Origin of the sequence: Providencia sp. 2.29 (assembly GCF_015832305.1) — a bacterium.
In the GTDB taxonomy this organism is placed as follows: Bacteria; Pseudomonadota; Gammaproteobacteria; order Enterobacterales; family Enterobacteriaceae; genus Providencia; species Providencia stuartii.
Window position 1 is genome coordinate 115343 of the sequence record NZ_CP065420.1, and the last position, 461373, is coordinate 576715.

A 461373-nucleotide genomic window follows, 5' to 3' on the forward strand; every position below is an offset into this window, starting at 1 on the left:
TAAGTCTCATAATGAATTAAAAAAAATTATACATTTTCAATTCTTTGATAGCTATCGCTGTTAATTAGTCGTAAAGAATTATGATCATCTGTAGATTAGTTATGATTACCAGGAGCAATAATAATGAGCGCTAAAAGTATTACCCCGAAGGAACTCGAACAATATGGCATTCATGATGTAGCCGAAGTTGTCTATAACCCTAGTTATGAACTGCTATTCAAGGAAGAAACTAAACCTGGATTAGAAGGCTATGAGCGTGGCACAGTGACCACGTTAGGTGCTGTTGCGGTTGATACCGGTATTTTTACTGGTCGTTCACCAAAAGATAAGTACATTGTGCGTGATGATGTCACCCGTGATACTGTCTGGTGGGCTGATCAGGGCAAAGGTAAAAACGACAACAAACCAATGACCCAAGAAGTTTGGAGTGAATTAAAACATTTAGTGACAGAGCAGCTATCAGGTAAACGTTTGTTTATCGTTGATGCATTCTGTGGCGCGAATGCGGACACTCGCTTAAAAGTGCGTTTTATCACGGAAGTGGCATGGCAGGCGCATTTCGTTAAAAACATGTTTATTCGCCCAACTGACGCAGAACTGGTTGGTTTTGAGCCAGACTTTATCGTTATGAACGGTGCAAAATGCACTAACCCAAATTGGAAAGAGCAAGGTCTGAACTCAGAAAACTTTGTGGCTTTCAACCTAACAGAGCGCATGCAGTTAATCGGTGGTTCTTGGTACGGCGGCGAAATGAAAAAAGGTATGTTCTCAATGATGAACTACCTGTTGCCACTTAAAGGCATCGCATCAATGCACTGTTCTGCTAACGTTGGTGAAAAAGGCGATGTCGCTATTTTCTTCGGCCTGTCTGGTACAGGTAAAACAACATTGTCTACAGATCCAAAACGTAAGCTAATCGGTGACGATGAGCACGGTTGGGATGACGATGGTGTGTTTAACTTTGAAGGTGGTTGCTATGCAAAAACTATCCACCTTTCTAAAGAAGCTGAGCCAGATATCTATGGTGCCATCAAACGTGATGCTCTGTTAGAAAACGTCACGGTACTGGCGGATGGTAGCGTTGATTTTGACGATGGTTCGAAAACAGAAAACACGCGTGTTTCTTACCCAATCTACCATATCGAAAACATTGTTAAGCCAGTCTCTAAAGCGGGTCACGCGACGAAAGTCATTTTCTTAACGGCAGATGCGTTTGGGGTGTTACCTCCAGTTTCACGTTTGACGCCAGAGCAAACACAGTATCATTTCCTATCTGGCTTTACGGCTAAATTGGCAGGTACTGAGCGTGGTGTCACTGAACCAACACCAACCTTCTCTGCCTGTTTTGGTGCGGCATTCCTATCACTGCACCCAACACAATATGCTGAAGTATTAGTTAAGCGTATGGAAGCTGCCGGCGCGAAAGCTTACTTAGTGAATACGGGTTGGAACGGTACTGGTAAACGTATTTCTATTAAAGATACGCGCGCTATTATTGACGCTATCTTAAGTGGTGATATCGAAAAAGCAGATACCATTAAGCTGCCAATCTTTGATTTGGAAGTTCCAACAGCATTACCGGGCGTTGATACCAATATCCTTGACCCTCGTAATACCTATGCTGATAAATCACAATGGGATGAGAAAGCGAAAGACTTGGCTGATCGTTTCGTGAAGAACTTCGACAAATATACTGACACGCCAGCAGGTGCAGCATTAGTGAAAGCAGGCCCTAAACTGTAATGGGTTTGTTGAACCAATAATTATAAGGCCCTGAATTCAGGGCCTTTGTTTTTTTATTGAGTGAGTAAATCTGCATGCAGTCATCTATTAGTCAGCAGCAGGTAAATCAAACAGTAAAATTTCGCTGTCTTCACTCGCTGTCATTGTGAGGCTAGCTTCTTGCCAGATCGCTAAGCCATCGCTGGTTGTGGCAGTTTGGCCATTAACCTCGATGTTGCCTTTAACCACTTGGATCCAAACAACGCGTTTGTCGGCAATCGCATAGGTTTGGGTGTCATTGTTCGATAACGCCCAACGCCACAATGTCATGTCTTGATACACTTTTAGCGAGCCATCTCTCGCATCAGGTGATAGCACCAGCTGTTTCCCATCCTTTGAATCAAAACGTTTTTGCTCATAACGTGGCTCGATACCGGCCTTTTCCGGCAAAATCCAGATTTGATAAAGGTGAAGGCGGTTTTTATCATCAGGGTTGTACTCAGAATGACGTACCCCCGTACCGGCACTCATTATTTGAAATTCACCGGCTGGGATCTGCTCCATATTGCCCATGCTGTCTTTATGTTCAACGGTGCCTTCTAGAACATAGGTGAGGATCTCCATATCTTTATGAGGATGGGTACCAAAGCCTTGCCCTGCATCGATAACGTCTTCGTTGATGACACGGAGCGCAGAGAAACCCATAAATTGCTTATCATAATAATTGGCAAACGAAAAAGTATGCCAGCTATCTAGCCAACCATGATTAGCATGGCCACGTTCATTTGCTTTGCGTAAATAGATCATTGTGTCATCTCCTTAAAAGCCTATCGCCAACCGATGTTGGAACAGTGCTAAATTTGTTGATGACAGTTTAAACAATTTAATAATAGAGAGAAGCCGTTACGATTGACCATAGAATTCAAAAAGTTTGAACAAGATCAGGAGATAAAAAAGTAGCCAGCACAAGGCTGGCTAAACTAAACACTGGAAGCAATGTGAGCAATGTCGTACTGCCAAGACAGTGACTGTATCAGTGATGTCGAGGTAGTGATTTGATGATAATAGTTATCACTATCGTTTGTAAAGTGTTTTTTTTAATCAAAATCGTATAAATTACAATAAAAATCGCAATTATATGATTTCTATCAAATTAAATAATATCCATTATTTTTCAATGGATTAACTTTTTATAGGTTCAGCGAGATTTTTGAACGATACATAGGGAAAGTAGGGGTATTATTGAGGTTAGAATGCCTCGCTATTACCCCGTTTAATCATGTTTATGCAAAAACCATTGCGTGGCTTTAAATGATTTTTTGCGTAGGTTACGCCTTTAAATAGTTTATTGCTCTGTATGTAACGGCAGATTTTCCGCGCAAGCCGCAGCCGAACTCCACGCCCATTGGAAGTTATAACCGCCTAGCCAGCCTGTGACATCCAAAACCTCACCGATGAAATATAATCCTTCTGTTTTTAGTGAGCCCATCGTTTTCGATGAAATTTCGCGGGTATCAACGCCACCTAAAGTGACCTCAGCGGTACGATAGCCTTCAGTACCATTAGGTTGTATTTGCCACTGATGTAAGTTGTTATGCAGTGTCTCAATTTGTGGGTGGGTAAGTTGTTTGAGTGCGCAATCAGGTATCTGGCCTAGCGTTTGCAAAACTTCAACTAACCGTTTTGGTAATAATTTGGCGAGTGTTGTTTTAAGGGATTGGTTTGGATGTGTTTGCTTTTCTTCAGCCAAATAATCCGTCAGAGAGTGTTCAGGAAGTAAGTTAATACTTACAAACTCTCCGGGGTTCCAATAATTGGAGATCTGTAAAATAGCGGGGCCAGATAGGCCACGGTGAGTAAAAAGAATATTTTCTTTAAATAAAGTACCATCGGCGGAGGTAACGGTTGCTGCAACAGAGACACCCGAGAGGACTTGTAGCGTCTCTAACAGTGGCTTATGCAGTGTAAAAGGAACTAACGCTGCGCGGGTCGGTAAAATCTGATGACCGAACTGTTCGGCAATTCGATAACCAAAAGGTGTCGCTCCTAGTCCGGGCATGGATAGGCCGCCCGTTGCGACAACAAGTGAGTGTGCACTCACTTTATTTCCGTTCACTGTTACCACAAAACCGTTGTCTATTTTTTCAACGCCAGTCACTTCGCTACGCAATTTTATGGTGATATTGGGTAAGCGGCACTCTTCTTCGAGCATATCAACAATATCTTGGGCGCTATTGTCACAGAATAATTGGCCTAATGTTTTCTCGTGGTAAGGGATATTATATTTATTAACCAACGCAATGAAATCCCACTGTGTATAGCGAGCAAGTGCTGACTTACAAAAGTGAGGGTTGGCGGAAAGGTAATTACTGTGTTCGGCATAGATATTGGTAAAGTTACAACGCCCGCCTCCTGACATGAGGATTTTTCTGCCAAGTTTTTTTCCGTTATCCAAGACCAGTGTATTCAAACCACGCTTCCCTGCGAGTGATGCACAAAAAAGTCCTGCGGCACCTGCACCCAGAATAATGACGTTATAATTTTTCACAATAAGAAATTCTCTATCTGTTTGATTTTAAAAGACACTACAATTTTATGAGTGGCTAGAGTTCGTTAAACTTTTATCGTTGCGATACCATGTATCGTGTAACAACTGATGAAAAGTATTGAATACATATTATAATTAGGGTCTGCTGAACTTTTAGGCTTATTTTTTGGTCAGTGATTAATCAATGACGCTGACCTAAAATTGGTTTTAGGGTTTTTCTAAAAGATCAGCGGTTCGTTCGATATTCGCCAAAAAAGATGAATTTACTCTGATTTGCGTGAAATTCTAACGAAAAAGAGAAAAAAAATCAGAATAAAAACAAATTGTGTAATATGCTGATAATTATAGGATAATAATCATGTTGTACTTTTTTCAACAGTAGTGAAATCAAAAAAAGGTTAGATTTTGCTTCCACCGCTAGCGTTTGTCACTGATAATGCGCCGCGTTCATGACCAACATAAAATGGCTTAACGTCTATGCTACATCTTTTTACAGGTTTGGAATTTTACACCGGCCTACTGTTAGTACTGGCACTGTTATTTGTGCTGTTCTATGAGGCTATAAATGGCTTCCATGATACCGCGAATGCGGTAGCGACAGTTATTTATACCCGTGCAATGCGCGCTCAGTTCGCGGTTGTTATGGCGGGTGTTTTTAACTTTTTTGGCGTTCTGCTCGGGGGGTTAAGCGTTGCTTATGCAATTGTGCACCTATTGCCGACAGATCTTTTGCTTAATGTGAGTTCAGCTCACGGCCTAGCAATGGTCTTTTCATTGCTATTGGCTGCAATTATCTGGAACCTTGGAACCTGGTACTTTGGTATCCCTGCATCCAGTTCTCATACGTTAATCGGGGCGATTATTGGTGTTGGTTTAACCAATGCAATTGTGACTGATTCATCGGTTGTGGATGCACTCAACATACCCAAAATGATCAGTATTTTCATGTCCCTTATCCTTTCTCCTGCTATTGGTTTTGTGATCGCGGGCTTGATGATATTTGTTCTACGCCGTTACTGGAGTGGTACGAAAAAACGTCGCCGTATTCACTTAACGCCCGCAGAGCGTGAGAAAAAAGATGGTAAGCGCAAGCCACCATTCTGGACCCGTACTGCACTGATTCTTTCCGCCGTTGGCGTGAGTTTCTCACATGGTGCAAATGACGGTCAGAAAGGCATCGGTCTTATCATGTTAGTACTGATTGGTGTTGCGCCAGCCGGTTTTGTCGTCAATATGAATTCAAGCGGTTACGATATCGCAAGAACGCATGATGCTGTTGTTCACTTGCAACAATACTATGAGACACATAAACCAGCACTCAACCATGCAATTGAAAATACACCAGCAGTGACTGGCACCGATGAAATTGGCGAAGAGTTCCATTGTGATAGCTCACGTACGGCTATCGTTCTGAGCCAAGCTCAAAAGCTGTTGAATGGCGTACAAAGCTACGATGAGTTATCACCAGAGCAACGTAATCATATGCGTCGCTTATTAATGTGTATCTCTGATACCGCAAATGCGGTTGCTAAGCTGCCAGAAACTAGCTCTCAAGATGCAAGCTTGCTGAAAAAATTGAGTAATGACTTACTGTATACCGTTGAGTATGCGCCATTGTGGATCATTATTTCAGTTGCTTTAGCACTGTCTCTCGGAACAATGTTTGGTTGGAAACGCGTTGCTGTCACTATCGGTGAGAAAATCGGTAAGAAAGGCATGACATATGCGCAAGGTGTTTCTGCTCAGGTGACTGCCGCTGTTTCAATCGGTGTTGCGAGCTACACAGGGATGCCTGTTTCGACGACTCAGGTATTATCTTCCGCAGTTGCGGGAACCATGGTCGTTGACGGTGGGGGTGTTCAGAGCAAGACAATTAAGAGTATTGCTTTGGCATGGTTATTAACACTGCCTGTTTCTATCTGTCTATCTGGTGGTTTGTACTGGATTGCATTGATGATTATCTAGAACAGTTTCACAAACTGTTGATAGAATGAATACAACATAATAGTGATGAGCTGCTCAGTTCATCACTATTTTTTTGCCTTGAAAACCGTGGAGTATCGAGTTTGTTTTTTTACCCTGCTATTAAGCAAAAATAAGTAGGTAAATTAAGCTAACAATCACTAAGATGCTTAGCTGACTAATTTGTAGAAATTGTTTGCGTATCCTCTCACACCGTAATATGACCTCATCGTCAAAATGCTCAAGGTATTGCTTACTATTGATATAACGAACCAGTTTTAGCTGTTTGTTTAACTGGCCGTGGGTTGTGAAAAAGCCATTACCGTCGACAGATTGATAAAGCAACGGGTCGGTATCCCGTAGGATATAAAGCAAAACACGGATGGAAGAAAAGTAGCGTATCATATTGATGATACACAAAAAGCATAAAGCCCAGAACAAGGCAACCATACTGAACATACTCACCTCCTTAGGTATCAGCTTGCGCTGTTGCTACAAAGGAAATAAAGCAAACACAGTGTTAAGCTAGCTTATTGTTTATTGTAGGATAATAAGTTGCCTAAAAAAAGTGCAAACTCGAGGATTTTTGAGCGATTTTTATCCGAATTTAAGCTGATAAAAAAGAGATATTGGGTAAAAGTGTGTAATAACAGAATGATTATCTAAGAAATAGGCTACTGCTTGTTTATATTGAAAAATATCACACATAACTCTCGTTTATATATTAATATTGTAGAGATGATGTTATTGTTTTCTAAAATGTTATGTGATGAAAGATTCACTAGGCTAATCTGCACAGATGTGATCAAAACGACACTTATCTATCATAGTATGCAGGTATAGTATTTATAAGCGATTGGTGAGTTAAGAGGCTAAGAATAGGATAGGCTCTTAACTTATCACAAAATCAGCATTCGGAAGGAGTTTACTTTATGGCGTACAAACATATTCTCGTAGCGGTAGATTTATCACCTGAAAGTAAAATATTACTGGATAAAGCCGTCTCTATGGCAAAACCTTACGGGGCTAAAGTATCCATGATCCATGTTGATGTGAACTACTCAGATCTCTACACTGGCCTTATTGATGTGAATTTGGGCGACATGCAACAGCGTATCACGGATGAAACTCGTAATTCACTCAAAGACCTCTCCGCAGGCGCAGGTTATGAAATTCAAGAAACATTGAGCGGTAGTGGTGATCTTGGTCAGGTCTTGGTTGATGCAATTAAAAAATATGATATGGACTTAGTGGTCTGTGGTCACCACCAAGATTTTTGGAGCAAGTTGATGTCTTCAGCTCGCCAGTTGATTAATACTGTCCATGTTGATATGTTGATTGTTCCACTGAATGACGATGATGAATAATCCATTCAGTTAAAAATGAAAAACTATTCGCTAAAAACGCTTGCTTATGCAGGCGTTTTTTTTGGCTTAAAAAATTTAAATTAAGTTACTTATTGTCGGGTCAAGAAAAATTTTTTTGTATTAGAGTAAAAAAAACCTTGAAACTTGAATACAAACTAGTGATATATTCAATAGGTAAATGCAAATCAACCTCACATTTCCCCAAAAATTATCACAAGAAAGAGTGAGGAATATCACAACAAAAAATTTAAAAAGGAAGATATAGATGAATTCACTATCATCGTTCTTGGAGTCTGTACAAAAAAGAGACCCTCAGCAACCTGAATTCCTCCAGGCTGTTCGCGAAGTCTTTACCTCACTTTGGCCATTCTTAGAAAATAATCCTAAATATCGTGAACAAGCACTACTTGAGCGTTTTGTTGAGCCTGAAAGAGTGATTCAGTTTCGTGTTTGTTGGGTGGATGACCAAGGTAAAGTGCAAGTGAATAGGGCTTGGCGGGTTCAATATAGCTCTGCTATCGGCCCATTTAAAGGCGGTATGCGTTTCCACCCTTCAGTTAACCTTTCCATTCTAAAATTCTTAGGCTTTGAACAGACACTAAAAAATGCACTGACAACCTTACCAATGGGCGGTGGCAAGGGTGGCTCTGACTTTGATCCGAAAGGCAAAAGCTATGGTGAAGTGATGCGCTTTTGCCAAGCACTGATGACCGAATTGTATCGCCATTTAGGCGCGGATACTGACGTACCCGCGGGTGATATCGGGGTTGGTGGTCGTGAAGTTGGTTTTATGGCTGGGATGATGAAGAAATTATCGAATGATACTTCATGTGTTTTCACGGGTAAGGGACTCTCTTTCGGGGGAAGCTTAATTCGCCCAGAAGCAACCGGTTACGGTTTAGTTTATTTCACAAATGCGATGTTAAAACGCCATGGTTTAGGTTTTGAAGGCATGCGTGTAGCGGTATCTGGCTCTGGTAACGTTGCGCAGTATACGATTGAAAAATGTATGGAGCTTGGCGCAACGGTCGTCACGGCATCCGACTCAAATGGTACTGTTGTTGATGAAGCTGGCTTTACACCAGAAAAATTAGCGCGTTTGGAAGAAATTAAAAACAATTATGGTCGTGTAGAGGCCTATGCAAAAGAGTTTGGCTTAACCTACTTAGCAGGTCAGCAACCTTGGTGTGTACCTGTTGATATTGCTCTACCATGTGCGACACAAAACGAATTAGATACTGCTGCCGCAGAATTGCTGATCAAAAATGGTGTTAAAGCGGTTGCTGAAGGCGCGAATATGCCAACGACAATCCCAGCGACTGAGCTTTTCCTTGAGGCCGGTGTTTTATTTGCACCAGGTAAGGCCGCGAATGCGGGAGGAGTGGCGACATCCGGTTTAGAGATGGCACAAAACGCAGCCCGTATGGGATGGAAAGCAGAGAAGGTTGATGCGCGCTTGCATCATATTATGTTAGATATCCATAACCACTGTGTTGAGTTTGGTGGTGAAGGGAAACAGACCAACTATGTACAAGGCGCAAACATTGCAGGTTTTGTAAAAGTAGCCGATGCAATGTTCGCACAAGGTATTTTGTAATTTCCTAATTAAAAACATACGCGAAAGGGCGATTATAACGATATATGCGCCCTTCGTTGTTATGTTTTAATACATGGATAAATATCGAACCGATGGTTTTTAGTTGTGACGGCAGAAGGCGCTTTTTGCCCCGCAAGGGGGTCCGCATAATCTGGTCGCTTCACAACGACACGACGTTTAGCTAAGGCTAAAGCGGGAGCCAATAAAGAATCGGCATCATCATCAGCCCCTACCAATGATTGAAAAACACGCATCTCTTTTTTGACTAATGCACTTTTTTGGCGGTGTGGATACATTGGGTCGAGATAAATAACATCAGGCGGTGTTGTGATATTGGCTAATGCAGTAATACTCGAGGCATGGATTAACGACATACGTTGTTTTAGCCACTCGCCAATTTCGCTATCTTGATAACCACGTTGTAGTCCATCATCTAACAGCGCGGCAACAACAGGATGACGTTCAAACATACGTACCTGACAACCTAGCGCCGCTAACACAAAAGCATCACGCCCAAGACCAGCAGTCGCATCAATTACATCGGGTAAATAATCTTTTTTGATCCCAACAGCTTTGGCAACAGCTTCACCACGGCCGCCACCAAATTTACGTCGGTGCGCCATTGCCCCTGAAACAAAATCGACAAAAATCCCCCCTAGTTTTGGTTCATCCATTTTGCGTAATTGCAAATTCTCAGGTGTCAGAACCAGCGCCATAATGGCATCAGGACAATGGATAAGATTCCATTTTTCAGCAAGTTGAGATAGGGCGCCTTGATCGGCACCCTCTTCACAGATCAATTGGATCTTGATGTGATCAGCCATTGATACCATAGCTCTTCAACATTGCATCCAGCTCAGGCTTACGGCCACGGAAACGTTCAAACAGTACCATTGGCTCTTCTGAACCACCACGACTGAGGATATTGTCGAGGAATGATCGCCCAGTTTCGCGGTTAAAAATACCTTCTTCCGCAAAGCGTGAATAGGCGTCTGCCGCAAGTACATCTGCCCATAAATAGCTGTAATACCCCGCAGCATAACCACCCGCAAAGATATGGCTGAAGGCATGTGGGAAACGGCTCCATTCAGGTGATGGAACAACGGCTACTTTTTCTTTTACCGCATATAAGGTTGGCATGACTTGCGCGCCTTTCGCTGGGTCATATTCAGCATGTAAGCGGAAATCAAATAAACCAAACTCCAACTGACGCAGAACAAACATGGCAGATTGGTAGTTTTTCGCTGCCAACATGCTATCAAGCATTGCGCGTGGTAATGGCTCACCCGTTTCATAGTGTCCAGAGATAAACTCAAGCGCCTCAGGCTCCCAGCACCAGTTTTCCATAAATTGGCTTGGTAATTCAACGGCATCCCAAGGTACACCATTGATACCCGCAACATCGGCGACATCGATTTTTGTCAGCATATGGTGCAGGCCATGACCAAATTCGTGGAATAGGGTGATCACTTCATCATGAGTGAATAAAGCGGGTTTATCACCAAGTGGTTTGTTGAAGTTACAAGTCAGATAAGCGACAGGGTTTTGTAGCGAGCCATCTTTATGAACCATTCTACCTGCACAATCATCCATCCACGCACCGCCACGTTTGTGCTCACGCGCGTATAGGTCAAGGTAGAAGCTACCGCGCAATGTGTTGGTGTCATCATATAGCTCAAAGAAACGCACATCGGGGTGCCATGTTTCAACATCTTTGCGCTCTTTGGCTGTTAAACCATAAATACGATGAACGACTTCAAACAGACCTTCAATAACACGTTGCTCTGGGAAGTAAGGGCGCAGTTGCTCATCACTCAGTGAGAATTTGTGCTGCTTCTGTTTTTCGCTGTAATAAGCAATATCCCAAGATTCGAGCTTATCGACGCCATAATGTTCTTTCGCAAATGCGGTGAGTTCCGCTAATTCATCCTTACCTTGTTGATGAGCTCGTTCAGCTAAATTGGTTAAGAAGTCTAATACTTGCTCTGGCGATTCAGCCATTTTTGTTGCGAGTGACTTTTCAGCAAAGTTTTTAAAACCAAGCAATTGAGCGAGTTCATGACGCAGTGCCATCAATTCATCGATAAGTTCACTGTTATCCCATTTGCCTGCATTCGGACCCTGATCGGAAGCACGAGTGCTATAGGCATAACTCATCTCGCGGCGTAGCTCAGCGTTATCTGCATAAGTCATTACAGGTAAGTAACTTGGCATATCCAGAGTGAGTAAATAGCCTTCTTCACCTTTGGATTCAGCCATTGCTTTTGCTGCCGCGATAGCGCTTTCAGGCATACCAGCCAGTTCGCTTTCATCTTTAATTAATTTGGTCCAGCCCATTGTCGCATCAAGGACATTGTTGCTGAATTTAGAGGCGATTTCTGACAAACGGGCAACAATTTCACCGTAGCGCTGTTGTTTTTCAGGTGGTAGACCAATGCCTGACAATTCGAAGTCGCGCAGCGTATTTTCAATCGATTTTTTCTGGGATTGGCTGAGTGAAGCAAATTGTGCACTATCTTTTAGGGATTTATACGCCAGATAGAGAGGTTCATGTTGGCCCATCCAAGTGCTGAATTCAGAGAGTAATGGTAGGCATTTTTCATAAGCTTCACGCAGTTCTGGGCTATTTTTGACGGAATGAAGGTGCCCAACGGGTGACCATACACGGGATAGTTTATCGCTTGCTTCTTCAAGCGGTTGGCATAGGTTATCCCAAGTATATTGATGAGTGGCTGACAGGATATTTTCGACAGTTTGACGATATTCAGTCAGGACTTGTTGAACCGCAGGAAAGACGTGTTCAGGTTCAATTTTAGTAAAATGAGGTAGTACAGAATCGGTTAATAATGGGTTTGTCATATAAACATCCTGTGATAGCAGGCTTGCGCTCGTAGGCCAAGGCTTACTGTATTGACAATAAGTTAAACGGCTGACCCTCAACTTAACGAAAGCAGCACGCCACTGTGAATATGTAAAATTATATGGGGGCGGAAATGAAAACCTCAATACAAGATAACGTTTTTTGTGCTTAATCTTTATCAATAAATGTGACTATTTGATTTCATAGGCTTTGGAAAATAGAGTATTCGGGCTATAATCAAGCCTCTACAGATAAGGAAGATCGTCGTCTCCGGTGAGGCGGCTGGATTTCAAATCCAGTTGGGGCTGCCAGCAGTCCCGGGCAGGTTCGACTCCTGTGATCTTCCGCCACACAAGCTCAACACACCTCCACTGAAGTCAATTAAATCCTTTAAATTCAACCTATAAAAGCAAATCATAGTCAACTCAGTTCAACTGAGGTTACTCCACATCAACCCCCAGTTGGGGGTGTTAATCGGGGGTGCATTTAGGTATGCTATATCTTGCACCCCCAAATTCTCATTTTCTTTGAAACAGATAGGGCTTACGGAGGTTTTATTATGGCTCTGAGTGATATAAAAATAAAAACGGCAAAGCCGCTAGATAAGCCCTACAAACTTTCTGATTCAGGTGGGTTATATCTGATCGTTAATCGCAATGGTTCTAAATATTGGAGAATGAAGTACCGCTTCGCAGGCAAAGAAAAAATGCTTTCTATTGGTGTTTACCCGAAAGTGACATTAGCGGAAGCAAGAAACCAGCGTGATGATGCGAAAAAATTGTTGGCTCAAAATAAAGATCCAAGTGAACAAAAGCAATTAGCTAGATTAGAAAAGCACTTAGCTTCTGAAAGTACTTTTGAAGCAGTAACTCGTGAGTGGCACACCTCTAAAGCGGATCGCTGGTCACTACGTTACCGTGATGAAATTATTGATACCTTTGAAAAGGATATCTTTCCTTACATTGGTAAGCGTCCGATAGCAGAGATTAAGCCCTTAGAGCTACTTGAAACTTTGCGTAAGATGGAGAAGCGCGGAGCCTTAGAGAAGATGCGCAAAGTCCGCCAGCGCTGCGGGGAGGTCTTTCGCTATGCAATTATTACTGGTCGAGCTGAATATAACCCAGCCCCTGATCTGGCTTCTGCTTTAGCTCCACCGAAGAAACAACACTTTCCATTTTTAACCGCTGAAGAGTTACCTTATTTTCTAAAGGATCTAGCAGGGTATACAGGTAGTGTGATCACCAAAACGGCAACTAAAATTATTCTGCTGACAGCTGTACGTACACAAGAGCTCCGCTATGCGCGTTGGCAGGATATTGATCTAGAAAAAGGGATTTGGGAAATTCCTGCTGAAGTGATGAAAATGAAGCGACCACATGTAGTGCCACTATCTAAACAGGTGATCGAGCTGTTTAATTCACTCAAACCACTGTCAGGGCATTATGAGCTTGTGTTTATAGGCCGTAATGACCATAGAAAACCGATCAGTAAGGAAAGCGTAAATCAGGTTATTGAGTTGTTGGGGTATAAAGGAAGACTAACAGGACATGGCTTTCGTCACACGATGAGTACAATCCTGCATGAACAAGGATTTAATTCAGCATGGATTGAAACCCAGCTCGCGCATATCGATAAAAACTCTATTCGAGGAACCTATAACCATGCGCAATATTTAGAAGGTAGGCGAGAAATGATGCAGTGGTATGCCGACTATATCGATTCATTGAGAAATGGTGGCAATATTGTTCATGGGAATTTTCATCGTCAAAACGCATGATAACTAACCACGATTTATCGTAATACATCTCATTCAATAAAGAAGCTTTATCACTGAAAGCCTCTGTCCTCACGGACAGGGGCTTTTTTGCTTTTAAATCAACCTAAAAGGAAATTATTATGGAAAATTACATTCGTTGCCCGGCCTGCGATTCAACTCGCATTCGTGAACGTCATATTGGGAAAAAGACAGGAGCTGTTGCTGGTGGCGTATCAGGCGCACTAGCTGGAGCGTCTATCGGCTCTGCTGTTCCTGTTGTAGGGACGATTGCTGGTGCTGCGGTAGGCGCTCTATTTGGACGTTTAGTCGCTGGAGCTACTGCTGGGCTGTGAGTGGTTCAGCTTTAGATGGCGTGGTATTTGATCGTTATGAATGTATCGAGTGTGAATACACGTTTGATTGATAGCCATAAGTTAACGGAAACCCCTGATGGGGTTTCATCTCTTAGGAGTCTGTGAGTCTGAACTGACCCTAGTTTATTGGCAGGGGCTTTTTTCGTTTTAACCCACACAAAAATAAATCATGGTAAAAAACATAACATGTTATCGGGACTGTGAGTCTACTCATCATCTTGATCTAAAACGTCATTAATCATTTTTAAAGCGAGTTGCCTGTTTTTCAGCTGATTGGCTTTTTATATCAATATCATCTTCTAAAGGGAAATAGCTCCCTTTATCAAAATATCGCCATTAATTAAATCACAATACATCAATAATAGGACACGAATATGCGTATAACAGCGACGGCTTCCCCATGCCTAAAATTGGGGATGATTTCTGTTTTTATTACGAATTTAGGTAAATATAACGAAGGTGAACTGGTTGGTGAGTGGCTTGAGCTTCCGGCAACCTCAAAAGAGATCGAACACTGTTTAATGCGGATTGGCATTGATGGCATTCACTATGAAGAGTATTTTTTGACCGACTATGAATCCTCCATTGATGGCCTTTCTTCTTACATTTCAGAATATAGCCTTTTAGATGAGTTGAATGAGTTAGCCTCGCGATTAGCCATGTTATCGCCTGATGAAATTAACCTTTATCAGGCAGCCATTGAAATCAGTTCTTCAACGAGTTCAATCCATGATTTAATTCATTTAGCGGATAATTTAGATTCTTTCCAGCAATTAGCGGGGGTCAATAATGAATATGATTTAGGTTATTACTGGATAGAAGAAAGTGGTTGTTATGATTTAGCCCAACTGGGGCATTTATCCCATTACTTTGACTATGAACGCTATGGACGTGATGTTTGTCTTGAACAAGGGGGGATTTTTCACAGTGGAGGATATGTTTATCATATAAGTGGGTAGATAGGATAACAGAATGGGAGTCAAACCGCTTTGATCCCATTGGGCGGAGAATAAATAATGCAATAGTATCCCAATAACATCCATAAGCTAGAACACCAATCAAACTAAACTCTACTATAAGCCATCTTTACGGATATCCGTAAAGATGGCTATTATGGTGTTCTTTTTTTATTTAATGCAAACCATTAAATGGATATTTATCTTACTGTGATGACAAATGCACTAGTAGAAGGGGTTACGCGCCCATTTCATCGAAAAGTCCAAAGTTTGCTCTTAGCCCTGTAATATCAAGGGATACAGGCGATATCTTATACGATAGCATTAACACTCGATGCTATTACATTGAAAAATTAAAATTTAGAAACCCCACCGTCTAAGGATATGTTAGTAAAACTTATTGCCGATATGAAAATTACGGTAAGGGCGTTATTACGAAAAAATGTTGAACGGTATGAACAATTAGCCTTAGAAAATGATATTTATACCGATGACCAACTGATTGATTTTATGTTGCAATACCCAATACTGATTTGATATTGCACCAATAGGAACTAAACTTTACCGACCATCTGAAGTCGTATTGGAGATATTATCTCATCCGCAACAACATGAGTTTATCAAAGAAGATGGTGAGCTTATTGTAGACATACAAGTTGTCAGAGTTAAGTAATATACTTATCATGGTGCGTGCATTGATGTATAGTACCAATGCGCTCATGCTAATAGGGAACTTAATTACGTACTGTTAGTCTTGATTTTTTAAAACTTGCTATCAATAGGAACAGATAATTATATTATGCGTCTTACGCCACCCTGAGCTCCCGCCCTCCTTTTAGGTTGATACTAAATCAGCCAATTTCGTCATCCCTTCTTAGGGATAATTTCGCTTATTTAAAATACACTCGCCCATCAAGGGATTGATAGATTACAAGGTAATCCAATATGCTGTTGTCCTCCACTCGTCAGGACTGGCTAGGTAACATCCGTGGGGATGTGCTTGCCGGTATTGTTGTTGCTTTAGCGTTAATTCCTGAAGCAATCGCTTTTTCAATTATTGCCGGCGTCGACCCTAAAGTCGGGTTATACGCAGCATTTTCCATTGCGGTAATTATTGCTTTTATCGGAGGACGCCCCGGTATGATTTCCTCCGCAACGGGAGCAATGGCACTTTTAATGGTCGTTCTTGTGAAAGAACATGGCCTTCAGTATCTATTAGCCGCGACGGTTTTAACCGGGATATTTCAAGTTATCGCAGGATATTTAAAGCTCGGTAATTTAATGCGGTTTGTTTCACGCTCTGTCGTAACGGGGTTTGTTAATGCGTTAGCTATCTTGATTTTTTTAGCCCAACTTCCAGAGTTAACCCATGTGAGTTGGCATGTTTATGCCATGACCGCGGCAGGCTTAGGGATTATCTATCTGTTTCCATTAATCAATAAGACCATTCCTTCACCATTAGTGTGTATCGTTGTATTAACGGTAATTTCAATTAGTCTGGGTCTTGATATCCGCACAGTCGGTGATATGGGCGTTTTGCCTGACAGTTTACCTATCTTCCTTGTGCCTGATATTCCCTTGAATATCGAAACGCTACTGATCATATTACCTTACTCACTAGCGCTTGCCGTTGTTGGCTTATTAGAATCGATGATGACCGCAACGATTGTGGATGATTTGACTGATACAACCAGTGATAAAAATCGAGAATGCAAAGGGCAAGGTATTGCGAATATTGCCACTGCATTTATTGGCGGGATGGCAGGATGTGCGATGATTGGTCAATCCATCATCAATATAAAATCGGGTGGCCGAGGCCGATTATCGACACTGGTTGCCGGTATTGTTTTATTGTTAATGGTGGTTTTTCTTAATGATTGGGTATCAAAAATCCCCATGGCGGCGTTAGTTGCTGTGATGATTATGGTGTCAATTGGAACCTTTTCTTGGCGATCCCTTGCTGATATACGAGTTCATCCGCTATCAACCAGTGTCGTTATGATAGCCACCGTCATTGTTGTCGTTTGGACCCATAATCTGGCTTACGGGGTACTTGTCGGGGTGCTCATCGCAGCGCTTAATTTTGCTAATAAAGTCGCGCGATACATGACAGTTACATCAAGCAGAGATAAAAAAGCACGCCATTATGAGGTTCGAGGACAAATTTTCTTTGCTACATCAGAACGCTTTGTTAATGCTTTTGATTTTAAAGAAGACATTGATAAAGCGATTATTGATGTGGATCATGCTCATTTTTGGGATATCACCTCCGTCAGCGCGTTAGATAAAGTGGTGATTAAGTTTAGACGTGAAGGCATTGATGTTGAAATTAAAGGGATGAATGAAGCCACTGCAACATTGGTTGATAAATTTGGTATTCATGACGACCCGAAAAAAATTGAAAAATTCATGGGAGGTCATTAATTATGGTAGCAGATATCATTCAAAAAAATTGTGTAATTGGGTGTATTGACCGTTCGTCTTCGGCAATTGCTGTTTGCCACGCCAGTGCTTGGATAGCCCAAACACTCGACCTACCACTGACACTGTTACACATGAATGAAAAAATCTCGACATCAGCACACCATGATTTAAGTGGGATCATCGGATTTGATACCCGAGAAACTTTATTGAGTGAACTCGTGGATATTGAGGAAAAGCGAGCGCGCTTAACCCGAGAGGAAGGCCGACAATTATTGATGAGTGCAAAAAAAATCACTCAAGATTTAGGTCTTCATGATGTTAATACACTTCAGCGACAAGGAACGTTAGCCGAAGTACTCAATCAAGATGATACGCATATTGTTGTACTCGGTCGTCGAGGCGAGCAATCTGTATTAACGGGTCATATTGGCAGTCAACTCGAAGGCATTATTCGACTTCAAAAAAACTCAGTGCTTATCTGCAAGCGAAACTTTACCCCACCGAAAAAGATGCTGATTGCATTTGATGGCAGCGAGGAAGGTGAACGAATCATTCATCGGTTAACACAAGTGAAATTATTAGCCGGTAGTGATTGCTATCTGGTGATGTACGGTAACCAAGACTGTCAGCTCAAAAAAGCACAAAACCAACTTCATCAAGCCGGTATTCAGGTGAAAGTCAATTTACTTGAGGGTGACAATAGCATCGTTGATGAGTTGTGTAACTTTGCAGTACAACACCATATTGATTTGATCATCATGGGGGCTTTTGGTCATTCGCGATTGAGGCAATTTTTTACCGGAAGTCATACGACAGAGATGATACATAAAACGCCCGTGTCATTACTCATCATTCGTTAGTCTTTTCGTCTATAGTCATTATTACCAAGAGAGGTGACTCGCTTTCGTCACCTCTCTATCATAATAAGTGGCTACGATTTATCGACAATATGAATAAAATGAATGTGTTTTTCATATTGATCGAGGATATCATGAATAATCTGCGCTTCACTCCATCCCATAATATCGTAGTCTTGCCCACCTTCCTTTAAATAAACTTCAGCGCGGTAGTATTTCTGAGACTCATTATTTTCATCATCATCCATACCCACTAATGCAAAAGAAGGCGTCAAATAGTCCCGTAATCGTATTTCATAGAGGAAATTGAGATTCTCACCAAATTGTACTTCAAGAGTCACCCTATCGTCTTTCTCATTATGGATAGCGACCTCGGTCCCCTGCTTTTCCAACTCAGTAACGACTGACTGCATAGCCGGCTCAATCACTTCCGCCATGAAACGTTTAACCTGATTACGTTTAGGAAAGAACGCTATTTTACGTAATCGACGCTCCCATGATAACCCCCCACGTCCGGTATTCGGTGCTAAGGTAGCAAGCTGTTGACTGTCTTTTTTATACACATCAATCCGTAAAGCTTTTAGCAATCCGACGATAGCAATCAATAAAATAATCGCAAAAGGTAACGCGGTCGCTATCGTCATAGTTTGCAATGCCGTTAATCCGCCGGCCAGTAAAAGTGTGATTGCAACGGCCCCCATCAAAAAGGCCCAAAAAATACGTTGCCAAACGGGTGTGTGTATTTCACCACCCGAGGCTAACGTATCGACAACCATGGCCCCAGAGTCTGCAGATGTCACAAAAAAAACAATGACCATCAGCATAGCGACAAAAGAAAGAACAGATGAAAACGGAAAGTAATTTAAAAACTCAAATAAGGCGAGAGCAACATCTTTTTGAACGACTTGTGCCAACATTTCAGCCCCATTATCACGGATCAAATGGATGGCACTATTTCCAAAAAAAGTCATCCAAAGCAGTGTAAACCCAGCAGGAACAAACAAAACACCTGTAACAAACTCACGAATAGTACGGCCTCGAGAGATCCTCGCAATAAACATGCCCACAAAAGGGGACCATGAAAGCCACCATCCCCAATACAATAATGTCCATCCCCCTAACCATTCACTCGATTGCGGCTCATAGGCATAAAGATTGAAGGTTTTATTGATGATATCTGAAAGATAAGCCCCGGTATTTTGGACAAAAGATTTAAGTAACAGTACTGTCGGGCCTAAAATCCCAATTAATAATAATAATAAACCCGCTAAACTTAGGTTGAGTTCAGAGAGAATTCGTATGCCTTTATCTAAACCACTGACGACTGATAACGTCGCTAATCCCGTGATCACCACGATCAAAATTACTTGCATCGTTGGACTGACAGGAAAACCAAATAAATGTGCTAATCCTGCGTTGACTTGCAAAACACCAAATCCAAGCGAAGTTGCAACGCCAAAAACGGTGCCAACAACAGCAAAAATATCAACGGCATGTCCCATTGGGCCATAGATACGTTCACCAATGATGGGATAGAGAGCTGAACGCAATGTAAGCGGTAAGCCATGTCGATAACTAAAAAAAGCGAGAATTAAGGCGACAATGGCATAAATCGCCCAAGCATGTAAGCCCCAATGGAAAAATGTAATTTCCATTGCTTCTCTTGCAGCTTGAACAGTTTGTGGGTCTCCAACGGGGGGAGCAAGATAGTGCATCACGGGTTCTGCGACCCCGAAAAACATCAGTCCAATGCCCATTCCAGCAGAAAACAACATAGCGAACCAGGAAAGATAACTAAATTGCGGTTGAGCATGATCTGGACCGAGTTTGATTTGGCCAAATCGAGAGATCCCTAAATAGGCGACGGTCAATAAAATTAATGCAACGGCCAGAATATAAAACCAACTGGCATTCTCAAAAAGTTGAGCTTGTAGGGTTTTTAACAAAATTTCAGAACGTTGAGGAAAAATAGCGGCTACTGCAACGACACATAAAATAATAAAAGCAGAAACAAAGAAAACGGGCGGATTTATCTTCCCCCACGTTTGAGACTTTTGTGGTGATGATGACATTCAATCTCCCTTTTAATGCGTGCTCATGATTGTCATGAAGCTCGGTTTATGGTGATAAATATAAATTATTTAATTAAAAAGTATCCAATCTCTTGTGTATACTTAAATATCTCTCTTATGTCATACCAAGCCGTATGACTATAAACTGGATAAACGAATAGAGGGACATTTATTGTACTATTTTCATCAATTTTGATACTTTCGAAATAGTATGCCGTGAGCAACCTATCAGGTTTTCTATTTGGCTATAGCTTTTTTTCTCCATTAGAAGACCTTCAATTTTTTGGTGTAATATCTTATTGACCGGACGACCTTTATACTTCCCTTCTTGTTTGGCTTTTTGCACTCCTTGCGCTTGACGACGCCGTCTATCTTCGTAATCCTTTCTTGCAACCGCTGCCAGAATGTCTAACATCATACTGTTAAGGGCTGCAAGCATTCGTTCTGTAAATTCATCGGTGCGACTCATAAACTGGTAACTGGTTGGCAGATCTAAAGAAACGACCTTTAACCCTTTATGTCCAATGAGATATTTTAATTTTTCCCAGTCATCGGTATTCAAGCGGCTAATTCTATCCACTTGTTCAACTAAAATAATATCTCCGGGCATGGCCACATTGAGTAAGCGAAAGAGTTCAGGTCGGTGAAGCTGAGCGCCTGACTCATTTTCTTCAAACCAGCAGGCAATTTGTAGCCCCATTCCTTCAGCAAATTTCAACAGTTCATTTTTTGCTCTTGAGGCATCTTGTTCATGCGTAGAAGCACGTAGATATCCATAAATTCTTATATTTGTCTTCATCGGTGCACTATACATTAGTGTTGTTATTTCGGTGCATTATACATCTGTTTTTCATACTTACTACACTGGATTTCACTTAGTGTAGTTAAGGTAGACTTAAATTGCACTTCTGTATCGATTACGCGCGCATTCATTATATGATGTTGTTTATTTTTAGAGGATAGAACATAACCACAATGAAAGAGATTAAATCAGGCCGTATTCAAATTTTGACTGAACAGGAAATTCATGAGCTCTATTCTCGTCCAATATTTAATCAAATTGAGCGTGAAGAATATTTTTCATTAGATCCGAGTATCAAAAAAATCCTCGCTAAAATGGGAAAAATTGAAACGAAAATATATTTAATTCTTCTGATCGGTTATTTTCGCGCTAAGCCTGTTGTTGCTCAATTTAAGCTACGAGAGGTTAAACACGATGTTGACTACATTTATGCGACTCATTTTCCAAATAGAAAACCGAAATACCCCTTTATTGCTAAAAGTACTCGTGCAACATTGATAGCGAAAATGTATGAAATACTCGGTTTTTCGCGGCTATTAAAGCGAGATAAACAAGCTTTGATAGAGCGCTTAAATGATGTCGCAACAATCTGCACATATCCCAAATATATTTTTGATGAATGCCTCGCTTTTTTAGGTCAAAACAGAATTGGATTAGTGGGTTATTCCACTTTGCAAAATATGGTCACCACGATTTTAGCTAATGAGAGGCATCGAACCGAGTTGATCCTGTCAAATAGCGTGCCACCAATAATACATAAAAAATTAAAGAAGATACTGCATACAAAAGGAGTATTAAATAGTCTATCTGGTCAACAAGGCGCAGCTAAAGATTTTACACCTACAGAGCTCGCAAGTGAAATTGAAACGCATAACACCATAAAAAGTGTGTATCCCGACGTAAAACGTCTTGTTGGTGAATTGAGATTATCATTAGGTAACTTAAGCTATTATGCATCGATTATTCAACATCAATCGATTTATAAAATTCGTCGATTTTCCGAATGGCAAGGCATGTTATATCTGGTTTGTTATCTATTTTTTCGCTATCAAGAAACTAATGATAAATTGGTAACAGCTTTTTTGTATGTGACGAGAAAGCAAAGGGAAGCTGCGAGTGCTTCAGCTAAGTTACGCATTGCAGAAGAACTGGAAATTATTCGTGAAAAGTTAATGCATGCGGGTAATATTTTACACCTCTTTGTTGATGAAACCGTCAGTGACAATACGCAATTTGGTGATATTCGCCAAAATGCATTTACAATGATCTCTAAAGATGAAATTCAGTTAATAAGTCAACATCTTAATAAGAATAATTTTGATAAAACCCATTATGAGTGGCTATACATTGATACACAATACAGAAAAATTGCGAATACGATGAGATCACTTTTTCTCGCTATTGATATCGAATGCGAACCAGGATTACACCTGCTGTCTTCCCAATTATTAACAGCAAAATTAGAACTTCAAAAAGATAAGCACATTTCTACCGTCGATCAGCGATTACTGTTAAAAAACGATAAACCTTTTATCTTGATAGATGAACAGGTTAATACTCAACGATTTGAATACTATTTATACCAAAAAGTAGCTAGGATGATTGAGAGTAACCATATTTACATCAATGAAAGCGCTAATAACAAGCGTTTAGCCGATGATTTTATTTCAGCCGCCGAGTGGAAAAAAAGCCATGTCATCATTCAAAAAACAGGGTTAACTCGGCTCAATACGCCAATAGAACAAACGCTTTCGGAATTAACGCAAAAATTGAGCGATCAAATAGAGCGTATTGGTCGTAATATCCATGATGGAGCCAATGATTTCGTGACACTTCAACCGCGTTCAAATCAGTTAACATGGAAACTGGCGAATAAACGCTGGAAAGATGATATTGATAATCCCATATATAACCAGCTCCAACATATGGGGATCATTGAAATTATGGACTATGTTCATCAAAAAACGGGTTACTTAGATGCATTCAAAAATATCGCCTCAAAAAAGAAAAACACTAAGGCCAAAGAGGGCGATTTACTTGCTTGCATATTTGGAAATGGCTCAAACTATGGTGTTCATCATATGTCATCAATATCAGATAGAGCCATCGGTGTGCTTAGAGCCGTCAATGATGGGTATATTAGACCTGAAACAACGAGTGAAGCTAATGATATGATATCTGATGCTTTAGCAAAACTCCCCATTTTCAAATATTATACGATTAACGAAAGTACCCCATTTGGTAGCATTGATGGCCAAAAACATGGTTGCCGAATCAATACATTTAAAGCCCGTTTTTCTGCCAAATACTTCCGAAAAGGGAAAGGTGTATCGGCACTCACATTAGTTTCAAATCATGTACCAATAAACACGAAAGTGATTTCAGCCAATGAATATGAGGCCCACCACGCATTCGATTTACTCTATAATAATACCAGTCATATTCAGCCCAAAACATTAGCAACAGATACGCATGGCGTTAACAACGTAAATTTTGCTATCCTTGATCTTTTTGGATATCAGTTTGCCCCGCGATATGCAAAATTTAAACACGTTTTTAATGAATTGTTTGACATAGAATATGATGAGATCCTTTCCCTGAAACTTAAAAAATCGCTCAATTTATCACTCATTCAGGAAGAGTGGGAAAATATTCAATGGATAATTTGTTCATTAAGCCGTAAAACGACAACACAAAGCACGGTGATTACTAAGCTTTCTAACAGTAAGAAAAACAATCGCACCTTAGCGGCTCTTCGTGAATATGACCGATTAATTAAGTGCTTATACGTTCTCGATTATGTTGATAACAAAATGCTCAGGCAGTTCGTCCAGCAAGCACTTAATCGGGGTGAAGCTTACCATCAATTACGGCGTGCAATCGCGTCAATTAATGGTAATCAATTTAGAGGTGGTGATGATTACCAGATAGAACAATGGAATGATTGTGCTCGTATCATCGCTAACTGCATTATTTATTATAATTCTGCATTATTATCCAGTTTGATTGAAAAATTTTCGCGTGAAAATAATCAAGAAGCGGTCAATATGATAGCTGAGTTATCGCCTGTTGCATGGCAGCATATACAGTTAGCTGGTAATTACACCTTTGGCCTTAAAAAAGATAATATTGTACTGGAAAGATTACTGGAGAATTTAGATCCTCTCATTTCAGAAGAGTCATTAAGCTTAGCGGCATAGTCTATTTATATTATTAAATTACATATCGTCTGTAGCCCTTGATACCAAAGGGCTACGAGTAAACTTTGGACTTTTCGATGAAAGGCACTGTTGCAAAGTTTAAGTAGCCGGTATGCTAAATTAACTATTTCATTAATGAGGTCCGTTTGGTGAATGCATTTAAAGGTCGTCATTTCACTGGTATTATCATTCTTTGGGCTGTACGTTGGTACTGCAAATACGGTATCAGTTACCGAGAACTTCAGGAAATGTTGGCTGAGCGCGGTGTAAATGTAGATCACACGACAATCTATCGCTGGGTTCAACGTTATGCACCAGAAATAGAAAAGCGGTTACGTTGGTATTGGTGTAATCCCTCCGACCTCAACAATTGGCATTTAGACGAAACTTATATCAAAGTGAATGGGAAATGGACGTACCTTTACCGAGCTGTCGATAGCCGAGGGTACACCATTGAATTTTATCTCTCGCCTCGTCGTAATACCAAGGCAGCTTATCGATTTTTAAGAAAAATATTCAATCGCGTTAAAAAATGGCAAATCCCCAGGGTTATCAATACAGATAAAGCCGCATCTTATGGCCGAGCGCTTAACCTTCTCAAAGAAGAAGGAAAATGCCCTACACATGTAGAACATCGACAAATCAAATTTCACAATAATGTCATTGAATGTGATCATGGAAAATTGAAGCGCGTGATAAATCCCACCTTAGGGTTTAAATCAATTAAAACAGCACATGCGACCATTAAAGGAATTGAGGTGATGCGTGCGCTTCGCAAAGGTCAAGCAGAACATTTTTACTATGGCCAACCGTTAGGAGAAGTGCGCCTCGTGAATAGAGTATTCGGACTTTAATCCACTTTGAGCGGAAAAGCTCAGCTTCACGATTCTATTTGCAACAGAGCCCATTGAAAATGAATCAGGTTCACGTTTAGATCGCCCAGAGTTGTTTCGGCTTCTTAAGGATTGTCAAACTCAAGATATTTTATTAATTGAAGATGTTGACCGGCTCTCTAGGTTAACTATGGATGATTGGAATAAATTGAAAAAAATGATCCACCAAAAAGATATCCGTGTCATGGCTATTAATGTACCGACAACTTGGCTATCTGCAAATATGAATGATTTTGATAGTCGACTGTTTGCCTCTATTAACGATATGTTACTTGATATGTTAGCCGCAGTTGCACGACGTGATTATGAGCAACGTCGTGAAAGACAAAAACAGGGAATAGAAAAAGCTAAAAAAGAAGGAAAATATAAAGGCCGTCAGGTAAATCAAAATCGATATGATGCAATCAACCGTTTACTAGATAGCGGCCACTCATGGAGCCAAGTTCAAAAAGTTTTAGGCTGTAGCAGAGGTACTATAAGTCGAGCAATTAAACAGCCTATTTAAAGAAAGTAAAAATTGAATTTATAATGAGCATAGACGTATGCCAATACATTAAATTTGTATAATCATCATTTAGGTATTTTAAAAAGAAAGGGGTTTAAAATGAGTATTTTTAGTAAAATCAAAAAAATAGAAAACAAACATAGTATAAAAATACACGAAGGCGAAAATTTTAAGCAAGCGTTGTACAATGGACATATAAGTGATACTGATGATCATATAATCAATATAAAAAAGCGTTAATCACATTGATATAGATACTGTAATTATATATTTTAGAGCGTTGTATGTTTTCCCTATAGATTTTTTCGATAAAATATAAAAAATGGTCACTTTATAAAATAATATAAAGTGACCATCTGTTCAAAATAAAAAAATATCTTTATATCCCATAAATATTGGGATCGAAAATAACAGTAACAACCCCTCGATATGTATCAGGTCGAGTCATTAACATTGTATCGACATTTCGCTGATTAATTAAAAAATCAATACTACCGTTACGATTACTCCCTATATGTTGTGATATAAAGATATTCGAATTATCTTTTTGAATAGACATAGGAGCATGAATCACACGATTATTTGTTTGTTGGCTAATAATATTATCAGGCAATGTTAAATAAGATTGAATAGGTACAAGCTGTTCATTTTTATCACTTTTCAATGCACAATTCTCACCTATCTCATACTCACATTGCAAATAAACAGTAAAAGCGCCACTAGAGGATAATTGAAAATTACTTTTAGCTGTCATTTCAGGTGTGATCCTACTAACCATCCAACGCTCCCAGTTATTTCTTCCTTGCTCTTGTGTACATACTTTACCATTTTTGCAGGGTTCCAATGCTAGAATACGATCATCAGGAGATGTTTTGACAATTAAGTCATGATTAACTATGAGTCTAAGATTAATATCAACAATTCTATCACTGGCCAGATAATTATCACCAAAATCAAAATCACCACCGGGTCCAACGCTAAAAGAAATTTTACCGTCATATATACCAGAACCAACAGTTAAAAGAGAATCTTTGGCTTTTAATGAATAGCCGATGCTCATCTGGTAAAAGAGTGCTGGTTCATCTCTGTCTATTGTGCTAATTTTATAACATGGATTAGTATTATCGAGAGTTTTCCACATAAACTCATAACCAACCGAACCACCATAACCAACTCCGCCATACCCACACCCCTTTCCATCAGGAGTATACACAAAGGAACCACCAATCCAATCTTGTTGTCCTATGTTACGTTCATATCGCGCAGCAAAATTTGTTATTCTAAATTTGACATCAAACGGTTCTCCAGTACTATGATTTCTAACAGTAATAATTTTCTCTGTTTTTGGAAAATTAAAGTATGCTCCTTGCCGTGGTTCATTGTTCGCCTTTATCGGGTACGAAATTTTTGTAGATAACGGTAAATTAATACTGACTTCTGAAGGGCATTGTTGTGGCAATGTAACACAGTATCCCTCCTGAGGGGTCATATTAGTAAATACAACAGTATCATTGTTAATGCTCGGCTCAATTTTTGCGATTAAGTCAATAGTTGCGGACGGAGCAATAAAGCTGCTTATCAACAAAAATAGTCCTAGTATATAATAAGGATAATGCATTATGCTCCTCCAATAGGTTGACAATGAATAGTCGAATAAAACTGAACATTATTAGACGGTTCCTCAGGAAGAGTGCAAGATAATGTAGGTGATAAATCCTTATCTAACACCGTTAGTGTTTTATTATTTTCTCCCATTTCCAATGTTAGAACTCCATCTGCATTAATTACACCACGCGCTATATCACTATCGACTTGGCGATGTTTTAATATTTGACCATGGCTATCTTGTAAAACACCGATGAGTACTGTTGCTTTAACTGCTTTTAATTTTAAATACTTCACACTACCTCGATTCATTTGTACATATTCACTACTAGGAAAAACCTTCGCATTACTATTTCCTGCACTATAAAACTGAATACTTTCTTTTTTCCATAAGGCTGCGGGTATAACATTTCTCCCTGGATATAATTTGGTATCAGTGAGACTATCTGATGCCATTATATTTAAACTGGGATTATCAGACTCTAAGTCAACAATAAATGCAGAATCCATTCCCACGCCATTAGAACCGCTATCTATAGCAATTTTACCGCCTCCAAAAGCAAGAGTCTGGCTTAAGTTAATCCCAGATGTAGTACTATGTTCTTGTATATTATGCTGAGTATAAAAGTCACTACTAAGAGAACGAGTTTCTATCGCACCATTCCCATTAATTGATACGCGCCCTGCATTTTCAGAAACCCCCGCCCCCAACCATTTAAAATTGTTGTTATCTTGTGGCTTCCATTGATAATCTAGGCTTGAATAATTATTTTTATCGTTCATTCCAATATTCATAGATAAGATCTGTGATTCTCGAGGAGCTAAAGAAAAACTTACCCCTATCGTGATGCCTTGCTCTCTTTTCTCTTGATTAAAACCAGGTCTATCATAAGCACTCAACCGAAAACTCACATTTCTATCTGCTAAGGTTGTATTTTTATTTATTGCAGCATCAATACCAAATCCTTCTCTTGAAGAGCTTTTTGTATACTGTCCATTTAATGTCAATGAACTTGACCATGGTAATTTAGTATATAAGGAAGTCCCCCATGTATTGCCAACGTAACGATCAGATCTGAACTGATTGTTTGAATCATTAGATGTATGTCGCCAAAAAGAACTCATCGAACCTCCTGCGAACAGATTTCGATAATAACGAAGATCTATACTTTGATTCTTTTGACGTTCGCCATCTCTGATAATATATTGACCATAAAAACTATTATTTGGCGATATATTGATATCGGTCCGAGCACTAATTTGGTTTTCAAGTTTTGTTTTTTGTATACTACTACCTAGTACAACTCTAGGAGTTAAAAGATAATCAACTGCCCCTCCCCCCATAATAGAAGAATCATTATCTTGCTTTTTATGATCACCAAATGTTAGGTCCTGCTTTATTCCTCCCCATACATTAACTCGCCACTTTTGAGTTGGATTTCGCCAACCTAATGGTTTGTATATCTGTGATAGTTGTGTATCTACAATTTTCCCATTTTCCAAAATATTAATCGTGATGTCATAAATGCCGCTAGGCAAACGTCGAGTATCTAATGCTTGAACTCCCGATTGAAGCTGCTGTGAATAAATAAGCTTGCCATCACGCCAAATTTCAGCAACAGCAGGGTTTGCTGCCGTAACATAAATAGGAGACGCACTAACGCTTTCCTCATTTACAAGTAAAGTATTTGATGTTCCCCACATAACTCCCGTAACAGAACCAGTGCTAAATCCATTTGTTTCTACATTTCCTTTATCACTATCAGGAGAAAATAGCCCAAATCTAAAAAAATCACCTTGTAACTCTTTTTGAGTATAAAGCTCATAGATATTAGTTTCTTGAGATTGATTTCTTTGACTTGAACTATACGTTTGGAATGATACTTTCTGTGTCCAACCTAATAAAGATGAAACAACAGAAGAATTCAAATTCCATGCATGAGAATCACCTGTTGAAACAGCAGATACATTATTATGCATAATAACGCCATTTGATACAGTTTGAGGTAACGAGATATAAGCATTGTTAGTCTTTTGTATCTCATATTTTGATGTATATAACTTTAACGCAGATGTATCTAAACGATAATCTGCCGACATTAATCCATTTGGACAATTTTTATTGCACTCACCTAAAGATATACCTTTAGTTAAGGCTATTTTCCATTCATCTTTAACAGCTTGGTCGAAAGAGTTTTCCTCATCAAAAATTTGAATAAGACTGATCTCTCCATCTTCGTTAAGCAAAAATGAACCATCAAATAATGGTAGGTCATTAAGATAAACTTGAACCATAACTTCAGAGTTATAAAAATAATTTCTAAAGTCATTAGGTATTTTTATAGAATTATTCGCTAAAAGAATGTCTGAACCAATAGCAATACTAGGAATAAGAAGTAAAGGGAGTAATACTTTCATCAGGGAATTATCCGTACATGCCTGCCATATAAATGGCAGGCATTATTAAATAAAAAGCATCAGTTGATTTTAAAAATTAATTATCTGATGGCGGTGTGACAACTAAAGCGGGTTCAAAGACCATAGAAACTTGCCCTGTAAATGAACCTGCTTCCGTTAACTCCTTATTCTCTTTTTGAGTAATACGAAGGTCAGTACGACCACCTGCTTTTGCTTGATCTGCAGCAACAACAAGAGCGGCTTCATTACTTAATTTAACACCATTAAATGTCACAGCTAATGGAATAGTCTCTGACCCATTAGATAAAAGAGGATCACCCTTTGCATCTGTATTAGTTAATGTTGCCTGAATACCACCAGATGTATTTTTGTATTGAAATTGCTTTGAAAAAGCTTGCAATTTCTTGGTACCTAAATCATAAACCATTTCTTGAGTTTGATTAATCCAACCACTCTCAACAGGGATAACCTGAAAAGTCTCAGCTGGGATTGTCGCTGATAATTCAATCGTATAGCTTTGCTCATCGGCTGCATTTGCAAACATAGAAGCAAAAGTAGCACCAGATAACAAAGTAACCATTAATGATTTTTTTAACATTTAAATAACCTCATATAAAATATAAACAACATATAAACAACATATAAACAACATTATAACTAAATTATAAATTTCAAAGATTAAACCTATTTGATGATATTAATAATTTAGTAATTTCTTTTTACTACCTTCAACTAAGGTAAAACTAATCTTACTTTCTGATTTATTTTCTAAATTGAAGGTTTTTCCAGGTAAAATGAATTGTCGAGTTGATATATCACAATCAATAGAATTCAAGTTACAATACCGAATATCTTCTAAAACAATAGTAGCATTACCATCATTTATCACTTTAATATGACCATTACTTTTATTAATAACAGTATTAAAAATAGGATCTCTGGGCTGAACTATCACAATACTTCCATAGCCTGTTAAAACATTTACTCCAACATCTAATGCTTCTTTTTTATATTTTTCAATTGCATCTTTATTCATTTCAAACCCATCATTTTCCTGAGGAAGGACAGGAGTAAATCGAACTCTAAAATAGCGTTCTTTTTCTCTTTCTCCAGGCCAAATCATTCTAACAGATTGAAATCCAGATGGAGGTATAATCAATCTTAAAGGAGATACAATTAATCTATCTTTTTCTAATTTATTTCCATTAATCGTTTTTTGTGATGATTCAATAGAAATTCCTTTATCTCCAGGTGTAATTTCAAGAACATCAACCCTAACAAATGCAGTAGATGTTCCTGTATTATAAACTCGCTTAGTTATATTTTTAGAATCAGGATTAAATATATCATACATACTACCAATACCAATGGAAGGTGAGGCACATACTGATGTTGTTATGCTCATTAATAACAATGTTAGAATAAAGTGAATACGCTTAAGCATACATAATCCAATTTTTATGTAATAAAAAATAAAACTTTAATTAAAAATCAACATAAATAGCCAATCTAATTCATCTTAAAACTTAAAATAATCCCAGAAAAATAGATTAATGTAAAATGCAGGCTAGTTTTTTTGCGTTAATTCAGTACTGAATTGTTGTAAACTTTGATATTCAATTAAAACTTCACCGGAATCTTCATAAAATACTTCAATAATTAAATCAAGTAACGTTTTATCAATCTCATTTAATAATTGCAGAATGATGTCGATTGAAAATGTTGCTTGTCCTCGTTCTAGTCGAGAGATGTGTTGCTGGGAAAGACCTAATTTTTGACCTAGTTTTTCCCCCGATATACCTAGTAATCTTCTATGTTTTCGAAAAAATGCACCTATGCGAACATTTATATTTAATATGTTGTATCTCATTAACATGATTCACTTGTTTTATTGAAGTAAAATATGGTTAATATCAAAACTATTGGTGCTAAAGACTAAGGTAAATTAAGAGGAGAGGGAAATAGTTTAAGACGATCAATTTTGCTGTTTGTGATAGTTCATGGCTATTGATTTGATTTATATTGATCGTTATTGCCAATGATTTTTGATTTTATGTGTATTACTTTATGATTTTAAATAGATTTTTTATAAGATGTTAAGTTTCTTGGGAAATGATAACGTGAGTTACCAGATTGCGATTGAAATATTAACACACATTCTGAAACTAAATTTGACATATTACGCATTGCTGTTGTTTTTGTCGTTCGATATTAGGGTAAAAATTGGTGATTGAGTATGCGTGATGAATATTGATTTTCAGTGAAATGAACAGAGGACATCAATAAACTGTCAAAAAGACATATACATTTTGTATCAAGTGATATGATGGGCGCCCCCATAATGATTTAATATTTAAATCTTATTGCGTTAAGTTTTTTCAGAGCATAAAGTACCCAAACATGTTACTGAAATAATTTCTAAAGATTGTGAACTTGAGGATGTGCTAGATCTTGGATTTAATTTGATATCCATTTAAATATCAATGACTTGTTTTATTAGGCCGTTCTTGAAATAGCTAAGTTAGAAAAATTTGAATATTCAAATATCAGATAAATGGTGCAATGATGCGAAGTATCGTAAACGGTAGAAAATCATTTTAAAAAATGATACTACGAATACTGGAGGTAGTGCACTTACAGCTTCTTCTCTAGCCAAACAAATCCAAGGAGTCGTCTGTGTGGGCGACTCGGTTTATTGCCCTTCATGTAAAAAAATAGATATTATCGTTGAAGGTGATAGTTTGATGAAAATTAATGGTATCCCTGTCACATTAGAAGTGAAGTGGCATAGTTAATTTGGCCACCTGACTAGAGGTGATATTCTTGCCTCAATAACATCACAGGTGAGCACATGGTTAAGCAATATTCAGCAGAGTTTAAACTCGAAGCCGCTAAAATGGTGGTTGACCATCATTACTCCGTGGCTAAAGCCGCACAGGCAATGGGCGTAAGCCTTGCCGCACTTAATCGTTGGGTTAAAAAACTGAAATTAGAACGACAAGGTAAAACACCGACGGGACTTCCGCTTACCCCAGAACAGATTGAGCTTCGAGAGATGAAAAAAAAAGATACAACGTCTTGAAATGGAAAACGAAATTCTAAAAAAGGCTACGGCGCTCTTAATGTCGGACTCACTGAAGGATTCGCGATAATTGACAAACTAAGAGCGCATTACCCCGTTACAACGCTCTGCCAACTTTTTGAGCGTCATCGCAGTAGCTATCGCCATTGGCATCATCGAATGAAGAATGCCGTACCGAATGGAGTGCGAGCGATTAAACGGAGCGTAGTCAAAGACGCTTGGAACTTAAGTGGAGGCTCTGCGGGCGCAAGGACGATTGCGACGATAGTGACAACGCAGTACGGTGTAAAAATGAGCCGTTATCTTGCCGGTAAGCTAATGAAAAAGCTTGATATTATGAGTTGCCAACATATGAAGCATCGTTATAAACGCGGGACAAAAGAACATGTCGACATCCCTAATTTACTCGACCGCCAATTTGCCGTCACCGCCCCCAATCAAGTGTGGTGCGGCGATGTGACGTATATTTGGACAGGAAAACGATGGGCGTATCTCGCTGTTGTGTTAGACCTTTTTGCACGGAAACCTGTTGGTTGGGCACTCTCCACGTCCCCCGACACCACGTTGACCTTAAAAGCTCTGCAAATGGCTTGGGAAATGCGCAATCAACCAAAAGGACTGATGTTTCATAGTTACAAACTGCAGCCTAGGAGCAGTGTGCCTATAATTAGGCTTTTAGGTCATAATTTAAACGAATGACTGTTCTCATGGTTAATCAACGAATAAATAATCAGAATTTAATAAAAACATAGCACCCAATACACTCGATTCGTACGTTACTTCATTGATTGAGATTCCTAACCATCAAGTGACATAAACTGCGCCCCCCCTTATTAATAACAGAAAATGAAATAGATTGTCTTTATGATTTCTGTTTGTCATTTAACTGAATACGGCACACTTGAGAACGACTATAGCCAGTCGCTTCAGCGGTTTCACGAATACTCAGTCCCTTGATTTTTCGATAATAAATCACCTTATCATGACGCTCTTTATCCGCCTGCTTTCCTTTGTATTTACCTAATGATTGTGCGCGTTGAATACCTTGTTTTTGGCGTTCGCGACGGCTAATCCAATCTTTGTGGGACATGGCGGCCATTAAATCAATTAACATGGTGTTAATGGCCGAAAGGACGGCTTGAGTGATAGGATCATTCTGTGTCAGATCTTGATTATTTAGAGCTTGCCAAGATGTCGGAATATCGAGACTCACAATACGCAACTCATGGTGTTCAATTTGTTTTTTCAGTTTTAACCAATCGATGTTATTTAATCGAGTTAGTCGATCAATTTGCTCAACGAGCAAAATATCCCCCTGTTGACTGTCACTGAGTAAACGAGAGAGTTCGGGGCGTTCTAATTTTGTTCCACTGATGTGTTCGCGATAATAATTCGCAATTCGGCCACCTCGTTCTTCAACAAAGTCATTTAGCATCTTTTTTGCTCTATCTGCATATTGATCTTCAGAGGAGGCTCGAAGGTAAGCACGGATGAACATATTTTCACCTATCTATCGCATTTAAGTTATCCCATAAAAAGTATCGCATATAGGTTGTTGCATTGATAGTGATTTGATACATTTTAGATTGTCGCTTTGGGGTATACCTATATGCAATATGTGAATGTGTTGACAATAGATATACGTCAGGATATTGTATATTTATTGTGTATGTGTATATAGGAGTTACTGTCATGCGTAATGCTGCAATTAATCTTCGGGCTTTACCTGAACAACGAGACTTAATCGATGAAGCTGCTAGTCTTCTTGGTAAGAACCGATCTGATTTTATGCTTGAAGTCGCTTGTGAAAGAGCGCAAGCAATATTACTAGACCAAGTTTTTTTTCAATTAGATAATGAAAAATTTCAGCAATTTAATTTATTACTTGATGCTCCAGTTAATAGCAACCCTGGTCTAGATCGTTTAATGTCAATAGAAACACCATGGAAGGAAATATAGTGAATCTGCAACTATTAGCTCCTAAACCATTATCATCATCTCATAGACTGGATGATTTTTTTTGTGGTGAATCATCTTTAGATGATTGGCTAAAGCGTCGGGCTCTATCTAACCATTTGAATGGAGCCAGTCGAACCTTTGTTATTGCAGATTCATATCAACATGTTTGGGGTTATTATGCATTAGCGACTGGAGCAATTTCACATAATGAAGCTACAGGACGGGTTCGTCGAAATATGCCTGAGCCAATTCCAGTTATTGTTCTTGGAAGATTTGCAATCGATTTACGTGCTCAGGGAAGAAAACTAGGTGCTTCGTTATTACAGGATGCTGTAATTAGAGTTAGAGCTGTTGCTGAAAATACTGGGGTTCGTGCGTTACTCGTTCATGCTTTGAATGATAAAGCAAAACAATTTTATGAATACTATGGTTTTACTGCATCCCCTATTAGCCCTATGACATTGATGCTTAGACTATAATTTAACCTATATTTTAAGCTTTATCTTTTATAAGTGGGTTCAGCGATACCTTATCATTTAGGGAAGATGGCGTATAATCATCCAAATAACCATTTTATACGGTGTAAGGAAACCCAAATGAAAGATATTAATTTAATCTCACTCACACAAGCGGCAAATACATTAAGTGAAGCTTATTTTACGCGTTATTATCAATATTATGGTATCGAGATTAAACCGGATGAAGTCGAAGTATTAAAAAACTTTGTCAAAAAGTTAGGTTATGAATGCGTTGATAAAAGAATATTTAATCATTTTTTTGTCGGTTACAAAATCCCTCAAATCAGTAAAGAGTTTGATTTACTCCGAATTGGTGACAATTATATTGTCAATATAGAACTAAAACGCGAATGTACCGAAGAAAAAATAAAAAAACAATTAATCCAAAATCGCTACTACTTGAAATTTCTCAATGAAAAAATTTTTAATTTCACCTATGAGTTATCGACAGATTCGTTATATTTTCTAAAAGATGACAACCTAAATGTAGTCGATTTTGAATTTCTGCAAGGAATATTATTAGGTCAAATCTTGAGTGAGATTAAAAATATAAATTCATTATTTAATCCTTCGAATTATTTAGTTTCACCTTTTAACTCAACGGATAAATTTTTAGACGGACAGTATTTTTTAACAGGGCAACAAAGTAATATCAAACGGGATGTGGTTGCCAGAGTTAATGCTCTTTCAGAGGAGCATTTTACAGCGGTTATTGGTAGTGCTGGAACAGGAAAAACTCTGTTAGTTTATGATATAGCTAATGACTTAAAGTCTTCAGGTAAACGAATATTGATCATTCATGGTGGAGGTTTAAATCCAGGGCAACATTATTTAAATAACCAAGGGTGGGATATTCAACCGATAAAACAGATTGAGAATATCAATGTCAATGATTACGATGTTATTTTCATAGACGAAGCGCAACGAATGAGAGCGTATCAATATGTTAACTTTATAGAAAAAATTAGACAAAGTAGTTGTAAGTGTATTTTTTCTTATGATAAATCACAAACCTTAAACCATAATGAAATAATAAATAATATCCCCGATAAAATATCATCTCTTGCTGGCGCCGTTACGTATTCGCTATCAGAAAAAATAAGAACAAATAAAGAGGTTGCTGCATTTATTCGCGGTTTTTTTAATAATAAAAAAAATGACCCTGTTTTAAATCGTGGTAATGTAAGTTTTGAATATTATGACAATATTTCAGATATGATGTTTTTTATGCTAGATTTAAAATCGAAAGAATGGGAAATATTACAATTCACTCCCCAATTGATAGGTTCAAGTACTCATCAGCGTTATTTAGATAATTCGAATCAAAAATCTCATGGTGTTATCGGGCAAGAATTTGATAATGTTGCCGTCATTGTTGATCCTTATTTTAATTATGATAAAAATGGCGATTTGACCTATACTGGTGACTCTTATTACCCTGCTAATAAAATGTTATTCCAAAACATGACCCGCACGCGCAATCAACTCAAAATCCTGATCCTCAATAATCCCGTTATCCTCGACCGTTGCTTAACGCTATTAACGCCTCCCCAATCCCAGTAAACGAATTGATTTATCGCTTTTTTCTAAAGAACGTTTTTCCGGCACTGTTGCAAAGTTTAAGTAGCCGGTATGCTAAATTAACTATTTCATTAATGAGGTCCGTTTGGTGAATGCATTTAAAGGTCGTCATTTCACTGGTATTATCATTCTTTGGGCTGTACGTTGGTACTGCAAATACGGTATCAGTTACCGAGAACTTCAGGAAATGTTGGCTGAGCGCGGTGTAAATGTAGATCACACGACAATCTATCGCTGGGTTCAACGTTATGCACCAGAAATAGAAAAGCGGTTACGTTGGTATTGGTGTAATCCCTCCGACCTCAACAATTGGCATTTAGACGAAACTTATATCAAAGTGAATGGGAAATGGACGTACCTTTACCGAGCTGTCGATAGCCGAGGGTACACCATTGAATTTTATCTCTCGCCTCGTCGTAATACCAAGGCAGCTTATCGATTTTTAAGAAAAATATTCAATCGCGTTAAAAAATGGCAAATCCCCAGGGTTATCAATACAGATAAAGCCGCATCTTATGGCCGAGCGCTTAACCTTCTCAAAGAAGAAGGAAAATGCCCTACACATGTAGAACATCGACAAATCAAATTTCACAATAATGTCATTGAATGTGATCATGGAAAATTGAAGCGCGTGATAAATCCCACCTTAGGGTTTAAATCAATTAAAACAGCACATGCGACCATTAAAGGAATTGAGGTGATGCGTGCGCTTCGCAAAGGTCAAGCAGAACATTTTTACTATGGCCAACCGTTAGGAGAAGTGCGCCTCGTGAATAGAGTATTCGGACTTTAATCCACTTTGAGCGGAAAAGCTCAGCTTCACGATTCTATTTGCAACAGAGCCCAGCAAGGTGTTAATCCATTAGAAATGGGGGATAACATCGCCAAAGCGATGTTAAGTATGGAGACCGCATGCGAAGAATTAACATCAAATGAACAAGTGAAACGCAGTAAATTAGAAAGCCAGCCGCAACTGCAAGAGCCGAAAAAAGGCGTGAATGCAAGAGTGTCAATGATGGAGGCTTTCTCATCGATACGTAAGATATTAGGTGAAAATAATATCAATGAATTACGTAATCAACTGCATCAGTTAAATATTGAATCCGATGCGCTGAGGCAACATGGCGATGCGTTATTAGATTCATTTGTAAAAAATACAGAAAAACTACAGCAAGCTGAAAAAGATGTGAATGCTATTTGCGTTGACCATACTAATACCAAAAATGAGTTAGAGGAGCTAACGAAAACACAGACCCAGCAGCAAAATCGACTGAATGAAAATAAGCAGGCGTTAGCCAGTAAAACGAACGCACTCGATTTTGCTAAAGCGAGTTTAAGTGGGATACCAAAACCCCCTAAAACAGCCGATGACAAGCAAGATGCGCAAAAACTGACTCAGTTAATTGAACAGCTAACAACGGAAGTGAATGAGCTTAAACAGCAGGGGGGACAATTAACGACTCAGCTTGCGCAAAGTAATACCCAACTTGCTGATTTAGAATTAAAACTATCTACGATTGAAAGCAATCTTAAGGCCGCGTATTCGACAGCAGAAAAACTTACTGTGGCTGCTAATAGTGATCGCGACGTTTTAAATAAATTTATCCAAAATGCACCACGCCCTGTCGAAGTCGACGGTGAAAAGTGGGAAAACACGCTTGCTCTATTGACCATGTTAACCGCATCGCTGAAAAAAGCGATGAATGAAAACTCTATCCGCAATATGAAAGAGCAAGAAGAGGTGATGGCTAAGATCAGCGAAGCCTCTCGTAAAGATTCAGAGAAAAAAGCCAAAGAAGCCGAAGAGGCTCAGCGTAAAGCAGATGCTGCCAATAAAGCCGCATCGTGCGCCAGTAAGATTTTTAGCTACGTCATGTTAGCGGTTTCTGTTATTGCGACAGTCGCAACATTCGGCGCGGCTGCACCATTAACCCTTGCCGTTGCCGCAATCGGTATCGCCATTTCTGTCACTGATATCGTGTTGGAAGAGACGGGTAATGCAAGTTTAATGCAGATGTTAGCGACGGAAATTTCAAATGTTGTCACGGATATGTTGATATCGTTTGGGATGTCTGCCGAAGAGGCGAAAAAGATTGGTAGCATTGTTGGCATGGTTGTCGCAGCCGTCGCTTTTCTGGCGCTCTCTTTGGTTTCTATGTCCTCTTTTGTGAAAAACATCGCCAATACCGTAAAAACGGTCGTCAAAATTGCGGCCAATACGCTGAAAACTGTCGTGAAAAGCACATTAAAGGCGATGGCAAATACGATCGTCAATCTCGTTAAAAACCTGCTCAGTAAAATTAAAACGTTAGGCAAAGCCGCGGATGACATGGTGGTATTAACGAAATTTACTAAATTAGCCGATGCGGCGGAAGAGTTACAAAGTACCGTTAAAACAGCCAATCAGGTCGTGAAGAAGGCTCGTGATATTAAAAATATCGCAAAAGCCGTTGATAGGACGCATGAGCAGGCTGATAGCATCAAAGATACTGCAAAAGCGGTCGACAAGTTACATGAACAGGCAGACAGCGCTAAGCATGCAGTGAAAACGGTTAATCAGGTGAATGAACAAGCAGACGGTATTAAGGATGCCGTGAAAACCGTTGATAAGGTGCATCAGCAAGCAGATAGCATCCAAGATACGGTGAAAGTGGTCGATAAAGTCGCTGATCAGGTTGAGGATGTTGCTGATATCGTTGATACAGGGAAAAAACTGGGCAAACAGAGCCTATTAGCGTCACGTGTCGAAGTTGGTGCGAAAGGGGCTGGTGTTGCGACGTCGGTGACAAGTGCGGTGACTGTTGGAGCATTACGCTTAGAAGGGGCCGCGCAACTACGAGAGCTTAAGACGCTATTCGCCAAAATGATGATGAATGATGAAATCATTAAAGTTCTCGATGAGTTGCTTGAGTCTCTGATTAAGATGCTGTCAAAACAATATGAGGTGTTTAATAACCTATTTACTGACACGCTGACTTCATTGAAACAATCAAATGAGCGTAAAGCTAATTCAATCAATCTCTCTAATTATGCCTAATTTTCATTAAGGAACTCTATTATGACGACTATTTCCTCACCAACGCCGTTTTCTATTCCAACCCAAAAGTTAGGCAATCTTGAGGGGCTGACTACTTTAACCGGTAGCGAAACTCAAACGATGTCAACGCAAGCACCAGCACAGCAAGTGTCCATCAAAGATGCTGTCGATATTACTGTGCCACGAACGCAAGATAAGCCGTTATTAAAGCTCCCTGAGCAAACGACGGTTAGTCCATCACTCCTGTTTGAAGTGAAAAACATGAACAAGGTCGAGCTTGAAGAGACCTCGAAAGTCATAGGCGGATTTTCATCGGCTTATGCAAACCTTCAGGAGCATATTGCCGTCACAGCAATCAAAGTTGAAAAAGCCGTCAGAGAAGTGATAACGGAAGAAAATAGCAAGTTGGAAAAAATGTTCCCAACAATCGCTAATTTGGACGAAAGCGAGATCAAGCAATTATCTCAAGGGGTTAATTTAATGCTGGCAGCCTCGGCAATTAAAGATGTGCAAGTGGCTCAAGCAAATAGTGAGGATGTAAAACCTGGTATTCAGTCACTTGACGCAATAAAAGAGAGCCAATTTATCGGCATTATGAGTAGCGATATTTTAATGGAGCTACGTAACCTACTGAGCCAGATTAAATCGATTATTAATACCGCTGATCGCCAACTACAAGCGGATTTTTTAAAGCTAAAAACGCAAATGGTGCAAAGTGCAGCAGATACAACGATTCAAGAGGGTAAAAAAGCATTTGAAGGAGCACTGATGGGATTTGCGGTTTCTCTGGGTGTAACACTTGCGGGGGCGGCATTACAAACTAAGCAATTAGTGAAACAAACCAAAGCTATTAATGTTCACGGTGTCGAAAGGCATAAATTATCTACTCAAGCACAATCAGAGATTGAAAGCAGTCGCCCATATATGAAAAAAACGGGAAATAAAGCGCTTGATCAACAAAATGAGTTACATGTTACTAACGTTCAAGATAAGGTTAAAGGATTGCAGTTAAAAGCGGAGCGGGAGCAACTGCAACTCGATCGAATTACCAACCAGACCCAAAAGAAATCGAGCATTATTGAAACAATGACTCGTTTATCCGATAACGCAGGTCAATTGGTAACTTCTGCGCTTAATATAGAGGTGAAAGCACTAGAAGCCCAAAAAATGGTGCTACAAGATATTGGTGATACTGCACGTGCTATAGCAAGTGATAAAGAAAAACAGATTGATACTGTTCTGGATTTGATGAAAAAAGTCTTTGATATTTTAAAAGAAATTATTGAGGGGCAAATCCGTACATTCCAAGCTGTTGCAACCAGAGGTTAGAGTATGAACGGAGTTAATATTGTTATCCAACCATCAGCTCTTGCTTCGATGACACCATCATCAGCGACAATAACTCATGATGATAGCGTGGTATCTCCACTGAATTTACAGGGGACATTTGTCCCCGATTTAGAACTCCCTATAGAGGAACGAGCTGAAAAAATCCTGCAGCAATATGGTGTTGACTACCCTGAAAAAAATAATTACCTGATTTCTAATAATATGCAAGACCATGAGCAAATCTTGGCACTAACGAGACTTGCACAATTTGAATTTAAAGATTCAATGGATAAAACCAGTAATCTTATTGCCTCAATGTCGGCGGAAATTACAAAAACTGAGGATGGCCGATCGCACATTAAAAGTATCAAGGGGTTAATTGATAATATTAACTCTAACTACCAAAAAAGCTTTGGTGAAATAACTAAAGGGGCGACGAAATATATGGAAACGCTTAATAAAGCATTAGGCTTATTGAGTACTTATATTTCAGCAGGAAAAGATGGTAAGATACGCTTTGATAGGTCAAAGTTTAATAATCAATTTATGATAGCTCTAAAGGATTATGTTATACCGAAAACCGGTACGGAATGGGATGCTTGGAGAGAGGATGTTATTGATGATGATAGAATAAGCGATTTTATTAATGATATCGCTTCTATATCTTTTAAAGAGGGGGTGACAAGATCTACTATAGAGGGGGTGGCAAGTTTTTTTAAGAAAAAATTAGAAGGGCAAGGTTTTATTGTGAAAGAAACAGATGGAAAAATTAAAATTTACCCTGATTTTAATGTTGTCAAGGAAATAAAAAAAATAGTTGATGGTGTTGGATTAGATGGTGTTGGATTAGATGGTGATGGTGACCTAATTTCCCAAGCGTTCCAAAGTATGCAAACGGCGATTGATAGTAAAAAAAATTCAGTGAATAATAGTGTATCCCGTTTATTAGAAGCTTTCCGTCAAGATAATAGCCATTTTGAAACTTTAACTCAATTATTAATTCAGTTATTAAAAGACCTATTTCAATATAATGCAGGTTTTGCTAATACATAACTGTTTAAAGACAATGTATCTTAATAGAGTGGGGTTTAAATACCCTGCTCTATTCTATTGTATCGAAATGGCTAATTATATTTATATAATTAAAAGGAGTTTCTATGCCAACAATCTCTCCCTCTACAACTATGCGAAGCACCGTTGAGCATAGGAGTAATATTCAGGCTAATGAATCCACTCATACATTGTTAAATGTTATGAATGGAGCTTTAAATATCGGTGATAGTAGCCCTATACAAATGGGAAAAAGAATCAATTTTTTTGCAAGTAGTAAAGTTCTACATCGTGAGCTTGATAGTGCTAAAGCAAATAACTTATTTACATTATTAAAAAACTCATCAGACAATTTAGTAGCAAAATATCATCTGACACCTGATATGATTGTAAATGTTCTAAGAGAAGACAAGAATAATATCAATGCAGTGTTAACTTCCTTTTCATTATTAAGCAAAGATGAAATTCCTTCTTCCGTATTAAATAGTCTTGCCAAAAATATTGCGGTGATGTCTAAGTCCTCAGCGGAAGTATCAAGTAAAACTTTAAGTAGCGAATTATTCAATTTATTACCTAAATTTGAAAGCAAACTGCAAACACGGTTTTTATCGGAATATGTTACGCCTGCGATTAAAGCTAAATTAAATGAAACTTATACTGATAGTCAATTGAAGCAGATGGCAGGTCTTGACTCTGCTCAACAGATTGATGATACAACACTGGTTAATCATTTTTTAAATCCAACGTTAGTACAGGAAAAACTAACAGGATTTGAGCGTGGGGTTAAGTCGAGCCAAGAGTTAAAATCTTGGAGTAATAAGAATTATAGATTGAATCAATGTTTTCAAAATTTAGAGGAACACATTGAAATTATTCTTGTAAATAAGCTGAGTGTACCGAGTGCAGATCATGCTCCTGTACAGATGAAACCAAAAGCAACAAGACAAGAACAGCCAACTTTATTGACCAATCCACAGCAGTCAGATGATGTGGATGGTGTGCCATATCAAACCAGTAGCCAAACATCAGCGCCGATCATCAATAATTATTATATAACTAATAATTATGCTTGCCCTCACTGTATTTGTAAGGTGTCCGATACACCGAGTCGTTATGGTAGTGTGGCAACGACGGTAAATATTGACAGCGCGGCCTCTTTTCAGGCGGCGCCGAGTAAGACGATAGCGCAAAAAACCGCGACACCAGCGGCGGAAACCCCAACAACCTACCGAACTGAATTGCATGTTCAGCTCAGCGGTGACGGGAAAATTGTAAAACAGGATAGCCCGACACCGCCAAATAACGCCACTCAAGTTGATGATAGCGCCTCTCACCAGCCAGCGTTAAAAGATAAATCGAGTGGTGAAACATCAGAGAGCACTGAGCCACAAACAGGGGTCAATGAGGCGATTCTGCTGCAATCCAATCAAGAAAAAGAGGCTCCTGAACTTCCTCCTCGCCATCAAATGGGGGGGTATACACGCACAATGGATGGTAAATGGTTACCAAATACACAACAAACTGCCCCATTTGTGATCACCAGCGGGGGATTTAACCAAAGCACAAACCCTGTAGGCAGGTTGCAGTATAGCGCGAGTGATTCCAAGGTTGAGAGTGCAAAACCGACCGATCAACAGCTCATTGCAGCACAACGACAAAGAGCAGTAGATGGAATCGACTCTCAGTCGTTAGAAGAGCAAGTGACTCAACAGACAGATCATCTGTTTGATGCTCAGATACAACCGAATAGCCATTCACATTTAGTGGATGCGGCAAAGCAAGTGGCAACTGAATTAAGCAATATGCTGGATGTGGCAAATCGCTCTGCCATGGTGCTGAAAGACACGTCATTAGCGGCTGAACAAGCTACGCGCCAGTTAGATACACAACAATCACTAGATGATAAAGAGAAACCGGCTGTTCAATCGAAAGCAAGTTTTCCGTTGAGCAGCCATGCAAGTGGGATTTATCACGCTAAGGTGGCACAGGTTGTGGAAGAGCAGCCAACGGCAACAGTCGTTATTGAAAAAGAGAGTGCCGAACCGGTTGGAGCACTGCCTATTCATGATACTGAAACCACGGAGAAAAAAGCAGATAGCGATGTGACGAAGAAAAATTATCGTTGGCAGGTGAATACGGATAATCGGGTATATACGACGTCAGGTGGGCAGGCTAGAGATTTGTCACAGAAAAAACGTTATATCGGCGATGATCAGCGATTTAAATTAGGGAATAGGTCATGAGTACAGATAATTTAATTCATCAAACATGGCTGACGGAGCAAATAAAAGCGATCCGTGCCTATTCGGGGATCCATAAACCCATTACGATGGATTCGACCTTAATTTTAGATCTACATATTGATTCATTGGAAATGCTTGAGCTAATCACCGCCATTGAAGATTACACTGGCCAACGATTAAACGATAATATCTGGGTAAAATGGCATCGATTACAGGATATTGTTGATTACCTTTCTCAAACGAAGACCTGAAATTATTTTTACATCATGACCTGATAACAAGGATGTTCAGGTCATATCCGTGGTAATCGTACTTGTTCTATATACAACATCTTTAACAGTAATTCTGTTTACTGCTTAATGTTAAATTCACATAATATTAGACCATCTGTTTATTCTATTAATACAAACGTCTTTGTGTTTATATTGAAAAATAGCCATCGACGAGTATTTTCTCAAAACAACATATCACAAAATAAATCTGATTTAGCCAGTTAAAGATAATCTCATGGCAAATCCAAAAACCAGTGGTACTTAGGCGAGCCATTAACAAAAGGCTCGTTAGCGTTATCGCTTAAAATCGGCATTGAGTCATCATAAAAAGATTTGTTTTTGGGTTGATTATGAAAAATTTGTTTTAAAAAAACAAAAAATAGAAAATGAAAAATAATGGGGTTAATTTGATAATTTTATTTATGTTCTTTTTACAACAATAAGCTATTAAAAATAAAATATATTTTATAAAATAAAAATTACATTAAATCATCATCTCATGAAATCGATCACAGAATGTACGATTCGTTAAACATATATTTCGAAACATTAATTTCACTATCTGGAGATGGGGATGAATGCGATTTCAGCGAGATATACGTTTATTCAACAAGTCGTTATTGAAGCCGGCAAATTAGCCGTATCTTACTATCATGACCGAAACCAATTAAATATTGAAAAGAAAAAAGAGGATGGGCAGGATTTAGTCACTATTGCGGATAAAAATACGGAACAATTTATTCGTGAGAAAATTCATCAGCAATACCCCCTCGATGCTCTATTTGGTGAAGAAGGGGGTTATACACAAGGCGCATCGCAATATACTTGGGTTGTTGATCCTATTGATGGCACAAGTGCATTTATTTTTGGATTGCCTTCTTGGTGTATTGCGATAGCCCTCTTGGATGAACAACAAAATACACAAATTGCGGTTGTGTATGATCCCGTACAGGAGGAGTTGTTTCATGCAATGGCGGGTCATGGCGCTTATTTAAACCAATCACCTATCCAAGTTAATGCTGTTCAATCCCTGAATGAAGGTTTATTTGGTGTTGGTATTTCAACGCGTCTGTCGCCTGAATACATTATTCCTTTTCTCGATAAATTGCTCCACGCAAAAGGAATGTTTATACGCAATGGCTCTGCTGCATTAATGTTGGCTTATGTGGCGGCTGGGAAATTAATTGGTTATTACGAACCTCATTTAAATTCATGGGATTGCCTTGCGGGCTTATTGTTAATTCAAGAAGCTGGCGGTGTCATGAATAACTATAAAGAAAAGGACGATTTCTTGTTAAAAGGGAATTATGTGTTGGCATCTAGCCCTGGGGTATATCAGCAACTCGCCTCATTTAGAGATTAAAATAATAAAATTAGTAAAAGGTCAATAATATGAGTTCTAAATTTTCGTTTTTTGATATTAAAAGGCTACCGGCAGGAAAAATACCCCTCTCTGTACAACGTGATTTATGGTTAAGAAAGTTTATGGAGCCATTCATCGTGATGTGTTTGGCTTATACAGGGATCTATTTTCTTCGCTATAATTTCAAAGCAGCAACCCCATTTATTATTGAACAAACCAGTTTTACATTAAGTGATTTAGGCACAGTTGGCTTTGGGTTCTCTATTACATACAGTCTAGGCCGTGTATTACTCTCGTATTATATTGACGGTAAAAATACCAAGAAAATACTCAGTTTCTTATTAATGCTCTCGTGTGCCTCTTCATTTGCTATCGGGATGTTTTTACTTTCGTCAGGGCATTCTCTCGGGATCTTTATTTTCTTATGGGCGCTAACGGGTCTATTTCAAGCGCCGGGCGGCCCTTGCTCTAATTCAACCATAAACCGTTGGACGCCAAGAAAAAATCGAGGCCGTTTTATCTCTTGGTGGAATGCGTCACATAATATCGGGGCAATTTTAGCTGGGCCGATTGCATTATTTGGTATGGAATATGCCTTTAATGGCAATGTGGCAGGAATGTTTATTTTCCCAATTCTTTTTGCTGGGGTTATTGCTACATTTGGGATGTTCTTCGGTAAAGATGATCCGTCTGAGTTAGGGTGGAATACGCCAGAAGAGATTTTTGATGAACCAATCTCCAAAGATGATACCGCCGCGGAGAGTATGTCAAAATCTGAAATTTTTGTGAAATATGTGCTGAAAAATCCGGCGGTTTGGTTTTTATGTTTTGCCAACCTTTGTGTTTATACCATCCGTATTGGTGTTGATAACTGGAGTGTGGCATATGTCAAAATGGCGCTTGATTGGGATGATATTTCCGCGATAGGTACGATTACGGCATTAGAATTAGGCGGATTTCTAGGATCACTCACTTGGGGTTATGTGTCCGATAAAATGGGCGGTCGCCGCGCATTACTCGGTATGTTATGTATGATTTCAGTGATTTTCCCATTAATCGCTTATCAAAATATGTCCAGCGTATGGGGCATTTATATTGCATTGTTCTTTGAAGGATTCTTTATTTTTGGCCCTGTGATCTTAATCGGCATCTCTATCATTGGCTTTGCACCAAAATGTGCAACCGCGGTAGTGAACTCCATTCCAGGCTTCTTTGGTTATCTGTTTGGCGATGGAATGGCAAAAGTGTTAGTGTCTCGTATCGCTGATCCAACAGGGAAAGGTATCTCAGTGGGGGGCTTCACGTTTCATGGTTGGTCAGATACTTTCTATCTGTTATTTGCCGCAACCGCTGTAGGTATTGTGATGCTAGCGGTAGTCGCCTTCTATGAGGAGCGTAAAATTCGCCGTGACCGTAGTATCGGCCATTAAGTGATGTGTTTTCTACCCCATATACCTATGGGGTAGAGCATCATTCAATATTGAAGAAGCACTCATAGACATGTTGTAAATGGTTATGCATGCATTTGGCGGCTTCTTTAGGGTTTCTATCCAAAATTGCATTCACAATTAATTGATGGTCTTCATTCATGGTTTTGGGTAAATCAATATCCGCATAGTGTGACTCCATGCGAATAAAGCGTGTTGATTGTCGCATATCCCATAAGTGTTCCATCATGCTGTGTAATACTTCATTGCCTGTCATTTCACTGATTAACAAATGGAAGCGTTTATCCTCGCGCAAAAAGTTTTCATCATTATCTTTTTGTTTGATGAGATCTTTCATAATCTCTTGTAATTCAGCACATTGTTCATCAGTTGCATTGCGGGCAGCAAGTTCTGCAATCATGGTTTCGAAAGATTGCCTCGCCTTCAATAAATCGCGTAAGCTAAATTCTGTTTCATCTTTTTCTGTTGCTGTACTGACCGCCTCTTTTTTGGACTCAAACTGCGGTAACGGATTTGCCACATAGACCCCATTACCAACCCGAATTTCAATCCAACCTGTCATTTCCAGTGCAATAAAAGCTTCTCGGATGGATGATCGGCTGACTTCCATCTGTTTTGCCAGTTCTCGTTCAGAAGGCAACGGCTCTCCTGCGTTGAAATCGCCACGTTTTATACACTCAATAATAAGGTTTGAGATCTGGCGGTATAATCGTTCAACTTTCAGTGGGGCTAATGCCATGTTAATTCCTCGGTATGCTCATCCATATCGGCACATATCATACGCTTTAATCCTGATTGACTGCTAATCTGAATCACAAAAAAACAGATCTGTGAGCCATATCAAGTTAATTTTTTCTCAATTCAATAACTATAATACCGGCCTGACCACCTGACAATCAAGCCATCGGTCATTCAGGTCACATGACAACTATAATTACTTTTTGAGGATGTAACTATGCAGAGTTCAGCATCTGACATAACACCCGATAATATTGCAAAAACCGCCAGGATTAAGAAAATTCAACGGATCTCGTTACTGCTGCTGTTTCTAGCTGGGATCATTAACTTTCTTGACCGAGGCTCTCTTTCGGTCGCTAACGAAGCTATCCGAGCTGATTTAGGGCTTTCAGCAACTCAATTTGGTGTTTTGTTATCCGCTTTTTCATTATCTTACGGTATCTCACAGCTTCCTTCTGGTTTACTACTCGATAGGTTTGGCCCACGTATTGTGTTAGGAGCAGGATTAATTTTCTGGTCAACGATGCAAGGTATGGCAGGGTTGATCCAAAACTTCTGGCAATTTATTGCGCTGCGTATCGGCCTTGGGGTCGGCGAAGCTCCCTTTATGCCAAGTGGCGTTAAAGTGGTGAATGATTGGTTTAATGCCAAAGAGCGCGGCATTCCCATGGGGATATTCAACTCCTCGACCACAATTGGGCAGGCGTTTGCGCCACCTATCCTTGTGGCTCTCATGTTAGCGTTTGGCTGGCGAATGATGTTTATCATCATTGGTGTGGCTGGAATTTTAATCGGGGTGTGTTGGTATGCTTACTACCGTAACCGTGAATCATTAAAGCTCTCTGAAGAGGATTTGAAATATCTCAACTCAGGTCGTGAGGAGCAGCCAAAACAGAAAGTGACATTGAAAGAGTGGGGTGCTCTGTTTAAGAAACGTACAGTTTGGGGCATGATTTTGGGCTTCAGTGGCGTGAACTATACCGGCTGGTTATACCTTGCATGGTTACCAGGCTATTTACAGGCCGAACGTGGGTTGAGCTTGGCCAATACAGGGTGGGTCGCCGCTATTCCATTTTTATTCGGTTCGCTAGGGATGCTGGTCAATGGCATGGTGGCAGACCGACTGGCGAAAAAAGGTTATTCATTGATGAATAGCCGGAAAATCCTTATCTGCTTAGGGCTGATTTGCTCAGCGGCTTGCACTTTATTGGTCGTGCAATCGACATCTACCGCGATGGCAGTTGCTTTTATCAGCTTGGCGCTATTCTTTGTGCATTTTGCGGGCACTTCTTGCTGGGGACTCGTGCAAGTGGTGACACCAAGCAAAATGGTCGCTTCCGTAAGCAGTATTCAGAACTTTGGTAGCTTTGTTTTCGCATCATTCGCACCGATTGTTACAGGTTGGGTATTAGATACAACCGGTTCATTTAACTGGGCGCTCATTGTTTGCTCAATGGTGACCTTCGCGGGTGCATTAGCTTACTTCTTCATCGTTAAAACTCCGATTGAAGAAACCGTTACACAGTAATTTTTAGGGCACTTGTCTGTGCCCACATATTGAGGTGAGTAATATGGAACAAACATGGCGCTGGTATGGTCCTAACGACCCTGTTTCTTTGAGTGATATTCGCCAAGCAGGGGCGACAGGGGTGGTAACGGCTTTGCACCACATCCCAAATGGGCAAGTATGGACTATCGAAGAGATAGAAAAACGCAAGGCGGAAATCGAAGCTAAAGGCCTTGTCTGGTCAGTGGTAGAAAGTATTCCTGTTCATGAAGAGATCAAAACACATCGTGGTGATTATGAACAGCATATCGCTAATTACCAGCAATCGATTCGTAACCTCGCTGCATGCGGTATTGATACGGTGTGTTACAACTTTATGCCCGTACTGGATTGGACACGAACTGATTTGGAATACGAATTACCTGATGGTTCGAAGGCATTACGTTTTGATCAGATAGCGTTTGCCGCTTTCGAACTGTATTTGTTACAGCGCGAGGGGGCTGAGCAAGATTACACGGCTGAAGAGCTTATTCAAGCCAAAGCTTATTATGAAGCAATGAGCCAAGCCGATAAGGATAAATTGGTTGGTAATATTATTGCGGGCCTGCCGGGAGCAGAAGAAGGCTATACCCTTGAACAATTCAAAGCACATTTACAAACTTATGCAGGCATTGATAAGGCTAAGTTGCGTGAGAATATGGCCTATTTTTTACGAGCCATTATCCCCGTAGCAGAAGAGGTTGGCGTGAAAATGGCCGTTCATCCTGACGATCCACCGCGGCCTATTTTAGGTTTACCGCGGATTGTTTCAACGATTGAAGATATGCAATGGCTAAAAGAGACGGTGGATAGCCTTCACAACGGTTTCACTATGTGTACAGGCTCTTACGGCGTGAGAAGCGATAATGATTTAGTCAAAATGATTGAGCAATTTGGTGATCGTATTCATTTTACACACTTGCGCTCGACGTGCCGTGAAGATAATCCAAAAACGTTCCATGAAGCAGCGCATTTAGGGGGCGATGTGGATATGTTTGCCGTGGTTAAAGCAATTTTGGCGGAAGAAGATCGTCGCCAAAAAGTCGGTAATATGCGCCGCATACCAATGCGTCCTGATCATGGGCATCAAATGTTGGATGATCTGCAAAAGAAAACGAATCCAGGTTATTCTGCGATTGGGCGTTTAAAAGGATTAGCGGAAGTTCGTGGTGTTGAATTGGCGATTAAACGAGTCTTTTTCCCTGATTTAAAATAATTCTGAGTACTAAGTGAGTTGGGCCTATCTAGGCCCAACTGGGTAATAAAGAGATTAAATTAGCCCTTCTTCCTGTAATGCGAGATGAAAGTGTTGCACTTCTTCCGGAGTGGCTTGAATTCTTTTTAATGATAAATCCAATATATAAGGAATGTTTTTTTGCGGTTCACAAACGGCTAAAGCATATTTTTTGCCATTTTCTTCGAAGACTATAGGGGATGTTTTTTTATTGCCTGAATAGCCAGTCGATATTTTTTTACCATCTAAATTGAATTTATAAGAAACCATCAATAGGCGGTTAGAATTAACAACTTTGGCAGGAACAGCGATAAGTTTTAGTGGCATTTTGCCGCTAGATAATAATACTTTTCTGATCTTATTGTTCGCTATGTAGCGGTAAATAATAAATACAAGGCTAAAAATTAATAATGCGATGATAATAATTGTAGTTACAAAGCGGAGCATCACATTTTCGACAGCCACATCAACCGTTAAGCGTGATAGATCATTGGCATCGGCGATTGGTTGCACGGCAACATTTCGTGAAGTTCCTAGGAAACCAAAGCTATGTGAAACAGTGTGGCCGCGGTATGTCACCTTAACATTACAATGGGTAATAACCATCAAACTTGATCTACAAGAGCCATTTATATTGGCATTAACAGGAACCGCATTTTGACCAATTTTATAGTCATACGCGATACCAGGTAATTGAAAAGCAACAAAAACGGTTAAACCGATAAGAACGAGAACAAGAAAAATTAAGCGTATTATGCCACCATCCCCTTTTAGTGGGGTTAACTGTAATTCTCTTGTAGGAAATGCTTTTATTAATTTTTCAGGTAATTGAATATTATCTTGCATAGTAGCAGTGCTCATTGGAAATTAGAGGTATGAATTATAATAATTAAAAAAAACCTGATAATAGGATTACTACCAAAATAGTATTTTTTTGAGTACAAAAGGGATTGCAGATAGGATGAAATAATTTAGTGACTAGATAAACAAGGGGATTCAATATCTGGTATCAGTTACACTACACATATTTATCGTAGCCGAAAGATAAATAAAAAATAGATTTAAAATAGGGTTAACATAATACAAGAATAAAAAGAGAGCCGCATATACGAAACTCTCTTTTTAAGAGTAAAGATGATAGCATCTTAAATTAGCTTATTTGTTTTTTAATCGCGCCTGACGCTAAGCTCCCTTTGTGGAAACTGGCTTGCCTTGGCGAAATTCGGGCGACCGCCTCTGCGGAGCAGGATGCATCGACGAGTACAAAGCTGGCATCATCCCCAACTAATGGCCACACTTGTTTACCTTTGTCATCTAATGGCAACTTATTACCGGTGGCAATTGCCAGTGAACGTGATAGGGATAGTTCATCGGGGCGGGTATAGAGCTGGGCATATAAATTCGCTTTTTCTAACATATCACCGAGGCCAAATGGCGACCAATGATCAATCACGCTATCGGTTCCAGACATCACAAAGACACCGTTTTCATTGAGTGTTTTTAGTGGCATATGTAAGGTGCCAATAGGCACTGTGGTGGCGATAGTTATGTGTTGTTCGGCGAGTCGTTGTGCGGTTTCTTGTGCCTGCTCAGGTGTCAGTGTTGCAAGAGCAAAAGCATGGCTAATAGTCACTTTACCACGAAGAGTGCGGTTTTTATCGACGGTATCAATCATATAGTCGATAGCTGCGCGACCAGCTGGGCTTGTTTCATGCAAATGAATATCAACCCCTTTATTATAATCTAGCGCTATCTGGAACATGGTATCGAGCGATTTTTCCATTGCGCCATCAACGTTCGTGGGATCAAGTCCACCCACATAGTGCGCCCCTGCCTGCATTGCCTCTCGCATTAATGGCTCTGCTTTGGATAACAATAACCCATGTTGAGGAAAGGCAACAATTTCACAAGTTAGGTCTTGCTGGTGCTGATCAAGAACTTGAGTGAGCGCTTCAAGGTTCTTAAGACCGGAAACGGGTTCAATATTACAATGACTGCGGGCTATCGTTGATCCTTTGGATTGGATCAGTTTGATAAGCGCATGTGCGCGCTCTTGAGTATACGGCTGTAATTCCGGCAACAACTTTTGTTCAAGCGCTATCATATCAAGGATAGTTTTACCTTCTCGTGATTCGGGAGCTTGCCAAGGTCCACCATAAAAGGTTTTATCCAAGTGAATGTGCATATCACGAAAAGCAGGTAGCATGAGTTTACCATCTGCACTATAGGCTGCTAATTGCTTATCAATATGCTGTTTATTCGCGAGAAGTGCTGCAATTTTTCCATTTTTAATTTCAAGGGTGTGTAGGGCCGTTTTGGTGCCAATCACGCTCGCATCACGGTAACGAAAGCCTGTTTCCAGTAACACATCATCAAGATAGTAGTGATCATCTTTAATGGTGGTCGTGCTATTTAATGAGGTGGGGCCATTATCTGCGGCAGCAATACCGGATATCGCTCCAAATAGCGTGCAGGTGGCTGCCAGTTTTGCACTCGTTGAAAGAAACTCTCTTCTGTTGGATGGCATAAAAACTCCTTAATGAGAGGGTTGCAAGTTACTCGGCGTAACCTGCAATCGTGTGGGGCTAACCTTGAACAATGTGCGTGCCAGTTTCACCGCGTAAGGCTTGTGGCAATCTCTCAGGCGTTGTAATGATCACGCGTTTGCCACCATTGGCGAGAAATGACAGGCTAGCTTCAATTTTGGGTAACATACTTCCCGCTGGAAAATGCCCTTCACGCATATATTGCAGCATCTCTGTTGTTGTCGCCTCCCCAAGCGCTTGTTGCTCAGGTTTGCCAAAGTGAATACACACTTTCTCTACGCCAGTGGTGATAATCAAAATATCGGCTTTTAACTCTTTTGCTAGCAATGTGGTTGATAAATCTTTATCAATGACGGCGTCGACACTCTGGAAACCGCCATTCGTATTTTTAATAACAGGGATCCCCCCACCACCAGCCGCAATAACAACATAGTTATTTTCACTGAGCGTCCGAATAGCCGCTGATTCGATGACACTCTTAGGCGCCGGTGAGGCGACGACACGGCGGTAACCTCGGCCAGAATCTTCAACAAAATGCCAGTCGGGATTGGCTTTTTTTAACTTCTCAGCTTGTTCTAGGCTGAAAAATGCGCCGATAGGCTTGGTTGGTGAGTGGAAATTAGGATCATTTTTATCGACTTCAACTTGAGTCACAATGGTCACCGCTTGGCGGTGATGGCGTTTTGCCAAGGCGTTTGTCAGGGCTTGCTGGATCAAATAGCCAATACCACCTTGTGTATCAGCGACACAGTTTGCTAATGGTGTGAGTGGTAGCCCTTCAACGGTGTGAGCGATTTCGGCACGGCGTAAATCTAATCCCACTTGAGGGCCATTACCGTGAGTCAGAACAATATTGTAATTACCCTCAAGCATATCACAGACATGGGAAGCGACCTCTTGTACCGCTTTTTCTTGAGCTTCAATCGATTGGCCGTTGTTATCTTTGATAATACTGTTGCCCCCGATGGCAACAACCACGAGTTCTTTCATTGTTATTGTATCCTGATACAGAGTCTATAAGTCGATGTGCTCAGCACATCGACGATCGGAGGTTAATGGCATTACACTGATTTGCTGATTTTCTCAGCGGTTTCAGGTTGTTGCGCTTCTATTGATTTCCCTTTATCTAAGAAGTATTTCATCACAAATAAGCCCGACATCATGAGGTAAGCGTATACAAACATCAAGGCGGGTCCTTGTGCTATCCCTACCATCGGTGAGTGGATAATACCGAAGAATACCAGTAGCGCGCCTACGGCGGCTGTTATAGCCCCACGTAGTGGCTGATTGAGAATGGCAAAGATAGCGATACAGCCCCATAACATACTGGCTAATGGCGCACCATTCCCGAGATGGACTAAACCTTGGTAGTAAACACCTTTACTGAGTAAGACATCTGTGCCGATTTGTGCCGCAGAAGTTCCCGCCGCCCCCATCATGCTGTTCATCATGGTCAGTGCCCAGTTGGCAATCCAAGGGAACAGACAGATAAAGATGACAGGCACTTCCACTTTCGGTGTCTCTCGCACCACTTGGTTAGCAGTGACAACACCAATAAACACTAGGATAGGCACAATAGCCGTCATCGGAATTATGGCTAACATAAAAGCGCCTAGACCGAACAACGGTACGATGAACATGGTAATACCAGAGGCGAGTGTATAGCCGATACTGGCTCCCATAGCTTTCCAACCTGCATGACCCACATAGACAGTGACAGGGAATGGGTTACCCATAAAACAGCCTACAGTAGAGGATAATCCATTAGCTAACATTACTTTACGGGTATTGTATTCATCGCCAGCGGCATGGGCGCTCTCAATATTTTCAAGGTCGAAAATATAGTTTGCTAAGCCTAATGGTACGGCTGAAGCCAAGTAGGGTAAGGCATGTGGTAGACCCTGTAAGAAGCTATCAATATGAATACCGGGCGGGTTAAAGCCAAATGAGGCAACGGAGGCTTTAATGGCTTCAGGACTTTGTAAGCCAGAGACCCACGCCAGCACAGTTCCTGCAATAAGCAGTAATAACCCCGTTGGAATACGCGCAAAGATAGGTTTTTTACCAAACCAGTTGATAAAAATGAGCAGTAATACGATAAATGAAACGGTAGGCGCTTCAAAAGCCTGTAACATCGGGTTCATTGCCAGTAATAGCAAACCTAACCCAGAGAGACAGGAGAGCAATACGGTGCGAGGGATCATTTTACGGATAGTTTCGCCGAGGAATGAGCCACCGACAAGGATCATCGATTCTACAAAACACCAAACCAGTGCGATTTGAATCGCAAACTCGGCATTTTGAGTCGTTTGGTAAACCGGCATGATGACCAAAAAGGTCACGGTAAAGATAGAGGGAGCGCTTGGGCCGGAAGGCAGTGCGGTGACATCATCGCGCCCAGTCTGTTTGGCGAGTTGCTGACCAAAATAGGCATAGCTGATACTCGCTAGCAATACGGCAAAACCAAATGCAGGTGCAATACGTCCATAAACAAGATCTTTAGGGATGCCGACGACAAAGATCAGTAATCCCATCATAGTGAGCAGATTGGTTAAGTTATTGGTCATCAGCCCGAAGTAGGCCGCCCAGTCACCACGTTTCCACTTTAGTTTCGTTACACTCATGGAATGTATCCTTCAAAGAAGAGACTGCGGGGGCAGTCATGATTAAAAACCCTATTGCTCAGGTGAATCACAGCGTATTATTATTAATTGCCCAACCGAAGTTGGGCTTATTATCGGCGACTAGGCGTATTTTTCGGCGTAAGCCAACATAGCTTTTTCAAAGCAGTCGAACGGGGGATGCACAATACCAGCCCCGATCATACCGATACCTGCGTCTTTGTGGGCGATGGCCGTATTGATGACCGGAAGGATACCGCTGGCGGCAACCTTGGTAATATCAATGGCTGTGGGGATCCCCATAAAACCTAACAGCGGGATCGTGACGTTAGGGTTTTCACCTAATGTGATCTCTCGCATTTGACGTGAGAAATCGATGGCCTCTTCAACGGTTCCTCCGACCAAAGCGACAATGGCAGGAGCGGTTGCCATGGCGAATCCGCCAATGCCATAAGTCTCGGTAATGGCGGAATCACCGATATCGAGGCCTGAATCTTCGGGTTTATAGCCAGCAAACATCGGGCCGATAACTTGCTGTGAAGGGCCTGTAAACCATTGACCCGGTAGCCCACTGATACGTAATCCAAATTCATAACCATTACGCGCCATGGTGGTAACGACGGTGCTGTATTCGATACCATGAGCCGCATCCATCGCCGCTTTACACATCGCCATCCATGTAGGGCCAGAGAAGTAATCGCTGCTTGCGACAAAATCAAAAACGTCTTTTTGTTGAGCAACTGAGAAATCCGTTTGGATGATATAAGGGGTCAGTGCTTGGATAAGCAGCGTGGTGCCTGCGTTATTACGGTTATGGCACTCATCCCCCATATGCAGTGCTTGAGCCAACATCAGACGCAAGTCGATTTCGCCGGCCAGCTTCATAGCATCACGTAGCATTGGGCCTAAAACATCACGCATCCAGTTCAAGCGGTCAATCACACTTTGGTCGTTGGCTCCCATGCGTAAAATTTTTGCCATTTGCTCACTGAGGTTGGTAAATGCGCGGTTACCATAGGTTTTGTTTTCGACAATGTGCATAAACATTGAGGCAGAGGTCACACCCGCCATAGAGCCAACACAGTCGTGTTCATGACAAGGGGAAAAAATAATCTCGCCAGAAGCGGCTACGCGTTCGGCATCTGCTAAATCTTTTGCTAGCCCTTCAAATACCAGTGCGCCAGTCACTGCGCCTTTCATTGCGCCACACATGTCTTTCCATTCAACAGGCGGTCCAGCATGTAAAATGGTGTTTTTAGTCATCCCCGGTACGACGTTAATGGCTTGATCATAGCCAACAAGTACAGGTTGTGACTGAATAATGCGTTCTAAGGCCTGCGCATTGGCAGCGGCAATTTTCTCTTGTAATGCGCTATTACTTTCAATTTTATCTAATGCGTTGATCACGGCAATATTGCCTTGCCCAGGTGGCGTCCAATCTAAGTGCGTGACGGGAACATGCTGCTTTTTAAGGTCATCACTGAACATTTCGATGCCCACGTTAATCACATTTAATGGCTGTTTAAATAATGAAGTCATTACGCATTCTCCCCTTTCCAGACAAATTCGCGGGCTAACAAACCGGTGTTGGTACTACTACTTGCCCAAATCACACCTGCATCGGTGAGCATTTTCACTTGGGCATCCATGGATGGAGTGTCTTGGTCAGTACCGAGAACATAACCAAGGATTTCCAGCTCTCGACCCTCTTGTTTGGCAATCTCTTTTGCTGCTTTGATGGCATCGATCATCACGCCAACAGGATCTTCATGGGAGCCGTATCCCAGCACAAAATCCATAACGATAACGCCGACTTCTGGGTCACGAGCCTCTTGCAGTAGTCGTTCGATACGGTTGGTCGGATCAATCATTGGATGGGGTTTACCATTGGTGAAGTCATCATCACCAAAATCTAAGAAGGTGTGTGCGATGCTCTGGTTAAGATCGCTTAAGCGATATTCAGGGTTTGGCTGGATATTACTGTAGACATCATCATATTTTTCTAAAGCGGCAAACATCGCTTCATCACATAAGGTGCCACCACAAAATAGACCGCGAATGTATTTTTGCTTTGGTGATAGTTTGGCTCTGACTTCTTCAATGAGAGGCCAATTGAGTGAGTGTAAATTCAGTTGTTCTTTTTTGATACCGGTGAGTAAAACCGCTTTCAATGCTGCCTCTTTGGTGCTTTTAGCAAAGCTTAAGCCAGGCTTATCGTCGGGGATTGGCTGATTACCGAGGAAACAGACCACCACAGGTTTATGGCATTTTTCGGCTTGTGCTAAAACTTTTTTAGCGACGGTGGCGGCTGGTGGCTTAGAAATTAACACAATGACGTGAGTCTCTTCATCAGCATCAAGCATTTTTAGGGCATCAATCATCATGATCCCGCCGATCTTTTCACTCAGATCGCGTCCTCCCGTCCCGATCAGTTGTGAAACGCCCGCGCCAAACTCATGAATACGTACACTCAGTTCTTGGCTGCCTGTACCGGAGGCGCCAACAATACCGATATTGCCGCGACGAACGTTATTCCCAAAACACAAAGCCGCGCCATTGATTATTGCGGTTCCACAGTCTGGCCCCATCATCAATAATCCTTTACGGCTAGCAAGCTGTTTTAAGGCTAGCTCATCATCAATAGAGACATTATCAGAGAACAGCATGACATTAAGGTCATTTTCAAGAGCAATACGGGCTTCACGAGCAGCAAACTGACCATTAACCGAAATGACCGCTAAGTTGCTTTCTGGAATATGGCTATGCGCCGAATGGAGAGTGGCATATTTGGCTTCGTGTTGTGACCCACCTTGATTTTTCTTATTAAATAGCGCTTCAATGGCAACAAGCGTCGCCTCATTCGCTTCATCGCTGGCGCCTTTAATGACAATCATTAAATCGCCATTTTTTGCCGCTTCTAATTCTGGTGTTAATAACCCTAAATTTTTCAGCACGCCTTTATTCATCTCTGTTGCCATTGCCACAAATGCCTGCTCAACATTGTCGAGTTGATTGGCTTTAGTGGAGATAGACATCAGTGATACGGAATCAAAATACGTATTCTTTTTGATGACAACTTTAGTCGACATACTTTTCTCCAAAGTAGAGGGTCAGGTACAGTGCATCACGAATGCCTAATAACATGTCGCTGCCTGAGCTTGACCCGATATCTAAAATCTTTTGCAACTGCGAATAAGGCTTGGCGTCATTTGTATTTGCAGTCGCTAATATGTGTAGTAGTTGCAGCAAATTTTCTCGATAGTGACGGTTTACTGCTTTTTCTAAGGTAATGGCACTGACTTTAGTGGTTGCCTCTTTAGCATGGCGAATACCCTGTTCAAAAAACGGATGCAGACATTGAGCTGGATGATGTTTAAGTAATAAAAACGCCATTAATCCAACCAAATAATCATCCCCAGATGGGGTCAAACCAATACCTAGGCCAATAAACTGCCTAACCATTTCAGGCAATTTTTGATGGTCTTTTTTCTTTAATAAATTAATCAGTTCAATGCGTAATGAATTTAATTTTTTTGCTGCGGTTAAATAAAATAAATTATCTCCATGATAATGAAATAAAGAGTGTCCTTCTCTTTTTAGCAAAACATCGATTACGCTTATTTGTGTATTTAAAAAGGATAAATAGGTTTTTTTATTGATGTTTTCTGGGATAAAACACACATTATTGGGCTGCCATGGATGGCAAAAGCAAAACGATATAAAATAATATTTACCCAAATACAGTGTTTTATTACAGAAATAAATATATTCCCCTTCTTTTAAATTTAATTTAGATAAGTCGTTATTCAATAATCGACAACTGTTAGGGGCATTATCTAATTCAGCACTGAGTAAAGTAAAAAGCGTATTATTAATAGAGATATTAATTGCTTTACGAAAAACTTGCTCTATTTGTCCTGAAAATGTAGGCTGATCGAATAAATTTAAAAATGTCGCATCAGCCGAAAGCCCAAACAGTTGTTGCCTTTGAGTCTTGGTCTTGTTCACAAGCCTCCTTGTGATGCACTATGCGCCCGCTGCGATTAGTAATTCAGCAATTTCGTGATAGCCTTTTTCGCGTGCTAGTTCTAAGGGTGTTTTACCGTATTTATCCGTCATATGTGGGTTGGCGCCGTGGTCGAGTAACAGCTTGACGATCTGTTGCTGCTTTTTGCCGCCATCATTTAATACGATGGCTTCAAGCAGTGGTGTCCAACCGACAAAGTTGGTGTGATTCACATTGATATCTGTTTTTTCGAGTAATTCACGGACGATTTCAACATGGCCTTTTTCGCTGGCGGGGGTGATCCCTACACCACCAAAGCGAGTTAATAAATCAAGATTGGGCTTAGCGGGAAGGACGATACGTAATAGGGTTAAGTCATTATTCAAGCAACTTAACAAAAAGGGGTTGAAGCAAGTTTGGTCTTGCTTATTAATATCCGCACCGGCATTAATGAGGAAAGTGACGCATTCGTAATGTTTATTTAAACTTGCATTTACGATAGCTGTCCGGCCTTGGCGGTTGGTAGTATTGATGTCCACTCCTTTGTCGAGGCAGTGCTTCAATAACGCTAGGTTGCCTTGTTCTGCTGCGGATAAAAACTCTTGCTCTAATGTCATGGTTTTCCCCTTATTTGGTTATCTGCATTTCATTGACGACAACCAAAATAGATAAAGACAATTTTAAATGTAATACCCAATCCGCATTATGTATGAGAAGAATGGGTATTTTTATGATGGATTAAGCATAGCAAGCTGTTGAAATAAATAGAATCCATTTAAAATTCATTCATCAATAGCAGCCTTGATTATTGAATTAAAATCAACAATTTCGTTTTTTTGTGCGCGAAAGCATAATTTTTCATCAATTCCTAGGCTTTTTTGCGTAATAAATGACCGAAACAATCCAATTTCACTGGTCAATCAGATAGGCAATAAAGGATTTAGTCAGTTTTGTGATAAGCATCAAACTAAAGGTTTTGCAACTGTTAAAAATGTGAATTAATTGATCGAGATCAGCGAGATTGTTAAGGGGATGCTCTAGTATTTATTTCAATGTTATTAATTATTTTGATTATAAATTAATGGGCTTTCTTTGCAGTTAATTCATCTAAAAAAGATAGCCCTGATAAATGGCTCAGTATGATAAAAGATTTCTTTTAAACGTAATAAAATGGTTGATAAACAACCAATATCTATAGGTTATTAAATATAATTCACATATATTCTTCTTACTTTAAGCGACAGGGTTGTTGGCGGTATTCACGGATCTGAGTCTCGCAGTGATCGATGTTGCTAGTGACCCCGCTATGTTCTGCCTTTCTGTAGCTCGAATTATTTTGATTATAAATTTTTTAATTTCTTTCTATCCAATTTCGGGTCACCAGTATGAATTCAATATTTACCGAAGAAAATTTACTGACATATACAACGGCTGCAAAATATGCCAGTTTTAGTAAGGCGGCAGAAGAGTTGGGGATCACCACGTCTGCGGTTAGTTACACCATTAAACGTATCGAAACTTATTTAGACGTGGTGCTATTTATTCGTGATACACGGAATATTGAATTAACAGAAGCGGGTTACTACTTTTACCGCAAAGCCACGGATTTATTAAATAACTTTCATCTGATCAAAAAGAGTATTTACTCTATTGAGCAGGGGATTGAAGCTCGGGTGCGTATTTGTATTAATCAGTTGCTATATACGCCTTATCACACTGCAAAATTGCTGCAAATCCTTAAAAAACAATTTCCGACTTGCCAAATAACAGTGACCACTGAGGTGTATAACGGGGTATGGGATGCCATCATCAATAATCTCTCTGATATTGCGATTGGTGCACCAGGCACTTTGATGGATGGCGGAGGCATTGATTATACGGAAATTGGGGCAATTCATTGGCAATTTGCCATTTCAGCAACGCATCCATTAGCGTTGATGCCTGAGCCTATCGCCGAAAGCCAGTTGCGCTTATATCCTAATATCATGGTAGAAGATACAGCACATACCATTAATAAGCGGGTTGGTTGGCTATTGCATGGGCAAGAAGCGATACAAGTTCCTGACTTCAATACCAAATGCCAATGTCAGATTTTAGGTGAGGGGATTGGTTTTTTGCCGGATTATATGGTGAAAGAGCATGTTAAGAATGGCCTGTTGGTCATAAAACAGATCCAAAACCCACGGCAAGACTCGCACATGTTATTAGCAACTCAGCATTCTGCGACGGGCCTCGTGACACAGTGGATCCGTAGGGAATTCACCGCAAATGGGATTCTAACGAAACTCTATAGTGATTTGTTAAAACCCATTAATTAGCCCGTCACATTTTACGTGTTTATTGAACGGTGACATCCAGAGCTTTATTGATAGCGTCAGGGATCACGCTGCCATGGCTTTGATTGGGGTAAAGTGTAAATTCACAATGGCGTCCATGGTCGCTGAGCATGGTGCATAATTGGCGTGAGGTTATCCAACTTGAGCGTGATTGATAATGCTTAATCTGCTCCTCGCTGAGACGCGATAAATCAGGCTTTTCTTCTAACTCTCCTAAGGTGATAAATAAAGGTGACGCATTTTGTTGTTGCGTTAACTGAGCCTTATCTATCATTGTGCCTTTTCCCCACCATAAAGAAGGGCTAGCAGAAACAAAAGATTGAAATGCCGTAGGATGCTTTTGATAAGCCATCAACGTAAATAGCCCACCAAATGAATGCCCAAACAGGGTCTGTTTTTGTTTATCAATAGCAAATTGCTGCTCCACCCAAGGGCGAATTTGGCTTGTCAGAAATTGAGATAGTTCCTCTGATCCACCACCTTGTGCGAAATCATCACCAGCAACGCGGGGCGTATAATCGTAGGTACGCAATTGCTTAGGAAAGGCTTCATGGATTGGATAACCGACCCCAATAATAATAGGCAGTTTATCTTTGGGGAGTTTTTGGATGGCGCGATTGACGACAAGCGGGAATATCCCATTGCCATCAAGCATATACAGCACAGGTCTTGGTGACTGCATCCCATGAGGCACAGCACTAAAAATTCGATAGGTACGGCTTCCCTTTGAGCTATGGGGATTTTCCATATCATGATGCTGAACATCATAAAATTGGCTGACTTGCTTATCCAATGCCGGAGGGGTTTGCGATGGGCGAGCATAGGCGGTCGTCAAAGCCATTGAAAAGAGTAAACTGGAGATAATAAGTTTATTTATCATTTGGTATTTCGTTTCGTTTGCTCTTGGTACACACTCAATTCGGTGTTGAACAGATCCCAATCCCCTTTATAGGTAAGAGCGAAATGGTTTCTATCATTGTGTATCTCAGTTTTGGTATTTTTCTGTTTTGATTCGCCACGCATCGTATATTCAGCGAACGATTTACCCGGCGTTGAGGTACGCTCTTGCGTTGTTCTACCCGCTTCAAGTAAAAAGGTTTGATTTTCGAGTGGGGTAAAAGTCAGTTTTGCTGTCAGGCTACGATTATCGCGTTTGTTATGGCCCTCAGTAATTTTATCTTCTTGGCGGTAATCGCCACCACCATACAGTTGTAGCCCTAATTTATCGTTGATCAATGGACCGGATAGGTAGAAATTACCATCAGTAGAATCACCACTATCACGGTTTTCTTGTAAAATACCACCCAATGCTACATTGCCATGCCATTCATTGGTCACCTTTTTCGTGATGATATTGATAACCCCACCCATTGCATCTGAACCATACAAGGAAGACATGGGGCCGCGGATCACTTCGATGCGTTCAATCGCTTCAACGGGAGGCATAAAGCCCGCTTCAAATCCACCACTACCATTTGGGCGAGATTCACGGCTATTTTGGCGGCGACCATCGACCAATATTAAGGTGTATTCGCCGGGTAGGCCGCGAATATTAATATCTTGTTTATTGGCACTACCAACAATACTCACGCCTTCGACATCTTTTACGGCATCAGCTAAGTCGCGAACGGGTTTATTTTGTAGCTGCTCTTTAGAGATAACCGTAATACTCGCGGGGGCATCGCGTAACTGTTGTGAATATCCCGATGCAGTCACAATCATTTTGTCTGGATCTTCTTGGGCGAAGGCAGGAAGAGATGAAATGGCAGCGATAACAGCCGCTGCGAGTTGTGTGTAGTGGCGTTGAATAGACATGGTAACCCTTAAAACAAAATACAAATGTAAATGAGAGTAATAATCATATTGAATACAAATAGTATCACCGAAATAGATGAAAAATAAATAAGTGATTTGCTAATTAAATGATAAAAATGAGCGGTTAACAGGGATGAAGTAAAATGATCAACAAGCTGCAACTTCTACGCTATTTAGACGTTACAATTGAGAAATAGAATATAGCCATAAAATAAATCTGGTTAAGGCGGGTTATATTAGAAAAATAATATTTATCAAATAGTTCATTAATAAAGTGTCAACTTGATTACAAAATAGAAATTTCAAAATTAACTTAATTGACATTGTTAATTCGCTCACCTAATGTCAGCAAATAAAAGCTATTCTGTGAATATGGGCATCCTCCAATTATGTCAGTATCAGCATCACACTCATCAATGCCATTATTTCGAATCTCTGCTGCCATGTTTTTTTCGTATATGACCGTTGGACTGCCATTAACGGTGATACCCCTCTTTGTCCATCAAGAATTAGGCTTTAGCGATGTATGGGTCGGGGTGGTCGTTGGTATTCAGTTTCTGGCGACAGTGTTGACTCGAGGCTATGCAGGCCGCTTAGCTGACCAAAAAGGCGCTAAAAGAACCACGTTGCAAGGGATGTGTGCCTGTGGAATATCAGGGGGCTTCTGTTTGCTCGCGGTATTATTACCTCTCGCACCTTTGTACCAAATTCTATTATTGATGGTAGGACGTTTGGTTCTTGGTTTAGGGGAAAGCCAGCTGTTAACAGGTAATTTGACATGGGGTATGCGGCTGGTTGGGGCGACACAAGCGGGCAAAGTCATGTCATGGAATGGTATGGCGATTTATGGGTCGCTAGCGGTTGGCGCGCCGCTCGGGCTTGTTATCTACCAACATTACGGTTTTGTCGCGGTGAGTGCGATGGTTATGTTGTTGCCCTGCATCTCTTTGCTGATTAATGGCACGGTACCTGCGGTGGCGCCTTTACATGGCAAATGGCTTCCTTTCTGGTCAGTGATCCGCAAAATTTGGAAAATGGGTATCATATTGGCGCTAAAAGGTATCGGTTTTGCGGCAATTGGTACCTTTATTTCCCTGTATTTTGTTTCTGAACAGTGGGGAAATGCTGGACTTGCCCTCAGTGCTTTCGGCTGTACTTTTGTATTAGTGCGGGTGCTGTGGGGCGGGCTGCCAGATAAAATGAATGGTTATCGCGTCGCAGTAGTCTCTCTTGCCGTAGAGTTTGTAGGGTTGCTCATATTATGGGCGGCACCAGTGTATGGGGTTGCACTCTTAGGTGCAGCCTTGACGGGGGCGGGGTGTTCATTAGTTTACCCTGCCGTGGGAACGGAAGTGGTTAAAACGGTGGCGCCTCAAATGCGTGGAACCGCATTAGGTGGTTATTCCGCTTTCCAAGATATCGCCTATGGTATTACTGGGCCGTTAGCGGGTATGGCGGTGGTTTATTTGGGATATCGAGGGATCTATTTTATTGCGGCACTCTGTGTACTATTTGCGTTGATAATGACGCTATCGGCAATTCGTCATACTCAAAAAGTGACGTGAGTATCTCGATAAGTTGCGTAGCCATAAGCTACGCAACGATATTAGTTGGCTTATTTTTTAGCGTTTTTTACTTGTTCAACAAAGTTAGCCTTCGTGTCTTTTTTACAGGCATCAATCACAACCGGTGTGAGTGTTTGGATACCATCAACATCTAAAACTGCATCTTCAACTTTATCTTTTTTAGTTAATAGCTCACCAAAGCCGACAGCCGTTGGGTAAAAATTATCATCGATAGCTAAAAACTCTTCACACGTCCACTCTGCTAAAGGCTTAGTATCGTTTTTTTTATCTTCAGCCATTGCTGAAAGGCTCGTTAATGAAGCTGCAATAATGCCGACAATAAAATATTTTTTCATAATTTCACCTTAATATTTAACGATCATTGGATGAGTTTTTCATAAAAGGTTCTAATATGGATATAGAAAAATATCCCTATTTCTTAATCATCATAGATGATGAAAAATAAAAAACAAAGAGCGCAAATCGATAGTATTTATATGATTATTTAAATACTATCGGTATTGATTCAATATTGTAAAATAAAACGCAAACTCATCATTTAATGACAATAAAAATTAAATACCAATTAAGTTTTATTTAATTAAAGGCGTTTTTACTTTTATTAAAACTATTTATAGGTATACTTTTTTTATCAACAAAAAATAAAATTCAACCTTGTTATCGATTATTGACTAATACCTATTTCGTTGCAGTTATTTCAACACCAGAAGGAAGAAAGTTGTTCGCTTAGGTCGCGTTATCATTTATCGACTTAAGCTCGGGGGTTTCCTGTAATACAACACCCATTGCCAGCGTTGGCAAAGCGGAGAAAACTTTCTATGTCTTTAACGAGTAAAACATCTTGTGTTATTACAATTTCGGATGTTCCCACAACAAAGCGAATTTTAGTCATTGATGTTGGTGGTACTCATGTCAAGCTATATACCGCCCCCAACACCCCTGCCATTGAATTCGTTTCTGGGCACACCATGACACCAGAACAATTTATTCATGATGTGAATCAATGCGTTGATACCTCTCTGTTCGATGGCGTCAGTATTGGCTTTCCATCTCCTATCTCTGGAAATCGCATCCTTAAGGAACCCGTTAATTTAGCCAGTGGTTGGGTCAACTTTGATTTAGCCGATGCGTTCCCTTGCCCTATTCGCCTAATTAATGATGCCGCAATGCAAGCCGTCGGTAGCTATGAAGGTGGCAGTATGTTGTTTTTAGGGCTTGGAACTGGATTGGGAAGCGCATTGATTGTTAATCAGCAGCTACAGCCAATGGAAGTCGCGCACCTGCCATACCTTGAACACGACTATGAATACTATGTCAGTGAACATTATCGTGAATCCGAAGGTGATGCCGTGTGGCGGCAGAGTGTACTGACGGTAGTAGACCTATTTTATCAAGCATTTATGCCGGACTACATTGTTATCGGTGGCGGGAATGTGCATCAGTTTACGACGTTACCGGAACATGTACGGCGTGGAGATAATGACAAAGCTTTTCTTGGTGGAATCAGAATTTGGGGAAATAACTTATGAATCAATCATCTAACAATCAACTTCAACTCGGTTTTATAGGGCTTGGCAGAATGGGTGCAGCAATGGTTCGTCGCATCCAACAAGCAGGCATCTCGTGCGTTGTTTATGACCAAAATTCGGCTATCCGCCAGCAGCTACCTGACAGTGTTATCTTCAACCATTCATTGGAAGAATTAGTGAAGAACATGAAAGCACCACGGCATATTTGGTTAATGTTGCCCGCAGCGGTCGTGGATACTGTGATTGCTCAGCTCAAACCCTTATTGGAGAAGGGGGATACGCTGATCGATGGCGGTAACTCCCACTTTACAGAAGATATTCGCCGCGCCAATGCACTGAAAGCCGATGGAATTAACTATATGGATGTGGGAGTCAGCGGTGGTGTATGGGGTGAAGAGCGTGGTTATTGTCAGATGATTGGTGGTCCAAAAGAGCATTACCAATATTTAGAACCTGTTTTTCGTGCATTAGCACCCGGAGTCGATGCAGCGCCACGTACGGAAGGTAACCATGGTGAACCTTCACCAGCAGAGCAAGGATATCTGCACTGTGGGCCAAGTGGAGCAGGCCATTTTGTGAAGATGGTCCATAATGGCATCGAATACGGCTTAATGGCGGCTTATGCGGAAGGGCTGAATATTCTAAAACATGCGGATCAAGGGTTGCACCCAGTGGCAGCAGATGCAGAAACCGCACCACTTGAACATCCAGAGTATTATCAATATCAATTGCCTGTTGGTGAGATCAGTGAATTATGGCGTCGTGGGAGCGTGGTGGGATCGTGGTTACTCGATCTGATCGCACAAGAGATGCATCAATCCCCTGATCTGGAAAATTATGCAGGTCGTGTTTCAGATTCTGGGGAAGGCCGCTGGACCTCGACGGCGGCGATCGACCTCGGCGTGCCGGCACCAGTATTAACGAGTGCACTTTACTCACGTTTCACCTCTCGTGGCAATGACCTGTTTGCAGACCGAGTTCAGTCTGCCATGCGTCATGCTTTTGGTGGTCATAAAGAAAAAACTGAGGATCAAGGAGGGGCGAAATGAGTCGTTTCTCTTTGGTGATCTTGGGGGCAAGCGGTGATTTAACTAAACGTCTATTGATGCCTTCTCTATTTCGTTTACATCGATTAGGACTGATCCCTGATTTGAACATTATCGGGTATTCGATTGATAAATGGGATCATGACTCGTTTTTGCAACATATCCATGATGCATTGGCGGAGTTTATTACTGATTTTAATGAAACAGAATGGAAAGCGTTTAGCGAACATTTGGATTTCGTCAGTGGCTCATTAGAAGCGAATGATTTGAAGGCGTTGGAAAGTAAACTAACGCCATCTGCACTCTTTTATTTAGCCTTACCACCGACTTTATTTGGGCAAGCGGCGCAGGCGATAGGCGAAGCGGGGCTATCTAAAGAAAGTGGTGATAATTGGCGACGTATTTTAATTGAAAAACCGTTTGGTACTGATCTTGAATCGGCAGAGGTATTGCGCGGGCAAGTACATGCTTATTGGGATGAATCACAAGTTTACCGTATTGATCATTTCTTAGGAAAAGAGGCAACACAAAACTTGATGATTTTCCGTTTTGCTAACCGCGTCCTCGCCCCGGTTTGGAATGCTGAGCATATTGAGCAGGTGCAAATTACTTATGCAGAAACATTAGGTGTAGAAAACCGAGCTGTCTATTACGACCACTCTGGTGCGATGCGTGACATGCTGCAAAACCATCTTATGCAATTGCTGACATTAACGGCAATTGAGCCATTAGGGCGCTGGGATGGTGAGATTCTACGTGATCATAAAGTGGAAGTGTTGAAATCCATTCGACCAACAGATGATATGGATGCCAATGACTGGGCCGTTCGTGGGCAGTATTGTGCAGGGCAAGTGAATGGCGAAACTGCGACGGATTACTGCAACGAGCCAGGTATCCCTGTCGATACCAACACAGAAACGTTTGCCGCATTGCGAATAGAGATAGATAACTGGCGCTGGAAAGGTGTGCCTTTCTATTTACGAAGTGGTAAACGGTTAGCCAATAATTACGCTGAAATCGCTGTGCAATTTAAAGCTCCGGCCGGTGCATTACCGGGGGATATTCAGGTCGATAATAATTGGCTCGTCTTTAGATTATCCCCAACGATGGGGATGGATATGCATATGACGGCGAAGTTGCCAGGGATGAATTTAAATACGCATGGCATCGTGCTCAGCGCGCCTTATACCTTACCGGGGCAGTATGAAGTTTCGGCTTACGAGCAACTTTTAATTGATGCACTGCATGGTGAGCGTGCGCATTTCCTCCGCTTTGATGAAGTCGAATGGGCATGGCGGGTCATCGACCCTGCGCTAAAAGCGTGGCAGAAGGGAATGCCTGACCTGTATAAGGCGGGAACGGAAGGGCCAGATACGCAATCTCGGATCATGCGCCCCGGTCATCAATGGCGTTCACTGTTTGAACAGGAGGGTCGCGAATGATAGCACAGCAAGCCCCGGGCGCCCCGGGAAGCACTGCGACGTGGACAAGTAGTGCAAAAGACATGGTGGGAACGGCAATCGGTCAAGGACGAGTATGGTTTACCGTAGGTTATGGCATCTTAAATGAGGTGTATTGGCCTTCTTGCAGTACGCCACAAATTCGTGATTTAGGTTTTATTATTGCTGGGGATGACTTTTGGTCAGAGGTAAAGCGTGTCCACCAATACAGTATCACTACGCCGTCATCCTCCTTACCACTGCCAAAAATCGTGCATCAACATGAGCGTTATCGCCTTGAATTAGAGATTATCACTGATCCTGCGCGCGATGTCTTGCTGATCCATTATCATCTTGAAGGTGAAGGGCTGCGATTATATCCGCTATTAGCACCACATCTCGGCGGCGATGGTGACAATAATTATGGTTCGGTGACGTCTCAAGGGCTAGCGGCTCAGAAGAACGGGCAATATCTGATCTTGTCTGCTGAAAATGGCTTTGCAAGAGGCAGTGTGGGGTATGTTGGTAGCTCAGATGGTTGGCAGGATTTTAGTCAAAACGGTGGTATGAGTTGGGAATACCAGCAGGCTGGGCCAGGTAATATCGCGATGATAGGCGAGTTAAATCATAACTCAGGCGTATTGGCGTTAGCATTTTCTGCCAGTGCGCAAGGTGCTGCAACCTTAGCTAATAGCGCCCTAGCAGAGGGCTACCAAGAAGCAAGGCGCCAGTATGCTTATTTGTGGGCGGCATGGAATGAAACGGTGAATTTCCCTGGGTTAGATAAGCTGCCTAAAACGTTATCGGATGCTGTTCGCACTTCGGTTGTGGTCTTGAAAACCCATGAAGGTAGAACATTCCCCGGCTCGCTGGTGGCAAGTTTAAGTACGCCATGGGGAGATACTCATAAGGATCCGGGAGGATATCACCTTGTTTGGCCTCGTGACTCCGTTGAAGTCGGTTTTGCCATGTTGGCGTGTGGTTTGATCACTGAGGTTCGAGCTTTACTGGCTTACTTGATTGCTATTCAACAGCCAGATGGTCATTGGATGCAAAACAATTTCACCGATGGTCGGCCTTATTGGCAGGGGATCCAATTAGATGAAGTGGCATTGCCTGTTTTATTTGCAGCGAAATTGCATGAACAGGGCTTACTGGGGGAAATGCAAGGTGCGGCAATCCGCATGGCGCGCAAAGCGTTAGCCTTTATTGCGCAATATGGCCCAGCCAGCCCACAAGACCGCTGGGAGGAGAATTCAGGGATCAACCCATTTACGCTGTCGGTTTCGATAGCAGCATTGGTGGCTGGCGCCAAAGCGGGCTTCCTTGAGGATGGAGATAAGCAGTATGCGCTTGACTTAGCGGATGATTGGAATGAGCGGTTAGAATCATGGGTGTATGTGGCTAACACGGAGTTAGATAAAGAGCTTGGTATCTCTGGGCATTACATCCGCTTGAATCCAAATTGCCATTCTGCACGTTTTGGTGAGGTGATGTTGCGCAACCGGAACAATGAAACCATCAATACGCGTGCGTTATTGGGGATGGAATATCTCTATCTTGTTCGCTTAGGTTTACGTAAGGCATCAGATAAGCGGATTGAAGAGACGACTAAACTTGTTGATGAGCAACTGTGTGTCAATTTACCCGCGGGGCCATATTATTATCGTTATAACGAGGATGGATATGGCGAGCATGAGGATGGGCGTGCTTTTGATGGTAGTGGTGTAGGTCGTCTTTGGCCGTTACTCAGTGGGGAGCGAGGGCACTATGCCGCCGCCCGTAAAGAGGATATTAAGCCTTATTTAAATGCCATTTTGGCTTCAGCAAGTACAGGTGGTATGTTGCCGGAGCAAATTTGGGATAAGGAGAGTATACCTGAGAGGGGGCTATTAACGGGTAGGCCAAGCGGTAGTGCGATGCCACTGATTTGGGCTCATGCGGAGCTTATCAAGTTAATCTATGTGCAAAAGACGGGTGTGCCTATTGAGCAACTAAAATCGGTGAGTGAGCGTTATGGCAATAAGCCTCCAGCACCACGCGCACGTCATTGGCGTGATAATTTATCTTGTGGTGCGATACCCGCCAATCGCCAGTTATGGATTGAAGCACAAGAGCCATTTGTTTTGCATTATGGTTATGACAATTGGCAGGATATCAAGGAGCAGAGTAGCCAACCTCTCGGTTTAGGGTTATATGGTGTTGCGTTAGATGTCAGCGCATTGGCAGGAAAAACACTACAATTTACGCGTAGGTTTGATGCTAAGGGCTGGGAAGGACGTGACTGGCAAGTTGAGATAGAGGTGTAGTACTCCATTAATTAAACTAAATATCAATCGAGCACTTTATGGTGCTCGTTTTTTTTGAATATAAAATCGTACTGCACCTAAAATATAGGTCAGCGTTACCTTCTCAAAGGGCAAATTAAAAAACTATTGTTTATAGGTAATAGTGACTAATTTATGGAATAATTATATATATAAATTATTTATTCTAGGTTTTAATAGGCTGTTAATAAGAACGACAAGAAAATTATCTAATCAACACCATTTATACTTATAAACACTTCACTCTTGACTAAGCCTAATCACTTATCACGTTATAAAATTTAGCTGTTGAGATTATACTCTAACTGCGGTTAATTATTTTTTTTATTATTTTGGTTAAATATTTTGTTAACCTTATAAAAAATTTTGTTTTATATTGTAGAAATTAATCAAATCAACTATAAACAGGGTTAACTATTTATCGCTGTTTATTTCTGAGATTAGTCTTATTTATTATTAATAATATGGTTCTTAATTGGATTTTTCTTATTTTTAATTTTTTTATCGTTTTGTTTAAAATAAGTTTAATCTAGATTATTATTTTGTTTTTATGAGCAAATTATATTTACTCAGCATATTTGAATGTTGAGAATAAGTTAATGCTGGATATCGCTACTTTTATTGTTTTATTATTAAATACGTACCTCCACATTAATTGCTTGTTAAATAATGATTTTTTCCTTGTTAACTCGTAAAAAGTTATAATGTTTTACTATTATATAGTCATTAACCAATGTTCTAAAAAAAATTAATTTTTTATTAAATTACGCCTGTTTTATCTTTTTTTAACGTTAAGGAGAGTTAGTTAATTAATTGACTTTTATGCTTTTTTTGCTGCTCTGTAACATATGATTGCAAAAAACATTTTCCTTAAGGTAAGTTTTGCTATTGACCATAAACAAAATTTATATATTATATCCCGATAAAAGCCAAAATAATCAGTATAAATAATTATACACCTATATTTTTGACCACCGGGACAAGTTAACTCTCTTAATGGGTATTCTGTACTCGTTAGGACTTCTATGCTCTGAATTTATTATTCATTATAATTTTGAGCAATTTTTAATCATGTAAGCAGGTTTAAGATTTTAAGCTAATAAGGGAGCTTAACTTATAATGAGTAAAAAAGATCTCGGTAGTGTTGCACCAAAAGAAAGGATTAATATCAAATATACACCTAATGATGGTGGAGCTAAATCTGAAATAGAATTGCCGCTTAATATGCTAATCGTGGGAGACATGATTGGTCGAACGGAGGAAACTCCGATTGAAGAGCGTAAAGCTATTTCCATTAACCAGAATAACTTTAATTCAGTCATGGAGAGTGCTGGAATAAGCTTAAATATCAATGTGGAAAATACACTTGATGAGAAAAGTGATTCTGATCTTAATGTGAATTTAGATATTAAATCCCTTCAAGATTTTTCTCCCGACAATGTTGCTCGCCAAGTTCCAGAATTGAAAAAATTACTTGAACTTAGAGAGGCATTAGTCGCTTTGAAAGGTCCTCTTGGCAATATTCCTGCTTTTAGAAAACGTCTGCAAGAGCTTCTAGATAATGAAGAGACTCGCGAACAGTTGCTGAAAGAACTTGATATTGCTAGCCAAAAATAATGTTTATAGAGGATTATTTCATGTCATTAAATAGCGAAACGCAGGAACAACAAGTTTCCTCATCCAATGTTTCATTGTTAGATGAGATTATGGCTCAATCTCGTATGTCTCCTGAGTCAGAAGCTTATGGTATTGCCAAACAAGGTGTTGCTGCATTTATTAGCAATCTTTTTGCTAGCCAAAATGAAGAAGAGCAAATCAATAAGCTATTGATTGATAAAATGCTTGTTGAGTTAGATAACAAGCTGAGTACACAAGTTGACCAAATTCTTCATGCACCAAAGTTCCAAGAGCTTGAGTCTTCATGGCGTTCACTGAAACTGTTAGTTGACCGCACCGATTTTAGAGAAAACATCAAAATTAATATTCTTCATGCAACGAAAGAAGAGTTATTGGAAGATTTTGAATTCTCTCCTGAAATCGTACAATCAGGCTTCTATCAGCATGTTTACTCATCCGGTTATGGCCAGTTTGGTGGTGAGCCAGTAGCTGCTGTAGTCGGTAACTATGCTTTCAATAACACCACACCTGATTTGAAATTAATGCAGTATGTGAGTGCTGTAGGCGCTATGGCGCATGCACCATTCCTTTCTTCCGTTTCACCTAATTTCTTTGGTATTAACAGCTATGCAGAATTACCTGCGATCAAAGATATTAAGTCTGTCTTTGAAGGCCCTGCACATACTAAGTGGCGTTCATTGCGTGAAGCAGAAGATTCCCGTTATCTTGGTTTAACAGCACCTCGCTTCTTGCTGCGTCTGCCATATTCACCAACAGAAAATCCGGTTAAGTTGTTTAACTATACTGAAAATGTTAAGCAGGATCATGACCATTACCTTTGGGGAAATACGGCATTTTTATTAGCAAGCTGTATCAATGACAGTTTTGCTAAGTACCGTTGGTGCCCAAATATTATTGGCCCACAAAGTGGTGGTACAGTTAGCGATCTTCCTGTACACGTGTTTGAAGCAATGGGCGAATTACAAGCTAAAATTCCAACTGAGGTTTTAGTTACTGATCGCCGTGAATTTGAATTGGCAGAAGAAGGCTTTATTACATTGACGATGCGTAAAGGCAGCGACAATGCCGCGTTTTTCTCTGCGAACTCAGTTCAGAAACCTAAAACTTTCCCAAATACTCATGAAGGTAAAATTGCCGAAACCAATTATAAATTGGGAACTCAGCTTCCTTACATGTTCATTATCAACCGCTTAGCACACTACATTAAAGTGTTACAGCGTGAACAAATCGGTTCATGGAAAGAACGTCAAGATTTGGAACGTGAACTGAACATTTGGTTGAAGCAATACATTGCTGATCAGGAAAACCCACCGGCTGATGTACGTAGCAAACGTCCATTACGTTCAGCACAGATCCAAGTTCTCGATGTCGAAGGGGATCCAGGTTGGTATCAAGTTGCGATTCAAGTCCGCCCTCATTTCAAATACATGGGTGCTAACTTTGAATTGTCACTTGTTGGTCGCCTAGACAAAGAGTAAGGCAATGGCTGCTAACTATAACTGGGATTCTTCAGAGACTGCCAGCTTATTTGAACGCATCCAAGGGAAGAGCTCCGGCTCTTCCCATCATGCTCGAATGGATGCCTTAGTGAGATCAATTAAGAACAATTTAAATCAAATCCTAAACAGTCGACCAGATGCTTGTCAAAGTTCGGCTAGCCTAGGAGTACCTGATTTAAATGATGCAACACAAGCAGCAACAGATTTTAGGCGGAGCCTAGAACATTCTATTACAACCTGCATTCAAGACTTCGAACCTCGGATCAGTAATGTCCGAGTGACATTTATCGAAAATGATGCAGATGCCTTGTTGCTCCAGTTCAGCATCACCGCTTTTATCGATCTCGACAGCCAGCGGCAGCTCATTGAATTTAATATGCAGCTCGATAACAACCGGCGATATCAGTTGAAACAATTCTAATATGTCTTCAAACCCGTATTTTGCGAATGAACAAGAGTACTTAAAAGAGCTTGCCAGTCATATAGCGATAGAAAAGCCTCATCTTGTTGATTTATTATCCAATAAGATTCAGGATCCTGATGGTGCACGCTTGATGGATGGGTTAGCCTATCTTTCAGGAAATCTTCGTGAACAGCTTGATAGGCAATTCTCTGAATTAACGAGCAGCCTAGTCAATATGCTGTGGCCTGCTTATGCTCGTCCTTTTCCCAGCATGACTATTGTTGAGTATCAAACAGATGCTCAGACACTCAGCTATGCAAGCAAAATAGCCGCGGGCCAACCTTTTGTAGCTAAGCCCTTGTATGTTCAAGGCGAAACCCCAAATGCAGATAGCCTGCACCAATGCCGATTTAGCCAATGCAGAGACCTTTGGTTATTACCTGCAAAAATTTCACATGTACGCCAACGAACCAAGTCCATTGAGATTGACTTCAAACTCGATAAACCCCGCGTATTAGCAGAAATTGGCTTAGATAAGTTGCGTATCCATTTGAATGGTGCAACCTATACGACACATCAATTATTTTATTTGTTGAGCCATCGCATTAAGCAAGTGACGCTTGTCACCGAACATCATCGGTTGCCTTTAGATAATTTTGCAGCATTGCCAGTGGGTTTCAAAAAAGAAGATGCTTTATTGCCGTACCCAAAAAATAGCTACGATGGGTATCGTATCTTGCAAGAGTACTTCTGTTTTCCTGAAGCCTTTATGTTTATGGATATTAAAGGCCTTGAAGACCTACCTTTAGCACTGAATACAGATTCCTTCACATTAGAGATTGTGTTTGAAACGGAGATCCCTGACGCGGTGGTGATCCGAGATGACAGCATCAAACTGAATTGTGTACCTATTGCCAATTTGTTCACTATTGACAGTGAAGCTATTGACCTTACAGGTAAAAATGATGACTACATCTTGAGCGCCAGTTACCGAACACCACTTTGTTATGACATTTTTTCGATTAACCAAGTACAAGGGTTAAGGTATCCACAAAATGCCTCTCCTTATGCCGTCAATTACACCGCATTTGAAAGCTTTCATCACCAAAGCCATAACCTGAAAGATAAAAATCATGGCTATTACAGGCTAAAAATCAATCAGATGAGAGAGGCGGTAGGCTATCGGCATACGCTCTCCTTTGTGCGTGACAATGAAACAAAACTACAAAACTGTGAAGAAACCGTTTCTGTGTCATTAAATTGCACAAATAGGAATGTTGCTTCAAGGCTTTCAACCCATTCGATTTCACTTGATAAAGCCTATCGACCGGAAGGTGCTTTATCTGCCACAAACTTGTTTAAGCCAACAGCGCCATTATACCCATTGTTGGGTCAAACATTGTATTGGTCTGAATTAACGAATCTTTCGTTAAATTATCAATCACTTTTGAATCTAACCTCGTTGAAGCAGATTCTTCAACTCTATGATTTACCGTCTGTTTTTAATCGTCAAACAGCAAGGCAATCTCAGCAGTGCTTAGATTCTCTCATTAGCTTAAACACAGAGCATATTGAGCATCTTTATCGTGGGTTACCAGTAAGAGGATTAAAAACGACATTAACGGTTCGTCAAAGTGCTTTTTTAAGTGAGGGTAGCTTGTACTTATTTTGTACAGTTATTGCTCAATTTTTTGCTTTGTATACCAGCGTGAATATGTTTCATGAGCTGGAAGTAATCAATATTGATAATAAGGAAACCTACCGGTGGCCAGCACAAATCAATCAGCAAATACTGAAGTGATAGCGCGCTGGCTAGATGAAGCTGGCAATTCTGTTACTGAATATAGTTTTTATCAACTTGTTGAACTACTTAATAAGTTACAAGGTAAAAGCACAACCACGCAGGAAACAACGGATGAAATAATTCGTTTTAAGTCCTGTGCAAATATTGCTTTTCCTACGAGAGATGTCATCTCAGTCAAAAAGAATCAAAACGGGCAGTTTGAGCTTGAAGTCTCCTTCTTGGGGTTACACGGTAGTCAGTCTCCGTTACCGAGCTATTATCTGGATGATTTTGCTTGGGAAGATGCCCAACAACAACCTAGCGTGACAGATTATTTGAACCTTTTTAATCACCGTTTAGTCACGCTTTTACATCGTATTTGGCGTAAATACCGTTACTACATTTGCTTTGAAAATGAGGGAGTTGATTCATTTTCTCGCTATATGTTTTCGTTGGTTGGCTTAGGGAATGAAGTCAACAGAGAAAGAGTTCATATCAATCACAGTAAGATGTTGGCCTACGCTGGGCTTTTAGCGAGTCCAAGCCGTTCTCCCGATGTTATCAGTAGTTTAATTGCCCACTGTTTCGATCTCGAACACGTTGAAGTTATCGGTTGGGAAACTCGTAAAGTACCTATTCCTGAAAATCAACAAAATCGGTTAGGTGTGATTTCTCATCAGGCTGGGAAGAAATCGCAGCCCCGTATGTTATTGGGCGATAACTTTAGTTTGGGCGGGCATATCTATGATTGTAATGGCAAATGTACCGTCGAAATCAGTGAATTATCACTCGAGCGTTATATGTCCTTTCTGCCTAATGGAGCTAATTTTTTACCTCTTGTCGCTTTTGTCTCTTACATCTTCCATGAGCAGTTGGCATGGGACTTACGGCTCAATATTGCTGAAAAACAAGCTGAAGGGATCCGTTTAGGCCAGAAACAACACAATCAATTAGGGTGGCAAAGCTTTTTAGGTAAACCTGAGAAACAACCTAATGTCACCATTACTGTACTGGAATAAATCGCATGGATAAGTATTTACCGACAATTTCATTTCGCCTGATTAATAGTGAATTACTCGAAAGCGGTTATGTTTCGAGTATGACATTTTCACAAGATGGCGGGCAAATAGGCAGTAGCGCACAGTGCCAGTGGCAGATTCAAGATAACCAAAATTCCGTGGCACCAGTGCAATGCACTATTCTTTGGAAGGATAAGCACTTTTGCATTAAGACCAATACAGAATCAGTTTATGTTAATAATGCGATTGTACCTCTTCATCTTGATGCGGTACGGCTTGCTCATGGTGACCAGATCAAAATTGGTCAGCTTAAATTGTCTGTTAATGTGAATCTTACTGGACAACCAGCAGAAGACTTAATGGCTGTCACCCCTCAATCACTGGTTTCTAGCGATAGTAATCCATTAGATTCTCTATTTAATACCACACCGACTCAATCTTATGAGCAAGAGGAGTATGAGCTTGCTCCGACCGTTCAAGGGTCCCTAACGTATGATCCGCTTCAAGCCTTAGAAAATGAGAGTCTTAGCTTAATTTCTCAGAAAAATAAGCAAGCTTCAGACCCATTATTAATGAATGAAGCACACTTAACGCACTCAGTCACCTCCCCATTTTCAGATAATCAAGGGAATACCATGGTTCAGGAATTTATGGATTTACCAAAAATCACACCAACACTTGATGACACTATCACAGACATTGAGCATGTGGCTGTAAACCCTTTAATGCAAGGGCTTGGTATTCATTTAAATTTACAAACTTCACAACAAGCGAATGATTTTCTAGTGGAGCTAGGGAAGACTATTCGCTCCGCCATCGAAGGTTTATTGGCATTACAGCAACAGCAAGAAAGCCTGCAAGATAAGCAACTTAGACCAATTGAAGATAACCCATTGCGTTTAAACAGCAGTTATGAAGAAACAATGAAGTTGATGTTTACGGACGAACGTAGTCCCGTTCATTTATCAGCCCCTTCAGCGGTAGCAGAAAGTTTGCATAACATTCAGTTGCATTATCGAGCAAACCAAGAAGCTATTTCGACGGCACTTTCAACGATGTTGGCTGCTTTCTCTCCTGAACACCTTTTAAATCGTTTCGCGCACTATCGCCGTGCTTCAGATAACTCTTCGACAAACGATGCTTGGGCATGGGAAATGTACACCAACTACTATAAAGAGCTGTCATCTTCTCGCCAGCAAGGTTTTGAAAAGCTGTTCTATGAAGTCTATACCCATGCCTATGACAGAGCCTTAAGAAAAGGGCTTGAGGAAGCATAATATGCGTGCGAAAACCTTACTAGGATATCTATTTTTACTCTTTTCAATGATGGCGCTTAGTGGATGTACTAAGCCATTGGAAGCTGTATCCAAAATAGGTCAAGTCATATTAGACCCTTCGATTCCTATCGGGCCGCCACAAGATAGGCCATCAACGATATCGTTGACTATCTTGGCTGAGCCCAACATCAACCCAAATCAGGATGGTGAAGCAACGCCACTGAATCTACAGATTGTCTACATGAATGAAGATTCATTGTTTGCTGCGCTCGATTTTGATCAGATTGAAGAGAAAGATGGGGATCTCGAAAAGGTACTGAAAAAAAACTATATCGACCATCAGGACTACACCATTTTACCTGGGCAATACAAGCCGCTACCTGACATTGAGCTATATCCAGACAATCGTTATATCGGGGTCATTGGTTACTACTCAGACCCTGATAACGCGGAATGGAAAAAAATTGTTAAGGCACGTGGAAAAGGACGCCATTACTTCCTCCTAGCTCATATCAGAGGAAATGAAATCGAATTTAGACAAGAGGAAGATGACTAATATGTCGACAAAAAATAGAGTGATTTGGCGTGAAGGTTTATTTATTAAGCCTCAGCATTTTCAGCAGCAACAGCGTCATCAAGACTATATTACTGAAAGCATACTGAAGAGCTATATTTCTCATTTTTGGGGGCTCAGTTCGTTAATTCTGAGTGATGAATTGTATAGCTTAGGTCGTATTGGTATCAAGGAAGCTTCAGGTGTGATGCCTGACGGCACAATCTTTTCTATGCCTCATCAAGATATTCTTCCTCAACCTATTGATATTAAAAATATTAGTGATGGTGATAACAATATCGTTTACCTTGCATTTCCCTTAGTGAATAGCACGGTCAATGAAGTGTCGACTGAACATAGTGGTAACCGCTTGTTATCACGTTATAGCGACAGTATGGAAGATGTTCGCGACCTGCATACGGAAGGTGGGGATGTCAGTACGATCAATGTGGCCAAATTAAGACCGATCCTGAAGCAAGGCTCCAAAGAGATGGATGCTTATGTCACTTTGCCTATTTGTAAAATTAGGGAACGTGGTGCTGATGGCAGCTTAACACTTGAGAATGACTTTATTCCGACATGTTTGAATGTGCGTATCTCACCAATGCTAAATGAGTTCCTGAATGAAATTCATGGTGCTTTATATGAGCGTGGTAAACAAATTGCGTTACGTATTGGCTCCCCAGGGCAACAAGGTGTCGCGGATGTAGCAGAATTTATGATGTTGCAGGTATTAAATCGTACCTATCCATTGTATTCGCATTATGCGCAAGAGCCGGTTATTCATCCGGAAAAACTGTTTAGAGATTTGCTCGAATTGTGTGGTGAATTACAAACGTTCACTAATACCTCTCGTTTACCTGATTCTGTGGCTAAATATAAACATTTCAATTTATCTGAAAGCTATATCCCACTCATCAAAGATATTAGGGAAGCACTGAGTGTGGTGTTAACACCTCGCGCAATTCCAATTCCATTAGATACGCAAGAACACGGTATTCGTGTTGCGACGATCCATGATAAGCAGTTACTGCAAAAAGCAGAATTTATTATTGCGGTCAAAGCGAATATGCCACAAGAACAGTTACGTCAACTGTTCCCACAACAATCGAAGATCTCTTCAGTGAGCAATATTCGTAAAGTGGTCAGCGTGCAGATCCCAGGTGTGAAATTGATTCCATTATCAACGGCACCACGTCAATTACCTTATCACTCTGGTTATAACTACTTCGAATTAGATAGAAGTGGCGATGTTTGGCAGGAAATTAAGCAGCACTCCAATATGGCATTCCACGTTTCTGGCAATTTCCCTGAGCTTGATATTCAACTTTGGGCGGTAAGAGGCGGAATAGACAATGACTAATGCAGCTTTCCTTAATGACTATGCCGAACAGGGCAACTTGCAAAAAAATTATCAGTTGCCTTTGCGGGGGAATAGCATCAATCCAATGATTGATGCTGCGACGCCATTGCTTGGGATGGTTCTCAGAATGAAAGCGATGTCAGAAACCCCTCTTTCGGAAAAGTTATATCAGCAGGTGGTGACCGATATCACCTCAATAGAGCAACAACTACAAACCCAAGGTTATGAACCTGGGGCTATTGTTTCATTTCGCTATGTTCTATGCACCTTTATTGATGAAACAGCATTGGGATTAGGTTGGAACCAAGACAACGGCTGGGTTAAACAGTCGTTATTAGTACACTTCCATAATGAATCTTGGGGTGGTGAAAAGGTTTTTGTATTAATTGAGCGGTTACTCGGTGAGCCTAAACGCTATCTCGATTTGCTGGAATTTATCTATTTGTGTTTGTGCCTTGGCTATCGTGGTCGCTACAAAGTGACAACAGGGCATAGTGATGAATTTAACCATTTACTCAGACGGTTACAGAAACAGATTCAGCAACTTAGAGGCGAAGCAAAACCCGTTATCCTTTTTGATGAAGGGGGTAATAAACACCATCGCTACCGTTTAGGCCGGCGCTTTGGTGTTCGCTACGTTATTCTTGGCGCCGTTATCTTAGCGGCAATTATTTACAGCATTTATTCATCCCGACTGAATCATCAAACACTCAGTATCGTGGAACAGCTTAATACTTTACTCGGCTAGGATGCACTATGATTCAAATTGATCTTTCGACACTCGTTAACCGTCTTCACCCTATCGCGAAGCATGCGTTAGAAAGTGCTGCGGCTTATTGTGTGAGCCATCAGCAGCCTGAAATTACGGTATCGCAATTTTTGCAACAACTGGTCGAAACACCATTGACGGATATTCGCTTAATTAGCCATAAAGCGGATCTGGATTTAGTCGCACTTGTTGAATTGTTAGAAGTACAAATTCCGCCACATCATGCGATTACTCAAAGCTATCCGAGTTTTTCTCCGTTATTGATTGAATGGATGAAAGACAGTTGGTTATTAGCCTCGACAGAATATAACCACAGTGAATTACGCTCTGGTACTCTGTTTTTAACCCTTTTGCAGATGCCATTACGTTATCTGTCAAAACCGGTTGCTGATTTATTATCACAAGTAAATCGTGAACAACTGCGACTGAATTTTGATAGTTGGACTGCGGGTTCGGCTGAAGCACCACTGACTGAAGCAGAAAAACAATCTGGAGAGAGTCGTCCTGCGGACTCTTTACTGGCGAAGTTCACGCAAAATATGACTCAGCAAGCGCGTGATAACCAATTAGACCCTGTTTTATGCCGTGATCATGAAATTGATTTAATGATCGATATCTTGTGTCGTCGTCGTAAAAACAACCCCGTGGTTGTGGGAGAGCCGGGGGTAGGTAAAAGCGCCCTAATCGAAGGATTGGCATTGCGTATTATTGCAGGTGAAATCCCTGAAAAATTACGTGGGTGTGAATTACTTACTTTAGACCTTGGTGCTTTACAAGCGGGTGCTGCGGTCAAAGGTGAATTTGAAAAACGCTTCAAAGGCATTATGCAGGAAGTGAGTCAATCACCTCATCCTATCATTTTGTTTATTGATGAAGCACATACCTTAATTGGTGCGGGTAACCAACAAGGTGGATTGGATGTCTCCAACCTATTAAAACCCGCCTTGGCTCGCGGTGAATTACGTACTATCGCGGCGACAACATGGAGTGAATACAAAAAGTATTTCGAAAAAGATGCTGCCCTTGCGCGCCGTTTCCAACTTGTTCAAGTTAAAGAGCCAACGGCGGCAGAAGCCGTCATCATCATGCGTGGCCTACGCTCTATTTATGAAAAAGCGCATAAGGTCTTTATTGATGATGAAGCATTGCGTGCGAGTGCTGAGTTAAGTGAGCGCTACCTATCAGGTCGCCAACTCCCAGATAAAGCGATTGATGTACTTGATACGGCGGGGGCTCGTGCGGCTATCAACTTATCTTCACCGCCGAAAAAGCTCTCGTTGCTGAAAACGGAACTTCATCAGATTGGTATGGAAACGGATGTGCTACAACGTGAACAACAATTGGGGCTTAATGACCATAGTTCGCGTCTGAGTGCACTAGCTGAACAGGCTGAAACTATCAATGCTCAGGTTGAGGAGCTACAAACCGCGTGGGAAACCCAGCAAGAGATTGTTTCTCAAATTATTGCATTAAGAGCGCAGCTACTGGACAGCGACCAAAGTGAAGAGCTTCCAACTAACGACAGTTTGGTATTAAAAGAGCAGCTTAAACAATTAAATGAGCAATTGAATGAGCTACATGAACAGCATTTATTAGTCTCGCCACATGTCGATAAAAAACAAATTGCTGCCGTTATTGCTGAATGGACGGGGGTACCTTTAAATCGTTTATCGCAAGATGCTCTATCAGTGGTAACGGAGTTACCCGTTTATTTAGAACAAACAATCAAAGGGCAATCATTAGCGATTGAGTGCTTACATAAGCATTTGTTAACTGCTCGCGCTGACTTACGACGCCCAGGTCGACCGTTAGGTGCATTTTTATTGGCGGGGCCAAGTGGTGTCGGTAAAACAGAAACGGTTATTCAAATAGCACAACTGATGTTTGGTGGAACGCAATATTTAACGACAATCAATATGTCAGAGTTCCAAGAGAAACATACAGTTTCACGGCTGATCGGTTCACCTCCAGGTTATGTTGGTTATGGTGAAGGCGGCGTACTGACAGAAGCGATCCGCCAAAAGCCTTATTCTGTTGTTTTATTGGATGAAGTTGAAAAAGCCCATCCTGATGTTCTGAATCTATTCTATCAAGCCTTTGATAAAGGTGAATTAGCCGATGGGGAAGGGCGAATTATTGACTGCAAAAATGTCGCTTTCTTCCTAACGTCTAATCTAGGCGACCAAATCATTACTGCCTATGCAGATAAGCCTGATGAGTTGCAAGATGCGCTTTATCCGGAATTAACCGCATTTTTCAAACCTGCACTGCTGGCACGTATGGAAGTGGTTCCTTATTTACCATTATCTCAAGAGATCCTTCAGCAAATTGTCGGTGGCAAGTTAGCTCGTCTGACTTCGTTACTTGAACAGCGTTTTGGTGCGGAAGTTGTGGTCGATGACAGTGTACCTACAGAGATCTTACGTCGTGCTTCTCGTGCGGAGAATGGTGCGCGGATATTAGAATCCATCATCGATGGCGCACTGTTACCACCGTTATCGCTACTGCTACTACAGCACAGCGCAAAAAATGAAGACATTAATCACATTCAATTATCAACACAGAACGATGAGTTCGTTGCGACGGTGAATGCTGAACTATGAAATCACGACTGAAAAATGCCTTAGCCTTACTTGAATGCACTAATTTGGATGTGTTAGCGAGCCAATTTTTAACGTTTAGCTTTACACGCAGTCCATTTAGCGCACTGATTGTGTCATTAATTAACCGACCTGAAAATTGCTTACAGAGTTGGAGTATTAAGCAATCAAATGAAGTAGAACAAGGGCATTTGGATGTCGAGATCAGCGATGCTGACCACCCTTTGATTCAGTTGATATCAAGGGGTGAAAGTGTCCTATGGGAGAACCTGAATCAAGGAATTCACATCAATGATAATAGGTTTCGCCAATTTGTGGCTGAATTACCAATAGGTACAGGGTTGTATAGCCTCCCATTAACAGATTTACGTCATAAAATTTGCGGAGCTATTATTTTGTTTGGGAAATCACTCAATACGGAGAGTTATGAGCAAGGAATTTTCCCTATTTATTGTGCGTTATTTCACCATCAGTTGAAAAGTCTCCTCGAATTATCTTTGACTCAGCAGAAGATTTCTCACCTGCAATACCTTAATTCACTACAACAAGATCGTGAACGGCAACTACAGGCAGCTGTGAATATGTTAACGACGTCAGCTCCACCTGTTGCGAGTCACCATTTCTCTGATTTTAGAGAGATTGATGACTTAACCGTGGCAACTGAACGTTACGAAGAGCAAATTTTAAAAGACCGACAACAACAGGTTAATGGTGATTTAGATACGATGGCAACGAGTCTGAATTTATCGAAACGGTCCCTAATATACAAATTGAAAAAATACGGGTGCATGAGATGAATATTTCACCGCTTACATTGTGGTTGATGACCTCTTTATTCGTCGTCACCACTGCCTCAGCGGAAAAAACAAATCCGCAAGCACTGGCTCAGGCGCTTTCAGAGTGCCGCCTTGAGTCGTCTCAACTGATCCGTCTTGCGTGCTATGACCAAATCATGGCCGACTCACCTGCACAGACACCTTTTGACCCGAGTCAAATGGGTAAAGCATGGCGCCAGGCAATGGAGCATGAAATGCAACGAGAAGATAATAGCGCGGGGTTTTTAGTCACCCTTCCTGAAACAGGAAATTACCCAGTTATTATGACTATCCCTGCGATTGGTTTTGCGCCGCCTCGCCCAGTCATGATGATCAGTTGTATCGACAATATTACTCGATTGCAGGTTGCCCTCCCTCGCCAACAGGAGGCGGGAAGTGTGATGTTAACGACAGACAAAACGCAATTCACTGCCGATTGGTTTCTTCGTGAAAACGGTTATGTATTGGAGTCGAGTCGTGGCATTCCCGGCATTGATGAAATTAAACGTTTATTAAACGGTGAAACACTGACGTTGAAATTAGCAAACAATGACCGGCTAACTTTCAATATTTCAGGTATTTCAACTGATATCAAACCGCTAAGAACGGCCTGTCACTGGTAAGCATCATGACGATTAATACACAATTAAAATGGAAAGAGCAGCTATTAGCTCCCCTTGAAGAAAGCCAGCAAGCAGCACCGATTGCCGATGATAACCCTGATTGGGAATACATTGACGGCGAAATGATTAAGTTTGGCTCACTTAGCCATGCTCAATTAAATATTGAGGAGATCCAGCGCAAGGCATTACAACTGTTTGCTAATGAAACGAAAGACTTCCGTTTATTAGTGCACTTATTGCGTACCTTACAACATGCAGGAGAGGCTGATGAGCTAGCTTTAGCCGCTGAATTATTGGCGGAGTTTGTTCGTCATTATTGGGAAAATAGCTATCCGCAAAATATAAAGCTTAAACAACGGCTTGCAGGGCAAATCCTTAAACGATTTGAAACTGTACAAGACAGTTTTTGCCGTCAAGCCGATATTAACTTGCGCGACAATATTCTTGGCTCCTTTGCCTTTTTGGCTAAATCTTGGCATGAAAAATGCCCAAATTTATCCGCTGAAGTCGATACATTAAGCCGTGGTTACAGCCGTATTGAACAAAGTGAACCTGTCATCGTTGTGGCAACGGAAGAGCCAACAACAGATAAAAAGGGAGCAGTAGAAAATACTCAACAAGCACAGACTCCGGTGGCAGCAACAAAAGTACCTACAGTTGAGGTGAACCAAACGGATGAGCGTCAGTGGAAACAGACATTGCTTAAAGTGGCTGAGGCGTTATGTGAGCAAACGCCTTCGGATGCGGTAGGTTATTGCTTACGGCGCTATGCTATTTGGCACTCCATTCATGCGTTACCGATGGCAAATAATGATGGAAAAACGCCATTAGCTCCTGTTTCTCCTGACCGAGTGATTGATTACAAAAACCAAATGGCGCAACCATCAATGGCGTTGTTGAATAACATTGAACAAAGCTTAACGTTATCGCCTTATTGGCTGGAAGGCCATATGTTAGCTGCTCAAGTTGCAACAAAGTTAGGCTATCCGCTGGTGGGTGTTGCGATTGCTCAGGCGTTGCAACAGTTTTTAAACCGATTACCTGATTTAGCCAAACTGAGTTTTTCTGACATGACACCTTTCTTGCCTGAAGAAGTTCAGTCTTGGCTTTCAGCTTCTCAAAAATCAACGAGTCACGACGCCTCGACGAGTTCTCACAGTTTACAAGCTGAACAACAAGAAATTTTACATTGCTATGAACAGCATGGCTTAAGTGAAGCATTAAAAATGGTCGAAAATTTTATCGCTTCTACGAACGAGCCGAGAGCTCGTTTTTATAGCCAATTGTTATCTGCCCAGTTATTTGAACAAGCGGGGATGCAGCATATGGCTGAGAACCTGTATCAGCAACTGCATACCGCAGCATTACATTACTCGTTATCGGACTGGGAACCCGATTTGCTCAATCGTTTAGCACAGAAGGTGCAAGACAAGCAGGAAATGACTTTTGATAGGAATTCACAACAATGAAATTATCTTTTCTATCCATACCAAAAATAACGGGTTCTCTTAAGAAGCTGTTTTTTGGCGATAAGCCCAAAATTAAATCATTCTTACTGCTGTGTTTGGCACTGCTCCCAGCGATTTTGATTATTTGGATTTGGTGGTGGGGACCCGATTTTAACTACAAGGGCAGTTATCCCCTTAAAGAGCTGAGCGCGCGTTGGTTAGCGACGATTATTATTCTTCTCATCATTGTGAGTTGGATTGGGATCGCGACATGGAAACGTGTAAAACGCCTTGAAAGCCTTAAATTAGACGTGGAATTAGCGGTTGTTGATCCTGTTCGTCACGATATTGAGTTTCAAAATCGTTATCTCGATTATTGGAAATCGCAATTTGTTCGTCACCTCAACGGACATACTCAATCCGTATATTTACGTCCTTGGTATTTCGTATTGGGGGCCGATGAGAGTGGTAAGCATACATTACTAAAAAATAGCCTTAATACTTTAGATATTGCACCAACAGAAAATGTTGTTAGTGACCAGAAACTCCCTCTGCATATTCAATGTCTACTCGCGGATAATGCCGTCCTTTTTGTGCCAGATGGGAAATTATTGACCCAGCCAGTGAGTGAGGGGGATAAGCCCCAGCTATATCATCGTTTATGGAATGAACTTTTACACTGGTTAAGCAAAAACCGTTCAAGACAACCAATGAATGGCATTGTTTTAACCGTGGATACTTTGTCATTACTGACAAATTCGAAGGAAAAAAATAGCCAGCTCATTGCTGACCTACATATGCGTATTGAAGAAGTCCGTATGACATTCAATAGTCAATTACCACTCTATATTGTGTTGACTAAACTGGACTTGTTACGTGGTTTTGATGCGATGTTCCAATCCCTTGATGCTCAACAGCGTAATCAGGTATTAGGGGTATCTTTTAGCTCAAAAGAAAATGTTAATTGGGAAAAACAGCTCAATCACTTTTGGAGCCAATGGGTTAGCCAAATGAACAGTGCTTTACCTGAAATGATGTTAAATCGTTCAGAAGGAAGCCAAAGAAGCGACTTATTTAGTTTTGTTCGCCAAATTGAAGGGTTACAAAGCAGTGTAGCAAAATTAATCTCTGCATTGGTCGCTAACAATGAACAGAAAAATATCCGTTTAAGAGGGGTTTATCTCACCTCTGCGACTCAAGTTGGTCAGATTGACGACGTCTTTAGCCAAACGGCGTCAGTTCAATACCATTTACCAACAGCACCACTAACAACTTGGCCTATTTCAGATACACATCCCTATTTTACGCACAACTTATTCAGTGATGTGCTGTTTAGCGAGCCAAACTTAGCAGCGGAAAACCATTATTGGCTGAAAAAACATCGTACCAGACTTTTAGTTGCTTCAACTGTCAGCATTGTTGGTTTGATATTGGCTTGGAATGGCTGGAGCCATTACTACAACAAAAACTATCGTGCGGGCGAGAATGTGCTTAATGAAGTTAAAGCATTTAAAGCGATTGAATCAACGACAACTAAAGATACTGACGGTAGTAAACAACTTCCTGTTTTGAACCCACTTAGAGAAGCAACATTAGCTTACGGAAACCATCGTGATAAAAATGGCATTCTGTCTGAAATGGGGTTATATCAGGGGCAAAAAGTTGGACCACAAGTTGAAAATGTCTACTTGCAATTGTTAACGGAACGCTTTTTACCCGCCATTATGGCAGGGTTACTTATTGAGCTGGATAATGCTGAAAAAGGCAGTGAAGAGAAGCTCGAAATCTTACGTGTTATGCGCATGCTTGAAGATAAAAGTGGGCGTAATAACGGGTTGGTTGAAGATTATATGGCAAACTACTGGAGCCAGCTATTTACAGGGCAACGAGATATCCAAGCTCAGCTTCGCGGCCATTTACATTATGCGTTAGAGCACACTGACTGGAAAGCTGAGCGTAATCAAGGTTCAGCGATTGCCAATAAAGTCTTTGGGCCATTTGCCAAACCAATCAGTGACGCTCAAAAAGAGCTGAGCACGCTGTCGCTATACCAACGTGTTTATCAAACACTGAGGCTGAAAGCGAATCAAACACTGTCATCACCATTAAACCTCCGTCATCAAATAGGCCCTGGTTTTAACTCAGTGTTTACTGTGAACGATGAAGATAAGCTCGAAATCCCTCAGTTTCTCACCCGTTCTGGGCTGATTAACTACTTTATTAGGCAAAATGATGAATTGGTCGATCTGACATTACTTGATGCTTGGGTGCTAAATTTATCAAGCAATACACAGTATAGCGAGAGTGACCGTAAAGAGATCCAACGTCAAATTAGCGAACAATATCTGAATGACTATACTGCGCAATGGCGTGGAGCGATGAGTAATTTAGAGATTCGTGAATTTGACACAATTCAAGATGAAATCAATGCATTAGAACAGATAATCAGTGGTGAGCAGCCGTTAAGACGTGCATTACAGGTACTGAGAGATAACACTTCTTTACCTATCATTGATAGTTCGCTGTCTTCACAAGAGCAGCAAAAATTGATGGCAGAGCCGAAATACAGGTTGCTTAGCAGGCTGGATAGAGAGTTTTCACCCGAAACTGAGATCTTAGTGAGTAACAATGGTGAAAACCTACAAAATCTCAATCAGAAGCTAAATGAATTGCATCGTTATTTATTAAGTATTCAAAACTCACCAGTACCAGGTAAAGCTGCACTAAAAGCGGTGTCTATGCGTTTGAATGATAATAACCGTGATGTCATTTTTGAGCTATCACAAATGGCGAAAACATTACCAGAACCATTAAATCGTTGGGTAGGAGACCTCTCGGACCAAGCATGGAATGTGGTACAAAAAGAAGCTATTCGTTATATGGAAGTCGAGTGGAATGAAAACGTTGTCAAACAGTACAACGCGTACATCGCTGGACGTTATCCATTTAATCCGAAATCTAAACAAGATGTGCCATTAAGCGAATTTGAACGTTTCTTCAAACCAAATGGCACCATCGATAGTTTCTATCAACAGAATCTACGTTTATTTGTTGAAAATAACTTGATTGAAAATATGGAAGGCCAATCGCTGATTCGCCCTGATGTATTGGAGCAAATTGAGATTGCTAACCGCATTCGAGACACCTTCTTTACTGCTCAAGGTAATCTTGAAACACAATTTGCGGTAGAACCGTTGTCACTGTCAGGTAATAAACGTCGCAGTATCTTGAACCTTGATGGGCAGATTATTGACTACTCTCATGGGCGCAGTAACACCGTACATATGGTGTGGCCAAACTCAATGCGTTCAAACATTGAAAGTAAGCTGACATTAGTGCCTCTTTCTGGTGATAAATCCCCTCGTTCGCTCAGCTTTAGCGGACCTTGGGCGCAATTACGCCTTATCGATAGCGGCAGGTTAATGAATGTGAAACCAAACTCTTTTGAAGTTCGCTTCACAATTGATGGCGGAGATATGACTTATCGCGTGCAAATTGATGAATCTAACAACCCGTTCTTCGGAGGATTATTTACCCGATTCCGTTTACCTGAAACGCTTTATTAATATGATTTTTCAGTATTAATACGAGGGAATAGAACAATAAATGAGTACGCAATCAGAAAACTTGGTGATTAAAGTAGGAGGGTCTCCCTTGGAGACCCCAGAATTTATCGCGCTAAAAACCGAGTTCAACAAACTTAACCATCCAGCCCGCCCTGAAGTGAGCTGGACTTTAATTGAGTCATTGTGTTTAACGCTATTTAAAACCCATGGTATTGATTTACAAAGTGGAATTTATTACACCATCGCGCGTTTACAATTACATGGTTTAAACGGTTTTACCGAGGGATGTGAACTATTAGCAAGTGTTGTTGTGACACAATGGGATCATTTGTGGCCAGAACAGCCCCATCATCGTGCTGATATTTTGAATTGGTTTAATAGCCGTGCTGGTTCAGCATTGCGGCAAATCAGTTTTAAAACCAGTGATCTACGGTTAATCTATCGTTCCGAGCGTGCGCTACAGCTCATTATCGATAAGCTTGTCCAAACAACGTGGACAAAAGTACCGAAATTAGAAAACCTTTTGTGGTTTTTCCAAAACTCAGCGAAAAACCTCGAACAGCGCGAAAATGCATTAAATCAAAATAAAGGTCAAACGGTAAAGCTGCCGCCTTTAGTTTATATCCAGCAGCCGAAAACGGAGCAAGAGCCACCAGCACAATCAATCGTGATTGAAACAGCGGCTCAAAAACGGCCTTCTTCACCTATGCCTACTCAGGAAAAAATGAGTGCGACAAAAGGGTTTTTTTTAGGGTTATTATCAAGCGCAGTCATCTTTTCTGGTATCGGCTATGCGTTGTATTACTCGACCCAGCAAGAAGTTATTGCAATGGCTTCTGTTCCTGAAGGCGCGGCGGCTCAATGGCTATATAAACCTGAACTTACAACCTACGCGGATAACTTAGGGTTATTAGAGAAGCAGTCACCTATTTTTACCTTAAAGCTCGCTGATTCATTAGTGGATGTAGCCAAAAAACGGTGGCCTAACAATGCGGATCAAGCTTATGTCAGCCGTAACTGGCAAAACTTGATAACAACTCGGTTAGAAAATGCGCCAATTAGCGATAGTTGGTCAGAAACAGCGACATTATTACAGCAGCTATCAGACAAAATTGTGATGCAAGAGCGCAATCGCGGGAGTTTTACTCTCTCTTATTTGAAAACTGCTATCTATGATATTCAAAAGCAGCATAACAAGAGTACACCTGTTGAAGAAAGACTACGTGAATTCTCTTTACAAATTGAAAATGACCAGCCTATCTCACCAACATTAATTAGTAATATCGATTCACAAATTAATGGCTTATTAGCACGTTACTATGATTTGCAAAAACAGGCAGAAGAACGCGGTTTAAAACCAAACTCATATTAAAAGGATATTATCATGGCGAATATGATCTATTTGACATTAAAAGGCAGCAAACAAGGTGCAATTTCTCAAGGATGTGGAAGTTTAGACTCGATCGGTAATAAGTATCAAAACGGTCATGAAGATGAAATTTTTGTCCTACGATTAGGAAATGGCTTTAGTCGTACTCAAAATATTAATTTTCAACCTGTTACATTAATTAAGTTGTTAGATAAATCATCTCCACTGTTGGCAAATGCAATTGCCAATAATGAAACACTTGAGATGACATTTAATTTTTATCGGACTTCACAAACAGGCTCTCAAGAAAAGTATTACACCATTACTCTGAGAGAAGCGTCCATTATTAATTTAGAGTCAGACTATCCTCATTCATCGAATAATAATGAGCAATTACCAGAGGAAACACTAACTGTGAAATATAAAGATATTATATTTCAGCATGTTATGGCTGGGACTTCAGGCTACTGTAGTTGGCAAGAAAATACAATTTAATGGATGTTGAGCCTAAAAGATGAGTGAAATAAAGTATCTACAAGAAAAGCAATATTTACAAAAACTCGCTGACGATTATGCGAGAGAGAAGCCGCATTTGGCTCACGTATTAGATCCACAAGATCCTCATACGGGTTATTTACTTGAAGGGTTTGCTTTTCTTTCGGCACGCCTACAAGAAAAAATTGATGACGCTTTTCCTGAAATTACCTTACCTTTACTACAACGTTTAGGCTCACAAGCGATTAAGGGGCTACCTTCAACAACAATTATTCAGGTTGACCAAGATGGGGTCATTGATTATCCATATTATCTTTCAGAAAATAATTTGATTCTAGGTCCTAAAGGTGCCAGTTTTAGTCTTTGTTATGGAGTGACCCTACAACCTTATTCTATTGTTGAGCGAAAAATTACTCATCAGCCTAATCGGAGTTGTATCTCATTACGAGTAAAATACCGAGGCATAATAAAAGAATATGATACAGCATCGCTAAACCTCTTTTTGAGTAAACAAAAAGCTATTGCAGATACTTTGATGCTCGGGTTTAGCCAATATTTTGATTATATAGAGCTGAATCATGATGGAAAAAGCTATCGTGGGAACAGCCTTGATTTTTATTTTGAGCCGAAGATAGGTAAAAAATTTCAAATTTTCCAGCAAACAGATAATCAATTATCAGCCCCTCAACAGCTACTGGAAGGGTTTTATTTACCACATGTTCATCATTTTATCGATATTAATGTACCGTTGATCACTAAGCAGCTTAATTGGCAAGATGATGATACGTTTGTGATCAATATCTATTTCAATAAGCAGCTTTCGATTACTCAGGCACAGTGTGAAGAGAGTTTTTATTTAAACTGTGTACCTGCAATTGATAAAGAAAAGCAAAATGAGCTGAAAATAGATTTTAAATATAATCAATCGTCGTATTTATTACCTATACCTGATAATCACTATTTGGCGCATTTATCAGATATTCAGTTGTCATTAGAGCCTCACGAAAAGGTTCGTGGCTTATATTGTGATTTTTATCCGATGACGGATTTTACTGCGGCATCACGTCTGCTGCCCCAATATCAACAAGCGTTGTTTTATGCACTCACTATTGATAACGATATTCGAGGAAGGACACTATATTATTTAAATTTTTATGATAATAAAGGTACACCGATGGTAGTGCCTCCTAGTTTACGTTTTTCATGTAATTATGTGAGTTTTGAACAATATCAAGAAAGCCGCATAGGGGTCTTAAACAGCCATAGTGAGAAGGTGCCAGAAGGAGTAAAAACAGCAAATATCACCGAGTTATCAAACTGTTATCCACCGATTGTGAATGATAAATATTATTGGCAATTACTATCACACTATAGTGCTAATGCTTTTATGTTGATGTCTCTTGATACTATCAAGCAGATGTTGACGGAATATATTTTATATCGTGAAAACGATAGACAAGTTACACGCAAACTTGAACGGTTATTATCAGGTTGTATTGCGCTTAAAACGAATTTATATGATCACATTTTAAAAGGAAAACCATATCGCTGCTTATCCCTTGTGGTGACATTAGACATTCAAAAATTTGAAAATGAAGGTGAGGCATTTATGTTTGTCACTCACCTATATCATTTTTTCCCTTTTTGTTTATCTGAAAATATGTTGTTGGAAATGTCAGTGAATTTCAATGATGCTGATTTACCGACATGGTATTTATCACCCTCACCATTACAAGGATATAAATCACTGTTATAAAAAACCATGGCGCAACAATTGAGTGCGCCATTTTGCAAGGTTAAGTCTATGTCTTCAAATATCTCGAGAAAAAATGTATCTGATGCTGAAAAAGCGGGTCAACATTGGCAATCTCTATTAAACAGGCCAGAGCCACAGCGCCTTAAATCGGCTTCTGACGCCAGCGGATCTCAGCCCTCTCAATCTAAGAAAATAGATATTTACGATGCAATTGCTAATCGTAAGCTGTATTCCGGACTCGTATTTACCTGCCAAATTGGTGATCTTCCTGTAGAGACCTTTCAGGTCACCCAATTTGATTTGCACGAAGGGTTATCCGAGTTATTTACGCTGAACATTCAAGCCGTCAGCTCACAATCAGAGATTGATTTTCAAGATGTATTGGGGATGGCTTCCTCCATCACCATCATGCGTGAAGGTATTGTTACCCGTTGTGTACAAGGGATTTTAGCTAGCGCCGAGCAAGGCAATACCGATGGCGTGAAAACGTGGTATCAGTTTGTCATCCGCCCTGAAATGTGGATCATGACACTTAAGCAAGATAGTCGTATTTTCCAAGACACTACCGTCCCCAACATACTAGAAACCTTGCTGAATGAATCCCATGTTAAACACGATAAATTATTTTATCACCCTGAAGAGCATTTGCAGCGCTCTTATATCACGCAAAAACGTGAAACCCTGTATGAGTTTTGGTGTCGCCTCGCTGCCGAAGAAGGGATTAACTACTGGTTCGAGGAAGGCCCACAATTATTCTATAGCGATCGCCACTTGGGTATGAAAGCGGGGATCCATTTAACTTATAATCCCCAATCAGAAACCGATATTACCGACAGCACGGTCACCGCATGGCGTTATGCTGAACGCTTATGTAGTGATATTCGTATTGATAAAGATTACAATCAGTTACGTCCTTCTTACCCATTGAGCCATCAGGTAACGGGTGAAGTACATCAACAACACGAAGTATTTGAAAGTTATGGGCGCTTCCAAGAAGATGCCGAAGGTCAGTCGTTTAATCAAATCCGCTACGAACAATCGCAAAATAACCGCCAAACAGGCACTGCTAATACCAATTGTATTGAATTAGCACCTGGACGAATATTCAGCTTATCTAATCATCCCAGTAGCCGTATGAATGACAGCTGGCAAGTGATTACGGCACACCATCACGGGGTACAGCCCCTCGCTGACAACAGTGGCGGTGAAGGTACGCAATTGAGTAATACCATCACCTTTATTCCAAGTACCCAAGAATGGCGTCCACCGTACCGCTACAAACCCACCGCCGATGGTGATGAGTTAGCGACGGTCGTGGGTCCTCCGGGTGAAGAGATTTACACCAACTCCCAAGGGGCGGTCACGGTCTATTTTCATTGGGATAGGCGTGGTAAGCCCGATCACAGTGCCTCTTGTTGGGTCAGAGTCGCCCATGGCTGGAACGGGGATGGTTTTGGCTTTATGTCAATTCCGAGGATCGGGCAAGAAGTGATTGTCTCCTATTTAGACGGTGACATTGATAGGCCAATTATCACAGGGTGTACTTATAATGGGCGGAATAACCCACCATTAGATTTGCCTAAGCATAAAACCCGTACTACGTTTCGTTCAAAAACCCATAAAGGCGAAGGATTTAATGAGTTACGCTTTGAGGATAGTAACGGTAGTGAGGAAATTTACCTTCATGCACAAAAGGATCATCGAACACATATTTTAAACGATGAGTTTCACATGATTGAGCATAATCGGCAGAAACAAGTCGGAGTCGATCAGGAAGAGCGTATTGGTCAAGATAAGCGCACCGATGTTGGGCGTGATCATTATGAAAAAATTGGACGTAATTCAGTGATTCATATCTTGCAGGACCAAGAAATTCAGATTGATCAGAACCTGACCGAGGTTATTAACAGTAGCCATAAATCGGTAATTTTTGCGGATAAGCAAACTCAAATCAGTGGCAATCAGAAAATAGTCGTGGAAGGACAACGGCATGAAGAAGTGAAGACTAAACTGTTTTCACAATCCCCTTATTACATCATCCACGCTGAGAACCAACTGACGTTAGCCGGTTCAGGAGGCAGCATTGTGATTGATGATACAGGGATTACCATCAAAGCGAAACAACTCAAAATTAACACTTCATCACTGGATATTGGTGGTGGGGGGATTGATCAGGTGAAAGCCTTAATGGCAGCGACAGAAGAGGGGCAACCTTTTTGTGAAATTTGCGCAAAAGCGAAGAAGGAGAAAGAGGCGCAATGAGTCTATCACGCTTAACGTTATTGCCTTATGGGACCGACAAGAGCAATAAACATTCAATGCTGCAAGACTACTTGTTTGGTAATGTGTTATTCACGCGCCATGACCAGAAACAGGTGATTAAAGGCGAGTTCTCGACACATAGCCAAAGCTGGGCGGTCATTGATGCGATTAAACGCCCCGATATTGCTGTATTACTGGATATCTTTGAGGTGGAACATTGTTGTTTGTGGAAAGGGGAAAGTGCCGAACACTATTCGTTTTACGCACCTTATTTAGTGAAGTTAGAGTCTGATTCGCCATTTGTCACATGGTTGCTCGAAAATAGCCAAAAAACACCATTGGGGATTTATTTACGTTCACGGCTGCCACTCGAAAAATTGGCTCATCAACTGCGAAAGTTTAATCAAGTGTATGATGAAGAAACGAAAACATGGCTAATGTTTCGTTATTACGACCCCATCACCGTGAAAACATTATTGCCTTATTTACCCGTTAACGATTATCTCCATTTTATGGATAACTTGTTATTCGTCCTTGCGGATGATGTCAACGCCAATCAATTTTTAGTCTTGCAGTGAAGGAGTCTTTATGGGATGTGAAAAACGTTTTACGGATGAACCTGTTAGTGATCCGATAGACGCTCAACCGTGTGAGCTCAGTATTAAATCATGTGTGATGTTATCGGATGATAAGCAAGTCATTGATACTTTCAATGCGGAGGCGCGTAGCCCCTTTGATGAAGCTTGGGAGGAAACGCACAATGCAGGTTGCCCTAATGAAATTGAGCCTGAGCCCATGCCGACAGGAGTTTCTTTTGAAACATTCATGACGCTGATCAACCAAAAAAGTCAAGATAATGCGGTAGAGCCAAGAATAAGCCAACTTGCCGCTGAGATCATGGGCTATTCTCGACTGCAAGATGCAATAAGAGCACATTTTAGCCCTGACGGTGGAGAGGGAACAGAGTCGTATTTAAGCTTTATGTTGGCATTTATACCTGCTGCAGAGCGTCCTAAAGATGCACATTTTTTTTACCGCGGCATTCGTTATAAATTTGCCAAAAGTTATTACCGACTTGATTTTCAGCTTACACGGGAAAAAACACATGGTAAACAGGACTTTCATGAAATAGAGGGAGACCCTGATCCAGGGTTACGGTATGAAATCATGACAGGCTATGACAATGTAGCAATATCTGATGTTGATTATCGTAAAGGTTTAAAGACGATTGCAGTGACACCTAAATCGACGGTTTATAATTTATTATCTAGCCAGTCAAAAAACGTTTATATAAAAAAATATGAGGAATTAGCAGAAGCGATCGTTAAACGTATTATTAGGGATATTAATGAAGAAAAAGTTAATGAAAAAATTAACTTAGGAAAATCTATTGTCGTTGATTTAATCTTTTTAGCGTTTGGGGTGGGGGCAGCAATTACAACCGTGAAAAATGGTGCGAGAGTGATCCCTTTGCTTGCCGATGGGTTAAATGTGATTTTTTCAACGAATGAATTGATTGAGGATTCCACGGCTTTGTGGGGGTATAACAAAGATGAAGGATATAACGTCCTGTTAAACTCCATGAAATACCTTGATTCTCAGACAGGGAATACAAAAAGTTTTGTGACGACGTATCATGCCATGAACCTGTTTATGTTTTTTGGTAAAAAGGTTAAAACACAAGCTATTACCAGTGTAGGGAGTATGGGGATTGGAGGCACACTCTATTTAGAGTCCTTTCAAGGTGAACCTAAATTACATGACGTGTCTCAAAATAAATAGAATAAAGGACTATTATGGCTAAACTCTTCGAATTTACAGAAGGTTATCTTAAGGGGATTACCGCAAAAATAGTGAGTGAGGAATCAGTAAAATCATTAACAAATATGCTTGTTACTCGCTTTAATGTGGTCGGAAAAACCTTTACTCGGCACTTTGATGATACGATTGTTACTTGTTTTGGTCCAAAACCAGATGGAACATGTATACTACGTATACAAGGTAATCCGAAAGGTGGTGGACGCCGAGTGACAGGACATATCGAACTTAATTTAAAATCTGAGCATGAATTACAAAAGGTATTAACCTCGGATTTGTTTTATGACGGGGTTGCTTCCATGAAAATGGCGCAGTTTGTGGGGTATCTCGGCGAGCAGCATGTTGTCAATGAAATCAAAAAAGGCACGTTATTTGATAAGCTGTTTATGAAAACGCGTTATGGTAAAGCTCCATTAGCGAACAAATCTTCCCGTCTTGATAAGGATGGTAATGAATTAAATCCTTTATTTGGTAAACGCTTTGTTCCTGAAAAAATGATAGCGTTACAAAATGCGAAAGGTCAAGGTATTGACTTGATTTGCAAAATTGAGCCACCGCCACCTGAGTGGGTCACATTTGAAATCAAAACGACGATGAAAGACAAATATGGGCCAAATGCAACTCCTTTAAGTGGGAAGCCTACAGAAATACAAGTAGACTATAAGAAAAATATCAGACGCCATACCGAATTAGCTGAACGCTCTTTATTTCATGGTGATAATGATTACTCTTTAACTAGAAAAGAATTTAGAATGCTAAGAGAAATTAAATTAAGCATGAAAAAGCGTCAGGTAGTTGGTTATAAAATAACAGTAGGTTTAGATAATGAATTTAATCCTTCACATAACAGTAAATACGATGAATTTTTCATCGCTGAGGATTTGGCAAAATGAATCGAACAAATAAAGTGATTAAATATGTAGAGAATTTAGTTAACTCTTCAAATAATGATGTTGCAAAGATTAATAAAATTATATATAGCGAAACTATAGATAGTCTAGATGAATTACATGGGTTAAGTAACTCAGAACGCTATATTCGTTATGAAGTTTTACTAGAGTCTTACTTATCAAGTATTGCACTAACATACATGCGAAGAATATACAAAAATGATAATGATTCACCTTATGAATTTGAGCGTTTTTTTTACCATAAGAATATACTGTTTGTATTAAATTATCTTATGACAAAAAATAGAGAGGAATTATTTCTCAATTTAGCGGAGCAAGGTGAAATTTTATTAATGGATTTCGCCTGTAATGATTTTCGAATAGGGCACTTTTGCTACGATAAAATTATTGAAAGTATTCAATCGGGTAAAATGGCAGAATCACTCCCTATGTACACTCGACCACAGAAATTAGGTGTCCTAGCGATTGAAATGCTGGCAAGCGAGAAAAACCAAACAATAGATTGGGAAAGCGCCGGAATTCCTATTGACCCATTCTATCAACGTTTCTGCCAAGAAGCATTGTATAATGAAAATCACGATGTTGTCGCTCAATGGCTTATTACTTTATGTGACAAGCATATCGAATGGTCTGCATTATTTGCAGATAATGAGAATGAACAAAGCTCAACAGGATATGAAATAGACATGGAAATTTTATTAGCGTGGCCGTTTGAATACCAAGCCGTAAAAAATTTCCGTGCTCGCCATGGGTTGACAACACCCATTATTGATCATCCGCTATTAAAAACGCCAATGGCGATTGATCACCGCCCAGATATGGTAGGCTGGAAGCAAAATATGCCCGCTATTTATGACCAAATAATTGATGACTTGATTTCGATTAATCCAGAGCTTCAAGTTATTCATAAGCTATTTTAACGATGGTAAATAGGCGGTAGTTGACCGCCTTTAGATATGGGTAATGTCATGAAGCTGACAGCACAAAGTAAACAAATTATTCGCGATAATAAGCTGCAAGCCTTTTATCTTGATGCAGTAAGCTATTTTGAAGAAGAGCATCAATCTGCATTAATACATTATGAAATTAAGCGAGAGGCGTTGTTTAATCAACTAAAGAAAAATTATGTGTACTTTGAATCGATTGGTCGAGCGAGCCAATATTTGTGCGTTACGCAGACAACATTCATGCTCTATTGTGGGAAATTTTACGCACAGTCACCGTTATTTCAAACGGTACAAGAGCATCTTGAACAAGTGGTTTTGTTCAAAGACCCAAAAAGTAAGGCGTGGTTGGAAGGTACGATTGAGCATTATCAAACTCTCGATTTATCACATAATGTCAGCGAAATCATCGATTATGCCAAAAAACGCTATCCGGTTATCGGTAATGACCCCTCAATACTAAAATCAGAAATTGAATTGTTTCTATTAAAGGATATGAATAAACAATTTAGTGATAACTATAAAGAAAAAGATTTATTTTTAAAAAAAGCGTTAAAGAATATTAATTCAATGCCAATACGTAAAGAGAATATTATTTTTCTTTGTGTTATTGCACAGTATCTAGATGGGCTGAACTGTTTTCAAGACGAACTCAGACCAAAGTGGTTTGGTCAGTTACAATTTTCAGGGCTTATCCCATGGAGCTTTGACTTAATATCATAGAAGCTCAGAACTATAAAGTAAGTGTAATGACGCCCGAAGAAAAAAGGAAAGCTTGTTGAACTAGTTAATGAAAAAGTTTATTTGGAATTGACAATAGTGAAGCACTAAATATGTAAGGATATTAATATGCGCAGCACAGTTAACGGTCGTAAAATTATTTTAAAAAATGATACCACCAACACAGGTGGTACAGTGCTTACGGGGTCTTCCCTTGCCAAACAAATCCAAGGAGTCGCCTGTGTGGGCGACTCGGTTTATTGCCCTTCGTGTAAAACAACAGGTGCTATCGTCGAGGGCGACGGTTTAATGAAAATCAACGGAATTCCCGTCGCACTTGAAGGTCACAAAGTGGCTTGTGGCTGTTCTGGTGGATGTGTGCTTGTCGCGGTAGGATGAACATTTTCTCGTCTTATTAGTACGTATATTAAAGCCTGTTCGCCTTATTAAAATTAGGATGGTGATATTGCTAGAGAGGCTCCATAATGTTCAAATTTTTTATGGGAACCATGTTTCCGAGTAAACTAAAAACGCAAAAAATCACGTCTTATCCAGAAGACTATAATGCTAAAGGTTCGTTAGAAGACAGTCCTTATGTGTTAAAAATAAACTCGGAACAATGCCAAATAAAATCAACCAACTTTAATCATCGAAAGGTCAGTTCAATACCGTTATTTTTGGTTGTTCTCGCTGTTTTTATATTTAGTGCTTACTCTTTTTTTGATGGGCATAGCTCAAGATATCGTCACTTTATTTTTTTGACTAACACATATAAAGAAAAATATGAAAATTCTACTAATACACCTCAAGGAATAGAGAGATACCGTCCTTTTTTTGATAAAACCCCCAATTTATTTGATTACTTAATCTCTTATTACTCGGGAAATTTTTATGCAGGGACAAAGTACTCAATATATTTAACCATATTATTCGCATTCGCTTTTGGTTATGCTCTCTATATTACAGGAAAATCCGTCTTTATTGGACCTTACCCGATACTGGTATTGGATAGAAAACGTAATCTTTTATATACATGGGAAAATAAAAAAGTCTATGTAGCCCGCTATGAAGATGCCGGATATGCAGCCCCAAGTAATAATTTATTTATCAAGTTATTTACATTTAATACCGACAAAAATCGATTAGACACGATTTTGTTTCAACCGAATGCATCGGTTCACAGTAGTTTGTTTCTCAGTGAAGAGTATGAAAATAATGCGTTTGTTAGCTTTATTAACGCCTATATGCAAAAAGGAAGAGATGTAATCACTGATCATGATTTTGAAAGTGAGCCATTGAAGTTTTATTTTGGTCGCTATGAGCCCCCTGTTGATGTTGATGCACAAATCGCGAAAACCCTTAATCAACTTGACAAGGAAAAGCCTCATCATGCGTAGCACAGTTAACGGTCGCAAAATCATTTTAAAAAATGATACCACCAACACCGGTGGCACGGTGCTTACGGGGTCTTCTTTCGCCAAGCAAGCCCAAGGAATCGCCTGTGTGGGCGACTCGGTTTATTGTCCTTCATGTAAAAAAACAGGCGCTATCGTTGAAGGCGATAGCTTAATGAAAATTAATGGTATCCCTGTCGCCTTAGAAGGCCACAAAGTGGCTTGTGGGTGTTCAGGGGGCAGTGTGCTTGTTGCAGCAGATTAAATGAGCCTGTAGATAATTTTGTGTAAGTTCCCCATGTATCATTTACATGTGGTCATTGATCCTCTGGGGCAATCTATTCCATCCATTTATTGGTACTACTTGGTGGATCGTCTTAAAGGTGAGATTGCGCCATTACGTTACCGAAACGGCGATCCTAATGATAAACTTTATGGCTGTATTGATGAGGAAGGCACCGAATGACGAGTTTATATACGGCAACAAAGCACCCGGAGCAATTAGAAACCACGCTATTGATTGAAGAAAGTCATCACTACGATGATCCGTTGGAGCCTCAAAAGCTGGTGTTTTTAGATGCGGTCAATAAACAGCGTTGTGTGATTAACTCCCCACAGCGAAATAGCCAGCTCACTAATACAATACCTTTTTTTATCGTGTTACTCTTTATGGCTTTTTACACTGCATCTATTTTTTTTAAGGTGCATGTTGAAAATAAAACATCAATTGAAATGATGGCTAAACATGTAGAAAAAAAGTATGGTAATGAAAAAAAACAAAGTGAGTTATCAGCAAAGTTAATTGAATTATATAAACCTTATTTTGGAAAAGAAAAAATAAGTTTATGGGAGTATATAAAAGCTTACAATTCAGGTAACTTTGTTATAAATGGCCAATATGGTAAATATTTAGTTATCGGCTGGCTAATTTTTTTCCCGGGTTTTTTATGGTTATTGGGCTATCTCTCTTTCTTCACACCTCCGGTGTATCTCATTGCGGATAGGCAACGAGGAATACTGTATAGCTATGGGATGGGGAAAGTACGTTTAACACGCTATGAAGATGCACAATTCGGCTATGCAGGTAAAATGTTGGCGATTAAACTGTATGGCATTGATGAAAAAACAGGGCAATTGAAAACCATACTTTACAAGCCAAATGTTTCCCATTACTCCAGTTTCCTGACCAGTACCGACAGTGAAAACCATCGTTTTATCACGTTTCTCAATGCTTATATGCAAGAGGGGCGAGATGCCGTTTCGTCTGTCGATTACCAAGCCCGCAAACCCTTTTTGTTTTTTGGTAAAAACCCACTTCCTACTGATTTTGAGCAACAGGTCGAACAGATTTTAGCAAAGCTTGATCAGGAGAAAAAACGCAATGCGTAGTCTTGTGAACGGCAGAAAAATTATCTTAAAAAATGATACGACGAATACCGGAGGCACGGTGTTGACGGCCTCTTCTCTCGCCAAACAAACCCAAGGAATTGCCTGTGTGGGCGACTCTGTTTATTGCCCTTCGTGTAAAAAAACAGGTGCTATCGTCGAGGGTGACGGTTTAATGAAAATCAACGGAATTCCCGTCGCACTTGAAGGTCACAAAGTGGCTTGTGGTTGCTTTGGTGGGTGTGTGCTTGTCGCAGTGGATTAAGCAAGTAGTAAAAAAGTATCTTGAGCGGGGTGTTGTAATCAATGGGGTTAAAACAATAAAGAATGAGTGAATACAGTTGTTAGTCAGTATGTTAGCTTTAAATAATGAATGATTATGAAGATGATTTCATTTGCAAAATTGAGTCACCGTCACCTGAGTGGGTTACGTTTGAAATCAAAACGACGATGAAGGATAAGTTTGGTCCAAATGCAACTCCTTTAAGTGGAAAGCTTACAGAAATACAAGTAGACTATAAAAAAATATCAGACGCCATACTGAATTAGCTGAACGCGCTCTTTATTTCATGGTGATAATGATTACTCTTTAACTAGAAAAGAATTTAGAATACTAAAAGAAATTAAATTAAGTATGAAAAAGTGTCAGGTAGTTGGTTATAAAATAACAGTAGGTTTAGATAATGAATTTAATCCTTCACATAACAGTAAATACACTGAATTTTTCATCGCTGAGGATTTGGCAAAATGAATCGAACAAATAAAGTAATTAAATATATAGAGAATTTAGTTAACTCTTCAAATAATGATGTTGCAAAGATTAATAAAATCATATATAGCGAAACTATAGATAGTCTAGATGAATTACATGGGTTAAGTAACTCAGAACGCTATATTCGTTATGAAGTTTTACTAGAGTCTTACTTATCAAGTATTGCACTAACATACATGCGAAGAATATACAAAAATGATAATGATTCACCTTATGAATTTGAGCGTTTTTTTTACCATAAGAATATACTGTTTGTATTAAATTATCTTATGACAAAAAATAGAGAGGAATTATTTCTCAATTTAGCGGAGCAAGGTGAAATTTTATTAATGGATTTCGCCTGTAATGATTTTCGAATAGGGCACTTTTGCTACGATAAAATTATTGAAAGTATTCAATCGGGTAAAATGGCAGAATCACTCCCTATGTATACTCGACCACAGAAATTAGGTGTCCTAGCGATTGAAATGCTGGCAAGCGAGAAAAACCAAACAATAGATTGGGAAAGCGCCGGAATTCCTATTGACCCATTCTATCAACGTTTCTGCCAAGAAGCATTGTATAATGAAAATCACGATGTTGTTTCCCAATGGCTTATTGCACTTTGTGACTGTCATGTCGAATGGTCTGCATTATTTGCAGATAATGAGAATGAACAAAGCTCAACAGGCTATGAAATTGATATGGAAATTTTATTAGCGTGGCCGTTTGAATACCAAGCCGTCAAAAATTTCCGTGCCCGCCATGATTTGACAACACCCATCATTGATCATCCGCTATTAAAAACCCCCATGGCAATAGACCACCGTCCGGATATGATAGGATGGAAACAAAATATGCCCGCTATTTATCACCAAATGATTGATGACTTGATTTCGATTAATCCCGAGCTTCAAGTGATTCACAAGTTATTTTAATCACGATTAATAGGCAGTAATTTACTGACTGTGAATATAGATAATGTCATGACGCTGACGGCAAAAAGCAAAAAAATTATTCAAAGTAGCGAACGTCAAGCGTTTTTTTATTTGGAAAATGAATATCAACCGGTATTAGCACACTATAAGATTAAACGAATAATATTCTTTAATTTGCTAAAGAGAAACTGCTTGCAATATTAAGTAGTAGCCGAATTACCTGAGAATACTATTCCGCATGATGGAAATTTCTCTAACATTTAAATTTATTGATTTCGGTGATCGTTTGAACGACCACCTTTTATAAATAGGCAAATATATAGAATTATTCACAGGGCCTAGAATTCATCGCCCCAGCACTCTTCGATAGATATTTAAATACGCCTCCGCCGACTTTTGCCAACTCACATCTTTTGCCATTGCATTTTTTTGGACCTGTTGCCATTGTGCTGGAGAATCCCACAAAGCTAACGCGCGGTCGATTGCGGATTTAAGATCGGCGGCATGACTCTCATTAAACACAAAGCCTGTTGCCTCTTTGCGTTTTATCGCCTCCAATGAACAATCTGTCACGGTATCGGCTAGGCCACCGGTGTTGCGCACGAGTGGTAACGTGCCATAACGTAGCGCGTAGAGCTGTGTCAGGCCACATGGCTCAAAACGACTTGGCACCATTAATACGTCTGCACCTGCAATGACTTGGTGGGATAATGGCTCATCATAACCAATAATCGCGCGTACCTGATCTGGATATTGTGATTGAGCATGGCGATAGGCATTTTCGAGGTCGTGATCGCCGCTGCCAAGTAAAACAAACTGACTACCAGAACTCAGTAGATCCGGTAAGATTTCTAAGATCAGATCCAAACCTTTTTGGCGGGTCATTCTGCTAACAACAGCAAAGAGCGGTTTATCCGTTTGTTGCGCAAGGCCGAGGGATTGTTGCAAAGCCAGTTTGTTTTTTACCTTATTTTTTACACTACGCTCACTGTATTTTTGCGCAATTAAGGCATCACTTGAAGGTGACCAGACCTCAGTATCTATGCCATTTAAAATACCACTTAAGCGCTGCTCGTGGTTGAGCCGATTTAAAAGCCCATCGAGGCCATAAGCATAATGCGGATTTAAGATCTCTTTGGCATAGGTCGGGCTAACGGCGTTAGTATGATCGGCATAAAATAGCCCTGCTTTCATAAATGAGAGTTGACCAAAAAACTCCATTCCATCAACGTTGTAAAACTCAGGGGGCAACCACAGTTCATGAATATGATGGGGTGAAAATAGCCCTTGGTAAGCGATATTATGGATGGTGAACATACAGCGGGCAGGGTAGCCATAGGCTGCAAGGTAGGCACAGGCTAGGGCAGCATGCCAATCATGAGCATGCACAATGTCGGCTTGCCATAGTGGGTCACAGCCTCTGGCGAGTTCAGCGGCGATAAAACCTAATAATCCAAAGCGGCGATAGTTATCTTGATAGGCATTGTTATAACCATCGTGATAGGGGCTACCTTCTCGTTGGTAAAGGTGCGGTGCTTCAATAAGATATAATGGCGTATCGTTATATAGACAATAAAATAAGGTCACTTCCCCTGCGAATGTGTTAAGGGTCGTGACTTTTTGTTTATCAGCAAGTTGATTGATAATAGCAGGAAAACCCGGCACTAAGACTCTCGTATCTGCACCATGTTGCCGCTGAGCGGGCGGGAGTGCCGCAACAACGTCAGCCAGTCCACCTGTTTTTAATAAAGGAAAAAACTCGGCACAAACATGTAATACTTTCATTTTTTACTCCTTATTTTTTTTTGTGGCTGGCTTTATGGTCAGATATAGCGTTGATAACGGTGGCAGCGTCAATGCAATAGAATACTGGCAGCCATGTGCCTTGATTGGCTGGCTGGAAATAGGAGCAACAGGATGCTTATCGCTGCCCCCATAGCGTGAATCATTTGTGTTTAATAAGACTTGATATTGACCGTGTAGCCTGACACCAATGCGGTAATCTGCTCGCGTTACTGGAGTGAAATGGCTGATTACAAGCAGCGGGTCGCCATTTTCGGCGTAGCGAATAAATGCAAAAACCGAATTATCGTGATCGTCGACGATCACCCATTCAAAACTACTTTCATTGTGATCGTTATCGTACAGGGCGGGTGTACTGCGATAAGTAACGTTGAGATCTCTGATCAGACGTTGAACACCAGCATGCGGGCTGGTAGGAATATCCACCAGATGCCAATCTAACTCCCCATCATGATCCCATTCACGCCATTGTGCGATTTCTCCCCCCATAAACAGCAGCTTTTTACCTGGGTGCGCCCACATAAACCCATAATAGGCACGTAGCGTGGCAAATTTTTGGTCAGGTGAGCCTGACATTTTGCGCAATAAGGAACCTTTACCGTGAACAACTTCATCGTGAGATAGAGGCAATATGTAGTTTTCACTCCACGCATACATCACGCTGAATGTCATTTTATTATGGTGGTATTTACGGGCGATAGGGTCTAGCTGTAAATAGCTTAACGTGTCATGCATCCACCCCATATTCCATTTGTAGTTAAATCCAAGTCCGCCAAGGGATGGTGGCAATGTCACCCCAGAGAAGTCTGTCGACTCTTCTGCGGCCATTAATACATTAGGCTGGATACGGTGAAGTAATTCGTTGGTATGCTGTAAGAAACTGACGGCCTCAAGGTTAATATTGCCACCATACTCGTTTGCAATCCATTCGCCGTCAGGGCGGCTATAATCGCGATAAATCATCGATGCAACAGCATCAACGCGTAAGCCATCGAAGCCAAATCGATCTACCCAATAGACGGCATTATCGGATAAAAACTGGCGTACCTCGTGACTGCGGTAGTCGTAGATCAGAGTATCCCAGTCGCGGTGCTTACCTTCTTTTGGGTCAGCATACTCATAGAGTGGCGTACCATCAAAATTGGCTAACCCACTATTATCCGAAGGAAAATGGCCGGGCACCCAATCTAGGATCACATTAATACCTAATCGATGTGCTTCATCAACAAAGTCAATCAAATCTTGTGGCGACCCAAAACGGCTGGTAGGAGAGTAGATACCTAATGGCTGATAGCCCCATGAGCCATCAAAAGGGTGTTCGCTAATAGGCAATATTTCTAAATGGGTGAACCCCATCTCTTTAACATAGGGAAGTAATGTTTCTGCCAGTTCTCGGTAAGTGAGCCAACTATGGTTATTGGCTGAGCGCCGCCATGAACCAAGGTGAACCTCATAAATAGAGATAGGGGCATTGCGTTGGTTCGATTGGATTTGCTGTGCTGTGGGGTGGCGCTGTTTTGGAAGCAGGGAAACAATTGATGTCGTATCTGGTCGTAATTGGCTGCGAAAGGCATAAGGATCGGATTTTAATTGTATTTCGCCTTTTGCATCTAATATTTCATATTGATAGTGAGTACCTGCCTGAATCGCGGGAAGAAAGATTTCCCAAAGGCCATTTTCGGGATGATGGCGCATGGGGTATCGGCGACCGTCCCAAAAGTTAAAAGCGCCCACGACAGAGACTCGTTGGGCATTCGGTGCCCAAACACAAAAATGCGTACCTGTAATATCACCCACTTGGCGTACATGCGCACCGAGTGTTTCAAATGAGAAAGTACGCTGGAGGCCTTTGGTATCTGCATCGTGTAGTAATGTGCCGAAACGGTACGGATCTTCAATAACCTGTTGTGAATTGCCCCAGTTAACCTGCAAAATATAAGTGAAATTAGCGTCTAAGTCTGTTGCATCGCCTGAAAAAAAGCCGCGTTCATCAAGGCGTGATAGTTGCACAACGGGGGCTGCGGTCAACCTATCCAGTACGGTGACCTCTTGAGCATTTGGGAGTAAGACTCGAAAATAGGTGACTTTTCCTTGTTGATGCATACCAAGGAAAGCAAAAGGGTCACGATAATGTCCGGCAAATAATTGATCGATGATCAGTTGTTGCTCTGATGGTTTTTCTCTCTCTTTCATCACCTCTCCTGAATGAAATCAGTCGCAGCTAGCCGCCTTATATTATCGTTTTCATGATTAACTTTTAGATGCTAAAGGTAGCGTTAAAACGAGCGCTATTTGTTATTATTTATCTTTTCAATGATACAAAATAATAGTCCACAATTTCATTTGATAAAAATATTGAGATAAGTCAATAACTATCAAATTAGGAATGTTTTATATTTTAATATAGCGATAAAACAATAAAGCTGCTTGGTGTTGGAGTAAAGTCATCAAAAATAGATGAATTGGAAATGGTTTTGTTTCTTATGATAATAAGTCTAGGTGCTAAAAAGTCAACATCTATAACTAGTTGAATCTATGCGTTTAAATGCTTTTCAATTTCGGATGCTCTTGATTAAATATTACTGTCATTTATTGATGTGAAATATAAAACATTAATTAATGACAAAACTAAAAATTAATATTGTTAAATGGAATTCTCTATTGCTTTATTAGCATTAGTCCGTAAATATAAGGGTAGTGATTAATAAAGTGTGAGACCCAGAGAGTTATTATGGATCAACCAACGAGTTCAACCGAAACTAATCAAAAAACGAAGAATGAAAAACGTAGAAAAGTCTGGATGGTAATTGCTTCAATTATTATTGTTCTACTGTTTGTTGCTTATGGTGCTTATTGGTTTTTGGTATTACGTTTTCAAGAATATACTGATGATGCTTATGTCTCCGGTGTGCAAGTACCTATTGTTGCGCAGACTACAGGTAATGTGACTCAGGTTAATTTTGAAAATACCGATTTGGTTAAAGCGGGTGATGTGCTGGTGGTTTTGGATAAAACCAATGCACGGCTAGCCTACGAGCAGGCAAAACATGACCTCGCAACCACGGTGCGCAAAACCAAAGAGCTGTACATTAATGGTGATGAATACCAAGCGCAAATCCAAAAAAATCGTATCTCACTTGCGCAAGCACAGAAAGATTATCAACGCCGCGCCGCTTTAGGACGAAGTGGGACTATCTCTAAAGAAGATTTACAACACTCCCAAGAAGCGGTGCAGTTGGCGCAAGCGGCCTTAGATATTTCCATTCAGCAATATAATGCGAACCAAGCACTATTGCGCAATACCGAGTTGAGAAAACAACCGGCAATCCAACAAGCCGCAGATAATGTGCGCAACGCATGGATTACTTTGCAACGTACAGAGGTGAAAAGCCCTATCACAGGTTATGTTTCGCGTCGTAATGTGCAAGTCGGTTCACAAGTCGGTCCGCAAGGCTCTTTGATGGCTATTGTGCCAGCTCAACCCGTTTGGGTGGATGCGAACTTTAAGGAAACACAATTAGAAAAGGTGCGCATAGGGCAGCCAGTAACACTCACCAGTGATTTTTATGGTGATGATATTGTGTATACCGGTAAGGTGGCTGGTTTGGATATGGGAACGGGGAGTGCTTTCTCTTTATTACCTGCACAGAATGCAACAGGTAACTGGATTAAAGTGGTACAACGTTTGCCTGTTCGTGTAGAGCTAGACCCTGAACAGGTTGCCAAATATCCGTTGCGTATTGGGTTATCAATGAATGCAACGATTGATATTAAAGATCAAAATGGCCCTGTGTTAGCAGAAGTTCAGCGTGACACGCCAGCATTTGAAAGTGATGTGCTGGTGTTAAAGCTGGCGGATGTCGATTCGGTGATCGACACGATTATTAACGAAAACGCGGATTAGCCCGAAAGGAGTGGCTGTGGCAGATATTCAACCACTAAAGGGCTCAAAGCTGGTATGGGCAACGATTGCATTGTCACTTGCAACCTTTATGCAGGTGCTGGATTCGACAATCGCTAACGTTGCCATCCCAACCATTGCTGGTGATCTCGGTGTTTCAATGTCACAAGGAACATGGGTGATTACCTCATTTGGTGTTTCTAATGCCATTTCCATTGCGATCTCTGGGTTCCTTGCTAAACGGTTTGGTGAAGTCCGTGTTTTTATATGGGCAACCGCTTTATTTACCATTTTTTCATTACTTTGTGGCTTCTCTGATAGCCTTGGCATGTTAATCTTATTTCGTGTTTTACAAGGTGCTGTTGCGGGGCCGGTGATCCCCCTTTCACAAAGTCTGATCATGCGTTGCTACCCCCCTAAAATGCAAAATATGGCATTGGCATTTTGGTCAATGACGATCATTTTAGCCCCGGTGTTTGGCCCTATTTTTGGTGGTTATATTAGTGATAACTTCCATTGGGGGTGGATCTTCTTTATGAACGTTCCACTGGGTATTTTTGTGGTTATTGTAGGCTCTATTATCCTTAAAGGAATGGAATCGAAAGTAGTCAATGTCCCGTTTAATTTGATTGGCTTGGCATTATTGTCAGTGGGTGTTGGTTGCCTTCAGGTCCTGTTGGATAAGGGGAAAGAGTTAGGATGGTTAGCCTCTGATGAAATTGTCACATTAGCGGTAATTTCAGCGATAGCATTGGTTTTTTTGGTTATTTGGGAACTAACAGACAAAAATCCAGTTGTTGAGCTTGCACTATTTAAATCACGTAACTTCACGATAGGCACGATTTCCGTTAGCTTAGCCTATATGGCCTACTTTGGTGCTATCGTTCTCTTGCCCCAGTTATTGCAGGAGGTCTATGGGTATACGGCAACATGGGCGGGGTTGGCCCTTGCGCCGATAGGGTTATTGCCCGTCTTGTTCTCTGCCCCCGTCGCGAAATTGTCAGACTTCCTTGATATTCGCTGGATAGTGACATTTAGTTTTGTATTCTATGCGATTTGTTTCTTCTGGCGGGCATATACCTTTGAACCAAGTATGGGCTTTTCTGCCGTAGTTTGGCCTCAGTTAGTGCAAGGGATGGCTGTGGCTTGCTTCTTTATGCCACTGACGACGTTAACACTGTCAGGTTTACCCCCTGAAAAATTGGCGTCGGCGTCAAGTCTTGCAAACTTCTTCCGTACTCTTGCAGGCTCGATAGGAACATCAATCACAACCACGATGTGGAGTGATAGAGAGTCGCTCCATCATAGCCAGTTAACGGAATACATCACTGACTATAACCCTGAGTCGCTAGAGATGTATAAAGAGATGGCGGCACATGGCTTAAGTCATGAGCAGACATCGGGCTTTATTGCGCAGGAGATCACTAGCCAAGGATTAATCATTGCGGCCAATGAAATCTTTTGGTTATGTGGATGGGTGTTTATTGGACTGATTATCACCGTCTGGTTTGCAAAACCGCCTTTTGGTAGTAAAGCGTAAGTTAAATACAATAAGAGCGCTAACGATTAGCGCTCTTATCTTTTGAAGCTTACGGGTAGACAATATTGAGTGTCGCCGTGGTTTTGAGGGTGCCTTGGGTTGCTCGCTGAGGGTCCCATGCATAATAGTAAACAGCCATTGGAATACTAAAGTGCGGTTCCAGTTGGCCTCCTGCATTTACGTAAAACAGCGACGTTGCATTACCTCGGGAGTTTGGATTTTGTGAAATCACCACAGGGGTATTTGGCGCATTAGTTTTAACTAAGCGTAGCCCGATACCTTGTGCGGCATTGGCTGTTTTATCAATCAAGACCGTATTATCTGAGCTAAGCAGATTATTGCTAGATAAAAAGACATCGATCGCTCTTTCTGCCGTATTATTTGCGCCCCCAAGGTTCTCACAACGCATATTCAATGAAAACGGTGTATAGCCAGCTTGGTTTCCATTAATGACTTGATGGCGGCTTAATGTTGGTAATGTGACAACAAGCCCCGCATTTTGGAAAGCGCAGGTAGTTAATTTTGGTGCATATTTTAATATTAGTGGCTGACCGAACATATCACGGTCATCATAGGGCCAGTTAAAACCGTTAAATAACCATTGTAGGATTTTCAGAAGTTGTTTAACGGGCCATAGCACAATATCAAAAATTGACATTCCGCTTAAATCTGTGACGAAGAGAATATCATGTAGATGGACGGTATCACCGGCAATGAGCGTGCCTTGTTTTGGTTCAAGCGTAAATTTAATCGTCACTGGTGTATTTAACTCAGAAGCAGAGTGACGACCTGATTTATTCAGTTTCTTATTCGGAATATCATTAATGATTTGTGCCCTGACATGATATTTCCCATTCATAAAACTCAAAATGGTTGCATATTGGTTGTCAGTATTCAGGATTTTGGTATAACCAAATTCGCTTTGGCGGGTGGAACAATTAAAGCTACCCGAGTACTGTGTCGATATGGTCGTTGTCCACTCGGGGGTGGCGGGGGTGAGTTTATCCGACAAATCAATGCTAATTGGCGAAGCATAGCTTATGCCACTTTCATGGCAAATTGCCTGACTATAGCCACTAAAGAGAATTAGGATTAAAAAAAGATAGGATCGCATCATGACATTCATCTCGTTATTGGCAAACGCCAGTGGGGCCGTCAAGGTTGTCTGGTAAGTTATGAATGGTGCAGTGACCCTCATTTAACCGAATAATGACCGACTTAGGAAAAGCTTCTGCTTTTAAATACAGCACACTGGCTTGCCCTACATAGCCAATCGCTTCTCCTTGAAGGTCAGTTACTTCTGCGCCGAAAGGTAATGCACTGCCATCTTGTCGTAATGCACGACTGAGCCAAGAGGTGCGCGTATCGGTTTTGAATTTCACTAAATTCACTGAACCTTCGATTGGTGCGCTATTTGCCATATTGCCGATAACTTCAGCGCCTTGTGTATTTTCTGTATTTGAAAGCATAATCGTATTTTTACGATATGGCGTTGCATAAGGTACTAATGCCAGTCCTTCTTTATTGGTCACGATACTTTGGTCGCCATTCACCATTAAGCCTTGTGCATGGGGCGCTTTGACGATGGTCATTGTATTGCCGATTTCGTTAGATGCGAGTATATCCCAAGGTATAGCGACTAAGCTGCCGCGTGCACTCAGCCCAGTTTGATGGTAGTCATTAGATTCACTGAGTGAACTACCAATAGTGGAAACATTTGAGCGATAAGCCACATTGGCGCTTGCCATGTTTTGGCCACCTTGCTGATTACTGCCGGAAAGTGAATAACTCAATCGGTTTGCTTCCAAAGCCGTACCACTTAAAGAAACGGTACTTTGTTGATAGTGAGAATCGGTAGCAGTAAGGCCTGTGCTGACCCATATATCATTATCAAATACAGACAGAGGTAAACTGATTGAAATATAGTAGCGATTTTCTTCTTCGCCTTTACCATCCCGTACTCGGCTAGCGGACAGTGAATAGCTGATATCTGAATACGCATTCGAGTAGCCTAGTTGGTACTCGCGGGTTGTTGGGGTAGTCGACCAATAGTCACGTTGGGAGCCGGAAACGTAGAAGGTTCCCCAGTTTTCAGGTAAGCGCTGATTTAAATTGATCGTGAAGGTATTTTTTGGACGAACCCCACGCATAGAATCCCACGTATTTATATCGAAAGCAGGTAATTCACGATGAGGCAGTGTCTCTGTGGCCTGTTTTTCTAAAGTTTCCTGATATAAACGGTAACCCTCATGGGCATGAATCGAATCACTGAAGCTATAATAGCCTTTGGTCGAATAGCGATAGGCGGCTAAGGTGAAGTTGGTAGCTGTCGTATTGAGAAACTTACTGTATGACACTCGCATACTTTGGCCTTTCTGCGTGTCATTAGGTAGTTGAGTATTGGCATGTGTGATATCGAGAGAAACAGCACCAATAGGTAAGTTCCAACCAGAGCCGACCAGATAAGCTTGATAATCTTCACTTGCAATCACCCCCGTGTAGCCAGTGATTAGGTTATTAAAACCATATTCGAAGGTGCCTTGGAGAAATTTGGGCTGATAGTGACCATTTTCTTGGTTCACCTTACCAGCGAGCAGGGCATAATTACTTACCCCCTCTTTTAACATCCCCGGTACGGCAGAAAATGGAACCGTAAAAGATTGTTCTTGCCCGTTGGCTTCTTTTACGATCACTAACAAATCGCCAGCCGACCCTGTTGGCTGAATATTATCGATGGTAAATTGCCCTGGTGGCACGTTTTCTTGGTAAATAATACTGCCGTTTTGTATGACTTTGACAAGGGCGTTAGTTTGAGCGACACCTCTAACAATCGGGGCAAAGCCTTGTTGTGAAGTGGGGCGCATATTAATGTCTGAGGCGAGAGAAACGCCACGAACTCGCACTGAATCAAATAGTGTTCCCTGGGAGTAAAAATCACCTGCAATAAAATTGGATTGATATAATGGTAAAGCTTTGCGTAGATAGCGTGTATTATTTTCCCATTTTAAGCTATCACCTGAATGTTTTCGGAGTGAGCTGCTATCGCGAAATTGCCAAGAGCTAAAATTGAGCCCCGATTCAAAACCCGCGTAGAGATCATCACTCGATGATTTATCACCATTTTTATTCTTTGTTTTATAGTAAGTCGCGTTATATGAAAGCATGGCTGCGGGGATACCCTCTTCCCAAAATTCGGGAGGAACATAGCCCACTTCGTTGCGCAAAAGAAAGCTTTGTGGAATAGACATTTTGATGCTTAATGTACTGATATCGACATTAAAGCTACCACCTTGCACCAATTGTTCTAATGTATATTCCTGCTCTTCATCCGATGTTTCAGGTAATTTGATCCCTAAAAGTCCAGCTTCGCGTTTGCTAAGAAAAATACGGTTGTGAGAGTCTGTAAATATAAAAGGATAACGGCCTTTCCAATCGCCATTAATAAAGACATCCATCTCTTGTGTACCCGCTGGCATGCTTTGCTCTTCATAAAAGCGAGACAGATCGGATTTCGCGGAATCACCAGCGAGTAAAGAGGTATCAAAACTCACCCCCCAGCTTTTTGATGTTCCAAGAATTAGGCAAACTGCTAATAGGCTCCTATGGCGGCCATGCAACTTCATTATTACAAGCTCTCTTATATTTTATTTTGCAATCACATCTTTATTTTTATAGGCGCCGAGATCATCGACATAGAGCAAACTGTATTTTTGACCTGCACTGACAGCGGTTTTAGTTGGTGCTAAAGTATGTGAAAACGGCGCTACCATGAGTGAATCGGTCAATATTTTTTTACCTTTTTTATCATCAACATTCGCAAGAGTGACGTAATAAGGACTATTGTTAGTGATACGGAATTGTTTGTTTTCCGCTTTCACTTCAATCTGTTCGAGTGCTTGTTCAACACCGGCTTGTAAGTGGTTCGGACGATAGAACAGTTTAATACGTGTTTTAATCGCCAACTGCATCGTGTTTTTCCCTTGCAGATGTTCTGGTGTTGGTGGGATATCTAATATATTTAAATAAAAAACAGATTCGCGATCGGTTGGCAGCGATGCGGGGAGTTTTTTAATGCGTAATTGTTGCCCATCATTCCCTGATACCTTAACAACAGGGGGGGAAAGCAAAAAAGGAACATTGGCTGTTTCTGGTGTTGAATTGATATCACCATCGTCAATCCATGATTGGACTAAGGCTGGATCATTTCCATTATTAATAAGTTGTACGATGGTTTCGTTATTTTTTTCTGGATAAATAACGCGTGTTCCATTAACAACAATATTAGCAAAGGCAGTATTAATACTAGCGAGTAAGGAAAATAAAATAAGTAGGCGCATAATAATAAACTCAGAAATAGCCAAGCTAATAAAATAGCCTGGCTATTTGGGTAAATAATTACAGATATGAAATGGTATAAGTGACGTTAGAGCTTAAGCTACCAACTCTTGCTGGCAGAGCATTCGTTTTATAGTAATAGATATCTAATGCTAAGGTTTCAGTGTTAGAGTCGTTGCCTTTGATATCAGTAACGAATGGTTGGTTTAATAACAGAGGAATTTGGTCTGTTGTTTTAGTAATGGCGAAACCAACGTTACGAGAAACGCTCGTGTCATTTTCATTAACTGTGGTATTTTGCAGATACTTACCATCAGTAGAAATATTATTTGCAGATGAGAAATAAATTTTCAGAGGGGTATCAGCAGCGCCGCTTGCAGAAGTACAGTTAGAGAAAGTGAGTGATACTGTTTTTTTATTTTTAGTAATAATGCCTTGAGTCGTGCCTGCATCTTCAACAGTGATTGGATTTAATGCAACAGTGAAATCCGCACTTTTACCGCCATTGATAGTACAAGTTGTATCAGTAATTGCGCCACTAAAGTTAATTACACCACCAGCTGCTTTTTCAGCAGCAAGTGCTGGTGTAGCAGAAAGAATTAATGCCGTTGCAACTGATAATGCAAATTTGTTATTCATTTTCTTCTCCGAGAAAAGCTGTATATATGTTAATAAAAGAGGAATGGCAAAGTTTGCGCCTTCTGTTATTTATAGAAATAGAAAGCCATCCTCAGCCAGTTTAAAAAAATTTATTAATTACGTTGAATTTAAAAAACAGAAATACGAAACGGCACTTTTTAACAAAGGCGCTTTATATTTCAGCCTCATTTAAATTTGAGGGTAATTTGATTTATATCAAATTTTATAGGGCGCTATTATACGTGTAATCATTTGTTTAAAAAGAGGGGGATTATTACTCATATTAGATTTAAAAATTAAATATCGAATTAGGCTCGGAAAAGATTGCTGATTACGTGTTAAAGGGCGTATTTTGAAAAGAGGGTGGTGTTTTATTTTTTAATTTCAGTTAATTCAGAGCTATATGTATTTTTTGGCTGCAAAAGTAGAGTTAAAAACTTGTTACCAAACGTTTCATTTTGTGGATTTGTATTTCTTTATTGATTTTAAATCAATATGTTAAGTCAGGTACTCCTTTGGTAGTAGTTGATAAATAGTCAAAATACATAAATTTTTTTGATGAAAATCATTTTAATAATTTTATTTTATTCAAATTTTTAATCTGAATAAATAAGTTTAGTCAAAATAAATATTTATATAAAAATGAAACTATTCTTAATATGTATTATTGTTAATAAATATATTCACCATGTGAAATATTTTTTTGATATAAACAATGACGTATCGATGAGTAAATATTAATCAATTTTAGGTTTTAACTATCATATTAATAGCTAATATCTATAAAATAACCGTATTAATAATAAGGTTTATTTTATATTGGCTCACTTCGAAAAAGGTCTGCCAGTTAAACTTAATTTATCGAAAAATGATTTATTCATTTCTACAGGTTTCATTATCGGCAAAAAACAAATTAACTTTATTATTAATTTACCTTTTCTTTTGCACATAGAAGAAAAGGCGGTGAATTTTTCAACATGGGGGGTATTTTGCACGATAAATACCCATAACGAATTGTTATTCTTTGTTATTGTGGGTTGAAAAACAGCCACTGCTTATTTTATTTCTAAGGGATTGTATTAAACACGGCGATATAAGCGAATCAGAATAGTATCAATTTAATGATGATTTATTGCCAATAATCAGTGACTTTACTTAATTATGGGTATAAAAGCACTCGAAGTGGAGTGCTTATTATTTTATTTGTGGGGTAACTATAGGGCTGATTTCGGAATGACACCTTCAAATGTCAGTTTCGGGCGATCTGGCTCTTCTTGTGTGAGTGGGGTAACTTCTTTGAAGCTTTGTTGGCAGCGGATAACAAGGTCTTGATAGTCAGCAGTACCTCGGCTTTTCCAAGCTATTTCTTTTTCAGACAGTGTTCTTTGTGCTTTAGCAGGCGTTCCTACGATCAACGTATTATCTGCAAATACCGCTTCTGCTTTCACAAAGGAGCAAGCGCCAACAATAGAATTCTCGCCAATCACGGCGCCATCCATAATGACACTGTTCATTCCAACCAAGGCATTACGTTTAATATGGCAGCCGTGCAAAATCGCACCGTGACCAATATGACCATTTTCTTCAATGATGGTATCGTATTGCGGGAAACCATGCATAACACAGTTATCCTGAACATTAGCCCCTTCTTTAATGATCAAACGCCCGAAGTCTCCACGTAAGCTCGCATTAGGACCAATATAAACATTTTTTCCGATAATCACGTCGCCAATGATCACAGCGGTTGGATGCACAAAACTTTCTGGACTAACAACTGGCGTGATGCCATCTATCTGATAAAAAGGCATATTGAGTTCCCCTTCTGTTTAAGTTACATCGGTATTTAAGAAGATTTATGCCGCGATCTCTTTTAATACACCGCCAAAACGTCGGAAATAGGTTGTAGTCGGTTGCGGCAGTTCCCCTACAGTTGTTTCGCATATTTCGCTGACGTAGCGTGTTGCTGCTACTTCAACACGCTGGTAAATATTGATACACAGATTTCTGGCTATTTGCCCCTCCCATTGCGCAGGGAGTAACTCATCAGGTAGCAGCGGATCTTTTAATACTACTCGGCGATAAAAGTGGATCAGTAATAAGCGTAGTTGAAAGCATTGCTCAGGTGTTATTTGCTCATCCGATAACTCTTTTAATAAGAGTGCGAGTGGGCGAAATAACACGATAAATTGGTGATAATGTTCAGCCACCTGTTGTAACGACCAACTGTCTGACACCAACTCTTTTAGGTGTTTTTCGGAGCGGTTATAGGGGTAATCTGCTCGAAAGTAGATCACCTCTTCACTTGCATTAAGTTCATTAAGTAATGACGGAATATCGCTTTGAGCGCTACTTGGTGCTGCCATCAGTGAGGTGCTAAATTGACCAAATCCTAACCAGCTTAACTCTTTTTTGAGCCTTGCTTTTTCATCTTTGTCAGCGGCTTCAAGTAACAATAAATCCCACTTGCCATCCCAATTGGGTTGCTCACTTTGATAGATTTTACTTTCAGCGTGACGAAATTGGTTTTGACCACGTTCAGATATTCGGTAATAGCTACGACGACCGATTCTTTCAGCATCTAGCCAGCCTTCTTTTTGTAAGCGAAATACAGAAGTACGGACAAAGCGGTCGGTAAAGCCCATTGGTTCAAGTAAATTGGTTAAGCTACCAAGCCATACTTCGCCCCCGCGGTGGTGTAGCGCATCGCCATAAAGAGAGATAATGAGTGATGTTCCACTAATTGGCTGGCTGGTTAGCGCATGCTGTATAAATTGGTTAAGTTTAGTTTCCATTTTGTCATTATCCGATGAATATCTGTATCAAAAATATGAATGAATAGTAGACAAAAACATCTTGCTTGTCTTCTATTTGCTACACAGGGCATTGTTATATTAGGAAACTAAAATTAAAGGCACCCCGACATTTATCTATTGTAAGGTGCCTCGTAGAGAAGATTTATATGGCGATCCTTGTATCAATAACACGAGCCGCTTTGCCTTGTGAACGAGGGATATCACCGCAATTAACGATACTGATCTGTGTGCTCACGCCTACCATTGACTTAATTCGATGCTTAAGGTTATGGCAGATATTACAACGCTCATCATAGGTCAGAAGATCGGGTTTCTTCAGCTCGACGCGAATAGCTAAGCTATCCATATTCCCTTTACGGCTAATTTCTAGCTGGTAATGAGGGGAAAGCTCTTTGAACTGCATGATTTGCTCTTCTATCTGCGATGGGAAAACGTTGACTCCACGAATGATCATCATGTCATCAGAGCGGCCGGTAATTTTACCGATACGGCGCATATTACGATTAATCCCCGGCATTAAGTGGGTTAAATCGCGAGTGCGATAGCGGATAACAGGCATAGCCTCTTTTGTTAGGGTAGTGAATACTAACTCACCTTTATCACCGGGCGAGAGTGTTTTTAGAGTATCAGGTGAGATAATCTCCGGATAAAAATGATCTTCCCAGATTGTAGGCCCACTTTCTCCGGCATCGGCACACTCCATGGCCACACCTGGCCCCATGACTTCTGACAGGCCGTAGATATCAAGCGCTTTGATGCCTAAGCGAGTTTCAATTTCTGTTCTTAATGCCTCAGTCCATGGCTCTGCACCAAATACGCCTAGTCTTAGTGAGCACTTACTTGCGTCTCCTCCCATGATTTTCTCTAGCTCATCAATGATGCTTAGACAGTAAGAGGGGGTTACCATGATGACGTCAGGTTTGAAATCAGCAATTAATTGAGCCTGTTTTTCTGTCTGACCACCAGACATAGGAATAACGGCTGCACCAAGACGCTCAGCACCATAATGAGCGCCTAAGCCACCGGTAAATAGGCCGTAGCCGTAGGCAACGTGGATTTTATCTCCTTTCGTGGCTCCCGCAGAGCGTAGGCTACGAGCGATTAAATCAGCCCAATTATCAATATCTTGTTGGGTATAGCCGACAACAGTGGGGCGACCCGTCGTGCCCGAAGAGGCATGAATACGGATGATTTTATCCATGGGCACTGCAAAGGTATTAAATGGGTAATTCTCGCGTAGATCTTGCTTTGTGGTATACGGGAATTTTTCGATATCACTCAGTTGCTTGAAATCGTCAGGATGAACGCCGGCCGCATCGAATTTTTTGCGATACATCGGCACATTTTCATAAGCGTGAGTGAGTGTCCACTTCAGTCTTGAGAACTGCAATGCCTCGATTTCATCTCTCGATGCAAACTCAATTGGATCAATAGTGTGTTGTAGAGTGCTCATAATTGCTAGTCCTTATAATTATTGATATCCGCATGCTTTAAGCCTTTTTTGCGATATATTGCCGAGTCAGGGCGGGTATATATGCAATGGCGAAAAGCGAGTGCAGTATTGGCCTGAGCAGGTGTAGGGTTTCAGGCATTTTTATTTTTTACCCATCATTCATCTCATTAGAACGGTGTGATTTTGGGTAGGTTAATCGGTCTAAACTCGTTCAATAATCATGGCTATGCCTTGGCCCACACCAATACACATGGTGCATAAGGCATAGCGCCCTTGGCGACGATGTAATTCGTTCACGGCGGTAATCGCCAACCTTGCCCCACTCATACCAAGAGGGTGGCCTAAGGAAATGGCACCACCATTTGGATTCACTTGTGGCGCGTCGTCAGGTAAACCTAATCCTCTTAGTACAGCGAGTGCTTGAGCAGCAAAAGCTTCGTTTAGCTCAATCACATCCATTTGTTCGATTGTTAGCCCCGTCATTTTGAGGACTTTTTGGGTGGCGGGTAATGGTCCTATCCCCATAAACCGTGGTTCAACACCACAGGTTGCTGTTGCGATAATTCGTGCTTTAGGGGTTAACCCCTGAGCTTTAGCCGTTTCTTGCGAAGCGATAATCAAGGCGGCTGCACCATCATTCACCCCAGAAGCATTACCTGCTGTCACTGAGCCATTTTCACGAAACGGTGTTTTTAACTTTTGTAATTGTTCCAAGGTTGTTTCAGGTCTTGGGTGTTCGTCTTCTGTAACAATCGTCTCCCCTTTGCGATGTTTAATGGTGACGGGGATGATCTCTTGTGCGAAAACGCCTTGTTGACGAGCCTGTTCGGTGCGTTGTTGGCTACGTAGAGCAAAGGCATCTTGGTCAGCTCGATGGATGCGATACTCTTCTGCAACGTTCTCCGCCGTTTCTGGCATCGAATGTGTTGAGAACTGCTTTTCCATCAGTGGATTGACAAATCGCCAACCAATTGTGGTATCAAATATTTGTGCTTGCCTTGAAAAGGCCGATTCTGACTTACCCATAACAAAGGGTGCGCGGCTCATTGATTCGACACCGCCTGCAATCATAAAATTCGCTTCCCCCGCTTTGATACTTCTAGCCGCAAGTGCAATTGCATCAAGGCCTGAACCACAAAGACGATTCACGGTAGTGCCCGATACGGATAATGGAAGACCCGCTAATAAACTCGCCATTCGTGCGACATTACGGTTATCTTCACCAGCCTGATTTGCGCAACCTAAGATAATGTCATCAGTTATTGACCAATCTAATTGAGGATGCCTTTCCATTAGAGCCTTTAAAGGTAAAACGGCGAGGTCATCAGGGCGTACAGAGGACAGTGCGCCTCCGTAGCGGCCAATTGGGGTTCTGATACCATCACAGATAAAGGCATCTCTCATCACTCTTCTCCTGTTAAACGGTGACCTAGGCGATGCGCTCGCCCGTAGAACCAAGCTAAGGTTTTGCCTTGTTGGTTGACAATTTCTACTTCATATAAGCCAGTACGTTTGCCCTGATGCTTAACGTTTGCGACTGCGGTCAATGTATCCCCTTCATATGCAGGGCGGATAAAATCAATGGAGCAGCTTGAGGCAACAGCGGCGAGTCCATGGCTATTGCAAGCGTAAGCAAACGCGGTGTCAGCTAGGCTGAATAGTTGACCGCCATGGCAGGTTTTATGGCCATTAAGCATGTGCGAAGTAACGGTCATGGAGAGTTGAGCGGCTCCCTCAGAAACTTGCTCTATCACCATCCCCATCGCTTTTGCGCAAGCATCGTCACGGTACATGATGTCTGCGGATTGTTGAGCCAATGTTATTGTGGTTTGTGAACTCATTGCAGCTCCTTAGCAGGTAATGACCGCACCCCAGCAACCAATTGGCGCAACAGGGGATTCGCCCGGTAGCGCCCGTCGGCATAAAACTGCGATAACTGATCGAGTGTATTAAGGATATGTTGCCAGCCAATTTCGGCGCCCCAAGCGAGCGGCCCTTTAGGGTAGTTCACGCCATAACGCATTGCGTTATCAGTATCTTTTGGGCTAGCGACGCCTTTATTGACAACATCTAAAGCTTCATTGCATAGCATGGCAACCGTCCGCATCGTCAATAGGCCGGGATAATCAGGTAATACAATCACGTCCTTGTTGAGCGATTGAAAAAAGGCAATGACACTCTGGTTTTCTTGGTGGCTGTTTTGGACTGCACAACTGATTGCAATTGCGTTTGCTTTGGCATAATCAGCGGATAAATCAAATTGCACCATGCTCTGATTGGCTTTTTGCGCTCGTACAGAAGTTAATTCACCATTCGTTAACATAACAATAACATTGTTAACTCGGAGTGTAGGCAATTCGTGGCTATCTATTTTAGATTCTTCGAGAGGGATCCCGTTTTGCCTTAATAATTGTGCAAACTCAGGTAAACTTTGCCAATCGCCTCGAGCCGTAACGGAGGGGGGATTGTTTAATATCACTTTTTCTGCCATTGTGGCTTTAGGCAGTGGTTTGTTGTCATCGTAATGATAAAAGCCGCGGCCAGTTTTTCGACCGAGATGTCCCGCTTGAACCAGCTCTAATTGTTCAAAGGAGGTTTGGAACCGAGGGTCGTAGCCAAATGCTTGAAAAACCGAATCCGTCACCGCGTAATTCACATCATGACCAATAAGGTCGGTCAGTTGTAAAGGGCCCATGGAAAACCCACCGGCATCACGTAGAACACTATCTAATGTTGCAGGGTTTGCGATTTGCTCTTCAAGTGCGCGTAATGTTTCAGCATAAAAAGGGCGAGCAACTCGATTAACGATAAAGCCAGGCGTTGAGCGGCAGATAACGGGAATTTTGCCCCATGCGACCGCCAAGTTTTTTAGCTGTTCAATAACAGCGCTTGCGGTTTCGCGCCCACGAATAACTTCAACCAACTTCATAATGGGAGCTGGGTTGAAAAAATGGAAGCCAGCAAAGCGCTCTGGGTGTTTAAGTTGGCTGGCGATGGCGGTAATCGATAACGAAGAGGTGTTACTTGCAAAGAGGGTATTTTCTTTGCAAATGCCTTCAAGTTCGCTAAATATCGCTTGTTTTATAGTCAGTTTCTCAGCGACAGCCTCAATGACTAATTGAGCCGGTGCTAAGTCAGCCATCGTATGTACAAGTGTAATACGCGCAAGCAGTGCCTCTGTTGTTTGCGCATCCGCTTTGCCCTGCTGAACGCGCTTATTTAACCGTTCAGTTAAAGACTGTTTTGCTTTATTCAGTGCTTGTGTGTTGATGTCAAATAGCAGTACCGTATGTCCAGCGCTTGCTGCCACCTGTGCAATGCCGATACCCATTGTGCCAGCACCAATGACAGCGACGGTATTAAGAGTTAAAGTCATATTAGCGTCCTTTAAACTTAGGTTCGCGCTTATTCAAAAAGGCATCGACTCCTTCGCGATAGTCTTCGCTGCGTCCACCTAAGCGCTGTAAATCACGTTCTAGGTCTAGCTGCTCATCTAATGTGTTAGTTGCGGCACGATAGATAGCTTTTTTGATTAGTCCTAAGCCATAAGTTGGCTGTGTGGCGAGGTGCTGGGCTAATTGATTAACGGTGGTTGTCAGCTCATCATTTTCAGTGACTTGCCAAATCATGCCCCACTGTAGTGCTTGCTCAGCGCTAATTTTATCGCCAAGTAATGCCATCCCCATGGCTCTTGCATGGCCTGCTAATTGAGGTAAGAACCAGCTACCACCGGAGTCCGGTACTAAACCTAAGCGGCAAAAAGATTGAATAAAACTGGCGCTTTTAGCCGCAATAACGATATCACCCGCTAAGGCGATTGCCGCGCCTGCACCTGCGGCTACGCCATTAACGGCACAGATGATAGGCTTCGGTAGTGAAGTGAGTCGGCGGATCAGGGGGTTATAGAAAGTTTCGACGGAATAACCTAAATCCGGTGCCTGTTCGCTAACCGAAACATTGCGATCATTCAAATCTTGACCTGCACAAAAACCACGACCGGCTCCTGTAATCACTAAACAACGCACGGTATCATCACGTTCAGCAATTTTTAGTGCATCACTTAGTTGACGATGCATTTCATCGTTAAAGCTGTTTAACCGGTCAGGGCGGTTTAATGTAATGGTGAGTACGCCATTTTCCAGTGTTGTCAGTATCATTGCGCTGTTTGGCATCTTATTGTCCTGTAAATTTTGGCTGTCGCTTTTCAAAGAAAGCATTGATCCCTTCGCGGCGGTCATCAGTACCTGCCAAGGTGACAAAATATTGGCGCTCAAGCTGTAATCCCTCTGAAAGTGAGATTTCTTGAGCTGCATTAATGGATGCTTTAGCCGCTCTCACGGCAAGTGGGGCGTGATCCGCCATGCGTTGGGCAAGTTTCTGTGCGTATTCAACAACTAACCCATCCACACAAATTTGACTCACTAATCCTGCTTGTAAGGCACGTTGTGCAGGAATCGCCTCGCCCGTGAGTACCATTTGCATCGCAAGGGATTTGCCAACCACGCGAACCAGACGTTGAGTTCCTCCCGCGCCAGGTATTAGCCCTAGGGTGATTTCAGGTAAGCCAAAACGCGCCGTTTCACCGGCAATGACCACATCACTTGCAAGTACTAATTCAAAGCCAGCACCCAATGCATAACCATTGACTGCGGTGATAATGGGTTTGGAAATTTGCGAAAAACGACGCCAAACTTGAGGGCGCCTATCCGTGATCGCCGCCGCAACGGTTTGTTGCTGGAGCTCTTTAAGGTCAGCACCCGCCGCAAAAAAACGTGGGTTACCGGCAATAACGATGGCGCCGATTTGTGGGTCTTTATCGGCTTGTTCAAGGTGATCGACAAGTAATTCGAGGCAATCAGTACTTAAGGCGTTACGCACATCAGGGCGATTCAACGTCAATGTTAGGACGCGATGTTCAATATGAGCTAGGATCCAATCAGTTTGCATATGAGCCTCCTACACATCGAAATCGAGTTCTACGCCATCGCCTTTCGGCCATGCTTGGCAGCTTAAAATATAACCATCCGCAATTTGGTCCGGCTCAAGGCTGTAGTTGACGCCCATTTCAACTTCGCCCGCTTTAAGCTTACATTTACATGTTGCGCAAACACCGCCTTTACAGGCATAGGGAAGGTCTGCGCCTTGGCGTAAGGCCGCATCCAGAATACTGTCGTCTTGGCTATCCATATTGATGGTCATTGTACGTCCATCAAGGTGAATGCTGACTTGGCGGTTATCCGTTGCTAATGTTGCAGATGGGCGGAATTTCGTGCCGGAAGTGTTAAAACGCTCACTATGAATACGCTCTGGCGCCATGCCACATTCAGCTAATGCAGATTGCACATCGTCCATCATCTCTTCAGGGCCGCACACAAAAGCATGGTCAAATTGCTTAAAATTGAGCAAGGTTTTACCCAATGCCATTAATTGTGGCTTATTCACGCGACCGCTAAGCAGTGCACTGTCTTGCTGCTCTTGGCTAAATAGATAGAGCACCTGAAAACGTTCTGCATACTGGTTTTTAAGGTCGGCAATGCTCTCTTTAAACATCACCGAACGGCTATTTTTGTTGCCATAAATTAAAGTGAAGCGGCTGTGTGGCTCAGTTTGTAGGGTGGCTTTAATAATGGAAAGTAAAGGTGTGATACCGGAGCCTGCCGCAACCGCAAGGTAACGACCTTCTGTTGTGACTTGAGGTTGATAACCAAATTTCCCTTGGGGGATCATCACATCAAGGCTATCGCCAACATGAAGTTGTTGGTTAATAAAATTTGAAAAACGTCCTTCGTGGATGGCTTTAACACCAATTTTTAGAACCCCGTCGTCAGGTGAACTGCAAATGGAATAACAGCGGCGTAAGTCTTCGCCATTGACTAAGGCTTTTAGGGTTAAATGTTGCCCAGGGCGGTAGCGATAGTGCTCGCGCAAATTATCAGGAACGCAGAAGGTCACAGCAACCGCATCAGGCGTGTCACGTTCAATTGCAGCAATACTTAAACGATGAAATACAGTCATGAGTGTGCCCTTAAATACATTTAAAATAATCAAATGGCTCAAAGCATTCGAGACAGCGATATAGCGCTTTGCAGGCGGTCGAGCCAAATTCGCTGATTTTCTCTGTGTGTTGACTGTCGCAACGTGGGCAACAGATTGGCCCCGATTTTTCGGGGTGTTCACAGGCTTTTCCTGCTGGCGGCGCAATACCAAATTCACGCAAGCGTTGTTTGGCGTCTTGGTTCATCCAATCTGTTGTCCATGCCGGCGTGAGAACGACCTCGATTTCCACATTGGGAAACCCGGCATGCTCTAAAACATTTTTGATTTCGTTAATTAAAAATTCAGTTGCTGGGCAACCGGAATAAGTGGGTGTAAACATCACTTTCCAGCCACGAGATGTGGCAAAAACATTGCGGATCATGCCAAGATCAGTAATGGAGAGTGCAGGTAACTCAGGATCGGGGATTTGATGTAGTTGCTGCCAGATCTGATGAATTTGAGGGGGTTGTAACCCGCTGTTTTGCAATCTCTGTTCCATAGCATCACCATTCACAATTTGGATAAGCGCGTTGGACAAACTGTAGCTCGGTTAAAATGAGGCCCAAGTGTTCAGTGTGGTTACCCTGTTTGCCACCTAAACGGTATGCATTTTGTTCAGGCATCGTCAGCGTGGCTTGCGCGAAAGTCTCTGTGACCGTTTCTAACCACTGTTCACGTAATGTTCGAGGGTCAACGGCGATACCTACCTCCGCGAGCGCAATCTCGACTTCATCGGCGTGGAATAATTCGCCTGTAAAGCGCCACAGTTGATCGACCGACTGCTGAATTCGCCGATGGCTTTCTTCGCTACCATCACCTAAGCGGATCATCCAGTTACGGCTAAAGCGTAAGTGGTAGAGCACCTCTTTGAGCGATTTTTCCGCGATGGCTGCCAATTGTTCATCTGCGCTGTGAATTAAGGCTTGATAAAGCGGAACATGGTAGGCATCCATAAAAAATTGGCGTACTAGCGTGTCGTTGAAGCCGCCGTTTGGTTGCTCTACCAGCAGTAAGTTGCAAAACTCACGTTCATCTCGGAGGAAGGCAATTTTATCTTCATCAAACTCTGTTCCTGATAGGGTTGCGGCATACGCTAAAAAGTTTCTTGCCTGACCGAGTAAGTCCAAACCGATGTTGGAGAGAGCAAGGTCGATTTCCAATTCTGGTGCATGACCACACCATTCACATAGCCGTTGAGCCAAGATCAATGCGCTATCGCCTTGCCTTAAAACATATTGTTTGAGTGCTTCATGCTGATTCATATCGTTGCCTCACATGTTTTTGATGCCATCGGGGATGGTATAAAAAGTTGGGTGGCGATAGACTTTGGTGTCAGCAGGGTCAAAGAAAGCGCTCTTATCTTCTGGTTGAGAGGCAATAATATGCGTCGCTTTGACCACCCAAACGGAGCATCCTTCACTACGACGAGTGTAAGCATCGCGTGCATTTTCTAGTGCCATCTGATCGTCAGCGGCATGCAGGCTACCAACATGACGATGCGCAAGCCCTTGTTTGCTCCGAACAAAAACTTCATATAATGGCCAATCTTGATTGCTCATGGTCTTTTCCTTTTATTCTGTGCTAGGCGGCGGATTTAACGGCTTTCTGTTTTCGGCTATGTGCCATGGCACCTTCGCGTACCCATGCTCCATCTTCCCAAGCCTTGCGTTTGGCATGCACGCGTTCGTAATTACAGATGCCTTCGCCTTTAATGACTTGATAAAACTCTTCCCAGTCGATTTCACCAAAGCGGTAGTGCCCTAGCTCCTCATCCCATTTCAGTTCTGGATCTGGAATAGTCATACCGAGGGCTTCCACTTGCGGTACTGTGTTATCAACAAATTTTTGGCGTAGCTCATCGTTACTAAATCTTTTAATTTTCCATGCCATACTTTGTGCACTGTGTGGGGAGTCACTGTCGTTCGGGCCGAACATCATCAGAACAGGCCACCAGAAACGGTTAATGGCATCTTGTAACATGGCTTTTTGTTCATCAGAGCCGTTCGCCAGTACAGTGACAGCTTCGTAACCTTGACGTTGATGAAAACTCTCTTCTTTACAGATTTTCACCATCGCTCGTGCATAGGGGCCATATGAGGCTCGGCAGAGGGCAACTTGGTTAACAATGGCGGCACCATCAACCAACCAGCCAATCACACCTACATCGGCCCAAGTTAGGGTGGGGTAGTTAAAAATAGACGAATATTTCATTTTGCCATCGAGCATCTTTTGATAGATGTCTTGGCGAGTGCATCCTAATGTTTCGGCTGCGCTATAAAGGTAGAGGCCATGACCTGCTTCATCTTGGATTTTTGCTAACAAGATAGCTTTACGTCTCAATGTGGGTGCGCGAGTTAACCAGTTTGCTTCTGGCAGCATGCCGATAACTTCCGAGTGTGCATGTTGTCCAACTTGGCGGATCAGGTTTTGCCTATAGGCATCGGGCATCCAATCTTTTGGCTCAATATTAATGTCGGCTTCGATTTTGGCCTCGAAGTTTGCCTGATTTTGCTCATTCATTGTTTTCTTCCAAATGATTCGTATTAAATTAAATAAAAATAAAAAATGAATCACAATATTTAACATTAATGCTAGGAATCGTTAACAATAAAATCAATCTCATTTATTCTTCTTTTGCGATTGGCTTCACAATCAATTTAAGTTTATTGATTTAAATCATAGGGTTAATTTTATGTAAATTAGTGTGGTTTTTATTTGTTAGTAGCTAATGGATAAGTTTTGTTCTTAATTTGTTAAATTGAGGTTGGCATTCGCTGCCCATATTGTGATACATATTTATTTAATATTTGTGTTTGTTGTTTTTTATTTTGGAGAGATGCCATGCAGCAATTAACAAGTTATATAACGGGGAAGTGGTTATATGGTGAAGGTGAAGGCCGCAAAATTTATCATGCATTGACTGGTCAGGCGTTATATGAGGTTACCACTGCGGGTTTACCTCTGGTTGATTGTCTTGATTACGGTCGGAAAAAAGGCGGGGATGCTTTATCCGCCATGACTTTCCAGCAGCGCGGCCAAATGTTAAAAGCCGTCGCTAAATATTTGCTAGAGCATAAAGCGTCTCTTTATGAAATATCAGCACAAACAGGGGCGACTAAAGCAGATAGTTGGGTTGATATTGAAGGTGGGATCGCAACACTCTTCTCTTTTGCAGGGCTTGCAAATCGCGAGTTGCCAGATGATACGATTTGGCCCGAAGATGAGATGATCCCGCTATCGAAACAAGGCCAATTTATTGCTCGCCATATTTTAACTTCCCGCCATGGTGTGGCATTACATATCAATGCATTTAACTTCCCTTGTTGGGGAATGCTAGAAAAATTGGCACCAACGTGGCTAGCGGGGATGCCTGCGATTATTAAACCTGCGACGGCTTCCGCTCAAGTTACTCAAGCAATGGTGCGCCTGATCGTTGAAAGTGGGTTAGTGCCTGAAGGTGCTATTCAGCTAATCTGCGGGGGGATCGGTGATATGTTTGAATATCTCGATTTTGAGGATGTGGTGACCTTTACTGGCTCGGCAGCAACAGGGCAAAAATTAAAATCTCACCCTCGATTACGTGAAAAGTCGATCCCATTCACCATGGAAGCAGACTCCCTTAACTGCGCAATACTTGGGGTTGATGTTACTCCAGAACAACCTGAATTTTCTTTATTTATTAAAGAAGTGACCCGTGAAATGACGGTGAAAGCAGGGCAAAAATGTACAGCAATCCGTCGTATCATTGTGCCGAAGCCCCAGTTAGAAACAGTTAAACAGGCATTATTAAAACGCTTATCGGGTATCACTGTCGGTGACCCTGCCGTTGAAGGCGTGCGCATGGGGGCTTTAATCAATCAAGAGCAGCGTGATGATGTTCATGAAAAGGTTATGTATTTACAGCAAAACGGTTGTGAAATCCTGTGTGGAGGGGATCTTCAAGAGCTGAATGTGATGGGGGCCGATAGCCAAAAAGGGGCATTCTATCCGCCTACCTTGCTCTATTGCGCCGATCCTTATACTAATCAGGCCGTCCATGAAACGGAGGCATTTGGGCCGGTTGCAACATTGATTGGCTATGAGACGAGTGACCAAGCGGTTGAGTTGGCCATTATGGGAGGAGGGAGCCTTGCGGGTACATTAGTAACGGCAGACACCTCAGTAGCGCAAGATGTTATCCGTAGAAGTGCACGGGCACATGGTCGAATGTTGATTCTGAATGAAGCCTCAGCGGCAGAATCAACGGGGCATGGCTCACCATTACCACTATTAGTGCATGGTGGCCCGGGTCGCGCGGGTGGTGGCGAGGAGCTAGGCGGATTGAGGGCAGTTAAACACTATATGCAGCGAACGGCTATTCAAGGTAGCCCTTCTATGCTGACTGCCGTCACCAAGCAGTGGATCCGTGGTGCAGATGTAGTGACGGATCAAGTGCATCCGTTTAGGAAGTATTTTGAGGATTTAGTCATTGGCGATACCTTATTGACGGCAAGACGCACGGTGTCGGAAGCAGACTTAGTCAACTTCGCTTGTTTAAGTGGTGACCATTTCTATGCACATATGGATAAAATTGGCGCTGCGCAATCATTATTTGGTGAGCGAGTGGCTCATGGCTACTTTGTTGTATCAGCAGCGGCTGGTTTATTTGTTGATGCGGCAGTCGGTCCTGTGATCGCCAACTATGGTATGGAAAACTTACGTTTTATTGAGCCTGTAAAAATTGGTGATACCATCCAAGTGCGTTTAACTTGCAAGAAAAAGATTAAAAAAGCACAAAAAACGGCAGAAGATAAGCCAAATGGCGTGGTTGAATGGGATGTTCAAGTCTTCAATCAAAATAATGTTGCCGTTGCCTTATACAGTATTCTGACGCTTGTTGAGCGCCGTGAAGGGGATTTTTAGCGGCTGAACGGATACGGGGATGATTCGCCCGTATTCAATAGCAGGTTGCGGTGAGGCTAGCCGCTGTCCAGCCTCTTATCAGCAGTCAGAAATTAATTGTGAATAAAGTGCGCTTGGTTCAGTTGGCTAAGCGCATGATTGACGGCAAAGATCTCCCCTCGGACTTCAGGAACACCAAAGGATTTTAGCCGCGCACTGTGCTTTTGTAAGTAAGCTTGAGCTTGCTCTTCTGACGCAAACAGGTAAATACCTCCAGCCTTTTGTGTCGATGGGTTCTCCGTCCAAATTTTCCAGATAAAGCCAGGTTCATCATTGATAGACTCGGCTAATGTTTTCATTGCATCAGCCATCTGCTCTCCCCAAGGGCCTTGATAAGGGAAATCGACCTGTAAAATCACCTGCATAACGACTCCGATTTTTGCTTGTTCTATGGATGAGTAGTAGACAGTATAATCCCTAACTGAAATTATTACTTTGATAATTAATGGTGTTTTACGCTATCGCTTTTTCCTGCTTCAAAAGCGGCTAATGTGGCTAAACGTGCTTGTTTATGGTCAACAATTGGTGCGGGATAATCTAAAGTAACGTGGTTAGCCTCTGCCCACTCATGCGGTGTGTGAATATATTTATCGGGTACGGATTGTAATTCTGGAAGCCACTGGCGAATAAATGCACCCTGAGGGTCAAATTTTTTACCCTGAGTGGTTGGATTAAAAATACGAAACCAAGGTTGTGCATCAGTACCTGTCGAAGCAGACCACTGCCAGCCTCCATTGTTTGCCGCGAGTGTGCCATCAATTAATTGCTGCATAAAATATTGTTCGCCGAGTCGCCAATCAATCAGTAAATCTTTCACTAAAAAACTCGCAGTGATCATTCTTAAACGATTATGCATCCAACCTGTGGTATTGAGTTGTCGCATTGCAGCATCAACGATGGGGTATCCCGTTTGCCCAAGCTGCCACGCTTTAAAGTCAGCATCGGAGCTATTCCACTGAATGTGGTTGGTCCATTCAATAAAAGGCTGGTGGCGGCATAAGCGTGGAAAAGCGACGAGTAGATGATGGTAAAACTCTCGCCAAATTAATTCATTAAGCCATGTGAATGCCCCGCTATCTGGGGAATCAAAAAGCGGTGGATACTCAGCGAGCAGGCGATTTAAACATTGCCGTGGTGAGAGTACCCCAATTGCCAAATATGGGGATAACAGGCTGGTACCCTCAATTGAGGGAATATCGCGATGCTGTTGGTAATGCTGCACTTTTAGGCGACAAAATTGCCTGAGTTGTTGGCGTGCTGCTGATTCACCCGCTGGGAAATGTGGCGCAATATCGACGGCGTGATGCGCAAACAAGGGGAGTGATAGGTCATCGATAGCAAGTGCTTCCCCTCGTGGTTGAGGTGCTGGTAAGGAACGAAAATCGGTGGTCACTAATTGGCTAATAAAGGCTCGACGAAACGGAGTGTACACTTGGTACATTTCGCCTTTCTGATTTGTGACGGATTTTGGTGGTAATAGTAAGGCATCATCAAAAGCATGTACTCGGAAAGCGCGTTGTGGGTGATGAATCAACCATTCGTCTCGCCTATGCTCATTGAGTTCATATTGATGATTGAAATATAGGTGGTCAACTTGCTGCTGTTGAGCAAAATCCAGTACCCATTGTGCGGCACTTAAAAAATCGGGGGTTGTTTGGCAAAACAGAGGGATGCTTAATTTGGCTAGCGAGTCACGAAGCGCAATGAGATTTTGATGCAAAAAGGTGATTTGCCGAGAGGAGAGGTGATGTGCTCGCCATTGTTCTGGTGTAGCCGTAAACACGGCGAGCACTTTAGCATCAGGATCAGCACAAGCAGATGACAGCGCTTTATTATCGGTGACACGAAGGTCATTACGAAACCAGACTAGGTGACAAGCCTGTTTTTTCGCCATCTTCTGCTCCTTTGCCTTACATCAGGTTTAATCCAATTTAGGGTGCTGATTAATTAATGACTGACGCTTTTTCTCTAGCTCAGCGATCTGTTGTTCAATATCTTCAACTTTCTGTTCAATATTGTCATAGTGCTCGCTTAAGATCTCTTTCGCCTCTGCTCTATCAGATGCCGCAGGCGTTGCCCCTCTTAATGGTTTGTTTGCGGTCTCTGGCATAGTAATACCAGTATAGAGGCCAATTAAGGCGATAACCATTAAATAAAAGGCGGGCATATACAGATTATTGGTTGATTCAACTAACCATGCTGCTACTGTCGGTGTGGCACCGGCAATCAAAACTGAAATATTAAAGGCGATTGCGAGGGCGCTATAACGAATGTGCGTTGGGAAAATAGCCGGTAAAATTGATGCCATAACCCCTGTAAAACAGTTCAGTAGCACAGCTAAAATAAGCAAACCAACAAAAATCAAGCCAACAGAGCCGCTATCAATGAGCATAAAGGCAGGATAGGCTAACACTATCAGACCTAAACTCCCTGCAATAACGAATGGGCGGCGACCAATTTTATCGCTGGTTAAACCAATAATTGGTTGGACAAAGAGCATACCAATCATAATGGCAATGATGATCAGCACACCATGGTCAGCAGAATAGTTTAGGTTATGCGACAGGTAACTTGGCATATAAGTCAGCAACATGTAGTAAGTCACGTTTGTTGCGATAACTAAACCAACGCAGATCATCAAACTTTTCCAATATTTAGAAACGACTTCACGGAAAGAGACTTTCGGTGGATTTTGAATATTGGCTTTATCTTGTTTTTCGAGCGTTTCAATGTGTTGTTGGAATGCTGGGGTCTCTTCAAGTGCATGGCGTAAATACAGGCCAATGATACCTAAAGGCAGTGCAAGGAAGAAAGGGATCCTCCAGCCCCATTCGTGGAAGTTTTCTTCACCAACAATACTTGAAATGAGTACCACAACACCAGCACCTAGCACGAAACCTGCGATAGAGCCAAAGTCTAACCAACTTCCCATAAAACCACGTTTACGGTCAGGTGAGTATTCGGCAACAAAGATAGCTGCACCTGAATACTCTCCACCCACGGAGAAGCCTTGGGCGAGTTTTGCTAACAATAGTAGGATAGGCGCCCAGATACCAATAGTCTCATATGAAGGGATCAAACCGATACTGAAGGTACTGATCGACATAATGATAATGGTGACGGCTAAGACTTTTTGTCGGCCATACTTATCCCCTAGGATACCGAAGACGACACCGCCGAGCGGTCGAACTAAGAAAGGAACAGAGAAAGTGGCTAGAGCGGCGATCATCTGTACGCTCGGTGATGCGCCAGGGAAGAAAACTTGACCGAGTACATAGGCTAAGAAACCGTATACCCCAAAGTCAAACCACTCCATCGCATTACCCAGCGACGCCGCAGTGATGGCTTTTTTTAATTTTCCATCATCAATGATAGTAATATCATTAATATTTAAAGGCTTTTCTTTTTTCTTTTTGAACTTCATGGAACCATCCTTTTATCTGAATTTCGAAACGTAATGAATTGCATTCATGATCTGTGTGGTCCATATCTCTATATCTTGCTCGCGCCAGATAAAAACAGAGATCGTTATATTAGAATAGTCGTTATCTGTAGAATGCATCAATATTTTATTTATCACTGGCAAAGATCATCAATATGACGAGTGTTTCATATCGAATTTGCTAAGACGACTTGGGGAAAATCACCGCTAACAATTGCGCAGAGAAGAGCAGGGAATAGAGAAGTGTTGTGAGCTAGTTTGTTGTTGTGCATTTTGTAAAAAAAGCAAAATGAGAACCTTTATGTGACTTAAACAGGTCATCAATAATACAATAATATCGATTAAATGTAAAATGTCGGTTATTTATGCTGATTTTAGTGGCTTTATTAATTTTTTAACCTTGCTAAAAATACTTAATTGGTTTTTATACTTAGTGTGTTGTTTTTTAATAAAAAATTGCGATGTGTTTAATGCTTAATAATATGATGCTTATCTTAAATTTTTTACAAGAGGGGGAGTTATGCAGCAGCGCGCAAAAATATCGCGTTTGACCTATTGGTAAACCATACCATTTATCCGATGGAGGGTATGGAATTTGAGTTATGTATCGATAGCTATTTTTGAGTCTTATTTCTGGTTTGAATTTCGTGAATATTTCTATTTTGATGCCAGCTTCTTGCACTTCAATCACCAATTTAAATATTCTGGTACCTTAACCAATACAATTATTTATCTTATTTTTACTCCTCTAGGATAATCAACAAATTACTTATCATTATCGATATTATTTATTAAATACTCTTATTATGACTGGTTATTAAATAATTGTTAATGTTATTGTTTTTTGATATTTCAGCGCACAATGAATATTTAATTTATGCTGTATCTAGATTCTTCTTTTGATATTAGTGGAGGATTGTTCTGTTCTTAATAGCTATTTGTTTTCCTCGGTAGGAACCGCAAATTTAATTCGTTACACTAAGTTTAAAGTGCGTAAATTGGTTTAATAATGATGATGTATTACAGAGAAAATAGATTTGATGCTCTGTGAATATTTTAACCTAATCTGACTGGAAAGAGTGCCATTATGAAAAAACAGACAGTTGCATCCTATGTCGCGAAAGTCCTAGATAATGCTGGTGTGAAGCGCATCTGGGGCGTTACGGGTGATTCACTCAATGGGCTGAGTGATAGCTTACGCCGTCTTGGCACAATCGAATGGTTAGGCACCCGTCACGAAGAAGTTGCAGCATTTGCCGCAGGTGCAGAAGCGCAAATGACGGGTAAGCTAGCCGTTTGCGCAGGCTCTTGTGGTCCGGGTAATATGCACCTAATCAATGGGTTGTATGATTGCCATCGTAATCGCGTGCCTGTATTAGCAATTGCTGCACATATCCCTTCTAGTGAAATCGGTAGTAACTACTTTCAAGAAACGCACCCAACAGAGCTATTTCGCGAATGTAGTCATTATTGCGAACTGATCTCTAACCCTGAGCAGCTTCCTCAAGTGCTTGGGATTGCGATGCGTAAAGCGATTCTAGAAAAAGGTGTCTCTGTCATTGTACTGCCAGGAGATATTGCGTTACGTGAAGCACCGGAAACAGCAAATGATACATGGTATCAGCCGCAAGCTCCGTTGATCATGCCTCAGCCTGCTGAAATTGCGAAGTTAGCGGATGCACTGAACCAAGCACAAAATATCACCCTATTTTGTGGGGCAGGCTGTGCTGGTGCACATGATGAAGTGATTAAGCTGGCGGAAACATTAAAAGCGCCAGTCGTGCATGCACTACGCGGTAAAGAGCACATTGAGTGGGATAACCCATATAGCGTTGGTATGACGGGGCTGATTGGTTTTTCATCCGGCTACCATGCAATGATGAATGCCGATACGGTGGTGTTACTGGGTACTCAGTTCCCATACCGCCCATTCTATCCTCAAGGGGCTAAGATTATTCAAATCGATATTAATGCAGGTAGCTTAGGCTCCCATTGCCATATCGATATGGGCATGATTGGTGACATTAAAGCCACTTTGACCGCATTGCAACCTCACTTAGACGTGAAACAAGATAGGCACCACTTAGATAGCGCATTGAAACATTATACCGAAGCGCGTGAAGGTCTTGATGATTTAGCAAAACCGGGTAAAGACGGTGTGATCCACCCTCAATATTTAGCAAGCCGGATCAGTGCATTGGCGAATGATGACGCGGTATTTACCTGTGATGTGGGAACGCCAACGGTATGGGCGGCTCGTTACTTAAAAATGAATGGTAAACGCCGTTTGATTGGCTCGTTTAATCATGGGTCAATGGCAAATGCGATGCCGCAAGCGATGGGGATCCAATCTGTCGATAAACAACGCCAAGTTGTGACCATGAGTGGTGATGGCGGTTTTAGTATGTTGATGGGGGATCTGTTGTCACTGGCACAAATGAATTTACCTGTGAAAGTCATTGTTCTGAATAACGGCGTGTTAGGTTTTGTCGCTATGGAAATGAAGGTAGGTGGCTTCTTAACAGAAGGCACTGATCTCCATAATCCTAATTTTGCGGCAGTTGCCAATGCTGCTGGGATCAAAGGGATCCGCGTTGAGAAGAGTGAAGATGTGGATGCCGCATTGAAGGAAGCTTTCGCTCATGATGGCCCTGTTGTTGTCGATGTTGTCACAGCAAAACAAGAACTTTCTATGCCACCGACAATTAATTTGCAAGAAGCAAAAGGTTTTAGCCTATATATGCTCAAAGCCATTTTAAGTGGTCGTGGTGATGAAGTTGTTGAATTAGCGAAAACCAACTGGTTACGTTAATCGGTCATTTTGACTGATCTGCTTTGCCGAATTAGGCAATTTACGCAGCCAACCAATTAGGGTTGGCTGCTATCTGTATGAGGGAATTAATACCCCGCAGCCGATTGGCTACGCCATAAATGAGCGGCAACTAAGGCACGCCATGGCGAAAATGCCTCTAACCATTTTTCCGTCTCTTTTGCTGTAGGCTGGCTCTCTGCGCCAAGCAGAGACTGCAAATTGCGCCTCACGGCCACATCGCCATGTAACGAGCCATCGAGGTAGTTAAAACCGCGTAAAAGCGCATAATTTACCGTCCATGGGCCAATACCTTTAAGGCTGACTAATTGGTCGGTCAATATCGTGACATTATGGTTGCTGATAGGTTGTGATAGGTCGATTTGCTGACTTAACAGTGCGTGACAAAGCGCTCGTATGGTGATGATTTTACCAGTAGAAAACCCAGCTTGGCGTAGTGATTCATCAGTCACTTTTGACACCTGCTGTGCATCTGGAAAACACCAAATGCCCGATGAGTGTTTTGAACCAGTGGCTTGAATAAAGCGACGACGTATTGCAATCGCGGCTGTTACGCTGATTTGTTGGCCAATAATCGCCCACACTAATGCTTCAAATGGGCTTGAAGATTGATATATTCGTAAACCTTGTTGTTGCTTAATCAGCTTACCGATAATGGGATGTGATAAATATTCCGCTTCAAACTGTTCGACGGCTTGCCGTAAACCGAGCATATGTTTCCCTAGTTCAACAACATCGTATTCGCTGGGCCGATTTTTAGCGTTATCAATATCAAGGATAATGTGTGCCTTGTCTTTATCAATCTCAATAAGTAATTGAGCTGGAGAGTGCGCCCACAATATACCTTTGCGTAATAAATTACCTTCAACAATTTCGGCAATATTATGTTGATCTCTTAAATGAAAGGCGAAAAAGTCATTCGTCTGATAATGGGGAGGTAGAGACAGCTGGGCGGTTATTTTTGGCATAGAGTAGGCCTTATCGGGATTATTATTTTTATGGACAAAAAATATGAGGTTATTTTGATATTTTTCGTATTTTGGCTTTGATAATTTTTAATTCAAAGGTGATATTTTAATCGAAAAGCGTTAGATTTATATAAAATAAATTTTCCATTTAAGTTAACTATTTGCATTGAGGTTAAACTAAAAAGCAAGGAGCTAGCCATGAACCAATCTGAAGAACATCTCTCCTCAAGTAAAATTAATGAGGGTTCAGATCAAAAAACGGATTGCCCATCAGTAACGGTTGAAAATGAGCCTCTTTCTTCTGAACCCGTCGGTTTTGGGGGATGGCTACTAATCCCTATGTTAGGATTATTTCTTACGCTAATTATCACTCCTTATACTTTATTGAAAGACCTTCCAGAGCAGCTAGAAGGTTTGGAGAAGATGACTGACCCTACGTCATTATCATTTATTCCAATGGCTAGGGAGTTCATATATTTTAACTTACTCTCGAGTGCATTGATTTATGGCTTATTGTTATTCGTATGTTATCTCTTTATTTATAAGAAAAAATTGGTGATTAAAGTCATTATTCTCTTTTACGCGAGTGACTTCATACTATCCATAGCAAGTGTCGTTTTATTGAGTTCATTATTCTCAATATCAGCAGAGGATGAAGATATTGTAGATATTGTCGGTAGTGGGATACGCCTCTTTATTTGGGGCTTATATTTCTTAGTTTCTGTCAGGGTAAAAAATACGTTTGTTAATTAAGTAATAGCGATACTGAATATCGCGAATGTGAGGGTGCATGATTTACTGTAAAAGAGTCTATGATGCCGTTTCGTCTGAAGATGGATACCGTGTATTGGTTGATAGGTTATGGCCAAGAGGGATAAAAAAAGTCGCGCTCGATTATGATGAATGGAATAAAGACGTTGCGCCATCCAATGAGTTACGTAAATGGTTTCATCAACATCCTGACCAATTCGATAAATTTGTTGAAGACTATCATCAAGAATTAAGTCATCATTCAGCGGCTTGGATGCCTCTTGTAGAGAAAGCGAAGCTAGGCAATCTCACCTTGCTGTATAGTGCTAAAGATAAGGTGCATAATCAGGCACACGTATTGAAAGCATATTTAGAACGCTGTATTAAGTCACAAGAATAAGGTTATTAATCAGATGGATGTCAACACACCCGCAGTCTTAACGGGCCCTCAAAAAACACCACTACAAGGCATTAGAGGATGGCTTATTTTACCTATGCTGGGTCTGTTTTATATGCTTTATCAGACTATCATCATGATGTACTTAGATATCCTACAAGTTAAATCAGCTTGGCACCTTGTGACGAATGAGCAATCTGATTTTTATGTCGATGGGTTTTCAAACGCTTTTTATATGCTACAAATGGCCCAAGGTATATTGATAGTTTTGTTGGCGTGGAACGTTATCGCAGCCCTCAAAGGCCTAAAAATCGCGAAACCTTTATTTATTATCTCGATGCTATTTTATACCGTGATGGTTGTTGTTTCGCGCTTTGTTTTCCCAAATATTTTTGGCATTGAAATTGAGTATAGCTACATTATTAATGTGGTAAATAGCTGTTTCTACTGCTTTATCTGGATCCCCTATGTTTTGATGTCAGATAGAGTCAAGCAGACGTTTATTCACTAGTCGCTCGTTGGCTGCCAGTAGGCAGCCAATGGCATAAAAAGGTTAATTTGCCAGCACTAATTCATTGGTCATCCCACATTGTTCGACAAAAGTCTCATCATGCGACACCAAAAAAAGCGTGCCTTTGTAGTCGCTGAGTAATCCTTCCAATAATGTTTTTGAATCTAAATCAAGGTGGTTATCGGGTTCATCCAGTAACAATACCGCAGGGGGGGTTGGGCTATGGGTTAGCGCTAATAGCGTCGCTTTTAGTTGTTCACCACCGCTAAGTTGGCTAAGTGGTTGGAGTGACTTATCCCCTCGGATCCTGAGCATACCCAATTGGGTGCGCCATTGTTCAACGGTAAATGCAGGTTGATAGCGTTGTAGCGCTTCCGCGACGGGGAGGGTTTTATCCAATAAATTGAGATGTTGATCGAGATAACAAAATGCAGGGTTAATTCGGTATTCTCCGGATATCGCAGCAATCGTCCCCGCAAGGGTTTTTAACAATGTTGATTTACCGCTGCCATTACGGCCTTTAATGTGCCAATGTTCTCCTGTATAGGCAGTGAAAGAAACAGGCTCCGTGTAGCCATAAGGCAGTTGTAGCTGAGAGGCAAAAATCGTGACCTTACGACCATCTGGCTGGTAATTTAACGTCATTTTCTGTTGTTTATTATGGATCTGTTTGTCTTGTACGTCCTGTAATTGGCCTTGTAAATCGTTCATAACACGCTGATGGCGTTCAGCCACGTTAGATTGTCTTTTTTGCGCACGATTGGTTTGCATATCCAGTAGCAATAAGGACTGAGAGCCACTATAACGAACTTTTTCGCCTTGTTTGCGTCGTTGCTCTGCTTTTTGCAACGTGGCGTGTTGTTGGCGTTTTTCTTGGCGGATTTGGTTGTCTAGCCGTTCGGTTTTGGCCTCAATGGCTGCCATAGCAAAATGTTTTTGTTCTTCATAAAGGGCATAGTTGCCGCCATATTCATGTAGCCCTTTATCGGTTAACTCAAAAATCATTTGCATATGAGCCAGTAAAGCTCGGTTATGAGTAATAACCAAAGAGCCTGCTTTATGTTCTGCCAATTTATTGCTTAGCCACTGGCGACCCTCATGGTCAAGGTGGTTATCGGGTTCATCTAATAACAGAAAATGGTCTTTATGTAAGAAGGCTCGACATAATGCAAGACGAGTTCGCTCACCACCACTTAAGTGATTAATTGGAGCATCTATCATCACGGGTAATTTGGCTGAGTCCAATAAGCTCTGCCAAATGGCAGGTAAGTGCCATTTATCTTCCAATAGCTCTAAGTCCTCCATAGTCGCATTACCCGAATCGACTCTTGTAAATGCATCGACCAAGGGGCTAACACCTAAAGCGTCTGCGATGGTATCTCCTTCTAAGCGTGTGAGCTGGTCAACGTGCATAAAAGGCATCGCCCAACTAACGTAGCCTGAGGTTGGTTGCATTTGTTGAGCAAGTAGCCGCATTAATACAGACTTTCCTTTGCCATTGTTGCCAATTAACGCATTTTTTTGGCATATCAAGGAGCCATTTAAGGGGGGAAAAAGCGCTGTTTGGTGAAATTCGATATTAAGTTGTGAAAAATGACAAGCAACAGTCATGTGTACCTCCTGAGAGCAGGGGGCAGACAACAGCGTGCTATCTTTCAAGAAATGAGACGATTGATGACCATTGTCTGCCAAAAACAGAAAAAGAAATACCGTGTTGGGTATCTGTAAGCATTTTCTGGCAGATCTCAAATCATCGTCGGGGAATACCTTTAGCTAGGTGGAAGAAAGAGTGATTTGATTATTTAATCAAACTCTATGCGTTTAGGCAACTGATAAAGTAGTAGGTATTGTGCTCTATGGGTCAGTATAAATTCCAAAAGAAAAGCCAGCCGATGATAAACCGACTGGCTTTTGGTGCATTGCCAACGAGATTTTTACAACTAAACTGTGGCTGGTTGAGCGACGTTCACATGCTCTGCCAACCATTGTGCGATGCGCTGTTTTTCACTTTCGTTCAGCCACATGCCCAATTTGGTACGACGCCAGATAGCGTCATCTAATTCAGTAACCCACTCATGTTCGACTAAGTAACGTAGCTCTGCTTCATAGACGTTATGACCGAATGCTTCGCCAAGATCGCTGAGTGAGTTAGCGTCTTCGAGGATCAACTTGCTTTGACTACCGTATGTTCTTGCAAAACGTAGAGCAAGGCCTTCTGGTAGCCAATTGTAACGTTGACGTAGTAAGCGTGCATAACCATCACGATCACAACCTTCAATATCACCGCCAGGCAGCACACCATTTTTAGTCCATGCTGCACCTGCATTTGGGTAGTAAGGCGCAAGTTTACCGACAGCCGCTTCTGCGAGTTTACGATAAGTGGTTAATTTACCGCCGAAAACAGACAGCAGCGGTGCTTTGCCATTTTCATCGTGAATATCGAGTGTGTAGTCACGTGTAATGGCTTGTGGTGAATCAGACTCATCGTCACATAATGGACGAACCCCTGAGTAATCCCAAACAATATCCGCTTTGCTCAACTGTTTTTTGAAATGATCGTTATAGACTTTTAGTAAGTAGTTCACTTCATTGTCATCAATACGAACATTTTTTGGATCGCCTTTGTATTCGACATCGGTGGTGCCGATAATGGAAAATTCATCCATCCAAGGGATCACAAACACAATACGGTTGTCTTCATTTTGTAAAATATAAGCTTGTGGCTCATCATGAGCGCGAGGCACAACAATATGGCTACCTTTGATAAGACGAATGCCATAAGGTGATTTGAGTTTCAAACCATCGTCAAAGAACTCTTTTACCCATGGGCCAGTGGCGTTAACTAAACCTTTCGCCTTCCAAGTTTCTTTTTCACCAGTGCGCAGGTCTTCTGCTTCAACCACCCATAAGCCATCTTCACGATAGGCTCGAGTGACTTTTGTACGTGTGCGAACCTCACCATTTTTACGTACTACTTCTTGAGCGTTTAATACAACCAAACGCGCATCATCGACCCAACAGTCTGAATATTCGAAACCTTTGTTAAGTTCTGGCTTAAGGACGGAATTTTGACCAAATTTTAACCCTTTACTGCCGGGCAAGCTGGTACGTTTACCCAAGTGATCATACAGGAATAAGCCAATACGGATCATCCAAGCTGGGCGTAAGTGAGGTTGGTGCGGCAGACGGAAGCGCATTGGAAACGCAATGTGTGGCGCAAGTTTTAATAACACCTCGCGTTCAGCAAGTGCTTCACTCACAAGGCGAAATTCATAATGCTCAAGATAACGTAAACCACCGTGGATCAGTTTTGAACTCGCAGATGATGTCGCACTTGCTAAGTCTTGAGCTTCAAGCAGCAATACAGATAATCCACGGCCAGCGGCATCTGCCGCGATACCAGCGCCGTTTATACCGCCGCCGATTACAATCAAGTCTTTAGTTTCCATGCATCCCCCTGAGATGTTCGAAACGTTTTCTATAATGTTCGTTTTCGCTCATTTGATTGTAATCAAAATCGATTAATATGCCAACTGTTAACCAACAAAAAACAACAACTCGTGATAAAGGTAACAAATTATTTTCAATAACCACACATATACTGTGACTATTTTTACAAAGTGAAAATGTTCGAACATTAACGAAAGAATGTCATTGAGAGCGTTATCGAGAGGGTTAACGAAAAGGTTAAGTTTGGCAGGAAAGGAAAGATGGTAGCCGATACTACCATCTAGATTAAAGTATTAGCACAGCTCGAGTTGTACATTGTGCTGTTCAATCACTTTTTGAATGCTTTCAGGTGGTAGCTTGTCGGTAAATAAATGATCGATCAGATTCATATTGCCGAGGTTGACCATGGCATTACGACCAAATTTTGAGTGGTCAGTGACTAGCATCACACAACGTGAGTTTTCGATAATTGCGCGTTTGGTGCGCACTTCGTGATAATCAAACTCAAGTAGTGAACCATCCATATCAATGCCGCTGATCCCTAAGATACCGTAATCCAGCCTAAATTGTGAGATAAAATCCAGAGTTGCCTCACCAACAATGCCGCCATCGCGTGAGCGTACTTCGCCACCCGCGAGGATCAAGCGGAAGTCTTCTTTTGGCATTAGTAGTGTGGCGACGTTTAGGTTGTTGGTCACGACCCGTAGATTTTTATGATTCACCAGTGCATGAGCCACGGCTTCAGGGGTTGTACCGATATCGATAAATAAGGTTGCACCATCAGGGATCTGGCTGGCAACGCGTTGAGCAATGCGAGCTTTTTCATTTGACCACATGATTTTACGGTCGTGATAGGCCGCATTAACCGAGCTAGAAGGCAGGGCTGCACCACCATGGTGGCGCTGGATCCTATTTTGTTCTGCGAGGTCGTTGAGGTCACGGCGGATCGTCTGAGGGCTAACCTCGAAATGCTCAACAAGCTCTTCAGTGCTCACATAGCCCTGAAGGCGAACGAGTTCGATGATTGCATCATGTCTCTGGGTCTGTTTCACGGTGTTAGCCTCTAACTAAATATGTATGTTCTATCTGGAGCGATGGGATGTAAAAGTATGTCGATTATCCCATATTCCCATCAATAATCCGATAATTAACCCCGATATATGTGAGGCATTTGCGATATCAGGACCTAAAATTTCTAAGTTACCTAACACGAGCCAAACAACAACTAGAATGATTAACCCTCTCGGAGCACTGACCTCTTTTTCGGGTTGACGTTCACCCATTAGCCAAACGTAGCTGATCAGCGCGTAGACAACCCCAGATAGTCCACCAAAATTAGATGCACTATACAGCGATTGCCCCCAATTACAGAATAAGGCAGATACTAAAAAGATCGTTAGTAATTTACCGGAGCCTAGCCTACGTTCAACTTGGCTAGCTAAATACCACCACAAAACGAGGTTAAAAATGAGCTGAGATAGGGAAAATTGAACGAATGCAGGGCTAAACCACCGCCAAAGTTCAAATTGCTGCCCTTCCCGTGGCCATGCAAGATAACGTAGCACATCAAGGTGCTGGGTTATGGCTAACCAAAAATAAACGCCAGCACAGATCAGTATGACGGCGATGGTTAAAGGACCTGATTGTGCTTTGAGATTAGCCAAGGTCAAAGTGTTGCGATATTTAAACGCGGTTTGGGTGTTACCTATTTTCCAGCTTGCTTCGGTATAACGGGGGTTTGATGGATCTTGCAAAAAAAGGTTAAGCTCTTGCTGTACTTTTGCGAGATATTGCTCATCTTGAAGCCAAAGCTCTATTTGCTGCTGCTCTGGAACAGGATGGACTTTTAATTCGATATGTTGGCTTGCCATATAATCGACAAAAGCCTGGGCCATTCTGGGATTTGTGAATGAAACAACATGGATCATGAATGGATTTTCTCGCTTAGAGAGCCGTAACGGCTTGTGGATATTCCCTCAACCAAGCCTCAAAACCACCATTGATACTGTAGACGGATTCGAAGCCAATATTAATTAAGTACTGTGCAGCTCCTTGGCTGCTATGACCGTGATAACACATCACCATGATGGTCTGCTCATAGTCTGTTTGTGCTAAAAATGCGCTCAGTGTTTCATTGGTCAAATGATAGGCGCCACTTGCGTGCCCCGCACGGAAGCTTTGTGGGTCACGAACATCCACTAATATCGCGGTGCCATCAACCCAATGTTGGTATGCCTGTGCAGGCGTTAGCGTCTCAAATTGTTCCATAAAATACCGAATTATAAAGGTGATGAAATAATAAAAGACACCCGCAATAAGATACGGGCGCCGTCAGATTAGCAAGTTTAGGTGAACAATTAGTAGAACGAATGCTCACCACGTTGGTGCTCAGTAAGATCTTTAACACCTTTTAGCTCGCCTTCAAACATTTTGAGAAGTTCTTTTTCAATCCCTTCTTTTAATGTGACATCGACCATTGAACAGCCGTTACAACCGCCACCAAACTGTAAAATAGCAAAGCCGTCATCAGTGATCTCCATCAGTGAGACACGACCGCCATGGCTTGCAAGTTGTGGGTTAATTTGTGATTGTAAAACATACTCAACACGTTCGATAAGAGGTGCGTCATCAGAGACTTTGCGCATTTTTGCGTTAGGCGCTTTGAGCGTCAGTTGTGAACCCAACTGATCTGTCACGAAATCAATTTCTGCGTCTTCTAAGAATGGTGCGCTGATCTCATCAACATAAGCGGATAGGCGCTCAAATTTCAATTCTTGGTCTGTTGCTTCAACAGCGTCCGGTGGGCAGTAGGAAACGCCACATTCAGCAGAAGGTGTGCCTGGGTTGATGACAAACACGCGAATTTGGGTGCCTGGCTCTTGGTTTTCCAGTAATTTGGCAAAATGAGCCTGTGCTGCTTCAGTAATATTAATCATAATCATTTGCTCAATAATAGTTGACCGCTTTAGTTGGTTATAATACGCCCATTTGCCCCATTCCTACAAGGTGCGACAGAGTGACCAAGCCTGTACTGTCTCTACACCCGCACAAATCAGCAATTGTGCCGCGGCTTGCATCGTCGCGCCTGTCGTCAGCACATCATCAAAAATAGCGACGTGCTGCCCTATGACAGGGGTTGTTAGGGTAAATGCGCCATTAAGATTGCTGTGGCGGTGTTTACGTTTTAATGTTATCTGAGCCAGTGTATCACGAGTGCGCAATAATGAATTTCGTGAATAGGCAATATTTAACCACTTGGCTAAATATTCACCGATAAAAGCAATGTGGTCAAATTCACGTAACCATAGCCGCTTAGGGTGTGAAGGGATTGTCAAAAGCCTATCAGGCTTAGGCCAAAGCTGCTGGCGATAACCATTAAGCCAATGTAATGCGTACACTTTAGCAAGCGTGAAAGCTAATTGAGGCTGTGGGTTAAACTTATAACGATGGATTAATTTACGTAAAGGGGCTTGATAGGGGCTAACAGCGATTAACCGATGCCACGCAGGCGGCTGAATTAAGCAGCGACCACATAGGATGTGGCCTTGTTCGGCTGGTAGTGCGCACCGATGGCAGACATTTGACATGGTTGGGATGCGCTTTATGCAGAACGCACAAATCCCGTGATCCACTAATTTTAATGGCTGCTGGCATAGCCAACAGGCACCTTGCATTGTTAGCATAAGCATATTCCTGTGAAAAAAGAGAGTGTAACCATGACGCAGTTGTACTGGGAGACAATCGGTGAAGGTTCTCAAGATCTTGTGTTGCTGCACGGATGGGGGCTGAATGCCGAAGTGTGGCGTTCCATTATTCCGCGAATCTCACCGCATTTTCGTTTGCATTTAGTTGACATGCCTGGCTATGGTCGTAGCCAAGGGTTTGATGCGATGAATTTAGCCGCGATGGCTGATACTTTATGGCAACAGGCGCCTAAAGAGGCTATTTGGCTCGGGTGGTCACTGGGGGGATTAATCGCCAGTCATATTGCACTTAGCCATCCTCAGCAGGTAAAAGGATTGATTACGGTCGCTTCATCACCTTGTTTTCAAGCCCATGAGGGGAGCTGGCCAGGGATAAAATCAACGGTGCTACTTGGGTTTGAACAGCAACTATCGACAGATTTTCAGCGCACAGTCGAACGTTTTTTAGCATTGCAAACGTTAGGCACTGAAAGCGCTCGTCAAGATGCTAAATTGCTAAAATCTGTGGTGCTGGAGCAGCCTATGCCAAAAGTGGAAATTCTAAATGCAGGGCTAGAAATTTTACGTATTACAGATTTACGTGAGGAGCTTAAAGCTCTCACCGTGCCATTTTTACGTCTTTATGGTTACTTAGATGGTTTGGTGCCACGTAAAGTCGCGACATTACTTGATGAACGTTATCCTAATTCACCTTCTGTTGTGATGCGCCATAGCGCCCATGCACCCTTCATTTCCCATCCAGATGAATTTTGTGAATATTTACTGGACTTTCTGGCACGATTGGAAGAGTGACCTATTAGCTCAGTGGCAATAAGCCACTGAGTAAAATGATAAAACTAACGTTGCTGGGTAGGCGAAAATAGGGCATAAGGGGGAGCTGGTGCGTTGTGTTGCCCAGAAAGATGTGCGTCATGGAGCGCTAAAGGGGATTTATCCCCTAGAAATAGTTCGCCATAAGATGGAGGAACGGCAGAGCAGGTAGAGCCAACCGTGTCTTCTGCCATCAACGCCTCGGGTGGGGCGGAAGGCTCAAAAGGGAGTGGTGGCGCGGACGGCGCAAAAAGGTTTGCACGATGGGTTGCCGTTTGTTCTTGGTCGGCGGCAGGTGGTCGGTGGTAATAAAACTTTTTGTATTTCAATGTTTCGGTAGAATAGCCATTTTCAAGGTTATAAGCCGTAGCTTTGCTAATCAGCGTCGTAAGAAAGGCGTCAATACTATAGAATTTTTCAACACCGACATTAGGGTCAAAGAGGGTGAAAGTTGTGACATCATCCGCTGGATTTTTACGGATATAGGCCGCTAATGTATCTTTACCGGCAAAAATTTGTATCCCTGTCTCTTTATTGCCTGTTTCAGCCTGCCGGGCGTCTTCACGTAACCCTAGTTTAATTTCAACAGGCGTTTTTATTTGAAAAAAATAGCTAAGCTCAGTTTCACTCGCTGTGATAAATCCATTTTTTGCCATAAATTGGTCATATTGCTTTAACTTGGGGCAACGCATTTGTTCCGCAGCGGTATTAAAGCAGGCCTCTATTAGGCTTTTATCGGATTTGGTAATGAGTTTTGATAAATTATTGGGGTATCTGCTGAGTAATTTTTTAAATAAAACCTTATTTAATGAGGGGTCGAGCTCATCAACGTTTTTAAGTGCTTTATTTTTTAGTGCATTAAAATATTGTTCAGCTAATTGATGAACGCTGTCACTATATTTTTTGAAATGTTGGCTGCTTTCAACATCTGCTTTTCGGTGGGTTGCGAGTGATTGTTTGACGCCTAAACCTCGGCGATCAATTTTGCTAGAGCTGGCATGATAGTCTTGATAGCGTTTAATCACATCTAAGGGTTTTTGGATATCAAGTACTTTTTTGATACTTGTTGTGAGTAATTCATGGGAGATATCGGTTTTATTTGAAGTTAAGTGAGTACGATTAAGATAATCTTGCGCTCGCGATAACAAGCTGATGTAACTGTTACCACTATTTTTCACTGAGGTAACGAGGAAATAAGCGGTAAGGCCTTTGGTTAAATTATATTTCACTTCTGATGGGATTGCTTGATAGCCGAATTGACGAAGGTAATTAAGCGTATTATTTAAAAATAGGCTTTTATCAAATCTTGTCATACATACTTCCTCTTTTAACCTGAATGAAGTCATGTATTTTAGTGAGTAATTTGATTAAAACTTTAAAAAAGAGACATTGTCGAGGTCGCGTAAGTCACTCACAGAGCGGGGGTGACTTTATTTTATATAAAGGGTGTGAGCAATTACTGCTTTCGGGGCATCCTTTACAGCTTGTTCCGGTTAAACAGGCTGTTATATCGACTTTTTCGATTTTGTTCATTGCGACTAATTTATCGAGCATCGCTTGGATAAGTGATTTAGGGGCATGGAGTCGTTGGCTGAGTAAGTCGAGGTCAGCTTGCCCATACAGTGCAATGAAATCCCTGATTTGTAACAAGCTGACCATCGTTATTCCCCGTTAGTGGCAGGCTTTGCCTGAGCAGTCGGAACAGGATTTGGCGGTTTGATTTGCCAGATTCAGTGTTACTCTGCTCCGTGCTCGGCGCAATAAGGTAAACAGCACAAGATTAAATATGATAACTGCAACAATAATAATTAAGCTGCTTTGCGGGTGCTGGCTAAAAGTTGCAGCTTGGTAGAACAGAGCCGCAAGGCTATAAGCCACATTCAGCCCCCATAAAATGGAGAATGCCATCCAGCTTTTATTGGTTTCACGAGCGATAGCCCCCATGACCGAAACACAAGGGACATACAGCAAGACAAAAATAAGGTAGCTGTATGCGGCAATATCGGAACCAAATTTGGCTGCCATGGTGCCCATGGATCCAGAAGCCATTTCACCATCGCCTTTACTTGCCTCGATTGGATTAGAAAGTGCACTTAGGGTAAAGGTCTCTTTCAAACTATCCCAAGTTTCTGCGACTGCATCCCCCAACTCATCGAGTAAATCAAAGGATTGGGCATCGAATGGCTCGGCGGTGATATTTTCCGCGGTGTAGAGGGTGTTTAATGTTCCTACAACAACTTCTTTTGCCATCGCACCAGTAATCAAACCAACAGTGGCTTGCCAGTTATCGGTATGCACTCCGATAGGCTGTAAAACAGGGGTAATCACTTTACTGACGGAAGCAAGAGCGGAGTCATTAATATTATCGACAGGTTTTCCTGAAAGGGAAAAACTATTTAAAGCGCCGATAAACATACTGGCAACCACGATAACTTTACCAGCACGGATCACAAAGCCTTTTAGGCGCTGCCAAGTTTGGATCAACAGCGTTTTTAAGTGGGGCACATGATACACCGGGAGTTCCATCACAAAGGGAGAGGCTTCACCACGCATTAAGGTATGTTTCAGTAGCAAACCCGTTAAGATAGCGACAACAATTCCGAGGATATAGAGTGAAAAAACAATACTTGCGCCACTTTTCCCAAAAAACGCGGAGGCGAATACCGCGAAGATAGCGAGCCGTGCACCACAAGACATAAATGGAGCCATTAATACGGTAATGAGGCGCTCACGAGGTGCATCCAACGTACGTGCGCCCATAATGGCGGGAACATTGCAACCAAAACCCACAATTAATGGCACGAAGGATTTACCCGGTAAGCCCAAGGCCTGCATTAATCTATCCATCACAAAGGCGGCTCGTGCCATATAGCCCGAGTCTTCTAAGACAGATAAAAACAGGTACATCATACCAATTTGCGGTACGAGAGGGAGTACGGTATTGATACCGCCACCAATACCTTGTGCAAGGAAGACGGTGAGCCAATCAGGGAAACTGAAATACGCCCCTACCCACTGAATACCATGGATAAAGATGGCTTCTGAGGCACCTTCAAAGAACGGCTGCAAAGCGCCACCAATATTAATTGCCAAGACGAACATTAAGTACATGACAAATAAAAAAATCGGAACGCCAAGCCAGCGGTTAAGGATGAGTCTATCAAGGGATTGCGTTAATTTGTTGGGCTCCGCGGCACTGTTATTGATGGATTTCTCACAAATCGCCGCAATGGATTGATAGCGGGCATCGGCAATTAACAGTTCAGGCTCTTCATTTAAGCTAGCTTTTAAGTGCTGTTGAGTGGCCTGCAATTGCGCTTCTGTAATATTCGCGCGCTGGCGGCTATAAATATCGCCTTCGAGTATCTGCAATGCTAACCAACGACGTTGTTGCTGACTAAATTGCTGCGCCGAGATCTGCTCAGAGAGTGAATCCACCTCTTGTAATAAGGCCGCCGGATATTCAACCAGCGCTGTCATATTGTTCTGAGGATGTTTATCAATCGCTTGTTTGAGTTTATCAATCCCTGTAGCACGGGTTGAAACCAACGGAATGACAGGGCAACCCAACTGCTGTTGCAGTTTTTCAACATCAATCTCAATGTGTTGGCTTTGTGCAATATCCAACATATTAAGTGCGATGATGCAAGGTACTCCCAACTCCACTAATTGCAAAGTGAGGTAGAGGTTGCGCTCTAAATTAGAGGCATCGACGACGTTAATCAGCATATCGGCTTCGCCGCTTAAAATAAAATAGCAGGCGATTTGCTCATCGAGAGATGTCTGTTCTGAAATGGTGGTTAGCGAATAAGTACCGGGCAAGTCAACTAATTCAATATGATGCTCAGCCGTATTAAAACGCCCAACTTTCCTTTCGACGGTGACACCAGCCCAGTTACCAACCCGTTGGCGAGAGCCAGTTAATTGGTTAAATAGCGTTGTCTTACCTGCATTTGGATTGCCAATGAGGCCGATGGTTAATGGTTTCATAGTGTTTACCGATAATAAAAATACAAAATAGTAACGTGGTATAACAACACCTGATATTAAGTCGGCGTGGCTTCATCAAGGTTGAGTAAGGCGAGATCTTTTTTTCGTAGTACAAGACTAACTCGATGCGTTTCGATTTGTATTGGGTCTCCTAAAGGAGCAAAACGTACTACTTTAAAAATGGAACCCGGTAATAAACCAAGCGAGAGCAGTTTTTGTCGGTAAGCGGGGCTTATCTGCGGTGAAAAACCGAGTATTTTGTAGCTGTGTTGAGGAAGTAGTGACATATCGCCTTCCATTAGTCATAGGTAATAATACTGATGATTGTTATTAAGAGAGATACAAGTAAAAAGTCAGCATAAACAGAAAAAAATCTAATCAATAATGATAATAATAATCATCAACTATTCGTTATATTTAGCCTCTTTTTTCGTCAAATTTAATTGATGTGGATCAACTAAGCATTGAGTTTGCCGCGCACCAAGGCGAAACCCAATAAATTTATAGAGTAAATTAAAATCGATTAATGTATTTGTTTTGTTAATTATTCACGGGGCGAAATAGCTTGGGCGTGAGTAAAAACCTCTACAATCAAAGAGAAATCGGATTGTAGAGGTTGAGGGATTAGCGTTTTTTACCGAATGCGGCAGCGAGGGCATCACTCATCGCACTGTTTCCAGTGGCGGCTTGGTTTTTCCGTGACATGTCACGTTGTGCAGATTGCGGTTTACGTGAGTTTCTCTCTTGCTGGCCATTATGGCGGCGTGGTGCGCTATTGGTATCGCCGGGTTGTTCATCAAGGCGCATCGATAAGGCGATACGTTTGCGAGGGATATCAACATCCATCACTTTTACTTTAACGATATCACCTGCTTTAACCACTTTATGTGGGTCTTCAACATAGCTGTTAGACAGCGATGAAATATGCACTAAGCCATCTTGATGCACACCAATATCAACGAAAGCGCCGAAATTAGTGACGTTAGTCACCGAACCTTCCAAAATCATGCCTGCGACTAAGTCATTCATGGTTTCAATGCCTTCGGCAAAGGTCGCCGTTTTAAACTCAGGGCGTGGGTCGCGACCCGGTTTGTCCAGCTCTTTGATAATATCGGTAACAGTAGGAACCCCAAACTGCTCTGTTGTGAAGTCGCGAGGGCTTAAGCTATTTAAAACAGAGGAGTTGCCCATAATCTCTTTAAGGGGCTGGCGAACAGTTTCGAGGATCTTTTCAACAACGGGATAAGCCTCTGGGTGAACGCCAGAAGCATCAAGTGGGTTATCGCCGTTGGTGATCCGTAAGAAGCCCGCACACTGTTCAAAGGCTTTTGGCCCTAAGCGAGTGACTTTTAGAAGCTGTTTTCTATCTGCAAAACGGCCATTCTCATCGCGCCAATTTACCACGTTTTGCGCGATCATTTTGCTTAGACCTGCAACGCGGGTTAGTAAGGCAACAGAAGCGGTATTCAAGTCAACGCCGACAGAGTTTACACAGTCCTCGACCACGGCATCGAGTTTACGAGCTAATTGAGTTTGGCTCACATCGTGTTGATATTGACCAACACCAATCGATTTCGGGTCGATTTTCACTAATTCGGCGAGGGGGTCTTGTAAGCGGCGTGCGATAGACACGGCTCCGCGCAGTGACACATCAAGATCAGGGAATTCTTGAGCGGCCAGCTCTGATGCCGAGTAAACGGAGGCCCCCGCTTCACTCACAATCACTTTCTGTGCTGTGACTTCGGGGTACTGTTTTTGCACGTCAGCAAAGAAGCGCTCAGTCTCTCTTGAAGCCGTTCCGTTACCGATAGCGACTAACTCGACTTGGTGTTTTTGACATAAGGCCGCAACGCTAGCCGCCGCTTTAGCCGCTTGACCTGTGTGTGGATAGATAGTATCCGTTGCGATAAGTTTACCTGTCGCATCCACCACCGCGACTTTCACCCCTGTCCGTAGACCCGGATCTAACCCCATAGTCGCCCGCATACCGGCTGGTGCCGCCATCAATAAGTCACTGAGGTTACGCGCAAACACATTGATTGCTTCTTCTTCTGCTTTTTCGCGCAGTGAGCTCATAATCTCAGTTTCGAGATGTAGCAATACTTTGACGCGCCATGTCCAGCTAATAACCGCTTTACGCCATTGGTCTGCTGGTGCATTATTCAATCGAACATCAAGGTGGCGAGTAATGATCTCTTCACAGTAACTTTCTTTTGGTGGCTCTTCAAATTGCGGGTCACAGTTTAGTGATAGCTGTAAAATACCTTCATTACGACCACGGAACATGGCTAATGCGCGATGCGACGGAACGGAAGAAACAGGTTCTTGGTGATCAAAGTAGTCACTAAATTTAGCGCCTTCGGTTTGTTTGCCATCGATAACTTTGGAAACCAAATGGGCATTTTTCAGTAAATAGTCGCGAACTTTAGCTAATAATGCTGCATCTTCGGCGAAACGCTCCATTAAGATATAACGAGCACCATCGAGAGCCGCTTTCGTATCTGCCACGCCATTTTCGGCATTGACAAAGGATTGAGCGACATCATCGGGGGATTGAGTGGGGTCATTCCACAATGTGTCTGCTAACGGCTCTAGGCCTGCTTCGATAGCAATTTGCCCACGAGTGCGGCGTTTGGGCTTAAAGGGCAAGTAGAGGTCTTCAAGCTCGGTTTTATTTAAGGTGTTATTGATAGCAGCGGCGAGTTCGGGAGTGAGTTTGTCTTGTTCTTCGATTGACTTGAGGATGGTTTGCTTGCGTTCATTTAACTCTCGTAAATAGCCTAAACGGTTCTCTAATTGGCGAAGCTGAGTATCATCAAGGCCTCCTGTGACTTCCTTACGATAACGAGCAATAAAAGGAACCGTATTCCCTTCATCTAACAAGGTGATAGCAGAAAATACCTGTTTCGGTTGAACTTGTAGCTCTCCCGCGATTATTTGGCTTAGAGTTTCATTCATGTCGCTTTTTAATACCTAGTCAAAGAATGGTTAAAAAATTTATGGCACTGTTATACTTGCACAGAAGCAGAATTTCTAGGGTGAACTTTGCTAAAGTTAAAGATTAATTCTGTATATAATTTATAATTATCTAACTTGCTTACTGATTTATGAAGGTTATGAATAAGAGTCTCTTAATCACACGCGAAGGTTGGGATGCGCTAGACAAAGAACTTAAATATCTTTGGAAAGAGGAGCGCCCAAGAGTCACTCAGTCGGTTTCTGAAGCTGCGGCTCAAGGTGATCGTTCAGAAAATGCGGAATATATTTATGGTAAAAAGCGTTTGCGAGAGATTGATCGTCGAGTACGCTTTTTATCTAAAAGATTGGATCAACTAAGAATTGTCGAACCAGACCCACGGCAAGAAGGGCGAGTCTTTTTTGGCGCATGGGTGAAATTAGAAGACGATAATGAAAATATCAGAATATTCCGATTGGTCGGTGCCGATGAGTTTAATCCATCCAAAAATTGGATTTCTATTGATTCTCCAGTTGCTCGCGCGCTAGTTGGTAAGCAGGTTGATGATGAAATTACGGTGAATACACCTGGGGGGCGGGTAACCTATACAGTGTTAGAAATTAGTTATAAACCGCTAGTCCTATAAGGCGTAAAATTATTCATTAAATTTCAAGTTGATGGTAAATTAGGACGTTAACTATCTTATATTTTACTTATACACAAAATAATTCAGGTGATATGCCGTTATTAAGCGCAAGTAAAAATTTATCGTCATGACTATTTTTGTGATTTAGATAGCAGCGCTTTGTAACACCCATACAGCTTGGAGCATGGTGGGTATATTCTTATTTTAAAAATAATTTCGATAGATTGCACATCTTGAGGGCTACAAAATGCAAGAAAGCTATAAAGTTCTTGTCGTCGATGATGATATGCGTTTGCGTGCCTTGCTTGAACGCTACCTCACAGAGCAAGGATTTCAGGTACGTAGTGCCGCGAATGCTGAACAAATGGATAGGATCCTAACGAGGGAGTCGATTCATCTAATCGTTTTAGATTTGATGTTGCCAGGTGAAGATGGTCTGTCAATTTGTCGTCGTTTACGCAGCCAAAACAATCCAATACCGATTATTATGGTAACGGCTAAAGGTGAAGAGGTTGACCGTATTGTTGGTTTAGAGATTGGCGCCGACGATTACATTCCTAAACCTTTTAACCCGCGTGAATTACTTGCACGTATTCGTGCTGTATTACGTCGCCAAGCAAACGAATTGCCAGGCGCACCATCTCAGGATGATGCGATTATTACCTTCGGTAAGTTTAAACTGAACCTAGGCACACGTGAAATGTTCCAAGGCGAAGAAAATATGCCTTTGACGAGCGGTGAGTTTGCTGTACTTAAAGTATTGGTTTCGCACCCAAGGGAGCCATTATCTCGTGATAAGCTGATGAGCTTAGCGAGAGGCCGTGAATACAGTGCGATGGAACGTTCAATTGACGTTCAAATTTCACGTTTACGTCGTATGGTTGAAGAAGATCCAGCTCACCCTCGCTACATTCAGACAGTCTGGGGCTTGGGCTATGTATTTGTGCCGGACGGTAGTAAAGCATGAAGCGACTGAGGTTCTCTCGCCGTAGTACATTTTCGCGTTCGTTATTTTTGTTTGTTGCATTACTGTTTGCCAGCCTTGTCACCAGCTATATGGTGGTGCTGAATTTTGTTGTTATGCCAAGTTTGCAGCAATTCAACAAAGTGTTGGCTTATGAAGTGCGAACATTAATGACGGAGCGGATGGTGCTGCAAGATGGAACCACAGTACGGGTCTCTCCCGCATTACGTAAAAAAATCTACAATGAGTTGGGGATCACCTTTTATGCTCAATCAGCCGCGATGGAAGAAGGCTTAAATTGGGCGAAAGAATACGATTTTCTCAGCGAAAACATGTCGGAATATATTGGTGGCGAAGCCCAAGTGCGTCTTGAGCTTGGCCGCGAATATCCTATTCTTTGGTTGACCTCCTATCTTGCGCCTGATATCTGGGTGCGTGTGCCATTAACTGAAATTGGGCAAAACCAATTTTCGTTAGTATTCCGCTATACTTTAGCCATTTTTCTGTCTATTTTTGCAGGGGTCTGGCTCTATATTCGTTACCAAAACAAGCCATTACTTGAACTTGAATACCATGCAGGGCAAGTGGGGAAAGGGGTCATATTACCCGCCATGCAGGAAAAAGGGGCAACTGAGGTAAGAGCCGCGATCCGCTCCTTTAATCATATGGCTGCGGGCATAAAGACGCTTGAAAATGATCGGACAATTTTAATGGCGGGGGTCAGTCATGACTTACGTACCCCACTGACACGGATCCGATTGGCGACGGAAATGATGAGCCCTGAAGATGGCTACCTAGCAGAATCCATCAATAAGGATATTGAAGAGTGTGATGCGATTATTGGTCAGTTTATGGACTACCTGAAAACGGGTCAGGAAATGAATATGGAGTTTTGTGACCTAAATAGCATCCTCAATGAGGCAGTTACCGCTGAAACGAGCGTGACCGGTGAAATTGAAACGGCACTGGAGCCGGGTAGTCTGATCGTGAATGCGAATCCATTAGCCATTAAACGCGCCATCACCAATATGATTGTTAACGCTTATCGCTATGGTAACGGCTGGATCAAAGTGAGCAGTGGCAAAAATGAGGATTCGGTTTGGTTCCAAGTGGAAGATGATGGTGCAGGTATCAAAGAAGAAGATATTCAACGCTTCTTCCAACCTTTTGTGCAAGGTGAAAAAGCCCGTAGCAATAAGGGAACAGGGCTAGGATTGGCAATTATCCGCCGTATTGTCGATGCCCATGAAGGTAGTATCGAAATCCATAAAAGTGAACGCGGCGGTTTCGCCATTCGTGCACTCCTGCCATTGAAAGAAAAAGAAGAGTAACCATTGTCGGTAGTGGGTCGTATAAAACGACCTACCTTCTATTTTATTTCGGTATTAACGCCTATCTTACGCGCCAGTCATCATATAAAAAATAACTTACTCTATAAGTAATACCATCGTTATATAAAAGATCTGATAGTTATTTTATTTAGATAATAAACATAAATAAAATAACTCAGGTGAATTTATGCATATCTATTTTTCTAAACCTATTTGCTGTTTTCAGAGTAAAGCGGCATTAGCTTTCGCTGGAATAGAGGGAAAGCAAAAGCAGGCTACACTCTCCACGGGAATAATTAATATCAAAAACACAGTCGTAGGGCTGTTTCAAGAACCCAAAAAGGCCTTTAAGCAGGTGAAATGGAGCAAACAACTGGCAACCGTTATACAACTACCTCCAAATCAACCCTTAGCATCGAAAGGGGCATTATCTATTCCTATGCCACCCCCTATGCCAAAGCCTGATATTAAGCCCGCTCAAACAGGAGATGGCGGAAAAACAGGGATGGATCAAGTGATTGCCGAACTTAAAAATAGCCCAGTATTTAAAGCCAATGCGCAGAAATACCAAGCCGCAGCCACGGAGCAACCGACGTCGACAAATACACCGCCACCTCCACCGCCGATGGCAGAATTTGCGGGTCTTCGCAACAATATAGCGGCATCATCGCAGACCACTCATGGTAAAACGGGGATGGATCAAGTGATTGCTGAACTTAAAAATAGCCCAGTATTTAAAGCCAATGCGCAGAAATACCAAGCCGCAGCCACGGAGCAACCGACGTCGACAAATACACCGCCACCTCCACCGCCGATGGCAAAATTTGCAGGTCTTCGCAACACTATAGCGGCATCATCGCAGACCGCTCATGGTAAAACGGGGATGGATCAAGTAATCGCTCAGCTCAAACAACATCCGGTTTTCAAGTCAAATAAAGAATAATGAATATTTGCTTGTTGTTTGCGTAGCTGGCGTGAGGCTCAATTTTCGCTGATTATCTGCCTGCTTTATCATAAAGCAGGCACCACGCGAGATGACCATTTTGTGATGGTAGTCTGACCGCATACGCAAATTGCTGATTTTAATCCCTTGATGGCAAGCGCATGTTTCTCCCTTGAAACGGTGAATTAAACCGTATTATCAAAATAGAGAAGCAGTAAAAAAGGATTTTACGACTTTTTTATGACAGTTTGTCATGGTGGTCTCAATATAGAGATATTCTGCTCTGTATTTCATTACTTATTGATTTTATGGTCAATTTTGTTTTTTTAAGCTGCTGTTTTTTTCGATAGCTAGACGAAAATCGTCAATTGTCATAAAACTGTCATAAATCAGACATGTTGTTGTCATCAAATTGTCCTATTTTTCCTACCGTGACATTTCACCAACAATTTACTACTTAATTGTTTCTATACATCCCCGGAGGGATTATGAAAATGATGCGTACAACCTTAGCTAGCGTAATGGCAGCAACCCTTTCAATGACTGCAATGTCTTCTTTTGCTGCCACAAGCTTAACTGGCGCGGGTGCAACATTCCCTGCTCCTGTTTATGCTAAGTGGGCGGACTCTTATCAGAAAGAAACAGGTAATAAAGTGAACTATCAGGGGATTGGCTCTTCTGGTGGTGTTAAACAAATTAATGCAAAAACGGTTGATTTCGGTGCGTCTGATGCGCCATTAACCGATGAAAAATTGAAAGAAGATGGCCTATTCCAGTTCCCAACCGTAATCGGTGGTGTGGTACTGGCGGTTAACGTAAAAGGTATCCAGTCAGGTCAATTGACATTAGACGGTACAACATTAGGTGATATCTACCTCGGTAAAATCACCAAATGGAATGATCCTGCCATCGCTAAATTGAACCCAGGTGTTAACTTACCCGATCAAAACATTGCAGTGGTAAGACGCTCTGATGGCTCAGGTACGACGTTCGTATTTACGAGCTACTTATCAAAAGTCAGCTCAAGCTGGAAAAATGATATTGGTGCAGGCTCTACAGTAAACTGGCCGAAAAACAACGTCGCAGGTAAAGGTAACGATGGCGTTGCAGCTTTCGTCCAGCGTTTACCAGGCTCTATCGGTTATGTGGAGTATGCCTATGCGAAACAGAATAACCTTGCTTATACTAAACTCATTTCCGCAGATGGTAAGGTTGTTTCCCCAACAGGTGAAAGCTTCAGCGCAGCAGCGAAGAAAGTTGACTGGTCTAAGTCATTCGCTCAAGACCTGACTAACCGTAATGGTGAGAACGCATGGCCAATTACCTCAACCACGTTTATCTTAGTTCACAAAGATCAAGCGAATGCAGAAAAAGGAAAAGCTGTGCTCGATTTCTTTAACTGGGCTTATGAGAAAGGTGGTCAGCAAGCAGAAGCATTGGATTATGCTATCCTTCCTCAAGAAGTTGTGACAGCAATTCGTGCAGCATGGAAAACAGAAGTCAAAGATAGCCAAGGCAAACCACTGTTCTAATCAGTGAGCCTCGGGTTGGTAATGGTAGGCGGATGCTTAGGATTAACATCCGCCTTCTGACGTAGTAACTAAATCCTACTAAATAAAGTAGGTGTAGGATGAGACAAAGCGCATGGCCGAAAAAACAACGGCATTTAAAGCACCGAGCAAGTCAGGCGATGTGATATTTGGCGCATTAGTCAAAATTGCCGCGCTAATCACTTTGTTAATGCTTGGTGGCATCATTATTTCCCTTATTTTTGCCTCGTGGCCGAGTATGCAAAAATTTGGGTTTTCGTTTTTATGGACTAAAGAATGGGATGCTCCCGCTGAGGAGTTTGGTGCGCTTGTGCCTATCTATGGCACCATCGTCACATCACTGATAGCCCTGATTATTGCAGTACCCGTGAGCTTTGGTATTGCTCTTTTCTTAACTGAACTTGCACCTAATTGGTTAAAACGCCCATTAGGGATTGCGATTGAGCTTCTCGCTGCCATTCCTAGTATCGTTTATGGTATGTGGGGGCTGTTTGTTTTTGCGCCGCTGTTTGCGGAATATTTTCAAGAGCCTGTCGGCAATGTGATGTCGAGTATCCCAATTGTCGGTGAGCTTTTCTCAGGTCCTGCATTCGGGATTGGTATTTTGGCAGCAGGTATTATCCTCGCCATTATGATCATTCCTTATATTGCCTCTGTCATGCGTGACGTGTTTGAACAAACACCTGTCATGATGAAGGAGTCAGCATATGGTATCGGTTGTACCACATGGGAAGTGATCTGGAATATTGTTCTACCTTATACACGTAACGGTGTGATAGGTGGGGTAATGTTAGGTTTAGGGCGCGCGCTTGGTGAAACAATGGCGGTGACCTTTGTAATTGGTAATACGTATCAACTGGATAGTTTCTCGTTGTTTATGCCGAGTAACAGTATTACTTCTGCATTGGCGAATGAATTTGCCGAAGCGGAAGGTGGTCTACATACCGCTGCGCTGATGGAACTTGGGTTAATTCTATTTGTTATCACCTTTATTGTTCTGGCGATATCAAAACTCATGGTTATGCGTTTAGCGAAGAACGAGGGCCGTTAATATGTCGACATCCGATAATATTGTCGTTAATCAAAAAGAACGAGCCCGTCGTCAGGCATGGCGACGCCAAGTTAACCGAATCGCTCTGTTTGTTTCGATGCTAACGATGGCATTTGGGCTGTTCTGGTTAATTTGGATTTTGTTCTCAACCGTTACCAAAGGGTTCGATGGCATGTCATTGAACTTGTTCACAGAAATGACTCCTCCACCGAATACGGAAGGGGGCGGCCTTGCTAATGCTATCGTAGGTAGTGGGCTGTTGATCTTGTGGGCAACGGTCGTGGGTACACCGCTTGGGATCTTAGCAGGGATCTATTTGGCAGAGTATGGCCGTAAATCATGGCTAGCTTCTGTAACGCGTTTTATTAATGACATTTTGCTTTCAGCACCATCGATTGTGGTGGGGCTATTCGTCTATACCATTGTGGTGGCGCAAATGCAGCACTTCTCTGGCTGGGCTGGCGTTATCGCATTGGCGTTGTTGCAAATTCCGATTGTTATCCGTACCACTGAAAACATGTTGAAGTTAGTGCCGGATAGCTTACGAGAAGCCGCATATGCGCTAGGTACGCCAAAATGGAAAATGATTTTATCGATTACGCTTAAAGCATCTGTCTCCGGGATCATTACAGGTATTTTGCTGGCTATTGCTCGTATTGCGGGGGAAACCGCACCATTACTGTTCACATCACTGTCGAACCAGTTCTGGAGTACGGATATGAATGAGCCAATTGCTAACTTACCCGTCACTATCTTTAAATTTGCGATGAGCCCGTTCTCCGAATGGCAACAACTGGCATGGGCAGGGGTTCTATTAATCACCCTATGTGTCTTGTTAATTAACATCGTCGCACGTGTTGTGTTTGCTCAGAAAAAACACTAACCCCGGATTGAATAAAGATTTATAGAGAGAAGTTGCCATGATTAATGCAAATGATATTGCAAACAGTAAGATTAAAGTACGTGACCTTAATTTTTATTACGGGAAATTCCACGCATTAAAAAATATCTCATTAGATATCGAAAAAAATAAAGTCACCGCCTTTATCGGCCCATCTGGTTGCGGTAAATCGACCTTACTGCGTACCTTCAATAAAATGTATGAGCTGTACGGTGAACAGCGTGCGGAAGGTGAAATCTTACTTGATGGTCAAAATATTCTGACAGACAAACAGGATATCGCTCTGTTACGTGCCAAGGTCGGAATGGTATTCCAAAAACCAACGCCATTCCCAATGTCAATCTACGATAATATTGCATTTGGTGTACGCCTGTTTGAAAAACTCTCTCGTGTAGAGATGGATGAGCGCGTTCAATGGGCATTAACCAAAGCGGCTCTGTGGAATGAGACCAAAGATAAATTACATCAAAGTGGTTATAGCCTATCTGGTGGTCAGCAACAGCGTCTATGTATCGCACGTGGTATTGCTATCCGCCCAGAAGTGTTATTGCTTGATGAGCCGTGTTCAGCTCTTGACCCAATTTCAACAGGGCGCATTGAGGAGTTGATCAGCGAACTCAAATCTGAATACACCGTGGTGATCGTAACTCATAATATGCAACAGGCTGCGCGTTGTTCTGATTATACGGCCTTTATGTATTTGGGTGAGCTGATTGAGTTTAATAATACAGACAAGATGTTCACCACACCTGAAAAGAAACAAACTGAAGACTACATTACTGGTCGTTACGGTTGATATGGAGCCGACTATGGATACGCTGAACCACAACAAACATATTTCTGGGCAGTTCAATGCTGAACTGGAACATATCCATACAGAGTTGATGACAATGGGAGGGCTGGTTGAAGAACAGCTCACCAAAGCTATCACAGCGATGCATAATCAGGATGAGGCTCTTGCGCGCGAAGTTATCGAAAATGACCATAAAGTCAATATGATGGAAGTGGCTATTGATGAAGAATGCGTGAAAATTATCGCAAAACGCCAGCCGACAGCGAGCGATTTGCGACTGATTATGGCAATTTCTAAAACGATTGCCGAACTTGAGCGTATTGGTGATGTTGCCGATAAAATTTGCCAAACTGCATTGGAAAAGTTTTCTCACCAGCACCAGCCGTTATTGGTGAGCCTCGAGTCATTAGGTCGTCATACTGTGCAAATGTTGCATGATGTCTTAGATGCCTTTGCACGCATGGACTTGGAAGAAGCCATTCGGATTTATCGAGAAGATGAAAAGGTAGACCAAGAATACGAAGGGATCGTGCGTCAACTGATGACGTACATGATGGAAGACCCAAGGACTATCCCAAGTGTACTGACTGCGCTGTTTTGTGCTCGCTCTATTGAACGTATCGGTGATCGTTGCCAAAACATCTGTGAATTTATTTTTTACTATGTCAAAGGCCAAGACTTCCGCCATGTAGGTGGTGATCGCTTAGAAAAGATGATTACTAAGAAGGAATAACGAGGTAATGCCGCCAAGGGGCCGCCTCACGGTGACTCCTTGGTACAAACTTTCTTTTTCGTCTGGGGTGATACCCGCTCTAGTCAACCTTTAAACATTTCCGTTTTTCCTTTTCGTTATAAGAAAAGGCTATTCATGGTTTAGACCATAATTTAGGGCGTCTCCGATGGTGTTTGCCCTTTTTTTATATCCGCATTTCTATATTCTTTTTTGATATAAATATATTAACTAATAGTATTTCAAGAAATAAGCGTTCCTTGATAACTTGGGATGGTCAATTTACATAAGTTTACCGTCAGAGGTGTTCAATGAAAGCTCGCGTTTTAACTACCGCACTACTTGCAGGCCTTGCGCTGGTGGCCAATGTCGCCAATGCAGATAAGCTGGATGATATTAAGCAAGCGGGTGTGATCCGTATCTCTGTTTTTGACAGTAACCCACCATTTGGTTTTATTGACCCACAAACGAAAAAACTCGCGGGCTATGATGTTGATATCGCACAGGCGATAGCGGATGACCTTGGCGTCAAGTTAGAGTTGCGTCCAACCAACCCAGCAAACCGTATTCCACTACTGACTTCAGGTAAAGTCGATTTAATTGGGGCAAATTTCACTATCACTGATGAACGTGCTAAGCAGGTTGATTTTTCTATTCCTGATTTTGCAACAGGGCAAAAGTTTATTGCGCGCAAAGGGGTATTGAAGACGCCTGATGATATCGCACCTTTACGTATTGGTGCCGACAAAGGTACCGTGCAAGAAGTGACATTACGTGAACGTTATCCGAATACAAAAGTCATTTCTTATGATGATACACCACAGGCATTTGCGGCTTTACGCAATGGTAACGTACAAGCAATTACCCAAGACGATGCAAAATTAGTGGGATTACTTGGTAACTTACCTGAGAAAGTCAAAGCAGATTTTGAAATCTCTCCATTTAGCATCACTCGCGAATATCAAGCGGTTGCTGCCGCTAAAGGTGAAACACGTTTAATCGAAAATGTGAATAACACGTTGTTGAAGCTTGAAAAAGAAGGCAAAGCAGAACAGATTTATAACCGTTGGTTTGGTCCTGATACAAAGGCCGCTCAACCTCGCGGTGAGTTCAAATTTGCACCACTGGATCAGCAAAAATAATAGGCGTTCTATTTCGCCGATTCCATGCTCACTGGTCGATAAGCATAGAATAAATAGCCCCGCATATTATCGCGGGGTTCTTAGTTATAAAAGGCAGCACTTATGTTTGAAAAATTAACGAGCGGCGAGTTTCTTTCTGAGCATTTTTTAGCTCCCGAGTATTTGGAATGGTTTGGTTATGGTTTTTTACTGACCCTCTGGATCTCCATTTGTACCATTATCGCTGCAACGTTATTAGGTTTTGTGGTTGCTGCGGCAAGGGATAGCCAAATTGCTCCGCTACGCTGGATTGTCGGAGTGTATGTTTCCGTTTTTCGCAATACCCCGTTGTTGGTTCAACTCTTTTTCTGGTATTTCGCTTCCGGTGAAATTTTATCATCGGATATGATGGCGTGGCTTAATACTCCCCACGAAATCACATTTGCGGGGATGACGCTCAGTTGGCCTTCGTTTGAATTTTTAGCAGGTTTTATTGGCTTAACGTTATATACCGTACCATTTATTGCCGAAGAAATACGCTCCGGTATCCGTGGTGTACGACAAGGCCAAAAATATGCCGCTTTTGCGCTGGGTTTAACAGGGTGGCAAGCGATGAAACATGTGGTGCTACCCCAGGCCGTTAAAATAGCCATGCCACCTCTTCTTGGGCAATACATGAATGTCGTTAAAAACTCCTCTTTAACCATGGCGATTGGTGTGGCTGAGCTATCTTATGTATCACGTCAGGTTGAAAGCCAAACACTACAGACATTTACGGCATTTGGCCTAGCCACTGTGCTGTATATTGCGATTATCGCTGTAATGGAAGGTTGGGGGCAGTGGCGAGCGCAACGTAATTTAGTGGAGAGTGTGTAAGATGGATTTTTCAGTCATTGAGCAAAACTGGCAGTACCTTTTGTTTGGTGCGTTTCCAGATGGCCCTATTGAAGGTGCCGCATTAACATTAATTATCAGCTTGGTCGCGGGGGCAATGTCGATTGTATTCGGTACGCTTGGTGGTGTTGCCTTAGCGATGTTACGTGGTTTCTGGATGAACCTGTTCGCTGCTGTTTTAGGCTTTTTCCGCGCCATTCCCGTCATTATGCTGATTTTTTGGACTTATTTCTTTTTGCCCGTTGTGCTCGGAACCGAAATACCGGGTATCGCCTCAGTGATTTGCGCTCTCGCCTTAATCACGTCGGCGTATTTGGCCCATGCGGTTAAGGCGGGCATTTTAGCAATAGGCAAAGGGCAATGGCAGGCTGGCTTATCGTTAGGTTTTAGCCGTTGGCAAGTGCTTTGGCAAATAGTTTTACCCCAAGCATTACGCATGATGGTGCCATCGTTTATTAACCAATGGGTTGCGCTGATTAAAGACACGTCTTTGGCTTACATTGTGGGCGTTGCTGAACTGTCATTTTTGGCAACACAGGTGAATAACCGTGAAATGGTTTATCCACTCGAAATTTTCTTATTTGTCGCGTTTATTTACTTTGTCATCTGTCTGACATTAGAAATTGTCGCCAACTTGATAGCAAAACGTTTAAGTCATCATCGTGGGGCTAAACCATTTGCTGCGAAGCGGTCATTACTCTTTTGGCGTAGGCAGAAGCTACTCGCCTTATCGTAATCATCATAATGTGGCGGTGCAAATGGCGCCGCCACGATCACGCAAAAATTTCTTTTTTCTGTAAATTCCAATTCATCTTGCTGTATCAGTAAGTTAACGCACTTTTGAGTATTATCATCACGCAAACGTTTTCTTTTTTTCATTTTAACGGTAACACTCTCGATTTGTTTGTTGTAGGATAGGGCGAAAAAAACTTTTTTTGGGCGCAATATCTAATGAGTAATCAATCTTCTGGCTCTGTGCAACAACAGGGTCTGTTCCAACGCGTGTTTAAATTACAAGAACACGGAACAACGGCGAAAACTGAAGTCGTTGCAGGTTTTACAACCTTCCTCACAATGGTCTACATTGTCTTTGTTAACCCTCAAATTTTATCTGTCGCAGGGATGGACATTAAAGCCGTATTCGTAACGACCTGTTTAATTGCGGCTATCGGCAGTATTTTGATGGGGTTATTAGCAAACCTACCTATCGCGGTGGCACCAGCAATGGGGCTAAATGCCTTTTTTGCTTTTGTCGTCGTTGGGGCGATGGGGTATTCATGGCAAGTTGCGATGGGCGCTGTGTTCTGGGGCGCTGTGGGTCTCTTTATTCTAACACTCTTTCGTATCCGCTACTGGATCATTGCAAATATTCCATTGAGTTTGCGTGTGGGGATCACCAGCGGTATCGGTCTATTTATTGCCATGATGGGGCTGAAAAATTCAGGTATTATCGTGGCGAATCCAGACACTTTAGTCTCCATTGGTAACTTCACCCAACATAACGTTTGGTTAGGTGCTCTGGGCTTTTTCATTATTGCAATTTTAGCTGCCCGTAATATTCATGCAGCAGTATTAGTTTCCATTGTGGTCACTACCTTGATTGGCCTTGCATTAGGCGATGTGAAGTTCAACGGCATCTTCTCTTTGCCACCTAGCATCACCAGTGTAGTGGGGCAAGTCGATATTTTGGGATCACTGGACTTGGCGCTGTCTGGGGTCATCTTTGCTTTTATGTTGGTTAACTTATTCGACTCATCCGGCACAATGATTGGGGTTACGGATAAAGCTGGCATTACTGATGCTCGCGGAACATTCCCGCGCATGAAGCAAGCACTCTATGTGGATAGCTTAAGTTCTGTTGCCGGCTCTGCAATGGGAACATCATCGGTAACCGCTTATATCGAAAGCTCTTCGGGGGTATCTGTTGGTGGGCGTACTGGTCTGACTGCCATTGTGGTCGGGGTGTTATTCCTATTAACCATGTTTATTTCTCCTTTAGCGGGTATGGTTCCTGCTTATGCAACCGCGGGCGCGCTGATTTATGTTGGCGTGTTGATGACATCCAGTTTAACGCGTGTGAAGTGGGATGATTTGACGGAGTCGGTGCCTGCATTTATTACTGCGGTCATGATGCCATTTAGCTTTTCGATTACAGAAGGTATTGCATTAGGCTTTATCGCTTACTGTGCAATGAAGATCGGTACTGGTCGTTGGCGCGACTTAGGGTTATGTGTTGTTTTAGTTTCCATTTTATTTATTTTAAAAATGGTTTTAGTCGACGCCTAATCACCTTCCTTATCTAACGGCTCCCTTCTTGGAGCCGTTTTGTCATCAAATACTCTTAATTGCTATCAATTCGAGCTATAATCAATAAGACTGACAAGCAAAATGCAAAAAACCGTTTTAATTGCTGCTCAAGTGCTTTCACAGCTTGAGGGATTCTGCTAGATTCCGCAGCAGAAACTGACTTATCAAGGTATCAGACCATGAATTCACCAAAAAAACCGGCAAGTAAAACCGCCAGCAAAACCAAGAAAAAGTACCGTAAAACAAAAGAAGAGCTTAATGCAGAAGGGCGTGAGCGCAAACGCCAGAAAAAGCATCGTGGTAATAAATCAGGGGCGCGTTATCAAGAAAAATCAACGAATAGCAAGTCTGGAAATCAAAATCAGGCCCTAGACCCACGTGTGGGTAGCAAAAAACCGATTCCGTTGGTTGTTGATGATAATGCGGTGGTAACACGCCCAGCGCCCGCTAAAGAGCCGGCAGTAAAAGTTAAATTATCACCAGAGCAAGAGCTTGAAATGCTTGAGCAGGACGATCGTTTAGATAGCTTGTTGGCGCGTTTAGAAGATGGTGAAACGGTGACAGCGGAAGAGCAGGCGTATATTGATACTTGTTTAGACCGCATTGATGAGCTGATGTCTATTTTAGGTATTGAACTGACCGACGACGATGAAGAAGAAGACGAAGATAAACTGGATGACATTATGCGTATCCTGAAAAGTAAATAATCGTTTTTCTATCTCCTCCGGTGCACTGCTGGAGGAGGTTTTGGTTAAAATTCATTCAAGTCATGCGACTTTTGGTGCTGCATCAACTCTCTCTTGCCAATCACAAGTTATAATTTCTTTTATGTTATTATGTCGTGTATATAAGTTCGCCAATAAAAAAGCATAAGATACAGCCTGTAAGTAGGTATTCGGCGCAATTGAGGAATGTTAATGTCAGAGCAAAATATCGTTTGGGATCTCTCTCTCATCCAAAAATATAATTATTCAGGGCCACGCTATACGTCATACCCGACAGCTTTGGAATTTAACCAAGAGTATGATGAGAGTGCGTTTGTGGCTGCAACTCAACGCTACCCTGAAAACCCATTATCGCTCTATGTTCACATCCCTTTTTGCCATAAGCTTTGTTATTTTTGTGGCTGCAATAAACTGGTGACACGGCAAAAGCATAAAGCAGATGAATACTTGCAGGTCATCGAAAAAGAGATTATTCAACGTGCAGCCTTATTAAAAGGGCGAACCGTTACACAGATGCATTGGGGCGGCGGCACACCTACTTATCTCGATAAGGCTCAAGTTAGCCATTTGGTCACTTTGCTCAAAACACACTTCCATTTCTCTGATGACGTTGAAATGTCGATAGAGGTAGATCCCCGTGAAATTGAACTGGATATGATAGATCATTTGCGCAGCGAAGGGTTCAACCGCCTGAGTATGGGGGTGCAAGATTTTAATAAAGACGTTCAGGTTTTAGTTAACCGCGAACAAGATGAAGATTTTATTTTTGCGCTCATTAATCGAGCAAAAGAAACGGGGTTTACATCAACCAGTATTGACCTGATTTACGGTCTACCAAAGCAAACCCCAGAAAGCTTTGCTTTTACCTTGAAAAAAGTGATTGAACTGTCACCGGATCGTTTAAGCGTGTTTAACTATGCTCATTTGCCTAACTTGTTTGCGGCACAGCGTAAAATTAAAGATGAAGACTTGCCAAGTGCTGAGCAAAAACTGGATATTTTGCAAGAAACCATCGCGACCTTAACCTCAGAAGGCTATCAGTTTATTGGTATGGATCACTTTGCCAAACCACAAGATGAGTTAGCCGTTGCACAGCGTGAAGGGATTTTACATCGCAACTTCCAAGGCTACACCACTCAAGGGGATTGTGATTTATTAGGATTGGGCGTATCGGCGATCAGTATGTTGGGTGATAGTTATGCGCAGAACCAAAAAGATTTAAAAACCTATTATGCGCAAGTAAAAGAGCAAGGGCATGCTTTGTGGCGTGGGTTAGTGTTAACCAATGATGACTGCTTACGCCGAGATGTGATAAAGACACTGATTTGTAATTTCCAACTTCATTATGCGCAAATTGAGGCGCTTTATCCTATCGAGTTTAAACGCTATTTTGCAGAGGATTTAGCGCTGTTAAAACCGATGGAAGAAGATGGCTTAGTCGAAATAACAGAAACCGCGATTAAGGTGACTCCTCAAGGGCGCTTGCTGATCCGCAATATCTGTATGTGCTTTGATGTCTATTTGCGTAATCAAATGCGTCAACGGCAATTTTCTCGTGTTATTTAAATACATGGCTCCATATTACAATGGAGCCGTTTGAGTATTTAGCGTTCGATTTTCTCTAGTAACTGGTAAGTCGCTGTAATGCGCTGAGGAATAGGTATCCATTTATTGGATAGCATAACAATGGCAATCTTCTCTTCTGGAATAAATATCGCGTATGTCGCAAAGCCATTGCTAGAGCCAGTCTTGTTATAATAAGCGCGTACTTCTGGCGCCATGGCTGGCTTAATCAATTCCACTTTTTGTGGTTTGAGAGCCATATCATCACGGTTGCCTTGCAGTAATTGTGAAAGCGACACCGGCCATGGATAGCTTTCCCACATCATATCCTGCACAAACGAATCGGTTAGGTAAACGCCAGTATGGGTGTTTTCAATCGCTTCTTGCCAAGTTTTCGCCACTTTAATGGATTGCATATTGATTTCTAAATAACGGATCAAATCTTTGGCATTGGACTTTAGGCCATAAGCCTCTGGTCCAAGGATTGCTAGGTTTAAGCGAACAGGCTGATTTTGCTTATTGTAGCCTTGTGCGTAATATTTCTCTTGGCTTTTGGGAACATGGATATAAGTATGTTTTAAGCCAAGTGAAGGCAGCATCAATTTTTCCATAGCCTGAGAAAAAGGCATATTAAGTTGCTTTGCCGTCACGATACCAAGTAACCCAACCCCTAAATTTGAATAAGAACGATATTGTCCAACCTCATTGTCAGGAAGCCATTTTTGATAATACGCCATTAATTGATCGTTGGTTTTGATATCGCTAGGTACAAATAGCGATAACCCTGATGTATGGGTGGCTAAATTCATCACGCTAACATTATCAAAAGCACTGCCTTTTAATTCAGGTAGGTAATGACTGACACTTTGGCTAAAGTCGAGTTTTCCTTGAATTTGCGCATAAGTTGCCAGTGTTGCGGTAAAGGTTTTTGATAAGGAGCCAATTTCATACAGCGTCCTATCAGAAACAGGAATTTGGGTCTGTTTTGACTGAACACCGTAATGGTAAATAGCTTGTTTGCCATTCACTGAGATGGCAACAGACATACCCGGGATCTGTTCTTGTTTCATCAGGGGCTTGATAATGTCATCGACCTCTTGCTGTGTAAGGGCAAAGGCGGAAATCGATGTCATTGCTAAACTTAAGGCGATAAAAAGCCGCCCCTGACGAAAAATATTTTTCATAGAGTTATCCATTAAAGTAAAAGTTTTAGTTATTGATAATTAAAATTCAGGTATTCTAATTTCCACATGCCTTAGATGCTGAGGCATTGATTAATACCGTATTGTCCGATGATGAGCAAAGAGTATGCCTATTTTAAATTCTGATTTGAAACGATATAAAATTCGATGAGGTAAAAGAAAAACTTATGTCAGGGAATTATCGTCATCGTCTCCCTTTGAATGCGTTGAGAGCATTTGAAGCTTCAGCGCGGCACCTAAGCTTTACAAGAGCAGGGCTGGAGTTGAATGTGACCCAAGCCGCTGTGAGTCAGCAGGTACGTTTGCTGGAAGAGCAGCTTGGACTTGAGCTATTTATTCGCTTACCTCGGGGGCTGGCTCTGACCGATGAAGGGTTGGCTTTACTTCCTGTACTCAGCCGCTCATTTGACCAAATAGAGTCATTGTTACAACAATTTGAAGATGGGCATTACCATGAAGTCTTGAGTGTCTCCGTTGTCGGTACGTTTGCAGTAGGTTGGTTATTACCACGCTTACCCGCTTTTGCTGCATTGTATCCTTATATCGATTTGCGCATCATGACGCACAATAACGTGGTTAATTTAGCAGCCGAGGGGGTTGATTTTGCGATCCGTTTTGGGGAAGGATTGTGGCCATTAGCAGAAAATACGGCGCTATTTTCAGCGGCTCATACCGTACTGTGCTCTGAAAAAGTGGCCAATAAGTTAACTCATCCATTAGATTTAAAAGATCACAGTTTGATGCGCTCTTATCGTAAAGACGAATGGGAAAAATGGCAGATAGCAGCAGAGCTTGAGCCATGGCGAGTGAAAGGGCCAATTTTCGACTCTTCGCGCTTAATGGTTGAAGCTGCGCTGTTAACGGATGGCGTGGCGCTGGCTCCAAGTTGTATGTTCGAGCACGAATTGAGCGCCGGTACATTGGTTCAACCGTTTGATATTAGCGTCACTTTAGGGGGATATTGGCTGAGTCGATTGAAATCACGACCGACAACCCCTGCAATGGCTATCTTTCGTCATTGGCTACTTGCAGAGGTGCAGAAATAAGCCTGTGGTGATTTACTCGATACCCAACTCTTTTAATTTGCGGGTGAGAGTATTTCGCCCCCAACCTAATAAACGAGCCGCTTCTTGTTTGTGCCCATTCGTATATTTGAGGGCGCAATTTAGCATGGTATGCTCCATTAGAGGGACGGTTTGAGCTAATAAGTTTTCTTTACCTTCAGCTAATGCACTGTGTGTCCACTGCTCGAGCAGTTCAAACCATGATGGATGATGACTTGTGACAGACTGACGTGCTGCTGGCTCCTCGCTAGCATCGTCCGGTTGTGGGCTATCCAACAGGTCCTCTGGTAAATCTTGCGGTAGAATTTCTTGGCTAGCCGCCATAACCGTTAACCAGCGACAAACGTTCTCCAATTGCCTCACGTTACCGGACCAATGATAGCGTTGCAGAATATGTTCACTATCTGGATGTAGTACCTTACTATCGACACCGAGCTCTTTGGCAGTATTTTGTAAAAAATAATGGGCAAGACGTGGGATATCTTCTGTTCTTTCACGTAATGGTGGGAGCTGTACACGGATGACATTTAAGCGATGAAATAAATCCTCACGGAATAGCCCCTCTTTAACACGTTTTTCTAGATTTTGGTGTGTTGCTGCGATAATACGCACATCGACTTTTACCGGAGTATAACCGCCGATACGATAAAATTGCCCTTCCGCAAGAACTCTCAATAGTCGTGTTTGTATATCTAGAGGCATATCGCCAATTTCATCAAGAAATAGTGAGCCGCCATTAGCTTGCTCGAAACGGCCTTGCCTAACCTGTGTGGCGCCAGTAAAGGCCCCTTTTTCATGACCAAATAGCTCTGACTCAATGAGATCTTTAGGAATAGCCGCCATGTTGAGAGCAATAAAAGGGCCGTTGGCACGAGGGCTATGCTGATGCAGTGCATGTGCAACTAATTCTTTACCTGTACCGGACTCACCATTAATCAGCACACTAATGGATGAGCGAGAGAGGCGACCTATGATCCGATAAACCTCTTGCATAGCAGGAGCTTCACCTATCATGGTGGAAGAGACACTCTCCGTTTTCTGTTTAGAATCACGTTCGAGGTGGTTTTGTTCTCGGCTATGGCTCAAGGCGCGTTCGACTAAAGCGACGGTTTCATCAATATCAAAAGGCTTAGGTAGGTAATCAAAAGCCCCCGATTGATAAGCATTTACCGCTGCATCAAGATCAGAGTGTGCCGTCATAATAATAATGGGAAGCGATGGGTGCGACTGCTTTAGTCGATTAAGTAAGGCTAAACCATCAATACCCGGCATACGAATATCTGATAACAAAACATCAGGGCAATCATGCTCTAAAGCGGCAAGAACAGCATCGGCACTGTCAAAGCAGGTGCAATGAAAAGAGGCACTATTTAAGGCGCGCTCAAGCACCCAACGAATAGAACTGTCATCATCAACAACCCAGATTTTTCCCTGCTGCATTGTTATCCCCTATTTTTTAATTGGTAGATAAATAGAAAATTCGGTATGACCGGGCCAACTGGTAAATTCAATTTTCCCAGCGTGCTGATCCACTAAACTGTGAACGATAGATAAGCCTAATCCTGTTCCGCCCTCGCGACCACTTACCATAGGATAAAACAACGTATCTTGGATAGCGGGTGGAATACCTGGGCCATTATCTTCAACATCAATACGAGCGGCTAAGCGATAACGCTCCCCTTGTAACATGACCTGAAATGCTGTGCGAGTGCGTAGCGTTATTGTGCCACCCGTATCGGAAAGTGCTTGTAACGCATTACGGATAATATTGAGTAGAACCTGTTCAATTTGATCGGGATAGTACTCAAGATCAGGCAAACTAGGGTCATAATCGCGTATTAACGTGATATTTTCGGGCTTCTCTAATGACACAAGGCGCACGATATTTTCAGCGCTGTGGTGAATACTCTGTTGTGTTTTTGGCCCAGGGTATTGAGGGCCAAGTAATCTATCGACTAATGCCCTTAATCGGTCGGCTTGTTCAATAATAACTTGCGTATATTCATTCAGTTTTGGGTCAGGTAATGCCCTTGAAAGCAACTGTGCAGCGCCTCTTAAGCCGCCTAATGGGTTTTTTATTTCATGAGCCAAACCCCGGATCAGCTCTCTTGCTGCCAATTGCTGAGCATTTTGTACCTGCTCTTGGCTGAGCCTGCGTTGGCTATCTAATTGAGACAGTTCCAACAAAATAAACTGAGCAGAGAAAGGCTGTGCACTTAACGACATAACATGGGAATGATTATTAAAAACGAGCGTAACTTCGTTATCGGTGAAGCTATGGCCCTCTTTTAAGCTATTTAACATTAGCTCATCATTTAAGGAGCAATAATTGCAAAGTACAGGTAATGGGGTGCCATATATTTTACGTTGGCTTTGGGCAAGTATTTGTAAAGCCGCATGATTGGCATAATGGATCACAAGGTCATAATCAACGATTAAGACGCTGTTTAACAGTGAATCAAGAATATGTTCCGGTGCTGGCAAATGTTCGGCTTTCATGTAATTCTGCTCCTGCACTATTTTGGTGCATTATACTTGATTTACCCAACAAAGCTGCAATTTGAATAACGGTGCCGTAAATAAAATGATACCACTGAAAGTAGGAGAAAAGGCCCCATCAGAGATGGGGCAAATGTTTCACGGCAACAAAGACTAGCAGTGGAACGGCGTGTTACACACTGTAGTACATTTCAAATTCTAATGGATGCGGGGTCATGCGAACGCGTTGAATATCGCTACGGAGTAGTTCGATATAGGCATCAATTGCATCGTTGGTGAATACACCACCGCGAATTAAGAATTCACGATCTTTATCTAGCTCAGCCAAGGCTTCTTCTAGTGAACCAGCCACTGTTGGGATCTCTTTTGCTTCTTCTGGTGGCAGGTCGTATAGGTTTTTATCCATGGCGTCGCCCGGATGGATTTTATTGATAATGCCATCAAGACCCGCCATTAATTGCGCAGCAAACGCTAAGTATGGGTTGGCTGCTGGGTCAGGGAAACGCACTTCAATACGACGCGCTTTGGTGCTTGCAACCACAGGGATACGAATAGATGCAGAGCGGTTACGTGCAGAATAAGCCAACATAACTGGTGCTTCAAAGCCCGGAACCAGACGTTTATACGAGTTGGTTGTTGGGTTAGTGAAGGCATTCAGTGCGCGTGCGTGCTTGATAATGCCGCCAATGTAGTAAAGCGCCATTTCTGACAAACCACCGTATTTATCGCCTGCAAATAGGTTAATACCATCTTTTGACAGTGACATATGGCAGTGCATACCTGAACCGTTATCACCGACTAATGGCTTAGGCATAAAGGTCGCCGTCTTACCGTAAGCATGGGCAACATTGTGCACGACATATTTATAAATCTGTGTTTCGTCTGCTTTTTTGGTCATTGTATTAAAGCGGCATGCCACTTCGTTTTGACCTGCGGTAGCCACTTCATGGTGATGAGCTTCAACGACTAAGCCCATTTCTTCCATGGTGGTACACATCGCAGAACGGAGGTCTTGTGAAGAATCGACGGGGGGAACTGGGAAGTAACCGCCTTTTACACCCGGACGGTGGCCTTTGTTACCGCCTTCATATTTTGTACCAGTATTCCAAGCCGCTTCAATATCATCAATGTGATAGTAGCTGCTGTGCATGCTGTTACCAAAACGAATATCATCAAAGATGAAGAATTCAGGCTCTGGCCCAAACAGCACGGTGTCAGCAATACCGCTGGCACGTAAAAAATCTTCTGCACGTTGAGAAATAGAGCGGGGGTCACGGTCGTAACCTTGCATTGTGCCTGGCTCAAGAATATCGCAACGAATGATCAAAGTTGGGTCGGCAAAAAATGGGTCGAGCATTGCAGTGGATGGATCTGGCATTAGCACCATGTCAGACTCGTTAATGCCTTTCCAGCCACCAATTGATGAACCATCAAACATTTTACCTTCTTCAAAGAAGTCTTCGTTGACTTGATGAGCAGGGATGGTGATGTGTTGCTCTTTACCTTTGGTATCAGTAAAACGCATGTCAATAAATTTTACTTTGTGCTCTTCTATCAGCGATAAAACGTGTTCTGCGGACATCGTCGGCTCTCCTGGTCAGGTCGGGTCTGCAAAATAACCACATACAGTTGCGTTACTTTTTGCAATTATTTCTGGCTTTTCAGCATCAGTTAATCAAGGTGTAACTTCTCACATAAAAGTATAAGCGAAAAACGTGCCAACTTTTTAAAATAGCCTAAATATGGAGTGTTACGCCGTTATGACAAATTAGTAGGAGAGTACATGTGAATTATTGCACCAATATGGTGCATTTTCTATGTGGAGTGCACTATATTGGTGCTTTAGTAATAAAAAGCGAGGATTAGCGGCTACACAAAGGTTTTGCCGTGCCAAAGTAAAGTCATTATTAATGGCTAGTAGAGAGGGGGAGCTTTGACCGTTAGCCCTGTGCTTGACGTCAAAACACAAGGCCATTTAGATAAAATAAATGATTAACCAACCCGCTTTTTATTCATCAATGTTATCAGTTAATAAAATGTTGACTTGCTCAATTTGCTGTACGGCATCATTGATGATTTGCGCAATTTGACGAGTTTGTTGTTCACTTAATTGTTTTAAAACCATTTTATGGCGCAAGAGCGCTTTAAAACGGCTGACAGCCATTTCGATTTCTTCAGATAAATTACCGCCGTGCTGCATATCACGCGCTTTGGCTAATTTACGGAAAATAATGGTTTCTGTCTCTTGATTCGCTTTTAAATGTGCTGCACCTTCTGCCGTGATTTTGAAACTTTTACGGTTACGTTCAACCACTTCTGACTCAAGGAAACCTTGTTCTTCGAGTAGTGTTAGCGTTGGATAAATAACACCTGGGCTTGGTACATAAAGGCCATTTGAGGCTTCTTGGATATCTTTGATAATTTCATAGCCATAGCTAGGTTTTTTAGCCACTAATGAAAGCACCATAATGTGCAAATCACCATGATCAAATAAACGGCGTAATCCACGACCTCTATGGCGACCACCACCCTGCCCACGTCCCTCACCGCGACCATGGCAACCTTCGCCATGACCATGACGACCTTCGCCGTGGCAACATTGGTGTCCATGACCGTCTTCATGGCGTGAATGATAAACATGACGGCAACAATGAATTCGCATATAATTCTCCTTGATTAGATATATCGAATTTACGAGAACAAATATAATTAGATATATCTAATTGGTCAATTTAGATATATCTAAATTACAGAAAAAAGCGTGAAAGAGGGAGTTAGTAGAAGAATTTCTATTTTTTATTCTTTTTTACGGCTGTTAAAATTTAAAATATAGCGTATTATTCTGTTACTTTGTGATTTCTCAGTATTGATACCAGTTATTTTTTGAGATATTCCGTAGTTGTTACGCAACTAAATGTTTTTTAGTTAAAAACTTTTTATACAGTGATGAAATTCACATTTATTCCACTTGCGCGGAAAAACGTGTAAAATAACAGCAAATTAACGTAGAAAGTATGCTTCCTATTTTGCAGTTTTATAGTTAGGCTCTATAAAGCATATTCCTTTCCTGTCAATTAAACGGTAAAAATCCTTGTCAATTCAAAACTTAAGAAATATCGCCATCATCGCTCACGTTGACCATGGCAAGACAACACTGGTTGGTAAATTATTGCAGCAATCAGGCACGTTCGGTGAACGTGAAACTGTGGATGAGCGTGTTATGGACTCCAATGACTTGGAGAAAGAGCGTGGTATTACTATCCTTGCCAAAAATACCGCTATCAAATGGAATGACTATCGCATCAACATCGTAGATACCCCAGGTCACGCCGACTTTGGTGGAGAAGTTGAGCGTGTTATGTCAATGGTTGACAGCGTTCTGCTGGTGGTTGATGCCACTGATGGCCCTATGCCACAAACACGCTTCGTTACCCAAAAAGCGTTCGATAATGGCTTAAAACCGATTGTTGTTATCAATAAGGTTGACCGCTCTGGTGCACGCCCTGATTGGGTTATTGACCAAGTATTCGATTTATTCGTTAACTTAGGCGCAACGGATGAACAGCTTGATTTCCCTATCGTTTACGCGTCAGCAATAAACGGTATCGCGGGTCTTGACCATACAGATATGGCAGAAGACATGACCCCGCTTTATGAAGCAATTGTCAAATATGTTGAGCCACCAAAAGTTGATCTGGAAGGGCCTTTCCAGATGCAAGTTTCACAACTAGATTACAACAGCTACTTAGGTGTTATCGGTATTGGTCGTATCAAACGTGGTACTGTTAAGCCAAACCAACAAGTGACAGTTATCGATAGCGAAGGCAAAACACGTAACGGTAAAATCGGTAAAGTTCTGACTCACTTAGGTTTAGAACGTATTGATTCTCAACATGCAGAAGCAGGTGATATCGTTGCTCTGACGGGTTTAGGTGAACTAAACATTTCAGACACTATCTGTAATGTGGGTAATGTTGAAGCGTTACCAGCATTGGCGGTCGACGAACCAACCGTGAGCATGTTCTTCTGTGTTAACACCTCACCATTCTGTGGTCGTGAAGGTAAATATGTGACTTCACGTCAGATCCTTGACCGTTTGAACAAAGAGCTAGTGCACAACGTGGCATTGCGTGTTGAAGAAACTCAAGATCCAGATGCATTCCGAGTTTCCGGTCGTGGTGAATTGCACTTGTCAGTTCTGATCGAAAACATGCGTCGTGAAGGCTTTGAGTTAGGTGTTTCTCGTCCAAAAGTTATCTTCCGTGAAGTGGATGGCCGTAAACAAGAGCCATTTGAGCAAGTGACTTTAGACGTTGAAGAGCAGCACCAAGGTGATGTCATGAAAGCGTTGGGTGAGCGTAAAGGTGACCTACGTGACATGATGCCAGATGGTAAAGGCCGTGTACGTCTTGATTATGTTATCCCAAGCCGTGGTTTGATCGGTTTCCGTACTGAATTTATGACGATGACGTCAGGTACGGGTTTGCTGTACTCAACATTCAGCCACTACGATGATGTTCGCCCAGGCGAAATTGGTGGTCGTCAAAATGGCGTATTGATCTCGAATGGTCAAGGTAAAGCAGTTGCTTACGCCCTGTACAGCCTACAAGACCGCGGTAAGCTATTCTTAGGTCATGGTGCAGAAGTGTATGAAGGCCAAATCATTGGTATTCACTCACGTTCAAATGACCTGACTGTGAACTGCTTAACAGGTAAAAAACTGACTAACATGCGTGCGTCTGGTACGGATGAAGCGACAACCTTGTCACCACCAATTAAAATGACTTTGGAACAAGCACTAGAGTTTATTGATGATGACGAATTAGTTGAAGTGACTCCACAGTCTATCCGTCTGCGTAAACGTCACTTAACTGAAAACGATCGTCGCCGTGCGAACCGTTCAAAAGAAGACTAATTTTTAGTTATTCTTCTTGCTGAAGGCGCTCATTGGGCGCTTTCAGATTGCTAACAAAGTCCTAGCCTAAAAGGTTAGGACTTTGCTGTTATGGGGCTAGTATAAATAGTGAGCTAGCCGACATATTCAAAGCCTCTCATTCCCATCATATTAATTCCAAACTATCGCACGAGATAAACACATTTCGGAAGGATATTTACGTTCGTAAAATCAATCAGTTCTGAGTGATATCTATTATCACACTGCAACTTGAGTAGATATAACGAATAATCAGTCATCGCGCGTGGAGAAGGAAAGCTCTTCCCAAAATTACCTTAATTTTGTTAGGCGCGATAAACGAACAGTAACGAAATTATTAGCGACACACATGTGTGACGACCTGAGCGGAATAAGTACAAACTACCGTGCATACAGCGCTGTATGTACGGTAGGGTAAGAGGATGGCGGGAAGCTATCCCACCTTCTATTGATACAGTAAATTTTAAAGGTAATGGGTGACTTATTAAGGTGTCAGTTGAGGATAAACCCCTGGCCCTATTGGTAAACCGGCATAGTACCAACCGACGAGCAGCAATATCCATACTGCAAAGAAAACTAGTGGGTAAGGCAGAATTAAGGTGTAATAAGTACCAAGCTGGGCATTTTTGTAATATCGCTGTAGAAACCCTAAAAATAGAGGTAAGAATGGAGACATCGGTGCAAGTGGGAGTACCGCGGAGTCAGCGATACGAAAGACTATCTGTGCAAAAGCAGGGTGGAAGCCTAACAGCACAAACATTGGCACAAATATTGGCGCTAAAATAGACCAAATTGCGGAGCCACTGGCAATAAACATACATAAGAATGCAGATAAAAACATCAAACCAATAAAGGCAGGCACGCCTGTCATTCCTAAATTTTCGAGTAAATCAGTCAAGCCAATCGCCATAAATTTCCCCATGTTGCTCCAGTTGAAAAACGCAACGAACTGAGACAGAGGGAAAACCATGACAATAAAGCCCGCCATGCTTTTCATGGGGTCAACTAATAGGTCAGGAATATCATTTGGTTTTTTAATTTGCTTGGTCGAAATACCATAAGTAATTGAGACGACAAAGAAGAAAATAATGATGACAGGCACAATACCTTTAATAAATGGTGAAGGGATCACCGAGCCTGTCTGTGGGTCACGAAGTGGTGCACCTTCAGGTACAACCATTAATGCGACGAGTCCAATAAATATTAATGCCGAGAGCCCGCTCATTAATAACCCACGATTTTGTAATGGGGTTAATTTTTCTAAGCGGTCATGAGAAGTGCCTTCCCACTTTGGTAACCGTGGCTCAATAAATTTATCCGTTAAGATGGCACCTGCAATCGTTAAGACGATGACGGATGTAGCCATAAAATACCAGTTATCAATGACACTAACATGTAAGTTAGGGTCGATGATCATGGCGGCTTCCGTACTGATCCCAGAGAGTAAAACATCCGTTGTAACAATCAGGAGGTTAGCGGTAAAGCCGGAGCCTACGCCAGCAATAGCCGCGAGTAGACCCGCGACGGGGTGACGACCAACCGCAATAAAAATTAATGCACCTAAAGGGGGCATAACCACCAAAGCGGCATCTGATGAAATATGGCTGAAAAAGGCGATAAATAATACCATATAGCTGGCGTAACGTTTATTAATCCCTGATGCCATCTTGTACATTAAGGCTTGTAATAAACCCACTTTTTCAGCGAGTCCTGCCCCGATGACGAGCGCTAAGATGGCGCCTAATGGAGCAAAGCTACTGAAGTTTTTGACAATATTAGGTAAAATCCACTGTATGCCTTCGACACTCAATAGGTTCTTTACGGAAACGAGTTCGCCGTTAGCTGGGTTCTTTACCGATAAATCAAACCAAGAAAGGATAGCCGTAGCGACCATTAAGATCGCCAGAAGATAGACAAAAAGAATGAAAGGGTTTGGTATTTTATTCCCAACACGCTCTATCCAACGAAAAATAGCACCTGGGCTCTTATTCATTGATGTTGTGGTTTGGCTCATGATGTTTTTCCTATGTATTTGCAATTATTGTTATTTTTATGGTCTTGATGGCGGGATTTGTGATTGTTATTGACCCGCCAATACAAAATTACTGCAATTTAGACGGCTTAACGTCAGGGGGAATTGGGCAGTGGTAAGGTTGTTGAGCACGTTGACGTTGGAACTCACTTTTTGCTTGAGCGAGTAAGTTCGGTGTTGTGAGTAGATCAACGGCGGTAGCTGCCATAATTTTCCCTGCTAATAGCATGCCTTTATGGGCGATAGATGTTCTTCCTTGCGCAACCAATTGCCATGTATGCAGAGGTGTGCCGAATGCAAAGCAAGGGCTAAAGCATTGTGCCGTTGGTGTGACCCAGCTGACATCCCCCACATCCGTTGAGCCATACATCAGTTCTTTTGATTCAACATAGGGTAAAACTTCATCCGTCAGAGCCTTGTTACCTTGGCGCTCACCCCATTTTATCGCTTGTTCACCACCACTACGCGCGGCATTCAGTTTTGCGTTGTGCAAATCATCTTTGGTTAAGGTGGCATGGATCTCTTCTGCAAATTGGCGCTCTTGCTCGCTGTATTCAGGAATACCGTAATGGGTAATATGCTGATACATCGCTTTTTCAATAGTGCGATTAGGAACATAATTTGAGCATGCTTTATCGAGTCGGATCTCTAATTGTGTACCAGTCATTAAAGCTGCGCCTTTAGCGATATCAATAACTCGTTGATAAATATCTTGAGCTTGGTCTAGCTGTGGTGCACGAACCAGATACAAAACTTCGGCATCTGCTTGAACGACGTTAGGGGAAGCGCCTCCCGTATTCGTGACTGCATAGTGGATGCGCGCTTCTTGAATAATATGTTCACGTAAAAATTGAACACCAACATTCATTAGGCTAACCGCGTCAAGTGCGCTACGGCCTAAATGTGGAGAGTTTGCCGCGTGTGCTGCAATGCCTTTGAAGCGAAATGCAGTTTGAATATTGGCGAGGGATTGAACATTGAAAACACCACTAAATGATTCAGGGTGCCATGTTACCGCCGCATCTACATCATCAAATAAGCCTTCTCTTACCATAAAAGTCTTACCTGAGCCGCCTTCTTCACCCGGACAGCCATAGAAACGTACTGTACCTGGTAGTTGGTTTTCCTCTATCCAAGCTTTTACGGCAAAGGCGGCAGCTAATGCGGCAGTTCCCAATAAATTATGCCCACAACCGTGACCATTACCGTTTTCAATAACGGGGCTAGGATGGCTACAAGCGGAGTGCTGACTTAAACCAGCAAGCGCATCGAATTCACCCAGCAGCGCTATCACAGGGGCGCCGGAGCCAAAGCTGGCAATAAATGCGGTATCAATATCGCCCACCCCTCTTTCTACAGTAAAGCCCTCTTGCTCCAGTGCATCAGCGAGTAGCCCAGCCGAGAAGGTCTCTTCAAAACGGGTTTCTGGATGATCCCAAATCGCATCGCTTAATTGGGTGAAACGTGCGCGATTCTGTTCAATATAATGATTGATGAATGATGTGAATGCGTTACTCATTAGGGTGATCTCCAAATTCAGGTAGCGAAAGCGCAATAGTGGCTAAGGTTTTGACGGCAACAGGCATAACATCTTCATCAAAATCAAAACGTTCATTGTGATGCCCTGCGCTAAGCTCAGTACCGAAAATCATATAGGTTGCTTGCCCACCAAGTGCTTTGGTGCGCTCCATAAAGTAGGTTGCATCTTCTGAACCTGCTGCTTGAGGTTTATCTTTAATAACGGAAGTCAGCTCAGGAATATTGTTCTGTGCTAGACGCATAATGAAATCGACCCATTGCGGGCTAGGATGACTACTTTGTGCAGCGCCCATTAATTTGATGTTGAACTCAACATCTTGCATTTTGGCGGCACCTTCAATGATATTGAGGGCTTTTTGATACATAAACGCATTAATATCATTCGTTTCGCCGCGCGTCTCAACTTTCATTAATGCGTGATCAGCAATGACATTACGTCCAATTCCTGCATTGAGTACACCAACATTGATACGAGAACTACCTTCACTATGCCGAGGAATACCATATAGACCCAGTGTGGCCTGAGCGGCGGCAACTAATGCGTTTTTGCCATCTTCTGGTCTTGCTCCTGAATGTGCGGCTTTCCCTTGAAAAGTGACATCAAATTTAGTGGTCGCAAGAAAACTTTTACTGCCACACACTAATTCCCCTTTAGGCACTCCAGTGCCGATATGTATGGCGACAAAGAAATCGACATCATCCACAACACCAGCGGTTGCCATTGATTTTGCTCCACGGGTTCCTTCTTCGGCAGGCTGGAAAATAATTTTGATACGACCAGTCAGTTGTGCTTGAAATTGCTTCAAGATATGTGCCAAACCGAGGCCAATGGCGGTATGACCGTCGTGACCACAGGCGTGCATCATATGGGCATTACAAGAAGAGAAGCCTTCTGCGTGTGGACGATGCTGCTCAGTGAGATCTTCATTCAGATCTAACGCATCCATATCAACACGAAACGCCAGTGTAGGCCCCGGTTTACCCGTATCTAACGTCGCAACGATCCCCGTAAATCCTCCTGAAAAATAGGGAAGCCATTTGGTTAGCGCGCCTTGCTCAATGGCTCGTTTTTCTTGCTCTGCCAATTGCTGTGGTGAGGGAAGCCCCATGCGATCTTCAGCGTTGATGACCTCCTTTCCTAGTTGTAATTGGTAGCCGAGGCGGTCCAGCTCATCAGCAACTAATGTTGCAGTTCGAAATTCAAACCAACCGGATTCGGCATATTGATGAAAATCACGCCGCCAAATTTGTAATTGATGTGTGATGGATCCAATAGCGTTATTTAAAGAAATCTCCATAATTGTTATCTCTTTTAGTTATCACGACAAAGTGGGAGTGGCTCGGTATAAATACCCAGAACGATTCAATTTAAATAAAATTAAATTTTATTTAATATTTTTAAACTAATTTAATATGCTGCATTTGATTGTTTTAATAATTAAAAAATAGTTAATAAGTAGTTATGTTAATTATTTGTTATTATCAAAAGTTGACTGTACACAATCAAAATAGGGTAAAAAAGATACGATTATCTTTGTCTATATAATTAATGGTTATCAGGGGCTAATATGGCTTTGCCAATAAAGTTGAATCAATTGAGGGCATTCGTTGAAGTGAGTCGCCATGGCAGCATTAGGGCGGCAAGCCGTTTTTTACAGCTTTCTCAGCCAGCATTGACCAAATCCATTCGTGAATTAGAAAGCTCTTTGGGAGCAAAATTATTTATTCGTAGTAATCAAGGGATCTATTTAACGGATTGTGGAGAAAGTTTTTTACGTCGTGCCAGTATTATTTTGGAAGAGTTACGTGTAGGGCAAGAGGAAATACAGCAGCGCATTGGGTTATCCAGCGGTACGATTAATATTGGTGTCGCAGGGAGTATTGCACGTTCAGTGATGCCAAAAGTCATTATTCAATTTCATCGTGACTTTCCCAATATCAAGATCCGTATCATGGAAGGGCAATTATTGACGATGTTGCCGCAATTACGCCAAGGTGAATTAGATTTTACGGTGAATACTTATTACCCCGGTAGTTTGGATGCTGAATTTAATTTTGAAAGGTTAATGCGCAAAGAATATAAGGTGATCATGCGTAAAGATCACCCGATGAGGCATGCTACGTCATTAGAGCAATTAGCAAATTGTGACTGGACAATGCCGACACCGAAAGGCACTTATTATAAGCAGCTTTCTGAAGTGTTCTCCAGAATGGAGAGACCAATGAGCTTTAGTGTGACATGTGAAACATTAATTGGCTGCATGAGCTTGGTGGCACAAAGCGATTTTTTGACGATTGTCTCTGTTGATACAATTGATGACCCTTTATTTGACCAGCAATTTATCGCACTAGATTTGGCTGAAAAATTGCCTTATGCAACTTTTGCGCTGGTGCAACGGCGGGATCATACCTTGTCGCCAGCAGGGGAGCATCTAGCTCGACTGTTTCGAATCTATTGTCATGATAGAGACGATAGCACCCTTTATTAATAAAAAAACAACAAATAATCTGCAATTAGGGCTGTTCAGTTGTATGAATTATGATTAAAGTGAATTTAGTTAATAACAACGAGGAAACGGTATGCTGTATATCTTCGATATGGGTAATGTGATTATTGATATCGACTTTAATCGTGTTTTTGATAAATGGTCAGAGCTGAGCGGTACGCCTTCTGAGCAGATCAAATCACGGTTTACTTTTGGGAATATCTTCCAACAACATGAGTGTGGCAAAATTTCAGATATTGAATTTGCTGAAATGCTATGCGAAGAACTCGGCATTACACTCAGTTTTGAAGAGTTTGCGGAAGGCTGGCACGCTATCTTTATGTCGGTGCGCCCAGAAGTTATTGATATAATGGAGCGCCTACGTGAGCAAGGGCATCGTGTTGTTGTTTTATCTAACACCAACCGCCTACACCTTGATTACTGGCCTGAACATTACCCTGAAATTGCAGCCTCCTCTGATTTCCTCTACCTCTCTCAAGACTTGGGGATGCGCAAACCTGATCCAGCCATTTACCAATATGTTCTGGAATCTGAAGAGTTTGACGCGGCAGATGCCATATTCTTTGATGATGTTGAGGACAATATTAAGGCTGCCGAAGCGCTAGGTATCAAAGGTGTTCATGTCGTTAACAAAGACACTGTACCTGAATATTTTCGTACTTATGACTTCAACGCTGAAGTCGAATAATTAATGAGTTATCACCGTGGAGTAACCTAAACCGTTACTCCATATTTTTATAGAGTTACCATGATTGCATTAATACAGAGAGTCGCTCATGCAGCAGTCGTTGTGAATGAGCAAGTTGTTGGTCAAATCGGTTCTGGGTTACTTGTTTTACTCGGCGTTGAAAAAGATGATGACGAACAAAAAGCAAAACGGCTGTGTGAGAAAGTACTTGGTTATCGAATTTTTAGTGATGAACAGGGAAAAATGAACCTGAATGTTCAACAAGCTGGCGGTCATTTGTTAGTTGTCTCGCAATTTACATTGGCAGCAGATACGAAAAAAGGGATGAGACCCAGCTTTTCAGGGGGAGCAGAGCCTGCACGCGCTGAACAGCTATATGAATATTTTGTTGAACAGAGTCGCCAACAAGGTGTGATCACTGAAACAGGGCAATTTGCCGCGGATATGCAAGTCAGCCTGACCAACGACGGTCCTGTGACTTTCTGGTTGCAAGTCTGATTCAACTATTTAGGGGGAGACTATGTACCATCTGCGTGCACCTAAAGATGACGCTGAGTTTGATGCTTATTACCAGTTCCGCTGGGAGATGTTACGTAAACCCTTTAATCAGCCTCTTGGTTCTGAGAAAGATGGTTATGATCTTACTGCTTATCATCAAATGGTCGTTGATGATAAAAACCGTATTTTAGCGATCGGGCGGCTTTATATTAATGCCGATAATGAAGGCGCGATCCGCTTTCTTGCTGTTAATCCTGTGATGCAAGGTAAAGGTTTAGGTAAACTCATCTTGATGGCCCTAGAGTCCATTGCGCGACAAGAAAGTGTAAAACGCATTGTATCGAGTGTTCGGGAAGAGGCCGTTCCTTTCTTTAGTAAGATCGGCTTTGAAAGTCGTGGCCTTATCGCTGGTGAACTGAAAACACCCGTTCGCCACTATTTAATGATTAAACCGATTGAAACCCTCGATCAAATCCTCCATCGACCCGATTGGTGTGGCGAACTGCAACAAGCGTGGTATAAATATATCCCGTTAAGTGAAAAAATGGGTGTTCGTATTGAACAATATACAGGGAAAAAATTTATTACCACGATGCCTGAAGCGGGTAACCAAAACCCCCATGAAACAATTTTTGCAGGTAGCCAATTTTCACTGGCAACATTAACGGGATGGGGTTTGATTTGGCTACTCATGCAAGAGCACCAACTCGGTGGTGATATTGTCTTAGTGGATGCCAGCATTCGTTATAGCAAGCCTGTTAGTGGCAGGCCAACAGCCGTTGCCGATATGTCACATATGAGTGGCGACCTTGACCGTCTCGCAAGAGGAAGTAAAGCGAGAGTGAAACTTGAGGTAGCCGTCAGTGGCGCGAACAGTGAGGTTGGAGCAGTATTTAGCGGTGTCTATATGGTTTTACCGGTGGAAAAGACCATAAAATCATCTTGATGATAGCGATTGAGAGGCAGGCCAATGAGATGATTGGCCTGCCTTTCTATTATTGCGTAAGTAGCGCTGGGAGCTGATCGTTCGTTGGTAGAGAGCCCACAGGTTGTGACTCGGTAGGGGGCGCATCACTCTCAACAGAAGAGGTAACAACACCGTTCACCACAGTCCGATACATTTGCTTCCCTTGCAGTGGAGTAGCGACTAATTCACCATTTACGCTTTTTGCTAAGGATGGCGCTAATAAATCCCCTTGTAGTGATGTATCAAAATCGCCAATGACTTGAGGTGGAAAGCCTTGCCAGCCCCATTGATTTAGGACGGAAAGGTCGACATTCGTACCTGAAGCTCGCAGTAAAAATGGCACTTTTTTAGGTGACTGCTTCACCAATAGACCTACCTTCACAACTCCTTTATCAGTGCTGGCAGTTAATGAAGCCGCAGCAGAGGCTTGCCCACTTTGGCGTAAATCCATATAAGGCCGGCGTATCATAACTTGATTAACCGTTCCGCTATCTGCATTGAATGAGGCTTTACCACTCCAAATTCCCCACTGTTTTTGCTTAATAAGACTCACATTTTCTACGTTGCCACTGAGCGCAGTCAATTCGAATGGGAAACGAGAGTCGATATTCATAAGCAATGATTGAGATAGGGTAAACTGTTTGATAGTCAGCCCTGATAGCCAATTAGGAGAAGGTTGACTGAAAAATTGCAACCAATTTTCAGGCAGAGTGTATAAAATACCGGCTAGTTTTGCGTCATTGAGGGTAAGGGTTTGGTCGTTACGTTGCCACACACCATTAAGGCTAAATACCCCTTTATAGTAATAACCTGAAAGCTTTTCAATGTTGAGGTTATCGCCCTGAATATTGAGATCACCAATCAGGGTATCGACCTGTTGATCCTTGATAACCAATTGATTAACAGTAAAGTTAATATGGCTCTTAGGACTGCTCCAACTTCCCCTCACCCAGTTGATATGGTCAATTTCAGTATTAAGCCCTGAGATTGCCCAGTCTTTACCTTGGAGATCAACATTAGTTAGCGCAACATTTTTTAATGAGATAGTGCGTTGGCTCTCGATTGCTTCACGCAATGAGTCAAAGGGAATGCTATTTTGCCAGCCAACTTTATCCATCGCTAAAGAATTAATGGTGATAGAACCGTCTGCTAATGCTTTTCCTGAGCCTGTGATGTAGCCATTATTAAGATAGCCGCTGGCATCGGTAAATTCAGTGAAATTCTCTTGAAGCTTCCCTGTGATTGCAACATTTTTTAAGGGCAATTCATTGATATCTAACTGTTTAGTGGTGAAGCGGAAATCACCATAACCAAACGGATGGTTTGTGGTTGGCTGCCATGGTGTGATGCCACCTGTGAACCCAGAAACTTGAAGGCGATTTTCTGCTTGGTTTAGCTGGATATTGCTATTTTCAAACTGGAGGATATTTGCACTCAATGGAATTGGCGTTGACGTTTCTGAGGTCGTCGCGGCTAAATTACCTTGCGTGATCACGAAGCGACGAATTGCGGTACCGCTAAACAGATTCCGCCAATTAACATCGACAACAATTTGTTTCGCATCCAGTGTCATGTCTTGATTACGCGAAGCGATTTTTACGTCTTGGAAAACAAATTCACCCGCATTCGAAAACTCATGCCCCATGATACCAACATCAATATCAAAATCGGTGAATTTACTTAAAAAATGGCTAGCGTAGGATGCACCCCAGCGTGTTTGCAACCCTGCATAGGTGAATATCACGGCGAGTAAGAACAGTAGCAGAAGCGCTATGATGAGCTTGGTTAACCACCTCATGGTTTATCTGCCCCTCCATAATTGGACTGATGGGTAAATGCGCTGATGGATAAATTATCAAGATAGAATACAGAATAACCGCCAGTGTATTCAACTCTGGCGGTAAATGACAGGTTACTTTTCGTGAGGGAAAATTAAATTCAGAACAATTGCGGTTAAACCCCCTGCGGCAATACCGGATGAAAAGAGTGTTTTCAGCCAATCAGGGGCAAATTGTAAAATAAGTGGCTGTTGTGAAACCCCCATACCGACCGCAAGCGATAAGGCGATAATCATAATTGCACGGCGGTTGAGGGGTTCACGGGAAACAATACGCACACCAGAAGCTGCAATCGTACCAAACATCACAATGGTGGCACCGCCTAAAACAGGCTCAGGAATTTGTTGAACAAAGCCGGCGACAGCAGGAAATACCCCTAATAGGATCAACATTAAAGCAACGATATAACCCACGTAGCGGCTTGCCACGCCAGTAAGCTGGATCACGCCATTATTTTGGCCAAAGCAGGAGTTAGGGAAGGTGTTAAATACAGCAGATACCATGGAGTTCAAACCATTTGCTAACACTCCGCCTTTAATTCGCTTCATATAAATGGGGCCGCGCACAGGTTGCTCGGAGACATCGGAGGTCGCGGTGATATCGCCAATTGTCTCTAAAGAGGTCACCATAAAAATGAGCATGAGTGGGATCAGCAAGTTCCAATCAAAGGATAATCCATAATAGAAAGGTTCAGGTATGGTGATCACGGATTGTGTGCTATCGGTGTCTTGAGTTGTGGGAAGCATATCCATCCACCAAGCCGCAAGATAGCCGATTGCCATAGCTATCACCAAAGAGGCGACGCGTAAGTAAGGGTTTTTTTGGCGATTGAGTAAAATAATGACAGCCAACACAATACCTGCCAGTAGCAAATAATCGGGGGAGCCAAAGGTATTATCAGTTATTGCGCTGTGCCCGCCACCAATAGAAGTCAGACCGACTTGGATCAGTGACAGCCCAATGATCATGACTACCACGCCAGATACTAATGGGGTAATCACTCGACGAGCTAAATGCAGAAAACGCGATAAAACAACTTCAGTGAGTGCTGCGACCAACAGTGTGCCAAACAGTGCCGCCATCATTGAGGGGATATCAGCGCCACCTTGTTTGAGTGCAACACCCCCCATAATTAAAGGTGCAACAAAGTTAAAACTGGTGCCTTGGATAGATAATAGCCCGGAGCCAACAGGCCCCCAAGCACGGATCTGAATTAAGGAAGCAATACCCGAAGCAAACAGTGACATACTGATAATGCGCTGTGTATCATGGGCGGGTAGCCCTAATGACTGGCAAATAAGCATTGCGGGGGTAATGACGGCCACAAACATGGCGAGAAGGTGCTGACCCGCAGCAAACAACGCCTGAGGGAGTGGTGGCCTATCTTCTAAACGGTAAATGAGTTCACTTTTTGGCTCGACTTCAACGGCCTGTCTTTGAGATGCTTCGGTGGTCATTTTGGTATTTCTCTGCCAACAAAAAACGCATTGTAAAGCGACCACATAAAAAAGCAATCGTTTGCGCGAAAAATATTTCTTTATAGTTAGATAAGGAATGTCACATTTTTATATGTTTTAACTTGTGTTTATCTCCGATTTTTTTTCTAATTCAGGAACCTGCTTTTGGCGTTTTAAGGAAGAAATTAACGTCTTACTAGTTTTAAATAATATTAACAACAGACGAGGTACATAAATGTATCATCTCGATGTCTACGGTACGCTTGTGGCTGCTACCCTTGTGCTATTGCTCGGACGTAAGCTTGTAAAATCAGTTCCTTTCCTCGAAAAATATACTATCCCGGAGCCTGTTGCAGGCGGGTTGCTGGTCGCTTTTAGCTTATTGGTGATCAAGCAAGTATTTGATTGGAGCTTGTCTTTCGACCTTTCATTACAAGAACCTATGATGTTGGCATTCTTTGCCACGATTGGTTTAAACGCAAACTTAGCCAGCTTGAAAGCTGGTGGTAGAGCACTGTTTATTTTCATTTTTGTCGTTGTAGGTTTACTATTAGTACAAAATACGGTTGGTATTGCCTTAGCCGAATTACTTGGCCTTGACCCGCTAATGGGGCTGCTTGCTGGCTCTATCACTTTATCTGGTGGTCATGGTACAGGGGCTGCTTGGGGTAAAATCTTTACAGATAGCTATGGTTTCCAGAGTGCGACTGAAGTTGCGATGGCATGTGCAACATTCGGTCTTGTGCTTGGCGGGCTCATTGGTGGGCCAGTTGCACGTTTCTTAATCCGTAATATTCCAACGCCAGGCACTGCTGAAGATGATAAAGATGTACCAACAGCATTTGAGAAGCCGCAATCAGGCCGAATGATCACCTCTATGGTGTTGATTGAAACTATTGCATTAATTGCGATTTGTTTGATGGCGGGGAGTTTTATTGCTGGCTTACTGGCAGATACTGCCTTTGCACTTCCTAAATTCGTTTGTGTGTTATTTGTTGGGGTTATCTTAAGTAATAGCCTATCTTTAGCGGGCTTTTATCGCGTGTTTGACCGCGCGGTTTCTGTTGTTGGTAACGTTAGCCTTTCCCTATTCCTTGCGATGGCTCTGATGAGCCTGAAGTTGTGGGAACTGGCATCTTTAGCGATTCCTATGCTGATTATTTTGGCAGTCCAAGCCTGTGTGATGGCGGGTTATGCTATTTTCGTTACCTTCCGCGTGATGGGTAAAAACTATGATGCGGCGATATTGGCGGCAGGGCACTGTGGTTTCGGCCTAGGTGCAACGCCAACAGCAATCGCGAACATGCAAGCGGTCACGGACAAATTTGGTCCATCACATCTTGCATTCTTAGTTGTTCCAATGGTTGGCGCATTCTTTATTGATATCGTTAACGCGATTGTGATCAAACTATATCTAATGTTACCCGTATTCCCATCAGTGGCTGGATAACAGATAAAAAATATATAAAGGTAAATAGCAGGTATTGCCGTGAATTTATTCACGGCAATTTTCGTTTATAGGGTACAAAATGATGCAATTAGCGTGATGTGTGCAACAGGCTCAGCTGATTTAGCGCTGAAATTAGCGCATTTTCATAGTGGCAAAGTGTTTCAGGGTAAGAGGCATCACTGTTGGAAGGTGAGAAATTAACTTCAGAGAGTTTAATTTCTAAATGAGATTCTGTAGTACGCATATGAATGCCTTGCAACACTTGTTGCAACTGCTCCGCAGCTTTTCCTCCACCTAGATTGGCATAACTGACCATTAAGGCAGGTTTGTTGTTCCACTCTTTATACAAATGGTCTATCGCATTTTTTAGTGCAGCGGGATAGCCCCAGTTATATTGTGGGAAAACAAAAATATAAGCATCGGCTTCAGCGATTTTTTTGCTCCAAGCAATGGTATGCTCTTGGGTATATATTCCTTCGGCGGGGAGATAGGGCTCATCATCCATTGGTAAATGCCAATCTCTGAGATCAAGGATTTCAGTAGGGTATTTTTTCTCGGCGACATCCTTAACCCAGCGTGCTATCTGAGGTCCTATTCGTGTTTGTCGAACACTACCAATTAAGATTTGTATCTTCATGTTCCACTATCCCTTGTTGCTATGACTTTTAATTTTTACAATAAATATTAAGGTATTTATCGAGTTATGATTGAATTAAGCTTGGCTGTATTGCTCGCGTTCAGGTAGCCATCTTTCAATAATTAATTTGGCATTTTCAGGATAGTTCTGCTGAATATGGCGCGCGATACGTTGTACTTCAGGCAGCATATATTGGTCACGTAACAAATCGGCGACTTTAAAATCGACATTCCCCGTTTGCCGAGTACCTAATAACTCCCCGGGGCCTCTAATTTCCAGATCTTTTTGAGCAATAACAAAACCATCATTGCTATCACGCAGTACTTGTAACCGCTGTTTTGCCGTATGGGTCAACGGTGTTTTATAGAGAAGCACACAGTGGGAAGCGACTGCGCCGCGACCAACACGTCCTCTTAATTGGTGCAATTGGGCTAGGCCAAGCCGTTCAGGGTTATCAATGATCATTAAGCTCGCATTTGGAACATCAACACCCACTTCGATAACGGTAGTTGCAACTAGTAGCTGAATCTCATTATTTTTAAATGCCGCCATAATGCTTTGCTTTTCAGCCGGTTTCATGCGTCCATGTACTAATCCCACTTTCAATTCAGGTAGCGCTAATGCTAATTCATCACTCGTCGCTTGTGCCGCTTGTGCTTCTAATACATCGGAGTCATCAATCAAAGTACATACCCAATAGGCTTGGCGTCCTTCATCAATACAAGCTTGCCTGACACGTTCAATAATATCTTTACGCCGTGTATCTGGAATGGCGACTGTCGTTACCGGAGTTCGTCCAGGAGGCAGCTCATCAATGATAGAGGTATCCATATCGGCATAAGCGGTCATCGCCAGTGTGCGAGGGATAGGCGTTGCGGTCATGATAAGTTGGTGAGGATGAAAACCTTGTTGTTCACCTTTTTCACGTAGAGCGAGGCGCTGGTGAACACCGAATCGGTGCTGCTCGTCAATAATGACCAGTCCAAGAGCTTTAAACGTCACATGCTCTTGGAACAGGGCATGTGTACCAACAACCATACTCACTTCACCCTTGGCGATAGCCTCTTGTTGCTGCTCGCGCGCTTTACCTTTTTGTTTCCCTGCAAGCCAGCCCACATTGATGCCTAAAGGCTCAAACCATAATTTGAAGTTATTGGCATGTTGCTCAGCCAAAATCTCGGTGGGAGCCATTAAAGCCACTTGTTTGCCATTTTCAATGGCAGATAATGCAGCGAGAGCCGCGACCAGAGTTTTTCCTGAGCCAACATCACCTTGAATTAAGCGCATCATCGGTGCATCTTTAATCAGATCTTGCTCTATCTCGCCGACAACCCGTATTTGTGCATGGGTTGGGGTAAACGGTAGGCTTGCCAAAAATTGGCTCTTTAATTGACCTGTGATCACCATTGGTTGAGCATAGAGGCGTTGGTGACCGGCTCGAATGGCTAACATGCTTAAATGGTGTGCGAGCAATTCTTCTAATATCAAACGTTTTTGAGCCGGGTGCTGCCCTTTCTCAAGCTCACTTAATGCCACATCAGGGGGTGGAGTATGCAAAAGGCGGATCGCGTCTGGGAGGCTGATTAAGCCACGACTAAGCTCTTCCGGTAGCAACTCTTTGATCTGCCCCCCTTCTAACAGCTTCAAAGCCTGTTCAATTAACTTTCTCAGTGTTGCTTGTCTTACCCCTTCGGTTGTAGGGTAAACGGGCGTTAGGTTTTCTTGCAGTGAGATATTTGAGGTATCTTGGGATACTTTATATTCAGGATGAATAATTTCAGGCCCAGTATTGCCACGACGGACTTCACCATATGCAATAACATGGCGGCCTTCTGCTAAGCTATTTTTCATGGCAGCAGAAAAATTGAAAAAACGTAATGTTAAATTCCCTGTACCATCGGTAATTAAGCAGGTCATCATTCGCTTACGACCAAACACCACTTTTGTTTGGAGCACTTCACCAACGATAGTCGCGGTTGTGCCCGGTAAAAGATCGCGGATTTGGTAAAGGCGAGTATGATCTTCATAACGAAGTGGAAGATGCAGCAATAAATCTTGAACGGTATTTAGGCCTATCTTGCTTAATTTTTCCGATTGGCTAGCCCCTACGCCGTGTAGAGTCGTCAGTGAAATGGTATCAAGCAGCCCACTGTTCATTATTCCTTCCTTAACCTAACTGTCGTTTTTTCATTTTTTCGGTTAACTGCATCTGTGCCCACCAAGACTCTTCAGCCTCTATTTGCCCTTGTGCATTAATATAGGGGCGAGGTAGGCCTTTACGTTTGGCAACCTCTGCAAGGACGGGATAGCCACCTTCAAATAGCCACTGCTGCTGCTCTTGCTCAGAAAGAAGGCTGGTTTCTCGAGAATACATTCCCGCAAGCTGCCGTTGGCGTTGTGCTTCATAGAGGATCAAGGCGGAAGCCACAGAAACATTCAGAGACTGCACCATCCCTACCATTGGAATGATAATGTGCTTATCAGCAAGCTCAAGCGCCTTTGCTGATATCCCTTTTTTCTCTTGTCCCACCATAATACAGGTCGGCTGAGTATAATCAATTTCACGAAAATCGACGGCTTGTTCAGACAAATGGGTGACAAGCACTTGCATGTTTTGTGATTTTAATTGGCTAATAGCAGCCTCTGTTGATGGGTGTGAAATCACATTGACCCAACTGTTACTGCCCGCAGCAGAAGAGACAGAGAGTTTAACTTGTTGGTCAGGCCAAATAGCATGAATGGTATGGATACCAACGGCATCTGCACTACGTACGATCGCTGAAACGTTGTGGGGTTTGTGAACTTCTTCAAGGCATATGGTGAGATCGGGTTGCCGCATCGCCATCATTTGGCAAATGCGGCGATAGCGGCGTTCATTCATCGTTAATTACGGTTCCGGCTAACACGTAACACATCAGGCATGATCCGGATCTTACGCATCACGTTGGCTAATTGAACGCGATTTTTCGTCGTTAGGCGGATAAAGGCACAATAAACTCGCCCATCTTTTTCTTCGGTATTCATGCTCTGAATGCTTGAGTTAGCATCATTAATGGCAGCTGTTAAATTGGCAAGGGCCCCTTGATGGTTAATCATATCGACTTTGATTTCAGCAATAAAATCGGTATCGGTATCATTATCCCACTCTACAGCCATAAATTTGTCAGGCTCTTTTTGATAGCCACGGATGTTACGGCAAGACTCGTGGTGAATAACAAGCCCTTTACCGGGGCTGATATGAGCCACAATGGGGTCGCCTGGGATAGGGCGACAACATTTCGCAAAGGTAATAAGAACGCCATCAGCCCCTTTTATGGAGAGCTTATTGCGTGTCGTCACGACAGGCTCATCTTCAGGTGCAGTCTGTGGATTACTTTGTAAATTACGCGCCACAACAACGCTCATCGCATTACCCAAACCAATTTCAGCAAGTAAGTCATCAATTGAATTGAGCTTCATGCGTGCTAATTCAAGATCGATATTCGCTTGTGGCACATCGTTGAGTTTACAACCCGCCCCGAGCGCATGATTCAATAGGCGACGGCCCAAATTGATGGAATCTTCTCGTTTAAGGTTCTTTAATAATTGGCGGATTTTCGCTCGCGCTTTTGAGCTGACAACAAAATTGAGCCAAGCTGCATTCGGCCTTGCACCAGGGGCAGTGATAATTTCAACCGTTTGACCACTGGTGAGTGCCTGAGAAAGTGGGTAAGGTTGGCGATCAACCCGAGCACCTACGCAAGCATGACCGATATCCGTGTGGACGGCATAGGCGAAATCGACTGGGGTTGCGCCTGTCGGTAACTCAACAATACGGCCTTCCGGTGTGAACACATAAATTTCATCAGGAAAGAGGTCAGACTTAACACTCTCGATAAATTCAAAAGAGCTTCCCGCACTTTGTTGTAGTTCAAGTAAACTTTGCATCCAGCGTTGAGCACGAACTTGAGCGGTAGTGCCTTGTTCGCCTTGCTCTTTATATGCCCAATGGGCTGCAACCCCCATTTCAGCCATTTGATCCATGTCTTCAGTGCGAATTTGCACTTCAACGGGAACACCATGTGGGCCGATTAATGACGTGTGCAGTGATTGGTAACCATTGGCTTTGGGGATGGCAATATAGTCTTTAATACGACCGGGGCGTGGTTTGTAGAGGTTATGCATCTGCCCGAGGACGCGGTAGCAGGTATCAACATCTTTTACGATCACCCTAAACGCATAAATATCCATAATGGAATGGAAACGCTGCTCTTTAAGGTGCATTTTACGATAAATAGAGTAAAGATGTTTTTCTCGGCCACTGACTAGGCAGGGAATACCCGCTTCAGTAAGGCGACCATCAATTTCAGAGAGGATTTTTTGGATCATCTCTTTACGGTTGCCACGGGCGGCTTTGACCACTTCTTTAATAACGCGATAACGGTTTGGATATAACGCCTCAAAGCCGAGCTCTTCTAGCTCAGTTTTGATATGGTGAATACCTAACCGGTGCGCAAGAGGGCTGTAGATTTCCAGCGTTTCTCTTGCAATGCGCCGACGCTTATCAGGCCTAAGCGACCCAAGCGTGCGCATGTTATGAGTGCGGTCTGCCAGTTTTATCAAAATGACGCGAATGTCTTTAACCATCGCCATGATCATTTTGCGGAAGTTTTCTGCTTGAGCTTCTTTTTTGTCGCGGAAGTTGAGTTTATCTAATTTAGACACACCTTCAACAAGCCCCGCAACTATGGTGCCAAATAGCTCTTCTATATCCTGAAATGTCGCTGGAGTATCTTCAATGACATCATGAAGTAGCGCTGCCATTAATGTTTCATGATCCAAACGCATTTGGGCAAGAATACAGGCCACAGCAACGGGATGAGTAATATAAGGCTCACCACTTGAACGGGTTTGTCCTTCATGGGCATCCCGTGCGACAACATAGGCTTTTTTCAGTAATTCAATCTGTTCTTCGGGAAGATACTTCTGAATTACTTGATTTAGGCTCTCAAACAGATACAAGGCAGACCCACCTTAGTAATTAGCGACGACCTTCAGCGATAGCAGAAACTGCTTGCATTTCAGCCGCTTCTTGCTCCTGCTGTTCTTGACGTTCACGTACATCCAGTATGTGACCGTTAATTAAACCTTCTTCTACTTCACGTAGTGCGATAACTGTATATTTATCGTTTTCTTCAGGAACTAAAGGATCTTTACCGCCAGTTTGCAACTGACGAGCTCGACGAGCCGCGACCAGTACAAGGTCAAAGCGGTTACCAATTTTTTCTACAGCGTCTTGAACCGTTACGCGTGCCATAAATGTGCTACTCCAAAAGAAATAAAAAAATGACCTGATATGATACTGAAACTATGCTCAGTCTGCCAGTAATTTGCTGATTAAAGCATCATGTCGCTGGACTTGGCGCTCCAATCTTAAGCGTTCGCTGCGAATAATCGATTGCAAATCGCTCAATGCGGTATTGAAATCATCATTTACAATGAGATAGTCGTACTCATTGTAATGTTCAATTTCGCCAACAGCTTGTGACATGCGTTTCTCAATGACCTCATCGCTGTCTTGGCCACGACCTCGCAAACGGCGATAAAGCTCATCTTTTGATGGCGGTAGTATAAAGATACTACGTGCTTCTGGCATGGCGGCACGAATCTGTTGCGCACCTTGCCAGTCAATATCGAGAAAAACATCAACCCCACTTTTGAGGACTTCTTCAATGATCGGCCGTGAAGTACCATAGTAGTTGCCAAAGACACAGGCATGCTCTAAGAACTCATTATTTTCGACCATTGCCAAAAATTCAGTTTCGGATACAAAGAAATAGTGCTCACCATGAACTTCACCGGGGCGTGCAGCTCTTGTTGTATGAGAGACTGAAACTTGAGTGTCATACAACGGTTGTGTTTTCAACAACGCCTGGATCAGGCTGGACTTACCTGCACCGCTTGGCGCAGAAACAATATATAATGTGCCTTGTATCATGATGGTTTCTTGAATAATCGAGGGTTAAACATAAATGATAATGATAAACCCCACATAGTATACACGGACTTACACCAACATGCAGCGTTATCAATCAAGCATGAAGCATGCTTGTTTCTCTTTAAGCTGCCATATTCTTGATGATATTCATTAACGCGAACGGCAAACGGCAGTGCGCTGATAGCGATTCATTTCTTATTGCATCTCAAATTATCTAGAGTATACAGCGCAATTTATTTAAGAAATAGATGAATTGCGAAGCCGTTCCAGAAAATATTTTTTTATTGATGCAAAGTACACTCTTTTTGCGAAATGTTTTGCAGAAGTATCGAAATTAAGCTGATAGTTTTGGATTATCGCGTCAGGATCGATGTGCAATCTGAAGGGATAACTAAAGGAATAAGGACAGCTTATGCAAAAGGGATTTGTTCAGGAAAAAAGAGGGCAGGCTGCTCAATACGTCTTTGTGGTACTGAGTTTTTACTGTAGCTATGTGTCAGCCGATGCAACACGGCTTTTTTATCCCCACCAATGCTCAACATTGAGTCAGGATGAGTTAAAAAAAGAGAGCCAAAAATTGGGTGAGCAATTGCAGCAATGGAACCGTCTATACCGTTTATCGGGGAATAGCCCCGTAACAGATGAAACATATGATCAACTGCTGAATACATGGCAACAATGGCAAAAGTGCCAAAATTTGTCTGGGCAATTACCGCCTATCCATTTGCCACCTCATTCGCGCACAGTCAAGCATCCTATTGTGCATACGGGCTTAAAAAAATTAAATGAAGTGGATATTGGAAAATGGATAGATACACGGGAGGAGGTCTGGCTACAACCGAAGGTTGATGGCGTTGCCATTTCGTTGGTTTATCAGCAAGGGAAATTGGTTTCAATGATCAGTCGTGGAAATGGTATTGAGGGGCTTGAATGGCGTGATAAAGCGGATTTTATTCCAGCTATCCCCAAGCAACTACCGACATCACAACCACAGCTTATATTACAAGGAGAGCTATTTTGGCGGCTAAAAGATCATAGGCAACAAGCCAGTGGTGGGGTTAATGCCAGAAATCAAGTTGCAGGGTGGTTAATGCGCAAAAGTAAGCCTGTAACCCCTGAGGCCAATATTGATGTCTTTATTTGGGCATGGCCAGAGGGAGTGGGGAAAGCCGAAGAGCAATGGCGGCAACTGGCAAATTTAGGGTTTCCACTTACTCAGCAATATAGCCATAAAGTCACGACTATGGCACAAGTGAAAAAATGGCAGTCCTATTACTATCAACAGCCGATGCCTTTTGCGACAGACGGTATTGTACTTAAGTCATTTCCAACGCCACGGGTAGCGGCATGGCAAGTGAATCACAACAGTTGGTCTGTAGCTTGGAAGCATCCTTATACTCGAATCGCCTCAAAAGTGACTGACCTCCATTTTCGCGTGGGGAGAACGGGGGCTGTGAGTGTGGTGGCGGAAATTGAACCTGTTGAACTAGATAGTAAAAAGGTGAGTCGGCTCTATTTAGGCTCATTGAAATCATGGCAGAAAAAGGATCTGCTGGTTGGTGATACTATTCAAGTGGCACTAGCGGGGCATGGTATTCCAAAACTTGAATCGGTAATTTGGCGCCTTCAACAACGCACCTACCCTGACTTATCTCAGTTTAAGCAGTTTCACGCTTTAAGCTGTTTTGTAATGACTCCTCAGTGTGAGCAGCAGTTTGTTGCTCGTTTAAATTGGCTAGGCAAGCAATTGAAGATAAAAGGAATTAGTGAAGCTACTTGGCGTGAATGGGCAGAACATTACCATCTGAATAAGCTGACAACATGGTTATCTCCAAGCTGGCAAACCAGTCTACCCAATACTAAAAAAACCAAGAAAATCATTGAGCAATTTAGGTTGGTGGGGCAGCAACCACTCATGAATTGGCTAAAAGGCTTAGGGATCCCTTTAAAAGATAAACATTTATCATTAATTACAGAATTAAGCCTATTAGATAATACGCTTTTTTTAGAGGGGTTAGGTTTGTCTATCATACAAAAAACAAAGCTTAATCAATGGCTTTCAACACCGGATATCAAAGAGATATTTCAGGTTATTGATGAGATAAGAAACGGGCCATCAATCTAACCGCTTGATGGCCTAAATCGTTAGTCTTGGCTTTCGTAGTTAAAAATGGGTAACCCTAAGCGATAACGTATGGCGATGAGCCGTGCGCTTAGCCCCGCGACGAGGGTAATAATAACGACGATGTCTTGTGGTAGTGGGGTATATAAAAGCCCAATATACAGCCATGCAGCGGCAAATGAGACGCCAGCATAAACTTCTTTTTGGAAAACGAGGGGGATGGTGTTACATAGCATGTCACGAAGGACACCGCCAAATACTCCGGTAATTACAGCAGCAATCGCGGCAATCACTGGGCTATAATTCATATCAAGGGCTATTTGGGCACCTAGAATTGAGAATACAATAAGGCCTATCGCATCTAAAATTAGAAACAAACGACGTAAATGTTTCATCATTGGTGCGATCCAAATAGTAACGATAGCGGCACCGGCGACTGTCAAGATATATTCGGGGTTTTGAACCCAACCTAATGGATAGTGCCCAAGTAAGACATCGCGCACAGAGCCTCCGCCAATGGCGGTCGCTGAGGCAATAATAATAACGCCGAAAACATCCATTTTACGGCGACCGGCTGCGAGGGCGCCTGTCATGGCCTCAGCGGTAATACCAATAATATAAAGAACACTTAATAACATAATGATTCTATTCGACACTAAAGTGATTGCTAAAGGGTAATATTACTTATAGAAATTCTCGACTGAGATTTTCTAGTGCCTTACAAAATAGATTAGTTAAAGTAATCCGATAGCCCATATTAAGAGATGTCAAAGGATAACAGATTGAACGGCAAATTACCTTATAAAGAAACTCAAATAACGCACGATAAGCGAAGTCATCAACTTACAAATATTAATGTTTGGACAGCGGATAGCCAATGGATAGCTTATGATGTTCGCCCTAGTCCGAGTTCATTTACTGGGTTGACCATAGAAAAAATTCATATTGAGCGTCAGATGCCATGTGAAATCTATCGCGCTAATCATGGTGCGCATGTGGGTGTTGTGACGGTAAGTGCTGAAGACCCACCTCGTTATGCCTTTATTCATGGCCCTGAATTTCCTGATGAGCAGTGGCAATACGATTTTCATCATCGCAGAGGCGTATACGTTAGAGATGATAAATTAGGAGAGGCGCATTCAATTGATGCCATGTGTATTACTCCACCTTATCTTGCAGGAGCATTAAGAGGAGGAACACATGTTCATGTCTTTAGTCCCGATGGTAAGTGGTTAAGTTTTACTTATAACGACCATGTTATGCATGAAAGAGATATTCGGTTAGATCAACGTAATGTTGCTATCGCTGTTCCTATCAAAGCAGTCAATGTGGAGCCGAAAGGTCATCAACGTGAGTATAGCGGGGAATATTTCTGCTGTGTTATTTCCCACACAACCCCAGAGCCGATTCTTGGCAGTCATCAAATCAGCCGAGCCTACGAAGAAGGTTGGATTGGGCAAAAAGGGTATTTATCAGATAATGGGCAGTGGCAAAGCAGGGCAATCGCGTTTATTGGTGATACTCACTCGCTTGATGGTGAAATTATTCCTGAAATCTTCATCGTTGACCTGCCCGAGGATGAGAATGCCTTTATGCAACAAGGTGATTTCCCGCTGCAAGGCACGGATTCTCGGCTACCTTTTCCCCCTAAAAATATTCAACAACGTAGGTTGACATTTACCCATGAGCGGCAATATCCAGGGCTGGCGAAACAACCAAGGCACTGGTTACGTTCATCGCCCGATGGCCGTTTTATTGCCTGCTTAATGAAGGATGATAATGGCGTTGTTCAGTTATGGTTAGCCAGTACATCGACAGGAAGCCTTAAGCAAATTACACAGTGTTCCTCATCTATCCAATCTGCCTTTAGTTGGGATAGTCAGGGCAAGCATATTGCCTTTATTTGTGATAACCGCGTGATGCGTTGCAATGTGATTTCAGGTGAATTAGAAAGATTGACGGTGCGAAGTGCAACCGCTCCCGTTGCGGACGCCGTTGTGTTTTCACCTGATGACCGTTTGATTGCTTTTATGCGTGATGACACAAAGGGGTATAGGCAAATTCATATTGTAGAAACAGGCTTAGGATGCTAAATCGCATGCTAGGTAACCACCTAGATAAAGTAAGAGAGAAGAGGTGAAAGTGCCTCTTCTCAATACTCGAAATATAATTAATTAGCTAGTGTTTATAGTGTTAATTAATTATATCTTAGTAATTTATTCGGTGATTTAATCATTATTAAATCGTGTTAATTAGAATAACATTGAAAAAAGTATGCAAATAAAGAGTAAAACAAAGAGTAATTAATTATAAAATTAATACTCATTAACTGAATATGTTACTTGTAACAAATACGCTATTCTAGATTGCTCTCTAAAGAGTCTGGGTGGTTATTTATTTGGGTATTAGCTTGTTTATCGAGTGCTTCAATACGCTTTTTAGGTGAACTCTCTTCAGAGTTACTATCAGATTTCACATAATCTAAGGGAATAAGCAATGTGTCCATTACCGCGGTAAAGGGTAAATCAATCGCTAATAGTGGGCGCATAACCCAGCCAGTATCTTTATCTTTAATCATTTCGATACTGTTTTTAGAGCCGGGGTAATAACCGTCAGAAGGCCCTGCATGAGTCATAATGCTTGAACAACCTGAAAGTATTAATGGTGTAAAACATATCAATATTCTTTTTAGCAATAGTCCAGCCATATAGTCCATTTAACCTATGTTTTAAATTTATTATCTTTCCCTGTGACAATAATAGCTAAAAATCAAAAATTCACAATCACAGCATAATATGAATTGTTGAATTTGTATTATAAAAATTGATAACTGTCTAAACAAATGATCTATTTTGTTACCAATATTAACTAATATCATTGAATGTTTAATACGTATATGTATTGGCATCAATCGGTGAGCTAATCTCTTTTTCATAAATGACGAACTGTGGACTAATGCACATATTACTTTGTTTTTATTTGACATAATCGATTCAGTTGTACGTTTTATCGTCTTTCACGTTACGCTTTGTAAGTGACTTTTCGTCAAAAGGATAGCGGTCTATGAGTGAATTAGCTCTTACTGTGAGTTTGTTGGCGTTAGCTGCTGCACTTGGTTTATGGATAGGTAATTGGAAAATCCGTAATGTTGGCCTTGGGATCGGCGGGGTATTATTTGGCGGCATTATTGTCGGCCATTTCGCACAAAGCTATGGTTTACAACTCAATGGTCACATGCTGCATTTTATTCAGGAATTTGGCTTGATCCTGTTTGTTTATACTATCGGTATTCAAGTGGGGCCAGGTTTCTTCTCATCATTGCGTGTTTCTGGATTAAAACTAAATGGCTTTGCTTTATTAGTTGTTGTATTAGGTGCTGTAGTAACCGCGGTTATCTACAAATTAGCCAATATTCCGTTACCAATTATTTTGGGGATTTTTTCTGGTGCGGTCACGAATACGCCTTCTTTAGGTGCAGGCCAGCAAATACTCACTGACTTAGGCTCGGACCCTGCGCTGGTTGGGCAAATGGGAATGGGATATGCCATGGCTTATCCGATGGGGATATGTGGTATTTTGCTAGTAATGTGGTTGATCCGTATCATCTTTAGGATCAGTGTTGATAAAGAAGCCGCGGCTTTTAGCAGCCAGAATGTGCATCAGCGAGAAACATTGCAAACGATGAATATTGCGGTTCGCAATACCAACTTAGATGGCTTGATGATGCAAGATATTCCTTTATTAGGAAGTGAGGATATTGTTTGCTCAAGATTGAAAAGAGGCGAAATGCTTATGGTGCCTCAGCCTACAACGGAAATTCAATTAGGCGATTTACTGCATGTGGTTGGGCAAAAAGAAGACCTTAATAAAGTCCGTTTAATTCTTGGTGAGGAGGTGGATGCATCATTATCGACATCTGGCTCAATACTTCACTCTGTTCGTGTAGTAGTAACAAATGATTCAGTATTGAGTAAACGTCTACGTGATCTGAACTTAAAACAGAAATATGACGTGGTGGTCACTCGACTAAATCGAGCAGGGATTGAGCTTGTGGCGAATAATAATTCAGTACTGCAATTCGGTGATATTCTCAATATTGTGGGAAGGCCTGAGTCTATTGAAGCCGTTAGCGCATTGCTTGGCAACGCCAAACAAAAACTACAGCAAGTACAAATGCTACCTGTGTTTATTGGTATAGGTCTTGGTGTTGTGTTGGGGTCGATACCTCTTTTTATTCCGGGTTTCCCCGCAGCATTAAAACTTGGGCTGGCAGGTGGACCATTGGTCATCGCACTGATTTTAGGGCGTATAGGCACCATAGGGCGTTTATATTGGTTTATGCCGCCTAGTGCTAACCTTGCATTACGGGAGCTCGGTATTGTGATGTTCCTTGCCGTGGTCGGTTTAAATTCAGGCGGTGGTTTTATTGATACCTTAGTTAAAGGTGATGGGCTAACTTGGATCGGCTACGGTTTATTAATCACCTTTGTTCCGTTATTTATTACTGGCCTTATTGCTCGGATCTTCGGCAAGATGAATTACCTCAGCCTGTGTGGTGTGCTGGCAGGTTCAATGACAGATCCACCAGCACTGGCATTTGCTAACAATATTCATTCAACCAGTGGGGCACCGGCTCTCTCTTATGCAACCGTCTATCCTTTAGCGATGTTTTTACGCATTATTTCACCGCAGCTATTGGCGATTTTATTTTGGACATTGTGACGATAGTTGCTAAAAGTGATGATGGGCGAGAAGGGTATTTAGATATATAGAGGTAAAAATGGTGTTTATTCAAACGATGAATAATCTAAAAAGATGGTTTAATACAGTTGAATGATATTCGTAATGTAATATTTGATTACGGAGTTCTCGCTAATTTTTAGCCCTTTTAATTCATAAAAGGGCTTTTTTTTTATTTTTAGGGTATCAGGTATCTATTAACCGTGTTAGTTAACCAGTCATCCTTGATATACAAGGATGACAACAGGCTAACGACAGGAACATCTAACATTCGACAGTTTGATAAGCCAATTCTAATTCTTCAGCAAGGATAGCAATACCTTTCTCGATTTTTTCTGGCTCTGGCACATAATTCATACGCATACATTGATGTGCATGTGGCCAGTTTTCTTCTAGACCAGGGAAAAAGTAATGTCCCGGAACCATTAAAACACCGCGTTTTTTTAGTCGTTGATAGAGTTCTAAGCTATTAATCGGCAAATCTTTGAACCATAACCATAAGAAAATAGCACCTTCAGGCTTATGGATCAGACATTTATCTTCAGGAATATAGCGACGGATAATGCGGATAACCTCTTCTACACGTTGTTTATAGAAGGGGCCAATAACATTTTTTGATAAAGAAATCAGATCATCCCGCTGCAACATTTCCAACGCTAATGCAGGGCCAACACTACCCGGTGCAAGGCTAATAATGCCGTTCATGTTACTCACCGCTTCAATGATCTCTTCATTCGCGATGATAATACCGCAACGAGTACCGGGTAACCCTAGCTTAGACAAGCTCATACACAGAATGACATTCTCATTCCAAAATGGCGTCGCTTCACTAAAAATAATGCCAGGGAAAGGAACTCCATAAGCGTTATCAATGAGTAATGGAATGTTGTGTTGCTTTGCCAGTTTATCAAGGTGCTCCACTTCCTCATCGGTTATCACGTTACCGGTAGGGTTTGTTGGGCGTGAAACACAGATAACACCAATATCATCAGTTACTTCTAATGTATTAAAATCAACGTGATATTTAAATTGACCATTCGGTAAATATTCAATTTGTGGCTTATTTGCCACAAATAGATCGTCATCTAGCCCTGAATCGGCATAGCCAACATATTCGGGGGCTAGTGGGAATAGAACCTTACGAGTGATGCCATCTTCAAAACGACCAGCAAGCAAGTTAAATAGGTAGAAAAACGCGCTTTGGCTGCCATTGGATAGGGCAATATTTTGGGCGCTAATATTCCAGCCTAGTTTTGCTTTTAGGGTTGCTGCTAGCGCTTTCAACATGGCATCTTTACCTTGTGGACCGTCATAGTTACACAAAGTATCCGTTAATTTACCGTTGGCGCACATTTCTGCTAATAGTGTTTGGAAATAGGCATCCATCTCAGGGATATGAGCAGGGTTCCCACCACCCAGCATAATTGCACCGGGAGTTCTCAAGCCATCATTCAAGTCTTTCATTAATGTTGATATACCTGAATTTTGTGCGAATTTATTACCGAATTTAGAAAATATCATCTCATTTATTCACATATGTTAAGTAGGTTGTTAATGGAATTTAAAAACATACTCTGCTCGACAAGAGAGTTCAACAGCTTCAATCAATATAGCATTGATACAAAATACTGCTTTTTTATTAACTTCTGGGCTGATATTTGTGAAAATTGGTTAAAATATGGTGAATGTTGCTTTTGATAATGGGGGTGATGCCGATTCATTCTGATTTATTTATATTGGCAACAATCTTTTAAATGGTCATTAATCATGCCTGTCGCTTGCATAAAAGCATAACAAGTAATGGAACCAATAAACTTAAATCCACGTTTTTTAAGTGCTTTGGATAAACGTTTTGAAAGCTCTGTCTCTGTGGGAACTTGAGTGTGAGACTGCCACTGGTTGACGATAGGTTTGCCACCCACAAATTGCCATAAAAATGTTGAGAAATCCTCGCCGTTTTCAGCCATTTTTAAATAAGCCTTTGCATTAGCAATAATCGCGTTAATTTTAGCGCGGTTCCGAATGATACGAGGATCCTGCATTAAGCTGTCAACATCTTGTTCACTCATCATGGCAATTTTTGCAGGATCAAACTGATGGAACAGTATGCGATAATCTTGGCGTTTTTTTAAAATGGTGTACCAAGAAAGCCCAGCTTGTTGACCTTCTAAGCAGATCATCTCAAATAGCTGTTGGTTATCCTTTGTTGGCTTCCCCCATTCATTATCATGGTAGGCAATATATTCTGGGTCTTGATTTACCCAATGGCAACGAATTGGCGATGAATTCATTTTGTCTCCTTTCAAGGGGGGCCAAGGCTTATATGCCCTATTTATACTGTATAAATGTCCAGTTTAAAAGAGACAAAATAAAGTTTTTTTATTTATAGGGCAAATAGACGTAGATTCAATGCTGTATATCTGGCGGTCAAAGGGTATACTGACGTACTTTCATTAAATCATATGTATCGCGTGCGGATCTAACATGCAAAAGTTTGATACCAAAACCTTCCAAGGTCTTATCCTGACATTGCAGGATTACTGGGCGCGCCAAGGCTGCACCATTGTTCAACCACTGGACATGGAAGTCGGCGCAGGAACATCTCATCCAATGACGTGCTTGCGTGCGTTAGGGCCTGAGCCAATTGCGGCGGCTTATGTTCAGCCTTCTCGTCGTCCTACTGATGGCCGTTACGGTGAAAACCCAAACCGCCTTCAACATTACTATCAGTTTCAAGTGATCATTAAGCCATCACCTGACAATATTCAAGAACTTTACCTCGGCTCATTGAAGGAATTGGGAATTGATCCCACCGTTCATGATATCCGTTTTGTTGAGGATAACTGGGAAAACCCAACACTAGGCGCTTGGGGTCTAGGCTGGGAAGTGTGGCTAAATGGCATGGAAGTCACTCAGTTTACTTACTTCCAACAAGTTGGCGGGCTGGAATGCAAGCCTGTAACGGGTGAAATTACCTACGGTCTTGAACGCCTTGCTATGTATATTCAAGGTGTTGATAGCGTTTATGACCTTGTTTGGTGCGATGGCCCACTCGGTAAAACGACCTATGGTGATATTTATCATCAAAATGAAGTTGAGCAGTCAACCTATAACTTTGAATATGCTAATGTCGATTTTCTTTTCAAATGCTTTGAAGAGTATGAGAAAGAAGCTCAATATTTACTGTCACTAGAAACACCACTGCCGCTACCGGCTTATGAGCGTATTTTGAAAGCGGCTCATACATTTAACTTACTGGATGCTCGTAAAGCAATCTCAGTGACAGAACGCCAGCGTTATATTCTACGTATCCGTACCCTAACTAAAGGGGTTGCCGAAGCTTATTATGCTTCCCGTGAGGCGCTCGGATTCCCTATGTGTCACAAGAATTAAGAGGCTGTCATGACTCAACAGACTTTCCTAGTGGAAATCGGCACAGAAGAGTTACCGCCGAAGGCTCTTCGTTCATTAGCTGAATCATTTGCGGCAAACTTTACGGCTGAATTGGATAGCGCGGATATTGCACACGGTGAAGTTAGCTGGTTTGCAGCACCTCGCCGTTTGGCCTTAAAAGTCGCTGCTCTTGCAGACTCATCACCTGACCGTGAAGTTGAAAAACGCGGCCCTGCGATTTCTGCTGCTTTTGGCGCTGACGGTCAACCAACCAAAGCTGCTGAAGGGTGGGCTCGTGGTTGCGGTATTTCCGTTGACCAAGCCGAGCGTTTAAAAACGGATAAAGGTGAATGGTTACTTTATCGCGCTCAAGTAAAAGGCGTAGCAGTTAGTGAATTGTTGGTCGATATGGTAAGCCGTTCTCTGGCTAAGTTACCCATTCCAAAACTCATGCGTTGGGGCGATAAAGAGACGCATTTTGTGCGCCCTGTCCACACCGTAACCTTATTATTGGGTAGCGATGTTGTTGACGGTGAAGTGCTAGGCATTAAGAGCGGTCGTACAATCCGTGGTCACCGTTTTATGGGTGAATCAGAGTTTACGATTGATCATGCAGACCAATATCCGGCGATCTTACGTGAACGCGGCAAAGTCATTGCTGACTATGAAGAACGTAAAGCCGTCATCAAAGCTGATGCTGAAAAAGCCGCGCTCGCCCTTGGTGGGAAAGCGGATTTAACCGACAGCTTACTAGAAGAAGTTGCTTCATTAGTTGAATGGCCTGTCGTATTAACTGCAAAATTTGAAGAGAAGTTCTTAGAAGTACCTGCGGAAGCATTGGTTTATACCATGAAAGGGGATCAGAAATATTTCCCTGTTTATGACAATGCTGGCAACCTGATGCCAAATTTCATTTTTGTGGCGAATATTGAATCTTCAGACCCACAACAAATTATCTCCGGTAATGAAAAAGTGGTACGTCCTCGTTTGGCGGATGCGGAGTTTTTCTTTAAAACTGACCGTAAACAACGTCTTGAAGATAATTTACCACGTTTGGAAACCGTTCTGTTTCAACAACAGCTTGGCACATTGCGTGATAAGACTGACCGTTTAGAAGCCTTATCAGGTTGGGTTGCAGCGAAGATTGGTGCAGATGTTAATCATGCGACTCGCGCGGGTTTGTTGGCAAAATGTGACCTGATGACCAATATGGTGTTTGAATTTACAGACACTCAAGGCGTGATGGGGATGCACTACGCACGCCATGACGGTGAATCAGAAGATGTTGCATTAGCACTGAAAGAGCAGTATCAACCTCGTTTTGCAGGGGATGCGTTGCCGTCTACTGATGTTTCAGCGGCACTTGCCTTAGCCGAGAAAATGGACACCTTAGCCGGTATTTTCGGCATCGGTCAGCATCCGAAAGGTGATAAAGACCCATTTGCACTGCGTCGAGCTGCATTAGGCGTGTTACGCATTATTGTTGAAAAAGGCTATCAGCTTGATCTCGTTGAAATGACAGAAGAAGCCGTCCGCCTTTACGGTGATAAACTCACTAACAAAAATGTAGTGAATGATGTTGTTGAATTTATGCTTGGCCGCTTCCGTTCTTGGTATCAAGAGCTTGGCTATAGTATTGATACGATTCAAGCGGTGTTAGCGCGCCGTCCAACGTCACCAGCCGATTTTGATGCACGCGTGAAGGCTGTGACTCACTTCCGTACATTGGAAGATGCAGAAGCTTTAGCGGCAGCCAATAAGCGTGTTTCGAACATCTTGAGTAAATCTAATGAGAAGCTGGCTGATAAAGTTCTCGCATCTGTGCTAAAAGCACCACAAGAAGTGAAGTTGGCTACACACCTTGTTGTATTACAAGAAAAACTAGAGCCAATGTTTGCTGAGCGTAATTATCAAGATGCCTTAGTTGAGTTGGCTTCTTTACGTGAAGTTGTGGATGCATTTTTTGCTGATGTTATGGTTATGGATGAAGATGAAGCGGTACGTATTAACCGTCTAACTCTGCTTAGTCAATTACGTGATTTGTTCTTGAAAGTTGCAGATATCTCATTGCTACAATAAATCGTGAACAAGTGATGGTATTGACTAAAAATATCATTTATTAATCTTTATAAGCCCTTGCAGGATAAGATCTTGCAAGGGCTTAATATTGTCTTATAGGGGCGATTAGTTAAAAAACCCTATCAAGTTGATGGTTTTATCAGCATACAAACAAATTTAGTGAAAAATGGGTTGACGGGAAGGGCGCTCAACAGTATGATTCACACCGTTTTCGGCGAGTAGCGCAGCTTGGTAGCGCAACTGGTTTGGGACCAGTGGGTCGGAGGTTCGAATCCTCTCTCGCCGACCAGATTCCAGAACCCCACCTCATATGAGGTGGGGTTTTTTGCATTTACACATCAGCAAACATTTCACACAGTAATTTTTCTCATCATTCAAATACTGATTCTGGTGGCATGGTTTTTGTCTAACTTACCAACATGCGCTTTCAGAGTAACTTTGTTGTCCTTTCTCGTCATAATCTGTTGTTATGTTCATTAACGTTGTTTTCTTGAGTGTAATGAAAAGCATGATGTAGTCGCGAGTTGTTTATTACCTATCAATGGATTTTTCATAACAAGGAACCTGTTAATGAAAACAGCACCAACACTGTTTATTTTGTTATTTTTACTGTTCAACTATCTGCCTTGTTATGCCAATAGGCAGCTTGATTTTGCGGTGAAATCACCATCAACCCCCTGTATTGCGATTCACCAAGTTCATTTCTCAACATTGGCACTATTTCCGTTAATTACCTCGAGTGATATCAATAAATGGAAACAGGGCGTTGAAGGGAGATGTGTTAGTGAGGAAGGGCTATTGCGCTATGCAGACTTTCTTAACGCACAGTTGGCTGAGGTAGGATATATCACATCGTCTATTCACTACCCAGAGCAAACTCTGTTATTTGGTGTGTTGCAGGTTGAATTAGTCGCGGGGAAGCTCGGCAGTATTGAGTATCAAGATAGTGCTAGCCAATCATTAGCGTACGCTTTTCCATTACGCAAAGGGCAAGTCGTAGATATCCACGCTATAAATCAAGGTCTGGCTAATTTACGCAATACCCAGTTGATCCCACATCAAATTCATATTGTTTCCGATCACGAACAGAACAATATGAACCGTTTAGTGATCCAACGTAATGCAGCAAGAGCTTTTAAAGGAAAACTACTTTTAGCGTCGAAACAATCACCGCAATTTCCTACCCATGTTGTCAGCAATCTGATTATGTTAGCTAATCCATTAGCACTGAATGATTTCTTTTTTCTAAATTTAGATAGTGATATTGGAAAAGAGCCTGAAAAGAAATTGAAATCGGTCTCCATTTTGTATTCAGTTCCTTACCATTATTGGTTATTGAGTTTATATGCGGGCTATCAAGAGAACAGCATTCATCAAAACTTCCAATTAATTGATAGCATTAAAGTTAGAAATGATGTGAGAAGCCGATTACTGTCGCTACAAGCTGAGTATGTTCTTCATCGAGCCTTATATCACTCAACGTCGATAAGTATGGGGACTCAAATTCAAACATTAGATCTCTTTTTAGAGCGATATCGTTTGAAAACCCAACAACGCTTTACAAGTTATCTCTTACTTGGGGTAAAACATCAGCGTCATTTTGCACAAGGTAATGTGACATTTTCATTGAGTTATAAACAAGATACGGATTGGTTCGGTTCCACAAGGCGCCAAGTGACAGGGTTAGAGCGAGCCGGCATATATCTATTTTCGGTAGATTTTCAACGGCAATTTTATTTAGCCAACCAATCGATGTATCACCGACATGAGCTTGAAATGCAATTAAGTCGCTCGCCACTAGATCCGCAGCTTGAGCTAAATAGTCCTACTGGGAAATTTGGGATTAGGGGGTTCTCAAATAGCGTATTAACGGAGAATTTGGGAGATAACACGTTGAAACTTAAAAATGAGTGGGGGTGGTTTACCCCATGGCGGGGTTATGAGCTATATGGTGCATTGGATTTCGCCTCGACATCTTCGCAAAGCGCACATATTTGGCGAGACAACAGGTTATTCGGTACAGAAATTGGTGTGAGAGGGCAGATTGATCGCTTGAACTACCAACTCTTTATCGAGGCTCCTCTTTGGCAGTCGGCGAAATTAGCAACGAACGCGGTGAATGTTGGGGCGAAAGTGAGTATTGATTATTAGCCAGTTTATTTGGTCGCAGTTTCATTGGCTATGAATATGGTTTATGCCCAAACATAAATAGGTAAGCAGAAGTCTGGTTGAAGTAGGGTTACACAGCAGCGAGTTCAAGGAAACCGTTATATTGTACTCATAAAGCCCCCAAATAACGGCTATTTAGGTATCTCTGAGCATTGTTGTGCAGGCATTGGAATACTTATAAAGCAATTAATATAGCGAGTAAAGGGGATGAGATTAGCGATATTCCGGCGTGAATAGTTATAATGGATTGATATTAAAGTAAATTATTTATTTTGGAAAAGGCGAGTCATTGAATGAGAGCAGAGTCATATAGTGAAGGTCCGTAGAGAGAATGAAATCAAGTAGATCGTGCGATTATTGAAGTTATTAACTAATCAATAAATTGTTAAAATTTAATGAACCGTACTTTTTTATATGAATAAAAAACAAGCAAAATAATAACAACCTAAAGTAATTATTTGTTTTAAACACACCAGAACTTTATGCCGCACTCTCTTAGGTGTTGCACTATTTTCGTTCAGTAATTCAGCACTTAATCACAAATATAAAAATAAATCACCCAGAGATAAAACACTATCCTGTAGTATTTTTATGGTTATTATGTCTGCCATATGACTTAAATAACCATACAAAGACCTAAGAACACTCTTAATATGTTTCTAAAATGTTATAAGATAGTTGTCTGTTTAAAGAGAGATACTATTGACGAAGTGGATGACAGTTGATTAATTGCACAGTGAATAACAAAAAAATACAGATCCCCTATCTGTCATTTCAAGGATGGGTTTGGGCATCAAGCAAATAACACATGAACACCACAGGAGCATACAGATGACGCTCTCAATCAAAAAGACAGGTTTAACCATTGGGCTAACACTTGCAGCACTTGCAGTTTCTGCTTCTGTGCAAGCGAAAACATTAGTCTACTGTTCAGAAGGCTCTCCAGAGGGCTTTAACCCTCAGCTATTTACTTCCGGTACGACTTACGATGCTAGCTCAATTCCACTCTATAACCGTTTAGTTGAGTTCAAACTTGGTACTACAGAGATAGAGCCAGGTTTAGCGGAAAGTTGGGAAGTAAGCGATGATGGCAAAGTTTATACTTTCCACTTACGTAAAGGCGTAAAATGGCATTCAAATAAAGAATTTAAGCCAAGCCGCGACTTTAATGCGGATGATGTCATTTATACCTTCATGCGTCAGAAAGATGCGAATCACCCATACCACAAAGTCTCCGGCGGTAGCTATGAGTACTTTATGGGCATGGATATGGATAAAATCATCGATAAAGTTGAAAAAGTTGATGATTACACCGTACGTTTCACACTCTCTCGCCCAGAGTCACCTTTCTTAGCTGATATGGCAATGGACTTCGCTTCCATTCTTTCTGCTGAATATGCTGACAAAATGTTAGCAGCGGGCACACCGCAAAAAGTGGATTTGAACCCTATTGGAACAGGCCCATTTGAGCTACAGCAGTACCAAAAAGATTCACGTATTCTTTATAAAGCCAACAAAGAGTATTGGGGTAATAAACCTAAGATTGATCGTTTAGTTTTTTCGATTACACCTGATGCGTCTGTCCGTTATGCCAAGCTGCAAAAAAATGAGTGTCAAGTTATGCCATACCCAAATCCGGCAGACTTGGAACGCATGAAGCAAGATAAAAATATTACATTGATGGAGCAACCAGGCTTGAACGTCGGTTATCTCTCTTTCAACGTTGAGAAAAAACCACTAGATAACCAGAAAGTGCGCCAAGCGCTATCTATGGCTGTGAATAAAGACGCTATCATCGATGCCGTTTATCAAGGTGCAGGACAGAAAGCGAAAAACTTAATTCCACCAACGATGTGGGGCTATAACGATGATGTGAAGGATTATGAATATAATCCTGAAAAAGCAAAAGCGTTATTGGCTGAGGCCGGGTTCCCGAATGGTTTCGAAATTGATTTATGGGCAATGCCAGTCCAACGTCCATATAACCCAAATGCGCGCCGTATGGCTGAGATGATCCAAGCTGACTGGGCAAAAATTGGTGTTAAATCGAAAGTAGTGAGCTATGAGTGGGGCGAATATCTGAAGCGTGCTAAAGATGGTGAACCGCAAACGGTAATGATGGGTTGGACCGGTGATAATGGTGACCCTGATAACTTCTTCGCGACACTGTTTAGCTGTGCGGCGAAAGAGCAAGGCTCTAACTATTCGAAATGGTGTTATCAAGGCTTTGAAGACTTGATCCAGCCTGCTCGTATGACAGCAGATCATAACAAACGTATTGATCTCTACAAGCAAGCACAGGTTGTTATGAATGAACAAGCACCAGCCCTGATCATTGCTCACTCAACGGTATATGAACCAGTCCGTAAAGAAGTGAAGGGCTATGTTGTCGACCCTCTCGGCAAACACCACTTTGAAAACGTCGATATTGAAAAATAATCGTTGTTAATTTGTATCAGCCCTTCGCCATCTTTTTGATAGCGAAGGGCGTTTTCACCTCTGAATTTCAGGGAAACAGAAAACTCAGTTCTTTGTGAGCAGACAGAAGAGTCACACTCTTCTGATTAGCCAAACGGACTCAGAGCCGTCAAAGGCATTATTAAAAGAGATTCAGGATATGTTGCAATTTATCCTCCGACGTTTGGGGCTAGTTATCCCTACGTTTATCGGTATCACATTACTCACGTTCGCATTTGTGCATATGATCCCGGGTGACCCCGTGATGATTATGGCAGGTGAAAGAGGCTTATCGCCCGAACGACACGCTTATTTAATGGCTGAATTGGGCTTAGACCAGCCATTGTGGAAACAATATCTTCACTATATTAATGGCATATTTCATGGTGACTTAGGGATTTCATTGAAAAGCCGGATAGCGGTTTGGGATGAATTTTTCCCCCGTTTTAAAGCCACGATGGAACTGGCAATCTGTGCGATGATTTTTGCAATTTCAGTGGGGATCCCTGTCGGTGTTTTAGCCGCAGTGAAGCGTGGCTCTATTTTCGATCACACAGCAATTGGCTTATCCCTAACAGGTTACTCAATGCCAATTTTCTGGTGGGGGATCATGTTAATCATGCTGGTGTCAGTGCAGTTGGATTTGACCCCCGTATCTGGGCGCGTTAGCGACAGTGTATTTTTGGATGACTCCTATCCGCTGACTGGTTTTATGCTGATTGATACCTTAATTTGGGGGGATGAAGGGAACTTTATTGATGCGGTTGAGCATCTCATACTTCCTTCCATTGTGCTTGGAACCATACCTCTGGCGGTGATAGTCCGTATGACTCGCTCATCGATGCTAGAAGTACTAGGGGAAGACTACATTCGTACGGCTCGAGCCAAAGGGGTTAGTCGTGCACGCGTTATTCTTATTCATGCGCTGAGAAATGCGATGCTGCCTGTTGTCACCGTGATTGGTTTACAAGTGGGTGTTATGCTCGCTGGCGCAATTCTAACGGAAACTATTTTTTCGTGGCCAGGTCTAGGTCGTTGGCTGATTGAAGGGCTTCAACGTCGTGATTACCCAGTGGTTCAAGGTGGGGTTTTATTAGTCGCAACTTTGATTATTTTTGTTAACCTCGTGGTTGATCTGCTGTACGGCATTGTTAACCCACGTATTCGTCATAAAAAATAAGGAGCGCTTACATGTCTCAATCTACTGAGCCAACGGTTGTCAGCGCCCCTAAGCCGATGACCCCATTCCAAGAATTCTGGCACTACTTTAAGCGTAATAAAGGTGCGGTTGCCGGAATGGCATATATCATTTTAATGATCTTAGTGGCTATTTTTGCAGGTGTTTTAGCCCCTCATGCACCAGATGAGCAGTTCCGCGATTTCTTATTGGTACCACCTGTTTGGGAATCCGGCGGAAGTTGGCAATTTATCTTAGGTACGGATGACGTTGGTCGAGATCTGTTATCTCGCTTAATGTATGGTGCACGCTTATCTCTGTTAGTCGGCTGCCTTGTGGTGGTGCTCTCATTGATTATGGGGGTGACGGTCGGCGTTATTGCAGGCTATTTCGGTGGTGTGGTCGATGCTGTGATTATGCGTATCGTTGACATCATGTTAGCCCTACCGAGTTTATTGCTGGCTTTAGTATTGGTGGCAATCTTTGGCCCTTCAATCGTTAATGCCTCACTTGCACTGACCTTCGTTGCATTGCCTCACTATATCCGGCTTACTCGCGCCGCGGTGTTGGTGGAAGTGAATCGCGATTATGTCACCGCTTCACGTGTGGCAGGCGCCGGTGCTACGCGTCAGATGTTTGTTAATATTTTACCGAACTGCTTGGCACCGTTGATTGTTCAAGCATCACTTGGCTTTTCTAATGCCATCTTAGATATGGCTGCTTTGGGTTTCCTTGGTATGGGAGCACAGCCACCAACACCTGAATGGGGCACAATGTTGTCTGACGTGCTGCAATTCGCTCAAAGTGCGTGGTGGGTCGTCACCTTCCCTGGTCTGGCAATCTTGTTAACTGTATTAGCGTTTAACCTGATGGGTGATGGTTTGCGTGATGCATTTGATCCAAAACTCAAGCAGTGATGAGGTAATCTAATGGCATTGTTAAATGTAGAACAACTCTCGGTACACTTTGGTGATGAAAGTACCCCGTTCCGTGCCGTTGACCGCATCAACTATAGCGTTGAAAAAGGTCAGGTTGTTGGCATAGTGGGTGAGTCTGGCTCGGGGAAATCGGTAAGCTCTTTAGCGATAATGGGGCTGATAGACTATCCTGGGAAAGTGATGGCTAATTCGTTGCAATTTGACGGGCGTGACTTATTGTCTATTCCCGAAAAAGAGCGTCGGCAAATTGTTGGTGCCGATGTAGCGATGATATTTCAGGACCCTATGACCAGTCTGAACCCCTGTTTTACAGTGGGTTATCAGATAATGGAAGCGCTGAAAGTGCACCAAGGCGGTAGTAAAAGTACGCGTAAACAACGTGCAATTGATTTACTGACGATGGTCGGGATCCCTGACCCGAAATCGCGGCTTGATGTTTATCCACACCAGCTATCAGGTGGGATGAGTCAGCGGGTCATGATTGCGATGGCGATCGCATGTCGGCCTAAGTTATTGATTGCAGACGAACCGACGACCGCACTTGATGTGACGATCCAAGCACAAATTATTGAGTTATTGCTTGAATTACAACAACAAGAGAATATGGCCTTGGTCTTGATCACCCATGATCTTGCCTTGGTTGCTGAAGCGGCACATCACATTATTGTGATGTATGCGGGCCAAGTCGTGGAATCAGCGAAGGCCTCTGATATCTTTAAACATCCTCGTCATCCCTATACTCAAGCGCTGTTACGTGCCTTGCCTGAGTTTGCCACTAATAAATCTCGGTTAGCGTCATTACCGGGCGTTGTGCCGGGGAAATATGACCGACCACAAGGTTGTCTGTTGAACCCTCGCTGCCCCTATGCGACAGAGCGTTGTCGTATTGAGGAGCCTGAATTGCGCTCTGTTGGAGATAGGCAGGTGAAATGCCACATGCCGCTGGATGATATGGGGAGGCCGACACTATGAGTGAAAATCAACATAAGCCTTTACTACAGGCTATTAATTTAAAGAAATATTATTCAGCGAAAAGCGGTATATTTTCGGCAGAAAGGTTAGTCAAAGCTCTCGATGGCGTTTCATTTGAGCTAGAAAAAGGAAAAACACTCGCCGTTGTTGGAGAATCTGGGTGTGGTAAATCGACACTAGGTCGTTTACTGACCATGATTGAACAACCCACAGAGGGGGAGCTTTACTATCAAGACCAAAACCTACTGGTTAAAGACAAGGCGGCTGAAAAGCTACGTCGCCAAAAAATTCAAATTGTCTTTCAAAACCCATATGGCTCTTTAAATCCTCGTAAAAAAGTCGGGCAAATACTTGAGGAGCCTTTATTGATTAACACCTCGTTATCTAAAGAGCAGCGTAGAGAAAAGGTGTTATCGATGATGGCTAAGGTTGGGTTAAAAACGGAGCATTATGAGCGCTATCCTCATATGTTTTCGGGCGGGCAACGCCAGCGCATCGCAATCGCACGAGGGTTAATGTTAGATCCTGATGTTGTTGTTGCTGATGAACCAGTTTCAGCACTGGACGTTTCCGTACGCGCTCAAGTGCTTAACCTAATGATGGATTTGCAGCAAGAGCTAGGGCTATCTTATGTGTTCATTTCGCATGATCTATCCGTGGTTGAACATATAGCTGATGAAGTGATGGTGATGTATTTGGGGCGTTGCGTAGAAAAAGGAACTAAAGAACAGATCTTTAATAATCCTTTGCACCCTTATACTCAAGCACTGCTATCAGCAACACCAAGGTTAAACCCTGATTCACGGCGTGAAAGGATCAAGTTGACGGGAGAGTTACCAAGCCCGCTGAATCCACCACCGGGGTGCGCTTTTGCAGCTCGTTGCCGCCGAGCATTCGGGCAATGCACGCAATTCCAACCAGCTCTTAAAGAGTACGGAGGGCAACTGGTTGCCTGTTTTGCCGTCGATGAAGATGAAAAAAATAGCGTTGTAGCCAGTTAATCCCCACTAAGACGGCAGAAATATTGCTTTTCTGCCGTTATCCAGTGTGATACGTTGTTGTTGTTTCCGTAAATCCCCCCTTTGTCTTAATTACATAAACTTTCACTTTTAACTGCTCCTTTATTGATAAAATCAAGTATACTGAGAATAACTCAGTGACATCCAATGCCCCATAAAACCTACCTTTTTGGGCGCGCTACCCAAACTTATTGATTATTTGGCTTGAATAATGATTCGCGCCCAGTTGCAGTTTCTCAATATTGGTAAAAAATATTGTGATATGTTGGGTTAATGGGGGGATGTTAGTCGGTGTTTATCTGACTTTGTTGATAAAGGGCCGCTTTTTAAAGCGAAAAATATTCAATTCAAAAGAAGCTTGATAAAGAAGGTTTCGGAAACATGAAGAACAGGGTGCAACGTTCTCTAACGTTAAAAAGCATGATCGTATTTTTTGTGATCACGTTAAGCTCACTCGCCCTTTTTTTGGCAATTCAATTTAGTTACTTACTTGAGCAAAGAAAAGGTGACTATCTCAATCAGCTTAGTAATGCGGTTGTACAAATTCAAAAACCATTGACTGAATCATTATTAAGTTCAGATCTGAACGAAGTTAAACGGCTACTCGTGAGCTTGAAAACATCGGGTATTATGGGCAAAGCGATTGTGACAGTCGATGGGGCGACCGTTATCCATTTAGACTTTGCGACACCCCGTCCAATTCCTAGTTGGGCGGTGAAATTTGCCGGTATTCCAGTAGAGATGACAGTACCTTTGTATGCCTATGGGAATACCGTCTTGACGGCGAAACCCCAAGGGTATTTAACGCTGCAAGTTGATTCAAATCGTGTTTATCGATTCGCCTTCAACACGTTGGCATTAATGATAACGACATATTTGTTGTTAGTTTTGATCATTGCGATTGCGATGACATGGTGTGTAAGTCGAATGATTGTCAGGCCATTACGTAAAATTGCGCTAGAATTACAAGATAGCGGCGATCAAGACATCAAAGTATCAGGTTATCATAAGGATGACGAGATAGGCTTATTGGCGAAGAATTATAACCGCCAAAGAAAACAGCAAAATTCAGACTAAGTCATGAACATGTGGCGAGCTTTGTGGTCTAATATCGTTAATAATTGGTGTCACTTACAGTGTATGAGACCAAACCATATCGTTTAACCCTATAATTAGCGTTTTTCGTTAATTTATCAGTCATATTTTTGCGGTTAAATACAAGGATAGAAAATACATAGGGGTTTACATGCAGGGTTTGAAAATTCGGTATATCTTTAGTGTGGTGCTACTGTCAGTCGCTGGCCTTGCGAGTGCTGAGCCATTGCAGCCTGATCCGGCATGGCAGCAAGGAAAGCTTGAAAATGGCTTTAGCTGGCAGCTATTGCAGACTCCACAGCGTCCTAATGACCGAATTCAACTGAGATTGGCCATTAAAACAGGGTCTTTGTCAGAAAAAGCAAATGAAAAAGGTTACAGCTACTTAATCCCTAAAATGGCGCTGTTACATCAAACAGAAGCATTTCCAACCGCAACGTTGCAAAATTTTTGGCGTCAGGCAACCGATCCTGATGTTCCCATTCCGCCAGCGGTCGTCTCATATGACTACACAATTTATAGCTTGAGCTTACCACACAATAAGCCAGAGCTTCTCAAACAAGCACTCAACTGGTTAGCAACCTCCGCGGCTGGGGCAACTTATACTGAAACCACACTGCACAATGGTCTGAGTGTGACAAATGCTCCTGTTGCTACATTGCCTATTGATGCGACGGATCCTGTATGGCGCGCACGTCTGAAAGGCTCTGCAATGATGGGCTATGACCCAGGGCAAAAGGTTAAGGACAATGTAGATTTAGAGAGTGTGAATTCGTTTTACCAAAAATGGTATACGCCAGATGTTATGACGCTGTATGTTGCAGGTCATGTTGATTCACGCATGTTATCTGATTACATCACTCAAACGTTCTCTTCACTAGAAGGTAAACGTTCAGAGCCTGTTGCGGTAGCTGTTTTATCGCAGGTGAAACCTCAATCCATCGACATTCTGCAAGATAAGCAAACAAAAGATAGCTTATCCCTAATTTGGGATATCGATTGGCAACCGATTAATGACTCTGCCGTACTGATGCGCTATTGGGGAAGTGATTTAGCCCGTGAAGCACTTTATCGTTCATTACAAAAAACCTTTAGCCAAAAGTTTAACCAAGATGAAGTGAATTCGAACTTAGATTGCCGAGTGCAATATCAGAAGGCTAGCTGTACGTTAACGGTTGCAGCAGCGCCAGAAAAAATGGCAGCAGTGACAGATGTTGTTCTCAATGAGCTATCAACCGCTGTTCAAAATGGGATTTCACCTGAATTGTTTGATGAAATGCTCAATGAAAAACAGGTGCAATTATCACAATTGTTTGCGGCCTATGCTCGTACCAGTACGGATGTGTTAGCAGGCCAACGCTTGATCTCTCAACAAAATGGGGTGGTTGATATCGCTCCTGAGCAGTATCAACGACTAAGGCAATCTTTCTTAGCGGGGCAAACGCTGGATCAAGTGAATATGGAAGTGCGTCGTTTATTGTCTCAAGAAGCTGCCTTTGTGTTGGTTCAACCGAAAGAGAAGCAGTTGATGGATGCTGAGCAAATCCGCCAGAAATTTACTAAGGTGCTGTGGCCACAGGTTGAGCCTACACCGGCAATTGAAGCGGAGCCTGCAAAAGCAGCGAAATAATCTGTCATTAAATAGCCCCAACTTAGGGGCTATTTACTTTTCATCCTGTTGTTTTTTAACGTTGCGTCAGTAACCCTTCAATCACCCGAATTAAGGTTTCTCGGGAATCCCTGTCATCGACAAAGCCGGCTGCACTTGTCTGGGTTTCCGGTGAGTAATAGGCGGCAGATCCCCAAAAACCAAGGTGTGAATATAGCGTCATGCCATTTACAACACTTGCCATCAACCCTAATCGGTACTCTTGGGCGCCCACATGGTGACCTACACTCAGCATTGTCTGTAGAGTTTCTGGTTTCTCAAAGATTTCGCCATTAAATAAGGCTTCAAGGAATCGAGCCATTTGTTGAGATGAGGTAATTAAACCACCCCCGCCATACACATCCATCGAAGCATGAATATGTGTACCTTCTATCTCTTTTAGGTATTGGCGTGCACGAGGTGCATCTGTCGTAGGTTGCTCTAAATACTCCCAATAAGCGGTATCTAATCCAATTTTATTGAATTTTAATAACCCCCTAACGGCGTGGCCTAACGATTGGCCCGTAACACGTTCAATGATATCGCCTAACAGTATGTAACCTGTATCTGAATAAATAAATGTGTCTGAAGGTGCGACAACGGGGAATTTTTTACGCACATAGAGCTGTATTTGCTCTAACCGAGTCCACTGGTGTGTCGGTTTCGCAAGTACGCGCTTGAGGTAGTGATCATCTGCATGATCAAAAAGCCCGCTACTATGGCTGAGTAGATGACGGATAGCGATATGATCGGTGGCATAGCTGTCACACAGTAATTGGTTAAATTCAGGTGTGATATGTTGTGAAATGGCATCATCTAACGATAATTTCCCCATTTCAACTAACCTAAGTATGGCTGCTGCGGTAAACGTTTTTGTGTTACTGGCAATGCGTAATGGGGTATCAACCGTCAATGGGCGACCTGCCAGATCGCTTCCTCTAGCACAAAATGTACTGATACTCGCCTTTTTTTGGTTGTGATAGTAAAGCACAACGCCGCAAGGTAAGTCTTCTAACTGCTGAATATATTGTGTAGTTATCATTTTTCTCCCAACTCATTTGGTCTTTAGAGATAGAGTGAGTGCTCATATTCACTTATAACATACTTGAATAATCAGCTTGCCATGTGTCCAGAAAGGCGGTGAATTTTTAATTAACCTCACGCGATAAAATTAATGTCTTAAAAGCCGTAAAAGCAGGCACTTGGTATCCAGTACGATAAATCAAATAGGTATCACATGTTGTGACGGGGAGCGAGGCTAACAATGAGGAAGCATCCCCCATAGAATGAAATAATTGAGCCGGTAGTAGCGCGATACTGCTTCCTGCACTGACGCATGCGACCATCGCATGATAGGAGCTAAGTTGCTGAATATGCCAATCTCGTTGATTTGGGATATTTAGCCACTGCTCAGCAATATAGCGGTAGCTGCATCCTTGGGCGAAGGTAGCAAGTGAGCGTGTTTGAATATCTGAGGCGGTCTTTGCTAATTTATCTTGCTCGGGAAGCAATAAGACTAGCTGCTCCTGCCAAACGACTTGTGACTGAATGCCCATATCACAGAGTTGGTTAATATCATACAAATCTTGGGGAAGAGCCACAAAAGCACAATCTAACTGTTCACGACGTACTTGCTCAATTAGGGCTTGTGAGGTTCCGGTTAATAATGACAATTGGGTTGTTGGGTGCTGTTGGTGGTAGGCTGCCAAAGGTTGAGGTAACCGGCAGGCCGCCGTGCTCTCCATGCTACCTATTCTTAGTTGTCCTCCTTCTCTGCCTAAACTCGTGACATGGCGGGCTTCTTGCTCTAACGCCAGTAAACGATAGGCGTATTGTAGGAAGCGTGTGCCGGCTTCTGACAATTGCATCTGCTTACCTTGACGAATAAACAGCGGCTCTCCCAGATCGGACTCAAGCTGTTGAATACGCGTTGTAATATTTGAGGGAACCCTACCGAGGCGCATTGCTGCGCGTGTGATACTGAGTTCTTCTGCGACCATGCAAAATATTTTTAGGGATTCAGAGTTCATTTTCTTTTTTCGTGAATATGATGCTATATTTATTCTTAATAACAGAATAATAAGTGTAACCCTACTTGATGATAAAGGAAAGATAATGGAGCATTCTGAAGTATTTCTCCAACGTTTGGGCTTACGTTACCCAATCATTCAAGCCCCTATGGCGGGCGTTTCAATACCTGAGTTGGCTGCGGCAGTTTCTGAGGCAGGGGGGCTAGGCTCATTAGGGCTTGGGGCTAGCTCTGTACCTCAAGCTAAAGCATTGATTGAGAAAACTAATGCTTTAACAGACAAACCTTTTAATGTGAATGTGTTCTGCCATTCTACCCCCGTACGTAATCGTGAGATTGAACAAGCATGGATTCATTACTTTGCCCAACAATTAGCTCAGTTTAACGTATTGCCACCTCAGCAATTAAACCAAGTTTACACATCATTCTTAGATGATCCTCACATGTTGGCACTACTGCTAGAAATGAGGCCAGCAGTTGTCAGTTTCCATTTTAATATTCCGGATAAACAGGTGATTGATCAGTTAAAAGCCCAAGGGATCTATACAATGGCGACGGCAACTTGCTTACGAGAGGCTCAGTTGATCGAGCAGGCAGGTATTGATGCCATTATCGCTCAAGGCATTGAAGCGGGTGGGCACCGAGGAATGTTTGATGTTAATGCCGAAGATGAAGCGATAACAACATTCCACTTGGTTGAATTACTAGTGAAAAATAGCCAATTACCGATTATTGCTGCGGGCGGCTTGATGGATGGGCAAGAAATTAAAACAGCTTTAGAGCAAGGAGCCGTGGCGGCTCAACTTGGTACAGCGTTTATTTTGTGCCCTGAATCAGCAGCAAATGAAGGTTACCGTCATAAGCTGAAAAGCCAAAATGCAGCGGACACGGCATTAACAGCGGCTATCTCTGGTCGACCCGCAAGAGGGATTGTGAACCAATTTATTCGTATGACACAAGCGGATGATTGTCCTGCTATACCGGATTACCCGATAGCGTATGATCTTGGAAAACAGTTGCATGCAGCAGCAAGTAAAATGGGGAGTGATGATTTTGCCGCACATTGGGCGGGCCAAAATGCGTTGAAAGCGCGAGAGATGCCAGCGAGCGTATTGGTAGAGACGCTTGTATCAGAAATGACGAAATAATGTGTAAAGTTGTAACATGTGAGAAATTTTGAAGGGTGGCAAATGATGGATCTTTTGCCACCCTGTCAATGCGTTAAGAAGTGAGAATTTCGTTCTCTTTTGCGTTCTTTGGCTCATCCGTTGCGATCCACGCAGCACAAAATAGAGTCAATCTAGCAAAGAAGTAGAAGAAGGCCATTAAGCCCAGCACCGAACCGAAAGCCGCGCCAGAAGGGGATGAGGCTAAGTTTGGTAAAATCCAAGTCATGATTGATTTAATCACTTCAAAGCCAATAGCCGCGAGTAGAGTGCCTTTCAATAAGGAAGAGCGGCGGTGCTGCATACGCGGTAAAATCCAGAAAATCCATAAGAACAGCAAGAAGTTAGCGATAATTGAAATCGTCAGACCAATCAGAGTCCAAGCCGGTTTTAACCATTCGATATTATCTAGGCCAAGCGTTCTAACAATGGTTGCTTGAGCGGAGCCTGCGACAGAGGTGAGCGTAATTGTTACGATCAAGGCGATAAGTAGGCCAATTAAGGATAGAAAATCGCGCAAATAGCGGAAATAAATTTTTTCATGTTCATCTTCATTGCGCTCCCAAACAGGGCGTGATTGCGCCAAAATGGCTAATCGTAAGTTGTTAACCCAGTTTACGCCCGAGTAAACGGCTAATGCCAAACCGGTTAAACCAACGGTAGTCCGCTGGCGGATTGCGGTATCAATGGTTCTTTCTAATGTATTGGCTAATGTCGGGTCACTGATGCTGGCAGAAATACCGCGAACTAGCCGTTCAAGTAATTCTGGGTTACTGGCTAATACAAAACCCGCTGCTGCAAAGGTAAACATTAATACAGGGATTAAAGAAAGAAACGAAAAATAGGTAATCGCAGCACCGAACTGGTTCCCCATACGATCAGTGAATCGTTGAGCAGTACGAATAAGGTGTGCAATAAAAGGAATTGCACAAATAAAATTCACTACTCGCATAGAAAATGTCAGTGCTTTTTTACTGTTATCGATGCTTTTATTGAGCTTTGATTTTAATTTACTGGCGTCTTTTTGCTCTTCTTCATGCATATTCGACATTCGTTCCCCTTTGACTCCGTATCTAATTTTACTTAATTTTCACCATACTATAGCGTAAATTTGCAAAATTCTTCACCTTAAAGCCCATTTTTATCTACAAAATAGGCTTTAAGGTCGGTTATTTCATTGCAAATGAGGACTGAATTTGGTCGGAAAAATAGAAGGTTACGAAGAATTTATAGGCCTGTTTTATAGAGCTCTAACTCCGCTTGTGCTTCTTTTAGCTCTTCTTGAGCCTCTTTTAGCTTACGTTCGCGCTTTGCGATTTTATCGCTATTTCCTTTTTGTTTTGCTTCCAATAATTCAGCTTCTCTTTCTTGTACTTTTTCTCGTTTTTCAGCCACATTTTTTTGGCTGTCACGGTAAAGCGATGTCGGCGTGCAATAGGTATTAACGTTATCAAGAGCCCTTTGCAAACCTGCAACACGGTAAGTGTTACCGTGTTTTTTGGCGTATTTTATTTGAGTTTCAATTTTCTGCTTTTTAATTTCACAGCCATTTTGTTTATTTCCTGCCGTTGCCGAAGTCCCTGCTAAAAGTAAAACCGCTGTTATCGTTGTCATGAGTGATTTATGCATTTTTTTGTCCTTAATTATATTTTAATTTTGTTTAGGATAGCTTTTTATCATGTTGAAGTCATGCCGTTTTGTCAAATTAGGAATAGTGCTAATTTTAACGAAATTTGGCTATAATGGTTCAGAATCAGAACAAATCATTCGGTCTATGTTTTATTTTACAGGCTGTCTTTAAAGAATCTATTTGATAATAGTCATATTTGGCTAGTGTTGAATTTCCTCAGGAAAGAAAAGTGTCATGTTAAGTTACCGCCATAGTTTTCATGCAGGCAACCATGCAGATGTGTTAAAACACACTGTTCAAAGCCTTATTATTGAATCTCTTAAAGAGAAAGAAAAACCTTTCCTGTATGTGGATACGCACTCGGGGGCTGGTCGCTATCAGTTAACCAGTGAACATGCAGAAAAAACAGGTGAATATCTACAAGGGATTGCGCGCATTTGGGAACAGCCGGACTTACCAGAGGAATTGCTTCCTTATATGAATATTGTCCGTCGCATGAATGAAAATGGGCGGTTACGTTATTACCCTGGTTCGCCGCTATTAGCGAAGCATTTATTGCGTGAGCAAGACAAATTGGTGCTCACTGAGTTGCATCCTACTGATTACCCGTTATTGCGTGCAGAATTTTCTCGCGATCACCGTGCTCAGGTGTCCAAAGACGATGGTTATCAACAACTGAAAGCGAAATTACCGCCACCAAGCCGTCGCGGTTTTATGTTGATTGATCCGCCTTATGAGCTGAAATCTGATTATGAAGCTGTCGTGAAGGGGATCGTCGAAGGCTATAAACGCTTTGCGACGGGAACGTATGCGATCTGGTATCCTGTTGTATTGAGACAACAAATTAAGCGCATGATCAGTCAATTGGAAGCGACTGGGATCCGTAAAATATTGCAAATTGAATTAGCTGTACGTCCTGATAGCGATCAACGAGGCATGACGGCATCAGGTATGATTGTGATCAATCCACCATGGAAATTAGAGCAGCAGATGCAAAAAGTGCTCCCTTGGCTACACAAAACCCTCGTTCCAGAAGGAACAGGGCATACCTTAGTCGAGTGGATTGTGCCTGAATAGGCAGCCTCTATTTCATTAAGAGGAGATACCTATCTTTTATTGCTATTGTGATCAAATTGATAAATAGCATAATAGTAAGTATTAGCTTTTTAATTAATCAAAAATGGGAATAACCAAGTTATGAGCAAACATTACGACTATATTGCGATTGGTGGCGGAAGTGGCGGTATTGCTTCTATGAACCGAGCGGCAATGTATGGACAAAAGTGTGCCCTAATTGAAGCGAAAGCGTTAGGTGGAACCTGTGTGAACGTGGGATGTGTACCGAAGAAAGTGATGTGGCATGCCGCACAAATCTCTGAGGCGATCCGTGCTTATGGCCCTGACTATGGTTTTGATACCACAATTAACCGTTTTGATTGGAAAACCTTAATTGCAAGTCGTACTGCTTATATTGATCGTATCCATCAATCTTATGACCGTGTATTAGGTAATAACAAGGTCGATGTGATCAAGGGGTTTGCTCGTTTTGTCGATGCACATACTGTTGAAGTCGATGGTGAAATTTATACCGCTGATCATATTTTAATTGCAACAGGTGGTCGCCCAGTGATCCCTGCCATTTCTGGTGCAGAATATGGCATGACATCGGACGGCTTCTTTGAGCTTGAAGATTTACCAAAACGTGTTGCGGTTGTTGGTGCTGGTTATATTGCGGTTGAATTGGCGGGTGTCTTAAATGGTCTAGGCAGTGAGGCTCATCTATTTGTCCGTAAACATGCTCCGCTACGTTCGTTTGACCCTCTGATTGTTGAAACTTTGGTTGAGGTGATGAATACCGAAGGTCCAACTCTGCATACAGAATCTGTACCAAAAGAGGTCGTCAAAAATGCCGATGGTTCTTTGACGCTGAAATTGGAAAATGGCAAAGAACAAACTGTCGATGCATTGATTTGGGCGATTGGCCGTGAACCAATGACTGATAACCTGAATATTGAAGCAGCGGGTGTTGAGCTGAATGAAAAAGGTTATATCAAAGTCGATAAATACCAAAACACCAACGTCGCGGGTGTGTATGCGGTAGGTGATAACACGGGGGCTGTTGAGTTAACACCAGTTGCGGTTGCTGCGGGTCGTCGTCTATCTGAACGTTTATTTAATAATAAGCCAGATGAACACTTAGATTACAGTAATATTCCAACCGTTGTGTTTAGCCATCCACCTATTGGTACCGTTGGTTTGACGGAGCCTGAAGCAATCGAAAAATACGGGGCGGATCAGGTTAAATGTTATAAATCTTCATTTACAGCGATGTATACCGCGGTCACTTCTCATCGTCAGCCATGCCGTATGAAATTGGTGTGTGTGGGAACGGATGAGAAAATTGTTGGTATTCATGGTATTGGCTTTGGTATGGATGAAATCTTACAAGGCTTTGCCGTTGCACTGAAGATGGGGGCAACGAAGAAAGATTTCGATAATACTGTGGCTATCCACCCAACAGCGGCAGAAGAATTTGTGACAATGCGTTAAGAGTCACCGTCACAACACGTTAAAAAGGCTGAACGTTATCCGTTCAGCCTCAGACATTTCACTCCAAATAACTAAACTCCGACGAATCCATTTAAATCATTGCCAGTGAAATACCTGAGCGTAGGGGCTATGCTGATACTATTTTATGGATCGTATTCACCGTGCCTCTACTTATTGGCTAAATCCCGTTGTGTCATGCCTAATAGCTCCCGCTATACTATTGAGTCGCACTGTTTCCATTTTTAACATATTGATTCCCTGTTTTTAATGCACCCAAAATCCAGCGGCAGGGGGCTATTGGCTTTTTTGCCACCAAGACACAATATAATCAGCGATTTGTTCTGGGTTATTGATATCTAATTGTGGCAAGGTGGTATCAATAATTTGATTGCTGGCGACGGCGATCACATGTTGGTCAATTAAGCCATCTAATGGTTTACCCACTTCCGATCTAAACAGCGCGATCTTATCGATCGTCTCATGCTTAAACCCTTCGACTAAAATCAGATCGAGGGAGCTAGGATCAAAACGGCCCGCCAAATAATGCAGGTCTAATTCGTCATCTTGAGCTGGGGTTTCGGTCATCAGCGCCCAGCGCTTTTGGCTGGCGACAAGTGTTTGATCAGCGCCCGCTTTACGTAATTCATAACTGTCCTTGCCGGGTTTATCGACATCCATATCGTGATGTGTATGTTTGACTAAACCGACGCGAACATTGCGTTGCCGTAATAATGGGATCACTTTTTTTAATAGTGTGGTTTTGCCGGTGCCACTATAGGCGGTGATGCCGAGTAGAGGTAGAGATTTTTGTTTCATGATTATTTTTGTTGTTGCTCCCAGTTGAGGCTATCTTCAGGGGTATTTAAATTAGCAAAAGAGCCTAATTGTGGAGGGAAAATCACACATTTCGCTGCTATTTCCCGCATAAAAAACATTAATTTGCGCTCTCCTTTTACAAGGTACTCATCCAATGAGGGGGCTAATGAACGATGGAGTAAGGCAAAAGTTGGGTGGTCACGTTCAGTATCATTGGCATAACAAGCCAAGCTATCACCTTTGTGTTGAAACATGGTTGCTGCAAGTGTGAGTGGAAAAGCAGGTACATCACAAGGCACAAACAGTACCCACTCTGTGGCTGCATGATGTAACCCTGCTTGCATGCCTGCTAGTGGCCCTGCAAAATCATGATTGAGGTCAGAGATGACGGTAAATCCACTTTGTTGGTAGCGCTCTTGGTTGCGATTAGCATTGATAATCAGCGTGCCTACCTGTGGGATTAGGCGTTCAATAATATGTTGATACAGTGGCTTACCGAGTAAAGGTACCAAGCCTTTATCTTCGCCCCCCATACGCCGACCTAAACCGCCTGCGAGTATGACACCCGTAATTGACTGCGTATCTAACATATTCAATTTTCCTGACTATCTTCAATAAAAGGTTTCAACATGTTCGAAAATAAATTTCGTTATAGTATTTGCCAAAATTTATTCTATTTTCCTATAAAATCAACGAATGTTCATGCGAATTAAAGTTAAACTTTACTTAGATTGACATCAATTCGCTTTTTCTCTTGTATGATAGCAATTAATTTAGCCCGAATATTCGTGATGAAGGAATAAACATGAAATGCCATCGCTTAAATGAAGTTATTGAGCTGCTGCATCCTGTATGGAAAGACAACTCAGACTTAAACTTAGTGGAATTACTACAAAAGCTGGCCGATGAGGCAGGTTTTAAAGGACCATTGTCTGAGCTAACAGATGATGTGTTGATATATCACCTGAAAATGCGTGGAAAAAGCAGTGATGAAGCGATACCGGGCTTGAAAAAAGATTATGAAGAAGACTTTAAAACCGCGTTATTGCGCGCTCGCGGCATCATAAAAGATTAATCAGAGATGAATAATATCGAACACTCTCATTTTCACTTTAGTGGGATTTCCCCTGATTTGATCCTTGATGCGTTGATGGAAGCGGGCATTTACCCTGAATCAGGATTAACAGAGCTAAATAGCTATGAGAATCGGGTTTATCAGTTTCAGGATGAAAACCGAAAACGCTTTGTCGTGAAATTCTATCGCCCCGAGCGTTGGAGCCGGTCACAAATTCAAGAAGAGCATGATTTCACATTAGAATTGCAAGACGCGGGTTTATCTGTGGCTGCGCCACTGGAGTTTGCAGGGCAAACCGTGCTGGAATTTGGTGGTTTCATCTTTGCTGTTTTTCCAAGTATTGGTGGTCGCCAGTATGAAACCGATAATTTATTTCAGCTTGAAGACGTCGGGCGCTTATTAGGCCGTATTCACCAAATTGGTAAGAAAGAAACGTTTGTTTTTCGCCCAACACTGAGTGTTGCTGAGTATCTTGAGCAACCTCGCCAAATTATCGTACAAAGTGAATTGATCGCTCCAAGGTGGCAGGCTTCCATTATTGAATCACTCGATAGATTGATTACGCAAGTGAAGCAGTATTGGCCAACTATCTCATCACCAATACGTTTACAGGGGGATTGCCATCCCGGTAATATTTTGTGGCGTGATGAGGCTTGGCTGGTGGACTTTGATGATGCGCGTAATGGCCCAGCGGTACAAGATTTGTGGATGCTATTAAATGGCTCGCGTCAGGATCAATTAATCCAACTAGATACGCTGTTAGAAGCCTATAATGAGTTTTGTGACTTTGATGTAAAAGAGCTCAAATTAATCGAGCCACTGAGAGCCATGAGAATGGTTCATTACTTAGGATGGATTATTCGCCGCTGGCAAGATCCCGCTTTTCCAAGAGCATTTTCATGGTTGCAGGATGATGATTTTTGGCAAAAACAATCCGTCGAATTTGCTCAGCAAATTGAACGATTGCAGGAAGCCCCTTTGCAGTTAAACCCTCAATTTTAATAAATAAGTGGTATTTTTTGGAGAACGTAGTATATGAAAAAAATCATGTTGGCTTTAATTGGTATTGCCATGTCATTTGGGGCAGCGGCCGCAAACTATTCAGAAGGGAAAGAGTACGTTGCTTTAAAACAACCAGTACAAAACTTACCACAAGTTTTAGAGTTCTTCTCTTTCTATTGCCCTCACTGCTATCAGTTTGAAAATGTGTATAAAGTGCCACAAACGGTAGAGAAAAACTTACCTGAAGGCGTCAAAATGGAACGTTACCACGTTGATTTCTTAGGCCCATTAGGGAAAAACCTCACTCAATCTTGGGCAGTGGCAATCGTTCTAAAAGTTGAAGATAAAGTGACGCCAATTCTGTTTGAAGGTATCCAAAAAACACAATCTATTCGTACGGTAGACGATATCCGTAACGCCTTTATTAAAGCAGGTGTGAGTGGTGAAGAGTATGATGCTGCACTAAACAGCTTCGTTGTAAAATCTTTAGTCGCTAAACAACAAAACGCAGCGCAAGATCTAAAACTACGTGGTGTGCCAGCGATGTTTGTTGATGGTAAATACCAAATCCGTAATGATGGCATTGCGGTCGATAAAGCCGAAGATTATGGGCAAGAGTTTTCTAAAGTTGTGAACTATCTGCTCGACAAAAAATAATCTCTCCTTGTGGCGGCGTGACTCGCCGCCACATTCATAATTATTCACGTTCCGTAATCAATATCCACAATACGTTTAAAATCCTTTTTTTGAGCTAGATCAAGCGATTTTCGTCTAACTCATTGATTTTATTTTCTTGTTTAACCCCTTGATCTTTTCTTAGTCATTGAATCTAAGGCATAACATTATTTTGCTCACAGAGTTATCCACAGGTTATATCGGTCAAAATAGGGTAGCGAAGGAGTAAAATGACGATTTAATTTATTTAATTGAGTAGGGGGAGGATTGTTGATGAAGTTGAAACTCGACGTGTATCTAAGCGCACATTGTGGCATCCTATTATTATTCATTCCTGACAAAAAGATGATGACAGATTATGGCTCAGATAGCAGAAAATCCCCTTATATTGGTAGATGGTTCATCTTACCTGTACCGTGCTTATCATGCATTCCCACCACTGACTAACAGTGCGGGCGAACCGACAGGAGCCATGTATGGTGTGCTCAATATGTTGCGTAGCTTGATTATGCAATATAAGCCAAGTCATGTGGCTGTCGTCTTTGATGCCAAAGGAAAAACATTCCGTGATGAGCTGTTTGAGAGTTATAAATCACACCGCCCACCGATGCCAGATGATTTGCGTGAGCAAATAGCGCCATTGCATGAAATGGTCGAAGCGATGGGACTACCGTTGCTGGTGGTTTCCGGTGTTGAAGCGGACGATGTCATTGGTACTCTTGCGAGGCAAGCGAGTCAAAAAGGGATCCCTGTCTTGATCAGCACAGGCGATAAAGATATGGCTCAATTGGTTGAGCCTAATATCACCTTGATCAATACCATGACCAATACCATTTTAGGCCCTCAAGAAGTTGAGGATAAATATGGGGTTCCGCCAGAGCTGATCATCGACTTCCTCGCATTGATGGGCGACTCTTCCGATAATATTCCAGGCGTTCCCGGTGTGGGCGAAAAAACGGCACTTGCTTTGCTGCAAGGCATTGGCAGTTTAAAAGAGATTTACGACTCTTTAGATAAAATCGCCCCACTTGGCTTTAGAGGCTCGAAAACATTAGCCCCGAAAATGGAAGAGAATCGCGAGGTTGCTTTCCTTTCATACCAATTAGCGACCATCAAAACCGATGTGGAGCTAGAAAAAAGCTGCGAAGAACTTGCGATCTCCGAGCCAGACACAGACAAACTTTACCAGTTGTTTAGCCGTTATGAGTTTAAACGCTGGTTAGCGGATGTTGAGAATGGCACGTGGATGGATGGTAAAAGTGGTAAAAGTAGTGCGCCAGCGGCAAGTAAAACAGAAAAGAAAATTGAAGCCGTCATGGCAGCACCGACGTTGAGTGCGGAAAACTATCAAACTATCTTGGAAAAAGCGGATTTAGACCGCTGGATAGAAAAACTCACGTCAGCCTCAATCTTTGCCTTTGATACTGAAACGGACAGTTTGGATACACAAGAAGCGCGTTTAGTTGGGATGTCATTTGCCATTGAACCCGGCTATGCGGCCTATTTGCCATTAGGTCATGATTATCTTGATGCACCAGCCCAACTCCCATTAAATGATGTGTTGGCTGCCATGAAGCCGATATTGGAAAATGATAAAATACTCAAAATAGGTCAGAACTTAAAATATGACGCTGAGGTTTTACTCAACTACGATATTGAACTGAAAGGTATTGCATTTGATACCATGCTGGAATCCTATGTGCTAAATAGCGTAGCGGGCATGGGGCGCCATGATATGGATAGCCTCGCTGAACGGCACCTTAACCATAAAACGGTCTCTTTTGAAGAGATTGCAGGGAAGGGGAAAAAGCAGCTGACATTCAATCAAATAGCGCTTGAGCAGGCAGCCAATTACGCGGCAGAAGATGCCGATGTGACGTTATTGCTTCATCAAGCACTGTATCCTCAATTAGAGGCTGAGCCTAAACTGAATCACGTTTTTCGTGAAATTGAAATGCCATTAGTGCCTGTTCTTGTCAGAATGGAGCGTAAAGGGGTATTAATCGATGCTGCGGTACTAGCGGCCCAATCGAAAGAGATTACTGCGCGTTTGGCAGAATTGGAGAAAGAGGCATTTGAGCTTGCGGGTGAAGAGTTCAATCTTGCTTCAACCAAACAATTACAAACGATTCTGTTTGAAAAGCTACAACTGCCTGTAGTGAAAAAAACACCGAGTGGTGCACCGTCTACCAACGAAGAAGTGCTTGAGGAGTTGGCTCTAAATCACGCCCTACCTAAACTCTTGCTTGAGCACCGTAGTCTCGCAAAACTGAAATCAACCTATACCGACAAGTTGCCGTTGATGATCAGCCCGAAAACTCAACGGGTACACACCTCGTATCATCAAGCAGTGACAGCGACAGGGCGCTTATCATCTCGAGACCCCAATTTACAAAATATTCCGGTTAGGACGGAAGAAGGTCGCCGTATCCGCCAAGCATTTATTGCACGCAAAGGCTACAAAGTAGTGGCCGCGGACTATTCGCAAATCGAATTACGTATTATGGCGCATCTATCGCAAGATAAAGGGCTATTAACGGCGTTTGCTGAAGGCAAAGATATTCACCGTGCAACGGCAGCAGAGGTATTTGGTGTACCACTGGATGAAGTGACAAGTGATCAGCGTCGTAGTGCAAAAGCGATTAACTTCGGTTTGATTTATGGTATGAGCGCATTTGGTCTTGCTCGACAGTTAGGCATTCCTCGTGGTGAAGCTCAGCGTTATATGGACCTCTATTTTGAACGTTATCCAGGCGTGCTGCGCTATATGGAAAATACGCGCCATCAAGCGGCTGAGCAGGGGTATGTTGAAACGTTAGAAGGGCGTCGCTTGTATCTTGCCGACATTAAGTCAAGTAATGGAATGCGTCGTAAAGCGGCTGAGCGTGAGGCTATTAACGCACCGATGCAAGGTACGGCAGCAGATATTATCAAGAAAGCGATGATCGCGGTGGATGCTTGGTTACAGGCCGAAAAACCGCATGCAGACATGCTAATGCAGGTGCATGATGAATTAGTTTTCGAAGTCAAAGAGTCAGAGCTTGATAGTGTGACCACCAAAATACGTGAGTTGATGGAACAAAGTATGCAACTTGATGTACCGTTGAAGGTTGATGTCGGTATTGGTGATAACTGGGATGAAGCCCACTAGCTAGAGTCTGAACTGAGTCGGATAATGCTTAATTCGACTCAGTTTTATTTAGTCATATTATCTATTGTGAAATTATATATTATTCTATTAATACTAATACATAACTAAGTACAGATGAATATTTGGATGTTCTTTCACTAGCCATGATTTTCATTTGGGTATTAGGCTCAATAATTCCAGACCAAGATGATATACTGATTAAAGTAACTCCATATTGATTATAACGTGTATCAACTTCAGCAATTGCAACTTGCTTTCCATTGATATCTAGACGGTGATGGGCTTTTGTTTTTTGCCCTCTACTCGATGCCATCAATTTTGGAATGGTTATTTTCCTTTTTTGTGGTGAAGGAGAAATGATTAACGCTTCTCCATTTTTAATGCAATACATTTCATTTACTTTCACTGTTTATTTCCTTGAGCTCATTTTTACTTTAAAATCAATAATGGCATAGAAAATGATGAGTGATAAAAATGAAATTTATTAAGTTTTAATTAAAATAAATTATTTAATATTAAATAATTCGAATGCTAATTATTGCATTGTTGGTTCATAAATTGATATTTCATTGCCTAGCATTTTATTGATACGCTGAATGCTATTTTCGTTTAAGGAACCTTGTAAATATTCCATTTTTAATTGGTTGATTAAATAATCATATTGGGCATTCGATAAATTTTTTTTCGACTGATAGAGGGCGGCAGTTGCAGATAGTACATCGACAATAGTGCGTGTTCCTACTTGATAACCCGCTTCTGTGGCATCTAATGAGCTTTGTGTTGAAATGATTAGTTGCTTATAGGCATTAATACTACTTATTGACGACAATAGATTATTGTATGAAGAGTTAACTTGCTGGATGACGTTTCGATTATCACTTTCAAGTTGCTCTGTTGCAGCCTCAAAACCATACTGAGCTTGCTTAACTTGAGAATTAACCGTATTTCCTTGATAGATTGGTAAATTTAACGAGAGGGCTGCATTGTTTTTCCCTGAATGGTTATTTATTTTATGCTGGCTTTCGATACTATTCTTATCTAGCCGAGTGTTATTGATGGCTGTAGAAGCATCTAAAGTGACTATAGGTAAATGCCCGCTTTTGGCGAGGGATATTTTATCATTTGATATTTCTTGTGACAGGCGAGCTTTTAATAAGCTCAGGTTTTTAATTCGCGCATTTTCAAGTAGAAATGTGATATTATCTGGTTTGGTGAGTTGTAACTTATTAATATTGAGTTTTGCTAATTGAGTATATCGTACTCCACTGATTTTTCTTAATACCTCAACTGAATTCTTCAATTCGTTGTAACCTAGAACCTCTTGAGCAATGATACTGTCATAGTTAGCTCTCGCATTTTGTACGTCAGTGATGGTCGTTAGCCCTACATTAAAGCGTTGTGTGGTTTGATCTAACTGATGATAAACCGCGAGTTTATGGGCTTTTATGTAAGTGAGGGCATCAATAGACTTTAATATATTAAAGTAAGAGATAGCCGTTTCTAACAGCAGATCTTGCTGGCTTATTTGATAGTTAATATCTGAAATAGCTGCATGTTTTTCTTGAATAGATAGTGATTTCCACTTAGATATATCAATTATAGATTGTGTCATTTGTAGAGATAATTCGGTGTTCTTAATATTTTTATTATCATCTGTACCATCATTGTTTTTATAGTTTGAATTAGCTTTTAATTTTAATTGAGGGAGTAATGAGCTACGCTCTTCATCTATTTTTTTATAGGCTTGATAACGTTCACTTTCTGTTTTTTTTAATGTGGGGTTGTTATCTTTCGTTATTTTATAAACTTGCAATAAATCCTCTGCGTTACAATTATAACCTATAATTATTGAACTTATTAAAATAAATAATTTAATTATTTTATTCATTATTATTAATTCCTAATTAATTTTTTACAGTTTAGTCTAAATGGGATTTAAGAAAGAGGTTTTAATTAAATTATAGCTCAGCTATTAAAATGTAAATATAAAAAACCACATTTAAAAGTTTAATTTAATGTATATGTTTTGCTATATGAGCTAACTTGATTAAGTTAGTGTAAAAAATGAGATTATTTTACTGTCGAACGTAATGTGCATTTACTACCTAAGAACGATTGTCACAGTACATTTTTTTACCTCAATATAGCGTTCATGTAACGTAATATCTTTTATGGCGACAGGCTTATCTCAGAGCCAAAGGATTAATCATGGAACGCTTATTTTCTCCAACTGCATTTCAAGGGCAGGTCGTGCTAGTTACTGGTGGGGCTCAAGGTATTGGTTTAGCGATTGTTGAAGCCTTTGCTCAATTAGGGGCTTGCGTGATTATGGCTGATTTGCAGTTACAAAAGGCGCAAGCAGCCGCAGCTTCATTAGTAGCAAAAGGGTTTAACGTTCAGGCGGAAGGTTGTGACTGTGCAAAGCAGCAACAAATAACAGCTTTGGTTGCAAAAATAGATCGCGAATATCATCAATTAGATGTTGTTATCCATAATGCAGCTTATTTTCCGCTAACAGAATTTATGCAAATTGATGAGGCTTTATTACAACAGACACTGAGTGTTAATTTAATGGCGCCTTTTTATTTGGCTCAAGCTGCTCAACCGATTATGAAAAGGCAGGGAAGAGGGCGTATTTTAATCACCTCATCTGTCACTGGTCCTAAAGTCGCTTACCCAGGGCTTGCGCATTATGCCGCCTCTAAAGCGGGGGTTAATGGTTTTATTAAGTCAGCCGCATTGGAGTTGGCTCCTTTTGGGATAACGGTGAATGGCGTTGAGCCGGGGATGATACGAACACCTGCGATGGAAAACTTAGGGGATGAGCAATTGAATCAAAGGATTGCTCGTGCTGTACCACTAGGGCGTTTAGGGGAAGCAGAAGATATTGCTGCCGCTATGGTATTTTTAGCCTCACAAGCCGCGGGATATATGACAGGACAGACTATTGTCGTTGATGGCGGAGCATTACTTCCCGAAAGCGCATTGTCATCAGCGGATATAAAACAATAGAGGCGAGCTTGCTTATTCTCTGAGTCATCAATAATGGCGTCAACCTATTCGCCGATTCGATAAAACACTCTTCTTATTTTCTTTATCGCATGTTGCCATATAGATGCGATAAAGCTTATTTCTGTCTGTTATTTGAACAAAATACGCGTTATTACCTAATGAGATAAAAAATTTACATTACATATTAATGCGACTTGGCTCTCATAAATATGTAATAAAAATACGTTTTTTGGCTATTATTATGATGTTTTATTCGCTGAATCGTAGTAAGCATTGAAAAAAAATTACAGAAAAGCTTTTTTTCGCGTAAAAAATCAAGTAAAGTATAAGGCGTAGGGTACAGAGGTAAGATGTTCTATCTTTCAGACCTTTTACTTCACGTAATCGGATTTAGCTGAATATTAGCTGCTCCAGTCAAAATTTTGACTGGAGCATTTTTTTATCCAAAATTTGTGTAAAGTTATCGTGCTTGCCGTTGTGCGCCGAGTGACGCACAAGGATCGAAATGGATCAAATTGGCGTGCTATACCAGCTATCAAGTTTGAGACGCAATTTATCAATACCGATTTTTTTCAATGCTGAAAAATATTCGACTTCGACGTCTCCCCCTAATGGAGAGAGTGCTTGGCGGACTTCCATTAATTGTTTTTTGCGTGCGCCAGAAGCGAGTTTATCTGCCTTAGTCAAAAGGACTAATACAGGAATTTCCATCGCAATAGACCATTCAATCATTTGCATATCAAGGTCTTTTAGTGGATGGCGAATATCCATCAATACGACAAGACCTTTAATACACTCCCTTTTTTGTAGGTATTCACCAAGCGCTTTTTGCCATTTGCGTTTCATCTCTTCCGGCACTTCGGCATAGCCATAACCCGGTAAGTCGACAAGACGAATGCCTTCTTCCACTTCGAACAGGTTAATTAACTGTGTCCGTCCAGGCGTTTTACTGGTGCGAGCAAGGCTTTTTTGTTGTGTAAGCGCGTTTAGTGCGCTGGATTTACCTGCATTGGAGCGGCCTGCAAAGGCAACTTCTATACCCGTATCTTTTGGTAGATGACGGATATCGGGTGCACTGATGACAAATTTTGTCATATGGTAGTTATGGTTTTTGATTGTCATAGGTTGTTCTCCCTGAGTTGACCTTTTGAGGCTGAGGGATTATAGCGACTGGTGGCAGACAAACAAAGCCAAAATTGCGATAGAGCAGTAGCTGTTTGCTTTTGAAACAACGATTTTACGTACATATTGGGCGTCATCTGACTGTTTTTGATGATTACTCGCTTATCTGACGTAAATAAAGGTAAATCTTTAGCAATATATTCAGCTTAGCTCTAGAATTGGTGAATTGTACTCGTCATACTTCCAGTTGCAGCTTTGTTGGCTATGTCTATTCACATGAGTCACATATTTGCTTATGCGCTTAGCTGCACCTCGAACTATTTCGAGTATAATTAAGTCATTTAGCTATAGCGAAAGGGATCTTGAATGTTAAAACGAATTTTTGTGCCTTTACTGGCGGTCTGTGCTATCAGCGCATCTTCTCTAGCATTAGCTGCGGGTGAAACGTATGTTAAATTAGTCACCTCAGCAGGTAATATTGAATTAGAACTGAATAATAAAAAAGCACCTGTGACCACTGAGAACTTTCTACAATATGTGAATGAAGGTTATTACAACGGAACAACGTTTCACCGTGTTATTCCTGGTTTTATGATCCAGGGTGGCGGTTTTAACAAAGATCTTCAGCAAAAGCAGACTCGTGCTCCAATTAAAAATGAAGCAGATAACGGTTTGCGCAATTTACGTGGAACCATTTCTATGGCACGTACAGCGAATAAAGACAGTGCGACCAGCCAGTTTTTTATTAATGTCGCTGACAATGCTTTCTTAGATCACGGTCAACGTGATTTTGGTTACGCTGTTTTTGGTAAAGTGGTAAAAGGCATGGATGTAGTGGATAAAATCTCTAAAGTAAAAACAGAGAATGTTGGTCCATATCAAAATGTGCCTGTTGAACCAATATCAATTATTTCTGCGGAAGTCATTAAAAAGCCATAATAGATAGAGTGGGTAGGTCGCTAGTATTTACCCACTTATATTATTTTTCATGTATAAGGCTGTATCACTGTGAGTGCTATTTATGTAGTGATGTACTCACAGAGTATATTTCCTCATTAATTAGAATTTATTTTCTTTTTCTCTTCTCTTTTTTCATTCTTTTCTTCTTATTAACCTGCTAGTTATTTTTACATAAATTCAATTTTGTGATCTTGCTCACCGCGCGGTTTGAAAACGGTTTGTTTGACATTTTTTCTTTGTGTTTCGTTGTTAATAGATTTACTAACTTAAATATTGGCCTTTGCTAGGCATTTGCATGAAAAAATAAGTCAATCAATTGAAAGCGATGACTTTCGATTTGAATGGAATCGAAAGGTTTTTTGAGGTTTTTTGCTCTAAAAATGAACTTTAACAAGGATCACATTTTCGATTGGCTCACTCTGCTGTAATTCAGATATGTTGTTAGCATGGTCAATCGTGATAACAAGGTGATGTTTTTCGGAGTGATAAACATGAGTACAGATACCGTAAAAAGACGTGAATGCATCATGGATATGTTGTGCCAAGAAGGGAGTGTTCGTGTCGATGCTTTAAGCAAACAGTTTAATGTTTCTAGCGTCACTATTCGTAATGATTTACGTTATCTGGAAAAAAAGGGTTGTGCCTTACGCTCTTATGGCGGCGCAATGGTGAATCATAAATTTGCTTTTGATAGACCGTTACAAGTGAAAGGCCGCATGGATCGAGAAATTAAAACTCGTATTGCCAAAAAAGCGGCGGAATTTGTGAATGATGGGGATTCTCTCATCATTGATTCAGGCTCAACAACAGCAGAAATCGTTCCTTTTTTAAAACACCACCGTGATTTAGTCGTGATGACTAATGCTCTCAATATCGCATACGAACTGGCCGGTTTCGACAGCGTAGATGTTATGGTTCTTGGTGGACACGTACGCAAAAATTCTTATTCCCTTTATGGTCCTGCCGCCGAACAGCAGTTATCACAGTACCGTTTTGATACGTTGTTTCTTGGGGTAGATGGCTTTGATCTTGAAGCTGGGATCACCACACCGAATAGCGGAGAAGCGCATCTCAACCGTGTGATGTGTGATGTGGCACATCAAATTATCGCTGTAGCAGATGGTACTAAATTTGGGCGAAAGAGTTTTTGTTTAATACGCGAAGCTAGACTGATCCATCGTCTTATTACTGATAGCCGCATTCCACTTCATTATCGCCAAGCTTTAACGGCATTTGGTGTAGAAGTCATTGTTGTTGATGAATAAGGCATATCTATTTTAATTCTTAATTAAAAACGCAACGTTTTTAATCATATCTGAGTTATTTGGAGATATTATGCAGCCGCTATTACAGCTGATCCATCGCCATAAATCTGGCGAGGACGTTGGGGTTTACTCTGTCTGTTCCGCACACCCTTGGGTTCTAGAAAGTGCGATTCGTTTTGCTAAACAACGTAACTCTTCAGTATTAATTGAAGCCACTTCTAACCAAGTTAACCAGTTCGGTGGCTATACCGGTATGCTTCCTTGCGATTTTCGTGAAATGGTATGGAAAATTGCCGATCGATTGGCTTTCCCACGTGAAAAAGTGTGGTTAGGCGGCGATCATTTAGGCCCTAATGCATGGCAAAATCGTTGCGCTGATGAGGCGATGCAACTATCAGAAACACTCATTTATGATTATGTTGCGGCAGGCTTTCGTAAAATTCACCTTGATTGTTCAATGTCTTGTGCTGATGACCCTATTCCTTTGAGCGATGACGTTGTCGCTTCCCGTGCGGCAAGGCTATGCCAAGTGGCTGAACGTAGCTGGCAAGATCATGGTGGTGAAGCCCCTGTTTATGTTATTGGCACAGAAGTTCCTGTGCCGGGCGGTGCGAAAGAATCGATGGATGGATTACAAGTTACATCGCCCGAAGCTGCTAAAACCACATTGTCTATCCATAAAAATAAATGGCAAGAGCATGGGTTAGCCGATGTGTGGCCCCGAGTGATTGCCTTGGTTGTTCAGCCAGGGGTCGAATTTGATCATCACAATGTTGAACATTATCAACCTGAAAAAGCGAAAGCACTTAGCCAATTTATCGAATCAGTTCCCCATCTTGTTTATGAAGCACACTCTACCGATTACCAAGCACTAAAGGCGTATCGTCAGTTAGTCCGCGACCATTTTGCGATCTTAAAAGTTGGCCCTGCATTAACGTTTGCTTTACGTGAAGGGTTATTTGCACTCGATAAATTAGATCGTGAATGGAATGGTGAGCGTGATGCTGCCCATTTACACGCAACCCTCGAACAAATTATGAATGAGCAGCCAGAGCGTTGGAGCCCTTATTACAAAGGAAGTGCTCATCAGCAATACATCGACAGACAATATAGCTTAAGTGACCGTATTCGCTATTACTGGGCGGAGCCTGAAGTTGAAAAAGCAGTGGCGAAATTATTGGACAACTTACGGCAAAACCCAGTACCGATTTCGATGCTGAGCCAATACCTACCAGAGCAGGCCGAAGCCGTTAAAGTCGGTGACTTAGAGAATGACCCAAAAGCGTGGGTCATGGATAAGGTTCGAAGCGTATTACTTCAATATGCGTTGGCATGTGAATCACAGTCAAAAGGAGCGGTGGCATGAAGGAAATATTGTCATATTCACAATCATGGTTAGAGCAGCACGGCGCTCTGTTTACTGCACAAGAAATTACTCATCAGCCCCGCTTATGGCGTGAATTATATCGGGAGTTAGCGGCTAAATCGGAGCAATGGCAACCGTTTTTATTTGAACTGCTCGCCAAGCCGGATTTACAAATTGTGTTATGTGGTGCTGGGTCGTCTGCCTTTGCAGGGAAAGCCATGGCACCTTGGTTACGTGAATATTGTGGATTAGACGTACATGCGTATGCATCTACCGATATTGTACCAACACCTTGGCATTACCTCGATAAACATAAACCGACATTATTAGTTTCTTATGCTCGCTCGGGTAACAGTCCTGAAAGTGTTGGTGTCGTAGAGCTGGCAGATGAGCTACTCGACGATGTTTATCACCTTATGTTGACCTGTAATCCAGATGGCGCTTTGGCACGTTATGCGGAAGGGAAAAAGCATGTTTGCTCTTTAATCATGCCCGATGGTTCTCATGACAGCAGCTTTGCCATGACCTCAAGCTTTAGCTGTATGACATTAGCGACATTATTACTATTTGGTGTTCAAGATTTTACTCAAGCACGTAGTTATGTTGAAGAGATTGCCACACTTGCAGAAACCGGCATTCCACAATGGTTGCCGATGATCCAAGGCATGACAGGAAATGGTTTTAGTCGAATGGTTGTGCTTGGCTCAAGTTGTTTTACGGGGATTGCCGAAGAAGGGGCGCTGAAGATGTTAGAGCTCACATCGGGGAAAGTTGCAACGCGCTTTGATTCAACATTAGGGGTTCGCCATGGCCCTAAATTTATGATTGATAAAGAAACATTGGTAATAGTGATGTTATCAGCCGAGGAGTATTGCCGTCACTATGATATAGATTTGCTCAATGAGCTGAAACATGACCAGCGGGCAAAACACATTGTGGCATTGAGTAGTTTACCTTTAGAGCAGGCCGTCGTGCTTGATAGCCCACTCAATGATATTTGGTTGATATTTCCTTATCTCGTCTTTTTACAGCTTTTGTCATTTGAAGCTTCTCTCAATCATGGTTTATCACCGGATAACCCTTGTCCGACGGGGGAAGTGAATCGTGTTGTTAAAGGTGTTCAGCTATACCCATACAAATCAACAAAATAATAATAGGAGTGAGTATGTCTACCCCAAATATATTGATGACTCGTATCGATAATCGTTTGATCCATGGTCAAGTTGGCGTGACTTGGACAAATTCTCTTGGTGCTAATTTAGTGGTTGTTGCAAATGATGAAGCCGCCGTTGATCCCGTTGCTCAATCTTTGATGGATATGGTGGTTTCCGATGGTGTACAAACTCGCTATTTTACGCTGCAAAAAACCATTGATGTGATCCATAAGGCTGCGGATCGACAAAAGATTTTTATCGTTTGTAAAACGCCTCAAGATGTACTCACCCTAGTTCAAGGTGGAGTTCCTATCAAATTTGTCAATGTTGGCAATATGCACTTTATCGAAGGTAAAAAACAAATTCATAAAACGGTCTCTGTGGATGATAGCGATATTAATGCATTCCGCGAATTAGAAAAATTAGGGATCACTTGTGAAATTCGTCGTGTACCTGATGAGGCGGGGGAAGCCGTCTCTAAGCTAATTAGCTAAGGAGGTCAGTATGATGACTGACGCACTACTTATCGCTTTGATTGCTGGGATCGCGGGAGTCGATTTATTTAATGGTTTGACACACTTCCATCGACCTGTGGTTATTGGGCCTATTGTTGGATTGATTTTAGGTGATGTGCAAACGGGGTTATTAGTCGGAGGAACGCTAGAGCTGGTTTGGATGGGGATGGTGCCACTTGCTGGTGCTCAGCCACCCAATGTCGTGATTGGCGGTATTATTGGCACGACATTTGCCATCATGACACATGCGGATCCTAAAGTTGCTATCGGTATTGCTGTACCGTTTTCTATCGCGGTACAAGGCTGTATCACATTACTGTTCACACTCTATTCACCCATGATGCATAAATGCGACGAAATGGTGAAAAAGCTCAATTGGCGCGGTATTGAGATGGTGAACTATTTTGGGATCCTGATTCTGTTTTCTTTCTACTTTATTGTTGCTTTCTTACCCATCTACTTTGGTGCTGATGCCGCAAGCGCCATGGTACAAAAAGCACCTCAATGGCTATTGGATGGCTTAGCTGTGGCGGGGGGCATGATGCCTGCGATTGGTTTCTCACTACTGATGAAAATCATGATGAAAAAGACGTATGTTGCCTATTTTATTCTTGGTTTTATTTCAGTGACTTTCCTGAATATGCCCATTATTGCGGTCGCACTTGGCGCGTTTGCAATCGCACTGATTGATTTCTTCAACCGCACACGTAATGACAACAATGATAACGGCAGCTCACCTAAAGTTGCTCAGGAGATGAATGATGGCATTTAATGACAATGATGAAGCTCTGGCAGCAAAAGCGGAGCAACGAATGGCTCAAGCGATGGCAACTAGTCAGGTTGAGCGTGATGATTACCTTGATAGCGAACCTGCAACAGCACTGACTCACCGTGATATTAACGTTATGGCACTGCGTTCGCTATTACTACAAGCTTCTTTTAACTATGAACGTATGCAAGCTGGCGGTTGGCTTTATACCTTGATCCCAGCGTTACGTAAAATTCATAAAAAACCGGAAGATCTATCTAATTCTATGAAAATGCATATGGAATTTATCAATGTGCATCCATTTGATGTGACATTTTTATCCGGTTTAGTGCTAGCGATGGAGCGTAGCAAGGAGAAGATTTCCACCATTCGTGCAGTGAAAATAGCGTTAATGGGGCCGCTAGGCGGCATCGGCGATGCGTTGTTCTGGCTAACCTTATTGCCCATCTGTGCTGGTATTGGGGCATCACTCGCACTACAAGGCAGTTTATTTGGGCCGATTATTTTTCTGCTTATGTTCAATATCGTGCATTTCGCATTGCGTTTTGGACTGGCTCATTATGGTTATCGCGCGGGAACAAAAGCGATAACCATGCTAAAAGCACATACCAAAAATATCTCACATGCCGCTTCTATTGTTGGAATGACGGTTATCGGCGCCCTAGTTGCCTCTTATGTGCATCTTTCTACACCACTAATCATGACGGCTGGTGAAGCAAAAGTGGCTTTACAGACAGACGTTTTAGACAAACTGATGCCAAATTTATTGCCATTAAGCTTTACGTTACTTGTCTACTGGCTAATGAAAAAAGGTTTTTCACCTGTGAAATTAATTGGTGTCACCGTGGTATTTGGCGTGCTTGGTAAATTAGTTGGATTCTTATAAGAGGAATGGCAAATGTTAGGTGTCGTCATTACAGGCCATGGAGGTTTTGCGAGTGGCCTGTTACAAGCAGTACAACAGGTTATTGGCCCACAAGAACAATGTGTTGCGATAGATTTTCCTGAGGGAATGTGTACCGATTCGCTTCAACAAGCATTAAGAAAGGCAAGTCAGCAATGTGATCAAGGTGATGGTGTCGTTTTTTTAACAGATTTATTAGGTGGCTCACCATTTCGGCAAGCGTCATTGATGGCCTTGGAAAATCAAAACTACCAAGTTATCACTGGAACCAATATGCAAATGGTCGCAGAAATGATGCTGGAGAGGGATGGAATGTCAGTAACAGAATTCCGCGATATGGCATTGGAGTGTGGGCATCGGGGGTTAACCAGTTTGTGGCATGAGCAACAACGTGAAAAACAATCTGTTGCTCATGATGATGGCATTTAAGGAGAGCATATGTATTTAATTTCTAACCGTGAAATGTTGAAAAAAGCACAACGTAATGGTTATGCAGTTCCCGCTTTTAATGTACATAACCTTGAAACTGTTCAAGTTGTTGTCGAAACAGCAGCAGCAATGTCATCCCCTGTTATTTTAGCAGGAACACCGAGCACGTTTACTTATGCAGGATTGGAATACATGGTATCGATTTGTCGTGAAGCTGCACGAGTGAATCACTTACCGATTGCATTACATCTTGATCACCATGAGGAGTATGACGATATTTGCCGTAAAGTACGTGCCGGTATTCGTTCTGTGATGATTGATGGCTCTCACTTTGCTTTCGAACAGAATATCGAAGCCGTCAGTAGAGTCGTGAAATATTGCCAAAATTATGATGTCAGCGTTGAGGCGGAGTTAGGGCGATTAGGGGGGCAAGAGGACGATTTAGTCGTTGATAGCAAAGATAGCTTCTATACTGATCCTATGGCGGCGAAAGAGTATATCACGCGTACAGGTATTGATTCATTGGCCGTCGCGATAGGATCCGCCCATGGCTTATATCATGGTGAACCTCACCTTGATTTTGAGCGTTTAGCGGCGATTAAACAGCAAGTCGATATTCCTTTGGTCCTACACGGTGCTTCTGGTATCCCTGAAGAGATGATTAAACGAGCGATTTCACTTGGTGTGTGCAAAGTGAATGTGGCAACAGATTTAAAAATTGCTTTTGCGGATGCTGTCAAAGCGCATTTTGCTGAGCACCCAGACGCTAATGACCCTCGTAAATATATTACACCAGGTAAAGAGGCAATGCGTAAAGTCGTTGAAAGTAAAATCAATATTTGTGGCAGTGCAGGTATGATGTAAGTCGTGTTTACTGACGCATACAAGAGGCACTGATAGGATGTAAGATGATGAAATCAGATAAACAGATATATGTTCGTAGGGCATTATTGCCTTCTGGGTGGGCTGATAATGTTTTAGTCGTATTGAATGATAATGGGTGTATCCAACACGTTATCCCGAATACGCAGTCTGCTGAAGAGCTATTGCCATTCACATTATTGCCTGCACTTATTGATACCCACATTCATGGTAGTGCTGGTGCCGATGTGATGGATGCGACCCATGAATCGCTCAATAATATATCTCGTTTCTTAGCATCGAAAGGCGTTGGCGCATTTTTAGCAACAACAGTGACCGCCCAGCATAAAGATATTGAGCGGGCATTGGTTCAAGTGAAAGATAGCCAGAAGCAAGGGGTAGATGGCGCCGAAATTCTAGGAAGTTATCTTGAAGGGCCATTTTTTACGGCCCAACATAAAGGAGCTCACCCAGAAAGCTTATTGCACCAACCTGAGAAAGCCCTATTACAGCAATGGATATCACTTGCTGAAGGAAGTTTAAAATGTGTAGCTCTCGCACCCGAGCATCCAACCTCTCTTGAACTAATACCTTGGTTAAAATCACAAGGGATCCGTGTCATGCTTGGCCACTCCAGTGCGGATTATGCATTGACTCAGGATGGGCTAAATCAAGGTGCGGATGGGGTTGTTCATTGCTATAACGGCATGAATGGCCTACATCATCGTGAGCCAGGCATGGTCGGTGCAGCCTTAACCAACGACCAATGTCAGGTTGAATTAATCTGTGATGGTCATCATGTACATCCTGCCGCTATCAAAGTGGTTTACCGCTGCTGTGGGGAGCGGTTACTACTGATTACAGATGCGATGCGTGCTACTGGCATGCCTGATGGTGAATACTCTCTCGGTGAAATGACTGTGCAGATGAAAAAGGGGGTTGTCAGAACAGAAAGTGGTAGCCTCGCAGGGAGTACCTTAACCCTCGAACAAGGAGTGAAAACATTGCAGCAAGCTTGCGACATATCATTCGCACAAGCATGGTTACATGGCAGTTTATATCCAGCAAAAGCATTAGGTATTGCGGATCGTCTGGGATCAATCGCCCCCAACAAGCAAGCGAATTTAACGCTCTGTGATACAGCAGGCGAAATACAAGCAACCTTTGTAAACGGTAAGCGGGTTTTTCAACGATAAACAGATTTAGGGTATGAAACGCCATGCCCTAAGCGGTTGTCTTGCAATTGTATGAATAGATGTAGAATGGAACGTTGTTATTCTTATTAATTAAGAATAACTTGTTATCAGTATGTGAATATAATTCCATGATTTTTATATGGAAACTGGCTTCAGTAAATCAGATTACTTGATTTAAATAGGCTATTTTCCTGCTTCGGCTGTGTTATGATACCTGCCCCCGACTATTTTTTGCTATTTTTTAGTCAGAGTTCTGATTGCTAAGCGCAAAAAACTGTGTATGGGAATATAACATATAATGATAAAAATCAGTCGGATAGGCTACTATGCTTTTACTTATTGATAATTACGATTCATTTACTTATAACCTATATCAATACTTCTGTGAATTAGGGGCGGAAGTACTCGTTAAACGTAATGATGAAATTTCTATCGAAGAGATAGAGTTGTTAGCGCCTACACACCTAGTGATCTCACCAGGCCCTTGTACGCCTGATGAGGCAGGGATCTCTCTTGAAGCAATTAAATATTTTGCAGGGAAAATCCCTATCTTAGGCATTTGTCTTGGTCATCAAGCGATCGGTCAAGCCTTTGGTGCAACGGTTGTGAAGGCTAGAGAAGTGATGCATGGCAAAACATCGGCTATTCATCATAACCACCAAGGGGTATTTAAAGGTTTAAATCGGCCACTAACAGTTACACGTTATCATTCTCTCGTTATTGCCGCAGAAACATTACCAGCGTCTTTTGATGTCTCCGCATGGTCACTGAATAACGGTGACGTAGATGAAATTATGGGAATACGTCATAAAACTCTGCCAATTGAGGGGGTTCAGTTTCACCCAGAAAGTATTCTGAGTGAACAAGGCCATGAATTACTGAATAATTTTTTAAAATATTAGTTACTCACTGTATCTATAAAAAAATAAATTCATCCCCATCACTCGCTTTGCTATTGCTCTTTTGTGATTTTTTATTCATATTTAATGATTATATTTTCACTTAGGCATTGGATAAGGCAGGTGAGGGGTATGAAAGAACCACAAGCAGTAAATCGGCAAACTTATGATCAGGTTATTTTACCTATTTATTCTCCAGCGGAATTTATTCCTGTCCGTGGGGAAGGTAGCCGAGTTTGGGATCAGCAAGGTAAAGAATATATCGATTTTGCTGGTGGGATCGCGGTATTGGCATTAGGCCATTGTCATCCTGCATTAGTTGCTGCTGTTCGTGAGCAAAGTGAGAAACTATGGCATGTCAGTAATATTTTTACTAATGAGCCAACCTTAAGATTGGCACAGAAGCTGATCAATGCGACGTTTGCTGAGCGAGTGTTCTTCGCCAATTCAGGGGCGGAAGCTAATGAAGCTGCGTTTAAGTTAGCGCGCCATTATGCCATTACCAAGCACAGCCCATATAAAACCAAAATTATTGCGTTCAAACAAGCTTTCCACGGGCGTACTTTCTTTACGGTTTCAGTTGGAGGCCAAGCGAAATATGCGGATGGTTTTGGGCCGAAACCTGCTGATATTATTCATGTGCCATTTAATGATCTCGATGCCGTGAAAGCGGTGATAGATGAAAATACCTGTGCGGTGGTATTAGAGCCTGTTCAAGGGGAAGGTGGTGTGACTGCTGCCACGCAAGAGTTTATGCAAGGTGTGCGTAAGCTATGTGATGATAACAATGCATTACTGGTATTTGATGAAGTACAAAGTGGTATGGGGCGCACTGGGCAGTTATTCTCTTATATGCACTACGGCGTGACACCGGATATTCTGACTACAGCTAAGGCTTTAGGTGGCGGTTTCCCTATCAGTGCAATGTTAACAACCCATGAAATTGCGCAAGCTATGGGGTTGGGAACTCACGGTACCACTTATGGTGGTAACCCATTAGCCTGTGCGGTTGGTAATGCAGCATTTGATATTATCAATACAAAAGAGGTACTTGATGGTGTGACAAAGCGTCGCGAATTATTTGTTGCTCATTTGAATAAGCTGAATGAGAAATATAATATTTTTGCTGAAATTAGAGGTATGGGGCTATTAATTGGTGCAGAGCTTAAAGGGGAATTAAAAGATCGTTCGAAAGATATTTTACAAGCTTGTGCCAATGAAGGATTAATGATGCTTAATGCTGGCGCTAATGTATTACGTTTTACGCCATCGTTAATTATTTCGGAAGAAGAAATTAATAGTGGTATGTTGAAATTAGAAAAAGCGATTGAACGTATTCTGAAATAAATACATTTTTAACACTCAAAGAGGTTAATACCTCTTTGAGTCTTTTTGACCCTATAAATAATTTGGGGTATTTGCCTTTCATTAAAGGTGACCGTTTAGGCGGTCACCAAATACAATAATAAAACGGCTCATTGCCTGTTTCCCGTTTTGAATTGGCATACTCTACTTTTTAGAGGCCGATTCAATCGCTAAATAAATGGCTTTACGCACAGGATCATTAGAGCCTGATTGAGGGGGATTTTTTCATGCTCAAGGTGTTTAGTTAATTCCACATTTAATGTTGTTTCAACGGTCAGTTTAGTTAGCCGTCGAGTGAACTGATTGAGCCGCTTCTCGTTTAAATTCCGCCCTGAAGTTACGTCGAATTTGCTTTGTTATACATGTCACCTGTTAAGTTATGCAGTGTATAATAACAGCTCTATTTAGGTGGCCAAATTAACTATGCCACTACACATACATCTATTCCGAAGGTGAAAGCGGAATTAATTAATAAATAAAGAAAAAAGCGAAATATTTAAAGATACTAACCAAGGAAATAGACCGGATTATTTTTTAGGTGATAAAAATCGTCCAACGTTAATTAACGATAGAATGAAACTAAAGTAGAAAAAATCCTAGCAAATATGTATCGAATGGAAATATGGCTTCTGCTCATGCTGAAGTTGGTACTATTCGTAAGCATATGAAGATTATTACCGTTAGTCGAGATATGAATATGAGGGTGACAAAAGAGCCTGTATGTGGATATTGCCGCAATGGCAGATAAAGAAGGATTGAAATTATCAGTCAGCCGGATAATCAACGACTCGGCTTGGTGTGTGAGGGTAAAGTGACTGCCTGCCGTAAACCCGAGCTCATTCTGCCACTGACCACTAATAATCAGCTATGGGCGGGGGCGCAAGTACCCCATGGTATACTGTCTTGATTTTACCGCGTGTTCTTTAGCTGTTTGTGTTTTTACAGTACAATCACCTCGACTATAGACTTAAAAATCCTTAACTGTTCAATCAGTTACCAGTAGTTAATTTTATCTACTGAGATTTGATTTCACTTATTCAATAAATAACTTCATTGGCATGATTCAGCCAGCCCACACACTGGATGTCGGCAACAAGCGTTATATTTTTCGGGCTAAAAATCTAATTATCGCTGTCTCAATTAAGGAGCTGTGGACAAGTAATATTGGCACGTAGTTGAAAATGCCTTCCTGTAAATTTAGAAATACCGAGCCGTCGCAACTCGGTATCACAAATTAACAAGCAATTATGAAAACATGATTGCCTTAGCATGTTCAGTCATGTGGCTCCCTATATGATTTATTAAAAAATAAACAGCAAAGGTCAACATGCCTTAGCACTTTTTGTATTGATATTTTTTGTATGATTAATGCTAATTTCTTTCTTTGGCATTTTATCGATATTTGTTTTGCGCGGATCGGCAGTCGAAGGGGATAATGCCATTCCACTCAGGTCTCTTTTTACCTGCCCATTGATAATCACTCGCCCCTTGCCCTGAGAATGAGATGAAATAATGTCAGTAGCCTGATGAATGGAACGTTTTTTTCTAGGTTGATCTAATTCCTGAGTGATAGTCGGTATCTTGAGGGGAATTCGGCTTCCTTTTTGATGTGCGATTGGTTTTGGGGGCGTGAAATTTTTAATTATTGCCTCTTTCTCGGATTGAGTTTGTGCTTTTTTATCCATATACCATACTAAATCCAGCTCTGAGTAGTCAGTGCCAATAAGGCTTGCATTGAGTTCTAATTTTTTCAGGTGGATCATTGAATTCACCTTTAGTGATTCAGCAGAATAACTATTAGCATCTAAATTAGCAGCAACCCTCTCACATTTAGATCTCAACTGCTCAAGTTTTTGTCGAAGATCCGTTGTGGGTCTAGGTATATTTAGCGAATGAGCTGACTGGTTACCACTCATATTACAATCATGCTCTTTAATCGTATTTGTTGAATGCTTCGATTTTAATGAATAGTTCAATGGTAACGATAATGAGGGCAGAGAAGGGAGTTGACTCTCCTTTAGGATATTGGCGATATTCATTGCCGCATCGATTTTAGCTTGTCGCTCTTTAAATGCGTTGTCATCGAATTTTACTGGTGTAGGTAAGGTGATTGATATTGGCTTAATGCTATTTGTTTCGTTAAGAAACTTATATTTTGCCTCTAAATTATTTCTTTTTATCCGGCATGATTCAGAGATTGTCTCAGGGGTCATATTGCCACGCTTTAGCATCTCTGCATGAGCCGTGATTGTTTGGTTGATATATTTTAGGGATGGACGATGTTCACTTATTTTCATTTTAATAAAACCTTCAAATAATAGTATATTAATTATTCTAGATTTTATTTTTTAGTAGATATGAATAATATAAAATAACGATATTAATGCTATTTTCTGGTTTTTCGGTGATGTTGAAGCAAAAATGGCTCTATATCAAAGATATAAAGCCATTATGCAATCGCGGTCTTACCAAAGTGGTGAGACTAATATCGGTTAACGAGTACCGTACACGACAATCGTTTTACCGTGTGCGGAGATCAGATTTTGGTCTTCTAGCATTTTCAAAATGCGACCAACGGTTTCGCGTGAACAACCAACGATTTGGCCAATTTCTTGGCGAGTGATCTTAATTTGCATTCCATCTGGATGCGTCATCGCATCGGGCTGTTTCGCTAAATTAAGCAGAGTTTGTGCAATACGGCCTGTCACATCAAGGAAAGCAAGGTTACCGACTTTTTCTGAGGTGGTTTGCAGGCGACTTGCCATTTGCGCAGAAAGGCGCATAAGAATATCAGGATTGACCTGAATAAGTTGACGGAATTTTTTGTAAGAAATTTCAGCGACTTCGCAGGCACTTTTTGCTCTAACCCAAGCTGAACGTTCTTGTCCTTCTTCAAATAACCCTAGTTCACCAATGAAATCTCCCTGATTTAAATAGGAGAGGATCATTTCTTTGCCTTCTTCATCTTTGATTAAAACAGCCACTGAGCCTTTAACGATATAGTAAAGGGTTTCTGCTTTTTCACCCTGATGAATCAGAGTGCTCTTGGATGGATATTTATGAATATGGCAGTGTGACAAAAACCATTCAAGAGTAGGGTCTGTTTGTGGCTTGCCGAGAACCATTAGCGTTATCCTCTGTATGTTAATACAGCCATTCAGTTAATTGTAACGAGAACGGCTGGTTTTTAAAGTCACTAGCTTAGCATATTAATTCGCATTATAGAGCAAGTTAATACCAACACTATAATATTATCAATTGAAACCTTGAGTTTTGATCTTAACCCTATCAGGTGGAACTTTGTTTGTAACATATTCAACCGAGAAAGTCTTGCTTTTATCGGTTCAGCATCTTAAAGCAGCTATTTGATTGAAAGTATTTATGCAACAATGTTATCTTTTAGAAAATATTTTCCTAGGGGAATTAAATATGGAAGCAAGAGTTAAATGGGTTGAAGGTCTCTCATTTTTAGGAGAATCAGCATCAGGCCATCAAGTTATGATGGATGGCAATTCAGGTGATAAAGCTCCAAGTCCAATGGAAATGGTGTTAATGGCGGTTGGGGGGTGTAGTTCAGTGGATGTTGTGTCTATTCTACAAAAAGGCCGCCATGACGTAAAAGGTTGTGAAGTTAAATTAACCTCACAACGCCGCGATGAAGCTCCACGTTATTTTACCCATATCAACTTACATTTTATTGTAACTGGAACGGATTTAACGGAAAAAGCGGTTGAACGTGCAGTTCAACTTTCGGCTGAAAAATATTGCTCAGTCTCTTTAATGTTAGAAAAAGCGGTTAAAGTTACCCACAGTTTTGAAATCCAGAATCAATAATTTATTTATTAATTATATAATTTTTTTAATTCATGATGCTTATTTATTAAATAATAATAAGCATCATCGGCGCTTAATCGTGTTTCTGCTTTATTAATTTTTCAACGAGAGGTGTCATAATTAATTCCATGGCTAAGCCTAATTTACCGCCAGGAACAACAATGGTATTCATTGCTGATATAAATGAGCCGTTTAACATGGACAGTAAATATGGGAAGTCAATTTGTTCCAGCCCCCTAAAACGGATCACAATAAAACTTTCATCTTGTGAAGGGATCGCTTTCGCAGAAAATGGGTTTGATGTGTCGACAGTGGGGACGCGTTGGAAATTAATATGCGTACGTGAAAATTGCGGCGTAATATAGTTGATGTAATCCCCCATTGAACGAACGACGGAGTCCATGACGGCTTCACGTGAATGGCCGCGTTCGGTCGTATCGCGGATCAACTTTTGAATCCATTCAAGGTTAACAATTGGTACAACGCCCACCAATAAATCAACATGTTGTGCAACATCATTTTCTGGCGTCACCACCCCGCCATGCAAGCCTTCATAAAAAAGAATATCACTGTTCGCAGGCAGGGACTCCCATGGCGTAAATGTACCGGGTTGAAGCCCATACGGTACCGCTTCATCATAGGTATGCAGGTACTTACGCGATTTACCATTACCATGTAAGCCATACTCTAACAGTGTCTGCTCTAATAAGGCGAAGTCATTGGCTTCTGGACCAAAGTAGCTGATATGGCGGCCTTGCTCTCTCGCCTTGCGAATAGCCATGTCCATTTCAGGCCGAGTATAACGATGGAAACTATCACCTTCTAAGGTTGCGGCTTGAATATTTAATTGGTGGAATATTTTACGAAATGCCAGACTTGTTGAGGTGGTTCCAGCACCGCTAGAACCGGTAATTGCAATAATGGGGTGCTTTTTTGACATCGTGGACTCCCTGTGTTGCGTTACGTCCACGCTGTTTAAGCCATGAGCGAAACGGGGTTACGGGCGAAACTGATTTTTAGGCATAAAATTAACAGATTCGTGCAATTCTGACCAGACTAGCACAATTTCCCCAGAAACTAACAGCCGTTTCACATCATCCACTTTCTGCTGTAACGTCTTTTCATGCTCGCCGTAATCCGTTCCTTCACGGAGCACATAAGCTTCAATTAGGTTTTCCAAAGTTTCAGGTGCTAAATCTTTCCAAGGAATAATCATGATTGTTTATCCAAATACGGTGTTAGCCACTGTGGAATACGTTTCTCTAGCCACATTTCTGGCTTTCTTAAACTACCACTAACAAAACCAACATGCCCACCATGCTCTGTCATTTGGTATTCAATATTAGCAGGTAAACGTGAGATATCTGGCACGACTTCAGGTGCCATAAAAGGGTCATCTTTTGCGTGAATAATTAATGTTGGTTTTGTAATACGAGGCAGCCTTGGTAATGCACTGCATTTCTGGTAATAGTCGGTCGCATTCTCAAAACCATGAATTCTTGCGGTGATCACATCATCAAATTCACGAATACGTTTTAGCTGCTTTAATTGTAGCAAATTAAGCGGTAATGAACCCGGGTAGCGAACGAGTTTACGTGTTGCGTTACGCTTTAATCCATTAAGTAAATAGCGTTGGTAAAATTGAGAAAACCCTTTTTCCATACGGATTGAGCAAGGCTCTAGCATTAAAGGTGCGGAAACAACAACACCTGCATCAATATCGGCGTCATCACCATTTTCTGCTAAATAGCAGGCTAACATATTGCCACCAAGAGAATAACCAACAGCCGCTGTCGGAACATCCCCCCAAGTCTGCTTTAACCAATGCAAAAAGTAACGTGCATCACTGGTTTCGCCAGAGTGATAGATCCGTTTTTGGCGGTTAGGCTCGCCGCTGCAACCGCGAAAATGCATAATCACACCCAGCCATCCCTGCTTTTGGGCACTTTCAAGCATCCCATGCGCATAGGGGCTTTTAAAGTTACCTTCTAAGCCATGAAAGATGACTAAACGAGGTTTTTTGCTTGCCTGTTCGGGAGCTTCACTCCATGCAAGATCAATAAAGTCGCCATCAGGTAGCTCTAGCCGTTGCCAAATTGGTTTGATTTTCGGCGTTCTACGAAAAATTCTTGGCAATAATGTTTGAAGATGTGGATTTTTAGCCCAATTAATAGGGCGAAAGTTTTCTGACATAGCCTTAATTTAATTTAGTAATTCCCTTGTAGGGCACATAACATACTGTTATTTTTTTATGATGCAAGTATGCTCAATTTTTGAGGATTGATTATAAATGAGTCTAGGGCTGGTTTTTTCTCTTTTTACATTTCTATTCATTGCAGCAATAACACCTGGCCCTAATAACATGCTATTAACATCAAGCACGGCAAATTATGGGTTTCGTCGCAGTATTCCCTTATTATTAGGGATTATGTTAGGCATGCAATCAATACTTTACCTCTCCGCTTTCGGTGTTGCAGCGCTTTTATTGCTTTATCCTGCTTTGCATGTGGCGATGAAAATCGCGGGTAGTACGTACCTATTGTGGTTAGCATGGAAAACCGCTACGGCTCGTTATTCGCCACTAAAAACAGAAACGACAGCAACAAAAAATATCAAATGGTATCAAGGTGGTTTGTTACAATTTTTAAATCCTAAAGCATGGATGATGGGGTTAGGTGCTGTGGGGAGCTATAGTCTACCCGGAGAACTGTTTGTGCAATCCATTATCATCATGAGTATTGCGGTGGTTACCGTTAATTTTGTGGCAGGGCTAATCTGGATGGCGGGCGGAGCATTGATCGGCCATTTTCTAAAAAGTCGCAGAGCGTGGTTTATTTTTAACTTAGTGATGGGGCTATTAACCGCGGCGTGTGTGCCATTAATTTGGCTCGAATAAAAAAGGGGGGATAGATAACCCCCCCATTGCATTGATTGGCTTTATGTTAAATCGATATTTTTGCTGCCAAATAAGTAAGTGAAAATAAATCCACACACATAAGCAACAGCAATACCACCAACATACACAGCCATTCCTGCAAATACGCCTTGGGCTGATGTCATTAGCGGAATGGCGACAAGACCCGATGGCCCGAATACGGTATTAAGCCCGACAGGTAACCCCATCCAAGCGATTAGCCCAATGAAGAAACCACCCGCAGCACCCCCCAAGCAAGCCGTTACAAAAGGTTTTACTCGAGGCAAGGTGACACCATAAATCAGCGGTTCGCCGATACCGAGGAAACCCGGAATGATAGCGCCACGAATTTGATTACGTAAGATAGAGCCTTTCTTCGCTTTCGCATAGAGCGCTAATGCTGCACCGACTTGTCCTGCCCCCGCCATTGCTAAAATAGGGAATAGGGAGTTGAAGCCTTGTGCATCCACTAGGGCAAAGTAGACGGGAACAAACCCTTGGTGTACACCAAACATCACCGCAATCAAGAATAAACCCGCTAATATTGCCGTTCCGAAAGGATTACCGTTTAAGTGCATAAACAGCCATGACATGCCATTAAATAACCAGCTTCCTAGTGGCATAATGACAACATAAGCGGCAGCACCAACAATAAGCAACGTGATGGTTGATGTTAAAATCATATCGAGGTTAGAAGGAATGATTTTACGGACTTGTTTTTCAACCGATGCACCGAAAATACAAGCGATTAACACGCCAATAATGCTACCACGCGGGTCGATATCCCAACCAAAGAAGTTGGTCATTCCAGAAAAGACCCCTGAAGTGGCATTTGGGTCATAACCAAGGACGAATAGTGCAGCGATGATAGCACCATTGACGCCACTTCCACCGAATGCTTTTTGCGCGTTATAACCAATCAGAATGCTTAAAAAGCTAAATAGCCCCTTACTAAACACTGACATATACAGGATCAGATGAACTGCGAATGTCTGTTGTTCAGGCGACTTCGGTAAACCCCCAGGGTAAAGGGTTTGAGTTGCTAACGTAGCAAAACCGAGTAATAAGCCTGCTGCAATAAAGCCCGGAATAAGAGGGGTAAAAATGGTCGCAAACTTAGATAAAAAACGATGAATTGCACTTGTTTGCTTTTGCTTCATTTGCTGTTTATTGGATGAAGCGAGGGCATTTAAGTTATTTTCTAATGATGTATCGATGTTAGAAAAGAAACCAGATTCATCGCTTTCTAAGAGCTGATTCATGAGATCAGAGGCGGTTTGTGCTTTGCCGGGGCCGAGTACAATCTGCAATTGATCTTCACTTTCAATCACACCAAGAACGCCGGGGATCTGTTTAATTGCTGTTTTATCGACAAGTTGGTCATTGTTGAGGGTCAAACGTAAACGTGTCATACAGTTTCCTGCATGACGAATATTTTCACTACCCCCGACATTTTGCAGGATTGCCTGCATCATTTCTTTTGTTATTTTAGCCATGCCATTTACCCTATCAGTTCCCGTGTATTAAACGGACTTTGCGACATTAAGAGCTGTACGAATAAAACCTTGGTTGTCCGATAGCAATTGACGCGCTTCCTGAGCATCAAGCCCAGATAAGATCATCAAAATTGCAGTTTTACAGTGTCTTTGGCATTGTTGTAGTGCTAGCTCCGCAGTTTGCCTGTCACACTCAGTTGCCTCCATGACAATTTTGACTTGTCTCTCAACCAATTTGGCATTGGTTGCCTCGACATCCACCATTAAATTACCGAAAACCTTTCCGATACGGATCATGGCGCCAGTCGTGATCATATTGAGCACCAGTTTTTGTGCAGTACCTGCTTTCATACGTGAAGAGCCAGTCACGACTTCAGGCCCGACAATAGGGGTGATGGCGATATCGGCAGCATTTGCGACAGGGCTATTCGGATTACAGCTGATTGAAGCGGTAACTGCGCCGACCTTGCGCGCATAAGCCAGTGCCCCGAGTACATAAGGTGTACGCCCACTTGCCGCGATACCCACTAAAACATCTTTATCATTAAATTGGATATTAAGCAGGTCTTGCTCACCCAGCTCTGGCTTATCTTCGGCATTTTCCACAGCGCGAAAAATAGCTTGGTGGCCGCCAGCGATTAAGCCGACCACCTGTTCATGAGGTGTACCGTAGGTAGGAGGGCATTCACTGGCATCTAAAATTCCTAAACGGCCAGAAGTGCCAGCACCAACATAAATTAAGCGGCCACCATTAAGAAATGCTTGGGCCACCTTATCGACAAGTTGGGCAACTTGCGGCAGGACTTTCTCAACCGCTAAAGGCACTTGCTTGTCTTCGTTATTAATGACTTGCAACATATCGATGGTCGACAGTTGATCGATATTGGTGCTCGCGGCGTTACGGCTTTCAGTTACCATTCTGCTTAAGTCAATGGTCATAATAAATTACTCCTACCTCAGTTAATGAGGCGATATTAAGGAATTATTTATTCCAGTGATGTGATAATGATCACGGCGTTCTCTATTCTGAATTGCCAATATGAAAGAATATTTTCGGATAATTTAGATTGCTTAAATAAATTACTTATTGAATTTAAAGGATTAAAACTAAGTAATGAAGTTATTCTAATAGGAATAATTTATTTTTTATTATATTCAACAAATAAGGAATTAAGGATGACTTTACTGGATACCATCACTTGTTTGCTGCCAAGACTTGCGGAAAACCAACGTAGGATCGCTCAGTTTATTCTTGAGAAGCCAGAGCGTGTACTGAGCTTATCGTCACAGCAGTTAGCGGAAACATTAAATGTGAGCCAATCCGCTGTGGTGAAATTTAGCCAAAAAGTCGGTGTCAAAGGGTATCCAGCATTGAAGTTAGCGTTAAGTGAGATCATCGGACGGCAGCAATTTGATGAGGCCAATCCGCATACGGCGTTGCATAACCGTATCACGCAAAATGATAACTTGATGGTAGTTGCACAAAAATTAGCATTAGAAAAAAATTATTCGATTACTGAAACAACTCGCCATATCGATTTCAAACTGTTTGAAAAAATTGTGGATGCCATTGATAAATCCCAGCGTGTACAAATTGTTGGCATTGGCGGCTCGGGGTTAACCGCGAAGGATTTAAGCTATAAATTACAAAAGATAGGCATTACCACATTGGTGGAATCCGATCATCATGTGCAAATTGCTGCAGCGTTGACATTGACCCCACAAGATACACAGATTGTCATTTCTTTTACGGGCAAACGTAAAGACATGCTGACCGCCGCGAGTATTGCACGTAAGCAAGGCGCGAATGTGATTGCAATCACCCGTAGCCGGCTGTCACCGCTTGCTCAATTAGCTGATTATGTGCTTGAGAGTATCGCGGAAGAAAATGAATGGCGCAGTTCATCGATTTCCTCACGCACGGCACAAAATACCTTAACCGATCTGCTGTTTATGGCGCTATTACAAAAACGTGAAGCACGGGCGAAAATGTTGGTGATGAATGCGCGAGTCATGATCAACAGGCTAGATGAATAAAAATAAAGCTGTTTTTTATCAATTAGTAATCCGCTTGTTTTTGCAAAAAGTACCTATTTGCGTTAAGACTAATGTAGTGAGTGAATAATTTGACGTAATTTATAGGGGCATTATTAATGAGGGCACTAATTGTTTATACCGAGCTAACGGATAAAGATTCCGTGATTAGCCATGCCGTAGCAAGACTTGCCAGTGAGTTGAATGATGAGCATGTGGAAACTGTCATTATTCGTGACTTTGAAGATGGCCTCGCTTATATCCGTTCAAATACCAGTATTGATTGCTTGTTATACGGTCGCGATATGTCGGATCGTGACGAACAAATCCAAGCACATCGCTTAATTACGCAATTACACCGAAGGCAAGAAGATGTACCGGTTTTCTTGCTTAGTGACCGTGAAGAGGCATTGGTCGCCTTTGACCGCAATATGATGGAGCAAGTTGACGAGTTCGCATGGATATTGGAGGACTCTGCCGACTTTATTGCGGGTCGAGTACTTGCCGCTATCCAACGTTATCGCTCACAACTACTCCCGCCGCTCATGAAAAGCCTCATTAAATACAGTGATGTTCATGAATATTCATGGGCAGCGCCGGGGCACCAAGGAGGTGTTGGTTTTACCAAAACGCCTGCTGGACGTATTTACCATGATTTCTTTGGTGAAAATCTCTTTCGTACAGATATTGGTATTGAACGGGTGGCAGTGGGATCGCTACTGGATCATACCGGTGCATTTGGTGAGTGTGAAAAAAACGCCGCTCGCATTTTTGGCGCCGACCAATCTTATTCCGTGGTGGTCGGTACGTCCGGCTCTAATCGGACAATTATGCAGGCCTGTATGACCGATGATGATGTGGTGGTGATTGACCGTAACTGCCATAAATCGATCGAGCAGGGCTTGATTTTAACGGGAGCAAAACCCGTTTATATGATCCCAAGTCGTAACCGTTACGGTATTATCGGGCCAATTTACCCAAAAGAAATGACCCCAGATGCGATTAAATTTAAAATCGCGGCTAACCCGTTAACGAAAGGTAAAGTAAAGCAAAAACCCGCTTATAGTGTGGTGACTAACTGTACTTATGATGGTGTCTGCTATAACGCACGTAAAGTGCAAGATTTGCTCGATGGCTCTTTAGACCGTATTCATTTTGATGAGGCTTGGTATGGTTACGCGCGCTTTAACCCGCTTTATCGTAACCACTTTGCCATGCGTGACGAAGAGCGGACAGAAAACGAGCCGACTATCTTCGCTACCCATTCCACCCATAAATTACTCAATGCGCTGTCTCAAGCGTCGTTTATTCATGTGCGTAACGGGCGTAACGCCATTGACTTTAATCGTTTTAATCAAGCCTATCTAATGCACTCAACAACCTCACCGCTATATGCTATTTGTGCATCTAATGATATTGCTGCCGACATGATGGACGGCAATAGTGGACGTTCACTGACGGATGAAGTGATCCGAGAATCTATCGACTTTAGGCAATCTTTAGCCTACCTATATAAAGAGTTTCTCAATGATGATGAATGGTTTTTCAAACCTTGGAATCAGGAGATGGTGAAAGACCCCGCAACAGGGAAACGATACGCCTTTGAAGATGCACCTGTTGAATTATTGATGAGGGAACAGAGTTGTTGGGTAATGCACCCTGAAGATAAATGGCATGGTTTTAATGATATTCCTGATAATTGGGCCATGCTAGACCCCATTAAAGTGAGTATTCTTGCTCCCGGTATGGGAGACGATGGAAAGCTGTTAGATACAGGGGTTCCTGCCGCTCTCGTGACAGCATGGCTGAATCACTATGGCATTGTGCCAACAAGAACGACGGATTTCCAAATTATGTTCTTATTCTCCATGGGCATCACCAAAGGGAAATGGGGAACATTAGTTAATACGTTACTTTCCTTTAAACGCCATTATGATAACAACACTGCCTTGAAAAAGGTGTTACCCGAAGTCGTGGCGTCAGCACCTGAAATTTATGGTGAAATGGGGTTACGTGATCTCGGCGATAAAATGTTTGCCTATCTACAAAAAAATAATCCGGGTGCACGATTAAATCAGGCCTATTCGCAATTACCTCAAGTGATGATGACTCCACGCGATGCCTATCAACAAATAGTCGCTAACCGTGTTGAAGCCGTACCCGTTGATCAGCTCATGGGGAGAGTGGCTGCAAACTCGATTATTCCTTATCCACCGGGGATCCCGATGCTCTTATCGGGGGAGAACTTTGGTGATGAAAATAGCCCGCATATTCATTATCTACGGAGTTTACAGGCATGGGATAGTGAATTTCCCGGGTTTGAGCATGAAACAGAAGGAACAGAAATTATTGATGGCCAATATTATGTGATGTGTGTGAAAACATGTGATGAATAAGCGATAAAAGATAGCCCGATATTAAATGGGCTATCTTAATCAAACAATTATGCGTTGGCCTCAAATTCGCTAGTCATGGTTTCAAGCTGCTCTTGCAACTCCATCCACGCCATTTCTACCTCTTCTAATGCGTTTTTTTGCTCCGTTTGCTTTTTCAGGCACTCGGTCAATTCAGCTTTACGCTCTTGCTCATAAATTGCAGCGTCAGATAATGTTGCTTCCAATTCTGCTAGCAGCGCTGAATGTTTCTCCATTTTCTTTTCCAACTCAATCAATTTTTTACGGATAGGCTGAGTTTGTTGGCGAAATTCTGCTTCGCGGCGCTTTTGATCTTTCCTATCTTGCGCAGTGACCGTTGCGTTATTGGTTGGTCGCTCTTTTTCTTGCAATTCACGAACCTGCTGCAACTCCAGTTTATTTTGCTCTGCTAGCCATTGCTGGTAATCATCTAAATCACCATCAAAAGGCTCTACTAAACCGTCGTGCACGAGATACAAATCATCCGTTGTTGAGCGTAATAAGTGCCTATCATGGGAAACGACAACTAATGCACCTTCAAAATCAATTAAAGCTTCTGTTAAGGCTTGGCGCATATCTAAATCAAGATGGTTGGTTGGCTCATCGAGTAGTAACAGATTAGGCCGTTGCCAAACAATCAATGCCAACACTAAGCGTGCTTTTTCCCCTCCAGAAAAACGCCCGCTAGGATCAGTAACTTGATCGCCTTTAAAACCAAACCCTCCCAAATAATCACGTAACTGTTGTTCAGTCTCTTGTGGCGCAATTCGTGCTAGGTGCTGTAAAGGGGATTCATCCGCATGCAAGTACTCAAGCTGATGCTGTGCGAAATAGCCGAGTTTAATCCCTTTCGCTAGCGATACTACGCCTTGCAGAGGCTGCAAATCACCTGCAAGTAGTTTAATCAGTGTCGATTTACCTGCGCCATTACGGCCCAATAAACCAATACGAGAGCCTGGTACTAAATTCAATTTGATTGAGTTTAGGATGACTTTATCACCATAACCCGCGCTGACTTTCTCCATTTTTAATAATGGATTTGGCAAACTCTCTGGCTGGCGGAATGAAAAATGAAACGGATTATCCACATGTGCAGGTGCCACCATTTCCATACGCTCTAACATCTTAATACGGCTTTGTGCTTGTTTCGCTTTGGTGGCTTTTGCTCTAAATCGGTCGATATAACTTTGTAAGTGAGCCGCTTTAGCCTGCTGACTCTCATAGAGAGATTGTTGCTGAGCGAGTTTCGTGGCGCGTTGACGTTCAAATGAGGAGTAGTTGCCCGTATATTCGAACATTGTTTCTTGTTCAATATGCAGCACTTTATCGATAATAGGATCGAGGAAGTCTCGGTCATGAGAAATTAATATTAATGTGCCGGGATAGCTTTTGAGCCATTTTTCTAGCCAAATAACAGCATCTAAATCAAGGTGGTTGGTCGGTTCGTCCAACAGCAAGAGGTCTGAGCGACATAGCAGCGCTTGAGCAAGGTTAAGGCGCATACGCCATCCACCTGAAAAAGATTTTACAGGCTCTTGTAACTGGTTTTGGCTAAAACCTAGGCCATGTAATAGGCTAGAGGCGCGAGAGCGGATGCTCCAAGCATTAATTGCATCAAGTTGACCATGCAAGGCCGCGATTGCATTACCATCATTTTTTTCGTTGGCAAGTTGTAGCTGTTGTTCAAGCGCACGAAATTCGCGATCACCATCAATGACATATTCTAGAGCAGGAACATCCAGCGCAGGTGTTTCTTGATTAACCCATGCCAGTGACCATGTGCTGGGAAAGGTAGCTGAGCCTGCTTCTGCTTGTAATTCACCTTTGAGTAACGCAAGCAGTGTGGATTTGCCACAGCCATTTTTCCCCACGAGCCCAACTTTTTGACCGGGGTTAACTGTAGCGGTGGCATTGTCCAGAAGAACACGTACGCCACGGCGAATTTGTAAGGAAGAGAAAACAATCATAGCAGCCGTCAGTTGAAAATATGTTAAATTAAATAATGAATACCCTCAGATTTTCAACAAGCGTATGGCCATATGAAAATGACGGGGCGTAAAAATAAAAGCGCTTTACCAAAAGCTGCATGGTAACGGAAAATTATCCGTCTGACACGCCTTTGAGGAGGGAAAGATGTCAAATAAATTGAAAATACTGGTGCTCTATGCACACCCAGATCCTGATGAATCCGTCGCCAATAAAGCTTTACTCAAAGCCGTTGAGGATTTAGAACATGTCACAATTCATGATCTGTATGCGACGTATCCTGACTATTTTATTGATGTGACGGCAGAGCAAAAATTGTTATGCCAGCACGATATTATTGTATTTCAACACCCACTTTATACCTATAGCTGTCCGGCCTTATTAAAAGAGTGGTTTGATAGGGTATTAACTCGCCGTTTCGCAACGGATATGGGATATCAAAAGCTAAAAGGGAAATATTGGCGTTCCATTATTACTACAGGGGAACCTCAAGAGGCCTATCAATACGGAGGGTATAACCATTACCCTTTGAGCGATATTTTACGGCCTTTTGAATTAACGGCAGCGATGTGTGATATGCAATGGTTAGAGCCAAGTGTGATTTATGCAGCACGTCGGCAAGATAAAAAACAGTTACAACAGATTATTGCGGGATATCGCGAGTGGATTCAACAGCCACTACAAATTGGGGGGCTATCCTAATGGGGCAACTCGATATCTTTGAATCTGTGATTATTTTCTTGTGTGCTGGTGTAGTGATGGTGCCCATCGCACAAAAAATTCGTTTAGGGGCGGTACTGGGTTACCTTCTCGCAGGGATTGTGATCGGGCCATTCGTATTTGGCTTTATCCATAACGTTGACGATATTCTCCATTTCTCAGAAATGGGCGTTGTCTTTTTGATGTTTCTGATTGGATTGGAACTGAAACCATCCAAACTGTGGGAGCTACGCCGCTCAATTTTTGGGGTAGGAACGGCTCAAGTCGTTGTGACGGCTGCTTTAATGGCAGGTTTACTCTTTTTAGCTAAGTTCTCTTGGCAAGCTGCCGTTGTGGGTGGTCTTGGTATGGCGATGTCATCAACCGCAATGGCATTGCAACTCATGAACGAAAAAGGGATGTCCAACAAAGAGAGCGGGCAGCTAGGGTTTTCGGTTTTACTATTCCAAGATATGGCGGTGATCCCGATAATGGCGTTGATCCCACTGTTAGCTGGCGATACAGCAAGTAATGATTGGTATCGTATAGGGATAAAAGTGGTGGCATTCGCTGGCCTTTGGGTTGTAGGACGCTATCTGTTACGCCCAATGTTCCGTCTTGCTGCAAAATCTGGCGTACATGAAATTTTTACCGCGGCGGCATTGCTCGTAGTGCTTGGCTCTGCACTGATTATGGAAAGCCTTGGCTTCTCTATGGCATTAGGTACGTTTATGGCTGGTGTAATGCTGGCGGAAACGGAATTTCGTCATGAATTAGAGATCAATATAGAGCCATTTAAAGGGCTATTATTGGGGCTATTTTTTATCTCAGTAGGGATGTCGTTAAATTTACAAGTCCTTTGGTCATACCTACCGCAAGTTTTGCTTGGGGTGTTGGCTTTAGTCACGGTTAAAGCATTGGTTTTATATATCTTAAGTTGGATAGCAAGATTACGCGGTGGCGCGAGAGCTCAATTTTCAGGGGTATTAAGCCAAGGTGGTGAATTTGCTTTTGTTATTTTTGCGACCGCCTCTGGGGCAAGCGTGATTGATGAAAGGCAAATGGATCTACTCTTAGTCGTCGTCACCTTGTCTATGATGACGACGCCACTTGTGATGCAGTTGATAGATGCCTACCTCAACTACCGTTATAATCGCCAGCCAACGTCCACGGAGAAGCCCTTTGTGGAAGATAACGACCCACACGTTATTTTGGTTGGCTTTGGGCGGATGGGGCAAGTCGTCGGGCGTTTATTGATGGCGAACAAAGTTAAAATTACGGTACTTGAGCAGGATGTCACGGCAATTAGTACCATGCGCCGTTATGGTTATACGGTGTATTATGGGGATGCGCGCGAATTACAACTGCTACGCTCTGCTGGGGCAGATAAAGCGAAGGCGATTGTGATCACGAGCGATGTTCCCGAAGAGGTCATGGAAATTGTTCATTTATGCCAAGAAAATTTCCCTAACCTGCATATTATTGCTAGGGCGAAAGGGCGCGTTGAAGCCCATGAATTATTGCAAAGCGGCGTTAAAGATTTCAGCCGTGAAACGTTCTCCAGTGCTTTAGAGCTTGGCAGCAAGGCGTTAATCAGTACGGGAATGCACCCTCATAAAGCCTATCGTGCAAAACAGCATTTTAGGCGCTTAGATATGCGGGTATTAAGAGAGATTATCCCTGAAAATGAAGGGGATAGTGGTCAAATTTCCCGTGTGAAAGAGGCTCGTAGAGAATTAAATGAGCTGTTCGAAAAAGAGATGCTTAGAGAGCACCGCCAGCCTCATAGCTGGAATCATGATGAATAAAGGATAGGACAATGTCGTCAACACGTAAGCGATTTATTGCAGGGGCAACATGCCCTAAATGTCAGTCACAAGACACTCTTATGATGTGGCGTGAAGATAAAATTGATGTCGTCGAATGTGTGAATTGTGGGGATCAGCAGCGCCAAGTTGACGATAGTGCAACGCCTCATGTACGCAAGCAGGAACAAGTTATCGGAATTTTTACACCTGAGTAAGAGAATTTTGTCAATTCTCAATACAGCCGTCTTGTTTTCCGGTACAATTAGCAAAATTTTTTCCCCCTCTATGGGTAGTAGGAGATGTCATGAAAGTAGCAAACGATTTGGTAGTCAGCTTGGCTTATCAAGTAAGAACAGAAGACGGTGTTTTAGTTGATGAGTCCCCGGCAAATGCGCCACTCGACTATCTACATGGCCGTGGTTCTTTAATTTCAGGTTTGGAAAAAGCGCTAGAAGGCCGTGCGGTGGGTGATCACTTTGACGTTGAAGTGGCATCAGACGACGCATATGGTCAATACGATGAAAATTTAGTTCAGCGTGTTCCAAAAGATGTGTTTATGGGCGTTGAAGAACTACAAGTTGGTATGCGCTTCTTGGCTGATACAGATATGGGACCAGTGCCAGTTGAAATTACCGGTATTGAAGGTGATGAAGTGATCGTTGATGGTAACCACATGTTGGCTGGCCAAAACCTAAAATTCAATGTTGAGATCATCGCAATTCGTGAAGCAACAGAAGAAGAATTAGCTCATGGTCACGCACATGGCGCTCACGGTCATGATCATGACCATGAAGGGGGTTGCTGTGGCGGTGGTCACGGTCATAGCCATGGCGAAGAAGGTGGTTGCTGTGGTGGTAGCGAAGGTCACGGACATGGTCACAAACACGGCGGTTGTGGCTGCCACTAATTAATCAATATTAAAAAAAGGAAAGCATTGAAATCGCTTTCCTTTTTTGTTTTTATAATGGGTGAAAACTTAATAGTGTGGCGGTGGTGTTTCTTCTTCAGGCCTCGCAAGATGCGAGGATTGTGATGATTTTAGTCTTTCAGCCACAATACGGATATGCTCTTGTAATTTAGACAGTTGCATTTGTTGGTCCGTAATGACTTGGTTGAGCTGTTCTATCGTTACCTCTTGAAAAGCAACTTTGCTTTCCAAAAGCTCAAGGCGTTGTTCAAAAGCGTCCGATGAATCCATTTAGTGGCTCCTTATGGTTTTTCATCATAAAAAAATCATCATAATAACTGAACATTACAAATCAATAGATAAGTTTTAGTTAAAAGGATAGGCGTTGAAACCTCTTTTTGTTAATGTTGTCTAAGTAGTCAATTCTGTTGCTTACTATTCTATACTAAAGATTATGAAGTAAGTAACAACGCATACTTATAATAGATATCGGAGATTAGGATGAAATCACTGTTTAAGGCAAGTCTTCTGGCAACGACATTGGCGCTAGCTTTCGGAGCACCACAAGTTATGGCCGCTGAAACGACAACGAAAGCGCCAACAAGTAGCGCATTTAAATCAGCCGAAGAGCGTAATGCCTATGCGTTAGGGGCATCTTTAGGCCGCTATATGCAAAACTCACTGGATGAGCAGAAAAATATTGGTATCAATTTAGATAAAGCGCAACTGCTTGCAGGCGTTCAAGATGCGTTCAACAACAAAAGTAAAATGACGGATGCAGAAGTTGAAGAAACTTTGCGTCAGTTTGAAGGCCAAGTGAAAGAAGCAGCTGAAAAAAAAATGAAAGATGAGTCAGCGGCTAACGAAAAAGCAGGTGCTGAATATCGTGAAAAATACGCGAAAGAAAAAGGCGTAGTGAAAACGAAATCTGGTCTGTTATACAAAATTGAAAAAGAAGGTACTGGCGCTAAACCTAAAGCAGATGATACCGTTGTTGTTCATTATAAAGGTACATTAGTTGACGGTACTGAGTTCGATAGCTCATATTCACGCAATGAACCTCTGACAATCCCACTGAATTCAGTGATTAAAGGTTGGACCGAAGGTCTAGTTAACGTGAAAAAAGGCGGGAAAATCCAGTTAGTGATCCCTGCAGAACTGGCGTACGGTGAAAATGGTGTTCCAGGTATTCCTGCTAACTCCACACTGGTGTTTGATGTTGAATTGTTAGATATCAAGCCAACAGGCAAATAACTTTTAAGCAGTAGTTTAAAAAACCCAGCATTGTCTGGGTTTTTTACGTTAAGGCGGGATCAACTTATTTTTTGCGAAGAAAAAGTTAAACAAGATATAATAAATAATTAGTTGATTATGCTGACATATTTAAGAAAAGCCATCTGGAATTTGATTTCGAATAAGTTTATTGATTATTTGCTAAAAATAATGCTTATTTTGTTTAAAACTTGTGATAAAACAAACTGTCTTGCATGCAATCGCTTGACGGCAGCGCCCCGTAGTTTTAACTTCACTATATAACGTTTTATTATTTCTTCGCCTTATTTACTGACGCTTTATAATGAAATGCAGGCAAAAGCCTCTAACAATTAACGCCTCATTAGTCAGGTTGGTGAATTTTCGTACACTTGAAGGATGGTGTTTAAAAATGTCTAACTCAGTACTTTCAAATGATCACAGTGATATTAATTTACTTAATAATGAGCCTTTCACCCAAACCGATCATGAAATTCTAAAATCGTATGAAGCGGCCGTTGATGGCTTAGCTATGTTGATAGGTGCACATTGTGAAATTGTCCTTCATTCTCTGGAAGATTTAAAATGTTCAGCCGTCAGAATAGCCAACGGGCAACATACAGGGCGTAAAATTGGTTCACCAATCACGGATCTTGCATTGCGTATGCTGCATGACATGGCTGATGAAGAATCTAATGTATCAAAAGCCTATTTCACCAAGGCTAAAAGCGGCGATTTAATGAAATCGGTTACGATTGCCATTCGTAACCGCAATCAGCGTGTCATTGGCTTACTGTGTATTAACATGAATCTTGATGTGCCATTCTCAGAAATCATCAAAAGTTTTGTCCCTGAAGAGAAGCAAGATGTGACTTCAGACGTTAACTTTGCCTCCTCAGTCGATGATTTGGTTGCACAAACATTAGAATATACGATTGAAGAAGTTAGCTCTGATCGTAATGTGTCAAATAATGCGAAAAATAAACAGGTTGTCCTGAATCTTTATGAAAAAGGGATTTTTGATATCAAAGATGCGATAAACCAAGTTGCAGATCGCCTAAATATCTCTAAACATACTGTTTATCTCTATATTCGCCAGTTTAAGAGTGGGGAATGAACACACAACCTCTAACATACTGTTTGCTGGTGACCGGGCCTGCTTATGGTACTCAGCAAGCCGCGAGTGCTTACCAATTTGCTCATGCCCTTCTTGAAGAAGGGCATTGTTTAAAAACACTGTTTTTTTACAGTGAAGGTGTTACAAATGCGAATGCGCTCACTTCACCTGCCAATGATGAATTTAATTTAGTGAAAGCATGGCAACAGCTTGCTCAAAAGTCGGGTTGTGAAATGCATATCTGTGTGTCTGCTGCATTGCGCCGTGGTGTGGTCGATAAAGAACAAGCTGAGCTACTCTCCCTTGCTGTCAGTAACCTCGGTGATGGCTTTATCATGAGCGGATTAGGCAGTTTGGCAGAAGCAATGATGACGGCAGATCGTACTATCCGTTTTTAGGGCTTCCTCGTTATACTGCAAAAATAGCATGATATTGCAGTAGAAATGGTGACGTTCGTGGGGGATCCGTGCGAATGATGCCGTTACCTCAATGCCTAGCCGCATTTCGAATTATTTAGAGCAGATATGAAAAAATTCGCTTTTGTTTTTACATCAATGCCTCATGGAAATGCCAGTGGCCGAGAAGGGTTAGATGCCTTATTGGCGACATCAGCACTGACGGAGGATATTTCAGTGTTTTTCTTGTCGGATGGTGTGTGCCAGTTACTGGCAAATCAAAATCCCACTGAAATTTTAGCGCGGGACTATATTTCTACCTTTAAAATTTTGCCGCTTTACGATATCGACAATATTTACATTTGCTCTGATTCTTTAAAGGAAAGAGGAATTTGCGAAGAGAGTCGATGGATTGTGGACGCGAGTGTCATCAATTCGACACAAATTCGCGATAAATTATCCAAATGTGATGTTGTGCTTAAATTTTGATCTGTTGTAGGATCTTTTCTATGCTTTATACTATAGCAACTTCACCTTTTCATTGTGATTTCACGGCCATTTTGCGGCTGATTGCGCCAGATGATGCGGTATTACTGATACAAGACGGTGTGATTGCCGCGGTAAGTCAATCGACTCATTTACGTGAACTGCAACAAAAAGGTGCGCGAGTCTACGCATTAGATGCAGATGTTAATGCCCGCGGCTTGCAGAATATGATTTCAGAGCAGGTGTCTTTAGCCTCATATCGAGATTTTGTACAGCTCACAGTGAGTCATAAACAACATTTTGCCCTATAAAAGGGTTAAAAGTTGTATATTTCTTGACACCTGAGTCAGTCAGCAATAAAATTTCGCGTCCTCGTGTATCGTCATGTTGGCGAACGAGGTCGAAAATCCGTGTTTACGAAGCAAAAAAAACCAGGAGCTTTTTTAATAATGGCAACTATTAATCAGCTGGTACGCAAATCACGTAGCTCGAAAGTTGTTAAAAGCAACGTTCCAGCACTGGAAGCTTGCCCGCAAAAACGTGGCGTATGTACTCGTGTATATACCACCACTCCTAAAAAACCAAACTCAGCACTACGTAAAGTATGCCGTGTTCGTTTAACTAATGGTTATGAAGTTTCTTCCTACATCGGTGGTGAAGGCCACAACTTGCAGGAACACTCCGTAATCCTGATCCGTGGCGGTCGTGTTAAAGACTTGCCAGGTGTGCGTTATCACACCGTTCGCGGTGCACTGGACTGCTCTGGTGTTAAAGACCGCAAACAAGCCCGTTCTAAATACGGTGCTAAGAAACCTAAGGCTTAATGGTTCTCCGTTAAGTAAGGCCAAACATTTTTAAACTTAATGTCAAAATACTCGAATCGAGTTTTGGGCAAACCTGAATTAAAAACGGAGTAATATCCATGCCACGTCGTCGCGTAATTGGTCAACGTAAAATTCTTCCAGATCCTAAGTTCGGATCAGAATTACTGGCCAAATTTGTGAACATCCTGATGGTAGACGGGAAAAAATCTACTGCTGAAGCAATCGTATATAACGCGCTTGAGACCCTGGCTCAGCGTTCTGGTAAGAGTGAACTTGATGCATTCGAACTTGCACTAGACAACGTGCGTCCGACTGTGGAAGTTAAATCCCGCCGTGTTGGTGGTTCAACTTACCAAGTTCCTGTAGAAGTTCGTCCGGTTCGTCGTAATGCACTGGCAATGCGTTGGATCGTTGATGCTGCTCGTAAACGCGGTGATAAGTCAATGGCTCTGCGCCTGGCAAACGAATTATCGGATGCAGCTGAAAACAAAGGTTCTGCTGTTAAGAAACGTGAAGACGTTCACCGTATGGCAGAAGCTAACAAGGCGTTCGCTCACTACCGTTGGTAATTTCACCACGTTAGTGTTTCTGAGGGTAGCTTTCTGCTACCCTTTAAATGATGAATTGAACGCCCACGAGAGAGGAAAAAATGGCTCGTCAAACGCCCATATCACGCTATCGTAACATCGGTATCAGTGCACACATCGACGCCGGTAAAACAACAACTTCTGAACGTATTCTGTTTTATACAGGTGTAAACCATAAAATTGGTGAAACTCACGAAGGTTCTGCAACAATGGACTGGATGGAGCAGGAGCAAGAACGTGGTATTACTATCACGTCTGCAGCGACTACTGCATTCTGGTCTGGTATGGCAAAACAATTCGAACCACACCGTATTAACATTATCGACACCCCAGGACACGTTGACTTCACAATCGAAGTAGAACGTTCTATGCGTGTTCTTGATGGTGCGGTCATGGTTTACTGTGCAGTTGGTGGTGTTCAGCCACAGTCTGAAACAGTATGGCGTCAGGCTAACAAATATAAAGTTCCACGTATCGCGTTCGTTAACAAAATGGACCGTATGGGTGCAAACTTCCTGCGTGTTGTTGATCAATTAAAAACACGTTTGGCTGCAAACCCAGTTCCACTTCAACTGCCAGTTGGTGCTGAAGAAGGCTTCACCGGCGTTGTTGACTTGATCAAAATGAAAGCGATCAAGTGGAGCGATGAAGATCAGGGCGTTACCTTCGAATACGAAGATATCCCTGCAAACATGCAAGAACAAGCTGAAGAATGGCATAACTTCCTCGTTGAATCTGCTGCTGAAGCATCAGAAGAACTGATGGAAAAATATTTGGGCGGTGATGAACTGTCTGAAGAAGAGATCAAAGCGGCTCTTCGCCAACGCGTTCTTGCAAGCGAAATTATCCTGGTTACCTGTGGTTCTGCATTTAAGAACAAAGGTGTTCAGGCAATGCTGGATGCAGTTATTGAGTACTTACCATCTCCGACAGATGTACCTGCAATCAACGGTATTCTGGATGACGGTAAAGATACTCCAGCGGAACGTCACGCAAGTGACGATGAGCCGTTCTCATCTTTAGCATTTAAAATTGCAACTGACCCGTTCGTTGGTAACCTGACGTTCTTCCGTGTTTACTCTGGTTTTGTTAACTCAGGTGACACTGTACTGAACCCAGTTAAAGCTAAAAAAGAACGTTTTGGTCGTATCGTTCAGATGCACGCTAACAAGCGTGAAGAGATTAAAGAAGTTCGCGCTGGTGACATCGCGGCTGCTATCGGTCTGAAAGACGTTACTACAGGTGATACTCTGTGTGCGGTTGATGCACCAATCATCCTAGAACGTATGGAATTCCCAGAGCCAGTAATCTCTGTTGCAATTGAACCAAAAACTAAAGCTGACCAAGAAAAAATGGGTATCGCATTGGGTCGTCTGGCTCAGGAAGACCCATCATTCCGCGTATCAAGTGATGAAGAAACAGGTCAAACTATCATCGCTGGTATGGGTGAATTGCACTTGGACGTTCTGGTTGACCGTATGCGTCGTGAATTTAAAGTTGAAGCGAACGTTGGTAAACCACAAGTTGCTTACCGTGAAGCTATCACTGCGAAAGTTACTGATATCGAAGGTAAACACGCGAAACAGTCTGGTGGTCGTGGTCAGTACGGTCACGTGGTTATCGATATGTACCCACTTGACAAAAATGATAAAGACGGCGTTCCAATGGATTACGAATTTATCAACGAAATCAAAGGTGGTGTTATCCCTGGTGAATACATCCCTGCCGTTGATAAAGGTATCCAAGAGCAGTTGAAATCTGGCCCACTGGCTGGTTACCCTGTTGTTAACATGGGGATTCGTCTGCACTTTGGTTCTTACCATGATGTTGACTCATCTGAACTGGCATTTAAACTGGCGGCATCAATCGCGTTTAAAGATGGCTTCAAAAAAGCGAAACCTGTTCTGCTTGAGCCAATCATGAAAGTTGAGGTGGAAACACCAGAAGACTACATGGGTGACGTAATTGGTGACTTGAACCGTCGCCGTGGTCTGATTGAAGGTATGGATGACATGGCAACTGGTAAAATTGTCCGTGCACAAGTACCATTGTCAGAAATGTTTGGCTACGCGACTGACCTGCGTTCACAAACGCAAGGTCGTGCTTCATACTCAATGGAGTTCTTGAAGTACAATGAAGCACCAAACAACGTTGCACAAGCTGTTATCGAAGCTCGTAACGCTAAATAATCGGTTTTAATCGATTTAACTACTTTAATTAAGTTCCTTCTTCACAGTGAAGAAGGAACTCCATAAGGAATAGAGTCGTGTCTAAAGAAAAATTTGAACGTTCAAAACCGCACGTTAACGTTGGTACAATCGGCCACGTTGACCACGGTAAAACTACCCTGACAGCAGCAATCACTACTGTTCTGGCAAAAACTTACGGCGGTAGCGCTCGTGCATTCGATCAAATCGATAACGCACCAGAAGAAAAAGCGCGTGGTATCACCATCTCTACTTCTCACGTAGAGTACGATACACCAACTCGCCACTACGCACACGTAGACTGCCCAGGACACGCCGACTATGTTAAAAACATGATCACGGGTGCTGCTCAGATGGACGGTGCAATCCTAGTTGTTGCGGCAACAGATGGCCCAATGCCACAAACTCGTGAGCACATCCTGTTAGGTCGTCAGGTTGGCGTTCCTTACATCATCGTGTTCCTGAACAAATGTGACATGGTAGACGACGAAGAGCTGCTGGAACTGGTTGAAATGGAAGTTCGTGAACTTCTGTCTCAATACGATTTCCCAGGTGATGACACTCCAGTTATCCGTGGTTCAGCGCTGAAAGCGTTGGAAGGCAACCCAGAGTGGGAAGCGAAAATCGTTGAACTAGCAGAAGCACTGGACAGCTACATCCCAGAGCCAGAGCGTGCAATTGACAAGCCATTCCTGCTGCCAATCGAAGACGTATTCTCAATCTCAGGTCGTGGTACAGTAGTCACAGGCCGTGTTGAGCGTGGTATCATCAAAGTTGGTGAAGAAGTTGAAATCGTAGGTATCAAAGAGACTGCGAAAACCACTTGTACTGGCGTTGAAATGTTCCGTAAACTGCTGGACGAAGGCCGTGCAGGTGAGAACGTAGGTGTTCTGCTGCGTGGTACTAAGCGTGAAGAAATCGAACGTGGTCAAGTTCTGGCGAAACCAGGTTCAATCAAGCCACACACAACTTTCGAATCAGAAGTTTATATTCTGAGCAAAGATGAAGGTGGTCGTCACACGCCATTCTTCAAAGGTTACCGTCCACAGTTCTACTTCCGTACAACTGACGTAACAGGTACTATCGAACTGCCAGAAGGCGTAGAGATGGTAATGCCAGGCGACAACGTGAACATGAAAGTAACTCTGATTCACCCAATCGCGATGGACGATGGTTTGCGTTTCGCAATCCGTGAAGGTGGCCGTACAGTAGGTGCGGGTGTTGTTGCAAAAATCATTGCATAATAACAACCCACTGTAGTGAAAAGGGGCATCTATAGGATGCCCTTTTTATACTTAAAATTATTCGAGTTATATAGACTAACTATATGACCCGATGGATTGTGAGTATATGCGTTGTAAAATTAAGAACCTATCTCATCAATAGTTGTTCTAATTATTGGTGAGATAGGCTCTGATGCAACGAAATAACGGCTGTATCACCAGCTTTATGCAGTTATATGAGATTTATTAAGGTTTTGCTCAGAAGATATGGTATATTTTACCGCTGCCACATTAAGAAATTCATTTTCATAATATCGTGGCGAAAAATTTGCTGAGCATGCCAGTAATGACCTGCGGAAAGTAGATAGGGCGCAATTGTCTTTTTGCTCGCTGACGACACTTTTACTTTTGCAGGTATTGTCAACGATACTCCCTGTTTGACTTAGCAAGCTCGGCGGGTACATAAGGGATATGTTGGCATATTCTATTGGTTCGGTCTGTTTGCTTTACCGTTTTGTAGGCTAACAGGCTTTATACATACTTCATGGTAACAGGTTGAATTATGAGTGCGAATAGCGAAGCTCAAGGAAGTGGACGCAGTGTAGACGTCTTTAAGTGGGTGGTGGTAGCTGTCCTACTACTGATTGCTATAGCTGGCAACTATTACTTCCGTCAATATAACCTCGCGCTGCGTGCTTTTGCTGTTGTGGCTATTGTCGCCATTGCAGGTGCTGTCGCTTTGTGGACCGTAAAGGGGAAACAAGCACTATCGTTTGCGCGTGAAGCTCGCATTGAGATGCGAAAAGTGATTTGGCCAACTCGCCAAGAAGCATTACAAACGACTTTGATTGTTGCTGCAGTAACGGCTGTTATGTCATTAATACTGTGGGGATTAGATGGTATCCTAGTGCGTTTAGTTTCGATTATTACAAGCCTGAGGTTATTCTAAATGTCAGATTCACCTAAAAAGCGCTGGTATGTTATTCAGGCTTTCTCTGGTTTTGAAGGCCGTGTAGCGCAATCACTACGTGAACATATCAAATTGCATGGTATGGAAGACTCTTTCGGCGAAGTCATGGTTCCAACCGAAGAAGTTGTTGAGATCCGTAGTGGTCAGCGTCGCAAAAGCGAACGTAAGTTTTTTCCAGGCTATGTATTAGTTCAAATGGTTATGAATGATGATTCATGGCACTTAGTACGTAGTGTACCGCGTGTGATGGGCTTCATCGGTGGAACGTCGGATCGTCCAGCACCAATTAGTGATAAAGAAGTCGATGCGATTATGAATCGCCTACAGCAAGTTGGCGACAAACCACGTCCTAAAACATTGTTTGAGCCAGGTGAAATGGTGCGTGTTAGCGAAGGTCCATTCGCTGACTTTAACGGTGTGGTTGAAGAAATCGACTATGAAAAGAGCCGCTTGAAGGTCTCTGTTTCTATTTTCGGTCGTGCAACGCCTGTCGAATTAGATTTCAGCCAAGTCGAAAAAGTCTAACTTTTTACGGCAAAAACTGGCTTGCAAAAGGTGTGAAATTTGACTACAATTTCGCGCCTTTTGTTTTTTACGCTTTGCATTATTTGGTTAACAAATTGCGGGGCGTGTTAATTAACGGGGAGCCTAAAATTAGGCGCTATCACCCATCTAGAGGAAATATACATGGCTAAGAAAGTACAAGCCTACGTTAAGCTGCAAGTTGCGGCTGGTATGGCTAACCCAAGCCCACCGGTTGGTCCAGCGCTGGGTCAACAAGGTGTGAACATCATGGAATTCTGTAAAGCGTTTAACGCAAAAACAGACAGCCTAGAAAAAGGTTTGCCAATTCCTGTTGTTATCACTGTTTACGCAGACCGTTCTTTCACTTTCGTTACCAAAACTCCACCGGCTGCAATTCTGCTGAAAAAAGCGGCTGGCGTTAAGTCTGGTTCTGGTAAGCCGAACAAAGAGAAAGTTGGTAAAGTAACCTCTGCTCAGATTCGCGAAATCGCTGAAACTAAAGCTGCGGACATGACTGGTGCTGATGTTGACGCTATGATGCGTTCAATCGAAGGTACTGCTCGTTCCATGGGCCTGGTTGTGGAGGACTAATCAATGGCTAAACTGAATAAGCGCATGCGCAATATCCGTGAAAAAGTTGATTCAACTAAACAGTATGACATCAACGAAGCCGTTGCTCTGCTGAAAGAATTAGCGACTGCTAAATTCGTAGAAAGCGTTGACGTTGCTGTTAACCTCGGCATCGACGCTCGTAAATCTGATCAGAACGTACGTGGTGCAACTGTACTGCCACACGGTACTGGCCGTTCAGTTCGCGTTGCAGTCTTTACTCAAGGCGCAAACGCTGAAGCAGCTAAAGCTGCTGGTGCTGAGCTGGTTGGTATGGACGATCTGGCTGATAAAATTAAAGCTGGTGAGATGGATTTCGACGTTGTTATTGCTTCTCCAGATGCAATGCGCGTTGTTGGCCAATTAGGTCAAATCCTGGGTCCACGTGGTCTGATGCCAAACCCGAAAGTGGGTACTGTAACACCTAACGTTGCTGAAGCAGTTCAAAATGCTAAAGCAGGTCAGGTTCGTTACCGTAACGACAAAAACGGTATCATTCACACCACTATCGGTAAAGTTGACTTTGATGCTGACAAACTGAAAGAAAACCTAGAAGCACTGCTGATTGCGCTGAAAAAAGCAAAACCAGCTTCTGCTAAAGGCGTGTACATCAAGAAAGTTAGCCTGTCTACTACGATGGGTGCAGGTGTTGCTATCGACCAAGCTGGTCTGTCAGCAGCAGTTTAATACTAATACTTTTAGTAATTAAACTTTACCTTTGCGTCAGATTTGTATAAAATCTGACGCCTTGAGTTTGCTAGTACTATTTTAGTATTAGTAAACCACGAATTTCGGTATGGAGTCTGGCCTTTCCAGACCCCGTCCAAGACCGCAGGTGTAGCAATACTTAATCTACCTGCGTAGACGGTGACAGAGATACCAAGAATTTTATTCTGGCTTCTGCTCACCGTGTTTTAGCGCTCAACACATGTCGTGTTTGGGTGATGTGAGTCCCCGGGGTTTCCCGGTTAATCCAGGAGCAAGAAGCTAATGGCACTAAATCTTCAAGACAAACAAGCGATTGTTGCTGAAGTCAGCGAAGTAGCCAAAGGCGCGCTTTCTGCAGTTGTTGCTGATTCACGCGGCGTAACTGTAGCAAAAATGACTGAACTGCGTAAAGCAGGTCGCGAAGCTGGCGTTTACATCCGTGTTGTTCGTAACACGCTGATCCGTCGTGCTGTTGAAGGTACTTCTTACGAAGTCCTGAAAGACGCGTTTGTTGGTCCAACCTTGATTGCTTTCTCTAACGAACACCCGGGCGCTGCTGCTCGTCTGTTCAAAGAGTTCGCGAAAGCGAATCCAGCATTTGAGATTAAAGCTGCGGCCTTTGAAGGTGAGTTAATCCAAGCGAAAGATATCGATCGTCTGGCAACACTCCCAACTTACGAAGAAGCAATCGCACGCCTGATGGCAACCATGAAAGAAGCCGCTGCAGGCAAACTGGTTCGCACTCTGGCTGCTCTGCGCGATCAGAAAGAAGCTGCATAAGCCCTTTCCTTCGTTGCTTTTTAACGTATAAACTATTTCTGAATTTTAGGAACACTTGTTATGTCTATCACTAAAGACCAAATCCTTGACGCAGTTGCTGAAATGTCTGTAATGGACGTTGTTGAACTGATCACTATGATGGAAGAAAAATTCGGCGTTTCTGCTGCTGCAGCTGTTGCTGTTGCTCCAGGTGCTGCTGCTGAAGCTGCTGAAGAAAAAACTGAGTTCGACGTTGTTCTGGCTTCTGTTGGCGGTAACAAAGTTGCTGTTATCAAAGCAGTTCGCGGTGCGACCGGTCTGGGTCTGAAAGAAGCTAAAGATATGGTAGAATCTGCGCCAGCAACTATTAAAGAAGGTGCTAGCAAAGACGAAGCTGAAGCTCTGAAAAAATCTCTTGAAGAAGCAGGCGCTTCTGTTGAGCTTAAATAAGTTCAGTCTTCAGTTTGCAGCCTAACTTAAAGGCTGATGGCTGGTGATTTTTTAATCACCAGCCTTTTTGCGCTGTAAAGCGTGATTGGGTGTTAACAGCTTTTTCACGCAATTTTGATGTTAACAAACCCTCCAATACTTCTTTCTATTGACGACTTAATATACTGTGTTCTCAGCTACGACCCGCTCGGGTAGCTCGGTAGTCAGAGTGGCACAATGAAATGATTTAAGAGTAATAGCAATGAGTATTACGGAAAGTGTTCATTTTCCATTTCAAAAAATAGCGTTATCGATGCTGTCCTTATGGACGGACAGAGTGGGTCACTGATCAGCGAGCTGAGGAACCCTATGGTTTACTCCTATACCGAGAAAAAACGTATTCGTAAGGATTTTGGTAAACGTCCACAAGTGTTGGATGTACCTTATCTCCTTTCTATCCAACTTGACTCGTTCCAGAAGTTTATCGAGCAAGATCCTGATGGTCAGAACGGGCTGGAAGCAGCTTTCCGTTCTGTGTTTCCTATTCAGAGCTACAGCGGTAATGCTGAACTGCAATATGTCAGCTATCGTCTGGGTGAGCCTGTTTTTGATGTTAAAGAATGTCAAATCCGTGGCGTCACATACTCTGCACCACTGCGTGTTAAGCTGCGCCTCATTGTTTATGAGCGTGAAGCACCAGAAGGCACTGTAAAAGACATCAAAGAACAAGAAGTCTACATGGGTGAAATTCCACTCATGACCGAAAACGGAACCTTCGTTATCAACGGTACTGAGCGTGTTATCGTTTCTCAGTTACACCGTAGCCCTGGTGTGTTCTTCGACAGCGACAAAGGTAAAACACACTCCTCAGGTAAAGTCCTGTACAACGCGCGTATTATCCCTTACCGCGGTTCATGGCTTGATTTCGAATTCGATCCGAAAGATAACCTGTTTGTACGTATCGACCGTCGCCGTAAATTACCTGCGACCATTATTCTACGTGCAATGGATTACAGCACCGAAGACATTCTGAACTTGTTCTTCGACAAAACTGTATTCCAAATCCGTGATAACAAGCTGATGATGACGCTGGTTCCTGAGCGTCTACGTGGTGAAACTGCTTCATTTGATATCGAAGCAAACGGCAAAGTCTATGTTGAAAAAGGCCGTCGTATCACTGCACGTCATATCCGCTTGCTAGAAAAAGAAGAAGTCAACAGCATTGAAGTGCCTGTTGAATATATCGCGGGTAAAGTAGTCGCAAGAGATTACATTGATGAAAGTACTGGCGAGCTGATTTGTGCGGCTAACATGGAACTTTCATTAGATATGTTGGCACGTCTGAGCCAAGCGGGTCATAAAACAATTGAAACATTGTTTACTAACGACTTAGACCACGGTGCTTACATTTCTGAAACCCTGCGTGTCGATCCAACAAATGACCGCCTGAGCGCGCTGGTAGAAATCTACCGTATGATGCGCCCTGGTGAGCCACCAACACGTGAAGCGGCTGAAAACCTGTTCGATAACCTGTTCTTCTCAGAAGATCGTTACGACTTGTCTGCGGTAGGTCGCATGAAGTTCAACCGTTCACTGGGCCGCGATGAAATCGAAGGTTCTGGTATCCTGAGTGAAGAAGACATCATTGATGTTATGCGTAAGCTCATCGATATCCGTAACGGTAAAGGCGAAGTCGACGATATTGACCACTTAGGTAACCGTCGTATTCGTTCTGTTGGTGAAATGGCAGAAAACCAGTTCCGTGTCGGTCTGGTCCGTGTTGAGCGTGCAGTGAAAGAGCGTCTTTCTCTGGGCGACCTCGATGCATTGATGCCACAAGATATGATCAACGCGAAGCCAATTTCTGCGGCAGTGAAAGAGTTCTTTGGTTCCAGCCAATTGTCTCAATTTATGGACCAAAACAACCCACTGTCAGAAATCACACACAAACGTCGTATCTCAGCGTTAGGCCCAGGCGGTCTGACTCGTGAGCGTGCGGGCTTTGAAGTACGTGACGTTCACCCAACTCACTACGGTCGTGTTTGTCCAATCGAAACCCCTGAAGGTCCGAACATCGGTCTGATTAACTCATTGTCTGTTTATGCACAGACTAACGAGTATGGTTTCCTAGAAACACCTTACCGTTTAGTGCGCGATGGTATCGTTACTGACGAAATTCACTATCTGTCAGCAATTGAAGAAGGTAACTTCATCATTGCTCAGGCAAACACCGTATTGGCGGAAGATGGTAGCTTCGTTGAAGAACTGATCACTTGTCGTAACCGTGGTGAATCAAGCTTGTTCAGCCGCGATCAAGTTGAATATATGGACGTTTCGACTCAACAGGTTGTTTCTGTTGGTGCGTCACTGATCCCATTCCTTGAACACGATGATGCTAACCGTGCATTGATGGGTGCGAACATGCAACGTCAAGCGGTTCCAACTTTACGCGCTGATAAACCATTAGTGGGTACAGGTATGGAACGTGCGGTTGCTGTTGACTCCGGTGTAACAGCAGTTGCAAAACGCGGTGGTACAGTTCAGTACGTTGATGCTTCTCGTATTGTTATTAAAGTTAATGAAGATGAGATGTATCCGGGTGAAGCTGGAATCGATATTTATAACCTAACCAAATATACCCGTTCTAACCAGAACACCTGTATTAACCAGATGCCTTGTGTATCTTTAGGTGAACCAGTTGAACGTGGTGACGTGTTAGCTGATGGTCCTTCAACTGACCTAGGTGAATTGGCACTTGGCCAAAACATGCGCGTGGCATTCATGCCATGGAATGGTTATAACTTCGAGGACTCCATCCTCGTTTCTGAGCGTGTTGTTCAAGAAGACCGTTTTACAACCATCCATATTCAGGAACTCTCTTGTGTGTCTCGTGACACCAAACTGGGGCCTGAAGAAATTACTGCTGATATTCCTAACGTCGGTGAAGCGGCACTCTCTAAACTCGATGAGTCTGGTATCGTGTACATCGGTGCTGAAGTTAAAGGCGGCGATATCCTAGTTGGTAAAGTGACGCCGAAAGGCGAAACCCAACTGACACCAGAAGAGAAATTGCTACGTGCAATCTTTGGTGAAAAAGCGTCTGACGTTAAAGACTCTTCTCTACGCGTTCCTAACGGTGTTTCTGGTACGGTTATTGACGTACAAGTATTTACCCGTGATGGCGTAGAAAAAGACAAGCGTGCGCTGGAAATCGAAGAAACACAATTACGTGATGCTAAGAAAGACTTAACTGAAGAGTTACGTATTTTCGAAGCCGGTATATTTGCTCGTATCCGTTCTGTATTGATCAGTGGCGGAATTGAAGCAGAGAAACTGGACAAACTGCCTCGCGATCGCTGGTTAGAGCTGTCTCTGGCTGATGAAGAGAAACAGAACCAGTTAGAGCAACTTGCTGAGCAGTACGATGAGCTGAAATCTGAGTTTGAGAAAAAACTCGATGCTAAGCGTCGTAAGATCACCCAAGGTGATGATCTGGCTCCAGGCGTACTGAAAATTGTTAAGGTTTATCTGGCTGTTAAACGTCAGATCCAACCGGGTGATAAAATGGCGGGTCGCCATGGTAACAAGGGTGTTATCTCAAAAATCAACCCAGTTGAAGACATGCCTTACGATGAAAACGGTAACCCTGTAGACATCGTTCTGAACCCACTGGGCGTACCTTCACGTATGAACATCGGTCAGATTCTGGAAACCCACTTGGGTATGGCTGCGAAAGGTATTGGTGACAAAATTAATGCTATGCTTAAACAGCAGCAAGAAGTTGCCAAACTGCGTGAGTTTATCCAGAAAGCCTATGACCTTGGTGATGACCCACGTCAAAAAGTGGATCTGAATACTTTCTCTGATGAAGAAGTATTGCGTCTGGCTGAGAACCTGAAAAAAGGTATGCCAATCGCAACGCCAGTGTTTGATGGTGCGAAAGAAATTGAAATTAAAGAACTGTTGAAACTGGGTGGTCTGCCAACTTCTGGTCAGATTACATTGTTCGACGGCCGTACTGGTGAGAAGTTTGAGCGTCAAGTAACTGTTGGTTACATGTACATGCTGAAACTGAACCACTTGGTTGACGATAAAATGCACGCCCGTTCTACTGGTTCTTACAGCTTGGTTACTCAGCAACCGCTGGGTGGTAAAGCTCAGTTCGGTGGTCAGCGTTTCGGGGAGATGGAAGTGTGGGCACTGGAAGCATACGGTGCAGCCTATACACTCCAAGAGATGTTGACTGTTAAGTCGGATGACGTTAACGGCCGTACGAAGATGTATAAAAACATCGTCGATGGCAGCCATCAGATGGAACCTGGTATGCCGGAATCCTTCAACGTATTGTTGAAAGAAATCCGTTCACTGGGTATCAACATCGAACTGGAAGACGAGTAATTCGTTTGTACCGGAAGGCTAATTTTAGTCTTCCGGCCAGTATAAGTACTGGGATTAGGGGAGAGGCAGGGGCCTCTCACCTGACAGGTCTAACTCCGACAGGAGCCATTTTGTGAAAGACTTAATTAAGTTTCTGAAAGCGCAAACCAAGACCGAAGAGTTTGATGCGATCAAAATTGCTCTGGCATCACCTGATATGATCCGTTCATGGTCATTCGGTGAAGTGAAAAAGCCAGAAACCATTAACTACCGTACGTTCAAACCTGAGCGTGACGGCCTTTTCTGTGCGCGTATTTTCGGGCCAGTAAAAGACTACGAATGTCTGTGCGGTAAGTACAAACGTTTAAAACACCGCGGTGTGATTTGTGAGAAATGTGGCGTTGAAGTCACCCAGACTAAAGTTCGTCGTGAGCGCATGGGGCATATTGAACTTGCTTCTCCGACAGCACACATCTGGTTCTTAAAATCACTGCCATCCCGTATCGGTTTGTTACTTGATATGCCTCTGCGTGATATCGAGCGTGTTCTGTATTTTGAATCTTATGTCGTTGTTGAAGGCGGTATGACTAGCCTTGAACGTGGACAGATCCTGACAGAAGAACAATACCTCGATGCGCTGGAAGAGTTCGGTGACGAATTTGACGCGAAAATGGGTGCGGAAGCAATCCAAGGTCTGCTGAAAAACCTCGATCTTGAGAACGAGTGTGAAACACTACGCGAAGAGTTGAATGAAACTAACTCTGAAACTAAGCGTAAGAAGCTGACTAAGCGCATTAAACTATTAGAAGCGTTCATTCAATCTGGCAACAAACCAGAGTGGATGATCCTGAACGTTCTACCTGTGTTACCACCTGATCTACGTCCATTAGTTCCTCTGGATGGTGGCCGTTTCGCAACGTCAGATCTGAACGATCTGTATCGTCGCGTGATCAACCGTAACAACCGTCTGAAACGTCTTCTGGATCTGGCTGCGCCAGACATCATCGTACGTAACGAAAAACGTATGCTGCAAGAAGCGGTTGACGCACTGTTAGATAACGGTCGTCGTGGTCGTGCAATTACAGGCTCTAACAAACGTCCTCTGAAATCTTTGGCTGATATGATCAAAGGTAAACAAGGTCGTTTCCGTCAGAACTTGCTAGGTAAGCGTGTTGACTACTCAGGTCGTTCGGTTATTACAGTAGGTCCATACCTGCGTCTGCATCAGTGTGGTCTGCCTAAGAAAATGGCTCTTGAGCTATTCAAACCATTTATTTATGGCAAATTAGAACTACGTGGTCTGGCAACAACCATTAAAGCAGCGAAGAAAATGGTTGAGCGCGAAGAAGCGGTAGTTTGGGATATCTTGGATGAAGTTATCCGTGAACACCCAGTCATGCTGAACCGTGCACCAACACTTCACCGTCTGGGTATCCAAGCGTTCGAACCAATTCTGATCGAAGGTAAAGCTATCCAATTGCACCCACTCGTTTGTGCGGCATATAACGCCGACTTCGATGGTGACCAAATGGCGGTACACGTTCCTCTAACTCTGGAAGCTCAGTTAGAAGCACGTGCGTTGATGATGTCAACCAACAACATTCTGTCACCAGCAAGTGGTGAGCCTATCATCGTTCCTTCACAGGACGTTGTATTGGGTCTCTACTATATGACTCGTGACTGCGTAAACGCGAAAGGCGAAGGCATGGTTCTGGCCGGCCCGAAAGAAGCTGAGCGTGTTTACCGTTCAGGTCATGCATCACTGCATGCCCGCGTTAAAGTCCGTATCACTGAAGAAGTGAAAGACGGTGAAGGTAATATTACGATTAACACCAGTATGGTTGATACTACTGTTGGTCGTGCAATTTTGTGGATGATCGTACCAAAAGGCTTGCCTTATTCGCTGGTTAACCAAGCGCTAGGTAAGAAAGCGATCTCCAAAATGCTGAACACCTGTTACCGTGTACTGGGTCTGAAACCAACGGTTATTTTTGCTGACCAAATCATGTATACCGGTTTTGCCTACGCGGCACGCTCTGGTGCATCTGTTGGTATCGACGATATGGTTATTCCTGAGAAAAAAGCAGGGATCATCGCCGAAGCAGAAGCGGAAGTTGCAGAAATTCAGGAACAGTTCCAGTCTGGTCTGGTGACAGCAGGCGAACGTTACAACAAAGTTATCGATATCTGGGCTGCGGCAAACGAACGTGTTGCTAAAGCGATGATGGAAAACCTGTCAACTGAAACAGTTATTAACCGTGACGGTGAAGAAGAACAACAGGTTTCTTTCAACAGTATCTTTATGATGGCCGACTCCGGTGCTCGTGGTTCTGCCGCTCAGATCCGTCAGCTTGCGGGTATGCGTGGTCTGATGGCTAAGCCAGATGGCTCAATCATCGAAACACCAATCACGGCGAACTTCCGTGAAGGTCTGAACGTTCTCCAGTACTTTATTTCTACGCACGGTGCTCGTAAAGGTCTTGCGGATACCGCATTGAAAACAGCGAACTCTGGTTATCTGACTCGTCGTCTCGTTGACGTTGCTCAGGACTTGGTTGTGACTGAAGACGATTGTGGTACTCACGAAGGTATCCTGATGACTCCGGTTATCGAGGGTGGCGATGTTAAAGAACCACTGCGTGAGCGTGTATTGGGGCGTGTGACTGCGGAAGACATCCTGATCCCAGGTACCGCGGACATTCTGGTTCCACGTAATACGTTGCTACACGAAAAATGGTGTGACCTGTTAGAAGAAAACTCTGTTGACAGCGTTAAAGTCCGTTCCGTCGTTAGCTGTGAAACTGACTTCGGTGTGTGTGCTCACTGTTATGGTCGTGACCTGGCTCGTGGTCATATCATCAACAAAGGTGAAGCTATCGGGGTTATCGCGGCACAGTCAATCGGTGAACCAGGTACACAGTTGACGATGCGTACGTTCCACATCGGTGGTGCGGCATCTCGTGCGGCAGCAGAATCTAGCATCCAAGTTCGTAATCCAGGTACGCTGAAACTGGTTAACGCGAAATTTGTGACTAACTCAGAAGGCAAACTGGTTATTACTTCACGTAATACCGAATTACGCCTGATTGATGAGTTCGGTCGTACTAAAGAGAGCTACAAAGTTCCTTACGGTGCGCACCTGACTAAAGGTGACGGTGAAGCAGTTAACGGTGGCGAAACTGTTGCTAACTGGGATCCACATACCATGCCAGTTGTCAGTGAAGTATCCGGTATTATCCGCTTCTCTGACATGATTGATGGTCAAACAATGACTCGTCAGACTGATGAATTAACCGGTCTGTCTTCAATCGTTGTTCTGGATACTGCGGAACGTACTAGTGGTGGTAAAGACCTGCGTCCTGCATTGCGTGTTGTTGATGCAAATGGTAACGATGTGCTTATTCCTAACACAGACATGCCTGCTCAGTACTTCTTACCGGGTAAAGCAATTGTTCAGTTAGATGATGGCATCGCTATCAACGTGGGTGATACTTTAGCGCGTATTCCACAAGAATCTGTGGGGACTAAAGATATCACGGGTGGTCTACCACGCGTTGCTGACCTGTTTGAAGCACGTCGTCCGAAAGAGCCTGCAATCTTGGCTGAGATCAGCGGTATTGTTTCCTTCGGTAAAGAAACCAAAGGTAAACGTCGTCTGGTGATCACACCGATGGATGGTTCTGATCCGTATGAAGAGATGATCCCTAAATGGCGTCAGCTCAACGTGTTTGAAGGTGAGATCGTAGAGCGCGGTGACGTGATCTCCGATGGCCCAGAGTCTCCACACGATATCTTGCGTCTGCGTGGTGTTCATGCGGTTACGCGTTATATCACGAACGAGGTTCAGGAAGTTTACCGCTTACAAGGCGTTAAGATTAACGATAAACACATCGAAGTTATCGTTCGTCAGATGCTGCGTAAAGTGACTATCTCTGACGCGGGAAGCTCTGAATTCCTTGAAGGTGAGCAGGTTGAGTACTCACGTGTTAAAGTTTCTAACCGTAAACTTGAGCAGGATGGTAAGATCCCAGCTAAGTTCGAACGTGACCTGTTGGGTATCACGAAGGCATCTCTGGCAACAGAATCCTTCATCTCAGCAGCATCGTTCCAAGAAACCACACGCGTACTGACAGAAGCTGCCGTTGCAGGTAAACGTGACGAGCTTCGCGGTCTGAAAGAGAACGTTATTGTGGGTCGTCTGATCCCAGCAGGTACTGGTTTTGCGTATCATCAAGACCGTATCCGTCGCCGTCATCTGAATGATGTTGTGGAAGCGCCACAAGTCAGCGCAGATGAAGCTACGGCTAACCTGGCTGAACTGTTAAATGCAGGGTTCAGCAGCGATAACAATTAAGGCTTATAAGCCTGATTGAAACACAATAATAAAACCGGCGCTTCAATAGCGCCGGTTTTTTTGTAGGTATAAATCAGCAATATAAAATGTCCGTTTTGCCACTAACCCTTATTGGCAGTGATAATGTGAATATGCGGACACGCGAGATAATTGGCTAACTCTGGAAAATAATTATTTGGGGAAGAAATTAAAGGCTCTTTTTTAATTTCATGAAATCCTGCATTCGATCGTAGGTATTTCTAGATATGGCCAACGCCATATCTCTTCATAAATATCGGGTAATGTATCAAAAGAAGAATACTGCAAATTATGTTTGATGGTGTCATTCTCAATGGAAGGCATAACACGATATTTTCGAGTCACCATGTCATGTCCTTAAGTAGAAAAGAATATACATAGTCATTAATATCACAAATATAAATAGCGATAGGATATATGTTTATTTATTAGCTTTTATTATAAAGTGATTAATGTGAACTTATCGCTATGACATTAAATAAATATGAAGAGTAGGTTTAAAAGTTAATTTGCAAATTTAATAAAATAGGTCATGAAAGAAAAATACTATCTCCCTAACTCAAAATTAAATAAATTTAACCATTAATTTTAGAGCATTGTTAGCGACTGCCCTTTCAATATAATCGATAAATATCCAAGTAATAGGCCAAAAATAATAATTAGAAATTTAATTTAAACACGACTAGACTGTTAACCATCGATAATAATAAATAATGGGGTCTTCAGTGCAGAAAAATATAATCAAAAAAAGTAGCTTTATTTCGGGCTTCCAATGGTTTTTCTTTATTTTTTGCAATACCGTTGTTATTCCACCTACACTGCAATCTGCCTTTCATTTATCGGCTGAAACCACATTTGTTATCACCCAATACGCTTTTTTGCTTATTGCATTAGCCTGTTTGCTACAAGCTTTTTTAGGGCACAAACGTGCACTGATGGAAGGTTCGACCGGTTTATGGTGGGCAACAATCTTAACCGTGACGCTATCAGAGTCGATGCAAGGAACCTCTTTAGCAATTATTGGTTGGAGTCTCGCCGTCGGTATTTTTTTATCAGGTATTGTTACTATATTAATAGGGCTAACAGGACTAGGTAACTGGCTCTCTGGCTTATTTAAACCGGGTGTCTTAGTCGTATTTATGTTTTTACTTGGCGCTCAGTTAGTCTCAATTTTCCTAAAAGGGATGTTAGGGCTACCCTTTGGGGTTTCAGATCCTAGCGTTACCGTTAATTATCCAGTTTTCTTTCTTGCCTTTGCAGTGCTGATTTTTGTTATCGCTATGATTGTCTTTCTACCCCCGAGTATTAGCACATACGCTTTACTCTGTGGAACTGTTCTAGGCTGGGGGGCTTACAGCCTGCTATTTCATGGACAAATCTCCACAGTTTCAGAGGCTAAATGGCTACTCTTTCCATTAGGACGGGCAGATGATATTCAACCAAGCATTGTGATCACTGCGATACTGGCAGGTATTTTGAATACCTCAAACACTTTTGGTGCGATACGAGGCAGTGATGTTTTTTATCCGCAAAAAGAGTCGACAAAATCTATTTATCGGCGGAGTTTTGTGACGTCAGGTGTTTTAACTTTATTTTCAGCACCATTAGGTGTTGTGCCGTTTTCACCGTTTGTCTCATCCATTGGTTTGATTACACAGACCAAGGATACTTCGCGGGTCTCTTTTACGATTGGGAGTTTACTGCTGTTATTCGTTGGTGCAGTTGCCGTATTGACCCAGTTTTTTCGTTCATTACCGTTAGCGATTGGTAGCGCGGTGATGTTGGCAACTTATTTGCCATTATTATTCTCTTCTTTTTCATTTCTAGCCGAAATTAAACTGAACGCCCGCAATATTTATCGTTTAGCACTACCATTATTTATCGGTATTTTTTTAATGTCAGCCCCCGATGCTGTCATGGATTCATTACCAATGATGTTTAGTTCATTATTAGGGAATGGTTTGTTAATGGGGATCATTTTGTCGTTGATCCTCGAAAACAGTATTAAGTGGGATAAGATTCATTAACGAATACAGAAAAACCTCATTATGTAGCGTTTATAATGAGGTTAGATCACGCATTAGTACATTGGCGAGCGGAGTTGGTAACGATTTGTTTTGTCGCTAGGTGAGATATAAAACCGGCCATCAAAACTATTCTTATAGGACTTAGCGGGACCAAAAATCCCGATTGATATTGGCATTGAGCCGTAGTTAAATTGATATTGGGCACCCTCTAAATAGATCACGGTGATCTGGTAGTTTGTGAGTGGTTTGGTATATAAAACTAAGCTGTCTTTACTGTTTGAATCCCTTACCATGTGAGGGAGGCTGTAATCCACAGCTTTCATTGTGCCGCGGTAGGAGTAGTAGTATCCCTGAATATTGTTTTTATTTGGGATAGAAAAACGCGCAAAATCGGCATCGGAAATTATGCCAAGTGAATCAAAATACTCACTATAGCCTTCAACTCGTATTTCATGATCTTTACCGAACAATACGACCTGAAAAGGGCGTGTGCCATGAGATACTTTTTGTGCTTTTAATCGGGCAAGCGTTTCTTCTACGGCGAACTCTTCTTCATCAATATTTCTGGCTCCCTGAATTTCCAACATCATTAATTGGATGATTTCACGCGAAGGCGTTGGATGCTTCCAACGAACGTTGGCACAGCCACTCATTAATAATGAAAAGAATAAGACAAAAAGTAGAAAAAACCATTTTTGGGTCATCATATATGATTCATTTGTCGTGAACAGAGAACGGAGTATAGCCCGATAAATGAAACGTAAAAGTAGCCAAAAAAGGGATAAACTTCCTCCTTGAAGTTTATCGGATAAATTAACGCCCTAAATAGCCATCCCAATCTTTCCAGACCGGTTGTAGACCCGAACGAATTAAAGATTCTGCAACTTGTGCGGCACTACGATTATCATGCGGTGCAAATTGTTCCAATTCAGCATGGTCATCGGCATAACCGCCCGGCTGTGTTTTTGAACCCGCACTGACATTATTAATGGCAAGTGGCACAACGTGATCGCGAAAATAAGGCGATTCGCGGGTTGAAAGTGATAGCTCAACATCTGGCGCCAATAAACGAAATGCGCAAATAAGCTGCACAAGTTCAGCTTCACTCATTAAAGAAGCCGGCTCTATACCACCAGCACAAGGGCGTAAACGAGGAAATGAAATAGAATAACGGCTCTGCCAATAGTGTTTTTGGAGATAAATCAGGTGCTCCGCCACCATATAGCAATCGGTGCGCCAACTGTTAGATAAACCAATTAATGCTCCAAGTCCTATTTTATCGATACCAGCCCGCCCTAAACGGTCAGGGGTCTCCAGCCGCCAATGAAAATCCTGTTTTTTACCTTTCAAATGATGTAGTTGATAAGCTGGCTCGTGGTAAGTCTCTTGATACACCATCACACCATCTAGTCCTAATGTCTTGAGTTCAGCGTACTCTTCGGTGCTCAGTGGCTGAACTTCCATCATCAAGGCGCTAAAATAGCGGCGTATTGTGGGTAAATGCTCACGAAAATAATCCATGCCCACTTTATTTTGATGCTCCCCTGTGACTAACAACAGGCTATCAAAACCAATTTTACGGATTGTCTCGCACTCATTAATGATTTCGTTTTTATCGAGCGTTTTTCGTTTAATGCGATTACTCATTGAAAAACCACAATATGTACAATCATTAGCGCATAGATTTGATAAATACAGTGGCACATAGAACCCCACGGTATTACCAAAACGTTGCCGTGTTAGCTTTTGGGCTTTCTGCGCTAATTGCTCAATAAAAGGGCGAGCGGCAGGGGAGAGCAATGCCATAAAATCATCAAGTGTTAAAGTATCGCTAGCAAGAGCCTGCTCAACATCTCGCGTATTTTTGGCATAAATTTGTAAGGTTAGGTCATCCCAATTTAGCTGCTGCCAGCGTTGGCGAAAGCTGCTGTTCATTGTAATGCTCCCAAAAACTCGGTTAATGGGCTTGAAGCTTCAGCATGTTGTTTCGGGCTAGCAAGGCCAGCGCGTCGGGCAAGCTCTGCGGCTTCAAGGGAGACTTTAAAAGCTTGAGCCATGAGCACAGGATCTTTTGCTACAGCGATGGCGGTATTGACTAGTACGGCATCGGCCCCCATTTCAATCGCTTCGATCGCATGGCTAGGTGCGCCAATCCCAGCATCAACCACTACGGGGATCGTCGATTGCTCAATAATGATCCGTAACATCTCTTTGGTGACTAAACCTTTATTGGTGCCAATCGGTGCACCAAGTGGCATTACGGCTGCACAACCGACTTCTTCGAGACGACGACACAGCACAGGGTCAGCACTGCAATAAGGCAGTACCACAAACCCTTCTTTTACGAGTTGTTCGGCAGCAATTAAGGTTTCGACGGGGTCGGGTAAGAGATATTTCACATCGGGGTGAATTTCTAGTTTAACCCAATGAGTTCCCAACGCTTCACGGGCAAGGCGTGCGGCAAAAATAGCTTCTTGGGCATTTTTCGCACCAGAAGTATTAGGGAGCAGTCTTACCCCAATCTCTTGCAAAGGCTTTAAAATGCCATCGTCATTGCCACGTAAATCTATACGTTTCATCGCCATGGTAACAAGCTGACTGCCTGATGCAGTGATTGCGTTTTGCATCAATGTTGGATTGGCAAATTTTCCTGTGCCAGTAAAGAGGCGTGACTGAAAAGTCACATCGGCAATTTTTAACATGATTAGCCTCCAGCGATAGCTTGAAACAATAAGATATTGTCTTGGTCATTCACGAGGTGTGAATCCCATTGATGACGAGGAATGATCACTTGGTTGATGGCCAAAGCCGTGCCGACCGTACTGCGCTCTAGAGAAGCGAGTAATTGAGACACGGTTAATGGCGCATCAAACTCCATTGGCTGGTCGTTAATTATAAGGCGCATGTTTCTTCTCGGCAGATTGGACATTGAATGGACGGTGTCAGTTGCAAGGTATTCCATTGCTGCTGTTTACCATCAAATAAACGCAATTTACCGCTTAGCGAGGAAGGCAATCCGACTAATAATTTGATGGCCTCTAAGGCTTGCAATGTGCCTATGACCCCCACGACAGGGCCAAGTACACCAGCGGTACGGCAGTTACGCTGAGGCTCCGTCTGGTCAGGGTATAAACATGCGTAACAGCCGTGATTAAAGGGTGGCTCAAGCACCATAAGCTGCCCACCAAACCCCACGGCACTGCCACTAACCAATGTTTTATTTGCCATGACACAGGCCGCATTAACGGCATGGCGAGTGGCCATGTTATCGCAACAATCGAGAACTAAATCGACTTGCTCAACCAAGGGAAGCAATGTGTGAATATCTAACTTTTGTTGTAAGACATGGGTATGGATCAGTGGATTAAGATCTTGTAGTCGTTTTGCGGCAAGTTTGGCTTTAGATTGAGGAATGTCCTCAGTGCCATATAAAACTTGCCGCTGTAGATTAGAAAGGTGTAGCTCGTCGTGATCCGCAAGCCATAACTCACCGACGCCAGCGGCTGCTAAATAAAGTGATGCCGGTGCGCCTAAACCACCAAGGCCAACAATCAGTACCTTACTCGTTTTAAGTTTGCCTTGTCCTTCAGGGCCGATATCTTCAAGCAGTAGCTGGCGGCTATAACGCATAAATTCATGATCATTTAACATGATGAACTCCTCGAATTAACCCGCCATCACGAGAGCGTGTGGGCGGGTTTGATTCAGGTAATCAGTGATTTTCTACGAGGCGTAAAAGGGTTTTTGTTGCCTCTAGCCAATCATCTGCTTTGGTAATTGCACTCACTAAGGCGACACTTCCAACACCGGTTGCGAGCACTGCTGGCACTCTATCGATAGAGATACCGCCAATCGCGACCGTGGGGTAATCGGGAGTCGCTTCTACCATGGTTTTGAGTGTCTCCAATCCTTGAGGTGCTGAGGGCATTTTCTTGGTTTCTGTTGGGAAAATATGCCCCATCGCAATATAAGAAGGGCGCACGGATTTAGCGATAGCAAGCTCATGTTGATCATGAGTTGAGATGCCTAAACGTAGCCCAGCTTGATGAATAGCCAATAGGTCGGTGGTTTCCAGATCTTCTTGCCCAAGATGAACACCATAGGCACCGAGCTCGATAGCTAAGCGCCAATAGTCATTGATAAATAGCCGCGCATGATGCTTTTCACCGAGAGCAATCGCTCGTTGGATATCATCACGCACTTCATCATCATGCTTATCTTTAATACGTAGCTGGATAGTCGTTACGCCTGCATTAAGCAAGCGTTCAATCCATTCTACAGAGTCGACCACAGGATAAAGCCCCAATCGTTGCTCAGTGGGAGCAAAGGGAGTGCTAGGCAATTTTTTCATCGGACACGACCTCGGCACTGTGATACAACTCGCTGCCATGAGCGCGGAAAGCTTCGGACATTTGCTCCATGCCAGCTTCCTTTTGCGCCGCATAATCACGGACTTCTTGTGAAATTTTCATTGAGCAGAATTTAGGACCACACATAGAGCAGAAATGGGCAACTTTCCCTGACGCTTGTGGCAGGGTTTCATCGTGATAAGCACGTGCGGTATCTGGGTCGAGAGCTAGGTTAAATTGATCTTCCCAGCGGAACTCAAAACGCGCTTTAGACATAGCATTATCACGAATTTGTGCTCCGGGATGCCCTTTCGCGAGGTCGGCAGCATGAGCCGCAATTTTATAGGTGATTAGCCCTTGTTTAACATCCTCTTTATTTGGTAAGCCCAAATGCTCTTTTGGGGTGACATAACAGAGCATTGCACAGCCAAACCAGCCGATCATGGCTGCCCCAATACCTGATGTAAAATGGTCATAACCGGGAGCGATATCGGTAGTTAGTGGGCCGAGGGTATAAAATGGCGCTTCATGACAATGTTCAAGCTCTTCCGTCATGTTGCGGTGGATCATCTGCATTGGCACATGTCCTGGGCCTTCAATCATCACTTGCACGTCATATTCCCAAGCAATTTTTGTAAGCTCACCAAGGGTATGCAGTTCAGCAAATTGGGCTTCATCGTTAGCATCTTGAATTGACCCTGGGCGTAAACCATCACCTAATGACAGTGATACATCATAGGCTGCACAAATCTCACAAATTTCACGGAAATTTTCATATAAGAAGTTTTCTTGGTGATGAGAGAGGCACCATTTCGCCATGATCGAGCCACCACGGGAGACAATACCGGTTAAACGTTTCGCCGTCATAGGGACATAGCGCAGGAGCACACCTGCATGGATAGTAAAGTAATCGACCCCTTGTTCGGCCTGTTCAAGCAGTGTATCGCGGAACATTTCCCACGTGAGATTTTCGGCAACCCCATTAACCTTTTCGAGTGCTTGATAAATAGGCACAGTACCAATTGGCACTGGACTGTTACGTAGGATCCACTCACGAGTTTCATGAATATAACGACCAGTAGACAGATCCATAACGGTATCGGCTCCCCAGCGGGTAGACCAAATCAGTTTTTCAACCTCTTCTTCAATGGAAGAAGTCACCGATGAGTTACCGATATTGGCGTTCACTTTCACTAGGAAGTTGCGACCAATAATCATTGGCTCAGATTCAGGGTGATTGATATTGGCTGGGATGATGGCACGGCCCGCGGCAACTTCTTGGCGGACAAATTCCGGCGTGATGTTTTCAGGCAGATTTGCACCAAATGATTGTCCGGGGTGCTGCTGTCTTAAAACGTCACCACGAATACGTTCACGTCCCATATTTTCGCGAATGGCGATAAATTCCATTTCAGGGGTAATAATACCTTGGCGTGCATAATGAAGCTGTGTTACACAGCGACCCTTCATCGCTTTCAATGGGTGGGGGCGATGATTAAATCGTAAGTGATCGAGACCCGCGTCGGCAAGTCGCTGCTGCGTAAAATCTGAGCTGAGGGTATCAACCGGAACAGTATCATTACGCTCGCGGATCCAACCTTCACGGATCTTTTTTAATCCTTTATGAACATTTAATTCTGCGGCTGGGTCGCCATAGGGGCCTGAAGTATCATAAACAGGAACAGGCTCATTATCTTCAAATTGAGGATTATCTTTATCGCCGCCAATGAGGGTTGGTGAGAGCTGGATTTCTCGTATTGGCACTTGGATATCGTCTCTTGAACCTGTTAGGTAGATACGTTTTGAATTAGGGAAGGATACGCCAGAAACCGTATTGATAAAGTTTTCGGCCGCATCACGTTGTGCTTTGCGCGTTCTTGCAGGCGCCGCTTTAGGAGAAAGATCGCTTGTAGGGATAATATTATTTTGGGACATAGCAATTTCCTGACATTGTCACGAGCGATTACGCGTATATGGGCGTAGCACTCAGGTTTATCGTAAGAAAGTTGCTTGTCTGGAGTTCGGATGGAGTAATGGTATGGCGTTGCGTGTTCATTTTGTTAGCTGACGTTTGCTGTGTTGCGTATGAGTTGTCAGCCTAAATATGCAAAAGCAAATAACCAAAATTGTTACGCTGAATGATTACTCTTGTTCCCTTCGCAGGTATTAACCCGATCAGGTTCCGCGGATCCCGAATTAACGGTCTCAGCCCGTAGCTTTCGCCACTAGGCACTCCGACAAGATGGACCTAGTATAAGAGGTGCAAAAAAAATATTCAAACTTCCCAGTGATATTGTGTCCAATGTTGTTCGGTGGCGACTTGGCAAAGACGCGCGTCACCATTTACGATAAACACCTCATCGGCAAATTGGCACATGGGCAGATCATTGGCGGAATCGGTATAGAAATAAATATAGGCATCGGTAATTGGCTGGTGGCTGATCCACTGAAGCAGGCGTTTGACTTTGCCTGCTTTAAAAGTCGCAATGCCTTCTATTTCGGTGCTGTAACCGCCATTTTTCTGCTTGATGTCGATTCCCATCACGACATCAGCAGCGAATCGTTCGGCTATCTTTTTCACAATAAAAGAAACGGTTGCAGAGATCACAATGATCGGGATCCCTTGCTTTCGATACTGCTCGATTGTGCGGATCCCTTCGGGATATATACGTGGCACGATCATGCTCTCAACAAAATCATCTAACCAGAGATCAACTTGCTCGATGCTGAACCCAGATAGCGATTGCAGGCTAAAACGCAGGTAAGTCGCCATATCTAGGGAGCCTGAGTTATATTGTGCCATCATTTGTTTGTCGGCTTCGACAAAACGCGGGTCGGTGATAATTTGCTTATCCCACAGGTATTGTGTCCACAGTACGCTGCTATCCCCCTGAATTAGGGTGTCATCTAAATCAAAAACCGCCAATTTGTTTTGCATTGTGCCTCTTTTATCTCGTTTGCTAACGTAGTGCGCGAATTTCGTTCTTATTAAACATTAACTCAAGGCGTGTACCGGGTTCAAATAGTCTTTCAGATGAGCGATTTAACAAATCAACCGTCATATTGCCTGCCGCGGTATTGACGGAATAACGAATAATATTACCTAACAGTTGATGATCTAAAATAATCGCATCGACGGGCTGTGAAATATGCTCACCGTAATGTCGCCCTGCTTCTTTAACATAGATGGATTCTGGGCGAATAGCGAGCGTACCTTGCAAATTAAGCCCGAGTAGCGCATTGGCTTTGTCAGCCTCCACAAGGTTGTAATTGCCCATAAAACGCGCCACAAACTCATTGGCTGGTTGCGTGTAGATATTCTCAGCTGTATCGTTCTGGATAATCGCCCCTTTATTCATTAAAAAGATGCGATCAGACATGATCATGGCTTCATCTTGATCATGAGTAACAAAAATGGTCGTCAATTTTAACTCACGTTGGATATGACGGATCTGTTGGCGCAGATGTTTACGAATACGCGCATCTAATGCCGAAAGTGGCTCATCCAATAGCAATATTTGGGGCTTCATCACCAATGCACGAGCAAGGGCGACACGTTGCCGCTGTCCACCCGAAAGCTGGTGAGGAAATTGCTGCTCTTTACCTTGCAACTCAACCATTTCAATAACGTCTGCAACCGCTTTATTGCGCTCAGTGCTGTTGACTTTACGCATTTTTAGGCCGAAGGCGATATTGTCTTCAACTGTCATATTCGGGAATAACGCATAACTTTGAAAGACCATGCCAACGCCTCGCTGCTGGGCTGCTTGGTGCGTGATGTTTTGGCGATTGATATACAGGTCACCATTATCAGGTTGTTCGAGTCCGGCAATACAACGCAATAAGGTCGATTTTCCACAGCCGCTAGGCCCTAACAGGGTAATAAATTCGCCTTTTTCTATTGTGAATTGAATATTAGAGAACACCTGATTTTGACCAAATGATTTACTCAAATTTTCAGCAATAACATAACTCATTATTCATCTCCCGAACGGCTCATCCGCGTGGCGAGCCATGTGAGTAACAAGGTAAATAAGAAATAAGACATCACCAACGCAGAGGTAAAGTGACCGCTGGTTTGACGCATATTAAATAAGTAGATTTGCAATGTTTCATAACGTGTTCCCACCAAAATGTTGGCAAACACAAACTCACCCATCAAAAATGAAAATGAGATCAGTAATGAGACTAGTAATCCTTTGCGAATATTCGGTAATACTATTAATAAGAAAGCCTTAAAGGTACTTGCTCCGAGTAAATGCGCGGCATCCATTAAGTCATGTAAATTAATGCCTTGGAAGCTATTAGCGAGTGCACGGTACATGAAAGGTAGGGTGATAGTGAAATAAGTACCAATTAATATCCATGGCGTACCAACCAGCATAAATGGCTCATCAGCAAATATTTGTAATAGACCCACCGATGACACCACAGGGGGAATAGCAAAAGGCAGGATGATCAGTAAATCCATCAGCCCCTTTAATTTCGGGAAGCGGTAAAACACGGCAAATGCCATTGGTAAAATGATTAGTGTGCTAACCAACAAAGTACTAAAACAGATGAGCAGCGACCGCCCAAAAGCATACAGAAATCGAGGGTCTTGCCATAACTGTAAATACCATTTTATCGATAAGGCATCCGGTAAAACGGTCGCTCCCCATTGTGTAGAAATTGAATAAATAAAAGTGGCAACAATAGGTAGAGCTAATAACAAAACAACGCTAATAAGAATGAATTTATGTAGCCAAAGGCCGGAAGAGCCATTTGGCTTGGCGGTAAGATTATGACTTGGCATGATAACTCCGTTTTAATAGCCAATGATGGATGGCAGTGATAAATCCAAGAATAGCAATTAGTAAAACGGATAATGCTGCTGCTAAATTAGGCTCTAAATAAAGGTCGCCGGAGACTAAGCTGGCAATACGGATGGTCACTAGATTGTAATTGCCACTCATCAGGGCGTAAGTGCTCGCGTAAGCCCCAACGGCATTAGCAACTAAAATAATAAAAGTACCAAGTAATGCGGGAGCGAGTACGGGGATAGCAACGTTGCGCCAATAAGATAATTTACTGGCTCCCATGGTTTTAGCCGCATCTTCCCACTCCGGTTTCAACGCATCAAAGGCAGGATAAAGCAATAAAATACCCAGAGGAATTTGAAAGTAGATATACAGCAGCATTAACCCACTTGCGCTATAAATATCGAAATCCTCAATAATTCCCCAAGATTTCAATTGCAGGGTAATTGCGCCATTGACCCCAAGTATGATGATAAAAGCAAAGGCAAGGGGAACACCGCTAAAGTTACTCGCCATTGTGGTGAAGGAAATCATCATACTGCGTACTCTGCCTTGCATTTTATAGATGGAAAATGCCGTTAATGCAGAAATGAATAGCCCGATGACACTACAGACAATCGATAACCAGAGGGTGTTCTCAAAGGCTTGCAGATAAAAATCGTTGGTGAAAATATCAAGGTAGTTGTCGACTGACCAAGCTTCTTCATAAATAAAGCTATTGATAAATACCCAAATCATAGGGGCGATTTGAAACAAGCAAAACAATGTAATAAATGGCAGTGTTAATAAGGCTGATCCCCAATGAAAACGTGATAAGTGTTTCTTTAACATTGCGGCTTTCCCTTGTTGGTGGTTTGCTTGTTCACAAGGTACGCTAACGTCGGCCATTAATTATCTCCTACCAATAATGTGTGACAGACTGTTTTATCGCCATATTCAATTCCGAGTAAGGCGCAAACCGTGCCACAAATCGCAGTTTGCTTCACCATACACTGTTCTTGATGTGAAAATTGCTCGCCAATAACAAACAGAGGAACAGTGCGCTCTTCAGGTAATATACCGCCATGGCTATGATCACTGTTCATGCCATGATCACTCGTGACAATAATTTGATAGCCTTGCTCAATCCATTGAGGTAAGTAATTTGACAAAATAGTGTCGGCTTGACGCGCCGCGTTACGATATTGTGAGGAATCAAACCCAAACTTATGGCCTGTATCATCAATATTCATCGGATGGATCAGTAAAAAATCAGGCGAGTATTGAGTGCGTAGGTATTCCGCATCCATAAATAGGTGGCTGTCTGGATAATGGTCTGCTTGGTAAAAACAACCATGCTGGATAGCGAGTTGCTTATCATTGGTAAAACGGTCTCGAGTCGCAACAAAAGGTGCTCGGTTATATAGCTCGCTGACCCAATAATAAGCCGCGGCTGCCGTTGTTTTACCCGCATTCTTGGCTAAAGAAAAAATACTATCGAAGTGGGAGAGACGCACGACGTCATTGTTAACGATACCGCTATCGACAGGGGAAACTCCCGCCAAAATACATTCGTATAAAGGGCGTGACATAGAGGGTAGCTCACACTCCACTTTATAGAGCGTTGCTCGATCAGCTTCGATCAGTCCATTGAGGTAGCCCATACAATCATGGGCTACTGGGTAACTCAAGCCATCGAGAACAACAAGGATCACTTTATCAGACATGAGATATTTTCTTCCTAAGTGACATTACTGCTGGTGGATTAACACTTGCTGTTGCCACATTTTGGGGAGTTTGCGAGACGACTTTTCCCAGCCATCCGCATCGTTAATTGGGCGAACATTTTTGTACTGCTCATCCGGTAACAATTTGGCTTTAATCTCTTCGGGGAGGGTGAGGTATTCAGCACGAATTGGGCGGGCGTAGCCTTCAGCTAGGTTAATTTGCCCCTGATCGCTAAAAATAAATTCACGTGCTAACTTCGCGGCATTTGGATTTTTGGCATATTTATTAATGATAGTGGTATAGCCTGAGATAACTGAACCATCAGAAGGAATGACAACGGTAAAGCGCTCACGATTGATCTGATCACGATAATTCAGCGCATTGAAATCCCAAAGAATACCGACGGCAACTTCGCCTTTTTCAATATTTGCAACGGTTGGATCATTCACGGAAAGACGTTTTTGCTTGGCAAGTTCAGCAAAAAACGCAATAGCGGGCTGTAAGTTATTTTCATCACCACCGCGCGCATAGGCCGCTGCTAATACTGCATTGTTAGCTTGAGCTGCGATACCAACATCACCAACAGTGACTTTATATTTACCTTTTAGCAAATCATCCCAGCTTTTTGGTGCATCTTTAACTAACTCATTATTGATCATGAAAGCAATGGTGCCCGTATAAGCCAGTGCCCAATGGCCTTCTTTATCTTTTGCCCAATCAGGGATTTGTGACCATGTGGTTGGTTTATAAGGTTGGGTAACGCCTTTCTGTACGGCAACAGGGCCAAAGGAGGCGCCGACATCGCCAATATCTGCGGTAGCATTATTTTTTTCAGCGGCAAACTTAGCAATCTCTTGCGCTGAACTCATATCCGTATCTTGGTGCTTTAATCCATAGGTTTTTTCGAGATCTTGCCAAGTTCCTTTCCAGTTAGCCCAAGTATCTGGCATTCCAACACTGTATACTTGACCTTCTTTTTTAGCGGCTTCAATCAAGGCGGTTAAATCGTTATCGGCTGCTAAAGCAGCACTTGACGCGGTTAATGAAAGTAAAACTGCGGGTACAATCGTTTTCATTTTATCTCTCACTGTATAGAGGAGTTATATTGGTTAGTTAGTATGCTAATTTTCCAAGGTGACAGTGAGTTGACGGTTTTGTGACACTTTTTCGATGTTTTAGGGAAAAAACTGTCTAAAAAGTGTCAAAAACACTAACTAAAAATGATTAAGTACAACGACTAGATTACATTTTGTGAAAAAAGCGTATCTTTATAGAAAAAGATGAAATCCTTTTATACCAATAAAAGATGTAAAAAATGACAAAAGTGACATTAACTGGAACAGAGAAAGGTTGGTGGTTTGTTTGCTTTGCTGGGCGCTTATGGTTACCACAAGGAGATGCTCCTAGGGGGAGTGCAAAAGATTGGTCACTGTCTGGGAAGATAGCAACACCGATTGGTGAATGGCAAGGTGAGGTTGTTTGGCTAATTGCTGAAAAAATGCCAACAGATATGGCTTCACCGCGCTTATTAGCATCACAAGATGAGGGATTATTTCGTTTAGCTGGGCGTGGAGTACAGTTAGCGGAGTTTTATCGTTCCCATCGTTACTGCGGTTATTGCGGCACCGCAATGCGTCATAGTACGACTGAGTGGGCTTGTCTTTGTGACCATTGCCATGAACGCTATTACCCACAAATTGCGCCTTGCATTATTGTTGGCATCCGTCGTGGTGACCATATATTGCTAGCACAGCACCGCCGCCATACTCAAAACCCTCTCTTTACCGTACTTGCGGGTTTTGTTGAAGTGGGTGAGACACTGGAAGAAGCGGTAGCACGAGAAGTCATGGAAGAAAGCGGGATCACAATACGTAATATTCGTTATGTGTCTTCTCAGCCTTGGCCTTTCCCTCACTCATTAATGATGGGGTTTCTGGCTGACTATGACAGTGGCGAAATTAAGGTTGACCCGAATGAACTCGTGAGTGCCGCGTGGTATCACTACAATGAATTACCTAAAATTCCTCCGAGTGACACAATCGCAAGGCGATTAATTGAAGATACGGTGGCTTTATGTCGCCAAGAGGACGCCTAAACGTGCGAATTGCTTAGGCGCTGATATTGTTGTGTGTAACATGCTACAATAGCGGCCCTTAGCCATTTGCGGCGGCCACTGACTATAATGGAGTAAATAATGACTGAGTTGAAAAATGACCGCTATCTACGTGCTTTGCTACGTCAGCCTGTAGATACCACCCCTGTATGGATGATGCGTCAAGCAGGGCGTTACCTACCGGAGTACAAAGCAACGCGTGCACAGGCTGGTGATTTTATTTCTCTGTGTAAAAACACCGAGTTAGCGTGTGAAGTGACACTTCAACCGTTACGTCGTTTTCCATTAGACGCCGCAATCCTATTTTCTGATATCTTAACCATCCCTGATGCTATGGGGCTAGGCCTCTATTTTGAGACGGGTGAAGGGCCTCGTTTCAAAAAGCCAATCACTTGCCTAAATGATATAAAAAACATACCAGTACCTGATCCGGAAATGGAACTGGGCTATGTTATGGATGCGGTAAGAGCAATCCGTAAAGCGCTAAAGGGGGATGTACCTCTTATCGGTTTTTCGGGGAGTCCGTGGACATTAGCCACTTACATGGTCGAAGGTGGCAGCAGTAAAGCGTTCACAAAAATTAAAAAAATGATGTATGAAGACCCGAATGCGCTCCACTTATTACTGGATAAACTCGCTGATAGCGTGATTTTATATTTAAATGCGCAAATTCGGGCAGGGGCTCAATCCATCATGATTTTTGATACATGGGGTGGCGTGCTAACTAAACGTGATTATTTACAATTCTCTCTTCATTACATGCATAAGATCATTGATGGCCTAATACGTGAAAATGAAGGCCGCCGTGTGCCTGTGACCCTATTTACAAAAGGCGGTGGGCAATGGCTAGAGGAGATGGCTGCAACAGGTTGTGATGCTCTAGGTCTTGATTGGACCACTGAAATTGCGGATGCCCGTCGTCGAGTCGGTGACAAAGTGGCACTACAGGGAAATATGGATCCATCAATGCTTTATGCTCCGATACCGCGCATTGAAGAAGAAGTACAAAATATTTTGGCAGGCTTCGGGCAAGGTAATGGACATGTCTTTAATTTAGGTCATGGTATCCATCAAGATGTTCCCCCTGAGCATGCAGGTGCTTTTGTTGATGCCGTCCACCGTTTTTCCCGCCAATACCATCAATAACTGATCGGTTTTTTGATAGCGTACTCACAGATCCTTGTAAGTACGCTGTTATCTTCTATCATTAATCGTTAATCATAATAAGTATTGAGCACATCATGGCCATAGACACTCGATTGTTGCGACAAGAGCAAGCAGATAAAGCACAGCTTATTGTATTGAATGAAAATAATATACAGCCGATTTTTATCGGTGGTGCTGATGTGGGCTTTGAGCAGCAAGGTACTGTCACTCGTGCGGTGATCGCCGTTCTGTCATGGCCTGATTTGCAATTGGTTGAGTATCAGATTGCGCGAGTACCCACACAATTACCTTATATTCCGGGTTTGCTCTCTTTTCGTGAAGTGCCTGGATTGATGGCAGCTTGGCAACAATTGCATCATAAACCTGAATTAGTGTTAGTTGATGGTCAAGGGATCGCCCATCCTCGTCGTTTCGGTGTTGCGTGTCACTTTGGCTTACAGGCTGATGTGCCAACCATTGGAGTCGCAAAAAGTCGATTGTACGGTGACTATGAAGCAGTGAATGAAGCCCCGGGAAGTTTTCAACCATTACGGCATGGCGAAAATCAGCTTGGTTGGGTACTGAGAAGTAAAAAAAGATGCAATCCTTTGTTTATTTCACCGGGTCATAAGATGAGTGTCAGTGCTTCTCGTGAGTGGGTTGAACGCTGTTTAAAGGGGTATCGGCTACCTGAGCCAACGCGACTTGCTGATGGAATAGCCTCTAATAGGTCGTTTTTTGAGCGAATGAAAGAGAAATCCGGCTAATTATCAGCAAAATATGTGGTATTGGCAGATTTTCAGGTAAACTGCGATGTATTGAGATTGATGAGTCTGAAATTATGTTAAGAAATCCCATCCATTTGAGGTTGGAAAAACTAGAAAGCTGGCAACATGTTACTTTTATGGCATGCCTGTGCGAACGAATGTACCCCAACTACCAAATGTTTTGTCAGCAAAGTGAATTTACTGACGCAAAGGTTTATCGGTCTATACTTGATTTGGTATGGGAAACGCTGGTCGTTAAAGACAGTAAAATTAATTTCGACAATCAGCTCGAAAAATTAGAAGAAATTATACCGTCAGCAGATGATTTTGATTTCTACGGTGTTTATCCAGCCATTGATGCTTGTATCGCTTTAGGTGAAGTGGTTCATGCAAAATTAAGTGGCGAAACACTGAGCCATGCTATTGCGGTTAGCGAAACATCGATTCGTACTGTTGCGATGCTGGAAATGACCCAAGCTGGTAGGGAAATGTCAGAGGAAGAGCTGAAAGAATTATCCTCAATTGAGGAAGAGTGGGATATCCAGTGGGAAATTTTCCGTTTACTGGCTGCCTGTGAAGAGCGAGACTTAGAGTTAATTAAAGGATTAAAATCTGACCTCCGTGAAGCGGGGGTTAGCAATATTGGTATTACTGTAGGCTAGTTTTTAGCGTTTCATTGATGAAAACGTGACTTAGCGCAGTAATGCTGATGACTAAGACTTCACATTTGCCCCTAGACTGGTCTACATTTAGGGGCAAGAAGAGAAGTGGCTATCGGGGGCGTGTATCAGGGGCTGTCAATTTGGCATATCCGACGCACTCGATGCTTTGCAAACGATAAACACACTGTGTAAGGATAATTTATGAACAAGACTGAATTAGTTGATGCTATCGCAGAATCAGCAGACCTGACAAAAGTACAGGCTAAAGCAGCATTAGAATCAACTCTGAATGCTATTTCAGAAACGCTGAAAAAAGGCGAGCAAGTACAACTGGTCGGTTTCGGTACTTTCAAAGTCAGCCACCGTGCAGAGCGTACCGGTCGTAACCCGCAAACTCGCGAAGAGATCACTATCCCAGCAACTAATGTTCCTGCTTTCTCTGCCGGTAAAGCACTGAAAGAAGCGGTAAAATAATTAAGTTGCAAACTAGAATTATCAGGGGGGGTAGTCAACGACCCCTTTTGTTCATTCGGAAAGGGTTGCTGGTATTGGGAGCCATCTCAATGCTCAGCGCCTGTTCTTCTCGTAACAACTTTCCCGAGTTTAGTGCGAGTGGATTTATTGCGGATGATGGTGTAATCCGTATGTGGCGTCTTAATGACGCAAAAAATGACCCTCAAGTGCTTATGGTTGTTTACAGCCCTTACAAAGGCACTGATACTTCCGTTAATTTCTTCGAGTACCGAGCAGGCCAGCTTTGGCAAATTCGTAGCCAAATCTTAAATGCGGGTGAGCAAGAAATGATGGAACAACTCCGTTTTAACAAAAACGATGATGTGATCTTTATGCAACGAGTCGAAAAAGATCGCAAAACCGCACTTTCTTCCGATGACATTATCCGTTGGCGTTTTGAAGCAAAACGTATTTTAGATATTAATACTGCTTTGGTAGTCGGTGGTGTGAAACTATACCAAGGCCGTTGGTCACAAAACCAAGTCGTCACTTGTGGCGGTGATGTCAAAAAAGTCGAATTTGAACCTTATGCACAAAATTGGTTAGAAAGCCGAACAAAAGTTTGGCATAAACAGCTGAATATTGCTTGGTTAGAATCCCCTGAAGGGAATCAACTTTTGATGGTTGCGGATACCGATTTTTGCCGCTGGCAGCCTAGTAAAGATTCATTGTAATCTCACCGCTCGTCGTCTTTCGCATCCTAACGTTGTTGGCTTCAGCAACTCACCTCAGTCACATATTTGTGTATACCCCCGAGGATAAATTACTTTGTCGCCTAGTTAGGCTACGAAATACTCAGCGCTTTCGCCTGTTAGAAATAAAAAAGCTGATAAAGCGGCTGTTTATCAGCTTAGTGAGTTTAGCTTCTGTGCTCGCTATTTCAGGCGTGCGACGGCACGATAACCAATATCTTTACGGTAAAAACTGCCATCCCAATGAATATTTTCAGCGGCTTGATAGGCTTTTTGTTGAGCTTGGGCGATATCATTACCGAGTGCTGTGACACAAAGAACACGGCCTCCGGCAGTGATGACCTTATCATCTTTCATTTTAGTGCCAGCATGAAATACTTTGCTATCCGCCATTTCTTCGGTCGGCAAACCGTGGATCACATCACCTTGGCGGTAATCACCTGGATAACCTCCGGCAGCAATTACCACACCGAGAGCAGGGCGTTCATCCCATAAGGAATCTTTACCTGCTAGCTCACCTTTTGCCCCTGCAAGACACAACTCGACTAAATCAGATTGTAAACGCATCATGATAGGTTGAGTTTCAGGATCGCCAAAACGGCAGTTAAATTCGATAACTTTAGGGTTACCAGCCTTATCAATCATTAGACCCGCATAGAGGAAACCTTGATAACGATGCCCCTCGGCATCCATACCTTTTACTGTTGGATAGATGATTTGTTCCATGACACGCTGGTGAATTTCATTTGTCACAACGGGCGCCGGTGAATATGCGCCCATGCCGCCCGTGTTAAGACCTGTATCACCATCACCAACACGTTTATGGTCTTGGCTAGTTGCCATTGGAATGACATTTTCGCCGTCCACCATCACAATAAAACTTGCTTCTTCACCGTCTAAGAACTCTTCAATCACGATACGGTGACCTGCATCACCAAATGCGTTACCAGCAAGCATATCGTGCACAGCATCTTTAGCTTCAGCCAGCGTCATCGCGACAATGACACCTTTACCTGCGGCAAGACCATCAGCCTTAATAACAATCGGTGCGCCGACGTTATCCAGATACGCCAAAGCAGGTTCGATTTCAGTAAAATTTTGGTAAGCGGCTGTCGGTATTTTGTGACGAGCTAAAAAGTCTTTCGTAAAAGCTTTCGAACCTTCGAGCTGTGCGGCGCCTTGAGTCGGACCGAAAATGGTTAGCCCTGCTTTTTGGAACGCATCAACGACCCCAATGACCAGTGGTGCTTCTGGGCCAACAATCGTTAGGCCGATTTGTTGCTCTTTCGCAAATTTTAATAATTCATCGATATCCGTTGCTGAGATAGCCACGTTTTCAAGATTAGGCTCTAATGCAGTTCCAGCATTACCCGGAGCCACATAAACTTTGTCAGCAAGTGGTGATTGTGCGGCTTTCCATGCTAGGGCGTGTTCACGACCACCGCCACCAATAATTAAAATATTCATACTTAACTCCACATGATTAATGGCGGAAATGGCGCATATTAGTGAAAATCATGGCGATGCCGTGCTCGTTAGCCGCTTCAATCACTTCGCTATCGCGGATTGAACCACCTGGCTGGATCACACAGGTCACACCAACGGCTGCCGCTGCATCAATACCGTCACGGAACGGGAAGAATGCGTCGGAGGCCATTGCACAACCTGCAACTTCTAAGCCTTCATCTGCGGCTTTAATACCTGCAATTTTCGCAGAATACACTCGGCTCATTTGCCCTGCACCAATGCCAATAGTCATATCATTTTTGGCATAAACAATCGCGTTCGACTTAACGAATTTAGCGACTTTCCAACAGAATAGAGCATCTTTAAATTCACGCTCAGTGGGTTGGCGTTTAGTCACAACACGTAGCTCGTCAGGTTCAACCATACCGAGGTCACGGTCTTGGACCAATAAACCACCGTTAACACGTTTAAAATCTAATCCTGCAACAGGTTTATCCCACTCACCACATGTAAGAACACGCACATTTTGCTTGGTCGCTAATACTGAAAGAGCATCATCGGCAACCGTTGGTGCAATAATAACTTCTACAAATTGGCGCTCAATAATCGCTTCTGCTGTTGCCTTATCAAGCTGACGGTTAAAGGCAATGATGCCACCAAAAGCAGACGTTGGATCCGTTTTAAACGCGCGATCGTAAGCTGCATGAATATTATTACCAATAGCAACACCGCAAGGGTTGGCATGTTTGACGATAACGCAGGCTGGCTCTTCGAAAGATTTAACACATTCTAAAGCGGCGTCCGTATCAGCAATATTGTTATAAGAGAGAGCCTTACCTTGCAGCTGTGTCGCCGTGGCGATTGATGCCTCTTTAGGGTTCTCTTCTATATAAAAAGCGGCATCTTGGTGACTATTTTCACCGTAACGCATGTCTTGTTTTTTGATAAAGTTTAAATTCAACGTACGAGGGAAACGTCCCGATGGTTGCGTTGTATCGCCATAATAAGGGGTGACTAATTCGCCAAAGTAGTTGGCTATCATACTGTCATAAGCGGCAGTATGTTCGAACGCTTTAATAGCAAGGTCAAAACGAGTAGACCAATTTAAAGAGTTATCGTGGTTATCCAATTCTTCAATGATTTTTTCATAATCATTGCTGTTCACAACAATCGCGACATCTTTATGGTTTTTAGCGGCTGAGCGCACCATTGTGGGGCCGCCGATATCAATATTTTCAACAGCATCTTCTAGGGTACAGTTAGGCTTAGCGACGGTTTGTGCAAAGGGGTACAGATTGACAACAACCATATCAATCGGTTCGATATTATGTTGCTGCATAATGGCATCATCAATGCCACGACGACCTAAAATGCCACCATGAACTTTTGGGTGAAGTGTTTTAACACGACCATCCATCATTTCAGGGAACCCTGTATAGTCTGAAACTTCGGTGACTTTTAACCCTGACTCGGCAAGTAGTTTTGCGGTTCCACCTGTAGAGAGCAGTTCAACACCTCGTTGTGAAAGCGCTTTAGCGAATTCAACAACACCTGTTTTATCAGAAACACTGAGCAGGGCACGACGAATAGGACGAAGCTGTTGCATGAGATAGATCCCTTGGATAAGAAAGCAATAAAACCGTAAGAGTTAGTTTAAAGCGTAAAAACGACGCTTCTTATATATACCTATTTCTGCTGTAACTGTTTAATCACATCAAAATATCAATAGATAGAGATAAGCCACTAACAATTTCAGAACATAAAAATAAAATCAACGATGAATTTTCATGCTAATTGTAACGCAATCGTTTGCGTAATGCGCGTTATATTTTAATTATTTTTATGGTTGTGGATAACTTTGTGGGTAAATCTGTATAAAGGTGCGTTTTGCTGTGGAATGCAGCAATCGAATAAAAAAGTGATAAAAAGGGGTTGCTAGAATTTTCTGACTCCCTATAATGCGCATCCGTTGTCACGACAAACCGCTTCGGTGGTCAGGTTAGAAAAGAAACCAGTGGCAACGAGAGGTGAAAAAAGAAAGAAAAAGTTGAAAATAATCGCTTGACTTTCTCACGAAAAAACGTAGTATACATCACCTCGCGACAACGACCTAACTGGTTAATATCGAAAGATAAAGTCGCAACGCTCTTTAACAATTTATCAGACAATCTGTGTGGGCACTCACAGGACACTATCAAAAAAATATTTGATTTTAAAGTCTTGAAGAGTGACTAACACGTTAATTCATATATGAAAGAATGTAGTCAGTTTAATTCTTTGAGCATCAAACGCTTTTAATTGAAGAGTTTGATCATGGCTCAGATTGAACGCTGGCGGCAGGCCTAACACATGCAAGTCGAGCGGTAACAGGGGAAGCTTGCTTCTCGCTGACGAGCGGCGGACGGGTGAGTAATGTATGGGGATCTGCCCGATAGAGGGGGATAACTACTGGAAACGGTGGCTAATACCGCATAATCTCTTAGGAGCAAAGCAGGGGACCTTCGGGCCTTGCGCTGTCGGATGAACCCATATGGGATTAGCTAGTAGGTAAGGTAATGGCTTACCTAGGCGACGATCCCTAGCTGGTCTGAGAGGATGATCAGCCACACTGGGACTGAGACACGGCCCAGACTCCTACGGGAGGCAGCAGTGGGGAATATTGCACAATGGGCGCAAGCCTGATGCAGCCATGCCGCGTGTATGAAGAAGGCCCTAGGGTTGTAAAGTACTTTCAGTCGGGAGGAAGGCGTTGATGTTAATACCATCAACGATTGACGTTACCGACAGAAGAAGCACCGGCTAACTCCGTGCCAGCAGCCGCGGTAATACGGAGGGTGCAAGCGTTAATCGGAATTACTGGGCGTAAAGCGCACGCAGGCGGTTAATTAAGTTAGATGTGAAATCCCCGGGCTTAACCTGGGAATGGCATCTAAGACTGGTTAGCTAGAGTCTTGTAGAGGGGGGTAGAATTCCATGTGTAGCGGTGAAATGCGTAGAGATGTGGAGGAATACCGGTGGCGAAGGCGGCCCCCTGGACAAAGACTGACGCTCAGGTGCGAAAGCGTGGGGAGCAAACAGGATTAGATACCCTGGTAGTCCACGCTGTAAACGATGTCGATTTGGAGGTTGTTCCCTAGAGGAGTGGCTTCCGGAGCTAACGCGTTAAATCGACCGCCTGGGGAGTACGGCCGCAAGGTTAAAACTCAAATGAATTGACGGGGGCCCGCACAAGCGGTGGAGCATGTGGTTTAATTCGATGCAACGCGAAGAACCTTACCTACTCTTGACATCCAGAGAATTTAGCAGAGATGCTTAAGTGCCTTCGGGAACTCTGAGACAGGTGCTGCATGGCTGTCGTCAGCTCGTGTTGTGAAATGTTGGGTTAAGTCCCGCAACGAGCGCAACCCTTATCCTTTGTTGCCAGCGATTCGGTCGGGAACTCAAAGGAGACTGCCGGTGATAAACCGGAGGAAGGTGGGGATGACGTCAAGTCATCATGGCCCTTACGAGTAGGGCTACACACGTGCTACAATGGCGTATACAAAGAGAAGCGACCTCGCGAGAGCAAGCGGAACTCATAAAGTACGTCGTAGTCCGGATTGGAGTCTGCAACTCGACTCCATGAAGTCGGAATCGCTAGTAATCGTAGATCAGAATGCTACGGTGAATACGTTCCCGGGCCTTGTACACACCGCCCGTCACACCATGGGAGTGGGTTGCAAAAGAAGTAGGTAGCTTAACCTTCGGGAGGGCGCTTACCACTTTGTGATCCATGACTGGGGTGAAGTCGTAACAAGGTAACCGTAGGGGAACCTGCGGTTGGATCACCTCCTTACCGTTGAAGTGTTTTGTGAAGTGTTCACACAGATTGTCTGATGAAAGAGTCAACGGTATCAATAGGCTTGTAGCTCAGGTGGTTAGAGCGCACCCCTGATAAGGGTGAGGTCGGTGGTTCAAGTCCACTCAGGCCTACCAAAATCGAATGAATGCTACGTTGTATCTCAGCTCGTTTACCTAGTGTAAACGTCGCTAAGCTACGCCTTGCCTTAATTCGATTTCGTTTTTAATCACACCGATTAAAGACGGCGATGATACTGTTAAACCTGTTATGGGGCTATAGCTCAGCTGGGAGAGCGCCTGCCTTGCACGCAGGAGGTCAGCGGTTCGATCCCGCTTAGCTCCACCATAATATTTTTGAATTATTCAGAATAGATTAGTTTTAGTCTATTGCGAATAATTATGCTCTTTAACAATCTGGAACAAGCTGAAAATTGAAACAACGCACATTGTTTATTGCTTAAACAATGTGAGAGTCTCTCAAAATTTCAAACCTGAAATTTTCGGTCATTCAAACGAGTGGCATGAGCGAGCAGGGTGAAATTCAAGGCGGACAGCGCGCAGCAAGCGCAGCGTACAGGAGTACGTGAGCATTGCGAGCACTGCCCAACGCAGAAGTTCACCACGCACAGCCATGACAGTCAGGTGATCGTTGAAACAATTTCGGGTTGTGAGGTTAAGCGACTAAGCGTACACGGTGGATGCCTAGGCAATCAGAGGCGATGAAGGACGTGCTAATCTGCGAAAAGCGTCGGTAAGGTGATATGAACCGTTATAACCGACGATGTCCGAATGGGGAAACCCAGTGCAATTCGTTGCACTATCGTTTGATGAATCCATAGTCAAACGAGGCGAACCGGGGGAACTGAAACATCTCAGTACCCCGAGGAAAAGAAATCAACCGAGATTCCCCTAGTAGCGGCGAGCGAACGGGGAGCAGCCCAGAGTCTTAATCAGCATCAGCATCAGGAGAACGGTCTGGAAAGGCCGGCAATAAAGGGTGATAGCCCCGTATCCGAAGGTGTTGGTGTTGTGAACTCGACGAGTAGGGCGGGACACGTGTTATCCTGTCTGAATATGGGGGGACCATCCTCCAAGGCTAAATACTCCTGATTGACCGATAGTGAACCAGTACCGTGAGGGAAAGGCGAAAAGAACCCCGGCGAGGGGAGTGAAATAGAACCTGAAACCGTGTACGTACAAGCAGTGGGAGCCCCACCACTAAGCCAGTGGTGAGTCATCACAGCGTCATCCTTACTTGATGGCGGTTGGCGGAACGTCCTTTGTGACGCCCAACCCAAAAAATCAAGCAAAGGGGGCTTAGTGGTGGGGTGACTGCGTACCTTTTGTATAATGGGTCAGCGACTTATATTCTGTAGCAAGGTTAACCGAATAGGGGAGCCGTAGGGAAACCGAGTCTTAACTGGGCGAATGAGTTGCAGGGTATAGACCCGAAACCCGGTGATCTAGCCATGGGCAGGTTGAAGGTTGGGTAACACTAACTGGAGGACCGAACCGACTAATGTTGAAAAATTAGCGGATGACTTGTGGCTGGGGGTGAAAGGCCAATCAAACCGGGAGATAGCTGGTTCTCCCCGAAAGCTATTTAGGTAGCGCCTCGTGAACTCATCTTCGGGGGTAGAGCACTGTTTCGGCTAGGGGGTCATCCCGACTTACCAACCCGATGCAAACTACGAATACCGAAGAATGTTATCACGGGAGACACACGGCGGGTGCTAACGTTCGTCGTGAAGAGGGAAACAACCCAGACCGCCAGCTAAGGTCCCAAAGTCATGGTTAAGTGGGAAACGAAGTGGGAAGGCTCAGACAGCCAGGATGTTGGCTTAGAAGCAGCCATCATTTAAAGAAAGCGTAATAGCTCACTGGTCGAGTCGGCCTGCGCGGAAGATGTAACGGGGCTAAACCATGCACCGAAGCTGCGGCAGCGACATGTAAATGTTGTTGGGTAGGGGAGCGTTCTGTAAGCCTGTGAAGGTGTGCTGCGAGGCATGCTGGAGGTATCAGAAGTGCGAATGCTGACATAAGTAACGATAATGCGGGTGAAAAACCCGCACGCCGGAAGACCAAGGGTTCCTGTCCAACGTTAATCGGGGCAGGGTGAGTCGACCCCTAAGGCGAGGCAGAAATGCGTAGTCGATGGGAAACAGGTTAATATTCCTGTACTGGTGATAATTGCGATGGGGGGACGGAGAAGGCTAGGCTGGCCGGGCGACGGTTGTCCCGGTTTAAGGATGTAGGTGGGTGAATTAGGCAAATCCGGTTCGCTATACACTGAGGTCTGATGACGAGTCACTACGGTGGCGAAGTAGCTCATGCCCCGCTTCCAGGAAAAGCCTCTAAGCTCTAGATTATCATTAATCGTACCCCAAACCGACACAGGTGGTCAGGTAGAGAATACTCAGGCGCTTGAGAGAACTCGGGTGAAGGAACTAGGCAAAATGGTGCCGTAACTTCGGGAGAAGGCACGCTGGCATTAGGTGAAGTGGTTTACCCATGGAGCTGAAGCCAGTCGCAGATACCAGCTGGCTGCAACTGTTTATTAAAAACACAGCACTGTGCAAACACGAAAGTGGACGTATACGGTGTGACGCCTGCCCGGTGCTGGAAGGTTAATTGATGGGGTTATCCGTAAGGAGAAGCTCTTGATCGAAGCCCCAGTAAACGGCGGCCGTAACTATAACGGTCCTAAGGTAGCGAAATTCCTTGTCGGGTAAGTTCCGACCTGCACGAATGGCGTAATGATGGCCAGGCTGTCTCCACCCGAGACTCAGTGAAATTGAACTCGCTGTGAAGATGCAGTGTACCCGCGGCAAGACGGAAAGACCCCGTGAACCTTTACTATAGCTTGACACTGAACATTGAGCCTTGATGTGTAGGATAGGTGGGAGGCTTTGAAGTGTGGACGCCAGTCTGCATGGAGCCAACCTTGAAATACCACCCTTTAATGTTTGATGTTCTAACGTAGCCCCATAATCTGGGGTGCGGACAGTGTCTGGTGGGTAGTTTGACTGGGGCGGTCTCCTCCCAAAGCGTAACGGAGGAGCACGAAGGTTGGCTAAGCATGGTCGGACATCATGCGGTTAGTGCAAAGGCATAAGCCAGCTTGACTGCGAGAGTGACGGCTCGAGCAGGTACGAAAGTAGGTCTTAGTGATCCGGTGGTTCTGAATGGAAGGGCCATCGCTCAACGGATAAAAGGTACTCCGGGGATAACAGGCTGATACCGCCCAAGAGTTCATATCGACGGCGGTGTTTGGCACCTCGATGTCGGCTCATCACATCCTGGGGCTGAAGTAGGTCCCAAGGGTATGGCTGTTCGCCATTTAAAGTGGTACGCGAGCTGGGTTTAGAACGTCGTGAGACAGTTCGGTCCCTATCTGCCGTGGGCGTTGGAAGATTGAAAGGGGCTGCTCCTAGTACGAGAGGACCGGAGTGGACGCACCGCTGGTGTTCGGGTTGTCATGCCAATGGCACTGCCCGGTAGCTAAGTGCGGAAGAGATAACCGCTGAAAGCATCTAAGCGGGAAACTTGCCTTGAGATGAGTCTTCCCTGACTCTTTAAGGGTCCTAAAGGAACGTTTAAGACGAAGACGTTGATAGGCTGGGTGTGTAAGCGTAGCGATACGTTGAGCTAACCAGTACTAATGAACCGTGAGGCTTAACCTGACAACACCGAAGGTGTTTTAGAGAGACGATTGTTGAAGTGCACGAGATAGAGTGGTGCGAGAAATCAGCTTGTTCAAGATTGCAGTTCTGGTTTGCGGTGTCGACGCAAACGGGAACGAAACCGAATTTGTCTGGCGGCAATAGCGCGGTGGTCCCACCTGACCCCATGCCGAACTCAGCAGTGAAACGCCGTAGCGCCGATGGTAGTGTGGGGTCTCCCCATGTGAGAGTAGGGAACTGCCAGACATCAAATCAGTGAGAAAGCCACCCATCGGGTGGCTTTTTTGCGTTTGGGAGAGATAAAGTTTAATCCCTTATTTAGGGCGGCTTATTTTTTCAAATATGGGTTATTTCAATAGCAATAGATAGATTAAAGAATTATTAGTAAGAAATTTATCAAAGCCCTCATCTATTTCATACCTTACCTTCCATCACTTCCCTTCTTTTCCCATTTTCTCTATTTTTGGCGGATTCCAGCCAGCATTACTAGTACTTAGTATCTTTGTCTCTGTATAGGATATAAATAAAAATTCTAATAAATATTGATGTTTATAATTGAATAGTTTTTATCATAATATAAATAGAATCATACAGTTATAACCATGCTATATATAGCAATCAAATTGTACCAAATCTAATCACTTGAAATAATTTCAATTAGTGTTGAAAGACTCGACAATGATGGCAACTTTGGTTAGATTATTTAGCATTCTAGAAGTCTAAACGTATAAATGTATAAAAGGGGAAGATGATGCCAATTCGTTTACCTGATGAGTTGCCAGCGGTAAATTTCTTACGAGAGGAGAATGTTTTTGTCATGACAACGACAAGAGCAAGCCTTCAGGAGATCCGTCCCTTGAAAGTGTTACTACTCAATTTGATGCCTAAGAAAATTGAAACTGAAAATCAATTTTTACGTTTACTGTCGAACACACCGCTACAAGTTGATATTCAGTTACTGCGAATTGATCAGCGTGAATCTAAAAATACGCCTGCGGAACATCTGAATACCTTTTATTGTGACTTTGAGGATATCCAAGACCAGAATTTTGATGGATTGATTGTGACTGGTGCTCCTTTAGGTTTAGTGGAGTTTTGTGATGTTGCTTATTGGCAGCAAATAGAAAAAGTGATTCATTGGGCGAAAGATCATGTGACCTCGACTCTATTTGTTTGCTGGGCGGTGCAGGCTGCATTGAAAGTGCTTTATGATTTACCTAAATGGACACGGGAAGAAAAGCTATCTGGTATTTATCAGCATGATACGCTTGAGCCTTTTGCCCTATTAACCCGAGGATTTGATGGATCTTTTTATGCGCCTCATTCACGCTATGCTGACTTCCCTGAATCATTGATCCGCAAACATACGGATTTGGATATATTAGCTAGTTCACAAGAAGCAGGGGCTTATCTATTTGCATCTAAAGATAAGCGATTAGTTTTTGTTACAGGTCATCCAGAATACGATGCGGATACCCTCGCTCAAGAATATTGGCGCGATGTTGATGCTGGAATTTCGCCAAATATCCCCTGTAATTATTTTAGGGAAAATAATCCGGAAAAGGATCCCATTATTACTTGGCGTAGTCATGGGCACCTACTTTTCTCAAATTGGTTAAATTATTATGTGTATCAGATCACACCTTTCGATCTTAGTCATATGCAGCCGACGTTAGATTAAAAAACCACCTATCTACTGCCAGATACGCTTATAACAACGTATTCGCCTAGTGTAATGATAAATTACAGCGATTTCATTTAAGTTGAATCCTAATTAAAGAATTTAAGCAGCCCTGATGAGGCTGCTTTTTTTGTTTTTTAGTAAATGATTGTTATTTTTACAACACATTGATTTAACTTAATTTTAACATCTTTTGTTGTGAAAAGGGAACCTGCAATCATAATTAGAATCTTGTTAATTTAATTATATATCAATATGTTGTATTTAAATTAAAATAAAATGGAAACTATTTTTGATTTATTTTTATTTTGAGTTAGTCTTAATTTATCGGCAGATATGAGAGAGGATCGACCAATGGATCAGCAATTATCAGCATCAACATTAACATTTACTAAGAGTTTTAATCAGCAAGATAGCAAGGTGCTAACGACTGAAGCTATCGCGTTTCTTTCTGATCTGGCAGAAAAGTTTTCCGCTAAAAGAGATGTGCTATTGAAAGAAAGGCAAGTTAGACAACAGAAAATAGATTCTGGCATGTTGCCTGATTTCATTTCAGAAAGTGATTCCATTAAAAAGGCTGATTGGAAAATTCAAAATATCCCTGAGGATTTGCGTGATCGCCGAGTTGAGATCACTGGCCCTGTAGAGCGTAAGATGGTGATCAATGCGCTTAATGCCAATGTTAAAGTTTTTATGGCTGATTTTGAAGATTCACTCTCCCCTTCATGGGATAAATTGATCGATGGGCAAATTAATTTAAGAGATGCGGTTCGAGGCGATATTTCGTATACCAACGAAAATGGAAAGGTTTACCAATTAAAATCTAACCCTGCTGTATTAATCGCGCGTGTTCGTGGTCTGCATTTAGATGAAAAACATGTTTTGCTCGATGGTAAGCCAATCCCCGGAGGGTTATTCGATTTTGCGCTCTACTTTTTTCATAACTATGAAGCGCTACTAGCAAAAGGAAGTGGCCCTTACTTCTATATACCCAAACTTGAGTCTTGGCAGGAAGCTCAATGGTGGAGTGATGTATTTAGTATGGCCGAAGACTCTGTTGGTTTACCACGAGGAACGATTAAGGCCACCGTACTTATCGAAACACTGCCAGCTGTTTTTCAGATGGATGAAATCTTGTATCACATGCGCCAGCATATCGTTGGTCTAAATTGTGGCCGTTGGGATTATATTTTCAGTTATATCAAAACATTAAAAGAGCACGCAGATAGGGTATTACCTGATCGCCAAGTCGTGACCATGACACAACCTTTTTTAAGTGCTTATTCTCGGTTGCTGATTAAAACTTGCCACCGTCGAGGGGCTTTTGCAATGGGGGGGATGTCTGCCTTTATCCCAAGTAAAGATGCACAAGAGAATAAAGCTATTTTAGAGAAGGTTAAAGCTGATAAGGAATTAGAAGCCCGTAATGGTCATGATGGCTCATGGGTTGCACACCCTGGGTTAGCAGACACCGTCATGGCGGTTTTTAACCAAGCACTGGGCGAACACCAAAACCAATTACACGTATCGCGCGATTCAGACGAAGAAATTACCGCTCAGCAGCTATTGCAGCCTTGTGATGGCGAAAGGACGGAAGCGGGTATGCGAGCGAATATCCGAGTTGCAGTTCAATATATTGAAGCATGGATATCTGGAAATGGTTGTGTACCGATATATGGCTTAATGGAGGATGCTGCAACGGCAGAAATTTCTCGTACCTCTATTTGGCAATGGATCCGCCATGGTAAGTCGCTTTCAAATGGTGAAAAAGTCACTAAAGCCCTCTTTGAAGAAATGTTAGATGAAGAATTACAAGTCATTCAAAAAGAGCTTGGTGATCAGAAGTTCCAAAGTGGTCGTTTCCGTGAGGCCGCTGACTTGATGCGAAGAATAACAACGCAAGATGAACTCATTGAGTTTTTAACAATACCTGGTTACCAATTTATTAATTAAGCACGATTAAAGCCGTTCCGATAGGCCCTACTTAAATTATAAGGAATACGAACATGACGATATCACGCGCAGAGCAGATTGCCCAATTAGAGAATGAGTGGAAAAAAGCACGTTGGGAAGGGATCACTCGCCCTTATAGTGCTGAAGAAGTGGTGAAGCTGCGTGGTTCAGTTAACCCAGAACATACTCTAGCGACCAGAGGGGCACAAAGGTTATGGGATCAACTCCATGGCCATTCTAAAAAAGGTTATGTGAATGCCTTAGGTGCCTTAACGGGGGGACAAGCATTACAGCAAGCCAAAGCGGGAATTGAAGCTATTTATCTTTCTGGCTGGCAAGTGGCAGCGGATGCGAACACGGCATCAAGTATGTACCCTGACCAATCGTTATACCCGGTCGATTCGGTTCCTTCGGTCGTGAAAAAGATAAACAACACGTTCCGTCGGGCGGATCAAATTCAATGGGCTAATGGGATTGGGCCAGAAAATAAGGAATACATTGATTTCTTCCTCCCTATCGTTGCTGATGCTGAAGCGGGATTTGGTGGGGTGCTAAATGCCTTTGAACTAATGAAAGGTATGATTGAAGCGGGAGCTGCTGCCGTACATTTTGAAGATCAGCTCGCGGCGGTTAAAAAATGTGGTCATATGGGTGGAAAGGTACTAGTACCAACCCAAGAGGCTATACAAAAGTTAGTTGCGGCTCGTTTAGCAGCGGATGTGTCGGGAGTACCAACGATTTTAATCGCGAGAACGGATGCAGACGCCGCCGATCTTTTAACGTCGGATTGCGACCCGTATGATGCCGAATTTATTACAGGGGAAAGAACCAACGAAGGCTTTTTCCGTACTAAAGCGGGCATTGAGCAAGCCATTAGCCGTGGGCTCGCTTACGCGCCATATGCTGATTTGGTCTGGTGTGAAACATCAAAACCTGATTTAGAGGCGGCTCGCCAATTTGCCGAGGCGATCCACGCGAAATACCCGGGTAAATTACTGGCTTATAATTGCTCACCTTCCTTTAACTGGAAGAGAAACTTGGACGATGCGACGATTGCTCGCTTCCAAGATGAGCTTTCAGCGATGGGTTACCGCTTCCAGTTTATCACATTGGCGGGTATTCATAGCATGTGGTTTAACATGTTTGATTTAGCTCATGCGTATGCACAAGGTGAAGGTATGAAGCACTACGTAGAGAAAGTTCAGGAGCGTGAGTTTGCTGCGATTGATAAGGGTTATACCTTCTCTTCGCATCAGCAGGAGGTGGGAACGGGTTATTTTGATAAGGTAACGACTGTGATCCAAGGTGGAACATCATCAGTCACTGCGCTGACAGGTTCGACGGAAGAAGAGCAGTTTTAACCAGAAACTTCTTTCATTAAGCCGCGCATATTTTTCTTTTGTTCATATGTATCTGTTTTTTGTTTTACCGGCACTTTCGAGTGCCGTTTTTTGTCAGGAGCTACTATGACACTATCGACTGAACAGATAATTTCTCAAACCATTTTACAAGGTTTTGATGCTCAGTATGGTCGTTTTTTAGAGATTACATCAGGTGCACAGGAACGATTTGAACGAGCAGATTGGCATGCTATTCAAGATGCGATGAAACAAAGAATACAGTTGTATGACCACCATGTAGGGTTAGTCGTGGCTCAGTTACAATTTATGGGTTTGGTTCAGTCATTAACGCCAGAAATGCTTTCGAATATTAAACGGGTATACACGGCATTGTTACCGCATTACCCGCGTTTTGAGATTGCAGAAAGTTTTTTTAATTCGGTGTATTGTCGTTTGTTCCAGCATCGGGAACTGACGCAAGACAACTTATTTATTTTTACCTCTCAGCCAGCTCGGCGTTTTAGTGACCTGCCTAGGCCATTAGCTCGAGAATATCCGGTTAAAGACAGTTTGTTTAATGTACTGGAAGAAGTGCTAAGTGCATTGCCGCTACGTTTGCAGTGGCGCTCTTTAAGTTGGGATGTGCAATGCATTGTTGAGAGCCTAATAGAACGATTCCCTAATATTCGCAATGAAACGGTTACTTTCCAGATTGCGAATGAATTGTTTTATAGAAATAAGGCAGCGTGGCTGGTGGGAAAATTGGTCATTAATAATGAAGTTCACCCCTTTTTATTACCTATTCATCATGACGCTGACCACAAAATTTATGTTGATACCTGTTTAACGGGGTTTGATGAAGCCAGCATCGTCTTTGGTTTTGCTCGCTCTTATTTTATGGTTTATGCCCCATTTCCAGCCGCATTGGTTTTTTGGTTACGGGAAATTTTACCGAGTAAATCTATTGCTGAACTGTATATGGCAATTGGCTGCCAAAAACATGGAAAGACGGAGTACTATCGTGAATATCTGGCTTTTATTAATTTTTCTCGAGAACAGTTCACGATAGCGCCTGGTGTGAAGGGAATGGTAATGTTGGTATTCACTTCGCCTTCTTTTGATCGCGTATTTAAATTGATTAAAGATGAGTTTGCTCCACAAAAAGAGGTCACGAGGGAACGTGTACAGGAGTGCTATCGGCTTGTTAAAGAACACGATAGGGTTGGGCGAATGGCGGATACCCAAGAATTTGAAAACTTTATTATTGAAAAGCGTTATATCAGTGATGAACTGATGGCGGAATTACTTAAGGAAGCCCCTTCCCTGATAGAAGATTTAGGCGACAAAATATTGATCCGTCATTTGTATATGGAACGGAAGATGACGCCATTAAATATTTATATGGATGAGGCTGACGAAGCGCAATTACATCATGTGATTGATGAGTATGGTCAGGCGATAAAACAGCTAGCGGCAGCAAATATTTTTCCAGGCGATATGTTATTTAAAAATTTTGGTGTGACACGTCATGGCCGCGTTGTTTTTTATGACTATGATGAAATTTGCTATATGACCGAAGTAAATTTTAGGAAGATCCCTGAACCTATGTACCCAGAGCAAGAACTTTCGGGGGAGCCTTGGTACAGCGTGGGAGAGCAGGATGTTTTTCCAGAGGAGTTTGCGTTATTTTTATGCCAAGACCCTAAAATACGCGGTTATTTACAGAAGCGGCATGCCAACTTATTTACGGCAGAATATTGGCAAGGCTTACAAAATAGGATCCGCAGCGGCTATATCGAGGACGTCTATGCTTATCGAGAAGATTTGCGCTTTAGTTTACGTTTTGGACAGGAGCCAATGCAGCGACTTAGTGGCTGAGTTAAGCAATAGAGCCACAGTATTGGGATACTCTGGCTCATATTGATATATCAAATTTAATTATTGCTGAGCGCCTTTAATCGCTTCTTCTGCCAATTGAGTGATTCGTTGATAACCACCGGATTCAAGGGCATCTTCTGGCACTAACCATGAACCACCGATACACAATACACTTTTCAAGGCAAGGTAATCGCGGTAGTTAGCTGGCGATATTCCACCCGTTGGACAAAATTTAACTTGTGAGAAGGGGCCAGCAATTGCTTTTAATGCTTTTACACCGCCATTGGCTTCGGCAGGGAAGAACTTAAACTCTTTTAAGCCATAATTCATACCGAGCATTAATTCTGAAACGGTTGATATACCTGGAATTAGAGGGATACAACCTTTTGTTGCTGCACTGAGTAACTCTTCGGTAAGACCTGGGCTAATAGCGAATTGGGCGCCAGCCTCAGTGACGGCTGTGAGTTGTTGAGCATTAATCACAGTGCCTGCTCCGATCATCGCCTCGGGCACTTCATTGGCAATAAGACGAATTGCATCAATGGCACACTCAGTACGCAGTGTCACTTCAAGTACTCTAATTCCCCCTTTTACCAGTGCTTTTGCGAGAGGAACCGCCTGTTCAAGTTTATTGATCACAATGACGGGAACGACAGGGCCTGCATTGAGTACATCTGCAGCAGCTAACTTCCAATTATGCATAATCTTTTCCTATTCACTGAAGGAGTTAAAAATCGAGACTACAAGCCCCTTCTTCGGCACCCGAGAAGTGGTTTCTTAATGCACTAAAGAGCTCTCGACCACAGCCTGAACGTTGGGCTCTTAAATCTGGTTGATAAGCCTGACGAGCGGCGAGTGTTGGTTCATCGACTCGCAGAGTCAATTCACCCGTTACACCATTCACACGAATGATATCGCCATTTTCCACCTTAGCCAGTAAACCGCCATTATGTGCTTCAGGGGTGACATGGATGGCCGAAGGAACCTTACCTGATGCGCCGGATAATCGACCGTCTGTTACTAGTGCAACTTTATAACCTCTATCCATAAGAACCCCTAATGGAGGCATGAGTTTATGGAGTTCAGGCATACCATTTGCAGATGGGCCTTGGAAACGGACAACAATGACGCAATCACGATCTAATTCCCCAGACTCAAACAGCGGCAAAATATCGTGTTGGTTATTGAAGACGACAGCAGGAGCTTCAATGATTTGATTCGCTTCCGGTATTGCGGAGGTTTTCATGACGGCGCGTCCTAAATTCCCCGATAAAACTTTTGTACCACCATGATGGGAAAATGGCTGATTAATATCTGCGATGACGTTCAAGTCAAAGGAGGTATCGGGGCCGTCACGCCACGCTAAATGACCGTTGTCTAGCCAAGGCTCCATGGTGTAGCGTGAGAGGCCATTACCAGCAACAGTATGAACGTCGTGATGGAGTAATCCTTTGGATAAGAGCTGGCGGATAAGGAGAGGTACTCCGCCTGCGGCTTGAAATTGATTTATATCTGCTTGACCATTGGGGTAAATGCGGCAGATTAATGGGATCACTGCTGATAGCTCAGAGAAATCATCCCAATTAATGATGATCCCTGCTGCTCGTGCAATAGCCACTAGGTGCATAGTTAAATTAGTTGAACCGCCAGTTGCAAGTAAGGCGATAATACCATTCACAATGACCTTTTCGTCAATTAATTGGCCTATTGGCAGGTAATTACCTGATTGTTCGGTTAAACGAGTAATTTGGCGTGCTGCTGCCTCGGTTAAGGCGTCGCGTAAGGGGGTATCCGGCTGAACAAAAGAGGCCCCCGGTAAATGTAGACCCATAACCTCCATGACCATTTGGTTAGAGTTTGCGGTACCGTAAAAGGTACAGGTGCCAATACCATGATAAGAGGCAGCTTCAGCTTCTAATAGCGCGTTTCTATCTACTTTGCCTTCGACATATAGCTGGCGGATGCGGACTTTTTCTTTATTTGGTAACCCTGTTGTCATTGGGCCGGCAGGAACAAAAATAGCGGGAAGGTGACCAAAGGACAAGGCACCAATCATGAGGCCGGGCACAATTTTATCGCAGATCCCAAGGTATAACGCGCCGTCAAACATATTATGTGAAAGGCCAATTGCGGTAGACATTGCAATCACATCACGGCTTAGCAGAGACAATTCCATGCCATCTTGCCCTTGAGTTACACCATCACACATTGCAGGCACGCCGGCGGCAACTTGCCCAATAGCACCCGATTCGAGTAACGCTTTTTTCAGACGCTCAGGGTAATTGTCATAGGGGCGGTGAGCTGACAGCATATCATTATAAGAGTTAATGATCGCAATATCAGAGCGTGTCATGCTTTTGAGGATCTTCTTATCTTCAGGTTGGCAGGCTGCAAATCCATGAGCGAGGTTACCACAAGCAAGTTCTGCACGATGAACGGTTGTACTACGTGCTTGCTCAATTTTGTGTAGGTAATGCTCTCTTGTTTTTTTTGAGCGAGCGATAATACGTTTGGTGATCCGCATTATTTCAGGATGAACGGAGGAATAACCGTTCTCTATCTTATTGGAATTGCTCATAATTACTAACCTCATCACAGAGACTTTTTATCTACCAACACGCATTTATCAAATAAGGGCGCTGAAGAGACTTTATTTGTTTAGCGATATGTTACCGGTAACATTGTTAATTGAAATGCATAGAGTTGCAATGGATCGTGGACAGATTTCGAAGTATCTGTGATCTGAATCAAGATTACTTGACTTGTTGATTGAGGGAAAATTGTGCTGTTTTCGATTAATAGGCTGAATTTTGTGAATGATTTGTGGTCTAGTAATAGGCTTACACATTGATTGAGAAAGAAGGTCTATAGTCGGGGATTCATGCTAAAACGGTTTATTGCAGTGGCATTACTGTTCACATCGTCTTTAACATATGCAGAGACGGTATTGGAATCAGGCTCGCTATCAATACTCAATGATATTCAGCAACGTACAAAAGGACTGAATGAAGAGCAGCGGGTTAAAGTGATAACTGAAACATTGCTAGGCACGCCTTATAACAGTCACACGTTGAACGCTTCTTTTTCGGCGAAAGAAACGTTGGTTATAAATTTAAAATCAATGGATTGCATGACTTTTATTGAATATACAGAAGCATTTAAAAGATCAGAGAATTATGATGATTTTATTCATAATCTAAAAAATATCCGTTATACGCAAGATAATATCTCCTATGTGAATCGACGGCATTTTTTCACCGATTGGTTGTATCAAAACGACGGTATGGTGTTTGATATCACCCAAACCATCAGCCCTAACGCAGTTCAGGTGTATAAAAATCTTAATTTAAAAAGTCATGGGCAGCGCTTTATTCAAGGTCTACCGGTAACGAAACGCGTAGTCAGCTATATACCGACAGAGTATATCGATGAGGCTGTGTTGGATGCGCTACAGACAGGGGATTATATTGGGATTTATGCTAATCGGGCTGGGCTAGATGTAAGTCACGTTGGGATTGCTATTCGTCAGGGCGGTAAAATTTATTTTAGAAATGCTTCCTCATTAAAACTTAATTTGCAAGTTATGGATATAGAGTTAATGCGCTATTTGCGTGGTAAGGCTGGGATCATTGTCGTCAGATCCACAGTAGACTCATCGACCGGATATTAGGGGATTACTTCAAGTTCTGATATCGCCATTAGTTAAATTTACAGCTTTAAATATATCTTTATGGAGCTGACTGTATTCAATTTGAATTGGATTTAATTTAATATTTAATTCATAAATTATGATCTACCTCATATTATGGATTGTTGTTACTCATTTTTCAGGAATTCTAAATATTGTTTAAAGTGTCTAACTATTTCTAGAGTTATTTAAAGTGTAAATAGTTATTAAAATATTAAGTATAAATAATTAACTATAAAACTAATTGTAGGCGTGATAAAAATAAAAAAATGATTAAAAAGCAATGAATTGCTTTTTTAAAAAAGGAATAAATTTGTTTAATAAAATGAATGATAACTATTAACTATCAATATGTTAAATTTTGATTGCTGATAACTATTTTTAAAGAGGGGGGGAAATTCTATAATAGTTGGGCTAATAAAATAATATTATTTCCTTTTCTAGGAGAGGGATATGGCGATAAAAAAAAGAGAAGATGTGTATGCTTTATTAGGTCACCATTTGCGTCAAGCAAGAATGAAAAGAGGATTATCTGGTCACGAATTAGCAAATATTATTAATTTAAGTCAGCAACAAATCTCGCGTTATGAGCGTGGCGTAAATAAATTGAGTTTAGATAAACTTATTGAAATTATTGTATTTTTAGATATCGATGTTAAAGATATTGTGAGGATTATTACGACAGAAGTTGAACATGAGAAGCGAACTTTCTATACATCAATAGAATAGGAAATTTATTTGAGATTAGGAGGTCTGACGAGATTCTCTAATTTATTAGAGGAATTTTTAGGCTGTTCTGATAAAGACTAAAACTTTGTTAATAATTTTAATCTAATATAGTCAATGTGACTAGTTATCAACGCGTAATATGTGTTCGAGCACCTCTATGGGTAACTGGTATTAAATTATCGGTTACCCACTCAAACTGTAAAATATACTAATATAATTGGTGAATATATCACTCAAGGTATGCTTATTTACCTTAGTCATCCATGACTCTTTCGTTATACATCGGATAAATAATCGCGATTGAAGGTCAACTTATATCTGAACTATCAAGACTAGATAAATAAACATGTGGTTTATACTTAATAAAGTATTCCGATTGATTATTTTTTATCAGATTAATTATAAATTATTCTAAAATTAATCATCTATCATATCAATTTTTGATAATTTGATTTTAAAGAAACCAGACCGTTTTCGTATTTTTACCCTTTTATTAGGTTTTGGTTTTAACTATTAACCAAATAAAGGCTATATTTGATTAAAGTAAAATAGTAACCAGATTGATAATGGTAACCTAAACCAATGAATTAAACTTATGCTAAATTCTTTTGAAACAAATTAGAGATAAAATAATCAACCCATTTAAGGTAAGGATGCCGTGCAGGCTATAAAGCATTTTCCGTGTATATGATAGCCTGAATCGAATGGTTAAAATGCTCAAAATAACGGTTACGCACTTTGGCTTAAGCATGGGTAAAAAAGGTATTTCAATCGTTTTTTTTAATATGGATAATGCCCTATTTTTCTTGGCGATTTAGCTTAGATAATCGTCTATTTTTATTTTGTGTATTCTTTGTAAACAAATAAATAGGTAGAATGCCTGTCAATTTAACATAGGGGCTATAAGGACAGATTGAATGATCCGTTATTTATTAATTCTAATGGTTTTTATTATTTCAGGTTGTTCAACGCTGTCACCACGGCAGGGATACTATGTTGATAATCGCTATCCGTCACGCAATACGAGTGAAAGGGTCCAATATGTGGTTTTGCACTATACAGTGTCTGATGACAATCAATCTATCTATCTGCTCACTAAAGGTAATGTGAGCTCCCATTATCTGATCCCAAGTACTCCCTCACAGGAAAATAATAAGCCCGTGGTATTACAGCTAGTGCCGGAATCGCTAAAGGCATGGCATGCTGGTGATAGCCATTGGCTAAATAGCAGTAATTTGAATGATACTTCAATTGGTATTGAAATTGTGAATTCAGGTTTTTCCACGGATCAGAATGGCCGTAAAATATGGGCTCCTTTTAATCAGTCGCAAATTTTAGCTTTAATCCCGTTAGTGAAAGATATTATGCAGCGCTATAATATCCCTGCGCAAAATATCATCGGGCATAGTGATATTGCGCCATTACGCAAAGAGGACCCCGGTAGAGCCTTTCCATGGGAAGAATTGGCGAAACAAGGCATTGGCGCATGGCCTGATGCTGCGACAGTAAAAGGTTATTTGTCGAATAGAGGGAAAGACGAGCCGAGTAATGTGCTATTGTTGCAGAAGGCACTAAGGTTTTATGGCTATGCGGAAATTCCGCTATCAGGGGAGCTGGATGGGCAGACGCAACAGATCATTAGCGCATTCCAAATGCATTTCCGTCCACGGAACATTGATGGAAAAGCCGATGCTGAAACTGAGGCAATTGCGTTAGCGCTCATTGAAAAGTACCGTGATATGCCACGTTTCTTATCTACAAATTCATTTACGCATCCACAGGTTCAGCATATAACTAATTAATAACCTTATTTTTATAGGTTAGCGGATCGCGCCATATTCACGACTGATCTCTTTGGCGGCTTTGATCACCATAGCGCCGAGTTCAGTCACCCGATCGTCGGTGATCCGTGAAAGTGGCCCTGAAATAGAGATGGCAGCAAATGCCTCTTTGTGTTCATCATAAATACATGCGCCAATGCACCTGAGTCCTAAAGCGTGCTCCTCATCATCATAAGAGAACCCTTGCTTTTTCGCTTGTTGCAGGTTTTCTTTAAGGGCAGATGGCGTCGTTAAAGTATAAGGTGTATAGGCGTGAAGCCCTTTTTTACTCAATAGTGGAATGAGTTGTTCTTCCGGTAAGTTGGCGATAAATGCTTTACCTGCACCGGAAGCATGCAGAGGAAGTTTCCCACCGATAGGGGCAGACATGCGCATTAAAGCATTACATTGCACTTGGTCGACAATGACTGCGTCGAATTCACTATGGTCAAGAATAGCAAGGTTGACGGTCTCACCGGACTCTTCCATTAAACGACGTAAAATAGGGTGAACTAAGGCTAGTAGGTTACGACTTTCAAGGAAGCTGCTCCCAATAATAAACGCATTAGAAGCAATCACCCATAAGCCGAGATCGCCAGTCTGACGGACAAAACCGTGTTGTTCGAGTGTCATGAGCAAACGGTGGGTTGTGGAGTTAGGTAGACCCGCTTGTAGAGCAAGGTCGGTCAACGCAATCCCTCCCGTTGATTCAGAAATATATTCCAAAAGGGTTAGCCCACGACTTAATGACTGGACTTGACCTGCCGCAGGTGCTCCACTTGCCGGCCCCTTTGCCTTTTTTATTTTTTTACTGATTGATGCAGTCGCCATTAAGTCTCTCCTGACTGGAATGAATTTTTGTTTCTATTATGGATGATTTCACCTCAAAATACTCATCGGATCAGTGAAAAATTAGATCTTATGCAACCTGAGAAACTCTCATCATGAGGTGGAATTCTCAACGTAAAAATTATGATAGGATGAATGTGGCACTAATTTAACTTATGACTTTGGTTGTTGTTTTTTAGGAGGCAGGGAAAGTGGTTTATAAAATCAGTATGTTAGAACAAGAATTACAAAAAAGGATCTTAGTACTGGATGGCGCAATGGGGACGATGATCCAGCGCCATAAGCTAACCGAAGAACAATTCCGTGGTGAACGCTTTGCGGATTGGCCTTGTGACCTCAAAGGAAACAACGACCTCCTTGTTTTGACTCAGCCTGAAATTATCCGCGATATTCATGATCAATACTTTGCGGCTGGGGCAGATATTGTTGAGACAAACACATTTAACTCAACAACGATTGCGATGGCAGACTACAAAATGGAATCGTTGTCTGCCGAAATAAATGAAGCCGCTGCACGTATCGCCCGTGAATGTGCCGATGAGTGGACACGTAAAACACCGGAACAGCCACGCTATGTTGCTGGTGTGTTGGGACCGACTAACCGCACAGCCTCGATCTCCCCTGATGTTAACGACCCCGCATTTCGGAATATCAATTTTGATCAATTAGTTGAAGCCTATCGTGAATCAACGCGCGCTTTGATCAAAGGGGGTGTCGATCTGATCATGATCGAAACAATTTTTGATACGTTAAATGCAAAAGCGGCGATCTTTGCGGTTGAAACAGAATTTGAAGCCTTGGGAGTGACTCTGCCGGTTATGATTTCAGGGACGATCACCGACGCGTCTGGGCGTACCCTATCGGGGCAAACTACCGAAGCTTTCTATAACTCATTGCGTCATGCTAGACCTTTATCCTTTGGTCTCAACTGTGCTTTAGGGCCAAATGAATTGCGCCAATATGTGTCTGAACTATCGCGTATTGCGGAGTGCTATGTCAGTGCACACCCTAACGCAGGCTTACCCAATGCTTTTGGCGAATATGATCTCGATGCACAAAATATGGCGGAACAAATTCGTGAATGGGCACAAGCAGGCTTTTTGAATATTGTCGGGGGATGTTGTGGTACGACACCTTTGCACATCAAAAAAATTGTTGAAGCCGTTAAAGGAATTGCGCCGCGCGCCTTACCAAAGTTACCTGTAGAGTGCCGTTTATCAGGGCTAGAACCACTTAATATTGGCAAAGACTCGTTATTTGTTAACGTCGGCGAACGTACGAATGTGACGGGATCGGCGAAGTTTAAACGTCTCATTAAGGAAGGAAACTACCAAGAGGCATTAGATATTGCTCGCCAGCAAGTGGAAAACGGCGCACAGATTATCGATATCAACATGGATGAAGGGATGTTGGATTCGGAAGCGGCGATGGTGCGTTTTCTTAATTTAATTGCTGGCGAACCTGATATTGCCCGTGTTCCCATTATGATCGACTCTTCAAAATGGGATGTTATCGAAAAAGGGCTGAAATGCATTCAAGGCAAAGGCATTGTGAACTCAATTTCGATGAAGGAGGGGGAAAGTGCCTTTATCGAACATGCCAAATTGGTGCGTAAATATGGTGCCGCAGTCATTGTGATGGCATTTGATGAGGTAGGCCAAGCCGACACCCGTGAACGAAAAATCGAAATTTGTCGTCGTGCCTATCACGTATTGACTGACACGGTTGGTTTCCCTCCAGAAGATATTATTTTTGATCCAAATATTTTTGCCGTCGCGACAGGTATTGAAGAACATAATAACTATGCTGTCGATTTTATTGAAGTTTGTCAGGATATTAAGCAGCAGCTTCCACATGCGATGATCTCTGGTGGTGTCTCTAACGTGTCGTTTTCATTCAGAGGCAATGATCCCGTTCGTGAAGCGATCCATGCTGTGTTCCTCTATTATGCTATCCGTAATGGCATGGATATGGGGATCGTCAATGCGGGGCAGTTAGCTATCTATGATGATCTGCCTAAAGAGTTAAAAGATGCGGTCGAAGATGTGATCTTAAACCGCCGTGAGGATAGCACTGAACGCCTGTTGGAATTAGCGGAAAAATATCGTGCATCAGGCAGTGAGGAGCAGCAAGTTCAACAGGCTGAATGGCGCTCTTGGGCTGTCGAAAAGCGTTTAGAATATGCGTTAGTTAAAGGGATCACCGAATTTATCATCCCAGATACGGAGGAGGCGCGCCAACTCGCAGCAAGCCCTATTGAAGTGATTGAAGGGCCATTGATGAATGGGATGAATGTCGTGGGTGACTTGTTTGGTGAAGGGAAAATGTTTTTACCACAGGTTGTTAAATCCGCTCGAGTGATGAAACAAGCAGTTGCCTACTTAGAACCTTATATTCAGGCACTTAAACAATCAGGTAGCAGCGCGGGTAAAATTTTATTAGCGACCGTTAAAGGTGATGTTCACGATATAGGTAAAAATATTGTCGGCGTCGTTTTACAGTGTAATAACTATGAGATTGTTGACTTGGGCGTGATGGTACCTTGTGAAACCATCTTAAAAACAGCCCGTGAGCAGAATGTTGATGTTATTGGCCTTTCTGGGTTAATTACGCCTTCGTTGGATGAGATGGTCCATGTGGCTAAAGAGATGGAGCGCCAAGGCTTTACAATCCCTTTGATGATTGGGGGAGCGACAACATCAAAAGCTCACACGGCAGTAAAAATAGAACCCAATTACAGCCACTCAGTGACATATGTACAAAATGCATCGCGCACTGTAGGCGTGGTTTCCGCGCTACTTTCCGCAACACAAAAAGCGGAGTTCGTTGCTCGAACTCGCCGTGAATATGAAATCGTTCGTGAGCAACATGGACGTAAAAAACCCAAAACCCCACCAGTCTCCCTTGAAGTTGCTCGCGCTAACTCAGTGAAAATTGATTGGCAAAATTACCAGCCTCCAGTGCCACGTTTCCTTGGTGTGAAAGAGGTCAAAGCATCGATTGAGACATTACGTCATTATATTGATTGGACGCCTTTCTTTATGACATGGTCGCTCGCGGGGAAATATCCACGCATCCTAGAAGATGAGGTGGTCGGTGAAGAGGCGCGTAAATTACTAAAAGACGCGAACAACATGCTAGATCAACTCGCGAAGGATAATGCCCTGACGCCAAGAGGCATATTTGGTCTATTTCCTGCAAACAGTGTAGGGGATGATATTGAAATATATCGTTCCTCGGCTCGTGATAGTGCAGATGTTATCGCTCTCAACCTACGTCAACAAACAGAGAAGAAAGAGTTTCCTAACTACTGTTTATCTGACTTTGTCGCCCCTAAAGCCAGTGGAAAAGCGGATTATATTGGTGCTTTTGCGGTTACGGGGGGGTTAGAAGAAGATGCCCTTGCAGATGGATATGAACAGCAACATGATGACTATAATAAAATTATGTTGAAGGCGTTAGCTGATAGGCTTGCGGAGGCATTTGCGGAATACTTGCACCAGCAGGTGAGAAAAGAGTATTGGGGTTATGCCCCTGACGAGGATTTGCCGAATGATGAGCTGATCCGTGAAAAATATCAGGGGATCCGACCGGCGCCGGGGTATCCAGCTTGCCCTGAACATACCGAAAAAGCCAAAATTTGGCAGTTATTAGATGTGGAAAATCAAATCGGTATGCAATTAACCAGTTCTTATGCAATGTGGCCTGGAGCGTCGGTTTCAGGTTGGTATTTCAGCCACCCTGAAAGTAAATATTTTGCCGTCGCTCAGGTGCAGCGGGATCAGGTCGAGGACTATGCAAAACGTAAGGGAATGTCAGTCAGTGAACTTGAAAGATGGCTCGCACCAAATTTAGGCTATGACCCAGAGGATTGAATTTCCGGAGGATCGGCACCATCTTATCAGTAAGACACTTAAAGAGGCTGAATGATGAGCTACGAATTTATTATTGAAGATAGGCTGCCGAACACGGCAGTTTATCCTTATAAAATCCAAAACAGTGCGGCACCTGAGACATTTTTCATGAGTGAAGATCTGGTGAGCGCCATGATGAGTATTTTGCAAATCATGGATAAGCTTGATACCGATGAGATGTTAGATGACCACTGTTTCAATCAAATTTGGCTAAAAAGTGAATTGACACCGGCTCGTGCGGAGGAGATTTATCTTTATTTAGAAGATGCACAAATGGTTGAGCCTGTTCCTTCACAAGAAGAAATTGACGCATTCCACCAAGCACAACGCGATGAAGATAAATTATTATCGAAAGAAAGCTCGAAAGAGGGAATGATCCCTGTGCATAAGTTTGCCACCAATGACGGTTGGTTGGTCACCATGAAAGAGTGTGGTTGGATAGCTGAAGTTTTCTCCCCTGAATTAATCGGGGAAAACCAATTTGTTGTGTCACAAATAGCGAACCTATGTAAGGTCAGCCATGAAATGCTGGAATCCATGCTAGTGGAATGGGGGAAATTTAATTTATTCGCGAGCAAACATGGCGGTTATCGAGTCAACTAATCCCCTTTAGGTGGTGAACGGTTTTTCACCACCTAAAATATGCCTAAATATTCTATTATTCGTTGCTGATTTTAGGAGCTGAACGCTTATGCTTTTCCATGAGGAGTGTTATGTTATAAGCATAATGCTGGCGAATGGATTGATTGAATGAATTTACGACCCTTAATATTTTTGCTTTGTTTAGGCAGTGCTGCTTTTGTGCAGGCTAATTCCAAGGAAACATTATCGGTACAAGGAAAACAGCAACCGCCAGCTTCTCTTGCCACACCCCCTGAAAACCTTCCTGTCGAGTTTACTCATAAATTAAAAGAAGCTGAGTCTGGTGATATTGATGCCATGCTCAGTATTGGCCTTGTTTATATGGATGGTACTGATTATTTATCTCCTGATGCAGATAAGGCTTTCATTTGGTTTAAAAAAGTCTCTGATCGCGGCAGTGCCGATGGTGACTATTATTTAGGGCTTTTAGCACAACAGCAGCAAAAATATGCAGAGGCAGTGCGCTGGTATCGGAAAGGTGCAGAAAAGGGTGACCCTGATTGCCAATATAGTTTAGGTTTTTTGTATGAGCGTGGCTTAGGCTTGGAGCAAGATTATAAACAAGCTAAAGCATGGTATATGAAGTCCGCCGAACAAGGGGGCGCGTATAGCCAATTGGCGTTAGGCATGTTTTATTACGATGGCTTAGACGGTGAGGTTGATTATCAAAAAGCCAAAATGTGGTATGAAAAGAGTGCACAGCAGGGAGTGGCTGCGGCAGTCAATAACTTAGCTGTCTTATATGAAAAGGGTGAAGGCGTTCAGCAGGACGAGGAAAAAGCCATTGATTTGTATCGACAAGCAGCAAATATGGGTTCAGCAATTGCCCAAATGAATATGGGGGATCTCTATTATGAAGGCCACCGTTTGATTGAAAAGAACCCGTATCAAGCGATGTATTGGTATAAGCGTGCTGCATCACAGGGGTATACAGATGCACTGTTTGTGATGGGGCGGGGCTATGAAGAGGGTGATGGTGTAGGCAAAGATCTTGGCAGTGCCTTTGAGTGGTATTTGCTAGGCGCCAATAATGGTTCTGTTCCTGCTGCAATGAAAGTCGCGGAGTTTTACGAAAAAGGGTTAGGCGGTGTCAAAGCCAATCATGGAAAAGCCATTGAATGGTATATGAGCATGGCCGAGGATGATATTGTCGAAGCACAAACAAAACTCGCTGAATTGTATATTGCAGGGCAACTCCCTGAGATAGATATTCAAAAAGTGGTGAGTTGGCTACAAGCCTCAGAGCAGGATGATATCCAATCAAAAAATCAATTGGCCATTTTTTACTTAACGGGAAATGGGGTAAAACAAGATGCGCGAAGAGCGCGGGAATTATGGCAACAATCCGCGTTTCAAGGCCTCAGCGATGCACAAAATAACCTTGCCGTCATGTATGCCAAGGGTCTTGGTGGCGATAAAAATATCTTTCGAGCCATCATGTGGTTTGAGCGGGCGAGTCAGCAGGATGATAAAACAGCACAAAAAAATTTAAGGTTGTTAAAAGAGAATGCAGCGGTGACAGCAGCGATGTTGGAGTACACGGCAAATGTACAAAAGGCGATGGCTAAGATAAAGGGGGGTGATGAATGATAGCTGAATTGATGGTCGCATATGTACTCGCGGCAACATTGCTAACAATAACACCGGGTATTGATACCGCACTAATTTTAAGAACATCAACGGTTCAGGGAACACGAACGGCCTTTACCGCCGCGGCAGGAATTGGGTTAGGGTGTTTGGCGTGGGGGGCTATGGTAGCCTTTGGTTTAGGCGCACTGATTGCCGCCTCTGAACTCGCTTACTCTATTTTAAAATGGTGTGGTGCTGCCTATTTGTGTTGGCTTGGTGTTCAAATGCTATTGAAACCGAGAAACCATTTTTCAGGTGATAACGCGACATCCACCAAGCAACAAAATTGGTTTATGCGAGGCTTTTTGGGCAATTTACTTAACCCAAAAGTAGGTATTTTCTATGTCTCATTTTTACCGCAATTTATCCCTGCCGGAAAAGATGTAGTGATGTGGACATTTTTGCTGGTGGGGATCCATGTCATTTTAGGGATTATTTGGAGTGGCTTGTTGATTGGTGCTACCCGCCCCCTATCGACATTATTTAAAAAACCGGCGGTAATTCGCTGGATGGACAGAACAACAGGGCTAATTTTTATTATGTTCGCGGCTAAATTAGCTTTCTCTCGCCGATAAAGTCAAAGGCGCCCTTTATCTAAGAGCGCCTGTCTTCTCAGGAAAGTGAGCCGTTATTCAAATAGATTTGAATGCAGAGTGCGCACTATCTCTTCCGCGTCATTACCTGGTACCAGTAGGCAGATATTATGGCTGCTGGCACCGTAGCTGATCATTCGGATATTGAAGGATTCTAGCGCCCCAAAAATTTGTTTGCCGAGGCCATTTACTTGCGACAGTTCGTTCCCAATGATGGCCACTAGCGCTAAATTTTCTTCTACTTCTACGCGGCATAGCGCTGATAGCTCTGTCATCAGTGCGTTGGTGAGTAAGCTACCATTTGTACCCGTAGAGCCAGTGGTGTCTAATGTGAGGGCTACGCTCACCTCGGATGTGGTGATCAAGTCAACGGAAATATTGTGACGTAATAAAATCGTGAATATTTCAGCCAAGAAGCCTCGAGCATGCAGCATTTTTAGGCTATGTAACGTGAGCAGTGTTTGTTTACGGCGCAGTGCTAACGCTCTAAATTGAGGGGCATTCGCGGTTTTATCACACACTAAGGTTCCGCCAGCTTGTGGCTCTTTACTGGAGCCAACAAAAACAGGGATCCCAGCACGTACCGCAGGTAATAGCGTTGCTGGATGCAATATTTTAGCGCCAAACGTTGCCATTTCTGCGGCTTCGTCAAAAGCAATTTCATCGATACGCTGTGCTGCGGGTACGACGCGTGGATCTGTCGTGTAAATACCAGGAACGTCTGTCCAGATATCAACACGTGCTAAATTGAGAACTTCAGCCAATAATGCCGCGGTATAATCGCTACCGCCACGGCCAAGTGTTGTTGTGCGTCCTTTGCTATCTTGCCCAATAAAACCTTGTGTAATGACTAAAGAACCCTGTAGGCGAGGGAGCAAGTGTTGTTGGGCCGACTCTTTTAATTGCAAAAGGTCGGGTTCAGCGCGACCAAAGTTTGCATTTGTTTTCATTACTTTGCGCACATCAAACCATTGTGAGTTAGCCCCACGCTGGCGGAGGACTTCAACAAACAGCAAAGTCGACATAAGTTCACCGTGACTCACCATTTCATCGGTGAGCGCATCGGAAGTTGCCAGAGAAGCGGAATCTGCCAAATGAGCAATATTATCTAATAAACGATTAATCTCTTCGCGAATTACTTCCGCATGTTGTAAATGATCAATAATCGCATATTGGATCTCTTTAACTTTTTGCAGTAGCTGATTACGTTTGTCGGCATCGCAACCTTCGGCAAGCTCTATCAACAAATTAGTGATACCCGCAGAAGCAGAAAGTACCACTACGCGGACATTATTGTTCGAAAGAACAACGTCTGCACTTTTGTTCATGGCTTCAAAATTAGCGACACTTGTCCCCCCAAATTTGGCGATAACGTACGGATTATTTTCTGGCAAAGAGGCTACTGCATTCATGGTATCAATCCCTTTTGGCAATCTATTTTTTATATAGAAATATCGGGTTAGGCCGATGCCGTCAATGAAGAATCGATGCAAATCAGTAATTCTAATGATGACTAATTTATTATCGCTTTTCCCGATGGCTGTAATAAGCTCTGGAAAAATTGCAAAAAATTGCCCAATATCATAAGGATTGCAAGAACGCAGGAAAGTGATAGGTCAAGATGACTCGGCGAGTTACAATTATTTTTATTTCAAATATTTTGGAGAGTGTTATCCATGAATAGTATTAATCCAAGCCAAACGGCAGCATGGCGGGCGCTAGAGCAACATTTTGCGCAAATGAAAGATACCCATATGCGCGACCTGTTCAAACAAGACAATGATCGCTTTACCAAATTTTCCGCGACATTTGACGACCAAATTTTGGTGGACTACTCCAAAAACCGAATTACTCAAGAAACATTGGATAAATTATTCGCATTAGCTGAAGAGACTCAGCTAAAAAGCGCAATGAATAGTATGTTCAGTGGTGAAAAAATTAACCGTACCGAAGATCGTGCTGTATTGCATATCGCACTACGTAACCGTGACAATACACCGATTTATGTTGATGGCAAAGATGTGATGCCAGATGTCAACGCGGTCTTAGAAAAGATGCATCAATTTAGTGAGCGCATTATTAATGGCGAGTGGAAAGGGTATACTGGCAAGGCTATCACGGATGTGGTGAATATCGGTATCGGTGGCTCAGATCTTGGTCCATTTATGGTCACCGAAGCGCTACGCCCTTATAAAAATCACTTAAATATGTACTTTGTTTCTAACGTTGATGGCACGCAGATAGCGGAAACGTTGAAAGTTTTAAATCCAGAAACAACTCTGTTTTTAATCGCATCAAAAACCTTCACGACGCAAGAAACCATGACGAATGCGCATTCAGCGCGTGATTGGTTGCTCGCACAAGCGAAAGATGAACAGCATATCGCAAAACATTTCGTGGCACTGTCAACCAATAGTGAGCAAGTCGCGAAGTTCGGTATTGATACGGCAAATATGTTTGAGTTTTGGGATTGGGTTGGTGGCCGTTATTCATTATGGTCAGCGATTGGCCTATCCATTATCTTGTCTGTGGGTTATGACAATTTTGTTCAGCTCCTCGAAGGGGCTCATGCAATGGATAAGCACTTTACCCAAACGGCTTTTGAAAAGAATATTCCTGTTCTCCTTGGCTTAATTGGCATTTGGTATAACAACTTTTTTGAGTCGGAAACTGAAGCGATTCTGCCATATGATCAATATATGCACCGTTTTGCCGCTTATTTCCAACAAGGAAATATGGAGTCAAATGGTAAGTATATTGACCGTAATGGCAACAAAGTTTCTTATCAAACGGGGCCAATTATTTGGGGTGAACCGGGCACAAACGGCCAACATGCCTTTTATCAATTGATCCATCAAGGAACTAAAATGATCCCTTGTGATTTTATTGCGCCAGCAGTAACGCATAATCCACTCGGTGATCATCACGATAAATTACTGTCGAATTTCTTTGCTCAAACGGAAGCGTTGGCATTTGGTAAGACGCGTGAAGTTGTTGATGCGGAATTTGCGGCTCAAGGTAAAAACCCTGCGGATATGGAGTATGTTGCTCCTTATAAAGTGTTTGAAGGTAACCGCCCAACAAACTCAATCTTGCTTAAAGAGATCACACCTTATTCATTAGGTGCACTCATTGCGATGTATGAACATAAGATCTTCACGCAAGGGGCAATTCTGAATATTTTCACCTTTGACCAATGGGGTGTAGAGCTTGGGAAGCAATTGGCGAGCCGAATTTTGCCTGAGTTAGAAAGTAAAGACGAAATCAGCAGCCATGATAGCTCAACTAATGGGCTAATTAATCGTTATAAAGCTTGGCGTTGATAAGCGTCATAGCTACCTTTCACAGCCTGCCATAATGGCAGGCTGTCGCTATTTAATCATTTCTACTTGATCATTTTGTGTGTATGACTCATTAGCGTTAAAAATTATTTTAAGAAAATTTTACAATTCATGTGGGATTTGTGATTTTTTAACTAATTTGTTAGCTAACTTTAACCTTATCGCAAGGCAACGTGATATCCTTCATGCTAAGAACCAATATGATACAAAACCACACAGTATAGTGGTGGAATGATGAGTAATGGATGAAACGCTTTTTATCTCTCACCCGATAACATGGCTATCAGAAGATGATGACCTTGTTCCTGAAAATGTTTTAGATTGGCTACATGAACTAGGGTCGATGACAAAACGCTTAGAGCAGCATTGCCAACGTGTCACGGTTGTTCCTTATACGCAACGTTATGTGACTCAAGAGGCATTGAGCGAAGAAGAAGCGGCGTGTTTACCTGTCAGTGAATATTATTGGTTACGTGAAGTCATTATGTATGGTGATAATATTCCATGGTTACTTGGACGAACGTTAATTCCACAGGAGACATTGACTGGTGAAGACCGGAAACTTATTGATATCGGTGCTGTACCGTTAGGGCGTTATCTCTTTAGCCATGATAATCTTTCCCGTGATTATATTCATATAGGGCAGCAAAATTTGCGATGGATCCGCCGCTCTCTATTAAGATTATCTGAAAAACCTTTATTATTAACCGAACTGTTTTTACCTGAATCACCTGCATATAAAAGATAAAAAATAAAAGGAGCACAACAAATGGAGGGAAGTATGGCGCTAAGTAAATGGCATGCCTACAGCCGTTTGATGCGTATTGATAGGCCGATAGGGTCGCTATTATTGTTATGGCCAACCTATTGGGCGTTGTGGATTGCCGCTCAAAGTATACCGAGTTTACATATTCTTATTGTCTTTACGGCGGGCGTTTTCTTGATGCGTGCAGCCGGATGCGTGATTAACGATTTCGCAGACCGTCACTTTGATGGCCATGTTGAGCGAACGAAACACCGCCCATTACCCAGTGGTGATGTGACAGAAAAAGAAGCAAAAATTTTATTCGCTAGCCTCGTTGGTCTCTCATTTTTATTAGTACTGACGCTAAATTCAATGACTATCTGGCTATCTGTTGCCGGATTAGCTTTGGCGTGGATTTATCCTTTTGTTAAGCGAGTCAGCCACTTACCTCAAGTTGTTTTAGGTGCCGCATTTGGTTGGTCTATCCCGATGGGCTTCTCTGCTGTCAGTGAATCGTTACCATTGGTGTGCTGGGTACTGTTTTTGGTCAATATCTTGTGGTCCGTGATTTATGATACCCAGTATGCGATGGTTGACCGCAATGATGATTTAAAAATCGGCGTTAAATCAACAGCGATACTGTTTGGCCAATATGACAAGCTGATTATTGGTATTTTACAGATCGTGATGATTGTTTTATTGGTGTTAGTGGGTTCATTGGCTGATTTAGGAGCGGTGTACTATATCGCACTATCACTATCGGCATTGCTGTTTATTTACCAACAAAAATTAATGGTAGATAGGGAACGAGCACCGTGTTTTAAAGCCTTTTTAAATAATAACTATGTTGGATTGATCTTATTTATTGGGATTTTCTTAAGTTACTTGTAAACCATTTGTGGAATAGTAAAGGGGTAATGTGAAGCACATTACCCCTTTTACGTACTGACGACCCTACGTTTTTAACGTGGGATTTTGTTTATAAGGGGGAACATGAATTGCATTCCCCCTTTTGGTTTCTTTAGACTTAAAAGTTAGTCTTCTTTTGATTTTTCTGTCTCAGTAGCGCGCTCCTCTGGTTGACTCACGCTCTCGATAGTCAAACGAATTTCTGGCGACATTAAACGCGAAATAACCGCATAGAGTTTTTTCGCATTGGCCGTGAAAATATCGTTTTCATCATTATCAATGTAGCCTTCTTCCCGTAGCGTTTCGACTAAGATTGAAAAGACCGCTTTATCGAAGAATTCAGGAGCGTTAATACCGTGCAGCACAGAAAGACGCTGAGCTAGCATGCGGCTCTCCTTTTCTAATGTATTACGGCTAATTTCTGGACTCGCATTGAGTAAAGAAAGCGTAATCGCATAGCGCTGTAAGGTTTCGCGAACACCTGCTGCGAGCAACTGTAATGGGCGTATACGACGTGGGTTAAGAATGACAATATCGTCTTCTTTTAAGCACACTAATTTCTGGTTATTTAGCTCATCAATTAAGGTATCAACGACTTCAACCAAAGAGCCACTATCAAAACGCATAAACAGTTCAGCTTTGAGGAAGGGGTAAATTTGCCCTACTTGATAGTGGATATCTTGGCGGCTAATACTTTCATGATGGAGCACAATGCTCGAGATCAGTGATGGCAACACCAATAAGTGATGAATGTTATTACGATAATAAGTCATGAGGACGGCATTCTCACGAGGAAGAATGATAATGTCTCCCATACTATCTTTTTCGACTTCAAACTTATCCATCTGCAAAGCATGTTCTAACAATTGCTCCGCTGTTTTATTTGGTGTTGTTGCATCAGCCGTATAAGGAACATTACGCAATAACTGTAGGTAACAATCGACTTGCTCAATAAGTTGCTCACGCGTCAATGAACGTTGGCGCGACGCAAGTAATGCTGTTGAGCACAGGTTAATAGCGTTAGCTGCCGCAGCATTATTAATATTGACCATAATGTGATCTGCTAGCCCACTGACGATTGGGTTTAACCAACTCGGGCGCTGAGGTTCGATAGGGTCAATCGAGTCGCGCCAATCAGGTACACGCTTTGTGAGATATTGAGAGAGTGAAATAGGCTGACCAAAATTCACATAGCCTTGGCCTAAGTTACGTAATTTACGTAGGCCGCGAACCATCGAAAAGAAGCCTTCTTTCTCTTTTTCAGCACCACGTAGCTCTTTGGCATAGGTTCCCACTTCCAGAACATTTTCATAGCCAATATAAACGGGCACGATCGTAATAGGACGAGAGTCGCCACGTAGCATCGCTTGTAGCGTCATCGACAAGGTACCTGTTTTTGGCTGAAGTAAACGGCCTGTACGGGAGCGGCCACCTTCAACAAAATATTCAATAGAGTAACCCCGCGCAAATAATTCACTGAGGTACTCACGGAATACGGTTGAATAGAGTTTATTACCTTTAAAGGTTCGACGAATAAAGAAAGCGCCGAGGTGACGGAAAATAGGCCCCGCTGGCCAGAAATTCAAGTTGATACCTGCCGCGATATGAGGAGGAACTAAGCCTTGATGATATAAAACGTATGACAGCAGCAAGTAATCCATGTGGCTGCGATGAGAAGGCACATAAACGATTTCATGACCATCTTGCGCCAATTGGCGAACCCGCTCGGCATGCTGAACGTTGATCCCTTGATATAAGCGGTTCCAAGTCCAACTTAACACTCGGTCAGTAAGACGTATCGCTTCATAAGAGAAGTTAGCGGCAATTTCTTCCATCATATTGACGGCATTTTGCTGAGCTTTCTTCAGTGGAATTTTTTTGCTACGGGCTTCGTCTTCAACCGCCTTTTCAATGGCTTTTGAGGTTAGCAGCTTATTGAATAGCTCTTGGCGAACAGGCAATTTAGGGCCAACAGCAGCAAGGCGTTGGCGTGAATAGTGAATACGCGCGACCCGTGCAAGTTTATTCGCAATAATAGTATCTGTGCCATGTTCTTGCGCCATCAAGCCCATCGACACTGGAGGGGAAAAGCGAACAAAGCTATCTCGCCCAAGCCAGATTATGGCAAAGAACTTTTGAATACCGTTAAGTAAACGCAATGGCGGCGCCGGTGTATGCCCTTCACGCCCAGGAGAGCGACCGAACATGACAGAAGCCGGTAGCATTTGGATATCAAGATTCGGATTACTACGATGCAAATCTAAGTAGGCATGGAATACCTTCACCGATTCTTTACGTGGATTAGGAGAATAATAACGAAATACTCTAGGGCCATCATCAATAAAGACGTAAGCCGGTAATTTAGTGCCATTAATGTCATTATCGACCAAAGGATCAGGTAGGCCGATAGATAAGCATTGGTGACGTAATGTTAAAAGGTCAGATTTAGAATGATATGGCAGCACATATAATGTGGGCCGACTGGTGTCCAATTCAAGTTCTGAAATAGGGTCCGTTGGAACGAGTTTGCTCTTTACCAGTAATTTAAGTGGTAAATTCAACGTGTTGTAATATATTTTACGCCATAGTGACATAAATGATTATAGCCTCTTGTTAACAATGCTTCGCAAGCATACCAGAAATCAACTGGCAAATCTGTTACTGACAATTAACTTTGACCGCAAAAAATGATTATTGTTTTGTAATTTTGAGGAATAAATATGGCAAACCAAACTAAGGGATTTACGCGTGTAATTAAGGCTGCGGGTTACTCCCTTAAAGGGTTGAAAGCAGCTTGGGTCAATGAGGCTGCATTTCGGCAAGAATCCGTTGCGGCAATACTTGCTGTCATTATCGCGTTGTGGCTGGATGTTAGCTATATCGACCGATTATTATTGATTAGCTCTGTTGTACTGGTCGCTATCGTAGAATTAATTAACAGTGCAATAGAGGCGGTCGTGGATCGTGTAGGAAGTGAATATCATGAGTTGTCTGGACGAGCGAAAGATATTGGCTCGGCGGCTGTGTTTATCACGATTGGGTTAGCTTTAGTTATTTGGGCGACGATATTGTGGCAGCATTATTTCGTTGGCTAGTCAGAAATTATCGAAAACAGAGCGATTATCGGTGAGATTACTGGCAAATATGGCATTCGAGTGATTTAAGTGTTTCAAATCTTCATTTACCTGTATATACTCACAGTCTGACTGTATAAACAAACAGGGGAACGAAATGAAAGCACTGACCGCTAGACAACAGCAAGTTTATGATCTGGTGCGCGATCACATTTCTCAGACGGGTATGCCACCTACACGTGCTGAAATAGCAGCAAGCCTTGGTTTTCGTTCGCCTAATGCGGCAGAAGAGCATCTTAAGGCCTTAGCTCGTAAAGGGGTGATAGAGATTGTTTCAGGGGCTTCTCGTGGTATCCGTTTACTGCTTGAAGAAGAAAATGATCCTGAAATTCAGGGGCTACCTTTAATTGGGCGTGTCGCTGCCGGCGAACCTTTATTAGCGCAAGAGCATATTGAAAGTCATTATCAGGTTGATCCTGAGCTATTCAAACCACATGCTGACTTTTTATTGCGTGTTAATGGGATGTCGATGAAAGATATCGGGATTATGGATGGTGACCTGTTAGCTGTTCATAAAACACAAGATGTCCGTAATGGGCAAGTGGTTGTGGCGCGTATTGAAGATGAGGTTACGGTAAAACGCTTTAAGCAACAAGGTAACCGCGTTGAGTTAATCGCCGAAAACCCAGAGTTTGCACCTATTATTGTCGATTTACGTCAACAAAATTTCACTATTGAAGGATTAGCGGTAGGTGTGATTCGCAATGGTGATTGGTGTTAATATTGGTCTTATAACCACCCTTCAAAATATTGCTGGCAGATTTTACTGTTTTCTAATATCAACCTAGGTTTGTCACTAGGTTATTAAATTAGATAAAAAGTCTGCCACTCTATTTAAGTGCTCCCTCAGCAAGTACCTACTATCAGCAGTAATTCTACGCCACTTCTTATTTCTTCTTTGTGATAACCGGTTGCTCATGGTTGTGTTCACAATGTTCATGATCCTGGCAAGTGCTGAGTTCGTAACATTCATGACATAATCCATGATTTTCTACCACAGTGTGTCTCAGGTGAAATTGGTGGCTGTTTGCAAGAGACATAATTGCTGTTTCAATTGTTGTGCAATCACTCTCTGTGACACTTCCGCAATGATCACAAATCAACATTACTGAGATATGACTCGGGTTATCGAAATGGTGACAGATAACATAACTATTTGTTGATTCTATTTTATGAATAAACCCTTGCTCTATTAAGAACTCTAAGCCTCTATAAATCGTTGGTGGTTTTGCTTGAGGCTCTACCTCTCTTAATAAATCTAATAAGTCATAAGCACTGATTGCGCCATGTTGCTGTGCAATCAGGCGTAAAACAGTTTCTCTTTGCGGTGTGAGCCGAACGCCTCTTGATTGGCAAATTTTTTCGGCCATCACTAGCAGTTTATCTTCACTCATTTTTTTCATGGTAATTGACCTTACATCAAAACTGAAAATTGCTGTTGTAAACAAGTTTACCATAACTTCATTGCAGATAGAGATGGAAATAAGAAGAGAGCAAAAGGGCTAACATAGAGAAAAATAGTTATTTATCAAAAACAAGAATGAAAATTTTAATCCGCAATATCGGACAAAAATAGAGTCATATTACATTTTAAATGTATCGCTTGAGGTTAATTGTCATAACACAGTTTGGGCGTTTTTCTTAACCGTCAGTAATTGTGAGGCTTTAGGCTAGGCTTTTCTGTTAGACCGATGTTTATCGGTAAACGGCACAAAACTGCCGATTTTGGGATGCTATAACCGTCTACGGTCATTAACCTTATAAAATTAAGGTGTAAAATTTAAAATTATGCATTTTGTTTTTTGTATCTCAATAGCGGTTAAATATTCTATTTAAGATGTCTTATTTAATTAAAATAAAGCGATAATTTGTGACTTAAGGTACTTTGTAAGTATTTTTTCGTCAATAGAAGCAACAATCACTAGGCTATTATGGGGAGTGTCTTTTTATGAATAGTTAAAAGGTCGTCTGCAATATCAATAAACTTCATTAGTGGATAATTAATTTGTAATAAAAAATTAGTAGAGGCATAAATAGAGTAGTATTTACTTAGTTATATATTCTAATGTATTTATTTAGCGAATATTGTTTCACTGCCCGTGACCCACATAATCAAAAATAAATCTTGAGTTTCATATCACTTTATTTTTCTAGTTATAAACTCATACCGCGAGAAGTCTTTGAAATACTTCTATCATCTTCTTTATAGATGAATATCTTTATATTCTCTCACTTCACCCTTAGATAAAGGAATATCATCGTTCACTACTAAGCGACTGCATATGAGGCATGTTTCCCCTATCTATATAGGAGAACAGCGTTGATATGTTTAGGATTATCATGGTTTTTTAAAGGTAACGATTAGAGATAGAGCATTGCTATTGAAAAATTACTCTCTTGAGTGGAGATACATCTTTGTATCTAAGTAAAGTAATGCCATAAGTTTAATTAAAAAATAGCCATTTGGTGAAATTCTAAATAAAACCAAAGGGTAATCATTACACTCAAAGCGGATGACACGAAAAGTAAAGAACTGTTACATTTAGGGTGAATGTCAATTAAGACTTATCTTACAACAATTCAACCACATAGATTTAATTATCTTCTTTTGTGTGTAAACTAGTGTTAAGTATTGTTAAATTATAAAATATAGAATTTTATTTCAGCACGTTCCTTGTTTATAGTTTTATATGTAATGAAATTATTTCAAACAAATGGATACAAATGTAAATTTTTATAAATTATTTACCTTTTATAAATATAAATTAATCCAATTTTGATGGCTAAAAATATGATTTTTTAGCTTTTGTGGTTGTTTATTCTTTTGTCTTGGTGTTTGTAAATATTATATTTTGTTTGTAGTGCTTTTTTGTTGTGTTTTTGACAAAAGATATTGTTGCGGTAATATTGGAACCAGTTGATGAGGATGTTTGGAAATATTCTTCATATTGAAAAAGATAATTATGCTACTACGTTTTGCTTTTAGAGAAAACGCGATTAGATAAAGATTTTGATATCTTCCAAATATAAGAAAACTCCTAACATTAAATATGTTCCTGATGTTGGCTATTATCTTTGTCTAGTTAATAGTTAATGAAATGACTAATTAACTAGGTTGAAAATTTTATCCATATAGCTATTTCTATATTGGCCATCACTTTCCTTTATAGGAATAGTATTTTTATTTTTTACTATAGGCGGTGCTCAGGAGTCTATTACTGGATAGCTGAAAGCTAACAATAAGTTAAATTCAAGAGCCACTAGAACCGTAAAAATACGACTACTTAATATGTGTTTTTGAGTATGTAAGTAGAAAGGGTAGTGCCTTTTTTAGAGTCAATTTTTTTGACTTGCCTTTAAAAAGGGGATTAAAAGGATTTTTTTAACCCTAATGGTGTTAGCTAAATAGGCTAATGCTGATTATTCAAGTTTATATTCAAAATTTTAGGACTGGATTTACAAGGATGTAACGAATTTAAATTTGAACATTAAATAACAATGTCTTTCACTACTACATGTTATAAATACAGAGGTATTTAAAATGTTATTCAACAAGAAACTAGTAACAATCGCAGTATTAGCAAGTTCAATGGTAGCTGGTTCAGCATTAGCTGCTGATGAAGTAGGTAAAAAAAGCACTGAAGTACGTTTCAAAGCTCAATTACGTGCGGCTTCTTGTGATGTAGCTTCAACTGCGGAAGGTTCTGTAATTGATTGGGGTACTTTTACTCTTGACCAAACTAATGGTAAGAATGTTAAAGACCAATTAGGTTCAGATAAAAACTTCAACCTGATCCTGACTAACTGTTCTAAAGCAGCAGCAGAAGATGCAGCTATTTTCGTTCATGCAGAAGGTAAAGAATCTCCACTATTCCCAGAGTATTTTGCAAACACAGGTGCTAAATCTTTAGCAGTTGCATTATCTTCAGGTGGTAAAGATATCAAACCAAACGTAGACACAGAGCTGAAATTCTCTAACGCTGTAGATGTTAACGGTAGCACTACAATTCCTGTATTGGCTAAACTTTTACTGACTCAAGTAGGTGTTGCTCCTGATACATTAAACGTACCAGTTACTTTCTCTGTATCTTATAACTAATACTGATAAAGTTTAGATAATGGCATAAGAGGCTATTTACAGCCTCTTATTATTGAAGATGGAAAATGTAGGTTTAGATAATGCAAACAATAAAACTAAAACAAAGAAATTTGAATTTTTCGATAGATAATCTGCGATTGTTAATTTTACTGTTTGTTTTTATTTTACCATTTATTTCCGCGCAGTCATTTGCGAATGGTGGAGTAGGGTTAAATGCTACAAGATTAGTCTATTCTCAAGGAGAGGAAAGCATTTCTATTAGTGCAAGAAATAATACGAGTATTAACTATCTTGCTAAATTTGCTATAACCCAAGAGAACGGTGGTAAAAATGTTCCTTTCGCAATTTATCCACCTTTAGTTAAAGTTGATAGTAAAAAAAGCCAAGATATTAGAATATTTATACAGCCTCATAGCCTACCAGTAGATAGAGAAACAGTTTTTTACTTTACAGGCACTATGATCCCCTCAACTAATGGACCAGCAACAGGTGCGGGTATCAATATTGGCTATAATAATATTATAAAATTATTCTATCGTCCTAATAATTTACCTATATCAATAGAAGATGCATATAAGAAGTTAGTGATTAAATCCTCTCCATCAGGTGTAGTAGTTGAAAATAACTCTCCTTACTACATAAATCTAAATAGATTAGTGGTTGGTGGAAAAAAGGTTAGTTTAAGCCTACAGAAAAAGAATACCATGATTGCGCCATATAGTTCTTATAGCTATACAGTCGGTGGAGGTTTGAATAATAAGCAAGCTACATGGGTTGTAATTAATGATCTAGGTGGCGAGGAGAAATATGATGGCCAAATACTTTAAATACATCAAACTTGGTTGCCTAGCGTTACCGTTTTTATTGGGTTTTAATAGCGTTGCAAATGCAGTTAAATTTGAAGTTAAAGGTAATATCATTAAAGGCTCTTGTAAAGTTGTCTCTCCTACATTAGATGTTACTTTCAATTTACCGATACAGACCAACACAATAAAAGAAGCTGTTACAGATAAAACGCATGTGAAGCAATTTTTATTTGGTTATGAATGTGATAGCTTTGATTTTTCTAATGGAAATGCGGGTGTACCATATCTGATGAAAATAACTTCGGGCAGTGGTACTGAAGTTAATAGCATGAATAAAATCTATCCTACTAATAATATAACAAATGCAGCGTTTGTATTATGGTCTTGTAAAGACGATGAGTCCAGCTGCAAAATAGTTGAACTTTCAAAATCAGAACATGTACCTTTTACTATAAAAGGGAATGGTAAAGCAGAAAATTTATTCGAAGTTAGTGTGGTTAAATTAGATGGTGAAAGTTCTTTAAAACCTGGAGAGTTGCTTTCCTCTATAGATATTACGTTAGAGCAACCATAATAAGGAATTATTATAATGAATTTTAAGAGAAATAATCTTATATTTGCGGTTACTTTAGGCGTGTGTATGTTATTTGGAAATGCAAATGCAAAGGATAAAGAAGGGGTAGACATAGAATTTAATGTGACTGTACCTAAAAATACATGTGATATCCTTATTGAAGGTACTTCACAGAATGTCATTGATTTTGGTTCAATCGCTTTGGCAAGATTAAAGTCTGATTCCGCTGAGGGAAAAGTTAAATTACCTTTTTCGATTAAATTAGCGGAGTGTAAAAATAATGACTTTGCTAATAATTATATTACTTTAGATGGTAACTATGTTGTTGAAAATAATGGATTCTTAGATGATCCTGGTGAGAGAACTTTTGCTATAAGAATCAGTGATAAAGAAACAGCTACGCAAGCTGATGATGTCTTTTTTGATAAAAATAAAAACAAAATTTGGACCAATATTCAAGAAAATGTCATGGAAAAACAGTTTTATGCCTATTTAATGTGCAAGAATGGGGTTAAAGACTGTGCATCTGACGCAAACATTGGTCAATTCAAGTCAACGTTCACGTTAACTTATATGGTTGACTAACTAAATTGGTTTTTCTAATGTTTAAAAAAATACTGTTCTTGATAGCATTACTGATGACATCCAGCGTATTCGCGAATGGAATATCTCTAAATAAAAGTAGAATTATTTTTTCACATAAGGATGTGAGTCAAGATATTCAACTTATAAATGACTCGAATCATCCACTCATTGTTCAAACAACAATGTTGGGCGAGGATAAAAAATCTCAGAATAATAATTTTATTGTTTTACCTCCTTTATTTAGAGTCGAAGCTAATAGTGGATACTCAGTAAGAATTAGACCCAATGACTACTCTAATCTACCTAAAGATAGAGAGTCGCTCTTTTACTTTAAGGCAAGAGCTATACCGCCAACATCAAAAAATAATGAACAAGAAAATAAGCTGAGTGTTGTATTTGTAACGGCGATTGTTATCAAGGCTTTTTATCGGCCTGAAGGTATATCCGCCCCTAAAACCTCGGATTATGAAAAAATTACTATCAATAAAAATAATGGTAAATGGGTTATTGATAATCCTACTCCATTTAATATGACTATTGTCGATTTTACTTACAATGGTAATGAGTTAAAAGAAACAATACTAATTCCACCCTTTAATAAATATGTTTTAGATAAAATAAAATTTAATGGCGAGAAAATGAGCGGTGGATGGCGTTTTATGAACGATTATGGTTCTGCTACTGATGTATATCACTATAAATACGGATCTGTTGATAATTAATAAATTTTAAAGGTGCTTTAGCTTTATATATCTAAGAGTTTCTAAATTATTAACGATTAACTTTGGGAATATAAAGGCAAATAAAGGTCAGTGAAATGGAAATGAAATTATTCAAAATAAGTATGTTATCGTCACTAATTTTTTTGTCTCTATATTCCTATGGTGACGATTATTTTGATCCAACAATGTTAGAAAGTCAGTTGGGGGTTGACGCATCTCAGATTGACTTATCTAAATTTACTGCAACGAATAGTGTGCCTCCTGGTGAGTATTTGATCACTGTTGAAGTAAACCGTAATATTCTGGGTAGTAAAAAAGTTAATTTTAAATTAAACCCTCAAGGTGAGGTTGTTCCTGAGTTTACTCCAAAACTTTTGGAGGACTGGGGCGTGGCTACTAAAACTTTACCGAGTTTCAATGGCGTTAATCCGGATACCTCTATTTTAGACCTTTCTAAATATATTCCAGATGCTACGGTGACACCTAACATCCAAAACCTAAGATTAACGTTAACTATTCCTCAAATAGCTATGGATAACAAGGTACAAGGTTATATCGATCCTAGCTTATTAGATGATGGTGTTCCTGCATTATTTTTTAATTATTTTGTCAGTGGTAACAAAAGCAGAAATGACGCAAATGAAATAATTAAAAATGAAAATATGTTTGCGAACATCCGTGCAGGGTTAAATGCAGGACCTTGGAGGTTAAGATCAAATTTAGCATATAGTAAGTCTAAGGGAGAAAAAGACCAAACGAATTTCTCTAACACTTATGTTATGCGTGCACTACATTCTATCAAATCCACTTTTTCTGTCGGGGAAATCAGCTCAGGAAGTGATGTTTTTGATGCCGTTCCATTGAAAGGGATGAAAATTGCATCTGATGAGCAAATGTTACCTAGTAGTATGAGAGGTTTTGCACCTGAAGTTAGAGGTATCGCGCAGTCAAATGCAATGGTCACTATCCGCCAGAATGGTTATATTGTTTATCAAACTTATGTTTCCCCTGGTCCGTTTGTCATCAAAGATATTTACGCTACAGGAAACGCGGGTGACTTAGATGTCACCATTAAAGAGGAGAATGGTACTGAGAAAACATCAACAGTTGCCTTCTCATCTTTACCTGTGATGCTTCGTCCTGATGGTTATAAATATGAGGCCGTTGTAGGTCGTTATGATGGTGGATATACCAAAACCTCTAGAGAATCTGATTTCTTTTTAGGGTCATTTATTTACGGATTACCTACAAATAGCACACTATACGGTGGGCTATTGATGGCTAAAGACTATTTTTCTGCTGCGGCAGGTCTTGGAATATCTTTGGGAACATTTGGGGCGTTATCTGCAGATATCACCCATGCGACAGCAAATATGGATGGTAATCTTGGTGATCGTTCAGGGCAGTCATTCAGAATAAGATATTCAAAAAGTATGGCATCGACAGGGACATCTGTTGACTTGACAGCTTTACGTTATTCAACTCGTTCGTATTTTAGTTTTGCTGATTTTAATAACTATGACCATAAGCTAAAAGATAATGTGGCACCGTGGTTAAATCAACGTCAACGTAGTAGCTTCACGACGGCACTAAGACAGTCGTTAGGGGAGTACGGAAGTGTTTATATCTCCGGTAGTATTTATGACTATTGGGAAATAGATAGGAAAGTGAAACAATTATCCATAGGATATAATGGTTCATTTAAAAAAGTTAACTACTCAGTAAACTACAGCATTGACCGTATTAAAGATAAAGAAAGTTGGCCTGAGAACAGACAAATATCTATCAACGTAGATATTCCATTTAGTATATTCTCTAATAATGAATTAATAGAGAATATGTATAGTACATATTCTTACAGTCAAGATAATGATGGTTATATTAACCAACAGGTAGGGATCAGTGGTACTTCCAGAGATGGTAGTTTCTCTTATGGAATTTCTCAAGCATATGGAAATAAAGGAGTTGGTGGAAGCGGTACGCTAAGCTCTAGTTACTCTGCGCCTAATTTTGGCATATCTGCGGGTTATAATTACTCAAAAAATAACCAGTCTGTGAATGGTAGCTTGTCCGGTGGAATGTTATTACACGAAGGCGGAGTGCTGTTTAGCCGTACAATTGGTGATAGTGGTATTATTATTGAGGCTCCAGAAGCAAAAGGAACAAAAACGAATAACCAAAATACCGTTGTTAACGGGCAAGGTTATGCGTTATATCCATATGCAACACCTTATAGCTCTAATATTGTGACCCTAGATGTGAATACTTTACCTGATGATGTCATGCTGAAGGAGACAACCAAGACTATTTATCCATCGGCAGGGGCTTTTGTTAAGGCTAAATTCGATACAAAAGTGGGTTATCAGGTGCTCTTTAATATACGTATGGCAAATGGAAGTGCAGTACCTTTTGGAGCCATCGCTACATTAGTAGAAAGTAACGTGGTAGAAGAAAATACAGGTATTGTAGGTGATAATAATAAGCTATTTATGAGTGGATTACCTAATTCAGGTACATTAAATATTAGCTGGGGAAGTGGTCAAGAACAACATTGTGTATTGAAATTCACCGGCCTAGATAAAGTTATCACAACAAGTACGCAGCCTGTTCGTACTCTTGCTGCAGAATGCCGCTAGCTTGTTATTAATACACTAAAAAGTAAATCATTTATTTTATTGATAGCGTTCAAAATGAACATGAGATGAATTAGCGCATTATAAATGATTGACTGTATATTTGTTAAGGTAGGTTCAGTTATGAGTAAAAGTATTTCTAAATGTTTGAAAGCGATTTCTTTATCAGCTATGTCGATAGGGATGCTTTTTTCTAATGCGCATGCTGAAGGTCCAATGCAGGCAGGTCAAATGATTGTACAGCTCTATGGTATGATTGACCTAGATGATGACGTTCCTGTGGGGACACCTCATCTACTTGATGCAAGGATGATGGGGGTGACATCGATTACGATGGGGCCTCCAGAGTATGGTATTTATACCCAACGTCCTGAATATTTCCCGAACACCACTTCAACACTTAACAATAGAGAATGGGATGATGAGTTCGCAATAGTCGGTATCTCTGACTATTCAGGTCGTTGCAGAGCAGAGACCTTTAATGCATCAGAACATACGGTATTAGGTCAGGGTAAAAAATTTGCTTTTAAAATGAAACACACAGACGCTTCTGGTTTATTCGCGTGGGTTGTTCCTAGCTTTAAAGTTGATATCAATTTAAACTTACCTAACGGCACTCAAGGGTTAAAGACATCATATTCGGGTGTTCTTGGTGAACCGATAGCAAACCTTATCACAGTTGACCGAAAAGATACCAAAGGTTTAAATTTATGTTATATTCCACCAGGTAAAATAACTATAGGCTATGGTGGAACCAAACATGTTCAGTTTTCTATTGCTAAGCCTTTAGAAGTCTATTTAAATGGAAAAGCGGTTCCTGGTGACTTTATAATGGATAATAGTGCCTTTAGACTTGTAAGCTTAGGAGGACATAAAGGTTTTAGAGCTGATGGGGAGATAAAGGTTCGCTTTATTACCAATGTTAAAATAGCCCGAGTTTGTCGTATAAGTGCAGCAAGTGGTACTGTATTCCACGAAACTTTTGGTCGTGCTGATTCAATCCCATTAGAATCGCGGTTAACATTTAACTGTAGCGGGCAAGGGAATCCGTTATATATGTCTGCAATCCCGAGAATGGGTGAAGCCAAAGGTGACAAATTAACGAAGCTGGAATTAGAACAAATTGATTCAGGTGAGAAGAGTACAGTAAAACCTTGGGTTATAGGGGCACCATATTTTGATGGTGGTAATATCCCTGCGCTGAGTTGCGACGCAACGAATCAATCAAATTTAATTAAGTTTGATAATTCAGATATTCCACTAAACAAAAATGCGCAAGCTGAAAATGATAACTTAAACATACGTTGGTTAATGTGTAAGAATCGTGATGTAAAACCTGGTAAGTACAAAGGAAGAGTTGAATTGCTAGTGTATACTAAGGTTTGATCAATATTAAGCATTAATAGTTTAAGAGAGTAATATGAGACAGCTAGGCAAGATAATATTTATTTTAGGTGCTCTATTCTTTTTGTCGATGACATCTGCATATAGTAACATTCCGGATAGTATTAGCTTTCAGTTAATACGGAGTACTTATGTTGAAGGTAATAAAAGTATCTCTATTTCTTTACGGAATAAAGAGAGTCTCCCTTATCTGATCCAAGGCTCTATGGAAGCATTAGATACGAATACGGGCATTACTTTATTGAATAGTAATACTGAAGAAATCCCTTTCATTATTACGCCACCATTACACAAATTAGAGGGTAAAACTCGCTATTATTGGCGAGTTATCTTTGCTGGTGATGTGTCAAAAATGCCCAAAGACAGAGAGTCTGTATATATCGCTAAATTTAGAGCAATACCAACCTCTGAAGTACCAAAGGAGGGTGATAATGTCGAGCATAATTCTGAGTTATCGGTAGTACGCGTGATGAATTTTAAAGTATATTACCGACCAAAACAGCTCGAATATTATAGAATTAAAGAAGAGTTGGATAAATTACAATTTAGGGTGGAGAATAATGAACTTATTGTTACAAATAATTCACCTATATATATGACTTTCGAAGATATTTCAGTGAATTCTATTGAGATTGATAGAAATGAAACATTTAAACCATTGATTCCTAAAGGAGAGCAAAGGTTTAAACTGAAAAATAAATCTGTTCCTAGTGGCGCGAAAGTAACTTGGAGAGTGCTGGACGAGTTTTCTATGCCTTTAGAACAGCGTACAACAACGTTATAAACGACTCATCTTAGTTATTTCCGGTCTAAAACTCAGAAAGAGTAATATTTGGTAATTAGTTTACACGGTTTTCGAATGAAAAAAATATTCTATATACATAAAATACTAGCGCTTTTTCTGAGTTTTTTTATTTTATTATTCCCATTTTCTTTTGCAATGTCTCAACAAAATAATAATTTTAGGTTATTAATTCATGGAGGAGCTGGTGATATAACAGAAAAATCACTTATACCTCAATTACAGAAAGAACATGAATTAAAGTTGAAAGAAGCTTTGCAAGCAGGGTATGAAATTTTATCAAAAGGTGGAGACAGTATTGAGGCTGTACAGGCCGCTGTGATCATCATGGAGGATTCTCCATTATATAACGCGGGTAAAGGCGCATCTTTAACTACGGATAATAAAGTAGAACTGGATGCTTCCATTATGGATGGACGTGACCATACCGCGGGGGCCGTCGTTGGGGTTTCTAACATTAAAAATCCAATTATAGCGGCTTATAAAGTTATGACCAAAAGCCCTTATGTTATGATGGGTGGTACCGGTGCAGAACAATTTGCAAAAGCTGAGGGGTTGGAACTCGTTGATCCTTCTTATTTTATTATTGAATCTAGACTTGAACAGTTAAAAAAAGTCAAAGAAATTAGCCATAAAATTGATCAAGAAAAAGGGCTAAATGCTGCCTTATTTGAAGCTCCTCTGCTTTATGATTATAAATATGGCACGGTAGGTGCAGTAGCTGTAGATAGCCGTGGAAATGTTGCTGCGGCAACCTCTACAGGTGGCAGCACCAATAAGCATTACGGTCGTATTGGGGATTCGCCTATTATTGGGGCAGGAACATATGCTGATAATAATACAGTTGCAATTTCTACCACGGGGTTAGGTGAAGTTTTTATTCGTGGAGTGGCCGCTTATGATGTTGTGGCACAAATAAAATACAGTAATACACCGTTAGCAGAAGCGGTGATGAATACTTTAAACTCTGTGAAAAATATGGGTGGTACGGGTGGTATTATTGCGATAGATAGCAAAGGTAATTTTGTTATGCAATTCAATACGAAGGGAATGTTTCGTGGAACGATCGGTCAGGATGGCATTCCACAAGTAGCCATATTTGGGCCTTAGTTATTAGCCCTTTTGAGTGTTTTTCTGAAATTTTCACGGCTGAGCCTACTTTTTCTAAGTAGGCTTTTTCTATTTATCAGCATGGCAAGTAAATGATGAGTAGGCTTCATCTTTGATAATGTAAATATTATCATCCATTTTAGTTAAATTAATATAATAGTGTATTTTTTCTTCTTCAAGCTGAATAAAGTTTGCAAACAGCTTTTGAGGAACGTTATCTGAACTTGTGATCGATAACGATTTAAACCGTATCGAATAATGGTTATTTTTATCAATCGCGTGGTAGCTAAAATAGAGCGCTCTATCAAGGCGATAAAAAATATTATTCTCCTTGATATAACCATACATATTCATTCTTCCGGTATTATCATCTGCGACGAGTACACTGGTTTTTGACTTCAGCATAATCCCATCATCGGTACCGTTATCTTTTATCCATAAAATATCAGAGTTACAAATATTCACATCATTATCTTTATTATAGATAAATGTTGTTGTTGCCACAGCTGAAATAAAAACAAATAAAAACAATAAAATATATTTTTTCATTTAAATTCTCTGATCATTGATTGATACACAGTCATATTGAGCCTTTTTTTCCTTACAAATACTAAGGGATATATTTTTATCAACAGACTGAATACTATTCGGCTCTGAAAGTAAGATAACACGCTTAGGCTCTTGACAATTTACATTATATTTATCAAGTTTTTTATTCACAAAATCGATGCTATCTTTTGTTGAGCTTTCAATGAGATTAATAGGTATTTGTATCAAACATTTGTCTCGCTCACTGACTGTCATGTAGCTATTTACTTCCATGCTTGCATTAGAATTAGTGGTGTAATAGAAAACAAAAATGAACAAAAATAATGACATTGCAATCAAAGCGAACAAAATAGGGTTATTTTTAAACTTACCCTTATTCTGTATTTTGAGCAGTTGTGGCTCTTCTTGTACGGTTGATGATAATTCTGATATCGAATTATCTTGTCGTGGTTGATGAAGATGCTCTTCTATAATTGATTTCTGATCAACAAATTGAGTTGTTGCTTCCTCAGCATTTTTTTCACTATATTGTGAAGAATGCGTAACGGAATGTTCATAGTCATCTAAACCTAAAGTAACATCACTGCTATTTAGTACGACTATCTCTTCTTCTGGCAAATATGGCGTATCGTTTTCATCAGTGATGGTTTCTAAGGCGTCACAATCAAAACGAAATCCTTTTTTAGGAACGGTAACAATAGATTTTGGGTCGATACCGATCAACTCAAATTTCTTTCTTATTTCACTAATATAAGTATTTAAGTTATTGTTTGAACCTACTAAGCCATACTCTTCCCAAACTTTTATCAGTAGCTCTTCTCTTGTAGCAATTTTGGATTTTTGGTTAAGTATGATGATTTCATTCAATAGTCGTGATGCAGGCTTTGATAACTCAACGAACTTATCAACTTCATTCTTTATAAAAATGAAGTTCTTACCTGTCTCAAAAATAAATTTATTATTTATGAGATAGTCTTTGCTATTTTTCATGAACACGGTTGCTCTCTCTAATTTCTAACCCTAAGACGGCGAAATCATGATAAAAACTGAATAATTTTCTAAAATCTAAAAGTATTAGTAAAAGTATATTTTTATGAATATTTATAATTCCTATATTCTAAATACGGAATCAATTAACTTCAAGTATTGCGCTATGAGACTTTGATGAGTTTAGACTTAAATATATAGATATAGCTGATAAAACAGAGTTGTGTAATGTATAATTATGTAAGGTTAGCATTATATATCTGTATATAGCATTAAATATGTGTAAAAAACCATATATCACTAAAATATAGGTTTGGCTATGATAATGGGCTTAAGAGATTAAATATTATTAAGACGAATCCTAAGTACAAGCACCTATATTATTAAATTTTATTTGAAAATAGTGATTTAATATAAGTCTTATTATCTATTTAATTATTAGGTAAGAGATGAACCTCTTACCTAAATTAATTGATGGTTAATAGTTATATTCAAATCCCAACCAGTAATTACGACCCTCTTCAATATATCCAGAGGTATATTGATATGACTTATCAAATAAATTATTCACTGACGAATTTATAGAAATTCCATGACCTAGATCATAATTAAAGCGAATGTCCGTTTTTGCAAAACCCCTAACTTTCTCATTACTATCAATATAATTAAATGCCCAACTTCTTGCTTCTTCTGTGACTGTAATGCTAAATGGTTCATTAGGCATAAACTTAATCCAAACGAACGCTTTATGTGTTGGTAATTCTGCAACATGTTTTACGCTATCGTGTTTTGGGTCAGCATGAATATAACTATAACTTAAACCCGCAGCCATCCAGTCAGTAATTTGGCCATGACTGCCTAAATCAATCCCAGCATAATTAACCTTACCGCTATTACGGTTTTGATAAACGTCGCTGCCCGCGGCGGGGTCATAATGTATGTAGTGTGCCATGATGGCATCAGAGACATGATTATAATAAGCGCTAGCATTGTAGGACCAATCGGCGGTGATGTAGCCTTTATAAGTGAGATCAAATGTTAAAGCACGCTCTGCATCAAGATGCGGGTTGATGATAAAACTATCATTGTTTTTCATCTTATTTTTAGTGTAGCGCTCTTTTTGGGTTGGGAAACGGCTTCTATCTGACACTGAAAATTGTACCGTATCATTGTTTGCTCGATGATAACGGGCCATAAGTTCCCAATTGAAGGCACGTTGGCGGTTATCTTCATAGCTTTCAATCCCAGTAACGACATTTTGTTTATTGTATAAATAACGCTTCCCATCATCACTATTGCGCCAGTCGTAGCCAAGCCCACCAATGATATCAAGCTGATCGGTTGCAACCCATTGGTATTCAGTGGCGATTGACCAAGTTTGATCTTTATAACGATCATAAGGAACGATTTTATTACTACGTGCGCGGTGGATATCTTCTTTCCAGTGGGCAGCGAACGACAGCATGTCTATTTCACGAAGGGTAAAATCGATACGCATATCGACACCATTACTGTAATCGTCATAGTGGCTGTAATTGTATTTGCCTGCTCGATAATCCTGAACTGATTTGTATTGATGGAGCGTATTTTTGAATTTGTCGTGATAGAGCCGACTTTGCAGCGCAATATCATTGGTAACTTGGGTCGTACCATTAAAGTAAATACTCTCTTTGTTATACTCTGGCCACTGCCAAATTTGCTGTTTTTTATTATCAGCACTGGGGGCGCTATTTTTATCGCCATCTTGTTTTAAATAAGTGACCACATACTCATCAGCGTCGCGTGGCGTCCAGCCCATCTTTAACATTAAACGCTTATCGTCTGTGGCTGAATTAGTTCGACGACCGTGACTACCGGCTAATGGGTTATTATCAGCCGAATCAGGCAACCCCATAAAACGCTGTTTGTATTGACTACCACTGAGCTGAATAAAGCCAAGATCGTTACGACCGCCTAAACGAGCGCTGATATTGCGCGCATTATCAGCGCCGCGAGCAAAGCCTTGATTTAGATTGATATTGGCCTCTAAAGGTTTTTTAGGTGTGGCGGTCGTTAAGTTTATGGCGCCACCCATCAAGTTGGGGCCTTGTAACAATGACGTATAGCCTGTCGACAACTCAACACTAGCGAGTTCGCTGGTCATAAAACGCCCAAGATCTAATGTTCCATCATAAGGAACATAAGTTGGGATACCATCAAAAAACACAGGTACTTGGCGACTATCAAAACCACGGACATTCACTTGAGTTTCATTACGATTACCTGATTTTTGGATCACTACACCAGGCATTGTACTAAGCGCTTGAGCAACATTTGTTTTATTCAGCTGCTTCATTTGCGCTTGAGTCATGATGTTTTCATCGGCTGCGAGTGGTGTACTCCAAACACTCATCACATCACGATTAGCTAATTTTTCAGAGGTGGCTGCAAAGCTGTGTGTAGTAAATAGTGCCATCCCAACTAAATAAGTGATCTGTTTTATTTTCATCATAAAATTCCAATTTGCCTAAATCGATATGTTGTTTTTTATATAACGATGTGCGTCGTTTATTGAGAAAACGAACCCTTTGCAACATAGGGTGCGTTTAAATTAGATCTATCCTGTGAAAATGTTTACTTTGATATCTCTGGGGGGAGCGTAATAAGGAGCCGATGTGACAAACAATGTAATGCCTGTTTGCGCATACGCCTCTATTGTTTGTAAGTTGATCCCTCCAGCCGCAGATAGCCGACATAAACGATTTTGTGTTTGTATTTGTTGATGCAATTGGCGGATTTGTGCTGGGCTGAATTTATCTAATTGAACAATATCGGCGCCAGCCTCAATGGCGAGTGTCGCTTGTTGTCTATTATCTGCCTCAACAATAATCTGTTTTTCAGGGGCGGCTTCCCTAAGTGTATGAATATGCGAGTGCCAATCATCGGGGTCGGCAAGACAACGACGATGGTTGGTGAACAATAGAATGCTTTCCGCACTCCCTGCTCGGTGAATAATAGCGCCGCCAGCAATAATAGCGGTCAATGCAAGTAACTTTGTTCCCGGCACCGTTTTTCTTGTACAGGCAAGTTGGGCATCAGGTTGATAACGCTTTAAGAGACTGACCATTTGGTGGGTGTAGTGACTAACACCGCAGCACCATTCAAGGACGTTTTGTACGGCTTTCCATGCTTGATGAAGGGCTTCTACTGTTCCAGAGGCTTTTATTAAGCAGCTATTTTCTGGAACCACGTCGCCATCACGATAATTAGCTTGAAAATCAATACCGAGTTTATTTAGCATGCGTGAGGCAACATCAATACCACTGATACACCCACCCTGTTTCGAAACCAATGTCATTGTACCTGCTTGAGTATGCAGGCCTAAAGAGCGTGTTGTTAAATCGCCATATTGAATATCATCAAGAAGTAGCTGGTCGATAAAACTATCGGGTAAATAAATCATAATGTTAGACTCATTTCATCAACAACATCCCATGACACCATGGCCCAGTTGCGTGCAGGATAGGGAATGCGCTTTCCTGACGCGAGTTGCAGGTCGTAATATTGGTGTAATTTTGCAATCTCTTCATCAGAGAGATTTTTGAGTGACCAATTGACGCTTTCGACAAAATCTTCAACTTGTTCAAATCCGCCTTTATCTGGGCTGTTAATAAAATCGACTCGCGCATTTATTCCCATTTGATGCAAAATATTCACCGCATAGATGTAAGTCGGTAAGCGAACGACTTCCCGACCAATAAATTGGATGATATTTTCATCAATAAAGGTTGGGTTTACAGTATGCGTGGTGTAAACACGTAAGTTTGCTTGGCGATTGAGCTTCAATAAGGCTGTTTTAAGGTCATCGACTAAAGTGGACCGTGAAGCGACGGCGATATCGACTTTAGGCAATTGCGCCCAGTTATCTTCCCATGCTAATTGTTCAAATTGAACATTATTGATATCCATTGCTTTCGCACGCTCTTGGGCAGCATCAAGCATACCTTGGCTGTAATCAATACCAATGACGGTGGTGAAATGCTTTGCCAGTGCCAAACAGACAGAGCCCGGCCCACATCCGACATCCAATAAGGTTTTTGCACCAGTAAAATCCATGAGTTCACGAAAACGAATTAAGTAGGGATCTTGTGGGTTTGCACAGGTTTGTGCCATTTTTTGCGCTTTTTTATCCCAATGCTCAGGCTCTTTGCGTGAACGCTGGGCTTGTTGCATATGTTGTTGGTACATCTGAGCAAAATCTAATTGGTCAATAAGCATAACTTTCACCTTAGCGAGTAAAATGAGCTGGAAGCTGAAAATGAGCGGCAATACTCTCTTCATCAATAGAATAGAGTCTTGCTAGGTTGGTAAGTGTTAACATACTTTCGGCAGAGCCTTGTCTTACGCCAGCATGTTTATCCAGTAAGATAACATTATCTGCAATGGCGGCAGCATGCTGTGGGTGATGAGTCGACATGAGAACAGTGATCCCATCTGCTTTTAATTGTTCAATTTGCTTCAATAAACGGATCTGGTTACCAAAGTCTAAACTCGCGGCGGGCTCATCCATAATTAACATGATTGGTTTTTGGATTAAGGCTCGGGCTATCAATACTAACTGTTTTTCTCCCCCACTGAGGGTGCTGTATAAACGCGAGGCAAGATGCTCAATCCCCAGCTTTTTTAGTTGTTCTAGCCCGAGTACGCGTTCTTTGGCGCCGGGAACAGAAAAGAGTGAGAGGTGAGGCGTCAGCCCCATCATGACCATATCTATGGCAGTAAAGGTGAACGGGGTATCATGAGCTTGAGGTACGTAAGCAATTACTTTCGCTATATCAGCCGGTTTATAAGAGGTGAGTGACTTTTCTTTTAATAAAATGTGACCTTCAAGAGCAGGAAGAAGCCCTAATAAAGTTTTCATTAGCGTTGTTTTGCCGCACCCATTCGCACCGAGAAGGCAGGTCATCGCGCCAGCTTGTAACGCGAAATTAATTTTTGTCATAATGGCTTGATGATGATAGCCAATCGCTACATTTTCCAGTCTGATTAGGTTCATTTGGCACTCCGTGTTTGTAAAAGGATTGCCAAAAAGAAAGGGGCACCGACCGCTGAAGTTAATATGCCGAGTGGAAGCTCAATGGAAGCAATAGTGCGAGCGAGTGTATCGGTAATGAGTAACATAATGGCTCCAATAGCCATTGAGGCAGGGAGTTGATAGCGGAAGTTAGCGCCCACTATCATTCGGGTGATATGCGGAACGATTAAGCCAATCCAACCGATGATCCCTGCAATGGATACCGCACTGGCGGTAATCAATGTTGCTGAAATAATAAATATTGTTCGCATTAAGCTGACATTGATACCCAAACTTTTCGCTTCTTCATCAGATAGACTCAGTAAATTCATGCGCCAGCGCAACAGTAACAGTGGCATAATGCCAACCAACATAATGGGCAACACAGACAGTAGGTCGCTTTGGGTGATGGATGAAAGCCCGCCTAATAGCCAGAAGGTGATAGAAGGCAATTGGGTATAAGGGTCTGCAAGAATTTTTATTAAAGAGATGGCTGCACCACATAAGGCGCTGATCGCAACACCAACTAAGACGAGAGATAAAATGGGGTCATGCTGGCGCGCCATTCGGGCAATTAGGCACACTAAAGATACTGCCAATAGCCCACCAACAAAGGCGGCTAGTTGAATGTAGAGCAGCGATTGACCTAAAAATATACCAATAACAGCACCTACCCCAGCCCCCGCTGAAACCCCAAGTATATCGGGTGATACTAATGGATTTCGAAACATTCCCTGATAAGCCGCTCCTGCAATCGCCAGTCCTCCTCCAATCACCATCGCGGCGAGTGTGCGAGGAAAACGTATTTGCCAAAAAACAGTGGCATTGCGTGGGTCATCGGCGAGAGTTTGTGAGGTAAATTCAGACACAACTAAATCAATGAGCTGATTAAGCGTAAGTGAATACTTACCACTAATTAATGCAATGATCAGGGCGCCGATAAAAACGATAACAAGAAGTAACGGTTTGATTGTGCGACTCATGATAATTCCATCAATCTATCAATTTGCGTATCAGTCACCGATGAGTGATAAAACAGATGGAAAAATTGTTTGATGTCATCGCGTATGGTGGATTCGATTTGTTGATCAAAATGGCTTTGTAACCGGCGCATGCCTAAGAGGCGGTTAATTCCTGGGGGGCCATCAAGCCAACCAAATGGCATTCCTCCAAAGGTCAGTAATTGGTTAGTGGCAACCGCCGTTAACCCTTTCCATAACGCGGATTGGCGAATAAATTCCTCAGCTTCTTGATATTGAGTAATAATAATATCGGGGTTCCAATCATACAGTTGTTCCATTGAAACCTCTGTTAGCCCCCTAAAATTAGGAATATCGGCGACATTACGGAAACCTAATATTTCTATGGCTTCAGTATGAATAGAGCCTCGGGTGCCTGTTTGTAAACCTTTGGCGCCTCTAGCTAGGTAGAAACTGGGGGCATTCGCATGGTGTTGTATGGCGAATTGTTTCGCGTCTTGCAAATAGTGTTTGGCAAGTGTGCTGAGCGTTTGAGCTTGCTGCGGTACATTTAAGGTCTCACCGAGTTGAAGTAATTGCTGTGGTGAATCTTGTAGCCCTCCGGCTATCAGTAAATAAGCAATGCCTGTTTGTTTGGCAAGTTTCGCCGCCTGAGAGCGATAAGTGTCATCAATATTTCCAGTATCAATTATTAACTGTGGGTTATAATCGAGCAGCTTTTCCAAAGATAGCGTACTTCCTCGACCTGCTAGGCGACCATAAATAGGCAAATCTCGCCATTGTTGAGCAAATAGTTCGTCATGCTCTTTTTGCAAATGAATGGATGAGAATCCAACCATTTTTTCAGGGGCTAAAGCAAATAGCAGTAAATCTGCAGGTGGACCAGAACTCATTACACGCTGGATTTTGTTTGGTTGTGGTAATACACCAAACAACGCTTGTTCAATGCGCCCATAAGCAGGCAAATAAGCGAGTGCCGCTAACGCCGCGCAGGATTGAATAAAGAGTCTACGATTGATTCCCATAGTGCTAAAAAGAAATTTCGTTATATTTATTGATATATAGCGCGGAAGTTAACGGAGTCATACTAAGGAGTCAATAACAAAAGAGACATTAGTCGGAAAACTCCGCTATTCTGTGATGTAAATCAGTAACAAACATTGCTATCCATACAAAGATCGCTGAACATAGTCACTCGCACTTGCGTAAGTTAGAAACACGGAATATATGAAGAAAAAAAGACCCTCACTACAGGATGTTGCCGACAGAGTCGGTGTCACGAAAATGACAGTTAGTCGCTTTTTGCGAAACCCAGAGCAGGTTTCTGAAGTGTTACGCGGTAAAATTGCTCAAGCGGTGGAAGCGTTAGGGTATATTCCCAATAAGGCCCCCGATTTGCTGTCTAATGCAACCAGCCATGCGATTGGTGTTCTGTTGCCGTCGCTGACCAACCAAGTTTTTGCTGAAGTGATCCGCGGTATTGAAACAGTGACTGACCATTATGGTTATCAAACCATGCTAGCACACTATGGTTACCTTCCTGAAAAAGAAGAGGAGCGTTTAACTTTTCTACTTTCTTACAATATTGACGGTGTGATCTTAGCAGAGCGTACCCATACTGATCGCACGCTTAGAATGTTGAAGACCGCGGGGATCCCTGTGGTTGAGATCATGGATAGCGTCTCTCCGTGTTTAGATGTTGCTGTCGGTATTGATAACTTTGAAGCCTCACGGCAGATGACAGCAGCTATGTTAGCGCGTGGCTGCCAACATGTGGTGTATCTTGGCGCTCGATATGATGAACGGACCTTTATTCGGCTACAAGGCTATGAGCAAGCGATGCGTGATGCGGGGTTGGAGCCTCGTAATGTGATGACGCAAGCAAGCTCTTCTTATTCATTAGGCGCTCAGTTACTTCATGAGTGCAAAGAAAAATACCCCGAGGCAGATGGTTTATTTTGCACCAACGACGACCTTGCCATCGGTGCTATTTTTGAGTGCCAGCGTCTTGGCATTAAAGTTCCTGAAGATTTGGCAATATCAGGGTTTCACGGTCATGATGTTGGGCAAGTCATGACGCCGAAATTAGCCAGTGTTTTAACCCCTCGGGATAGTATGGGGCGTAAGGCCGCCGAAGTACTGCTTGCGCGCATTAATGGTAAAAAGTTACCACAAACGTTATTTGATGTTGGTTTTGAGTTACTGCCCGGTGAAAGTATTTGAAATTAAAAAGTGATGCAGCATATTAGTGAGAGAGGCATCACAGATCTCTTTATTTCCCTATCAAGATAATTGCTAAAAATAGCCGCACTGCTGATAATGTTACTGGTAACTGTTACCGGTAACAATTCGGTTTCTATCATCGGTAAACAAAAAATAAGCGTACCTTTTTTATTTAACACCTGAGGAGTTTCCCATGAGTGATACCCAAGCACAAAATTATACATTTGTTTTTATGGGGGTATCGGGTAGCGGTAAATCGGCTGTCGCAAGCGGTGTCGCTCAAAAAACAAATGCGGCTTTTTTAGATGGTGATTTTCTGCATCCGAGAGCAAATATTCAAAAAATGGCTTTGGGCCACGCACTGAATGATGAAGATCGCCAACCTTGGCTTGCAGCATTAAATGATGCCATTTTTGCAATGCAGCGAACCAACCCTATTTCTTTGGTTGTATGCTCTGCATTGAAAAAAAGTTATCGCGATAAGTTAAGAGAAGGTAATAAGAATCTCTATTTTATCTACCTGAAAGGGGATGCTGAGCTCATTGAAAATCGCCTCAAAGCACGTAAAGGGCACTTCTTTAAGCCTGAAATGTTGGTATCACAATTTCAGGCACTGCAAGAGCCTACATCAGAAGAACAGGATGTTCATGTTGTCGATATTCGCCCATCACTTGATGAAGTGATTGAAAATACACGTACGGCTATTCATCAAATTGTTTCTGGAGGCAATTCATGAACACCCCAGTTGAAGCATTAAGCACACTGACACTCGTTCTGACTGCGGTCGGCTCTGTGGTTTTATTACTGTTTCTTGTCATGTACGCCCGTTTACATGCTTTTGTTGCATTGATGATTGTCTCTATCGGCGCTGGATTATTTTCAGGTATGCCAGTGCAAGACATCACAGAAACGATGCAAAAAGGGATGGCAGGAACACTCGGTTTCTTGGCTATCGTTGTCGCACTTGGCGCCATGTTTGGGAAAATTTTACACGAAACAGGCGCGCTCGATCAGGTTGCGACAAAACTACTCCAATTATTTGGGGAGAAAAGAGCGCATTATGCTGTAGGGATCGCCGGTTTAATCTGTGCATTACCACTATTTTTTGATGTTGCGATCGTGCTGTTGATTGGGGTGGTATTCGCTGTAGCAAACCGCACAGGTCATAATGTTGTTCGCATGGCTATTCCGTTGTTTGCAGGGGTAGCAGCTGCGGCTGCGTTCTTACTCCCAGGGCCTACACCAATGTTGGTCGCTTCACAAATGGGCGCCGACTATGGCTGGATGATCTTAATTGGTCTGTGTGCGGCAATACCCGGTATGTTATTGGCAGGTCCACTCTTTGGCAGTTTTATTAGTAAACACGTCAGTATTGATATCCCAGCGGATTACCAAGCACCAACGATGGATCACGGCAAAATGCCAAGTTTCGGGTTTAGCCTATCTTTAGTCTTGTTCCCATTGGTATTAGTAGGCCTGAAAACCATCGGAACACACTTGGTTGAAAAAGGCTCTACGCTTGAGCATTGGCTTGAGTTTATTGGTCATCCATTTACGGCTTTATTATTAGCGTGTCTGCTAGCTGTTTACGGTTTAGGTTTCCGCTATGGCATGAATAAAGAAAAAGTCATGGAGGTTTGCTCTGCGGCAATCCAACCTGCGGGGATCATTTTATTGGTAACGGGTGCTGGTGGTGTCTTTAAGCAAGTACTTGTTGATTCCGGTGTTGGCCCCGCATTAGGTGATTCATTAATCGGTGCAGGCTTGCCTATTGCCGTTGCGTGTTTTGTCCTTGCTGGCGCTGTCCGTGTGATCCAAGGCTCGGCAACGGTAGCCTGTTTAACAACGGTTGGGTTAGTCTTGCCTGTAGTTGGTGAGTTAGGTTATTCAGGGGCACAATTGGCGGCATTAGCGACTTGTATTTCTGGTGGCTCACTCATTTTAAGCCATGTGAATGACTCCGGTTTCTGGTTGTTTGGTAAGTTTACGGGGGCAACGGAAGCTCAGACATTGAAAACGTGGACCATTATGGAAACTATCCTCGGTACTACAGGGGCAATAGTCGGTATGATCTTCTTCGCTTTCTTGTAATTTAACGACTCCCCGAAAGCCAATCGCGTTCGGGGAAGAGCAAAATAGGGCAATTCCAAAGAGATTCAATAAGCGAATTTTGTATGACCACTCGATAGGATGCGTACCATACGAATATTGTTGTTTATAGGTGGCGATGGTAATAAGAGTGGCAGATAATGCGATGAATGTATTTGCTGCTAAAAAGAATGGCGAGAGCGTATCTCGCCATTTGCTTTTTAGATTAGTTTAATAACTGGCTAAGCTGTTGATAAAAGCCTTGCGCACTTCTTTTATAGCCTTCGGCAGATAAGTGAACATTATCAGGTCGTGCGAGATCCTGTGCGGCCCATGAACGAATCGAGCAAGGCCCACCCATAAAATCCTGCCAATCCCAGAATAGGGTATTTTCTTGTGCTGCTATCGCTTTTTGAACCTTGATAACATTCTTTAAATGCACAGGCATTTTGGCATCGCAGCTTGTGGCATCGTTAAATTTAATTGAGTCATTAGGACCGACTAAAACGATGACACTTTTGGGCATATATTGGCGGATTTGACGAATTTTCTCACGCAAGCTTTGCTGGTACGCAATTAAATCTAACTTGTCGTTGAATGCTTCGTTAGTGCCATAAGCTAAGATCACCATATCGGGTGACATCTGTGCCAATGTTTCAACCCATTGTGGCTGCCATTTATCAATCATATTGATTGTCGCGCCATTAATGCCGATCGCCGATAACATAACGCCCGGACGATTTGAGCGCAACAGCCACCCTCCTAGCTTGAGGTTATTGTCATTACTTACAGTAACTTCAGCCGGTAACTGAGTATTCACAGGAGAAGAGAAGCGCCAATAATTGCCTGTTGCGGGTAATGCAACGGGTGATGAAGCCGCAGGGGAGACACTCATCTGACTGCCCGCTGTGTTTTGGTAAAGAGCTTGCAGTTGATAAACCCCATTTGCCGCTTGCAATGGCATCAGTTGTACAGTGCTCGCCGATGTCATTGGTAACGCGATAAGCCCACCAAGAGGGTAATCGAAACGCTCATCCTTACGGCTACTAAACAGTTCCCATTGCTGTTTATCGCTTCTACGGTTAATTGTCGCAGTACGCTGCCCCGGAATGGAAATTGCAGGTACAAAACCTGGCCCCGCATCACCATAGCGTTGTTGGAACAATGTTCTTAAATTACCGCTAAAGAAATCGGCAGCAGTATGAGAATCCCCAATTTGAACAATATGGACCTGTTGATGACCTTGCTTTAGTTTGCTCGCAAAGTGGCTGAGGTTTGGCTCAGCGTTATTGATGAGCTGCCCACGTACATTCACATTTGTGAGTGTACCACCTCGTGTTGAACCTTGACTCGTCCGCTCGGCATCTTGTTGACAGGACAACAAGCTTAGCGACAGCAAAGCGATGACGCTAGCTGCCGCTAACTTGGATTTGGCTTGACGCAGTTTGTTCTGCTTCATGAGGTATCTCTTTTTCCTCTTCAAAATGAATTAATGAAAATACTTTTTCAGCTATCGCTTGTTGCCCTTTGGGGCTGAAATGGATCCCATCACCACTTCTGAGCTTAATTTTGCTGCTATCGTCGCCGAAATAATCGGAGTAAGTGAGGTCTTTGTATTTAAAGACATCATTCACGGAAAAATAAATTTCACCACTGTTTTCGACTTCGGATTGATAGAGACTCCTTAGGAACCTCATACCTTCTGATAGAGTTGATTTGCGCATATTGGGAGGGCCAACCCAGATAACATCGACATTATGTTGGCGCGCAGTCGTTAATATATCATTAATGCGAGAACGATACACCTGCTCCCATATTTCGCTTTTAAACTTCACATATTTATAGCCCGTATCTGGTGGCATATCCCATGGGTCATTAGGGCCAAGGAAAACCACCAGCACTTTAATTTTAGGGTTATCATTCAACGCTTTAGAAATGGTTTGCGGCCAATTAAAAAAGCGTGGATAAGCAAGCCCCGTGCTTTGCTTACTCAGGTTAATGCTATCGATATTATAGTGTTTCAATAGCATATTCTTCACATGTGGTGCGACACCTTGCATCATCGAATCACCCGCAAACAGAACCTGATCACCTTTCTCTAATTTCGCCACCGTTTTAGGCTCAATAGGCCCGGTATGAGCGACTTTTACTGGACCGAGTTTGTTGCCCTTTAATGTCGCCCGCGCTTGTTGGCGTTTGAGTAATTCAGGGAAGGTGACAGAGAGAGATTCTGCCGGATAGAGATAGCCATTAATAAAATGTAGCCCAACTTGATAGCCTTCAGGAAAGGTGCGTTTGCTATTTTCATTTGCGATGGCAAGTGCTTCTGCGTCTTTAGTATCTTGAGCATGCTGTCCTGACACATGATAGAGGAAAGTACTACCCGCAGCGAGTGAACCCTCATTTAAATAAGCACCATAATCCCAAACAGGGTTTCCAGACAGAGACGCCCAAGGGGGATCGCGGTGATATTTTTGCTGCCAAAAACGCTCTAATGAACCTTGATTGAGCCAAATTAATAATAGCCCTACGACCAAAACAATAAAAAAGACTTGTCCGGTTTTTATTAGATTTCTTTTAAACTCAGAAGTTAGCATAAATAAATCCCGGCATTCCTGAAGGTGAAAGCATAAACATAACAGTCAAAATAAGCGCGAGTGGAATAGGGTAATAGTACCAAGCTATATTTTGGTACTTTTTCGCAATATAGTGATATGACTGTACAAAATAAGGGTACAACAGCAATAATGCCCAAAATGCGATTAATAGGCCGAGGCTAGAGCCTATCGATGCAATAAATCCAGGCGCCCCAAACTGTGAGATCATCATGAGTGCGTCATCAAAGGTTTGGCTGCGGAAGAATATCCAAGCAAAGCAGACAAAATGGAATGTCACAATGCGCGATATAAGTGTGGTCGCGGTGTGATTAAATCGATTATTGGCCCAACCTAATTTTTCCATCCATAGATTCTTAAGGTTGAGTAAGACAATCCCTAGGCCATGAATGGCTCCCCAAATAACAAAGGTCATTGCCGCACCGTGCCATAATCCAGAAATCACCATTGCCAAAAAGACATTCGTATTCATCCGACTAAAGCCTTTTCGGTTGCCTCCTAGTGGGATATAGATATAGTCACGGATAAATGTCGAGAGGCTAATGTGCCAACGCGCCCAAAATTCCTTTAAGTTGGCCGCCATATAAGGCGCATTAAAGTTAACAGGAACTCGAAAACCTAAGAGTAAGGCAATACCAGTTACTAAGTTGGTATAACCTGAGAAGTTAAAATAAATATTCCATGCATAGGCATAGGTTGCGACGAGTATTTCCCCTGCACTGAAGCCTGCTGGCGCATCAAAGACAGGGTTCACAAAGTTTTCCGATAAATAGGCACTAAATAGAAACAGTTTAACCAGCGCTAATGAAATAAGTAGGATTGCTTTTCGCGCATCCAGTATTTCGCGGCTTTCTGCTTGAATTTGTGGAATAAAATTCTTTGCTCGGTTAATTGGACCAGCGACAATACTCGGAAAAAAGCTAAGGTATAGCACGACATCGAAGAAATCGGCTTTGGGGATCTCTTTGCGGCAAACTGAAAGTGTATAGCTGACGGAATGGAAAGCATAAAAAGAGAGTCCAAGCGGCGCTAATAATTCAATAATAGGTAAACCTACATTAAGCCCCAATTTATCGAAGGTTTGCTGGAGTGTTTCTTGAAAAAATGAGTAGTATTTAAATGCAGTAAAGCAACTGATTATTCCTATCGCGAGTAATGTAAATACCCATTTATTGGAAAGCCAATTTGAAACCCAATTAGTAAGAAAATAAATAAATAGGGTATAGCCGAATAAGATATAAGCAAAATCGGGATTAAAGGAATAAACAAAAAAATAACTTGCGGTTATTAGTAGCCCATTTTGAAGCTTCGCACTAGGCTGGCAGCTCCAGTAAATAAGGAAAAATACCAAAAAAGAGCCAAGAAACTCGAATGAGAAAAAATTCATATAAGACTCAGATTGTTAATTATTGTTGCATACTCGTCATACATCAAGTTAGCTGCGCTACCGACTACATTTATTCACACGTGCCACAAAATAGGGGGATCTACTTAGTGTGTGTTTCTGTATCGCTTAACGGCATCTCGAATTATTTGAAGTATAAATGTGTATTCACATCATATTAATAATCGGCCTGGTTGCAATAAGAAAAAATCCACTTTATAAAAAAGTGGATTTTAGATGAGTACTTGTACCTGGTGATACAAATTAAATTCGAGTCGATGCCGTTTTTTGAGCTTGTGTAATCAGTTCTTCATTGCTCACGTACATCTCTTGCAAATAACGGTTATAAGAGGAACCTAGTTGTGAATACCCTTTCATATCATTGATAAGCTTGGTTGTATCTAGCTCATCTTTTGATAAACGTTGTTTTGCTCTAGACGATCGTAGTGACTCGTAGGCATTGTGAGTATTCATATTCTTCATATAGGCAGACACGGTCTCTTCAACAGAGTTATAGGCGGAATAGCCTTTAATTTTCCCCTGATTGACTTGGCAACCTCTGCCGCATCTCATACCAAATAAATTACCGTTTTGCTGTGCTAGCTGTGACGTTCCCCAACCTGACTCAGTGGCTGCTTGGGTCGCAACCAAATGGGTTGGCATGATATCAACACGGCTTAACAGCTTATCCCAATTGACTCTATTTGGGCTGGTACAGGTCATACCATAGCTATTACATATTTGAGCTAGACGGCGAAGTTCTTGTGCGCTCCACTTTTTGTTTTTGCGTACAGAAAGTAACCATTTACGCTCAGCCATGATTTCTTGATTGACTTTTTCAATCACAGGGACAATCGTTTTTAAAAACGCTTTCTTACGTGGTGTACCGGATGGGTATTTTCGCAAATCAGGCAGAGGTGTATGAGCCTGATTTGAGCTCTGCACGGCCTTGTGAGAATACTCTTTCTTGAGTGTGGTACTGGTACTTGTTGAGCCAAAACTCAACCCCGAAAATAAAAATAACAGTAAGAAAGCGAAGACGGCGTTTGTCCTCATCGTTCGAGAGGGCATTTGCTTCTCCTAATTTCTCTGAACAAAAATCGAGCGAATAGTAACAGAATAATTTTTGGGTAGCTACTTTTATCCGGCTGACTTTAGCTAAATTACTGCATTTTCACATTGTGATTTATTTTTTGTTTAACTTATCCTTGTTTAATAATGTTTTTATATTTCTTGTGTTAATATTACACTTAAAACTAATAAATATTAATGATGTATTGATGCAAAAAACAAGTTAACTTAACTCAAATATGGGTAAATAACATACAGTTCACCTCATTATTATAAGGTTATTTTGCTTATTTATTAAGCGATCGATAGCCTGTTTTTTATACAGAATTGGTAATTTGTGTTTTTATCAAAGGGTGATGATATTAATGTGAGCAGTTTTCGGGTGAAAAAATGAGCTAAAAAATGCGGGGGAGGGGGTGAAAAATCGGTGGAAATTTAGCCTAAGTGAGCAATCTCCACCTATTTTCGTTTAGGTTGTTTTAAAACGACAATCGCTGCTGCTGTTGATCCTGTTTTTGCGCTTTGGTGGATAAAGCTGGAAAATCAGCGACGGTCCAATAGGTTTGCGGAATAGGCAATTGGGCCATCTTTTTTGTCGGTAATAACCTAAGTTGCGCAAGCTGGTGTAAAACATAGCCTCGATACTCGTTAGGCAAACTTAAACGTAAGTGCTCAGTGGGTATCATTTGCAAAGGTATTAAAGGATAACGATTATCTGAGGTATCGTAGTCACGGGTTAACACAAGGAATTTTTCAGGAACTCGTTGGTAGCTATTCCACCATAAGCCATCGACGCGGTCGAACATCTTCCGAGTTTGTGATTTACTATTCGCACCTAGCTGCTCCAATGCGATAGGCAGGGTGTTTTCCAGAGATTGAGAGAACATCGGCAATGATTGCGCTCTCCCCTGTAAAATTAATGTCATGGCTAAACGGGCGCCAAGTAGGTTGGAATAGAGGTCTTCTGGTGAAAAAGCTGAGATCCCCTCGGAAAAGCCGGGAACAGATTGGTAACCATACCATTGGGCAATTTCATGCCAAGCTGCTAGCTGGAATGCCAATTTTGCTGCTAAATAAGCGCTAAGTGTATAACGCTCCTGAGCGGAAGTCGGGGGCGCAAATGAGTGGAAGACGATTTGTCGGCTAGCCAGTTCATCACTTAATTTGAGCGTCCAGCCTTCCCCCAGTTTTGGGTAAATTTGACTAAACAAAAAGAGGGTATAGTCAGCCGTGTCCCTGACATGGGAAATATCGATAAACCCGCCTTTCTCGCTATATAACAGGCCAACTTTTTCCTTACTCACGCCCATTAAAGCGGCGGTGGCCCCGAAAAAGCTATCATTGTAATGATGTTCACCTAACTTATCGGCTTCGACGATATTATCAATCGTATAGAAAGGAACTGGGATACCCCAAAGTTGTGCGTGCAGATCATAGCCAAAAGCGCAACAGGCTCTTAGGCCTTGAGGCGGTGCTAGAGGGGATAATACTGGCCATGTCTGAGTCGCTGATTCGTGAGTATCACTACTCAGCTCAGGAAGAACGTTGGGTAGCTTGTAGGGGGTAGTGCTTTGGCATGCTGCTAATAATAAAGTGAATATAAGCATGATTAATCGCTGTAACATTAAAAAGCTTCCCCTACTTGAAAATAAAAACCAGTGCTATTGCGACCAACCCCAAAATCGAGCCGTACATTCATACGTGGTTTGAATTCAAAACGATAACCGACACCCGTGGTAGGCAACCAATGACCTTCACCTAATTCAGCCGTTTTATCGCTCATCGTGCCTGTACCTACCCAGCCGACGATACCATGACGCCAATCGAGTTTATGCCGTAACTCTAATTGTGTCGTAAAAATATTATTATCGCGATAGCGACCTTCATAGTAGCCTCGCATACGATTGGCGTTACCTAATAATGACAGCTGATCCCATGGTACTTCACCCGTGGTAAATCGTGCATAGTTATCGAGTGCTATGACTGTGTTTTCAGTGAGCTCGTGGTAATAGGCGTATTGTAATTGGGTACTTTGAAAACGTGTATCGCTGCCAAAGCTCGGCGAAAAATAAGTGTAGACCGCTTCGAAAGCCTGCCCGTGATGCGCATTTGGCAAAAAGTCGCGTGTATCATAACTAAAGTAGGCACTCATGCCTGAATTAATAACAGACTGCCCGCCAATTGATTGTTGAAAATAATGTTTAGCACCATCATCAGGGTCGTTAGCATTAATAGAAGAAAAGTTCCAGCCGAGCCCAATATAAGTAGCGTCGGTGAGACGATAGAGTGCACGAGGCGTAATTTCAAATTCTTGAGAGTGATATTTTTCTTTATTATGGTCATTCTTACCGGCGGCGTAACCTTTCCCCCAATAGTAGGTTGGAATATTGTTTAACGTACCAGAAACAAATAACCGCCATTGGTCATGGTCAATAAAGTTATAGTTGGTAAAGTTAACGCCAAATGCGCCTGTAGAAGAGGCAAAGCCACTTAAACCTATTGAAGACGGTTGAGTCTCTTTATCATTTTTATCAATGCGGTATAACCCCACTAATGCAGTACCTATACCAATCCCCATTTCGGGGGTGTAGAAAGGGCCGGGCAATAACCCCCAATCAATGGTTTTACTCTCATCGAAATGGTTTGTACCACCAAGATCATTTAACCAGCCATCAATTTTTTGCCGATCAGGTAGCAGTTCTGCTTGCGTGGGGAGGGCAATAAAAAGGCTGAGCAGTGTCAGCCTTAATAAAGAAGAGTGTTGTTGCTGCAGCATTAAAAACGAAACTCACCTGAGATATAAAAACTATTGCGGTTATTAAAGCCAACTTCGGTCAGAACATTAAAATTGCGAGTCAGTTCAACGCGTGCGCCGACAATGTTATTCCATTTATGGGCAAGATGTTGTTTAACATCGAATTTTGTGTCACCGGGTGCAAATATCATCCATTTGCTTAAATCAGGAGGTAGATCAAGCTTACTGATATCCCCTTTAAAACGTTGGGTAATATCTTGGTACATAGCACCAGTCCAAACTTGAATTTTTGTATTTCCTTGACCGCTAATCAGAGGATCAAAAATAAACTCATAACCCACACGTGGGGTAATAACTAAGGCTGAGATATCGCCGTCTAAAATATCTAGATTTGTTCTAGTATAGTTAGCATCTAAGGTTGTAAAGAATTGGTTGTACCCGCCAGCAAAAGTGACACCACCGCCGTATGTTTTCCCTTCATACTCTAATTCGAAAGGTAAATTCTTCCCGATAGGGATAATCCAATCTGTGCCCCAAGGTAATTTCATTCGGGCTTCTACGTTATTTAGATTTGTTTTTGATGTTCCTTTTGTTTTTCCATAGAGCCCATACACATTCATAAAAGGGAACACCCAAGCATCAAGCTTTAAGACATGTGACTCATTTTTACTACGTGTATGCCCAGTTTCGATATGGAGTAATTTCTCTAAGTCCATATTTGAATTAGAAATAAAACCGATTTTATCCACGACAACATCTTGACGCAGGTTCATATAGCCGTAGCTCACACCAAAAGGCTCTGGGATATCGTAACCGCGGGCGCGTGCTTCATCGCCCCAAATTGGTAATACACGAGATTCGCTTGAGGATGAGCGCGTAATACCACCTTCGCTGTTATTTTGTGGAACGCCAGACTCACTCATGGTGATTGAAAAAAGTGGGCGATCACTATCAGCAAAGCTGACAGGAATAGAAAAACAACAAGAGAGTAGCAACGCTTTGCTAAGTTGAATGCGTGTCATAAATAGGCTCAACATTGAAATAAACAAGGGAAAACAAGTCTATAAAAGACGAGTGATAAGTTTAGCATAATAGGGGAATTAATAGATGGCGTTAAATGCTGTGTTTGAAGAAAACTTGAGCTTGGTCAATTACTTTTTATAGTCTATTAGATTGAGAAGGAAGTGTTCACAAACAATAAAAGAAGCGGGGGAGCTTCTTTTATTGACGATCGTCTGATTATTTCTGTTTGTTTTGATGAAAATGCACACGCTCATGGAAGTAGGCTTTTAAATGATCTTCCATTTGGTGTACTTTTTGCTCTAATGCATTGATTAAAACATCATCATTGTTCATATCAAAAACACGCTCCATCGCGAGCTGATCAACGTACTGTTTTTGCTCTTTGGTGAGTTCTGCCATATCTAAAGCCCATATTTAAATGTCATAAAAGAGAGTATCCAAGAGGATAGTTGAATTAAGGTTATTGTGCCTGAGTGACTTCGGATTGAAAAGTAGAATAAGTTGTTGTCGAATAATGACTATTTCTAAATATACAGATAATCATTTTAATATGAATTCGTTAAGATTATTCACAATATAAAACGATAGACTAAGCTGCTATCCTTTGCCGAGTAAATAAATTATAGGCTTATATAATGAATAATAAACAACAATACCTCGATATTGCCGCCGGTAAAGGTGAAAAAGAAGCATCTATGATGGTGGCAATCCCTGCCTCTGAATTAACGTTATCTCTCTTAGAGCTACGTTTAGAAGAGCAAGACTATTTTACTGAAGGTGAAATTGATTATTTACCTGAAAGTGAAAGTGATTTTTTCTTTTCATGTAAACGCGGAGAAGAAGAACTGCGTTTTTATGTCTCATTAGTGGATAGTGATCCTGAGTACGTCATTAATCCCTATTTTTCAACCGATCCAATCAGCCCGGAATTGTATGCAGAGGCAAGCGCTGCACCGCAAGCGGTGATTGTTGAGTGTCTATTTCGAGACCAGCCATTGGTTAGCTATCTACAGCAACTAAAACTTATTCAAATATTAGTCCCTGATTTATTGTTGGGGCTTGATTTATCGGCGGCAGGGAAAGTCTTTACTCGTGAATGGTTAAATTTCCAACTTATCGATGACTTAATGCCAAGTATCGATTCTTTATATGTTGTTCACGCTATTTATGATCATGACGAAAGTGAAGAGCAAGAGAACGAGGAGCGTGGCCCAACCATGTATTGGTTCCACACGCATGGCCTTGCACGTTGTGGCTTATCCGAAGCGGAAATCATTATTCCACATCCGATTGCTTCTTATTACGGTATTCCAGAGCTATTTTGGAGCTTTGTTAATAACAGCATTACACATGGCAAAATTGAGTTTAATGAACCAATTTTTATCGGACAAACAGAAAGTGGTTATGAGTATTTAGTGGCGCTACCGTTTGAAGAAGGCTTAAAACATGTTGGGCAATCAACGCCAATTGATAATTTGAAACCACTCGAAGAGATGAATTATGAATTTGGCGATGCTGATTCCAACCGTTTTATGGGGGATTGGCAGGATCGTGATGAGTCTCATCAACATCCGTCTGTGATGCTCTTTAGAGTGACACAAGAAGAACCAGTTTTAGAAAGCTTTTTTAAAGGTTTTGAAGATCAAAACGCCATGATGTTTATGCGTACCGACGAAGAAACGGCGGATATGTCTCGTAAGGCTAAATTGCGTTGGGAATACTTCACCCATATGCTGGATAACTATGGTCCGAAACCTGTAGTACAGAAAAAAGGCTTCTTTTCTAAGCTACTTGGAAAATCAGACACCGAAGAAGAGAGCGAATGGCGTTTCTTGGTGAAATGTGGCATCGGTTATCGTGACGAGGAAGATGACTACGATGGCCATGAGCATATGTGGTTTGAACCCGTTTCATGGAACGGTGATCAGTTTGAGGGGCGCTTGATCAATCATCCTTTCTATGTGAAGACGATGCAGGAAGGGGAAGTATATCCTTTGACTCGTGATGATATCACCGACTGGACCATCTATTACCAAGACGGTAATTATACTCCGGATACCATTTATAAATTACTGTCTGGGTCTCAAGTGCATTAAATCTCTGCTTAGCTGCACTCGGATAATTTAGCGTATAGAATGGGTACTTTGAGTACCCATTTTTATTACAGAGTGTCGTATATGAATGAAACTGAATTATATCAATATGCGTTATTTATGCTGTCTCGCCGTGATTACGGAACGGCGGAATTATCAGCACGCATGAAACGGCGTATGTATGAAAAAAATGACGGTATTATTGACGAGCCGTTGATTGAGCGGGTAATTGAACGTTTAGGTGAACAGCATTTCCTGAATGATACTCGCGTCATAGAGCTACAGTTACGTAGTTATATTCGTAAAGGTTATGGACCATTACGGATCAAGCAGGAATTACGCCAAAAAGGTTTTACTGCGACTTTAATTGAACAGCAGTTTGAGCAGCTTGATGTGGATTGGTTTGAGCTTGCGACGGATGTGCGTTGTAAAAAATTCGGCGATGAAATTCCTCGCGACTTTAAAGAAAAAAGCAAGCAAGTCCGTTATTTACAGTATCGAGGTTTTTCAGGTGATATGATTTTTGAACAGTTTCGATAACCCATCATTTAATTTTTTAATCACATGCCTACGCGTACACGACCCCTCAAAACAACTAGTTTGGTGCGGCTAATCGGTTTTCTCCAATTCCAGATAAGTGCTATTTGCAATACGACGTGAATAGTTTTTACCCTAGGAGGCATTATTACGGCCTTGATGGTGCCTGTTTTTTTACACGCCGGACAAAAGACTTTCATACCCTCTGTAGCGATATCGATATCTTTCCGACTAGCAACATCGCTTCCTTCTAATACAGTACCGCCCGTTGATGTGGTATCTCCTTTTTGAATCACTTTACGGTTATCAATGGTGCAGCGCATTTTCTTCTTTGTGCCTAATCACTTCGTTTTCCTTGACGTACTAAGTGCCAAATGGTTGTGCCTAGATCATTTTTACCCACATCAAAAGCAAAATCCCCTTGCTCAAAATAGGCCTCTAATGGAGATCCTGTTTCATTGTGGTAATACCTGTCCACTCCCCATTAATTAAGACACCCTAAACTAGCGTTTTCTAACCGTTGACTGATTTCCCTGTATTGCATGGCTAACTGACTGTCCTGTGTCGCGAATTCCCCGACACGCTGAGATAACGCGCTCTTACGCTTGTCGTCCATGGTGCAGTTGGTCAATTCGATATTGTGGCTCTGCGTCTGATATCTTTTGGCTGACCGTTTTCACTCGGTCAGGTTCTGATACTCGCTCACGCTCCAATACGTGAGAAACAGACTGATCCCTGCCAATATCAACACCAGTACGTCCCCTTTAAACGCAAATTTTTCCCTCCAGTTTATCCATCGCGATCAGGAAATAGCTGTCTACGGTGAAGCAAATTCTGTGCTGTTTGATGAGCTACAAACGGCGCTGCACGTGGCGTATCGAGATAATGGTTTCTCCGCTCGGCAGTGGGCTAGTCTTTCTTTTTCCATCCTTATAAAATTATTTACCATTTAATGTATTGCTAATGTGTTTATTTGTCATAATTATCTGATATTGACATGATCCGCGTCAGTAAATCCCGTTCATATCTTGGGCAAAGTACCATCAAATAAAAAATGAAACAGGCAGGGGAAGTATATGATTGAGTTGTTAATTGGCGTCATCGTCGCGATAGGCGTTGGGCGCTATATTATCAAAGGCTATTCAGCAACGGGTGTGTTGATGACAGGCGGTATTTTACTCCTGATCATTACCGTGCTTATGGGGAAAAGTATTTTACCAGAAGCAGTAAAACCTACGGGATGGCGTGCGACCGACATTATTGAGTATATAAAATACTTATTGATGGATCGTGGTGGCAACTTAGGGATGATGATCATGGTGTTGTGTGGGTTTGCCTCTTATATGACCCACATTGGCGCAAATGATGTTGTTGTCAAAATTGCGTCAAAACCATTAAAGATGATCAACTCACCTTATATGTTGATGGTTGCCGCTTATATTGTCGCTTGTTTAATGTCATTAGCCGTTTCTTCGGCGACGGGGCTAGGGGTATTATTAATGGCGACCTTGTTCCCTGTCATGGTAAATGTGGGGATTAGTCGTGGCGCCGCAGCCGCTATCTGTGCTTCACCAGCGGCCATTATTTTAGCGCCAACTTCTGGCGATGTGATTTTAGCGGCAGAAGCTGCCGAAATGCCGCTCATTGATTTTGCTTTTAAAACGACGTTACCCATTTCAATTATTGCGATCGTAGCCATGTCTATCGCTCACTTCTTCTGGCAGCGTTTCCTCGATAAAAAAGAGCAGGTCAACACAGAAATGTTGGATGTGAGTGAAATTAAAACTCATGCTCCGACTTTTTATGCCATCTTACCGTTCACCCCGATTATTGGTGTGCTGATCTTTGATGGTAAGTGGGCGCCTGAATTACACATCATCACAATTATTGTTGCTTGTATTATTTTGGCAGCAGTTATTGAATTTTTACGTAGTTTCAATGCCAAACAGGTCTATTCGGGGTTAGATGCCTGTTATAAAGGTATGGCTGATGCATTTGCCAGTGTGGTGATGCTGTTGGTGGCCGCTGGGGTCTTTGCACAAGGCTTAAGTAGTGTTGGCTTTATCAAGGGGCTAATTGGTTTAGCGCAATCCTTCGGCTCTGGTGCAATAGTGATGATGATTGTACTGGTCATTATCACCATGTTAGCGGCGATGACAACAGGCTCAGGGAACGCGCCTTTCTATGCCTTTGTTGAACTTATTCCTCATTTAGCAAAACAGATGGGAGTGAATCCAGCCTATTTAGTGATCCCTATGTTGCAGGCTTCTAACCTAGGACGAACATTATCACCCGTTTCTGGCGTTGTCGTCGCGGTATCCGGTATGGCAAAAATATCACCATTTGAAGTGGTCAAAAGAACCTCCGTTCCTGTATTAGTGGGCCTTTTGGTGGTGATTATTGCAACGGAAATTTTGGTTCCAGTATATCGCTGATCACTTTTTAGTGTTGTGATTGGAAAAGCGGCTGAAGCGATCTTTTTTCAGCCGCTTTTTTATTTGAAGGCGGATAGTTAATCACGCTAGTAATCGAAAATTTGTTAATTTTTAGTGTGTTTCTTTAAATAAAATAAGGTTTTTTATTTTTTATTCTCCCCCATTTTTCCCTATTAAGCGCCTTTTTTGAGATCTGCACCAAAAAGACAAACAAAAGCCGGAAAATAAGCTAGGTACTCAATAGTAATTGATGCAAAATCCGCACATCTTTTTTATATGAACAATTAATGATAATGCTATGAAGACGACAGACAAACCAGTTAACAAATGGACTTATAAAGATTTTACATGGGTCTTATCTTTATTCGGCACCGCGGTTGGTGCGGGGGTGTTATTTCTACCGATTAAAGCAGGCAGTGGCGGTTTTTGGCCGCTGGTAATACTTGCATTGATTGCGACGCCAATGATTTGGTTAGCACATAAAGGATTGGCTCGTTTTGTTTTATCCGCGAAAAATCCCAATTCAGATATTACGGATACGGTAGAAGAGCATTTTGGTAAAACGGGGGCGAACATTATCACGTTTGCCTACTTTTTCGCAATTTACCCAATCGTTCTGATTTACGGTGTGGGTATCACTAACACGGTTGACTCCTTTTTAGTTCACCAGTTACACATGGAGCAGATGCCACGTTGGCTACTGTCTGGGATATTAATTGGTGCGATGACGGCGGGTGTGTTGTTTGGGCGTGACTTGATGTTACGCCTGACTTCCGTGATGGTTTATCCTTTAGTTTTTATTTTGTTAGCTTTGTCCATCTACTTTATCCCTAGATGGAATACCTCTATGCTAGAAGTGAGCCCCGATTGGGCCGCAATGCCAGTCGTTATCTGGATGGCGATCCCGCTTATCGTGTTCTCATTCAACCATAGCCCGATTATCAGCCAGTTTACAAAAGATCAGCGTCAGCAATTCGGTGATAATGCGGTCATTAAAACGGATATGATCACAGGCGGCGCAGCATTGATGCTCACTGGATTTGTGATGTTTTTTGTTTTTTCGGTGGTCTTGTCATTAAGTCCTGCTGAGCTTAAAACCGCAAATGACAAAAACATTAGTGTGTTATCTCATATGGCGAATATTGACTCATCGTCGATTATCTCTTACCTCGGGCCGATTGTTTCTTTTACCGCTATCGTATCAAGTTACTTTGGACACTTCTTAGGGGCACATGAAGGCTTAGTTGGGTTAATTAAATCTCGTACTTCTTTCTCAGTGAGAAAAATTCAAACGGTATCCATGCTGTTTATTGTTCTCACAACATGGATTGTCGCTATCAAAAACCCAAATATTATCTATATGATTGAGACGCTGGGTGCGCCAATGATAGCTGCTATTTTGTTTATTCTGCCAGTCGTTGCGATGCGTATTGTGCCGGCGATGAAAAAATTCAGCACATCAATTGTTGCGCAGATCTTCACCATTATTTGTGGTTTAGCGGCTATCACTTCCGTCCTTTATGGTCTATTGCAACAATTACTCTAACAACTCCCCTCCTGTATGAGGGGGCTCACCCTAATAGGTACATAACGCTCTGATATTTAGGCCCGTAAACGGGCCTTCAGATAGAGGAGCGTTCACTACGCAAAGATGCGTCTCGTATTCTTACTCACCATATCGACAGCGTTCCCTCTACATCAAAATGCGCTATAGCGATATTTAAATTGCCAAAGCGTTCACTTTTCTTTCAGATATTCTGTCGAATGTGTGCCTTCTGCATTTCGGTGAAAAATAATAGGATATTCACACTTCCATCTAGTAAACGCTAAGCTTTTCGCGTTCTCCATTAGGGGCCTTTTTGATTTCTTTTTTAATCTTTGTGATTGCTAGGTCGCGGCTGTTTTAACAAATTAAAAGAGGCTTTTTATATTTTAAAGTTATGATTAAGCACTTAATAAATCACGAATGACACGGCGTTACTCCTTCGCCCTTGTTAATCAATAGGATATTCAGCTATGTGAAATAATTTCACATTGAGATGGGTTGTCTGCTTAATACAATTAGATAATATCTATTGATATAACAGATACGTAGTAAATACAGATATGCTATATCAGGTCATATTGTTTACTGCGGCATAATAAGGATAACAAATGAAATTAGAAACATTATCGATTCATGCCGGCTACTCACCCGATCCAACCACCAAAGCGGTTGCTGTCCCTATCTATCAAACAACGTCTTACGCTTTTGATGATACACAACATGGCGCAGATCTGTTTGACTTGAAAGTCGCAGGAAATATTTATACCCGTATTATGAACCCTACCAATGATGTTTTAGAGCAACGCGTTGCCGCCTTAGAAGGCGGGATTGCTGGGCTGGCTGTAGCATCTGGGATGGCGGCAATTACATATGCTATCCAAACTATCGCACAAGCGGGCGATAATATTGTTTCGGTTGCCAAATTGTACGGTGGTACTTATAACTTAATGGCGCATGCACTACCTCGTTTTGGTATCGAAACGCGTTTTGCAGAACATGATGATTTAGCCGCTTTGGAAGCTCTGATTGATGATAAAACCAAAGCCGTATTTTGCGAATCTATCACTAACCCTGCTGGGTTTATTGTCGATATTGCGGCATTAGCGGAAGTGGCTCATCGCCATGGTGTGCCTCTAATTGTGGATAACACGGTGGCAACGCCTTATTTATGCCGTCCATTTGAACATGGTGCTGATATTGTCGTGCATTCCTTGACTAAATATATTGGCGGTCATGGCACTTCTATTGGCGGAATGGTCGTAGACTCAGGTAAGTTCCCTTGGACTGAGCATGCAGATCGTTTTTCGTTATTGATTGAGCCAGATATTGCATACCATGGAGTTAGCTATACTGAGCATTTTGGTGCGGCAGCTTTTATTGCTCGCTGCCGCGTAGCACCATTACGCGGAACGGGTGCCGCGCTTTCTCCATTTAATGCCTTTTTGATTTTACAAGGGCTAGAAACGTTGGCTTTACGTATGGAGCGCCATACAGAGAATGCGTTGAAAGTCGCACAGTTTTTGGAAAAACACCCTCAAGTGGCTTGGGTGAAATACGCGGGGCTGCCTAGCCACCCTGAGCATGCGTTGGCGCAAAAATATATGAATGGCAAGCCTGCCAGTATTATGTCGTTCGGTATTAAAGGTGGGCAGGACGCTGGGGCGCGTTTTATTGATGCTTTAAAATTAATCGTCAGGCTGGTCAATATTGGTGATGCTAAATCATTGGCGTGCCATCCGGCTTCAACGACCCACCGCCAGCTTAACGATGCTGAATTAGCGAAAGCGGGTGTTTCACGTGACATGATCCGCCTTTCTATTGGTATTGAACATATTGATGATATTTTGGCGGATCTTGAACAAGCGCTGCATGCTGCGCAATAAAGCCATCTACTGAATCAAGCTACTTAATATGTGCGATTATTGATAATACAATATTTATCGATAATCGCTTTTTTGTATCGCTTTATTTTATTTAAGTCTATTACTCCATTGATGGGTATTTGTCATCGTTAATTGATGTTATCGAATTAAGAAAGTAATTAAACGAATGATTATGTCTTAAATATTTTATGGAATAATGTTTTAACGTTGAACTATTTTAAACCACTCCAGTCTTACATTACCGAAAAGCTTGAAATGTGCGTTAACACTTTATTTTATATTTATTTATTGATTGTTTAAGAACGGCAAATTAATTTTTTATTTGTTTATATGAGGTTTACTCACACTGATGATAATAGTGTGATTAACCTGATTAAAGCTAAATAATAGCCCGATGTTATGTCACTTTAAGGTGAACAATAATATTCAGGTTTATATCTAATTATTATTAAACATTTATCGAAAGAATGGTTGAGAAACATGATTATGGCAAATAATAAGGTTGCCTACCTTAAGTGGTGCCTGCTATTTGGGTTTGTATTATTCACTTATTTTATTCCTCTTCCGGGGCGGCTTCTTTGGCAACCTGATGAGTTACGTTATGCTGAAATAAGTCGAGAATTGATTCTAAGTTATAACTGGAGCGTACCTGAACTTCTCAATATTCGTTATTTTGAAAAGCCCATTTTTGGGTATTGGGTAAACGCATTTTTTCAAATGCTGTTTGGTGAGAACAACGTTTCCGTTAGGCTTGGTGTTGTTTTTAGCACCTTAATCAGTGCATTGTTTGTTTATCTCAGTGCAAAAAGGGCATGGCAAAAAGCCGATCTTGCATTTAATGCCACACTGATTTACCTCTCAATGCTCATGATACTCGCGATGGGAACATACAATATCCTTGACCCGATATTGACCGCGTTTATCACAATGGCGATTTTCTTTTATCAGTGGGGGCTAACAACACAGGTTTTTTCACAAAAGCTAACCGCCTTTATCTTATTAGGTATCGCAGGTGGATTGGGGCTGATGACAAAAGGCTTTTTGGTTTTAGTCATCCCAGGCTTAGTGATTTTTTTAACGTCAATTTACTATAAACAGTTTAAGGAAGTTTTCTGCTTTGCCTTTGTGGCTTTGTGCAGCATGTTTATTGTCTGCTTGCCTTGGGCCATCATGATTGCTAGTCGCGAGCCAGATTATTGGCGCTATTTCTTTTGGGTGGAACATGTGCAGCGCTTTATGTCAGAGAACGCCCAAAACCGTTCACCTTTCTGGTTTTATATTCCAATAATGCTTGCAGCAGTATTACCTTGGCTGGGCTATTTTTTTGCTTCACTGATAAACAGTGTTCGCCAAAAAGGGCTACATCTCTATTTCTTGCTGTGGTTCTTAGTTCCTTTCATCTTTTTTAGTATTACGAAAGGGAAGTTACTGACCTATATTTTGCCTTGTATTGCCCCCGTTGCGATCTTAATGGCCGCGTATATTGATAAGATACAGCAACAACAACAGACTGGCGTCATCCGCCTGAATGCCATTATCAATATTTGTATTGGCTTATTTACGGCAGCGGCAATCTTCTTTTTACCTTACTTTGGGCAACTCGATATTTATGCGGCAGATGAAGATAATAAGCGGTTACTTGCAGCAAGCGCATTTTTATTTTGGGGCGTGATTGGCATCATTTCATATCGCAGACGTTTTTGGGCGTGGGCAGCGGCATGTACTTTGGTATTGAGCCTCAGTGTGGGGTATGTGATCCCAAATCATATCGCCAGCAATAATACGCCACAAAAGCTCATCGAAAAATATCGCCCTCAGCTATCGAATAAAACCTATTTATTGACGAATAATGTGGGGTTAGGTACGGCACTCGCATGGGTTTTAAAGCGTAGTGATATTACGATGCTCCACCAAAGTGGTGAACTGAGTTATGGGTTGAAATACCCAGATGCAGCAAACCGCTTCTATCGGTTAGATCAGTTACCTACCTTGTTAGAGCAACATAATTATCAGGATGTTGCGGTCGTTGTTGAAGGCACGCAAGATAGGATATTAAATTCGTTACCGGGGAAACCGATTATTATTCGAGAGGGGAATTTAGTTTTAGTCCTCTATGAGGGCCGAAAATAATCGCATGCTCAACAAAAAAGCCGCATAGTGACTATGCGGCTGATTATGTATTTAGGCTATCTCGTGGCCTTATAGAAGGTTGGTACCTCTTTTTCATGCGAGGATTTAGCTTCGCTACTTGTTAGCCCATGATAAATCATTAGCATAGCAAAGCTATTGTTCATCGTACTCATTTCGTTGCCACTGATACCTCGACTATTTTTCGAATGACGATTCGTTATGCTGTGGTTCATGACGCTTTCTCCTCATCTTCTTTTAGCAGGCGGTTCGCTTCGGCAAGCTCATAACGCCTTGGTGTTAATGCGGTTGCACTGTGATTACGTGCAAGCAATGAGTAAATGGTTGGTAAAACGAACAGTGTGAACAGGGTTCCAACTAACATACCTGTGACAATCACTAAGCCCAGACCGAAACGGCTGTTTGCGCCCGCACCTGTCGCAAATAACAGGGGAACTAAGCCAATCACCATCGCGGCAGTTGTCATCAAAATGGGGCGTAAACGAATTTGAGCGGCTTTCAAAATAGCTTGGCGCTTGTCGAGGCTCTCGTGAGCTTGTAATTCGTTAGCAAACTCCACCATCAAAATACCGTGTTTACTGATGAGGCCAATGAGCGTCACCAAGCCAATCTGGGTATAAATATTGAGGGTGGCATATCCCAAGGCGAGAGGAATTAATGCCCCACAAATTGACAACGGTACGGTGATTAAAATAATCAGTGGGTCGACTAAGCTTTCATACTGTGCAGCAAGAACCAGATAAATGATGATGAGCGCCGCCATAAACGCAAAGGCGAGGGTATTGCCTTCTTGCTTATATTGGCGCGAATCAGATTGCCAGTCATGGCTGAAACCTGCGGGTAGTGCACTAGCAATACTCTCTAAGTAAGAAACGGCTTGTCCTAATGTGACGCCCGGTGCAGGGATAGCTTGGAAAATCGCCGCATTTTGCTGATTGAACTGAGTTAACTTGTTCGGTTCAATTTGCGTATTGATCTCAACAACTGTTGATAGCGGGATCATTGTGCCATCTTGTGCTTTGACATAGTGACGAGCAAGCGCATCGGGTGTTAATCGTTGGCTGCGTACACTTTGAGGGATCACATCATATGAACGTCCGTCCATACCAAAGCGGTTAATATAGTTTTCACCAACCAATAATGTGAGTGATTCACCGATATCTTGCATGCTGATACCAAGACTATTGGCTTTGGAACGGTTAATTTTGACTTCAACCACAGGGTTGTTGTAGTCAAGATCACTGTCTACGACCATAAACAATCCACTTTCACGAGCTTGTTGCTTGATCTCTTCCATGGTTTTATACAAAACGGGGTAACCTTGTGGGCTACGCAGCACCATTTGTACTGGCAAACCGCCTGTAGAGCCAGGTAGAGCCGGTAACTGGAAGACAAAGATACTGTTACCTTCAACGTCACCTACTTTAGCTTGTAAGTCTGATTGAATGGCAGAAGCAGGGCGATCTCGTTTCTCCCATGAGGTGAGGTTAGTTCCCCCAAAGCTTGATGAGATACCGTCTGTGCCATTGATGATCCAAGTACTTTCCGTCTCAGGCAATTCCATCATCACATCATGCAGTTTATGAGAAAAACGCTCTACATACTCTAAGTTAGCGTGTTGGGGTGACTTAATTGCCGTCAATACGGCAGACTGGTCCTCAACCGGCGCGAGTTCACGGGGGGCTGATTGGTACAGGAGAGGTAAGCTGATGAAGACAAATACCGCGATAATGCTGGTGATCCAACGATGCCTCAGTGAGAAATTCAGCCCTTTGGTATAGTAATGAGCGAGGAAAGCGAAGAACTTTTCCGCCATATGTGCCATGCGGCCTTCATTCTGTTTTGAGTTCAACATAAACGAACTCATCACAGGTGATAAAGTTAAGGCCACAATACCTGAAACAATCACGGAGCCTGCGAGCGTCAAGGCAAACTCTTTAAACAACGCCCCTGTTAGACCAGACATCAAGCCAATCGGTGCATACACCGCTGCTAATGTGATGGTCATGGCAATCACAGGCCCTGCCACTTCACGAGCGCCTATCAGTGCAGCGAGAACTGGCGATTTACCTTCCTCAATATGACGATGGACGTTTTCCACGACAACAATGGCATCATCCACCACCAATCCGATGGCAAGCACCATGGCAAGTAACGTTAATAAGTTGATACTAAAGCCAAATGCCATCATTAGTGCGGCGGCCCCTAACATTGACAATGGGATCGCCAATATAGGAATAATAACGCTGCGAATAGAGCCTAAGCATAAATAAATAACAGCAATAACAATCAATAATGCTTCAACCAACGTATGGAATACCTGATCGATTGAGGCTTTGATAAAGCGAGAAGTTTCAAATGCCATCTCTACTTTAACGTTCGGTGGTAACGTTTTAATGATATCAGGCATCAATTTATTCATACCATCGACAATCACCAACGGGTTCCCGGTTGGGGTTGCAAATAGGCCTAAATAAATTGCAGGCTCTCCATTCATCAAACCACTGGTTTCAGTGGCTGCGGCACCTAGCTCTATAGTACCAACATCACGTAAACGAACTAACCCATTACCATCGTTGCGTATGACTAAGTCTTGGAATTCAGAGACGTTAGTCAGATCTGTATTCACATAGACGTTAGAAATCACATACTCGCCTTTCACTTTACCGGGCGCCGCTTGGTAGTTATTTTGGCGAACCGCTTGCGCAACATCTGCGGCAGATAATCCTCGACCCGCAAGTTTATCGGCATCTAACCATAAACGCATGGCTAACTGTTGACCACCAAACACTTGTACTTTTGCTACACCTTCGATGGAGGAGTACATCGGCTCAACAACCCGAGATAAATAGTCCGTCAGTGCCGGAATAGAAAGGGTTGTACTGGAAAAACCGATATATGCAACAGCGGTAGATTCACCGGAAGACAGCTCTATAACTGGGTCATAAGCTTCTTTTGGAAGCTTGTAGCGAACCTGATTAACTTTCGCCATGACTTGTGCAAGTGCTTGCGTTGAATCACGGTTAAGCTCCATTCGTACGGTCACTAAGCTACTGCCCTGTACAGAGGAAGAGGATAAGTAATCGACCCCTTCGACAGAAGAGACAGCTTGCGCAATAGGCTGAGTCACAAAGCCCTGCATCAACTTAGCGGATGCGCCGGGGTATTGTGTAGTGATAGTAATGGTAGAACTTTCCAATTGTGGATACTGGCGAATAGGCAATTTACTTAATGCAAACAACCCTATCAATACAATCAATGAACTCACAACCAGCGCCAAAACGGGTCGGCGCACAAAAACATCAGTAAATTTCATTGCGCCTTCCTTATGAATCCTGAGCGGTCTTAACCGGTGATTCTGCTAATGTATCTTGTGCGACAGGGGTGATGGCGGAGCCATTGTTAAGACGTAATTGCCCTGAGGTGATCACTTTGTCACCCAATTTTAGCCCTTGCTCAATTTCGATTTTGCCATCCCAGCGTTGGCCTGTTTTCACAGAGACTTGTTTTGCCGTCATTTTTTCGCCGCTGCCTTCAGCGATGAAAACTGTGTCACCATAGGCCGTATAAGTCACTGCCGTTTCAGGTATTGTTAGTACCTCACTGTTTGCTTGGCGTACGACATTCACATTGGCATACATACCCGCCTTTAACTCACCGTCACTATTTTCAAGCGTGGCTTGTAATTGGATGGTACGCGATTTACCCACTAATGGGTCGATGGCACTGATACGTGCAGGGAAGGTTTTACCTGGATAAGCATCGACATGAATATCAACAATTTGGCCAACATGTAACTCTGGCGCAGCTTGCTCATCAAGGGAAAAATTAAGTTTTAATGTTTTGGTATCGACGAGGCTTGCAATGGCTTCGCCGGGGCTGAGGTATTGACCCTCGTGAACCTGACGAATACCGATAGTGCCGTCAAATGGAGCACGGATCGCCTTTTGTGCAATCAACGCTTGTGTTTGCCGGATCAAACCTTGCGCGATATCACGTTCCGCACGAGTGCTATCGACCTGTGCTTCTGCAACGAGATGTTTAGCAGCCAAGGTACGGGTTCTGTCGTACAAACGTGCCGCATTGCGCAACTGAGCCTGATAGCGAGCTAAGTCAGCTTGTTCAACTGCATCGTTGAGTTGAACCAGAAGCTGGCCTTTTTTCACTTGTTGACCCGATTCAAAATTGATTTTGGTAATGCGGCCACTGGTTTCCGCCGCAACAAAGACTTGGCTGCCAGCCTCTAATTCACCGACACCATAAAAAGTGCGTGGTGCATTGTCTTGAGTCACTGGTGCTAATGCGACTTTCACCGGTGGATATTGGTAAGCCGCCTGTTCGTCTTTTCCGTCTTGGGCGTAGGAGGTGTAAATCGCTGCGCCACCACCAGCAACAATCAGCAGTGAGCACAGCGTGACAATTGTTTTTTTATTCATTATAAATACCTACTATTTCTGTGCCTTAACAGCGAAATAAAGATCACGGAAATGACCTGCGATGGCGACAGCCATTAATCCCCCAATGACAGAGGTGTGCTCAATAGCCCAAAACATCGCGAGTTTGGCTTCTTCACCGGTATAGCTCCAAAAAGTATGAACAATCACGATGGTCAGGAATAAAAATACGGCGAGAGCGCCAGTTCCAAGCCAAAGTAGGCGGTTAAAGAGTACTAATAGCGAGCCTACTAGCAGCACAAATGCAGAGGCGATGTTGAAGAACCAGTCTGGATGTAAACCTGCTGCGCGCATTTCTGCTAGGCTATTTTCATAGTCAAAAACCTTTGCTAAGCCAGATGAAATAAACAGAATTAATATCAGCAAGCGAGCGATAATCCATAATGTGTTACTTTCTAAAATTTTGGCAATTACCGATGGCATAGCCTATCCCCTTTAAAATCAAGTTAGCCTGCATGTCACAAAATAAGCGCTGTCACCACCTCATGCAGAAAATAGAATGGAATAATCTGAATTGACAAATTCAGTGGCTAGAACTATAAAACCTTAAGTTAAGTTGAGGTCAAGAGCAGGTAGTCAAAAATGGCTGAGAAAAACACGAAAACGACAAAAAGGCGTGGAGACGGTGAGCATAAGATTGATTTTACAAGGGCATTGACTGTCGGAGAGGTTGCTAAACGCTCTGGCGTTCCCGTTTCTACCGTGCATTTTTACGAGTCAAAAGGATTGATCCAAAGTACGAGAACACAAGGCAACCAACGACGTTTTCCGTCGGTGGTATTACGTTATATTGCGATTATCAAAGTGGCACAGAGCACAGGGATACCTTTAAAAGAGATCCAAGATGCGTTAGGTAAGTTTCCGGCCAACAGTAAACTGACTTCAGAGCAGTGGAAAGAGATGTCGACGGAGTGGAAAACCTCGTTGGATAGGCGGATCCGGCAACTGACTCGCTTACGTAATGAGTTAGACCATTGTATTGGTTGTGGCTGTTTATCTCTGAGTGAATGTCCACTGCGTAACCCTGATGATATTTTAGGGCGTAAAGGGCCGGGGGCTCGAATTTTAGAACGTCCATAACAAGTGGCGTGATGACTGGTGAAGTGAAATGTTATCGACTTGACCAGTCAACCCGCTTTGCGGGTCAGGGAAAGAGTCACTGAAAAATAGCACTAAATAATATTGAGTTTGTCACTCTTTTGCATCGTGTGGGTGAAAGACGAAACAGTAAAAATATTTGATTAAGTGAGTTACCTAAAGACTCGTTTATCTCCTGTCATTTGCTTACCTCTCTTTTTATAAACGAAATTTCGGCTGTTATGCCGAATTACGCACCATTTCTATTGAAACTCATCAAGACCATCTTCTTAAAATCCCTCAGTCTATAAATTGAAACATAAATGCAACAAAAAATTCACATAGCCATTGGTTAGGTTATTGTGTTGTGCAACATGAATAGCAGTAAGGGTAAGTTTTTCGCTCGATAGGCATTCGTTGATAAATATAAAAATAAATAAAAAACAGCTAGTTATCTAATCATTAAAGACGATGGTTATAGAAATTATAAACATAAAGAGAGGTCACTATGGATTATCGTATTTTTTTACAAGCTGCACATGTTGCGGCTGACAGGGCACGTTATATTCTCACTGAACATAGAAAAAATAAACTTTATGAACATATTTATTTCGATACTAAGGATGATGAAAGCCCAGTAACTGAAATTGATCAGTATGTTGAACGGGAAATAAGACAAATTATTCAAACGTTTCATCCCGAACATAATATTTTAGGTGAAGAATATGGCTTCCAGCTTGGTGAGTCAGAATTTACGTGGGTTATCGACCCGATTGATGGTACACGCCAATTTATTGCAGGTATTCCGATCTATGGAACATTAATTTCACTTTGTCACCACGGAGTACCTGTTATTGGTATTATCGAGCACCCTGCCGTATCTGAGCGTTGGGTAGGGGTTAAAGGTCATCCTTCCACTTTAAATGGTCGCCCAATTCAAACGCGCAATTGCACTCAGCTAGAGTTAGCTCTCATGTCTTCCAGTAATACAGAGCCTGTTTTACCTGAACATCGTGCAGGTTATGAACAGATTATTCCAAAAACAAAGTGGCGGGTCTATGGTGCGGCTTGCTACTCCTATGCATGCCTTGCAACAGGGCGTATTGATTTAAGTATTGATAGTGGTGGTATGCGGGAAGTGGATTATTGTGCATTAGTTCCTGTTATTGAGGGAGCTGGTGGGAAAATTACCGATTGGGAAGGAAAGCCGTTGACTATGCATTCAGGAAAAACAGTGGTTGCGGCAGGAACAACAGAACTTCATCAACAAGCATTAGATGTATTACACCAGTTTTTATAGCTAACAATAAAAATAATGGTTATTGAGGAGAATGTTATGTTCCGATGGATAAAAACGTTACCCGACCAACCCCCCATCACTGATAAACAGGAAATAGATAGGCTGTATCGTTATTGGCGTATTCATATTATGATCGCCCTATATGCCGGATATGCAACCTATTATTTTACCCGTAAAAGCTTTAATTATGTGATGCCTGAAATGATTAAAGACTTGGGGATTAGTATTGCTGATGTTGGTATATTAACGACTGCTTTTTATTTAGTTTATGGCTTTTCTCGTTTTGCTTCTGGCATAATGAGCGATGCCTCTAATCCCCGTTTTTTTATGGGAGTTGGATTAATCATAACAGGGTTTATCAACATTTTTTTTGGGATGAGCTCAAGTTTGTGGTTATTTACCTTCTTCTGGGTGTTAAATGCTTTTTTCCAAGGCTGGGGATGGCCACCATGTTCTAAATCATTAACTTCATGGTATTCACGCAATGAACGAGGTCTATGGTGGTCGATTTGTAATACATCTCATAATGTTGGTGGAGCGATAATCCCACTTTTAGCAGGAGGATTAGCGGTTCATTATGGCTGGCGTTATGGTATGTATATACCCGGTATTATCGCGATTATTGTTGGGCTATTCGTCTGTTTACGTTTAAGGGATAAGCCTTCTACGATGGGATTACCGACAGTAGGACATTGGCGTAATGATGAGCTTGAATTACAACAAGAAGCGTCTAGCCGTAAATTAAAACTTTGGCCGATATTAGTTCAATATATCTTTACCAATAAATATGTTTGGCTATTAGCCGTATCTTACATCCTTGTTTATATAGTACGTATCGGATTGAATGATTGGACTAATTTATATCTAGTTGAAGAGTATGGCTATGATTTAATTAAAGCTAACTCAGCATTATCATTCTTAGAAGTGGGTGGGTTTATAGGTACATTAGTGGCAGGTTGGGGGTCCGACTTCTTTTTTAAAGGAAACCGGACACCAATGAATATTATCTTTATGGTCGGAATTGGCGTAGTCGCTGCCTTTTTATGGCTATTCCCTGAAATGGGATACATGTTGATATCTGTCTGCTTCTTTTTTGTAGGCTTTTTTATCTTTGGTCCACAAATGTTAATTGGTATGGCTGCTGCCGAAGCTTCTCATAAAGATTCAGCAGGTGCCGCAACAGGGTTTGTTGGTTTGTTTGGTTATTTAGGTGCCGCCTTATCAGGTTATCCACTTGCGAAAGTCATTGAAACAGCGGGTTGGAATGGCTTCTTTATAACAATGATAATTGCGACGCTTTTATCGGCAGTACTGTTATTGCCTTTATTAGTGAAAAAGAAATAGATCAACGATAGCAGAGTAAAGGGTATTGGCGTTCATCACGTCAGTACCCTTTTATATGACTTAAATATAGCCTTAGGCGATTACGACAGATGTAAGTGAACACAAGATGGTATAAGAAAAATAGCAAAACAGATAAAACCAACGAGTTATTGATAATTTATCACGAATAATCGTTATAACTATTTAATTATCATCATAATAGGATTTTATTAAGCTCGGCTCGATAAAGTTTGTAATATCCTGTAACAGAATGATTGTACTGATAGTTTTCTGAAAATTCTGTTTTTTTATTTTCTAGTAAATAGATACTTTACATTGATTCAATTTATCTATTTACTTCACTACTGATAACTTCTGCTTAGCTTAATACTGGAGCAAATCCATGTCAGTTGTGACCCTTGTGTTAGTTTTTTTATTGGCCGTTATTGTGAGCGTATTTGTCTCTCGGCTACTTAAGGATATTATTCCTTTACCTATTATTCAGATAGCGCTAGGTGCAGCGTTGTCAGCTTTTGGTTTTGTGGTTGAATTTGAACCGCATCTCTTCTTGTTTTTGTTTATTCCTCCATTACTGTTCTTGGATGGCTGGCGTATTCCTAAGGAAGCGTTATTCCAAGAGATTAAGCCAATTATGTCATTGGCGATAGGTCTTGTGGTGGTGACAGTGGTTGGGATGGGCTTCTTTATTCATTGGTTGATCCCTGCAATTTCATTAGCCGTTGCTTTTGCGCTGGCGGCAATTTTGTCACCAACCGACCCCGTGTCTGTTTCTGCAATGACAGTCAATTCACCACTCCCTTCACGTATGGCACATATTCTTGAAGGTGAATCTCTGCTCAATGATGCGACAGGCTTGGTGTGTTTTAAATTCGCTGTAGCGGCAGCATTAACAGGTACCTTCTCTTTAACATCCGCAACAGGAGAATTTGCCCTTGTCGCGTTTGGCGGGATCTTAATTGGTTTATTAGTGGCTTGGGTTATTGGCTGGTTAAACCAATTTTTGGTGAAACGTACCGGTGAAGAGCCGGCAATCCAAATCATGATCAGCTTATTGATGCCATTTAGTGCTTACTTATTGGCTGAACATCTTCATGTCTCTGGGATCCTAGCCGCAGTGGTTGCGGGTATCGCTATGCACTATGAAAAAATTGCAGGGCGCATGCAGGCGGCAACTCGTATGCAAAGTAAAGCGGTATGGGACACGGTGCAAACGGCACTTAATGGGATGATCTTTATCTTATTAGGGGAACAATTACCAGGTATGTGGAATAACATGCCGCAAGTCGCGGAAGCGGCGGGAGCAAGCCACCCTTGGATGCTATTTGTGTATGTGATTGTTATCACCGTCGCATTAGCGATTTTACGCTTTGCTTGGGTTTGGATCTCAATGACCTTAACCGTATTTAACAACCGTCGTCGTGGTAAAGAAGCGGATGTTTTACACATTCGCATGATGGCGGTAATGGCAACGGCGGGGGTTCGTGGTGCGATTACTTTGGCGGGTATCCTAACATTACCACTGCTGATGCCGGATAATAGCCTATTCCCAAATCGTGATGTGGCTATCTTCTTGGCAATGGGGGTGATTTTGTGTTCATTGTTAATCGCTAGCGTTGCATTGCCTATTTTGACGAAAGGGTTGGTACAGGATTTACCGTATGATAATGATGAGATCCGTGCTCGTATGGCTCTCAATGAGGCTGCAATGGCACATTTACGTGAATTGATGAACCATCCTTCAGAAGATGTTGATGAAATTGCAATGCGCACCGAAGTAGGCTCTCAATTATTGGAAATCTATGGCAGACGCTTAGATAATACTGATGAAACTGAGTCTGATGTCTATGACCTACACAAAATGATTGATATGGAACGAGAAATGTCTCGCTCAGCTTTACAAGCGAAACGCGATGCCTTGTATCTCATGCGTAAAGGTAAGAATATCAGTGAGCGCGTATATCATCGCTTACGTGATGAATTAGATCTTAAAGAAGAAACGCTCAATCATCATAAAAGCAAAAAACACTAATTAAAATAGCGGCTAGAGTTTCGATTCTAGCCGTTTTTTTTAATGTCCAATAGGAGGGAATAAGGCATGGAAAATAAGCAATTTTCAGATCAAGAATTAGATGAGCTATGGAAAAAAGCGTTATTTATTTCCCGTGATAATGAAGGAAAAGGCTTCCGCAAGGATGAACAGGGAAACTGGATCTGTCGTCATGAATATGGCAATCGGAAAAGTGAATATGGTTGGTTTCCAATAAAAATAGAGCACAGCCAAGGTACCAATCAGCTTAATGATTATACCCCCGTGCATTGGAAGGTCGTTGACAAGTTAGGTCAGCCTTCTGAGCCGAAATATCGTTTAAAAATGCTACCAATAGAAAGTATCAGTGCTGAGCGGATTAACCAATTATGGCAAATGGCAGTAAAACACTCCGCGGATAATGAGCAAAAAGGGTTTCGAGTAGATATTTTTGGTCAGTGGGTTGGTCATAAGAACTATGGTGAGCAAAATAGCCCATATGGTTGGGCCGCGGTGTTAGTTGATGACATTTCCAATAAAGGCGCAGATAAAAAACTCGGCGTACTCCCCATTAACTTACAACTTCTGTTGACGTTGCAAAATGAGATGAATAAAGATGAAGAAGGGTGGACAGTGTGGGATACAGCTTGCTTAAGCGTTAATGCCTTACAGTTTGGTTTTGATTTTATTGGCGCTTCTTTTAGTGCCGCTTTCTCGGCTCCATTTTCTTTTTTTGACATATAGCACTCGTCGTTTCATAGACTCTATTTAAGCGGTTAGTTGGTATCGGCTAGATATGCTAAACGTTGCAGCTTGTACCATCTCTGAGTGGTAGGAATAAGTTGCACTCATCGCCCGCCAGATAAAGCGGGTTTTTTTGTTGTATTAAAGAAGGAAGCCCATGAATGGTCATACGGAGTGAAGTGAACATGGTGGAATAACATTATGGAATTTCTTCGATAAATAGGGCGTGCTTAAATTGAAATTCATGTTATATGCTTAAAATAGAAAAGCGCAACAGTTAATTTCAGTCAGATTATGATTGGTTTTGGTTTTCAGTAGTAAAATAAAAGTTTAAATAGAGCATAGTCATACTATGGTTCTTTATTAAAAATTATTTGATATAAAATGGATAATGCCATGGTTAAAATATAATTAAATAATTAGTTTCTATATAAAAATATATCTTAATAATAATGGTGTATTTTAAATTAACGATAGTTTTATTTTAATTATTCTATTTTTATTTAATGTTTTTCTATCCTGGCCTTACTCTATAATGGTGTAATTTCAATTTCTTATGTTGTAAGTGTTTTTTATTTAGTTTTCTTGAGTGGGATTATTACTTTTCTTAGCTTTAATATACTGTTTTATATCCTATAGTTTTGATTTAAATAATTACTTTAGATAAGTGTATTTTTATCTGTTTATTTTCGCTATTTTTATTGAAATAGCAAGAAAATTAATTGCAAAAAACATTATTCAATATTGAAGTGTATTTTTTAACTATTTGATAATAATGATTTTATATTATTATCCCATCGTGATAAACGATCGATTTGCTTATTTTTGATAGGATTTAGCTATTGATAATTGGGTGTTTGATCGATATAAACGTATTTACACATTTAATTGATAAATCTATATTTTAATAAAATTATATTTTTATTTATTATCAGTGAATCCATTTGCTAATTTAATTATTAGTAATAAGAGAAGGCTATTTAAAAATAGTGACTTTATTATGAAACTTAAATATCTGACGATTGGTTTTTTAATATGAGCAAAAATAGAATTTTATTAAGACAAGATATTGGTGATTTTTTAAGAGCAGCGAGAAGAGGTAAATCTTTAACTGGTCTTCAACTTGGAAAAATGTTGCATATTAGCCAACAACAAATTTCCCGTTACGAACGAGGAGAAACAAGTATCAGCATTGAAACATTAGATGTTTTATTAAAAGGATTAGATATGGATTGGTCAGACTTTTTTTTCAAAGTGATGGCAAATTATTCGGCTGAAATAGCGGAATTAAAACTCTACAGATAGCCTCCAGTAGCAGAATTTAACGACGGTAATTTATACGCGAAGCGCCATTGCGTATGCAAGGAGACGAAAGCGGTTTGATCAGGGATGATTTTTTTATTGTTACCTATTAAGAATCAATTAGTAAATTCCATCATATCAATGCCTTATGATGAATTTATAGCAATTTAAGTCTTATTTTATATTGAAAGGAAAAACACATGAAACTAGTAAAATTCACGCAAGTGGTTGTTGTTGCTACATCTGTTGCCTCTTTCAACACGACTGCGGATAACTTAGGTACAGTGGATTTTATCGGTACAGTCGTCAGTACCCCCTGTAATATCGCCCAATCATCATTAAAACAAACCATTGATTTCGGACAGCTTTCTCGTCGTGCACTTGAGAATGGTAGGGTTGCCGAGGTGGATTTTAATATTGAATTCACGGGATGTGATTTTACGGACTTCGATAAAGATGCAGAAGGAAAGCCAATGGCAGTGAAAACCATGGAATTGGTGTTTACAGGTAAAAGCTATGCTGACGCTGCAAGCACATTACTCTCAACATCGGTGGGCAACACGAATAATGTCGGTGTTGGTATTGAGGGTTTTGAGTTCGGTAAAGCGAAGGATGTTTTATCGCGGATAGCGAACAAAAAAGGAGATAATACATTAAAATTCAAAGCATTTGCGAAAGCCGTAGACACAACAAAAGATGTTGTTGAAGGGCAGTTCAATGCAACCTCCAACTTCCGAATTACTTACCAGTAAACAGGATAGCCGTCCGCCAGCCTTTTGCTGGCGGAACCATCAAGGCATGCGGAGGGTGCTGTGAGTGCTTACAAACATTTTAGTCGCCACATTATACAATTCATGATGCTGTGGGTACTTGGTCACGCTACCGTGTATGCTGCGATTGATACACAGCGCCATTCTTTCAATGGAATGACCCGAATAGTAGGAACAGTGATTGCCACTCCCTGTTCAATAGCTATGACTGATCGTTACCAAACAATCAATTTTTCCCCGTTGACCTTAACGCTATTATCCACAGCCAGCGGTCGTGAGCGCTATAGCCAACCCTTTATCATTGAGCTACATGGTTGCGGCAGCATGCTCTCGACAATCGACAGTAAAACATGGTCAATACGTTTTTCCGGACATACAACTCAAAATATAAATGCCTTTGTATTACAGGGGCCTTCACACGGCTTAGGCATTTCCGTATTGGATGAACAACGAAAAAGATTGGTTCCTGAGCAGCGCTATTTTTTGTCTAACCACGTGTTACGGCAAGACAAATCTGGGGAGACTCTTTTTTTACGTTACTTCTTACCACTAGAGCTGACAGGGCAACCGATTCAAGCAGGTAGCTATCAAGGTTTGGTTCGTTTTTTCATCGACTATCAATAAGAAACAGAAATAAGGGTCTCATCACTTATTTTTGAGGTGCTTCTTTGTCGTATTAGGGATGGAACAGAGCATGGTGTTTAAACATAGCAAACTACGGCGGGTTATTTTATTGGCGTTTGGCCTGACGACATGGGGCGCGAGTGCTGCTGAATTCAATACTGATGTGCTGGATGCAGAAGATCTGCAAAATATCGATATAAGCCGATTCTCTGTCGCCGGATATGTACCGCCGGGAGATTATGTTTTAACTGTGTGGGTTAATGGGCTGCGCTTAGGCGCCCCACGTGATATTTCCGTATATGAGAAAAGCCCTTCTGCCGAGCAACGCTCTCCATTTGTTTGTATACCAACAGATATGCTGCAATTAATAGGATTGACGCATTCTGCAAAGCGCAAATTAACCACGTTAAACGAAGGGCGATGCCTAGATTTATCATTGTTATCCGGGGCTCAAACTCAAGTTGAGCTATCGACATTATCATTAAAAATAACTATCCCTCAAATGTGGATGGAGTACAGAGATCCCTACTGGATACCGCCAGCATTATGGGAGGAAGGTGTAAACGGGGGATTTATGGATTTCAATGCGAACGCGTCAGCAACAAAAGAAAAAGGCGGCACTAAACGAGTTTATTTATCAACCAATGGAACGATGGGGATAAATACCGGCGCTTGGCGCTTTCGCGGGGATTATAATGGAAGCTACCAAAAACAGCGTGGAGGATACTCGCCACAAGAAACACATCAGTTTGATTTCAGCCGGTTATATGCATTCACTTCATTAACAGAGTCAGCCGCTATTTTGACGTTAGGCGAGAATTATTTTTATTCTGATATTTTTGACGCTTGGCAATATAGCGGGGTGTCATTAGAAAGTGACGATAGAATGCTCCCTCCCAAGCTGGTTGGTTATGCACCTGAAATTATCGGCGTAGCCAATACCAATGCGACGGTGATCGTCCGTAGCCAAGATAGGGTTATCTCTGAAACGCTTGTTCCACCAGGGCCTTTTCGTATTCAAACATTAGAGAGTGGGATACGCGGTATATTGGATGTCACCGTGAGAGAAGAAAATGGTGAAGAGAAGACATTTACGGTTAGCACAGCGTCACTGCCTTATTTAACGCGGCCGGGACGCCTTATTTATAAGTTAGTCGGTGGAAAAACGCGTTATGATAGCCATCATCTTACAGGTAAGCCCGTTATTGGTGGCGAGTTTTCCTATGGCGTCTCTAATGCTTGGTCATTGTACGGAGGCTCTCAGTTAAATGGTTATTATCAGGCGCTAGCGGTAGGTTTAGGGCGTGATCTTTTTTCCATTGGCGCTATTTCCGTTGATATCACTCAGTCCTTTGCTGATCTTGAAGATAAGAAGCGACGAGGGCGCTCTTATCGAGTCAACTATGCTAAATCCTTTGATGATTTGCGTACGGATATTACATTTGCAGGCTACCGTTTTGCCGATAAAGACTACCGGACGTTGACACAATTTTCTGATGAGGCGCGTACAGGTATTACCCCCTATGCGCCGAAAACGAATTATCAAATTTACCTGAATAAGTACTTTGAAAACTTTAATATTTCCTTAAATTATCAATACAGTACTTATTGGCAAAACGATCCTCAAACACAATATGGGATGTATGCAAGTACCCATCTCAACTTGCCAGCCTTATCTCAACATGGGGCGAGTTTATCGCTGTCTGCTACGCGAACAGAGCGGGATAATGGTTTTGAAGATGATGCAATTAATCTATACCTAACGGTTCCTCTTTATACAGGGCATAGCTTAACGTTTTCAGAGCTTTACTCTCGCTCATCCGGTCATAATCAATTCAATCACAACGTGGGTTATAGCGGCTACAACACGACCGATAATTACAGCTTAAATATGGGTTATCACCATGGCCAAAACATGGATAACCAAACCAGCCTTAGTGGTTTCTATTCTCGAGACTTATCGCAAGCGAATATCTCAGCAAATGCCAGCTATGTACCGCATGAATATCGTAGTGTGGGAGCCTCCATAAACAGTGGAATAACCGCGACCGCTAAAGGTGTTGCATTACATCGTTCAGCAAATGGTGACACGCGATTAATGATAGATACGTCGGGGATCAGCGGCGTGCCTTTAGATAATGGCGTGATCAAAACCAACGCTTTTGGGTTAGCGGTGATCCCAAATGTGAATAGCTATCGTAAGTCTACTGCATCCATTAATACCAGCAAATTACCCGATAATTTAGAGACGTTAACGTCGACAACCGATATTACGCTCACTAAAGGAGCGATTGGTTATCGCCATTTAACGGTGATGAAGGGAGAAAAACTCTTTGCCATTTTGTCATTAGAGAACGGCAAGAAACCGCCTTTTGGTGCCAGTGTACGCAATGCTGATAATCGTGAATTAGGTATTGTCGGGGAAGATGGAGTGACTTGGTTAGTGGGCGTTTCGGCACAAGAGTCGTTATTTGTTTATTGGGATAACCAAAAGCAATGCGGGATCAAATTGCCAGAGACGTTTGTTGTGTCGTCGGACATGTTGTTACTGCCATGCCTACGGGGGAAGTTGTAGTTTCATTCATCATCTAGGTAAAAAATAATTAAATTAGGTTTATGAGGTTAGGTATGTTGAATTTATATTTACGTCATGGGCTGTTTGTCGGTTGTTGTTTATTTCTGTTGCTAACCACGCTATATGCGCATAGTGCCGTCACATTAGATAGAACTCGGATCGTTTTTCCCGGAGATGAACGCGCGATCAATATCAGGATCACGAATGATAATCCTGAAGAAGCTTATTTGGCACAAAGCTGGATAGAAGATTTACAAGGAAATAAATTAACCAAAGGGGCGATTTTAGCGACACCACCTTTGCAGCGAATTGAACCCAATAGCGATAGTTTAGTGCGATTAAGTGTGACACCGCTGCTGGAACAATTGCCGCAAGATAGAGAATCGGTATTTTATTTTAATTTACGGGAAGTACCTCCTAAATCGACAGAAGGAAATACATTACAAATTGCGTTGCAGTCTCGCGTTAAGTTGTTTTATCGCCCTAAGAATATTTTGTCAGAGTCGCAGACACAATGGGCACATAAGATCACACTGGCGAGAACGGCAAAAGGTTATCAACTGAATAATCATACGCCTTTTCATTTAACTGTTATTGGCTTAGGTAACAGCAAATCTCAATCTGAACAAAGTCGCTTTGATGTTGTTATGGTTCCACCTAAATCAACGCACGACATTATATCACCTTCATTATCAACTCCTTATCTTACTTACATTAACGACTACGGTGGCAAGCCAACTCTGGCATTTCGTTGTATTGATGCGATTTGCACCGTGAGAGAGGAGCTGTGATAGCCATCTTGGCAGCAAACAATAAAAAGGAAGGAAATAATGAATTCAAAAATTGTATTGCTATGTCTACTTGCTCTGATTGGCGCTATAGGTAATTGGGCAAAAGCCGCGCCATTGATATCCAATACATTGATAACGGGAGACAATGATGGGCAGCTATTACAAGGATGGGTAAGGGTTAATGCTGTTTTATTTCATGCTCCTTGTAATTTAATCAGCCACACTGAGGCTATTTTGACAGGATGTGGAAGTGGTGGGCTATTTCGTGACAGTGCCCTTTTGAAAGGGGCTGCGAAAACGCCTGTCAAAGTACAATTTATTGATATGCGGCAAGGCGTTGTATTGGAATATTTTGAGATGAGCTTAGATAATGGCAATAACCCAATACCGCTTCCTGAACTCAATAAAAATCAAAATAGAGTGGGGCTAGAGGTGAGTTATGAATAAAGCATTTATCTTAATTGCCATATGCTCTTTCAGCCCATTACATGCGTTGGGTAAAAATCATTTAAATGTTGAATTTAAAGGTGAACTTATTCATCACGATTGCCAAATTGCAGCGGGATCTATTAATAAACAAATTCAATTAGGTTATTTGCGTAAACAATATCTTAATGAACATAGCGTCAGCGACGTGTTTCCCTTTTTTATTGAAATTAATAAATGTAGCCCATCTGATCTGAATAAAATAATCCGTCTAACATGGCAAAGCCATCAATTAATCGACATTGATGGTAACCATTATCTAACGACGCAAGGCGCAAGCGGGGCGTTACTTGGATTGATAGAAATGGATAAAGACAAGCAGCCTGTTATTTGGAATCAACCCATTAAGGTTGGTGTCGTGTCAGTCGTAGATAATCGCCAACAATTAAACTTTGGGGTATTTGTTCGTAAACCTGCAAGCGGTGAAATCAAAACGGGGGATTTTAAAGGCACGGCGACATTTGTGGTGGAGTACGAATAATGAAACAACACAAGACACTGATCACCGTGTTAATGCTATTTGGCTCGTTAGTTCACGCAGATGTTTTAGTGGAGGTCAGTGCAACTATGGTGGCGCCTAGTTGCAATATTCACAGTGAACATCATGGCTCTACGTTAAAAATAGATTTCGGTACGGTAAAGTTTGATGAATTAAATAGCGCTTCGCACCATAGAGCGTTTGCGATTCAACTTTCAGGGTGTGACTTTAATAAAGATTTAGCGATTATGCTGGCGCCGAAAGGGAACAATACATTCATTCATAATGGGCAAACAGTATTAGCGACCTCAATTTCTGGATTAGGGATCTCTTTCAATGAAGTCATCGACGGGGGCATCCGTCCTTTGGCGATGAACAAGCTGCAACGAATTAACCCACAACGGCTTAGCGCTACCGAATACCAAACTGATTTACAGGCGCGCCTTGTTAATCGCATTCCTGCTGAACAATTAGCGGCGGGCAAGTTCACTTCTGCTATGACAATTTTAGTCGCGTATGACTAATAAGGGCTAAAGCGATGTGTGATTTTAAAGATGATGGTCGTAGGTATATGACAGCTAAAAATTATGCGTGGATGATAGGTTTATCTTTAATGATAAATAGCTTAGATGCAACGGCTGATTACGCAGCTCAAATTGTCGACCCCAACACAGGGTATGTGATCAAATTAGAGCGTAACAGTGAATTAGTGGCGACGCCACTTGTTGGCTCTAATGGAAAAAATTATTACCGCATTGGCAATACGATGCTAATTGATAGTGCCAGTAAAGATGTGAGTGTATCCGGTTATGTTAAATGCTTAGGTCGGCAATGGGGAGAGAGCAGTGTAGGCATCCCATCGGAAAACGCATTTCATCGCTTATTTATGTATGCGCCAATGGCTGGTGTCTATATTGAAGGGAGACCTGCCTATCAAATCAACAGTAATTTAGTCATGACGGTTGAAACAAACTTGATGAGTTGGGTCAATATTGACGCTGCGGTTTGTTCTAATGGCTTTGATGGAGACATTTTTCCTTCGGGGCAGTTCTATAGCCAATTTCCAATCAAATTAACCTTCTATATTAATGAGCGAATTATTGATGGGCAATTAGTGATAAATGCTATGGATTTAGGTGGCTATGTTCGCGCTTATACCGCCAAGAAAACGGTACCGCCTTACGACAGTTGGCCTATCAATGAGACAACGGTTCCATTACGGCTGGCTGCTTCACAAATTCATATTGGCTCTCTGTGCACGACCATGACTAGCACAGGGCAAGCAGAAACCGTCAGCCTACGTCATGGCAAACTCAGTAGTGTGAATTACGATAGTACAGTGGTAGAAAAAGTCACTTACAGTTGTAAGTTTAAATCATCGACTAACATCCGATTACGTTTGGATTACACCAAAGATGATGACCCTCAAAAGCGCTTGCCATTAAAAAGCCAGTTAAACCATCACGATGTCATTTATAGTGAATTAACAATGACCGATGAAGCGACAGGGCAAACGGGGCAAAGTTTAAACCTTGAGATCCATCAACTCGATACCATCAGCATTACCAGTCGCATTCAAGGGCAAAATGCAGCTGCGGGGGATTATCGAGGATCTGCGTGGTTGATTGCGACTTATGATTAACTTGTCTTGCTGACAATAAGCTATTCGGTTGAGCCGTAAGAGCCAGTTATCTTGAAACAGGTTTGGGAAGCGTGCCTTGGTCTGTTTTGTTAGATAATCATCTCGCTGGCTTCATTTATTGCACTAGGAGGAAAATGGCGGCTCAACCCACCCTCTGTTATTGATGAATACGCTGAATAAAGTTTGAAGGTGTTTTGCTCAACCATTTTTTAAACATGGTCGAGAATGCACCCACACATCGCGTTTTATGCTATCGACGCGATTTAGAGGGATATTTCGCATAATGGCTCGCATTAACTCAGATGGAAATATCATTTCTATTTTTGGCAGCTTGGCTAGCCTTGTTTGTTTGCTATTGCCATTTTTAACGATAATGGATAGGGGCTATCCGTGGTTATGAGTGAAATACCGGTCATAATTATGACCGGCATAAATGAAAAGATAACGATCATTTGCTATTAAAAAACCTAAGCATCCAAGAAAAATAAATTTAATAAATTATTGTGTTAATTAAAAAATCGTAAATGGGGCAGTCACAATAAATTTGATATCTTTTTCATCTTGGAAAATGTTATTAAATCCTCCACCCCAGCTTGGGATATCGCTGTGGTTATCAAAACGAGTGTAATGTAATTTAAAGGTAGTATCCTTAGCTTTACCAGTTTGAATGGTGTAGAGAATATCAAAATTCCATGCACTTTCTCTGACGCGTTGGCTTTGGTCATAAATTGGATTATTACTCGGTTTTGCATCCCAAGCATAAACATAAGAGGTGCCGATTTTCCAACCTGCGAGATCCCAACTGGATAAATCATAGGTCACACCAGCAAATAGCGCTTTTTCATTGTCGGAGTTGAAATCTGAACGGGCATCCCACCAAACATCTATACGACCATTTGAAGTGCCGTAAGCCGAGGTCATGCGCTGTAAAAAGTAACCTTGTTGACCAGGAGAGTGCACCATCGTTCCTTCAACTTGGAAGTCTAAAGCATCGTAGGTATAGCCTAAAGTGAACGCCTGTAACCAAGCTAATCCATCATAGACATCATTAACACCACCACTATTGTCTTTATCTTGTGCGCCGTAGAATTGATACGATACTCTTAAATCACGTCCAGCAAGCGGGAATGCGTAAGAGATCTTGGCAAGATATTGATCCATATAACCTTCAGCTTGACCAACTGCACCCTCTAGCACCAGCTTGTTTTTGGCATCATATTTCACACCCAGTGAGTGTAAATAATCAATCGTGGTTGTTGAGTCGGCTTCGCGGAATTCATACATTTCACGATACCATGGCGCTTTATATTGATCCGTCCACATATAGGAAATATTAAATTTCCCACTGTCCTCGGTATCAAATTCAGCCCCCACTTCGGCACCACGGTAAGTACCGGGTAAAAAGCTCCAGTTAGTGGCTAACAAAGTTTGACCACTTGGTTGTATATAGCCTGCTTTACCCCAAAATGGCCCTAATTTTAATTTTGTTGCAGCGGTCGTGAAGGTAAACCCATTACGGTCGCCTGTACCTTTCTCATCCCAAACATTTTTGGCATCACTAAAGCCAATTTCATTCGGTGCGGCAGGGCCGCCGTTTGATAATTCGACAGCAGTATACCCGGCAAAATCAAAGCCAATAAAATCTTGAATATAACCAGAAGAAAAGTCGAGAGCTATATTTAATGATGAGTGTTTAAGATTATCTGTATATTGACCATATTTATCACTGCCGGGTGTTAATTCTTTTCTTGATCTATCCCTTTGCCAATAATAGATACCACCTTTTAATGTTGCATCATCAAAAAATGGTTGAGCATTGATTTTAGGAATATAACAACTTGCGGTTAATATAGAAAATATCTCTAATGCTAATAGTTTTTTAGTATGCTTAATCATGGAATTAGCCATTCTTTATTCCTCAATATTGATTGAATTAATTAATTGATTTTTATTTTTTATAAATAATGAAGGGCAAAGTGATAAATAAAACACTAAGCCAATAACATTTATATTTTGTGATTAATATTAAGCAATCTGAAAAGTAGGGTTTTATGAATTTAAGAGAATGTCATTTGCCAATAGGGACCATGGTAGCTGTTGATTTCGAGATATTATGTAAGGTTGGGTTTTTATACTGAGTGATCTTGTTTTTTTTGGATTAAATTGCGGAGTTGGATTTCTAAATGCTGTTTTTAAAAGTGAAAACCTTTAATGCATTATCCAGTATTTTATTATGTGACGTATAAAAACAAAAAAATGTCACCTTTAGCTATTAAAAGTTTTTTAAATTTATATTTATATTATGAAAAATGGAAAATAAGAGGGTTTGATATGAGTGAATCAGTCGGATCTATGAAGTCTCAAAAAATGCAGTTATCAACATGGCGAGTTTATCTTTCACCTATTATAGGTGGAATATTTATTCCGATGATGTTCTTGTGGGCACCGTTAATTACTATTCAAATGGATAAGGAACTTGGTTTTTCGCCAGAAAAAGTAGGTTTTATCTATATGATAGAAATTTTAACCGGGATGTTAGCAAACGTTATTGCCTTCTTTTGGTTAAAAACAAAGATAAACTGGTATCATATTTATGTGGCTATGATCCTACTTACCGCGGTATTAAACATTATCTCAGGTTTTTTAATTAAAGATCATTTTAATCTTTATATTGCTATCAGAATCCTCTCTGCAATATCAGGATCGACTATTTTTATCATAACCAATTCGTGTATGGCGTTATTGCCAAACTCATATCGAGCGTTCAGTATCTCCCTATTTAGCCAAATTATATTAGGGAGTTTAGGGCTGTTTATTTTACCGTTATTCCTTGAAAGTTATGGCATATTTTCAGTTTATGTTTTCGTGTCCATACTGTTAGTTTGTGTTTTACCGCTAACTAAAGGTATAGATGCTATTTGGCGAATGAAAGAGGAAAATATTTTTAAAGAACAAGCCCAAGGAGCGGTAAAAAATCGTACGGTAAAAAATGAGATGTATCTATGCTTAGCAGGTATCTTCTTATTTAATGTCGTGGTTGCTGGTGTTTGGACATTTATTGGAGGTTATCTTAGCGCGTTACAAGTCGATCTTTCAGTCGTGTATAACATTTTAGGTTCGGCAAGTATGGTCGGTATATTGGGCGCGGGAACTTCAATTCTATTTAGTAAAAAAGTAAATTTAGTTTTTGTTACTTGCTTTATATTTTTAATCGCATCTGTGCTAGCAATGTACTTAAATACTAGCATCATGCTTGTGATTATCAGTTGTTACGCTTTTAAATATATATGGACACTAATATTACCATTTACGATGAGTATTGCTGCTGAATATGAAGTCGATGGAAATGTTATGAACCTTACATCACTTACATTGGGGCTGGGTATCGCGTTAGGGCCGATGTTTAGCGGAATGTTAATTGAGCGTGTTAGTTTTTCTGCAATGTTTTTATTCAATTTATTATTACTTGTTGCCTCCATGGTAATCATTATGAAAATAATTTTTAAAAATAATAAAGATAAGGCTTAATAATGACAAAAAATTTAAATCATTATCATGTGCATACTACGTGGAATGAAGTACTAGACGGAATATCGTTGAAGAATAAAAAGTATCTAATCACAGGCGCTAATATTGGATTAGGCAAAGAGTCTGCTAAGGCAATATTAAGCCATGAAGGATATGTTGTTCTTACCGTCAGGACAGAGGAAAAAAAACAACAACTTTATACGGAGCTTTCTTCACAATTTGATGATGCTTTATTTGAAATTAAATTGCTTGATTTGTCATCGTTAAATGATATTCGGCGTTTCGTAAAGCAAATTATTCTAGAAGATGTGAAACTTGATGGGATATTGGCTAATGCCGGGGTAATGGCCACTGATTTTAAATTAACCGTCGATGGATTTGAACAGCAGTTTGGCATTAATCATTTAGGGCATTTTCTATTAATTAACAAACTGACACCTTGCTTATTAAAAGGTGCAAGGGTTGTTATGATGACATCGGGGGCGCATCGCTTAAGTAATGTCGATTTAGATGATCCAAATTTCAATCATCGACCATACAGCCGTTGGACTGCGTACGGACAATCTAAATCAGCAAATGTATTATTTGCATTTGAGTTTGATAGGCGCTGGAAAGATTATAATATTCGAGCTTTTGCGGTAGCTCCCGGCATTGTTCTTGATACAAACCTACATCTGCATTTGCAGCACGATGATTTTAAAGAGTTAGCAGAGAAACAGGACACCAATAAAGTACCTGTAAAATCATTATCAGCCGGTGTTGCAACACAGATTATGGCATTGTGTCACCCTGAATTTGCGGATAAAGGGGGAATTTTTTTAGAACATTGCAGTTATTCTCAAATTAATGAGGATACACGGCAGGGAACGGGGGTTATTCCATGGGTACTGGATGTCGCTTTCGGTCAAAAATTATGGCACCTCTCGGAAGAAATGGTGAATGAAACATTCACAGAATACGCCAAACTGAAATCTGAAGTGAGTTATGGGGAGTTGGCCCATAATCGTTTACCTCAAAGCAAAAAAATTAGCCTGACAGGGATAGAATTTAAAACAGAAAACGCAGTGATTGAGATCTTTTTCGATCAAAAGAGCTGCACGATAGAAGGTTATCACCAACAAGGTATTTTTATCCCGAAAGAGGCAAATTATGAAGCGGTTGAGGTGAGAAATAATCTGTTTTTTGTGGATCTTTTATTTCCAGAGCATACGGAAATTACGCTATCTATTGCACTCGATTTTACCACAAATAAAGCGCTATTTATTCTTACACAATATCAACCTAAAAGTTTGCCTGATCACAGCAAGCCAATACCATTAAAGTTAGCGTCTAATTATCAGCAATATTTTACACCAGCAATAATACTGACTGGAAACCATAAAGTTAATGAATGCCGGTATCCTTTTATTACGAGTGATTTGATTGGCAGTCGGGCGTTATATTGTTATTCGAATTTACCATCGACAGTGTATGAGCATATTTATATCAATTCACATTGGTATTGCTATAACGTCATTAATGGTATCAGAAAAGGTGATGGGGGATGCGATCAAGTGAGTTATTATAAGTTTGACGATTCTACTTATGTGGTGACTTGGCGAGAGCTATTAATCGACCTATCCTTTGTTTTTGTTTATGACTTGGAGAATAAGACGACAACAGGGAAAGGCTGGGGAAATCTGTCAGAAGTGAATAAAATGATTAATATTCCAGCCGGTGCAAATATTATTTCTCTTAACTCATTAAATTACCCATTAAATTATATTCCAACATAAGGTGTTTATAATGAGTCAAGATGCTGATTTAGTCATTATTAATGCCAAGGTTGCAACGGTAGATAAAAACTTCTCTTTCTATGAGGCGATAGCGATTGCAAAAGAGAGAATTATTGCTGTTGGTGATAATGATGATATTTTTAAAAAAATAGGTTTTCATACTCAGATAATTGATGCAAAAAATAAGCTTGTGTTACCTGCTGCACATGATGCGCATATCCATGCGACACACACGGGCATGCTGATTTCTGGTGATTTCCTAAATTTGTTTGAGAGTAAATTAAAAAATGAGTTTGAAAGTCAGTTGGAGACTCATTTAACCGCTAAAAAAAACAGGGACTGGATCTACGGCATTGGATGCCCCTTTGAACTCCTTGATGATAACAACGAAAAAATCGCGGTTAACCAAGCTTACTTATCCCAAAAAACGAATGGGAAATTAGCAAGCTTTAGTGATTTTAGTTTACATAACCTAATTGTTAATCAGGAGGTTATAGAATTATCAGGGTTAAATTCTAAATCCATAGAGCTACCGAAAGAGGTCGGACGAATAGGTATTGATCAGCAAGGTGAGCCTAACGGTATTATTTCTGAATGGGGAGCCATGAACCTTGTTGGGAAATATTTACCTCAGCTATCTGATGAAGAACTTAAAAGCTATATTTTACTTATCCAATATCATTTACTACAAAATGGCATCACAAGTTACACCGATATTTTAGGGCCAGGAGGCGATAATCTATTTCATGGTGCTTGGAGTAGCAGAGTCATAAAGCTCTATAAGGCGCTTTATGATGAAAATAAGTTATTAACTCGGGTTAGTGTTAATTTATTTGCGGCAAAAGAAGGTGTGCACAGTTTTAAAAATATTATTTCTGGTGCCGAAGCGTTTTCATATCCACTTCATACCGATAAATCATGGTTAAAAGTCGATACGATAAAGTTATTTGGTGATAGTTCACCTTGTATTCGAAGATCATGCAATGGTTATCAAGGAGAGCTAACCTTTGCTGGTCATAGTGTTGAAGAACAAATTGCCGAACTTAATAAAACCATTGTTGAATTACACCGCTTAGGTTGGCAGGTTGGTATTCATGCAATTGGTGGAAAAACGATTGATGCAGCAATAGATGCCTTTTCTTATGCAGAAAAGATCATGCCAAATAAAGACTTACGCCATTTTATTATTCATGGTGATGATCTCACGATTGAGAATGCGAAAACAATGGCAAAAAATAATATTTTGCTATCCTGCCAACCAATCGCAGGCTATAGCATGATCAATGATATTAAGCAGATTATACCCGATGAGTACAACGCTAAGTTATTTGACTGGCAGTCTTATATTAATGAAGGCGTTGTGGTTGCTGCTGGCTCTGATGCCTGTTGCTTCCCATTTAATTGGTTAAAAGGACTTGAATTTACGCTGACTAGAAAAGCTAAAAACAATCAAATTTATCAATCTGACCTAGGTTGTAAGATTGAGGATGCCATTCGCATGTACACCATTAATGGTGCCATTCAGGAACATCTTGAACATGAAAGAGGTTCGATAGAAGTAGGGAAATTGGCTGACTTACAAATATTAAGTCATGACCTATTTACTATTCCGGCTGAGCAAATAGGGAAAACCAATGTCATTATGACCATTTGTAATGGAAAAGTTGTGTATCAACGGTAATGGAATATCAGATGTGCTCGCGATTATTGAAGCTACACCAGATTATCTACTTAGGGGAATAATATGTTTTGCAGCATGAAAGACTCCACGATTAAAACTGGTCTTTTTTATCATGAATATTGTTTATGGGGGCGGAGTTATAAATCATCACCGCTAGCTTATAATCAAATGAATTGGATGCAACCTTTCGCGAATAATGAATTTGGGGCTAGCTCTGCAAGTTGCGTACGTCGTTTTAAATCCTTAATTGATGTGAGTGGCATGAATGAATTTTTATTTTCATACAGTGCCCCCCCCATTACTTATAATGATGCGGCGCGTGTTCATACCCAAGAGTATTTAAATGATTTTATTGAACTGAGTAAAAATGAAGGGGGGGAATTAGGTTTACAGGCACCATTTGGACCGGGGGGGTATCAAATAGCGCTATTATCCGCAGGCCAAGCAAAAGCCGCTGTTCATCAAGTGATGGACGGTTCTTTAAATAGGGCTTATGCCGTATGTGTGCCAGCAGGCCATCATGCTTTGCCAGATAAAGCGATGGGGGCGACCTATTTAGCGAACAGCAGTATTGCCGCTAAATATGCCCTTGAGAATTTAGGGGCAAAAAAAGTCGCTATATTGGATTGGGATGTTCATCATGGAAATGGAACTCAAGCTATTTTTTATAACGATAATAAAGTGCTTACCATCTCTATGCATCAAGATAACTGCTTCCCAATTAACTCAGGAGGTATCGAAGAACAAGGTAACCGAGAAGGTTTAGGATTCAATATTAATATTCCGTTATTACCGGGATGTGGCCATGATGAATATTTATATGCATTAAGAACAATAGCAATCCCTGCTCTTAGGACCTACAAACCGGATCTCATTATTATTGGCAGTGGTTATGATGCAAGTACCTTTGACCCTCTAGGACATATGCAACTCCATAGCCAGAGTTATCGAGAAATGATAGAAAGTATTGTCGCGGTCGCTCAGGACGTTTGCCATGGAAAAGTGGTTGTCATACATGAAGGAGGCTATTCTGAGCATTATGTTCCCTTTTGTGCATTAGCACTACTAGAAGGGTTAAGTGGCATAAATACTCAGGTTGTCGACCCTTTTATTTCTTTTATCCAACAACAAACGATTCCTCAAGCACTCAAAGAGTTACAAGAAAATTTAATAAATCACCAAGCGATTAAATTGGGTTTGTAACAATATTCTATTAGAGCAAGCGTTACACATTAAATTGATCTATTAATTGGGTGAGACATAATGAATATATTAAAAACCAATGATAATGTCATTGTTGGGTGGCACTCTTCTTTTTCGGGAGGCGATTTTGATACTCAATTAGCAATAATTATCTCTGAAGTAAATAATGCATTAATAAAAATGGGTATTAGTTATGCGGATATGCTAAAACATACAATAGCGATTAAAAGTGATAAAGTTGATCCCATCTATGCGATTAATCAATTTCATAAAGTTAGCCACGAAATAGCACAAGGCTACGGTAATAAAAAGCCTGTTGGAACAATTATTCGGCTTCCGAATTTTAGCAATGATAATGCTCTGGTAGCCATTGAGTTTATTTTTCCTCGTCATAACAAGGCGGTTCAATGCTTACCTTTCTATAATACGGAAATGGACGTTAGCCGCTCTTTAATTTATGAGGAGCTACTTTATATTACAGGCACGGAAGCTTTGATTGTTTCCGATGATAATAGCCATGCTTATTACATCAATGATACCCTTGAAGAGCAAGTTGCGGTGATTTTTGATAAAATTAATCGTTCAATAATTGAGTTAGATTACTCAATGGATGATCTTATTTTATTAAATGTTTATCTTCGTAGTGATGTCGCATATCAGCCAGTAATAGATCTGATAAAAGACGAGATTGCTAAATATACTGGAAATATTCAAGCTATTAATTGTGAACTCAATGTCACCTATTGTGATGGGATGGCCGTTGATGAATTTTTAATAGAAATAGACGGTTTTGTAAAAAGCCCATTATCACAGTTGGCTGCACCTATTCACTATGCTTGCTTTCAACTTAACCTAGATTTATATGATAGCTTTATACATGCAAAAAAACATATAGATAATATATTGGAAAATAATTTTTCATCCAGTATTAGAGTCACAATAAAATATGTTAAGAGTAAAAATAGTAGTGAGGCTTATATTGATATTATACATGATGAGCTAATGACGAAGTTAACAAGCGCCCATGTAGAAAATTATATTGTAGAGACATTGCCAGTCAAAAAACTCATGAATAACAAGTCATTTTTAGAAATAAGCATTCATTCATTTTAATTTATATCACAGGTGATAACATGACAGAGCAAATAATTTCTGATACATCATTTGATATGTTTACGAATGAGTTAAAAAAGAATCGAATAAAGAGAAGTTATGACATTATTAATATTGAATTTAATCTTTATTTAAACAATGAAAGTTTTTATTTTCGTATTGATGAACATGACCATATTATAACGAATAGTGTTTTTTTAAGCTCTTATTTTGATAAGAAAAAAAGAAAAATCAGCGATATGACCGAAGTTGCGGATAAAGTATTTTTAATTGAATTATCAAAAGGGAGCATTGATTTTGCTCACTCAATTTTAGTACTAGACCTCAATAATAGCCATGTTGTCCTGTTTAGCTCTCAATACCAGCCAAGTAAGAAAACGACGCCGAGATTCGAACAGCATTATCATGTTGGAAAGATTATTGGCGATAACGATAATACGCTTCTCCCCGCAGAAACGCGAGATCTTATTGGCTTACATATTCTGAATGAATACAGTGAAAGTACCGCCGTTGAACATATTTATATTAATAGCCAATGGTATGCGTATCATATTTATGGAGGGGTAAGACATGGTGAATGTGATTGTGACCAAGCAACTTACCTAAAAATTAAAGATGATGTGTATTTACTTGGTTTTAGAGAGTTAGCGGTCGATGTCGCGATTATTTTGCTCTTAGACTTAAAGTCAATGCGCAACACCGGGTTTGCCGTTGGCTATACGGATGAGCAATGGTTTAGCATCCCTATTGGAGCCTATATGAAGCGGATTAATAAACGGCTTGAAGAGCACAATTTTCACGCTTTATGATAGCCCTGTTTTTTGATGTATTGAAGTGGCGGTGAGCCAGTCCAGCGTTTAAATGCTTTTGAAAAAGCGGCGCTGTCCGTATAGCCTAGTAGTTCAGCTAGGCTATCTATTCTAATCTTCTCTTCAACGAGTTTATCGATAGAAATATCACAGCGAATTTTATCCAGAATATCTGAATAATTAATATTTTCTTTTGCTAATTTACGTTGTAATGTCCTTGGTGAGATATACAGCTTTGCCGCTACCCAAGATAATGAAATGTCTTTTTGTGATAAAATATGTTGGTACATAATATCTTGCACTTTCATACTCATGGATTCGGGCATACAACTTGAGTGTTTAAGTTTATTTAGATGATTTTTTAAGAAAAAAATGAACGTTTCATCATGCTCTTTTTTATTAATACCAGCATTTAGCCACTCTTCATCAAATGAAATACCATTGAATTTAGCATTGTCTTCATAGTGAGTTGGAATGATTTTTTTCAAATTATCTTTATCTTTTCGACTTAACGCATATTGGAAATAAAATGAATCAGGTATCCAATCTTTACCAAGTCGCTCTCTTATTTGACTCACTAACCTAAATAAACTGTACTCAATGTCAAACTTATAGTATTCAGGCTTAAATATACTCACTTCATAATTGATTAAAACCTTTTTGTTTTCTATGACAATATTAGTGTGTGTTTTGCCTTGAAATAGATCGGTATATTGGTTGAGTTCGATTAAAGCGGCATGTAATGTTTTTGCCGACATAAAAATTTCACTGATCGGTGAGTAACTATGATAGGGGGCTGCGATACCCGCTTTCGCACACCAATGCTGATCTTTTGTTTCATGAGCAATTAAACGTAGAAACTCGTTATAAGCTTGTATGGGGGCAACTTCTGTTAATTTTAGTAATTTAAATTTATTATATAAAATTTTTGATCTATATGAAAAAGGAATATCCAGTGACTGTAAATAACTCATGATCTCGGATATTTTTAGCTGATGTATATAAGAGTTATATGAATGATGGGCGTTAGTTTCAGGTTTCATTTTTATGCCTCGTATTAATGAGATGCTATTTTGCTTGAATTCATTAACCGCACATTCTTTGATATGACAAAATTACATGTTAGTAACAAAATAGCAATGAATTTATATCATTATTATTTTATATTGATGATATAAATATATCGTTATATTCTTTATTTTTGATTGAAATCTTAAATAAATAACAATTATTTTGAACATCAATTATCTTAATTCATTAACGCTCTTTTTAGAATGCTCTTATTTAGTATTTTTTGTTTTTTTTAAATTTGACTTAATTGTTGTTGATTGACCTTTTATTTTTTAGTTCATACCTTAGTTTTATGAATAAATGCTATTGGTGTCACCAAAGTAAGAGTAAAAGCTATTAAATAACTACAATGCTGCTATAACAATAATAAATAAAAGTCACTCTTATTGTATTGGTCGTAAACGCGTCATAGGTTGCAGTATATTTTTCTTGGAGAAGCACACAATGATAGGCACAGTAAATCGGTTATTGGCACATGACGATGCTGGAAAATTGTTATTACGTATTACTATTGGCGGATTAATGTTATTCCATGGCATGAGTAAATTGTTAACAGGCGCTAGTGGCATTAAAGCTATGCTTGCTGCATATGGTTTACCCGAATTTATTGCTTATGGAACTATTTTGGGGGAAGTTGTCGCACCGATTTTCATTATATTAGGGATACTCACTCGGCCAGCCGCGCTGCTTGTCGCTTTTACCATGTTTATTGCTTGGTTAATGGTAGGGCTTGATAAAACGTTTTTATTGGATAAAACGGGGGCATGGGCAATTGAAAGTATTGTTTATTTCTTTGTGGGATCAATTGCACTTGCGTTAATGGGAGCAGGGCGCTTTTCTGTTATGAAGAGTGCAACGTGGCGTTAAGGCTCAATACGATGAATATCAGGCCATCATAAATGGTGGCCTGTATCCTTAAAAGCTTATGATGCAATGCTTTTGGCGAACTTTGGATGAGATTTTAATGTGTCGAGATAATGATTAATGACCGCGGAGTTTTCGATAAAATTTATCTTTTCCATAAATAGAAGAAAAGCCCCGACATACACATCGATTGCGGTTAGTTGTTGGCCGCAAATATAAGGTGCAGCGTTACTAAGTCCTGTTTCTAGACAATCCATAACGCGTTTAAATGAGCCAAAACCTGACATTTTTTGCTGTGCTTCATCTAACTGTAAGCCCATTGCATGCGTTGTAAATGCCGCTTCAATAGGGCCTGCGGTAAAAAAGAACCAGCGATAATAGGCTGCTCGTTGTGGGGAATTAAACGCCGGCGCTAACCCTTTTTCTATAAATTTATCGGCTAAATAGACACAGATAGCCGCAGTTTCAGTGATAATATGTTCACCATCGACTAAAGCGGGAACTTTTCCCATCGGATTAATAGCAAGATATTCGGCAGTATGCATTTGCTCGCCATATTCAAGCTCAATTCGCTGATAAGGTACATCTAACAGTTTAAATAGCAGGTCGACCGTATTGCCGCGTGACATCGAATTTGTATATAGGGTAAGTGAGCTCATCGCCTTTTCCTTATGATTAAGTTGAGTCGCTATCATAAGGTAGCGGTGTGTCAGATTCTGTCAGTAGTCACACATAAAGTCTCTTTTCGCCATTGCTCAAATAAATAATGTTTGGGATAGGGTAATTTATCCTCCAGAGCAATATAGGATTGGATCCGATCTAAGCGAAAATGGCGATAACTTTCTCTGAGTTCGCACCAAGCGGCTAAGACTTGGGTATCTTTCATATAGCCAATTGCGATTGGCCAGATAACTCTACTGCTAAATTTCCCACTTTCATCTTGATAGTCAATTTTAGCTTTTATTTCTTTTCGTAAACTCAGTCTTAGGTTTTTCGCAATCACATTATTAATCGGTGCAATTTGTGTGCTAGGTGCAAATAATGTCGTTTGATTGGTAAGGTTTTGTGACCCCTGTTTGACAACCGCATTGATTTTATTGATTGCGCGCATGGCGGATAATTTCAGCTCTTCATCGGCATTACTTTGTACCCAGCGTAAACCTAAGATCAGCGCTTCGAGTTCGTTGTCATCGAACATTAAAGGGGGAAGTAACAAACCGGATTTTAGCTGATAGCCGATACCTGCTTCACCTGTAATTTCGGCACCTTGGCAGCGTAGTTCATCAATATCACGGTAAACAGACCGAATACTGATGTGCAATTGTGATGCGAGAGACTCTGCCGTAATGGGATAGCGACTTTCTTTTAATATCTGTAATAAAGTCAATAAACGTTGAGTGCGGGTCATTGGTTACTCTGTGCGTTGGCTGGAAATCGTATTATAACATTGGTGCTTAAGGCGAGAATAAAAAATAGCGGCGAGAATGGCCTCACCGCTAATTAAAAATGACTGGATTGATGGTGGCTATCTATCGTTTGCTAAGATAGCTTTTTGCAAAAACTTATCTAATAAAGCGCTATCACGGCAATAAGGCTCTGGAAGATTGAGTTTTTCTGATTTTTCAATCGTCTCAATAATCAACCTGTCGATAGCAGGGCGCCGTGAACCATATTCGCTTTCATCTACATTTTGTTTGATCACTAACAGTTCATTGATTTCCGCCAAAACGGCGTGATCGGTGACTGTTGCACTGACCAATTGTGAAAAAGCCATTGGTGGCATGATTTTTGAGTGTTCAATCCAACGCAACGCCAGTATTGCCCTTAAGATATAAAAATATTTTTTTAGGCGTACTGTTTCCCCTTTAAAATCTTCCCGCAAGTTACGTTTTGCTATGGATAAATAGTGATAACGCGCCTTTAGCGGTGAATAGAATTTTGACGCTAATAATTCAAATTGTTGAATAAATGACGCATCCTTGTGGTAAACAATTGGCGAATGCAGCCATTCAATTAACGCAGGGTTAGAATTACGCATCAATTTTAAAGCTTTTGATAATTCCCAACCGGAAACATCCAGTTCATTATCAATGGGTTTTTCAATCACATCGCGTTTTCTATCGAGTGTTAAATACCAATCTAATTGATGAACATAAATAAACCTCACATCATAATCGCTATCACAAGAAGCAAAACCCCAACCGCGGCTTCCAGACTCGCACGCAAACAGGATTTTTACCCGATGGGTTGTTTCTATTTCAGCTAATGTTTTTTGTATGCGCTCTCGCATTAATGGCGTTATGCTTTCACTCTCCATGCCATTCTCCTATCCTTTCACACACACGACCTGACGCAGTGTATGTACGATTTCTACTAATGACGATTGTGCGGCCATCACGGCATCAATATCTTTGTATGCCATTGGGATCTCATCAATGACGTCACTATCTTTTCGACACTCTACATGGGCTGTTGCTAGTTTTTGATCTGCCACAGAATAGCGCTTTTTCGCTTCTGTTCGACTCATCACACGGCCTGCACCATGGCTGCAAGAGCAGAAACTTTCTTCATTCCCTAAACCGCGTACGATAAAGCTTTTAGCCCCCATAGAGCCGGGAATGATCCCCATTTGCCCTTTTCTCGCAGATACGGCTCCTTTACGGGTTACCAGTATCTCTTCACCAAAATGGTGCTCTTTTTGTACATAATTATGGTGGCAATTCACCGCTTCTTGTTGTGTGGTGAATGGCTTCGTGATCGTTTTTGATAGTGCTTCTAGTACTCGGTGCATCATGACTTCACGGTTATGGCGAGCGAAATCTTGTGCCCAACCTACGGCTTCCATGTAATCATTAAAGTGTTGGCTCCCTTCTTCAAAGTACGCCAAATCGCGATCAGGCAGATTGGCAATATGCTGTTGCATATCTTTATGTGCTAATGAAATAAATAAGTTACCAATCGCGTTACCGACACCGCGAGAACCACTATGTAGCATCACCCATACACGATCTTGTTCATCTAAACACAGTTCAATAAAGTGGTTACCTGTTCCTAATGTTCCTAAATGGTTGTAGTGGTTTGTTCCACGTAGTTTTGGGTATTTATCACAAATACGTTTAAATTCTTCATCTAAATGCGCCCAATGCTGATCAACAATTTCGGGTGCTCGATGCCAGGCTCCTTTATCACGACCATGGCGTTGAGTTGTACGTCCATGTGGAACAGCCGCTTCAATTGCAAAACGGATATTTTGCAGGCTATCCGGTAAATCAGAGGCGGTTAGTGAAGTTCGCACTGCTATCATCCCACAACCGATATCAACGCCAACGGCAGCCGGAATAATGGCGCCTTTGGTTGGGATCACACTACCAATAGTGGAACCTTTACCGACATGTACATCAGGCATTACTGCTAAATGTTTAAAAATAAAAGGCATTTTAGCGGTGTTTTGCAGTTGTACTACGGCTTTAGGATCAACCGGTACACCGTTAGTCCACATTTTTACAGGTGCGCTATTTTCCAAAATAAGTTCGTTAACAGCGTTATTGTTCATTCTTTATTCCTTAATTTTTACCAGTCCGTTTAATACTTGATCCAATCCACCATAAACGGATATTTGGTCGATTCGATGCGCAATGCTTTCTAGTGTTTCCAGCTCTTTTAAACGTAAAGCAATGGGGTTGTTTTCCATGACTTTTGCCGTGTTTAATAATGAGCGTGTTGCCGCGGTTTCTTCTCGACGGCGGATCACGTTTGCTTGGGCGGCCTTTTCCGCTTCTACCACTTGCGATAAAATAGTTAGCATATCACCCGGCAAAATAATGTCTTTTACGCCAATGCTATCGACATCCAAGCCAAATTCAGCGACACATTGGGTAATTTGTTCTAGCATCAATTCATCAATGAGTTGCTTGTTTTCCAGTAACTCATCTAATGAGCGTGTGCCGATAATTTCTCGTAAGGCAAACTGTAGCTCACGGTAGAGATAATCGACGGGTTGGCTCAACTTTGAGAAGGCCAACAAAATATCACGGTAGCGCCAGTTGGCTGACAAATTGATACGCAATGTCACTTTGTCTTTGGTTAGGATCTCTTGACCACTGACCTCAATCGCCAGTAAACGGGTATCAATAACGTCTACCTGAGGCTGGTGTTCAATACACCAGTAACCATAATTTCCGGGTTGCAATAATGTTTTGACTTCACCATCAACCTTTAATACCCCAACATGCCACGCTGGAACTTGGACCACTAAGCTGATATCTCGACCCTTAATCCATTTTTTGCTATTTAGGCGGTTGACTAATGTTTGTGGGATAGCAATATCACCAGTTTGTTGAATATCTACACGTAATGTTTCTGCAATTTTCCAATACAGGCGTCGCGTTGCCGGCGCTAAAATTTCAGTCAAATTATTATGAAGATATAAAAAAGCGATCTCGTTATCCGATAAATTAATATCTATACAATGCGCTTCCACCCAATCAGGGTGATATTGGCGCAAATGATCAGCCAACTTTGCATCAATAGGTTCATGATTAAGTGTGAACAGGCTAACGGTGAGTTTATTAAACCAATCATTGATACGGTGTTCACCTGCTAGCAAAAGATGCTGAAAATTACCGTTTTTCTCGGTCAGCGCAATTTGTCCTTGTGCCACAATTATTTTTTTCATTATTTATTCCTTTATTATTATGAGCCACCATCGAAGAAAAGTATGGAGTGATGGGGGGAAAGTTAGAGTGCCGTCAAACTGGCTGTCTAAGGTTCTGCCCATGACCCGATAAAGATCTCGGAGGGTGGTGTGTTGCCTAATTTTTATAACCCGTTGTTATATCAAGTTTTTTGTTCTGGAAGGAACAGATTAACTATCATTAAGTTATTATCTTACTGACGGCGGAATACAGACCATGTAGTGACATCATTTCGCCACCATGTCTGCACCGGTAGAACCGAAGTTCTGACAATATCCGGCAGTGGATGATTTTAATATTGCGATAAGCGTGCCAACTTTGTTTAAAATAACAAAAAAATATTTATCTTATTGATATGTAATAACTTAATTTTTTTGGAATTATTCTGGTATGATTCAGATAAAAAATAACCTATGCTATTTTTTATCTTTAATTATCGTGATTTATAAATTTATATAAAATGAATAAGAAGCGTAAGGTTGTTATTGGCGTATTAGGTACGGCACTGGATCGACGTGGAAAAAGAACGAATCGGTGGACGAAATGGCGCCCTTCAGTTGGGCTATGTCAGCAACCTGATCTGGATATTCATCGCTTTGAATTAATCCATCAGGTAAATAATTATAATATGGCTCATCATGTGAAAGAGGATATTGAGCAAGTCTCACCACAGACGGAGGTCATATTACGCGAGGTGGATATTGCTGATCCGTGGGATTTTGAAGAGGTTTATACCTCGTTACTGGATTTTTCTTCAAATTACCCTTTTGATACTGAGAATGAAGAGTATTTGGTTCATATCACGACGGGTACTCACGTGGTGCAAATCTGCTGGTTCTTGTTAACAGAAGCACACTATTTACCCGCTAAATTATTGCAAACCTCACCGACAGAAGCGGGAAGAGAAAAAGATCCCGCGGGTATCTATACGGTGATTGATCTCGACCTCAGTCGCTATACGCACATCACGAGCCGTTTTCAAAAAGAGCAACAGGCTCAAGTGTCTTTTTTGAAATCAGGTATCGCAACTCGTAACGCGAATTTTAACGCGATGATTGAGCGGATCGAACGAGTCGCTTTACGTTCAAAAGCGCCTATCTTATTAAATGGCCCTACAGGGGCGGGTAAATCCTTTTTGGCGCGCAGAATTTATCAATTGCGAGAAAGTCGCCATCATATTAAAGGGCGCTTTGTTGAGGTTAACTGTGCCACGTTACGCGGTGATAACGCGATGTCAACGCTATTTGGGCATATTAAAGGCGCGTTTACAGGCGCGATTAACCCACGTCGTGGCCTGCTTAAAGAGGCTGACGGTGGTATCTTATTTTTAGATGAAATTGCTGAATTAGGGCTGGACGAACAAGCCATGCTACTAAAAGCCATTGAAGAAAAAAGTTTTTTTCCGTACGGTTCCGATGAGGAAGTGCAAAGTGACTTTCAATTGATAGCGGGTACACATCGTAATTTGGCGCAATGGGTTGAAGAGGGTAAATTTCGCGAAGATTTATTTGCGCGTATCAATATGTGGACTTTCACCTTACCTGGGCTGGCGGAAAGACGTGAGGATATTGAGCCTAATATCGATTATGAGTTGGCTAAATTTAGTCAGGATGCACAAAGCCAAATCCGCTTTGATAGTGAAGCTCGCCAAGCTTACTTAACGTTTGCCTGTTCAGCGCAAGCGTTGTGGCGGGGTAACTTCCGTGAACTCGGAGCATCAATCAGCCGCATGGCAACCTTTGCTGAACGTGGTCGTGTGACAAAAGCGGTCGTTGATGAAGAGATCATGAGATTGCAATCACAGTGGGTCACAAAAGCAAAAGACACCTTGCCGCCAGAAGTTGGCGAAATTGACCTATTTGAGCAGCAACAATTAGCCACAGTATTAGATGTATGCCGTCGCTCATCAAGTCTCTCAGAAGCGGGTAGAGTACTGTTTGCTGTTTCAAGACAGCAGAAAAAGCAGCCGAATGATGCAGATAGGTTACGTAAGTATTTGGCGCGTTTTGGATTAGATTGGGATAAGGTGAAAAAGGCTTAGTGCTTGGCGAAATTGATAAGATACTCAGTAATCTATTAGAAACATTAAGTTTATTTATTATAAAAATAATAAAAACAGTTAAGTATGGAGTGTGAAAAGATGGAGTTAACCTTTTTAGGAACGAGTGCCGGTGTGCCGACCAAAGAGCGTAACGTCACCAGTATGCTATTAAACCTAACAGGCATACGTAAAACATACTGGATGTTTGATTGTGGTGAAGGAACTCAACATCGCATTTTAAATAGCGTATTTAAGGCGCCAAGAATTGAAAAAATTTTTATTACCCATCTACATGGAGATCATATTTTTGGATTACCGGGGCTGTTATGTAGCCGCTCAATGGGGGGATCAACTGATCCATTAACGTTATATGGTCCAAAAGGTTTAAAACAGTATGTCGAAACAGTACTGACCCTGAGCAGCTCTTATATGACTTATCCTCTTGAAATGATCGAAATAGAGCCAGGGCAGTTGTTTGATGATGGTGAGTTAATCGTGACAGCCTACCCGCTTGACCATCGCGTTGAATGCTATGGTTACCGTATTGAAGAACATCCTAAACGAGGTTCATTAGATGTTGATAAATTAGCGCAAGATAACATTCCACGCGGCCCGTGGATGCAAGCGTTAAAGGCCGGTGAAACTATTATGTTAGCCGACGGTCGCCGTGTTAATGGTGCTGATTATTTAGGTAAGCCAAAGCCTGGCAAAGTCATTGCGATTTTTGGGGATACCAAACCAACGGAACAGGCTCTTTTCTTGGCAAAGAATGCGGATGTTATGGTGCATGAAACGACGCTGGAAAATGCGTATCATGAAAAAGCCAATGATCGGGGGCACAGTACCACAGGGCAAGCGGCGCAGTTAGCGCGAGACGCGGGTGTGAAACGTTTTATTGCGACGCATATCAGTGGTCGTTATAGCGCTGAAGATATGCCGATGCTGCTGGCGGAGTGCCAAGCCATTTTCCCTAATACCGAGATAGCGAGCGACTATTTAACCATTAAAATTTAGAGCGATGGCATGGCCTCTTGTTCGCTAATAGATGAACTCGGCACGTTATCATGCGTGTCGAAAAAATAGGCAGTAAATTGGGTATCACTGCTGTCAGTAAATGACTTTCACAAACCCATTGCGGCAATAGGTTTCATATTCATCAGCGAGTTGCCGATTGGTAATAATGACATCAAATTGCGAAAGTTCCCCCATATTGGCCGTGGCGACTTCATCAAACAGGTTGTATTTGGCGAGCAAAATTTTGCGGATTGATTTTTCCATCGCTTTTTTCTTCATTGCTAAATCGTCTAAGTTATAGCATGTGACGCCATAGTGACTATGAATACCGGCAGCCGAGATAAAGGCTTTTTTCGGGTTAATCGAATCAAGGAGAGAAGGTTGGGTCGGGTTATAAAATGAGTCGCTTTTAGGGCGATATTCCCCCCCACAGAGTAATGCGGTGGCATTTTTTTTCTGGCTTAGAGCCAAAAAAACGTTATGTGAATAACAAATCCCTGTAAAGCTTATCTCTTCTGGGATCAAGGCGATTAAGGTAGCCATTTCGATCCCATTATCGAAAAAGATCACATCGTCTTCTGACACCATACTCGCCGCTAAATTGGGGATATGTAGCTCTTCGGTTTGATCGGGGGTAAAGATGTCGGCTTGAGGATCATTTTGTGCCAGTGAGGAAGGTTGGGTGACAGAAACGATATAACCACCAAGCAGAGACATTGGAATAGGCCCTTCGGTCTCGGCATTCAGATCACGGCGGATCGTCATTTCAGAGACTTCAAGTATTCTTGCGGCATCTTTAAGGTGAATTCTTCCTGAGCGTTTAATACATTCACTCAAACGACGAAGGCGTTCTTTTTGTTTCGTTTCTATCACCGAGCAATCCTTTCTTTATTGGCGCGGGCTAACCGCGCCCCAACATTTAGTAGCCATTAGAGGCTACACTGTTTCCCGAAACAATCGCTACACTGGCACTTGCCCCAACGCGATTAGCTCCGGCTTTGATCATTTTTTCTGCGGTTTCGCGATCACGCACACCACCTGATGCTTTAACGCCGATTTTATCACCAACGACTTTACGCATTAACGCGACATGGTGCTCTGTAGCGCCCATTGTACTGAAACCTGTTGAAGTTTTCACAAAACCAACGTTTAATGTGCGGCAAATTTCACAAACTTGGGTGATTTCATCATCGGTTAATAGGCAAGTTTCCAAAATAACTTTTAAAGTTGCCTCACCACAAGCCGCTAAAACGGCGGCAATATCTTGGCGAACGAACTCAAGGTCACCACTTTTTAGCATACCAACGTTAATCACCATATCAACTTCATTAGCACCACGGCGTACGGCTTCTGCGGCTTCAAATGCTTTGGCCTCAGTTAAGCATGCACCGAGCGGAAAGCCTACCACACAACAGACCATAACATCGCTGTTTTTCAGACATTCGCTGGCTAAAGGAACATAACCTGTGTTCACGCAGACAGAAGCAAAGTGGTGCTCTGCGGCTTCGGCACAAAGCTGTTTGATGTCATTGACGGTTGCATTGGCGGCCAACAGAGTATGATCGATATATTGTGCTATATTTTTCATGTAAATTTTTCCTATTGAGAATAGAGAGAGTCAATAATAAGGAATGAAAAAATGTGGCGGATATGACACTTGCTCATTCGTTATTCGCGATCTTAATCACGAATGATATTTATGCAACATGATAATGTTAATATAGTATCACAATGTGATTTATTTAACATGAGAGGCGTTATGGATATAGCAGTTATAGGTTCAAATATGGTCGATCTGATCACTTATACGGATCAGATGCCAAAAGAGGGTGAGACCTTGGAGGCGCCTGCATTTAAAATCGGCTGTGGTGGTAAAGGTGCCAATCAAGCGGTTGCTGCGGCAAAACTTAATTCAAAAGTGATTATGTTAACAAAAGTCGGTGATGATATTTTTGCTGATAACACCATTCGTAATCTTGAGTCTTATGGTATTAACACCCGTTATGTGGAAAAAGTGCCATGTACTTCTAGCGGTGTAGCACCGATTTTTGTTAATCCGAATTCTGCTAATCGCATTCTCATTGTGAAAGGAGCAAATAAATTTTTATCCCCTGAAGATATTGAGCGTGCGGCTGACGATTTGAAAAAATGCAAATTGATCGTATTGCAGCTTGAGGTTCAATTAGAAACGGTTTATCACGCGATTGCTTTTGGTAACAAACATAACATTCCTGTATTGCTGAATCCTGCACCAGCACAGCGTACGTTAGATCTTGATTTTGCTTGTCGTTGTGATTTCTTTGTGCCGAATGAAACTGAGCTTGAGATCCTCACCAATATGCCTGTTGATTCGATGGAAAACATCCGCCGTGCAGCCAAGTCTTTGCTCGATAAAGGGTTGAAAAATCTTATCGTCACGTTGGGTGATAAAGGTGCACTCTGGATGACTCGCGATAACGAGTTGTTGATCCCTGCCATTAAAGTGAATGCGGTGGATACCAGTGGTGCAGGAGATGCTTTTATTGGCTGTTTCTCTCATTATTATGTGCATACAGGCAATATCGCGGAAGCTTTGAAAAAGGCTGTCATGTTTTCTGCATTTAGTGTGACAGGTAAAGGAACGCAATCCTCTTATCCAAGTATTGAAGAGTTTGCTGAATTCGTGCAGCTTAAATCGTGAATCGCTAAGAGCGAGAGTGGCAATTAGGCTGATAAGCTCATAAGGCTGACTCATGTGAGAAAGTTTTATTCCTTATGGTTAATTATCAGCCTAAATCGATGAGCTGCGGTGCTTACACGCTTCAATTAAATCTTGTAATAGCGACTTCGCTTCGGCAATCACATAAGTTTGGCATTGACTGTCTACCATCATGGCAACTGTCATATTTGCGCCATCCATATCTGGCAATATTTCTGTCATAAAGTGGGTCAGTGTTAGCTTGGTTGCCGTACACTTGGCCCATTGACCATTAAGATTACGCTGTGCATAGGCTTGAGCAGGCCAAACAGGTAATAATAAGCGTCTATTATTATCTCGCATGGTAACAAGCTCCTCTTGGCAGAAAATTACCCAAACTTCCTCCCAATCGGCAACTTTACTGACAAAATAGCGGTATTTTTGTTGTAGATTTAATCGAAGTACAGTATCAATTTCTTTGGGATCAGGGGTAAACATTATGCGTTATATCCATATTAGATAGTCTAAAAAAACAGTTGATAATTGTTGAGAAAATCACGTTTAAAGTTGCTATCTTAGTGAGGTTTTTTTATTGCTGCGTTTGATCCATCAAGAGTTTATCGAAAATAGCGTAGTAGACATATAAGTTTTATTAAAAAGTAAAATGGGCAGCTTGGAGCGGTGAGATATGATTGATTCATTACTCGAAAAATATGCCATTGGCGTTACTATCGTTGCGGTGTGTTTAGCCGTGGCTATTATTTTCGAGATGATAAGTAAAAAACGTAGGCATAAGCATAAGAATAAAAGTATTTTTATTCATGTTATTCAGACCGCTGTGCTGTGTAGTATGGTGATGGTTGCCGCTCAATATTTGGATATGGCGGCAACGGATTTTAATTTAACCTTTATTTCAACTCCGCTGATTAATTTCATCACTGTTGCCATCATTGCGATCATTCTCGTGCGTAAGCTGTTTCAGCTCGTCAATAGACTTGAAAAAACGCAAATAAAAAGAGGAAGTGATCCAACCTCTGCACGTATTATCGCTCGAGTCTTTAAAACCACCATTTTTGTCGTAATGGTTTTACTATTTGGCGAACATTTCGGCATGAGCCTATCGGGGTTGATGGCCTTCGGCGGGATTGGCGGCATTGCTATCGGTATGGCCGGTAAAGATATTCTGAGTAACTTCTTCTCAGGGATCATGCTTTACTTTGATAGGCCTTTTAATATCGGCGATTGGGTTAGCTCACCCGACAGAAACATTGAAGGTACGGTGGTTGAGATTGGTTGGCGAATTACTAAAATTATCACCTTTGACCATCGACCCTTGTATATCCCTAACTCACTCTTTTCGTCGATAAGCGTTGAAAACCCTGGGCGTATGACTAACCGCCGAATCAAAACGTCATTAGGTCTGCGCTATGAAGATGCCGATAAAATCGGCGCTATTGTGAGTGATATTCGGACTATGTTGCAACAAGAGCCAAGTATTGATACTGGGCAAACATTATTAGTCTATTTTGATGAGTTTGCGGATTCGTCACTGAATATTATGGTGTATTGTTTTACGAAAACTACCGTGTGGGCCGAATGGTTAGCCGCACAACAAGAAGTCTATTTAAAAATAATTGCCATCGTCAAACAGCATGGTGCGGACTTCGCTTATCCTACACAGACACTGTATATGGAAAAAAACAACTAAGCTCCCAGTTTAGAGAAATTGGCCGACTAATATTCTGCTAATAGGCTTAATGTTAGTCGGTTAATGAATTTCGCACCCATTTTTCCTTGTTTAATGCTGATAACTTAAAAATGGCATAGAAATTTTTTATGCTATTAAACAGTAGGTTATCAAATATTATCTCCTCCCGAAAAATTAGAATTATTCCCGCACTTTATGGCAATTCCAATCTGATTTCCTATCAAGTATATTGTCGGCCTCTTTTCCTCAGCTAACTAAGAGCCAGACTGTTATGAAAAAAATCAATGTGGCATGTAGCCAGGGGGTCGCTATCTACTTTACGGGAGAATTCCAATGGGTAGATATTCGCGATGCACAGTTAAACAATATTGCTGCTGTTGTGCTATCCGAGTTGGATGCCAATCAAGGGCTGTGGAAAAGGGTTGCAGAGAGTAAACTCAGTATTCCGCTGTTTATCATTAGTGATAAACAGCTTCCAGATGATATCCCTCATCCTCCTTATTTAACGGGAATTTTGCCGCCTGCACCGGCTGAGCGTAGTGAAAATAGTCGTCAATTATTTGCGGCGGCAAATCACTATCTTGAGCAGCTATTACCGCCATTTTTTGCGCGAATGATGGATTATGCTGCGGGGCATAATGTCACTTTTGCTTGTCCGGGTCATCAAGGTGGACAATTTTTTCGCCGCCATCCAACTGGCGAACAGTTTTACCAATTTTATGGCGAAAACCTATTTCGTACCGACTTGTGTAATGCTGATGTCGCGATGGGAGACCTGCTGATCCATGAAGGGGCTGCGAAAGAAGCACAGAAATTTGCAGCTCGCGTATTTAATGCAGATAAAACCTATTTTGTACTAAACGGCACCTCTTCTTCCAATAAAGTCGTGTTAAATGCCTTGCTAACACCGGGAGACTTGGTTTTATTCGATCGCAATAATCATAAATCAAACCACCATGGCGCCCTGATCCAAGCGGGCGCAACACCGGTTTACCTTGAAACGGCACGTAACCCATTTGGTTTTATCGGGGGAATCGATGCGCATTGTTTTGAAGAGGACTACTTGCGTTCATTGATTAATGACGTCATGCCTGAAAAAAATACGCGTGAACGTCCATTCCGCTTAGCGGTGATCCAGCTCGGTACTTATGACGGCACGGTTTACAATGCAAGGCAGGTTGTCGATAAAATTGGTCATTTATGTGAGTATATTTTGTTCGATTCTGCGTGGGTTGGCTACGAACAATTTATCCCTATGATGCGCCAATGTTCGCCACTATTACTTGAATTAAATGAAAATGATCCTGGTATTATGGTGACTCAATCGGTGCATAAACAATTGGCAGGGTTCTCGCAAGCGTCGCAAATCCATAAAAAAGATAACCATATTAAAGGGCAAGAGCGCTTTGTCTCGCATAAAAAGCTGAATAACGCTTTTATGATGCACGCGTCTACCAGTCCATTTTACCCGCTGTTTGCCTCGTTAGATGTCAATGCGCGTATGCATCAAGGGGATGCAGGGGAAATGATGTGGATGGAGTGCGTAAGACTTGGCATTGAGGTTAGAAAAGCCATTATCAACCACTGCCATTATTTTAGACCCTTTGTGCCTGAATTTGTCGACGGAAAACCATGGCAAGAGTACCCAACGGCGCAAATTGCTTCTGAACAGCGCTTCTTTAATTTTATTCCTAATGAACGTTGGCATGCGTTTGAAGGGTATGCGGAAAATCAATATTTTGTTGACCCTTGTAAGTTGATGCTAACAACGCCGGGTATCGATGCTCAAAGTGGTGAATACGAATCCTTTGGCGTTCCGGCGACTATATTGGCGCATTTCTTACGTGAACATGGTGTGATCCCCGAGAAATGTGACTTAAATTCCATCCTATTTTTACTCACCCCCGCAGAGAGTAAAGAGAAATTAGAGCTACTAGTTACCCATTTGGTTCGTTTTGAACAATTACTGGATGAAGATGCTTCACTGGAAGAAGTGTTACCGTCCGTTTATCAACGCTACCAAGAGCATTATCAAGGCTACACATTACGTCGTTTGTGCCAAGAAATGCACCAGTTGAGTGTTCAGTACAATATTAAGCAATTGCAAAAAGAGATGTTCCGTAAGCAGCATTTTCCGACAGTGAAAATGAACCCACAACAAGCGCACCTTGAGTTTATTCGCGGCAACGTGGAGCTGCTTCCTCTATGTGAGCTAGAAGGGCGTATTGCTGCTGAGGGGGCGCTGCCTTATCCTCCGGGCGTACTGTGTGTGGTGCCCGGTGAAGTTTGGGAAGGGCCTGTCTTGCGTTACTTCCAAGCTTTGGAGGCGGGGATCAACTTGCTTCCGGGATTTGCGCCTGAGCTACAAGGGGTATATATCCCGAAAACAGAAGATGGACAAAAACGTGTCTATGCGCATGTTTTGAAGTAAACATTTTTTAAATCGGCGAAAGCTCATAGATTTTACTTTGTTAGCTGGTTACATTGGGAGCTTTAATAAAAGGCTCCCTTTTAATTCAATAAGGTAAGGTGTATGGCAAAGAAAATCATCCTTGATTGCGACCCCGGACATGACGATGCAATTGCGATGCTATTAGCTTATGGCAACCCTGAAATTGACTTACTGGCAGTGACGACCGTTGCTGGTAACCAAACGCTTGAAAAAGTGACTCGCAATGCCTTAGCCGTTGCTGAAATGGCAAAAATTCGTGGTATTCCTTTTGCAGCCGGCTCCTCACGACCACTGGTACGTGAAGTTGAAATTGCCCCCGATATTCATGGTGACTCTGGGTTAGATGGTCCTCAACTACCTGAGCCATCGTTGACTTTGGAAAACTGCCATGCGGTAGAATTGATCATTAAATTGATCATGTCGCACCCACCCAAAACAATCACTTTAGTGCCTACTGGGGCGCTAACTAATATCGCATTAGCCGCAAGGTTGGAGCCACGTATCGTCGAACGCGTCAAAGAAGTCGTGCTGATGGGCGGAGGCTACCATGTAGGAAATTGGAGTCCTGTGGCTGAGTTTAATATCAAAATTGATCCAGAAGCGGCACATATTGTTTTTAATGAAAAATGGCCACTAACGATGGTTGGTTTAGATCTCACCCATCAAGCGCTTGCCACCACAGATATCGTTGCTAACATTGCTGACGTGGGAACACCCTGCGCGAAATTTGTCGTCGAATTACTCGATTTCTTTGGCAAAATGTATAAACAAGCACAAGGATTTGATGCTCCACCAGTGCATGATCCCTGTGCCGTTGCCTATGTTATCGACCCTTCCGTCATGACGACACAGCGCGTACCTGTAGATATTGAACTGACAGGAACTCTCACCCTTGGAATGACTGTGGCCGATTTCCGCCATCCGGCTCCTGAAGATTGCCATACTCAGGTTGCCGTCAAACTCGATCATGCTAAGTTTTGGCAATTGGTTGTCGATGCATTAAAAAATATTGGTTAGTGAATAAGACAGTTTATAGGATAAATAAGATAAAAAACTGACGTTCGATAATCACGCTGTAGTTTAAGGAATATATGAATGAATCAAGAACTTGAAGATTTACCTTACGATACGTTAATCGAGCGAAGTATGAATGCTCTACAGCATAAAAGCCAATTCCACTGTGATACTTGGCATCTTGATCAGGCAAGTTGGTCAGTCGATCAAGAAGAGGGCACAATTGTTTTTCATGCTCCAGACGGTCTCGTTGCTGTTGCTCCCGTGCAAATCATTGGTACTTATGATCAAAACCAAGGGAGTTGGATGTGGGGATGGGCAAATAGCTCGATTGAGGAGCCATTGTTACAAGACGCATTGGCTGTACAAGAATTTGCTGAACGCAAAGGTTATGAGCAGCTTACCGATGCGATGTGTGACATCTCGGAAAATGAAGCATGGCTATTTACGGCACTCGCTTGCGAATTGAATCAGCAACAAGGGGCTTATCGTGGGGTCGCAGGAAGCACATTGATTTTTATGACCTTTGGTGAGGTCAAACTGCATAAAACCCAAGCATAATCATGGGTTATGATTGCCATAATGTTATATTTTAAATAGGAGCCCACAGTATGCTGGCGATTGCGCTTGAAGCGGCAAAATCAGTCAGAGCGATGACCGTAGAAGCATTTCAAGGTGCGGGCAGTTTTGACTATAAGCCCGACCGTTCAGTGGTCACGGAAACAGATTTACGTGTTGAGTCGGCATTGCGTGAGCACTTTGCCCAACACACACCGGATGTTCCGATCCTTGGTGAAGAATTTGGCCTTGAAGGCGATACTGTTTTCGAATCTGGATGGGTGATTGACCCGATTGATGGCACGCGCGCCTTTATTTATGGCATTCCACTCTTTAGCACTTTGATTGCTTATGTTGAAAAGGGGGAGCCTATCGTTGGGGTGATCAGCTTCCCTGCCATTTCAACGGTAGTTTACGCAGCAAAAGGGCAAGGTTGCTACTTGGAAACACATAACGGTTTATCTCGGCGGCTAACATTAGGTACTGATGCGCCTAAAGAGGTCGCTAATGCCGTCATTTCCGCATCGGGGATCCACAGTAGCACTTACAATCAACGAGAAGGTACAACGATTTACCATCTTGACCGTGTTGTCAGTTGCGCTCGCGACTTTATTTTTGCCAACGATGCTTACCAGCATGCCATGGTGGCAACAGGGCGTCTACATGGGGCCATTGATACGATTATGAAACCGTGGGATAGCGCAGCATTGATACCATGTATTCGTGAAGCGGGGGGTGATGTGTGTTCGTTAAGTGGTGAACGCGATAACGTCATGTTTAGTGGCAGCCTATTGAGTGCTTCAACGCCTGAACTTGCCGATCAACTGGTTAAGTTAATGAACCCGTAAATAGGGTAAACTCGACCGTAGGTAATGAAAGTTTCTACTCTAAAAAAATCGGCGTGCTTTATGGCAGCAAATCAGTTTTACGGCGGGGAGCCGTCATTTGTTGAGGACACCAAAGCCATGGTGTCCTTAGTCGTGTTTCCAATACAGCAAAAACAGATTAAATAGGTTAAGATACACCGAAACACGTCAAATATAAAAATGACTGAAAACAAGGTTTTTCAAGGTATGACAGGCTATAAAAACATAAATCGATTTTCCGTTGCTCCTATGCTCGACTGGACTGACCGCCATTGCCGATATTTTCATCGCTTATTGAGTAAAAATACGTTGCTCTATACTGAAATGGTTACAACAGGTGCCATTATTCATGGTAAGGGCGATTATCTGGCATTTAGTGAAGAAGAGCAGCCAGTAGCATTACAGCTGGGGGGGAGCGACCCTGAGGCATTAGCGCAATGTGCAAAGTTGGCGCAAGAGCGTGGTTATGATGAAATCAACCTCAATGTTGGTTGCCCTTCAGACCGCGTACAAAATGGTCGTTTTGGCGCTTGCCTAATGGCGGATGCTCAGCTTGTGGCTGATTGCGTGAAAGCGATGCAGGATGTTGTGTCGATACCTGTCACAGTGAAAACACGCATTGGCATTGATGAGCAAGATAGCTACGAATTCCTGTGTGATTTTATTGATACCGTCTCAACTAAAGGCGGTTGTGAAATGTTTATCATCCATGCGCGTAAGGCGTGGTTATCCGGCCTAAGTCCGAAAGAAAACCGTGAAATTCCTCCATTGGACTATCCGCGCGTTTATCAGCTAAAACGGGATTTTCCCCACTTAACCATGGCGATTAACGGGGGAATAAAAACACTGGAAGAGGCAAAAGAGCATTTACGTCACCTTGATGGCGTGATGGTAGGGCGTGAAGCCTATCAAAATCCTTCTATTTTGACCGCGGTAGATAACCAATTATTCGATAGCCAATTACCTGTAGTGAATGCGGTGGATGCTGTTCGCCAAATGTTCCCGTATATCGAAAAAGAGTTATCACAAGGCACTTATCTTGGTCATATCACTCGTCATATGTTAGGGATATTTCAAGGAATACCCGGTGCTCGCCAATGGCGGCGCTATTTGAGTGAAAATGCCCATAAGAAAGGGGCTGATCTGGCGGTGGTCGAGCAGGCTCTTGCATTCGTCACCCGCGACCAATAATGTAGTGTGAGGTGCCAACCGTCGTTGGCATCTCACTCAAAATTATGGGATTAGCAGGCTAGAGCCTTGGGTTTTTCTCGACTCTAATGTGCGGTGGGCCGTTTGCACATCTTTCAAGGCAAAGATCTGTTTTTCAGGGACATCCACATTCAATTTGCCACTTAAGATCATATCAAACAGCGCATGGCTTGCCTGATCTAACTCCGCCCGATTAGTGACATAGACCCCTAATGATGGGCGAGTGACGTATAAACCGCCTTTTTGGTTTAAAATCCCTAAGTTCACGCCGGTCACAGGGCCGGATGCGTTACCAAAGCTCACCATTAAACCTCGGCGTTTTAGTGAATCTAATGAGGCAATCCAAGTTGATTGGCCCACTGAGTCGTACACGACATTCACCTTTTCACCTTGAGTGATCTCTTTGACTCGTGCCGCGATATCTTCTGTTTGATAATTGATGACTTCCCATGCCCCCGCCGCTTTAGCGCGCTCGGCTTTTTCAGCGCTGCCAACGGTACCAATCATTTTAGCGCCAAGCGCTTTTGCCCATTGGCAAGCAATCAGGCCTACACCACCCGCAGCCGCATGGAATAAAAAGATTTCATCTCGTTTGATTTGATAGGTTTGATTCAGCAGATAATAGACAGTCATACCTTTCAGGCCACAGGCGGCAGCCTGTTGAAATGAAATTCCATCAGGAAGATGGGCAACGGCATGTTCAGGAACATTATGAACTTCACTATAAGCACCTAGCGGGCCTTGAGCATACATCACTCGGTCACCTGGGCGAAAACCTGTCACTTGGGAGCCGGTTTTTACCACAATGCCCGCAGCTTCAGTACCAAGTCCCGATGGTAAACTCGCGACGGGGTATAACCCACTACGGACATAAGTATCAATATAGTTGATGCCGATTGCATGATTTTCTATCTGAATTTCGTTATCGGCAGGCTCTTTTAGGTCGAAATCGGAATAGCTGAGAACTTCTGGGCCACCATGTTGTGCAAATTCAATACGTTTTACCATGATCATCTCCGATAGGAACAGTCTGCTTGTACTTGTCGTATAATCAAATTACCGGCTGGATGATGGGCAGACAACGCCCATTTTCTCATCGCTGGCTCAATAGGGATAATTTCTTGCCTTCAACAAACAACACAAATGATTTCGCGTTTGATTTGCCTACCATATCAATCACGCAATAATAACGCTATGGTTTGATGATAGAATTATTGGTTAGTGCCACAGCGACGAAAGGCACAATACCCGTTAGAAAAACACAAAGAAAGCCAACGTCAGTAACAAGTTTGGCGTATACTAATGTGCTAGTTAATTATGGATGTGGATAAGAAAGTATGGCTAAGAAATACCCTTCAGAAAACAAGTACAGTGCGCCGCGCGATCAGCAAATGGAAGGCTTAAAACTTCCACCACACTCTATCGAAGCCGAGCAGTCTGTATTGGGAGGGTTGATGCTGGATAATGACCGTTGGGATACTGTTTCCGAGCGTGTCACCCATGCAGACTTTTACAGTCATCCGCATCGTACCATTTTTGCTCAAATGCAAACTCTGCTTGAGCAGGGTAAACCCATCGATTTGATCACATTATCCGAATCCCTTGAACAGGAAGGTAAATTGGATGATGTCGGGGGGTTTGCTTACCTTGCCGAGTTATCAAAAAATACCCCAAGTGCCGCGAATATCAATGCTTACGCCGACATCGTCCGCGAACGTGCTGTTGTGCGTGACATGATCAAAGTCGCGAATGATATCGCCGATGCGGGTTACGACCCACAGGGGCGTAGCAGTGAAGATTTACTCGACTTTGCCGAAACGAAGGTGTTCCAAATTGCAGAGTCGAGAGCGAATAAGGACGAAGGGCCAAAAGATATTGAAGCAATTTTGGCTGAAACCATTGAAAAAATAGAAAAACTGTATCAGCAACCTCACGATGGTGTGACAGGGGTGTCGACAGGTTACCAAGATCTCGATAAGAAAACGGCGGGTCTACAAGGCTCTGACCTTATTATTGTTGCAGCTCGTCCATCAATGGGGAAAACCACTTTTGCGATGAACTTGTGTGAAAATGCAGCGATGACGGAAGAAAAACCCGTGTTGATCTTCAGTTTGGAGATGCCCGGTAGCCAGATCATGATGCGTATGTTGGCCTCCTTATCGCGTGTTGATCAAACACGTATTCGTACAGGCCAGCTTGACGACGAGGATTGGGCGCGTATTTCTAGCACCATGGGGATTTTGTCAGAAAAGCGCAACATGTACATCGATGACTCCTCTGGCTTAACACCAACAGAAGTACGTTCCCGTGCGCGTCGTATCTATCGAGAGCATGGTGGTTTAAGTCTGATTATGATTGACTATTTACAGTTAATGAGAGTCCCTGCATTATCGGATAACCGTACACTTGAAATTGCTGAAATTTCTCGGTCACTGAAGGCATTAGCTAAAGAACTTAATGTGCCTGTTGTGGCGCTATCACAGCTTAACCGGAGCTTGGAACAACGCGCGGATAAGCGTCCAGTCAACTCAGACTTACGTGAGTCAGGCTCTATTGAGCAGGATGCTGACCTTATTATGTTTATCTATCGTGATGAGGTTTATCACGATAACAGTGACTTGAAAGGGGTGGCGGAAATCATTATCGGTAAACAGCGTAACGGTCCGATTGGTACGGTTCGATTAACGTTCAATGGTCAATGGTCTCGCTTTGATAACTATGCGGGGCCTGCCTATGACGATGAGTGAGCTGTCATACTAAAAGCGGCAGTGTTGTTGGCTAGGCTCATGTGGGCTAGTCAGATGCGTATGTATGCAGCAAGCGGCTTATCTATCTTTGGCGCTGAGCTGCATCTTGGATGATTTATAAGAAAGTAAAAAGAGGACATAATGAAAGCGGCAACCGCTTTAATTAACCGCCGCGCTCTGCGACATAATCTGCAACGAGTTAGAGAACTCGCACCACACAGCCGTTTAATTGCCATTGTTAAAGCAAATGCTTATGGCCATGGATTAACCGAAGTCAGCACCACCCTTGAAGATCTCGTTGATGGTTTTGGTGTCGCCCGACTTAAAGAAGCTTTGGCACTGAGGGAACGAGGGATAACGGCTCCTATTGTATTACTTGAAGGTTTTTTCGAACATTCTGATCTCCCCTTGTTAGTGGAACATCAAATCGATACGGTTATCCACTGTGTTGAACAGCTTGCAATGCTGGAAGCAACCGAATTGGCGAACCCGATTAAAGTTTGGATGAAACTCGACACAGGCATGCACCGCTTAGGCGTGTTGCCTCAAGATGCGGAAGCATTCTATCAGCGCTTGCAAGCGTGTAAAAACGTCAAACACCCCATCAATATTATCAGCCATTTCTGTCAGGCTGATGAGCCTGAATTACCGACAACAGCAAATCAAATTCACTGCTTTAAACAGTTTGTTGCCAATAAGGCCGGAGAAAAATCGATTGCGGCATCGGCAGGGATCTTATTATGGCCAGATGCCCATTATGACTGGGTTAGGCCGGGGATCATCATGTATGGTGCCTCCCCTCAAGAAGGCACATCCGCCGAGCATTTTGGCTTACAAAGTGTGATGACACTAAAATCAACATTGATTGCTGTTAGGGAGCATGCTGCTGGGCAATGTGTGGGTTATGGTGCAACATGGTGTAGCCAGCGTGACACTCGGTTGGGCGTTGTTGCGATAGGTTATGGTGATGGTTATCCCCGAAGCGCGCCTTCAGGTACGCCAGTTTTGGTAAATGGGCGAAAAGTGCCTATTGTAGGACGAGTTTCAATGGATATGATCACCGTTGATCTTGGGCCAAATGCCAATGATAAAGTGGGTGATGAGGTGATTTTATGGGGGAAATCTCTGCCAGTTGAAGAAATCGCCGCACAAACAGGCATTATCAATTATGAGTTACTGACTAAATTAACCTCAAGAGTTGTCATGGAATATGTAGACGAATAGCAAACAAAGGGTTATTTTCAAAAGACGAAACAAAAAAATATTATTTTTATCTGATTATGGAGATGTACTGTGTACCAACATGTTGATTCTTACCCGGGCGATCCGATCTTATCGCTGATGGATGAATTTAATAAAGATACTCGTGAAAACAAGATCAACCTGAGTATCGGCTTATACTATGATGGGGAAGGTAAAACACCTGAGCTGAAAACTGTTGGTCATGCGAAAGCGGAATTAAACAAGTTACCAGCAAGCGCGTCACTGTATTTACCGATGGAAGGTCTCAAAGATTATCGCCTAGAGATCCAAAAATTACTCTTCGGTGCTGATTGTCCTCTTATTGCGCAAGAACGTATCGCGACAGTACAAACTATCGGTGGTTCAGGGGCACTAAAATTGGGTGCGGATTTCCTCAACCATTACTTCCCTAAATCAGAGGTGTGGTGCAGTGACCCTACATGGGAAAACCATGCATCAATTTTCTCTGGAGCAGGCACTAAAGTTCACTATTACCCTTACTTTGATGAAAAGAGCAAAGGGGTAAAATTTGCTGAAATGCTGGCAACATTTAAGACATTACCAGAAAATAGCATCATTTTAATGCACCCTTGCTGCCATAACCCAACCGGTTCAGATCTCACGCCAGAGCAGTGGGATGAAGTGACTAAAGTGGCTAAGGCACAAAAACTGATCCCATTCTTGGATATTGCATATCAAGGATTTGCGGAAGGTATTGAAGAAGATGCTTATGCTATCCGTGCGATGGTAAAAGCAGGCTTGCCTGTGTTTGTGAGTAATTCATTCTCTAAAATTTTTGGTATCTATGGTGAACGTGCTGGTGGTTTGTCAGTTATTTGTGAAAGCCAAGAAGAACGTGACCGCGTATTAGGCCAATTAAAAGCAGGGGTACGTCGCCTATACTCAAGCCCACCGTCAAATGGGGCTAAAATTGTGGCGCAAGTTCTCACAAACAGTGAACAGAAAGCACAATGGTTGAAGGAAGTTGAAGAGATGCGCGTACGTATTTTAGAAATGCGTACTGTTCTGGTGGATGAACTGAAAAAAGCACTACCAGAAAAAAACTTTGACCATCTGTTAAAACAACGCGGTATGTTTAGTTACACAGGCTTCTCGAAAGAGCAGGTTGCGCGTTTGAAAGATGAGTTTGCTGTCTACTTAGTGGGTACGGGGCGTGTTTGTATGGCTGGTGTAAACCGTCATAATGTTCAACGTATTGTTGAAGCGTTCGCTGCTGTAAGCAAATAATTCGTGAATTATTGATTAAAAAACGCGGGTTTTGCCCTAATGCTTGTCAGTTAAGTCATTAATATCGCCGTAACGGATACCGTTGCGGCTTTTTCTTTACTGCTCGGGGTAATGCCTTTGTCGCCTACTAGGTAGTACAAAACTTCCAGCCATAGCCAATATCATCATTGATGAATTTCGGTATTTTCCCCGGAGCTACTGCGGAAAGTAGGCTTAGTTGAGCACTCAGGTATAGCGCAGTTTGTTTAAATCCCATCTGATACGGTTCTGTATCTTTCAGGCTGTATGCCATCTGTGCCATCATAAATCGCAGTAAGTTATACGCGAGTACTATTCCCCATAATTCTTGATTTACCAATGCTGGCTTTTTGCTCCTCAATGTGAGTTCATTATTCAACATATGCTGCTTCATTTCCCTGAAGCCATGCTCTATTTCCCAACGATGCCTATAAAGGTCTGCAATATCGGCTTTGGGGTATCGAAGTGGCTCACTCATTGATGTTAATATCTGAACACCCTTTCCATTGATATTTTTTGTTATCAATCGGGCTCTCAATGTTATTGGGGAGTTAGCCCACTTTTTGCGTGCTTGGGGTGTAAAAGGGTTAAAGCAATCTGGCACAGGGATATTTGAAGAGAGTTATACACCAATGAGAACGCAGTATCCGATCGAACGAGAAGAGGCGTTCACGGTGCCTGTTTCATTCCTGAATTATTTGGATGGTAAGAAGGATAATTTTAATAAGTTTGATGTCATTGAAGTCACAAGTGATTTCCATAAACAGTATCCAAATATCGACAATCTCACGCCATCAGATAAAGGGACTATGATTCTATTTTTTGAATTTGCCACATCGTCAGCGAAAATAGGCGGAGAGGCAACAAGTTTTGATGGTGGTGAAATGGGTGGCGATGTCTTGGGTAGCACTTATGATAAATAGAACGTTTTTAAGATGGTTTTTGACTATTTTGTTGGTTTTATTATTTTATTTAGGCTTGGGAATTTTTGAATTCGGGTTTAGTTCAAGCTTTACATACAACTACACAGTGATAGGTAATGATGATCCAGTTACCGTTTGGCGCGCTTTCGTAGAGAGTTTGCGAATGAATCATGACACTGCAATGGCTTATGTTATTTTTGGCACTCCTATTTTGCTAATATTGTTATTTTTCATTCATAAAAAGATAAGATAGCAACTGTCATGACAGCTTTGGTGAGGGGTCACCCTCATCGGTATCGTTCGACCGCATTGAACCGTTTGATCAGGTCCGGTAACGACTCAGTAAGCCCATGATAGGCAATGGCCTTTTCACTTGCAGTCTTCCCCATTATCCCATTTTCCACAACGAGAAAAGCCACTGTTCCGCGTATATCGTTAACTGAAATGCGCAGGAATATCTCTGGAGCCGTGGAGTATGCGCTCTATGCGTACTTCAGCTTCCAGTACGCGGAAAAATAACAGGTATCGGCCATAAGCACAGCTTCTCAAGCCTGGCAAAATTTCTGGGCGTTCAGCATAGAGGGTCGGAGAGTCTGCAATAAGAAGACATTTTTGATACAGCTCTTCAATAAAACTCAGGGCCCTAATGGGATTATCCTTTGCTATCCAGTCACCGATCGATTCTAAATCCTGTACTGCCAGCGGTGATATACCCAATTTCATTTGCTACCGTTATCCTCAGCCAATGTGGCATACTTACTTGATAAACGGCTAAATACCGCGCTCGCATCTTTACTTTCACCGCTATTAATACCGTCAACTATTGCCGTTTGAAGTGCGGCAAGTTTTAATTGATTTTCCTGCTCTTCTAAAGCGCGAAGTCCTGCACGGATCACTTCACTTGTATTATTATATCGCCCGCTCTTAATCTGACTTTGGATAAATTCCTCAAAGTAAGGGCTTAAAGCTACACTCGTTGACATGGTTAAAATCCCTACTAGTTACCAACTATTATTAACTATTAGTATAAACCCGTTCTTATTTTTATCAATATCGAACAATCAACAATACCGTTCACCTGCATTATAACGGCGGATAAGATCTGGCAAGGACGTTTCCAAACCATAATAGGCGACCGTATGCGCACTGGCGGTCTGGCGCATAAAACCGTTCTCAACAGCAACGAATGCACTGATACGTGCAAAAATGGCGTTTTCGTCATGGTTAACTTCGACGAGAATGCCAGGTTCGATCAGCACACGTCGTTTCTTTCCCGTTTTACGACTCGTTGAACAGTGCTCGCCTTTAACGGTACTGGCACTCCTCGGCATAAATTGACCACCTTTGTAATACTCGCCATTGACGCCTAATTCCCCTCCTTTCTTTGCTTGGCCTTTCATTGGAACCCCCTTATTAAAGAAAGCCGGGGTTAGCCCGTAATGCTTGTCAGTTAAGTCATTAATATCGCCGTAACGGATACCGTTGCGGCTTTTTCTTTACTGCTCGAGGGTAATGCCTTTGTCGTCTACTAGGTAGTACAAAACTTCCAACCATAGCCAATATCTCATTGATGAATTTCGGTATTTTCCCCGGAGCTACTGCGGAAAGTAGGCTTAGACTTGAGCCATGGAAAGAGAACGAAAAAGAGAGATTTCCATTACAGCCCATACCATCATTCCCATCGGAAGACGGCGTTTTCTTATTGTAACAGCCCCAGTATCCACGAGACATTCGTCAATGAGTTCAGCGGAAAGGAGCTCAGAAAGGGCTGTAAATTATTTTGGCGAGAAAGCCTGAACAGTCTTGAGAGCTTGACTAAGTAACATAAAAAAATCCGTAATCTTGGGATGATTACGGATTTTTACAGCACTGTAGGATCGTTCAACCTATTATTGAGTTCTTAACTGACTGATCGGCATTAGGGTTTTGCCCGCGTTTTTCGATTTCAAAATAAGGCGCTGTCACGCTTGTGGTTAGTAGCCCCGTGCTAAGATGGGTTTTAAGAAACGAGCAGTATGCGATTTTTCACATTCAGCCACTTCTTCAGGTGTACCAGAAATCAAGATTTCACCGCCACCACTTCCCCCTTCAGGGCCTAAATCAACAATCCAATCAGCGGTTTTGATCACATCTAAGTTATGTTCAATGACGACAATCGTATTGCCTTGGTCACGTAATTGATGTAGTACCGTCAAGAGCTGCTGAATATCGGCAAAATGCAGCCCAGTGGTTGGCTCATCAAGGATATAGATGGTTTGCCCAGTACCGCGTTTCGATAGCTCACGAGCCAGTTTCACACGTTGTGCTTCACCACCGGATAAGGTCGTCGCTGATTGGCCTAAGCGGATATAGGATAACCCCACATCCATCAAGGTTTGCAGCTTACGAGCCAGTGCTGGCACAGCATCAAAGAAATCACGAGCCTCTTCGATAGTCATATCAAGCACTTCGTGGATACTTTTGCCTTTATATTTTATCTCTAATGTTTCGCGGTTATAGCGCTTACCTTTACATTGATCACAGGGCACATAAACGTCAGGTAAGAAGTGCATTTCAACTTTGATAACACCATCACCTTGGCAGGCTTCACAGCGCCCCCCTTTAACGTTAAAGCTAAAACGACCTGGATTGTAGCCACGAGTACGAGATTCCGGTACACCAGCAAATAACTCACGAATCGGTGTAAACACCCCTGTATAAGTCGCTGGATTTGAGCGAGGCGTTCGCCCGATAGGGCTTTGGTCGATATCGATGACTTTGTCAAAGTGTTCAAGCCCTTCAACATCAAGATAAGGTGCTGGTGTAATTGTGGTGGCACCATTCAATTGACGTTGTGCGATAGGGAATAAGGTATCGTTGATCAATGTGGATTTCCCTGAACCCGATACCCCAGTGATACAGGTAAATAGGCCAACAGGAAGCTTTAAGGTCACATTTTTCAGGTTATTCCCTTTAGCGCCAAACAGTTTGAGCATCTTGTCTTTATTGACGGGAACCCGTTTTTTAGGGATATCAATGCGCCGCTCGCCACTTAGGAACTTGCCTGTTAAAGAGTCTGTATTGGCGACAATATCTTCTAAGGTACCTTGTGCAACGATTTGACCACCATGGACGCCAGCCCCCGGACCAATATCAATGATATGATCTGCGGCGCGAATAGCATCTTCATCGTGCTCTACCACAATAACGGTATTACCTAGATTGCGTAGATGAATGAGGGTTTCCAACAAGCGATCATTATCGCGTTGATGGAGACCGATCGACGGTTCATCCAGAACATACATGACCCCGACAAGGCCTGCACCAATTTGGCTAGCGAGACGGATACGTTGCGCCTCACCGCCCGATAAAGTATCTGCCGAACGAGAAAGCGTTAAGTAATTAAGACCAACATTCACCAAAAATTTTAATCGGTCACTAATTTCTTTAAGGACTTTTTCTGCAATTTTTGCCCGTTGCCCGCTGAGTTTAAGATTTTGGAAAAACGCCATCGCATGACCAATACTGTAGTCAGCAATTTCAGGCAACGTGGTATTTTCGACAAAAACAAAACGCGCCTCTTTACGTAAACGTGTTCCGTGACATGTCACACAAGGGCGATTGCTAATGTATTTGGCGAGTTCTTCCCGTACCGCCGTTGATTCCGTTTCTTTATAGCGGCGTTCCATGTTATTGAGCACCCCTTCAAAAGGGTGGTGACGAACCGTAATATCGCCGCGATCATTACGATATTTGAACTCAATCGTCTCTTTACCTGAGCCGTACAGAATAATTTTCTGAATGGAAGGACTCAGAGAATCATAAGGGGCTTCAACATCAAATTTATAATGCTCAGCAAGGGATTGCAGCATTTGGAAGTAGTAGAAGTTCCGGCGATCCCAGCCACGAATAGCCCCACCTGCGAGTGATATCTCGGTATTTTGGATCACCCTTTCAGGATCAAAAAATTGTTGAACACCAAGGCCATCACAGCTCGGACATGCCCCGGCGGGGTTATTAAAGGAGAATAAGCGAGGCTCTAATTCCACCATGCTATAGCCGCATACCGAGCAGGCAAAATTGGCTGAAAACACTAACTCTTCTGCGTCGGGATCATCCATATCGGCAACAATCGCGGTACCGCCGGATAGCTCAAGAGCGGTTTCGAAAGATTCAGCGAGGCGCTGTGCGATATCATCACGGATCTTAAAGCGGTCAACCACAACTTCAATGGTATGCTTCTTTTGTAACTCCAACGTTGGAGGATCGGACAGATCACACACTTCACCGTCGATACGTGCACGAATATAGCCCTGAGAGGCCAAGTTATCTAACAATTTGACATGTTCACCTTTGCGGTCTTTCACGACAGGGGCTAATAACATCATGCGACGATCAACAGGCTGTGCTAGCACGTTATCGACCATTTGACTCACGGTTTGAGCCGCTAGCGGAATATCGTGATCTGGGCAGCGTGGTTCACCTACACGGGCAAATAATAAACGTAAGTAGTCATGGATTTCGGTGATTGTGCCCACCGTTGACCTTGGGTTATGAGAGGTGGATTTTTGTTCAATCGAAATAGCGGGTGATAACCCTTCTATATGATCAACATCGGGTTTCTCCATCAATGAGAGAAATTGCCTTGCATAGGCGGATAAGGACTCTACATAGCGCCGTTGACCTTCTGCATAGAGTGTGTCAAAAGCTAATGATGATTTCCCTGAACCTGACAACCCCGTAATAACTATCAGTTTGTCTCGGGGGATGATGAGATTGATGTTTTTCAGATTATGAGTGCGGGCACCGCGTACTTCGATATTATCCATTTACCACTTCCCGGATGATTTGATAGTGAACAATCATAAGTGAATCATTATCGCACAATTCAGACTGAATGAATATACAGTGTTTTATTAAAAAACAGATTATAATCATGTGATCTTGAGTTGTCGCGTTGTTGATTATATTCATTCGCACTGAACAAGGCTGGTGTTTGCATTGTCGAATTATTAATGTATCGCGTAGCTGCACAGTAAATTATTCAGGTTGTCAGTTTGTGAACCTTCAAGAACGATACAATTTAAATTTTCAAAGCTGCTCGCAACTTGAGCAAGCTACATCTATTTTAGTATGCAATTCGTATGCATTATGGGTTGGTCGTGCTAAACTTCACGACTAATACAGAGATTAAATTTAATGGATCAGGAGTGTTTAAATGGCCAGCAGAGGCGTAAATAAAGTAATTCTTATCGGTAACTTAGGGCAAGATCCTGAAATCCGTTACATGCCTAACGGTGGTGCTGTTGCAAACCTGACTCTGGCAACTTCTGAAAGCTGGCGCGATAAGCAAACTGGTGAAATGCGTGAGAAAACAGAATGGCATCGTGTCGTGATTTTCGGCAAATTAGCTGAAGTTGCTGGTGAATATCTGAAAAAAGGTTCTCAAGTCTATATTGAAGGTTCTTTGCAGACTCGCAAATGGCAAGACCAAAGTGGTCAAGACCGTTACACCACTGAAGTTGTGGTTAACATCGGTGGCTCAATGCAAATGTTAGGCGGTCGTGGTGGCGAATCATCAGGCCAAAGCCAAGGTGGTCAAAGCGGTTGGGGTCAGCCTCAGCAACCAGCGGCTCAGCAATTCAGTGGTGGCGGCGCCCCAGCGCGTTCACCAGCACCTGCGCCACAAAGCAGCGAACCACCAATGGACTTCGATGACGATATTCCGTTCTGATTGGAATAAAAATTCGAATTAAAGTAGATCTGAGGTTTTTTTAGCCGTCTGATTTACAAAGTGCAGAAAACAAACTTCAGCCTTCTAAGTGTGAGAACATTTAGAAGGTTTTTTGTTTTAGACAAATGTTGGGTGTTGAATAAATACTAGAAATATTATTTTTATTTAGGTAAATAGTGGTCGTTCCCTCTCTTTTCACCAATCAGAATCATTCCATTAGACTGAAAGATAATTCCCTAAAAGAAGCTATATGTAATGGCTAACAATACGGAAAGAGTGTTTGTGCTTTTACCAAATGAATTTATTGTTTCAGAAGCATTTTAATATCAATAAATTGAACAGAAATTTGAGAACGTTCGCAGTTTTTTACCTCCGGCTGGAAAAGGTAAAATGTGGCTTTATTATGCAGTTCATGAAGCGAGAAAATAATAATGGAAGTCGTGCTATTGCCTTTAAATATAAATAATATTAATGCAGTTGATATTTTTTGTTTCCTATTAGCTTGAATGAATACACGTGATATTCAGGTTGAAAATCGATGCTCTAAATTATCAGGCTGTTTGAATATAGCGAACATTATGCAATTTCACGACTTGTTGCTACCCAAACTTATCAACGGTGAACTTACCGAATAAATTAAGGAGTAATAATGAACCGTGCCGAAGCCCTACAACTACTAAGAACCGCTCTAGCTAGCCCTACTGCCGAATTTCGAGATGGTCAGTGGGAAGCGATTGATACACTAGTAAATCATCGACAGAAGTTACTCGTTGTACAGCGAACAGGTTGGGGGAAGAGTTCGGTTTATTTTATCAGTACGAAGATTTTCCGCGATAGAGGTATGGGGCCAACGATTATTGTATCGCCATTGTTGGCCTTGATGCGCAACCAAATTGAATCAGCGGAACGTTTGGGGATTGTGGCTGAGACGATGAACTCAACTAACCAAGATGATTGGCAAAGTGTTACGCAGCGTATTCACAATAATCAAATTGATTGTTTGTTGATTTCACCTGAACGATTAGCTAATGATAGTTTTATTGAAACAGTACTTCAGCCTATTGCAGATCGTATCGCTTTGATGGTGATTGATGAAACTCATTGTATTTCCGATTGGGGGCATGATTTCCGCCCTGACTACCGTCGCATTGTGAATATTTTGCGTCAGTTACCTGCAAACACCCCAGTATTAGGCACCACTGCGACGGCTAATAATCGTGTTGTCGATGATATTCAGGCCTTACTTGGTCATATCCGGATCCAGCGTGGTTCATTGATCCGAGAGAGCCTTGCATTGCAAACCATGGTTCTGCCCGATCAAAGTTCTCGTCTAGCATGGCTAGCTCAGGTAATTCCCAATTTGCCGGGTACAGGCATCGTTTACACATTAACAGTACGTGATGCTGAACAAGTTGCTGAATGGCTAAATCGTAACGGTATCGATGCGAAGGCTTATCATAGCAGCGTTGAAAGTGATGATTTTGAAAATAGTAATGTTTACCGTCAACATTTAGAGGAATTACTATTTAATAATCAATTAAAGGTGTTGGTGGCGACGACCGCGTTAGGCATGGGGTATGATAAACCCGACCTAAGTTTCGTTATTCACTATCAAGCTCCGGGGTCTATTGTCGCTTATTATCAGCAAGTAGGGCGTGCTGGCCGTGGTATTGACCATGCAGTAGGCGTATTAATGTCTGGTGTAGAGGATCGAGACATTCATGAATTTTTCTGGGGCTCAGCGTTTCCATCTGAAATGCAAGTCAATGAGGTTTTACAGGCGCTAGAACAGGGTGATGGTTTATCAATACGTAATATCGAGGAGAAAACTAACCTGCGCTACGGGCAGATTGAGAAGGTACTTAAATTATTGAGCGTGGAAAACCCGGCGCCCGTCATTAAAAATGGCAGCCGCTGGGTAAGGACGCCTGTACATTACCAAATGGATCATGCGCGTATTGAACATTTAACAGGACAGCGTGTTCAAGAGTGGCAAGAAGTACAGGCCTATTTGAAAGACAGTGGATGCAAGATGACCTTTCTGCGCAAAGCTCTAGACGATCATGACCCGACTCCTTGCGGTAAGTGTGCATCCTGTATAGCACGCCCAGTTGTCAACCAAGCCATCGACCCCGCTTTGGTTCATCGGGCGGGAACTTTTCTTAAGCACGCCGAGATGGCGATTAAACCTAAAGCACAGGTTGCCGCTAATGCTTTCTTGGAGTATGGCTTTAAAGGTAGTCTGCCACAAAATCTCCGTGCTCAAGAAGGACGGGTTTTATCACGTTGGGGGGATGCTGGTTGGGGGCGTTTAGTTGCAAACAACAAATATGCTGGGTATTTTAGTGATGAATTAGTCGAAGCGATGGCAGAAATGATCCAAAACCGCTGGAAACCAACCCCTGCACCACAATGGGTCTGTTGTGTACCATCGCGAAACCATCCAGAATTAGTACCAAGTTTTGCTCGCCGTTTAGCCTCGCGACTAGGCTTGCCATTTGTGAATTCTGTGAGCAAAATTAAAGATAACCAGCCACAAAAAAGTCAGCAAAATCGTTTCCACCAGTGCCAGAATTTGGATGGCGCATTTGCTATTACAGAATTATTATGTGGGCAGCCCGTACTTTTGGTCGATGACATTGTGGACTCCGGCTGGACGCTAACAGTCATCGCGGCATTATTACAGCAGGCAGGTAGTGGTATGGTATATCCAGTTGCACTTGCCTCTTCTTCGGTAAAAGACTCATGAATGTATCTAGCTCATTGTCACCAACAGCGCAAGCGACTTTATTACTAACTAGCTATTTTTCCAAGGCAAGTAGTGAAGCCGTCAAGCCGCTCACTAATACGGAGTGGGGGCGGTTTGCGTTATGGTTGAAAGAAAAATCAACGACACCAGCAGACCTTTTAGTCTCTGATCCGAAGGCACTACTCAGTGGGTGGCACGATGCTCGTATTAGTACAGAACGGATTGTGGAGCTATTGAACCGTGGGCATAGCCTTGCTCTTGCCATAGAGAAATGGCAACGGGCGGGTTTGTGGGTGGTTACGCGTTCTGATCCTGAATACCCAAAACGTTTAAAACAGCGGTTAAAAACAGATTCTCCCCCCGTGTTATTTGGTTGTGGGAATAAAGCGTTATTGAATATGGGGGGATTAGCCGTTATTGGTTCACGTAATGCAAGTGTGTCTGATCTCACTTATACAGACCAAATTGGTGCTAAAGCAGCATCCGATAATGTCGCGATTATTTCAGGGGCAGCACGTGGTGTCGATGAAACGGCAATGTTAGGCGCTATGCGGCAAGGTGGCGTAATTATTGGTGTGGTGGCGGATAATTTACTAAAAGCCGCAACGAGTAGTAAATGGCGTAAAGGGCTAATGGAGGGGCATGCGGTATTAGTATCACCTTTTTATCCAGAAGCGGGTTTTAGCACCGGTAATGCGATGGCTCGCAATAAGTATATTTACTGTTTAGCAG

General features: G+C 42.0%; 384 protein-coding genes, 4 tRNA genes, 3 rRNA genes, 8 pseudogenes and 1 riboswitch (1 of these 400 running past the window's edge). Of the genes and pseudogenes, 241 read left to right on the forward strand and 158 right to left on the reverse strand.

The window, feature by feature from the left end; translation table 11 throughout:
• The first annotated feature begins 123 nt into the window (after positions 1-123).
• On the forward strand, positions 124-1743 hold the full coding sequence (pckA, locus tag I3B46_RS00480) for a phosphoenolpyruvate carboxykinase (ATP) (protein WP_004916041.1): 1620 nt from the start codon (positions 124-126) through the stop codon (positions 1741-1743).
• A gap of 87 nt (positions 1744-1830) precedes the next feature.
• Here the strand turns inward: pckA and I3B46_RS00485 are convergent, their stop codons facing one another.
• Both I3B46_RS00485 and I3B46_RS00490 read right to left on the reverse strand, forming a co-directional pair.
• Positions 1831-2529, reverse strand: a complete 699-nt coding sequence (locus I3B46_RS00485; RefSeq protein ID WP_004916039.1) for a pirin family protein — start codon at positions 2527-2529, stop codon at positions 1831-1833.
• 538 nt (positions 2530-3067) lie between these two features.
• Entirely contained in the window at positions 3068-4270 is a 1203-nt protein-coding gene (locus tag I3B46_RS00490; RefSeq protein ID WP_040132638.1) for an NAD(P)/FAD-dependent oxidoreductase, read from the reverse strand.
• Between the two features lie 477 nt (positions 4271-4747).
• Between I3B46_RS00490 and pitA the strand changes: the two genes are divergently transcribed.
• Positions 4748-6235 (forward strand): inorganic phosphate transporter PitA, encoded by a 1488-nt coding sequence (gene pitA, locus I3B46_RS00495; protein ID WP_004916035.1) that lies wholly within the window; start codon positions 4748-4750, stop codon positions 6233-6235.
• 120 nt (positions 6236-6355) lie between these two features.
• Here the strand turns inward: pitA and uspB are convergent, their stop codons facing one another.
• Positions 6356-6691 carry a universal stress protein UspB gene (gene uspB / locus I3B46_RS00500; protein ID WP_004916033.1) on the reverse strand — a complete coding sequence of 112 codons (336 nt, stop codon included), beginning with the start codon at positions 6689-6691 and terminating at the stop codon, positions 6356-6358.
• A 473-nt stretch (positions 6692-7164) separates the two neighbouring features.
• Between uspB and uspA the strand changes: the two genes are divergently transcribed.
• Together uspA and gdhA are read left to right on the forward strand one after the other, a co-directional pair.
• On the forward strand, positions 7165-7599 hold the full coding sequence (gene uspA / locus I3B46_RS00505; RefSeq protein ID WP_004916030.1) for a universal stress protein UspA: 435 nt from the start codon (positions 7165-7167) through the stop codon (positions 7597-7599).
• A 265-nt stretch (positions 7600-7864) separates the two neighbouring features.
• Positions 7865-9196, forward strand: a complete 1332-nt coding sequence (gene gdhA, locus I3B46_RS00510) for an NADP-specific glutamate dehydrogenase (protein ID WP_004916027.1) — start codon at positions 7865-7867, stop codon at positions 9194-9196.
• Between the two features lie 59 nt (positions 9197-9255).
• Here the strand turns inward: gdhA and rsmJ are convergent, their stop codons facing one another.
• Positions 9256-10008 (reverse strand): 16S rRNA (guanine(1516)-N(2))-methyltransferase RsmJ, encoded by a 753-nt coding sequence (rsmJ, locus tag I3B46_RS00515; protein ID WP_169342359.1) that lies wholly within the window; start codon positions 10006-10008, stop codon positions 9256-9258.
• Between the two features lie 4 nt (positions 10009-10012).
• The gene (gene prlC / locus I3B46_RS00520; RefSeq protein WP_072502632.1) at positions 10013-12055 is read right to left on the reverse strand and encodes an oligopeptidase A; all 2043 of its coding nucleotides are present in this window, start codon (positions 12053-12055) and stop codon (positions 10013-10015) included.
• Positions 12056-12311: 256 nt separating this feature from the next.
• Between prlC and I3B46_RS00525 the strand changes: the two genes are divergently transcribed.
• The 7 genes and pseudogenes from I3B46_RS00525 to I3B46_RS00555 all read left to right on the forward strand — a co-directional run bounded on the left by I3B46_RS00525 (position 12312) and on the right by I3B46_RS00555 (position 18426).
• Positions 12312-12406: transfer RNA gene (locus tag I3B46_RS00525), tRNA-Sec, on the forward strand.
• Between the two features lie 209 nt (positions 12407-12615).
• Positions 12616-13833, forward strand: coding sequence for a tyrosine-type recombinase/integrase (locus I3B46_RS00530; RefSeq protein WP_104873094.1), 1218 nt, complete (start codon positions 12616-12618; stop codon positions 13831-13833).
• Positions 13834-13952: 119 nt separating this feature from the next.
• Entirely contained in the window at positions 13953-14165 is a 213-nt protein-coding gene (locus I3B46_RS00535; RefSeq protein WP_231405885.1) for a hypothetical protein, read from the forward strand.
• 395 nt (positions 14166-14560) lie between these two features.
• On the forward strand, positions 14561-15145 hold the full coding sequence (locus tag I3B46_RS00540) for an antirestriction protein ArdA (RefSeq protein WP_163761880.1): 585 nt from the start codon (positions 14561-14563) through the stop codon (positions 15143-15145).
• 357 nt (positions 15146-15502) lie between these two features.
• Positions 15503-15815, forward strand: a pseudogene (locus I3B46_RS00545) (ArsC/Spx/MgsR family protein); the annotation flags it as partial.
• Positions 15816-16087: 272 nt separating this feature from the next.
• A complete protein-coding gene (locus tag I3B46_RS00550) occupies positions 16088-17566 on the forward strand; it encodes a SulP family inorganic anion transporter (RefSeq protein WP_173914478.1) in 1479 nt (492 codons plus the stop codon).
• Positions 17567-17568: 2 nt separating this feature from the next.
• Entirely contained in the window at positions 17569-18426 is an 858-nt protein-coding gene (locus I3B46_RS00555) for a universal stress protein (RefSeq protein WP_163761881.1), read from the forward strand.
• Between the two features lie 71 nt (positions 18427-18497).
• Here the strand turns inward: I3B46_RS00555 and I3B46_RS00560 are convergent, their stop codons facing one another.
• Positions 18498-20495: a BCCT family transporter gene (locus tag I3B46_RS00560; RefSeq protein WP_104873091.1), complete on the reverse strand. Its 1998-nt coding sequence runs from the start codon at positions 20493-20495 to the stop codon at positions 18498-18500.
• A gap of 169 nt (positions 20496-20664) precedes the next feature.
• A complete protein-coding gene (locus I3B46_RS00565; RefSeq protein WP_173914476.1) occupies positions 20665-21294 on the reverse strand; it encodes a recombinase family protein in 630 nt (209 codons plus the stop codon).
• Positions 21295-21470: 176 nt separating this feature from the next.
• Between I3B46_RS00565 and I3B46_RS00570 the strand changes: the two genes are divergently transcribed.
• The 4 genes and pseudogenes from I3B46_RS00570 to I3B46_RS00585 all read left to right on the forward strand — a co-directional run bounded on the left by I3B46_RS00570 (position 21471) and on the right by I3B46_RS00585 (position 26135).
• Positions 21471-24497 carry a Tn3 family transposase gene (locus I3B46_RS00570; RefSeq protein ID WP_163761882.1) on the forward strand — a complete coding sequence of 1009 codons (3027 nt, stop codon included), beginning with the start codon at positions 21471-21473 and terminating at the stop codon, positions 24495-24497.
• Between the two features lie 149 nt (positions 24498-24646).
• Complete coding sequence (locus I3B46_RS00575; protein ID WP_121875320.1) at positions 24647-25351, forward strand: IS6 family transposase; 705 nt, start codon at positions 24647-24649, stop codon at positions 25349-25351.
• Between the two features lie 52 nt (positions 25352-25403).
• Positions 25404-25895: pseudogene (locus I3B46_RS00580) on the forward strand (recombinase family protein); the annotation flags it as partial.
• 99 nt (positions 25896-25994) lie between these two features.
• The gene (locus I3B46_RS00585; protein ID WP_163761883.1) at positions 25995-26135 is read left to right on the forward strand and encodes a hypothetical protein; all 141 of its coding nucleotides are present in this window, start codon (positions 25995-25997) and stop codon (positions 26133-26135) included.
• 139 nt (positions 26136-26274) lie between these two features.
• On the opposite strand, the gene I3B46_RS00590 is transcribed toward I3B46_RS00585, so the two are convergent.
• The 5 genes from I3B46_RS00590 to I3B46_RS00610 form a co-directional block, all read right to left on the reverse strand.
• A complete protein-coding gene (locus I3B46_RS00590) occupies positions 26275-27513 on the reverse strand; it encodes a hypothetical protein (RefSeq protein WP_196993111.1) in 1239 nt (412 codons plus the stop codon).
• Entirely contained in the window at positions 27513-29918 is a 2406-nt protein-coding gene (locus tag I3B46_RS00595) for a TcfC E-set like domain-containing protein (protein ID WP_163761885.1), read from the reverse strand. The genes I3B46_RS00590 and I3B46_RS00595 overlap by 1 nt, the downstream gene beginning before the upstream one ends.
• Before the next feature lie 76 nt (positions 29919-29994).
• On the reverse strand, positions 29995-30516 hold the full coding sequence (locus I3B46_RS00600) for a CS1 type fimbrial major subunit (RefSeq protein ID WP_163761886.1): 522 nt from the start codon (positions 30514-30516) through the stop codon (positions 29995-29997).
• A gap of 99 nt (positions 30517-30615) precedes the next feature.
• Entirely contained in the window at positions 30616-31362 is a 747-nt protein-coding gene (locus I3B46_RS00605) for a hypothetical protein (RefSeq protein ID WP_163761887.1), read from the reverse strand.
• 123 nt (positions 31363-31485) lie between these two features.
• Entirely contained in the window at positions 31486-31788 is a 303-nt protein-coding gene (locus tag I3B46_RS00610; protein WP_163762230.1) for a helix-turn-helix domain-containing protein, read from the reverse strand.
• 695 nt (positions 31789-32483) lie between these two features.
• Here I3B46_RS00610 and I3B46_RS00615 point away from each other — a divergent pair.
• Together I3B46_RS00615 and I3B46_RS21635 are read left to right on the forward strand one after the other, a co-directional pair.
• Positions 32484-32713: pseudogene (locus tag I3B46_RS00615) on the forward strand (PAAR domain-containing protein).
• 56 nt (positions 32714-32769) lie between these two features.
• Positions 32770-33633 (forward strand): annotated as a pseudogene (locus I3B46_RS21635) (IS3 family transposase); the annotation flags it as partial.
• Positions 33634-33862: 229 nt separating this feature from the next.
• Here I3B46_RS21635 and I3B46_RS00630 read toward each other — a convergent pair.
• Positions 33863-34498, reverse strand: coding sequence for a recombinase family protein (locus I3B46_RS00630; protein ID WP_163761889.1), 636 nt, complete (start codon positions 34496-34498; stop codon positions 33863-33865).
• A 194-nt stretch (positions 34499-34692) separates the two neighbouring features.
• Between I3B46_RS00630 and I3B46_RS00635 the strand changes: the two genes are divergently transcribed.
• From I3B46_RS00635 to uhpT, 11 genes are all read left to right on the forward strand, one after another.
• Positions 34693-34959, forward strand: a complete 267-nt coding sequence (locus I3B46_RS00635) for a type II toxin-antitoxin system TacA family antitoxin (RefSeq protein WP_123382784.1) — start codon at positions 34693-34695, stop codon at positions 34957-34959.
• Positions 34944-35438, forward strand: coding sequence for a GNAT family N-acetyltransferase (locus I3B46_RS00640; protein WP_442959177.1), 495 nt, complete (start codon positions 34944-34946; stop codon positions 35436-35438). The genes I3B46_RS00635 and I3B46_RS00640 overlap by 16 nt, the downstream gene beginning before the upstream one ends.
• Before the next feature lie 117 nt (positions 35439-35555).
• Positions 35556-37040, forward strand: coding sequence for a DNA/RNA helicase domain-containing protein (locus I3B46_RS00645; RefSeq protein ID WP_163761891.1), 1485 nt, complete (start codon positions 35556-35558; stop codon positions 37038-37040).
• Between the two features lie 106 nt (positions 37041-37146).
• Entirely contained in the window at positions 37147-37851 is a 705-nt protein-coding gene (locus I3B46_RS00650; protein ID WP_121875320.1) for an IS6 family transposase, read from the forward strand.
• Between the two features lie 6 nt (positions 37852-37857).
• A complete protein-coding gene (gene sctE / locus I3B46_RS00655) occupies positions 37858-40095 on the forward strand; it encodes a type III secretion system translocon subunit SctE (RefSeq protein ID WP_163761892.1) in 2238 nt (745 codons plus the stop codon).
• A gap of 21 nt (positions 40096-40116) precedes the next feature.
• Positions 40117-41424: a hypothetical protein gene (locus I3B46_RS00660; RefSeq protein ID WP_104873082.1), complete on the forward strand. Its 1308-nt coding sequence runs from the start codon at positions 40117-40119 to the stop codon at positions 41422-41424.
• Positions 41425-41427: 3 nt separating this feature from the next.
• The gene (locus tag I3B46_RS00665; RefSeq protein ID WP_104873081.1) at positions 41428-42477 is read left to right on the forward strand and encodes a hypothetical protein; all 1050 of its coding nucleotides are present in this window, start codon (positions 41428-41430) and stop codon (positions 42475-42477) included.
• A gap of 104 nt (positions 42478-42581) precedes the next feature.
• Entirely contained in the window at positions 42582-44717 is a 2136-nt protein-coding gene (locus I3B46_RS00670) for a hypothetical protein (RefSeq protein WP_104873080.1), read from the forward strand.
• Positions 44714-44968, forward strand: coding sequence for an acyl carrier protein (locus I3B46_RS22245; RefSeq protein ID WP_004926263.1), 255 nt, complete (start codon positions 44714-44716; stop codon positions 44966-44968). The genes I3B46_RS00670 and I3B46_RS22245 overlap by 4 nt, the downstream gene beginning before the upstream one ends.
• A 595-nt stretch (positions 44969-45563) precedes the next feature.
• On the forward strand, positions 45564-46352 hold the full coding sequence (locus I3B46_RS00680) for an inositol monophosphatase family protein (RefSeq protein WP_080728250.1): 789 nt from the start codon (positions 45564-45566) through the stop codon (positions 46350-46352).
• Between the two features lie 29 nt (positions 46353-46381).
• Positions 46382-47782 (forward strand): hexose-6-phosphate:phosphate antiporter, encoded by a 1401-nt coding sequence (gene uhpT, locus I3B46_RS00685; RefSeq protein WP_004926266.1) that lies wholly within the window; start codon positions 46382-46384, stop codon positions 47780-47782.
• 40 nt (positions 47783-47822) lie between these two features.
• Here the strand turns inward: uhpT and I3B46_RS00690 are convergent, their stop codons facing one another.
• A complete protein-coding gene (locus I3B46_RS00690) occupies positions 47823-48539 on the reverse strand; it encodes a FadR/GntR family transcriptional regulator (RefSeq protein ID WP_104873079.1) in 717 nt (238 codons plus the stop codon).
• A 216-nt stretch (positions 48540-48755) separates the two neighbouring features.
• Here I3B46_RS00690 and I3B46_RS00695 point away from each other — a divergent pair, with 216 nt between their 5' ends.
• Together I3B46_RS00695 and uxuA are read left to right on the forward strand one after the other, a co-directional pair.
• Positions 48756-50066 (forward strand): MFS transporter, encoded by a 1311-nt coding sequence (locus I3B46_RS00695; RefSeq protein WP_004926270.1) that lies wholly within the window; start codon positions 48756-48758, stop codon positions 50064-50066.
• Positions 50067-50109: 43 nt separating this feature from the next.
• A complete protein-coding gene (uxuA, locus tag I3B46_RS00700; RefSeq protein ID WP_004926272.1) occupies positions 50110-51300 on the forward strand; it encodes a mannonate dehydratase in 1191 nt (396 codons plus the stop codon).
• 54 nt (positions 51301-51354) lie between these two features.
• Here the strand turns inward: uxuA and I3B46_RS00705 are convergent, their stop codons facing one another.
• From I3B46_RS00705 to I3B46_RS00740, 8 genes are all read right to left on the reverse strand, one after another.
• The gene (locus tag I3B46_RS00705) at positions 51355-52164 is read right to left on the reverse strand and encodes a hypothetical protein (protein ID WP_230088974.1); all 810 of its coding nucleotides are present in this window, start codon (positions 52162-52164) and stop codon (positions 51355-51357) included.
• A 304-nt stretch (positions 52165-52468) separates the two neighbouring features.
• Complete coding sequence (locus I3B46_RS00710) at positions 52469-53845, reverse strand: amidohydrolase family protein (protein WP_104873078.1); 1377 nt, start codon at positions 53843-53845, stop codon at positions 52469-52471.
• A gap of 58 nt (positions 53846-53903) precedes the next feature.
• Complete coding sequence (locus I3B46_RS00715; protein WP_040132653.1) at positions 53904-54854, reverse strand: carbamate kinase family protein; 951 nt, start codon at positions 54852-54854, stop codon at positions 53904-53906.
• A 71-nt stretch (positions 54855-54925) separates the two neighbouring features.
• A complete protein-coding gene (locus tag I3B46_RS00720) occupies positions 54926-56488 on the reverse strand; it encodes a hypothetical protein (protein WP_004926277.1) in 1563 nt (520 codons plus the stop codon).
• Between the two features lie 120 nt (positions 56489-56608).
• Complete coding sequence (locus I3B46_RS00725; RefSeq protein WP_004926279.1) at positions 56609-58024, reverse strand: DUF1116 domain-containing protein; 1416 nt, start codon at positions 58022-58024, stop codon at positions 56609-56611.
• Complete coding sequence (gene fdrA, locus I3B46_RS00730) at positions 58024-59574, reverse strand: acyl-CoA synthetase FdrA (RefSeq protein ID WP_004926280.1); 1551 nt, start codon at positions 59572-59574, stop codon at positions 58024-58026. Before fdrA ends, I3B46_RS00725 begins: the two co-directional genes overlap by 1 nt.
• On the reverse strand, positions 59564-60493 hold the full coding sequence (locus tag I3B46_RS00735; RefSeq protein ID WP_163761894.1) for a DUF2877 domain-containing protein: 930 nt from the start codon (positions 60491-60493) through the stop codon (positions 59564-59566). Before I3B46_RS00735 ends, fdrA begins: the two co-directional genes overlap by 11 nt.
• 18 nt (positions 60494-60511) lie before the next feature.
• Positions 60512-61108 carry an ankyrin repeat domain-containing protein gene (locus I3B46_RS00740; RefSeq protein WP_104873077.1) on the reverse strand — a complete coding sequence of 199 codons (597 nt, stop codon included), beginning with the start codon at positions 61106-61108 and terminating at the stop codon, positions 60512-60514.
• 768 nt (positions 61109-61876) lie between these two features.
• Between I3B46_RS00740 and I3B46_RS00745 the strand changes: the two genes are divergently transcribed.
• The gene (locus I3B46_RS00745; RefSeq protein ID WP_004926286.1) at positions 61877-62809 is read left to right on the forward strand and encodes a LysR substrate-binding domain-containing protein; all 933 of its coding nucleotides are present in this window, start codon (positions 61877-61879) and stop codon (positions 62807-62809) included.
• A gap of 19 nt (positions 62810-62828) precedes the next feature.
• Here I3B46_RS00745 and I3B46_RS00750 read toward each other — a convergent pair whose 3' ends face one another.
• Both I3B46_RS00750 and I3B46_RS00755 read right to left on the reverse strand, forming a co-directional pair.
• Positions 62829-63707, reverse strand: coding sequence for an alpha/beta hydrolase (locus tag I3B46_RS00750; RefSeq protein ID WP_004926374.1), 879 nt, complete (start codon positions 63705-63707; stop codon positions 62829-62831).
• Positions 63707-64642 (reverse strand): annotated as a pseudogene (locus I3B46_RS00755) (TonB-dependent receptor plug domain-containing protein); the annotation flags it as partial. The pseudogene I3B46_RS00755 and the gene I3B46_RS00750, both read right to left, overlap by 1 nt.
• A gap of 389 nt (positions 64643-65031) precedes the next feature.
• Here I3B46_RS00755 and I3B46_RS00760 point away from each other — a divergent pair.
• The gene (locus I3B46_RS00760) at positions 65032-66207 is read left to right on the forward strand and encodes an MFS transporter (RefSeq protein ID WP_036942320.1); all 1176 of its coding nucleotides are present in this window, start codon (positions 65032-65034) and stop codon (positions 66205-66207) included.
• Between the two features lie 50 nt (positions 66208-66257).
• On the opposite strand, the gene hdeA is transcribed toward I3B46_RS00760, so the two are convergent.
• Positions 66258-66563, reverse strand: a complete 306-nt coding sequence (hdeA, locus tag I3B46_RS00765; RefSeq protein WP_004926290.1) for an acid-activated periplasmic chaperone HdeA — start codon at positions 66561-66563, stop codon at positions 66258-66260.
• A gap of 483 nt (positions 66564-67046) precedes the next feature.
• Between hdeA and I3B46_RS00770 the strand changes: the two genes are divergently transcribed.
• The 34 genes from I3B46_RS00770 to I3B46_RS00940 all read left to right on the forward strand — a co-directional run bounded on the left by I3B46_RS00770 (position 67047) and on the right by I3B46_RS00940 (position 106669).
• The gene (locus I3B46_RS00770; protein WP_004926291.1) at positions 67047-67757 is read left to right on the forward strand and encodes an ROK family protein; all 711 of its coding nucleotides are present in this window, start codon (positions 67047-67049) and stop codon (positions 67755-67757) included.
• Positions 67754-68806, forward strand: coding sequence for a phosphogluconate dehydrogenase (NAD(+)-dependent, decarboxylating) (gnd, locus tag I3B46_RS00775; protein ID WP_004926293.1), 1053 nt, complete (start codon positions 67754-67756; stop codon positions 68804-68806). Before I3B46_RS00770 ends, gnd begins: the two co-directional genes overlap by 4 nt.
• The gene (gene zwf / locus I3B46_RS00780) at positions 68803-70245 is read left to right on the forward strand and encodes a glucose-6-phosphate dehydrogenase (RefSeq protein WP_004926295.1); all 1443 of its coding nucleotides are present in this window, start codon (positions 68803-68805) and stop codon (positions 70243-70245) included. The genes gnd and zwf overlap by 4 nt, the downstream gene beginning before the upstream one ends.
• The gene (locus I3B46_RS00785; RefSeq protein ID WP_104873076.1) at positions 70242-72551 is read left to right on the forward strand and encodes a glycoside hydrolase family 15 protein; all 2310 of its coding nucleotides are present in this window, start codon (positions 70242-70244) and stop codon (positions 72549-72551) included. Before zwf ends, I3B46_RS00785 begins: the two co-directional genes overlap by 4 nt.
• A 1137-nt stretch (positions 72552-73688) precedes the next feature.
• Positions 73689-74186, forward strand: coding sequence for a type VI secretion system contractile sheath small subunit (tssB, locus tag I3B46_RS00790; protein ID WP_004926301.1), 498 nt, complete (start codon positions 73689-73691; stop codon positions 74184-74186).
• Between the two features lie 20 nt (positions 74187-74206).
• A complete protein-coding gene (gene tssC, locus I3B46_RS00795) occupies positions 74207-75685 on the forward strand; it encodes a type VI secretion system contractile sheath large subunit (protein WP_014657067.1) in 1479 nt (492 codons plus the stop codon).
• Between the two features lie 4 nt (positions 75686-75689).
• Positions 75690-76127 (forward strand): type VI secretion system baseplate subunit TssE, encoded by a 438-nt coding sequence (gene tssE / locus I3B46_RS00800; RefSeq protein WP_004926302.1) that lies wholly within the window; start codon positions 75690-75692, stop codon positions 76125-76127.
• Position 76128: 1 nt separating this feature from the next.
• Positions 76129-77910 carry a type VI secretion system baseplate subunit TssF gene (gene tssF, locus I3B46_RS00805; RefSeq protein WP_004926305.1) on the forward strand — a complete coding sequence of 594 codons (1782 nt, stop codon included), beginning with the start codon at positions 76129-76131 and terminating at the stop codon, positions 77908-77910.
• Complete coding sequence (tssG, locus tag I3B46_RS00810) at positions 77874-78911, forward strand: type VI secretion system baseplate subunit TssG (RefSeq protein WP_040132661.1); 1038 nt, start codon at positions 77874-77876, stop codon at positions 78909-78911. Before tssF ends, tssG begins: the two co-directional genes overlap by 37 nt.
• A gap of 5 nt (positions 78912-78916) precedes the next feature.
• Positions 78917-80188 (forward strand): type VI secretion system-associated FHA domain protein TagH, encoded by a 1272-nt coding sequence (gene tagH / locus I3B46_RS00815; protein ID WP_014657065.1) that lies wholly within the window; start codon positions 78917-78919, stop codon positions 80186-80188.
• Position 80189: 1 nt separating this feature from the next.
• Positions 80190-80744, forward strand: coding sequence for a type VI secretion system lipoprotein TssJ (tssJ, locus tag I3B46_RS00820; protein WP_004926310.1), 555 nt, complete (start codon positions 80190-80192; stop codon positions 80742-80744).
• A 1-nt stretch (position 80745) separates the two neighbouring features.
• Positions 80746-82104, forward strand: coding sequence for a type VI secretion system baseplate subunit TssK (gene tssK / locus I3B46_RS00825; protein WP_036942310.1), 1359 nt, complete (start codon positions 80746-80748; stop codon positions 82102-82104).
• Positions 82097-82852 carry a type IVB secretion system protein IcmH/DotU gene (gene icmH, locus I3B46_RS00830; RefSeq protein ID WP_004926314.1) on the forward strand — a complete coding sequence of 252 codons (756 nt, stop codon included), beginning with the start codon at positions 82097-82099 and terminating at the stop codon, positions 82850-82852. Before tssK ends, icmH begins: the two co-directional genes overlap by 8 nt.
• A gap of 8 nt (positions 82853-82860) precedes the next feature.
• Positions 82861-85476 carry a type VI secretion system ATPase TssH gene (tssH, locus tag I3B46_RS00835; protein ID WP_014657061.1) on the forward strand — a complete coding sequence of 872 codons (2616 nt, stop codon included), beginning with the start codon at positions 82861-82863 and terminating at the stop codon, positions 85474-85476.
• Positions 85473-86270 carry a hypothetical protein gene (locus I3B46_RS22250; RefSeq protein ID WP_004926317.1) on the forward strand — a complete coding sequence of 266 codons (798 nt, stop codon included), beginning with the start codon at positions 85473-85475 and terminating at the stop codon, positions 86268-86270. The genes tssH and I3B46_RS22250 overlap by 4 nt, the downstream gene beginning before the upstream one ends.
• Positions 86267-86911, forward strand: coding sequence for a type VI secretion system-associated protein VasI (gene vasI / locus I3B46_RS00845; RefSeq protein ID WP_004926319.1), 645 nt, complete (start codon positions 86267-86269; stop codon positions 86909-86911). The genes I3B46_RS22250 and vasI overlap by 4 nt, the downstream gene beginning before the upstream one ends.
• A gap of 5 nt (positions 86912-86916) precedes the next feature.
• On the forward strand, positions 86917-88380 hold the full coding sequence (tssA, locus tag I3B46_RS00850) for a type VI secretion system protein TssA (RefSeq protein ID WP_104873075.1): 1464 nt from the start codon (positions 86917-86919) through the stop codon (positions 88378-88380).
• Positions 88377-91925 carry a type VI secretion system membrane subunit TssM gene (tssM, locus tag I3B46_RS00855; RefSeq protein ID WP_104873074.1) on the forward strand — a complete coding sequence of 1183 codons (3549 nt, stop codon included), beginning with the start codon at positions 88377-88379 and terminating at the stop codon, positions 91923-91925. Before tssA ends, tssM begins: the two co-directional genes overlap by 4 nt.
• 40 nt (positions 91926-91965) lie before the next feature.
• Positions 91966-93297 (forward strand): VasL domain-containing protein, encoded by a 1332-nt coding sequence (locus I3B46_RS00860; protein ID WP_104873073.1) that lies wholly within the window; start codon positions 91966-91968, stop codon positions 93295-93297.
• A 12-nt stretch (positions 93298-93309) separates the two neighbouring features.
• The gene (locus I3B46_RS00865; protein WP_004926326.1) at positions 93310-93789 is read left to right on the forward strand and encodes an Hcp family type VI secretion system effector; all 480 of its coding nucleotides are present in this window, start codon (positions 93310-93312) and stop codon (positions 93787-93789) included.
• Positions 93790-93808: 19 nt separating this feature from the next.
• On the forward strand, positions 93809-95545 hold the full coding sequence (locus I3B46_RS00870) for a type VI secretion system baseplate subunit TssF (protein WP_004926329.1): 1737 nt from the start codon (positions 93809-93811) through the stop codon (positions 95543-95545).
• A 48-nt stretch (positions 95546-95593) separates the two neighbouring features.
• Positions 95594-97807, forward strand: a complete 2214-nt coding sequence (locus tag I3B46_RS00875) for a type VI secretion system Vgr family protein (RefSeq protein ID WP_080739779.1) — start codon at positions 95594-95596, stop codon at positions 97805-97807.
• Complete coding sequence (locus tag I3B46_RS00880; RefSeq protein WP_052127979.1) at positions 97804-98385, forward strand: DUF4123 domain-containing protein; 582 nt, start codon at positions 97804-97806, stop codon at positions 98383-98385. The genes I3B46_RS00875 and I3B46_RS00880 overlap by 4 nt, the downstream gene beginning before the upstream one ends.
• A 10-nt stretch (positions 98386-98395) precedes the next feature.
• Complete coding sequence (locus tag I3B46_RS00885) at positions 98396-99589, forward strand: hypothetical protein (RefSeq protein WP_104873072.1); 1194 nt, start codon at positions 98396-98398, stop codon at positions 99587-99589.
• Positions 99590-99603: 14 nt separating this feature from the next.
• Positions 99604-100518: a hypothetical protein gene (locus tag I3B46_RS21640; RefSeq protein WP_053110264.1), complete on the forward strand. Its 915-nt coding sequence runs from the start codon at positions 99604-99606 to the stop codon at positions 100516-100518.
• Positions 100515-101456 carry a hypothetical protein gene (locus tag I3B46_RS00895; protein WP_036942286.1) on the forward strand — a complete coding sequence of 314 codons (942 nt, stop codon included), beginning with the start codon at positions 100515-100517 and terminating at the stop codon, positions 101454-101456. The genes I3B46_RS21640 and I3B46_RS00895 overlap by 4 nt, the downstream gene beginning before the upstream one ends.
• A 48-nt stretch (positions 101457-101504) precedes the next feature.
• Positions 101505-102203 carry a hypothetical protein gene (locus I3B46_RS21645; protein ID WP_231405886.1) on the forward strand — a complete coding sequence of 233 codons (699 nt, stop codon included), beginning with the start codon at positions 101505-101507 and terminating at the stop codon, positions 102201-102203.
• A 126-nt stretch (positions 102204-102329) separates the two neighbouring features.
• A complete protein-coding gene (locus I3B46_RS00910; protein WP_061064594.1) occupies positions 102330-102599 on the forward strand; it encodes a PAAR domain-containing protein in 270 nt (89 codons plus the stop codon).
• 86 nt (positions 102600-102685) lie between these two features.
• On the forward strand, positions 102686-103597 hold the full coding sequence (locus I3B46_RS00915) for a hypothetical protein (protein ID WP_004924860.1): 912 nt from the start codon (positions 102686-102688) through the stop codon (positions 103595-103597).
• Complete coding sequence (locus I3B46_RS00920) at positions 103590-103859, forward strand: PAAR domain-containing protein (RefSeq protein ID WP_004916250.1); 270 nt, start codon at positions 103590-103592, stop codon at positions 103857-103859. Before I3B46_RS00915 ends, I3B46_RS00920 begins: the two co-directional genes overlap by 8 nt.
• A 33-nt stretch (positions 103860-103892) precedes the next feature.
• Positions 103893-104060 (forward strand): hypothetical protein, encoded by a 168-nt coding sequence (locus tag I3B46_RS22255; RefSeq protein ID WP_004916247.1) that lies wholly within the window; start codon positions 103893-103895, stop codon positions 104058-104060.
• The gene (locus I3B46_RS00930; RefSeq protein ID WP_104873070.1) at positions 104057-104983 is read left to right on the forward strand and encodes a hypothetical protein; all 927 of its coding nucleotides are present in this window, start codon (positions 104057-104059) and stop codon (positions 104981-104983) included. The genes I3B46_RS22255 and I3B46_RS00930 overlap by 4 nt, the downstream gene beginning before the upstream one ends.
• A complete protein-coding gene (locus I3B46_RS00935) occupies positions 104976-105245 on the forward strand; it encodes a PAAR domain-containing protein (protein ID WP_104873069.1) in 270 nt (89 codons plus the stop codon). Before I3B46_RS00930 ends, I3B46_RS00935 begins: the two co-directional genes overlap by 8 nt.
• A 482-nt stretch (positions 105246-105727) precedes the next feature.
• Positions 105728-106669 (forward strand): hypothetical protein, encoded by a 942-nt coding sequence (locus I3B46_RS00940; RefSeq protein ID WP_104873068.1) that lies wholly within the window; start codon positions 105728-105730, stop codon positions 106667-106669.
• Positions 106670-107014: 345 nt separating this feature from the next.
• On the opposite strand, the gene glgA is transcribed toward I3B46_RS00940, so the two are convergent.
• Both glgA and glgB read right to left on the reverse strand, forming a co-directional pair.
• Positions 107015-108454 carry a glycogen synthase GlgA gene (gene glgA / locus I3B46_RS00945; RefSeq protein WP_104873067.1) on the reverse strand — a complete coding sequence of 480 codons (1440 nt, stop codon included), beginning with the start codon at positions 108452-108454 and terminating at the stop codon, positions 107015-107017.
• 3 nt (positions 108455-108457) lie between these two features.
• A complete protein-coding gene (gene glgB / locus I3B46_RS00950; protein ID WP_004923415.1) occupies positions 108458-110665 on the reverse strand; it encodes a 1,4-alpha-glucan branching protein GlgB in 2208 nt (735 codons plus the stop codon).
• Positions 110666-111203: 538 nt separating this feature from the next.
• Here glgB and emrA point away from each other — a divergent pair.
• Positions 111204-112376: a multidrug efflux MFS transporter periplasmic adaptor subunit EmrA gene (emrA, locus tag I3B46_RS00955; RefSeq protein WP_004923418.1), complete on the forward strand. Its 1173-nt coding sequence runs from the start codon at positions 111204-111206 to the stop codon at positions 112374-112376.
• 16 nt (positions 112377-112392) lie between these two features.
• Positions 112393-113913: a DHA2 family efflux MFS transporter permease subunit gene (locus tag I3B46_RS00960; RefSeq protein WP_014657040.1), complete on the forward strand. Its 1521-nt coding sequence runs from the start codon at positions 112393-112395 to the stop codon at positions 113911-113913.
• A 49-nt stretch (positions 113914-113962) separates the two neighbouring features.
• Here I3B46_RS00960 and I3B46_RS00965 read toward each other — a convergent pair whose 3' ends face one another.
• From I3B46_RS00965 to paaA, 17 genes are all read right to left on the reverse strand, one after another.
• Positions 113963-115030, reverse strand: coding sequence for a fimbrial protein (locus tag I3B46_RS00965; RefSeq protein WP_040132675.1), 1068 nt, complete (start codon positions 115028-115030; stop codon positions 113963-113965).
• Between the two features lie 13 nt (positions 115031-115043).
• Complete coding sequence (locus I3B46_RS00970) at positions 115044-117536, reverse strand: fimbria/pilus outer membrane usher protein (RefSeq protein WP_060561289.1); 2493 nt, start codon at positions 117534-117536, stop codon at positions 115044-115046.
• Between the two features lie 21 nt (positions 117537-117557).
• On the reverse strand, positions 117558-118253 hold the full coding sequence (locus tag I3B46_RS00975) for a fimbrial biogenesis chaperone (RefSeq protein ID WP_395756080.1): 696 nt from the start codon (positions 118251-118253) through the stop codon (positions 117558-117560).
• A gap of 55 nt (positions 118254-118308) precedes the next feature.
• The gene (locus tag I3B46_RS00980; RefSeq protein ID WP_004923436.1) at positions 118309-118887 is read right to left on the reverse strand and encodes a fimbrial protein; all 579 of its coding nucleotides are present in this window, start codon (positions 118885-118887) and stop codon (positions 118309-118311) included.
• Between the two features lie 1214 nt (positions 118888-120101).
• Entirely contained in the window at positions 120102-120695 is a 594-nt protein-coding gene (gene paaY, locus I3B46_RS00985; RefSeq protein ID WP_004923444.1) for a phenylacetic acid degradation protein PaaY, read from the reverse strand.
• Positions 120696-120740: 45 nt separating this feature from the next.
• Entirely contained in the window at positions 120741-121679 is a 939-nt protein-coding gene (gene paaX / locus I3B46_RS00990; protein ID WP_104873064.1) for a phenylacetic acid degradation operon negative regulatory protein PaaX, read from the reverse strand.
• Positions 121680-121842: 163 nt separating this feature from the next.
• Positions 121843-123153: a phenylacetate--CoA ligase PaaK gene (gene paaK, locus I3B46_RS00995; protein ID WP_014657036.1), complete on the reverse strand. Its 1311-nt coding sequence runs from the start codon at positions 123151-123153 to the stop codon at positions 121843-121845.
• A 201-nt stretch (positions 123154-123354) separates the two neighbouring features.
• Positions 123355-124557: a 3-oxoadipyl-CoA thiolase gene (pcaF, locus tag I3B46_RS01000; protein WP_014657035.1), complete on the reverse strand. Its 1203-nt coding sequence runs from the start codon at positions 124555-124557 to the stop codon at positions 123355-123357.
• On the reverse strand, positions 124557-124994 hold the full coding sequence (paaI, locus tag I3B46_RS01005; RefSeq protein WP_004923454.1) for a hydroxyphenylacetyl-CoA thioesterase PaaI: 438 nt from the start codon (positions 124992-124994) through the stop codon (positions 124557-124559). Before paaI ends, pcaF begins: the two co-directional genes overlap by 1 nt.
• Entirely contained in the window at positions 124991-126529 is a 1539-nt protein-coding gene (locus I3B46_RS01010) for a 3-hydroxyacyl-CoA dehydrogenase (protein ID WP_104873063.1), read from the reverse strand. The genes paaI and I3B46_RS01010 overlap by 4 nt, the downstream gene beginning before the upstream one ends.
• A gap of 1 nt (position 126530) precedes the next feature.
• Complete coding sequence (gene paaG / locus I3B46_RS01015) at positions 126531-127325, reverse strand: 2-(1,2-epoxy-1,2-dihydrophenyl)acetyl-CoA isomerase PaaG (RefSeq protein WP_014657034.1); 795 nt, start codon at positions 127323-127325, stop codon at positions 126531-126533.
• A gap of 1 nt (position 127326) precedes the next feature.
• Positions 127327-128100 (reverse strand): 2,3-dehydroadipyl-CoA hydratase PaaF, encoded by a 774-nt coding sequence (gene paaF, locus I3B46_RS01020; protein WP_004923466.1) that lies wholly within the window; start codon positions 128098-128100, stop codon positions 127327-127329.
• Between the two features lie 9 nt (positions 128101-128109).
• The gene (gene paaE, locus I3B46_RS01025; protein WP_014657033.1) at positions 128110-129168 is read right to left on the reverse strand and encodes a 1,2-phenylacetyl-CoA epoxidase subunit PaaE; all 1059 of its coding nucleotides are present in this window, start codon (positions 129166-129168) and stop codon (positions 128110-128112) included.
• 10 nt (positions 129169-129178) lie between these two features.
• On the reverse strand, positions 129179-129688 hold the full coding sequence (gene paaD / locus I3B46_RS01030) for a 1,2-phenylacetyl-CoA epoxidase subunit PaaD (RefSeq protein WP_014657032.1): 510 nt from the start codon (positions 129686-129688) through the stop codon (positions 129179-129181).
• A gap of 4 nt (positions 129689-129692) precedes the next feature.
• A complete protein-coding gene (gene paaC / locus I3B46_RS01035) occupies positions 129693-130451 on the reverse strand; it encodes a 1,2-phenylacetyl-CoA epoxidase subunit PaaC (protein ID WP_014657031.1) in 759 nt (252 codons plus the stop codon).
• A gap of 9 nt (positions 130452-130460) precedes the next feature.
• Entirely contained in the window at positions 130461-130748 is a 288-nt protein-coding gene (paaB, locus tag I3B46_RS01040) for a 1,2-phenylacetyl-CoA epoxidase subunit PaaB (protein WP_004923482.1), read from the reverse strand.
• Between the two features lie 22 nt (positions 130749-130770).
• Positions 130771-131709 (reverse strand): 1,2-phenylacetyl-CoA epoxidase subunit PaaA, encoded by a 939-nt coding sequence (gene paaA, locus I3B46_RS01045; protein ID WP_036944051.1) that lies wholly within the window; start codon positions 131707-131709, stop codon positions 130771-130773.
• A gap of 321 nt (positions 131710-132030) precedes the next feature.
• Here paaA and paaZ point away from each other — a divergent pair, with 321 nt between their 5' ends.
• The gene (gene paaZ, locus I3B46_RS01050; protein ID WP_004923491.1) at positions 132031-134091 is read left to right on the forward strand and encodes a phenylacetic acid degradation bifunctional protein PaaZ; all 2061 of its coding nucleotides are present in this window, start codon (positions 132031-132033) and stop codon (positions 134089-134091) included.
• Between the two features lie 92 nt (positions 134092-134183).
• On the opposite strand, the gene I3B46_RS01055 is transcribed toward paaZ, so the two are convergent.
• The 3 genes from I3B46_RS01055 to proP all read right to left on the reverse strand — a co-directional run bounded on the left by I3B46_RS01055 (position 134184) and on the right by proP (position 137554).
• A complete protein-coding gene (locus I3B46_RS01055) occupies positions 134184-134495 on the reverse strand; it encodes a monooxygenase (RefSeq protein WP_014657028.1) in 312 nt (103 codons plus the stop codon).
• A gap of 77 nt (positions 134496-134572) precedes the next feature.
• Positions 134573-136024: a deoxyribodipyrimidine photo-lyase gene (phrB, locus tag I3B46_RS01060; protein WP_014657027.1), complete on the reverse strand. Its 1452-nt coding sequence runs from the start codon at positions 136022-136024 to the stop codon at positions 134573-134575.
• A gap of 27 nt (positions 136025-136051) precedes the next feature.
• Positions 136052-137554, reverse strand: coding sequence for a glycine betaine/L-proline transporter ProP (proP, locus tag I3B46_RS01065; protein ID WP_004923504.1), 1503 nt, complete (start codon positions 137552-137554; stop codon positions 136052-136054).
• 1105 nt (positions 137555-138659) lie between these two features.
• Between proP and poxB the strand changes: the two genes are divergently transcribed.
• Positions 138660-140384 carry a ubiquinone-dependent pyruvate dehydrogenase gene (gene poxB / locus I3B46_RS01070; protein WP_004923516.1) on the forward strand — a complete coding sequence of 575 codons (1725 nt, stop codon included), beginning with the start codon at positions 138660-138662 and terminating at the stop codon, positions 140382-140384.
• Between the two features lie 86 nt (positions 140385-140470).
• Here poxB and I3B46_RS01075 read toward each other — a convergent pair whose 3' ends face one another.
• The gene (locus I3B46_RS01075) at positions 140471-141370 is read right to left on the reverse strand and encodes a DNA-3-methyladenine glycosylase family protein (protein WP_053110255.1); all 900 of its coding nucleotides are present in this window, start codon (positions 141368-141370) and stop codon (positions 140471-140473) included.
• 198 nt (positions 141371-141568) lie between these two features.
• On the opposite strand from I3B46_RS01075, the gene I3B46_RS01080 reads away from it, so the two are divergent.
• Genes I3B46_RS01080 through I3B46_RS01090 form a run of 3 tightly spaced genes read left to right on the forward strand, consistent with a single transcriptional unit; the run spans position 141569 to position 143028 of the window.
• Positions 141569-142123 (forward strand): DUF2569 family protein, encoded by a 555-nt coding sequence (locus I3B46_RS01080; RefSeq protein WP_053110254.1) that lies wholly within the window; start codon positions 141569-141571, stop codon positions 142121-142123.
• Positions 142124-142160: 37 nt separating this feature from the next.
• On the forward strand, positions 142161-142520 hold the full coding sequence (locus I3B46_RS01085) for a DUF488 domain-containing protein (protein ID WP_004923526.1): 360 nt from the start codon (positions 142161-142163) through the stop codon (positions 142518-142520).
• Positions 142521-142533: 13 nt separating this feature from the next.
• On the forward strand, positions 142534-143028 hold the full coding sequence (locus I3B46_RS01090) for a DUF2569 family protein (RefSeq protein ID WP_053110253.1): 495 nt from the start codon (positions 142534-142536) through the stop codon (positions 143026-143028).
• Positions 143029-143070: 42 nt separating this feature from the next.
• Here I3B46_RS01090 and I3B46_RS01095 read toward each other — a convergent pair whose 3' ends face one another.
• The 7 genes from I3B46_RS01095 to I3B46_RS01125 all read right to left on the reverse strand — a co-directional run bounded on the left by I3B46_RS01095 (position 143071) and on the right by I3B46_RS01125 (position 150161).
• Positions 143071-144639, reverse strand: coding sequence for an ATP-binding cassette domain-containing protein (locus I3B46_RS01095; RefSeq protein ID WP_104873061.1), 1569 nt, complete (start codon positions 144637-144639; stop codon positions 143071-143073).
• Positions 144640-144968: 329 nt separating this feature from the next.
• Positions 144969-146477: a glycerol-3-phosphate dehydrogenase gene (gene glpD, locus I3B46_RS01100; RefSeq protein ID WP_163761895.1), complete on the reverse strand. Its 1509-nt coding sequence runs from the start codon at positions 146475-146477 to the stop codon at positions 144969-144971.
• Positions 146478-146771: 294 nt separating this feature from the next.
• Positions 146772-147530 (reverse strand): DeoR/GlpR family transcriptional regulator, encoded by a 759-nt coding sequence (locus tag I3B46_RS01105; protein WP_004923543.1) that lies wholly within the window; start codon positions 147528-147530, stop codon positions 146772-146774.
• Positions 147531-147560: 30 nt separating this feature from the next.
• Positions 147561-148406, reverse strand: a complete 846-nt coding sequence (gene glpG / locus I3B46_RS01110) for a rhomboid family intramembrane serine protease GlpG (RefSeq protein ID WP_014657022.1) — start codon at positions 148404-148406, stop codon at positions 147561-147563.
• A gap of 16 nt (positions 148407-148422) precedes the next feature.
• Entirely contained in the window at positions 148423-148746 is a 324-nt protein-coding gene (gene glpE, locus I3B46_RS01115) for a thiosulfate sulfurtransferase GlpE (RefSeq protein WP_004923549.1), read from the reverse strand.
• Positions 148747-148835: 89 nt separating this feature from the next.
• The gene (gene nfuA / locus I3B46_RS01120) at positions 148836-149414 is read right to left on the reverse strand and encodes a Fe-S biogenesis protein NfuA (RefSeq protein ID WP_014657021.1); all 579 of its coding nucleotides are present in this window, start codon (positions 149412-149414) and stop codon (positions 148836-148838) included.
• Positions 149415-149477: 63 nt separating this feature from the next.
• Positions 149478-150161, reverse strand: a complete 684-nt coding sequence (locus tag I3B46_RS01125) for a hypothetical protein (protein ID WP_014657020.1) — start codon at positions 150159-150161, stop codon at positions 149478-149480.
• Positions 150162-150194: 33 nt separating this feature from the next.
• Here I3B46_RS01125 and bioH point away from each other — a divergent pair, with 33 nt between their 5' ends.
• On the forward strand, positions 150195-150974 hold the full coding sequence (bioH, locus tag I3B46_RS01130) for a pimeloyl-ACP methyl ester esterase BioH (protein ID WP_004923560.1): 780 nt from the start codon (positions 150195-150197) through the stop codon (positions 150972-150974).
• A gap of 44 nt (positions 150975-151018) precedes the next feature.
• Here bioH and I3B46_RS01135 read toward each other — a convergent pair whose 3' ends face one another.
• The 5 genes from I3B46_RS01135 to I3B46_RS01155 all read right to left on the reverse strand — a co-directional run bounded on the left by I3B46_RS01135 (position 151019) and on the right by I3B46_RS01155 (position 157940).
• Entirely contained in the window at positions 151019-152305 is a 1287-nt protein-coding gene (locus I3B46_RS01135) for a hypothetical protein (protein ID WP_053110251.1), read from the reverse strand.
• A 94-nt stretch (positions 152306-152399) separates the two neighbouring features.
• Positions 152400-152651 (reverse strand): FeoC-like transcriptional regulator, encoded by a 252-nt coding sequence (locus tag I3B46_RS01140; RefSeq protein WP_040132687.1) that lies wholly within the window; start codon positions 152649-152651, stop codon positions 152400-152402.
• Positions 152652-152663: 12 nt separating this feature from the next.
• Positions 152664-154982 (reverse strand): Fe(2+) transporter permease subunit FeoB, encoded by a 2319-nt coding sequence (gene feoB / locus I3B46_RS01145; RefSeq protein ID WP_014657016.1) that lies wholly within the window; start codon positions 154980-154982, stop codon positions 152664-152666.
• Between the two features lie 56 nt (positions 154983-155038).
• Positions 155039-155269, reverse strand: coding sequence for a ferrous iron transporter A (gene feoA / locus I3B46_RS01150; protein ID WP_036942241.1), 231 nt, complete (start codon positions 155267-155269; stop codon positions 155039-155041).
• Between the two features lie 337 nt (positions 155270-155606).
• On the reverse strand, positions 155607-157940 hold the full coding sequence (locus I3B46_RS01155; RefSeq protein WP_053110250.1) for a Tex family protein: 2334 nt from the start codon (positions 157938-157940) through the stop codon (positions 155607-155609).
• 158 nt (positions 157941-158098) lie between these two features.
• Here I3B46_RS01155 and greB point away from each other — a divergent pair, with 158 nt between their 5' ends.
• The 15 genes from greB (at position 158099) to hemN (ending at position 173460) form a co-directional block, all read left to right on the forward strand.
• Positions 158099-158584 carry a transcription elongation factor GreB gene (gene greB / locus I3B46_RS01160; protein WP_014657013.1) on the forward strand — a complete coding sequence of 162 codons (486 nt, stop codon included), beginning with the start codon at positions 158099-158101 and terminating at the stop codon, positions 158582-158584.
• A gap of 247 nt (positions 158585-158831) precedes the next feature.
• The gene (gene ompR, locus I3B46_RS22260) at positions 158832-159551 is read left to right on the forward strand and encodes an osmolarity response regulator transcription factor OmpR (protein WP_004923581.1); all 720 of its coding nucleotides are present in this window, start codon (positions 158832-158834) and stop codon (positions 159549-159551) included.
• The gene (gene envZ, locus I3B46_RS01170; RefSeq protein WP_163761896.1) at positions 159548-160879 is read left to right on the forward strand and encodes a two-component system sensor histidine kinase EnvZ; all 1332 of its coding nucleotides are present in this window, start codon (positions 159548-159550) and stop codon (positions 160877-160879) included. The genes ompR and envZ overlap by 4 nt, the downstream gene beginning before the upstream one ends.
• Before the next feature lie 187 nt (positions 160880-161066).
• The gene (locus I3B46_RS01175; RefSeq protein WP_104873059.1) at positions 161067-161822 is read left to right on the forward strand and encodes a hypothetical protein; all 756 of its coding nucleotides are present in this window, start codon (positions 161067-161069) and stop codon (positions 161820-161822) included.
• Positions 161823-162310: 488 nt separating this feature from the next.
• Positions 162311-163354, forward strand: a complete 1044-nt coding sequence (pstS, locus tag I3B46_RS01180) for a phosphate ABC transporter substrate-binding protein PstS (RefSeq protein ID WP_004923592.1) — start codon at positions 162311-162313, stop codon at positions 163352-163354.
• A 112-nt stretch (positions 163355-163466) separates the two neighbouring features.
• Positions 163467-164423: a phosphate ABC transporter permease PstC gene (gene pstC / locus I3B46_RS01185; RefSeq protein WP_004923595.1), complete on the forward strand. Its 957-nt coding sequence runs from the start codon at positions 163467-163469 to the stop codon at positions 164421-164423.
• Position 164424: 1 nt separating this feature from the next.
• Entirely contained in the window at positions 164425-165306 is an 882-nt protein-coding gene (gene pstA / locus I3B46_RS01190; RefSeq protein ID WP_004923598.1) for a phosphate ABC transporter permease PstA, read from the forward strand.
• Between the two features lie 37 nt (positions 165307-165343).
• On the forward strand, positions 165344-166120 hold the full coding sequence (pstB, locus tag I3B46_RS01195) for a phosphate ABC transporter ATP-binding protein PstB (RefSeq protein WP_004923601.1): 777 nt from the start codon (positions 165344-165346) through the stop codon (positions 166118-166120).
• Between the two features lie 13 nt (positions 166121-166133).
• A complete protein-coding gene (gene phoU / locus I3B46_RS01200; protein ID WP_014657010.1) occupies positions 166134-166850 on the forward strand; it encodes a phosphate signaling complex protein PhoU in 717 nt (238 codons plus the stop codon).
• 308 nt (positions 166851-167158) lie between these two features.
• Entirely contained in the window at positions 167159-167989 is an 831-nt protein-coding gene (locus I3B46_RS01205; protein WP_004923605.1) for an ABC transporter substrate-binding protein, read from the forward strand.
• Positions 167990-168091: 102 nt separating this feature from the next.
• On the forward strand, positions 168092-168844 hold the full coding sequence (locus I3B46_RS01210) for an amino acid ABC transporter permease (RefSeq protein WP_014657009.1): 753 nt from the start codon (positions 168092-168094) through the stop codon (positions 168842-168844).
• A 1-nt stretch (position 168845) separates the two neighbouring features.
• Positions 168846-169598: an amino acid ABC transporter permease gene (locus tag I3B46_RS01215; protein WP_004923612.1), complete on the forward strand. Its 753-nt coding sequence runs from the start codon at positions 168846-168848 to the stop codon at positions 169596-169598.
• 215 nt (positions 169599-169813) lie between these two features.
• Positions 169814-171148 (forward strand): NCS2 family permease, encoded by a 1335-nt coding sequence (locus tag I3B46_RS01220; RefSeq protein ID WP_004923617.1) that lies wholly within the window; start codon positions 169814-169816, stop codon positions 171146-171148.
• 200 nt (positions 171149-171348) lie between these two features.
• Complete coding sequence (gene yihI, locus I3B46_RS01225) at positions 171349-171876, forward strand: Der GTPase-activating protein YihI (protein WP_004923620.1); 528 nt, start codon at positions 171349-171351, stop codon at positions 171874-171876.
• Positions 171877-172086: 210 nt separating this feature from the next.
• Positions 172087-173460: an oxygen-independent coproporphyrinogen III oxidase gene (gene hemN / locus I3B46_RS01230; protein ID WP_104873058.1), complete on the forward strand. Its 1374-nt coding sequence runs from the start codon at positions 172087-172089 to the stop codon at positions 173458-173460.
• Positions 173461-173498: 38 nt separating this feature from the next.
• On the opposite strand, the gene ampC is transcribed toward hemN, so the two are convergent.
• Positions 173499-174632: a class C beta-lactamase gene (ampC, locus tag I3B46_RS01235; RefSeq protein WP_071599671.1), complete on the reverse strand. Its 1134-nt coding sequence runs from the start codon at positions 174630-174632 to the stop codon at positions 173499-173501.
• Between the two features lie 194 nt (positions 174633-174826).
• Here ampC and I3B46_RS01240 point away from each other — a divergent pair, with 194 nt between their 5' ends.
• Positions 174827-175705 carry a LysR family transcriptional regulator gene (locus tag I3B46_RS01240; RefSeq protein WP_014657004.1) on the forward strand — a complete coding sequence of 293 codons (879 nt, stop codon included), beginning with the start codon at positions 174827-174829 and terminating at the stop codon, positions 175703-175705.
• A gap of 12 nt (positions 175706-175717) precedes the next feature.
• Here the strand turns inward: I3B46_RS01240 and glnG are convergent, their stop codons facing one another.
• From glnG to I3B46_RS01260, 4 genes are all read right to left on the reverse strand, one after another.
• Positions 175718-177163, reverse strand: coding sequence for a nitrogen regulation protein NR(I) (gene glnG / locus I3B46_RS01245; protein WP_004923638.1), 1446 nt, complete (start codon positions 177161-177163; stop codon positions 175718-175720).
• Between the two features lie 9 nt (positions 177164-177172).
• Positions 177173-178222 carry a nitrogen regulation protein NR(II) gene (gene glnL, locus I3B46_RS01250; RefSeq protein ID WP_004923641.1) on the reverse strand — a complete coding sequence of 350 codons (1050 nt, stop codon included), beginning with the start codon at positions 178220-178222 and terminating at the stop codon, positions 177173-177175.
• Between the two features lie 172 nt (positions 178223-178394).
• Complete coding sequence (glnA, locus tag I3B46_RS01255; RefSeq protein ID WP_004923644.1) at positions 178395-179804, reverse strand: glutamate--ammonia ligase; 1410 nt, start codon at positions 179802-179804, stop codon at positions 178395-178397.
• Positions 179805-180230: 426 nt separating this feature from the next.
• Positions 180231-180884, reverse strand: coding sequence for a PadR family transcriptional regulator (locus I3B46_RS01260; RefSeq protein WP_225829616.1), 654 nt, complete (start codon positions 180882-180884; stop codon positions 180231-180233).
• A 429-nt stretch (positions 180885-181313) separates the two neighbouring features.
• Here I3B46_RS01260 and typA point away from each other — a divergent pair, with 429 nt between their 5' ends.
• The gene (gene typA, locus I3B46_RS01265; protein ID WP_004923655.1) at positions 181314-183137 is read left to right on the forward strand and encodes a ribosome-dependent GTPase TypA; all 1824 of its coding nucleotides are present in this window, start codon (positions 181314-181316) and stop codon (positions 183135-183137) included.
• A 502-nt stretch (positions 183138-183639) separates the two neighbouring features.
• Here typA and abgT read toward each other — a convergent pair.
• The 3 genes from abgT to I3B46_RS01280 all read right to left on the reverse strand — a co-directional run bounded on the left by abgT (position 183640) and on the right by I3B46_RS01280 (position 188024).
• On the reverse strand, positions 183640-185169 hold the full coding sequence (abgT, locus tag I3B46_RS01270) for a p-aminobenzoyl-glutamate transporter (RefSeq protein WP_014657002.1): 1530 nt from the start codon (positions 185167-185169) through the stop codon (positions 183640-183642).
• An 88-nt stretch (positions 185170-185257) separates the two neighbouring features.
• Positions 185258-186706, reverse strand: coding sequence for a M20 family metallopeptidase (locus I3B46_RS01275; RefSeq protein WP_004923660.1), 1449 nt, complete (start codon positions 186704-186706; stop codon positions 185258-185260).
• Complete coding sequence (locus tag I3B46_RS01280; protein ID WP_088498881.1) at positions 186699-188024, reverse strand: M20 family metallo-hydrolase; 1326 nt, start codon at positions 188022-188024, stop codon at positions 186699-186701. The genes I3B46_RS01275 and I3B46_RS01280 overlap by 8 nt, the downstream gene beginning before the upstream one ends.
• 270 nt (positions 188025-188294) lie before the next feature.
• Here I3B46_RS01280 and I3B46_RS01285 point away from each other — a divergent pair, with 270 nt between their 5' ends.
• The 4 genes from I3B46_RS01285 to fabY all read left to right on the forward strand — a co-directional run bounded on the left by I3B46_RS01285 (position 188295) and on the right by fabY (position 191365).
• A complete protein-coding gene (locus I3B46_RS01285) occupies positions 188295-189215 on the forward strand; it encodes a LysR family transcriptional regulator (RefSeq protein WP_072502595.1) in 921 nt (306 codons plus the stop codon).
• 91 nt (positions 189216-189306) lie between these two features.
• A complete protein-coding gene (yihX, locus tag I3B46_RS01290; protein WP_004923670.1) occupies positions 189307-189921 on the forward strand; it encodes a glucose-1-phosphatase in 615 nt (204 codons plus the stop codon).
• A 60-nt stretch (positions 189922-189981) separates the two neighbouring features.
• The gene (dtd, locus tag I3B46_RS01295) at positions 189982-190419 is read left to right on the forward strand and encodes a D-aminoacyl-tRNA deacylase (RefSeq protein WP_004923673.1); all 438 of its coding nucleotides are present in this window, start codon (positions 189982-189984) and stop codon (positions 190417-190419) included.
• A gap of 22 nt (positions 190420-190441) precedes the next feature.
• On the forward strand, positions 190442-191365 hold the full coding sequence (gene fabY, locus I3B46_RS01300; protein WP_004923676.1) for a fatty acid biosynthesis protein FabY: 924 nt from the start codon (positions 190442-190444) through the stop codon (positions 191363-191365).
• A gap of 49 nt (positions 191366-191414) precedes the next feature.
• Here the strand turns inward: fabY and I3B46_RS01305 are convergent, their stop codons facing one another.
• On the reverse strand, positions 191415-193184 hold the full coding sequence (locus tag I3B46_RS01305; protein WP_104873057.1) for an AsmA family protein: 1770 nt from the start codon (positions 193182-193184) through the stop codon (positions 191415-191417).
• 114 nt (positions 193185-193298) lie between these two features.
• Positions 193299-194681, reverse strand: a complete 1383-nt coding sequence (locus I3B46_RS01310) for a uracil-xanthine permease family protein (protein WP_004923685.1) — start codon at positions 194679-194681, stop codon at positions 193299-193301.
• A gap of 235 nt (positions 194682-194916) precedes the next feature.
• On the opposite strand from I3B46_RS01310, the gene gltS reads away from it, so the two are divergent.
• Positions 194917-196131, forward strand: a complete 1215-nt coding sequence (gltS, locus tag I3B46_RS01315) for a sodium/glutamate symporter (RefSeq protein ID WP_004923688.1) — start codon at positions 194917-194919, stop codon at positions 196129-196131.
• Between the two features lie 88 nt (positions 196132-196219).
• Here gltS and I3B46_RS01320 read toward each other — a convergent pair whose 3' ends face one another.
• The 6 genes from I3B46_RS01320 to gmk form a co-directional block, all read right to left on the reverse strand.
• Complete coding sequence (locus tag I3B46_RS01320; protein ID WP_163761897.1) at positions 196220-196768, reverse strand: NADPH-dependent FMN reductase; 549 nt, start codon at positions 196766-196768, stop codon at positions 196220-196222.
• A 75-nt stretch (positions 196769-196843) separates the two neighbouring features.
• A complete protein-coding gene (recG, locus tag I3B46_RS01325) occupies positions 196844-198925 on the reverse strand; it encodes an ATP-dependent DNA helicase RecG (protein ID WP_004923694.1) in 2082 nt (693 codons plus the stop codon).
• Between the two features lie 10 nt (positions 198926-198935).
• Positions 198936-199649, reverse strand: a complete 714-nt coding sequence (gene trmH / locus I3B46_RS01330) for a tRNA (guanosine(18)-2'-O)-methyltransferase TrmH (RefSeq protein ID WP_040132696.1) — start codon at positions 199647-199649, stop codon at positions 198936-198938.
• A 2-nt stretch (positions 199650-199651) separates the two neighbouring features.
• Positions 199652-201769 carry a bifunctional GTP diphosphokinase/guanosine-3',5'-bis pyrophosphate 3'-pyrophosphohydrolase gene (gene spoT / locus I3B46_RS01335; protein ID WP_004923698.1) on the reverse strand — a complete coding sequence of 706 codons (2118 nt, stop codon included), beginning with the start codon at positions 201767-201769 and terminating at the stop codon, positions 199652-199654.
• A gap of 19 nt (positions 201770-201788) precedes the next feature.
• Positions 201789-202064 (reverse strand): DNA-directed RNA polymerase subunit omega, encoded by a 276-nt coding sequence (gene rpoZ / locus I3B46_RS01340; protein ID WP_004262665.1) that lies wholly within the window; start codon positions 202062-202064, stop codon positions 201789-201791.
• 57 nt (positions 202065-202121) lie between these two features.
• Positions 202122-202745, reverse strand: a complete 624-nt coding sequence (gene gmk, locus I3B46_RS01345; protein ID WP_004923701.1) for a guanylate kinase — start codon at positions 202743-202745, stop codon at positions 202122-202124.
• A 412-nt stretch (positions 202746-203157) separates the two neighbouring features.
• Between gmk and ligB the strand changes: the two genes are divergently transcribed.
• A complete protein-coding gene (gene ligB, locus I3B46_RS01350) occupies positions 203158-204870 on the forward strand; it encodes an NAD-dependent DNA ligase LigB (protein ID WP_004923705.1) in 1713 nt (570 codons plus the stop codon).
• 20 nt (positions 204871-204890) lie between these two features.
• Here the strand turns inward: ligB and I3B46_RS01355 are convergent, their stop codons facing one another.
• Complete coding sequence (locus tag I3B46_RS01355; RefSeq protein WP_004923710.1) at positions 204891-205505, reverse strand: trimeric intracellular cation channel family protein; 615 nt, start codon at positions 205503-205505, stop codon at positions 204891-204893.
• A 126-nt stretch (positions 205506-205631) separates the two neighbouring features.
• Between I3B46_RS01355 and I3B46_RS01360 the strand changes: the two genes are divergently transcribed.
• On the forward strand, positions 205632-206960 hold the full coding sequence (locus I3B46_RS01360) for a DUF3748 domain-containing protein (protein WP_163761898.1): 1329 nt from the start codon (positions 205632-205634) through the stop codon (positions 206958-206960).
• A gap of 263 nt (positions 206961-207223) precedes the next feature.
• Here I3B46_RS01360 and I3B46_RS01365 read toward each other — a convergent pair whose 3' ends face one another.
• Positions 207224-207583 carry a YceK/YidQ family lipoprotein gene (locus tag I3B46_RS01365; protein ID WP_004923714.1) on the reverse strand — a complete coding sequence of 120 codons (360 nt, stop codon included), beginning with the start codon at positions 207581-207583 and terminating at the stop codon, positions 207224-207226.
• Between the two features lie 347 nt (positions 207584-207930).
• Between I3B46_RS01365 and I3B46_RS01370 the strand changes: the two genes are divergently transcribed.
• Positions 207931-209589, forward strand: a complete 1659-nt coding sequence (locus tag I3B46_RS01370) for a putative transporter (RefSeq protein ID WP_004923717.1) — start codon at positions 207931-207933, stop codon at positions 209587-209589.
• 282 nt (positions 209590-209871) lie between these two features.
• On the opposite strand, the gene I3B46_RS01375 is transcribed toward I3B46_RS01370, so the two are convergent.
• Both I3B46_RS01375 and I3B46_RS01380 read right to left on the reverse strand, forming a co-directional pair.
• Complete coding sequence (locus I3B46_RS01375) at positions 209872-211128, reverse strand: valine--pyruvate transaminase (RefSeq protein WP_163761899.1); 1257 nt, start codon at positions 211126-211128, stop codon at positions 209872-209874.
• 206 nt (positions 211129-211334) lie between these two features.
• Positions 211335-211898, reverse strand: a complete 564-nt coding sequence (locus I3B46_RS01380; RefSeq protein WP_004923725.1) for a DNA-3-methyladenine glycosylase I — start codon at positions 211896-211898, stop codon at positions 211335-211337.
• 193 nt (positions 211899-212091) lie between these two features.
• Between I3B46_RS01380 and glyQ the strand changes: the two genes are divergently transcribed.
• The 11 genes from glyQ (at position 212092) to I3B46_RS01435 (ending at position 226536) form a co-directional block, all read left to right on the forward strand.
• Positions 212092-213000, forward strand: a complete 909-nt coding sequence (gene glyQ / locus I3B46_RS01385) for a glycine--tRNA ligase subunit alpha (protein WP_004923728.1) — start codon at positions 212092-212094, stop codon at positions 212998-213000.
• A gap of 9 nt (positions 213001-213009) precedes the next feature.
• Complete coding sequence (glyS, locus tag I3B46_RS01390; RefSeq protein ID WP_004923731.1) at positions 213010-215079, forward strand: glycine--tRNA ligase subunit beta; 2070 nt, start codon at positions 213010-213012, stop codon at positions 215077-215079.
• A gap of 212 nt (positions 215080-215291) precedes the next feature.
• A tRNA-Pro gene (locus I3B46_RS01395) sits at positions 215292-215368 on the forward strand.
• Between the two features lie 281 nt (positions 215369-215649).
• Positions 215650-217230, forward strand: coding sequence for a ShlB/FhaC/HecB family hemolysin secretion/activation protein (locus tag I3B46_RS01400; protein ID WP_014656986.1), 1581 nt, complete (start codon positions 215650-215652; stop codon positions 217228-217230).
• 849 nt (positions 217231-218079) lie between these two features.
• Positions 218080-219687 carry a dipeptide ABC transporter periplasmic-binding protein DppA gene (dppA, locus tag I3B46_RS01405; RefSeq protein WP_014656985.1) on the forward strand — a complete coding sequence of 536 codons (1608 nt, stop codon included), beginning with the start codon at positions 218080-218082 and terminating at the stop codon, positions 219685-219687.
• 178 nt (positions 219688-219865) lie between these two features.
• Positions 219866-220885, forward strand: coding sequence for a dipeptide ABC transporter permease DppB (gene dppB, locus I3B46_RS01410; RefSeq protein WP_040132698.1), 1020 nt, complete (start codon positions 219866-219868; stop codon positions 220883-220885).
• Positions 220886-220896: 11 nt separating this feature from the next.
• The gene (gene dppC, locus I3B46_RS01415; protein WP_004923748.1) at positions 220897-221799 is read left to right on the forward strand and encodes a dipeptide ABC transporter permease DppC; all 903 of its coding nucleotides are present in this window, start codon (positions 220897-220899) and stop codon (positions 221797-221799) included.
• Between the two features lie 12 nt (positions 221800-221811).
• The gene (dppD, locus tag I3B46_RS01420; RefSeq protein ID WP_163761900.1) at positions 221812-222792 is read left to right on the forward strand and encodes a dipeptide ABC transporter ATP-binding protein; all 981 of its coding nucleotides are present in this window, start codon (positions 221812-221814) and stop codon (positions 222790-222792) included.
• Complete coding sequence (dppF, locus tag I3B46_RS01425; RefSeq protein ID WP_004923755.1) at positions 222789-223793, forward strand: dipeptide ABC transporter ATP-binding subunit DppF; 1005 nt, start codon at positions 222789-222791, stop codon at positions 223791-223793. Before dppD ends, dppF begins: the two co-directional genes overlap by 4 nt.
• Before the next feature lie 399 nt (positions 223794-224192).
• Positions 224193-224888 carry a HAMP domain-containing protein gene (locus I3B46_RS01430; protein ID WP_076914632.1) on the forward strand — a complete coding sequence of 232 codons (696 nt, stop codon included), beginning with the start codon at positions 224193-224195 and terminating at the stop codon, positions 224886-224888.
• Positions 224889-225057: 169 nt separating this feature from the next.
• Positions 225058-226536, forward strand: coding sequence for a M16 family metallopeptidase (locus I3B46_RS01435; protein WP_014656983.1), 1479 nt, complete (start codon positions 225058-225060; stop codon positions 226534-226536).
• Positions 226537-226591: 55 nt separating this feature from the next.
• Here I3B46_RS01435 and I3B46_RS01440 read toward each other — a convergent pair whose 3' ends face one another.
• Together I3B46_RS01440 and I3B46_RS01445 are read right to left on the reverse strand one after the other, a co-directional pair.
• The gene (locus I3B46_RS01440; protein WP_004923765.1) at positions 226592-227596 is read right to left on the reverse strand and encodes a serine hydrolase domain-containing protein; all 1005 of its coding nucleotides are present in this window, start codon (positions 227594-227596) and stop codon (positions 226592-226594) included.
• 106 nt (positions 227597-227702) lie between these two features.
• A complete protein-coding gene (locus I3B46_RS01445; RefSeq protein WP_071599670.1) occupies positions 227703-228584 on the reverse strand; it encodes a LysR family transcriptional regulator in 882 nt (293 codons plus the stop codon).
• 85 nt (positions 228585-228669) lie between these two features.
• On the opposite strand from I3B46_RS01445, the gene I3B46_RS01450 reads away from it, so the two are divergent.
• Entirely contained in the window at positions 228670-229731 is a 1062-nt protein-coding gene (locus tag I3B46_RS01450; protein WP_163761901.1) for an NAD(P)H-dependent flavin oxidoreductase, read from the forward strand.
• Between the two features lie 73 nt (positions 229732-229804).
• Here I3B46_RS01450 and yhjD read toward each other — a convergent pair whose 3' ends face one another.
• The gene (gene yhjD / locus I3B46_RS01455; RefSeq protein WP_014656980.1) at positions 229805-230800 is read right to left on the reverse strand and encodes an inner membrane protein YhjD; all 996 of its coding nucleotides are present in this window, start codon (positions 230798-230800) and stop codon (positions 229805-229807) included.
• A 176-nt stretch (positions 230801-230976) separates the two neighbouring features.
• Complete coding sequence (locus I3B46_RS01460; protein ID WP_004923780.1) at positions 230977-231378, reverse strand: DUF1090 domain-containing protein; 402 nt, start codon at positions 231376-231378, stop codon at positions 230977-230979.
• A 235-nt stretch (positions 231379-231613) separates the two neighbouring features.
• On the opposite strand from I3B46_RS01460, the gene I3B46_RS01465 reads away from it, so the two are divergent.
• The gene (locus I3B46_RS01465) at positions 231614-232456 is read left to right on the forward strand and encodes a 23S rRNA (adenine(2030)-N(6))-methyltransferase RlmJ (RefSeq protein WP_104873052.1); all 843 of its coding nucleotides are present in this window, start codon (positions 231614-231616) and stop codon (positions 232454-232456) included.
• Between the two features lie 120 nt (positions 232457-232576).
• Positions 232577-233929 (forward strand): glutathione-disulfide reductase, encoded by a 1353-nt coding sequence (gorA, locus tag I3B46_RS01470; protein ID WP_104873051.1) that lies wholly within the window; start codon positions 232577-232579, stop codon positions 233927-233929.
• Between the two features lie 294 nt (positions 233930-234223).
• On the opposite strand, the gene mobB is transcribed toward gorA, so the two are convergent.
• Together mobB and mobA are read right to left on the reverse strand one after the other, a co-directional pair.
• Complete coding sequence (gene mobB, locus I3B46_RS01475; protein ID WP_104873050.1) at positions 234224-234745, reverse strand: molybdopterin-guanine dinucleotide biosynthesis protein MobB; 522 nt, start codon at positions 234743-234745, stop codon at positions 234224-234226.
• 2 nt (positions 234746-234747) lie between these two features.
• On the reverse strand, positions 234748-235335 hold the full coding sequence (gene mobA, locus I3B46_RS01480) for a molybdenum cofactor guanylyltransferase MobA (protein WP_104873049.1): 588 nt from the start codon (positions 235333-235335) through the stop codon (positions 234748-234750).
• Positions 235336-235550: 215 nt separating this feature from the next.
• Here mobA and I3B46_RS01485 point away from each other — a divergent pair, with 215 nt between their 5' ends.
• The 4 genes from I3B46_RS01485 to polA all read left to right on the forward strand — a co-directional run bounded on the left by I3B46_RS01485 (position 235551) and on the right by polA (position 240648).
• On the forward strand, positions 235551-235820 hold the full coding sequence (locus tag I3B46_RS01485) for a YihD family protein (RefSeq protein ID WP_004923794.1): 270 nt from the start codon (positions 235551-235553) through the stop codon (positions 235818-235820).
• Positions 235821-235826: 6 nt separating this feature from the next.
• Positions 235827-236822 (forward strand): serine/threonine protein kinase, encoded by a 996-nt coding sequence (locus I3B46_RS01490; RefSeq protein WP_104873048.1) that lies wholly within the window; start codon positions 235827-235829, stop codon positions 236820-236822.
• A gap of 33 nt (positions 236823-236855) precedes the next feature.
• Complete coding sequence (dsbA, locus tag I3B46_RS01495) at positions 236856-237479, forward strand: thiol:disulfide interchange protein DsbA (protein ID WP_004923800.1); 624 nt, start codon at positions 236856-236858, stop codon at positions 237477-237479.
• 376 nt (positions 237480-237855) lie between these two features.
• Positions 237856-240648, forward strand: a complete 2793-nt coding sequence (gene polA / locus I3B46_RS01500) for a DNA polymerase I (RefSeq protein ID WP_060561265.1) — start codon at positions 237856-237858, stop codon at positions 240646-240648.
• Positions 240649-240727: 79 nt separating this feature from the next.
• On the opposite strand, the gene I3B46_RS01505 is transcribed toward polA, so the two are convergent.
• Complete coding sequence (locus I3B46_RS01505) at positions 240728-241054, reverse strand: hypothetical protein (RefSeq protein ID WP_004923806.1); 327 nt, start codon at positions 241052-241054, stop codon at positions 240728-240730.
• A 129-nt stretch (positions 241055-241183) separates the two neighbouring features.
• On the reverse strand, positions 241184-242536 hold the full coding sequence (gene tolC, locus I3B46_RS01510) for an outer membrane channel protein TolC (RefSeq protein WP_061064623.1): 1353 nt from the start codon (positions 242534-242536) through the stop codon (positions 241184-241186).
• A 320-nt stretch (positions 242537-242856) separates the two neighbouring features.
• Between tolC and I3B46_RS01515 the strand changes: the two genes are divergently transcribed.
• Complete coding sequence (locus I3B46_RS01515) at positions 242857-243660, forward strand: SDR family oxidoreductase (RefSeq protein WP_004923813.1); 804 nt, start codon at positions 242857-242859, stop codon at positions 243658-243660.
• A gap of 350 nt (positions 243661-244010) precedes the next feature.
• Complete coding sequence (locus I3B46_RS22610; RefSeq protein WP_438361642.1) at positions 244011-244058, forward strand: hypothetical protein; 48 nt, start codon at positions 244011-244013, stop codon at positions 244056-244058.
• A 112-nt stretch (positions 244059-244170) separates the two neighbouring features.
• Here the strand turns inward: I3B46_RS22610 and yihA are convergent, their stop codons facing one another.
• Positions 244171-244782 (reverse strand): ribosome biogenesis GTP-binding protein YihA/YsxC, encoded by a 612-nt coding sequence (gene yihA / locus I3B46_RS01520; protein WP_004923816.1) that lies wholly within the window; start codon positions 244780-244782, stop codon positions 244171-244173.
• Between the two features lie 366 nt (positions 244783-245148).
• Here yihA and ppiA point away from each other — a divergent pair, with 366 nt between their 5' ends.
• The 12 genes from ppiA to argD all read left to right on the forward strand — a co-directional run bounded on the left by ppiA (position 245149) and on the right by argD (position 256447).
• A complete protein-coding gene (gene ppiA / locus I3B46_RS01525) occupies positions 245149-245721 on the forward strand; it encodes a peptidylprolyl isomerase A (RefSeq protein ID WP_014656974.1) in 573 nt (190 codons plus the stop codon).
• 512 nt (positions 245722-246233) lie between these two features.
• On the forward strand, positions 246234-247007 hold the full coding sequence (gene agaR / locus I3B46_RS01530; RefSeq protein ID WP_014656973.1) for a transcriptional repressor AgaR: 774 nt from the start codon (positions 246234-246236) through the stop codon (positions 247005-247007).
• Between the two features lie 70 nt (positions 247008-247077).
• The gene (locus I3B46_RS01535) at positions 247078-248373 is read left to right on the forward strand and encodes a D-tagatose-bisphosphate aldolase, class II, non-catalytic subunit (RefSeq protein WP_004923825.1); all 1296 of its coding nucleotides are present in this window, start codon (positions 247078-247080) and stop codon (positions 248371-248373) included.
• Positions 248370-249524 (forward strand): SIS domain-containing protein, encoded by a 1155-nt coding sequence (locus tag I3B46_RS01540; protein WP_104873047.1) that lies wholly within the window; start codon positions 248370-248372, stop codon positions 249522-249524. The genes I3B46_RS01535 and I3B46_RS01540 overlap by 4 nt, the downstream gene beginning before the upstream one ends.
• A gap of 14 nt (positions 249525-249538) precedes the next feature.
• Positions 249539-250021, forward strand: coding sequence for a PTS N-acetylgalactosamine transporter subunit IIB (agaV, locus tag I3B46_RS01545; protein WP_014656972.1), 483 nt, complete (start codon positions 249539-249541; stop codon positions 250019-250021).
• A 10-nt stretch (positions 250022-250031) separates the two neighbouring features.
• Positions 250032-250814: a PTS N-acetylgalactosamine transporter subunit IIC gene (gene agaW, locus I3B46_RS01550; protein WP_004923830.1), complete on the forward strand. Its 783-nt coding sequence runs from the start codon at positions 250032-250034 to the stop codon at positions 250812-250814.
• The gene (locus I3B46_RS01555) at positions 250804-251697 is read left to right on the forward strand and encodes a PTS system mannose/fructose/sorbose family transporter subunit IID (RefSeq protein WP_014656970.1); all 894 of its coding nucleotides are present in this window, start codon (positions 250804-250806) and stop codon (positions 251695-251697) included. The genes agaW and I3B46_RS01555 overlap by 11 nt, the downstream gene beginning before the upstream one ends.
• 12 nt (positions 251698-251709) lie before the next feature.
• On the forward strand, positions 251710-252144 hold the full coding sequence (gene agaF / locus I3B46_RS01560) for a PTS galactosamine/N-acetylgalactosamine transporter subunit IIA (RefSeq protein ID WP_004923836.1): 435 nt from the start codon (positions 251710-251712) through the stop codon (positions 252142-252144).
• 9 nt (positions 252145-252153) lie between these two features.
• On the forward strand, positions 252154-253008 hold the full coding sequence (locus I3B46_RS01565) for a tagatose bisphosphate family class II aldolase (RefSeq protein WP_014656969.1): 855 nt from the start codon (positions 252154-252156) through the stop codon (positions 253006-253008).
• A gap of 44 nt (positions 253009-253052) precedes the next feature.
• Positions 253053-254201: an N-acetylglucosamine-6-phosphate deacetylase gene (gene nagA, locus I3B46_RS01570; RefSeq protein ID WP_004923842.1), complete on the forward strand. Its 1149-nt coding sequence runs from the start codon at positions 253053-253055 to the stop codon at positions 254199-254201.
• Positions 254202-254527: 326 nt separating this feature from the next.
• Entirely contained in the window at positions 254528-255103 is a 576-nt protein-coding gene (locus I3B46_RS01575) for an aminodeoxychorismate synthase component II (protein WP_004923848.1), read from the forward strand.
• Between the two features lie 129 nt (positions 255104-255232).
• Positions 255233-256447, forward strand: coding sequence for a bifunctional acetylornithine/succinyldiaminopimelate transaminase (argD, locus tag I3B46_RS01580; protein ID WP_042117047.1), 1215 nt, complete (start codon positions 255233-255235; stop codon positions 256445-256447).
• 81 nt (positions 256448-256528) lie between these two features.
• On the opposite strand, the pseudogene I3B46_RS01585 reads toward argD, so the two are convergent.
• Positions 256529-256669, reverse strand: a pseudogene (locus I3B46_RS01585) (IS256 family transposase); the annotation flags it as partial.
• Between the two features lie 418 nt (positions 256670-257087).
• On the opposite strand from I3B46_RS01585, the gene I3B46_RS22615 reads away from it, so the two are divergent.
• A complete protein-coding gene (locus I3B46_RS22615) occupies positions 257088-257213 on the forward strand; it encodes a cytidine deaminase-like fold-containing protein (protein ID WP_419177201.1) in 126 nt (41 codons plus the stop codon).
• Positions 257214-257627: 414 nt separating this feature from the next.
• A pseudogene (locus I3B46_RS01590) lies at positions 257628-257762 on the forward strand (IS5/IS1182 family transposase); the annotation flags it as partial.
• Between the two features lie 25 nt (positions 257763-257787).
• On the opposite strand, the gene I3B46_RS01595 reads toward I3B46_RS01590, so the two are convergent.
• Entirely contained in the window at positions 257788-258762 is a 975-nt protein-coding gene (locus I3B46_RS01595; protein ID WP_104873046.1) for a hypothetical protein, read from the reverse strand.
• Positions 258763-258957: 195 nt separating this feature from the next.
• Entirely contained in the window at positions 258958-259590 is a 633-nt protein-coding gene (gene crp, locus I3B46_RS01600; RefSeq protein ID WP_004923862.1) for a cAMP-activated global transcriptional regulator CRP, read from the reverse strand.
• Between the two features lie 304 nt (positions 259591-259894).
• On the opposite strand from crp, the gene I3B46_RS01605 reads away from it, so the two are divergent.
• Complete coding sequence (locus I3B46_RS01605) at positions 259895-260299, forward strand: OsmC family protein (RefSeq protein ID WP_014656965.1); 405 nt, start codon at positions 259895-259897, stop codon at positions 260297-260299.
• Between the two features lie 73 nt (positions 260300-260372).
• Here the strand turns inward: I3B46_RS01605 and I3B46_RS01610 are convergent, their stop codons facing one another.
• From I3B46_RS01610 to I3B46_RS01620, 3 genes are read right to left on the reverse strand one after another with little or no spacing between them, the layout of a single operon-like run.
• A complete protein-coding gene (locus I3B46_RS01610; RefSeq protein WP_004923866.1) occupies positions 260373-261239 on the reverse strand; it encodes a phosphoribulokinase in 867 nt (288 codons plus the stop codon).
• Positions 261240-261296: 57 nt separating this feature from the next.
• Complete coding sequence (locus I3B46_RS01615) at positions 261297-261515, reverse strand: YheU family protein (RefSeq protein ID WP_004923869.1); 219 nt, start codon at positions 261513-261515, stop codon at positions 261297-261299.
• Complete coding sequence (locus I3B46_RS01620) at positions 261512-262492, reverse strand: hydrolase (RefSeq protein WP_004923872.1); 981 nt, start codon at positions 262490-262492, stop codon at positions 261512-261514. The genes I3B46_RS01615 and I3B46_RS01620 overlap by 4 nt, the downstream gene beginning before the upstream one ends.
• Before the next feature lie 97 nt (positions 262493-262589).
• Between I3B46_RS01620 and I3B46_RS01625 the strand changes: the two genes are divergently transcribed.
• Positions 262590-263195: a LysE family translocator gene (locus I3B46_RS01625; RefSeq protein WP_004923874.1), complete on the forward strand. Its 606-nt coding sequence runs from the start codon at positions 262590-262592 to the stop codon at positions 263193-263195.
• Between the two features lie 41 nt (positions 263196-263236).
• Here the strand turns inward: I3B46_RS01625 and murP are convergent, their stop codons facing one another.
• Both murP and murQ read right to left on the reverse strand, forming a co-directional pair.
• The gene (gene murP / locus I3B46_RS01630) at positions 263237-264709 is read right to left on the reverse strand and encodes a PTS N-acetylmuramic acid transporter subunit IIBC (protein WP_004923877.1); all 1473 of its coding nucleotides are present in this window, start codon (positions 264707-264709) and stop codon (positions 263237-263239) included.
• 27 nt (positions 264710-264736) lie between these two features.
• Positions 264737-265648, reverse strand: a complete 912-nt coding sequence (murQ, locus tag I3B46_RS01635) for an N-acetylmuramic acid 6-phosphate etherase (RefSeq protein ID WP_040132705.1) — start codon at positions 265646-265648, stop codon at positions 264737-264739.
• 237 nt (positions 265649-265885) lie between these two features.
• On the opposite strand from murQ, the gene I3B46_RS01640 reads away from it, so the two are divergent.
• Together I3B46_RS01640 and adiA are read left to right on the forward strand one after the other, a co-directional pair.
• Complete coding sequence (locus I3B46_RS01640) at positions 265886-266746, forward strand: MurR/RpiR family transcriptional regulator (RefSeq protein ID WP_014656964.1); 861 nt, start codon at positions 265886-265888, stop codon at positions 266744-266746.
• A 116-nt stretch (positions 266747-266862) separates the two neighbouring features.
• Entirely contained in the window at positions 266863-269139 is a 2277-nt protein-coding gene (gene adiA / locus I3B46_RS01645; protein WP_004923888.1) for an arginine decarboxylase, read from the forward strand.
• Between the two features lie 47 nt (positions 269140-269186).
• Here the strand turns inward: adiA and I3B46_RS01650 are convergent, their stop codons facing one another.
• Positions 269187-271124: an ABC transporter ATP-binding protein gene (locus I3B46_RS01650; protein ID WP_036942164.1), complete on the reverse strand. Its 1938-nt coding sequence runs from the start codon at positions 271122-271124 to the stop codon at positions 269187-269189.
• A 166-nt stretch (positions 271125-271290) separates the two neighbouring features.
• On the opposite strand from I3B46_RS01650, the gene kefG reads away from it, so the two are divergent.
• The 4 genes from kefG to slyD all read left to right on the forward strand — a co-directional run bounded on the left by kefG (position 271291) and on the right by slyD (position 274557).
• Complete coding sequence (gene kefG / locus I3B46_RS01655; protein ID WP_004923894.1) at positions 271291-271845, forward strand: glutathione-regulated potassium-efflux system ancillary protein KefG; 555 nt, start codon at positions 271291-271293, stop codon at positions 271843-271845.
• Complete coding sequence (kefB, locus tag I3B46_RS01660; RefSeq protein ID WP_004923898.1) at positions 271845-273650, forward strand: glutathione-regulated potassium-efflux system protein KefB; 1806 nt, start codon at positions 271845-271847, stop codon at positions 273648-273650. The genes kefG and kefB overlap by 1 nt, the downstream gene beginning before the upstream one ends.
• Before the next feature lie 11 nt (positions 273651-273661).
• Positions 273662-273865 carry a YheV family putative zinc ribbon protein gene (locus I3B46_RS01665; protein WP_004923902.1) on the forward strand — a complete coding sequence of 68 codons (204 nt, stop codon included), beginning with the start codon at positions 273662-273664 and terminating at the stop codon, positions 273863-273865.
• Positions 273866-273954: 89 nt separating this feature from the next.
• Positions 273955-274557, forward strand: a complete 603-nt coding sequence (gene slyD / locus I3B46_RS01670) for a peptidylprolyl isomerase (protein WP_053110224.1) — start codon at positions 273955-273957, stop codon at positions 274555-274557.
• 69 nt (positions 274558-274626) lie between these two features.
• Here the strand turns inward: slyD and I3B46_RS01675 are convergent, their stop codons facing one another.
• Positions 274627-274848 carry a SlyX family protein gene (locus tag I3B46_RS01675; protein WP_004923904.1) on the reverse strand — a complete coding sequence of 74 codons (222 nt, stop codon included), beginning with the start codon at positions 274846-274848 and terminating at the stop codon, positions 274627-274629.
• 210 nt (positions 274849-275058) lie between these two features.
• Between I3B46_RS01675 and fkpA the strand changes: the two genes are divergently transcribed.
• The 18 genes from fkpA (at position 275059) to I3B46_RS01765 (ending at position 297423) form a co-directional block, all read left to right on the forward strand.
• Complete coding sequence (gene fkpA, locus I3B46_RS01680; protein ID WP_004923907.1) at positions 275059-275811, forward strand: FKBP-type peptidyl-prolyl cis-trans isomerase; 753 nt, start codon at positions 275059-275061, stop codon at positions 275809-275811.
• A 409-nt stretch (positions 275812-276220) separates the two neighbouring features.
• Positions 276221-276925: a helix-turn-helix transcriptional regulator gene (locus I3B46_RS01685; protein ID WP_014656963.1), complete on the forward strand. Its 705-nt coding sequence runs from the start codon at positions 276221-276223 to the stop codon at positions 276923-276925.
• Positions 276922-277323 (forward strand): sulfurtransferase complex subunit TusD, encoded by a 402-nt coding sequence (gene tusD, locus I3B46_RS01690; protein WP_014656962.1) that lies wholly within the window; start codon positions 276922-276924, stop codon positions 277321-277323. The genes I3B46_RS01685 and tusD overlap by 4 nt, the downstream gene beginning before the upstream one ends.
• Before the next feature lie 126 nt (positions 277324-277449).
• A complete protein-coding gene (gene tusC / locus I3B46_RS01695; protein ID WP_004923916.1) occupies positions 277450-277809 on the forward strand; it encodes a sulfurtransferase complex subunit TusC in 360 nt (119 codons plus the stop codon).
• 20 nt (positions 277810-277829) lie between these two features.
• Complete coding sequence (gene tusB, locus I3B46_RS01700) at positions 277830-278117, forward strand: sulfurtransferase complex subunit TusB (RefSeq protein WP_004923919.1); 288 nt, start codon at positions 277830-277832, stop codon at positions 278115-278117.
• Between the two features lie 138 nt (positions 278118-278255).
• Positions 278256-278630, forward strand: a complete 375-nt coding sequence (gene rpsL / locus I3B46_RS01705; protein WP_004923923.1) for a 30S ribosomal protein S12 — start codon at positions 278256-278258, stop codon at positions 278628-278630.
• A 98-nt stretch (positions 278631-278728) separates the two neighbouring features.
• Complete coding sequence (gene rpsG / locus I3B46_RS01710) at positions 278729-279199, forward strand: 30S ribosomal protein S7 (protein WP_004923925.1); 471 nt, start codon at positions 278729-278731, stop codon at positions 279197-279199.
• 80 nt (positions 279200-279279) lie between these two features.
• Positions 279280-281406: an elongation factor G gene (gene fusA / locus I3B46_RS01715; protein WP_004923927.1), complete on the forward strand. Its 2127-nt coding sequence runs from the start codon at positions 279280-279282 to the stop codon at positions 281404-281406.
• Positions 281407-281483: 77 nt separating this feature from the next.
• On the forward strand, positions 281484-282668 hold the full coding sequence (tuf, locus tag I3B46_RS01720; protein WP_036942149.1) for an elongation factor Tu: 1185 nt from the start codon (positions 281484-281486) through the stop codon (positions 282666-282668).
• A 541-nt stretch (positions 282669-283209) separates the two neighbouring features.
• Positions 283210-283596, forward strand: a complete 387-nt coding sequence (gene secE / locus I3B46_RS01725) for a preprotein translocase subunit SecE (RefSeq protein WP_004924767.1) — start codon at positions 283210-283212, stop codon at positions 283594-283596.
• Positions 283597-284142, forward strand: a complete 546-nt coding sequence (gene nusG / locus I3B46_RS01730; RefSeq protein WP_004924769.1) for a transcription termination/antitermination protein NusG — start codon at positions 283597-283599, stop codon at positions 284140-284142. It abuts the gene before it with no gap.
• A 162-nt stretch (positions 284143-284304) separates the two neighbouring features.
• The gene (gene rplK, locus I3B46_RS01735) at positions 284305-284733 is read left to right on the forward strand and encodes a 50S ribosomal protein L11 (protein ID WP_004924771.1); all 429 of its coding nucleotides are present in this window, start codon (positions 284305-284307) and stop codon (positions 284731-284733) included.
• 3 nt (positions 284734-284736) lie between these two features.
• Positions 284737-285438: a 50S ribosomal protein L1 gene (gene rplA, locus I3B46_RS01740; protein WP_004924773.1), complete on the forward strand. Its 702-nt coding sequence runs from the start codon at positions 284737-284739 to the stop codon at positions 285436-285438.
• Between the two features lie 303 nt (positions 285439-285741).
• Complete coding sequence (rplJ, locus tag I3B46_RS01745) at positions 285742-286239, forward strand: 50S ribosomal protein L10 (protein WP_004924776.1); 498 nt, start codon at positions 285742-285744, stop codon at positions 286237-286239.
• Positions 286240-286299: 60 nt separating this feature from the next.
• Positions 286300-286668, forward strand: coding sequence for a 50S ribosomal protein L7/L12 (gene rplL, locus I3B46_RS01750; protein WP_004924778.1), 369 nt, complete (start codon positions 286300-286302; stop codon positions 286666-286668).
• A 348-nt stretch (positions 286669-287016) separates the two neighbouring features.
• Positions 287017-291045 (forward strand): DNA-directed RNA polymerase subunit beta, encoded by a 4029-nt coding sequence (rpoB, locus tag I3B46_RS01755; RefSeq protein WP_014656956.1) that lies wholly within the window; start codon positions 287017-287019, stop codon positions 291043-291045.
• A gap of 112 nt (positions 291046-291157) precedes the next feature.
• On the forward strand, positions 291158-295378 hold the full coding sequence (gene rpoC / locus I3B46_RS01760) for a DNA-directed RNA polymerase subunit beta' (protein ID WP_004924780.1): 4221 nt from the start codon (positions 291158-291160) through the stop codon (positions 295376-295378).
• Positions 295379-296109: 731 nt separating this feature from the next.
• On the forward strand, positions 296110-297423 hold the full coding sequence (locus I3B46_RS01765) for a uracil/xanthine transporter (RefSeq protein WP_060561190.1): 1314 nt from the start codon (positions 296110-296112) through the stop codon (positions 297421-297423).
• Between the two features lie 53 nt (positions 297424-297476).
• Here the strand turns inward: I3B46_RS01765 and I3B46_RS01770 are convergent, their stop codons facing one another.
• The 13 genes from I3B46_RS01770 to I3B46_RS01830 all read right to left on the reverse strand — a co-directional run bounded on the left by I3B46_RS01770 (position 297477) and on the right by I3B46_RS01830 (position 309354).
• Complete coding sequence (locus tag I3B46_RS01770; protein ID WP_060561189.1) at positions 297477-298130, reverse strand: hypothetical protein; 654 nt, start codon at positions 298128-298130, stop codon at positions 297477-297479.
• Positions 298131-298236: 106 nt separating this feature from the next.
• Positions 298237-299358, reverse strand: coding sequence for a 2-iminoacetate synthase ThiH (gene thiH, locus I3B46_RS01775; RefSeq protein WP_004924784.1), 1122 nt, complete (start codon positions 299356-299358; stop codon positions 298237-298239).
• Positions 299355-300125, reverse strand: coding sequence for a thiazole synthase (locus I3B46_RS01780; RefSeq protein WP_014656952.1), 771 nt, complete (start codon positions 300123-300125; stop codon positions 299355-299357). The genes thiH and I3B46_RS01780 overlap by 4 nt, the downstream gene beginning before the upstream one ends.
• A gap of 2 nt (positions 300126-300127) precedes the next feature.
• Positions 300128-300328, reverse strand: a complete 201-nt coding sequence (thiS, locus tag I3B46_RS01785; RefSeq protein ID WP_004924788.1) for a sulfur carrier protein ThiS — start codon at positions 300326-300328, stop codon at positions 300128-300130.
• The gene (locus I3B46_RS01790) at positions 300316-301074 is read right to left on the reverse strand and encodes a HesA/MoeB/ThiF family protein (RefSeq protein ID WP_004924791.1); all 759 of its coding nucleotides are present in this window, start codon (positions 301072-301074) and stop codon (positions 300316-300318) included. The genes thiS and I3B46_RS01790 overlap by 13 nt, the downstream gene beginning before the upstream one ends.
• A gap of 61 nt (positions 301075-301135) precedes the next feature.
• The gene (gene thiE / locus I3B46_RS01795; protein WP_036942138.1) at positions 301136-301774 is read right to left on the reverse strand and encodes a thiamine phosphate synthase; all 639 of its coding nucleotides are present in this window, start codon (positions 301772-301774) and stop codon (positions 301136-301138) included.
• Positions 301758-303707, reverse strand: coding sequence for a phosphomethylpyrimidine synthase ThiC (thiC, locus tag I3B46_RS01800; protein ID WP_163761902.1), 1950 nt, complete (start codon positions 303705-303707; stop codon positions 301758-301760). The genes thiE and thiC overlap by 17 nt, the downstream gene beginning before the upstream one ends.
• 200 nt (positions 303708-303907) lie before the next feature.
• Positions 303908-304019: riboswitch (TPP riboswitch) on the reverse strand.
• A gap of 28 nt (positions 304020-304047) precedes the next feature.
• Positions 304048-304710, reverse strand: coding sequence for an HAD family hydrolase (locus tag I3B46_RS01805; protein ID WP_004924796.1), 663 nt, complete (start codon positions 304708-304710; stop codon positions 304048-304050).
• A gap of 22 nt (positions 304711-304732) precedes the next feature.
• On the reverse strand, positions 304733-305749 hold the full coding sequence (locus I3B46_RS01810) for an ABC transporter ATP-binding protein (protein WP_004924798.1): 1017 nt from the start codon (positions 305747-305749) through the stop codon (positions 304733-304735).
• The gene (locus I3B46_RS01815; RefSeq protein WP_036942133.1) at positions 305749-306567 is read right to left on the reverse strand and encodes an ABC transporter permease; all 819 of its coding nucleotides are present in this window, start codon (positions 306565-306567) and stop codon (positions 305749-305751) included. The genes I3B46_RS01810 and I3B46_RS01815 overlap by 1 nt, the downstream gene beginning before the upstream one ends.
• On the reverse strand, positions 306554-307459 hold the full coding sequence (locus I3B46_RS01820; protein ID WP_004924805.1) for an ABC transporter permease: 906 nt from the start codon (positions 307457-307459) through the stop codon (positions 306554-306556). Before I3B46_RS01820 ends, I3B46_RS01815 begins: the two co-directional genes overlap by 14 nt.
• Positions 307459-308277 carry an alkaline phosphatase family protein gene (locus I3B46_RS01825; protein WP_104873045.1) on the reverse strand — a complete coding sequence of 273 codons (819 nt, stop codon included), beginning with the start codon at positions 308275-308277 and terminating at the stop codon, positions 307459-307461. The genes I3B46_RS01820 and I3B46_RS01825 overlap by 1 nt, the downstream gene beginning before the upstream one ends.
• Positions 308278-308301: 24 nt before the next feature.
• The gene (locus tag I3B46_RS01830) at positions 308302-309354 is read right to left on the reverse strand and encodes an ABC transporter substrate-binding protein (protein ID WP_061064635.1); all 1053 of its coding nucleotides are present in this window, start codon (positions 309352-309354) and stop codon (positions 308302-308304) included.
• 239 nt (positions 309355-309593) lie between these two features.
• On the opposite strand from I3B46_RS01830, the gene nudC reads away from it, so the two are divergent.
• From nudC to I3B46_RS01860, 6 genes are all read left to right on the forward strand, one after another.
• Positions 309594-310373, forward strand: coding sequence for an NAD(+) diphosphatase (gene nudC, locus I3B46_RS01835; protein ID WP_004924813.1), 780 nt, complete (start codon positions 309594-309596; stop codon positions 310371-310373).
• 99 nt (positions 310374-310472) lie between these two features.
• A complete protein-coding gene (hemE, locus tag I3B46_RS01840) occupies positions 310473-311537 on the forward strand; it encodes a uroporphyrinogen decarboxylase (RefSeq protein ID WP_036942124.1) in 1065 nt (354 codons plus the stop codon).
• Positions 311538-311632: 95 nt separating this feature from the next.
• The gene (gene nfi / locus I3B46_RS01845; RefSeq protein ID WP_076914839.1) at positions 311633-312304 is read left to right on the forward strand and encodes a deoxyribonuclease V; all 672 of its coding nucleotides are present in this window, start codon (positions 311633-311635) and stop codon (positions 312302-312304) included.
• A 74-nt stretch (positions 312305-312378) separates the two neighbouring features.
• Positions 312379-312966 carry a YjaG family protein gene (locus I3B46_RS01850; protein WP_004924819.1) on the forward strand — a complete coding sequence of 196 codons (588 nt, stop codon included), beginning with the start codon at positions 312379-312381 and terminating at the stop codon, positions 312964-312966.
• 201 nt (positions 312967-313167) lie between these two features.
• Positions 313168-313440 (forward strand): HU family DNA-binding protein, encoded by a 273-nt coding sequence (locus I3B46_RS01855; RefSeq protein ID WP_004924821.1) that lies wholly within the window; start codon positions 313168-313170, stop codon positions 313438-313440.
• A gap of 89 nt (positions 313441-313529) precedes the next feature.
• Positions 313530-314153, forward strand: coding sequence for a DUF1481 domain-containing protein (locus I3B46_RS01860; protein WP_014656945.1), 624 nt, complete (start codon positions 313530-313532; stop codon positions 314151-314153).
• A gap of 201 nt (positions 314154-314354) precedes the next feature.
• Here the strand turns inward: I3B46_RS01860 and purD are convergent, their stop codons facing one another.
• Positions 314355-315638 carry a phosphoribosylamine--glycine ligase gene (gene purD, locus I3B46_RS01865; RefSeq protein WP_104873044.1) on the reverse strand — a complete coding sequence of 428 codons (1284 nt, stop codon included), beginning with the start codon at positions 315636-315638 and terminating at the stop codon, positions 314355-314357.
• Between the two features lie 16 nt (positions 315639-315654).
• Positions 315655-317244 (reverse strand): bifunctional phosphoribosylaminoimidazolecarboxamide formyltransferase/IMP cyclohydrolase, encoded by a 1590-nt coding sequence (gene purH / locus I3B46_RS01870; protein WP_036942111.1) that lies wholly within the window; start codon positions 317242-317244, stop codon positions 315655-315657.
• 689 nt (positions 317245-317933) lie between these two features.
• Between purH and I3B46_RS01875 the strand changes: the two genes are divergently transcribed.
• The 9 genes from I3B46_RS01875 to aceK all read left to right on the forward strand — a co-directional run bounded on the left by I3B46_RS01875 (position 317934) and on the right by aceK (position 330013).
• Positions 317934-319473, forward strand: a 16S ribosomal RNA gene (locus I3B46_RS01875).
• 63 nt (positions 319474-319536) lie between these two features.
• A tRNA-Ile gene (locus tag I3B46_RS01880) sits at positions 319537-319613 on the forward strand.
• 135 nt (positions 319614-319748) lie between these two features.
• Positions 319749-319824: transfer RNA gene (locus I3B46_RS01885), tRNA-Ala, on the forward strand.
• Between the two features lie 325 nt (positions 319825-320149).
• Positions 320150-323161, forward strand: a 23S ribosomal RNA gene (locus I3B46_RS01890).
• A 130-nt stretch (positions 323162-323291) separates the two neighbouring features.
• Positions 323292-323407 (forward strand): 5S ribosomal RNA (gene rrf / locus I3B46_RS01895).
• Together the 16S, 23S and 5S rRNA genes with 2 tRNA genes alongside form the textbook arrangement of a ribosomal RNA operon.
• A gap of 505 nt (positions 323408-323912) precedes the next feature.
• Positions 323913-324842: a homoserine O-acetyltransferase MetA gene (gene metA, locus I3B46_RS01900; RefSeq protein WP_014656942.1), complete on the forward strand. Its 930-nt coding sequence runs from the start codon at positions 323913-323915 to the stop codon at positions 324840-324842.
• A gap of 354 nt (positions 324843-325196) precedes the next feature.
• The gene (gene aceB / locus I3B46_RS01905; protein ID WP_014656941.1) at positions 325197-326795 is read left to right on the forward strand and encodes a malate synthase A; all 1599 of its coding nucleotides are present in this window, start codon (positions 325197-325199) and stop codon (positions 326793-326795) included.
• A 53-nt stretch (positions 326796-326848) separates the two neighbouring features.
• Positions 326849-328156 carry an isocitrate lyase gene (aceA, locus tag I3B46_RS01910; RefSeq protein ID WP_004925881.1) on the forward strand — a complete coding sequence of 436 codons (1308 nt, stop codon included), beginning with the start codon at positions 326849-326851 and terminating at the stop codon, positions 328154-328156.
• A 105-nt stretch (positions 328157-328261) separates the two neighbouring features.
• Positions 328262-330013: a bifunctional isocitrate dehydrogenase kinase/phosphatase gene (aceK, locus tag I3B46_RS01915; protein WP_004925884.1), complete on the forward strand. Its 1752-nt coding sequence runs from the start codon at positions 328262-328264 to the stop codon at positions 330011-330013.
• 60 nt (positions 330014-330073) lie between these two features.
• On the opposite strand, the gene I3B46_RS01920 is transcribed toward aceK, so the two are convergent.
• Together I3B46_RS01920 and edd are read right to left on the reverse strand one after the other, a co-directional pair.
• Complete coding sequence (locus I3B46_RS01920) at positions 330074-330715, reverse strand: bifunctional 4-hydroxy-2-oxoglutarate aldolase/2-dehydro-3-deoxy-phosphogluconate aldolase (RefSeq protein WP_104873043.1); 642 nt, start codon at positions 330713-330715, stop codon at positions 330074-330076.
• Between the two features lie 25 nt (positions 330716-330740).
• The gene (edd, locus tag I3B46_RS01925; protein WP_395756079.1) at positions 330741-332537 is read right to left on the reverse strand and encodes a phosphogluconate dehydratase; all 1797 of its coding nucleotides are present in this window, start codon (positions 332535-332537) and stop codon (positions 330741-330743) included.
• A 357-nt stretch (positions 332538-332894) separates the two neighbouring features.
• Here edd and I3B46_RS01930 point away from each other — a divergent pair, with 357 nt between their 5' ends.
• The 3 genes from I3B46_RS01930 to I3B46_RS01940 all read left to right on the forward strand — a co-directional run bounded on the left by I3B46_RS01930 (position 332895) and on the right by I3B46_RS01940 (position 336232).
• On the forward strand, positions 332895-333683 hold the full coding sequence (locus I3B46_RS01930; RefSeq protein WP_004925887.1) for an N-acetylmuramoyl-L-alanine amidase-like domain-containing protein: 789 nt from the start codon (positions 332895-332897) through the stop codon (positions 333681-333683).
• A 471-nt stretch (positions 333684-334154) separates the two neighbouring features.
• Entirely contained in the window at positions 334155-334430 is a 276-nt protein-coding gene (locus tag I3B46_RS01935; protein ID WP_004925889.1) for a helix-turn-helix domain-containing protein, read from the forward strand.
• A 917-nt stretch (positions 334431-335347) separates the two neighbouring features.
• Positions 335348-336232 (forward strand): N-acetylmuramoyl-L-alanine amidase, encoded by an 885-nt coding sequence (locus tag I3B46_RS01940; protein ID WP_014656937.1) that lies wholly within the window; start codon positions 335348-335350, stop codon positions 336230-336232.
• A gap of 18 nt (positions 336233-336250) precedes the next feature.
• Here the strand turns inward: I3B46_RS01940 and iclR are convergent, their stop codons facing one another.
• Positions 336251-337081, reverse strand: coding sequence for a glyoxylate bypass operon transcriptional repressor IclR (gene iclR, locus I3B46_RS01945; protein ID WP_004925895.1), 831 nt, complete (start codon positions 337079-337081; stop codon positions 336251-336253).
• 227 nt (positions 337082-337308) lie between these two features.
• On the opposite strand from iclR, the gene metH reads away from it, so the two are divergent.
• The 4 genes from metH to I3B46_RS01965 all read left to right on the forward strand — a co-directional run bounded on the left by metH (position 337309) and on the right by I3B46_RS01965 (position 343859).
• Positions 337309-340974: a methionine synthase gene (metH, locus tag I3B46_RS01950; protein ID WP_040133413.1), complete on the forward strand. Its 3666-nt coding sequence runs from the start codon at positions 337309-337311 to the stop codon at positions 340972-340974.
• Between the two features lie 54 nt (positions 340975-341028).
• On the forward strand, positions 341029-341616 hold the full coding sequence (locus tag I3B46_RS01955; RefSeq protein ID WP_104873041.1) for a hypothetical protein: 588 nt from the start codon (positions 341029-341031) through the stop codon (positions 341614-341616).
• Between the two features lie 147 nt (positions 341617-341763).
• Positions 341764-343245, forward strand: a complete 1482-nt coding sequence (locus tag I3B46_RS01960; protein ID WP_104873040.1) for a tetratricopeptide repeat protein — start codon at positions 341764-341766, stop codon at positions 343243-343245.
• On the forward strand, positions 343242-343859 hold the full coding sequence (locus tag I3B46_RS01965) for a LysE family translocator (RefSeq protein ID WP_060560900.1): 618 nt from the start codon (positions 343242-343244) through the stop codon (positions 343857-343859). The genes I3B46_RS01960 and I3B46_RS01965 overlap by 4 nt, the downstream gene beginning before the upstream one ends.
• Positions 343860-343912: 53 nt before the next feature.
• On the opposite strand, the gene lysC is transcribed toward I3B46_RS01965, so the two are convergent.
• The gene (gene lysC, locus I3B46_RS01970) at positions 343913-345289 is read right to left on the reverse strand and encodes a lysine-sensitive aspartokinase 3 (protein ID WP_004925907.1); all 1377 of its coding nucleotides are present in this window, start codon (positions 345287-345289) and stop codon (positions 343913-343915) included.
• 264 nt (positions 345290-345553) lie between these two features.
• On the opposite strand from lysC, the gene pgi reads away from it, so the two are divergent.
• From pgi to ubiA, 3 genes are all read left to right on the forward strand, one after another.
• Entirely contained in the window at positions 345554-347200 is a 1647-nt protein-coding gene (pgi, locus tag I3B46_RS01975) for a glucose-6-phosphate isomerase (protein ID WP_104873039.1), read from the forward strand.
• Positions 347201-347459: 259 nt separating this feature from the next.
• Entirely contained in the window at positions 347460-347966 is a 507-nt protein-coding gene (gene ubiC, locus I3B46_RS01980; protein ID WP_004925912.1) for a chorismate lyase, read from the forward strand.
• A 33-nt stretch (positions 347967-347999) separates the two neighbouring features.
• On the forward strand, positions 348000-348854 hold the full coding sequence (gene ubiA, locus I3B46_RS01985; protein ID WP_169342289.1) for a 4-hydroxybenzoate octaprenyltransferase: 855 nt from the start codon (positions 348000-348002) through the stop codon (positions 348852-348854).
• 143 nt (positions 348855-348997) lie between these two features.
• Here the strand turns inward: ubiA and plsB are convergent, their stop codons facing one another.
• Positions 348998-351466 carry a glycerol-3-phosphate 1-O-acyltransferase PlsB gene (gene plsB, locus I3B46_RS01990; RefSeq protein ID WP_004925916.1) on the reverse strand — a complete coding sequence of 823 codons (2469 nt, stop codon included), beginning with the start codon at positions 351464-351466 and terminating at the stop codon, positions 348998-349000.
• Positions 351467-351592: 126 nt separating this feature from the next.
• Between plsB and I3B46_RS01995 the strand changes: the two genes are divergently transcribed.
• On the forward strand, positions 351593-351967 hold the full coding sequence (locus tag I3B46_RS01995; RefSeq protein WP_004925918.1) for a diacylglycerol kinase: 375 nt from the start codon (positions 351593-351595) through the stop codon (positions 351965-351967).
• Between the two features lie 136 nt (positions 351968-352103).
• On the forward strand, positions 352104-352727 hold the full coding sequence (lexA, locus tag I3B46_RS02000; RefSeq protein WP_004925920.1) for a transcriptional repressor LexA: 624 nt from the start codon (positions 352104-352106) through the stop codon (positions 352725-352727).
• Between the two features lie 166 nt (positions 352728-352893).
• Here the strand turns inward: lexA and zur are convergent, their stop codons facing one another.
• Complete coding sequence (zur, locus tag I3B46_RS02005) at positions 352894-353409, reverse strand: zinc uptake transcriptional repressor Zur (protein WP_004925923.1); 516 nt, start codon at positions 353407-353409, stop codon at positions 352894-352896.
• A gap of 2138 nt (positions 353410-355547) precedes the next feature.
• Here zur and I3B46_RS02010 point away from each other — a divergent pair.
• From I3B46_RS02010 to I3B46_RS02050, 9 genes are all read left to right on the forward strand, one after another.
• On the forward strand, positions 355548-356105 hold the full coding sequence (locus I3B46_RS02010) for a fimbrial protein (protein WP_014656930.1): 558 nt from the start codon (positions 355548-355550) through the stop codon (positions 356103-356105).
• Positions 356106-356185: 80 nt separating this feature from the next.
• Entirely contained in the window at positions 356186-356932 is a 747-nt protein-coding gene (locus tag I3B46_RS02015) for a fimbrial biogenesis chaperone (RefSeq protein WP_004925930.1), read from the forward strand.
• A complete protein-coding gene (locus I3B46_RS02020) occupies positions 356916-357485 on the forward strand; it encodes a fimbrial protein (RefSeq protein ID WP_104873037.1) in 570 nt (189 codons plus the stop codon). The genes I3B46_RS02015 and I3B46_RS02020 overlap by 17 nt, the downstream gene beginning before the upstream one ends.
• Before the next feature lie 15 nt (positions 357486-357500).
• On the forward strand, positions 357501-358070 hold the full coding sequence (locus I3B46_RS02025; RefSeq protein WP_004925932.1) for a fimbrial protein: 570 nt from the start codon (positions 357501-357503) through the stop codon (positions 358068-358070).
• 17 nt (positions 358071-358087) lie between these two features.
• On the forward strand, positions 358088-358792 hold the full coding sequence (locus I3B46_RS02030) for a fimbrial biogenesis chaperone (RefSeq protein ID WP_004925934.1): 705 nt from the start codon (positions 358088-358090) through the stop codon (positions 358790-358792).
• A 95-nt stretch (positions 358793-358887) separates the two neighbouring features.
• The gene (locus I3B46_RS02035) at positions 358888-361428 is read left to right on the forward strand and encodes a fimbria/pilus outer membrane usher protein (protein WP_014656926.1); all 2541 of its coding nucleotides are present in this window, start codon (positions 358888-358890) and stop codon (positions 361426-361428) included.
• Positions 361429-361548: 120 nt separating this feature from the next.
• On the forward strand, positions 361549-362811 hold the full coding sequence (locus I3B46_RS02040) for a hypothetical protein (RefSeq protein WP_231405887.1): 1263 nt from the start codon (positions 361549-361551) through the stop codon (positions 362809-362811).
• Between the two features lie 34 nt (positions 362812-362845).
• Complete coding sequence (locus I3B46_RS02045; protein ID WP_004926106.1) at positions 362846-363613, forward strand: fimbrial biogenesis chaperone; 768 nt, start codon at positions 362846-362848, stop codon at positions 363611-363613.
• A gap of 75 nt (positions 363614-363688) precedes the next feature.
• Complete coding sequence (locus I3B46_RS02050) at positions 363689-364741, forward strand: isoaspartyl peptidase/L-asparaginase family protein (protein ID WP_104873035.1); 1053 nt, start codon at positions 363689-363691, stop codon at positions 364739-364741.
• Between the two features lie 69 nt (positions 364742-364810).
• Here the strand turns inward: I3B46_RS02050 and I3B46_RS02055 are convergent, their stop codons facing one another.
• The 8 genes from I3B46_RS02055 to I3B46_RS02090 form a co-directional block, all read right to left on the reverse strand.
• Positions 364811-365290 (reverse strand): FidL-like protein, encoded by a 480-nt coding sequence (locus I3B46_RS02055; RefSeq protein WP_004925940.1) that lies wholly within the window; start codon positions 365288-365290, stop codon positions 364811-364813.
• Entirely contained in the window at positions 365291-366280 is a 990-nt protein-coding gene (locus I3B46_RS02060; protein WP_040132718.1) for a winged helix-turn-helix domain-containing protein, read from the reverse strand.
• Positions 366281-366755: 475 nt separating this feature from the next.
• The gene (locus I3B46_RS02065; RefSeq protein ID WP_104873034.1) at positions 366756-368765 is read right to left on the reverse strand and encodes a TonB-dependent receptor plug domain-containing protein; all 2010 of its coding nucleotides are present in this window, start codon (positions 368763-368765) and stop codon (positions 366756-366758) included.
• Positions 368766-368873: 108 nt separating this feature from the next.
• Positions 368874-369719: a ModD protein gene (modD, locus tag I3B46_RS02070; RefSeq protein WP_072502573.1), complete on the reverse strand. Its 846-nt coding sequence runs from the start codon at positions 369717-369719 to the stop codon at positions 368874-368876.
• Entirely contained in the window at positions 369716-370534 is an 819-nt protein-coding gene (locus tag I3B46_RS02075) for a class I SAM-dependent methyltransferase (protein WP_014656920.1), read from the reverse strand. Before I3B46_RS02075 ends, modD begins: the two co-directional genes overlap by 4 nt.
• Positions 370535-370544: 10 nt before the next feature.
• Positions 370545-371312 (reverse strand): ABC transporter ATP-binding protein, encoded by a 768-nt coding sequence (locus I3B46_RS02080; protein WP_004925950.1) that lies wholly within the window; start codon positions 371310-371312, stop codon positions 370545-370547.
• A complete protein-coding gene (locus I3B46_RS02085; protein WP_014656919.1) occupies positions 371309-372313 on the reverse strand; it encodes a FecCD family ABC transporter permease in 1005 nt (334 codons plus the stop codon). Before I3B46_RS02085 ends, I3B46_RS02080 begins: the two co-directional genes overlap by 4 nt.
• Positions 372310-373335 (reverse strand): ABC transporter substrate-binding protein, encoded by a 1026-nt coding sequence (locus I3B46_RS02090; protein WP_076914675.1) that lies wholly within the window; start codon positions 373333-373335, stop codon positions 372310-372312. The genes I3B46_RS02085 and I3B46_RS02090 overlap by 4 nt, the downstream gene beginning before the upstream one ends.
• A gap of 202 nt (positions 373336-373537) precedes the next feature.
• On the opposite strand from I3B46_RS02090, the gene gntR reads away from it, so the two are divergent.
• The 3 genes from gntR (at position 373538) to gntU (ending at position 376624) form a co-directional block, all read left to right on the forward strand.
• Complete coding sequence (gene gntR / locus I3B46_RS02095; protein ID WP_004926113.1) at positions 373538-374533, forward strand: gluconate operon transcriptional repressor GntR; 996 nt, start codon at positions 373538-373540, stop codon at positions 374531-374533.
• Between the two features lie 193 nt (positions 374534-374726).
• A complete protein-coding gene (gntK, locus tag I3B46_RS02100; RefSeq protein WP_004925965.1) occupies positions 374727-375269 on the forward strand; it encodes a gluconokinase in 543 nt (180 codons plus the stop codon).
• Positions 375266-376624: a gluconate transporter gene (gene gntU / locus I3B46_RS02105; protein WP_004925967.1), complete on the forward strand. Its 1359-nt coding sequence runs from the start codon at positions 375266-375268 to the stop codon at positions 376622-376624. The genes gntK and gntU overlap by 4 nt, the downstream gene beginning before the upstream one ends.
• 223 nt (positions 376625-376847) lie before the next feature.
• On the opposite strand, the gene I3B46_RS02110 is transcribed toward gntU, so the two are convergent.
• The 8 genes from I3B46_RS02110 to I3B46_RS02145 all read right to left on the reverse strand — a co-directional run bounded on the left by I3B46_RS02110 (position 376848) and on the right by I3B46_RS02145 (position 385868).
• Positions 376848-378080 (reverse strand): SGNH/GDSL hydrolase family protein, encoded by a 1233-nt coding sequence (locus I3B46_RS02110; RefSeq protein ID WP_040132721.1) that lies wholly within the window; start codon positions 378078-378080, stop codon positions 376848-376850.
• Positions 378031-379218 carry an SGNH/GDSL hydrolase family protein gene (locus tag I3B46_RS02115; protein ID WP_041705094.1) on the reverse strand — a complete coding sequence of 396 codons (1188 nt, stop codon included), beginning with the start codon at positions 379216-379218 and terminating at the stop codon, positions 378031-378033. The genes I3B46_RS02110 and I3B46_RS02115 overlap by 50 nt, the downstream gene beginning before the upstream one ends.
• Entirely contained in the window at positions 379205-380623 is a 1419-nt protein-coding gene (locus I3B46_RS02120) for an MBOAT family O-acyltransferase (RefSeq protein ID WP_036944032.1), read from the reverse strand. The genes I3B46_RS02115 and I3B46_RS02120 overlap by 14 nt, the downstream gene beginning before the upstream one ends.
• Before the next feature lie 261 nt (positions 380624-380884).
• Entirely contained in the window at positions 380885-381691 is an 807-nt protein-coding gene (locus I3B46_RS02125; RefSeq protein WP_014656915.1) for a protein bax, read from the reverse strand.
• Between the two features lie 479 nt (positions 381692-382170).
• Positions 382171-383316 carry a DUF4056 domain-containing protein gene (locus tag I3B46_RS02130; protein WP_014656914.1) on the reverse strand — a complete coding sequence of 382 codons (1146 nt, stop codon included), beginning with the start codon at positions 383314-383316 and terminating at the stop codon, positions 382171-382173.
• Complete coding sequence (locus tag I3B46_RS02135) at positions 383316-384467, reverse strand: BamA/TamA family outer membrane protein (protein ID WP_104873033.1); 1152 nt, start codon at positions 384465-384467, stop codon at positions 383316-383318. The genes I3B46_RS02130 and I3B46_RS02135 overlap by 1 nt, the downstream gene beginning before the upstream one ends.
• Entirely contained in the window at positions 384467-385468 is a 1002-nt protein-coding gene (locus I3B46_RS02140) for a hypothetical protein (RefSeq protein WP_014656912.1), read from the reverse strand. The genes I3B46_RS02135 and I3B46_RS02140 overlap by 1 nt, the downstream gene beginning before the upstream one ends.
• A gap of 217 nt (positions 385469-385685) precedes the next feature.
• A complete protein-coding gene (locus I3B46_RS02145) occupies positions 385686-385868 on the reverse strand; it encodes a hypothetical protein (RefSeq protein ID WP_004925981.1) in 183 nt (60 codons plus the stop codon).
• 236 nt (positions 385869-386104) lie between these two features.
• On the opposite strand from I3B46_RS02145, the gene I3B46_RS02150 reads away from it, so the two are divergent.
• Positions 386105-387565, forward strand: a complete 1461-nt coding sequence (locus tag I3B46_RS02150) for a DUF4026 domain-containing protein (protein WP_004925984.1) — start codon at positions 386105-386107, stop codon at positions 387563-387565.
• A gap of 81 nt (positions 387566-387646) precedes the next feature.
• Positions 387647-388102: a regulatory protein RecX gene (locus tag I3B46_RS02155; RefSeq protein ID WP_014656910.1), complete on the forward strand. Its 456-nt coding sequence runs from the start codon at positions 387647-387649 to the stop codon at positions 388100-388102.
• Between the two features lie 20 nt (positions 388103-388122).
• Here the strand turns inward: I3B46_RS02155 and I3B46_RS22070 are convergent, their stop codons facing one another.
• Entirely contained in the window at positions 388123-388422 is a 300-nt protein-coding gene (locus tag I3B46_RS22070) for a PAAR domain-containing protein (RefSeq protein WP_104873032.1), read from the reverse strand.
• A gap of 753 nt (positions 388423-389175) precedes the next feature.
• On the opposite strand from I3B46_RS22070, the gene dcuC reads away from it, so the two are divergent.
• The 4 genes from dcuC to arnT all read left to right on the forward strand — a co-directional run bounded on the left by dcuC (position 389176) and on the right by arnT (position 396093).
• A complete protein-coding gene (gene dcuC, locus I3B46_RS02160) occupies positions 389176-390534 on the forward strand; it encodes an anaerobic C4-dicarboxylate transporter DcuC (RefSeq protein WP_004925992.1) in 1359 nt (452 codons plus the stop codon).
• Between the two features lie 298 nt (positions 390535-390832).
• Positions 390833-392080 carry an aromatic amino acid transport family protein gene (locus I3B46_RS02165; protein WP_004925994.1) on the forward strand — a complete coding sequence of 416 codons (1248 nt, stop codon included), beginning with the start codon at positions 390833-390835 and terminating at the stop codon, positions 392078-392080.
• 608 nt (positions 392081-392688) lie between these two features.
• A complete protein-coding gene (locus tag I3B46_RS02170) occupies positions 392689-393963 on the forward strand; it encodes a bifunctional O-acetylhomoserine aminocarboxypropyltransferase/cysteine synthase (RefSeq protein WP_004925996.1) in 1275 nt (424 codons plus the stop codon).
• A gap of 480 nt (positions 393964-394443) precedes the next feature.
• Positions 394444-396093 (forward strand): lipid IV(A) 4-amino-4-deoxy-L-arabinosyltransferase, encoded by a 1650-nt coding sequence (gene arnT, locus I3B46_RS02175; RefSeq protein ID WP_104873030.1) that lies wholly within the window; start codon positions 394444-394446, stop codon positions 396091-396093.
• Positions 396094-396149: 56 nt separating this feature from the next.
• Here the strand turns inward: arnT and I3B46_RS02180 are convergent, their stop codons facing one another.
• From I3B46_RS02180 to I3B46_RS02195, 4 genes are read right to left on the reverse strand one after another with little or no spacing between them, the layout of a single operon-like run.
• Positions 396150-396326 (reverse strand): hypothetical protein, encoded by a 177-nt coding sequence (locus I3B46_RS02180; RefSeq protein ID WP_004926002.1) that lies wholly within the window; start codon positions 396324-396326, stop codon positions 396150-396152.
• Positions 396323-399427: a MexW/MexI family multidrug efflux RND transporter permease subunit gene (locus I3B46_RS02185; RefSeq protein WP_163761903.1), complete on the reverse strand. Its 3105-nt coding sequence runs from the start codon at positions 399425-399427 to the stop codon at positions 396323-396325. The genes I3B46_RS02180 and I3B46_RS02185 overlap by 4 nt, the downstream gene beginning before the upstream one ends.
• A gap of 10 nt (positions 399428-399437) precedes the next feature.
• A complete protein-coding gene (locus tag I3B46_RS02190; RefSeq protein WP_004926007.1) occupies positions 399438-400547 on the reverse strand; it encodes an efflux RND transporter periplasmic adaptor subunit in 1110 nt (369 codons plus the stop codon).
• Positions 400548-400559: 12 nt separating this feature from the next.
• Positions 400560-400988, reverse strand: a complete 429-nt coding sequence (locus I3B46_RS02195) for a DoxX family protein (RefSeq protein WP_004926011.1) — start codon at positions 400986-400988, stop codon at positions 400560-400562.
• 159 nt (positions 400989-401147) lie between these two features.
• Between I3B46_RS02195 and soxR the strand changes: the two genes are divergently transcribed.
• The 14 genes from soxR to I3B46_RS02265 all read left to right on the forward strand — a co-directional run bounded on the left by soxR (position 401148) and on the right by I3B46_RS02265 (position 415724).
• Complete coding sequence (gene soxR, locus I3B46_RS02200; protein WP_004926014.1) at positions 401148-401645, forward strand: redox-sensitive transcriptional activator SoxR; 498 nt, start codon at positions 401148-401150, stop codon at positions 401643-401645.
• Between the two features lie 505 nt (positions 401646-402150).
• A complete protein-coding gene (locus I3B46_RS02205; RefSeq protein ID WP_004926017.1) occupies positions 402151-402942 on the forward strand; it encodes an inositol monophosphatase family protein in 792 nt (263 codons plus the stop codon).
• Between the two features lie 36 nt (positions 402943-402978).
• The gene (gene uhpC / locus I3B46_RS02210; protein ID WP_036942056.1) at positions 402979-404286 is read left to right on the forward strand and encodes an MFS transporter family glucose-6-phosphate receptor UhpC; all 1308 of its coding nucleotides are present in this window, start codon (positions 402979-402981) and stop codon (positions 404284-404286) included.
• A gap of 382 nt (positions 404287-404668) precedes the next feature.
• A complete protein-coding gene (locus tag I3B46_RS02215; protein WP_004926020.1) occupies positions 404669-406315 on the forward strand; it encodes a Na+/H+ antiporter in 1647 nt (548 codons plus the stop codon).
• A gap of 66 nt (positions 406316-406381) precedes the next feature.
• The gene (locus I3B46_RS02220; protein WP_061064655.1) at positions 406382-407056 is read left to right on the forward strand and encodes a hypothetical protein; all 675 of its coding nucleotides are present in this window, start codon (positions 406382-406384) and stop codon (positions 407054-407056) included.
• 1035 nt (positions 407057-408091) lie between these two features.
• Positions 408092-408361, forward strand: coding sequence for a helix-turn-helix domain-containing protein (locus I3B46_RS02225; RefSeq protein WP_004926025.1), 270 nt, complete (start codon positions 408092-408094; stop codon positions 408359-408361).
• A 197-nt stretch (positions 408362-408558) separates the two neighbouring features.
• On the forward strand, positions 408559-409110 hold the full coding sequence (locus I3B46_RS02230) for a fimbrial protein (protein ID WP_004926028.1): 552 nt from the start codon (positions 408559-408561) through the stop codon (positions 409108-409110).
• Between the two features lie 60 nt (positions 409111-409170).
• Positions 409171-409752: a fimbrial protein gene (locus I3B46_RS02235; RefSeq protein ID WP_231405889.1), complete on the forward strand. Its 582-nt coding sequence runs from the start codon at positions 409171-409173 to the stop codon at positions 409750-409752.
• A 58-nt stretch (positions 409753-409810) separates the two neighbouring features.
• Entirely contained in the window at positions 409811-412327 is a 2517-nt protein-coding gene (locus I3B46_RS02240; protein WP_104873027.1) for a fimbria/pilus outer membrane usher protein, read from the forward strand.
• Between the two features lie 53 nt (positions 412328-412380).
• On the forward strand, positions 412381-413118 hold the full coding sequence (locus tag I3B46_RS02245) for a fimbrial biogenesis chaperone (protein WP_036942049.1): 738 nt from the start codon (positions 412381-412383) through the stop codon (positions 413116-413118).
• A gap of 39 nt (positions 413119-413157) precedes the next feature.
• Positions 413158-413565 (forward strand): fimbrial protein, encoded by a 408-nt coding sequence (locus I3B46_RS02250; protein ID WP_104873026.1) that lies wholly within the window; start codon positions 413158-413160, stop codon positions 413563-413565.
• Complete coding sequence (locus I3B46_RS02255; RefSeq protein ID WP_061064658.1) at positions 413558-414085, forward strand: fimbrial protein; 528 nt, start codon at positions 413558-413560, stop codon at positions 414083-414085. Before I3B46_RS02250 ends, I3B46_RS02255 begins: the two co-directional genes overlap by 8 nt.
• Positions 414085-414606, forward strand: coding sequence for a fimbrial protein (locus I3B46_RS02260; protein ID WP_004926037.1), 522 nt, complete (start codon positions 414085-414087; stop codon positions 414604-414606). The genes I3B46_RS02255 and I3B46_RS02260 overlap by 1 nt, the downstream gene beginning before the upstream one ends.
• 47 nt (positions 414607-414653) lie before the next feature.
• The gene (locus I3B46_RS02265) at positions 414654-415724 is read left to right on the forward strand and encodes an adhesin (protein WP_230084741.1); all 1071 of its coding nucleotides are present in this window, start codon (positions 414654-414656) and stop codon (positions 415722-415724) included.
• 510 nt (positions 415725-416234) lie between these two features.
• Here I3B46_RS02265 and chiP read toward each other — a convergent pair.
• A complete protein-coding gene (chiP, locus tag I3B46_RS02270; protein ID WP_169342291.1) occupies positions 416235-417620 on the reverse strand; it encodes a chitoporin ChiP in 1386 nt (461 codons plus the stop codon).
• A 315-nt stretch (positions 417621-417935) separates the two neighbouring features.
• Here chiP and I3B46_RS02275 point away from each other — a divergent pair, with 315 nt between their 5' ends.
• The 6 genes from I3B46_RS02275 (at position 417936) to I3B46_RS02300 (ending at position 425833) form a co-directional block, all read left to right on the forward strand.
• Positions 417936-419252 carry an MFS transporter gene (locus I3B46_RS02275; protein ID WP_004926045.1) on the forward strand — a complete coding sequence of 439 codons (1317 nt, stop codon included), beginning with the start codon at positions 417936-417938 and terminating at the stop codon, positions 419250-419252.
• A 2-nt stretch (positions 419253-419254) separates the two neighbouring features.
• The gene (locus tag I3B46_RS02280; protein ID WP_061064661.1) at positions 419255-421027 is read left to right on the forward strand and encodes an SDR family NAD(P)-dependent oxidoreductase; all 1773 of its coding nucleotides are present in this window, start codon (positions 419255-419257) and stop codon (positions 421025-421027) included.
• 10 nt (positions 421028-421037) lie between these two features.
• Positions 421038-422708: an amidohydrolase gene (locus I3B46_RS02285; RefSeq protein ID WP_104873025.1), complete on the forward strand. Its 1671-nt coding sequence runs from the start codon at positions 421038-421040 to the stop codon at positions 422706-422708.
• Between the two features lie 63 nt (positions 422709-422771).
• Positions 422772-423911 (forward strand): class II histone deacetylase, encoded by a 1140-nt coding sequence (locus tag I3B46_RS02290; RefSeq protein ID WP_014656896.1) that lies wholly within the window; start codon positions 422772-422774, stop codon positions 423909-423911.
• A gap of 60 nt (positions 423912-423971) precedes the next feature.
• A complete protein-coding gene (locus I3B46_RS02295) occupies positions 423972-425024 on the forward strand; it encodes a RidA family protein (RefSeq protein ID WP_104873023.1) in 1053 nt (350 codons plus the stop codon).
• Between the two features lie 20 nt (positions 425025-425044).
• A complete protein-coding gene (locus tag I3B46_RS02300) occupies positions 425045-425833 on the forward strand; it encodes a MoaF C-terminal domain-containing protein (RefSeq protein ID WP_004926053.1) in 789 nt (262 codons plus the stop codon).
• On the opposite strand, the gene I3B46_RS02305 is transcribed toward I3B46_RS02300, so the two are convergent.
• Positions 425821-426876, reverse strand: a complete 1056-nt coding sequence (locus tag I3B46_RS02305) for an AraC family transcriptional regulator (protein WP_076914689.1) — start codon at positions 426874-426876, stop codon at positions 425821-425823. The two genes, I3B46_RS02300 and I3B46_RS02305, sit on opposite strands and share 13 nt — an antisense overlap.
• A 472-nt stretch (positions 426877-427348) precedes the next feature.
• On the opposite strand from I3B46_RS02305, the gene I3B46_RS02310 reads away from it, so the two are divergent.
• On the forward strand, positions 427349-427771 hold the full coding sequence (locus I3B46_RS02310) for a DoxX family protein (RefSeq protein ID WP_014656892.1): 423 nt from the start codon (positions 427349-427351) through the stop codon (positions 427769-427771).
• A gap of 56 nt (positions 427772-427827) precedes the next feature.
• Here I3B46_RS02310 and I3B46_RS02315 read toward each other — a convergent pair whose 3' ends face one another.
• The 5 genes from I3B46_RS02315 to I3B46_RS02335 form a co-directional block, all read right to left on the reverse strand.
• A complete protein-coding gene (locus tag I3B46_RS02315) occupies positions 427828-428427 on the reverse strand; it encodes a glutathione S-transferase family protein (protein WP_014656891.1) in 600 nt (199 codons plus the stop codon).
• A gap of 50 nt (positions 428428-428477) precedes the next feature.
• Positions 428478-429176 carry a helix-turn-helix transcriptional regulator gene (locus I3B46_RS02320; RefSeq protein WP_104873022.1) on the reverse strand — a complete coding sequence of 233 codons (699 nt, stop codon included), beginning with the start codon at positions 429174-429176 and terminating at the stop codon, positions 428478-428480.
• A 117-nt stretch (positions 429177-429293) separates the two neighbouring features.
• Complete coding sequence (locus I3B46_RS02325; RefSeq protein ID WP_036942019.1) at positions 429294-430085, reverse strand: nucleotidyltransferase domain-containing protein; 792 nt, start codon at positions 430083-430085, stop codon at positions 429294-429296.
• A 9-nt stretch (positions 430086-430094) separates the two neighbouring features.
• Positions 430095-431321, reverse strand: coding sequence for an RtcB family protein (locus I3B46_RS02330; RefSeq protein ID WP_004926062.1), 1227 nt, complete (start codon positions 431319-431321; stop codon positions 430095-430097).
• 3 nt (positions 431322-431324) lie between these two features.
• Positions 431325-432446, reverse strand: coding sequence for a slipin family protein (locus I3B46_RS02335; RefSeq protein WP_196993212.1), 1122 nt, complete (start codon positions 432444-432446; stop codon positions 431325-431327).
• 476 nt (positions 432447-432922) lie between these two features.
• On the opposite strand from I3B46_RS02335, the gene rtcR reads away from it, so the two are divergent.
• Both rtcR and rnz read left to right on the forward strand, forming a co-directional pair.
• Positions 432923-434503, forward strand: a complete 1581-nt coding sequence (gene rtcR, locus I3B46_RS02340) for an RNA repair transcriptional activator RtcR (RefSeq protein WP_004926065.1) — start codon at positions 432923-432925, stop codon at positions 434501-434503.
• Between the two features lie 99 nt (positions 434504-434602).
• On the forward strand, positions 434603-435517 hold the full coding sequence (rnz, locus tag I3B46_RS02345; protein ID WP_040132740.1) for a ribonuclease Z: 915 nt from the start codon (positions 434603-434605) through the stop codon (positions 435515-435517).
• A 93-nt stretch (positions 435518-435610) separates the two neighbouring features.
• Here the strand turns inward: rnz and deoR are convergent, their stop codons facing one another.
• Together deoR and deoC are read right to left on the reverse strand one after the other, a co-directional pair.
• Positions 435611-436390: a DNA-binding transcriptional repressor DeoR gene (gene deoR, locus I3B46_RS02350; RefSeq protein ID WP_014656887.1), complete on the reverse strand. Its 780-nt coding sequence runs from the start codon at positions 436388-436390 to the stop codon at positions 435611-435613.
• 46 nt (positions 436391-436436) lie between these two features.
• Positions 436437-437105, reverse strand: coding sequence for a deoxyribose-phosphate aldolase (gene deoC, locus I3B46_RS02355; RefSeq protein WP_004926069.1), 669 nt, complete (start codon positions 437103-437105; stop codon positions 436437-436439).
• Positions 437106-437276: 171 nt separating this feature from the next.
• Between deoC and rbsK the strand changes: the two genes are divergently transcribed.
• Complete coding sequence (gene rbsK, locus I3B46_RS02360) at positions 437277-438197, forward strand: ribokinase (protein ID WP_036942016.1); 921 nt, start codon at positions 437277-437279, stop codon at positions 438195-438197.
• Between the two features lie 90 nt (positions 438198-438287).
• Here rbsK and I3B46_RS02365 read toward each other — a convergent pair whose 3' ends face one another.
• Positions 438288-438692: a DUF2750 domain-containing protein gene (locus I3B46_RS02365; protein WP_088498935.1), complete on the reverse strand. Its 405-nt coding sequence runs from the start codon at positions 438690-438692 to the stop codon at positions 438288-438290.
• A gap of 190 nt (positions 438693-438882) precedes the next feature.
• Here I3B46_RS02365 and I3B46_RS02370 point away from each other — a divergent pair, with 190 nt between their 5' ends.
• The 6 genes from I3B46_RS02370 to dusA all read left to right on the forward strand — a co-directional run bounded on the left by I3B46_RS02370 (position 438883) and on the right by dusA (position 445983).
• Positions 438883-439902, forward strand: coding sequence for a mechanosensitive ion channel family protein (locus tag I3B46_RS02370; RefSeq protein WP_004926073.1), 1020 nt, complete (start codon positions 438883-438885; stop codon positions 439900-439902).
• Between the two features lie 271 nt (positions 439903-440173).
• Positions 440174-442333, forward strand: a complete 2160-nt coding sequence (locus I3B46_RS02375; protein WP_014656883.1) for an ornithine decarboxylase — start codon at positions 440174-440176, stop codon at positions 442331-442333.
• A gap of 102 nt (positions 442334-442435) precedes the next feature.
• Positions 442436-443371 (forward strand): uridine-preferring nucleoside hydrolase UriH, encoded by a 936-nt coding sequence (gene uriH / locus I3B46_RS02380; RefSeq protein ID WP_004926079.1) that lies wholly within the window; start codon positions 442436-442438, stop codon positions 443369-443371.
• Positions 443372-443449: 78 nt separating this feature from the next.
• A complete protein-coding gene (locus I3B46_RS02385; RefSeq protein WP_036942011.1) occupies positions 443450-443929 on the forward strand; it encodes a DUF6882 domain-containing protein in 480 nt (159 codons plus the stop codon).
• A gap of 50 nt (positions 443930-443979) precedes the next feature.
• Positions 443980-444774 (forward strand): inositol monophosphatase family protein, encoded by a 795-nt coding sequence (locus I3B46_RS02390; RefSeq protein WP_014656881.1) that lies wholly within the window; start codon positions 443980-443982, stop codon positions 444772-444774.
• A 198-nt stretch (positions 444775-444972) separates the two neighbouring features.
• Positions 444973-445983: a tRNA dihydrouridine(20/20a) synthase DusA gene (dusA, locus tag I3B46_RS02395; protein WP_004924554.1), complete on the forward strand. Its 1011-nt coding sequence runs from the start codon at positions 444973-444975 to the stop codon at positions 445981-445983.
• Between the two features lie 42 nt (positions 445984-446025).
• Here dusA and I3B46_RS02400 read toward each other — a convergent pair whose 3' ends face one another.
• A complete protein-coding gene (locus I3B46_RS02400; RefSeq protein WP_036942008.1) occupies positions 446026-447009 on the reverse strand; it encodes an NADPH:quinone reductase in 984 nt (327 codons plus the stop codon).
• Between the two features lie 329 nt (positions 447010-447338).
• On the opposite strand from I3B46_RS02400, the gene dnaB reads away from it, so the two are divergent.
• The 3 genes from dnaB (at position 447339) to I3B46_RS02415 (ending at position 451238) form a co-directional block, all read left to right on the forward strand.
• On the forward strand, positions 447339-448748 hold the full coding sequence (gene dnaB / locus I3B46_RS02405) for a replicative DNA helicase (RefSeq protein ID WP_004924545.1): 1410 nt from the start codon (positions 447339-447341) through the stop codon (positions 448746-448748).
• A gap of 141 nt (positions 448749-448889) precedes the next feature.
• Complete coding sequence (alr, locus tag I3B46_RS02410) at positions 448890-449972, forward strand: alanine racemase (protein ID WP_004924542.1); 1083 nt, start codon at positions 448890-448892, stop codon at positions 449970-449972.
• Between the two features lie 69 nt (positions 449973-450041).
• A complete protein-coding gene (locus tag I3B46_RS02415; protein WP_014656877.1) occupies positions 450042-451238 on the forward strand; it encodes an amino acid aminotransferase in 1197 nt (398 codons plus the stop codon).
• A 58-nt stretch (positions 451239-451296) separates the two neighbouring features.
• Here the strand turns inward: I3B46_RS02415 and I3B46_RS02420 are convergent.
• Positions 451297-451836, reverse strand: a pseudogene (locus I3B46_RS02420) (transposase); the annotation flags it as partial.
• Here I3B46_RS02420 and I3B46_RS02425 point away from each other — a divergent pair.
• Entirely contained in the window at positions 451820-452179 is a 360-nt protein-coding gene (locus tag I3B46_RS02425; RefSeq protein WP_060560920.1) for a hypothetical protein, read from the forward strand. The pseudogene I3B46_RS02420 and the gene I3B46_RS02425 overlap by 17 nt on opposite strands.
• Before the next feature lie 435 nt (positions 452180-452614).
• Here I3B46_RS02425 and I3B46_RS02430 read toward each other — a convergent pair whose 3' ends face one another.
• The 5 genes from I3B46_RS02430 to uvrA all read right to left on the reverse strand — a co-directional run bounded on the left by I3B46_RS02430 (position 452615) and on the right by uvrA (position 456987).
• Positions 452615-452902 (reverse strand): type II toxin-antitoxin system RelE/ParE family toxin, encoded by a 288-nt coding sequence (locus tag I3B46_RS02430; protein WP_014656874.1) that lies wholly within the window; start codon positions 452900-452902, stop codon positions 452615-452617.
• Positions 452899-453162 carry a type II toxin-antitoxin system ParD family antitoxin gene (locus I3B46_RS02435; RefSeq protein ID WP_004924521.1) on the reverse strand — a complete coding sequence of 88 codons (264 nt, stop codon included), beginning with the start codon at positions 453160-453162 and terminating at the stop codon, positions 452899-452901. The genes I3B46_RS02430 and I3B46_RS02435 overlap by 4 nt, the downstream gene beginning before the upstream one ends.
• A 78-nt stretch (positions 453163-453240) precedes the next feature.
• On the reverse strand, positions 453241-453579 hold the full coding sequence (locus I3B46_RS02440; protein WP_104873021.1) for a hypothetical protein: 339 nt from the start codon (positions 453577-453579) through the stop codon (positions 453241-453243).
• Positions 453580-453792: 213 nt separating this feature from the next.
• A complete protein-coding gene (locus I3B46_RS22620) occupies positions 453793-453903 on the reverse strand; it encodes a transposase domain-containing protein (RefSeq protein WP_350244674.1) in 111 nt (36 codons plus the stop codon).
• A gap of 249 nt (positions 453904-454152) precedes the next feature.
• Positions 454153-456987, reverse strand: coding sequence for an excinuclease ABC subunit UvrA (gene uvrA / locus I3B46_RS02450; protein ID WP_014656873.1), 2835 nt, complete (start codon positions 456985-456987; stop codon positions 454153-454155).
• Positions 456988-457376: 389 nt separating this feature from the next.
• Between uvrA and I3B46_RS02455 the strand changes: the two genes are divergently transcribed.
• From I3B46_RS02455 to I3B46_RS02465, 3 genes are all read left to right on the forward strand, one after another.
• Positions 457377-457892, forward strand: a complete 516-nt coding sequence (locus tag I3B46_RS02455; RefSeq protein ID WP_004924506.1) for a single-stranded DNA-binding protein — start codon at positions 457377-457379, stop codon at positions 457890-457892.
• Between the two features lie 649 nt (positions 457893-458541).
• Positions 458542-460641: a RecQ family ATP-dependent DNA helicase gene (locus I3B46_RS02460; RefSeq protein ID WP_004924500.1), complete on the forward strand. Its 2100-nt coding sequence runs from the start codon at positions 458542-458544 to the stop codon at positions 460639-460641.
• Positions 460638-461373: the 5' portion of a DNA-processing protein DprA gene (locus I3B46_RS02465; protein WP_104873020.1), read on the forward strand. 614 nt of this gene lie beyond the right edge of the window; only the first 736 of its 1350 coding nucleotides appear in the window; the start codon lies at positions 460638-460640; its stop codon lies beyond the right edge, outside the window. The genes I3B46_RS02460 and I3B46_RS02465 overlap by 4 nt, the downstream gene beginning before the upstream one ends.

Bases quoted from the DNA above. Each gene is read 5' to 3' on its own strand.
- pckA (WP_004916041.1), top strand. From the start codon at position 124: ATGAGCGCTAAAAGTATTACCCCGAAGGAACTCGAACAATATGGCATT.
- I3B46_RS00485 (WP_004916039.1), bottom strand. From the start codon at position 2,529: ATGATCTATTTACGCAAAGCAAATGAACGTGGCCATGCTAATCATGGT.
- pitA (WP_004916035.1), top strand. From the start codon at position 4,748: ATGCTACATCTTTTTACAGGTTTGGAATTTTACACCGGCCTACTGTTA.
- uspB (WP_004916033.1), bottom strand. From the start codon at position 6,691: ATGTTCAGTATGGTTGCCTTGTTCTGGGCTTTATGCTTTTTGTGTATC.
- uspA (WP_004916030.1), top strand. From the start codon at position 7,165: ATGGCGTACAAACATATTCTCGTAGCGGTAGATTTATCACCTGAAAGT.
- gdhA (WP_004916027.1), top strand. From the start codon at position 7,865: ATGAATTCACTATCATCGTTCTTGGAGTCTGTACAAAAAAGAGACCCT.
- prlC (WP_072502632.1), bottom strand. From the start codon at position 12,055: ATGACAAACCCATTATTAACCGATTCTGTACTACCTCATTTTACTAAA.
- I3B46_RS00530 (WP_104873094.1), top strand. From the start codon at position 12,616: ATGGCTCTGAGTGATATAAAAATAAAAACGGCAAAGCCGCTAGATAAG.
- I3B46_RS00535 (WP_231405885.1), top strand. From the start codon at position 13,953: ATGGAAAATTACATTCGTTGCCCGGCCTGCGATTCAACTCGCATTCGT.
- I3B46_RS00540 (WP_163761880.1), top strand. From the start codon at position 14,561: ATGCGTATAACAGCGACGGCTTCCCCATGCCTAAAATTGGGGATGATT.
- I3B46_RS00550 (WP_173914478.1), top strand. From the start codon at position 16,088: ATGCTGTTGTCCTCCACTCGTCAGGACTGGCTAGGTAACATCCGTGGG.
- I3B46_RS00555 (WP_163761881.1), top strand. From the start codon at position 17,569: ATGGTAGCAGATATCATTCAAAAAAATTGTGTAATTGGGTGTATTGAC.
- I3B46_RS00560 (WP_104873091.1), bottom strand. From the start codon at position 20,495: ATGTCATCATCACCACAAAAGTCTCAAACGTGGGGGAAGATAAATCCG.
- I3B46_RS00565 (WP_173914476.1), bottom strand. From the start codon at position 21,294: ATGAAGACAAATATAAGAATTTATGGATATCTACGTGCTTCTACGCAT.
- I3B46_RS00570 (WP_163761882.1), top strand. From the start codon at position 21,471: ATGAAAGAGATTAAATCAGGCCGTATTCAAATTTTGACTGAACAGGAA.
- I3B46_RS00585 (WP_163761883.1), top strand. From the start codon at position 25,995: ATGAGTATTTTTAGTAAAATCAAAAAAATAGAAAACAAACATAGTATA.
- I3B46_RS00590 (WP_196993111.1), bottom strand. From the start codon at position 27,513: ATGCATTATCCTTATTATATACTAGGACTATTTTTGTTGATAAGCAGC.
- I3B46_RS00595 (WP_163761885.1), bottom strand. From the start codon at position 29,918: ATGAAAGTATTACTCCCTTTACTTCTTATTCCTAGTATTGCTATTGGT.
- I3B46_RS00600 (WP_163761886.1), bottom strand. From the start codon at position 30,516: ATGTTAAAAAAATCATTAATGGTTACTTTGTTATCTGGTGCTACTTTT.
- I3B46_RS00605 (WP_163761887.1), bottom strand. From the start codon at position 31,362: ATGCTTAAGCGTATTCACTTTATTCTAACATTGTTATTAATGAGCATA.
- I3B46_RS00610 (WP_163762230.1), bottom strand. From the start codon at position 31,788: ATGAGATACAACATATTAAATATAAATGTTCGCATAGGTGCATTTTTT.
- I3B46_RS00630 (WP_163761889.1), bottom strand. From the start codon at position 34,498: ATGTTCATCCGTGCTTACCTTCGAGCCTCCTCTGAAGATCAATATGCA.
- I3B46_RS00635 (WP_123382784.1), top strand. From the start codon at position 34,693: ATGCGTAATGCTGCAATTAATCTTCGGGCTTTACCTGAACAACGAGAC.
- I3B46_RS00640 (WP_442959177.1), top strand. From the start codon at position 34,944: ATGGAAGGAAATATAGTGAATCTGCAACTATTAGCTCCTAAACCATTA.
- I3B46_RS00645 (WP_163761891.1), top strand. From the start codon at position 35,556: ATGAAAGATATTAATTTAATCTCACTCACACAAGCGGCAAATACATTA.
- I3B46_RS00660 (WP_104873082.1), top strand. From the start codon at position 40,117: ATGACGACTATTTCCTCACCAACGCCGTTTTCTATTCCAACCCAAAAG.
- I3B46_RS00665 (WP_104873081.1), top strand. From the start codon at position 41,428: ATGAACGGAGTTAATATTGTTATCCAACCATCAGCTCTTGCTTCGATG.
- I3B46_RS00670 (WP_104873080.1), top strand. From the start codon at position 42,582: ATGCCAACAATCTCTCCCTCTACAACTATGCGAAGCACCGTTGAGCAT.
- I3B46_RS22245 (WP_004926263.1), top strand. From the start codon at position 44,714: ATGAGTACAGATAATTTAATTCATCAAACATGGCTGACGGAGCAAATA.
- I3B46_RS00680 (WP_080728250.1), top strand. From the start codon at position 45,564: ATGAATGCGATTTCAGCGAGATATACGTTTATTCAACAAGTCGTTATT.
- uhpT (WP_004926266.1), top strand. From the start codon at position 46,382: ATGAGTTCTAAATTTTCGTTTTTTGATATTAAAAGGCTACCGGCAGGA.
- I3B46_RS00690 (WP_104873079.1), bottom strand. From the start codon at position 48,539: ATGGCATTAGCCCCACTGAAAGTTGAACGATTATACCGCCAGATCTCA.
- I3B46_RS00695 (WP_004926270.1), top strand. From the start codon at position 48,756: ATGCAGAGTTCAGCATCTGACATAACACCCGATAATATTGCAAAAACC.
- uxuA (WP_004926272.1), top strand. From the start codon at position 50,110: ATGGAACAAACATGGCGCTGGTATGGTCCTAACGACCCTGTTTCTTTG.
- I3B46_RS00705 (WP_230088974.1), bottom strand. From the start codon at position 52,164: ATGCAAGATAATATTCAATTACCTGAAAAATTAATAAAAGCATTTCCT.
- I3B46_RS00710 (WP_104873078.1), bottom strand. From the start codon at position 53,845: ATGCCATCCAACAGAAGAGAGTTTCTTTCAACGAGTGCAAAACTGGCA.
- I3B46_RS00715 (WP_040132653.1), bottom strand. From the start codon at position 54,854: ATGAAAGAACTCGTGGTTGTTGCCATCGGGGGCAACAGTATTATCAAA.
- I3B46_RS00720 (WP_004926277.1), bottom strand. From the start codon at position 56,488: ATGAGTGTAACGAAACTAAAGTGGAAACGTGGTGACTGGGCGGCCTAC.
- I3B46_RS00725 (WP_004926279.1), bottom strand. From the start codon at position 58,024: ATGACTTCATTATTTAAACAGCCATTAAATGTGATTAACGTGGGCATC.
- fdrA (WP_004926280.1), bottom strand. From the start codon at position 59,574: ATGTCGACTAAAGTTGTCATCAAAAAGAATACGTATTTTGATTCCGTA.
- I3B46_RS00740 (WP_104873077.1), bottom strand. From the start codon at position 61,108: ATGACATTAGAGCAAGAGTTTTTATCCGCAGCAGAACAAGGCAACCTA.
- I3B46_RS00745 (WP_004926286.1), top strand. From the start codon at position 61,877: ATGAATTCAATATTTACCGAAGAAAATTTACTGACATATACAACGGCT.
- I3B46_RS00750 (WP_004926374.1), bottom strand. From the start codon at position 63,707: ATGATAAATAAACTTATTATCTCCAGTTTACTCTTTTCAATGGCTTTG.
- I3B46_RS00760 (WP_036942320.1), top strand. From the start codon at position 65,032: ATGTCAGTATCAGCATCACACTCATCAATGCCATTATTTCGAATCTCT.
- hdeA (WP_004926290.1), bottom strand. From the start codon at position 66,563: ATGAAAAAATATTTTATTGTCGGCATTATTGCAGCTTCATTAACGAGC.
- I3B46_RS00770 (WP_004926291.1), top strand. From the start codon at position 67,047: ATGTCTTTAACGAGTAAAACATCTTGTGTTATTACAATTTCGGATGTT.
- gnd (WP_004926293.1), top strand. From the start codon at position 67,754: ATGAATCAATCATCTAACAATCAACTTCAACTCGGTTTTATAGGGCTT.
- zwf (WP_004926295.1), top strand. From the start codon at position 68,803: ATGAGTCGTTTCTCTTTGGTGATCTTGGGGGCAAGCGGTGATTTAACT.
- I3B46_RS00785 (WP_104873076.1), top strand. From the start codon at position 70,242: ATGATAGCACAGCAAGCCCCGGGCGCCCCGGGAAGCACTGCGACGTGG.
- tssB (WP_004926301.1), top strand. From the start codon at position 73,689: ATGAGTAAAAAAGATCTCGGTAGTGTTGCACCAAAAGAAAGGATTAAT.
- tssC (WP_014657067.1), top strand. From the start codon at position 74,207: ATGTCATTAAATAGCGAAACGCAGGAACAACAAGTTTCCTCATCCAAT.
- tssE (WP_004926302.1), top strand. From the start codon at position 75,690: ATGGCTGCTAACTATAACTGGGATTCTTCAGAGACTGCCAGCTTATTT.
- tssF (WP_004926305.1), top strand. From the start codon at position 76,129: ATGTCTTCAAACCCGTATTTTGCGAATGAACAAGAGTACTTAAAAGAG.
- tagH (WP_014657065.1), top strand. From the start codon at position 78,917: ATGGATAAGTATTTACCGACAATTTCATTTCGCCTGATTAATAGTGAA.
- tssJ (WP_004926310.1), top strand. From the start codon at position 80,190: ATGCGTGCGAAAACCTTACTAGGATATCTATTTTTACTCTTTTCAATG.
- tssK (WP_036942310.1), top strand. From the start codon at position 80,746: ATGTCGACAAAAAATAGAGTGATTTGGCGTGAAGGTTTATTTATTAAG.
- icmH (WP_004926314.1), top strand. From the start codon at position 82,097: ATGACTAATGCAGCTTTCCTTAATGACTATGCCGAACAGGGCAACTTG.
- tssH (WP_014657061.1), top strand. From the start codon at position 82,861: ATGATTCAAATTGATCTTTCGACACTCGTTAACCGTCTTCACCCTATC.
- I3B46_RS22250 (WP_004926317.1), top strand. From the start codon at position 85,473: ATGAAATCACGACTGAAAAATGCCTTAGCCTTACTTGAATGCACTAAT.
- vasI (WP_004926319.1), top strand. From the start codon at position 86,267: ATGAATATTTCACCGCTTACATTGTGGTTGATGACCTCTTTATTCGTC.
- tssA (WP_104873075.1), top strand. From the start codon at position 86,917: ATGACGATTAATACACAATTAAAATGGAAAGAGCAGCTATTAGCTCCC.
- tssM (WP_104873074.1), top strand. From the start codon at position 88,377: ATGAAATTATCTTTTCTATCCATACCAAAAATAACGGGTTCTCTTAAG.
- I3B46_RS00860 (WP_104873073.1), top strand. From the start codon at position 91,966: ATGAGTACGCAATCAGAAAACTTGGTGATTAAAGTAGGAGGGTCTCCC.
- I3B46_RS00865 (WP_004926326.1), top strand. From the start codon at position 93,310: ATGGCGAATATGATCTATTTGACATTAAAAGGCAGCAAACAAGGTGCA.
- I3B46_RS00870 (WP_004926329.1), top strand. From the start codon at position 93,809: ATGAGTGAAATAAAGTATCTACAAGAAAAGCAATATTTACAAAAACTC.
- I3B46_RS00875 (WP_080739779.1), top strand. From the start codon at position 95,594: ATGTCTTCAAATATCTCGAGAAAAAATGTATCTGATGCTGAAAAAGCG.
- I3B46_RS00880 (WP_052127979.1), top strand. From the start codon at position 97,804: ATGAGTCTATCACGCTTAACGTTATTGCCTTATGGGACCGACAAGAGC.
- I3B46_RS00885 (WP_104873072.1), top strand. From the start codon at position 98,396: ATGGGATGTGAAAAACGTTTTACGGATGAACCTGTTAGTGATCCGATA.
- I3B46_RS21640 (WP_053110264.1), top strand. From the start codon at position 99,604: ATGGCTAAACTCTTCGAATTTACAGAAGGTTATCTTAAGGGGATTACC.
- I3B46_RS00895 (WP_036942286.1), top strand. From the start codon at position 100,515: ATGAATCGAACAAATAAAGTGATTAAATATGTAGAGAATTTAGTTAAC.
- I3B46_RS21645 (WP_231405886.1), top strand. From the start codon at position 101,505: ATGAAGCTGACAGCACAAAGTAAACAAATTATTCGCGATAATAAGCTG.
- I3B46_RS00910 (WP_061064594.1), top strand. From the start codon at position 102,330: ATGCGCAGCACAGTTAACGGTCGTAAAATTATTTTAAAAAATGATACC.
- I3B46_RS00915 (WP_004924860.1), top strand. From the start codon at position 102,686: ATGTTCAAATTTTTTATGGGAACCATGTTTCCGAGTAAACTAAAAACG.
- I3B46_RS00920 (WP_004916250.1), top strand. From the start codon at position 103,590: ATGCGTAGCACAGTTAACGGTCGCAAAATCATTTTAAAAAATGATACC.
- I3B46_RS22255 (WP_004916247.1), top strand. From the start codon at position 103,893: ATGTATCATTTACATGTGGTCATTGATCCTCTGGGGCAATCTATTCCA.
- I3B46_RS00930 (WP_104873070.1), top strand. From the start codon at position 104,057: ATGACGAGTTTATATACGGCAACAAAGCACCCGGAGCAATTAGAAACC.
- I3B46_RS00935 (WP_104873069.1), top strand. From the start codon at position 104,976: ATGCGTAGTCTTGTGAACGGCAGAAAAATTATCTTAAAAAATGATACG.
- I3B46_RS00940 (WP_104873068.1), top strand. From the start codon at position 105,728: ATGAATCGAACAAATAAAGTAATTAAATATATAGAGAATTTAGTTAAC.
- glgA (WP_104873067.1), bottom strand. From the start codon at position 108,454: ATGAAAGTATTACATGTTTGTGCCGAGTTTTTTCCTTTATTAAAAACA.
- glgB (WP_004923415.1), bottom strand. From the start codon at position 110,665: ATGAAAGAGAGAGAAAAACCATCAGAGCAACAACTGATCATCGATCAA.
- emrA (WP_004923418.1), top strand. From the start codon at position 111,204: ATGGATCAACCAACGAGTTCAACCGAAACTAATCAAAAAACGAAGAAT.
- I3B46_RS00965 (WP_040132675.1), bottom strand. From the start codon at position 115,030: ATGATGCGATCCTATCTTTTTTTAATCCTAATTCTCTTTAGTGGCTAT.
- I3B46_RS00970 (WP_060561289.1), bottom strand. From the start codon at position 117,536: ATGAAGTTGCATGGCCGCCATAGGAGCCTATTAGCAGTTTGCCTAATT.
- I3B46_RS00980 (WP_004923436.1), bottom strand. From the start codon at position 118,887: ATGAATAACAAATTTGCATTATCAGTTGCAACGGCATTAATTCTTTCT.
- paaY (WP_004923444.1), bottom strand. From the start codon at position 120,695: ATGCCTTTTTATCAGATAGATGGCATCACGCCAGTTGTTAGTCCAGAA.
- paaX (WP_104873064.1), bottom strand. From the start codon at position 121,679: ATGGAAACTAAACTTAACCAATTTATACAGCATGCGCTAACCAGCCAG.
- paaK (WP_014657036.1), bottom strand. From the start codon at position 123,153: ATGAGCACTCTACAACACACTATTGATCCAATTGAGTTTGCATCGAGA.
- pcaF (WP_014657035.1), bottom strand. From the start codon at position 124,557: ATGAGAGATGCCTTTATCTGTGATGGTATCAGAACCCCAATTGGCCGC.
- paaI (WP_004923454.1), bottom strand. From the start codon at position 124,994: ATGAGTTCACAAACCACAATAACATTGGCTCAACAATCCGCAGACATC.
- I3B46_RS01010 (WP_104873063.1), bottom strand. From the start codon at position 126,529: ATGACTTTAACTCTTAATACCGTCGCTGTCATTGGTGCTGGCACAATG.
- paaG (WP_014657034.1), bottom strand. From the start codon at position 127,325: ATGCCAAACAGCGCAATGATACTGACAACACTGGAAAATGGCGTACTC.
- paaF (WP_004923466.1), bottom strand. From the start codon at position 128,100: ATGCAAACTGATTGGATCCTAGCTCATATTGAACATCGCGTCCTAACA.
- paaE (WP_014657033.1), bottom strand. From the start codon at position 129,168: ATGACTGTATTTCATCGTTTAAGTATTGCTGCAATTGAACGTGACACG.
- paaD (WP_014657032.1), bottom strand. From the start codon at position 129,688: ATGGAACAGAGATTGCAAAACAGCGGGTTACAACCCCCTCAAATTCAT.
- paaC (WP_014657031.1), bottom strand. From the start codon at position 130,451: ATGAATCAGCATGAAGCACTCAAACAATATGTTTTAAGGCAAGGCGAT.
- paaB (WP_004923482.1), bottom strand. From the start codon at position 130,748: ATGAGCAATCAAGATTGGCCATTATATGAAGTTTTTGTTCGGAGCAAA.
- paaA (WP_036944051.1), bottom strand. From the start codon at position 131,709: ATGAATGAGCAAAATCAGGCAAACTTCGAGGCCAAAATCGAAGCCGAC.
- paaZ (WP_004923491.1), top strand. From the start codon at position 132,031: ATGCAGCAATTAACAAGTTATATAACGGGGAAGTGGTTATATGGTGAA.
- I3B46_RS01055 (WP_014657028.1), bottom strand. From the start codon at position 134,495: ATGCAGGTGATTTTACAGGTCGATTTCCCTTATCAAGGCCCTTGGGGA.
- phrB (WP_014657027.1), bottom strand. From the start codon at position 136,024: ATGGCGAAAAAACAGGCTTGTCACCTAGTCTGGTTTCGTAATGACCTT.
- proP (WP_004923504.1), bottom strand. From the start codon at position 137,554: ATGAAGTTCAAAAAGAAAAAAGAAAAGCCTTTAAATATTAATGATATT.
- poxB (WP_004923516.1), top strand. From the start codon at position 138,660: ATGAAAAAACAGACAGTTGCATCCTATGTCGCGAAAGTCCTAGATAAT.
- I3B46_RS01075 (WP_053110255.1), bottom strand. From the start codon at position 141,370: ATGCCAAAAATAACCGCCCAGCTGTCTCTACCTCCCCATTATCAGACG.
- I3B46_RS01080 (WP_053110254.1), top strand. From the start codon at position 141,569: ATGAACCAATCTGAAGAACATCTCTCCTCAAGTAAAATTAATGAGGGT.
- I3B46_RS01085 (WP_004923526.1), top strand. From the start codon at position 142,161: ATGATTTACTGTAAAAGAGTCTATGATGCCGTTTCGTCTGAAGATGGA.
- I3B46_RS01090 (WP_053110253.1), top strand. From the start codon at position 142,534: ATGGATGTCAACACACCCGCAGTCTTAACGGGCCCTCAAAAAACACCA.
- I3B46_RS01095 (WP_104873061.1), bottom strand. From the start codon at position 144,639: ATGACTGTTGCTTGTCATTTTTCACAACTTAATATCGAATTTCACCAA.
- glpD (WP_163761895.1), bottom strand. From the start codon at position 146,477: ATGGAAACTAAAGACTTGATTGTAATCGGCGGCGGTATAAACGGCGCT.
- glpG (WP_014657022.1), bottom strand. From the start codon at position 148,406: ATGATCCATGTTGTTTCATTCACAAATCCCAGAATGGCCCAGGCTTTT.
- glpE (WP_004923549.1), bottom strand. From the start codon at position 148,746: ATGGAACAATTTGAGACGCTAACGCCTGCACAGGCATACCAACATTGG.
- nfuA (WP_014657021.1), bottom strand. From the start codon at position 149,414: ATGATTAATATTACTGAAGCAGCACAGGCTCATTTTGCCAAATTACTG.
- I3B46_RS01125 (WP_014657020.1), bottom strand. From the start codon at position 150,161: ATGCTAACAATGCAAGGTGCCTGTTGGCTATGCCAGCAGCCATTAAAA.
- bioH (WP_004923560.1), top strand. From the start codon at position 150,195: ATGACGCAGTTGTACTGGGAGACAATCGGTGAAGGTTCTCAAGATCTT.
- I3B46_RS01135 (WP_053110251.1), bottom strand. From the start codon at position 152,305: ATGACAAGATTTGATAAAAGCCTATTTTTAAATAATACGCTTAATTAC.
- I3B46_RS01140 (WP_040132687.1), bottom strand. From the start codon at position 152,651: ATGGTCAGCTTGTTACAAATCAGGGATTTCATTGCACTGTATGGGCAA.
- feoB (WP_014657016.1), bottom strand. From the start codon at position 154,982: ATGAAACCATTAACCATCGGCCTCATTGGCAATCCAAATGCAGGTAAG.
- feoA (WP_036942241.1), bottom strand. From the start codon at position 155,269: ATGTCACTACTTCCTCAACACAGCTACAAAATACTCGGTTTTTCACCG.
- I3B46_RS01155 (WP_053110250.1), bottom strand. From the start codon at position 157,940: ATGAATGAAACTCTAAGCCAAATAATCGCGGGAGAGCTACAAGTTCAA.
- greB (WP_014657013.1), top strand. From the start codon at position 158,099: ATGAATAAGAGTCTCTTAATCACACGCGAAGGTTGGGATGCGCTAGAC.
- ompR (WP_004923581.1), top strand. From the start codon at position 158,832: ATGCAAGAAAGCTATAAAGTTCTTGTCGTCGATGATGATATGCGTTTG.
- envZ (WP_163761896.1), top strand. From the start codon at position 159,548: ATGAAGCGACTGAGGTTCTCTCGCCGTAGTACATTTTCGCGTTCGTTA.
- I3B46_RS01175 (WP_104873059.1), top strand. From the start codon at position 161,067: ATGCATATCTATTTTTCTAAACCTATTTGCTGTTTTCAGAGTAAAGCG.
- pstS (WP_004923592.1), top strand. From the start codon at position 162,311: ATGAAAATGATGCGTACAACCTTAGCTAGCGTAATGGCAGCAACCCTT.
- pstC (WP_004923595.1), top strand. From the start codon at position 163,467: ATGGCCGAAAAAACAACGGCATTTAAAGCACCGAGCAAGTCAGGCGAT.
- pstA (WP_004923598.1), top strand. From the start codon at position 164,425: ATGTCGACATCCGATAATATTGTCGTTAATCAAAAAGAACGAGCCCGT.
- pstB (WP_004923601.1), top strand. From the start codon at position 165,344: ATGATTAATGCAAATGATATTGCAAACAGTAAGATTAAAGTACGTGAC.
- phoU (WP_014657010.1), top strand. From the start codon at position 166,134: ATGGATACGCTGAACCACAACAAACATATTTCTGGGCAGTTCAATGCT.
- I3B46_RS01205 (WP_004923605.1), top strand. From the start codon at position 167,159: ATGAAAGCTCGCGTTTTAACTACCGCACTACTTGCAGGCCTTGCGCTG.
- I3B46_RS01210 (WP_014657009.1), top strand. From the start codon at position 168,092: ATGTTTGAAAAATTAACGAGCGGCGAGTTTCTTTCTGAGCATTTTTTA.
- I3B46_RS01215 (WP_004923612.1), top strand. From the start codon at position 168,846: ATGGATTTTTCAGTCATTGAGCAAAACTGGCAGTACCTTTTGTTTGGT.
- I3B46_RS01220 (WP_004923617.1), top strand. From the start codon at position 169,814: ATGAGTAATCAATCTTCTGGCTCTGTGCAACAACAGGGTCTGTTCCAA.
- yihI (WP_004923620.1), top strand. From the start codon at position 171,349: ATGAATTCACCAAAAAAACCGGCAAGTAAAACCGCCAGCAAAACCAAG.
- hemN (WP_104873058.1), top strand. From the start codon at position 172,087: ATGTCAGAGCAAAATATCGTTTGGGATCTCTCTCTCATCCAAAAATAT.
- I3B46_RS01240 (WP_014657004.1), top strand. From the start codon at position 174,827: ATGTCAGGGAATTATCGTCATCGTCTCCCTTTGAATGCGTTGAGAGCA.
- glnG (WP_004923638.1), bottom strand. From the start codon at position 177,163: ATGCAGCAGGGAAAAATCTGGGTTGTTGATGATGACAGTTCTATTCGT.
- glnL (WP_004923641.1), bottom strand. From the start codon at position 178,222: ATGAAAGCCGAACATTTGCCAGCACCGGAACATATTCTTGATTCACTG.
- glnA (WP_004923644.1), bottom strand. From the start codon at position 179,804: ATGTCCGCAGAACACGTTTTATCGCTGATAGAAGAGCACAAAGTAAAA.
- I3B46_RS01260 (WP_225829616.1), bottom strand. From the start codon at position 180,884: ATGCGAATTCATTGTTGCCGTCATGTTTATCATTCACGCCATGAAGAC.
- abgT (WP_014657002.1), bottom strand. From the start codon at position 185,169: ATGAGCCAAACCACAACATCAATGAATAAGAGCCCAGGTGCTATTTTT.
- I3B46_RS01275 (WP_004923660.1), bottom strand. From the start codon at position 186,706: ATGAGTAACGCATTCACATCATTCATCAATCATTATATTGAACAGAAT.
- I3B46_RS01280 (WP_088498881.1), bottom strand. From the start codon at position 188,024: ATGGAGATTTCTTTAAATAACGCTATTGGATCCATCACACATCAATTA.
- I3B46_RS01285 (WP_072502595.1), top strand. From the start codon at position 188,295: ATGGCTTTGCCAATAAAGTTGAATCAATTGAGGGCATTCGTTGAAGTG.
- yihX (WP_004923670.1), top strand. From the start codon at position 189,307: ATGCTGTATATCTTCGATATGGGTAATGTGATTATTGATATCGACTTT.
- dtd (WP_004923673.1), top strand. From the start codon at position 189,982: ATGATTGCATTAATACAGAGAGTCGCTCATGCAGCAGTCGTTGTGAAT.
- fabY (WP_004923676.1), top strand. From the start codon at position 190,442: ATGTACCATCTGCGTGCACCTAAAGATGACGCTGAGTTTGATGCTTAT.
- I3B46_RS01305 (WP_104873057.1), bottom strand. From the start codon at position 193,184: ATGAGGTGGTTAACCAAGCTCATCATAGCGCTTCTGCTACTGTTCTTA.
- I3B46_RS01310 (WP_004923685.1), bottom strand. From the start codon at position 194,681: ATGACCACCGAAGCATCTCAAAGACAGGCCGTTGAAGTCGAGCCAAAA.
- gltS (WP_004923688.1), top strand. From the start codon at position 194,917: ATGTATCATCTCGATGTCTACGGTACGCTTGTGGCTGCTACCCTTGTG.
- I3B46_RS01320 (WP_163761897.1), bottom strand. From the start codon at position 196,768: ATGAAGATACAAATCTTAATTGGTAGTGTTCGACAAACACGAATAGGA.
- recG (WP_004923694.1), bottom strand. From the start codon at position 198,925: ATGAACAGTGGGCTGCTTGATACCATTTCACTGACGACTCTACACGGC.
- trmH (WP_040132696.1), bottom strand. From the start codon at position 199,649: ATGAATGAACGCCGCTATCGCCGCATTTGCCAAATGATGGCGATGCGG.
- rpoZ (WP_004262665.1), bottom strand. From the start codon at position 202,064: ATGGCACGCGTAACGGTTCAAGACGCTGTAGAAAAAATTGGTAACCGC.
- gmk (WP_004923701.1), bottom strand. From the start codon at position 202,745: ATGATACAAGGCACATTATATATTGTTTCTGCGCCAAGCGGTGCAGGT.
- ligB (WP_004923705.1), top strand. From the start codon at position 203,158: ATGCAAAAGGGATTTGTTCAGGAAAAAAGAGGGCAGGCTGCTCAATAC.
- I3B46_RS01355 (WP_004923710.1), bottom strand. From the start codon at position 205,505: ATGTTATTAAGTGTTCTTTATATTATTGGTATTACCGCTGAGGCCATG.
- I3B46_RS01360 (WP_163761898.1), top strand. From the start codon at position 205,632: ATGTCAAAGGATAACAGATTGAACGGCAAATTACCTTATAAAGAAACT.
- I3B46_RS01365 (WP_004923714.1), bottom strand. From the start codon at position 207,583: ATGGACTATATGGCTGGACTATTGCTAAAAAGAATATTGATATGTTTT.
- I3B46_RS01370 (WP_004923717.1), top strand. From the start codon at position 207,931: ATGAGTGAATTAGCTCTTACTGTGAGTTTGTTGGCGTTAGCTGCTGCA.
- I3B46_RS01375 (WP_163761899.1), bottom strand. From the start codon at position 211,128: ATGATATTTTCTAAATTCGGTAATAAATTCGCACAAAATTCAGGTATA.
- I3B46_RS01380 (WP_004923725.1), bottom strand. From the start codon at position 211,898: ATGAATTCATCGCCAATTCGTTGCCATTGGGTAAATCAAGACCCAGAA.
- glyQ (WP_004923728.1), top strand. From the start codon at position 212,092: ATGCAAAAGTTTGATACCAAAACCTTCCAAGGTCTTATCCTGACATTG.
- glyS (WP_004923731.1), top strand. From the start codon at position 213,010: ATGACTCAACAGACTTTCCTAGTGGAAATCGGCACAGAAGAGTTACCG.
- I3B46_RS01400 (WP_014656986.1), top strand. From the start codon at position 215,650: ATGAAAACAGCACCAACACTGTTTATTTTGTTATTTTTACTGTTCAAC.
- dppA (WP_014656985.1), top strand. From the start codon at position 218,080: ATGACGCTCTCAATCAAAAAGACAGGTTTAACCATTGGGCTAACACTT.
- dppB (WP_040132698.1), top strand. From the start codon at position 219,866: ATGTTGCAATTTATCCTCCGACGTTTGGGGCTAGTTATCCCTACGTTT.
- dppC (WP_004923748.1), top strand. From the start codon at position 220,897: ATGTCTCAATCTACTGAGCCAACGGTTGTCAGCGCCCCTAAGCCGATG.
- dppD (WP_163761900.1), top strand. From the start codon at position 221,812: ATGGCATTGTTAAATGTAGAACAACTCTCGGTACACTTTGGTGATGAA.
- dppF (WP_004923755.1), top strand. From the start codon at position 222,789: ATGAGTGAAAATCAACATAAGCCTTTACTACAGGCTATTAATTTAAAG.
- I3B46_RS01430 (WP_076914632.1), top strand. From the start codon at position 224,193: ATGAAGAACAGGGTGCAACGTTCTCTAACGTTAAAAAGCATGATCGTA.
- I3B46_RS01435 (WP_014656983.1), top strand. From the start codon at position 225,058: ATGCAGGGTTTGAAAATTCGGTATATCTTTAGTGTGGTGCTACTGTCA.
- I3B46_RS01440 (WP_004923765.1), bottom strand. From the start codon at position 227,596: ATGATAACTACACAATATATTCAGCAGTTAGAAGACTTACCTTGCGGC.
- I3B46_RS01445 (WP_071599670.1), bottom strand. From the start codon at position 228,584: ATGAACTCTGAATCCCTAAAAATATTTTGCATGGTCGCAGAAGAACTC.
- I3B46_RS01450 (WP_163761901.1), top strand. From the start codon at position 228,670: ATGGAGCATTCTGAAGTATTTCTCCAACGTTTGGGCTTACGTTACCCA.
- yhjD (WP_014656980.1), bottom strand. From the start codon at position 230,800: ATGTCGAATATGCATGAAGAAGAGCAAAAAGACGCCAGTAAATTAAAA.
- I3B46_RS01460 (WP_004923780.1), bottom strand. From the start codon at position 231,378: ATGCATAAATCACTCATGACAACGATAACAGCGGTTTTACTTTTAGCA.
- I3B46_RS01465 (WP_104873052.1), top strand. From the start codon at position 231,614: ATGTTAAGTTACCGCCATAGTTTTCATGCAGGCAACCATGCAGATGTG.
- gorA (WP_104873051.1), top strand. From the start codon at position 232,577: ATGAGCAAACATTACGACTATATTGCGATTGGTGGCGGAAGTGGCGGT.
- mobB (WP_104873050.1), bottom strand. From the start codon at position 234,745: ATGAAACAAAAATCTCTACCTCTACTCGGCATCACCGCCTATAGTGGC.
- mobA (WP_104873049.1), bottom strand. From the start codon at position 235,335: ATGTTAGATACGCAGTCAATTACGGGTGTCATACTCGCAGGCGGTTTA.
- I3B46_RS01485 (WP_004923794.1), top strand. From the start codon at position 235,551: ATGAAATGCCATCGCTTAAATGAAGTTATTGAGCTGCTGCATCCTGTA.
- I3B46_RS01490 (WP_104873048.1), top strand. From the start codon at position 235,827: ATGAATAATATCGAACACTCTCATTTTCACTTTAGTGGGATTTCCCCT.
- dsbA (WP_004923800.1), top strand. From the start codon at position 236,856: ATGAAAAAAATCATGTTGGCTTTAATTGGTATTGCCATGTCATTTGGG.
- polA (WP_060561265.1), top strand. From the start codon at position 237,856: ATGGCTCAGATAGCAGAAAATCCCCTTATATTGGTAGATGGTTCATCT.
- tolC (WP_061064623.1), bottom strand. From the start codon at position 242,536: ATGAATAAAATAATTAAATTATTTATTTTAATAAGTTCAATAATTATA.
- I3B46_RS01515 (WP_004923813.1), top strand. From the start codon at position 242,857: ATGGAACGCTTATTTTCTCCAACTGCATTTCAAGGGCAGGTCGTGCTA.
- yihA (WP_004923816.1), bottom strand. From the start codon at position 244,782: ATGACAATCAAAAACCATAACTACCATATGACAAAATTTGTCATCAGT.
- ppiA (WP_014656974.1), top strand. From the start codon at position 245,149: ATGTTAAAACGAATTTTTGTGCCTTTACTGGCGGTCTGTGCTATCAGC.
- agaR (WP_014656973.1), top strand. From the start codon at position 246,234: ATGAGTACAGATACCGTAAAAAGACGTGAATGCATCATGGATATGTTG.
- I3B46_RS01535 (WP_004923825.1), top strand. From the start codon at position 247,078: ATGCAGCCGCTATTACAGCTGATCCATCGCCATAAATCTGGCGAGGAC.
- I3B46_RS01540 (WP_104873047.1), top strand. From the start codon at position 248,370: ATGAAGGAAATATTGTCATATTCACAATCATGGTTAGAGCAGCACGGC.
- agaV (WP_014656972.1), top strand. From the start codon at position 249,539: ATGTCTACCCCAAATATATTGATGACTCGTATCGATAATCGTTTGATC.
- agaW (WP_004923830.1), top strand. From the start codon at position 250,032: ATGATGACTGACGCACTACTTATCGCTTTGATTGCTGGGATCGCGGGA.
- I3B46_RS01555 (WP_014656970.1), top strand. From the start codon at position 250,804: ATGGCATTTAATGACAATGATGAAGCTCTGGCAGCAAAAGCGGAGCAA.
- agaF (WP_004923836.1), top strand. From the start codon at position 251,710: ATGTTAGGTGTCGTCATTACAGGCCATGGAGGTTTTGCGAGTGGCCTG.
- I3B46_RS01565 (WP_014656969.1), top strand. From the start codon at position 252,154: ATGTATTTAATTTCTAACCGTGAAATGTTGAAAAAAGCACAACGTAAT.
- nagA (WP_004923842.1), top strand. From the start codon at position 253,053: ATGATGAAATCAGATAAACAGATATATGTTCGTAGGGCATTATTGCCT.
- I3B46_RS01575 (WP_004923848.1), top strand. From the start codon at position 254,528: ATGCTTTTACTTATTGATAATTACGATTCATTTACTTATAACCTATAT.
- argD (WP_042117047.1), top strand. From the start codon at position 255,233: ATGAAAGAACCACAAGCAGTAAATCGGCAAACTTATGATCAGGTTATT.
- I3B46_RS22615 (WP_419177201.1), top strand. From the start codon at position 257,088: ATGGCTTCTGCTCATGCTGAAGTTGGTACTATTCGTAAGCATATGAAG.
- I3B46_RS01595 (WP_104873046.1), bottom strand. From the start codon at position 258,762: ATGAAAATAAGTGAACATCGTCCATCCCTAAAATATATCAACCAAACA.
- crp (WP_004923862.1), bottom strand. From the start codon at position 259,590: ATGGTTCTCGGCAAGCCACAAACAGACCCTACTCTTGAATGGTTTTTG.
- I3B46_RS01605 (WP_014656965.1), top strand. From the start codon at position 259,895: ATGGAAGCAAGAGTTAAATGGGTTGAAGGTCTCTCATTTTTAGGAGAA.
- I3B46_RS01610 (WP_004923866.1), bottom strand. From the start codon at position 261,239: ATGTCAAAAAAGCACCCCATTATTGCAATTACCGGTTCTAGCGGTGCT.
- I3B46_RS01615 (WP_004923869.1), bottom strand. From the start codon at position 261,515: ATGATTATTCCTTGGAAAGATTTAGCACCTGAAACTTTGGAAAACCTA.
- I3B46_RS01620 (WP_004923872.1), bottom strand. From the start codon at position 262,492: ATGTCAGAAAACTTTCGCCCTATTAATTGGGCTAAAAATCCACATCTT.
- I3B46_RS01625 (WP_004923874.1), top strand. From the start codon at position 262,590: ATGAGTCTAGGGCTGGTTTTTTCTCTTTTTACATTTCTATTCATTGCA.
- murP (WP_004923877.1), bottom strand. From the start codon at position 264,709: ATGGCTAAAATAACAAAAGAAATGATGCAGGCAATCCTGCAAAATGTC.
- murQ (WP_040132705.1), bottom strand. From the start codon at position 265,648: ATGACCATTGACTTAAGCAGAATGGTAACTGAAAGCCGTAACGCCGCG.
- I3B46_RS01640 (WP_014656964.1), top strand. From the start codon at position 265,886: ATGACTTTACTGGATACCATCACTTGTTTGCTGCCAAGACTTGCGGAA.
- adiA (WP_004923888.1), top strand. From the start codon at position 266,863: ATGAGGGCACTAATTGTTTATACCGAGCTAACGGATAAAGATTCCGTG.
- I3B46_RS01650 (WP_036942164.1), bottom strand. From the start codon at position 271,124: ATGATTGTTTTCTCTTCCTTACAAATTCGCCGTGGCGTACGTGTTCTT.
- kefG (WP_004923894.1), top strand. From the start codon at position 271,291: ATGTCAAATAAATTGAAAATACTGGTGCTCTATGCACACCCAGATCCT.
- kefB (WP_004923898.1), top strand. From the start codon at position 271,845: ATGGGGCAACTCGATATCTTTGAATCTGTGATTATTTTCTTGTGTGCT.
- I3B46_RS01665 (WP_004923902.1), top strand. From the start codon at position 273,662: ATGTCGTCAACACGTAAGCGATTTATTGCAGGGGCAACATGCCCTAAA.
- slyD (WP_053110224.1), top strand. From the start codon at position 273,955: ATGAAAGTAGCAAACGATTTGGTAGTCAGCTTGGCTTATCAAGTAAGA.
- I3B46_RS01675 (WP_004923904.1), bottom strand. From the start codon at position 274,848: ATGGATTCATCGGACGCTTTTGAACAACGCCTTGAGCTTTTGGAAAGC.
- fkpA (WP_004923907.1), top strand. From the start codon at position 275,059: ATGAAATCACTGTTTAAGGCAAGTCTTCTGGCAACGACATTGGCGCTA.
- I3B46_RS01685 (WP_014656963.1), top strand. From the start codon at position 276,221: ATGTCTAACTCAGTACTTTCAAATGATCACAGTGATATTAATTTACTT.
- tusD (WP_014656962.1), top strand. From the start codon at position 276,922: ATGAACACACAACCTCTAACATACTGTTTGCTGGTGACCGGGCCTGCT.
- tusC (WP_004923916.1), top strand. From the start codon at position 277,450: ATGAAAAAATTCGCTTTTGTTTTTACATCAATGCCTCATGGAAATGCC.
- tusB (WP_004923919.1), top strand. From the start codon at position 277,830: ATGCTTTATACTATAGCAACTTCACCTTTTCATTGTGATTTCACGGCC.
- rpsL (WP_004923923.1), top strand. From the start codon at position 278,256: ATGGCAACTATTAATCAGCTGGTACGCAAATCACGTAGCTCGAAAGTT.
- rpsG (WP_004923925.1), top strand. From the start codon at position 278,729: ATGCCACGTCGTCGCGTAATTGGTCAACGTAAAATTCTTCCAGATCCT.
- fusA (WP_004923927.1), top strand. From the start codon at position 279,280: ATGGCTCGTCAAACGCCCATATCACGCTATCGTAACATCGGTATCAGT.
- secE (WP_004924767.1), top strand. From the start codon at position 283,210: ATGAGTGCGAATAGCGAAGCTCAAGGAAGTGGACGCAGTGTAGACGTC.
- nusG (WP_004924769.1), top strand. From the start codon at position 283,597: ATGTCAGATTCACCTAAAAAGCGCTGGTATGTTATTCAGGCTTTCTCT.
- rplK (WP_004924771.1), top strand. From the start codon at position 284,305: ATGGCTAAGAAAGTACAAGCCTACGTTAAGCTGCAAGTTGCGGCTGGT.
- rplA (WP_004924773.1), top strand. From the start codon at position 284,737: ATGGCTAAACTGAATAAGCGCATGCGCAATATCCGTGAAAAAGTTGAT.
- rplJ (WP_004924776.1), top strand. From the start codon at position 285,742: ATGGCACTAAATCTTCAAGACAAACAAGCGATTGTTGCTGAAGTCAGC.
- rplL (WP_004924778.1), top strand. From the start codon at position 286,300: ATGTCTATCACTAAAGACCAAATCCTTGACGCAGTTGCTGAAATGTCT.
- rpoB (WP_014656956.1), top strand. From the start codon at position 287,017: ATGGTTTACTCCTATACCGAGAAAAAACGTATTCGTAAGGATTTTGGT.
- I3B46_RS01765 (WP_060561190.1), top strand. From the start codon at position 296,110: ATGGGGTCTTCAGTGCAGAAAAATATAATCAAAAAAAGTAGCTTTATT.
- I3B46_RS01770 (WP_060561189.1), bottom strand. From the start codon at position 298,130: ATGATGACCCAAAAATGGTTTTTTCTACTTTTTGTCTTATTCTTTTCA.
- thiH (WP_004924784.1), bottom strand. From the start codon at position 299,358: ATGAACAGCAGCTTTCGCCAACGCTGGCAGCAGCTAAATTGGGATGAC.
- I3B46_RS01780 (WP_014656952.1), bottom strand. From the start codon at position 300,125: ATGTTAAAAATTGCCGATGTGACTTTTCAGTCACGCCTCTTTACTGGC.
- thiS (WP_004924788.1), bottom strand. From the start codon at position 300,328: ATGCGCCTTATAATTAACGACCAGCCAATGGAGTTTGATGCGCCATTA.
- I3B46_RS01790 (WP_004924791.1), bottom strand. From the start codon at position 301,074: ATGTTAAATGATCATGAATTTATGCGTTATAGCCGCCAGCTACTGCTT.
- thiE (WP_036942138.1), bottom strand. From the start codon at position 301,774: ATGAAAAAATTGCCTAGCACTCCCTTTGCTCCCACTGAGCAACGATTG.
- thiC (WP_163761902.1), bottom strand. From the start codon at position 303,707: ATGTCCCAAAATAATATTATCCCTACAAGCGATCTTTCTCCTAAAGCG.
- I3B46_RS01805 (WP_004924796.1), bottom strand. From the start codon at position 304,710: ATGCAAAACAAATTGGCGGTTTTTGATTTAGATGACACCCTAATTCAG.
- I3B46_RS01810 (WP_004924798.1), bottom strand. From the start codon at position 305,749: ATGAGTTATGTTATTGCTGAAAATTTGAGTAAATCATTTGGTCAAAAT.
- I3B46_RS01815 (WP_036942133.1), bottom strand. From the start codon at position 306,567: ATGCCAAGTCATAATCTTACCGCCAAGCCAAATGGCTCTTCCGGCCTT.
- I3B46_RS01820 (WP_004924805.1), bottom strand. From the start codon at position 307,459: ATGGCCGACGTTAGCGTACCTTGTGAACAAGCAAACCACCAACAAGGG.
- I3B46_RS01825 (WP_104873045.1), bottom strand. From the start codon at position 308,277: ATGTCTGATAAAGTGATCCTTGTTGTTCTCGATGGCTTGAGTTACCCA.
- I3B46_RS01830 (WP_061064635.1), bottom strand. From the start codon at position 309,354: ATGAAAACGATTGTACCCGCAGTTTTACTTTCATTAACCGCGTCAAGT.
- nudC (WP_004924813.1), top strand. From the start codon at position 309,594: ATGACAAAAGTGACATTAACTGGAACAGAGAAAGGTTGGTGGTTTGTT.
- hemE (WP_036942124.1), top strand. From the start codon at position 310,473: ATGACTGAGTTGAAAAATGACCGCTATCTACGTGCTTTGCTACGTCAG.
- nfi (WP_076914839.1), top strand. From the start codon at position 311,633: ATGGCCATAGACACTCGATTGTTGCGACAAGAGCAAGCAGATAAAGCA.
- I3B46_RS01850 (WP_004924819.1), top strand. From the start codon at position 312,379: ATGTTAAGAAATCCCATCCATTTGAGGTTGGAAAAACTAGAAAGCTGG.
- I3B46_RS01855 (WP_004924821.1), top strand. From the start codon at position 313,168: ATGAACAAGACTGAATTAGTTGATGCTATCGCAGAATCAGCAGACCTG.
- I3B46_RS01860 (WP_014656945.1), top strand. From the start codon at position 313,530: ATGCTCAGCGCCTGTTCTTCTCGTAACAACTTTCCCGAGTTTAGTGCG.
- purD (WP_104873044.1), bottom strand. From the start codon at position 315,638: ATGAATATTTTAATTATTGGTGGCGGTGGTCGTGAACACGCCCTAGCA.
- purH (WP_036942111.1), bottom strand. From the start codon at position 317,244: ATGCAACAGCTTCGTCCTATTCGTCGTGCCCTGCTCAGTGTTTCTGAT.
- metA (WP_014656942.1), top strand. From the start codon at position 323,913: ATGCCAATTCGTTTACCTGATGAGTTGCCAGCGGTAAATTTCTTACGA.
- aceB (WP_014656941.1), top strand. From the start codon at position 325,197: ATGGATCAGCAATTATCAGCATCAACATTAACATTTACTAAGAGTTTT.
- aceA (WP_004925881.1), top strand. From the start codon at position 326,849: ATGACGATATCACGCGCAGAGCAGATTGCCCAATTAGAGAATGAGTGG.
- aceK (WP_004925884.1), top strand. From the start codon at position 328,262: ATGACACTATCGACTGAACAGATAATTTCTCAAACCATTTTACAAGGT.
- I3B46_RS01920 (WP_104873043.1), bottom strand. From the start codon at position 330,715: ATGCATAATTGGAAGTTAGCTGCTGCAGATGTACTCAATGCAGGCCCT.
- edd (WP_395756079.1), bottom strand. From the start codon at position 332,537: ATGCGGATCACCAAACGTATTATCGCTCGCTCAAAAAAAACAAGAGAG.
- I3B46_RS01930 (WP_004925887.1), top strand. From the start codon at position 332,895: ATGCTAAAACGGTTTATTGCAGTGGCATTACTGTTCACATCGTCTTTA.
- I3B46_RS01935 (WP_004925889.1), top strand. From the start codon at position 334,155: ATGGCGATAAAAAAAAGAGAAGATGTGTATGCTTTATTAGGTCACCAT.
- I3B46_RS01940 (WP_014656937.1), top strand. From the start codon at position 335,348: ATGATCCGTTATTTATTAATTCTAATGGTTTTTATTATTTCAGGTTGT.
- iclR (WP_004925895.1), bottom strand. From the start codon at position 337,081: ATGGCGACTGCATCAATCAGTAAAAAAATAAAAAAGGCAAAGGGGCCG.
- metH (WP_040133413.1), top strand. From the start codon at position 337,309: ATGTTAGAACAAGAATTACAAAAAAGGATCTTAGTACTGGATGGCGCA.
- I3B46_RS01955 (WP_104873041.1), top strand. From the start codon at position 341,029: ATGAGCTACGAATTTATTATTGAAGATAGGCTGCCGAACACGGCAGTT.
- I3B46_RS01960 (WP_104873040.1), top strand. From the start codon at position 341,764: ATGAATTTACGACCCTTAATATTTTTGCTTTGTTTAGGCAGTGCTGCT.
- I3B46_RS01965 (WP_060560900.1), top strand. From the start codon at position 343,242: ATGATAGCTGAATTGATGGTCGCATATGTACTCGCGGCAACATTGCTA.
- lysC (WP_004925907.1), bottom strand. From the start codon at position 345,289: ATGAATGCAGTAGCCTCTTTGCCAGAAAATAATCCGTACGTTATCGCC.
- pgi (WP_104873039.1), top strand. From the start codon at position 345,554: ATGAATAGTATTAATCCAAGCCAAACGGCAGCATGGCGGGCGCTAGAG.
- ubiC (WP_004925912.1), top strand. From the start codon at position 347,460: ATGGATGAAACGCTTTTTATCTCTCACCCGATAACATGGCTATCAGAA.
- ubiA (WP_169342289.1), top strand. From the start codon at position 348,000: ATGGCGCTAAGTAAATGGCATGCCTACAGCCGTTTGATGCGTATTGAT.
- plsB (WP_004925916.1), bottom strand. From the start codon at position 351,466: ATGTCACTATGGCGTAAAATATATTACAACACGTTGAATTTACCACTT.
- I3B46_RS01995 (WP_004925918.1), top strand. From the start codon at position 351,593: ATGGCAAACCAAACTAAGGGATTTACGCGTGTAATTAAGGCTGCGGGT.
- lexA (WP_004925920.1), top strand. From the start codon at position 352,104: ATGAAAGCACTGACCGCTAGACAACAGCAAGTTTATGATCTGGTGCGC.
- zur (WP_004925923.1), bottom strand. From the start codon at position 353,409: ATGAAAAAAATGAGTGAAGATAAACTGCTAGTGATGGCCGAAAAAATT.
- I3B46_RS02010 (WP_014656930.1), top strand. From the start codon at position 355,548: ATGTTATTCAACAAGAAACTAGTAACAATCGCAGTATTAGCAAGTTCA.
- I3B46_RS02015 (WP_004925930.1), top strand. From the start codon at position 356,186: ATGCAAACAATAAAACTAAAACAAAGAAATTTGAATTTTTCGATAGAT.
- I3B46_RS02020 (WP_104873037.1), top strand. From the start codon at position 356,916: ATGGCCAAATACTTTAAATACATCAAACTTGGTTGCCTAGCGTTACCG.
- I3B46_RS02025 (WP_004925932.1), top strand. From the start codon at position 357,501: ATGAATTTTAAGAGAAATAATCTTATATTTGCGGTTACTTTAGGCGTG.
- I3B46_RS02030 (WP_004925934.1), top strand. From the start codon at position 358,088: ATGTTTAAAAAAATACTGTTCTTGATAGCATTACTGATGACATCCAGC.
- I3B46_RS02035 (WP_014656926.1), top strand. From the start codon at position 358,888: ATGGAAATGAAATTATTCAAAATAAGTATGTTATCGTCACTAATTTTT.
- I3B46_RS02040 (WP_231405887.1), top strand. From the start codon at position 361,549: ATGAGTAAAAGTATTTCTAAATGTTTGAAAGCGATTTCTTTATCAGCT.
- I3B46_RS02045 (WP_004926106.1), top strand. From the start codon at position 362,846: ATGAGACAGCTAGGCAAGATAATATTTATTTTAGGTGCTCTATTCTTT.
- I3B46_RS02050 (WP_104873035.1), top strand. From the start codon at position 363,689: ATGAAAAAAATATTCTATATACATAAAATACTAGCGCTTTTTCTGAGT.
- I3B46_RS02055 (WP_004925940.1), bottom strand. From the start codon at position 365,290: ATGAAAAAATATATTTTATTGTTTTTATTTGTTTTTATTTCAGCTGTG.
- I3B46_RS02060 (WP_040132718.1), bottom strand. From the start codon at position 366,280: ATGAAAAATAGCAAAGACTATCTCATAAATAATAAATTTATTTTTGAG.
- I3B46_RS02065 (WP_104873034.1), bottom strand. From the start codon at position 368,765: ATGAAAATAAAACAGATCACTTATTTAGTTGGGATGGCACTATTTACT.
- modD (WP_072502573.1), bottom strand. From the start codon at position 369,719: ATGATTTATTTACCCGATAGTTTTATCGACCAGCTACTTCTTGATGAT.
- I3B46_RS02075 (WP_014656920.1), bottom strand. From the start codon at position 370,534: ATGCTTATTGACCAATTAGATTTTGCTCAGATGTACCAACAACATATG.
- I3B46_RS02080 (WP_004925950.1), bottom strand. From the start codon at position 371,312: ATGAACCTAATCAGACTGGAAAATGTAGCGATTGGCTATCATCATCAA.
- I3B46_RS02085 (WP_014656919.1), bottom strand. From the start codon at position 372,313: ATGAGTCGCACAATCAAACCGTTACTTCTTGTTATCGTTTTTATCGGC.
- I3B46_RS02090 (WP_076914675.1), bottom strand. From the start codon at position 373,335: ATGGGAATCAATCGTAGACTCTTTATTCAATCCTGCGCGGCGTTAGCG.
- gntR (WP_004926113.1), top strand. From the start codon at position 373,538: ATGAAGAAAAAAAGACCCTCACTACAGGATGTTGCCGACAGAGTCGGT.
- gntK (WP_004925965.1), top strand. From the start codon at position 374,727: ATGAGTGATACCCAAGCACAAAATTATACATTTGTTTTTATGGGGGTA.
- gntU (WP_004925967.1), top strand. From the start codon at position 375,266: ATGAACACCCCAGTTGAAGCATTAAGCACACTGACACTCGTTCTGACT.
- I3B46_RS02110 (WP_040132721.1), bottom strand. From the start codon at position 378,080: ATGAAGCAGAACAAACTGCGTCAAGCCAAATCCAAGTTAGCGGCAGCT.
- I3B46_RS02115 (WP_041705094.1), bottom strand. From the start codon at position 379,218: ATGCTAACTTCTGAGTTTAAAAGAAATCTAATAAAAACCGGACAAGTC.
- I3B46_RS02120 (WP_036944032.1), bottom strand. From the start codon at position 380,623: ATGAATTTTTTCTCATTCGAGTTTCTTGGCTCTTTTTTGGTATTTTTC.
- I3B46_RS02125 (WP_014656915.1), bottom strand. From the start codon at position 381,691: ATGCCCTCTCGAACGATGAGGACAAACGCCGTCTTCGCTTTCTTACTG.
- I3B46_RS02130 (WP_014656914.1), bottom strand. From the start codon at position 383,316: ATGTTACAGCGATTAATCATGCTTATATTCACTTTATTATTAGCAGCA.
- I3B46_RS02135 (WP_104873033.1), bottom strand. From the start codon at position 384,467: ATGCTGCAGCAACAACACTCTTCTTTATTAAGGCTGACACTGCTCAGC.
- I3B46_RS02140 (WP_014656912.1), bottom strand. From the start codon at position 385,468: ATGACACGCATTCAACTTAGCAAAGCGTTGCTACTCTCTTGTTGTTTT.
- I3B46_RS02145 (WP_004925981.1), bottom strand. From the start codon at position 385,868: ATGGCAGAACTCACCAAAGAGCAAAAACAGTACGTTGATCAGCTCGCG.
- I3B46_RS02150 (WP_004925984.1), top strand. From the start codon at position 386,105: ATGAATAATAAACAACAATACCTCGATATTGCCGCCGGTAAAGGTGAA.
- I3B46_RS02155 (WP_014656910.1), top strand. From the start codon at position 387,647: ATGAATGAAACTGAATTATATCAATATGCGTTATTTATGCTGTCTCGC.
- I3B46_RS22070 (WP_104873032.1), bottom strand. From the start codon at position 388,422: ATGCGCTGCACCATTGATAACCGTAAAGTGATTCAAAAAGGAGATACC.
- dcuC (WP_004925992.1), top strand. From the start codon at position 389,176: ATGATTGAGTTGTTAATTGGCGTCATCGTCGCGATAGGCGTTGGGCGC.
- I3B46_RS02165 (WP_004925994.1), top strand. From the start codon at position 390,833: ATGAAGACGACAGACAAACCAGTTAACAAATGGACTTATAAAGATTTT.
- I3B46_RS02170 (WP_004925996.1), top strand. From the start codon at position 392,689: ATGAAATTAGAAACATTATCGATTCATGCCGGCTACTCACCCGATCCA.
- arnT (WP_104873030.1), top strand. From the start codon at position 394,444: ATGATTATGGCAAATAATAAGGTTGCCTACCTTAAGTGGTGCCTGCTA.
- I3B46_RS02180 (WP_004926002.1), bottom strand. From the start codon at position 396,326: ATGAACCACAGCATAACGAATCGTCATTCGAAAAATAGTCGAGGTATC.
- I3B46_RS02185 (WP_163761903.1), bottom strand. From the start codon at position 399,427: ATGAAATTTACTGATGTTTTTGTGCGCCGACCCGTTTTGGCGCTGGTT.
- I3B46_RS02190 (WP_004926007.1), bottom strand. From the start codon at position 400,547: ATGAATAAAAAAACAATTGTCACGCTGTGCTCACTGCTGATTGTTGCT.
- I3B46_RS02195 (WP_004926011.1), bottom strand. From the start codon at position 400,988: ATGCCATCGGTAATTGCCAAAATTTTAGAAAGTAACACATTATGGATT.
- soxR (WP_004926014.1), top strand. From the start codon at position 401,148: ATGGCTGAGAAAAACACGAAAACGACAAAAAGGCGTGGAGACGGTGAG.
- I3B46_RS02205 (WP_004926017.1), top strand. From the start codon at position 402,151: ATGGATTATCGTATTTTTTTACAAGCTGCACATGTTGCGGCTGACAGG.
- uhpC (WP_036942056.1), top strand. From the start codon at position 402,979: ATGTTCCGATGGATAAAAACGTTACCCGACCAACCCCCCATCACTGAT.
- I3B46_RS02215 (WP_004926020.1), top strand. From the start codon at position 404,669: ATGTCAGTTGTGACCCTTGTGTTAGTTTTTTTATTGGCCGTTATTGTG.
- I3B46_RS02220 (WP_061064655.1), top strand. From the start codon at position 406,382: ATGGAAAATAAGCAATTTTCAGATCAAGAATTAGATGAGCTATGGAAA.
- I3B46_RS02225 (WP_004926025.1), top strand. From the start codon at position 408,092: ATGAGCAAAAATAGAATTTTATTAAGACAAGATATTGGTGATTTTTTA.
- I3B46_RS02230 (WP_004926028.1), top strand. From the start codon at position 408,559: ATGAAACTAGTAAAATTCACGCAAGTGGTTGTTGTTGCTACATCTGTT.
- I3B46_RS02240 (WP_104873027.1), top strand. From the start codon at position 409,811: ATGGAACAGAGCATGGTGTTTAAACATAGCAAACTACGGCGGGTTATT.
- I3B46_RS02245 (WP_036942049.1), top strand. From the start codon at position 412,381: ATGTTGAATTTATATTTACGTCATGGGCTGTTTGTCGGTTGTTGTTTA.
- I3B46_RS02250 (WP_104873026.1), top strand. From the start codon at position 413,158: ATGAATTCAAAAATTGTATTGCTATGTCTACTTGCTCTGATTGGCGCT.
- I3B46_RS02255 (WP_061064658.1), top strand. From the start codon at position 413,558: ATGAATAAAGCATTTATCTTAATTGCCATATGCTCTTTCAGCCCATTA.
- I3B46_RS02260 (WP_004926037.1), top strand. From the start codon at position 414,085: ATGAAACAACACAAGACACTGATCACCGTGTTAATGCTATTTGGCTCG.
- I3B46_RS02265 (WP_230084741.1), top strand. From the start codon at position 414,654: ATGACAGCTAAAAATTATGCGTGGATGATAGGTTTATCTTTAATGATA.
- chiP (WP_169342291.1), bottom strand. From the start codon at position 417,620: ATGATTAAGCATACTAAAAAACTATTAGCATTAGAGATATTTTCTATA.
- I3B46_RS02275 (WP_004926045.1), top strand. From the start codon at position 417,936: ATGCATTATCCAGTATTTTATTATGTGACGTATAAAAACAAAAAAATG.
- I3B46_RS02280 (WP_061064661.1), top strand. From the start codon at position 419,255: ATGACAAAAAATTTAAATCATTATCATGTGCATACTACGTGGAATGAA.
- I3B46_RS02285 (WP_104873025.1), top strand. From the start codon at position 421,038: ATGAGTCAAGATGCTGATTTAGTCATTATTAATGCCAAGGTTGCAACG.
- I3B46_RS02290 (WP_014656896.1), top strand. From the start codon at position 422,772: ATGTTTTGCAGCATGAAAGACTCCACGATTAAAACTGGTCTTTTTTAT.
- I3B46_RS02295 (WP_104873023.1), top strand. From the start codon at position 423,972: ATGAATATATTAAAAACCAATGATAATGTCATTGTTGGGTGGCACTCT.
- I3B46_RS02300 (WP_004926053.1), top strand. From the start codon at position 425,045: ATGACAGAGCAAATAATTTCTGATACATCATTTGATATGTTTACGAAT.
- I3B46_RS02305 (WP_076914689.1), bottom strand. From the start codon at position 426,876: ATGAAACCTGAAACTAACGCCCATCATTCATATAACTCTTATATACAT.
- I3B46_RS02310 (WP_014656892.1), top strand. From the start codon at position 427,349: ATGATAGGCACAGTAAATCGGTTATTGGCACATGACGATGCTGGAAAA.
- I3B46_RS02315 (WP_014656891.1), bottom strand. From the start codon at position 428,427: ATGAGCTCACTTACCCTATATACAAATTCGATGTCACGCGGCAATACG.
- I3B46_RS02320 (WP_104873022.1), bottom strand. From the start codon at position 429,176: ATGACCCGCACTCAACGTTTATTGACTTTATTACAGATATTAAAAGAA.
- I3B46_RS02325 (WP_036942019.1), bottom strand. From the start codon at position 430,085: ATGGAGAGTGAAAGCATAACGCCATTAATGCGAGAGCGCATACAAAAA.
- I3B46_RS02330 (WP_004926062.1), bottom strand. From the start codon at position 431,321: ATGAACAATAACGCTGTTAACGAACTTATTTTGGAAAATAGCGCACCT.
- rtcR (WP_004926065.1), top strand. From the start codon at position 432,923: ATGAATAAGAAGCGTAAGGTTGTTATTGGCGTATTAGGTACGGCACTG.
- rnz (WP_040132740.1), top strand. From the start codon at position 434,603: ATGGAGTTAACCTTTTTAGGAACGAGTGCCGGTGTGCCGACCAAAGAG.
- deoC (WP_004926069.1), bottom strand. From the start codon at position 437,105: ATGAAAAATATAGCACAATATATCGATCATACTCTGTTGGCCGCCAAT.
- rbsK (WP_036942016.1), top strand. From the start codon at position 437,277: ATGGATATAGCAGTTATAGGTTCAAATATGGTCGATCTGATCACTTAT.
- I3B46_RS02365 (WP_088498935.1), bottom strand. From the start codon at position 438,692: ATGTTTACCCCTGATCCCAAAGAAATTGATACTGTACTTCGATTAAAT.
- I3B46_RS02370 (WP_004926073.1), top strand. From the start codon at position 438,883: ATGATTGATTCATTACTCGAAAAATATGCCATTGGCGTTACTATCGTT.
- I3B46_RS02375 (WP_014656883.1), top strand. From the start codon at position 440,174: ATGAAAAAAATCAATGTGGCATGTAGCCAGGGGGTCGCTATCTACTTT.
- uriH (WP_004926079.1), top strand. From the start codon at position 442,436: ATGGCAAAGAAAATCATCCTTGATTGCGACCCCGGACATGACGATGCA.
- I3B46_RS02385 (WP_036942011.1), top strand. From the start codon at position 443,450: ATGAATCAAGAACTTGAAGATTTACCTTACGATACGTTAATCGAGCGA.
- I3B46_RS02390 (WP_014656881.1), top strand. From the start codon at position 443,980: ATGCTGGCGATTGCGCTTGAAGCGGCAAAATCAGTCAGAGCGATGACC.
- dusA (WP_004924554.1), top strand. From the start codon at position 444,973: ATGACTGAAAACAAGGTTTTTCAAGGTATGACAGGCTATAAAAACATA.
- I3B46_RS02400 (WP_036942008.1), bottom strand. From the start codon at position 447,009: ATGGTAAAACGTATTGAATTTGCACAACATGGTGGCCCAGAAGTTCTC.
- dnaB (WP_004924545.1), top strand. From the start codon at position 447,339: ATGGCTAAGAAATACCCTTCAGAAAACAAGTACAGTGCGCCGCGCGAT.
- alr (WP_004924542.1), top strand. From the start codon at position 448,890: ATGAAAGCGGCAACCGCTTTAATTAACCGCCGCGCTCTGCGACATAAT.
- I3B46_RS02430 (WP_014656874.1), bottom strand. From the start codon at position 452,902: ATGAAATTGGGTATATCACCGCTGGCAGTACAGGATTTAGAATCGATC.
- I3B46_RS02435 (WP_004924521.1), bottom strand. From the start codon at position 453,162: ATGTCAACGAGTGTAGCTTTAAGCCCTTACTTTGAGGAATTTATCCAA.
- I3B46_RS02440 (WP_104873021.1), bottom strand. From the start codon at position 453,579: ATGAAAGGCCAAGCAAAGAAAGGAGGGGAATTAGGCGTCAATGGCGAG.
- uvrA (WP_014656873.1), bottom strand. From the start codon at position 456,987: ATGGATAATATCGAAGTACGCGGTGCCCGCACTCATAATCTGAAAAAC.
- I3B46_RS02455 (WP_004924506.1), top strand. From the start codon at position 457,377: ATGGCCAGCAGAGGCGTAAATAAAGTAATTCTTATCGGTAACTTAGGG.
- I3B46_RS02460 (WP_004924500.1), top strand. From the start codon at position 458,542: ATGAACCGTGCCGAAGCCCTACAACTACTAAGAACCGCTCTAGCTAGC.